Source organism: Tsukamurella sp. USMM236, from assembly GCF_037148755.1.
Classification (GTDB): domain Bacteria; phylum Actinomycetota; class Actinomycetes; order Mycobacteriales; family Mycobacteriaceae; genus Tsukamurella.
Genome location: NZ_JBBCSS010000002.1, coordinates 561,530 through 1,009,255, shown reverse-complemented (window position 1 = coordinate 1,009,255; position 447,726 = coordinate 561,530). Strand labels below are relative to the sequence as shown.

The 447,726-nt window shown below is 71.5% G+C and carries 436 protein-coding genes, 2 tRNA genes, 3 pseudogenes and 2 riboswitches (2 of these 443 only partly in view); of the genes and pseudogenes, 279 read left to right on the top strand and 162 right to left on the bottom strand.

Features of this window, described 5'->3' with window-relative positions; translation table 11 throughout:
- Positions 1–973: the 5' portion of a protein kinase domain-containing protein gene (locus WFK95_RS10810; protein ID WP_336670676.1), read on the bottom strand. It extends 416 nt beyond the left edge of the window; 973 of the gene's 1,389 nt are visible here — the first part of the coding sequence; it begins with the start codon at positions 971–973; its stop codon lies off the left edge, out of view.
- Positions 974–1,339: 366 nt separating this feature from the next.
- Between WFK95_RS10810 and WFK95_RS10805 the strand changes: the two genes are divergently transcribed.
- Positions 1,340–1,657 carry a hypothetical protein gene (locus WFK95_RS10805; RefSeq protein WP_224645527.1) on the top strand — a complete coding sequence of 106 codons (318 nt, stop codon included), beginning with the start codon at positions 1,340–1,342 and terminating at the stop codon, positions 1,655–1,657.
- 55 nt (positions 1,658–1,712) lie between these two features.
- On the opposite strand, the gene WFK95_RS10800 is transcribed toward WFK95_RS10805, so the two are convergent.
- A tRNA-Pro gene (locus WFK95_RS10800) sits at positions 1,713–1,786 on the bottom strand.
- A 253-nt stretch (positions 1,787–2,039) separates the two neighbouring features.
- On the opposite strand from WFK95_RS10800, the gene WFK95_RS10795 reads away from it, so the two are divergent.
- From WFK95_RS10795 to WFK95_RS10785, 3 genes are read left to right on the top strand one after another with little or no spacing between them, the layout of a single operon-like run.
- A complete protein-coding gene (locus WFK95_RS10795; protein WP_336670675.1) occupies positions 2,040–2,576 on the top strand; it encodes a GNAT family N-acetyltransferase in 537 nt (178 codons plus the stop codon).
- Positions 2,577–2,606: 30 nt separating this feature from the next.
- Entirely contained in the window at positions 2,607–3,272 is a 666-nt protein-coding gene (locus WFK95_RS10790; protein ID WP_224645529.1) for a DUF1361 domain-containing protein, read from the top strand.
- Positions 3,273–3,291: 19 nt separating this feature from the next.
- Positions 3,292–3,615, top strand: coding sequence for a hypothetical protein (locus WFK95_RS10785; RefSeq protein WP_224645530.1), 324 nt, complete (start codon positions 3,292–3,294; stop codon positions 3,613–3,615).
- 14 nt (positions 3,616–3,629) lie between these two features.
- Here the strand turns inward: WFK95_RS10785 and WFK95_RS10780 are convergent, their stop codons facing one another.
- The 8 genes and pseudogenes from WFK95_RS10780 to WFK95_RS10745 all read right to left on the bottom strand — a co-directional run bounded on the left by WFK95_RS10780 (position 3,630) and on the right by WFK95_RS10745 (position 10,462).
- Positions 3,630–3,758 (bottom strand): MFS transporter small subunit, encoded by a 129-nt coding sequence (locus WFK95_RS10780; RefSeq protein ID WP_255602921.1) that lies wholly within the window; start codon positions 3,756–3,758, stop codon positions 3,630–3,632.
- Entirely contained in the window at positions 3,755–5,170 is a 1,416-nt protein-coding gene (locus WFK95_RS10775; RefSeq protein ID WP_224645531.1) for an OFA family MFS transporter, read from the bottom strand. Before WFK95_RS10775 ends, WFK95_RS10780 begins: the two co-directional genes overlap by 4 nt.
- 58 nt (positions 5,171–5,228) lie before the next feature.
- On the bottom strand, positions 5,229–5,594 hold the full coding sequence (locus tag WFK95_RS10770) for a DUF488 domain-containing protein (protein ID WP_224645545.1): 366 nt from the start codon (positions 5,592–5,594) through the stop codon (positions 5,229–5,231).
- Positions 5,595–5,624: 30 nt separating this feature from the next.
- A pseudogene (locus tag WFK95_RS10765) lies at positions 5,625–6,368 on the bottom strand (uracil-DNA glycosylase); the annotation flags it as partial.
- A gap of 179 nt (positions 6,369–6,547) precedes the next feature.
- Positions 6,548–7,825: an ATP-binding protein gene (locus WFK95_RS10760; RefSeq protein WP_224645532.1), complete on the bottom strand. Its 1,278-nt coding sequence runs from the start codon at positions 7,823–7,825 to the stop codon at positions 6,548–6,550.
- A gap of 74 nt (positions 7,826–7,899) precedes the next feature.
- Positions 7,900–9,237, bottom strand: coding sequence for an MFS transporter (locus tag WFK95_RS10755; RefSeq protein WP_224645533.1), 1,338 nt, complete (start codon positions 9,235–9,237; stop codon positions 7,900–7,902).
- A 66-nt stretch (positions 9,238–9,303) separates the two neighbouring features.
- Positions 9,304–9,729, bottom strand: a complete 426-nt coding sequence (locus WFK95_RS10750; RefSeq protein ID WP_224645534.1) for a tautomerase family protein — start codon at positions 9,727–9,729, stop codon at positions 9,304–9,306.
- Between the two features lie 31 nt (positions 9,730–9,760).
- Positions 9,761–10,462, bottom strand: coding sequence for an SDR family oxidoreductase (locus tag WFK95_RS10745; protein ID WP_224645535.1), 702 nt, complete (start codon positions 10,460–10,462; stop codon positions 9,761–9,763).
- A gap of 88 nt (positions 10,463–10,550) precedes the next feature.
- On the opposite strand from WFK95_RS10745, the gene WFK95_RS10740 reads away from it, so the two are divergent.
- Complete coding sequence (locus WFK95_RS10740; RefSeq protein ID WP_224645536.1) at positions 10,551–11,075, top strand: winged helix-turn-helix transcriptional regulator; 525 nt, start codon at positions 10,551–10,553, stop codon at positions 11,073–11,075.
- On the opposite strand, the gene WFK95_RS10735 is transcribed toward WFK95_RS10740, so the two are convergent.
- From WFK95_RS10735 to WFK95_RS10725, 3 genes are all read right to left on the bottom strand, one after another.
- Complete coding sequence (locus WFK95_RS10735; protein WP_224645537.1) at positions 11,035–11,790, bottom strand: YoaK family protein; 756 nt, start codon at positions 11,788–11,790, stop codon at positions 11,035–11,037. The two genes, WFK95_RS10740 and WFK95_RS10735, sit on opposite strands and share 41 nt — an antisense overlap.
- Positions 11,791–11,891: 101 nt before the next feature.
- The gene (gene speG, locus WFK95_RS10730) at positions 11,892–12,413 is read right to left on the bottom strand and encodes a spermidine N1-acetyltransferase (protein WP_374201270.1); all 522 of its coding nucleotides are present in this window, start codon (positions 12,411–12,413) and stop codon (positions 11,892–11,894) included.
- Between the two features lie 92 nt (positions 12,414–12,505).
- Positions 12,506–12,889: a DUF1304 domain-containing protein gene (locus tag WFK95_RS10725; protein WP_224645538.1), complete on the bottom strand. Its 384-nt coding sequence runs from the start codon at positions 12,887–12,889 to the stop codon at positions 12,506–12,508.
- A 181-nt stretch (positions 12,890–13,070) separates the two neighbouring features.
- Here WFK95_RS10725 and tig point away from each other — a divergent pair, with 181 nt between their 5' ends.
- The 4 genes from tig (at position 13,071) to clpX (ending at position 17,355) form a co-directional block, all read left to right on the top strand.
- A complete protein-coding gene (gene tig, locus WFK95_RS10720; protein WP_259139755.1) occupies positions 13,071–14,483 on the top strand; it encodes a trigger factor in 1,413 nt (470 codons plus the stop codon).
- Positions 14,484–14,618: 135 nt separating this feature from the next.
- A complete protein-coding gene (locus tag WFK95_RS10715; protein ID WP_224645540.1) occupies positions 14,619–15,212 on the top strand; it encodes an ATP-dependent Clp protease proteolytic subunit in 594 nt (197 codons plus the stop codon).
- Positions 15,213–15,227: 15 nt separating this feature from the next.
- Positions 15,228–15,893 (top strand): ATP-dependent Clp protease proteolytic subunit, encoded by a 666-nt coding sequence (locus WFK95_RS10710; RefSeq protein ID WP_304941264.1) that lies wholly within the window; start codon positions 15,228–15,230, stop codon positions 15,891–15,893.
- A 184-nt stretch (positions 15,894–16,077) separates the two neighbouring features.
- On the top strand, positions 16,078–17,355 hold the full coding sequence (clpX, locus tag WFK95_RS10705) for an ATP-dependent Clp protease ATP-binding subunit ClpX (RefSeq protein WP_224645541.1): 1,278 nt from the start codon (positions 16,078–16,080) through the stop codon (positions 17,353–17,355).
- A 76-nt stretch (positions 17,356–17,431) separates the two neighbouring features.
- On the opposite strand, the gene WFK95_RS10700 is transcribed toward clpX, so the two are convergent.
- Together WFK95_RS10700 and WFK95_RS10695 are read right to left on the bottom strand one after the other, a co-directional pair.
- Entirely contained in the window at positions 17,432–19,051 is a 1,620-nt protein-coding gene (locus WFK95_RS10700; RefSeq protein ID WP_336670674.1) for an ABC-F family ATP-binding cassette domain-containing protein, read from the bottom strand.
- A 33-nt stretch (positions 19,052–19,084) separates the two neighbouring features.
- Complete coding sequence (locus WFK95_RS10695) at positions 19,085–20,728, bottom strand: DUF2207 family protein (RefSeq protein WP_336670673.1); 1,644 nt, start codon at positions 20,726–20,728, stop codon at positions 19,085–19,087.
- Positions 20,729–20,774: 46 nt separating this feature from the next.
- On the opposite strand from WFK95_RS10695, the gene WFK95_RS10690 reads away from it, so the two are divergent.
- The 10 genes from WFK95_RS10690 (at position 20,775) to proB (ending at position 34,060) form a co-directional block, all read left to right on the top strand.
- On the top strand, positions 20,775–22,169 hold the full coding sequence (locus WFK95_RS10690; RefSeq protein ID WP_336670672.1) for a neutral zinc metallopeptidase: 1,395 nt from the start codon (positions 20,775–20,777) through the stop codon (positions 22,167–22,169).
- 61 nt (positions 22,170–22,230) lie between these two features.
- Positions 22,231–24,942: a valine--tRNA ligase gene (locus tag WFK95_RS10685; protein ID WP_336670671.1), complete on the top strand. Its 2,712-nt coding sequence runs from the start codon at positions 22,231–22,233 to the stop codon at positions 24,940–24,942.
- Positions 24,939–26,357, top strand: a complete 1,419-nt coding sequence (gene folC / locus WFK95_RS10680; protein ID WP_336670670.1) for a bifunctional tetrahydrofolate synthase/dihydrofolate synthase — start codon at positions 24,939–24,941, stop codon at positions 26,355–26,357. Before WFK95_RS10685 ends, folC begins: the two co-directional genes overlap by 4 nt.
- Entirely contained in the window at positions 26,354–26,755 is a 402-nt protein-coding gene (locus WFK95_RS10675; protein WP_336670669.1) for a DUF4233 domain-containing protein, read from the top strand. The genes folC and WFK95_RS10675 overlap by 4 nt, the downstream gene beginning before the upstream one ends.
- A gap of 19 nt (positions 26,756–26,774) precedes the next feature.
- Positions 26,775–27,188: a nucleoside-diphosphate kinase gene (gene ndk, locus WFK95_RS10670; protein WP_224651865.1), complete on the top strand. Its 414-nt coding sequence runs from the start codon at positions 26,775–26,777 to the stop codon at positions 27,186–27,188.
- A gap of 320 nt (positions 27,189–27,508) precedes the next feature.
- Positions 27,509–30,574: a translation initiation factor IF-2 N-terminal domain-containing protein gene (locus WFK95_RS10665; RefSeq protein WP_336670668.1), complete on the top strand. Its 3,066-nt coding sequence runs from the start codon at positions 27,509–27,511 to the stop codon at positions 30,572–30,574.
- 147 nt (positions 30,575–30,721) lie between these two features.
- Complete coding sequence (gene rplU / locus WFK95_RS10660; protein WP_224651863.1) at positions 30,722–31,033, top strand: 50S ribosomal protein L21; 312 nt, start codon at positions 30,722–30,724, stop codon at positions 31,031–31,033.
- A 45-nt stretch (positions 31,034–31,078) separates the two neighbouring features.
- A complete protein-coding gene (gene rpmA, locus WFK95_RS10655; RefSeq protein ID WP_224651862.1) occupies positions 31,079–31,342 on the top strand; it encodes a 50S ribosomal protein L27 in 264 nt (87 codons plus the stop codon).
- Positions 31,343–31,466: 124 nt separating this feature from the next.
- Positions 31,467–32,927 carry a GTPase ObgE gene (gene obgE / locus WFK95_RS10650; RefSeq protein WP_336670667.1) on the top strand — a complete coding sequence of 487 codons (1,461 nt, stop codon included), beginning with the start codon at positions 31,467–31,469 and terminating at the stop codon, positions 32,925–32,927.
- Positions 32,924–34,060: a glutamate 5-kinase gene (proB, locus tag WFK95_RS10645; protein ID WP_224651860.1), complete on the top strand. Its 1,137-nt coding sequence runs from the start codon at positions 32,924–32,926 to the stop codon at positions 34,058–34,060. Before obgE ends, proB begins: the two co-directional genes overlap by 4 nt.
- Before the next feature lie 18 nt (positions 34,061–34,078).
- On the opposite strand, the gene WFK95_RS10640 is transcribed toward proB, so the two are convergent.
- Positions 34,079–34,525 carry an SRPBCC family protein gene (locus WFK95_RS10640; RefSeq protein WP_336670666.1) on the bottom strand — a complete coding sequence of 149 codons (447 nt, stop codon included), beginning with the start codon at positions 34,523–34,525 and terminating at the stop codon, positions 34,079–34,081.
- Between the two features lie 191 nt (positions 34,526–34,716).
- Here WFK95_RS10640 and WFK95_RS10635 point away from each other — a divergent pair, with 191 nt between their 5' ends.
- The 3 genes from WFK95_RS10635 to WFK95_RS10625 all read left to right on the top strand — a co-directional run bounded on the left by WFK95_RS10635 (position 34,717) and on the right by WFK95_RS10625 (position 37,005).
- Positions 34,717–35,703 (top strand): AurF N-oxygenase family protein, encoded by a 987-nt coding sequence (locus WFK95_RS10635; RefSeq protein WP_224651875.1) that lies wholly within the window; start codon positions 34,717–34,719, stop codon positions 35,701–35,703.
- 103 nt (positions 35,704–35,806) lie between these two features.
- On the top strand, positions 35,807–36,424 hold the full coding sequence (locus WFK95_RS10630) for a ClpP family protease (RefSeq protein ID WP_224651858.1): 618 nt from the start codon (positions 35,807–35,809) through the stop codon (positions 36,422–36,424).
- On the top strand, positions 36,421–37,005 hold the full coding sequence (locus WFK95_RS10625; RefSeq protein ID WP_336670665.1) for a ClpP family protease: 585 nt from the start codon (positions 36,421–36,423) through the stop codon (positions 37,003–37,005). Before WFK95_RS10630 ends, WFK95_RS10625 begins: the two co-directional genes overlap by 4 nt.
- Before the next feature lie 4 nt (positions 37,006–37,009).
- On the opposite strand, the gene WFK95_RS10620 is transcribed toward WFK95_RS10625, so the two are convergent.
- From WFK95_RS10620 to WFK95_RS10605, 4 genes are all read right to left on the bottom strand, one after another.
- Positions 37,010–37,357, bottom strand: coding sequence for a helix-turn-helix domain-containing protein (locus tag WFK95_RS10620; protein WP_336670664.1), 348 nt, complete (start codon positions 37,355–37,357; stop codon positions 37,010–37,012).
- A gap of 61 nt (positions 37,358–37,418) precedes the next feature.
- Positions 37,419–39,629 carry a glycoside hydrolase family 3 C-terminal domain-containing protein gene (locus tag WFK95_RS10615; protein WP_336670663.1) on the bottom strand — a complete coding sequence of 737 codons (2,211 nt, stop codon included), beginning with the start codon at positions 39,627–39,629 and terminating at the stop codon, positions 37,419–37,421.
- Positions 39,630–39,665: 36 nt separating this feature from the next.
- Entirely contained in the window at positions 39,666–40,532 is an 867-nt protein-coding gene (locus WFK95_RS10610; RefSeq protein ID WP_374201287.1) for a Sir2 family NAD-dependent protein deacetylase, read from the bottom strand.
- A gap of 24 nt (positions 40,533–40,556) precedes the next feature.
- The gene (locus WFK95_RS10605) at positions 40,557–41,573 is read right to left on the bottom strand and encodes a magnesium and cobalt transport protein CorA (RefSeq protein ID WP_224646139.1); all 1,017 of its coding nucleotides are present in this window, start codon (positions 41,571–41,573) and stop codon (positions 40,557–40,559) included.
- Positions 41,574–41,685: 112 nt separating this feature from the next.
- Between WFK95_RS10605 and WFK95_RS10600 the strand changes: the two genes are divergently transcribed.
- On the top strand, positions 41,686–43,056 hold the full coding sequence (locus WFK95_RS10600) for an MFS transporter (protein WP_336670662.1): 1,371 nt from the start codon (positions 41,686–41,688) through the stop codon (positions 43,054–43,056).
- A gap of 13 nt (positions 43,057–43,069) precedes the next feature.
- Complete coding sequence (locus WFK95_RS10595; RefSeq protein WP_336670661.1) at positions 43,070–44,425, top strand: MFS transporter; 1,356 nt, start codon at positions 43,070–43,072, stop codon at positions 44,423–44,425.
- Between the two features lie 33 nt (positions 44,426–44,458).
- On the opposite strand, the gene WFK95_RS10590 is transcribed toward WFK95_RS10595, so the two are convergent.
- Positions 44,459–45,244 carry a hypothetical protein gene (locus tag WFK95_RS10590; protein WP_336670660.1) on the bottom strand — a complete coding sequence of 262 codons (786 nt, stop codon included), beginning with the start codon at positions 45,242–45,244 and terminating at the stop codon, positions 44,459–44,461.
- Between the two features lie 96 nt (positions 45,245–45,340).
- Here WFK95_RS10590 and WFK95_RS10585 point away from each other — a divergent pair, with 96 nt between their 5' ends.
- Positions 45,341–46,231, top strand: a complete 891-nt coding sequence (locus WFK95_RS10585) for a hypothetical protein (protein WP_336670659.1) — start codon at positions 45,341–45,343, stop codon at positions 46,229–46,231.
- Between the two features lie 26 nt (positions 46,232–46,257).
- Positions 46,258–46,863: a TetR/AcrR family transcriptional regulator gene (locus WFK95_RS10580; RefSeq protein WP_224646144.1), complete on the top strand. Its 606-nt coding sequence runs from the start codon at positions 46,258–46,260 to the stop codon at positions 46,861–46,863.
- A gap of 3 nt (positions 46,864–46,866) precedes the next feature.
- Here the strand turns inward: WFK95_RS10580 and WFK95_RS10575 are convergent, their stop codons facing one another.
- A complete protein-coding gene (locus WFK95_RS10575; protein WP_224646145.1) occupies positions 46,867–47,619 on the bottom strand; it encodes an isocitrate lyase/PEP mutase family protein in 753 nt (250 codons plus the stop codon).
- A 92-nt stretch (positions 47,620–47,711) separates the two neighbouring features.
- Between WFK95_RS10575 and WFK95_RS10570 the strand changes: the two genes are divergently transcribed.
- Positions 47,712–49,703, top strand: coding sequence for an ATP-binding cassette domain-containing protein (locus WFK95_RS10570; protein ID WP_336670658.1), 1,992 nt, complete (start codon positions 47,712–47,714; stop codon positions 49,701–49,703).
- Positions 49,700–50,470 (top strand): CbiQ family ECF transporter T component, encoded by a 771-nt coding sequence (locus WFK95_RS10565; protein WP_336670657.1) that lies wholly within the window; start codon positions 49,700–49,702, stop codon positions 50,468–50,470. The genes WFK95_RS10570 and WFK95_RS10565 overlap by 4 nt, the downstream gene beginning before the upstream one ends.
- A 74-nt stretch (positions 50,471–50,544) precedes the next feature.
- Here WFK95_RS10565 and WFK95_RS10560 read toward each other — a convergent pair whose 3' ends face one another.
- The 5 genes from WFK95_RS10560 to WFK95_RS10540 form a co-directional block, all read right to left on the bottom strand.
- Positions 50,545–50,934 (bottom strand): ectoine synthase, encoded by a 390-nt coding sequence (locus WFK95_RS10560; RefSeq protein WP_224646148.1) that lies wholly within the window; start codon positions 50,932–50,934, stop codon positions 50,545–50,547.
- Positions 50,931–52,229 (bottom strand): diaminobutyrate--2-oxoglutarate transaminase, encoded by a 1,299-nt coding sequence (gene ectB, locus WFK95_RS10555; protein ID WP_224646149.1) that lies wholly within the window; start codon positions 52,227–52,229, stop codon positions 50,931–50,933. The genes WFK95_RS10560 and ectB overlap by 4 nt, the downstream gene beginning before the upstream one ends.
- Before the next feature lie 37 nt (positions 52,230–52,266).
- Complete coding sequence (gene ectA, locus WFK95_RS10550) at positions 52,267–52,797, bottom strand: diaminobutyrate acetyltransferase (RefSeq protein ID WP_068524814.1); 531 nt, start codon at positions 52,795–52,797, stop codon at positions 52,267–52,269.
- A 109-nt stretch (positions 52,798–52,906) separates the two neighbouring features.
- Positions 52,907–53,785 (bottom strand): Vgb family protein, encoded by an 879-nt coding sequence (locus tag WFK95_RS10545; RefSeq protein ID WP_224646150.1) that lies wholly within the window; start codon positions 53,783–53,785, stop codon positions 52,907–52,909.
- Positions 53,782–54,645 (bottom strand): ribokinase, encoded by an 864-nt coding sequence (locus tag WFK95_RS10540; protein ID WP_224646151.1) that lies wholly within the window; start codon positions 54,643–54,645, stop codon positions 53,782–53,784. Before WFK95_RS10540 ends, WFK95_RS10545 begins: the two co-directional genes overlap by 4 nt.
- A gap of 40 nt (positions 54,646–54,685) precedes the next feature.
- On the opposite strand from WFK95_RS10540, the gene WFK95_RS10535 reads away from it, so the two are divergent.
- Together WFK95_RS10535 and WFK95_RS10530 are read left to right on the top strand one after the other, a co-directional pair.
- The gene (locus WFK95_RS10535) at positions 54,686–55,066 is read left to right on the top strand and encodes a VOC family protein (RefSeq protein WP_336670656.1); all 381 of its coding nucleotides are present in this window, start codon (positions 54,686–54,688) and stop codon (positions 55,064–55,066) included.
- 99 nt (positions 55,067–55,165) lie between these two features.
- Positions 55,166–56,569 (top strand): LLM class flavin-dependent oxidoreductase, encoded by a 1,404-nt coding sequence (locus tag WFK95_RS10530; protein ID WP_224646153.1) that lies wholly within the window; start codon positions 55,166–55,168, stop codon positions 56,567–56,569.
- On the opposite strand, the gene WFK95_RS10525 is transcribed toward WFK95_RS10530, so the two are convergent.
- On the bottom strand, positions 56,542–58,146 hold the full coding sequence (locus tag WFK95_RS10525) for an alkaline phosphatase D family protein (protein ID WP_336670655.1): 1,605 nt from the start codon (positions 58,144–58,146) through the stop codon (positions 56,542–56,544). The two genes, WFK95_RS10530 and WFK95_RS10525, sit on opposite strands and share 28 nt — an antisense overlap.
- Positions 58,147–58,474: 328 nt before the next feature.
- Between WFK95_RS10525 and WFK95_RS10520 the strand changes: the two genes are divergently transcribed.
- The 9 genes from WFK95_RS10520 (at position 58,475) to WFK95_RS10480 (ending at position 65,779) form a co-directional block, all read left to right on the top strand.
- Positions 58,475–59,773 carry an MFS transporter gene (locus WFK95_RS10520; RefSeq protein WP_374201288.1) on the top strand — a complete coding sequence of 433 codons (1,299 nt, stop codon included), beginning with the start codon at positions 58,475–58,477 and terminating at the stop codon, positions 59,771–59,773.
- A 22-nt stretch (positions 59,774–59,795) separates the two neighbouring features.
- Positions 59,796–60,356: a 16S rRNA (guanine(966)-N(2))-methyltransferase RsmD gene (rsmD, locus tag WFK95_RS10515; RefSeq protein ID WP_336670654.1), complete on the top strand. Its 561-nt coding sequence runs from the start codon at positions 59,796–59,798 to the stop codon at positions 60,354–60,356.
- Positions 60,353–60,826: a pantetheine-phosphate adenylyltransferase gene (coaD, locus tag WFK95_RS10510; RefSeq protein WP_224646156.1), complete on the top strand. Its 474-nt coding sequence runs from the start codon at positions 60,353–60,355 to the stop codon at positions 60,824–60,826. Before rsmD ends, coaD begins: the two co-directional genes overlap by 4 nt.
- A 131-nt stretch (positions 60,827–60,957) precedes the next feature.
- Positions 60,958–61,749 (top strand): DivIVA domain-containing protein, encoded by a 792-nt coding sequence (locus WFK95_RS10505; protein WP_224646157.1) that lies wholly within the window; start codon positions 60,958–60,960, stop codon positions 61,747–61,749.
- A 57-nt stretch (positions 61,750–61,806) separates the two neighbouring features.
- Positions 61,807–62,385, top strand: coding sequence for a YceD family protein (locus WFK95_RS10500; protein WP_336670653.1), 579 nt, complete (start codon positions 61,807–61,809; stop codon positions 62,383–62,385).
- Entirely contained in the window at positions 62,382–63,176 is a 795-nt protein-coding gene (gene rnc, locus WFK95_RS10495) for a ribonuclease III (RefSeq protein WP_336670652.1), read from the top strand. Before WFK95_RS10500 ends, rnc begins: the two co-directional genes overlap by 4 nt.
- Entirely contained in the window at positions 63,176–64,033 is an 858-nt protein-coding gene (mutM, locus tag WFK95_RS10490; RefSeq protein ID WP_336670651.1) for a bifunctional DNA-formamidopyrimidine glycosylase/DNA-(apurinic or apyrimidinic site) lyase, read from the top strand. The genes rnc and mutM overlap by 1 nt, the downstream gene beginning before the upstream one ends.
- A 183-nt stretch (positions 64,034–64,216) precedes the next feature.
- A complete protein-coding gene (locus WFK95_RS10485; protein ID WP_336670650.1) occupies positions 64,217–64,810 on the top strand; it encodes a PadR family transcriptional regulator in 594 nt (197 codons plus the stop codon).
- Between the two features lie 153 nt (positions 64,811–64,963).
- Positions 64,964–65,779, top strand: a complete 816-nt coding sequence (locus tag WFK95_RS10480) for an alpha/beta fold hydrolase (protein WP_336670649.1) — start codon at positions 64,964–64,966, stop codon at positions 65,777–65,779.
- Positions 65,780–65,790: 11 nt separating this feature from the next.
- On the opposite strand, the gene WFK95_RS10475 is transcribed toward WFK95_RS10480, so the two are convergent.
- The 4 genes from WFK95_RS10475 to WFK95_RS10460 are packed head-to-tail and all read right to left on the bottom strand — an operon-like array spanning position 65,791 to position 68,213.
- Positions 65,791–66,693, bottom strand: coding sequence for an alpha/beta hydrolase (locus WFK95_RS10475; RefSeq protein ID WP_336670648.1), 903 nt, complete (start codon positions 66,691–66,693; stop codon positions 65,791–65,793).
- 50 nt (positions 66,694–66,743) lie between these two features.
- Entirely contained in the window at positions 66,744–67,166 is a 423-nt protein-coding gene (gene arr / locus WFK95_RS10470; protein WP_102101563.1) for an NAD(+)--rifampin ADP-ribosyltransferase, read from the bottom strand.
- Positions 67,163–67,663: a DUF1648 domain-containing protein gene (locus WFK95_RS10465; RefSeq protein WP_224646166.1), complete on the bottom strand. Its 501-nt coding sequence runs from the start codon at positions 67,661–67,663 to the stop codon at positions 67,163–67,165. Before WFK95_RS10465 ends, arr begins: the two co-directional genes overlap by 4 nt.
- A 10-nt stretch (positions 67,664–67,673) precedes the next feature.
- Positions 67,674–68,213 (bottom strand): DUF1648 domain-containing protein, encoded by a 540-nt coding sequence (locus tag WFK95_RS10460; protein WP_336670647.1) that lies wholly within the window; start codon positions 68,211–68,213, stop codon positions 67,674–67,676.
- Between the two features lie 92 nt (positions 68,214–68,305).
- On the opposite strand from WFK95_RS10460, the gene WFK95_RS10455 reads away from it, so the two are divergent.
- Genes WFK95_RS10455 through WFK95_RS10425 form a run of 7 tightly spaced genes read left to right on the top strand, consistent with a single transcriptional unit; the run spans position 68,306 to position 75,560 of the window.
- Positions 68,306–68,743, top strand: a complete 438-nt coding sequence (locus tag WFK95_RS10455; RefSeq protein ID WP_224646170.1) for an OsmC family protein — start codon at positions 68,306–68,308, stop codon at positions 68,741–68,743.
- A gap of 3 nt (positions 68,744–68,746) precedes the next feature.
- A complete protein-coding gene (locus WFK95_RS10450) occupies positions 68,747–69,028 on the top strand; it encodes an acylphosphatase (protein WP_336670646.1) in 282 nt (93 codons plus the stop codon).
- A gap of 3 nt (positions 69,029–69,031) precedes the next feature.
- Complete coding sequence (locus tag WFK95_RS10445; protein ID WP_336670645.1) at positions 69,032–69,862, top strand: hypothetical protein; 831 nt, start codon at positions 69,032–69,034, stop codon at positions 69,860–69,862.
- A complete protein-coding gene (locus tag WFK95_RS10440) occupies positions 69,862–71,067 on the top strand; it encodes a glutathionylspermidine synthase family protein (protein ID WP_336670644.1) in 1,206 nt (401 codons plus the stop codon). Before WFK95_RS10445 ends, WFK95_RS10440 begins: the two co-directional genes overlap by 1 nt.
- Positions 71,064–71,522, top strand: coding sequence for a DUF350 domain-containing protein (locus WFK95_RS10435; RefSeq protein WP_224646175.1), 459 nt, complete (start codon positions 71,064–71,066; stop codon positions 71,520–71,522). The genes WFK95_RS10440 and WFK95_RS10435 overlap by 4 nt, the downstream gene beginning before the upstream one ends.
- Before the next feature lie 25 nt (positions 71,523–71,547).
- Entirely contained in the window at positions 71,548–75,132 is a 3,585-nt protein-coding gene (gene smc / locus WFK95_RS10430; protein WP_336670643.1) for a chromosome segregation protein SMC, read from the top strand.
- 29 nt (positions 75,133–75,161) lie between these two features.
- A complete protein-coding gene (locus WFK95_RS10425) occupies positions 75,162–75,560 on the top strand; it encodes a hypothetical protein (RefSeq protein WP_336670642.1) in 399 nt (132 codons plus the stop codon).
- Here WFK95_RS10425 and WFK95_RS10420 read toward each other — a convergent pair.
- On the bottom strand, positions 75,557–75,988 hold the full coding sequence (locus WFK95_RS10420) for a (deoxy)nucleoside triphosphate pyrophosphohydrolase (RefSeq protein WP_336670641.1): 432 nt from the start codon (positions 75,986–75,988) through the stop codon (positions 75,557–75,559). The genes WFK95_RS10425 and WFK95_RS10420 overlap by 4 nt on opposite strands.
- A 59-nt stretch (positions 75,989–76,047) precedes the next feature.
- Between WFK95_RS10420 and WFK95_RS10415 the strand changes: the two genes are divergently transcribed.
- The 4 genes from WFK95_RS10415 to WFK95_RS10400 all read left to right on the top strand — a co-directional run bounded on the left by WFK95_RS10415 (position 76,048) and on the right by WFK95_RS10400 (position 81,861).
- Positions 76,048–79,131 (top strand): DUF3427 domain-containing protein, encoded by a 3,084-nt coding sequence (locus tag WFK95_RS10415; protein WP_336670640.1) that lies wholly within the window; start codon positions 76,048–76,050, stop codon positions 79,129–79,131.
- A 165-nt stretch (positions 79,132–79,296) separates the two neighbouring features.
- Positions 79,297–80,739 (top strand): NADP-dependent phosphogluconate dehydrogenase, encoded by a 1,443-nt coding sequence (gene gndA / locus WFK95_RS10410; protein WP_336670639.1) that lies wholly within the window; start codon positions 79,297–79,299, stop codon positions 80,737–80,739.
- 140 nt (positions 80,740–80,879) lie between these two features.
- Positions 80,880–81,260, top strand: coding sequence for a hypothetical protein (locus WFK95_RS10405; protein ID WP_336670638.1), 381 nt, complete (start codon positions 80,880–80,882; stop codon positions 81,258–81,260).
- Between the two features lies 1 nt (position 81,261).
- The gene (locus WFK95_RS10400; RefSeq protein ID WP_336670637.1) at positions 81,262–81,861 is read left to right on the top strand and encodes a DUF3558 domain-containing protein; all 600 of its coding nucleotides are present in this window, start codon (positions 81,262–81,264) and stop codon (positions 81,859–81,861) included.
- Between the two features lie 7 nt (positions 81,862–81,868).
- Here WFK95_RS10400 and WFK95_RS10395 read toward each other — a convergent pair whose 3' ends face one another.
- Positions 81,869–82,543 carry a TetR/AcrR family transcriptional regulator gene (locus WFK95_RS10395; RefSeq protein WP_336670636.1) on the bottom strand — a complete coding sequence of 225 codons (675 nt, stop codon included), beginning with the start codon at positions 82,541–82,543 and terminating at the stop codon, positions 81,869–81,871.
- A gap of 134 nt (positions 82,544–82,677) precedes the next feature.
- Between WFK95_RS10395 and WFK95_RS10390 the strand changes: the two genes are divergently transcribed.
- The 23 genes from WFK95_RS10390 to WFK95_RS10280 all read left to right on the top strand — a co-directional run bounded on the left by WFK95_RS10390 (position 82,678) and on the right by WFK95_RS10280 (position 105,339).
- Complete coding sequence (locus WFK95_RS10390) at positions 82,678–84,222, top strand: amino acid permease (protein ID WP_336670635.1); 1,545 nt, start codon at positions 82,678–82,680, stop codon at positions 84,220–84,222.
- A gap of 1 nt (position 84,223) precedes the next feature.
- Positions 84,224–85,066, top strand: a complete 843-nt coding sequence (locus tag WFK95_RS10385) for an urea amidolyase associated protein UAAP1 (protein WP_336670634.1) — start codon at positions 84,224–84,226, stop codon at positions 85,064–85,066.
- 28 nt (positions 85,067–85,094) lie between these two features.
- On the top strand, positions 85,095–85,694 hold the full coding sequence (locus tag WFK95_RS10380) for an urea amidolyase associated protein UAAP2 (RefSeq protein WP_336670633.1): 600 nt from the start codon (positions 85,095–85,097) through the stop codon (positions 85,692–85,694).
- Positions 85,691–87,682, top strand: a complete 1,992-nt coding sequence (locus tag WFK95_RS10375) for a 5-oxoprolinase/urea amidolyase family protein (RefSeq protein WP_336670632.1) — start codon at positions 85,691–85,693, stop codon at positions 87,680–87,682. Before WFK95_RS10380 ends, WFK95_RS10375 begins: the two co-directional genes overlap by 4 nt.
- On the top strand, positions 87,679–89,325 hold the full coding sequence (gene atzF, locus WFK95_RS10370) for an allophanate hydrolase (RefSeq protein ID WP_336670631.1): 1,647 nt from the start codon (positions 87,679–87,681) through the stop codon (positions 89,323–89,325). Before WFK95_RS10375 ends, atzF begins: the two co-directional genes overlap by 4 nt.
- A 149-nt stretch (positions 89,326–89,474) precedes the next feature.
- Complete coding sequence (locus WFK95_RS10365) at positions 89,475–90,506, top strand: Bug family tripartite tricarboxylate transporter substrate binding protein (RefSeq protein WP_336670630.1); 1,032 nt, start codon at positions 89,475–89,477, stop codon at positions 90,504–90,506.
- Positions 90,503–91,015: a tripartite tricarboxylate transporter TctB family protein gene (locus WFK95_RS10360; RefSeq protein ID WP_336670629.1), complete on the top strand. Its 513-nt coding sequence runs from the start codon at positions 90,503–90,505 to the stop codon at positions 91,013–91,015. The genes WFK95_RS10365 and WFK95_RS10360 overlap by 4 nt, the downstream gene beginning before the upstream one ends.
- Positions 91,016–91,017: 2 nt before the next feature.
- Positions 91,018–92,526, top strand: a complete 1,509-nt coding sequence (locus WFK95_RS10355; RefSeq protein WP_336670628.1) for a tripartite tricarboxylate transporter permease — start codon at positions 91,018–91,020, stop codon at positions 92,524–92,526.
- A gap of 1 nt (position 92,527) precedes the next feature.
- Complete coding sequence (locus tag WFK95_RS10350; protein ID WP_336670627.1) at positions 92,528–92,890, top strand: universal stress protein; 363 nt, start codon at positions 92,528–92,530, stop codon at positions 92,888–92,890.
- 151 nt (positions 92,891–93,041) lie between these two features.
- A complete protein-coding gene (locus WFK95_RS10345) occupies positions 93,042–93,323 on the top strand; it encodes a DUF1490 family protein (RefSeq protein WP_068524855.1) in 282 nt (93 codons plus the stop codon).
- Positions 93,323–95,545: a heavy metal translocating P-type ATPase gene (locus WFK95_RS10340; protein WP_336670626.1), complete on the top strand. Its 2,223-nt coding sequence runs from the start codon at positions 93,323–93,325 to the stop codon at positions 95,543–95,545. The genes WFK95_RS10345 and WFK95_RS10340 overlap by 1 nt, the downstream gene beginning before the upstream one ends.
- A gap of 75 nt (positions 95,546–95,620) precedes the next feature.
- Entirely contained in the window at positions 95,621–95,923 is a 303-nt protein-coding gene (locus tag WFK95_RS10335) for an urease subunit gamma (protein WP_336670625.1), read from the top strand.
- Positions 95,924–95,930: 7 nt separating this feature from the next.
- On the top strand, positions 95,931–96,263 hold the full coding sequence (locus tag WFK95_RS10330; RefSeq protein WP_336670624.1) for an urease subunit beta: 333 nt from the start codon (positions 95,931–95,933) through the stop codon (positions 96,261–96,263).
- Entirely contained in the window at positions 96,260–97,972 is a 1,713-nt protein-coding gene (gene ureC / locus WFK95_RS10325) for an urease subunit alpha (RefSeq protein WP_336670623.1), read from the top strand. Before WFK95_RS10330 ends, ureC begins: the two co-directional genes overlap by 4 nt.
- Before the next feature lie 10 nt (positions 97,973–97,982).
- The gene (gene ureE, locus WFK95_RS10320; RefSeq protein ID WP_336670622.1) at positions 97,983–98,468 is read left to right on the top strand and encodes an urease accessory protein UreE; all 486 of its coding nucleotides are present in this window, start codon (positions 97,983–97,985) and stop codon (positions 98,466–98,468) included.
- Between the two features lie 146 nt (positions 98,469–98,614).
- Entirely contained in the window at positions 98,615–99,223 is a 609-nt protein-coding gene (locus WFK95_RS10315) for an urease accessory protein UreF (RefSeq protein WP_336670621.1), read from the top strand.
- 11 nt (positions 99,224–99,234) lie between these two features.
- A complete protein-coding gene (ureG, locus tag WFK95_RS10310) occupies positions 99,235–99,846 on the top strand; it encodes an urease accessory protein UreG (RefSeq protein WP_336670620.1) in 612 nt (203 codons plus the stop codon).
- 11 nt (positions 99,847–99,857) lie between these two features.
- Positions 99,858–100,679 carry an urease accessory protein UreD gene (locus WFK95_RS10305; RefSeq protein ID WP_336670619.1) on the top strand — a complete coding sequence of 274 codons (822 nt, stop codon included), beginning with the start codon at positions 99,858–99,860 and terminating at the stop codon, positions 100,677–100,679.
- 16 nt (positions 100,680–100,695) lie between these two features.
- Positions 100,696–101,826 (top strand): HoxN/HupN/NixA family nickel/cobalt transporter, encoded by a 1,131-nt coding sequence (locus tag WFK95_RS10300; RefSeq protein ID WP_336670618.1) that lies wholly within the window; start codon positions 100,696–100,698, stop codon positions 101,824–101,826.
- A 15-nt stretch (positions 101,827–101,841) separates the two neighbouring features.
- Entirely contained in the window at positions 101,842–102,432 is a 591-nt protein-coding gene (locus WFK95_RS10295) for a GNAT family N-acetyltransferase (protein WP_336670617.1), read from the top strand.
- Positions 102,433–102,526: 94 nt separating this feature from the next.
- Positions 102,527–103,042 (top strand): ATP-binding protein, encoded by a 516-nt coding sequence (locus tag WFK95_RS10290; RefSeq protein WP_336670616.1) that lies wholly within the window; start codon positions 102,527–102,529, stop codon positions 103,040–103,042.
- Positions 103,043–103,108: 66 nt separating this feature from the next.
- Positions 103,109–104,977 (top strand): hypothetical protein, encoded by a 1,869-nt coding sequence (locus WFK95_RS10285; protein ID WP_336670615.1) that lies wholly within the window; start codon positions 103,109–103,111, stop codon positions 104,975–104,977.
- A complete protein-coding gene (locus WFK95_RS10280) occupies positions 104,974–105,339 on the top strand; it encodes a hypothetical protein (RefSeq protein WP_336670614.1) in 366 nt (121 codons plus the stop codon). Before WFK95_RS10285 ends, WFK95_RS10280 begins: the two co-directional genes overlap by 4 nt.
- On the opposite strand, the gene WFK95_RS10275 is transcribed toward WFK95_RS10280, so the two are convergent.
- The 8 genes from WFK95_RS10275 to WFK95_RS10240 all read right to left on the bottom strand — a co-directional run bounded on the left by WFK95_RS10275 (position 105,305) and on the right by WFK95_RS10240 (position 112,945).
- Positions 105,305–106,324, bottom strand: a complete 1,020-nt coding sequence (locus tag WFK95_RS10275) for an LLM class flavin-dependent oxidoreductase (protein WP_336670613.1) — start codon at positions 106,322–106,324, stop codon at positions 105,305–105,307. The two genes, WFK95_RS10280 and WFK95_RS10275, sit on opposite strands and share 35 nt — an antisense overlap.
- Before the next feature lie 5 nt (positions 106,325–106,329).
- Positions 106,330–107,058 carry a (2Fe-2S) ferredoxin domain-containing protein gene (locus WFK95_RS10270; RefSeq protein WP_336670612.1) on the bottom strand — a complete coding sequence of 243 codons (729 nt, stop codon included), beginning with the start codon at positions 107,056–107,058 and terminating at the stop codon, positions 106,330–106,332.
- Positions 107,055–108,032 (bottom strand): ABC transporter substrate-binding protein, encoded by a 978-nt coding sequence (locus WFK95_RS10265; RefSeq protein ID WP_224646238.1) that lies wholly within the window; start codon positions 108,030–108,032, stop codon positions 107,055–107,057. The genes WFK95_RS10270 and WFK95_RS10265 overlap by 4 nt, the downstream gene beginning before the upstream one ends.
- Before the next feature lie 44 nt (positions 108,033–108,076).
- Positions 108,077–108,193, bottom strand: a riboswitch (cobalamin riboswitch).
- Between the two features lies 1 nt (position 108,194).
- The gene (locus WFK95_RS10260; protein ID WP_336670611.1) at positions 108,195–109,682 is read right to left on the bottom strand and encodes an ABC transporter ATP-binding protein; all 1,488 of its coding nucleotides are present in this window, start codon (positions 109,680–109,682) and stop codon (positions 108,195–108,197) included.
- Positions 109,679–110,539: a hypothetical protein gene (locus WFK95_RS10255; protein WP_336670610.1), complete on the bottom strand. Its 861-nt coding sequence runs from the start codon at positions 110,537–110,539 to the stop codon at positions 109,679–109,681. The genes WFK95_RS10260 and WFK95_RS10255 overlap by 4 nt, the downstream gene beginning before the upstream one ends.
- Positions 110,536–111,384: a hypothetical protein gene (locus tag WFK95_RS10250; RefSeq protein WP_336670609.1), complete on the bottom strand. Its 849-nt coding sequence runs from the start codon at positions 111,382–111,384 to the stop codon at positions 110,536–110,538. Before WFK95_RS10250 ends, WFK95_RS10255 begins: the two co-directional genes overlap by 4 nt.
- Complete coding sequence (locus tag WFK95_RS10245) at positions 111,381–112,379, bottom strand: hypothetical protein (protein WP_336670741.1); 999 nt, start codon at positions 112,377–112,379, stop codon at positions 111,381–111,383. The genes WFK95_RS10250 and WFK95_RS10245 overlap by 4 nt, the downstream gene beginning before the upstream one ends.
- Positions 112,349–112,945: a hypothetical protein gene (locus tag WFK95_RS10240; protein WP_224646243.1), complete on the bottom strand. Its 597-nt coding sequence runs from the start codon at positions 112,943–112,945 to the stop codon at positions 112,349–112,351. Before WFK95_RS10240 ends, WFK95_RS10245 begins: the two co-directional genes overlap by 31 nt.
- Positions 112,946–113,137: 192 nt before the next feature.
- Between WFK95_RS10240 and ftsY the strand changes: the two genes are divergently transcribed.
- Positions 113,138–114,709 (top strand): signal recognition particle-docking protein FtsY, encoded by a 1,572-nt coding sequence (gene ftsY, locus WFK95_RS10235; protein ID WP_336670608.1) that lies wholly within the window; start codon positions 113,138–113,140, stop codon positions 114,707–114,709.
- Positions 114,710–114,784: 75 nt separating this feature from the next.
- Here the strand turns inward: ftsY and WFK95_RS10230 are convergent, their stop codons facing one another.
- Positions 114,785–115,639, bottom strand: coding sequence for an alpha/beta fold hydrolase (locus WFK95_RS10230; RefSeq protein WP_336670607.1), 855 nt, complete (start codon positions 115,637–115,639; stop codon positions 114,785–114,787).
- 149 nt (positions 115,640–115,788) lie between these two features.
- Here WFK95_RS10230 and WFK95_RS10225 point away from each other — a divergent pair, with 149 nt between their 5' ends.
- The 15 genes from WFK95_RS10225 to WFK95_RS10155 all read left to right on the top strand — a co-directional run bounded on the left by WFK95_RS10225 (position 115,789) and on the right by WFK95_RS10155 (position 132,268).
- Entirely contained in the window at positions 115,789–117,489 is a 1,701-nt protein-coding gene (locus tag WFK95_RS10225) for an AMP-binding protein (RefSeq protein ID WP_336670606.1), read from the top strand.
- A 9-nt stretch (positions 117,490–117,498) separates the two neighbouring features.
- Positions 117,499–119,043 (top strand): FAD-dependent monooxygenase, encoded by a 1,545-nt coding sequence (locus WFK95_RS10220; RefSeq protein ID WP_336670605.1) that lies wholly within the window; start codon positions 117,499–117,501, stop codon positions 119,041–119,043.
- Positions 119,044–119,085: 42 nt separating this feature from the next.
- On the top strand, positions 119,086–119,778 hold the full coding sequence (locus WFK95_RS10215; protein ID WP_336670604.1) for a TetR/AcrR family transcriptional regulator: 693 nt from the start codon (positions 119,086–119,088) through the stop codon (positions 119,776–119,778).
- A gap of 172 nt (positions 119,779–119,950) precedes the next feature.
- The gene (locus tag WFK95_RS10210) at positions 119,951–120,721 is read left to right on the top strand and encodes a maleate cis-trans isomerase family protein (RefSeq protein ID WP_336670603.1); all 771 of its coding nucleotides are present in this window, start codon (positions 119,951–119,953) and stop codon (positions 120,719–120,721) included.
- 29 nt (positions 120,722–120,750) lie between these two features.
- Positions 120,751–121,461 (top strand): VOC family protein, encoded by a 711-nt coding sequence (locus WFK95_RS10205; protein ID WP_336670602.1) that lies wholly within the window; start codon positions 120,751–120,753, stop codon positions 121,459–121,461.
- Positions 121,458–121,703, top strand: coding sequence for a hypothetical protein (locus WFK95_RS10200; RefSeq protein WP_224646260.1), 246 nt, complete (start codon positions 121,458–121,460; stop codon positions 121,701–121,703). The genes WFK95_RS10205 and WFK95_RS10200 overlap by 4 nt, the downstream gene beginning before the upstream one ends.
- The gene (locus WFK95_RS10195; RefSeq protein ID WP_336670601.1) at positions 121,700–122,965 is read left to right on the top strand and encodes an alpha/beta hydrolase; all 1,266 of its coding nucleotides are present in this window, start codon (positions 121,700–121,702) and stop codon (positions 122,963–122,965) included. Before WFK95_RS10200 ends, WFK95_RS10195 begins: the two co-directional genes overlap by 4 nt.
- Before the next feature lie 7 nt (positions 122,966–122,972).
- The gene (locus tag WFK95_RS10190) at positions 122,973–123,308 is read left to right on the top strand and encodes a YciI family protein (protein ID WP_336670600.1); all 336 of its coding nucleotides are present in this window, start codon (positions 122,973–122,975) and stop codon (positions 123,306–123,308) included.
- On the top strand, positions 123,305–124,585 hold the full coding sequence (locus WFK95_RS10185; protein ID WP_336670599.1) for an RNA polymerase sigma factor: 1,281 nt from the start codon (positions 123,305–123,307) through the stop codon (positions 124,583–124,585). Before WFK95_RS10190 ends, WFK95_RS10185 begins: the two co-directional genes overlap by 4 nt.
- Positions 124,586–124,621: 36 nt before the next feature.
- The gene (locus WFK95_RS10180) at positions 124,622–125,161 is read left to right on the top strand and encodes an SRPBCC family protein (protein WP_336670598.1); all 540 of its coding nucleotides are present in this window, start codon (positions 124,622–124,624) and stop codon (positions 125,159–125,161) included.
- Between the two features lie 126 nt (positions 125,162–125,287).
- Positions 125,288–126,616: an ammonium transporter gene (locus WFK95_RS10175; RefSeq protein ID WP_336670597.1), complete on the top strand. Its 1,329-nt coding sequence runs from the start codon at positions 125,288–125,290 to the stop codon at positions 126,614–126,616.
- 52 nt (positions 126,617–126,668) lie between these two features.
- A complete protein-coding gene (locus WFK95_RS10170) occupies positions 126,669–127,007 on the top strand; it encodes a P-II family nitrogen regulator (protein ID WP_068524879.1) in 339 nt (112 codons plus the stop codon).
- A 5-nt stretch (positions 127,008–127,012) separates the two neighbouring features.
- Positions 127,013–129,511 carry a [protein-PII] uridylyltransferase gene (locus WFK95_RS10165; protein WP_443081541.1) on the top strand — a complete coding sequence of 833 codons (2,499 nt, stop codon included), beginning with the start codon at positions 127,013–127,015 and terminating at the stop codon, positions 129,509–129,511.
- Between the two features lie 9 nt (positions 129,512–129,520).
- Positions 129,521–131,092, top strand: coding sequence for a signal recognition particle protein (gene ffh, locus WFK95_RS10160; protein WP_336670596.1), 1,572 nt, complete (start codon positions 129,521–129,523; stop codon positions 131,090–131,092).
- 93 nt (positions 131,093–131,185) lie between these two features.
- Positions 131,186–132,268, top strand: coding sequence for an amidohydrolase family protein (locus tag WFK95_RS10155; protein ID WP_336670595.1), 1,083 nt, complete (start codon positions 131,186–131,188; stop codon positions 132,266–132,268).
- A 3-nt stretch (positions 132,269–132,271) separates the two neighbouring features.
- Here the strand turns inward: WFK95_RS10155 and WFK95_RS10150 are convergent, their stop codons facing one another.
- Positions 132,272–133,156 carry a MerR family transcriptional regulator gene (locus WFK95_RS10150; protein ID WP_336670594.1) on the bottom strand — a complete coding sequence of 295 codons (885 nt, stop codon included), beginning with the start codon at positions 133,154–133,156 and terminating at the stop codon, positions 132,272–132,274.
- Between the two features lie 33 nt (positions 133,157–133,189).
- Positions 133,190–134,440, bottom strand: coding sequence for an acyltransferase (locus WFK95_RS10145; protein ID WP_336670593.1), 1,251 nt, complete (start codon positions 134,438–134,440; stop codon positions 133,190–133,192).
- 373 nt (positions 134,441–134,813) lie between these two features.
- Between WFK95_RS10145 and rpsP the strand changes: the two genes are divergently transcribed.
- The 22 genes from rpsP (at position 134,814) to WFK95_RS10035 (ending at position 153,328) form a co-directional block, all read left to right on the top strand.
- A complete protein-coding gene (gene rpsP / locus WFK95_RS10140) occupies positions 134,814–135,281 on the top strand; it encodes a 30S ribosomal protein S16 (RefSeq protein ID WP_336670592.1) in 468 nt (155 codons plus the stop codon).
- On the top strand, positions 135,282–135,530 hold the full coding sequence (locus WFK95_RS10135) for an RNA-binding protein (RefSeq protein ID WP_013126270.1): 249 nt from the start codon (positions 135,282–135,284) through the stop codon (positions 135,528–135,530).
- Between the two features lie 4 nt (positions 135,531–135,534).
- A complete protein-coding gene (gene rimM, locus WFK95_RS10130; RefSeq protein ID WP_336670591.1) occupies positions 135,535–136,056 on the top strand; it encodes a ribosome maturation factor RimM in 522 nt (173 codons plus the stop codon).
- Positions 136,057–136,064: 8 nt separating this feature from the next.
- The gene (gene trmD, locus WFK95_RS10125) at positions 136,065–136,775 is read left to right on the top strand and encodes a tRNA (guanosine(37)-N1)-methyltransferase TrmD (protein ID WP_336670590.1); all 711 of its coding nucleotides are present in this window, start codon (positions 136,065–136,067) and stop codon (positions 136,773–136,775) included.
- Between the two features lie 141 nt (positions 136,776–136,916).
- On the top strand, positions 136,917–137,969 hold the full coding sequence (locus WFK95_RS10120; protein WP_336670589.1) for a sensor histidine kinase: 1,053 nt from the start codon (positions 136,917–136,919) through the stop codon (positions 137,967–137,969).
- A gap of 85 nt (positions 137,970–138,054) precedes the next feature.
- A complete protein-coding gene (locus WFK95_RS10115) occupies positions 138,055–138,357 on the top strand; it encodes a YbaB/EbfC family nucleoid-associated protein (protein ID WP_336670588.1) in 303 nt (100 codons plus the stop codon).
- Complete coding sequence (locus tag WFK95_RS10110; RefSeq protein ID WP_336670587.1) at positions 138,354–138,632, top strand: hypothetical protein; 279 nt, start codon at positions 138,354–138,356, stop codon at positions 138,630–138,632. The genes WFK95_RS10115 and WFK95_RS10110 overlap by 4 nt, the downstream gene beginning before the upstream one ends.
- Positions 138,629–139,513 carry a hypothetical protein gene (locus WFK95_RS10105; RefSeq protein WP_336670586.1) on the top strand — a complete coding sequence of 295 codons (885 nt, stop codon included), beginning with the start codon at positions 138,629–138,631 and terminating at the stop codon, positions 139,511–139,513. Before WFK95_RS10110 ends, WFK95_RS10105 begins: the two co-directional genes overlap by 4 nt.
- Positions 139,497–139,916, top strand: a complete 420-nt coding sequence (locus WFK95_RS10100) for a hypothetical protein (protein WP_336670585.1) — start codon at positions 139,497–139,499, stop codon at positions 139,914–139,916. The genes WFK95_RS10105 and WFK95_RS10100 overlap by 17 nt, the downstream gene beginning before the upstream one ends.
- A gap of 9 nt (positions 139,917–139,925) precedes the next feature.
- Positions 139,926–142,367, top strand: coding sequence for a Tex family protein (locus WFK95_RS10095; protein ID WP_336670584.1), 2,442 nt, complete (start codon positions 139,926–139,928; stop codon positions 142,365–142,367).
- Positions 142,368–142,452: 85 nt separating this feature from the next.
- Positions 142,453–143,430 (top strand): hypothetical protein, encoded by a 978-nt coding sequence (locus WFK95_RS10090; RefSeq protein ID WP_336670583.1) that lies wholly within the window; start codon positions 142,453–142,455, stop codon positions 143,428–143,430.
- Between the two features lie 61 nt (positions 143,431–143,491).
- On the top strand, positions 143,492–143,833 hold the full coding sequence (rplS, locus tag WFK95_RS10085; RefSeq protein ID WP_019203499.1) for a 50S ribosomal protein L19: 342 nt from the start codon (positions 143,492–143,494) through the stop codon (positions 143,831–143,833).
- Between the two features lie 141 nt (positions 143,834–143,974).
- A complete protein-coding gene (locus WFK95_RS10080; RefSeq protein WP_336670582.1) occupies positions 143,975–144,598 on the top strand; it encodes a hypothetical protein in 624 nt (207 codons plus the stop codon).
- Positions 144,599–144,710: 112 nt separating this feature from the next.
- Entirely contained in the window at positions 144,711–145,559 is an 849-nt protein-coding gene (gene lepB, locus WFK95_RS10075; protein WP_224650317.1) for a signal peptidase I, read from the top strand.
- A gap of 6 nt (positions 145,560–145,565) precedes the next feature.
- On the top strand, positions 145,566–146,249 hold the full coding sequence (locus tag WFK95_RS10070) for a ribonuclease HII (RefSeq protein WP_224650315.1): 684 nt from the start codon (positions 145,566–145,568) through the stop codon (positions 146,247–146,249).
- Between the two features lie 43 nt (positions 146,250–146,292).
- On the top strand, positions 146,293–146,598 hold the full coding sequence (locus WFK95_RS10065; protein ID WP_040768524.1) for a DUF2469 domain-containing protein: 306 nt from the start codon (positions 146,293–146,295) through the stop codon (positions 146,596–146,598).
- Between the two features lie 145 nt (positions 146,599–146,743).
- Positions 146,744–147,961 (top strand): MFS transporter, encoded by a 1,218-nt coding sequence (locus WFK95_RS10060; RefSeq protein ID WP_224650312.1) that lies wholly within the window; start codon positions 146,744–146,746, stop codon positions 147,959–147,961.
- A gap of 39 nt (positions 147,962–148,000) precedes the next feature.
- Positions 148,001–148,573: a TetR/AcrR family transcriptional regulator gene (locus tag WFK95_RS10055; RefSeq protein WP_224650311.1), complete on the top strand. Its 573-nt coding sequence runs from the start codon at positions 148,001–148,003 to the stop codon at positions 148,571–148,573.
- Positions 148,574–148,681: 108 nt separating this feature from the next.
- Entirely contained in the window at positions 148,682–149,050 is a 369-nt protein-coding gene (locus WFK95_RS10050) for a YraN family protein (protein WP_224650309.1), read from the top strand.
- Positions 149,050–150,564: a YifB family Mg chelatase-like AAA ATPase gene (locus tag WFK95_RS10045; protein ID WP_224650307.1), complete on the top strand. Its 1,515-nt coding sequence runs from the start codon at positions 149,050–149,052 to the stop codon at positions 150,562–150,564. Before WFK95_RS10050 ends, WFK95_RS10045 begins: the two co-directional genes overlap by 1 nt.
- 2 nt (positions 150,565–150,566) lie before the next feature.
- The gene (gene dprA / locus WFK95_RS10040; protein ID WP_224650305.1) at positions 150,567–151,715 is read left to right on the top strand and encodes a DNA-processing protein DprA; all 1,149 of its coding nucleotides are present in this window, start codon (positions 150,567–150,569) and stop codon (positions 151,713–151,715) included.
- A 272-nt stretch (positions 151,716–151,987) separates the two neighbouring features.
- On the top strand, positions 151,988–153,328 hold the full coding sequence (locus tag WFK95_RS10035; protein ID WP_308011472.1) for a mechanosensitive ion channel family protein: 1,341 nt from the start codon (positions 151,988–151,990) through the stop codon (positions 153,326–153,328).
- A 66-nt stretch (positions 153,329–153,394) separates the two neighbouring features.
- On the opposite strand, the gene WFK95_RS10030 is transcribed toward WFK95_RS10035, so the two are convergent.
- Positions 153,395–153,946 (bottom strand): YdeI/OmpD-associated family protein, encoded by a 552-nt coding sequence (locus WFK95_RS10030; RefSeq protein ID WP_224650303.1) that lies wholly within the window; start codon positions 153,944–153,946, stop codon positions 153,395–153,397.
- A 286-nt stretch (positions 153,947–154,232) separates the two neighbouring features.
- Between WFK95_RS10030 and WFK95_RS10025 the strand changes: the two genes are divergently transcribed.
- The 5 genes from WFK95_RS10025 (at position 154,233) to WFK95_RS10005 (ending at position 159,095) form a co-directional block, all read left to right on the top strand.
- Positions 154,233–155,102, top strand: coding sequence for a MetQ/NlpA family ABC transporter substrate-binding protein (locus WFK95_RS10025; RefSeq protein ID WP_068525852.1), 870 nt, complete (start codon positions 154,233–154,235; stop codon positions 155,100–155,102).
- Positions 155,099–156,145 carry a methionine ABC transporter ATP-binding protein gene (locus WFK95_RS10020; RefSeq protein ID WP_224650300.1) on the top strand — a complete coding sequence of 349 codons (1,047 nt, stop codon included), beginning with the start codon at positions 155,099–155,101 and terminating at the stop codon, positions 156,143–156,145. The genes WFK95_RS10025 and WFK95_RS10020 overlap by 4 nt, the downstream gene beginning before the upstream one ends.
- Positions 156,142–156,828 carry a methionine ABC transporter permease gene (locus WFK95_RS10015; protein ID WP_224650297.1) on the top strand — a complete coding sequence of 229 codons (687 nt, stop codon included), beginning with the start codon at positions 156,142–156,144 and terminating at the stop codon, positions 156,826–156,828. Before WFK95_RS10020 ends, WFK95_RS10015 begins: the two co-directional genes overlap by 4 nt.
- Positions 156,821–158,107 carry an MFS transporter gene (locus WFK95_RS10010; RefSeq protein WP_336670581.1) on the top strand — a complete coding sequence of 429 codons (1,287 nt, stop codon included), beginning with the start codon at positions 156,821–156,823 and terminating at the stop codon, positions 158,105–158,107. Before WFK95_RS10015 ends, WFK95_RS10010 begins: the two co-directional genes overlap by 8 nt.
- 91 nt (positions 158,108–158,198) lie before the next feature.
- Complete coding sequence (locus WFK95_RS10005) at positions 158,199–159,095, top strand: tyrosine recombinase XerC (RefSeq protein WP_336670580.1); 897 nt, start codon at positions 158,199–158,201, stop codon at positions 159,093–159,095.
- Positions 159,096–159,098: 3 nt separating this feature from the next.
- Here WFK95_RS10005 and zwf read toward each other — a convergent pair whose 3' ends face one another.
- Together zwf and WFK95_RS09995 are read right to left on the bottom strand one after the other, a co-directional pair.
- A complete protein-coding gene (gene zwf, locus WFK95_RS10000) occupies positions 159,099–160,574 on the bottom strand; it encodes a glucose-6-phosphate dehydrogenase (protein WP_224650353.1) in 1,476 nt (491 codons plus the stop codon).
- A gap of 137 nt (positions 160,575–160,711) precedes the next feature.
- Positions 160,712–161,221, bottom strand: coding sequence for a M23 family metallopeptidase (locus WFK95_RS09995; RefSeq protein WP_224650290.1), 510 nt, complete (start codon positions 161,219–161,221; stop codon positions 160,712–160,714).
- Positions 161,222–161,361: 140 nt separating this feature from the next.
- Here WFK95_RS09995 and WFK95_RS09990 point away from each other — a divergent pair, with 140 nt between their 5' ends.
- Complete coding sequence (locus WFK95_RS09990) at positions 161,362–161,910, top strand: Uma2 family endonuclease (protein ID WP_336670579.1); 549 nt, start codon at positions 161,362–161,364, stop codon at positions 161,908–161,910.
- A gap of 1 nt (position 161,911) precedes the next feature.
- On the opposite strand, the gene WFK95_RS09985 is transcribed toward WFK95_RS09990, so the two are convergent.
- Genes WFK95_RS09985 through WFK95_RS09960 form a run of 6 tightly spaced genes read right to left on the bottom strand, consistent with a single transcriptional unit; the run spans position 161,912 to position 170,340 of the window.
- Positions 161,912–163,198, bottom strand: coding sequence for a methyltransferase family protein (locus WFK95_RS09985; RefSeq protein ID WP_336670578.1), 1,287 nt, complete (start codon positions 163,196–163,198; stop codon positions 161,912–161,914).
- A gap of 1 nt (position 163,199) precedes the next feature.
- Positions 163,200–164,267, bottom strand: a complete 1,068-nt coding sequence (locus WFK95_RS09980) for an SRPBCC family protein (RefSeq protein WP_336670577.1) — start codon at positions 164,265–164,267, stop codon at positions 163,200–163,202.
- Positions 164,264–165,331, bottom strand: coding sequence for a M48 family metallopeptidase (locus tag WFK95_RS09975; RefSeq protein WP_224650282.1), 1,068 nt, complete (start codon positions 165,329–165,331; stop codon positions 164,264–164,266). The genes WFK95_RS09980 and WFK95_RS09975 overlap by 4 nt, the downstream gene beginning before the upstream one ends.
- 10 nt (positions 165,332–165,341) lie before the next feature.
- A complete protein-coding gene (locus WFK95_RS09970) occupies positions 165,342–166,538 on the bottom strand; it encodes a multidrug effflux MFS transporter (protein WP_336670576.1) in 1,197 nt (398 codons plus the stop codon).
- 3 nt (positions 166,539–166,541) lie between these two features.
- The gene (locus WFK95_RS09965; RefSeq protein ID WP_336670575.1) at positions 166,542–168,650 is read right to left on the bottom strand and encodes a hypothetical protein; all 2,109 of its coding nucleotides are present in this window, start codon (positions 168,648–168,650) and stop codon (positions 166,542–166,544) included.
- Between the two features lie 10 nt (positions 168,651–168,660).
- Positions 168,661–170,340 carry an Hsp70 family protein gene (locus WFK95_RS09960; RefSeq protein WP_336670574.1) on the bottom strand — a complete coding sequence of 560 codons (1,680 nt, stop codon included), beginning with the start codon at positions 170,338–170,340 and terminating at the stop codon, positions 168,661–168,663.
- A 45-nt stretch (positions 170,341–170,385) separates the two neighbouring features.
- Here WFK95_RS09960 and grpE point away from each other — a divergent pair, with 45 nt between their 5' ends.
- Positions 170,386–170,871, top strand: coding sequence for a nucleotide exchange factor GrpE (grpE, locus tag WFK95_RS09955; RefSeq protein ID WP_336670573.1), 486 nt, complete (start codon positions 170,386–170,388; stop codon positions 170,869–170,871).
- 43 nt (positions 170,872–170,914) lie between these two features.
- Positions 170,915–172,267, top strand: coding sequence for a dicarboxylate/amino acid:cation symporter (locus WFK95_RS09950; RefSeq protein WP_336670572.1), 1,353 nt, complete (start codon positions 170,915–170,917; stop codon positions 172,265–172,267).
- Here the strand turns inward: WFK95_RS09950 and WFK95_RS09945 are convergent.
- Positions 172,257–173,162: a zinc-binding dehydrogenase gene (locus WFK95_RS09945; RefSeq protein ID WP_336670571.1), complete on the bottom strand. Its 906-nt coding sequence runs from the start codon at positions 173,160–173,162 to the stop codon at positions 172,257–172,259. The genes WFK95_RS09950 and WFK95_RS09945 overlap by 11 nt on opposite strands.
- Positions 173,163–173,219: 57 nt before the next feature.
- Here WFK95_RS09945 and WFK95_RS09940 point away from each other — a divergent pair, with 57 nt between their 5' ends.
- Positions 173,220–173,849: a TetR/AcrR family transcriptional regulator C-terminal domain-containing protein gene (locus WFK95_RS09940; protein WP_336670570.1), complete on the top strand. Its 630-nt coding sequence runs from the start codon at positions 173,220–173,222 to the stop codon at positions 173,847–173,849.
- Here the strand turns inward: WFK95_RS09940 and WFK95_RS09935 are convergent.
- Both WFK95_RS09935 and WFK95_RS09930 read right to left on the bottom strand, forming a co-directional pair.
- Positions 173,838–174,650: an alpha/beta fold hydrolase gene (locus WFK95_RS09935; RefSeq protein WP_336670569.1), complete on the bottom strand. Its 813-nt coding sequence runs from the start codon at positions 174,648–174,650 to the stop codon at positions 173,838–173,840. The genes WFK95_RS09940 and WFK95_RS09935 overlap by 12 nt on opposite strands.
- A gap of 21 nt (positions 174,651–174,671) precedes the next feature.
- The gene (locus WFK95_RS09930) at positions 174,672–176,147 is read right to left on the bottom strand and encodes a carboxylesterase/lipase family protein (protein WP_336670568.1); all 1,476 of its coding nucleotides are present in this window, start codon (positions 176,145–176,147) and stop codon (positions 174,672–174,674) included.
- A 91-nt stretch (positions 176,148–176,238) separates the two neighbouring features.
- Here WFK95_RS09930 and WFK95_RS09925 point away from each other — a divergent pair, with 91 nt between their 5' ends.
- The 10 genes from WFK95_RS09925 (at position 176,239) to WFK95_RS09880 (ending at position 185,055) form a co-directional block, all read left to right on the top strand.
- The gene (locus WFK95_RS09925) at positions 176,239–176,835 is read left to right on the top strand and encodes a TetR/AcrR family transcriptional regulator (RefSeq protein WP_336670567.1); all 597 of its coding nucleotides are present in this window, start codon (positions 176,239–176,241) and stop codon (positions 176,833–176,835) included.
- Between the two features lie 102 nt (positions 176,836–176,937).
- Positions 176,938–178,476 (top strand): alanine/glycine:cation symporter family protein, encoded by a 1,539-nt coding sequence (locus WFK95_RS09920; protein ID WP_336670566.1) that lies wholly within the window; start codon positions 176,938–176,940, stop codon positions 178,474–178,476.
- A 264-nt stretch (positions 178,477–178,740) separates the two neighbouring features.
- Complete coding sequence (gene rpsB, locus WFK95_RS09915) at positions 178,741–179,613, top strand: 30S ribosomal protein S2 (protein ID WP_336670565.1); 873 nt, start codon at positions 178,741–178,743, stop codon at positions 179,611–179,613.
- A gap of 44 nt (positions 179,614–179,657) precedes the next feature.
- Complete coding sequence (gene tsf, locus WFK95_RS09910) at positions 179,658–180,482, top strand: translation elongation factor Ts (protein ID WP_336670564.1); 825 nt, start codon at positions 179,658–179,660, stop codon at positions 180,480–180,482.
- 198 nt (positions 180,483–180,680) lie between these two features.
- Positions 180,681–181,076 carry a VOC family protein gene (locus WFK95_RS09905; protein WP_224651505.1) on the top strand — a complete coding sequence of 132 codons (396 nt, stop codon included), beginning with the start codon at positions 180,681–180,683 and terminating at the stop codon, positions 181,074–181,076.
- On the top strand, positions 181,073–181,834 hold the full coding sequence (locus WFK95_RS09900) for a helix-turn-helix domain-containing protein (RefSeq protein WP_336670563.1): 762 nt from the start codon (positions 181,073–181,075) through the stop codon (positions 181,832–181,834). Before WFK95_RS09905 ends, WFK95_RS09900 begins: the two co-directional genes overlap by 4 nt.
- Before the next feature lie 10 nt (positions 181,835–181,844).
- Positions 181,845–182,768 carry an SGNH/GDSL hydrolase family protein gene (locus WFK95_RS09895; protein ID WP_336670562.1) on the top strand — a complete coding sequence of 308 codons (924 nt, stop codon included), beginning with the start codon at positions 181,845–181,847 and terminating at the stop codon, positions 182,766–182,768.
- 1 nt (position 182,769) lies between these two features.
- A complete protein-coding gene (gene pyrH / locus WFK95_RS09890) occupies positions 182,770–183,540 on the top strand; it encodes a UMP kinase (RefSeq protein WP_443081540.1) in 771 nt (256 codons plus the stop codon).
- Positions 183,541–183,586: 46 nt separating this feature from the next.
- The gene (frr, locus tag WFK95_RS09885) at positions 183,587–184,144 is read left to right on the top strand and encodes a ribosome recycling factor (RefSeq protein WP_224651509.1); all 558 of its coding nucleotides are present in this window, start codon (positions 183,587–183,589) and stop codon (positions 184,142–184,144) included.
- A gap of 2 nt (positions 184,145–184,146) precedes the next feature.
- Entirely contained in the window at positions 184,147–185,055 is a 909-nt protein-coding gene (locus WFK95_RS09880) for a phosphatidate cytidylyltransferase (RefSeq protein WP_374201371.1), read from the top strand.
- A gap of 23 nt (positions 185,056–185,078) precedes the next feature.
- Here WFK95_RS09880 and WFK95_RS09875 read toward each other — a convergent pair whose 3' ends face one another.
- On the bottom strand, positions 185,079–186,338 hold the full coding sequence (locus WFK95_RS09875) for an MFS transporter (protein WP_336670560.1): 1,260 nt from the start codon (positions 186,336–186,338) through the stop codon (positions 185,079–185,081).
- A gap of 66 nt (positions 186,339–186,404) precedes the next feature.
- Entirely contained in the window at positions 186,405–186,857 is a 453-nt protein-coding gene (locus WFK95_RS09870; RefSeq protein WP_336670559.1) for a LapA family protein, read from the bottom strand.
- A 103-nt stretch (positions 186,858–186,960) separates the two neighbouring features.
- Between WFK95_RS09870 and rlmN the strand changes: the two genes are divergently transcribed.
- Positions 186,961–188,073, top strand: a complete 1,113-nt coding sequence (gene rlmN, locus WFK95_RS09865; protein ID WP_224651513.1) for a 23S rRNA (adenine(2503)-C(2))-methyltransferase RlmN — start codon at positions 186,961–186,963, stop codon at positions 188,071–188,073.
- 1 nt (position 188,074) lies between these two features.
- Here rlmN and WFK95_RS09860 read toward each other — a convergent pair whose 3' ends face one another.
- Positions 188,075–188,338, bottom strand: a complete 264-nt coding sequence (locus WFK95_RS09860; RefSeq protein WP_224651522.1) for a DUF2631 domain-containing protein — start codon at positions 188,336–188,338, stop codon at positions 188,075–188,077.
- 122 nt (positions 188,339–188,460) lie between these two features.
- Between WFK95_RS09860 and WFK95_RS09855 the strand changes: the two genes are divergently transcribed.
- On the top strand, positions 188,461–188,778 hold the full coding sequence (locus WFK95_RS09855; RefSeq protein ID WP_336670558.1) for a DUF952 domain-containing protein: 318 nt from the start codon (positions 188,461–188,463) through the stop codon (positions 188,776–188,778).
- 75 nt (positions 188,779–188,853) lie between these two features.
- Complete coding sequence (locus WFK95_RS09850) at positions 188,854–189,399, top strand: Uma2 family endonuclease (protein ID WP_336670557.1); 546 nt, start codon at positions 188,854–188,856, stop codon at positions 189,397–189,399.
- A gap of 13 nt (positions 189,400–189,412) precedes the next feature.
- Here WFK95_RS09850 and WFK95_RS09845 read toward each other — a convergent pair whose 3' ends face one another.
- Positions 189,413–191,239, bottom strand: a complete 1,827-nt coding sequence (locus WFK95_RS09845; RefSeq protein WP_336670556.1) for a siderophore-interacting protein — start codon at positions 191,237–191,239, stop codon at positions 189,413–189,415.
- Between the two features lie 86 nt (positions 191,240–191,325).
- A complete protein-coding gene (locus WFK95_RS09840; RefSeq protein WP_336670555.1) occupies positions 191,326–192,315 on the bottom strand; it encodes a DUF1707 SHOCT-like domain-containing protein in 990 nt (329 codons plus the stop codon).
- A gap of 45 nt (positions 192,316–192,360) precedes the next feature.
- Between WFK95_RS09840 and dxr the strand changes: the two genes are divergently transcribed.
- The 4 genes from dxr to WFK95_RS09820 are packed head-to-tail and all read left to right on the top strand — an operon-like array spanning position 192,361 to position 196,819.
- Positions 192,361–193,512 (top strand): 1-deoxy-D-xylulose-5-phosphate reductoisomerase, encoded by a 1,152-nt coding sequence (gene dxr, locus WFK95_RS09835; RefSeq protein WP_224649972.1) that lies wholly within the window; start codon positions 192,361–192,363, stop codon positions 193,510–193,512.
- 22 nt (positions 193,513–193,534) lie between these two features.
- Entirely contained in the window at positions 193,535–194,770 is a 1,236-nt protein-coding gene (locus WFK95_RS09830) for a M50 family metallopeptidase (RefSeq protein ID WP_336670554.1), read from the top strand.
- Between the two features lie 16 nt (positions 194,771–194,786).
- Positions 194,787–195,935: a flavodoxin-dependent (E)-4-hydroxy-3-methylbut-2-enyl-diphosphate synthase gene (gene ispG, locus WFK95_RS09825; RefSeq protein WP_068524936.1), complete on the top strand. Its 1,149-nt coding sequence runs from the start codon at positions 194,787–194,789 to the stop codon at positions 195,933–195,935.
- 50 nt (positions 195,936–195,985) lie between these two features.
- A complete protein-coding gene (locus WFK95_RS09820; RefSeq protein ID WP_336670553.1) occupies positions 195,986–196,819 on the top strand; it encodes a GNAT family N-acetyltransferase in 834 nt (277 codons plus the stop codon).
- Between the two features lie 18 nt (positions 196,820–196,837).
- Here the strand turns inward: WFK95_RS09820 and WFK95_RS09815 are convergent, their stop codons facing one another.
- Positions 196,838–197,152, bottom strand: a complete 315-nt coding sequence (locus WFK95_RS09815) for a hypothetical protein (RefSeq protein ID WP_336670552.1) — start codon at positions 197,150–197,152, stop codon at positions 196,838–196,840.
- A gap of 137 nt (positions 197,153–197,289) precedes the next feature.
- Here WFK95_RS09815 and WFK95_RS09810 point away from each other — a divergent pair, with 137 nt between their 5' ends.
- The 3 genes from WFK95_RS09810 (at position 197,290) to WFK95_RS09800 (ending at position 199,577) form a co-directional block, all read left to right on the top strand.
- The gene (locus WFK95_RS09810; RefSeq protein ID WP_336670551.1) at positions 197,290–198,396 is read left to right on the top strand and encodes an agmatine deiminase family protein; all 1,107 of its coding nucleotides are present in this window, start codon (positions 197,290–197,292) and stop codon (positions 198,394–198,396) included.
- Positions 198,397–198,502: 106 nt separating this feature from the next.
- The gene (locus WFK95_RS09805) at positions 198,503–199,066 is read left to right on the top strand and encodes a TetR/AcrR family transcriptional regulator (RefSeq protein ID WP_336670550.1); all 564 of its coding nucleotides are present in this window, start codon (positions 198,503–198,505) and stop codon (positions 199,064–199,066) included.
- A gap of 34 nt (positions 199,067–199,100) precedes the next feature.
- Positions 199,101–199,577 (top strand): DUF456 domain-containing protein, encoded by a 477-nt coding sequence (locus WFK95_RS09800; RefSeq protein ID WP_443081539.1) that lies wholly within the window; start codon positions 199,101–199,103, stop codon positions 199,575–199,577.
- Here the strand turns inward: WFK95_RS09800 and WFK95_RS09795 are convergent.
- A complete protein-coding gene (locus tag WFK95_RS09795) occupies positions 199,574–199,948 on the bottom strand; it encodes an ion channel (RefSeq protein ID WP_336670549.1) in 375 nt (124 codons plus the stop codon). The two genes, WFK95_RS09800 and WFK95_RS09795, sit on opposite strands and share 4 nt — an antisense overlap.
- Positions 199,949–199,987: 39 nt before the next feature.
- Here WFK95_RS09795 and WFK95_RS09790 point away from each other — a divergent pair, with 39 nt between their 5' ends.
- Complete coding sequence (locus WFK95_RS09790) at positions 199,988–200,719, top strand: SDR family NAD(P)-dependent oxidoreductase (protein WP_336670548.1); 732 nt, start codon at positions 199,988–199,990, stop codon at positions 200,717–200,719.
- 84 nt (positions 200,720–200,803) lie between these two features.
- Here the strand turns inward: WFK95_RS09790 and WFK95_RS09785 are convergent, their stop codons facing one another.
- Complete coding sequence (locus tag WFK95_RS09785; protein WP_224649916.1) at positions 200,804–202,096, bottom strand: acetyl-CoA C-acyltransferase; 1,293 nt, start codon at positions 202,094–202,096, stop codon at positions 200,804–200,806.
- A 145-nt stretch (positions 202,097–202,241) separates the two neighbouring features.
- On the opposite strand from WFK95_RS09785, the gene WFK95_RS09780 reads away from it, so the two are divergent.
- From WFK95_RS09780 to WFK95_RS09760, 5 genes are all read left to right on the top strand, one after another.
- The gene (locus WFK95_RS09780; protein ID WP_255604006.1) at positions 202,242–204,068 is read left to right on the top strand and encodes a penicillin-binding transpeptidase domain-containing protein; all 1,827 of its coding nucleotides are present in this window, start codon (positions 202,242–202,244) and stop codon (positions 204,066–204,068) included.
- A 228-nt stretch (positions 204,069–204,296) separates the two neighbouring features.
- On the top strand, positions 204,297–204,920 hold the full coding sequence (locus WFK95_RS09775; RefSeq protein WP_336670547.1) for a GNAT family N-acetyltransferase: 624 nt from the start codon (positions 204,297–204,299) through the stop codon (positions 204,918–204,920).
- Entirely contained in the window at positions 204,917–205,786 is an 870-nt protein-coding gene (gene map / locus WFK95_RS09770; protein WP_336670546.1) for a type I methionyl aminopeptidase, read from the top strand. The genes WFK95_RS09775 and map overlap by 4 nt, the downstream gene beginning before the upstream one ends.
- A 2-nt stretch (positions 205,787–205,788) precedes the next feature.
- The gene (locus tag WFK95_RS09765) at positions 205,789–207,318 is read left to right on the top strand and encodes a cobyric acid synthase (RefSeq protein WP_336670545.1); all 1,530 of its coding nucleotides are present in this window, start codon (positions 205,789–205,791) and stop codon (positions 207,316–207,318) included.
- Between the two features lie 5 nt (positions 207,319–207,323).
- Positions 207,324–208,157 carry an alpha/beta fold hydrolase gene (locus WFK95_RS09760; protein ID WP_336670544.1) on the top strand — a complete coding sequence of 278 codons (834 nt, stop codon included), beginning with the start codon at positions 207,324–207,326 and terminating at the stop codon, positions 208,155–208,157.
- 170 nt (positions 208,158–208,327) lie between these two features.
- Here the strand turns inward: WFK95_RS09760 and WFK95_RS09755 are convergent, their stop codons facing one another.
- A complete protein-coding gene (locus tag WFK95_RS09755; protein WP_336670543.1) occupies positions 208,328–209,737 on the bottom strand; it encodes a mycothione reductase in 1,410 nt (469 codons plus the stop codon).
- 1 nt (position 209,738) lies between these two features.
- On the bottom strand, positions 209,739–210,731 hold the full coding sequence (locus tag WFK95_RS09750) for an alpha/beta hydrolase (RefSeq protein ID WP_336670542.1): 993 nt from the start codon (positions 210,729–210,731) through the stop codon (positions 209,739–209,741).
- Positions 210,732–210,892: 161 nt separating this feature from the next.
- Here WFK95_RS09750 and mqo point away from each other — a divergent pair, with 161 nt between their 5' ends.
- The 9 genes from mqo (at position 210,893) to WFK95_RS09705 (ending at position 223,914) form a co-directional block, all read left to right on the top strand.
- Positions 210,893–212,389 (top strand): malate dehydrogenase (quinone), encoded by a 1,497-nt coding sequence (gene mqo / locus WFK95_RS09745; RefSeq protein WP_336670541.1) that lies wholly within the window; start codon positions 210,893–210,895, stop codon positions 212,387–212,389.
- 4 nt (positions 212,390–212,393) lie between these two features.
- The gene (locus WFK95_RS09740) at positions 212,394–212,843 is read left to right on the top strand and encodes a GNAT family N-acetyltransferase (RefSeq protein ID WP_336670540.1); all 450 of its coding nucleotides are present in this window, start codon (positions 212,394–212,396) and stop codon (positions 212,841–212,843) included.
- Positions 212,836–214,710: a VWA domain-containing protein gene (locus WFK95_RS09735; RefSeq protein ID WP_224649939.1), complete on the top strand. Its 1,875-nt coding sequence runs from the start codon at positions 212,836–212,838 to the stop codon at positions 214,708–214,710. Before WFK95_RS09740 ends, WFK95_RS09735 begins: the two co-directional genes overlap by 8 nt.
- A 105-nt stretch (positions 214,711–214,815) precedes the next feature.
- The gene (gene cobO, locus WFK95_RS09730) at positions 214,816–215,433 is read left to right on the top strand and encodes a cob(I)yrinic acid a,c-diamide adenosyltransferase (protein ID WP_224649941.1); all 618 of its coding nucleotides are present in this window, start codon (positions 214,816–214,818) and stop codon (positions 215,431–215,433) included.
- Between the two features lie 55 nt (positions 215,434–215,488).
- Complete coding sequence (locus WFK95_RS09725) at positions 215,489–216,838, top strand: cobyrinate a,c-diamide synthase (protein ID WP_336670539.1); 1,350 nt, start codon at positions 215,489–215,491, stop codon at positions 216,836–216,838.
- A gap of 63 nt (positions 216,839–216,901) precedes the next feature.
- Positions 216,902–217,501, top strand: a complete 600-nt coding sequence (locus WFK95_RS09720; protein WP_224649945.1) for a DUF4822 domain-containing protein — start codon at positions 216,902–216,904, stop codon at positions 217,499–217,501.
- A gap of 30 nt (positions 217,502–217,531) precedes the next feature.
- Positions 217,532–218,749 carry a uroporphyrinogen-III C-methyltransferase gene (gene cobA, locus WFK95_RS09715; protein WP_336670538.1) on the top strand — a complete coding sequence of 406 codons (1,218 nt, stop codon included), beginning with the start codon at positions 217,532–217,534 and terminating at the stop codon, positions 218,747–218,749.
- 220 nt (positions 218,750–218,969) lie between these two features.
- On the top strand, positions 218,970–221,300 hold the full coding sequence (locus WFK95_RS09710; protein WP_336670537.1) for an MFS transporter: 2,331 nt from the start codon (positions 218,970–218,972) through the stop codon (positions 221,298–221,300).
- Between the two features lie 211 nt (positions 221,301–221,511).
- A complete protein-coding gene (locus WFK95_RS09705; protein WP_336670536.1) occupies positions 221,512–223,914 on the top strand; it encodes an MFS transporter in 2,403 nt (800 codons plus the stop codon).
- 13 nt (positions 223,915–223,927) lie between these two features.
- Here WFK95_RS09705 and yaaA read toward each other — a convergent pair whose 3' ends face one another.
- Positions 223,928–224,674 (bottom strand): peroxide stress protein YaaA, encoded by a 747-nt coding sequence (yaaA, locus tag WFK95_RS09700; protein ID WP_336670535.1) that lies wholly within the window; start codon positions 224,672–224,674, stop codon positions 223,928–223,930.
- A gap of 25 nt (positions 224,675–224,699) precedes the next feature.
- Here yaaA and WFK95_RS09695 point away from each other — a divergent pair, with 25 nt between their 5' ends.
- On the top strand, positions 224,700–226,457 hold the full coding sequence (locus WFK95_RS09695) for a proline--tRNA ligase (protein ID WP_336670534.1): 1,758 nt from the start codon (positions 224,700–224,702) through the stop codon (positions 226,455–226,457).
- A 56-nt stretch (positions 226,458–226,513) separates the two neighbouring features.
- On the opposite strand, the gene WFK95_RS09690 is transcribed toward WFK95_RS09695, so the two are convergent.
- From WFK95_RS09690 to WFK95_RS09680, 3 genes are read right to left on the bottom strand one after another with little or no spacing between them, the layout of a single operon-like run.
- The gene (locus WFK95_RS09690; RefSeq protein WP_336670533.1) at positions 226,514–227,302 is read right to left on the bottom strand and encodes a DUF4190 domain-containing protein; all 789 of its coding nucleotides are present in this window, start codon (positions 227,300–227,302) and stop codon (positions 226,514–226,516) included.
- A 31-nt stretch (positions 227,303–227,333) separates the two neighbouring features.
- Entirely contained in the window at positions 227,334–227,768 is a 435-nt protein-coding gene (locus WFK95_RS09685) for a DUF4439 domain-containing protein (RefSeq protein ID WP_336670532.1), read from the bottom strand.
- Positions 227,765–228,268: a hypothetical protein gene (locus tag WFK95_RS09680; protein ID WP_336670531.1), complete on the bottom strand. Its 504-nt coding sequence runs from the start codon at positions 228,266–228,268 to the stop codon at positions 227,765–227,767. The genes WFK95_RS09685 and WFK95_RS09680 overlap by 4 nt, the downstream gene beginning before the upstream one ends.
- Before the next feature lie 88 nt (positions 228,269–228,356).
- Between WFK95_RS09680 and rimP the strand changes: the two genes are divergently transcribed.
- The 9 genes from rimP to WFK95_RS09635 all read left to right on the top strand — a co-directional run bounded on the left by rimP (position 228,357) and on the right by WFK95_RS09635 (position 236,930).
- Positions 228,357–228,941 (top strand): ribosome maturation factor RimP, encoded by a 585-nt coding sequence (gene rimP, locus WFK95_RS09675; RefSeq protein ID WP_336670530.1) that lies wholly within the window; start codon positions 228,357–228,359, stop codon positions 228,939–228,941.
- Positions 228,942–229,943, top strand: coding sequence for a transcription termination factor NusA (gene nusA, locus WFK95_RS09670; RefSeq protein WP_224649966.1), 1,002 nt, complete (start codon positions 228,942–228,944; stop codon positions 229,941–229,943).
- Positions 229,940–230,209, top strand: a complete 270-nt coding sequence (locus WFK95_RS09665; protein ID WP_224649968.1) for a YlxR family protein — start codon at positions 229,940–229,942, stop codon at positions 230,207–230,209. Before nusA ends, WFK95_RS09665 begins: the two co-directional genes overlap by 4 nt.
- A 174-nt stretch (positions 230,210–230,383) precedes the next feature.
- Positions 230,384–233,224, top strand: coding sequence for a translation initiation factor IF-2 (gene infB / locus WFK95_RS09660; protein ID WP_443081538.1), 2,841 nt, complete (start codon positions 230,384–230,386; stop codon positions 233,222–233,224).
- Between the two features lie 27 nt (positions 233,225–233,251).
- Positions 233,252–233,542, top strand: a complete 291-nt coding sequence (locus WFK95_RS09655; RefSeq protein WP_224649707.1) for a DUF503 domain-containing protein — start codon at positions 233,252–233,254, stop codon at positions 233,540–233,542.
- Positions 233,543–233,679: 137 nt separating this feature from the next.
- Positions 233,680–234,147: a 30S ribosome-binding factor RbfA gene (gene rbfA / locus WFK95_RS09650; protein WP_224649685.1), complete on the top strand. Its 468-nt coding sequence runs from the start codon at positions 233,680–233,682 to the stop codon at positions 234,145–234,147.
- A complete protein-coding gene (locus WFK95_RS09645; protein ID WP_224649682.1) occupies positions 234,144–235,085 on the top strand; it encodes a DHH family phosphoesterase in 942 nt (313 codons plus the stop codon). The genes rbfA and WFK95_RS09645 overlap by 4 nt, the downstream gene beginning before the upstream one ends.
- 22 nt (positions 235,086–235,107) lie before the next feature.
- Positions 235,108–236,463 (top strand): MATE family efflux transporter, encoded by a 1,356-nt coding sequence (locus WFK95_RS09640; RefSeq protein WP_336670528.1) that lies wholly within the window; start codon positions 235,108–235,110, stop codon positions 236,461–236,463.
- Between the two features lie 41 nt (positions 236,464–236,504).
- On the top strand, positions 236,505–236,930 hold the full coding sequence (locus WFK95_RS09635) for a hypothetical protein (RefSeq protein ID WP_224649678.1): 426 nt from the start codon (positions 236,505–236,507) through the stop codon (positions 236,928–236,930).
- A gap of 104 nt (positions 236,931–237,034) precedes the next feature.
- Here the strand turns inward: WFK95_RS09635 and fmdA are convergent, their stop codons facing one another.
- Both fmdA and WFK95_RS09625 read right to left on the bottom strand, forming a co-directional pair.
- Positions 237,035–238,291, bottom strand: coding sequence for a formamidase (gene fmdA, locus WFK95_RS09630; RefSeq protein ID WP_336670527.1), 1,257 nt, complete (start codon positions 238,289–238,291; stop codon positions 237,035–237,037).
- A 43-nt stretch (positions 238,292–238,334) separates the two neighbouring features.
- Positions 238,335–238,619, bottom strand: coding sequence for an FmdB family zinc ribbon protein (locus WFK95_RS09625; protein ID WP_224649674.1), 285 nt, complete (start codon positions 238,617–238,619; stop codon positions 238,335–238,337).
- Between the two features lie 128 nt (positions 238,620–238,747).
- Here WFK95_RS09625 and WFK95_RS09620 point away from each other — a divergent pair, with 128 nt between their 5' ends.
- Positions 238,748–239,134 carry an HNH endonuclease gene (locus tag WFK95_RS09620; protein WP_224649705.1) on the top strand — a complete coding sequence of 129 codons (387 nt, stop codon included), beginning with the start codon at positions 238,748–238,750 and terminating at the stop codon, positions 239,132–239,134.
- 15 nt (positions 239,135–239,149) lie between these two features.
- On the opposite strand, the gene WFK95_RS09615 is transcribed toward WFK95_RS09620, so the two are convergent.
- From WFK95_RS09615 to WFK95_RS09605, 3 genes are all read right to left on the bottom strand, one after another.
- On the bottom strand, positions 239,150–240,847 hold the full coding sequence (locus WFK95_RS09615; protein ID WP_415678226.1) for a purine-cytosine permease family protein: 1,698 nt from the start codon (positions 240,845–240,847) through the stop codon (positions 239,150–239,152).
- 95 nt (positions 240,848–240,942) lie between these two features.
- Positions 240,943–241,755: an ion transporter gene (locus tag WFK95_RS09610; RefSeq protein WP_336670526.1), complete on the bottom strand. Its 813-nt coding sequence runs from the start codon at positions 241,753–241,755 to the stop codon at positions 240,943–240,945.
- A 70-nt stretch (positions 241,756–241,825) separates the two neighbouring features.
- Positions 241,826–242,767: an ABC transporter substrate-binding protein gene (locus WFK95_RS09605; protein WP_336670525.1), complete on the bottom strand. Its 942-nt coding sequence runs from the start codon at positions 242,765–242,767 to the stop codon at positions 241,826–241,828.
- Positions 242,768–242,853: 86 nt separating this feature from the next.
- On the opposite strand from WFK95_RS09605, the gene WFK95_RS09600 reads away from it, so the two are divergent.
- The 3 genes from WFK95_RS09600 to truB are packed head-to-tail and all read left to right on the top strand — an operon-like array spanning position 242,854 to position 245,442.
- Positions 242,854–243,867, top strand: a complete 1,014-nt coding sequence (locus tag WFK95_RS09600; protein ID WP_336670524.1) for a metallophosphoesterase family protein — start codon at positions 242,854–242,856, stop codon at positions 243,865–243,867.
- Positions 243,867–244,535, top strand: a complete 669-nt coding sequence (locus tag WFK95_RS09595; RefSeq protein WP_308011468.1) for a 4'-phosphopantetheinyl transferase family protein — start codon at positions 243,867–243,869, stop codon at positions 244,533–244,535. The genes WFK95_RS09600 and WFK95_RS09595 overlap by 1 nt, the downstream gene beginning before the upstream one ends.
- A 1-nt stretch (position 244,536) precedes the next feature.
- Positions 244,537–245,442 carry a tRNA pseudouridine(55) synthase TruB gene (truB, locus tag WFK95_RS09590; RefSeq protein WP_336670523.1) on the top strand — a complete coding sequence of 302 codons (906 nt, stop codon included), beginning with the start codon at positions 244,537–244,539 and terminating at the stop codon, positions 245,440–245,442.
- A 4-nt stretch (positions 245,443–245,446) separates the two neighbouring features.
- Here the strand turns inward: truB and WFK95_RS09585 are convergent, their stop codons facing one another.
- From WFK95_RS09585 to WFK95_RS09565, 5 genes are all read right to left on the bottom strand, one after another.
- Complete coding sequence (locus WFK95_RS09585) at positions 245,447–245,857, bottom strand: hypothetical protein (RefSeq protein ID WP_336670522.1); 411 nt, start codon at positions 245,855–245,857, stop codon at positions 245,447–245,449.
- 122 nt (positions 245,858–245,979) lie between these two features.
- Positions 245,980–247,107, bottom strand: coding sequence for a GNAT family N-acetyltransferase (locus tag WFK95_RS09580; RefSeq protein WP_336670521.1), 1,128 nt, complete (start codon positions 247,105–247,107; stop codon positions 245,980–245,982).
- A gap of 104 nt (positions 247,108–247,211) precedes the next feature.
- Entirely contained in the window at positions 247,212–248,330 is a 1,119-nt protein-coding gene (locus tag WFK95_RS09575) for a GNAT family N-acetyltransferase (RefSeq protein WP_336670733.1), read from the bottom strand.
- A gap of 72 nt (positions 248,331–248,402) precedes the next feature.
- A complete protein-coding gene (locus WFK95_RS09570; protein ID WP_336670520.1) occupies positions 248,403–249,518 on the bottom strand; it encodes a GNAT family N-acetyltransferase in 1,116 nt (371 codons plus the stop codon).
- A gap of 9 nt (positions 249,519–249,527) precedes the next feature.
- Positions 249,528–250,643 carry a citrate/2-methylcitrate synthase gene (locus tag WFK95_RS09565; RefSeq protein ID WP_336670519.1) on the bottom strand — a complete coding sequence of 372 codons (1,116 nt, stop codon included), beginning with the start codon at positions 250,641–250,643 and terminating at the stop codon, positions 249,528–249,530.
- A 54-nt stretch (positions 250,644–250,697) separates the two neighbouring features.
- Here WFK95_RS09565 and WFK95_RS09560 point away from each other — a divergent pair, with 54 nt between their 5' ends.
- The 3 genes from WFK95_RS09560 to WFK95_RS09550 are packed head-to-tail and all read left to right on the top strand — an operon-like array spanning position 250,698 to position 253,504.
- Entirely contained in the window at positions 250,698–251,771 is a 1,074-nt protein-coding gene (locus WFK95_RS09560; protein WP_336670518.1) for a citrate synthase, read from the top strand.
- Between the two features lie 42 nt (positions 251,772–251,813).
- Positions 251,814–252,839 carry an ABC transporter substrate-binding protein gene (locus WFK95_RS09555; protein WP_224649631.1) on the top strand — a complete coding sequence of 342 codons (1,026 nt, stop codon included), beginning with the start codon at positions 251,814–251,816 and terminating at the stop codon, positions 252,837–252,839.
- Entirely contained in the window at positions 252,836–253,504 is a 669-nt protein-coding gene (locus WFK95_RS09550; RefSeq protein ID WP_336670517.1) for a DNA alkylation repair protein, read from the top strand. The genes WFK95_RS09555 and WFK95_RS09550 overlap by 4 nt, the downstream gene beginning before the upstream one ends.
- On the opposite strand, the gene WFK95_RS09545 is transcribed toward WFK95_RS09550, so the two are convergent.
- Positions 253,491–254,702 (bottom strand): Cmx/CmrA family chloramphenicol efflux MFS transporter, encoded by a 1,212-nt coding sequence (locus WFK95_RS09545; protein WP_336670732.1) that lies wholly within the window; start codon positions 254,700–254,702, stop codon positions 253,491–253,493. The two genes, WFK95_RS09550 and WFK95_RS09545, sit on opposite strands and share 14 nt — an antisense overlap.
- Entirely contained in the window at positions 254,702–255,457 is a 756-nt protein-coding gene (locus tag WFK95_RS09540; RefSeq protein ID WP_224649627.1) for an SDR family oxidoreductase, read from the bottom strand. The genes WFK95_RS09545 and WFK95_RS09540 overlap by 1 nt, the downstream gene beginning before the upstream one ends.
- Before the next feature lie 79 nt (positions 255,458–255,536).
- Between WFK95_RS09540 and WFK95_RS09535 the strand changes: the two genes are divergently transcribed.
- On the top strand, positions 255,537–256,136 hold the full coding sequence (locus tag WFK95_RS09535; RefSeq protein ID WP_336670516.1) for a TetR/AcrR family transcriptional regulator: 600 nt from the start codon (positions 255,537–255,539) through the stop codon (positions 256,134–256,136).
- Here the strand turns inward: WFK95_RS09535 and WFK95_RS09530 are convergent.
- Positions 256,126–256,824 carry a metal-dependent transcriptional regulator gene (locus WFK95_RS09530; protein ID WP_336670515.1) on the bottom strand — a complete coding sequence of 233 codons (699 nt, stop codon included), beginning with the start codon at positions 256,822–256,824 and terminating at the stop codon, positions 256,126–256,128. The two genes, WFK95_RS09535 and WFK95_RS09530, sit on opposite strands and share 11 nt — an antisense overlap.
- Before the next feature lie 34 nt (positions 256,825–256,858).
- Here WFK95_RS09530 and WFK95_RS09525 point away from each other — a divergent pair, with 34 nt between their 5' ends.
- Both WFK95_RS09525 and rpsO read left to right on the top strand, forming a co-directional pair.
- The gene (locus WFK95_RS09525; protein WP_224649622.1) at positions 256,859–257,821 is read left to right on the top strand and encodes a bifunctional riboflavin kinase/FAD synthetase; all 963 of its coding nucleotides are present in this window, start codon (positions 256,859–256,861) and stop codon (positions 257,819–257,821) included.
- A gap of 90 nt (positions 257,822–257,911) precedes the next feature.
- Complete coding sequence (gene rpsO, locus WFK95_RS09520; RefSeq protein ID WP_224649620.1) at positions 257,912–258,181, top strand: 30S ribosomal protein S15; 270 nt, start codon at positions 257,912–257,914, stop codon at positions 258,179–258,181.
- 170 nt (positions 258,182–258,351) lie between these two features.
- On the opposite strand, the gene WFK95_RS09515 is transcribed toward rpsO, so the two are convergent.
- Positions 258,352–259,101 carry an SDR family NAD(P)-dependent oxidoreductase gene (locus tag WFK95_RS09515; protein WP_336670514.1) on the bottom strand — a complete coding sequence of 250 codons (750 nt, stop codon included), beginning with the start codon at positions 259,099–259,101 and terminating at the stop codon, positions 258,352–258,354.
- A 144-nt stretch (positions 259,102–259,245) separates the two neighbouring features.
- On the opposite strand from WFK95_RS09515, the gene WFK95_RS09510 reads away from it, so the two are divergent.
- Complete coding sequence (locus tag WFK95_RS09510; RefSeq protein WP_336670513.1) at positions 259,246–260,664, top strand: serine hydrolase domain-containing protein; 1,419 nt, start codon at positions 259,246–259,248, stop codon at positions 260,662–260,664.
- Positions 260,665–260,806: 142 nt separating this feature from the next.
- Here WFK95_RS09510 and WFK95_RS09505 read toward each other — a convergent pair.
- Together WFK95_RS09505 and lysX are read right to left on the bottom strand one after the other, a co-directional pair.
- Positions 260,807–261,175, bottom strand: a pseudogene (locus tag WFK95_RS09505) (nitroreductase family deazaflavin-dependent oxidoreductase); the annotation flags it as partial.
- 55 nt (positions 261,176–261,230) lie between these two features.
- Complete coding sequence (gene lysX, locus WFK95_RS09500; protein ID WP_336670512.1) at positions 261,231–264,605, bottom strand: bifunctional lysylphosphatidylglycerol synthetase/lysine--tRNA ligase LysX; 3,375 nt, start codon at positions 264,603–264,605, stop codon at positions 261,231–261,233.
- A gap of 322 nt (positions 264,606–264,927) precedes the next feature.
- Between lysX and WFK95_RS09495 the strand changes: the two genes are divergently transcribed.
- Together WFK95_RS09495 and WFK95_RS09490 are read left to right on the top strand one after the other, a co-directional pair.
- Positions 264,928–267,168 (top strand): polyribonucleotide nucleotidyltransferase, encoded by a 2,241-nt coding sequence (locus WFK95_RS09495; RefSeq protein ID WP_224649608.1) that lies wholly within the window; start codon positions 264,928–264,930, stop codon positions 267,166–267,168.
- 3 nt (positions 267,169–267,171) lie between these two features.
- Positions 267,172–268,503, top strand: a complete 1,332-nt coding sequence (locus tag WFK95_RS09490) for a M16 family metallopeptidase (RefSeq protein ID WP_336670731.1) — start codon at positions 267,172–267,174, stop codon at positions 268,501–268,503.
- Positions 268,504–268,628: 125 nt separating this feature from the next.
- Here the strand turns inward: WFK95_RS09490 and WFK95_RS09485 are convergent, their stop codons facing one another.
- Positions 268,629–269,222, bottom strand: a complete 594-nt coding sequence (locus tag WFK95_RS09485; protein ID WP_336670730.1) for a TetR/AcrR family transcriptional regulator — start codon at positions 269,220–269,222, stop codon at positions 268,629–268,631.
- Positions 269,223–269,281: 59 nt separating this feature from the next.
- Between WFK95_RS09485 and WFK95_RS09480 the strand changes: the two genes are divergently transcribed.
- Positions 269,282–270,127 (top strand): alpha/beta fold hydrolase, encoded by an 846-nt coding sequence (locus WFK95_RS09480; protein ID WP_336670729.1) that lies wholly within the window; start codon positions 269,282–269,284, stop codon positions 270,125–270,127.
- A gap of 13 nt (positions 270,128–270,140) precedes the next feature.
- On the opposite strand, the gene WFK95_RS09475 is transcribed toward WFK95_RS09480, so the two are convergent.
- The 3 genes from WFK95_RS09475 to WFK95_RS09465 all read right to left on the bottom strand — a co-directional run bounded on the left by WFK95_RS09475 (position 270,141) and on the right by WFK95_RS09465 (position 273,190).
- A complete protein-coding gene (locus WFK95_RS09475) occupies positions 270,141–271,145 on the bottom strand; it encodes a glycerophosphodiester phosphodiesterase (protein WP_336670511.1) in 1,005 nt (334 codons plus the stop codon).
- Between the two features lie 71 nt (positions 271,146–271,216).
- Positions 271,217–271,507 carry a hypothetical protein gene (locus WFK95_RS09470; protein WP_336670510.1) on the bottom strand — a complete coding sequence of 97 codons (291 nt, stop codon included), beginning with the start codon at positions 271,505–271,507 and terminating at the stop codon, positions 271,217–271,219.
- A 174-nt stretch (positions 271,508–271,681) separates the two neighbouring features.
- Positions 271,682–273,190, bottom strand: coding sequence for an amino acid permease (locus WFK95_RS09465; RefSeq protein ID WP_224650614.1), 1,509 nt, complete (start codon positions 273,188–273,190; stop codon positions 271,682–271,684).
- 142 nt (positions 273,191–273,332) lie between these two features.
- On the opposite strand from WFK95_RS09465, the gene WFK95_RS09460 reads away from it, so the two are divergent.
- Positions 273,333–275,213, top strand: a complete 1,881-nt coding sequence (locus WFK95_RS09460) for a putative nucleotidyltransferase substrate binding domain-containing protein (RefSeq protein WP_224650612.1) — start codon at positions 273,333–273,335, stop codon at positions 275,211–275,213.
- Positions 275,214–275,236: 23 nt separating this feature from the next.
- Here WFK95_RS09460 and ald read toward each other — a convergent pair whose 3' ends face one another.
- A complete protein-coding gene (gene ald, locus WFK95_RS09455; protein ID WP_336670509.1) occupies positions 275,237–276,352 on the bottom strand; it encodes an alanine dehydrogenase in 1,116 nt (371 codons plus the stop codon).
- Positions 276,353–276,469: 117 nt separating this feature from the next.
- Here ald and WFK95_RS09450 point away from each other — a divergent pair, with 117 nt between their 5' ends.
- From WFK95_RS09450 to WFK95_RS09420, 7 genes are all read left to right on the top strand, one after another.
- On the top strand, positions 276,470–276,961 hold the full coding sequence (locus WFK95_RS09450; RefSeq protein ID WP_224650608.1) for an Lrp/AsnC family transcriptional regulator: 492 nt from the start codon (positions 276,470–276,472) through the stop codon (positions 276,959–276,961).
- Positions 276,962–277,046: 85 nt separating this feature from the next.
- Positions 277,047–278,135, top strand: coding sequence for a 2,3-butanediol dehydrogenase (locus WFK95_RS09445; RefSeq protein WP_336670508.1), 1,089 nt, complete (start codon positions 277,047–277,049; stop codon positions 278,133–278,135).
- A gap of 26 nt (positions 278,136–278,161) precedes the next feature.
- A complete protein-coding gene (locus WFK95_RS09440) occupies positions 278,162–278,884 on the top strand; it encodes a pirin family protein (RefSeq protein WP_336670507.1) in 723 nt (240 codons plus the stop codon).
- A gap of 89 nt (positions 278,885–278,973) precedes the next feature.
- Positions 278,974–281,679 (top strand): MGH1-like glycoside hydrolase domain-containing protein, encoded by a 2,706-nt coding sequence (locus WFK95_RS09435; RefSeq protein ID WP_336670506.1) that lies wholly within the window; start codon positions 278,974–278,976, stop codon positions 281,677–281,679.
- Between the two features lie 93 nt (positions 281,680–281,772).
- Entirely contained in the window at positions 281,773–283,092 is a 1,320-nt protein-coding gene (locus WFK95_RS09430; RefSeq protein WP_336670505.1) for a SidA/IucD/PvdA family monooxygenase, read from the top strand.
- Positions 283,089–283,925, top strand: a complete 837-nt coding sequence (locus WFK95_RS09425) for a GNAT family N-acetyltransferase (RefSeq protein ID WP_224650596.1) — start codon at positions 283,089–283,091, stop codon at positions 283,923–283,925. The genes WFK95_RS09430 and WFK95_RS09425 overlap by 4 nt, the downstream gene beginning before the upstream one ends.
- Positions 283,922–286,057, top strand: a complete 2,136-nt coding sequence (locus tag WFK95_RS09420) for an MMPL family transporter (protein WP_336670504.1) — start codon at positions 283,922–283,924, stop codon at positions 286,055–286,057. Before WFK95_RS09425 ends, WFK95_RS09420 begins: the two co-directional genes overlap by 4 nt.
- On the opposite strand, the gene WFK95_RS09415 is transcribed toward WFK95_RS09420, so the two are convergent.
- Both WFK95_RS09415 and WFK95_RS09410 read right to left on the bottom strand, forming a co-directional pair.
- The gene (locus tag WFK95_RS09415) at positions 286,035–287,006 is read right to left on the bottom strand and encodes a magnesium transporter CorA family protein (RefSeq protein WP_224650590.1); all 972 of its coding nucleotides are present in this window, start codon (positions 287,004–287,006) and stop codon (positions 286,035–286,037) included. The two genes, WFK95_RS09420 and WFK95_RS09415, sit on opposite strands and share 23 nt — an antisense overlap.
- Positions 287,007–287,015: 9 nt before the next feature.
- Entirely contained in the window at positions 287,016–287,396 is a 381-nt protein-coding gene (locus tag WFK95_RS09410) for an MmcQ/YjbR family DNA-binding protein (protein WP_224650587.1), read from the bottom strand.
- A gap of 23 nt (positions 287,397–287,419) precedes the next feature.
- Here WFK95_RS09410 and dapB point away from each other — a divergent pair, with 23 nt between their 5' ends.
- From dapB to WFK95_RS09360, 10 genes are all read left to right on the top strand, one after another.
- Entirely contained in the window at positions 287,420–288,163 is a 744-nt protein-coding gene (dapB, locus tag WFK95_RS09405) for a 4-hydroxy-tetrahydrodipicolinate reductase (protein ID WP_224650585.1), read from the top strand.
- Entirely contained in the window at positions 288,160–288,639 is a 480-nt protein-coding gene (locus tag WFK95_RS09400) for a hypothetical protein (protein WP_224650583.1), read from the top strand. The genes dapB and WFK95_RS09400 overlap by 4 nt, the downstream gene beginning before the upstream one ends.
- Positions 288,639–289,094 carry a flavodoxin family protein gene (locus WFK95_RS09395; RefSeq protein WP_224650580.1) on the top strand — a complete coding sequence of 152 codons (456 nt, stop codon included), beginning with the start codon at positions 288,639–288,641 and terminating at the stop codon, positions 289,092–289,094. Before WFK95_RS09400 ends, WFK95_RS09395 begins: the two co-directional genes overlap by 1 nt.
- A 1-nt stretch (position 289,095) precedes the next feature.
- Positions 289,096–290,178, top strand: coding sequence for a DUF4238 domain-containing protein (locus tag WFK95_RS09390; RefSeq protein WP_224650578.1), 1,083 nt, complete (start codon positions 289,096–289,098; stop codon positions 290,176–290,178).
- A 196-nt stretch (positions 290,179–290,374) separates the two neighbouring features.
- Complete coding sequence (locus tag WFK95_RS09385) at positions 290,375–291,508, top strand: DUF222 domain-containing protein (RefSeq protein ID WP_443081537.1); 1,134 nt, start codon at positions 290,375–290,377, stop codon at positions 291,506–291,508.
- Positions 291,509–291,532: 24 nt separating this feature from the next.
- Positions 291,533–292,060 carry a DinB family protein gene (locus WFK95_RS09380; protein ID WP_224650574.1) on the top strand — a complete coding sequence of 176 codons (528 nt, stop codon included), beginning with the start codon at positions 291,533–291,535 and terminating at the stop codon, positions 292,058–292,060.
- Positions 292,061–292,126: 66 nt separating this feature from the next.
- On the top strand, positions 292,127–292,924 hold the full coding sequence (locus tag WFK95_RS09375) for a thymidylate synthase (RefSeq protein ID WP_224650572.1): 798 nt from the start codon (positions 292,127–292,129) through the stop codon (positions 292,922–292,924).
- The gene (locus WFK95_RS09370) at positions 292,924–293,394 is read left to right on the top strand and encodes a dihydrofolate reductase (RefSeq protein WP_224650570.1); all 471 of its coding nucleotides are present in this window, start codon (positions 292,924–292,926) and stop codon (positions 293,392–293,394) included. The genes WFK95_RS09375 and WFK95_RS09370 overlap by 1 nt, the downstream gene beginning before the upstream one ends.
- A gap of 43 nt (positions 293,395–293,437) precedes the next feature.
- The gene (gene dapA / locus WFK95_RS09365; protein WP_224650567.1) at positions 293,438–294,343 is read left to right on the top strand and encodes a 4-hydroxy-tetrahydrodipicolinate synthase; all 906 of its coding nucleotides are present in this window, start codon (positions 293,438–293,440) and stop codon (positions 294,341–294,343) included.
- 3 nt (positions 294,344–294,346) lie between these two features.
- The gene (locus WFK95_RS09360; protein ID WP_336670502.1) at positions 294,347–296,371 is read left to right on the top strand and encodes a ribonuclease J; all 2,025 of its coding nucleotides are present in this window, start codon (positions 294,347–294,349) and stop codon (positions 296,369–296,371) included.
- A 70-nt stretch (positions 296,372–296,441) separates the two neighbouring features.
- On the opposite strand, the gene WFK95_RS09355 is transcribed toward WFK95_RS09360, so the two are convergent.
- The 4 genes from WFK95_RS09355 to WFK95_RS09340 all read right to left on the bottom strand — a co-directional run bounded on the left by WFK95_RS09355 (position 296,442) and on the right by WFK95_RS09340 (position 298,351).
- Positions 296,442–296,600 (bottom strand): hypothetical protein, encoded by a 159-nt coding sequence (locus WFK95_RS09355; protein ID WP_336670501.1) that lies wholly within the window; start codon positions 296,598–296,600, stop codon positions 296,442–296,444.
- Positions 296,601–296,611: 11 nt separating this feature from the next.
- Positions 296,612–297,016, bottom strand: a complete 405-nt coding sequence (locus tag WFK95_RS09350) for a hypothetical protein (RefSeq protein ID WP_336670500.1) — start codon at positions 297,014–297,016, stop codon at positions 296,612–296,614.
- A 130-nt stretch (positions 297,017–297,146) separates the two neighbouring features.
- Positions 297,147–297,746, bottom strand: a complete 600-nt coding sequence (locus tag WFK95_RS09345) for a hypothetical protein (RefSeq protein ID WP_336670499.1) — start codon at positions 297,744–297,746, stop codon at positions 297,147–297,149.
- A complete protein-coding gene (locus WFK95_RS09340; RefSeq protein WP_336670498.1) occupies positions 297,746–298,351 on the bottom strand; it encodes a hypothetical protein in 606 nt (201 codons plus the stop codon). The genes WFK95_RS09345 and WFK95_RS09340 overlap by 1 nt, the downstream gene beginning before the upstream one ends.
- 99 nt (positions 298,352–298,450) lie before the next feature.
- On the opposite strand from WFK95_RS09340, the gene WFK95_RS09335 reads away from it, so the two are divergent.
- The 5 genes and pseudogenes from WFK95_RS09335 to WFK95_RS09315 all read left to right on the top strand — a co-directional run bounded on the left by WFK95_RS09335 (position 298,451) and on the right by WFK95_RS09315 (position 303,350).
- Positions 298,451–299,068: a TIGR03085 family metal-binding protein gene (locus WFK95_RS09335; RefSeq protein WP_336670497.1), complete on the top strand. Its 618-nt coding sequence runs from the start codon at positions 298,451–298,453 to the stop codon at positions 299,066–299,068.
- A gap of 74 nt (positions 299,069–299,142) precedes the next feature.
- The gene (locus WFK95_RS09330; RefSeq protein WP_336670496.1) at positions 299,143–301,785 is read left to right on the top strand and encodes a DNA translocase FtsK 4TM domain-containing protein; all 2,643 of its coding nucleotides are present in this window, start codon (positions 299,143–299,145) and stop codon (positions 301,783–301,785) included.
- A 141-nt stretch (positions 301,786–301,926) separates the two neighbouring features.
- Complete coding sequence (locus tag WFK95_RS09325) at positions 301,927–302,958, top strand: TerC family protein (protein WP_224650554.1); 1,032 nt, start codon at positions 301,927–301,929, stop codon at positions 302,956–302,958.
- A gap of 43 nt (positions 302,959–303,001) precedes the next feature.
- Positions 303,002–303,139, top strand: a pseudogene (locus WFK95_RS09320) (hypothetical protein); the annotation flags it as partial.
- A gap of 28 nt (positions 303,140–303,167) precedes the next feature.
- Complete coding sequence (locus tag WFK95_RS09315; protein ID WP_336670740.1) at positions 303,168–303,350, top strand: hypothetical protein; 183 nt, start codon at positions 303,168–303,170, stop codon at positions 303,348–303,350.
- Between the two features lie 47 nt (positions 303,351–303,397).
- Here the strand turns inward: WFK95_RS09315 and WFK95_RS09310 are convergent, their stop codons facing one another.
- The gene (locus WFK95_RS09310; protein ID WP_224650552.1) at positions 303,398–304,129 is read right to left on the bottom strand and encodes a putative protein N(5)-glutamine methyltransferase; all 732 of its coding nucleotides are present in this window, start codon (positions 304,127–304,129) and stop codon (positions 303,398–303,400) included.
- 205 nt (positions 304,130–304,334) lie between these two features.
- On the opposite strand from WFK95_RS09310, the gene WFK95_RS09305 reads away from it, so the two are divergent.
- Positions 304,335–304,733, top strand: a complete 399-nt coding sequence (locus tag WFK95_RS09305; RefSeq protein ID WP_336670495.1) for a PPOX class F420-dependent oxidoreductase — start codon at positions 304,335–304,337, stop codon at positions 304,731–304,733.
- A gap of 34 nt (positions 304,734–304,767) precedes the next feature.
- On the opposite strand, the gene WFK95_RS09300 is transcribed toward WFK95_RS09305, so the two are convergent.
- A complete protein-coding gene (locus WFK95_RS09300) occupies positions 304,768–305,274 on the bottom strand; it encodes an amino-acid N-acetyltransferase (RefSeq protein WP_336670494.1) in 507 nt (168 codons plus the stop codon).
- 57 nt (positions 305,275–305,331) lie between these two features.
- On the opposite strand from WFK95_RS09300, the gene pgsA reads away from it, so the two are divergent.
- The 8 genes from pgsA (at position 305,332) to WFK95_RS09260 (ending at position 310,357) form a co-directional block, all read left to right on the top strand.
- Positions 305,332–305,910: a CDP-diacylglycerol--glycerol-3-phosphate 3-phosphatidyltransferase gene (pgsA, locus tag WFK95_RS09295; RefSeq protein WP_336670493.1), complete on the top strand. Its 579-nt coding sequence runs from the start codon at positions 305,332–305,334 to the stop codon at positions 305,908–305,910.
- Positions 305,897–306,400, top strand: a complete 504-nt coding sequence (locus WFK95_RS09290; protein ID WP_336670492.1) for a CinA family protein — start codon at positions 305,897–305,899, stop codon at positions 306,398–306,400. Before pgsA ends, WFK95_RS09290 begins: the two co-directional genes overlap by 14 nt.
- A gap of 28 nt (positions 306,401–306,428) precedes the next feature.
- Complete coding sequence (locus tag WFK95_RS09285; RefSeq protein ID WP_146432809.1) at positions 306,429–306,704, top strand: helix-turn-helix domain-containing protein; 276 nt, start codon at positions 306,429–306,431, stop codon at positions 306,702–306,704.
- 256 nt (positions 306,705–306,960) lie between these two features.
- Positions 306,961–307,776, top strand: coding sequence for a PspA/IM30 family protein (locus WFK95_RS09280; RefSeq protein WP_336670491.1), 816 nt, complete (start codon positions 306,961–306,963; stop codon positions 307,774–307,776).
- Between the two features lie 16 nt (positions 307,777–307,792).
- Positions 307,793–308,662, top strand: coding sequence for a phage shock envelope stress response protein PspM (gene pspM / locus WFK95_RS09275; RefSeq protein WP_224651665.1), 870 nt, complete (start codon positions 307,793–307,795; stop codon positions 308,660–308,662).
- A 125-nt stretch (positions 308,663–308,787) separates the two neighbouring features.
- Positions 308,788–308,958: a hypothetical protein gene (locus WFK95_RS09270; protein WP_224651663.1), complete on the top strand. Its 171-nt coding sequence runs from the start codon at positions 308,788–308,790 to the stop codon at positions 308,956–308,958.
- Positions 308,959–309,013: 55 nt separating this feature from the next.
- Positions 309,014–310,156: a glycosyltransferase gene (locus tag WFK95_RS09265; RefSeq protein ID WP_336670490.1), complete on the top strand. Its 1,143-nt coding sequence runs from the start codon at positions 309,014–309,016 to the stop codon at positions 310,154–310,156.
- 9 nt (positions 310,157–310,165) lie between these two features.
- The gene (locus WFK95_RS09260) at positions 310,166–310,357 is read left to right on the top strand and encodes a DUF3046 domain-containing protein (RefSeq protein ID WP_224651659.1); all 192 of its coding nucleotides are present in this window, start codon (positions 310,166–310,168) and stop codon (positions 310,355–310,357) included.
- A gap of 63 nt (positions 310,358–310,420) precedes the next feature.
- Here WFK95_RS09260 and WFK95_RS09255 read toward each other — a convergent pair whose 3' ends face one another.
- The gene (locus WFK95_RS09255) at positions 310,421–313,561 is read right to left on the bottom strand and encodes an arabinosyltransferase domain-containing protein (protein ID WP_224651657.1); all 3,141 of its coding nucleotides are present in this window, start codon (positions 313,559–313,561) and stop codon (positions 310,421–310,423) included.
- A 173-nt stretch (positions 313,562–313,734) separates the two neighbouring features.
- Here WFK95_RS09255 and WFK95_RS09250 point away from each other — a divergent pair, with 173 nt between their 5' ends.
- The gene (locus tag WFK95_RS09250; RefSeq protein WP_336670489.1) at positions 313,735–317,319 is read left to right on the top strand and encodes an indolepyruvate ferredoxin oxidoreductase family protein; all 3,585 of its coding nucleotides are present in this window, start codon (positions 313,735–313,737) and stop codon (positions 317,317–317,319) included.
- A 75-nt stretch (positions 317,320–317,394) separates the two neighbouring features.
- Here the strand turns inward: WFK95_RS09250 and WFK95_RS09245 are convergent, their stop codons facing one another.
- Positions 317,395–317,817 (bottom strand): DUF2000 domain-containing protein, encoded by a 423-nt coding sequence (locus WFK95_RS09245; protein WP_224651653.1) that lies wholly within the window; start codon positions 317,815–317,817, stop codon positions 317,395–317,397.
- Positions 317,818–317,868: 51 nt separating this feature from the next.
- Between WFK95_RS09245 and WFK95_RS09240 the strand changes: the two genes are divergently transcribed.
- The 4 genes from WFK95_RS09240 to WFK95_RS09225 all read left to right on the top strand — a co-directional run bounded on the left by WFK95_RS09240 (position 317,869) and on the right by WFK95_RS09225 (position 321,249).
- The gene (locus tag WFK95_RS09240) at positions 317,869–318,672 is read left to right on the top strand and encodes a helix-turn-helix domain-containing protein (protein ID WP_224651651.1); all 804 of its coding nucleotides are present in this window, start codon (positions 317,869–317,871) and stop codon (positions 318,670–318,672) included.
- A gap of 236 nt (positions 318,673–318,908) precedes the next feature.
- Complete coding sequence (gene recA / locus WFK95_RS09235) at positions 318,909–319,958, top strand: recombinase RecA (RefSeq protein ID WP_224651649.1); 1,050 nt, start codon at positions 318,909–318,911, stop codon at positions 319,956–319,958.
- A 6-nt stretch (positions 319,959–319,964) separates the two neighbouring features.
- Positions 319,965–320,573, top strand: coding sequence for a regulatory protein RecX (locus WFK95_RS09230; protein WP_224651647.1), 609 nt, complete (start codon positions 319,965–319,967; stop codon positions 320,571–320,573).
- 301 nt (positions 320,574–320,874) lie between these two features.
- A complete protein-coding gene (locus WFK95_RS09225) occupies positions 320,875–321,249 on the top strand; it encodes a VOC family protein (RefSeq protein ID WP_224651645.1) in 375 nt (124 codons plus the stop codon).
- A gap of 3 nt (positions 321,250–321,252) precedes the next feature.
- Here WFK95_RS09225 and WFK95_RS09220 read toward each other — a convergent pair whose 3' ends face one another.
- The 5 genes from WFK95_RS09220 to gluA are packed head-to-tail and all read right to left on the bottom strand — an operon-like array spanning position 321,253 to position 325,772.
- On the bottom strand, positions 321,253–322,215 hold the full coding sequence (locus WFK95_RS09220; protein ID WP_224651643.1) for a glutamate ABC transporter substrate-binding protein: 963 nt from the start codon (positions 322,213–322,215) through the stop codon (positions 321,253–321,255).
- Positions 322,216–322,220: 5 nt separating this feature from the next.
- Positions 322,221–323,171, bottom strand: a complete 951-nt coding sequence (locus WFK95_RS09215; protein ID WP_224651641.1) for an amino acid ABC transporter permease — start codon at positions 323,169–323,171, stop codon at positions 322,221–322,223.
- The gene (locus tag WFK95_RS09210; RefSeq protein ID WP_426000921.1) at positions 323,168–323,842 is read right to left on the bottom strand and encodes an amino acid ABC transporter permease; all 675 of its coding nucleotides are present in this window, start codon (positions 323,840–323,842) and stop codon (positions 323,168–323,170) included. Before WFK95_RS09210 ends, WFK95_RS09215 begins: the two co-directional genes overlap by 4 nt.
- Before the next feature lie 2 nt (positions 323,843–323,844).
- Entirely contained in the window at positions 323,845–325,044 is a 1,200-nt protein-coding gene (locus tag WFK95_RS09205; RefSeq protein ID WP_224651637.1) for a transporter substrate-binding domain-containing protein, read from the bottom strand.
- A complete protein-coding gene (gene gluA, locus WFK95_RS09200) occupies positions 325,044–325,772 on the bottom strand; it encodes a glutamate ABC transporter ATP-binding protein GluA (protein WP_224651669.1) in 729 nt (242 codons plus the stop codon). Before gluA ends, WFK95_RS09205 begins: the two co-directional genes overlap by 1 nt.
- A gap of 184 nt (positions 325,773–325,956) precedes the next feature.
- On the opposite strand from gluA, the gene miaB reads away from it, so the two are divergent.
- Entirely contained in the window at positions 325,957–327,477 is a 1,521-nt protein-coding gene (gene miaB / locus WFK95_RS09195) for a tRNA (N6-isopentenyl adenosine(37)-C2)-methylthiotransferase MiaB (protein WP_336670727.1), read from the top strand.
- 58 nt (positions 327,478–327,535) lie between these two features.
- Positions 327,536–328,162 (top strand): Rv2732c family membrane protein, encoded by a 627-nt coding sequence (locus WFK95_RS09190; RefSeq protein ID WP_224651635.1) that lies wholly within the window; start codon positions 327,536–327,538, stop codon positions 328,160–328,162.
- A 61-nt stretch (positions 328,163–328,223) separates the two neighbouring features.
- Here WFK95_RS09190 and WFK95_RS09185 read toward each other — a convergent pair whose 3' ends face one another.
- On the bottom strand, positions 328,224–329,609 hold the full coding sequence (locus WFK95_RS09185) for a DUF349 domain-containing protein (RefSeq protein ID WP_336670488.1): 1,386 nt from the start codon (positions 329,607–329,609) through the stop codon (positions 328,224–328,226).
- 125 nt (positions 329,610–329,734) lie between these two features.
- Here WFK95_RS09185 and WFK95_RS09180 point away from each other — a divergent pair, with 125 nt between their 5' ends.
- The 5 genes from WFK95_RS09180 (at position 329,735) to WFK95_RS09160 (ending at position 334,287) form a co-directional block, all read left to right on the top strand.
- Positions 329,735–330,358, top strand: a complete 624-nt coding sequence (locus WFK95_RS09180) for a hypothetical protein (protein WP_336670487.1) — start codon at positions 329,735–329,737, stop codon at positions 330,356–330,358.
- On the top strand, positions 330,355–331,278 hold the full coding sequence (gene miaA, locus WFK95_RS09175; protein WP_336670486.1) for a tRNA (adenosine(37)-N6)-dimethylallyltransferase MiaA: 924 nt from the start codon (positions 330,355–330,357) through the stop codon (positions 331,276–331,278). Before WFK95_RS09180 ends, miaA begins: the two co-directional genes overlap by 4 nt.
- A 30-nt stretch (positions 331,279–331,308) precedes the next feature.
- A complete protein-coding gene (dapF, locus tag WFK95_RS09170) occupies positions 331,309–332,157 on the top strand; it encodes a diaminopimelate epimerase (protein ID WP_336670726.1) in 849 nt (282 codons plus the stop codon).
- A gap of 73 nt (positions 332,158–332,230) precedes the next feature.
- The gene (gene hflX, locus WFK95_RS09165; protein ID WP_336670485.1) at positions 332,231–333,640 is read left to right on the top strand and encodes a GTPase HflX; all 1,410 of its coding nucleotides are present in this window, start codon (positions 332,231–332,233) and stop codon (positions 333,638–333,640) included.
- Positions 333,637–334,287: a DUF1345 domain-containing protein gene (locus WFK95_RS09160; protein ID WP_336670484.1), complete on the top strand. Its 651-nt coding sequence runs from the start codon at positions 333,637–333,639 to the stop codon at positions 334,285–334,287. Before hflX ends, WFK95_RS09160 begins: the two co-directional genes overlap by 4 nt.
- On the opposite strand, the gene WFK95_RS09155 is transcribed toward WFK95_RS09160, so the two are convergent.
- Positions 334,284–334,862, bottom strand: a complete 579-nt coding sequence (locus WFK95_RS09155) for a QsdR family transcriptional regulator (protein WP_224645787.1) — start codon at positions 334,860–334,862, stop codon at positions 334,284–334,286. The two genes, WFK95_RS09160 and WFK95_RS09155, sit on opposite strands and share 4 nt — an antisense overlap.
- Positions 334,863–334,913: 51 nt before the next feature.
- Here WFK95_RS09155 and WFK95_RS09150 point away from each other — a divergent pair, with 51 nt between their 5' ends.
- The 3 genes from WFK95_RS09150 (at position 334,914) to WFK95_RS09140 (ending at position 338,230) form a co-directional block, all read left to right on the top strand.
- Positions 334,914–336,146: an acyl-CoA dehydrogenase family protein gene (locus WFK95_RS09150; RefSeq protein ID WP_224645786.1), complete on the top strand. Its 1,233-nt coding sequence runs from the start codon at positions 334,914–334,916 to the stop codon at positions 336,144–336,146.
- Complete coding sequence (locus WFK95_RS09145; protein WP_224645785.1) at positions 336,147–337,301, top strand: acyl-CoA dehydrogenase family protein; 1,155 nt, start codon at positions 336,147–336,149, stop codon at positions 337,299–337,301.
- Between the two features lie 4 nt (positions 337,302–337,305).
- Positions 337,306–337,393, top strand: a riboswitch (ZMP/ZTP riboswitch).
- Between the two features lie 15 nt (positions 337,394–337,408).
- Positions 337,409–338,230, top strand: coding sequence for a bifunctional 5,10-methylenetetrahydrofolate dehydrogenase/5,10-methenyltetrahydrofolate cyclohydrolase (locus WFK95_RS09140; protein ID WP_224645784.1), 822 nt, complete (start codon positions 337,409–337,411; stop codon positions 338,228–338,230).
- On the opposite strand, the gene WFK95_RS09135 is transcribed toward WFK95_RS09140, so the two are convergent.
- A complete protein-coding gene (locus WFK95_RS09135; protein ID WP_224645783.1) occupies positions 338,227–339,066 on the bottom strand; it encodes a LysR family transcriptional regulator in 840 nt (279 codons plus the stop codon). The genes WFK95_RS09140 and WFK95_RS09135 overlap by 4 nt on opposite strands.
- Positions 339,067–339,145: 79 nt before the next feature.
- Between WFK95_RS09135 and WFK95_RS09130 the strand changes: the two genes are divergently transcribed.
- On the top strand, positions 339,146–340,087 hold the full coding sequence (locus WFK95_RS09130) for a DMT family transporter (protein WP_224645782.1): 942 nt from the start codon (positions 339,146–339,148) through the stop codon (positions 340,085–340,087).
- On the opposite strand, the gene lexA is transcribed toward WFK95_RS09130, so the two are convergent.
- Positions 340,065–340,775, bottom strand: coding sequence for a transcriptional repressor LexA (lexA, locus tag WFK95_RS09125; RefSeq protein WP_224645781.1), 711 nt, complete (start codon positions 340,773–340,775; stop codon positions 340,065–340,067). The two genes, WFK95_RS09130 and lexA, sit on opposite strands and share 23 nt — an antisense overlap.
- Before the next feature lie 254 nt (positions 340,776–341,029).
- Here lexA and WFK95_RS09120 point away from each other — a divergent pair, with 254 nt between their 5' ends.
- A complete protein-coding gene (locus WFK95_RS09120) occupies positions 341,030–341,665 on the top strand; it encodes a hypothetical protein (RefSeq protein WP_224645780.1) in 636 nt (211 codons plus the stop codon).
- A gap of 214 nt (positions 341,666–341,879) precedes the next feature.
- A complete protein-coding gene (gene nrdR, locus WFK95_RS09115) occupies positions 341,880–342,353 on the top strand; it encodes a transcriptional regulator NrdR (RefSeq protein WP_224645796.1) in 474 nt (157 codons plus the stop codon).
- 32 nt (positions 342,354–342,385) lie between these two features.
- On the opposite strand, the gene hrpA is transcribed toward nrdR, so the two are convergent.
- Positions 342,386–346,330, bottom strand: a complete 3,945-nt coding sequence (gene hrpA / locus WFK95_RS09110) for an ATP-dependent RNA helicase HrpA (protein WP_224645779.1) — start codon at positions 346,328–346,330, stop codon at positions 342,386–342,388.
- A gap of 20 nt (positions 346,331–346,350) precedes the next feature.
- Between hrpA and WFK95_RS09105 the strand changes: the two genes are divergently transcribed.
- The 3 genes from WFK95_RS09105 to WFK95_RS09095 all read left to right on the top strand — a co-directional run bounded on the left by WFK95_RS09105 (position 346,351) and on the right by WFK95_RS09095 (position 349,679).
- Positions 346,351–347,604: an aminotransferase family protein gene (locus WFK95_RS09105; RefSeq protein ID WP_224645778.1), complete on the top strand. Its 1,254-nt coding sequence runs from the start codon at positions 346,351–346,353 to the stop codon at positions 347,602–347,604.
- Between the two features lie 99 nt (positions 347,605–347,703).
- Positions 347,704–348,048, top strand: a complete 345-nt coding sequence (locus WFK95_RS09100) for a DUF485 domain-containing protein (RefSeq protein WP_224645777.1) — start codon at positions 347,704–347,706, stop codon at positions 348,046–348,048.
- The gene (locus WFK95_RS09095; RefSeq protein WP_224645776.1) at positions 348,045–349,679 is read left to right on the top strand and encodes a solute symporter family protein; all 1,635 of its coding nucleotides are present in this window, start codon (positions 348,045–348,047) and stop codon (positions 349,677–349,679) included. The genes WFK95_RS09100 and WFK95_RS09095 overlap by 4 nt, the downstream gene beginning before the upstream one ends.
- Before the next feature lie 63 nt (positions 349,680–349,742).
- On the opposite strand, the gene WFK95_RS09090 is transcribed toward WFK95_RS09095, so the two are convergent.
- Positions 349,743–350,567 carry a sigma-70 family RNA polymerase sigma factor gene (locus tag WFK95_RS09090; RefSeq protein WP_224645775.1) on the bottom strand — a complete coding sequence of 275 codons (825 nt, stop codon included), beginning with the start codon at positions 350,565–350,567 and terminating at the stop codon, positions 349,743–349,745.
- A gap of 79 nt (positions 350,568–350,646) precedes the next feature.
- On the opposite strand from WFK95_RS09090, the gene WFK95_RS09085 reads away from it, so the two are divergent.
- The gene (locus WFK95_RS09085) at positions 350,647–351,105 is read left to right on the top strand and encodes a carboxymuconolactone decarboxylase family protein (RefSeq protein ID WP_336670483.1); all 459 of its coding nucleotides are present in this window, start codon (positions 350,647–350,649) and stop codon (positions 351,103–351,105) included.
- A 19-nt stretch (positions 351,106–351,124) separates the two neighbouring features.
- Here the strand turns inward: WFK95_RS09085 and WFK95_RS09080 are convergent, their stop codons facing one another.
- The 3 genes from WFK95_RS09080 to WFK95_RS09070 form a co-directional block, all read right to left on the bottom strand.
- A complete protein-coding gene (locus WFK95_RS09080) occupies positions 351,125–351,832 on the bottom strand; it encodes a hypothetical protein (RefSeq protein ID WP_224645773.1) in 708 nt (235 codons plus the stop codon).
- A 104-nt stretch (positions 351,833–351,936) separates the two neighbouring features.
- Entirely contained in the window at positions 351,937–352,476 is a 540-nt protein-coding gene (locus tag WFK95_RS09075; RefSeq protein WP_224645772.1) for a carboxymuconolactone decarboxylase family protein, read from the bottom strand.
- 4 nt (positions 352,477–352,480) lie between these two features.
- Positions 352,481–353,068, bottom strand: a complete 588-nt coding sequence (locus WFK95_RS09070) for a peroxiredoxin (RefSeq protein ID WP_224645771.1) — start codon at positions 353,066–353,068, stop codon at positions 352,481–352,483.
- A 144-nt stretch (positions 353,069–353,212) separates the two neighbouring features.
- Here WFK95_RS09070 and WFK95_RS09065 point away from each other — a divergent pair, with 144 nt between their 5' ends.
- Genes WFK95_RS09065 through WFK95_RS09055 form a run of 3 tightly spaced genes read left to right on the top strand, consistent with a single transcriptional unit; the run spans position 353,213 to position 355,291 of the window.
- Complete coding sequence (locus WFK95_RS09065) at positions 353,213–354,133, top strand: hydrogen peroxide-inducible genes activator (protein ID WP_224645770.1); 921 nt, start codon at positions 353,213–353,215, stop codon at positions 354,131–354,133.
- A 29-nt stretch (positions 354,134–354,162) separates the two neighbouring features.
- Positions 354,163–354,705 (top strand): Uma2 family endonuclease, encoded by a 543-nt coding sequence (locus WFK95_RS09060; RefSeq protein WP_224645769.1) that lies wholly within the window; start codon positions 354,163–354,165, stop codon positions 354,703–354,705.
- A gap of 16 nt (positions 354,706–354,721) precedes the next feature.
- Positions 354,722–355,291 carry a cysteine hydrolase family protein gene (locus tag WFK95_RS09055; protein WP_224645768.1) on the top strand — a complete coding sequence of 190 codons (570 nt, stop codon included), beginning with the start codon at positions 354,722–354,724 and terminating at the stop codon, positions 355,289–355,291.
- 2 nt (positions 355,292–355,293) lie between these two features.
- Here the strand turns inward: WFK95_RS09055 and WFK95_RS09050 are convergent, their stop codons facing one another.
- On the bottom strand, positions 355,294–356,022 hold the full coding sequence (locus tag WFK95_RS09050) for a LysR family transcriptional regulator substrate-binding protein (protein ID WP_224645767.1): 729 nt from the start codon (positions 356,020–356,022) through the stop codon (positions 355,294–355,296).
- A gap of 29 nt (positions 356,023–356,051) precedes the next feature.
- On the opposite strand from WFK95_RS09050, the gene WFK95_RS09045 reads away from it, so the two are divergent.
- From WFK95_RS09045 to WFK95_RS09035, 3 genes are all read left to right on the top strand, one after another.
- Positions 356,052–356,444 carry a DUF5997 family protein gene (locus WFK95_RS09045; protein WP_224645766.1) on the top strand — a complete coding sequence of 131 codons (393 nt, stop codon included), beginning with the start codon at positions 356,052–356,054 and terminating at the stop codon, positions 356,442–356,444.
- Between the two features lie 98 nt (positions 356,445–356,542).
- Positions 356,543–358,210: a sphingomyelin phosphodiesterase gene (locus tag WFK95_RS09040; protein WP_224645765.1), complete on the top strand. Its 1,668-nt coding sequence runs from the start codon at positions 356,543–356,545 to the stop codon at positions 358,208–358,210.
- A gap of 111 nt (positions 358,211–358,321) precedes the next feature.
- Positions 358,322–358,786: an SRPBCC family protein gene (locus WFK95_RS09035; RefSeq protein WP_224645764.1), complete on the top strand. Its 465-nt coding sequence runs from the start codon at positions 358,322–358,324 to the stop codon at positions 358,784–358,786.
- Here WFK95_RS09035 and WFK95_RS09030 read toward each other — a convergent pair whose 3' ends face one another.
- The 5 genes from WFK95_RS09030 to WFK95_RS09010 all read right to left on the bottom strand — a co-directional run bounded on the left by WFK95_RS09030 (position 358,787) and on the right by WFK95_RS09010 (position 364,761).
- Positions 358,787–361,282 carry a DEAD/DEAH box helicase gene (locus WFK95_RS09030; RefSeq protein ID WP_224645763.1) on the bottom strand — a complete coding sequence of 832 codons (2,496 nt, stop codon included), beginning with the start codon at positions 361,280–361,282 and terminating at the stop codon, positions 358,787–358,789.
- Between the two features lie 33 nt (positions 361,283–361,315).
- Positions 361,316–362,284 carry an alpha/beta fold hydrolase gene (locus WFK95_RS09025; protein WP_224645762.1) on the bottom strand — a complete coding sequence of 323 codons (969 nt, stop codon included), beginning with the start codon at positions 362,282–362,284 and terminating at the stop codon, positions 361,316–361,318.
- Between the two features lie 67 nt (positions 362,285–362,351).
- A complete protein-coding gene (locus WFK95_RS09020; RefSeq protein WP_336670482.1) occupies positions 362,352–363,293 on the bottom strand; it encodes an alpha/beta fold hydrolase in 942 nt (313 codons plus the stop codon).
- The gene (locus tag WFK95_RS09015; protein ID WP_224645760.1) at positions 363,290–364,225 is read right to left on the bottom strand and encodes a proteasome assembly chaperone family protein; all 936 of its coding nucleotides are present in this window, start codon (positions 364,223–364,225) and stop codon (positions 363,290–363,292) included. The genes WFK95_RS09020 and WFK95_RS09015 overlap by 4 nt, the downstream gene beginning before the upstream one ends.
- Before the next feature lie 110 nt (positions 364,226–364,335).
- Positions 364,336–364,761, bottom strand: a complete 426-nt coding sequence (locus tag WFK95_RS09010) for a MarR family winged helix-turn-helix transcriptional regulator (RefSeq protein WP_224645759.1) — start codon at positions 364,759–364,761, stop codon at positions 364,336–364,338.
- A 60-nt stretch (positions 364,762–364,821) separates the two neighbouring features.
- Here WFK95_RS09010 and WFK95_RS09005 point away from each other — a divergent pair, with 60 nt between their 5' ends.
- The gene (locus tag WFK95_RS09005; protein ID WP_224645758.1) at positions 364,822–365,622 is read left to right on the top strand and encodes an alpha/beta fold hydrolase; all 801 of its coding nucleotides are present in this window, start codon (positions 364,822–364,824) and stop codon (positions 365,620–365,622) included.
- Positions 365,623–365,632: 10 nt separating this feature from the next.
- Here the strand turns inward: WFK95_RS09005 and WFK95_RS09000 are convergent, their stop codons facing one another.
- Entirely contained in the window at positions 365,633–367,585 is a 1,953-nt protein-coding gene (locus WFK95_RS09000) for an APC family permease (RefSeq protein ID WP_374201276.1), read from the bottom strand.
- A gap of 161 nt (positions 367,586–367,746) precedes the next feature.
- Here WFK95_RS09000 and WFK95_RS08995 point away from each other — a divergent pair, with 161 nt between their 5' ends.
- Positions 367,747–368,802 carry a DUF4192 domain-containing protein gene (locus WFK95_RS08995; protein ID WP_336670481.1) on the top strand — a complete coding sequence of 352 codons (1,056 nt, stop codon included), beginning with the start codon at positions 367,747–367,749 and terminating at the stop codon, positions 368,800–368,802.
- A 34-nt stretch (positions 368,803–368,836) separates the two neighbouring features.
- Here WFK95_RS08995 and galE read toward each other — a convergent pair whose 3' ends face one another.
- Positions 368,837–369,823, bottom strand: a complete 987-nt coding sequence (gene galE, locus WFK95_RS08990; RefSeq protein ID WP_336670480.1) for a UDP-glucose 4-epimerase GalE — start codon at positions 369,821–369,823, stop codon at positions 368,837–368,839.
- 3 nt (positions 369,824–369,826) lie between these two features.
- A complete protein-coding gene (locus tag WFK95_RS08985) occupies positions 369,827–370,510 on the bottom strand; it encodes a metal-dependent transcriptional regulator (RefSeq protein ID WP_224645755.1) in 684 nt (227 codons plus the stop codon).
- Positions 370,511–370,626: 116 nt separating this feature from the next.
- Here WFK95_RS08985 and WFK95_RS08980 point away from each other — a divergent pair, with 116 nt between their 5' ends.
- Positions 370,627–371,856: an acetoin utilization protein AcuC gene (locus WFK95_RS08980; RefSeq protein ID WP_336670479.1), complete on the top strand. Its 1,230-nt coding sequence runs from the start codon at positions 370,627–370,629 to the stop codon at positions 371,854–371,856.
- Positions 371,849–374,560 carry a bifunctional acetate--CoA ligase family protein/GNAT family N-acetyltransferase gene (locus WFK95_RS08975; RefSeq protein WP_224645753.1) on the top strand — a complete coding sequence of 904 codons (2,712 nt, stop codon included), beginning with the start codon at positions 371,849–371,851 and terminating at the stop codon, positions 374,558–374,560. Before WFK95_RS08980 ends, WFK95_RS08975 begins: the two co-directional genes overlap by 8 nt.
- A 34-nt stretch (positions 374,561–374,594) precedes the next feature.
- Here the strand turns inward: WFK95_RS08975 and WFK95_RS08970 are convergent, their stop codons facing one another.
- The 3 genes from WFK95_RS08970 to WFK95_RS08960 form a co-directional block, all read right to left on the bottom strand.
- Positions 374,595–375,596 carry a sigma-70 family RNA polymerase sigma factor gene (locus WFK95_RS08970; RefSeq protein WP_224645752.1) on the bottom strand — a complete coding sequence of 334 codons (1,002 nt, stop codon included), beginning with the start codon at positions 375,594–375,596 and terminating at the stop codon, positions 374,595–374,597.
- Between the two features lie 112 nt (positions 375,597–375,708).
- On the bottom strand, positions 375,709–377,187 hold the full coding sequence (locus tag WFK95_RS08965; protein WP_224645751.1) for a DUF7782 domain-containing protein: 1,479 nt from the start codon (positions 377,185–377,187) through the stop codon (positions 375,709–375,711).
- Complete coding sequence (locus WFK95_RS08960) at positions 377,188–377,523, bottom strand: DUF3099 domain-containing protein (RefSeq protein ID WP_224645750.1); 336 nt, start codon at positions 377,521–377,523, stop codon at positions 377,188–377,190.
- A gap of 38 nt (positions 377,524–377,561) precedes the next feature.
- Between WFK95_RS08960 and WFK95_RS08955 the strand changes: the two genes are divergently transcribed.
- Positions 377,562–377,798, top strand: coding sequence for a DUF3039 domain-containing protein (locus WFK95_RS08955; protein WP_068525069.1), 237 nt, complete (start codon positions 377,562–377,564; stop codon positions 377,796–377,798).
- A gap of 4 nt (positions 377,799–377,802) precedes the next feature.
- On the opposite strand, the gene WFK95_RS08950 is transcribed toward WFK95_RS08955, so the two are convergent.
- Positions 377,803–379,104 (bottom strand): YihY/virulence factor BrkB family protein, encoded by a 1,302-nt coding sequence (locus tag WFK95_RS08950; RefSeq protein ID WP_224645749.1) that lies wholly within the window; start codon positions 379,102–379,104, stop codon positions 377,803–377,805.
- A gap of 151 nt (positions 379,105–379,255) precedes the next feature.
- Between WFK95_RS08950 and WFK95_RS08945 the strand changes: the two genes are divergently transcribed.
- Positions 379,256–380,947: a DEAD/DEAH box helicase gene (locus tag WFK95_RS08945; RefSeq protein ID WP_224645748.1), complete on the top strand. Its 1,692-nt coding sequence runs from the start codon at positions 379,256–379,258 to the stop codon at positions 380,945–380,947.
- Positions 380,948–381,041: 94 nt separating this feature from the next.
- Here WFK95_RS08945 and WFK95_RS08940 read toward each other — a convergent pair whose 3' ends face one another.
- On the bottom strand, positions 381,042–381,257 hold the full coding sequence (locus WFK95_RS08940; RefSeq protein ID WP_224645747.1) for a DUF7455 domain-containing protein: 216 nt from the start codon (positions 381,255–381,257) through the stop codon (positions 381,042–381,044).
- Positions 381,258–381,425: 168 nt separating this feature from the next.
- On the opposite strand from WFK95_RS08940, the gene WFK95_RS08935 reads away from it, so the two are divergent.
- Both WFK95_RS08935 and WFK95_RS08930 read left to right on the top strand, forming a co-directional pair.
- Entirely contained in the window at positions 381,426–382,301 is an 876-nt protein-coding gene (locus tag WFK95_RS08935; protein WP_224645746.1) for an EamA family transporter, read from the top strand.
- A 43-nt stretch (positions 382,302–382,344) separates the two neighbouring features.
- On the top strand, positions 382,345–384,564 hold the full coding sequence (locus WFK95_RS08930; RefSeq protein WP_224645745.1) for a M13 family metallopeptidase: 2,220 nt from the start codon (positions 382,345–382,347) through the stop codon (positions 384,562–384,564).
- Here the strand turns inward: WFK95_RS08930 and WFK95_RS08925 are convergent.
- Genes WFK95_RS08925 through WFK95_RS08915 form a run of 3 tightly spaced genes read right to left on the bottom strand, consistent with a single transcriptional unit; the run spans position 384,551 to position 387,190 of the window.
- Positions 384,551–385,363: a rhomboid-like protein gene (locus WFK95_RS08925; protein WP_224645744.1), complete on the bottom strand. Its 813-nt coding sequence runs from the start codon at positions 385,361–385,363 to the stop codon at positions 384,551–384,553. The two genes, WFK95_RS08930 and WFK95_RS08925, sit on opposite strands and share 14 nt — an antisense overlap.
- Positions 385,364–385,397: 34 nt before the next feature.
- Complete coding sequence (locus tag WFK95_RS08920) at positions 385,398–386,555, bottom strand: acyl-CoA dehydrogenase family protein (RefSeq protein ID WP_336670478.1); 1,158 nt, start codon at positions 386,553–386,555, stop codon at positions 385,398–385,400.
- A 20-nt stretch (positions 386,556–386,575) separates the two neighbouring features.
- Positions 386,576–387,190, bottom strand: a complete 615-nt coding sequence (locus tag WFK95_RS08915) for a TetR/AcrR family transcriptional regulator (RefSeq protein WP_224645742.1) — start codon at positions 387,188–387,190, stop codon at positions 386,576–386,578.
- A 167-nt stretch (positions 387,191–387,357) separates the two neighbouring features.
- On the opposite strand from WFK95_RS08915, the gene WFK95_RS08910 reads away from it, so the two are divergent.
- The 13 genes from WFK95_RS08910 to WFK95_RS08850 all read left to right on the top strand — a co-directional run bounded on the left by WFK95_RS08910 (position 387,358) and on the right by WFK95_RS08850 (position 400,280).
- On the top strand, positions 387,358–388,575 hold the full coding sequence (locus WFK95_RS08910; protein ID WP_336670477.1) for an acetyl-CoA C-acetyltransferase: 1,218 nt from the start codon (positions 387,358–387,360) through the stop codon (positions 388,573–388,575).
- 208 nt (positions 388,576–388,783) lie between these two features.
- Entirely contained in the window at positions 388,784–389,536 is a 753-nt protein-coding gene (locus tag WFK95_RS08905) for an SDR family oxidoreductase (RefSeq protein ID WP_336670476.1), read from the top strand.
- Between the two features lie 3 nt (positions 389,537–389,539).
- Positions 389,540–390,346: an SDR family NAD(P)-dependent oxidoreductase gene (locus WFK95_RS08900; RefSeq protein ID WP_336670475.1), complete on the top strand. Its 807-nt coding sequence runs from the start codon at positions 389,540–389,542 to the stop codon at positions 390,344–390,346.
- Positions 390,343–391,332 carry an NADPH:quinone oxidoreductase family protein gene (locus WFK95_RS08895; protein ID WP_336670474.1) on the top strand — a complete coding sequence of 330 codons (990 nt, stop codon included), beginning with the start codon at positions 390,343–390,345 and terminating at the stop codon, positions 391,330–391,332. Before WFK95_RS08900 ends, WFK95_RS08895 begins: the two co-directional genes overlap by 4 nt.
- Positions 391,329–391,991, top strand: coding sequence for an HAD family hydrolase (locus tag WFK95_RS08890; RefSeq protein ID WP_224645737.1), 663 nt, complete (start codon positions 391,329–391,331; stop codon positions 391,989–391,991). Before WFK95_RS08895 ends, WFK95_RS08890 begins: the two co-directional genes overlap by 4 nt.
- 11 nt (positions 391,992–392,002) lie before the next feature.
- The gene (locus WFK95_RS08885; RefSeq protein ID WP_336670473.1) at positions 392,003–392,755 is read left to right on the top strand and encodes an SDR family oxidoreductase; all 753 of its coding nucleotides are present in this window, start codon (positions 392,003–392,005) and stop codon (positions 392,753–392,755) included.
- Positions 392,756–392,783: 28 nt separating this feature from the next.
- The gene (locus WFK95_RS08880) at positions 392,784–393,236 is read left to right on the top strand and encodes a MaoC family dehydratase (RefSeq protein WP_224645735.1); all 453 of its coding nucleotides are present in this window, start codon (positions 392,784–392,786) and stop codon (positions 393,234–393,236) included.
- The gene (locus WFK95_RS08875; RefSeq protein WP_224645734.1) at positions 393,236–394,252 is read left to right on the top strand and encodes a phosphotransferase family protein; all 1,017 of its coding nucleotides are present in this window, start codon (positions 393,236–393,238) and stop codon (positions 394,250–394,252) included. Before WFK95_RS08880 ends, WFK95_RS08875 begins: the two co-directional genes overlap by 1 nt.
- Before the next feature lies 1 nt (position 394,253).
- Positions 394,254–395,483 (top strand): acyl-CoA dehydrogenase family protein, encoded by a 1,230-nt coding sequence (locus WFK95_RS08870; RefSeq protein ID WP_224645733.1) that lies wholly within the window; start codon positions 394,254–394,256, stop codon positions 395,481–395,483.
- The gene (locus WFK95_RS08865; RefSeq protein ID WP_224645732.1) at positions 395,480–396,667 is read left to right on the top strand and encodes an acyl-CoA dehydrogenase family protein; all 1,188 of its coding nucleotides are present in this window, start codon (positions 395,480–395,482) and stop codon (positions 396,665–396,667) included. The genes WFK95_RS08870 and WFK95_RS08865 overlap by 4 nt, the downstream gene beginning before the upstream one ends.
- Positions 396,664–397,746 carry an acyl-CoA dehydrogenase family protein gene (locus WFK95_RS08860; RefSeq protein WP_224645731.1) on the top strand — a complete coding sequence of 361 codons (1,083 nt, stop codon included), beginning with the start codon at positions 396,664–396,666 and terminating at the stop codon, positions 397,744–397,746. Before WFK95_RS08865 ends, WFK95_RS08860 begins: the two co-directional genes overlap by 4 nt.
- Positions 397,747–397,775: 29 nt before the next feature.
- Positions 397,776–398,759, top strand: a complete 984-nt coding sequence (locus WFK95_RS08855) for a phosphotriesterase family protein (protein ID WP_224645730.1) — start codon at positions 397,776–397,778, stop codon at positions 398,757–398,759.
- Positions 398,760–400,280: a long-chain-fatty-acid--CoA ligase gene (locus WFK95_RS08850; RefSeq protein ID WP_336670472.1), complete on the top strand. Its 1,521-nt coding sequence runs from the start codon at positions 398,760–398,762 to the stop codon at positions 400,278–400,280.
- 30 nt (positions 400,281–400,310) lie between these two features.
- On the opposite strand, the gene WFK95_RS08845 is transcribed toward WFK95_RS08850, so the two are convergent.
- The 6 genes from WFK95_RS08845 to WFK95_RS08820 all read right to left on the bottom strand — a co-directional run bounded on the left by WFK95_RS08845 (position 400,311) and on the right by WFK95_RS08820 (position 407,007).
- Positions 400,311–401,855: a class I adenylate-forming enzyme family protein gene (locus WFK95_RS08845; protein ID WP_224645728.1), complete on the bottom strand. Its 1,545-nt coding sequence runs from the start codon at positions 401,853–401,855 to the stop codon at positions 400,311–400,313.
- Complete coding sequence (locus WFK95_RS08840; protein ID WP_336670471.1) at positions 401,855–403,090, bottom strand: thiolase family protein; 1,236 nt, start codon at positions 403,088–403,090, stop codon at positions 401,855–401,857. The genes WFK95_RS08845 and WFK95_RS08840 overlap by 1 nt, the downstream gene beginning before the upstream one ends.
- Positions 403,091–403,095: 5 nt before the next feature.
- On the bottom strand, positions 403,096–404,028 hold the full coding sequence (locus tag WFK95_RS08835) for a hypothetical protein (RefSeq protein ID WP_224645726.1): 933 nt from the start codon (positions 404,026–404,028) through the stop codon (positions 403,096–403,098).
- A 27-nt stretch (positions 404,029–404,055) separates the two neighbouring features.
- Positions 404,056–405,033 carry a fumarylacetoacetate hydrolase family protein gene (locus WFK95_RS08830; protein ID WP_336670470.1) on the bottom strand — a complete coding sequence of 326 codons (978 nt, stop codon included), beginning with the start codon at positions 405,031–405,033 and terminating at the stop codon, positions 404,056–404,058.
- 110 nt (positions 405,034–405,143) lie between these two features.
- Complete coding sequence (locus WFK95_RS08825) at positions 405,144–406,073, bottom strand: LysR family transcriptional regulator (protein WP_224645724.1); 930 nt, start codon at positions 406,071–406,073, stop codon at positions 405,144–405,146.
- Position 406,074: 1 nt separating this feature from the next.
- A complete protein-coding gene (locus tag WFK95_RS08820; protein WP_224645723.1) occupies positions 406,075–407,007 on the bottom strand; it encodes an alpha/beta fold hydrolase in 933 nt (310 codons plus the stop codon).
- A 174-nt stretch (positions 407,008–407,181) separates the two neighbouring features.
- Here WFK95_RS08820 and WFK95_RS08815 point away from each other — a divergent pair, with 174 nt between their 5' ends.
- From WFK95_RS08815 to WFK95_RS08800, 4 genes are read left to right on the top strand one after another with little or no spacing between them, the layout of a single operon-like run.
- A complete protein-coding gene (locus tag WFK95_RS08815; RefSeq protein WP_224645722.1) occupies positions 407,182–408,567 on the top strand; it encodes an MFS transporter in 1,386 nt (461 codons plus the stop codon).
- A 52-nt stretch (positions 408,568–408,619) separates the two neighbouring features.
- Positions 408,620–409,234 (top strand): TetR/AcrR family transcriptional regulator, encoded by a 615-nt coding sequence (locus tag WFK95_RS08810; protein WP_224645721.1) that lies wholly within the window; start codon positions 408,620–408,622, stop codon positions 409,232–409,234.
- 26 nt (positions 409,235–409,260) lie between these two features.
- Positions 409,261–411,051 (top strand): AMP-binding protein, encoded by a 1,791-nt coding sequence (locus tag WFK95_RS08805; protein WP_336670469.1) that lies wholly within the window; start codon positions 409,261–409,263, stop codon positions 411,049–411,051.
- Entirely contained in the window at positions 411,048–414,224 is a 3,177-nt protein-coding gene (locus WFK95_RS08800; protein WP_336670468.1) for an acetyl-CoA carboxylase family protein, read from the top strand. Before WFK95_RS08805 ends, WFK95_RS08800 begins: the two co-directional genes overlap by 4 nt.
- Positions 414,225–414,288: 64 nt before the next feature.
- Here WFK95_RS08800 and WFK95_RS08795 read toward each other — a convergent pair whose 3' ends face one another.
- The 3 genes from WFK95_RS08795 to WFK95_RS08785 all read right to left on the bottom strand — a co-directional run bounded on the left by WFK95_RS08795 (position 414,289) and on the right by WFK95_RS08785 (position 416,533).
- Complete coding sequence (locus WFK95_RS08795) at positions 414,289–414,717, bottom strand: DUF6069 family protein (RefSeq protein ID WP_224645718.1); 429 nt, start codon at positions 414,715–414,717, stop codon at positions 414,289–414,291.
- Positions 414,718–414,785: 68 nt separating this feature from the next.
- A complete protein-coding gene (locus WFK95_RS08790; RefSeq protein WP_224645717.1) occupies positions 414,786–415,424 on the bottom strand; it encodes a response regulator in 639 nt (212 codons plus the stop codon).
- Positions 415,421–416,533, bottom strand: coding sequence for a sensor histidine kinase (locus WFK95_RS08785; RefSeq protein ID WP_224645716.1), 1,113 nt, complete (start codon positions 416,531–416,533; stop codon positions 415,421–415,423). The genes WFK95_RS08790 and WFK95_RS08785 overlap by 4 nt, the downstream gene beginning before the upstream one ends.
- A gap of 108 nt (positions 416,534–416,641) precedes the next feature.
- Here WFK95_RS08785 and WFK95_RS08780 point away from each other — a divergent pair, with 108 nt between their 5' ends.
- Positions 416,642–417,199, top strand: coding sequence for a hypothetical protein (locus WFK95_RS08780; protein WP_224645715.1), 558 nt, complete (start codon positions 416,642–416,644; stop codon positions 417,197–417,199).
- Between the two features lie 101 nt (positions 417,200–417,300).
- Positions 417,301–418,386 carry an epoxide hydrolase family protein gene (locus tag WFK95_RS08775; RefSeq protein WP_336670467.1) on the top strand — a complete coding sequence of 362 codons (1,086 nt, stop codon included), beginning with the start codon at positions 417,301–417,303 and terminating at the stop codon, positions 418,384–418,386.
- 49 nt (positions 418,387–418,435) lie between these two features.
- Here the strand turns inward: WFK95_RS08775 and WFK95_RS08770 are convergent, their stop codons facing one another.
- Both WFK95_RS08770 and ppgK read right to left on the bottom strand, forming a co-directional pair.
- Complete coding sequence (locus WFK95_RS08770; RefSeq protein WP_336670466.1) at positions 418,436–419,902, bottom strand: RNA polymerase sigma factor; 1,467 nt, start codon at positions 419,900–419,902, stop codon at positions 418,436–418,438.
- A gap of 218 nt (positions 419,903–420,120) precedes the next feature.
- Positions 420,121–420,864 (bottom strand): polyphosphate--glucose phosphotransferase, encoded by a 744-nt coding sequence (gene ppgK, locus WFK95_RS08765; protein WP_224645712.1) that lies wholly within the window; start codon positions 420,862–420,864, stop codon positions 420,121–420,123.
- Between the two features lie 97 nt (positions 420,865–420,961).
- Between ppgK and WFK95_RS08760 the strand changes: the two genes are divergently transcribed.
- Positions 420,962–421,825, top strand: a complete 864-nt coding sequence (locus WFK95_RS08760) for an inositol monophosphatase family protein (protein ID WP_443081536.1) — start codon at positions 420,962–420,964, stop codon at positions 421,823–421,825.
- Positions 421,826–421,872: 47 nt separating this feature from the next.
- On the opposite strand, the gene cei is transcribed toward WFK95_RS08760, so the two are convergent.
- Entirely contained in the window at positions 421,873–422,604 is a 732-nt protein-coding gene (gene cei, locus WFK95_RS08755; protein WP_224645710.1) for an envelope integrity protein Cei, read from the bottom strand.
- 245 nt (positions 422,605–422,849) lie between these two features.
- Here cei and WFK95_RS08750 point away from each other — a divergent pair, with 245 nt between their 5' ends.
- Positions 422,850–423,149 (top strand): DUF4193 domain-containing protein, encoded by a 300-nt coding sequence (locus WFK95_RS08750; RefSeq protein ID WP_068525100.1) that lies wholly within the window; start codon positions 422,850–422,852, stop codon positions 423,147–423,149.
- Positions 423,150–423,178: 29 nt separating this feature from the next.
- Here WFK95_RS08750 and WFK95_RS08745 read toward each other — a convergent pair whose 3' ends face one another.
- The gene (locus tag WFK95_RS08745; protein WP_336670464.1) at positions 423,179–423,670 is read right to left on the bottom strand and encodes a DUF3093 domain-containing protein; all 492 of its coding nucleotides are present in this window, start codon (positions 423,668–423,670) and stop codon (positions 423,179–423,181) included.
- A gap of 23 nt (positions 423,671–423,693) precedes the next feature.
- Between WFK95_RS08745 and dut the strand changes: the two genes are divergently transcribed.
- Both dut and WFK95_RS08735 read left to right on the top strand, forming a co-directional pair.
- Positions 423,694–424,155, top strand: a complete 462-nt coding sequence (dut, locus tag WFK95_RS08740) for a dUTP diphosphatase (protein WP_212553016.1) — start codon at positions 423,694–423,696, stop codon at positions 424,153–424,155.
- Between the two features lie 39 nt (positions 424,156–424,194).
- The gene (locus WFK95_RS08735) at positions 424,195–425,016 is read left to right on the top strand and encodes a DUF3710 domain-containing protein (protein ID WP_224645708.1); all 822 of its coding nucleotides are present in this window, start codon (positions 424,195–424,197) and stop codon (positions 425,014–425,016) included.
- On the opposite strand, the gene WFK95_RS08730 is transcribed toward WFK95_RS08735, so the two are convergent.
- Positions 425,000–425,698, bottom strand: coding sequence for an alpha/beta fold hydrolase (locus tag WFK95_RS08730; protein ID WP_336670463.1), 699 nt, complete (start codon positions 425,696–425,698; stop codon positions 425,000–425,002). The two genes, WFK95_RS08735 and WFK95_RS08730, sit on opposite strands and share 17 nt — an antisense overlap.
- Positions 425,699–425,785: 87 nt before the next feature.
- Here WFK95_RS08730 and WFK95_RS08725 point away from each other — a divergent pair, with 87 nt between their 5' ends.
- The 3 genes from WFK95_RS08725 to dxs are packed head-to-tail and all read left to right on the top strand — an operon-like array spanning position 425,786 to position 429,639.
- The gene (locus WFK95_RS08725; protein ID WP_336670462.1) at positions 425,786–426,478 is read left to right on the top strand and encodes a DUF3159 domain-containing protein; all 693 of its coding nucleotides are present in this window, start codon (positions 425,786–425,788) and stop codon (positions 426,476–426,478) included.
- Positions 426,462–427,664, top strand: coding sequence for a class I SAM-dependent RNA methyltransferase (locus tag WFK95_RS08720; RefSeq protein WP_336670461.1), 1,203 nt, complete (start codon positions 426,462–426,464; stop codon positions 427,662–427,664). Before WFK95_RS08725 ends, WFK95_RS08720 begins: the two co-directional genes overlap by 17 nt.
- 40 nt (positions 427,665–427,704) lie before the next feature.
- Positions 427,705–429,639: a 1-deoxy-D-xylulose-5-phosphate synthase gene (gene dxs / locus WFK95_RS08715; protein ID WP_224645704.1), complete on the top strand. Its 1,935-nt coding sequence runs from the start codon at positions 427,705–427,707 to the stop codon at positions 429,637–429,639.
- 16 nt (positions 429,640–429,655) lie between these two features.
- Here dxs and WFK95_RS08710 read toward each other — a convergent pair whose 3' ends face one another.
- On the bottom strand, positions 429,656–430,876 hold the full coding sequence (locus WFK95_RS08710; protein ID WP_336670460.1) for an HRDC domain-containing protein: 1,221 nt from the start codon (positions 430,874–430,876) through the stop codon (positions 429,656–429,658).
- Between the two features lie 8 nt (positions 430,877–430,884).
- Positions 430,885–431,502 carry a DUF3000 domain-containing protein gene (locus WFK95_RS08705; protein ID WP_336670459.1) on the bottom strand — a complete coding sequence of 206 codons (618 nt, stop codon included), beginning with the start codon at positions 431,500–431,502 and terminating at the stop codon, positions 430,885–430,887.
- 95 nt (positions 431,503–431,597) lie between these two features.
- Here WFK95_RS08705 and hemE point away from each other — a divergent pair, with 95 nt between their 5' ends.
- The 3 genes from hemE to hemQ are packed head-to-tail and all read left to right on the top strand — an operon-like array spanning position 431,598 to position 434,668.
- Positions 431,598–432,671 (top strand): uroporphyrinogen decarboxylase, encoded by a 1,074-nt coding sequence (gene hemE / locus WFK95_RS08700; protein WP_336670458.1) that lies wholly within the window; start codon positions 431,598–431,600, stop codon positions 432,669–432,671.
- Positions 432,668–433,933: a protoporphyrinogen oxidase gene (gene hemG / locus WFK95_RS08695; protein WP_336670457.1), complete on the top strand. Its 1,266-nt coding sequence runs from the start codon at positions 432,668–432,670 to the stop codon at positions 433,931–433,933. Before hemE ends, hemG begins: the two co-directional genes overlap by 4 nt.
- Before the next feature lie 33 nt (positions 433,934–433,966).
- Entirely contained in the window at positions 433,967–434,668 is a 702-nt protein-coding gene (hemQ, locus tag WFK95_RS08690; RefSeq protein ID WP_336670456.1) for a hydrogen peroxide-dependent heme synthase, read from the top strand.
- Positions 434,669–434,686: 18 nt separating this feature from the next.
- Here hemQ and msrB read toward each other — a convergent pair whose 3' ends face one another.
- The 4 genes from msrB to WFK95_RS08670 form a co-directional block, all read right to left on the bottom strand.
- Positions 434,687–435,112 (bottom strand): peptide-methionine (R)-S-oxide reductase MsrB, encoded by a 426-nt coding sequence (gene msrB, locus WFK95_RS08685; RefSeq protein ID WP_224645698.1) that lies wholly within the window; start codon positions 435,110–435,112, stop codon positions 434,687–434,689.
- A 9-nt stretch (positions 435,113–435,121) separates the two neighbouring features.
- Complete coding sequence (locus tag WFK95_RS08680) at positions 435,122–436,381, bottom strand: glycosyltransferase family 87 protein (protein ID WP_336670455.1); 1,260 nt, start codon at positions 436,379–436,381, stop codon at positions 435,122–435,124.
- Between the two features lie 73 nt (positions 436,382–436,454).
- Entirely contained in the window at positions 436,455–438,008 is a 1,554-nt protein-coding gene (locus WFK95_RS08675) for an alpha/beta fold hydrolase (RefSeq protein WP_336670454.1), read from the bottom strand.
- 36 nt (positions 438,009–438,044) lie between these two features.
- Entirely contained in the window at positions 438,045–438,656 is a 612-nt protein-coding gene (locus WFK95_RS08670) for a dihydrofolate reductase family protein (RefSeq protein WP_336670453.1), read from the bottom strand.
- A gap of 59 nt (positions 438,657–438,715) precedes the next feature.
- Between WFK95_RS08670 and zapE the strand changes: the two genes are divergently transcribed.
- Positions 438,716–439,741 carry a cell division protein ZapE gene (gene zapE, locus WFK95_RS08665; protein ID WP_336670452.1) on the top strand — a complete coding sequence of 342 codons (1,026 nt, stop codon included), beginning with the start codon at positions 438,716–438,718 and terminating at the stop codon, positions 439,739–439,741.
- 244 nt (positions 439,742–439,985) lie between these two features.
- On the opposite strand, the gene WFK95_RS08660 is transcribed toward zapE, so the two are convergent.
- From WFK95_RS08660 to WFK95_RS08650, 3 genes are read right to left on the bottom strand one after another with little or no spacing between them, the layout of a single operon-like run.
- Entirely contained in the window at positions 439,986–440,291 is a 306-nt protein-coding gene (locus tag WFK95_RS08660; protein ID WP_304941267.1) for a metal-sensitive transcriptional regulator, read from the bottom strand.
- 5 nt (positions 440,292–440,296) lie between these two features.
- The gene (locus WFK95_RS08655) at positions 440,297–442,492 is read right to left on the bottom strand and encodes a heavy metal translocating P-type ATPase (protein ID WP_443081545.1); all 2,196 of its coding nucleotides are present in this window, start codon (positions 442,490–442,492) and stop codon (positions 440,297–440,299) included.
- Between the two features lie 43 nt (positions 442,493–442,535).
- Positions 442,536–442,715 carry a hypothetical protein gene (locus WFK95_RS08650; protein WP_336670450.1) on the bottom strand — a complete coding sequence of 60 codons (180 nt, stop codon included), beginning with the start codon at positions 442,713–442,715 and terminating at the stop codon, positions 442,536–442,538.
- Between the two features lie 105 nt (positions 442,716–442,820).
- On the opposite strand from WFK95_RS08650, the gene WFK95_RS08645 reads away from it, so the two are divergent.
- Together WFK95_RS08645 and WFK95_RS08640 are read left to right on the top strand one after the other, a co-directional pair.
- Entirely contained in the window at positions 442,821–442,994 is a 174-nt protein-coding gene (locus WFK95_RS08645) for a hypothetical protein (RefSeq protein ID WP_336670449.1), read from the top strand.
- Between the two features lie 7 nt (positions 442,995–443,001).
- A complete protein-coding gene (locus WFK95_RS08640) occupies positions 443,002–443,520 on the top strand; it encodes a CGNR zinc finger domain-containing protein (protein ID WP_336670448.1) in 519 nt (172 codons plus the stop codon).
- 19 nt (positions 443,521–443,539) lie between these two features.
- On the opposite strand, the gene WFK95_RS08635 is transcribed toward WFK95_RS08640, so the two are convergent.
- From WFK95_RS08635 to WFK95_RS08610, 6 genes are all read right to left on the bottom strand, one after another.
- Positions 443,540–445,102, bottom strand: coding sequence for an acyl-CoA carboxylase subunit beta (locus WFK95_RS08635; protein ID WP_336670447.1), 1,563 nt, complete (start codon positions 445,100–445,102; stop codon positions 443,540–443,542).
- Between the two features lie 83 nt (positions 445,103–445,185).
- Positions 445,186–445,524, bottom strand: coding sequence for a hypothetical protein (locus WFK95_RS08630; protein WP_336670446.1), 339 nt, complete (start codon positions 445,522–445,524; stop codon positions 445,186–445,188).
- A gap of 34 nt (positions 445,525–445,558) precedes the next feature.
- On the bottom strand, positions 445,559–446,419 hold the full coding sequence (gene yidC / locus WFK95_RS08625) for a membrane protein insertase YidC (RefSeq protein WP_336670445.1): 861 nt from the start codon (positions 446,417–446,419) through the stop codon (positions 445,559–445,561).
- Between the two features lie 93 nt (positions 446,420–446,512).
- Positions 446,513–446,830 carry a DUF6412 domain-containing protein gene (locus WFK95_RS08620; protein ID WP_336670444.1) on the bottom strand — a complete coding sequence of 106 codons (318 nt, stop codon included), beginning with the start codon at positions 446,828–446,830 and terminating at the stop codon, positions 446,513–446,515.
- A 62-nt stretch (positions 446,831–446,892) separates the two neighbouring features.
- Positions 446,893–446,965, bottom strand: a tRNA-Gly gene (locus tag WFK95_RS08615).
- A 64-nt stretch (positions 446,966–447,029) separates the two neighbouring features.
- On the bottom strand, positions 447,030–447,726 hold the 3' portion of the coding sequence (locus tag WFK95_RS08610; RefSeq protein ID WP_336670725.1) for an NAD(P)H-quinone oxidoreductase. The gene runs 275 nt beyond the window's last position; only the last 697 of its 972 coding nucleotides appear in the window; the start codon falls outside the window, past its right edge — the gene reads right to left on this strand; the stop codon is at positions 447,030–447,032.

Sequence of the window (447,726 nt, the reverse complement as noted above, 5' to 3'; positions counted from 1 at the left end):
CGGCGGTGGCGCCGTGGGCATGGGGCTGTGTGGGCGCGGTGGATCCGATGGGTGGCGGCGTCGCCGGTCGCGTGACCGTGCGCGGCCCGACGGTGCGGCGGACCGTCGGGGCGTACGCGGCGGTGCGACCGGACCGGAGGGTAGGGGACAGCCGGGCCCTCGTGATCGCCTCCGTCAGTTCGCCTCCGCTGGCGAAGCGGCGCCGGGGCTCCTTCGTGAGGGCGCGCATGATGACGTCGTCGACACCTGCTGGCACCCACGCCGGCAGCGCCGGCGGCTCCTCCCGGATGTGCTGGACGCACAGGGCGACCGCGGTCGGCGCGGTGAACGGCGGGTGCCCCGTGAGGCATTCGTAGCCGACGACGCCGAGGGAGTAGACGTCGGAGGCGGCGGTGGCGTCCTCGCCGGAGGCCTGCTCGGGGGAGATGTACTGGGCGGTGCCCATGACCATGCCGGTCTTGGTGACGGGTGCGGCGTCGACGGCCTTGGCGATGCCGAAGTCGGTGATCTTCACCTGCCCGGTGGGGGTGATGAGGATGTTGCCGGGTTTGACGTCGCGGTGCACCAGGCCGGCGGTGTGGGCGACCTGGAGGGCGCGGCCGGTCTGCTCGAGCAGGTCGAGGGCCTGGGCCTGGCTCAGGTGCCCGAGGCGGCTGAGGACGGCGTTGAGGGGTTCGCCGTTGACGAGTTCCATGACGAGGTAGGCCAGGGGTGCGCCGCCGGCCTGGTCGGCGGTTTCGCCGTAGTCGTAGACGCCGGCGATGCCGGGGTGGTTGAGGGCGGCGGTGGTGCGGGCCTCGTTGCGGAAGCGGGCGAGGAACTCCTGGTCCTCGGAGAATTCGGCCTTGAGGACCTTGACGGCCACGCGGCGGTCGAGCCGCGTGTCCATCGCCTCCCAGACCTGACCCATGCCACCGGTGGCGATGAGCCGGAGGAGTTCGTAGCGGCCGGCGAGTGCGGTTCCGCAGCGCATGCTGGTCCCTCCTGTGTCGGGATCGTCGTTGTTACTCCGGCGCGGGGTACCGGTGGAAGCGGGCGCGCATCGTCGGCACGGCACCGCGCACGACGGAACGGGGTACGGCTGGTCGTCGGGCATATCGCCGGGGGCGGTCGAATCGTTACAGACTGCCGGGGGCCGGGCAGAGGCAGGACGGTCTCCGTCGGGATGACAGGCTTAGGGTGCACGTACGAATCGGCTACCTCGTCGTGGGCCCAGGGCTCACACCCGGCGTTGCCTGGAACGAAAATGACGACAAGTACAGGAGATGCAGTGCCAGGTGGAAGTCGTGAGAAGTGGAATCCCTACGAAGACAAGGCCTTGGCTCGGATTGCTGTTGACATGCTGGTCAACGCATTGGAGCGGTCTCAGTCAACGCAATCATTCTTGTCGGACTCGCTGGTGGCTGAGTTGCGCGGAAGGTGTGAGGCTGACGCGCAGGCGTATCTCAAGGCCATGATCTTCCGTGACGGGATGGCGCCCAACCTGTCGAGCAGAAAATTTGCGGTCGACCTCAATCGCGGGGGTGACAGCTACATCAAGAGTGTGGCCTACTACGACAAAGATATTCGTCCGGGTGTGAATCATGAGAATGTCCGGGTGGACCTGCTTTTCGAGGATGGGGCATGGCATGTTGATCGTTGGACACGAGAGCGCTGATTGACCGCGACCTTCAGTCGGACTCACGCTTCCTCGCGACTGGTCCTGTGTTCTGTCGGGATGACAGGATTTGAACCTGCGACCCTTCGCTCCCAAAGCGAATGCGCTACCAAGCTGCGCCACATCCCGTGATCGCTCGCGCGACCAGGTAAGAGAGTACCCGTGGTGAGGACCCCGACTACGCCCGCGTCGATGTGAGCCCTCCGGCTCCGGCCCGGCTCGAACGGGCGGCCACCCTCACCATCGCGGGTAGGTCGCGTCCTTACCGGGTAGACGCGACTTGGGCGGAGTCGGCACCGACGGTACGGGCGCTGCCGCGGAGCGGGCAATCGCTTTTCCGCGGGGCGGGCAGCGCGGGTGAGTCGGAACTACTGTTCACCGCATGGTCCTGAGCAGTGACGCGGGTGCCGGCTACCTCATCCGGCGGCTCGAGGACGGCGACGCTCGAGCGCTCGCCGACGTGCACGTCCGCGTCTGGAAGGCGACCTACCCCGGCCTGGTGGACCGCGTGAAGCTCGACGCCCTCACCGTGGCGGACGGGACGGAACGCTGGCAACGGATCATCGGCGGGCTGGATCGTCAGGAATCGGAGGGCGTCCGTACTCGCTGCGCCGTGCACACGGCGACGGGGAGGATCGTCGGTTTCGCGACGGGCGGTCCCGCGCGCGACGTGGGCGCACCGTCGACCACGCAGCTCTGGTCCCTGAACGTCCTACCGGGCCACCACGGCACGGGAGTGGCGGCGGACCTCCTGGACGCGGTGATCGGGGAGTGCGGGGCGTACCTGTGGCTGGCGACGGGCAACGCCAGAGCGCTCGCCTTCTACCGCAAGCACCGGTTCGAGCTCGACGGTGCCGTCCAGGTCGACGAGGAGTGGTCGTGTCACGAGTCGCGGATGGTCAGACCTGACCTTTGTTAACGACTCCGAGTGCTTTGGCAAACTGATCTGATGACGAGAACGCGCGCCGTGCTGCTGCTGGCCTCCCTGCTCGCCACGACGGCGCTCACCGTGGTCCTCGGGACCACCGACACCTCGGCCCCGCTCACCTACCCCAGCCGCTTCCTCATTTGGAACCTCTTCCTCGCGTGGATCCCGATGGTCTTCGCCGTCGGCTTCGCGACGGTCCGCAGCCGGTGGGCGCTCGTGCCGCTCGGCCTCGGCTGGCTGGCCTTCCTGCCCAACTCGCCGTACCTGGTGACCGACCTCGTCCACCTCGGCGACGACGAGAACATGTGGCGGCACGTGCTGCAGTACGGCTTCGCCGCGTGGACGGGGATCCTGCTGGGCGTCGTCTCGATGCTCCTGGTGCATCGCCGCCTGCAGCGGGAGTTCGGCGCGCGCTGGGGGTGGCTCGCCGTCGTGCTGTCGGTGGGGTTGTGCGCGATCGGGGTGGTGATCGGCCGGTTCCAGCGGTGGAACTCGTGGGATCTGGTGACGCGGCCGGACGCCGTCGTGATCGCGACGCTCGACTGGGTGACCTCCCCGTTCTCCTACGTCCAGTCCACCGGCGTCGCGGTCGCAGTGGCGGCGTTCTTCGGGCTCGCGTACCTGACCATCTGGTCGCTCACCCCGCCGGTCTCGGCCCCGGCCGGGAACGCGGCGGAACGCGACTGAGCGGCGTACCGTCGGTCCCGTGTACCTGGAGCGTTTCGTCGCGCACGGCTATCTCGATGCCGATCGCGCCGCTCGTCTGAGCTGGGAGAGCTCCCGGTACGCCTCGAGGATCTACCTCATCGTGGGCGAGCGGCGTCTGCTGGCGCAGAATCTCTCGCTCTGCTGGGACGATCTCGGCGTAGGGCCGGGGACGCCGATCGCGGTCGAGGTGACCAGCGGGAACAGTCATCTCCTCGACGACGAGCAGCGGGCCATCGCGGGCTTCGCGGATCGCTTCCGCGAGGCGCTCATCCCGCCGGAGCCCCGACGCCCACGGCGCGGCTTCTTCCGCCGCGGCCGCTGATCGGTCGCCGCGCCTCAGCCCTGGAAGAGTTGCAGCGCCGCGTCGACGGCGTTGTACAGCCCGTACAGCAGCGGGATCGTGACCAAGGTCCACGTCACGACCAATTGGACGGGGTGCCGTCCATCGGATCCGGTGTCGGTCATCGGGTCTCCTTGGGTGCGTGCGCGGCGTCGACCGCATCGACGACGGTGCCCTGCTCGTGCCACCGTTGGGCGACGGGGCGGATGGCGAGGTTCGCGAGGAAGCCGACCACGAGCACGCCGACCATGATGTAGAGCGCGAGGTGGTAGTCGGCCGCCTCGAGCGGGATCGCCTTGCCGGCCCCGTCAACGCGATCCTTCTTCGAGTCCAACACCCGGTTGACGATGAGCGGGCCGAGCACGCCCGCCGTCGACCACGCGGTCAGGAGCCGGCCGTGGATCGCGCCCACCTGGTAGGTCCCGAACAGATCGCGGAGATAGGCGGGCACCGTCGCGAAGCCGCCGCCGTAGAACGAGATGATCACCGCGCAGAACAGCACGAACAGCGCCGTCGACGTGGCGCCGATGGTCGCGAGCCCGAGGTACAGCAGGATTCCGCCGCCGAGGTAGACCATGTACGTCGGCTTGCGGCCGATGTAGTCCGACGTCGTCGACCAGCCGAGCCGGCCCGCCATGTTCGCGACCGACAGCAGCCCGACGAAGCCGGCGGCGACGGTCGCGGTGACGGCGGAGACGCCGGTGTCGTCGCGGAAGAAGTCCTGGATCATGTCGGCGGCCTGCTCGAGGATGCCGATGCCCGCGGTCACGTTGCACAGCAGCACGATCCACAGCAGCCAGAACTGCGGCGTCTTGATCGCGTTGGCCGCGGAGACGTTCCCGGCACTCACCATCGCCTTGGAGGTGACGGTCGCGGGATCGAAGCCCGAGGGAACGTAGCCGGGCGCGGGAACGCGAATGGTGAAGACTCCCATCATCATCACCACGAAGTAGACGATGCCGAGCGTGATGAACAGCTTGGTCACCGCGCTGCCGCCGGCCTCGGCGCCGCCGTAGAACTTCATGAGTTCCTTCGACATCGGCGAGGCGACCATCGCGCCGCCGCCGAAGCCCATGATCGCCATGCCCGTCGCGAGCCCGGGCCGGTCGGGGAACCACTTCATCAGGGTGGACACGGGCGAGATGTAGCCCAGCCCCAGGCCGATGCCGCCGACCACGCCGTACCCGAGGTAGACGAGCCAGAGCTGGCCGGTCGCGATGCCCGCCGCGGCGATGAGGAAGCCCGCGCCCCAGCAGCTCGCGGCCGTGAACATGGTGCGCCGCGGCCCGACCCGGTCCACCCAGGTGCCGAAGACCGCCGCCGAGAGGCCGAGCATGACGATGGCGATGGAGAAGACGATGCCGATCATCGTCTTGTTGGTGTCGAAGTGTTTGACCAGCGCGTCCTTGTAGACGCTCGTCGCGTACACCTGCCCGATGCAGAGGTGGATCGCCAGCGCCGCCGGAGGGATCAACCACCGGTTGTAGTTCAGCGGTGCGACGGAGTGCTCTCGGTCGAGGAAGGACAACGCGGCCACGGCGCGACGCTAGCAGTCGGACGATGCCCGACGGTGCCGGTCGGAGAAGTTAGGTCCGTCAACGTACGAGCGGGTCGCGCCCGGTCAGGAGCGCGGCGAGCACGTGCGCGTGGCTGATGCCCTCCGCCTTGGAGGCGGTGAGCAGCGTGACCGGCCCTGCGTCGACCCGGGCCTGCAGCCCCTCGAACGCCGCGGCCGCCTCGGGTTCGGCGAGCTCGGCCCGGTACCGCTCGACGAACTCGGGGTACTTCGCCGGATCGTGCTCGTACCACTTCCGCAGCTCCGTGGACGGCGAGATCTCCTTGCACCACTGCGCCAGATCGGCGCGGTCCTTGCTGATCCCGCGCGGCCACAGCCGATCGACGAGGATCCGCTCGCCGTCGCCCGCCGCCTCCGCCTCGTACACCCGCTTGACCCGGACCATCACCGTCGCCCCTTCCTCCACACCGTCGCCCGCGATCGTCCGCGCGCGATGGAGGACATCCTCCAGCATGGACGGTGTGAGCCGCCCGGTGAAGGTGTTGTGCTGGCTCACGTGGAAGCAGCCGAGGACGGCGAGCGTGCGACCGTCGGGATGGACGAGGTCCACGCGGGCGCCGTGTCCGAACGCGGGCCGCGGCCTCGGGATGCGCCAGCCGCCGTCGGCGAGCACGGAGAACAGCGCCTGCCAGCCGAACGCGCCGAGGACCACGGCCACCCGGGTGCGGGGGAGCAGCTCGAGTTCGCGCGCGAGGAAGGGCGCGCACGCACGGCGCTCCGCCGGCGTCGGCTTGTTCTCCGGCGGCGCGCAGCGCACGGGCGAGCTCATCCGAACGTCGAACAGCTCCATCCCGTCGTCGATCGCCACGGCCCGCGGCTGATTCGCCAGGCCGACGGCGTGCAGGGCGGCGAAGAGGACGTCGCCGCTGCGGTCGCCGGTGAACATCCGGCCCGTCCGGTTCGCGCCGTGCGCCGCGGGCGCGAGGCCGACGATGAGGATGCGCGCCTCCACGGGGCCGAATCCGGGCACCGGTCGTCCCCAGTAGTCCTCGTCGGCGAACGCGGCGCGCTTGATGCGGGCGACCTCCTCACGCCACGCGACCAGGCGCGGGCATGCCCTGCACGTGCGGATCAGGGTCTCGAGTTCCGGGATCGTCCGCGCGCCGTTCGCCGCCGACGGTGCCGCCTCCGGCACGGTCACGCGGGCTCGCCTGGACATGCTCCAAGACTAGGCGGGATGCGGAGCATCCTGCTCCGGATATGGGCGAGGCCGGTGGCACCTGTAACGCGCCCCGGCCTCTGTTTCACTGAGCGGTTTACAGTCACGCTCACGAACTTGTTCGAAACTGTATCAGACGGCGCTCCTTTGTTCCAATTCGTTGCGCCGGTCCGCGGGTGTCAGAGGCGCGCGTAGGTCTCGATGTCCTCGGAGAACTCGGCCGCGACGGCGGGGGAGACGGTGGCCCGGGTGGCGCCCAGGGCGGCCAGGTAGTCGTCGGTGCTCAGCTCCTCGGTGCGGGCGCCGTCCGGCGCGTCGAGCGCCCGCGCGAGGGCGTCCTGCGAGGCCCGGCGGGCCGCGTACTCGATGTCGGCGGGCGTCATCCCCTCACTGGCCGCAGTGAGTGCGGCGATGTCCACCGTGCCGACCACGTGGTCGGGGATGTAGCGGCCCCAGATGGCGGAGCGGGCGTCCGCGTCCGGCAGACCGATCGGCATGACGTAGTCGAAGCGCCCGTGCCGCAGGAAGGCGTCGTCGAGGGCGCGCACGAAGTTGGTGGCACACACCAGCAGCCGCCCCTCCTGGTCGCGGAACTCGGCGACCTGCTTGAGCAACTCGTTCGTCACGCCCTGCGTGGGCGACGGGGGATCGCCGCGTCGATGCGACGCGATCTCCTCGACCTCGTCGATGAACACCACCGCGTGCTCCAAGGAGGCGATCGCCTCGAACGCGGAGCGCAGCGCCCCGGCGAGACCGCCGGGGGAGTCGGCGAGCCGGGACGGGAACAGCTCGACGAAGGGCCAGTCGAGGCGCGAGGCAACGGCTTTCGCGAAGGTGGTCTTCCCGGTCCCGGGCGGGCCGAAGAGCATCACCGCGTGCGGGGGCATGACGCCGAAGCGCTCGGCCATGTCGGGCCGGGCGAGCGGGGTCACGAGGCGCTGCTCGAGCATCTCCTTCTCCCGCCGCATCCCGCTCACGCGGTCCCACAGCTGGCGCGGCAGCAGTCGTCCACCGACCTCCTTGAGCAGGTCCAGTTCTCGGCGCTGCACGGGCATGGGCCGCTCCAGGTAGCGGACCGGATCGCGCACGACGAAGCCGTTCTTCGAGAGTGCGGCGGAGGCGTCGTCGTCGCCCGCGGTGAGCACCGACAGCTTGCCCAGCCCGAGCGGCGCCATGCGTCGTTCCAGTGCGTCGAGCACGAGCCCCGCGACGGCCGGATCGGTATCGGGCGCGACGTCGAAGAAGACGATCCAGCCCTGGGCGTGCGCCGCACGGCCGACGGCGACCGCCACCACGCGATCGCCCTCCGTCGCGACCATCGCGTGGTCCTGCTGGCACGAGGCGATCACCTCCGCCATGGAGTACACCGGCGGCGTTCCGCGGTGGTAGGCGGCTTCCCAGAGCCGGACGATGGTGTCCAGGTCGTCGTCGTGGAACTCGCGGATGTGGGCCGTCATGCACGCAGTGTGGCATGCATCACAGATCGATGCTCAGCGGTTTTGCGGCCGCACCCGCACCGTGCCGGAGGTGGTCAGGCGTCGAGCGTCGAACCCGCGGGCTGCGCGACCCTGCGGATCCAGACCGTCGCCGCGAGCGAGATGAGCGCGGTCGCGACCAGGTACCCCGCCGCCGTCCACGGCGCACCGTCGGCCCCGTGGATGAGGGCGGTGAGGATGAGGGGAGTCAGGCCCGAGGCGTAGATCCCCGAGAACTGGTAGACGACCGACAGCCCTGTGTACCGGACCTCGGTGGGGAACAGGCTCGCGAAGAACGTGCCCTGCGCGGCGTAGAAGACGCCGTGGATCAGGCCGAAGACGATGACCAGGCCGACGGTGAACCACACGATCGACGCCGTGCCGAACAGTGCGAACACGGGGAAGACGGCGAGCCCGTAGAGCAGCACGCCCGTCCCGTACACGCGCGCCGGCCCGATCCGGTCCGCGAGCATGCCCGCGAACGGGATGACCACCGCCATGACCAGGGCGGCCACGGTGACGGCGAGCAGAACGTCCACCTTGTTCATCGCGAGGGTGGCCGTGGCGTAGGTGATCGCGAAGACGCCCCACGTGTTGAACGCGCTGCCCTCGGCCCACCGCGCGAGGCAGCCCGCGATCGTGTTGCGGCGCAGCACCGGATCGCCGAGCAGCTGGCGCAGGGGAGTGCGGGTGGTGTCGAGAGTGGCGCGCGCCGCCACGAAGGCGGGCGTCTCGTCGACCGCCAGCCGGACGACGATGCCGATCACCACCAGCACGATCGAGACCGCGAAGGCGATGCGCCATCCGAACCGGAGGAACTGGTCGTCGTCGAAAACCGTTTGCAGCAGGGCGAAGACGGCCGTTCCGAGCCCGAGGCCCAGCGCGAGGCCGACCTGCGGGACGGCGCCGAAGCGGCCCTTGCGACCCTCGGGCGCGTGCTCGACGGCGAGCAGCACCGCACCCGCCCACTCGCCGCCCAGGGCGAAGCCCTGCACGATCCGCAGGAGCAGCAACAGGATCGGCGCCAGGATGCCCACCTGGCCGGCGGTGGGCAGCGCGCCCATGAGAGCCGTCGCGACGCCCATCAGCAGCATCGTCAGCGCGAGCGTCTGCCGGCGGCCGATGCGGTCGCCGATGTGCCCGAAGACGAGGCCGCCGACGGGGCGCATGACGAAGCCGACGGCGAAGGTCACGAAGCTGAGCATGGTGCCGACGAAGGAGCTCGCGTCGGGGAAGAAGAGCTTGTTGAACACCAGCGACGCGGCGGTCGAGTAGAGGAAGAAGTCGTACCACTCCACCGTGGTGCCCAGCAGCGACGCCGCGATCACCCGCCGCAACTGCGAGCGGTCGGGGGCGGACGGGGAGGGCGCGTCGTCGACGGTGGCGGTACTCACCGACCGGAAGCTATCCGCGGCCGGCGGTACCTGTCACCGGTTGTGCTCGCGGTGACCGCAATCGGGTCAGTACGCGGAGCTCCGGTTCGCCGCGGCCCAGCCCCGCTCCACGTCCGACTGCGCGGGTGGCGGCACGAGGCCGTTGATCATCCACATCTCCTCGCTCGTGTCGTCGACGTGGAACTCCCACTGCAGGTCCGGGTGTCGCGCGAGCGAGGGGGCGACCATCGCGCGGACCCACTCGGCGATCCGGGTGCGGCTCGCCGAATCGGATGCGTGCCGGGCGATGTGGTCGATGGAGATGCGCACCGCGGTCGGCGCGCTGACGCCGCCGATGAAGAAGTTCTCCCGCGCGACCTCGTGGAACAGGACGACGACGTAGAAGCGGGGCAGGCCGATGGCCGCGTACTGATCGGTGATCGCGGCGGCCAGGGCCTCCTTCTCGGAGGGGGTGAAGACGCCGGGGGTGTGGTGGATGTTCCAGAGCGGCATGACGGTTCCTCGGTCTCGATGCGGTGTGGGGTCAGGCGGGCGTGGGGAAGGCGAGGGCCTCGACGGGGCCCGACAGCGCCGCCTTCGTCGCGGCGGTGATCTCGTCGGCGAGGACCTCGACGTCGCCGGCCTCGACACCGTCGAGGATCGCCGCGGCGATCGCGGCGGGCGTCGCCTTGGGCAGGGGGATCGCGGACACCATGTCGGTGTCGATGAAGCCCGCGTGCACGCCGACGACCTGGGTGTTCTGGGCGGCCAGCTCGGCCCGCAGGGAGTTGGTGATCGACCACGCGGCGGCCTTGGAGGCGCCGTACCCGCCGGAGCCGGCGAGCCACGACAGCACCGAGTGCATGTCGACGAGGGCGCCTCCGCCGTTCGCCGCGAGGACGGGCGCGAACGCCCGCGCCACGCGCAGCAACCCGAAGGCGTTCACGTCGAACATCGCCTCGATGTCGCGCGGATCCCCGGTGACGAGCGGGGTGGGCGTCATGATCCCCGCGTTGTTGAAGACGATCTCGGCGTCGGACGCGAGGCGTGCGAGCGCCTCGGCGGACTCGGCAGAACGGACCTCGAGCTCGACCGGAACGACCTCGGGGCGGGGATCGGTGAACGGCCCGCGGCCGGTCGCATAGACCTTCCGCGCCCCGCGGGCCAGCGCACCGTCGACCAGTGCGGCCCCGAGGCCCCGTCGGCCTCCCGTGACCACGACGACGGCGTCCTTGATGGCGACCATGGCGACTCCTTCTGAGTAATGACTACGTTAGTCAGCTTGATTCAAGCATCGCCGCCTGACTAACGCAAGCGTTAGTTATGATCGGGGCATGGAGTTCGAGGAGCGGCTGCGGGACCGGGGTAGGTGGGCGATCGGCGACGGCTGCTCGGCCGCGCGCACGCTGGACCTGCTCAGCACGAAGACGGTCTTCCTCGTCGTCCGCGAACTGCTCTACGGCACGACGCGGTTCGACGATCTCGTGAACCGGACGGAGACCTCCGCGCCCGCGGTCTCGCGCGCGCTCAAGCAGCTCGCCACGGCGGGCCTCATCGCGGCGACCGAATACCGCGAGCCGGGGGCGCGTGCCCGCGCCGAGTACCGGCTCACCGCCGCGGGGCAGGATCTGCTGCCCGTCTTCCTCGCGCTGATCCAGTTCGGCGACGCCCACCTGCAGCCCGACGGTGCGCCCCTCGTCTTCGTGGACGCGGAGTCGGGAGAGCAGGTGCGCACCCGGCCCGCCGCCGGCGGGGTGGAAGTGTCCGCGGACGGTATCGAGATCCGGCTGAACCCGGATCGGTGGGGTGCGCCGGACGTCAGCCCAGCAACTTCCGCCGATCCGAGTGCAGGAACGTGACCAGCGTGATGGCGCCGCACAACAGGCCCGCCACGAGGATCACCTGCGGGCCGGTGACGAAGGACCCGATGACGCCGCCCACGGCTGCTCCGAGGACGAAGCCGACGTAGACCAGCGCGTAGCCGAGCCAGTCGAAGACGGTGCCGTTGCCCGTCGCGTGCCGCTCGATGCCCTGGCCGAGCTTGACCAGCGTGCCCGTCACGTACGACAGGGGCACCGAGACCTCGCCGTTCTTCGTGAACGAGGTGTTCAGCGCGCCCAGCGAGAAGGTGATGATGAGGATGGGTACGAAACGCACTTCGGGCTCGTCGAAGCCGTCCAGGGCGAAGTCCGTCGCCGAGGCGATGAGGAGTCCCGCGGTGGTCAGCACCGTCGGGCCGTGCGGGTGGTTGTGCCAGAAGTAGCGGCGGCAGATCGACGCGACGACCACGCCGGTCACGAAGGCGACGATGAGGGCCGTCGCGGCGAGTGCGCCCGCGCCCGGGATCTGCTGCGCGTCGGACGCCTTGAACCACGTGAGCACCGCGCGTTCGGTGTTACCCGTCATGAAGGTGACGAAATACCCCGCCGAGTGCAGGAAGGCGACCGCGCCGACCATGCCGGCCATGCCGGCGAGGAGCCAGGACAGGCGGGCGTCGGGGCCGATCGCGGCGTCCCGGGAGACGACCGGGCGGGGCGGCTGCTTCGTGGGCTGTTGCTCCGTCGAGGTGGTCATTCCCCATGGTTACCGACGGGAAGCATCCTTCGCCGTGCGCCCGCACCGATTCACATTCGCACCTCGGTGGGAGGCACATCACAATGTGTGCACGGCGGCGGTCAGGCGGGCGGCAGGTCCGTTGCGAGGAAGTCGCGTTGGAACAGGCCCATGAGCCGCGCGTCCCGGTACTCGCCGTTCGAGAAGTACTGCTCGCGGAGCAGCCCCTCCTCGGCGAACCCCAGCTTCTCGTAGACGTGCGCGGCCTTCTCGTTGGCGACATCCACGTAGAGATACACCTTGTGCAGGTTCAGGATCCGGAACGCGTAGTCGAGCGCCTTCCGAGTGGCCGGCGCCGCGTAGCCCTTGCCCTGCGCGGACGGGGCGACGATGATCTGGAACTCGCAGTTGCGGTGGATGACGTTGATCTCGACCAATTCCACCAGGCCCACCGGCAGCCCGTCGTACTCGATGATGAAACGCCGCTCGCGCTCGTCGTGGATGTGCCGCTCGTAGATGTCCTCGAGCTCGGCCAGCGCGTCGAAGGGCTCCTCGAACCAGTACGACATCACCGCCCGGTCGTTGAACAGGCCGTGCACGAACCGCAGGTCCGTGCGCTCCATGGCGCGCAGCTTCAGTTCCACCACCTCAGGGTAGAACGATCCCGCCCGCGTCGTGCCGAACCGCCGGCCGCCGCTCGGCGTCCGACGGGGCGTTCGGCGTCGCGCGGGTGCGACTACGCGGCGAGGCCGATGCCGAGAAACAGGACGGCGAGGAATGGCGCCGTCCCTTGGATGGCTGCGGCGCGGAGCTTGGTCCGGTCCGACAGGGCGAGGACGAGCGCCGCCGCGAGCATCGAGCCGACGCCCACGAGCACCAGCGTCGCGCCGACGGCGCGCTGCGCGCCGAAGAGCGCGATCCCCAGGAACACGGCGATCGCGAGGAAGAGGTTGTAGAAGCCCTGATTGAACGCGAGCGGGCGGGTGATCTCCGCAGTTTCCGGCGTCGTGCCGAAGGTCGCGCGGGACCGCGGCGAGGTCCACGCGATCGATTCCAGGTAGAAGATGAAGCAGTGCACGAGCGCCGCAACGGCGGCGAGGACGAGTCCGACCACGATCATGCGCTCATCATGGCCGATCGCCGGGCCGCCCGGGCCCTCGGCACCCCCGCCCGGGCTGTCAGGGGCCGGGCACCGTCGCGTACGCTGATCCGAGTGCCGTGGGCCCGACGGGGTCCCGTGCTGCCCGCAGGAAACCGCACATCAGGCGGCCCTCCTGCTGATACCAACCCGAGGAGAACGAGTGAAGAGCACCGTCGAGCAGCTGAGCCCGACTCGCGTCCGCCTGAGCGTCGAGGTTCCCTTCGACGAGCTCGCGCCCGATTTCGAGCGCGCCTACGCGACGCTCGCCGACCAGGTCAACATCCCCGGCTTCCGCAAGGGCAAGGCCCCCGCGAAGCTGATCGAGGCGCGCGTCGGCCGCGACGCCGTGCTCTCGCAGGTGATCAACGACGCGCTGCCCGGCAAGTACAGCCAGGCCGTCCTGGACTCCGAGATCAAGGCCCTCGGCCAGCCCGAGATCGACATCGACAAGCTCGAGTACGGCGAGGCCTTCTCGTTCACCGCCGAGGTCGACGTGCGTCCCGAGATCACGCTGCCCGAGTACTCGTCCATCGAGGTCGAGGTCCCGTCGCTCGAGGTCACCGATGCCGACATCGACGAGCAGATCGAGGGCCTGCGCGCCCGCTTCGGCACCCTCAAGGGCGTCGACCGCGCCGTCGAGACCGGTGACTTCATCACCATCGACCTGTCGGCGACCGTCGACGGCAAGGACGTCGAGGACGCCAAGACCACCGGCCTGTCGCACGAGGTCGGCTCCGGCAACCTCATCGACGGTCTCGACGAGGCCGTCGTCGGCCTGAAGTCGGGCGAATCCAAGGAGTTCACGACCACCCTCGTCGCCGGCGAGTTCGCGGGCCAGGAGGCGGACGTGACCGTCGTCGTCGACTCCGTCAAGGAGCGCGAGCTGCCCGAGCTGGACGACGAGTTCGCCCAGCTCGCGAGCGAGTTCGACACCGTCGACGAGCTGCGCGCCGACCTGCGCCAGCGCGTCGAGCAGAACAAGAAGCTCGGCCAGGCCGCGGACATCCGCGACGCCGTGCTCGACAAGCTGCTCGAGGCCGTCGAGGTGCCGCTGCCCGAGGCCGTCGTCAAGGAGCAGGCCGACGCCAACGTGCACGACGTGCTGCACCAGGTGGGCCACAACGAGGAGCTCCTCGAGACCGCGCTCAAGGCGCAGGGCACCACCCGCGAGGAGTTCGAGACCCAGGCCCGCGAGTCCGCCGAGAAGCAGGTCAAGGTGCAGCTGCTCCTCGACGCGATCGCCGACGCGCAGGACGTGCAGGTCGACCAGCAGGAGCTGCAGGAGCACATCCTGTTCCAGTCGCAGCGCTACGGCATGCAGCCCGCCGAGTTCATCCAGCAGATCCAGCAGGCCGGCCAGCTGCCCGCCCTCTTCCAGGAGGTCCGTCGCGGCAAGGGCCTCGCGGACGTGGTCCTCGAGGTCGCGGTCAAGGACGCCGACGGCAACGTCGTCGACACCAAGGAGCTGTTCGACCGCGAGGACGCCGGCGAGGCGCTCGCGGAGGAGGCCGCCTCCGAGGAGGACGTGGTCGCCGAGGCCGAGGAGATCACCGCCGAGGCCGACGAGAAGTAGAACCCCGCGGAGCGCCCCGCAGCCGATCCGGCTGCGGGGCGTTTCTGCCCTCAGCGGAGCCGAGCGTGCCGGGGGACGGTTCGGTCGGTTCCGTTCGTTACTGTCGATGTCAGAAAGAAAGGCAGGGAGCAGCGGATGAACTCCAACCCCACCATGCGGGCCGGAATTGCCGGCCTGAACCTCAACGATTCGGTGTACAGCCGCCTCCTGGAGTCGCGGATCATCTTCCTCGGCAGCGAGGTGAACGACGACATCGCGAACCAGCTCTGCGCACAGATGCTGCTGCTGTCCGCGGAGGATCCGACCAAGGACATCAACCTCTACATCAACTCGCCCGGCGGCAGCATCTCCGCCGGCATGGCGATCTTCGACACCATGGAGTTCGTGGAGTGCGACGTCGCGACCTACGCGATGGGCATGGCCGCCTCGATGGGTGAGTTCCTGCTCGCCGCGGGCGCCAAGGGCAAGCGCTACGCGCTCCCGCACGCGCGGATCATGATGCACCAGCCGTCCGCCGGCATCGGCGGCACCGCCTCCGACATCGCCATCCAGGCGGAGCTGTTCCGCAAGACCAAGGTGGAGATGAACCGGCTCAACGCCCAGTTCACCGGCCAGCCGATCGAGCGGATCGAGTCCGACGCCGACCGCGACAAGTGGTTCACGGCCGAGGAGGCCCGCGACTACGGCTTCGTCGACCACGTCGTCAGCCGCGCGAGCTCCGTCAAGTAGCGAGAGGACACTTCCATGACTGAGGGTTACCCCACCACGATGTCGGCCCAGGGCCTGCACGTCCCCGCCACCGGCCGCTACGACGTCCCGTCGTTCATCGAGCGCGCGGCGAACGGCAACGAGCGCGTCACCAACCCGTACTCGAAGCTGTTCGACGAGCGCATCATCTTCCTCAAGAACCAGATCGACGAGGTCTCGGCGAACGACGTGATGGCCCAGATCCTGGTGCTCGAGTCGCAGGACCCGGACCGCGACATCACGATCTACATCAACTCGCCCGGCGGCAGCCTCTACGACGCCCTCGGCATCTACGACACGATGCAGTACGTCCACTGCGACGTGGCGACGGTGGTGCTGGGCACCGCGGCCTCGGCCGCGGCGATCCTGCTCGCCGGCGGCACCCCGGGCAAGCGCGCCGCGCTCCCCAACTCGACGGTGCTCATCCACCAGCCCCGCACGGGCGGTTCGATGCGCGGCCAGGTCTCCGACCTGGAGATCCAGGCCGCGGAGATGGAGCGCGCGCGTAACCGCCTCGACGAGATCCTGGCGGGCCACACGGGCCAGACCGTCGAGACGATCCGCAAGGACACGGACCGCGACAACATCCTCACGGCCGACCAGGCCAAGGAGTACGGCATCGTCGACACGGTGTTCCCGTACCGCAAGGCGTCCGCGAAGTAGTTCCAGCAGGACACCGGGGGTCGCGACACGCCGCGTGAGCGGGTTCCGCGGCCCCCGGTGCCACCTCTAGCAAGCTATTCATATCGGTCGCCGGGACGGAAGTTCGCGGGTACCGTCGACAACAGACCCCACCTGCTGAGCAACGCGGCAGGCGAGTCATCGGCAAGGGAAGTAGGCACAGGGCATGGCACGGATCGGGGACGGCGCAGACCTGTTGAAATGCTCTTTCTGCGGAAAGAGCCAGAAGCAGGTCAAGAAGCTGATCGCGGGTCCCGGCGTGTACATCTGCGATGAGTGCATCGACCTGTGCAACGAGATCATCGAAGAGGAACTGGCCGAGACCAGTGACGTGAAGCTGGACGAGCTGCCCAAGCCCGTCGAGATCCGCGACTTCCTGGACAACTACGTCATCGGCCAGGACTCCGCCAAGCGGAACCTCGCCGTGGCCGTCTACAACCACTACAAGCGCATCCAGGCCGGCGAGCGCAAGGACGCGCGCGGCGAGGCCGTGGAGCTGGCGAAGTCCAACATCCTCATGCTCGGCCCCACCGGCTGCGGCAAGACCTACCTCGCGCAGACCCTGGCGAAGATGCTCAACGTGCCCTTCGCCATCGCCGACGCGACGGCGCTCACCGAGGCCGGCTACGTGGGCGAGGACGTCGAGAACATCCTCCTCAAGCTGATCCAGGCCGCCGACTACGACGTCAAGCGCGCCGAGACCGGCATCATCTACATCGACGAGGTCGACAAGATCGCCCGCAAGAGCGAGAACCCGTCGATCACCCGCGACGTCTCCGGCGAGGGCGTGCAGCAGGCCCTGCTGAAGATCCTCGAGGGCACGCAGGCCAGCGTCCCGCCGCAGGGCGGCCGCAAGCACCCGCACCAGGAGTTCATCCAGATCGACACGACGAACGTCCTGTTCATCGTGGCCGGCGCCTTCGCCGGACTGGAGAAGGTCGTGGGCGACCGGATCGGCAAGCGCGGCCTCGGCTTCGGCAACGAGGTGCGCACCAAGGCGGAGGTCGACACCGTCGATCACTTCGCCGACGTGCTGCCCGAGGACCTCATCAAGTTCGGCCTGATCCCCGAGTTCATCGGCCGCCTGCCCGTCATCGCCTCCGTCTCGAACCTCGACAAGGAGTCGCTGGTCTCGATCCTGTCGGAGCCGAAGAACGCGCTCGTCAAGCAGTACCAGCGCCTCTTCGAGATGGACGGCGTGGAGCTCGAGTTCGACGAGGACGCCCTCGGCGCCATCGCCGACCAGGCCATCCACCGCGGCACGGGTGCCCGCGGCCTGCGCGCCATCATGGAAGAGGTCCTCAACCCCGTCATGTTCGACATCCCGTCGCGCGACGACGTGGCTAAGGTCGTCGTCACGGGGGAGACGGTGCGCGACAACGTGCTGCCGACCATCGTGCCCCGCAAGCGCTCGCGCGACGAGCGTCGCGAGAAGAGCGCGTAACCCGCGCGTCGACTGCGCCCCCGGCCGAATCGGCCGGGGGCGCAGTAGTTTCCGATCGCCGATGGCGGCGCAGGGGTCACCGGGCGCGCTGCACCCGCGTCTCGTGCCAGACGGGCTCCGGGGCCTCGCGCACGGCACCGTCGGAGCCGAAGACCAGGAACCGGTCGAAGGAGCGCGCGAACCACCGGTCGTGCGTCACCGCCAAGACCGTGCCGTCGTACGCCTCCAGCGCGTCCTGCAGCGCCTCGGCACTCTCCAGGTCCAGGTTGTCCGTCGGCTCGTCGAGCAGCAGGGCGGTGCTCCCGGCGAACTCCAGGAGCAGCACCTGGAAGCGTGCCTGCTGGCCGCCCGACAGGCTCTCGAAGCGCTGGTCGGCCTGCCCCTGCAGCTCGTACCGGCGCAGCGCCGGCATCGACCGGCCGAGGTCCGCCGCATGCTCGTGCCGGAGGATCTCGACGAGCGTGCGGCCCTGCAGTTCCGGGTGCGCGTGCGTCTGGGCGAAGTGCCCCGGCACGACGCGGGCGCCGAGCGTCGCGTCGCCGGTGTGCGCCACCTCCTCGCCCGCGAGCAGCCGCAGGAAGTGCGACTTCCCGGAACCGTTCGAGCCCAGCACCGCGACCCGCTCGCCGTAGAAGACCTCGAGGTCGAAGGGCTGCATCAGGCCCGTGAGCTCCAGGTTCTTCGCCGTGACGGCCCGCACGCCGGTGCGGCCGCCGCGCAGCCGCATGGTGATCTCCTGCCGCCGGGGCGGCTCGGGCGGGGGACCGGCCTCCTCGAACCGGCGCAGTCGGGTCTGCGCCGCCTGGTACCGCGACGCCATCCCGTCGTTGAACTTCGCCTGCTCGCGTAGGGTCAGCACCAGCTTCTTGAGTTGCTGGTGCCGCTCGTCCCAGCGCCGGCGGAGCTCGTCGAACCGCGCGAAGCGCTCGTCGCGCGCCCGATGGAAGGTCGCGAAGCCACCGCCGTGCACCCACGTGTCCGAGCCGCCGGGCGCGGGCTCCACGGCGACGATCCGCGTGGCCGCGCGGGAGAGCAGCTCCCTGTCGTGGCTGACGAAGAGCACCGTCTTCGGCGTCTGCCGCAGCTGCTCCTCGAGCCACTCCTTGCCGGGCACGTCGAGGTAGTTGTCCGGCTCGTCGAGGAGTAGGACCTCGGCGTCGCCGCGCAGCAGTGCCTCCAGCGCCAGCCGCTTCTGTTCACCGCCGGACAGCGAGGTCAGGCCGCGCCACTGCGCCCGGTCGTAGGGGACGCCCAGTGCGGCGACGGTGCACGCGTCCCACAGCGTCTCGGCGGCGTAACCGCCCGCGTCGCCCCATTCGGCGAGCGCCGTGGCGTAGCGGATCTGATTGGCATCGCCGTCGTCGTCCATCAGCGTCAGCTCGACCGCGTCCAGCACCTGCGCGGCGGACTGCAATCGCGGCGCGGCCACCGACAGCAGCAGGTCGCGCACCGTCCGGTCGTCGCGCACCGAGCCGATGAACTGCGGCATCACCCCGACGCCGCCGCTGGAGGTCACGGTGCCGCCGTGCGGCTCCAGCTCGCCCGCGAGCAACCGCAGCAGGGTGGTCTTGCCGGCGCCGTTGCGGCCGACGAGCGCGGCCACCGCGCCGTCGCCGATCCGGAACGAGACGTCGCCGAGGAGCGCCCGCCCGTCGGGCAGGAAGTACTCCACGTGTGTCGCCTCGAGATGTCCCATTCGTCCTATCCTGCGGGGGGACGGGCAGGGGCGCTACCTGTTTTCCGCCGCGGCCGACTGGGCCGCCACGCCGTCGAGGACGGCGCCGAGCGCGGTCAGGCCGGCGACGGGGCCGTGCGCGGACCGGTACCAATCGAGGGGAGCGGTGACGGTGCCGCCCCAGGTCCCGACCCATCCGCGCAGGTCGCCGAAGGCGTGCGCGTACGGCAGTGCCCGCTCGAAGAGCAGCGCCCGCTCGGCCGGCGGCAGCGCGCCGACGTTGGTGGCGACCAGGTACTGGCGCATCCCGCCGACGCCCGCAGCGAGCTGGCTGCCCGCGACGGTGCGGTCCGGCAGGAGGAGCGCCGCCACCGCCAGGCCCAGCCCGACGATCATGACCGCGACGGCGTACAGCACCGTCAACCCGGCGAAGGCGCAGATCAACGCTGCGATCGCGCCCACCCCGGCGACGGCGAAGGCCGGCGCGGTCCGTCGTGCCCGGCCGGCGCCGCGGAGCCAGCCGCGCGCGGTGACCGATTCCCGCACCGCGCCGCGGGCGGCGGCCAGCTCGACGCGGCGCGCGCCGCCCGCCAGCTCGCCGGTCGTGGTGGACTCAGCACCGTCGGGCAGGATCGCGTCGACGACGGCGCGCTCCGCCGGGGTGACGTCGCCGTCGAGCGGGGTCCGGCGCGAGATCTGGAAGTCGCCGCCGGGGAGCTCGGCGATCCACAGGTAGCCGCGCACGGCGAGGTCGAGCACCGTCGCCCCGACGTCGGAGGCGTGCACGCGCCCGTCGAGCAGGGCCCCGACCTGGCCGGGGAGCACCCCGTCGGGCGAGGCGAAGGCGACGGCCGCGGTCCCTCCGTTCGCGACGACCGAGCCGGTGGTGACCAGCAGATCGGCGGTCGGTCCGACGGAGCCGGTGGCCGCGTCGTCGGCCCGCCGCCGCAGGAACGCAAAGCCCGCGACCGCCAGCGCGATCACGGTGGCCACCGACAGCGCGATGAGCGCGGGCGCGCTGCGCACGGCCGGCGGCGCGGACGCGCCCGTGAACCGCGCGTCCGCGGCGACGGTGCCCGCCGGGAGCAGCACCGTGAACACGGCCACGCGTCCCTTCGCGAGTCCGTTCTGCTGCATGGTGACCCGGCCCGTGGCGGCCGTCTCGGTGAGCGTGCACAGGCGGCGCTCCCCGGTGCGTCCGATGCCGCAGAGCGGCGAATCGGGCTTCGGGCTGGGGGAGACGAAGCTCGCCGTGAGCGTCGTGATGTCGGCGGTGTACCCAGCCGCGAGAGGCCAGGTGAGTTGCTGCAGTTCGGGGCCGTTCTCCACGGAGCCCCGCACGGTGTAGCCGACCTTCGTGGTGCCTCCGGGAGCGGATACCTGCAGCGCACCGTCGGCGACGGTGGCGGTCCCGTTCTCGGCCTTCACATCAGCGACGGTGTAGTGCTGGGTGCGGTCGCCCTCGACGGGGACGTCCAGCGGGAGCCGCTGGGCGACCGCCCGCCCGGTCGGCGCGGTGATGACGGTGCTCACGACGAGGGCCCCGTCCTCTCGGAGGTCCAGAGCCACGTCGACGGTGATCCCGTCCGGCGCGGGGCTCGCCGGTGCCGCCCCGAGCAGCATCACGAGCGCCACCGTCGCCGCTGCCGCCAGGGCCCGCGCCAGCGGTGGAGCCGCCTTTCCCCTGTCCTCCCACATGTCTCGGTACAGTAACCGAAACCAGGGGGTGGAGAGGGGGACCGGCGTGGGGAATCCACAGGGGCCGGGGCAGTACCGCGGCGGCCCGCGGATGCCGCCGCCCGGGCGGGGCGGCCCGCAGTACCCGCACGCCCCCGCACCGGCTGCCCGGGTCCCGGTCCCGCCGCCTCCCGCCTCCCCGCGACCGGCCCCGGCGCGTGGCGGCTCCGGGCAGTACCGCATCGCGTCCGGACTGCGCCGCCCGACGGTGCCTCCCCGCGCCCCGGTCCGCCCCTACCGCCCGACGTACGGGCCGGCGGCGACCCAGGCGCCTCCGCAGTACCGGCCCGTGCCGCCGCGCCCGGGCCCCGCCGCGCCGCCCCGGGGCGTGCCGTACGGCCAGTGGTCCATGCCCGCGCCCGCGCCGTACGGGGGCCGGGTCTCCCCGTATCCGCGGCCCTCCTACCCGCAGCCCGCCTGGACGCCGCGCCCACCGGCGTCGGGAGGGGCCGGCCCCTGGATCGCGGTGCTGGTGATCGCGCTCGTGGCGCTGATCGCTCTCGTCCTCGGCACCGCGGTCGCCGTCGTCGGGAGCACCAGCACCGAGGCGGGACCGGCCACGACGAGCACGACCGTCGAGGTCCCGACCACCGCGGAGACGACCACCACCGAACCGACCACGTCGACCACGTCGACCCGCTCGCGCAGCGCCGTCCCGACGGCCGGCGCCACGCCCACGGGGACGGCGGCGCTGCAGGGTAATCCGCTGTACGGGGGCAGCTCGGCCGGCCTGGTCACACAGCCGTGCACCGCCGTCGGTTGGCCCTCCAACAGCGCAACGGGCAAACGCTTCTTCGACAGCCTCGCGCCCTGTCTCGACCGGGCGTGGAGCGCGGCGATGACCGCCGCCGGCCTCAGTTATCGCACTCCCGCGGTGGTGGTGCCCACCGGATCGCAGATCAGTTCGCCGTGCGGCACGACCGACCTCTCCACGGAGGACGTCGCGGCGTTCTACTGCTCGAGCAACGAGACCCTGTACATGCCGCTGACGGGGCTCGGCGTGAGCCACTACGGCAACCAGCCGGTGATCTACCTCGCCGTCTTCGCGCACGAGTACGGCCACCACGTCCAGATGATCAGCGGCATCCTGCCGGCTCAGGTGCGCGTGGAACGGCAGGACGGGCGGACCTCCGAGACCGGGCTGGAATCCTCTCGTCGCCTCGAGCTGCAGGCGCAATGCTTCAGCGGACTGTTCGTGAAATCGGTGAGCGATACCGGCGGTCAGTTCACCAGCGCCGACTTCCGCACCGTCTACGAGGACCAGGAGCGCGGCGACAAGCCGGGCAACCCGCGCGACCACGGAAGCTCGGTGCACTACCAGGCGTGGTGGAACTCCGGATATCAGAGCAACCGGCTGGCGCAGTGCAACACGTGGGCGGCGTCGTCGAGCGACGTGGCGTGAGCCGCGCACCGTCGTAAACGCCCCACGGAAAGCGCTCGCACCCGCTGACTAGAATCGTGCTGTGACTACTGAGCCGCAGAACGCCGCCCCGGCCGATCCGGGCATCGCCGCAGACCGACTTCCCGCCGCCTGGGAGCCCGGTGCGGTAGAGGCGGACATCTACCGCGGCTGGGTCGACGCGGGGTACTTCACGGCCGACAACACCTCGCCGAAGCCCGCGTTCTCCGTGGTCCTGCCGCCCCCGAACGTGACCGGCAGCCTGCACCTGGGCCACGCGCTCGACCAGACCATCACCGATGCGCTGTGCCGCCGCAAGCGGATGCAGGGCTACGAGGTGCTGTGGCTCCCCGGCACCGATCACGCCGGTATCGCCACCCAGTCGCTCGTGGAGAAGCAGCTCGCCGCCGAGGGCACCACCCGCCGCGAGATCGGCCGCGAGAAGTTCCTCGAGCGCGCGTGGGCGTTCAAGGAGGCCAGCCACGGCAACATCACCGGCCAGATGCGCCGGATCGGCGTCGGCGTCGATTGGTCCCGCGAGCGGTTCACCATGGACGAGGGCCTCTCCCGCGCGGTGCAGACCATCTTCAAGCAGCTCTTCGACGCGGGCCTGATCTACCGCGCCGAGCGCCTGGTCAACTGGTCGCCCGTGCTGCAGACCGGCATCTCCGACCTCGAGGTCGACCACAAGGAGGTCGACGGCGAGCTCGTCTCCTTCCGCTACGGCTCGCTGAACGACGACGAGCCCCACATCGTCTGCGCCACCACGCGCCTGGAGACGATGCTCGGCGACACCGCGATCGCCGTCCATCCCGAGGACGAGCGCTACCGCGCCCTCCTCGGCACCACCCTCGAGCACCCCTTCCTCGACCGCCGGATCCCGATCGTCGCCGACGACTACGTCGACCCCGAGTTCGGTTCCGGCGCCGTGAAGATCACCCCCGCGCACGACCCGAACGACTTCGCGCTCGGCCAGCGCCACGACCTGCCGATGCCCACGATCATGGACGAGACCGCCCACATCGTCGGCACCGGAACGCAGTTCGACGGACTGGACCGCTTCGCCGCCCGCAAGGCGATCCGCGAGGCGCTCGCCGAGCAGGGCCGCATCGTCAAGGAGGTGCGCCCCTACCGGCACAGCGTCGGCCACAGCGAGCGCTCCGGCGAGCCGATCGAGCCGCGGCTTTCGATGCAGTGGTGGGTCAAGGTCGACCGCCTGTCCAAGGCCGCGGGCGACGCGGTCCGCAACGGCGACACCACCATCGTCCCCGAGTCCCTCGCGCCGCGGTTCTTCGACTGGGTCGACGAGATGCACGACTGGAACATCTCCCGCCAGCTGTGGTGGGGCCATCGCATCCCCGTCTGGTACGGCCCCGCCGACGCCGAGGGCAACCGCGACGTGGTCTGCTGCGGCCCGGACGACGTGCCGCCCGCCGGCTACGAGCAGGACCCCGACGTCCTCGACACGTGGTTCAGCTCCGGTCTGTTCCCGTTCTCGACGATGGGTTGGCCCGAGCAGACCGCCGACCTGGACAAGTTCTACCCCACGTCCACGCTGGTCACGGGCTACGACATCATCTTCTTCTGGGTCGCCCGGATGATGATGTTCGGCACCTTCCTCGGCGAGGAGCCGAACGCCCCCGGCAAGGTGCCCTTCCACGAGGTCCTGCTCCACGGCCTGGTGCGCGACGAGTTCGGCCGCAAGATGTCGAAGTCGAAGGGCAACGGCATCGACCCCCTCGACTGGGTCGAGGAGTACGGGGCCGACGCGCTGCGCTTCACCCTGGCCCGCGGCACGATCCCCGGTGCCGACCTCAACGTGGGCGCCGACGCGGCCGCGAGCAGCCGGAAGTTCGCCACCAAGCTGTTCAACGCCACCAAGTTGGCCCTGATGAACGACGCCCGCGTCGGCGAGCTGCCGGACCGCGCCGCCCTCACCGACGCCGATCGCTGGATCCTGGACCGCCTCGCCGCCGTCCAGGCCGAGGCCGACGCGGCCTTCGACGCCAACGAGCTGGGCAAGGCCTGCGAGGCGCTCTACCACTTCGCCTGGGACGAGCTGTGCGACTGGTACCTCGAGGTCTCCAAGCTGCAGCTGCAGGGCGAGGACGCGGCGGTCGCCGACAACACCCGCCTCGTGCTCGGCAAGGCCCTCGACGTCGTCCTGCGCATGCTGCATCCGACGATGCCCTTCGTCACCGAGGTGCTGTGGAAGGCCCTCACCGGCGGAACCTCGCTGGTCATCGCGGACTGGCCGTCGCGCGACTGGGCCCCGGCCGAGATCCCCGCCGACGGCGTGGAGTCCGCCCGCCGCTTCGCCGACCTGCAGCGCCTGGTCACCGAGATCCGCCGGTTCCGCAGCGACCAGCTGCTCAAGCCCGGCCAGCGGGTCTCCGCGCGGCTCACCGGCCTCGACGAGGCGGACCTGACCTCCCTCGCGGCCGCCGCCGCGAACCTGTGCCGCCTCACCCCGCCGGAGGACGGCTTCGCCGCCACCGCGTCGCTCGAGGTCCGGCTCGTGGGCGGCACGGTCACCGTCGAGCTGGACACCTCCGGCACCGTCGACCTGGGGGCCGAGCGGGCCCGCCTCGAGAAGGACCTCAAGGCCGCGCAGAAGGAGCTCGACGGCACGTCGGCCAAGCTGGGCAACGAGGCCTTCCTCGCGAAGGCGCCCGACGCCGTCGTCGACAAGATCCGCGGCCGCCAGTCGGTCGCACAGGAGGAGGTCGAGCGCCTCACCGCCCGGATCGCGCAGCTGGGCGGGGGCGCCGCGTGACGGTGCCCGCCTTCGCCGCCGACCCCGACGACCTCGCCGAACTCGCCCAGGTCGAGGCCGAGCTGGATCAGCGCTGGCCGGAGACGAAGATCGAGCCCTCGCTCACGCGGATCTCCGCGCTGATGCAGCTGCTCGGCTCGCCGCAGGACGCGTACCCGTCGATCCAGGTCGCCGGGACCAACGGCAAGTCCTCGACCACGCGGATGATCGACTCGCTGCTGGTGGCCTTCTCCCGTCGCACGGGCCGGATCACCAGCCCCCACCTGCAGCTCGCGACCGAGCGGATCGCGATCGACGGTGCGCCGCTCACCGCGAGGCAGTACGTGGAGACCTACCGCGAGCTCGAGCCCTTCATCGAGCTCGTCGACGCGCAGTCCGAGGCCGCCGACGGGCCGCGGATGAGCAAGTTCGAGGTGCTCACCGCGATGGCCTTCGCCGCCTTCGCCGAGGCCCCCGTCGACGTGGCCGTCGTCGAGGTCGGGCTCGGCGGCACCTGGGACGCGACCAACGTGGTGACCGCCGAGGTCGCCGTCATCACCCCGATCGGACTCGACCACGTCGAGATCCTCGGCCCCGACCTCGCGTCGATCGCGGGGGAGAAGGCCGGCATCGTCAAGCGCGCGCCCGAGCGGCTGATCCCCAAGGACACCGTGGTGATCGTGGGCAAGCAGGAGCCCGAGGCGATGGACGTGCTGCTGCGCAAGGCCGTCGAGGCCGACGCGGCCGTCGCGCGCGAGGGCTCGGAGTTCGCGGTCGTCGAACGCCGCGTCGCCGTCGGCGGGCAGCAGCTCACCCTCCAGGGGCTCGGCGGGGTCTACGACGACGTCTTCCTGCCGCTCCACGGCGAGCACCAGGCCAACAACGCGGCGGTCGCCCTCGCCGCCGTCGAGGCCTTCTTCGGCGCCGGCGCCGACCAGCAGCTCGACATCGACACGGTGCGGGAGGGCTTCGCGAAGTCCGCCTCGCCCGGACGCCTCGAGCGGGTCCGCAGTGCCCCGACGGTGCTCATCGACGCTGCGCACAACCCGCACGGCGCGCAGGCCCTCGCCCGGACCATCGAGACCGAGTTCGGTTTCCGCACCCTGATCGGCGTCGTCTCCGTGCTCGCCGACAAGGACGCCGTGGGCGTGCTGACGGCGCTCGAACCCGTGCTCGACACCGTCGTCGTCACCCACAACGGCTCGCCCCGCGCACTCGAGGTCGAGCGACTGGCGGCCATCGCGGAGGAGATCTTCGGCGAGGACCGCGTGGTCACCTCGCCCACCATGGTCGACGCGGTGGAGACCGCCGTCGCCCTCGCCGACCAGGAGTCCGACGACGAGGAAGGCCCCGCCTCCGGCGTCGGCGTCCTCATCACCGGCTCCGTGGTCACCGCCGGCGCCGCGCGCTCGCTGTTCGGAAAGGAACCCCAGTGACCGAGCCCCAGCGGTTCACCCCGCCGCCCAAGGACCCGTGGAAGAGCTTCCGCGGCATCCTCTCCGGCACCCTGATCCTCGAGATGATCGTGATCCTGCTGGCCCTGCCCGTGGTGGTCCGCCTCTCGCCCGGCCTGTCCTGGCTCAAGATCGCGTACGTCCTGATCCTCGCGGCGCTGATGTTCGCCGGCTGCATGGTCGTCAAGAAGCCGTGGGCCGTCCCCGCCTTCCTCGCGCTGCAGGTCGCCGTCGTCGCCGGCTTCGTCGTGCACTGGGGGATCGGCGCCGTGGGCATCGTCTTCGGCATCGTCTGGGCCTACATCGCCTTCATCGAGCGCGACGTGAAGCAGCGCATGGAGCAGGGCCGCCTGCCGGGGCAGGAACCGATCGCCGAGTGAGGCCCGTTACGCTGTTGCCGTGACTGAGCGGACTCTGATTCTCATCAAGCCCGACGGCGTGCGGCGCGGCCTCTCCGGGGAGATCCTGGCGCGTATCGAGCGGAAGGGCCTCACCATCGCGGCCCTCGAGCTCAAGCACGTCTCCATCGAGGTGGCCGAGGGCCACTACGCCGAGCACAAGGAGAAGCCCTTCTTCGGCTCCCTGCTCGACTTCATCACCTCCGGGCCCGTCGTGGCCGCGGTGCTGGAGGGCCCACGCGCGATCGCCGCGTTCCGCCAGCTCGCCGGCGGCACCGACCCGGTCGAGAAGGCCGTGCCCGGCACCATCCGCGGCGACTTCGGCCTGGAGACCCAGGAGAACCTCGTGCACGGCTCCGACTCGCCCGAGTCCGCCGCGCGCGAGATCGCCCTCTGGTTCCCCGGCCTCGCCTGACCTGCCAGAACCTGTTCCACACCCCTGAACCCACGGGCCCGCCCGCGCGACATCGCGCGGCGCGGGCCCGATACTTTTCCGCACTGCCTGTGGCGTGTGGGATACTGACGTCGGACGCACGTCGGCGCGCGCAACCGCGCGGCACCGACCGGCCCGGCTGGCTCACAGATCGTCGAGTCAGCGTGCGCCACGCACGAGACACGTGCAGACCTTGACAAACGTGGGGCGGTAGGAGAATTCCTTCGCCCGCACCACATGACACGCCCCCGCGTGGCCGCGACCAGCAGTGATCGCGCCCGGGGGTCGGTAGGAGATATTGAGTGGCCGACAACACGTCGCCGGAAGAACAGAACAACGAAGCTCGGGAGGAGTTCCCGCAGAAGCTGCGCGTCCACGCGCTGGCGCGTCTGCTGGGCCTCACCAGCAAGGAGGTGCTCGCGCACCTCGGTGAGCTGGGCTTCGTCGCGCGCAGCGCGCACTCGAGCATCGACCGCAGCGCCGCCGAGCGGGTGCGCGATCGCATCGCCGAGGGCGCGGGTGCCACGGAGCCGGCGGAGGCCGACACCCCCGTGACGCCCGACGTCGCCGAGGAGGCCGCGCCGGAGGCGACCGCGGTGGGCAGCACGCCCTCGCTCTTCTCCGCCGCCGCGGCCGCCGAGCCCGTGGTCGAGCAGGCACCGTCGTCCTTCGACGCGAACGTGCCGCTGTTCCTGCAGCCCGAGCAGGTCGAGCAGGCGCCGCGGAAGGCGCGCGCCGCCAAGAAGGACGCCGCGCCGGCCTCCGAGGCCGACGAGCCCGAGGCCGAGAAGCCCGCGACCGCGCCTGAGAAGCCCCAGGCGACCGCCACCCCCGAGGCGGAGCAGCCCGAGGCCGCCGAGGCCGAGGCTGAGACGACTGACGCGGCAGCGTCGACCGAGCAGAACGACGACGAGGCCGCCGGCAACCGTCGCCGCCGCCGTGGACGCCGCGGTCGCGGCCGCGGCCGCGGGGAGAACGCCGACGAGCAGGACGGCCAGGAGACCGACGGCGGCGAGCAGGCCGCCGAGACGCCCGCCCGCGACGACGCACCGAAGGCCGACGCAGACCAGTCCGAGGCCGAGAAGGCCGACGACGAGAAGACCGACGAGGCCTCGGACGATGCCGATGGGGACGACGTCGAGGACGTGACCGACGGCGGCTCGCGTCGCCGCCGTCGCCGTCGCCGCCGCCGCGGCACGGGGGAGGACGGTGCGGAGGCGACCCCGTCCGACGACCCGCCCAACACCGTCGTGCACGAGCGCGAGCCGCGGCAGCGTCAGCGCCGCGACGAGGTGCGCGGCATCAGCGGCTCGACCCGCCTCGAGGCCAAGCGCCAGCGCCGCCGCGACGGCCGCGACACCGTCCGCCGCCGCCCGCCGATCCTCACCGAGTCCGAGTTCCTCGCCCGTCGCGAGGCCGTCGACCGCGTGATGGTCGTGCGCGAGCGCACCGGCGTCGGCCCGTCGGAGGGCCAGGACGGCCACACCGTCCCGCACCCGCAGGACTACACCCAGGTCGCCGTCCTCGAGGACGGCGTACTGGTGGAGCACTTCGTCACGTCGTCGAGCTCGGCGTCGATGGTCGGCAACATCTACTTGGGCCGCGTGCAGAACGTGCTGCCCTCGATGGAGGCCGCCTTCGTCGACATCGGCCGCGGCCGCAACGGCGTCCTCTACGCCGGCGAGGTCAACTGGGACGCCGCAGGCCTGGACGGCAACGCCCGCAAGATCGAGCAGGCCCTCAAGCCCGGTGATCAGGTGCTGGTGCAGGTGTCCAAGGACCCGGTGGGTCACAAGGGCGCCCGCCTCACCACGCAGATCTCCCTCGCGGGCCGCTTCCTGGTCTACGTGCCCGGCGGCGGTTCCGCGGGCATCTCGCGCAAGCTGCCCGACACCGAGCGCAAGCGCCTCAAGGAGATCCTCAAGGAGATCGTCCCGGCCGATGCCGGCGTGATCATCCGCACCGCGTCCGAGGGCGTCAGCGCCGAGGAGCTCGCGGGCGACGTCGCGCGGCTGCAGGCCCAGTGGGCCGAGATCGAGGAGGCCTCCTCGCAGAAGGGCGTCAAGGCGCTCTACGAGGAGCCCGACCTGCTGGTCAAGGTCGTGCGCGATCTGTTCAACGAGGACTTCAGCAAGCTCGTCATCGAGGGCGGCCGCGCCTGGGACACCGTGGAGAAGTACGTCTCCACCGTCGCGCCCGACCTGCTGCCCCGCGTCGAGAAGTTCGAGAAGGCCCACGCCGATGCGCCGGACGTCTTCGCGACCTACCGCATCGACGAGCAGCTCGCCAAGGCGATGGACCGCAAGGTCTGGCTGCCGTCGGGCGGCACGCTGGTCATCGACCGCACCGAGGCCATGACCGTCGTCGACGTCAACACCGGCAAGTTCACCGGCGCCGGCGGCAACCTCGAGGAGACCGTCACCCGGAACAACCTCGAGGCGGCCGAGGAGATCGTGCGGCAGATGCGCCTGCGCGACATCGGCGGCATGATCGTCGTCGACTTCATCGACATGGTCCTCGAGTCCAACCGCGACCTCGTGCTGCGCCGCCTCACCGAGGCGCTCGGCCGCGACCGCACCCGCCACCAGGTCTCCGAGGTCACCTCGCTGGGCCTGGTCCAGATGACCCGCAAGCGGATCGGCACCGGCCTCGTCGAGGCCTTCTCCACGCCGTGCCAGGCCTGCTCGGGCCGGGGCATCATCGTCCACGACGCGCCCGTCGAGTCGTCGGGCGGCGGCGAGGACGGCGGCCGCTCCGGCGACAGGGCGGAGGGCTCGGGTCGCAAGAAGCGCAAGCGCACCAAGTCCGACGGTGCCGCTCAGGCCCCGTCGACGCCGCCTGCCCCGCCGGCGCCCGCGAAGGAGCCCGCCGTGCACAAGGGCGAGCACCCCATGTTCCGGGCGATGGCCGCGCACCACGACGACGAGGCGCCCGCTGACGGCACCGAGGTCGCCGCGGCGCAGGTCGCCGAGGCGTCGGCCGCCGATGCACCCGAGGTCGCGACCGTCGAGCGGACGGTCGTGGAGCAGGTCGTCGAGGCCGTCGCGGAGGCGCCCCAGGCCGCCGCCGAGGCGCCGGTCGAGACCGCTCCGGCGCAGCAGACCGAGGCGTCGGCGCCCCGGCGCCGGCGGGTGGCGCGCAAGGCGCCCACCACCACGTCCGCGGCACCGCAGACGATCGTCGTCGACATCGCGGCCCCCGCGCCCGATGCCCCGGCGGTCACGGCCACCGCGGCCGATGGTGCCGGTGCCTCGGTGGCGGAGCCCGCGCGCAAGCGGGCCCGCCGACGGGCCGCCGCCCGCCCTGCCGGCCCGGCGGCCGGCGGTGCCGGGAGTGACGGAGCCGACAAGGCGGACCAGCCGGTTTGACCCTGTCGCCGGCCTTCCCGTAACCTGGGAAGGTCGCTTTTCCGGCGGCGCGCTCGTGCGTGCGTGTTCCGGAGTACCCGCGTGATACGAGCCGCGCACCTGGCGCGCGCTGAACTACGAGATGTGTAAGAAGAGGTAAGTCCGAAGATGGCCACGTATGCGATCGTCAAGACCGGCGGCAAGCAGTACAAGGTCGCCGTCGGCGACCTGGTGAAGGTCGAGAAGATCGACGGTGAGGTCGGCAGCAGCGTTCAGCTGCCCGTCGCTCTGGTCGTCGACGGCGCCAACCTCACCACCGACGCCGCGGCGCTGGAGAAGATCTCCGTGACCGGCGAGGTCGTGGATCAGGTCAAGGGCCCGAAGATCCGGATCCACAAGTTCAAGAACAAGACCGGCTACCACAAGCGTCAGGGCCACCGGCAGAAGCTGACGGTCGTCAAGGTGACCGCGATCGCCTGACCGGCGAACCCAGACAACGAACACCCCTAGTACAGGAGTAGCCAGATGGCACACAAGAAGGGCGCGTCCAGCTCGCGCAACGGTCGTGATTCCAACGCCCAGCGACTGGGCGTCAAGCGGTTCGGTGGCCAGAAGGTCAGCGCCGGCGAGATCCTGGTCCGCCAGCGCGGCACCCACTTCCACCCCGGCGTCCTCGTCGGCCGTGGCGGCGACGACACCCTGTTCGCCCTCGCCGCGGGTGCGGTGGAGTTCGGCACGAAGCGTGGCCGCAAGACGGTCAACATCGTGCCGGTCGCTGTGGAGGCCTAGTCCCGCAGCGGCAGTACGAGTCTTTTCGAAGGCGGGTGTGGTCTCCATCAGGTGACCCGCCCGCCTTCGGCTTTTCCGCCCCGCGCCCACCGGCGCAGGGCACACAGGTAGAAAGAGGTTTCCCATGTCCAGGTTCGTCGACCGGGTGACGGTGCACGTCACGGCCGGTAACGGTGGCCACGGCTGCGCCTCGATCCACCGCGAGAAGTTCAAGCCGCTCGGCGGCCCCGACGGCGGCAACGGCGGCCGCGGCGGCTCCGTGGTCCTCGAGGTCGATCCGCAGGTGCACACCCTGCTCGACTTCCACTTCCGCCCCCACCTCAAGGCCACCAACGGCAAGCCCGGCGAGGGCGGCAACCGCGAGGGCAAGTCCGGGCAGGACATCGTGCTCAAGGTGCCGGACGGCACCGTCGTGCTCGATACGGACGGGAAGATGCTGGCCGACCTCGTGGGCGCCGGCACCCGCTTCGACGCCGCGCAGGGCGGCCGCGGCGGCCGCGGCAACGCCGCGCTCGTGTCCAAGGCCCGCAAGGCCCCCGGCTTCGCCCTGCTCGGCGAGGAGGGCCAGGCCCGCGACCTGGTGCTCGAGCTCAAGTCCGTGGCCGACGTGGGCCTCGTCGGGTTCCCGTCCGCGGGCAAGTCCTCGCTGGTCTCGGTGCTGTCGGCCGCGAAGCCGAAGATCGCCGACTACCCCTTCACCACGCTCGCCCCGAACCTCGGCGTCGTCTCGGCGGGAGAGACCACCTTCACCATCGCCGACGTGCCCGGGCTCATCCCCGGCGCCTCGACGGGCCGCGGCCTCGGCCTGGACTTCCTGCGCCACCTCGAGCGCTGCGCGGTGCTCGCGCACGTCGTGGACTGCGCGACCCTGGAACCGGGCCGCGACCCGGTCAGCGACGTCGACGCGCTGGAGGCCGAGCTCGCCGCCTACCAGCCGGCGCTGGCCGCCGACACCGGCCTGGGCGAGCTGTCCGAGCGACCCCGCATCGTGGTGCTCAACAAGGCCGACGTGCCCGACGCCGAGGAGCTCGCCGAGATGGTGCGCCCCGAGTTCGAGGCGCGGGGCTGGCCCGTCTTCGTGATCTCCGCGGTCGCCCACACCGGGCTGCGGGAACTGACCTTCGCCCTCGCCGACCTGGTGCAGAAGTTCCGGGCGGAGCGCGGCAACCCCGTCGCGCGGCGCCCCGTCATCCGGCCCATCGCGATCGACGAGTCCGGCTTCGAGGTCATCTCCGACCCGGATCAGCCGGGCGGCTTCATCGTGCGCGGCCCGCGGCCGGAGCGGTGGATCAAGCAGACCCCGTTCGACAACGACGAGGCCGTCGGCTTCCTCGCGGACCGGCTCAACCGGCTCGGCGTCGAGAAGGAGCTGCTCAAGCTCGGCGCGGAGCCCGGCTGCCCCGTCACCATCGGCGACGTGTGCTTCAACTGGGAGCCCTCGCTGGGCACCATCGACGACGTGCCCGTCACCGGCCGCGGCACCGACATCCGCCTCGAGCAGAACGAGCGCGTGGGCGCGGCCGAGCGGCGCCACCAGCACGACGTGCGCCGTGGTCTCGCGAGCGACGACGAGGACGACGAATGACGGCGGCGCCCGCGACCGGTGATCTCCTCGCCGGCGACATGCGCGCCATGGTCGCGGGCGCCCGCAAGCTGGTCGTGAAGATCGGCAGCTCCGCACTGACCGACCTCGAGCACGGCCTCGCCTCCGACCGGCTGGACGCGCTGACCGACGCCATCGTCGCGCGACTGGACCGGGGCACCGAGGTCATCGTGGTCTCGTCGGGCGCGATCGGCGCCGGCATGGCGCCGCTCGGCCTCAAGCGCAGGCCGACCGACCTGGCCACCAAGCAGGCCGTCGCGTCCGTGGGGCAGCTGCAGCTCGCCAACGCCTGGGGCGCCTCGTTCGGGCGCTACGACCGCATCGTCTCCCTGGTCCTGCTGACCGCGCACGACATCGGCCTGCGGGTGCACGCCGCGAACGCGCAGCGCACTCTGGACCGCCTGCGCACGCTGGGCGCCGTGCCGATCATCAACGAGAACGACGTGGTGGCCTCGAACGAGGTCCGCTTCGGCGACAACGACCGGCTCGCGGCCCTCGTCGCGCATCTCACCGGCGCCGACGCGCTGGTCCTCCTGTCGGACGTCGACGGGCTCTACGACGGTGACCCGCGCAAGGGCGACGCGTCGCTGATCGCGGCCGTCGACGGCCCCGAGGACCTGGACGGCGTCGTCGCGGGCTCCGGCGGCGCGCTCGGCACCGGCGGCATGGCCTCGAAGCTCTCCGCGGCCCGCCTGGCGGCGGATGCCGGCGTCCCCGTGCTGCTCACCGCTGCCGCGCTCGCCGACCGGGCGCTCGACGGTGCCGACGTGGGCACCGTCTTCCGGCCCCGGGCCGTGCGCCTCTCGGCGCGGCGGTTCTGGGTGCGGCACGCGGCCGACGTGCACGGCGACCTCACGCTGGACGACGGTGCCGTCGCCGCGGTGGTCGACCGGCGCCGCTCGCTGCTCCCCGCCGGCGTCACCGCGGTCAGCGGCACCTTCTCCGGCGGCGACGTGGTGAACCTGCGTGACCTGCAGGGCACCGTCCGGGCCCGCGGGGTGGCGGCCTACGACCACACCGAGCTCGAGATGATGCTCGGCCGCGACACCACGGACCTGCCGGAGGGTCTGCGGCGCCCCGTCGTCCACGCGGACGACCTGGTGCCGGTGCGCTGACGCCGCGGGCGTCGACCGTCAGACCTGGGCGCCCTCGAGGTCGCGGCGGAGCGCGGCCTCGGAGGCCTTCACGGCCTGCACGGCGAAGGGCTCGATGATCATGCCGAGGGCCTTGCCGGCCAGGCCGCCGGGCAGCTCGTAGGTGAACTCGACCGCGAGCTCGGTGGCGGCGTCGCCGACGGCGCTGAACGTCCAGCGCGACGTGGTCTTGAAGCCCGCGATGGACTTCAGGGTGATCAGGCGGTCCTCCTCGAACTCGGTGACCTCGACGACGGAGCCGATCTCCTTCGGGCCGATCTTCACCGCCGAGTCGTAGGTCGCGCCGAGGCCGTAGTCCTTCTCGCCCTGCGGCACGAACCTGCTGATCCCGAAGAACCACTGCGGCACGGTCCGGTAATCCGCGACGTGGGCGAACGCGGTGCTCAGCGGCACCGACGCGGTCGCGGTGTGGTGGATGGTGGTCATGGAGGCCTCCGGTCTGGGCGAGCAACAGCGAACACGTGGGACCCGGTGTCCCGGGTGATCACCGGCGACCCTACAGGTGCGACCAGGGCATTCATACAGACAGGTAGGAAATGTCCACGAACGTGGTACATTTTCGTCAGAACTGTGTCAGCCAGCAGGAGGAGTCCGTCGTGGCACTGCACATCACCCACATGGGGCGCACCCGAGGCCGCCCGTTCGCCGGGCAGGCGGAGTACGAGCAGACCCTGCAGGACCTCTCCGAGGCCTCCGTCCAGCGCAACTTCGATCCGTACGTCGACATCGACTGGGACTCGCCGGAGCTCGCGGTCACGCCGGACGATCCGCGGTGGATCCTCGATTCCCGCTTCGATCCGATCGGCCGCACCGAGTGGTACCAGTCGCAGCCGCGCTCGAAGCAGATCGAGATGGGCATGTGGCGCCAGGCGAACGTGGCCAAGGTCGGCCTGCAGTTCGAGTCGGTGCTGATCCGCGGCATCATGCAGTACACGGCCCTGCAGCCGAACAACTCGCCGGAGTTCCGCTACGCCACCCATGAGGCGAAGGAGGAGTGCCAGCACACGCTGATGTTCCAGGAGTTCGTCAACCGGATCGGGATGGACGTGCCCGGCGGCCCGCTGTGGTTCCGCCGCCTGTCGCCGATCATCCCGCTGGCGGCCACGACCTTCCCGATGATCTTCTACATGGGCGTCCTCGGCGGCGAGGAGCCGATCGACCACGTGCAGAAGCAGTTCCTGCGCTCGGGCATCGAGCAGCACCCCACGATGACCGCGGTCATGCAGATCCACGTGGCGGAGGAGGCGCGCCACATTTCCTTCGCGCACCAGCTTCTGGAGCACCGCATCCCCACCCGCGGCGCCTTCCCGCGCTTCCTGCTGTCGCTGGCGCTGCCGCTGGTGATGCGCTCGCTGCTCACCGCGATCGCGGTGCCGCCGCGCGAGTTCCGCAAGCGTTTCGAGATCCCGCGCTCCGAGTGGAAGCAGATGTACTGGCGCTCCCCGGAGTCGCAGGCGGTCAAGCGCGAGGTGTTCGGCGACGTGCGACTGCTGGCCGAGAAGACGAAGCTGATGAACCCCGTCTCGCGGGTGCTGTGGCGCGTCCTCGGCATCGACGGTCGCGTCTCGCGCTTCCGCAGCGAGCCCGCGTACTCCGCGGGCTGACCTCCCGACCGACCCGATCCGCCTGGAGCGGAGCTGCCGTGAGCGGTTCCGCTCCAGGCGGATTCGTCTGTCCAGGGGAGGGGATCGGCGCCACGATGGGCGCATGAGTGAAAACCCGAAGATCCCGCACTTCACCGAACGGGTGCGCCGCGAGCTCTACGACCGCCGCGTCGTCGTCCTCGACGGTCCGCTCGACGACGACAACGGCTCCCTGCTCGCCACCCAGATCCTCTCGCTCGCGTCCACGAGCTCGGCCGACATCGCGCTGTGGATCCACTCGCCGGGCGGCTCCGTCCCGTCGATGCTCGCGATCCGCGACGTCATGCGGCTCGTGCCGTGCGACGTCTCCACGCTGGTCCTCGGCATCGCGTACAGCGCCGGGCAGTTCCTGCTCTCCGCTGGCACGCCCGGCAAGCGTCGCGCACTGCCGCACGCCCGCGTCCTCATGCACCAGGGCTCCGCGGGCATCGGCGGCACCGCGGTCGACATCGAGCTGCAGGCCGGCGACCTGCGGCACACCCGTGACACCGTCCTCGGCCTGATCGCCGACGACACCGGCCGGCCCCTGGAGCAGATCTTCGAGGACTCGTTGCACGACCGCTGGTACACGGCCGAGCAGGCCCGTGAGTACGGCTTCATCGACGAGATCGTGGAGTCCTTCGACACCGTGGTGCCGGGCCGGCGCCGAGCCGGTTTCGACCTGACGGGAGCCGCCCGATGAGCACCTACACGATCCCCAACGTCATCGACCGCCGCCCGAACGGCGAGCGGATCACCGACGTCTACTCGCACCTGCTCTCCGAGCGCGTCGTCTACCTCGGCACAGCGATCGATGCGGGCGTCGCGAACGCGATCGTCGCGCAGCTGCTCTTCCTCGCCTCCGACGGCGACGGCGAGATCCAGCTGTACATCAACTGCGAGGGCGGCGATCCCAGTGCGGCGCTGGCGATCTACGACACCATGCGCTACATCCGCCCGACGGTGGCGACCACGTGCGTCGGGCAGGCGGTCGCGGTGGGGGCGGTCCTCCTCGCGGGCGGTGCCCCCGGGCGCAGGATGGCGCTGCCGCACGCGCGGGTGGTGCTGCACCAGCCCTCCGCGCAGGGCCGCGGCACCATCCCGGACCTGATCCTCCAGGCCGACGAGGTGATCCGTGTCCGCGCGCAGATGGAGCGGGTGCTCGCGCGGCACACGGGGCGGACGCCGGAGGAACTGCGCGCCGACACCGACCACGACCGCGTCTTCACCGCCGAGGCGGCCGTCGACTACGGGCTGATCGACGAGGTGATCGAGGAGGCCTGACGCCTCAGGCCGCCAGCGCCAACAGGCGCGGAGCGGGGGCGGCGGGCTCGGGGGAGACGGGGCCCGCCGCCGGCCGCGCGGTGCGATCGAGGCGCAGGACCGGGCGCGCGGCACCGAGGCGGCGGCCCACCTCGACGGCGAGCGCGCCGACGCCGGTGCCGAGTGCGCCGGCGATCGCCGCCAGCATCTCGCTCGACGGGTCCTTGAGGCCGCGCTCGATCTCGGAGAGGTACTGCGGCGAGATCCCCGCCCGCGCCGCGGTGTCGGCAAGCCGCTCGCCCCGCTCCTGGCGACGACGCCGCAGCACACCGCCCAGTTCGTGCCGGAACAGTGCCTCGCCGCCGATCGTCATACCGGCAACGCTACGACGCCGGGGGCGTGCGGCACCGTCGGATCCGCTCTGAGCAGCGCGGTCACTGCGCGGCGATCGCGGCCTCCAGCCGGGACCGGGCCTCGTCGCCGGCCTCGCCGGGCAGCATGTCGAGGGCCTTCCCGATCGGCATGGATCCGGCGAGCTCCAGGAGTTGGTCGACGGGCATGCCGCCCGCCGCCCCCGCCAGCGTCGCGCGGAAGCCCTCGCCCGCGACGGGGTGCGCGGCCCACTCGGAGATCGTCGAGTCCATGTCCAGCCGCTGGGTGAGCACGTCCCCGTGGAGCGCGAGGACGGCGTCCGCGTCGATGTCCGCGCTGCTGCGACCCACCTCGATCAGGTAGTCGCCGGGCGAGACGACCCAGTCGCCGCGCGGCCCGTCCCAGTGAGCGAAGGCGCGCCGCGGCAGGTCGAGGGTCACCGTGGTCGAGGCGCCGGGCTCGAGCGCGACCTTGTCGAAGGCGGCCAGCGACCGGCGCGGGTGGAAGACCGGACCGGGCCCGCCGCCCACGTACAGCTGCACCACGTGGCTGCCCGCCCGGTCGCCGGCGTTCGTGACGCGGACCGTGGCCGTCGCGGAGTCGCGCCCGGTGGCCAGCACGGCGAGGCCGTCGACCGCGAACGTGGTGTAGCCGAGGCCGTGCCCGAACGGATACCGCGGCGCGATGCCCCGGGAGGTGTACCAGCGGTAGCCGACGAGGAGGCCCTCGCCGTAGCGCACGGTGCCCAGCTCGCCGGGGAAGTTCCCGAACGCCGGCGTCTGCTCCAGGCGGTGCGGGACCGTCTCCGCGAGCCTGCCCGACGGTGCCGCGAGGCCGAACAGCAGGTCGGCGATCGCCGCGCCGCCGCCCTGCCCGAGGAGGAAGGCCTCGAGGATCGCGTCCACCTCGTCGTGCCAGGGCTCCAGCTCGATCACGCCGCCGCCGACCAGCACGACGACGGTGCGCGGCGCCGCGGCGGCGACAGCGCGGAGCAATTCCACCTGTCGCGGGTCGATCGCGAGATCCGGCCGGTCGAAGCCCTCGGACTCCTCGGCCTCGGTGAGCCCGGCGAAGACCACGGCCGTCCCCGCGCGAGCGGCTACCGCGACCGCCTCGGCGCGCAGCGCGGCGTGGTCCTCGTCGCCGAGACCGTAGCCCGCCGCGAACTCCACCGCGACGCCCAGATCGGCGCCGCGCGCGGCGATCTCGTCGAGCGGGACGTCGACGCGGGTGGCATTGATATGGCTCGAGCCGCCGCCCTGGTAGCGCGGCGTGCGGGCCAGCTCGCCGATCACGGCGACCGACCCCGATGCGGGACCGAGGGGGAGCGCGGCGTCCTCGTTGCGCAGCAGGACGGCGCACTCGGTCGCGGCCTCCCGCGCGAGGGCGTGGTGCACGTCCAGGTCCGGCGCCGGCTCGTCGTCCGACGGCGCCCAGCGCGTCAGGTCGATCACGCGCTGCGCCGCGCGCGTGACGACGGCCTCGTCGAGCTCGCCGGACCCGACCGCCTCGACGATCCGCGCGGCGCTGTTCGGGCCGTGCGGCATCTCCAGGTCGAGGCCGGCGTTGACCGCGGCGACCGGGTCGTGCACCGCGCCCCAATCGGAGACGACGAGCCCGTCGTAGCCCCACTCGTCCCGCAGCACCGTCGTGAGCAGCCAGGGGTTCTCCGAGGCGTACACGCCGTCGATGCGGTTGTACGAGCACATCACGGTCGCGGGCGCCGCGTCCGTGACGATCCGCTCGAACGCTGGCAGGTAGATCTCGCGGACGGTGCGCGGGTCGGCGTCGACGCTGACCCGCATGCGCTCCGTCTCCTGGTTGTTCAGCGCGAAGTGCTTGACCGACGCGCCCGCGCCGCCGTCCTGCAGGCCCTGCACCTGGGCGGCGCCCAGCGCGCCGGCGAGCAGCGGATCCTCGGAGTAGTACTCGAAGTTCCGGCCGCACAGCGGATGCCGCTTGATGTTGACGCCGGGGCCGAGCACCACGGCGACGCCCAGCGCCCGCGCCTCCGCCGCGACCGCCCCGCCGATCCGCCGCGCCAGGTCCGGATTCCAGCTCGACCCCACGGCGACCGCCGGCGGGAAGCAGGTCGCGGGGGCGGCGGCGTTGAGCCCCAGGTGATCCGACGCGCCCACCTGGCGGCGCACGCCGTGTGGGCCGTCGGTCAGCACGATCGACGGGACGCCCGGGGCCGCGGCGGTGGTCCAGAAGTCGGCGCCGGTCAGCAGGCGGGCGCGGTCCTCGAGCGGCAGGTCGGCGGCGGTGCTCACGGGATGTCCTCTCGGTCGGGGCGGGGTTCAGTGGGTTCAGGGAGCGACGAGGCGGCGCAGCGCCGTCGCGACGTCCACGTCGACGGTGACGTCGGCCAGCCCGTCGCCCCGCGTGCGCCCGCGGTTGACGATGACGACGGGCTTGCCCTGCTTGTGCGCGTGCCGCACGAACCGGAGCCCCGACATCACGGTGAGCGAGCTGCCCAGCACGAGGAGGGCGTCGGCACCGTCGACCATGGTGAAGGCGCGCTCGACGCGCGGCTTGGGCACGGACTCCCCGAAGTAGACGATGTCGGGCTTGAGGATGCCGCCGCAGGTGCCGCAGTCGACCATGGTGAAGTCCGTCGTGTCCTCGACCACGACGTCGGCGTCGGGCGCCACTTCGACCGCGCCGCGATCGGCGATGCGCGCGGCGAAGTCCGCGTTGAGCGGCTCGAGCCGTGCGTGCAGGTGGTGCCGGCTGATCCGGTTCTCACAGCTCAGGCACCGCACCTGGGCGTAGTTGCCGTGTAGGTCGATGACGCCGCGCGAGCCCGCCTTGAGGTGCAACAGGTCCACGTTCTGCGTGATGACCCCGCTGATCCCGGGGAGCTCCGTCAGCGCCCGGTGCGCGGGGTTGGGCAGCGCGGCGTCCATGTGCCGCCAGCCGAGGTGGTTGCGGGCCCAGTACCGCCGGCGGAACTCGGGCGAGCCGAGGAACTGCTGGATCGTCATCGGGTTCCGACGGGGCGCCCCCGGGCTGCGGTAGTCGGGGATGCCCGACGCGGTGGAGATCCCCGCGCCGGTCAGGGCGACGATGCGCCGGCCGCGGAGAAGGGCGCGGGCCCGGTCGAGCCGGTCGGCGTAGTCCGGGTCCGGCGCGGTCGCCTCCGCGGGCTCCCAGGCTGGCATCGCAGTGCGCACCCGTCCAGGCTACGTCGCGCGGGGTCAGTCGGTGCTGCCCAGCGGATTGTCGGGCATCGACTCCTTGCGGCGCAGCCACAGGCGCAGCGCGATGAGCGGCACGAACAGGCCGCAGACGCCGAAGACCAGGAACTGCCAGGGGCCGCCGATGTGGTCGACGAGCCAGCCGAAATTCTGGCCGAAGAAGCCGGTGACGAAGGTCAGCGGCAGGAAGATGGTGGAGAGCACGGTGAGCCGCTCGATCGTCGAGCTCTGCCGCGCCGCGGAGTGCGCCTGCTGCACCGAGACCACGGCGATGTTCGCCTGCAGGATCGTGCCGAGCAGGTCGCGCTGTGCCGAGACCTCCTCGTTGACGAGTTGCAGCCGGTCGTAGACGTCGCGGAGGTAGGGGGAGAGGCGTTCCTCGCCGAGGCCCTTGCCCACCGAGTTGACCACGGCGAGCAGGGGGTGGGCGGCGCGGTAGAAGTTGGTCACCTCACGCCGCAGGAGGTAGATCCGCTCCGTGGGCGCGACCGCGCCGGAGAAGACCGTCGCCTCGATCTGCTCGATGTCGTGCTCCAGGCCGGCGACGACGGGCTCGTAACCGTCGACGACCTGGTCGAGGATCGCCCACAGCACCGCGTCGGTGCCGAGTGCGAGGAGCTCCGGCTTCTGCTCGAGCCGGGCCCGGGCCTGGTGCAGCTCGCTCGCGACGCCCTGCCGCACGGTGATGACGAAGTTCTTCGCGACGAAGACGCTGATCTCGCCGAAGTCGACCTCCTCGCGGGCGTCGTCGTAGCGCGCCGTCCGCAGGATCACCAGCTTCACCGAGGCCTCGAAGTCCTCGACCTTGGGCCGCAGGTGGTAGTCCTGCGCGTCCTCGACGGCGAGCTCGTGCAGGTCGAAGGCCTCGCGCACCGATTCCATCTCCGCGGGGGTCGGCTCGAACAGGCCGAGCCAGACGAAGCCGTCCTCGGTGCACAGGCGCGCGGCGTCCAGCGGGGCGAGGGTCTCCTCGGCCTGCCGGGCGCCGCCCAGGTAGTGGGCGCAATCGACGATCACTCGGGAGATTCAACTCCTCCGCAGGCGCTCGCGTGCGGTATCGCACCGTTGTTTCGCCTGGCGGTCACCGCCCCGACACCGGTGTATTCGTTTACCGAAGTATATTTCGACGATGACCACCGAGACTTCGCAGGCACCGTCGATCGCGGCGCGCCTGGACCGGCTGCCGATGACCAGGCTGCACTTCGCCGCGGTCGGTGTCATCGGGCTGGGCCTGTTCTTCGACCAGTACGAGAACTTCCTCGCCGCGACCATCGCGACGGTGCTCAAGAAGGACTTCGCGCTGGGGCCGGACGAACTCAAACTGCTCCTGGCGTCCGCCTTCATCGGCCAGTTCATCGGCGCCCTGTTCATGGGCCGCCTCGCGGACCGCTACGGCCGGCGGACCGCGTTCATGATCAACCTCGCGCTCTACTCGGCGATGTCGCTCGCGGGCGCGTTCAGCCCCAACGCCGCGTTCCTCGTGGTGACGCGGTTCGTCGCCGGCATCGGCATCGGCGGCGAGTTCGCGCTCGCCGACTCCTACCTCTCGGACATCCTGCCGAAGAACGTGCGCGGCAAGTACATCTCGCTCGCCTACGTGGTGTCCTTCCTCGGCGTCCCCGTCGTCGGCTTCGCCGCGCGCTGGCTCACCCCGCAGGTCTTCGATCTCGGCGGGGTGGAGGTGCAGGGCTGGCGGCTGCTGTTCGTCTTCGGCGCGTTCGGGTCGTTGCTGGTCTGGCTGGTCCGACGGGGCCTGCCCGAGTCGCCCCGGTGGTTGGAGGCGCAGGGGCGCTACGACGAGGCCGACGCCATCGTCCGGCGGATGGAGGCGCAGGCGGTCGCCGAGGGGAAGGTGCTCGCGGAGCCCGACGCGGCGCTCCGCCCGGTGAAGTCCCACGCGATCACCATCCGCGCCCTGTTCCGCCCGCCGTACCGCCGGCGCACCGTCATGCTGTGGATCGTCTCCGCGCTGGAGGTCTTCGGCTACTACGGGTTCGGCACCATCGCGCCGCTGGTCCTGCTCGCCAAGGGCTACTCGATCCAGACCTCGCTGCTGTTCGTGGCGCTGTCCTACATCGGCTACCCGCTTGGCGCCGCGCTCGCGGTGCCGATCGTCGAGCGGATCGAACGCCGGTACCTGGTGATCGGCTCGGCGGGCCTGATGGCCGTCTTCGGCCTGTGGTTCGGCTTCGCGGCGACTCCGGTGCAGATCGTGCTCGCCGGGTTCCTCTACACGCTCTCGTCGAACCTGTTCTCCAACGCGTACCACGTGTATCTCGCGGACTCCTACCCCACGGCGATCCGGGGGACGGCCGCCGGCGCCGCGTACTCGCTGTCGAAGCTGGTGACCGCGTTTCTTCCGTTCGTTCTGCTTCCGATTCTCGACGAGCGTGGCAGCGTGTGGGTGTTCGCGGTGGTGGCGGCGGCGATGCTCGCCCTGATGATCACGGTGGCCGCCCTCGGTCATCGGAGCACGGGCCGCTCCGCCGACGAGGTCTAGGACGGAAGGTGTCATGACGGAATCGATTGCGACGAAGCCCGTCTCGTCGCGGGCGGAGACCCGCCGGGCGATCTGGAACACGCTGCGCGGCAGCTCCGGGAACCTGGTCGAGTGGTACGACGTCTACGTCTACACGGTGTTCGCGACGTACTTCGAGAGCCAGTTCTTCGACAAGGCCGACAAGAACTCGACCGTCTACGTCTACGCGATCTTCGCCGTGACCTTCCTGATGCGACCCGTCGGCTCGTGGTTCTTCGGCCGGTACGCCGACCGCAAGGGCAGGCGGGCGGCGCTCACTATGAGCGTCTCGCTGATGGCCGCGTGCTCGTTCGTCATCGCGATCGTCCCCGGCCGCGAGACGATCGGCATGGCGGCCGCGGTGATCCTCATCCTCTGCCGCCTGGTGCAGGGCTTCGCGACGGGCGGCGAGTACGGCACCTCGGCGACGTACATGTCGGAGGCGGCCACCCGCGAGCGGCGCGGCTTCTTCTCCTCCTTCCAGTACGTCACGCTGGTCGGCGGGCACGTTCTCGCGCAGTTCATGCTGCTCGTGCTCCTGGGGATCTTCTCCAAGGCGCAGGTGTCCGACTTCGGCTGGCGCATCGCCTTCTTCGTCGGCGGTATCGCGGCGATCGTCGTCTTCTGGCTGCGGCGCACGATGGACGAGTCCCTGTCGGAGGAGCAGCTCGCCGCGATCCGCGACGGCGAGGACACCAGCTCCGGCACCATGCGCGAGCTGCTCACCGGCTACTGGCGACAGCTGGTGCTGTGCTTCCTCGTCACGATGGGCGGCACGCTGGCGTTCTACGTTTACAGCGTCAACGCCCCGGCGATCGTCAAGACGGCCTACACCGATCACGCGCTGACGGCGACGTGGGTGAATCTGATCGGCCTGATCTTCCTCATGCTCATCCAGCCGATCGGCGGCATGATCAGCGACCGGATCGGCCGCAAGCCGATGCTGATCTTCTTCGGCGTGGGCGGGGTCTTCTACACGTACTTCCTCATCACGTTCCTGCCGAACATCCACGTCGCGATCGGGTCGCTCGCGATGGTGTGCGCCGGCTACATCATCATCACGGGCTACACGTCGATCAACGCGCTGGTGAAGGCGGAGCTGTTCCCCTCGCACGTGCGGGCGCTCGGCGTGGGCATCGGCTACGCCCTGGCCAACTCGATCTTCGGCGGCACCGCGCCGCTGATCTACGAGGCCGCGAAGAAGTCCGGTCATGTGCCCTGGTTCATTGCCTACGTCACGATCACCATCGCGATCTCGCTCTTCGTGTACATCTTCTTCCTGCACAACAAGTCCGAGACGTACCTCGATCGGGAGCGTGGCTCCGCCTGGGTGCCCGACGGTGCGCGGTAGCGCCCGTCGGCGCTGACGGGGCCGCGGTCCCGATCAGCCGATCTCGCGGGCAGCGGCGGAGATCCAGTTGCCGAACTCGACGGCGAGGTGCCACTGGTGCTGCCGAAGGAAGTGCGCCGGCACCGCCGCCGGGAACTCGACGGTGAGCAGCGCGTCGAGGGCACCGTCGCGGTCGCGCAGCTGGTGCCGGACGCCGCCGATGCACGTCCCGTCGTCGAGTAGCGCGAGGCCGGCGATCTGGATCGGGTACGCGGGGTCGGCGGCGGTGGTCAGCCGGTCGCTGCGCGTGTAATCGACGAGGAACCGCGACGCGGTGGGCGTGCCGCCCGTGGTCTCGACGACCTCCTGGCGGCCGTCGGGCAGGCCGCGGAGCAGGTAGTGATCCGGGCACGCGGCGAGCATCGTGCCCTCGCGGTTCGACGCGGTGAGGTCGTCGAACCACGCCCCGAAGCGCTCCGCGGACACGCCCGGTGCTTCCAGGCGCGTGACCGAGGTCGCGGTCCGGCCGCGACTCACCGCGACGGTCGCGCGCGTGGTGGCCTCCGAGAATGCGAGCTCGCGCCGGAGGAGGGCGTAGATCCCGGCGTGGCCCAGACGCGTCTTCATCGCGGTGAGTGTGTCCCGCTGCACCTGGATCGGTGCGCGCAGTACGTCCGCGATCGACTCGTCGGGCAGCAGCTCGGCGGTCGCGCGGGCTCCGAGCCCGGAGGCGAGCCTGCGGAACACGGCGCGGAGCCGGCGCGCCTCCCACGCGCGCACCGCCTCGGGTGCGACCGCGCGGTCGTCGATGAATGTCCTGATGCCGGTGTGGTCGGTCATGGGTGTCGCCCGTCCTCGAGTCTTGACAAGTGATCGCTGTCACCCCATAGTATCCACTAACGCTACAAATTCAAGCGTTAAGAGAGGGAGGTCACGATGACGGTGTCGAGGCCGACGAGGCGGGGGTTCCTCGCCGGGGCAGTGGGAGCGGGGATCGCGGCGGCCGTCGTGACGCAGGGCGCCGGCCGGGCGCTCTCCGAACCCGCCGGGCAGGCGGGGCTCCGGACGCGTCTCGCCGGCGTACCCGTCTCCCGATCGAGCGTTCAGGCGTGGGAGCGCCGCCGCGTGCCGATCGCCGCCGCGCGCCTGTTGCGGGACTCCCCGGGTGTCGCCGCGGGGGAGTTGCGCGCGCTGGTGGACCGCGGCGTCGCGGCCCCGTCGGATCTGCCGGCCGCGCGTGCTGCGCTCGCCCGCACGCGCGAGCGGCTCGGGGTGGACCGCATCCGCGAACTGCTCGCGCCCGAGACCGCGCTCGCTGGCGCCGCGACGCTCGCCGCCAAGGCCGCGTCGGGAGGCCGCTGGGCGATCGCGGACACCGAGATCACGGCGCCGCGGGGCACCGCCGCGGGCATGGTGGAGTGGTTCACCCGCGAGCGCACCACGGACGACCGCCCGACGTGGACCGGTGCGTGCCCCGACCACTACGTCATCGTCACCGGCGCCGACGGGAGACAGGAGGTGATCGAGGTGACCGGCGGTGCGGTGCTGCCCCTGCGCTTCTTCGTCGACTACACCGACGTGCGTGGCGTCCCGATCCCGCGCGACCCCTCGTATCCGCTCGAGATCGCCGGTACGGCGTCGCTCGCGACGGGGGAGATGATCGGCGGCGTGCGCCACCAGTTCCGCGATCTCCCGGGCGGCGGGTTCCGGAGCCGGCTCCGCGTCGCCTTCCCCGCGGCGGTGCCGGGCCTGTACATCACCGAGCACCAGTGGCATCTCGCCGCCGAGTTCGGCAACTGGGTCGACGGCTACCTCGCCTCGGTGTGACGGCGTCGGTCGCGTAGAACTGGGGTATGGACCAGGAGGCAGGGCCCCGTCGGCGGACGGGAGGTCGATCGGCGCGTGTTCGCGAGGCGGTGCTGGCAGCGGCGCTCGCGCAGGTGGCCGAGCACGGCTTCGAGGGCCTGCGCATCGCGGAGGTCGCGGCCCGGGCGGGCGTCGCGGAGACCACCGTCTATCGACGGTGGCCCACACCGACGGCCCTCGTCGCCGACGCGGTCAGTGAGCTCGCGGCGCAGGGCAATCCCGCCCCGGACACCGGTGATCTGCGCGAGGACCTTCTCCAGGTCGCGCGGCAGATCACCGCGCTCCTCGAACAGCCCGGACTGGCGCGGCTCCTCGGAACCACCCTCGCGATGTCGCAGGACCCCGAGGTCGACGCCGCGCGGATCAGCTTCTGGGACGCGCGATTCGCGAGCACTGCGCCGGTGATCGAGCGCGCGATCACCCGCGGCGAGATCCCCGACCGGGTGCTCTCGCGCGACCTGCTCGAGTCCGTGGCCGCGCCCGTCTACTTCCGCGTGCTGGTGGGCAGGGAACCACCGGACGACGCGTTCGTGACCCGGTGCGTCGACGACGCCCTGGCGCTCCTCACGTCCAGGGCGTCGCGCGAGACATGAGGATCAGCGCCAGCGCGCGAGCAGCTCGTTCGACCGCTCGGTGAGCGCCATCTGCCAGATCGGACCGAAGCTGATCCGGCCCGCGCCGGCGGCGGCGAGCGCGGCCAGATCGTCGGTCGCCGGATTCGCGATCGCATTCACGGGGAGCGGCAGGGCGTCCGCGAGGTGCCGGAGCGTGGCCGCGTCGTGGAACGCGACCGGGTAGAGCGAATCGGCGCCCGCGTCGGCGCACAGCTGCATCCGCGCGATGGCGCGCTCCACGCGGTCCTCCGCCTCACCCACCTGGCTCTTGAAGATGTCGGTGCGGGCGTTGATCACCACGTGCACGCCCGCGGCGTCGGAGGCGGCGCGCAGCGCGGCGACCAGGTCGGCGTGCTCCTGCGCGTCGCGGAACCGGCCGCCCTCGGAGTGCACCGTGTCCTCGATGTTCAGGCCCACCGCGCCGGCGCTGAGGAGGCCCTCGACGATCCGCTCCGCGGACCGCCCGTACCCCGACTCGATGTCGACGGACACGGGAACGTCGACGGCCGAGGTGATCTGCGCGACGCGGGTCATCGCCTCGTCGAAGCTCATGCCCTCGCCGTCGGGGCGACCGATCGAATCGGCCATCGGGTGCGAGCCCACGGTGAGCGCGGCGAAGCCCGCCGCGACCGCGGTGTTGGCGGACCAGGCGTCCCACGTGGTGGGCAGGACGACGGGATCTCCCTTGCGGTGCAGGGACTTGAGAGTGACGGCCAGATCGGCGAGCGAGGTCATGTCCCCAGTCTGGTCCATGCGCCCGCCCGGCGCACTGATTCGGACGGGCCCGTCGCCCCACCGAGATGTGCGGTCGCGGATAGGGTGATTCGATGTCGGAAACCGAGTCGGGCCCACTGCGGCCCGTCGAGCTCGCGCACGCCGCGGTCACGGCCGCCCTCATGTCGGCGATCGCGGTGCTGTCGATGGTCGTCCCGGGCGCCGTCGTCTTCGCCTGGGCCGGCGCCGTTCCCATGGGTGTTCTGGCCTTCCACCACCGCGCGCGGGTCGCGGTCGCCACGACGATGGCCTCCGGGACGGTGGCCTTCCTGCTCGCGGGCTTCGGCGGCCTGGTCTCCGCATGGACGTGCGTGTACATGGGGGTCATCTGCGGGCAGGTGCGCCGGCGGGGCCGCGGGCGCGGCGTCATGCTCGGCGTCGCCGCCCTCTGGGGCGTCGTCGTCGCGACCGCGGTGTTCGCTTTCCTCGCGGCGCTCGCCGAGATCCGCACGGTGGTGCTCGGCGCCTTCGCGGCGAACGTCCGCGGCCTGGGCGCGCTCCTGCTGCCGCTCCCGGGCGGAGCCGGACCGGGGGCGGCGCTGCAGCGTCTCGCGGCCTTCGGGCTGCAGCACTGGCAGGTCTTCGTGTGGGTGTCGGTCTGGCTCATCGTGGTGATCGGCTGCTCCTTCGCCTGGCGCATCCTCACCCCGGTGCTCCGCCGGGTCCGGGCCACCAGCGCTGCGCCGCGCGACCTCTTCCCCCGCGAGTCCGAGGACGGTGCGCCCCTCCCGCTGCCGATGCGGCTGCAGGACGTCGCCTTCCGCTACCCGGAGGCCCGGCACGACACGCTCTCCGGCGTCTCCTTCGGCGTGGAACCCGGCGATCACGTCGCGGTGACCGGCGCCAACGGCACCGGCAAGTCGACGCTCATGCGCGTGCTGGCCGGGCTCCCGCCGACGGCCGGCATCGTCGATCGCCCCGGCGCCGTGGCGCTCGGCCGGGTCGGCGGCACGGCCCTGGTCCTGCAGCACGCCGACAGCCAGGTGCTCGGGATCCGCGTCGCGGACGACGTCGTCTGGGGCCTGCCGGACGGGGTGGAGGTCGACGTCGACGGCCTGCTCGCGGAAGTCGGGCTCGGCGGCATGGGGGACCGCGACACCTCCGGCCTCTCGGGCGGGGAGGCGCAGCGTCTCGCCGTCGCGGCGGCACTGGCCCGGCGGCCCGCGCTCGTCGTCGCCGACGAGGTCACCACCATGGTGGACCGGGACGGCCGCGAGGATCTGATGGCACTGCTGGGCGGCCTGACCCGGCAGCACGACCTGGGCCTGGTGAACATCACCCACTACCCGGAGGAGGCGGCCGGAGCGGACCGCACCGTCGACCTCGGGAGCGCGCAGCGTGCCGACCCTCCCGCGTCCACCGAGGGCGGGAGCGTCCGACCCTCCCTCGGCGCGCCGCTGCTCGTGCTGCGCGGCGTGCACTACGAGTACGACGCCGGGACGCCCTGGCGGCGCACCGCGCTCCGCGGCGTCGACCTCGCCGTGCGCGAGGGCGAGGCGGTGCTGCTCTGCGGCGGCAACGGGTCGGGCAAGTCGACGCTCGCCTGGGTGATGGCCGGGCTCCTCGAGCCGACCGCCGGCACCTGCGAGCTCGACGGTGCGCCCGTCGCCGAGCACGTCGGGGCGGTGGCGCTCGCGCTGCAGGCGGCGCGCCTGCAGCTGGTGCGCGGGACCGCCGGCGACGCTCTCGCCGCGCTGGCCGGCCTCCGCGGCGACGACGCCACCGCGATCGCCCGGGCGCTCGCCTCCGTCGGCCTCCCCGCAGCGACGGCGGAGCTTCTCGTCGACCGGCTCAGCGGCGGCCAGCTCCGCCGGGTGGCGCTCGCGGGCCTGCTCGCGAGGGCACCGCGGCTGCTCATCCTCGACGAGCCGCTCGCCGGGCTGGACCTGCCATCGCAGCGCGAACTGGTCGAGCTGTTGGTCGGGATCCGCGACGGCGGCCAGGCGATGGTGATCATCTCGCACGACGTCGACCACCTCGACCGGCTGTGCGACCGGACCGTCCATCTCGCCGGCGGCGCGATCGATGCGGAGGAGGTGGCATGAGCCGGTCGACGTCGTTGGTGCTGCGGCCGCTGCCGCGCCGCTCCTACCTGCACGACCTCTGGGCCGGCACGAAACTGCTGGCGGTGGCGGCGATCTCCGTCGTGCTCACGGTCGACCCGAGTTGGCCGGTGATCGGGCTGCTCGCCGCGCTGCTCGTCCTGGCCGCGGCGGCGGCGAGGATCCCGCTCTCGGTCCTGCCGTCCGTGCCGCGGTGGGTGCTCGTGGTGGTGCTGATCGGCGGCTGCCTGATGGCGGCGAGCGGCGGTGCGCCCCACGTGGACGTCGCCGGCGCCACGGTGGGCCTGGGCGGCCTGCTCAACCTGCTGCGCGTGATCCTGCTGGGGTTGGTGCTGCTCGGGGCCGGCGCGCTCATCGCGTGGACCACCGACCCTGCCGACGTGGCGCCCGCCGTCGCGCGGCTGTGCGGGCCGTTGCGCCGGTTGCGGATTCCGGTGGACGAGTGGGCCGTCACGCTCGCGTTGGCGCTGCGCACGTTCCCGCTGATGATCGACGAGTTCCGGACGCTGTCGGCGGCGCGCCGCCTCCAGCCGCCGCCCGCGGTGAAGCGTTCGCGCCGTGCGGATCTGGTCGACCTCTGCGTCGCCGCGATGGTCGTCTCCCTGCGCCGCGCGACCGAGATGGGGGAGGCCATCGCCGCCCGCGGCGGCACCGGCCGCCTCGTCGTGCGCGCCGACGGCCCCGGCCGCATCGACGCCCTCGCCGCGCTGGTGCTCGTCGCCGTCTGCGCCCTCGCCCTCACCCTCTAACGCAATTGAACGACGTTATGGAGAACCCGACCTGGGGTTTTACTCTCCATAACGTCGTTCAATTGCTGAGGGGGTCAGTCGACGGCGACCAGGGGGTAGACGCCGTTCTCGTCGTGCACCTCGGTGCCGACGACGGGCGGGTTGAAGACGCACAGCATGCGCATGCGGGTCCTCGTGGTGACGGTGTGCCGCTCGTTGCCGTCCAGCAGGTACATGGTGCCGGGGGCGAGCGGGTACTCGACGCCGGTCTCCCGGTCCAGGAGCGTGCCCTCGCCCTCCACGAGCCATACGGCCTCGACGTGGTTGGCGTAGTGGAACTCGTTGACGGTGCCGGGCTCGATCACGGTCTCGTGGAAGGAGAAGCCGACCCGGTCGCCGCCGAGCACGATGCGCTTGCTGCGCCAGTTCCCGGCGGCGACGTCGCGCTCGGTGCCGGTGATCTCATCGGTGGTGCGGACGATCATGCGGACAGTGCCTTTCGGGTCGCGGTGGCGAGGATGTCGAGGCCGAGATCGAGCTCGGAGTCGGTGATGGTGAGCGCGGGCAGCAGCTTGACCACCTCGTCCGACGGGCCGGACGTCTCCGCGAGCAGGCCCTGCTGGTAGGCGGCGGCGCAGACCGCGCCCGCCTTGTCGGCGTCGGCGAAGACCAGGCCCTGCACCAGGCCGCGGCCGCGGTGGCTGAGATGCTCGGGGAACTCGGCGCACAACTCGTCGAAGCGCTTCTCGATGTGGGCGCCCTTGCGGAGGGTCTCCTTCTCGAGCACGTCGTCCGACCAGAACTCGTCGATCGCGTGCTTGGCGGTGACGAACGCGGGGTTGTTGCCGCGGAAGGTGCCGTTGTGCTCGCCGGGGCCCCAGACGTCGAGCTCGGGCTTCATCAGCGTGAGCGCCATCGGCAGGCCGTAGCCGCCGATCGACTTGGAGAGTGTCACGATGTCCGGCGTGATCCCGGCCTCCTCGAAGGAGAAGAACGGACCCGTACGGCCGCAACCCATCTGGACGTCGTCGACGATGAGCAGCATGTCGTGCCGCTCGCACAGGTCGGCCAGCGCGCGCAACCACTCGGGGCGCGCGACGTTGACGCCGCCCTCGCCCTGGACGGTCTCGACGATCACGCCGGCCGGCTTGTTCAGGCCCGAGCCGGAGTCGGCGAGCACGGCCTCGAACCACTGGAAGTCCGGTGCGACGCCGTCGAAGTAGTTGTCGAAGGGCATCGGCGTGGCGTGCACCAGCGGGATGCCGGCGCCGCCGCGCTTCATCGAGTTGCCGGTCACCGACAGCGCGCCCAGCGTCATGCCGTGGAAGGCGTTGGTGAAGTTGATGATCGACTCGCGGCCCTTGACCTTGCGGGCCAGCTTCAGCGCCGCCTCCACCGTGTTGGTGCCGGTGGGGCCGGGGAACTGGACCTTGTAATCCAGGCCGCGGGGCTTGAGGATCTTGTCCTCGAAGGTCTGCAGGAACTCGCCCTTCGCCACGGTCGACATGTCGAGCGAGTGCGTGATGTGGCCCTCGGAGATGTACTCCACCAGGGCCTGCTTCAGCTTGGGGTGGTTGTGCCCGTAGTTGAGGGCACCGGCGCCCGCGAAGAAGTCGAGGTAGCGGCGGCCGTCGCGATCGATGAGCCATGAACCCTCGGCGCGATCGAAGACGGCAGGCCAACCGCGCGAGTAGCTGCGCACCTCCGACTCGCGGGTGCTGAAGATCGAGGGCTGCTCGAAATCGGCGGTGCTGGTGTTCTCGTCGGTCAGGGTGGACATGGTGATCCTCCTAGTGGGCCGGCAGCGGCCCCGCCGGTCAGGCGGGGTCGATGATGTACAGCTGCTCGGGCTCGTGGGGGTCGGATTCAGTGGGGGAGATGTGGTGCGAGGCGAACAGATCGCGCACCGTGAGGGTGGAACGGCGCTTCTTCGCCACGGAGCCGAAGAGCTCCTGGGACGCCGTGTTGGACGCGGTGATCGTGGTCTCCAGGCGTGAAACGCCCCTCACCGCAAGATGATCCAACAGATCGATGAGCATACGCGAGGCGATGCCGTGGCCCCGATGGGCGGCATCCACCGCCACCTGCCACACGAACAGGGTGTCCGGGCGGTCGGGACGGCGGTACCCCGTGACGAAACCGGCGACGGCGCCATCATGCTCGGCGACGATCGACGAGTCGGCGAAGTCACGGCACAACAGGGTGTACGCGTACGTCGAATTGAGATCGAGAACCTCGGTGTCCCGGGCGATCTCCCACAGTCGTATTCCATCGTCGATCGACGGGCGACGGGTGGTGACCCCCGTTTTTGCGGGGGCAGTGGGATCGCTCTTGTGAGACGGGCTCATCACTCTCGACGCTAACAACCGGCAATGCGGAAGTCACCCGCGCTTCGGAATCGGTCAGCGGAACCCCGGGGTATCCCCAGCGAGGCGGGTCAATGTGAGATGGGTCACATCAGGGCTGTGGTGGGGCCAGTCGAGCGAGCGAACCGGCCTCCAGCGCGGCCCACAGCGCACCGTCGGGTCCGAGGGCGATGCCGTGGGGCTCGGAGCCCGGCACGGGCAGCTCGTACCTGCGGATTCGTCCCTCGGCGTCGATGGAGCCGAGGGCGTTGCCGGCCCACTCGGTGAACCACATGCGACCGTCGGGCCCGGCGCAGATGCCGTGCGGGCGGGCGGCGGCGTCGGGGAGTGGGTGGTGAGCGGCGGCACCGCCGGGCGTGATCCGGCCGATCCGGCCCGCCCCGATCTCGACGAACCACAGTGCCCCGTCCGGCCCTGCGGCGATGCCGACCGGCGCGCAGCCGGGGGAGTCCAGGGCGAACACCGAGACCGTCCCGGTGGTGTCGATCCGGCCGATCGCGTCGGCCTGGTTGAGCGGGAACCACAGCGCGCCGTCCGGGCCGGCGGCGATCGCGGAGGGGAAGGCCCCGGGGATCGGCAGGTCGAACTCGGTGACCGTTCCCTCGACGGTGACCCGACCGATCCGGTTCGTGGCGGTCGCGGTGAACCACAGCGCGCCGTCGGACCCCGTCGCGAGGCCGAAAGGGCCGCACCCGGGCGGGAGGTCGACGTGCGAGACCTCCCCGTCGACGGTGATCCGGCCGAGGCGGTGCGAGCGGTACTCGGTGAACCAGAGCGCGCCGTCGGGCCCGGTCGTGATGATCGTGGGGCCGGTGTCCGGGCCGACGGGATACCGCACCGTCTGACCGGTGGCGGAGTCGTACCGCCCGATCTCGCCGCTCCCGACGAGCGTGAACCACAGTGCCCCGTCCGGCCCGGTGGTCAGGGCGTACGGGCCGTCGCCGGGCACGTCGTGGACGGTGATCGTCATCGGGCGGTCTCCTGGGTGGCGAGGAAGGCGTCGACCTCGGCGGCGGTGGGGGCGGCCGCCGCGCCGGCGGCGGTGGCGGTGAGGGCGCCGGCCGCGTTGGCGCGGCGCAGCCGTTCGGTGGGTGGCAGGTCCCAGTGCGCAGCGAGCGCGCCCGCGAAGGCGTCGCCGGCCCCGGTGGTGTCCACGACGTCGACCGCGAAGCCCGGGGCGTCGACGGTGCCGTCGGGTCCCGTCGCGCGGGCACCGTCGCCGCCAAGGGTGGTGACGACGTGCGGCACGCGCCCCACGACCTCGGCGAGTGCCTTCTCCTCGTCCCGGTTGACGATCACGCCGTCGAGGAGCTCGACGAGCTCGTCGGGGAGGGGCTGCACGGGCGAGGGATTGAGCAGGACGACGGTGCCGGCCTCGCGCGCGGCGCGGGCGGCGTCGACGACCGCGGGCAGCGGGATCTCGAGCTGCAGGAGGAGCACGTCCGCGTCGGCGATCGCCTCGCGCGCCGCGTCGTCCACGCGCACCGCGGCGTTCGCGCCGGGCACGACCACGATGTGGTTCTCCCCGGACCCGTCGACGGTGACGTTCGCGAAGCCGGTGCTGCCGGGCGTGCGCGCGACGCGGGAGACGTCCACCCCCGCGCCCGCGAGGGAGTCCAGCACCGTGCCCGCGGCGTCGTCCTCGCCCACCGCGCCGACGAAGACGGTCGCCGCGCCCGACCGCGCCGCCGACCGGGCCTGATTCGCGCCCTTGCCGCCCTGCCCGAAGGCGACCGAGACACCCGTCACCGTCTCGCCCGGCTGCGGGAACCGCTCGCACACCGTGATCGCGTCCAGATTCACGCTGCCCACCACGACCACCGATGTCATGCCCGCACCCTACGGCGCGCGCCGGACGTAGGCTCGCCGCATGACCATGATTCGTCCGTTTCTCATGTTCCAGGGCGCGGTCGCCGCGCAGGCGATCGACCTGTACGTCGCGACCTTCGACGGGGCGGTCCTGAGCTCGGTGCCGCACGCGGATCCGAAGCACGGCATCCAGCTCGCCGAGCTGGTGATCAAGGGCGAGCACGTGCTCATCAGCGACAGCTCCGTCGACCACGCCTTCGACTTCACCCCGTCGACGTCGCTGTTCGTGGACTGCGACGACCGCGAGGAATTGGAGCGTCTCACCGAGGCACTCGGCGCGGGCGGGAAGACCTACATGCCACTGGGCGAGTACGGCTTCTCCACCGCCTTCGCCTGGGTGGGGGACCGGTTCGGCGTGTCGTGGCAGCTCAACCTGGCCTGACGGTGCGCCGTACCCTCACGCGGGCAGGCGGGGCGGCCCTCGCGTCACGCTGAGCGCAAGCCTGGGCGGGCGCGGGCGGGCCGCCTAGCGTCGGCCTCCATGAGCCGTCAGATCCGTTTCAACGCCTTCGACATGAACTGCGTCGCCCACCAGTCCCCGGGCCTGTGGCGGCACCCGAAGGACCAGTCGCACCGCTACAAGGAGCTGAGCTACTGGACGGACCTGGCGAAGCTGTTGGAGCGCGGCACCTTCGACGGCATCTTCATCGCCGACGTGCTGGGCATCTACGACTCCTACAACGGCAACGGCGACGCCGCCATCAAGCACGCGGCGCAGGTCCCGGTGTCGGATCCGATCCTGCTGGCCTCGGCCATCGCGGGCGCGACGGAGCACCTCGGCATCGGCATCACCGCCGGCACCGGCTTCGAGCACCCCTTCCCCTTCGCCCGCAGGCTGACCACGCTCGACCACCTCACGAACGGCCGGATCGGCTGGAACGTGGTGACGGGGTACCTGCCGTCGGCGGCGAAGAACATGGGGCAGCTCGACCAGCTGCAGCACGACGAGCGCTACGACCACGCCGACGAGTACCTCGAGGTGCTCTACAAGCTGTGGGAGGGCTCCTGGGAGGACGACGCGGTGATCCGCGACCGGGAGAGCGGCGTGTTCACGGATCCGTCGAAGGTGCACCCGATCAACCACCACGGCAAATACTTCGACGTACCCGGCATCCATGTCGGCGAGCCCTCGCCGCAGCGCTCGCCCGTGATCTACCAGGCCGGCGCGTCGCCGCGCGGGCTGGCGTTCGCGACCGGCAACGCCGAGGCGATCTTCGTGGCGGCGCCCACCAAGGCCATCCTGAAGAAGGTCGTGCGCACGATCCGCGAGGGCCTCGTCGCGAACGGCCGCGACCCGTACTCGGCCAAGGTCTACACGCTGCTCACCATCGTCACGGACGAGACCGAGGCGAAGGCGCAGGCGAAACTCGAGGAGTACCACCGCTACGCCAGCATCGAGGGCTCGCTGGTCTTCATGTCCGGGTGGATGGGCGTCGACCTGGGCGCCTACGACCCGAGCGATCCGGTGGGCGACGTCAAGTCCAACGCCATCATCTCGGCCGTCTCCAACTTCCAGCAGGCGGATCCGTCGGGCAAGGACTGGACGGTCGAGGACATCGGCAAGTGGGGCCGCATCGGCGGCATGGGCCCCGTGCTCGTCGGATCCGCGGAGCGGGTAGCCGACGAGCTGCAGGAGTGGGTCGAGGAGACCGACGTCGACGGCTTCAACCTGGCCTACGCGATCACGCCCGGCACCTTCGAGGACATCGTCGAGTTCATCGTTCCGGAGCTGCGCCGACGGGGCGTGTACCCCACGGAGTACGTGCCGGGAACGCTGCGGCACAAGCTGTTCGGGCAGGGTGACCGGCTCGCCGCCGATCACCCCGCCCAGCGCTTCCGCTACGCGGGCGCTCAGGACTACGCCGGAGCGAGCTCCTTGGCGTAGAGCGAGGCGCCCTTGGCGTCGCGCAGGTGCACCGTCAGCGCCCGGGTGCCGCCGTCGATGGTGACGTGCCCGAAGTGCTGGAAGCCCTCGGCGGGGGAGACGTTCGCCTTGTCGGGGGCGTGCACGAACTCGTACTGCGCGCCGAAGGTCCCGTCGAGCGGGCTCTGCGGGAACGCGCCGGCGTTGAGCGGGCCGGACACGAACTCCCAGAACGGCGAGAAGTCCTGGAAGGCCGCCTTGTCCGGGTGGTACGAGATCGCCGCGGTGTAGTGCACGTCGGCGGTCAGGTACACGACGTTCTTCACGTCCTTGGTGCGGGAGAGGATGCGCGAGAGGGCGATCTCGCGGCCCAGCGGCGCGCCGTTGTCGCCCTGCGCGACGGCCTCCATCGACTTCGGGCCGCCGTCCTTGGGGTTCGTAGCGGCGTCGGGGACCACGATGCTCAGCGGCAGGTCGTTCGCGACCACCTTCCACACCGCCTTCGACGAGGTGAGGCCTTCGATGAGCCACTGGGTCTGCTTGTCGCCGAGGATGCCGGCGTCGTTGGACGTGGCCCACGCGTTGGGGTTCGGGTCCTTGTAGCTGCGCATGTCGAGCACGAAGACGTCGAGGAGCGGGCCGTAGGAGATCTTGCGGTACAGGCGCCCGTCGGCGGCCTCCGTGGGCTGCACCGGCTGCCACTCGCGCCACGCCTGGTAGGCGAAGTCCGCGAGCTTGTTCACGTCGGTCTCGGTGTAGCCCTTGCGGTTCTGCCCCGCCAGGCTCTCGCCCGGGAACCAGTTGTTGACCACCTCGTGGTCGTCCCACTGGATCAGCTGCGGCACGGTCGCCGCGAACCGCTTGTAGTGCTCGTCGGTCAGGTTGTAGGCGTAGTTGCCGCGGAACTGGTCGAGCGTCTGTGCGACCTGGTTCTTGGCCTCGGCCGTGACGTTGCGGTACGTGTTGCCGTCGTTCTGCTTCTGGGTCTCCGGCACGGGGTTGTCGGCGTAGATCGCGTCGCCCGAGTGCAGGAAGAAGTCGGGCCGCGCGTCGGCGATGGCGCCCATGATCGCCATCCCGCCGTCGCGGTTGATGCCCCAGCCCTGGCCGACCACGTCGCCGGACCAGGCGAAGCTCACGTTCCCGTTCGCCGACGGTGCCGTCCGGAACGTGCCGGCCACCGGCTCGGACGTCGCGCCGTTCTCGCCCTCGAGGGTGACGCGATAGTGCACCGTCTGGCCGGGCTCGAGACCCGTGATGCGGAACCGGCCGGCGCCGTCGGACGACGGGTTCAGCTGCGGTCCCTCGAAACGGCGCGGGTTGCTGATGGACTCCGACGATGCCGTCTCGACGATCATCCGTGCGGGCGCGTCCGACCGCGCCCAGACCAGCGCGCCGTCGGTGCGGGGATCGCCGGACGCGATGCCGTGGGTGAGCGACGGGCGGCCCCGGACCACGCCGGGCGACGACGAGGCCGCCGCGCCGTCCGACGAGGAGCCGCAGGCCGAGAGCAGCGAGCCGGCCGGGATCAGGAGGGCGCCGGCGGTGCCGGCCTTGAGGAGCGAACGACGCGAGAAGTGCGAATCACTGAGGGGCATTGCGGAAACGATGCCGCAGTCCGGTTCCCGGGCGGCGAACACCGGGTTACCAGCGAGGATGCCGGACAGTGTCCACCAGGTGAACCGTCCACCCGAGAACCGGTCGTTGACTCTGTTAACGTCGAACGCGCGGTAATCACACGTCCGGTGGGCCCAGCAGTGTCTAGCCACAGGCAAGCCCGGTCCGCACGGTGACCAACGCCAGGGGCTGATCTGCATGCCTGATAACTCAACAACGTCCGGAGGTTCACCGCTCTCGTCCGCGGGCCTCCAGGAGACCGAGACGCAGCGAAAGAAGTCGCTGCACAAAGCCATCGGCGCGTCTGCGATGGGCAACTTCACCGAATGGTTCGACTACGGCGTCTACGCGTCGACGGCCGTTTACATCGCGAACGCATTGTTCCCCGAGAACGGCACGATCGGTACGTTGCTCGGATTCGCGATCTCGTTCGTCCTGCGGCCGCTCGGCGGATTCGTCTGGGGCCCGCTCGGCGACAAGATCGGCAGAAAGGCCGTGCTCGCCACTACGATCCTGCTGATGGCCGGGTCGACCACGTTGATCGCCTTCCTTCCGACCTACGCCGTCGCGGGGTGGCTCGGCGCTGTCCTACTGATCGTTCTGCGCATGGTGCAGGGCTTCTCGACGGGCGGCGAGTACGGCGGTGCCGCGACCTTCATGGCCGAGTACTCGCCCGATCGGCAGCGGGGCAAGTACGGCAGCTTCCTCGAGTTCGGAACCATGTGCGGCTTCGCGGGAGGCACCGCGGTCGTACTGCTCCTGCAGGTCATCCTCTCCGAGGAGCAGATGCAGGAGTACGGCTGGCGAATCCCGTTCCTGATGGCGCTGCCGATGGGCTTCATCGGCTGGTACCTCCGTAACCAGATCCACGACAGCCCGGTGTTCGTCGAGCTCAAGGACAACAAGCAGAACCAGGATTCGGCGGTCGGTGGGCTCAAGCAGCTGCTCACCCAGCAGTGGCGTCCGATTCTCGTCCTCTTCGGGCTCGTCATCGCGCTCAACGTCTCGAACTACACACTGATCGCGTACATGCCCACCTACCTGCACGGGGCGATCGGTATGGATCCCGAAACCGGCTCCAAGGTACTGCTGGTCGCCCAGGTGATCATGGCGGCTCTGATTCCGTTCTTCGGCGCCCTGTCCGACCGCACGGGGCGAAAACCGATGTGGTGGATATCGCTGATCGGCCTGCTCGTTCTCTCGTGGCCGCTGTTCCAGTTGATGGAGCAGGGAACTGTTCTGGCGATGGTGGCACTCGTGGTGCTGGGAGTGCTGTACATCCCGCAGCTCGCCACGATCACGGCGACGTTCCCCGCCATGTTCCCCACTCCGGTGCGGTTCGCCGGGTTCGCCATCTCCTACAACGTGGCGACCGCGGCCTTCGGTGGCACCGCCCCGTACGTCAACGAGTCCATGATCGAAGCAACTGGTCAGAGCCTGTTCCCCGCGTGGTACATGATGGGCGCCTGCGTGATCGGCCTCATCGCGCTGCCCTTCCTGCAGGAGACGAAGGGCTGCTCGATCCGCGGCACCGAGGTGCCCGGCCCGGACACCGACGCCACGCGCCTCGCGCACATCGAGGAGGCGCGGCTGGCGAAGGCCGAGTAACCGCACTGATTACAGTGGAGCGATGACGAGGATCATCGCCGGGGCGGCACGCGGGCGCAGGCTCGCGGTGCCGCCCCGCGGCACTCGCCCGACGTCAGATCGCGTCCGCGAGGCGCTGTTCAGCGCGCTGCAGTCGCGCCTCGACTTCGATGATCTCGCGGTCCTCGACCTCTACGCGGGGTCGGGGGCGCTCGGCTTCGAGGCGCTCTCCCGCGGCGCCGCCCGCGCAGTGCTCGTGGACGCCGACGCCAAGGCGGTCGCGGTGATCAACCAGAACGCGCGCGCCGTCGGGCTGCCGGGGGCGACGGCGCACCGTCGGGCCGTGCGGGCGTACCTCGACCTTCCGGCCGAGCCGTACGACCTCGTCTTCCTGGACCCGCCCTACGACGTGCCGGCGGAAACCGTCGACGGCGACGTCGCCGCGCTGACCGCGGGATGGCTGGCGCCGGGCGCTCACGTGATCGTGGAGCGCTCCGCGCGGACGCCCGCTGCGACGTGGCCCGAGGGCTTCGAGCTCGACCTGACGCGCGACTACGGGGAGACCCGCGTGGAGATCGCCGTCTGGCAGGATGACCGGGCATGAGCAAGGCGTGCTGCCCCGGATCGTTCGACCCCATGACCAACGGCCACCTGGACATCTTCCGCCGGGCCGCGCGGATCTTCGACGAGCTGGTGATCACCGTCGTCGTGAACCCCAACAAGCAGGGCATGTTCTCCATCGACGAGCGGATCGCGCTGATCGAGGAGAACGTCGCGGACCTGCCCGGCGTCACCGTCGACCGGTGGACGGGCCTGCTCGTGGACTACGCCCGGCAGGAGGGCGTCGCGTGCATTCTCAAGGGCCTGCGCAACTCGACGGACTTCGACTACGAGCTGCCGATGGCCGGGATGAACATGCACCTCACCGACGTCGAGACCGCGTTCCTCACGACCGCACCGCAGTACTCCTACGTGTCGAGCTCGCTGGTCAAGGAGGTCGCGAAGCTGGGCGGCGACGTCTCCGCCCTGATCCCGCCCAACGTGCAGACCGCCCTGAGCACCAAGCTGTCGTGAAATCGGCCGAATTCTGCGCTACGAGGCCGGATCGGGCTTCGTAGGTCAGGAATCAGCCGATTCCACGACCGACTCGACACGCGGCGGCGCCGTTACGGCGAAACATCGGTCCCACCCGTCACAATGGGTGTATGTACCGCGTATTCGAAGCACTGGACGAGCTGGGCGCCATCCTGGAGGAGGCGCGCAGCGTCCCCATGACCGCCGGGTGCCTCGTGCCCCGCGGTGATGTGCTCGAGCTCCTCGACGACATCCGCGACGCCTTCCCGGCCGACCTCGACGACGCGCAGGACGTGCTCGATCAGAAGGACCGCCTGGTCAGCGAGGCGCGCACCCATTACGACACCACGGTGACCCAGGCCAACTCCGAGGCCGACGCCACCCTGAGCCGCTCCCGCGCCGAGGCCGACCGCCTGCTCGCGGACGCGAAGGCCCAGGCGGACCGCATGGTCGCCGAGGCGCACCAGCACGCCACCGGCCTGGTCGCCGAGGCTCGCGCCGAGGACGAGCGGATCCGACGCGGCGCCCAGCGCGAGTACGAGGCCGTCACCGGCCGCGCCCGTGCCGAGGCCGAGCGCCTGGTCGCCGACGGCAACGCCGCGTACCAGCGGTCCGTCGCCGAGGGCATCACCGAGCAGGAGCGCCTCGTCGCCGAGACCGAGGTCGTGGCCGCCGCCAAGGGCGAGTCCGACCGGATCATCGATGCGGCGCACGCCGAGTCGGACCGCCTGCGCGGGGAGTGCGACGTGTACGTCGACACCAAGCTCTCGCAGTTCGAGGAGGTGCTGGGCGCCACGATGCGGTCGGTGAACCGCGGCCGCCAGCAGCTGCGCACCGCCGCCGGCGTGCACGACTACAGCGATCACGGCGCCACCGACGGCTACCTCGAGGAGTTCGCAGAGTCGCGGGTCGACGCGCGGTAGCCCGATTGACGTACAATCGGGTGTTTGGCTTGACCTGACGAGTTCCCGAGGATTGTTGTGAACGAACCCAATGCCGCCGTGCGACAGCCGGCCGGTAAGCCGTACGTACTCGACGTCCGCGCCTTCGGGCGTCGGCCTGGTACCTCTGCGCAGGTGCACCGCACGGTCGCCGCACCCGAGCGCGTCGGCGTCGACCTGATCGCCATCGAGTCCGGCGAGGAGGTCGATCTCGACCTCCAGGTGCAGGCCGTGTCCGAGGGGGTCCTCGTGACCGGCACCGTGAGCGCCAATACCGCCGGCCAGTGCGCCCGGTGTCTCGACCCGCTGTCGGGCGCGCTCAACGTCTTCGTGACGGAGCTGTACGCCTACCCGGGCAGCGAGACCGCGAAGACCACCGACGACGACGAGATGTACCGCATCGAGGACGACATGATCGACCTCGAGCAGGCCATCATCGACGCGGTCGGCATGGAGCTGGCCCTCGACCCCGTCTGCTCCGACGACTGCAAGGGCCTGTGCCAGGGCTGCGGCGAGAAGCTGGCCGACCTGCCGGCCGACCACCACCACGAGCAGATCGACCCCCGGTGGGCCGGGCTCACGAAGTTCGCCACCGAGGGCGAGGCCGACGGCAAGTGAGCAAGCGCCTCCCTGCGCCGCCCGCCACGGACCGCGCCCCGCTGCTGGAAGCCCTGGGCGTCGGTCTCGACGACGAGCTGCTCACCCTGGCGCTGACGCACCGCTCCTACGCCTACGAGGCCGGCGGGCTGCCCACCAACGAGCGGCTCGAGTTCCTCGGCGACAGCGTGCTCGGCATCTCCGTGACCGAGTGGCTCTACGTGACCCACCCGGACAAGCCCGAAGGCGAGCTCGCGAAGATCCGCGCCAGCGTGGTCAACATGCACGCCCTCGCGCGCGTCGCCCGTGGGCTGGGGGAGGGCGGCCTCGGCGCCCACCTGTACCTGGGCCGCGGCGAAGAGCTCACCGGCGGCCGCGACAAGGATTCGATCCTCGCCGACGGGATGGAGGCCCTGCTCGGGGCCGTGCACATCGAGCACGGCATCGACACCGCCCGCGAGGTGGTGCTCCGGCTGTTCCTGCCGCTGCTGACGGCTTCGTCGTCGATGGGTGCCGGGTTGGACTGGAAGACGTCGCTGCAGGAGCTCGCCGCGGAGCGGGACCTCGGCGCGCCGGCGTACCGCATCACGTCGACGGGGCCGGACCACGACAAGGAGTTCACCGCCGTCGCGGTCGTGGACTCCAGCGACCTCGGCGAGGGCGTGGGCCGCACCAAGAAGGAGGCCGAGCAGAAGGCCGCCGCTGCAGCGTGGAAGTCGTTGGACGTGAACGACTCCGAGTCTCCTGCCGATGACGCGGCTGCGGGCAATGCGGCGGCGAGCGACGCCGAGCAGGCGCCCGAGCCGGCCTGATGCCCGAGCTGCCCGAGGTCGAGGTCGTCCGGCGCGGCCTCGTCGATCACCTGGTGGGCCGCGGCGTCACCTCCGTGGAGGTGCTGCACCCCCGCGCCGCGCGGCGCCACGCCGCTGGCGAGGCGGATATGATCGGCCAGATCACCGGAGCCGATGTCGAATCCGCGGAGCGTCGCGGCAAGTTCCTGTGGCTGCCGCTCGCGCGCGGCGGCGCCCCCGCCGACGCCGCGATCGTCGTGCACCTCGGCATGAGCGGACAGATGCTCGTCGGGCCGGGCGACGACCGGCACCTGCGCATCCGGGCCGGGTTGTCCGACGGTGCCGTGCTCCGGTTCGTCGACCAGCGCACCTTCGGCGGCTGGGCCGTCGACCCGCTCGAGGAGGTCGCGGGCACGCTCGTGCCCGCGTCCGTCGCGCACATCGCCCGGGATCCCCTGGACCCCTTGTTCGATCGCGACGCGGTCATCGCCCGGATGAAGCGCAAGGACACCGAGGTCAAGCGGGTGCTGCTCGATCAGACCGTGATCTCCGGCGTGGGCAACATCTACGCCGACGAGGCCCTGTGGCGCTCCGGCGTGCACGGTCGCCGTCGCGCTTCCGCCCTCACCAAGGCCGCGCTGGGGCGGCTCATCGACGATGCCACCGACGTGATGCGGCAGGCCCTCGACCAGGGCGGCACCAGCTTCGACTCGCTGTACGTGAACGTGAACGGGCAGTCCGGGTACTTCTCCCGCAGCCTCGACGCCTACGGACGCGACGGCGAACCCTGCCGTCGGTGCGGCACCATCATGCGGCGTGAGTCCTTCATGAACCGCGGCTCCCACTTCTGCCCGACGTGTCAGCGCACGCCGCGTTGACCAGGCACGGTCAGCCTCACATCGGGTTCGGCGTGCTCATCGCGGTCGGTACGGGGATGCTCATATGCTTGAGCCTAAGAATGAGTGAACCGAGCGCAGGCAGCGCTTGCGCTGGCTGCCGAGGCGATTGAACTCATTGAGCAGCACGGAGCGAGTCCGAGCAGGTTGAGCGAAGGTGGGCGCATGTCGGCGACGAAGCTCTTGGTACTCGGCATCGTGCACCTCTCCGGCGGCGCGCATGGCTACCAGGTGCGGTCCGAACTGCAGAGCTGGGGTGCGGAGACGTGGGCCAAGATCAATCCCGGCTCGGTATATCACGCGCTCAAGAAGGCGGCGGCTGATGGCCTCCTCACCGAACACGCCGAGGCGGGCAATTCCGGGCCGGAGAGAGTTCTGTACCGCGTGACAGCGCGGGGATGTGACGAGATGGTCGACATGGTCCGCGACGGTCTGCGGCGCACCCACGACGCGGACATGCTCAACGCGGCGATCGCGATGTTGCCCATGCTGACCAGGTCAGATGCCATCGCGCAGGTTGGCGAGCGGGTCGCGAGCCTGGAAGCAGAGCTCGTAGCGCAGGCCGAGTGGCGGAAGCACCCCAATCGGGACACCCCGGAGCACGTCCGCGAGCAGGCCGACCTGTGGGCGGGACACGCACGCACCGAACTGGAGTGGGCGAAGAGCCTGAGCGGACGCCTGTCTGAGGGTGCCTACATCATGGCTGATGATCCGGGGTCGTGGCGAACGGTCCCTGATCAACTCAAGAAGAGCTCCTAATCAAGCTTGACTAGATGGTCCTCGAGGTGCACTCTGAGCTAGTAATCAAGTTTGACTAGGTCGGGCGCTCAGTCAACGCCACCACCGGTGCCAAGCCCGGAACTCCCGATGCTCCGACGGTGACGACCGCGCATCGATAAGAGGAGAGAAGCAATGAACGAGATGACACTTCGTGTGACGTCCGTCGACGGTACGAGAATCGCCTACGACCGGAAAGGCACCGGCCCGGCGGTGATCCTCGTCGGCGGCACCCTGGACGACGGCGCTGAGAACGCGCCGCTGGCCAGGTTCCTCGCCGACCGTTTCACGGTCTACAACTACGCACGACGCGGCCGGGGAGCCAGCGGCGATGCGTCGCCGTACGCACTCGCGCGTGAGGTGGAAGACCTCGACGCGCTGATTGCGACGGCCGGCGGCTCAGCTCATGTGTACGGCTCGTCATCTGGCGGTGCTCTCGTGCTGGAGGCAGCTGCAGCAGGGTCGGCGATCGACAAGATCGCGGTGTGGGATGTGCCGTACGCGATCGGAGACGACCTGCGGCCGAGGTTCGACCAGTACCTCGCGGACACCCGCGAGGCGTACGAAGCCGACCGGGATGAGGAGCTCCTGGAACTGTTCATGACATTGACCGGCGGACCCGACGCGGACATCGCGGCCAGCAAGCAACACCCGCTCTGGACCTCGTCCGTCGTGCTCGCCCACACGCTCGTCAAGGACGCCGTGGTCCTCAACGACTACAAGATCCCCACTGACCGACTCACCCGCATCACACAGTCGGTCCTGGTGACCACCGAGGGGTCGATCACCCAGCCCCAGCTGGCGGGCATGCCGACCGACTTCTTCGTCCGCGCCGCGAGCGCGATAGCCGCTGTGATCCCCCAGGCCAGACGACACACGCTGGACGGGCAGGGACACGTCGTCGCCCCTGAATCCATGGCCCGTGTGCTGACGACGTTCTTCACGCAGTGAACGGGCCTGGCTTAAGCACGCAGCCATGCGTCGACGGCAGCGGTGGCACTGCGACCCACTGGCGTGGGATGGTTCGAGAAGCCGTGCGGCACATCCGGATAGATCCGAAGATCCACGTCGTTCCCTGCGGCCGCCAGCCTCGCCGCCATGAGCAGACTGTCGGGTAGAACGACGTCGTCGCTGCCGACGGTCAGCAACGTCGGCGGCAACCCCTGGAGGTCGCCGTACGCGGGTGACACATCGGGATCGGCGCGGTCCTCCACCTTGCCGACGTACGCCTCGACGAAGTAGTCGTCGACGACAGCGGCCCCTGACGGATTGAGTGTGGTCAGGTCGTAGGTCCCGGCCTCCAGCACCGCTCCGCGGAAAGCGTCGCCGCGTCCTCCTGCCCGCAACCGCAGCAGGACGCATGCCGCCAGCGTCGCTCCCGCCGAGAAGCCGCTGATGAAGAGCCTGTCCGTTCCGAAGCGCTCGGGCGCGTGAGCGATCAGCCAGTCGGCGGCCGCGGCGCAGTCGTCCGGGGCTGCGGGCCAGGGGTTCTCGGGCGCGAGCCGGTAGTCGACGCTGACCACCGCGAGCCCCGTGGCGTCCGCCCGCCGCGCGTTCCGCTCGTCGTCGGCGACCGCCGAGCTCATGTAGAACCCGCCGCCGGGGCAATGCAGTAGAACGCCGACGGCCGGACGATGCTGCGGCTCGATGATTCGGATCGGTACGGCGTGCCCGGCGAGATCCGCAGACTCGGCTTCGGCGCGAACGGAACCAGCGAACCGCAGGCTGCGTTCGTGTCGGACCGCGATCAGCTCGTCGTAGCCCGCGATCGCCGAGCCACGAGGCCTTGCCGCGTAGAACTCGCGTGTGAGGGCCGCGTCGGTGGCCGATACCGATTCGACGAGACCGTTCAGCGCGAAATCCATACCTCAGGCCCACCGGGCTGAGGGCCGGTTCTCGCGGGACCCGGAGGTGATCAATTGATGATCTCGCCGCGGTCGGCGGGTGCCTTGGAGACGATCGTGTCGCGCCACATCTGCAGGGCCTCGGGGGTCAGCCGGGTCCAGTCGGTCACCTCGGCGACGACGCGCAGCGGCTCGGTGCTGCGGTACGAGCGGGTGGGGTTGCCGGGGAACTTCTTGTCGGTGACATTGGGGTCGTCCTCGAAGGCGCCGGTGGGCTCGACCTCGTAGACGCGCGGGGCGGCACCGTCGGACTTGAGCTCGGAGGCGAGCTCCGCGGCGAGCCCGGCACCGTCGCGCAGGGCGGTGAAGTAGATGTGGTTCATGACCACGTCGGGGCGGTAGTTCGAGACGAAGCCCGCGCTGAGCAGGTCGCCGGGCTGGAGGTCTGCGGTGGTTCCGTGGAAGAAGGGGCCGGTTTCCGTGGAGGCGCTCATGCGGCCAGGTTATCCGCCGGCGGCCGGACCAGACGCCACAACAGGTGACCGCTGCTCACGGCGATGACCGCGAAGACGGCCCAGATGCCGACGCCGAGAATCGGATTCCCCTCGGGGCTGACGATGGCACCGGTCACCGACACGGCAAGCAGGAGCAGCACCGCGGTCCCGACTGTGAGCAGGTATCGCTGCAGGAGGGTGTCCAGGCCGGGGCGATGCGCGGGGTCGAGCCAGTACGCGCGGGAAGTGGGCGGAAGGTTGATGAGGCCGTCCGGGAGGGCGGACGTGCAGGCGGCGAGGACGCCGAACAGCGCCGCGAGGGCCGCCGCAGACACGGCCAAGATTCCGACCGCCGAACCACGGGGACTCCAGGAGTCAGCGGTCCCACCGGCGCCCCAGTGCGTGGGGAAGGGATCGGGACCCGACGTCGCGGCCCAGGCGAGCGAGGCGCCGCAGAGCAGGACCGCGCCGAGGAAGATCCACCATCGGGGTCGCATGCGGATGACGTTACCTCGACGAACGATCTCCGGTGCGACCCGGGCGGACGCCCCGCGACGTCGTCGTCGACCGCTTCGGCGGATGGGTGAGCAGCCAGATCAGGTAACCGATCGAGCCCACGAGCGCGACGAGGAAGAGGATGACCAGCGTCGACTTGGCGGCGGTCTCCGTGGGGTCGATGACCGTCACCACGAACGTTGCGCCCTGGAGGACGAGGAAGAGGCCGCCCGCCCAGAGCAGGAACCCGGAGACGATGTCGTCGAACGCGGGTCGGTGCTCGGGGGACAGCCAGTAGTCGCGCCGCGGCGTGTTGATGATCGAGGTCGGGATCCGCGGCGCGATCAGTGCGAGCACCGCGATCAGGACGGCGACGCCCGCCGCGATGCCCGCGTGCAGGGACACCGCCTCGGCGCGCGGGGTCCACGAGTCCGGCTGCCCGGACAGGCCGAAATGCGTGGGGAACGGGTCCGGTCCGGAGACCGCCGCCCACGAGGCCGCGGCCGCGTACGCGAGGACTGTTCCGAGGAACGACCACCACCGCGCACGCATGTTCACAACGCTACCGGTCTCCCGCCGATAGGGACGGCCGAGCCCGGCCCTCCGAGCGCTGGTCGCGGACGGTGCTGCCGTAGATTGGACATATGGCCGACGACACGAACGCGCAGGCACCGTCCACCGAACTCTGGGTCGAGCGCACCGGCGTGCGCCGCTACACCGGGCGCAGCTCGCGCGGCGCCGAGGTGCTGGTCGGCTCGGCGGACGTCGAGGGCGTGTTCACCCCCGGTGAGCTGCTCAAGATCGCCCTCGCCGCGTGCAGCGGCATGTCGACCGACCACGTGCTGGCCCGCCGCCTGGGCGAGGACTACGACGCCACCGTGCGGGTCTCCGGCGACGCCGACCGGCAGAACGAGGTCTACCCCGAACTCAACGAGATCCTCGAGCTCGACCTGTCCGAGCTCGACGAGGCCGCCCAGGAGCGGCTGATCACCGTCGCCCGCCGCGCCGTCGACCAGGTGTGCACCGTCGGCCGCACGCTCAAGGCCGGCACGACGGTCAATCTCGACATCACCTCGGGGTAGCGCGTGCCCGACGATCAGGCCCGGATGACGGCGTGGGTGCACGGTCACGTGCAGGGCGTCGGTTTCCGGTACTGGACGAAGACTCAGGCCCTGGAACTGGGCCTGCTCGGTTACGCTGCGAATCAGCCGGACAGACGTGTGCGGGTCGTGGTCGAGGGAGACCGCTCCGCATGCGACACTCTGCTGCAACGCCTGTGGTCGGGGGATACTCCGGGCAGGGTCGATCTGGTCGTGGAACTGTTCGGGCCCGCGCGAGGCGGGCTCCCGTCGTTCGAGGAGAGGTGAGGCATGCAGCCGCCCATCCCTGAGAACCGCCCGGTGGGCGACATCCCCGGGCCGGAGTCGAACTACATGCCCGTCCCCGGGATGCCGCCGGAGCTGCATCTCCCGGACACGGGGGAGGCCCCGCGGCGGCCCGGTCGGATGCGGCAGCAGGACGAGAACACACAGGCCCGCCCGGAGACGGTGGCCGAGGCCCGCGCCCGGCAGCGGGCGCAGCGCCAGCGCGCCGAGGACGAGCAGCGCGAGGCGGCGGAGGCCGCCGCCGCGGCCGCGAAGAAGAGCCGTCGGCGCAAGCAGATGATCGGCGCCGGGGTCGGCGTCGGCGTGGTGGGCGCGATCGCGCTCCTCTACGTCGCGATCCCGGACAACGACAACACCCAGAACGTGAACACGCAGACGGCGTACTGCACCGTCGACGGCGATCAGGTGGTCTCCGACGACTACTGCTCGCGGGGCACGTACAACCCGGTGACCGGCTTCATCTTCCTCAACGGCATGAGCTACCGGTACAACTACGGCGGCTCCTACAACAACGGCCGCATCACCGGCGGCAGCTACGACCGGCCCGCCAACACCGCCTTCCGCACCTCGACGGGCGCGGCAGTGGACCCGGCCAAGACCACCTCGTTCGGCACCAACGGCCAGACGAACGCGGCGAGCAAGCCCGCGCCGCCGGCCGCCGGCTCGCGGACGGGATCGGGGAGCGGCTCGGGCAGCGGGAACACCAACGCCGGCAGCAACAGCGGATCCAGCGGCAAGAACATCGATCGCGGCGGCCTGGGCACCTCCAGCAAGGGCGGGAGCTCCAAGGGCGGCTCCGGATCGAGCGGCTCCTAGTGCGGCGCATGCGGGGAACGCCCCGCGCGGGCTGGCAGCGGACCGTCGAATCGCAGGGCCTGGTGTTCGGCACCCCCGCGCGCGACGGTGCCGGCGACAGCCGGAACTACTGGGACGAGTCCGTGTTCTACGAGTTCGACATGGACGAGGTGCTCGCCCTCGAGGCGCAGGTCGAGGTGCTGCACTCCATGTGCCTCAAGGCCGTCGAGAACGTGATCCTCACCGAGCGGTACGCCGACTTCGGCATCCCCGAGTGGGCGTGGGGCCCGATCGAGGAGTCGTGGAAGCGGCAGGATCCGCACGTCTACGGCCGCTTCGACCTGCGCTACGACGGCCGGCGGCCCGCGAAGCTGCTGGAGTACAACGCCGATACACCCACCTCGCTGCTGGAAGCCGCTGTGGTGCAATGGTACTGGTTCCAGGACACCGCGCCGGACAAGCGCTCCTGGGACGAGGGCGGCTACGACCAGTGGAACTCCCTGCACGAGTCGCTCGTCGCGCGCTGGGGCGAGATCCGGAACGTGATCCCGGCGTCGGAGCTGCACTTCACCTGGTCCGGCGCCGACGCGACGGGCGAGGACCACGTGACCACCGGCTACCTGCAGGAGACGGCCGCCGAGGCCGGCTTCGACACCGTCGGCCTGCCCATCGAGGACATCGGCTGGGACCACGACCTCAAGACCTTCGTGGATCTCGAAGACGCCCCGATCAATTCGGTGTTCAAGCTCTACCCGTGGGAGTGGATCCTCGAGGACGACTTCGGCAAGCGCGTCGTCGAATCGATCCCCGCCACCACGTGGATCGAGCCGCTGTGGAAGGCGATCCTCTCCAACAAGGCGATCCTCGCGGTCCTGTGGGAGATGTACCCCGACCACCCGAACCTGTTGCCCGCCTTCATCGACAGCCCCGGCTTCCTCACCGAGTACGTGAAGAAGCCCAAGCTCGGGCGCGAGGGCGCGAACCTCACGATCGTGGACGCGGGCCGCGAGACCGCCACCGGCGGCGTCTACGGCGCCGAGGGCTACGTGTACCAGATGTTCGACCCGCTGCCCGAGTTCGACGGCTACCGCCCCGTGATCGGCGCCTGGGTCGTCGGCGACGAGTCCGCCGGCATCGGCATCCGCGAGACCTCCGGACTCATCACCGACGACGGTGCCGCCTTCATCCCGCACCGCATCACTCCGAAAGGCACGACCGCATCATGAACACGACCCTCCTCGCCGCCGCAGACCTGGGCACCCTGGGCAAGGGCATCGGCGCGATCTGCTTGTACGCCCTCGTCGGCCTGCTGCTCATGGTGGTCGGCTTCTACGCCGTCGACCTCTCCACTCCCGGCAAGCTGCGCGACCTGGTGAAGGCCGGCAAGCCCAACGCCACCTACATCACGGGCGCGGGCATGCTCTCGATGGCGTTCATCATCGTCGTCGCGATCTACGCCAACTACACCGGCGGCGGCAACCTGCTGGACGGTGTCATCTACTCGCTGGTCTACGGCGTGGTCGGCATCATCGCGCAGATCGTCTCCGTGCGCGTCCTCGACCTGGTCACGGGCGTCGACATGGAGGAACTCATGTACTCCGAGGTCTTCCTGCCGCAGGCCCGCGTGATCGCCGCGTCGCACGTCGCGCTCGGTCTGATCGTGGCGATGGCCGTCCTCTGACGGTCACCGCCTAAACTGGCGTTTCGTGTATCTCAAGTCGCTGACACTGAAGGGCTTCAAGTCCTTCGCTTCGGCGACGACTCTGCGCCTCGAACCGGGCATCACCTGCGTCGTCGGGCCCAACGGCTCGGGTAAGTCGAACATCCTCGACGCCCTGCGCTGGGTGATGGGCGAGCAGGGCGCCAAGGGCTTGCGCGGCGGCAAGATGGAGGACGTCATCTTCGCCGGCACGTCCGGCCGCGCGCCGCTGGGCCGCGCCGAGGTCACGCTCACCATCGACAACTCCGACGGTGCGCTGCCCATCGACTACTCCGAGGTCTCCATCACGCGGCGCATGTTCCGCGACGGCGCCGGCGAGTACGAGATCAACGGCACCAAGTGCCGCCTCATGGACGTGCAGGAGCTGCTCTCCGACAGCGGCATCGGGCGCGAGATGCACGTCATCGTCGGGCAGGGCCAGCTCGCGGCGATCCTCGAGTCCAAGCCCGAGGAACGTCGCGCCTTCATCGAGGAGGCGGCCGGTGTGCTCAAGCACCGTCGCCGCAAGGAGAAGGCGGTCCGCAAGCTTGACTCGATGCAGGCCAACCTAGCCCGCCTCACCGACCTCACGACGGAGCTGCGCCGCCAGCTCAAGCCGCTGGGGCGGCAGGCCGAGGTGGCCCGTCGGGCGCAGACCATCCAGGCCGACCTCCGTGACGCCCGGCTCAGGTTGGCCGCCGACGACCTGGTGCGCCGGCGCGCCGAGCTGGCCGACCAGAGCGGCAACGAGGCGGCGGTGCGTGAGGAGCAGAATCTCGTCGCGGGCCAGTTGGACGAGGCGAACGCGCTGGTCGCGGAGCACTCCGAGGCCGTGGCCGAGCTCGACCCCGCGGTGAAGGCCGCGGGCGAAGGCTGGTTCTCGCTGTCCGCGCTCGCCGAGCGCGTCTCGTCGACGGAGCGCATCGCCTCCGAGCGCGCCCGCCTGCTGTCCGAGCCCGTGCAGCACGCTCCCGGCCGCGACCCCGACGAGCTGGAGGCCGAGGCCGAGCGCGTCGCCGAGGAGGAGGCCGAGCTCATGGAGGCCCTCGAGGAGGCCGCCATGATCCTCGAGGAGGCCACCGAGGAGCTCGCGTCGCGCGAGGAGTCCGCCCGGGACGCGGAGAAGGCGCACATGGCCGCGGTCGCGGCGATCGCGGACCGTCGGGAAGGGCTCGCGCGCCTGGCCGGCCAGGTCGAGACCCTGCGCACCCGCGCCGAGTCCGTGGAGGCGGAGTCCGGGCGGCTCACCGCCGCCATCGCCGAGGCGGTGGAGCGCGCCGAGGCCGCCGAGGCCGAATTCGAGCAGGTCCAGGGGCAGATCGCCGAGCTCGACGCCTCGGAGGCCTCCCTCGACGAGCACCACGAACGCAGCGTCGCGGCCTACAACGCCGCCAGCGCGCGGGTCGAGGAACTGCGCGCGTCCGAGCGGGAGGCCGAGCAGAAGGTGGCCTCGCTCGTCGCGCGCGTCGAGGCGCTGTCGCTGAACCTGGACCGGGGCGACGGTGCCGCCTGGATCGCCGAGCACGTCGACGGTGTGACGGCCGCCGTGTCGTCGCGCCTCTCCATCCGTGCGGGTTACGAGAAGGCCGTCGCCGTCGCACTGGGACCGGTGGCGGAGGCCGTCGCGGCGGGCTCGGTCGATGCGGCCGTGACGGCGGTTGCTCGGCTGCGCGAGGCCGACGGGGGCCGGGCGGCCGTCGTCGTCGAGGGCGTCGCGCCCGGCACGGTGCCCACGGGCCCCCTGCCCGACGGTGCCGTCTGGGCCGTGTCGTGCGTGACCGCCCCGTCCTCGTTGGAGGGGGCCGTGACGGCGGCGCTGGCCGGGTACGTGCTCGTTTCGTCCCTCGACGACGCCCTGGCGGTGGTCGCCGCGCGGCCCGAACTGCGGGCAGTCACGTCCGACGGTGACATCATCTCGCACGGCGTGCTGACCGGCGGCTCCGCGGCGCGGCAGTCGACGCTGGAGGTGCAGAAGTCGATCGACGCCGCCGAGGCGACGCTGGGGGAGACCCGGCGGTCGGTGGAGTCTCTGTCGGCCGCTCTGGCCGGCGCCGTCGAGGAGTTGGCCTCGCGGCGCGAGGTGACGGAGTCGGCGCTGGCGGCGCTGCACGAGTCGGATGCGCAGCTCGGCGCGATCTATGAGCAGCTGGCCCGGCTGGGGCAGGCCGCGCGGAGCGCGCGCGACGAGGCCGAGCGCCTGGTGGCGCAGCGAACCAGGATCGAGGGCTCGCGGGACGAGACGCGAACCGCGCTGGTCGAGCACGAGGAGCGCCTGCGGCTCGCGGAAGAGCTGCCCGAGGATTCGGTGTCCGTGGGGACGGATGAGCGGGACGCGGCGGCTGCCGCCCTGTCGGCGGCGCGTTCGGTGGAGATGGAGGCTCGCCTGGCCCGCCGGACCGCCGAGGAGCGCGCGGCCGGCGTGCGGGGCAAGGCCGAGGGGCTTCGACGGGCCGCCGCTGCCGAACGTGCCGCCCGGGAGCGGGCGGAGGCGGCGGCTGCTGCGCGTCTGTCGGCGGCTGCGGTTGCCAAGTCGGTGGCGGAAGGCGCTGCGCTGGTGACCTCGCGACTGGGGCGCGCGGTGACACGTGCTGCTGCGCATCGTGATGCGCTGGAGGCATCACGCGCCCAGCGCGCCGGTGCACTGGACGTCGCGCGACAGGAGGCGACCTCGCTGACCGCGCGGTTGGCCCAGCTGACCGATGCGGTGCACCGCGACGAGGTGGCGCGGGCGCAGGCGGCGCTGCGGATCGAGCAGCTCGAGGAGCAGGTGGTGGCGTCGTTCGCGATGTCGCCGGACGACCTGGTGGCCGAGTACGGGCCGGACGTTCCGCTGCCGCCGTCTTCGCTGGAGTTGGAGGAGTACGAGGCGGCGCGGGAGCGCGGCGAGACTGTGGTGAAGCCACAGGGGCTCCCGTTCGACCGAGCGGTGCAGGAGCGCCGGCTCAAGCTCGCGGAGAAGGACCTGGCGACGTTGGGGCGTGTGAACCCGCTGGCACTGGAGGAGTTCGCGGCGCTGGAGGAGCGCTACAACTTCCTCTCCACGCAGCTCGAGGATGTGAAGTCGGCTCGCGAGGATCTGCTGAGCGTGGTCGAGGAGGTGGACGCCAAGATCCTGCAGGTGTTCACCGAGGCCTGGGTGGACGTGGAGCGCGAGTTCGTTGAGGTGTTCAAGACCCTGTTCCCGGGCGGCGAGGGCAAGCTGATCCTCACCGAGCCGGGGGACATGCTGACGACGGGCATCGACGTCGAGGCCCGGCCGCCGGGCAAGAAGGTCAAGCGGCTGTCCCTGCTGTCCGGCGGCGAGAAGTCCCTGACCGCCGTTGCGATGCTGGTCGCCATCTTCCGTGCCCGGCCGTCCCCGTTCTACGTCATGGACGAGGTCGAGGCTGCGCTGGACGACACCAACCTCCGCCGACTGATTTCCCTGTTCGAGCAGCTGCGCGACAAGTCCCAGCTCATCGTGATCACTCACCAGAAGCCGACGATGGAGGTCGCCGACGCGCTGTACGGTGTGTCAATGCGTGGCGACGGCATCACCCAGGTCATCTCCCAGCGGATTCGTGGCCAGGAGCTGGGCGCGCTGCCGGTGTGAGAGCGAGCCTGTTCAGGCAGTATGAAACCGTGACCATGGGTGACAAAATCGGGTGCGTCCAGTCGCGGCTGGATGAACGCGTGGAGGTATTTGTGGACACACGAGCGGTTCTCGACCGGGAGTTGGATCGAGCATTCGGCCTTGCCCCTGGCCCGGCGAAGGAACGCGAGATCAACCGGCTCGTTGTGGATCTGATTGCAGGGTTGGTGAGAGAGGCGTCGCCTGACGCCCGCGAGATTTGGTTCGACTGGAACCAAGACGGGTTGTGCATCACAGCGATTCGCGATGGGAGGGGCGATCCATGCATCGAACACGATGAGGTCGGCGAGCACCTCTCGGTCTACGCGAGCAACATCCGCGACACGAGATACGCGCCGCAGCTCGCCGCAGTCCGCGGTATCCACGGCCCCTTTATCCTCCAGGTCTAAGTAGCCCAGGTCGAAAGGCGTTCCTGGATCGTCTCGATCGCGCCTGCGTCTGAGGGCAACCAAGCGATGGATCCAAGGTCGCTGGGTGCCATCCAGCGCAACTCGTCGTGGGAGTCGCCCGGCGCGAGCTTTCCGTGCGCGATGGCAGCGAAGTAGAGCCGCATCTCGTACTTCTCCGAGATTGGCCATGCGCCTGATGCATGGGGTACTTCGGGACCGACAGAGATGGTCGCACTGAGCTCTTCGCGGATCTCGCGGACGAGCGCAGCCTCGGGCGTCTCACCTGCTTCGGTCTTGCCACCGGGGAACTCCCAGAGGCCGGCGAGCGCCACTGGGCTTGTGCGCCGCGCAGCGAAAACCCTGGTTGGCTGTTCCAGGTCGTCCACGATGATCGCGCCAACGACGAGCCGCGGAGCGTCAGAGTGCATGTCGGCGATTCTGGCACCTTTGCCCGTTCATGTCAGAGGGAGGTGCCAGACTGGCGCCCATGGAAGAGGGGATCTACGAGTCGCTGCACACAGCGGACCTTCGGGATCGGATCAAAGCGACGGGCTTGCAAAGCGATACGCGCGCGGTCGAGAAGGCCGACCAGCCGCACGTGCTCGCTCGTCACGTGGCGAGCATCGTGGAGCGTGCGATCGCGGGGGAGAAGGACGAGTCGGAGCGGATAAAGCTCGCGAACAGTCTGCTGGCTGTGGCGGGCGACCTGGACAGCCCGATTCTCGATCCGGCGACCCAGCTTGCGCGCCTCTATCAGTTGCCTGCGCCCGGCGTTGTCGATCGGACCTCAACTCGGCCCGAGACGCCGCTCTCCGAGGTTGCCCTGCTGACGAACAGCGGCAGGGGAGAGCCCTCCATCGGTCACGAACTGAAGGCGGAGATTGCCTCTGCGGACCGTGTCGACCTGCTCTGCGCGTTCATCAAGTGGAGCGGGGTCAGGCTCCTCGAAACTGAGCTGCAGGCGCTCGCAGACGCCGGCAAGCCGTTCCGAGTAATTACCACCACGTACCTCGGCTCCACTGAACGTAAGACACTCGACCGACTGGCGGAGAAATACGGCGCTGAGGTGCGAGTGCAATACGACGCTTTGCGTACGCGACTTCACGCCAAGGCGTGGATGTTCCACCGCGACTCGGGATTCGACACGGCGTACATCGGGTCGTCGAATCTTTCCAACGTCGCATTGATCGACGGAGTCGAGTGGAACGTGCGTCTGTCGAAGGTCGCGACTCCCAGCTTGCTGAACAAGTTCCGGGCGACGTTTGAGACCTACTGGAGTGAAGACCCCGGATTCGAGGAGTACATCCCTGATCGGGACGGCGAGCGGCTCGATCGCGCTCTTCGCGAGGCCTCCGGCCTCACTTCCTCGGGCAACGTCACGATCAACGTGTCTGGCTTGGAGGTTCGGCCGTATCCGTACCAGCAGACGATGCTGGACGAGTTGCAGGCCGAGCGCGAAGTACACGACAGACATCGGAACCTCGTGGTGGCAGCGACGGGAACTGGAAAGACCGTCCTGGCGGCACTGGACTACCGACGTCTGATTCCGGCGGGCGGCAAGCGTCCGCGCCTGTTGTTTGTGGCGCACACTCGCGAAATTCTGGTTCAGGCACAGCGCACGTTCCGCGAGGTTCTGGCCGACGGAGCGTTCGGCGAACTCTTCGTCAACGGCCAGCGGCCCGAGCGGTGGGACCACGTGTTCGCGAGCGTCCAATCTCTGAAGGAGGACACCCTCGACACGCTCGGAGCTGATCACTTCGAGGTAATCGTGGTCGACGAGTTTCACCACGGAGCGGCGCCGACCTACCGGCGCCTGGTTGACCACTTCTCACCTCAGGAGTTGGTGGGTCTGACTGCGACCCCGGAACGCGCTGACGGCCTCGATGTGCGCGAGTATTTCGGCGGCCGAATCGCCACTGAGCTCCGTCTCTGGGATGCGCTGAGCGCAGAGCTTCTGTGCCCTTTCCACTACTTCGGCATCGCCGACGGTACGGATCTGACCGCGATCGCGTGGAAAACCGGAAAGTACGATCAGACCGCACTTGGGCAGCTGTACACCGGCAACGACGCCCGGGTGCGGATGGTTCTGAAGGCAATCCAGGACAAGCTGGCTGACCCGGCTCAGATGCGTGCGTTGGGCTTCTGCGTTTCCATCGAGCATGCCCAGTACATGGCAGACAGGTTCACAGAAGCGGGCATCCCGTCAGTGATGGTGTCGGGGCAGACCGGTGGTGACGCGCGGAGGCAGGCACTCTCGGATCTGCGTGACCGTCGCATCAATGCGATCTTCTCGGTCGATGTGTTCAACGAGGGCCTGGACATCAAGGAAGTCGACACCGTCCTCATGCTCCGCCCGACTGAGAGCGCCACAATCTTCCTTCAGCAGTTGGGTCGGGGGCTCCGGCGCACGCCAGACAAGGCTGTGTTGACGGTCCTAGACTTCGTCGGGCATCAACGGGAGGAATTCCGCTGGGACAAGCGCCTCCGGTCTCTGACCGGCATTCCTCGCGGCAAACTGGTGAAGGAGGTCGAGAACGACTTCCCGTACCTGCCGTCGGGCTGCCGCATAGAGCTCGATCGCCAGACACAGAAGTTCGTCCTCGAGAACGTGAAACGCCAACTCAACCTCCGTCGGCCCCAACTCGTCGCCGAGGTCCGCTCTGCAGGCGAGGACACTCTGGCAGGCTTCCTTGAAGCGACTGGGATCGACCTCGCCTCGGTGATCAAGGCCGATCGGTCCTGGACGGGGCTTCGCCGCGAGGCCGGCATTGACTTGGCGTTCGCGCCGGGTCCCCGCGAGGCCGAGGTGCTCAGACGTAACCAAGTGTTCGCCCATGTTGACGACGAGGTCCGCGTCGCTGGTTACAAGCGAATCCTCTTAGACTGCACGCGGCTCGACGAGATGTCCGGGACCGACAGGCTCCTCGCGACGATGCTGTTCTTCTCGATCTGGCCGGATGGAGGCAAGCCGAAGTTCGCGAGTGTCGATGAGGGGCTGGATGCTCTACGAGCCGAGAAGGAGGCCGTCGGTGAGCTTATTGAAATCATGGAGCTGGGGTTTGGACGTACGCGACGACAGACGTATCCCCTCTGGGGAGGCCGCGGAGGTTTTCCTCTGCGAATTCACGCCCGGTACTCGCGCGAAGAGATCCTTGCTGGTCTCGATCACGCTTCTCTGAAATCGGTGCCGGCCACATTCCGGGAAGGCGTCAAGTATATTGCGTCGCGAAACATTGATGCTCTATTCGTGACCCTCGTGAAGACGGAGGGATCGTTTTCGCCCACGACCATGTATCGCGACTACCCGATCAGTCGAACTGAATTCCACTGGGAGTCTCAGTCATTGACCTCAGAGTCCTCTGAGACTGGACAGCGGTACATTCTCGGCGACAGCTACGTGCTGTTGTTCGTCCGTGTTGCGAAGAACGGTGAATTTGGGACGTCCCCCTACGAGTTCTTGGGGCCCGCGGAGTACGTCGGTCACTCCGGTGAGCGACCGATGGCGATCACTTGGCAGCTAGACCATCCGATGACTGTTGACTTCTTTGGTGTCGCGACGGCGGCCCTGTGATCGTCACTCAGGACGTTCGGCGGTCTGACGAAACGTCGGCGCGATTCCGGGCCGCATGCGCCGATACGTGACTTCTGTGTGGGTGAGGTGGGGGCACCGTCGGGCGTGGGGACGTAACGTAGGGGCCGAGTGTGAACCACCACGAGGAAGAGGGACGAACGAGCGATGAGCAGCAACGACGCCAAGGCGAACATCGGAGTGGTGGGGATGGCGGTGATGGGCTCCAACCTGGCCCGCAACCTGGCGTCCCGGGAGGGCAACACCGTCGCGATCTACAACCGCTCGCCGGAGAAGACGCACGACGTGGTGAAGAACCACCCCGAGGCGAATTTCGTCGCCAGCGACACCATCGACGAGTTCGTCGCCAGCCTCGCCAAGCCGCGCACCGCGATCATCATGGTGCAGGCCGGCGCGGGCACGGATGCGGTGATCGAGCAGCTCCAGGAGCGGTTCGAGCCGGGCGACATCATCGTCGATGGCGGCAACGCCAACTTCCACGACACCATCGCCCGCGAGGCGAAGATCGCGCCGACGGGCATCCACTTCGTCGGTGCCGGCATCTCCGGCGGCGAGGAGGGTGCGCTCAAGGGCCCGTCGATCATGCCCGGCGGCACCGCCGAGTCCTACAAGACCCTCGGCCCGATCCTCGCGTCGATCGCCGCGGTCGCGGAGGGGGAGGCCTGCGTGACCCACGTCGGCACCGACGGCGCCGGCCACTTCGTCAAGATGATCCACAACGGCATCGAGTACGCCGACATGGAGCTCATCGGCGAGGCCTACGACCTGCTGCGCAACGTCGCCGGCTACACGCCCGCCCAGATCTCGGGCCTGTTCGCCACGTGGAACGAGGGACCGCTCAACAGCTACCTCATCGAGATCACCATCGACATCCTCAAGCACGTCGACGCTGAGACGGGCAAGCCCTTCGTCGACATCGTCACCGACCAGGCCGGCAGCAAGGGCACCGGCGTCTGGACCGTGCAGACCGCCCTCGACCTGGGCGTGCCGGTCGGCGGCGTCGCCGAGGCCGTCTTCGGCCGCGCGGTCTCGTCCAAGCGGGCGCAGCGCGACGCTGTCCGGGCGCTCGGCATCGAACGCCCCACGGCCCCGCGGGTCGACGATTCTTTCGTCGACGACGTCGCGAAGGCCCTCTACGCCTCCAAGATCGTCGCCTACGCCCAGGGCTTCGACGCGATCATCGCCGGCGCGGAGAAGTACGGCTGGAACATCGACAAGGGCGCCGTCGCCAAGATCTGGCGCGGCGGATGCATCATCCGCGCCCAGTTCCTCAACGTCCTCGCCGACGCCTACGCCGAGAACCCCAACCTCAACACCCTGCTCGAGGCCCCGTACTTCGCGCAGGCCATCCGCGACGGCGAGGAGGCGTGGCGCCGCGTCGTCATCACCGCCACCCAGGCCGCCGTCCCGGTCCCGGGCTTCGCGACGGCGCTGAGCTACTTCGACTCGCTCAACGTCGACCGCCTGCCCGCCGCGCTCGTCCAGGGGCAGCGCGACTTCTTCGGCGCGCACACCTACAAGCGCGTCGACAAGCCGGGCACCTTCCACACCCTGTGGTCGGGCGACCGCAGCGAGGTCAAGACGGACTGACCACAACGTGGGAAGGGGGCGCAGCCGCATCGGTTGCGCCCCCTTCCGCGTTCGGTGAACGAGTTGGGAACCGATCGCCGGGCTGGTGCGTCCAATAGATGAGGGCGCGTGCTCGCCTGCCGGTGACGATCGGAGGAATCATGGGGAGTCCCGAAGCGGACAAGATCCGCGACGAGGCGCAGCAGCGCATCGCCGACCGTCCGAACATGGTGCTCAAGGGGGACCCGATCGAGGAGCTCGCGAAGGCACACGAACGGCACGCGGAGAGGCTCGAGACGATCATTGAATCTCTTGGCTGGGTCGGTCGCAACAACTACCTCGGAGACACTGTGGAGGGGCGCGCAGCGACTCACAACATCGGGGTTGCCGTGCACGATCATGAGCACTCGGTGGTGCAGAATTTTACTCGCGAGCTCGGTGAAGCGCGGACCATCGCTGCGGCGCTGCGGCAGATTGCGAAGGACATCGGGAGCACGGAACTCAGGAACGTTGAAGGTATCGGTGCGGTGAGGTTGGACTGAAGTGGGACTGCGGTGGTGCCTGTGCCTGGTAGCTTCGTCGCTACTCTTTGGGGGATGCGCGGTTTCGGTTGGTGGTGAGGCGGTTCCCGGAGAGAGCATCGAGTCGCCCTCTGCCCCGATGTCCGCTCGGCCATTGCCGTTCACACCTGAATTTTCTGGTAGGACTAACGACAGAAATGACGGCACCAGCTTCGAGCCGTGTACCGCATACTCGGACGACGAGATGCGGGCTCTCGGCGCAGATCCCGGCACGTTGAAAGATGCCGCAATATCCGTGTCGCCCAACTTTCGTGGATGTTGGTGGCAGTCCCCCGATCGCGTCGCGTTCTTCAGTCAAACTCTGGGCAATGAGAAGTCGCTCGACATCTACAAGGTCAAACAGAGCTATCGGCCGTGGCAGCCTGATCGAATTATCAACGGGCGCCGAGTGATTGTCACCACCGAGCGCGACACGGGCTGTTTCGCGTCCTTCATGTCGGAGGATGCAATCGTGCACTCGAGCTACCGAATTGGCAGTGCTGGCAAGCCTTCTGCGGGTCTCGTGGCAGAGTGCAACAAGGCGATCGAGTGGGCGACGCTGGCGATCTCGAAGGCGCCGTGATCAGCGGCTACGTCAATACCCGCTGAATCGCCCGACAGATCGCGTCCACCACATCACCGTCGTCGAACGCGGCCCCGGAACCACCGCCCGCACCTGCGCCGACGGCACCGTCGGACCGCAGGCCGATCACGGACTCCACGAGCCGGAACGGCAGGAGCGTGCGCGGGTCACCGTCGTCGCCCAGAACAGCGGTGGCCAGAGAACGGTAATGCGAGGCCAGCTCCGCCCGGTCGGCGCGGAACTCGGCGAACTCGTCGGCCGCCAGCTCGGGCAGGTGATACAGAGCCCCAAGGTTGTACCGCGCCGCCAGCAACTGCCCGGCATCGGACCGGGCCAACGTCAGTAGGCGCTCCAGAGGCGAACCGTCGGCGGAAACCACGGAGCGTGCGAGCGCGAGCGGCGCCTGCACCGTCGCCTCCAACAACGCGGTCAGGATCTCGCCCTTGGTGGGGAAGTAGTGGTACAGCGAGGCCTGCCGGATGCCCACGGCCTCGGCGATCTGCCGCGTCGAGGTGGCCGCGTACCCGCGCTGGGTGAACAGCTCGGCCGCGGCGTCGAGGATCTCCTCGACGGCGGTGGCGCCGGGCCGGCGGGGGTCGTTCGCACGCGGACGACCCCGCCTACCTGCGGTTTCCGCCCCGCCGTCGGCTCCACCGCCGGCCCCGCCATTCGCCTCCGTCACAGCGGCCAGGCTACCTGCCACGAAACATGTTCGTAGCGCCGGTTTTCCCAGTCCTTACAGCGGGGCAATCCGGGTGACCCCGGAGAACGGTTTTCTATCAACTGACAGATAGAGCTCCGACAGGGAAGCCGCCCATGACAACCACCCAACCCCGACACCATGATTCGGATGATCTCGCCGAGCTCGGCTACCAGCCGCAGCTGCGCCGCTCGCTCGGGACGTTCGCGTCGTTCGCCGCCGGGTTCTCCTTCGTGTCCATCCTCACCACCATCTTCCAGCTGTTCGGCCTGGGCTACTCGCTCGGCGGGGCAGCCTTCTTCTGGACCTGGCCCCTCGTCTACGTCGGCCAGTTCCTCGTGGCGCTGTGCTTCGCCGAGATGGCCGCCCGCTACCCGATCTCCGGTGCGATCTACCAGTGGTCGCGGCGCCTCGGCGGCGAGGTGGTCGGCTGGTTCGGCGGCTGGTTCATGATCCTCGCGCAGATCGTCACCGCCGCGGCGGCCGCGATCGCGCTGCAGGTGGTGCTGCCCACCGTGTGGTCGGGCTTCCAGATCATCGGCGACGACCCGTCCCTCACCAGCTCCAGCGGCGCGGCCAACGCCGTCCTGCTCGGCACGATCCTCCTGATCGTCACCACGACCATCAACTGCATCGGCGTGCACTGGATGAGCCGCATCAACGCCATCGGCGTCGCGTGCGAGCTCGTCGGCGTGGTCGCCGTCATCGGCGCCCTCGCGATGCACGCCCAGCGCGGCCCCCAGGTCGTCTTCGACACCTCGCACGCGACCACCACCGGCTCGGGCGGCTACCTCGGCGCGTTCATCGTCTCCGGCCTCATGGCCGCCTACGTCATGGTCGGCTTCGGCTCGGCGGGCGAGCTCGCCGAGGAGACCGTCAACCCCCGCCGCGTCGCGCCGCGCACCATCCGGTTCGCCCTCACCGCCTCGGCGGTCGGCGGCGGCCTCATGCTCATCACGGCCCTGATGGCCGCACCGACGCTGGGGGAGGAGCTCGCCGCCGGCGGCCTGCCCTACGTGCTCCAGTCCGTCCTGGGCTCGTTCTGGGGCAAGGTCCTCCTGGTCGACGTGGCCGTGGCCGTCTTCATCTGCACGCTCGCCATCCAGACCGCGTGCAGCCGCCTCATCTTCTCCATGGCCCGCGACCACCGGCTCCCGTTCTCGGACAAGCTCTCCCGCGTCAACCCGCGCACCCAGGCGCCCGTCGCCCCGGCCGTGCTCATCGGCGTCCTCTGCGTCGCCGTCCTGCTGGTCAACGTGGGCAACCCCGCGATCTTCGCGACCCTCGCCAGCGTGTGCATCGTGCTCATCTACCTCGCCTACCTGTCGGTGACGGTGCCGATGCTCTACCAGCGGCTCCGCGGCTGGCCGCACGGCGCCACCGTCCGCGACTCCGAGGGGAAGCCCGTCTTCACCCTGGGTCGCTGGGGCGTGCCGATCAACGCCGCGGCCGTACTCTACGGCGGCGCGATGGTGATCAACCTCGCGTGGCCGCGCGCCGAGATCTACGACCCCACAGGACAATCCCCGATCCTGCAGTGGGCCGGACCGATCACCATCGCGGTCGTCGTCCTCGCCGGCATCGCCTGCTTCCCGCGTCGCGCGCACCCGCGCCCCGTCACCGCAGTCCTCCCGAACCTCCCCGCCACGAAAGGTATCTGACGTGACCGCCATCGCCGAGACCACCGCCACCACCCAGGGCGCCCGCGACCACGCCCGCGCCCAGGCCGACACCCGCGTCGAAGGCATGCCGACGGTGCCCGCCACCGCCTGGCCCGACCCGCCCGCGGGCGTGCCCGCCGACGCGCTCACCTGGGCGGAGACCGTCCCGGGCGGCCGCTACACGTCGAAGGTGCTGGCGCGCGGCACCCGAATCCGCCTGACCGACACCGTCGGCACCGCCTGCGCGAACATCCTCCTCTGGCGCGCCGACGCCCCGTGGGAGCGGCTCAACGTCGCCGACACCGTCAAGGTGCCGTGGCAGGCCTACCTCGGCGCGGGCCACCCGCTGCTCTCCGACCAGGGGCGCGTGCTCGCCACCGTCGTCGCCGACGGCTCCGGCCGCCACGACGCCCTCTGCGGCACCACCACGCTCGCCACCAACACCGCCAAGTACGGCGCGGGGGAGGCGCATTCGGACAGCCCCGCCGGCCGCGAACTGCTCGTGCTCGCCGCCGCCAAGCACGGCCTCACGCCCACCGACGTCGCCCCGTCCGTCTCCTTCTTCCACGGCGTCACCGTGGAGGCCGACGGTGCCCTCGCCTCCACCGGCAGCGCGGGGGCGGGCAAGACGGTGGAGCTCGTGCTGCACCTGCCGTGCATCGTCGCCGTCGCGAACACCGCCCACCCGCTCGACCTGTCGCCGACCTTCGACACCGGCCTGCTCGAGGTGCTGGCCTGGCGCGCCGACGACGACCTGGCCGCGCTCGTCGCCGCCACCGACACCGACCCCGAATACCAGCGCGCCGTGGCGAACTCCGAGGACGCCCACCGCGCCGCGCGCTGATCGCCGACCACCGACCGAAGGACCACCCATGATCGCCACCGTCACCCCGCGGGCGCCCTGGTCGGGCATCGTCCCCGCCGGCCACACCCTCACCATGACCGACCTGCACGGCAACCAGGCCGTCGACACCCTCTTCTACGGCGCGCACGACCACACCGTCCGCTACAGCGCCCAGCAGACGATCCTCGCCCAGGGCAGCATCTTCCTGGGCGCCGGAACCGTGATCCGCGACCAGGAGTCGCGGCCGATGATGACCATCGTCGACGACGAGGTCGGCCACCACGACACCCTCGGCGGCGCCTGCTCGCAGGAGTCCAACACGCTGCGCTACGGCCACCACACCAAGCACCAGCACGCCTGCGTCGAGAACTTCCTCATCGAGGGCAGCCGGCACGGCCTCGGCAAGCGCGACCTGGTGGGCAACGTCAATTTCTACATGTACGTCCCCGTCGACCCCGACGGCACGCTCGGCATCGTCGACGGCCTCTCCGCCCCGGGGAAGAAGGTGGTGCTGCGCGCCGAGATCGACACCCTCGTGCTGATCTCCAACTGCCCGCAGATCAACAACCCCTGCAACGGCTTCGACCCCACCGCCGTCGAACTCGAGGTCTCGGAGGCCGCCGCATGACCACCCTCACCGTCGTCCGCCCCGGCCCGATGACCACCGTGCAGGACTGGCCCGGCCGCGCCGGCTACTGGTCGATCGGGGTCCCGCCGTCCGGCCCGATGGACGACCTCTCCTTCCGCCTCGCCAACCTCGCCGTCGGCAACGACGAGGGCGCGCCGGGATTCGAATGCACCCTCGGCGGCCTCGCCGTCACCGTCGACGAACCCACCACCGTCGCGGTCACGGGCGCGCCTGTCACGGTCACCGTCGACGGGACGCCCGTCCCCACCTGGGCCCCCGTCGAGCTCCGTCCCGGGCAGCAGCTCGCCGTCCGCGCCACCGGATCGCTCGGCATGCGCGTCTACCTGGCCGTCCGCGGCGGCGTGACGGTGCCCGAGTACCTCGGCAGCGCCTCGACGTTCACGCTGGGGAAGTTCGGCGGCCACGACGGCCGGACCCTCACCGCCGGCGACGAACTGCCCCTCGGCACCGCCGCCGCCACCGCCCCGCGCCGCATCCTCGACGACGAGGTCCCCGCGTTCACCACCCAGTGGCAGCTCGCGGTCACAGTCGGACCGCACTCCGCCCCCGAGTACTTCACCGACGCCGACATCGCGACCCTCTACGGCACGGCCTACGAGGTGCACTTCAACTCCGACCGCACCGGCGTCCGGCTCATCGGCCCCAAGCCCGAGTGGGCCCGCCCCGACGGCGGCGAGGCCGGACTGCACCCGTCGAACATCCACGACAACGCGTACTCCGTGGGCGCACTGGACTTCACCGGCGACACCCCGATCCTGCTGGGCCCCGACGGCCCCAGCCTGGGCGGCTTCGTCTGCCCGGTCACGGTGACCACCGCCGACCGCTGGAAGCTGGGGCAGCTTCGCCCCGGCGACGCCGTGCGGTTCGTCCCCGTGCGCGCCTCGACGGCCGCCTCGCCCGGCGCCGTGGGCAGTGCCCGGCGCGCGAACCTTCCCGTCGTGCTGTCGGCGGGCGGCGACGCCGACGACGGCGTCCTCGCCCGGTCCATGACGGCCGACGCCGAGACCACGATCACCTACCGCCGCTCGGGCGACGACAACATCCTCGTCGAGTACGGCGCCATGACGCTGGACCTGGAGTCGCGGGCCCGCGTCCACGCGCTCGAGCAGCGACTCCGCGCCGAATCGCCGCGGGGGCTGATCGATCTCACCGCCGGCGTGCGCAGCCTGCAGGTGAAGTTCGACCCGACCGCGCTGAGCCAGCCCGCGGCCCTCGATTGGATCCGCGAGGCGGAGTCGCAGCTCCCCGCCGCTGACGACATGATCGTGCCGAGCCGCACCGTCTCCCTGCCGCTGTCCTGGGACGACCCGAGCACCCGCGAGGCGATCGAGCGGTACGTCCTGGGCGTGCGCGGCGACGCGCCCTGGTGCCCCTGGAACATCGAGTTCATCCGCCGCATGAACGGCCTCGGATCGGTCGAGGACGTGCAGCGGATCGTCTTCGACGCCTCCTACCTCGTGCTGGGCCTCGGCGACGTGTACCTCGGTGCGCCCGTGGCCGTCCCGCTCGACCCGCGCCACCGCCTGGTGACCACCAAGTACAACCCGGCCCGCACCTGGACGCCCGAGAACGCCGTCGGCATCGGCGGCGCCTACCTGTGCATCTACGGCATGGAGGGGCCCGGCGGGTACCAGTTCGTGGGCCGCACGACGCAGGTGTGGAACCACCGGCACCCGCTCACCGCCGGCGGCTTCGAGCCCGAACATCCCTGGCTGCTGCGGCACTTCGACCGGATCAGCTGGTACCCCGTCAGCACCGAGGAGCTGGCGGACCTGCGCGCCGACACGGCCGCGGGCCGGGGCTCGGTGGACATCACGCCCGGATCCTTCTCCCTCTCCGCGCACCGTGCGTTCCTGGCCCGCGAGGCCGACGACATCGCCCGGGTGCGGTCCGCGATGGAGATCGCCCGCGACGAGGAGCGCGGCCGCTGGGCGGCCGCCGGTGAGTTCACAAGGAGCGCAGCATGACCCGCATCGCCGACCTCTACCGGCGCATCGAGGCGGACGACCGCCCCGAGGTGTTCCTCGCGCTGCGGCCGGAGGCGCACGTCGCCGCCGAGTACACCGCGTCGCTCGCCGCGGGCGGCCCGCTCGCGGGGGTCGTCCTCGCCGTCAAGGACAACGTCGACGTGGCCCGCCTTCCGACCACCGCCGCCTGCCCCGGCTACGCATATCGCCCCGAGGCGGAGGCGGCAGCCGTCGCCGCCCTGCGCGCCGCTGGAGCGGTGGTGATCGGCAAGACGAACCTCGACCAGTTCGCCACCGGCCTCGTCGGCACCCGGAGCCCCTACGGCGCGGTGCGCGACTCCCGGCGACCCGACCGCATCTCCGGCGGATCGAGCTCCGGCTCCGCCGTCGCCGTGGCCCTCGACTACGCCGACATCGCGATCGGTACCGACACCGCGGGCTCGGGCCGCGTGCCCGCCGGCCTGCAGGGCATCGTCGGCATCAAGCCGACGATCGGCGCCGTCAGCACCGACGGGGTCGTGCCCGCATGCGCCTCGTACGACTGCGTCACGGTCTTCGCCCGCGACGTCGCGACGGCGAACCGCGCCATGGCGGTCATGGGCGCCACCGGCGCCCGACGGTGGGCCGCCGACACCCCGTTCGCCGCCGCGCCCGACGCGGCGCTCGCGATCCCCGCCGAGCTCCCCGGCCTGTCCGCCGCCTGGCGGGAGGCCTTCGACGGTGCCGTCGCCCGCGCCGAGGCGGCCGGGCTGCGGGTCAAGCCCGTCGACGTCTCCGAGCTGCTCGCGGCCGCGAAGCTCCTCTACGACGGTGCACTCGTCGCCGAGCGGTACAGCGCGGTGGGGGAGTTCGTCACCGCGGCAGGCGACGACGCGGGACTGGATCCGACGGTGGCCGGCATCGTGCGGGCCGCGGGGGACGTTCCCGCGCACCGTCTGGCCTCCGACCAGGCCGAGCTGCGCGCCATCGCCGCGCGGGCCACCGCGCTCTTCGCCGGCTTTGCCGGCCTCATGGTCCCCACCGCGCCCCGCCACCCGACCCTCGCCGAGGTGGCGGCGGACCCGGTCGGGGTGAACTCCGAGATGGGGACCTACACCAACTTCTGCAACCTCCTCGACCTGTGCGGCGTCGCCGTCCCGGCGGGGGAGACCGCGGACGGCGCGCAGTTCGGCATCACGGTGCTCGCGCCCGCCGGGCACGACGGGGTCGCGCTCGACCTCGCCGCTCGGATCACCGGCGCGCAGCCCGCGGCGCCGTGGAACCTCGGCCTCGCCGGCGCGGTCGACCTGGCCGTCTTCGGCGCGCACCTGCGCGGCCAACCGCTCGAGCACGAGCTGACCTCGCTCGGGGCGTACTGGGCGGGGGAGATCCGGACCGCCGGCGAATACCGGCTGGTCGAACTGGCGACGACGCCGCCCAAGCCGGGCCTCGTCCACGACGCCGACCACGGCCAGGGCATTCGCGGCGAGCTCTGGCGACTCGCGCCCGCCGCGCTGGGGAGCTTCCTCACCCGGCTGCCCGCACCGATGACCCTGGGCTCGGTGGTGCTCGACGACGGCCGCACCGTGGTGGGCTTCAGCTGTCAGGCCTCGGCGCTGAGCGACGCCCGTGCGCTCGCCGTGGACCACTGGCTCGACCGGTGACCGGAATCGACTGCGGGGCAACGGCCTCATCGACGGCAGGGAGTTCTGCGCATTTCGCGCATTCTGCTCTTTACTGAGATTTTCCGTTCCCGTCATACGCCGTTGGTGCGGCGATAATCTGGCGTCCTCATCAGCTCGACGAGGAGGCCATGATCGTGACGGACAGCTCGGACGAGGCAGGGCAGACGAAAGGCCCACCGGGGCAACGCAACATGGTGGCACTGGCGGTCTACGCGATCGTCGTCGTGGTGGTGGTCTCCATGGCGGTCTTCTACTCCTTCCAACGCGGCGGCCTCTCCGCCGACATCCGCAACAAGGCCACGCTGATCGCGCCCGCGGGTGCGGGCGGCGGCTGGGACCTCGTCATGCGCGAGGCGCAGGCGATCATGCGGGAGCAGAAGATCGCCACCAACATCCAGGTCGTCAACGTGCCCGGCGCTGCCGGCACCATCGGACTCTCCCGCCTGCACTCGATGCCGGGCCGGGCCGACGTCGTCATGGTCGGTGGCACCGGCCTCGTCGCGGGCGTCCAGCAGACCAAGTCCGCGGTGAAGATGACCGACGTGACCCCGGTCGCGCGGATCTTCGAGGAGTACGACGTGCTCGTCGTCCCCGCGAACTCGCCCTACAAGTCCGTCGACGATCTGGTCGCGGCCTGGAAGAACAATCCGCACTCGATCCCGTTCACCGGCGGCGGCAGTTTCGACCAGCTCGTCATGGCTCAGTTCGCCAAGGCCGCCGGGATCGACCCGAAGCAGACCACCTACATCCCCAAGGCCGGCGGCGGCGAAGTCGCCCAGGCCCTGGTCACCGGCACCGCGAAGGCGGCTTTCTCGGGCTACGCCGACCTCATCGACCAAATCCAGTCCGGCCGGCTCCGCGGCCTCGCGATGGCGGCCAAGGAGCCCCTCGACGGCGTGGACTTCCCGACGCTGCGCCAGCTCGGCTACGACGTGACGCTCGCGAACTGGCGTGCCCTGTTCGGCCCGCCCGACATCTCCGCGGCGGACGTGAAGAACATCCGCGACGTCTTCGACGAGGTCATGCGCACCGAGGACTGGGCCGAGGCCGAACGCAACAACAAGTGGACCAGGGCATGGCTGGAAGGTCCCGAGCTGACCACCTTCATCGCCGACGAGGACCGCGTCATCGCCGGCCTGTACAAGGAGCTGGGCAAATGACCGCGCAGGCAGAAGAAGCGGACTCCGCGGCCAAGGGCACGGGCAACGGGCTCGGCGCGCTCGTCGTCCCCGCGATCCTCGCCATCGCCAGCACCCTCGTGGTGATCGGCAACCTCACCATGGACGTGCAGTCCGACGACAGCCCCGGTCCCGCGTTCTTCCCCTGGCTGTTGGCGATCGTCGGCTACGCGCTCGCCGCCGCGGTCGCGGTGCACTTCGTCCGCAACCCGGACGAGCTGGCCCGCTCGGAGACCAAGTTCCGTAGCTACACCGACTGGGCCGCCTCCGGCTGGCTCATCGGCGGGCTCATCGCCTTCGCGGTGCTCCTCGACGTGCTCGGCTGGATCCTCGCCGCCGCGCTCCTGTTCTGGTGCGTGACACGGGCCTTCAACAGCAAGCGGCCCCTCTTCGACGTCTCCGTCGGGCTGCTGCTCTCCAGCCTCGTCTTCCTGATCTTCGGTGTCCTGCTGGACGTCCCGCTCCCGTCCGGAATCCTGGGAGGACTGTAACCATGGACCAGTTCGGACTCCTGCTCGACGGGTTCGCCGGCGCGCTCTCGCCGTCGAACCTCATGTGGGTCGTCATCGGCTGCCTCATCGGCACCGCGGTGGGCGTCCTGCCCGGCCTCGGCTCCTCGATGGCCGTGGCGCTGCTGCTCCCGATGACCTTCGCGCTCAACCCGACCGCGGCCTTCATCCTCTTCTCCGGCGTCTACTTCGGCGGCCTCTTCGGCGACTCGACGATGGCCATCCTGATGAACACGCCGGGACAGGCGTCGTCGATCGCCTCGACCTTCGAGGGACACCAGATGGCGAAGAACGGTCGCGCGCCCCAGGCACTCGCGACCGCGGCGATCGGCGCGTTCATCGGCGGCATGATCGCCTCGATCCTCGTCGTCTTCCTCGCCCCGTTCATGGCGGACCTGTCCACCCAGTTCGGTCCGGCCGAGTACTTCGCACTCTCGCTCCTGGCGTTCGGCGCGATCTCCTCCGTCGTCTCCGAGTCGGTGATCAAGGGGCTCACGTCGCTGGTGATGGGCCTGATGTTCGCCACCGTCGGCATCGACCAGATCTCCGGCACCGAGCGCTTCACGTTCGGCTCCGCGAACCTCTTCGACGGGATCTCGCTGGTGATCGTCGCGGTCGGCATGCTGGCCCTCGGAGAGATCATCATCGTCGCGGGGCGCTTCCGCCGCGACCCCGCCCCGAAGGCGCTCGGCGCCAAGGCGGGCCGCGCCTGGCTCTCCAAGGCCGAGTTCACCGAGGCCCTCCCGGCGTGGGGCCGCGGCACCGCGATCGGCCTGCCCTTCGGCGTCATCCCCGTCGGCGGCTCGGAGGTCCCCACCTTCCTCGCCTACGACGTGGAGCGCCGCCTGGACCGCCGCCGCAAGGTCCCCATGTTCGGCAAGGGCGCGATCCGCGGCCTCGCCGCGCCGGAGGCCGCCGGCAACTCCACCACGGGCATGGCGATGGGAGCCCTGCTCTCGCTGGGTCTCCCGGTCTCGGCGACCGCCGCGATCATGCTCGCCGCGTTCCGGCAGTACGGCCTGCAGCCCGGTCCGCTGCTGTTCGACAACTCCCCGGACCTGGTGTGGGCGCTGCTCGCCAGCTTCTTCATCGCGATGGTCGTGCTACTCATCATCAACCTGCCCTTCGCGCAGCTGTGGGCGAAGCTCCTGCTGATCCCGGCTCCGTACCTGTACGGCAGTATCGTGGTCTTCTGCGGCCTCGGCATCTACGCGACGTCGCCGACGATGTTCGACCTGCTCCTGTTCCTCGCGATCGGCCTGCTCGCGTTCGTCTTCAAGCGCTACGACATCCCGATCGCGCCCCTGCTCATCGGCATGGTCCTCGGCCCGCTCGCCGAGACCAGCCTGCGCGACGCCCTGCTCTCCTCCGACGGTGACTACTCGGTCTTCGTCTCCTCGCCGATCTCGATCACCCTCTACGCCCTGCTGATCGCCGTGCTCCTCATCAAGGCGCGCCAGGTCGTCACCGCCCGCACCGGAAAGGACATCTGACATGACGATCCTCGTCGCCCACTCGACCACCCCCGAGAGCGCCGCCGCACTCGACGCCGCCTATCGAGAGGCGGAGCGCAGGCCCGGGGAGCCCATCGTCGTCTTCCTGCTCGACGGGGAAGCCCCCGACCTCTCGGAGGCCACCGCACGCGGCCTCACCGTCACCGTCGAACGCCCGAAGGAGTTCGAGAAGGACCCGGTGGGCGGCGTCGTCGACGCCGCGACCGCGCTGGACGCGTCCGTCCTGGTGATCGGGATCAAGCATCGCACCGCTACGGGCAAGCTGCTGTTCGGCTCGTCGGCGCAGCGGATCCTGCTCGACGCGACGTGCCCCGTGCTGGCGGTGAAGGTCGCGCAGGGCTGAGACGCGGCGCCCCCGCCGTCTCGTCCCGGGAACGCGCGCAAGGCGGCCTATCGTGTTGTGCGTTACGTTCCGTCGGCCCCGCCTGGCGCGGTACGCTGTTGGAAATGATGTTCGATAGGTGGCGTGAGCCGCCCGACGAAGGGACGATCCGATGGCGGTTCAGGCGGTACTCCTCAAGGCGGGCTCCGCGCTCGTGACCGGCCTCGTCGGCGCCGCGGCGTACGAGGCGACCAAGAAGGCGCTCGCCAAGGCGCCGCTGCGCGAGAGCGCGGTCGCCGCGACGGCGCTGGGGCTCAAGGGCAGCCGCAAGGCCGAGGAGGTCGCCGAGAACGTGCGACTGAACGCCGCGGACATCCTGGCCGAGGCCAAGGAGCGGGTCGGCGAGGAGTCGACCCCACCGGCGACCGGCGCCGCGCACGACCACGACCACTGATGACCGCGCTGTCCGAGCCGGCAGGACGAGTCGTCTCGCAGGCCGCCGGCCGGCTGCGCTGGGTGCTCGATGATCTCGTCGGAGCGACACCGCAGCGCCGCATCGCGGTCGAGGACGCGGTGCTGGCGATTCCCGGAGTGCGAGCAGCGCACGCCTACAGCCACACCGGGTCCCTCGTGGTCTGGCATCGGAGCGACGTCGATCCCGCGCGCATCGCCGTGGCCGCCGCGGAGGGGCTCGCCGCCGATGCGTCCCTCGTCGCCCGGCACGCGCCGCACTCGGCGGACGTGACCAATGCGGATCTCCTCCGGATGGGTCTCGGCGCCGCGGCGCTGGTGCTCCTCGGCCTCCGCCGCTACGCCTTCCGCCGACCGCCGCTGCTCGGGCCCGGCACGCGGACCGCGGCGACCGCGATCACCGTCTTCACCGGCTACCCGTTCCTGCGTGGCGCCCTGCGATCGTTGCGCGGCGGACGCGCCGGCACGGACGCCCTCGTCTCAGCGGCAACCATCGCGAGCCTCCTCCTCCGCGAGAACGTCGTCGCGCTGACGGTGCTGTGGCTCCTCAACATCGGCGAGTTCCTCCAGGACCTCACGCTGCGCCGCACTCGGCGCGCGATCTCGGACCTGCTGCGCGGCAACACCGATTCGGCATGGCTGCGGCTCGCCGACGGGGCCGAGGTGCAGGTCCCGATCGACGCGCTCGACGTCGGCGACGTCGTCATCGTGCACGATCACGTGGCGGTGCCCGTGGACGGCGTCGTGGTCGACGGGCTCGCCGTCGTCGACCAGGCCGCGCTCACCGGGGAGACGCTCCCCGTCACCATTGATCCGGGCGCGACGGTGCATGCGGGAGCGGTGGTCGTCTCGGGACGCCTCGTCGTGCGCGCCACGGCCGTGGGCGCCGACACCGCCATCGGCCGCATCATCGAGCGGGTCGAGGAGGCCGAGCGGGACCGGGCGCCGATCCAGACCGTCGGGGACAACTTCTCCCGCCGCTTCGTCCCCGGGTCGTTCCTCCTGTCCGGGCTCACCCTGCTCCTGACCCGAGACCTGCGGCGCGCGATGACGATGCTGCTCATCGCGTGCCCCTGTGCAGTGGGCCTGTCGACGCCCACGGCGATCAGCGGCGCCATCGGCAACGGTGCGCGGCGGGGCATCCTGATCAAGGGCGGCTCGCACCTCGAGGCGGCGGGCTCGGTCACGGCGATGGTCTTCGACAAGACCGGCACACTGACCACGGGGCGGCCCGTGGTGACCAACGTCGTCTCGTTCCGCGACGACTGGACGCCGGAGCAGGTGCTCGCGCACGCGGCCAGCTCCGAGATCCACTCCCGGCACCCGCTGGCGGAGGCCGTGATCCGCTCCACCGAGGAGCGGCACATCGAGATCCCCAGCCACGCGGAGTGCGAGGTGATCGTCGGACTCGGCATGCGGACCCAGGCCGAGGACGGCCGCGTGCTCCTGCTGGGGAGTCCGGCGCTCCTGGAACAGCACGGCGTGGCTGTGGGCGTCGACGCCGCGCGGTGGGTCGAGCGGCTCCGCGCCGAGTGCGAGACGCCGCTGCTCCTCGCGGTGGACGATGCCCTGACCGGCCTCGTCAGCCTGCGCGACGAGGTACGCCCCGAGGCCGCGGAGACCCTCGCCGCCGTCGCGGCGGCGGGCATCGGCACCGTCGTCATGCTGACGGGCGACCATCCGGAGACGGCGGCCGCCATCGCCGCCGAACTCGGCATCACCCGATGGCGTGCGGAAGTGATGCCCGAGGACAAGCTGGCCGAAGTCCGGGCGTTGCAGGACGAGGGCCATGTGGTCGCGATGGTCGGCGACGGTGTCAACGACGCGCCCGCGCTCGCGGCGGCGGACGTGGGGATCGCGATGGGCCTCGCGGGGACCGACGTGGCGGTCGAGACCGCCGACGTGGCGCTCGCCGGGGACGATCTGCGCAACGTCCTCGACGTCGTGGATCTCGGCCGGAGGGCCGTCGACGTGATCCGGCAGAACTACGGCATGTCGATCGCGGTCAACTCGGTCGGCCTGCTGGTCGGCGCGGGCGGCGCGCTCTCGCCCGTCCTGGCCGCGATCCTGCACAACGCCTCCTCGGTCGCGGTGGTGCTCAACAGCTCCAGGCTGATCCGGTACCGGCTCGCCGAGTCCAGCGATTCGCCGTCGGGACCACCGGCCGGCCCGCCCCGTCGGGGTGGCCCCAGCGGGCGACGTTAACTTCGTGTTTCCAGCCTGTTGCGCCTGACGATCTGGCTTGACGGCCGCCGGGGCAAGGGATTTGAGTGAATTCTCATGCACCTCTTGCCCCGCGAGCAGGACAAACTGCTCATCGTCGTCGCCGCGGACCTGGCGCGCCGTCGCCAGGCCCGCGGGCTCAAGCTGAACCACCCCGAGGCCGTCGCGATCATCACGTACGAGCTGGTGGAGGGCGCCCGCGACGGCCGCAACGTAGCCGATCTCATGGCCTACGGGGCCACCGTCCTCGGCCGCGACGACGTGATGGAGGGCGTGCCCGAGATGATCCACGACGTGCAGGTGGAGGCCACCTTCCCCGACGGCACCAAGCTCGTCACCGTCCACCACCCGATCCGGTAGGCGCGCCATGATCCCCGGAGAGTTCCGCCTCGCGTCCGCGCCGATCCTGTGCAACGACGGCCGCCCCACGCGCACCGTCCGCGTCGTCAACACCGGCGACCGGCCCATCCAGGTGGGCTCGCACTTCCACTTCGCCGAGGTCAACCGCGCCCTCGAGTTCGACCGGGCCGAGGCCTACGGGCACCGTCTGGACATCCCCTCCGGGACCGCCGTCCGGTTCGAGCCCGGCGACGGGAAGACGGTGCGCCTCGTCGCGCTCGCCGGAACCCGCGAGGTCCACGGTCTCGCGAACCGCGTCAACGGGCCCCTCGACGGTGCCGGGAACGGGGGAGGGCGATGAGCTTCGAACTGAGCCGTCGCGAGTACTCCGACCTCTACGGCCCGACGGTCGGCGACGCCGTGCGTCTCGCCGACACCGAGCTCTTCGCCGTCGTCGAGAAGGACCTCACCGTGTACGGCGAGGAGGTCGTCTTCGGCGGCGGCAAGGTGATCCGCGATGGCATGGGCGAGAACGGCGTGCTCCCCCGTGACCACGACATCCCCGACACCGTGATCACCAACGCCCTGATCATCGACCACACCGGCATCGTCAAGGCCGATGTCGCGCTGCGCGACGGCCACATCCTCCGGATCGGCAAGGCCGGCAATCCGCAGATCAGCGACGGCATCACCATCACGATCGGGGCCGCCACCGAGATCATCGCGGGCGAGGGACGGATCCTCACCGCCGGCGGCATTGACACCCACATCCACTTCATCAGCGCCCAGCAGATCGACACCGCGCTCAACTCCGGCGTGACCACCATGATCGGCGGCGGCACCGGCCCCGCCGCGGGCACCAACGCCACCACCGTGACGCCCGGCCCCTGGCACATCGCCCGCATGCTCCAGGCGCTCGACGACGTCCCCATGAACATCGGGCTGCTCGGCAAGGGGCACGCCGGCGCGACGGAGCCGCTCGCGGAGCAGATCCGCGCCGGCGCCATCGGCCTCAAGGTGCACGAGGACTGGGGCTCGACCACCGCCTCCATCGACAATTCGCTGCGGGTCGCCGACGAGTACGACGTGCAGGTCGCGATCCACACCGACACCCTCAACGAGTGCGGCTTCCTCGAGGACACCGTCGCCGCCATCGACGGCCGGGTGATCCACACCTTCCACACCGAGGGTGCGGGTGGCGGTCACGCGCCGGACATCATCGCCATCGCGGGGCACCCGAACGTGCTTCCCGCATCGACGAATCCGACGCTGCCGTTCACCGAGAACACCATCGTCGAGCACCTCGACATGCTCATGGTGTGCCACCACCTCAACGCCGACATCCCCGAGGACGTGGCCTTCGCCGACTCGCGGATCCGGCCCGAGACCATCGCGGCCGAGGGCGTGCTGCACGACATGGGGATCATCTCCATCACGTCGTCGGACTCCCAGGCCATGGGACGGGTCGGCGAGGTGATCACCCGGACGTGGCAGCTCGCGGATTCGATGAAGCGGCAGCGCGGGCCGCTCGACGGCGACCCCGACGGCGGCGACAACGCCCGGATCAAGCGGTACGTCGCGAAGTACACGATCAATCCGGCGCTCGCGCAGGGCATCGCGGAGTACGTCGGCAGCGTCGAGGAGGGCAAGTTCGCCGATCTCGTGCTCTGGAACCCCGCCTTCTTCGGGGTCAAGCCCGACCTGGTGATCAAGGGCGGCCAGATCGCCACGGCCCTCATGGGCGACGCCAACGCCTCGATCCCGACGCCGCAACCGCGCACCATGCGCCCGCAGTTCGGGTCGATGGGGAAGGCGGTGCACGACGCCGCGATCACCTTCCTGTCCACCGCGGCAGCGGAATCCGGCGTCGCCGGCGAGCTCGGGCTGCGCAAGCGCACCCTGCCCGTCCGGGGCATCCGCACCCTCCGCAAGCAGGACCTGCCGCACAACGGCGCGACGCCCGACATCACCGTCGACCCCGAGACCTACGTCGTCGCCGTCGACGGGACGCCCGTCCGCTCCGAACCCGCCTCGTCCCTGCCCATGACCCAGCGCTACTTCCTGTTCTGAGAGGCGAGAAGTGATCATCGAAACCGTCGCCGGCAACCTCGCCGACCTCGACCCCGCCGAACTGGACACCGTGCACGTCGAGCGGGTGCCGCTCGCCGGAGCCGACCTCGTGAAGCGGATCCAGCGGGTGCGCACCGACCACGACCGGGAGATCGGGCTGCGCCTGGCCGCGCCCGTCGGGCCGGACGGCGACCTCCGCGACGGCGACATCCTGCACCGCGACGAGCGCAACATCATCGCCGTGCAGGTGTTGGCGACCGACGTGCTCGTGATCGCCCCGCGCACGATCACCGAGATGGGCCGCACCGCACACGGACTCGGCAACCGCCACCTGCAGGCGCAGTTCTTCGACGCCGACTCCGAGTACGGCGCCGAGGTGATGGTGGTGCAGTACGACCACACCGTCGAGGACTATCTCGTTCATCACGGCGTCCCCTTCGCGCGACAGGACCGCGTCCTTCCCACGCCCTTCCGCCACGCGGAGCACACGCATTGAACACCGTTTCGGTCGGCGAAAGCGCAGGTCGCGACGTACAGGAACGGTGTTCAATCGGGGCCGGGGCGTCGCCGGGGTACCTGCTGCCGCTCCTGCAGCTCAGCGACTCCGCCCTCCCGACCGGGGCGTTCAGCCACTCGTTCGGGATGGAGGCGTACCTCGCGGACGGCACCATCGTGGACGAGGGCACCTTCGCCGCGTGGTTGCGCGCGTACGTCTCCCGGCAGCTCGCGTACACGGACGGCCTCGCGATCCGGATGGTCTACGACGCGCTGCACCTCGGAGACCTGGACGCCGTCTGGCGGCTCGACCGCCTATTGGCGGCCCTCACCCTGCCCGAACAGGTGCGGACCGCGGCCGGCACGATCGGCAGGCGCACCGCCGAGGTCGGCACCGTCGTCGCGCCCGAGTCCTTCCTCGGCGACTACCTCGCCGAGCTCGACGCCGACCGTTGCCACGGGCATCCCGCCGTCGCGTTCGCGCTGCTCGCGCACGCGGTGGACGCCCCGCCGGCCGCGGCGATCGAGGCGCACGTCTTCGCCGCCGTCACCTCGCTGACCCAGAACGCCGTGCGCGCCATCCCGATCGGCCAGACGGCGGGGCAGCGGGTGCAGCGCTCGATGCACGACGTGGTGGCCGACGCCGTCGCCACCGCGATGACCCTGACCGACGACGACCTGGGCGCCGCATCGCCCGGGCTCGAGATCGCCCAGATGCGGCATCGGCGCCAGCGGGCGCGGATGTTCATGAGCTAGGAGGAGATTCCATGACGACCATCCGGATCGGTGTCGGCGGACCCGTGGGCGCGGGCAAGACCCAGCTCGTGGAGCGCATCACCCGCCACCTCGACGGCGAGGTGTCGATGGCGGCCATCACCAACGACATCTACACCACCGAGGACGCGAAGATCCTGGCGCGCAACAGCGTGCTGCCCGGCGACCGCATCGTCGGGATCGAGACCGGCGGCTGCCCCCACACCGCCATCCGCGAGGACACGTCGATGAACGAGGCCGCGGTCTCGCGGCTGATCGCGGCCCACCCGGACCTGCAGATCGTGTTCATCGAGAGCGGCGGCGACAACCTCTCCGCAACCTTCAGCCCCGAGCTGGTGGACTTCTCGATCTACCTCATCGACGTCGCGCAGGGCGAGGAGATCCCGCGCAAGGCCGGGCAGGGCATGATCAAGTCGGACCTGTTCGTGATCAACAAGATCGACCTCGCGCCGTACGTCGGCGCGGACCTGTCCGTCATGGCGGCCGACTCCAAGGTGTTCCGCGGCGACCGCCCGTTCTGCATGACCAACCTCAAGACCGACGAGGGCCTGGACGGCGTGCTGGAGTGGATCCGCCGCGACGTCCTCATGCTCGACCTAGCGTGAGCGTTGCTGCCGTGCCCGCGCTCACCGGCGAACTCGTCCTGACCCTCGCACCGCGAGGGCAGCGCACCGTCGCCGTGGCGCAGCGGCACGCCGGCACCCTGCAGACCCTGCGGCCCATGTACCTCGACGACTCCGGGCAGGTCACCTACCACGTGGTGAACCCCGGGGGCGGGTGCCTGCGCGGCGACACCTACGCGATCGACATCGAGCTGGAGGCCGGCGCCCGGGCCGTCGTGACCACGCAGTCGGCGACCAAGGTCTACCGCACGCCCGGCGGCGGTGCCGCGCAGCACATGCGGATCCGGCTCGGTGCCGGCGCCGTCCTCGAGTACGTGCCCGACGCGCTGATCCTGTACCGCGAGGCCACCTACCGGCAGACCTGCGCCGTGGAGCTCGACGAATCGGCGTCGCTCGTCCTGGCCGAGATCGTGACGCCCGGGTGGTCGCCCGACGGTGCGCGGTTCCGCTACGACGAGCTGCGCATGCGCACCGAGATCCACCGTGGCGGGGAGCTGCTCGCGGTGGACAACCTGCTCATCGAACCCGGCCGCGCCGACCCGTCCGGCATCGGCTTCCTCGACGGGCGCACGCACGTCGGATCGCTGACCGCGGTGGACCCGCGCATCGACGAGGACCTGCTCGACGAGGTGCACGCGCTCACCGAGACCGTCGGGACGGTTCGGAGCGGGCTCACCGCGCTCGCCGGCCCGGGCTTCGTACTTCGCTGCCTCGGTGACGACACCGCCGAGCTGGCAGGCCTGTTCGACGCGGTCATCGCGCTGCTCCGATCCCGATGGACCGGACAGGCTCCCATGAACCTGCGAAAGTACTGAGGTGGAGGACACCGGCATGACCACATCGAGCACCACCGAACGACTCCGGACGGCGTGGACCGCGCTGGGCCCCGGCGACCGGCGGTCGCTGGTCGGCATGACCGCGACCGTCATCGCGCTGCACGTCGTCGGCTTCGGCGCGCTCATCCTGCTCATCGCACCCGGCCACTACCGGATCGGCGACGGCGGCGAGTTCACCGTCGGCATCGGACTGCTGGCCTACACGTTCGGCCTGCGCCACGCCTTCGACGCCGACCACATCGCCGCGATCGACAACACCACGCGGAAGCTGCTGGCGGACCGCGAGGGGAGGATCGCCGCCGGGGAGCGCAACCCGCGTCGGCCACTCTCGGTCGGCTTCTGGTTCTCGCTCGGCCACTCGACCGTCGTCTTCGGCCTCGCCGCGCTGCTCGCGCTCGGCGTCCGCGCCCTCGTCGGCCCCGTGGAGGACGAGAACTCGACGATGCAGACCGTGCTCGGCTTCATCGGCACCTCCGTCTCCGGCGTGTTCCTGTGGATCCTCGGCATCATCAACCTGGTGGTGCTCATCGGCATCGTGAAGGTGTTCCGGGACATGCGGACCGGGCGCTACGACGAGGCCGAGCTCGAGGACCGGCTGAACAAGCGCGGCCTCATGAACCGCCTGCTGCGCGGGGTGTCCGGGTCGGTCCGCAAGCCGTGGCACATCTACCCGATCGGCGTGCTCTTCGGCTTGGGCTTCGACACCGCCACCGAGGTGGGACTGCTCGTCCTCGCGGGCGGCATGGCCGCGTTCACCCTGCCCTTCTATTGCATCCTCGTGCTGCCGGTGTTGTTCGCGGCGGGAATGTCGCTGCTGGACACCATCGACGGCGTCTTCATGAACGCCGCCTACGGCTGGGCCTTCGCCAAGCCGGTGCGGAAGGTCTACTACAACATCACGATCACCTCGCTGTCCGTCGCCGTGGCGCTGGCGATCGGCACCGTCGAGCTGCTGGGCGTGCTGGCCGAGCGGGCGCACGTCGAGTCCGGTCCGCTCGGCTGGGTCGCCTCGATCGACCTGGACTACGCGGGCTTCGTGATCGTGGGGCTGTTCGTGGCGGTATGGGCCGCGGCGCTGCTGATCTGGCGCTACGGGCGGATCGAGGACCGCTGGTCGGTGCGCTGAGTTAGCGTGAGCCGCATGAGCGGTATCGAGGTGCGGCCGGCGAGCGTCTTCGAGGATGTGGCGGCCTTGCTCGGCCCCAAGAAGCAGACCTCCAGCAACTGCTTCTGCCTCTCGTACCGGATCGGCTCGAAGGAGAATCAGGCGCTGCGCGGGCCCGAGCGCTTCGAGCGGGTCCGCGGGTTGTGCGCGGAGGATCCGCCGCCCGGCGTCCTCGCCTACGACGGTGCCGACCCCGTCGGTTGGGCCGCCATCCACCCGCGCGCGGATACGAGCTTCGCGACGAACCGCCGCATCCCGCAGGTCGACGGGCACGAGGACCCGTGGTCGCTGTGGTGCGTGCGGGTGCGCCCCGGACACCGGAAGCAGGGGATCAGCCACGAACTCGTCGCCGGGGCGGTGGAGTTCGCCCGCGCCCACGGCGCCACGGTCGTCGAGGCGTACCCCGTCGACAATCGGGGCGCGAAGGTCGACCTGACCATGGCCTATGTCGGCACCCGACCGCTGTTCGAGCGGGCGGGCTTCGAGTACGTCACGGACACCACGTCGGTGCTGAACGGCTTCACGCGCGTCCTGATGCGGTACTGGACCGGCCACCAGCAGCGCTGAGGCGCGACGTTCCACGGCGGAGCGCCAGGACCCCACATTCCTGTCGGTGCCGTGTGCCATTGTTGCCCCAACAACCAGCCGCAGGGGAGGCGACATGGGGGCCATCGAGGAAGCGATCGAACAGGACACGATCCGCGAGGTGTGGGAACTGCTGGACTCGGACGAGGCGATCAGCGAGCAGGCGATGTACCTGGTCGCGGCTGCGCTCGAGGGTGAGGCGCATCTGTTCGCGCAGGCGGGTGGCGCAACAGCGCCGCAGCGACCCGGGACAGGCGAGGAAGCGGAGGTCGTCCCGGACCCGGTGGTCGCCTTCCTACGCACGATCACCGTCGCCGGGTTCCGCGGGATCGGCCCCGAGGCGCGCCTCGAGTTCGAGGCGCGGCCGGGGATCACGGTGATCAGCGGCCGGAACGGCTCGGGGAAGTCGAGTTTCGCCGAGGCGCTGGAGTACGCCCTCACCGGTACGAGCTACCGGTGGAAGGAGAAGCGCAGCGCGCAGCAGTGGGCCGGCGCCTGGCGGAACCTCCACTCGGGGGCTGCCCGGATCGCCGCGGATTTCGCGGTGCAGCAGGCCGGCGGCGGGCGGACGCTGACGGTGGGGGCGCAGTAGGCCGACGACGCAGACCTCGACGAGGCGCGCCGCTGGGCACAGGTCGCCTCGGAGAAGCAGACCGGCGTGGCGGACCTGGGCTGGGAGCAGCCGCTCGCGGTGTACCGCCCGCTGCTCTCCTACGACGAGCTCGGCGGGATCTTCGAGGAGGGGCCGTCAGGGCTGTACGACGCTCTCAACCGCATGCTCGGGCTCGACGCGGTGGCCGATGCGGAGGCGGCCCTCAAGGCGCTGATCAAGCAGCTCGAACCGCACCGTAAGGCCGCCGACGCCGATCGCGCCCTGCTCAAGCGCTCGCTCGGCGCGTGCGACGACGCGCGTGCCGGGGAGGTCACGAAGTTGATCGCTCGCAAGCCCTACGACCTCGCCGCCATCACGGCGATCACCCTGGGCAGCGCCACACCGCAGGCGGCGGCGGTCTCGGCCCTGCGGACGTGTGCCGCCGTGTCGTCGCCGGACGGTGTCGCTGAGGCAGCCGCGCTCCGCAGCGCGATCGGCGGTGTGGTCGCCGCGTCCGCGGGCGCGACGGCGGTGGCGCAGCGCCGCAACGCCCTGCTGCGGGACGCGCTGGCACTGCACGCCGATACCGGCGATGGACCGTGCCCGGTGTGCGCCGCGGGCGAACTCGACGGTGCGTGGCGAAGCCGGGTGGAGGCTGAACTCGCGGATACCGATTCGCAGCTCGCGGACCAGCGGGCGGCACAGGCCCACCTCGCGGATGCCGAACGCGCTGCGCGGGACCTGGTCGCCGGCCTCGCGCAGCTGCGTCCCGTTGACGGCCATGCCGTTGACGTCGTCGCGGAGTGGAACGACGCGGTCGGAGCCGCGCGTGCGCTGCCGTCCTCGTCCGCGGAGTGGGCCGATCACCTGACCGATCGCCTGGGCGCGCTGGCAGAGATCGGCGGGCGACTGCGTCCGATCGCGGCGTCCCTCGCGTCGGAGCTCGAGGACGCCTGGGCGCCGGTGGCGCAGGAGGTCGGCGCGTGGGTCGTGGCCGAGACCGCCGCGCAGGACCAGGACGCTGCTCTCGCAGCGGCGAAGACGGCCTCCGCGTGGCTCAAGGAGAACGCGGGAACGCTCCGCGGCCGCCGGCTCGCGCCGATCGTCGACCAGGCGCGGGCGATCTGGGCCCGGCTGCGGCAGGAATCCGACGTCGACCTCGGCACCATCGAACTGGAGGGCAGCGCCACGCGGCGGCGTGCCGAGCTGCGCGGCACCGTCGACGGCAAGCCGGCCGGGACGCTCTCGGTGATGAGCCAGGGCGAGCTGCACGCCCTCGCGCTGGCGCTGTTCATCCCGCGGGCGACCGCGGCGGCGAGCCCGTTCCGCTTCCTGGTGCTCGACGATCCGATCCAGGCGATGGACCCGGCGAAGGTCGCCGGATTCCTCGACGTACTGCAGGATCTCGCCGCCGAGCGTCAGGTGATCGTGTTCTCGCACGACGATCGGCTGGCGAAGGCCATCCGTAACGCGTCGATCCCCGCGAACCTCATCGAGGTGGTGCGCGAGCCGGGCTCGATCGTCGCGCCCAAGCCCGCGAACACGCCGGCGCACCGGTACATCGTCGACGCGACCGCGCTCGTCCGCGATGAGGCGCTCGACGACGTGGTCAAGCGCAAGGCGGTGCCGGGGATCTTCCGGCTCGCGGTGGAGGCGGCCGCGCAGCAGCGGTTCTACGCCGAGAGCTCCCGGCGCGGGGTGTCGTACGACGAGTCCGAATCGCGGTGGGAGTCGGCGCTGACGACGCAGCAGAAGGTCGCGCTCGCGGTCCTCGGCGATCCCCGCGGCAACCTGGGTGGATGGAAGTCCCGGCGCGACTGGCGGTTCCCGACGATCGAGATCTGCGCGCGGGGCGTGCACAGCGGCACCGGGGACCTCGTGGGCGCGTTGACGGACCTGCGGCGCACCGTCGACGACGTCCTGGAGGGACGGTGACCTCCGGGCTGCTCGCGCGGGCCGAGGAGCTCCTGCAATCGGGCGCACCTGCCGGCGCGGGCAACAGCGCCCGGCTCGCCGCCTTCCTCGCTCGCCAGGAGGTGGAGTCGCTCATCGACGCGCGTTGCCGCGAGGTGACCGGCGCCGACGTCACCGGCGCCACGATGAAGGCCCGGATCGCGGTGCTCCGGGCGCTCGACGAGACGGCGACCGGGCGGGTGCTCGCCGCGGCCTGGTACGAGCTGAGCGGCTACTGCCACCACCACGCCTACGAGCTCTCGCCCGCGGCCTCGCAGGTCCGCGGCGTGGTGGCGGCCGTGATCGAGGTCAGCGCCAGCCCAGCGCCGGAGCCACGTCCTTGACCAGGGACTCCAGCAGGCGGGTGTTGTACTCCACGCCCAGCTGATTGGGCACCGTCACCAGGACGGTGTCGGCCTCGGCGATGCCCTCGTCGTCGCGGAGCTGCTCGACGAGCTCGTCGGGCTCGCCCGCGTAGGTGCGGCCGAAGACGGCGCGGAAGTCGTCGATCACGCCGAACTGGTCGTCGCTGGAGCGCTCGTGGCCGAAGTAGGCGCGGCTCTCGTCGTCGATGATCGGCATGATGCTGCGGCTCACCGAGACCCGTGGCTCGTGATCGTGGCCGGCCTCGGCCCAGGCGTCGCGGAACTTCCGGATCTGGTTGGCCTGCTGCACGTGGAAGGGCTCCCCGGACTCGTCGGTCTTGAGCGTCGAGCTCATGAGGTTCATGCCGAGCTTCGCCGCCCACTCGGCGGTGGCGTCGGACGCGGCGCCCCACCAGATCCGGTTCCGCAGCGTGGGGGAGTGCGGCTCGACGCGCAGCAGCCCCGGCGGGTTGGGGAACATGGGGCGCGGGTTCGGCTGCGCGAAGCCGCCGCCCTCGAGCACCTTGAGCATGAACTCGGTGTGCTCGCGGCCCATGTCGGCGTCCGTCTTGCCCTCGTCGGGTTGGTAGCCGAAGTACTTGTAGCCCTCGATCACCTGCTCGGGCGACCCGCGGCTCACGCCGAGCTGCAGTCGCTCGCCGGCGATGAGGTCGGCGGCTCCGGCGTCCTCCGCGAAGTACAGCGGGTTCTCGTAGCGCATGTCGATCACGCCGGTACCGATCTCGATCCGCGAGGTCCGGGCGCCGATCGCGGCGAGCAGGGGGAACGGCGAGCCGAGCTGCCGCGCGAAGTGGTGCACGCGGAAGTAGGCGCCGTCGGCACCCACCTCCTCGGCCGCCACCGCGAGGTCGATCGACTGGTGCAGGACGTCGGCCGCCGTGCGGGTACGGGAGCCGGGTGAATCGGTCCAGTGACCGAAGGACAGGAAGCCGATCTTCTTCATGGCCGCTACAACCCCGGACTGCGGTCCGAATATTCCGCGGACCGTCGGGCCTCGGAGCGTTCCCGGGGGAGCAGGAGATTCGCGGCGCGCGTCTCGCGGATCAGGTGCGCATCCACCAGGTCCGGGAGGTCGTCGACGGTGACCCGCCCGTACCAGGCGTCGTCCGGCTGGACCGTGACGACGGGCGCGTGATTGCACGGGAACTGGCACCCGGTGACCGTGACCAGTGCGTCGTCGTCACCCAGGCCCGCACGACGCAGCTCGTCGCCGAACGCCGAGGTGAGCGCCGACGCCCCGAGCGCGGAGCAGCGCGGGCCGCGGCAGATCAGCACCTGGTGCCGGTGCCGCGGCACCTCCTCCCACGCCGCCGAATGCAGGGGCGCGGCATCGTCGGTCATCGGGGCGCCGCCCGCGGCGATCGCGGCCGCGAGCAGGTCGCGGTCGGGCTCGGCCAGCAGCTGCGGCGCGAGGCGGAGGGTCGGTGCACCGTCGTAGCCCCGGAGCCAGTGCGCGGCCACCCGGCGCAACCACGACCGCTTGGGGCCGGGCTGCGCCCAGCCCGCGCCGATGAGCAGGACGTCGGAGGCGCCGCGGTCGGCGACCGTGGTGAGCACGTCGACCAGCGCGGGATCGTGGACCTGGAGGAAGGCGGGCTCAGCGGCGGCGCTGCGGGCGAGGGCGGTGAGGCCGTCGGGGTCGACGCCGGCGGACATGCCGACGAGGATCGCGGTCACGGCAGCGCCCGGATTCCGTCGGCGACGCGCCGCGCACCGTCGAGCAGCCGAACGCCGGAGGTGGTCTCCGAGAACGGGATCACGACGAAACGGTTCTCCCGGACCGCGCGCAGCTGGCTCAGGGCGGGGTCCTTGCGGGCCTGGTCGATCCTGTCCTGCGCCGGGTGTCCCGCGGTATCGGCCACGACGATGACGTCGGGGTTCGTGCCGACCACGTTCTCCAGGGAGACCTCGGCCCAGTTGCCCGGCAGGTGGGCGAAGACGTTCACACCGCCGACCGACTCGATGAGCAGCTGCGGCGTGCCCTTGCCCGCGCCCACGTTGAGCCCGGACTGCGCGCCGTAATCCCACCAGAAGATGCGCTGGCCGCGCGCCGCGCCCTTGAGCGCGGCGCTGCCGAGCTCGTCCTTCTGCGCCGCGACGAGTTTCGCCGCGGCGTCCTCGGTGCCGAAAGCCTTGCCCGCGGCGGTCAGCTCGTCCCAGATGAGATCCCATGAGGCGCGCTCGGGCTTCTTGGCGCAGCCCGCCGGGGCGAGGAGGGTGGCGATGCCCTGGCCCTGCAGCCGCGCGCGGTCGCCGGCGTTCTTCTCGCTGAACGCCGAGTTGTACGAGCCGTAGACGAGGTCGGGCCGCACCGAGAGCATCTTCTCCTGCGTGGGGTACTTCGCGGCGAGCACGGGGATCCGCGCGTAGTCGGCCTGGAAGCGGGGTGCGACCGCGTCGTCGAGGTACGCCGTGCCCACCATCCGGTCGGCGACGCCGAGCGCGAGGGCGACCTCGGTCGCGCCCTGGTTCATGGTCACGATGCGTCGCGGTTCCGCCGTGACCTCCGTGGTGAAGTCGCAGGTGGTGACGCTGACGGGGAACCGCTCGGAGGGGCTCGCCGCGGGGGTCGACGGTGCGGTGCCGCACCCCGTGAGGAATGCCGCCGCGACGGACAGAGCGAGGGGTGGGACGAGGGCGCTGGGCCGCATGGGTCGGACTCGATTCGTCGGCCGCTCCGTGCGCGGGGGCGGCGGTGGACAGCTGCGAGTCGGCGGGTATCGGACTCGAAGCCGCTTTCGCCGCCTCACACCGTTGCGCGCCAGTCCCGGATTCCCACCGGGTTCCCCATGTCCGACTCGAGCGTGACGCTATCAGGCGGTCCGGGGCCCGCGTCGCGCCGCGGCGAGCGCTCCTGCGGAGGCGACGGCGGTCCACGCGGCGAGGATCGCCAGCGAGACCCAGGGCGACCAGGTCGCCGTGTTCGCGGGCACGCCGACGGTCGCGATCTGAGAGCTCGTCGCGGGGAGCCACGCCGCGAGCGACCGCCCGAAGGGGAGCGCGGGCACCGCGATCGCCTCCACGAGGAACCACCAGCCCAGGACGGCTCCGACGGCGGCGGTCGTCGACGACGCCACGTGCCCGACGGCGAACCCCAATACCGCGAGCAGCGCGCCCGCGACCGGCGCGATGACGAGCAGCCGCAGGACCTCCCCAGCGGGCGAGGGCAATCCCGTGATCGCGGCGACCACGACGGCCGAACCGGCACCTGCCAGCCCCGCTCCCGCACCGCCCACCGCCGCGATCAGGGCCTTCGAGCCGTACCCGAGCAGCGGGCGCGGGATCAGGATCCGGGTGAGGGCGAGCGTCCCGTGGTCCCGGTCGAGCCCGATCAGGAGTGCCCCGGCGGCGGCGATGAGCGCGCCGCCCACCAGCCCGAGGCCGTAGCCCGCAGTGGTCACCGAGGCGTCGTGGAAGACCGGCGCGAAGACGCCGACGACGACGGCCACCGCGAGCGCGACGGCCGTCGCGCCGCCGAGCGCGGCCCGGAAACCGCGGGAGGTCAGCGCCTTCCGGGCCTCGGCCGCCACCGACCGGCGGGCGACACCGCGCGGTTCGACGGCCTCCGGCGCGGGTGCGGGAGCCGCGGCCTCGTCGTCGCCGGTGAGCCGGAAGTACAGGGTCTCGAGCCCGGTCCGTTCGGGCGGGGCGGGCTCGACGAGCTCGGCCAGTGGGGCGTCGACGACCACGCGCCCCTCGTGCAGCGCGACGATGCGGTCGGCGGTCTGCTCCAGTTCGCTGAGCAGGTGCGAGGACAGCAGCACGGTGCGGCCGTCGTCGGCGAGCGCCCGCAGCGTCCGGCGGATCCACGCGATCGCCTCGGGATCCAGTCCGTTGACCGGCTCGTCGAGCACGATCACCGGCGGATCGCCGAGGACGGCGCCCGCGATCGCGAGTCGCTGGCGCATGCCCAGGGAGAAGCCGCCGACGTCGCGATCCGCGACCCGATCGAGGCCGACGAGGTCCAGCGCGGCGTCGACCCGGGCGTCCGGTAGGCCGATCGCGGCCGCCATCCACCGCAGGTGCTCGCGCGCGGTGCGCGTCGGCGACGCCCAGGCCGCGTCGAGCAGCACGCCGATGGTCGCCCCGGGATTCGCGAGCTCGTCGTACCGCTGACCGTCGATCGTGACCGTGCCGGACGAGGGCCGCTCGAGACCGGCGATGAGCCGCAGGGTGGTCGACTTCCCGGCGCCGTTCGGGCCGATCAGTCCCGTGACCTCGCCCGACGGTGCCGAGAAGGTCACGTCCTCGACGGCCACCGTCGCGCCGTAGCGGACGGTGACCCCGGAGAGTTCGATCACCGCGGCGGCGCGGCGACGGCCGGGCCGGCGGGCTTCGCGGGCCCGGCCTTCGTCGGCACTGCCTTCGCGGGCCCGGGCTTCGGCGCCGTCGGACCCCCGCCCTTGCCGCTGGCAGCGAGCTCGCCGAGCGCGGCCAGGCCGCCGGTGGCGATGGGGGACCACTTCCCGGTCTGCAGGCCGGTGAGCACCTGGTCCTCCCAGGCGACGAGGCACGCGGCCGCCGGGGTGGCGGCGAGCTCCTGGAGTGCGGGGGCGAGGTCGTCGCCGGCCTTGGTGAGCGCCTCGATCACCTTCGGGCGGTACTGCGCGTACAGGGGCTTGATCGCGTCGTAGACCGCCTGTTCCGCGGCATTGAGCGCGCCGACGGGGCCGGCGAGGGCGGGCTGCGACTGCTCGATCACGGGCTTGATCGCGGCGAGGAACGGGCCGAACAGGCTGAGGATCGGGTCGTAGGCCTGGCCCGCCGCGAAGGCCTCGTCGGTGAAGGCGCCGGCGGCGGGCGCCAGCAGGATCAGCGATGCGAGGCCGCCCTTCTCCCTCGGCTTCGGCCAGCCGAGCGGGCACTGGATGTCGGCGGGGTTCACGCCCGGGACGACGGTCGAGATCGATCCCGAGGTCGCCGCCGAGCCGGAGGGCTTCGCCGGGCCGGACGGGGTCGCCGCACCGGAGGGCTTGGCAGCCGAGGGCGTCGCCGGTCCCGAGGGTTTCGCCGCCGCGCTCGCCGACGTGGGGGAGCTGCCCGGCGACGGGGCGGGCTTGGGCGTGGGCGCGGCCGCCGCGGTACCGGCGACGGGGACGGTCATCGCCAGCGCGGCGGCGACGGCGGTGCGGGCGAGCGCGGGCGGGATGCGGGTCATGGTGCCTTCTTCGGTGCGGAGGAGTGGGCGGGGGCGGTCGCGCCGGCCGCGGTGGGCGGCGGTCCGGGCTCGAAGACGCCTTCCAAGTGCCAGACGCCGGTGAAGTCGTTGAACGGGCCGCCCTGGATGTGGCTCGTCCAGTCGAGGGTGAAACGCCGCGTCGCGGGGTCGAAGGTGCCGGTCGCGGTGGGGCCGTCGGCCTTCGCCGCTGCGGGCTGCGCGAGCCAGCGCTGCGAGACGACGTCCCAGGCCTTTCCGACCTGCTCCTGACCGGCCGCGGCGGCGTCGGTGCGAGGCACCGGCTTCGGCGCGCCCTGGTTGAACTCCTGGTTGTTCCAGGAGGCGGCCCAGGCGGAGACGTCCGCGGTCAGCTTCGTCCCGGTGCGCGTCACCGATGGCGCGGACAGCGCGGCGCGCGTCTGCGGATCGACGGCGTTCGTGGAGATCCCGAAGAGCACGTCGAAGAACTTCGTCGGCGTGATCACCGAGCCGGACAGCGAATCACCGTTGCGGAAACCGGGTTTCGCCTCGGACTGGTAGGCGCCAGTGCGGAGCCCGCCCGCGGTGCCCGGCTTCAGGGCCGTAACGCGGCCCTCGTCGATCGGCGAGTTGGCGTTGTTGACGAACGGCCCGTCGGCGGTTCCACCGACGATCGCCATCTTGAAGTACGTGCCCGTCGGCTTCCCGTTGGCGAAACCGCCCGGCGTGAACCGGAACAGCCCGACGAGCTGCTCGGCGGCTTCGGGCTGCGCCGGCGCCTCGGTGCTACAGGCGGCGGATGCAGCCGCCGCGACGGCCACCAGCGCGAGAGCGAGGGACCGTCGGGAGATCGGACGGGATGTCACGGCAGGGCCTTTCGTCGGGTACCGAGCACGGCGCCCCCGACGGCGAGGCCCAGGACGAGCTCCGCCCAGGGCAGGGCCGCGAAGGTGCCGCCGGGGACCGGCAGGACGGCGTTGGTGGAGGCCAGCCGCCGGTAGTCGGGGAGGTTGTCGTTGATCGCGCCGGTGAGCGAGGCGAGATCGGAGGACACCGTCTGCCAGGAGGCGGTGAAGGCCCGGATCTCGGGGGTGCGGCGGACCGTCGTGCCGCGGTCGATCTCGCCGACCGCGCCGACCAGCGCGAGGAAGTCGCGCTGCAGGCGCACCACCTGCTGCTCGGTCATGATCGGCGCGAACCGGTCGACCACCCGGCCGGCGGACGGCGCACCGGCGACCAGGCCGGAGGCGAACGGGTGGACCACCAGCGCCACCGCGCAGAGCGCCGCGGCGGCGGTCGCCCACCGACGCGGCGGGGCGGACCGGGAGCGGAGCAGGACCGCCCCGGCCACGGCCAGCGCGATCCCGACCAGCAGGAGCAGTTGAGGGAGCGTGCTCAGGCCGCGGATCCGGGCCAGCGCGTCGACGTCGGGCTTCGCCGCCCGCGCCGACGCGAGCAGCTCCCGGGCGTTCGCCTCGACGTCCGCGGACCGGTTCGCGTAGTCGACGGTCCGCGGCGCCGCCGCGAGCCGCCCGGCCGCGGCCTCCGCTCGGGCGGCCGCGCCGAACCGGGCGATCGCGTCGACGTCCCCGTCGAGCCGGGCGAGGGACTCGTCGGTCAGGTGCGGCGCGAAGGCGTCGAGCATCTTCGTCGCGCCCGCCGTCGTGGTGGGCAGGCCGCCGGCGACGGAGCCGAGGGCGAGGGCGATGCCCGCGATCAGCAGGAACCAGGCCGGCCACCGTCGGGCGGTGGAGACCGCCGCGGTGCGCGGGGGCGCGACGGCGCGCAGCCGGGGGACGCCCCCGAGGAGCGCCGCCGCGCCGGGTGCCGCTACTTGCTGTACGTACCGGTGAGATGCCACAGGCCGGTGAAGTTGTTGAACGGCCCGCCCACGATCTGGCTCGTCCACGTGATCGAGTAGCTGGAGCCGTTGATCGTGCCGGTCACGCGGCTGGTCTTGCCGGGGAGGCCGCCGCCGGGCTTCGGGGCGCCCTGGTTGAAGACCTGGCCGTTCCAGGCGACGCCGAACGCCGAGAGGTCGCCGGACAGCGACGAGCCGTTGCGCGTGATGGTCGGGACCGCGGTCGCGGACCCGGTCTGCGGGTCGGTCGCCTTCGTCGAGGTCACGAAGTCCGAGCCGAAGAAGGTGCGCGCCGCGGTGACCTGCCCCTGGTAGGAGCCGGAGGTCAGCGACCCGGACAGCGGGGTGATGGTCTTGTCCGAGTTGGTCGAGTTGCCGTTCGCGAGGAACGGGCCCGACGCGGTGCCGCTCGGCAGGATCATCCGGAAGTACGAACCGGAGTCGATCGAGAAGGTGCCCGTGAGGGTGTCGGCGTTCGCCGCGGGGGTGGCGACGGCGGTGACCGCCGCTGCGGCCGTCACTGCCAGGGCGGCGCCGAGGGCGCGGCGGGAGAAGGTGGTGCGCATGGGGCGATCTCGCTTTCGTCAGGAGGTGGAGGAGCCCGATGGAAGCTGAACGCTAGTTGCGGTCGTACGGTCCGCGAAGAGTTCCGATCACCGCGATCCGGGATACGTGATCTCGATCGCGTCGGAGCCCGGTGGTCGGTCGGTCGCGACGGGCGCCCCGGACGGGACGGGCACGTTGACTAGAGTCGTGGCGTGAGTACTTCGGCCATCGCCATCATCATCGCCGTCGTCGCCGTCCTCGTCGTTCTGGCGGCGCTGGCGACCGGCCTCTATCTCAACAAGCGACGGCGCGTCTCGCTCAAGGAGGAGACGACCGAGCCCAAGAGCCTCGACAAGTCGGGCGGGTACAAGGCCGGCGGTGGCTTCACCTTCAGTGAGGGCACGCGCGAGGCCGAGCCCGTGCCGCTGGTGCCGAAGGCGCCGCCCGCCCCGAAGACGGTGCCGGCGCCCGACGCGGCGCCGCACGTCTCCCTCAAGGACCTGCAGGAGTCGCGCGAGCAGGAGGCCGCCGAAGCGGCGCAGGCGCAGGCCGACGCGCGCCTCGCCGAGGCCGAGGAGATCGACCCCGGCATCGCGAACGTCGCGCCGTCCGCGCCGACGGAGATCGAGAACATCGAGGACGAGGCGCCGGAGGCGGCGCCCGAGGCGCCCGCCGAGACGCAGACTCCCGCAGCTCCGGCCGAGACCGAGGCTCCCGCCGCGCCGGCGACTCCGGCCGAGACGACCACCGCGCCTGAGGCGACCGCGCCTGCGGCGCCGGTGGAGCCCGCTGCGCCGGAGGCGCCGGTCGAGGTGGAGGCCCCCGCCGAGGCGGCACCGTCGGCCCCGAAGCTGGACGAGATCGCCCCGACGGAGGGGCGTCTGGACCGGCTCAAGGGACGGCTCGCGCGCTCGCAGTCGACGGTCGGCGCGTCGCTGCTCGGCCTCCTCGGCGCGGGCGACCTCGACGAGGAGTCGTGGGAGGAGATCGAGGACACGCTGCTCCTCGCGGACCTCGGCACCCCCACGACGATGGCCGTGGTCGAGAAGCTGCGCGACCGGATCGCCACGCAGGGCGTCTCCAGCGCCGCCGAGGCGCGCGCGCTGCTGCGTCAGGTGCTGATCGAGGAGCTGCACCCCGAGTACGACCGCAGCGTCAAGGCCCTGCCGCACGCCGGCGCACCGTCGGTGCTGTTGGTGGTGGGCGTGAACGGCACCGGCAAGACCACCACCACGGGCAAGCTGGCCCGGGTGCTCGTGGCCGACGGCCGGCGCGTGCTGCTCGGCGCCGCCGACACCTTCCGCGCCGCCGCGGCCGACCAGCTGCAGACCTGGGGCGAGCGCGTGGGCGCAGAAGTGGTGCGCGGCAAGGAGGGGGCCGACCCCGCCGCCGTCGCCTTCGACGCCGTCGCGAAGGGCACCGAGGAGGGCGTCGACGTGGTGCTCATCGACACCGCCGGCCGCCTGCACACCAAGACCGGCCTCATGGACGAGCTGGACAAGGTCAAGCGCGTCGTCGAGAAGAAGGCCAAGGTCGACGAGGTGCTGCTCGTCCTGGACGCGACCATCGGCCAGAACGGCCTCGCGCAGGCGAAGGTCTTCGCCGAGGTCGTCGACATCACCGGCGTCGTCCTCACCAAGCTCGACGGCACCGCCAAGGGCGGCATCGTCTACGCCGTGCAGCACGAGCTCGGCGTGCCGGTGAAGCTCGTCGGCCTCGGCGAGGGCGCCGATGACCTCGCCCCGTTCGAGCCGGCGGCCTTCGTCGACGCCCTGCTCGGGTAGGGCACGCGGCCCGTCGGGCCCGCACACGACAGCGCCCCGCGCCGGAGGATCCCGGTGCGGGGCGCCGTCGTCGGTTCAGGAGATCGACCGCTCCACGAAGTCCAGCTGGGCCAGCGTGTACTCGCGCGCGCAGCTGTGCAGCTCGATGGAGTGGCCGACGCCGCCCATCACGCGCACGTCGATCGGGCCGGCGGTGAAGTGCCGGGCCAGGGCCGCCCGTGCCTCGTCGTCAGAGCGCCAGATCTTGTCGTGCTCGGCGAAGGTCACCTGGACCGGCGCGGTGACCGACGCGCCGACGGCGGGGAGGCGGTCGGCCCAGTCCACCACGTCGCAGAGCTCCGGCATCGGCATCGGGCGCAACAGCTCGGCGTCGCGGGCGACGTGCGCGGGGGTGAACGACCCGTCGGGGCCGAGCATGACGCCGGCATGGGCCTCGGCGGGCAGCGCGATCGCGGGGGCGTCGCCGCGCAGGCCGCCCCACATCTCCCGGATGCCCGGCTGCCACAGCTCGCCGAGCCCGCTGATCTCCACGCCCGCGGGCGCTTCGGCGGTCTTGGTGGCGGTGAGCAGCGCGAGCATGCCGCCGATCGAGTGGCCGACGAGCACCGTCGGCAGGTCGTACTGCGCGCGCAGCGCGTCGACCGCGGCCGCCAGGAGCGTGGACTGCTCGTCGAAGCCGAGCTGCTCCGCGGGGACCGTCGCGCTGCCGCCGTAGCCCGGTCGGTCGATCGCGACGACCGTGTACCCGTGCTCCGGGGCCAGGGCGAGCAACGAATCCGCGCCGACGTGGAAGTACTCGGAATCATAAGTGCCGCCGTGGATCGCGACGATCAGGGCGCGCGGATCGCCCGGCGCCTCAGCCACGCGTGCCGCGAGCGGAACGCCTGCGGCGTCGATGGTCGTGGAGGAAACTGCGGAGGTGGTCGTCATGATGCGGTGCTCCTTGGATGGTCGACGCGGACGGTTGACGGCCGGCGTTCGCGAGTGAGGTTACGCCGATGGTGAAGTTTCGTCGGCAATGTCAAGAAAACTCCGCCGACCCCTTGTGTGTCAACAGTCACGTTGATAAATTGACGAACATGTCAGAGAACGATGTGCAGTCCCCAGCCCGCTCGGCGCACGAGGCCGGGTTGGTCTCCTATCCCGACGAGTACGTCGCCCGCTACCGGGCGGACGGTCTGTGGCGCGGCAGGTCGCTGCCCGACGAGCTGACCGACGCGCTCGCGCGGTTCGCCGACCGTCCCGGCCTCGTCACGCCGGAGGTCCGGTGGACGCACGGCGAGTTGCTCGGCCGGGCGCGGGCGTTCGGCGCGGGCCTGCTCGCGGGCACCGACCTGGAGCCGGGCGAGCCGGTGATGTTCCAGATGGGGAACGTGGCCGAGACCGTCGTGGCCTACCTGGGCGCCCTGATCGCGGGACTGCGCCCCGTGTGCACCCTGCCGCAGCACGGCGAGCGCGAGATCGGCCTGCTCGCGCAACACGTCGGCGCCCGCGCGACGATCGTGCAGGCGGACCACGGCGCGGGCGAGACCCTGGCCGTCGCCCGCGCGCTGCACGAGTCCGGCGCCCTGCCCGTGGTCGTCGTGGCCCGCGGGGACGCGATCGGCGACACCCCCACGCTGGAGCGACTCTCCGAGCTCGGCGCCACCGCCCCCGCGCCGCCGGCGGTGGATCCCGCGCAGATCGCCGTCTTCCAGCTCTCCGGCGGCACCACGGGCCTGCCCAAGGTGGCGGCCCGGCAGCACGAGGAGTACGTCCACAACTCGCTCGCTTGGGCGGAGACGCTCGGCTACGACGGCGACACCAAGCTGCTGTACCCGCTGCCCGTGATGCACAACGCCGGCATCGGCCTCGCGGTGCAGCCCGCGATCCTCGCCGGCGCCCAGCTGGTGCTCGCCCCGTCCGCGCGGACCTCCGACCTGCTCGACCTCATCGCCGCCGAGCGGCCGACGTCGCTGCCGCTGGTCCCGCCCGCCGTCGCGGTGCGGCTGCTGGAGGATCCGCGCAGCCGCACCACCGATCTCACGTCGATCGCGGACTTCGTGGTCGGCGGACAGGCGCTGCCCGAGGAGGTCTCGCAGCGACTGCGCGACGAGCTCGGCATCGCCGTCCGGCAGATGTTCGGCATGGCCGAGGGCATGTTCCTGGTGACGCCCGGCGGCGCCGACGAGGACGTGCGGCACCACAGCGTGGGCGCACCCGTCTCGCCCGCCGACGAGGTGCGGATCGCCGAGGTGGGCGGCGACGATCCGGTCGCGCCCGGCGAGATCGGCGAGTTCTGCGCCCGCGGTCCGTACACGATCCGTGGCTACTACCGCGCCGACCGGCACAACCGCGACTCCTTCAGCGCCGACGGCTTCTACCGCACCGGTGACCTCGCTCGCGCGCACGTGATCGGCGGCGTCACCGTCTATTCGATCGAGGGGCGGATCAAGGACGTGATCAACCGCGGCGTCGAGAAGATCCACGCCGAGGAGATCGAGGAGGTCATCCTGCGCCACCCCGACGTGGTCAGCGCCGCGCTCGTCGCGATGCCCGACCCGGTGCTCGGCGAGCGCGCCTGCGCCTACCTCATCGTCGACGACGGTGCCGAGGCCCCGACCGTCGCGACCCTCGGCGAGTTCCTGCTCGGCCAGGGTCTCGCGAAGTACAAGCTGCCCGAGCGGATCGAGGTCGTCATCGAGTTCCCCCTGTCCAACGTGGGCAAGGTGTCGAAGAAGGACCTCCGCGAGCGCATCGCGGAGCAGCTCGCCGCCGACCAGTCCGCCACCGCCCGATAGGAGACCGCCATGACTTCTCATACCCCCCCCGGCCGCACCGTCGCGATCATCGGCGGCGGCCCCGCCGGCCTCGCCGCCGGGCGCCTGATCAAGCTCGCCGACCCGAACGCCCTCGTCACCGTGTACGAGCGGACCGACAGCAGCAGCGAGACCTTCGGCTTCGGCGTCGGGCTCACCGAGGCCACGATGAACAACCTCGCCAAGGTCGACCCGCAGACCGCGGACCGGATGCGCGAGGTCAGCCACGGCGGCCACTCGCTCGTGCTGCGCACCGACGCCGGTGACGTGGGCCTGCACGGCGCGCGGAACCTCGCGATCGGCCGGGCCGCGCTCCTCGAGGTGCTCACCAAGGCGGCGCTCGAGGTGGGCGTCGAGATCCGCAGCGGTGTGAAGGCCGGCCTCGACGACGTCTCGGCCGACGTGATCGTCGCCGCCGACGGCGCGCGCAGTGCCGTCCGCGACGCCGTGGCGGACGGGCTCGGCGTGCACGTCGACTACGGCCGACTGCACTTCATGTGGTGCGGGACCGATTTCGCCGTCGACAACGCCAACTTCACCTGGCGCGGCGAGGGCGACGAGCTGTTCGTGGTCCACGCGTACCCCTACGCCGACGACCGAAGCACCTTCCTGATCGAGGCCGACGACATCACCTGGGAGGCCGCGGGGCTCGCGGCCAACGCAGCGGCGACGCCCGCAGGGGAGTCGGACACCGCGAGCCTGAGGCACCTCGAGCGGGTGTTCGCCCGCGAGCTGAACGGCGGTGAGCTGCTCGCCAATCGCACTCGCTGGGCGCAGTTCCCGACGGTGACCCTGGACCGCTGGTCCAGCGGCAACGTGGTGCTGATCGGCGACGCGGCGCACACCGCGCACTACACGATCGGCTCCGGCACCAAGCTGGCGATCGAGGACGCCATCGCCCTCGCCGCCGCGCTCGCCGCGCACGCCGACACGGACGCGGCCTTCGCCGCCTACGAGGCCGCCCGCCGCCCCTCGGTGCAGCGGTTCAAGCACCTCGCCGCGCGTTCGCAGAACTGGTGGACCAGCTTCCGCGACCGCGCCGGCGCGGCGCCGGAGGCCACTGCGCTGTCGTACATGACCCGGGCGGGGAACCTCGGGATCGAGCACTACGCGGCCGAGTTCCCGGAGGCGGCGGCCGTCGCGCTGCGCGGCCTGGGCGCCGAGCCGGCGGGGGACTGGGGCACCGTCGACGACTGGGTGCTGGACCTGCCGCTGGAGACCGAGGCGCTGCGCGCACCGTCGAAGGTGATCGGCGTCGAAGAACTCCAGGACGCGACCCGGGTCGAGTGGAACGGCGGCGCGGCCTGGGAGGCCGGGCACGACGCCTTCGTCGCGGACGCGACCGCCGCACCCTCGGCCGTGGTCGTGGTGGGCGGACCGTCGGACCCCGCGGCGGTGGGCGCGCGGATCGACCTGGCCGAACGGATCCGCTGGGACGGCAAGACGGTCGTGGTCGAGATCCCCGCCGCGCTGCGCGCGGAGGCGGCCGCGGCCGTGGCCGTGGGCCGGGCCGACGCGGTGGTGCTCACGGCATGAGCGTCCCGGCGGCCGGTCGCGCCGCGGGATAGGGTCGTCGACATGTCGACAGTGGAGAAACCGGGCCGCGGATCGCGGCGGCGGGATCTGATCGTCGGGGACGTGCTGGACGCGGCGACGGACCTGTTCGCGGTCAAGGGGTACGACGCGACCAGCCTGCAGGACATCGCCGACGCGGTGGGTGTCTCGCGGCCGGCGCTGTACCACTACCTCAGCAGCAAGGAGGACCTGCTGGTCATGCTCGTCGAGCGGGTCTCCAAGGATCTCGCCGACGTGATCGAGGAGCTGCGCAACCGGTCGGACCTGGCGCCGACCGAGAAGATCACGCTGCTCACCGAGCAGCTGGTCCAGCAGCGCGCCGAGCACCCGAGCCAGTTCCGGATCCTGGACCGTTCCGAGATGATGCTGCCGGAGGAGGCGGGCGCGGTGCACGCGCGCGCCAAGCGGCAGGTGCTGCGCGAGACGATCGCGATCATCGAGGAGGGCGTCAAGAAGGGGGAGTTCGTCCCCGTCGACGCCCGCACCGCGGCGCTGAGCCTGCTCGGCATGTGCAACTGGGTGGCCTGGTGGGCGCGGCCCGCCGACGCCGTCGAGGTCAAGGCCATCGTGGACACCGTCGCCGCGCTGGCCCGGCGCATGCTGTGCGTTCCGGAGTCCGGCGACGGGGCCTCGGGGCCCGCCGGGCTGCTCTCGGAGATCCGGGACCGCCTGGACCGCCTGGAGCCCCTGATCTGACGCCCGCTCCCACAACCGAACACACGCACTCGCCCGGCCGCATCGGCCGGGCGAGTGGCGTTTCTCGGGCCGGTTCGTGACGGCGACGTAGACATGTGAACATGAGTGTTGACAATTTTACGAAGGCGTCGAATACTGGAAGGGAACGACGAACCACACGCAGAGGAGCACCATGAGCGCCAAGCCCATCCGGATCGGACTGGTCGTCCCCAGCTCGAACGTCACCGTCGAGACCGAGATGCCGCGGATCCTCGGCCGGCACCCGGAGGAGGCGTTCACCTTCCACTCCAGCCGCATGCGGATGCAGAAGGTCTCCCCGGAGCAGTTGCGCGCCATGAACGCCCAGCGCGAGCGCTGCGTCATCGAGCTCGGTGACGCGGGCGTCGACGCGATGCTCTACGCCTGCCTCGTCGCGATCATGTCCACCGGCCTCGGCGAGCACCACGGCGTGGAGGCGAAGATCGCCGAGCAGCTCTCGGAGGGCGGCAGCGACGCCCGCGTGCTCTCCAGCGCCGGCGCCCTCGTGGACGCCCTCAGCGACATGGGCGCCACGCGGATCGCCGTCGTCACCCCGTATCTGCGCCCGCTCGCCGAGCAGGTGATGGCGTACCTCGAGCACGAGGGCCTGACGGTGACCGACTGGCGCGCCCTCGAGGTGGCCGACAACGCCGAGGTCGGCTGCATCCCCGGCGACCGCGTCATGGAGGCCGCGCGCAGCCTCGACCTCACCGGCGTCGACGCGCTCGTGCTCTCCGCGTGCGTCCAGATGCCCTCGCTCGACCTGGTCCAGGCCGCCGAGGACGAGTTCGGCATCCCCGTGATCACCGCCGCCACCGCCGGCGCCTACCGCATCCTGCGCTCCGTCGGCGCCACCGTCGACATCCCCGGCGCCGGGTCGCTGCTGCGCGCCGATGCCGCCGCCCCGGCCGCCGCCGGCGCCTGACCCCACTCGCCACCGGATAAGGAGAAGACATGTCCGCCAGCACTTCCGAGCACCGCGTCCAGGGGGTCGACCACGCCGCCTTCCCGACCTTCGACCCCGTCGGCACCGTGAACTTCTACAACGGCGTGCTCAAGTTCCCCATCGTCCACTCGATCTGCGCCGCGGGCTGGGGCCCCGAGAACCACCCCGACTTCATCCACTTCTTCTTCGACATCGGCAACGGCGACCGGATGGCGTTCTTCTACTACTTCGGGCTCGAGCCCTTCGGCGACCAGAGCGCCCCCGGCGACTCCTGGGCGCGCCTTCCCCAGGGCACGCCCGAGTTCTTCAAGAACTCCCGCCACCTCGCCATCCACGTCGACGGCGAGGAGGACCTGCTGGAGTACCGCCGCCGCCTCGACGCCTCGGACTGGCCGTGCGAGATGCAGGTGATGCACGAGACCATCGAGTCGATCTACACCCACGATCCCAACGGCTACATGATCGAGATCACCCGCGCCCTGCGCCCCGTGACGCCCCAGGAGGACCTGGACGCCGCCCTCACCCTGGAGGCGCTGTGCGACGTGGTCTCGGGCGGCACACCGTCGATGGACGCGCTCCTGATGCGCAAGGCCGAGCTGATCGTGGAGAAGGCCGAGAGGTGGGAGGAGCGGCAGCGGGAGCTGGCCGGGCTCGTCGCGACCGGCGATGCGACCGGCGACGCCGCGTGGAACGCCGACGAGGAGGCCGAGGTCCGATGAGCCGCATCTACGTCCTCGACGTCCCCGAGAACGAGGGCGTCCTCAAGGTCGCGGGCGCCGAGCCGCGCAACGAGATCGTGCGGGTCGGTCCGTACTTCCGGATCACCCGGCCGGAGGAGATCGCGATCGATCGCCGCGCCACCGGCTGCCGGCACGCCGTCTGGTACAGCGCCCTCGCGGGCCTGGAGGACTCGCGCGTCGCCCAGCACGACAAGGACGCGCTCCGGGTGGTGGACCGGTGACCACCGCCGAGCGCGCGGGCGCCGCCACCGGCCTCGGCGCGGGCCGCTACCTCGACGCCGAGGCCGTGCCCGACGGCACCGTCACCACCCCCGTCGAGCTGAGCACCGTCGACGGGGCCAAGGTCTCCGGCCTGCTCCGCACCGTGCCCGGCGCCACCGCCGTCGCCTTCCTCATGCACCCCCGGCAGGACTTCGCGCACCACGTCCTGGTGCCCGAATTCCTGCGTCGCGGCGTCGCCGTCTGGACCCAGGGCAGCCGCACCCAGGGCAACGACCTGACGCTGCTGCACGAGCAGGCGCTGCTCGACATGGCCGCCGGCCACGCCTTCCTGCGCGACGAGGGCTTCGGCACCGTGATCGCGGTCGGCCACTCCGGCGGCGGCGCGCTGGCCGCCTTCTACCTGGAACAGGCCGGCCTGCCCGCCCAGGAACGGCTCGCACGGACCCCGAGCGGCAAGCCCGTGAAGCTGCGCGACGCGCGGATGCCCGCACCCGACCTCGCGGTGTTCATGGCGCCGCACCCCGGACAGGGCGAGCTGCTGCTCCGCATGATCGACCCGTCGGTCGCCGACGAGGACGACCCCCGTTCGATCCTGCCCGAGCTCGACCCCTTCAGCCCGGACAACGGCTACGCGCCCGCGCCCGCCCCGAGCACCTACCCGCCCGAGTTCGTGCAGCGCTACCGCGCGGCGCAACGCGCGCGGGTGGAGCGGATCGACGCCCTCGCGCGCGAGCGGGTGGCCCGCGCCCGCGCCGCCCAGCAGCGGTTCGCGGAGTCCGGCGACCCCGCCGACCGCCGCGACGCGCTGGCCACCGAGTTCATCACGGTGCACCGCACGGACGCCGACCTGCGCTGCACCGACCCGTCGCTCGACCCGAACGACCGGCCCTACGGCTCGCTGTTCGGTTCCCGGCCCGACCTCACCGACTACGGCGTCGTGGGCTTCGGGCGGCTGACCACCCCCGACGCGTGGCTGTCCACGTGGTCGGCGCTCAGCAGCAACGCCGGCTTCCTGCGCTGCGCCCCCGCCGTCACCGTGCCGACCCTGTTCGTCGAGATCACCGGCGATCAGGCGTGCTTCCCCGACGACGCCCGCGCGATGGTCGCGGCGTTCGGGACCGACGACATCGAGCACGTACGGGTGCGCGGGAAGCACTTCGGCGCGGCCCTCACGGCGGGCGAGCGGACGGCCGCGGCGCTCGCCGGCGATGAGATCGAGCGCTGGCTCGGGGCCCGCGGGATCGGCACCGCGGGCGCATAATCGAGTCGTGAAGTACGTGCTGCTGATCTGCGACGACGAGGACGGCTCGCCGACCAACGAGGAGATCGCCGCCGACCCCGCCTACCGCGCCTACGACGAGGACCTCCGGCGCCGCGGGGCCATGCTCGGCGGGGCCCGGCTGCGGCCCGTCGCCGACGCCACCACCGTCCGCGTGCGCGGCGGCGAGACCCTCGTCTCCGACGGGCCGTTCGCGGAGACCAAGGACGTCGTCGGCGGGATCGACATCATCGAGTGCGCCGACCTCGACGAGGCCCTCGCGATCGCCGCGAACCACCCGTACGCGGCCCGCGGGTGCGTCGAGGTCCGGCCCGTCTGGGAATGACCGCCCCCGACGCGGTGCAGCGCGCGGTCGCCGACGCGTACCGGGACGAGTGGGGCCAGGTCGTCGCCACGCTGATCGGTCTCACGGGCGACTGGGACCTCGCCGAGGACTGCACGCAGGAGGCCTTCGCCGCCGCCCTCGCGACCTGGCCCCGGGACGGCGTGCCACCGCGGCCCGGCGCGTGGCTCACCATCACCGCCCGGAACAAGGCGCGGGACCGCCTGCGGCACGACGCCACCGGTCGCGAACGGACGCGCCGGCTCGCGGCGCTCGCGAACCCGGGGGAGGACGAGCCGCCGGACCACATCCCCGACGAGCGGCTGCGCCTGATCTTCACCTGCTGCCACCCCGCGCTGCCGCTCGCCGCCCGCGTCGCCCTCACACTGCGCACCCTCGCCGGGCTCACGACCGGCGAGATCGCCGCCGCGCTGCTCACCACCGAGTCGGCGACGGCCCAGCGGATCGTCCGGGCCAAGCGGAAGATCGCCGAGGCGGGGATCCCGTACCGCGTCCCGCCCCCGGACCTGCTGCCGCAGCGCCTCCCCGCGGTGCTGGCCGTCGTGTACCTGATCTTCAACGAGGGCTACGACGAGGTCGACGGCGTCCGCGACCTCACCGGAGAGGCCCTACACCTCGGACGCGTGCTGGACCGGCTGCTGCCCGACGAGCCCGAGGCGCGCGGCCTGCTCGCCCTCATGCTGCTCAGCGAGGCGCGCCGCGCCCACCGGGTGCGCGACGGGGTGCTCGTGCCGCTCGAGGAGCAGGACCGGAGCCGCTGGGACCGGGCGCTGATCGAGGAGGGCCTGGCCCTGCTGGACGCGGCGCTCGCCGCCGGGCGGCCCGGCCCCTACCAGGTGCAGGCGGCGATCGCCGCCTGCCACGCGTCGGCGCCGGATGCGCGGCGCACGGACTGGCGGCAGATCGCCGTGCTGTACGCCGAGCTCGCCCGCACGGCGCCGTCACCCGTCGTCGAGCTCAACCGGGCCGTCGCGGTCGCCATGGCCGACGGTCCGCCCGCGGGCCTCGCGATCGTGGACGGGCTCGCCGACATCGGCGCCCTCGACGGCTACCACCTGCTGCCCGCGACCCGCGCCGACCTGCTGCGGCGGGCCGGGCGCACGACCGAGGCCCTGGCGGCGTACGAGGAGGCCCTGGCGCTCGCGCCCACCGACCCCGAGCGCGCCTACCTGGCCCGACGGGTGCGCGAGCTGCGCGGCGGACGCCGGCCGGAGAACTTCTTCGCGGCGGATGTCGATTCCGGGCGCTCCCATCCGTAGGTGGGGTGGACGACCCCCGACCGAAGGAGCCAGATCATGTCGACCATGGAGAACACCCAGTACCTGACCGCTTCCGTGACGATCGACCGCGCGCCGGAACGCGTCCTCGCCGCGGTCCTGGACGTGCGCGGATGGTGGACCGAGAACCTCATCGGCCACTCCGCCGCCGTCGGCGACGAGTTCGTCTTCACCGACGACGCCGCGTACCCCGGGGAGACCTCCCGGGCCAAGGAGGGCATCCGGTTCTGCCGGTTCCGGATCACCGAGGTGAGCCCCACCCGGGTCGCCTGGCACGCCGTGGACTGTGAGATGACCTTCATCGAGGACCGCCACGAATGGCGCGACACCGACGTGATCATCGACCTCACGCCGGTGGACCGCGGCACCGAGCTGCGCCTCACCCACGTCGGTCTGACCGCCGAGTCGGAATGCTTCGAGGCCTGCTCGCGCGGCTGGAGCTTCTACGTGCGCACCAGCATCCCGCAGCTGGTCACGACCGGTGCGGGGCAGCCCATTCCCCGGTATCCCGACGCGGACGGCGCCGGCGGGGCGGCACCGTCGGAAACACGGGCGTAACCGAACGGCCCGAACCCGGGCCGACCGGTTACACACGAGCAACACGAGCGCCCCCGCAGGGAAACCGCGGCCGCCGAAGCTGTTCTCACTCGCACCGCAACGGCGGCGCGCCCGAGGAGGTTTCCCGTGCTCTTGGCTTCTGTGCCCGACGAACTGTTCGGCAAGGTCGACTCCGGCACCACCGCGTGGATGCTGATGTCCGCGGCGTTGGTGCTGCTCATGACGCCCGCCCTCGCGTTCTTCTACGGCGGTCTGTCCCGCCAGAAGAGCGTGCTCAACATGATGATGATGTCGATCGGCTCGCTGGGCCTGGTCTCCGTGATCTACGTGCTGTGGGGCTACTCGATGTCGTTCTCCGGGGAGGGCAACTACCTCGGGATGTTCGACAACCCCTTCAAGTACTTCGGCCTGGACCAGCTGATGGAGACCAAGACGTCGGGCGAGGACACCCTGGTGGTGCTCAACGCCGCGGGCAGCGGCCTCCCGGCGATCGTCTTCGCCGGCTTCCAGCTGACCTTCGCCGTGATCACCGTCGCGCTGATCTCGGGCGCTCTCGCCGAGCGCGTGAAGTTCGGGACGTGGCTGCTGTTCACCGGCATCTGGACCACCGTCGTGTACCTGCCCCTGGCCCACATGGTGTGGGGCGGCGGCCTGCTGTCGGGCGCCGAGGGCGGCATCGCCGCGAAGATGTTCGGCACCACCGACGGCCACGCCACCGTGGCGCCGATCGACTTCGCCGGCGGCACCGTGGTGCACATCAACGCCGGTATCGCGGGCCTCGTGCTGGCGATCATCGTCGGCAAGCGCCTGGGCTTCGGCAAGCACTCCTACCGCCCGCACAACATCCCGTTCGTGATGCTCGGCGCCGCCCTCCTGTGGTTCGGCTGGTTCGGCTTCAACGCCGGCTCCGCGCTCGGCGCCAACGCCACGGCCGGCCTGGCCTGGGTCAACACGACCGCGGCCACCGCCGCCGCGATGCTCGGCTGGCTCGCGGTGGAGAAGTTCCGCGACGGCCACGCCACCACGGTCGGTGCCGCGTCGGGCGTCGTCGCCGGCCTCGTCGCCATCACCCCGGCCTGCGCGAACGTGACCCCCGTGGGCGCCCTCATCCTGGGCGTCGTGGCCGGCGTCGCCGCCGCCTTCGGCGTGGGCCTCAAGTCCAAGTTCGGCTTCGACGACTCGCTCGACGTGGTGGGCGTGCACCTGGTGGCCGGCGTGATCGGCACCGTCGCCCTCGGCTTCCTGGCCAAGGACACCGGCCTGTTCTACGGCGGCGACTACAAGCAGCTGGTCGTGCAGATCGTCATCGCCGCAGTCGCCCTGGCCTTCACGGCGATCCTCACCGCGGTCATCGCCTTCGCGCTCAAGCCGCTCGGCTGGCGCGTCGAGAAGGAGGCCGAGGCCGACGGCATCGACAATTCCGAGCACGCAGAGACGGCGTACGACCTGGTCTGAGGTGACCGGATCTAAGCTGAATCCACAACCGACTTAAGCGAAGGAAACTCTTATGAAGCTGGTCACCGCGATCGTCAAGCCCTTCACGCTCGAGGACGTGAAGGCGGGCCTCGAGCAGGCCGGGATCCTCGGTATGACCGTCAGCGAGGTGCAGGGCTACGGCCGGCAGAAGGGGCACACCGAGGTGTACCGCGGCGCCGAGTACTCCGTGGACTTCGTGCCCAAGGTCCGCATCGAGGTCGTCGTCGACGACGCCGTCGTGGACAGCGTGGTCGACGTGATCGTCGAGGGCGCCCGCACCGGCAAGATCGGCGACGGCAAGGTCTGGGTCACGCCCGTCGAGTCCGTCGTGCGCGTGCGCACCGGCGAGCGCGGCAACGAGGCCCTGTAGCGACGATGACGGTGCCGGGCAGGGCGATCGTGACGATCGGGGAGAGCGGGTCGCCCGCGGGCGGCGGGCAGACGGGCGGACTCAGCGGCGCGAAGGAACTCGTCGCCGCCCGCACCCGCCTCCTCGACCGGGCGTCGGGCCCGCACCGGCTCGAGCCCGCCGCCCTGCGCGGCGCCCTCGCCGACCTGGCCGAGGTGTGGCTCACCACCCACGGCGCTGCCGCCGGCATCGGCCCGGACAGCGGGCTCGCCCTCGTCGCGGTCGGCGGCCTGGGGCGTCGGGAGCTACTGCCCCACAGCGACTTCGACCTCCTGCTCGTGCACGACGACGGGCTGGACCCGGAACGCGTGACGGCCGTCGCCGAGAGCATCTGGTACCCGCTGTGGGACGCGCACATCAAGCTCGACCACAGCGTCCGCACCGTCCCCGAGGCGGTCCGCGTCGCCCAGTCCGATCTCACCGCGGCCCTCGGGCTGCTCGACGCCCGGCACATCGTCGGCGACGAGGAGATCACGAACCTGCTCATCAGCGGCGTGCGCCGGCAGTGGCGCGCCGACATCCGCTCCCGCGTCGACGACCTCGCCGAGCAGGCGCGCGAGCGGTGGCGCCGCTCGGGGGAGATCGCCCACCGTGCCGAACCCGACCTCAAGAACGGTCGCGGCGGCATGCGCGACGTGCAACTCCTGCAGGCCCTCTCGCTGGCGCAGCTGACCGACGGGATCCCGACCCCGTCGGCCACGCCGAACGGCACCACCGGCAATGACCTGGCCGCCGCCTACGCCCGGCTGCTCGACGTGCGCACCGAACTGCACCGCATCGCCGGCCGTGCCCGGGACCAGGTCCGCGCCCAGGAGGCCGACGAGATCGGCGCCGCGCTCCGCCTCGGCGACCGGTTCGACCTGGCCCGCACCATCAGCGACAGCGGCCGCACCGTGGCCTACGCCGTCGACGTGGGCATCCGCACCGCCCAGAACGCCCTGCCGCGCCGCGGCTTCTCCCGGCTGCGCCGCCCGCCCGTGCGGCGCCCCCTCGCCGAGGGCGTCGTCGAGCACGCCGGCGAGGTCGCGCTCGCCCGCGACGCCCGGCCGGACCGCGACACGGGCCTCACCGTTCGCGTCGCCGCCGCGGCCGCCGCGTCCGGACTGCCCATGTCGGCGTCCACCCTCGCCCGGCTCGCCGAGGTCACGCCCGCCCCGCGCAGCCCCTGGTCGGCGGAGACCGTCGCCGACCTGCTCGCGCTGCTCGGCGCCGGGCGCGGCGCCGTGCCCGTGATCGAGGCCCTCGACCGCACCGGCCTCTGGGGGCGGCTGCTGCCGGAGTGGGGCGCCGTGCGCGACCTCCCGCCGCGCGACGCGGTGCACACCTGGACCGTCGACCGGCATCTGATGGAGACCGCCGCGCACGCCGCCAACCGCGCCACCGACGTCGCCCGGCCCGACCTGCTCGTGCTCGGCGCGCTGCTGCACGACCTGGGCAAGGGCCGCGGCGGCGATCACAGCGTGATCGGCGCCGAACTCGCCGAGGCGATCGCCGCCCGGCTCGGGCTCTCCGCCGACGACACCGCCCTCCTCGCCGCGATGGTCCGGCACCACCTCCTGCTGCCCGCCGTCGCCACCCGGCGTGACCTCGACGATCCCGCGACGATCGAGATGGTCGCGGAGAAGATCGGCCACGATCCCGTCCTGCTGGAGCTGCTGCATGCCCTCGCGGAGGCCGACTCGCTCGCCACCGGGCCCGGGGTCTGGGGCGACTGGAAGTCGCGGCTCATCGGCGAGCTCGTCCGCCGCACCAACCGGGTGCTGGACGGGGAGCCCGCGCCGCAGCCCGGTCCCGTGCCCGAGGAGGTGGCGGCGCTCGCCGCGGCGGGCGGGACGCACGTGCGGATCACGCCCGCGCCCGCGCTGGGGCCGCACACCTTCACCGTCGCCGTCGTCGGCCCCGACCGGCGCGGCGTCCTCGCTCGGATGGCGGCCGTGCTCGCGCTCGCCGGCCTGCGGGTCCAGAGCGCCACCGTCGGCGCCGTGGGGGAGTCCGCGGTCAACACCTTCCTCGTGGTGCCCACCTTCGGCGACCCGCCCGATCCGGCGGTCGTCCGGCAGCGGCTCCTCGCCGCGCTGGACGGTGCCGACGTGCTCGCCGAGCTGCGCGCCCGCGAGCGCGCCGCGTCGGCCCCCGTCGACGGCAGCGTCGCCGCCCCGCCGCTGCGGGTAGCCGCCCCACCCCGGCTGCGCTGGTTCGACGGTGCGCCCGGCACCGTCGTCCTCGAGGTCCGGTCCGGCGACACCCCCGGCCTGCTCGCGCGGGTCGCGGGCGCCCTCGACGATGCCGACCTCGACGTCCGGTGGGCCAAGCTGGCCACGCTCGGCGCCACCGCCGTCGACGTCTTCTGCCTCGCGGTGCCCGGCGACGAAGCGGCCGTCCGGGCCCGCGCCGAGGAGGCCGTCATCGCCGTTCTGCCGGAGGCCGCGCCGCCTGCGCCACCGGACGACGAGCCGACCCGATAGTCTGGAGCAATGTTCGAATCCCTCTCCGATCGGCTCACAGGCGCGCTCAAGGACCTGCGCGGCAAGGGCCGGCTCACCGACGCCGACATCGACGCGACGGCGCGCGAGATCAGGCTCGCGCTGCTCGAGGCCGACGTCGCGCTGCCCGTGGTGCGCGCCTTCGTCGCCCGGGTCAAGGAGCGGGCCAAGGGCCACGAGGTCTCGGCCGCGCTCAACCCCGCGCAGCAGATCGTCAAGATCGTCAACGAGGAGCTCGTCGCCATCCTCGGCGGCGAGACCCGGCGACTGAACCTGGCGAAGACCCCGCCGACCGTGATCATGCTGGCCGGCCTGCAGGGCGCCGGTAAGACCACGCTCGCCGGCAAGCTGGCCGCCTTCCTCAAGAAGCAGGGCCACACGCCGATGCTCGTGGCCTGCGACCTGCAGCGTCCCGGCGCCGTCGACCAGCTGAAGATCGTCGGCGAGCGCGCCGGCGTGCCCACCTACGCGCCGCACCCCGGCACCTCCGTCGGCGGCGAGGGCGAGCTCGGCGTCAGCGCGGCCGACCCCGTCGAGGTCGCGCGCGGCGGCATCGCCGAGGCCCGGGCCAAGCAGCACGACGTCGTGATCGTCGACACCGCCGGCCGCCTCGGCATCGACGAGGAGCTGATGGGGCAGGCCAAGGCGATCCGCGACGCCGTCGACCCCGACGAGGTGCTGTTCGTCCTCGACGCCATGATCGGCCAGGACGCGGTGACCACCGCGCAGGCCTTCGCCGACGGCGTCGACTTCACCGGCGTCGTGCTCACCAAGCTCGACGGCGACGCCCGCGGCGGCGCGGCGCTCTCGGTCCGCGAGATCACCGGCAAGCCGATCCTGTTCGCGTCCACGGGCGAGAAGCTCGACGATTTCGACGTCTTCCACCCGGACCGGATGAGCTCCCGGATCCTCGGCATGGGCGACGTGCTCTCGCTCATCGAGCAGGCCGAGCAGCACATGGATCAGCAGAAGGCGGAGGAGGCGGCCGCCAAGATCACCTCCGGCGAGCTGACCCTCGAGGACTTCCTCGACCAGATGCTGATGATCCGCAAGATGGGCCCCATCGGGAACCTGCTGGGCATGCTGCCCGGCGCGGGCCAGATGAAGGACGCCCTCGCGGCGGTCGACGACAGCCAGCTCGACCGGATCCAGGCGATCATCCGCGGCATGACCCCGGCCGAGCGCAGCGACCCGAAGATCATCAACGCCTCGCGCCGCCTGCGCATCGCCAAGGGCTCCGGCGTCACCGTCACCGACGTGAACCAGCTGGTGGACCGCTTCTTCGAGGCGCGCAAGATGATGTCGCAGATGGCCGGCTTCGGTGGCGGCGCCCCCAAGCGGCTGTCCAAGCGCAAGCAGAAGGGCAAGCAGGGCAAGAAGAACAACCGCGCCCGGCAGACCGGCCCCGCGGGGCCCCGCATGGGCGGCGGCTTCCCCGGGATGCCCGGCATGCCCGCCGGAATGGACCTGTCGAGCATGCCCAAGGGCCTCGACCAGCTGCCCCCCGGCCTGGAGGGCATCGACATGGCCGCGCTCGAGGAGCAGCTGCGCAAGAAGCGGTAGGACCTCGCGAAACCGGCGGAATCCTGCGGTACGGGGCCGTAAATGGCCTCGTACCGTCGAAATCGCCCGGTTTCACGACGTAGGGTTGCCCGGGTGAGCGATCTGCACTTCACCGGCGCCGTCCTGCCCGGCGGCGAGGGCGAGTTCTGGGTGTCCGACGGTGTCGTCCACCTGTCGGATCCGGGCGGTCCCGCCACCGAGCTGCGCGGCTTCGCGGTGCCCGGCTACGTCGACGCGCACTGCCACGTCGGCATCGTCGAGGAGGGCGAGCCCGACCTGGTGCGCGGCCGCGCCCTCGCGCTGGAGGACGTCGCCGTCGGCGTCACCGTGATCCGCGAACCCGGCTCCGACCTCGACACGTCGCCGCTGGACGGGCAGCCCGGCCTGCCGCGCTTCGTCCGCATGGGCCGGCACATCGCGCTGGTCAAGCGGTACACCCGCGGGCTCGGCGAGCAGCTCGAGGACCCGTCGCAGCTCGTCGACGCGGTGCGCCGTCGCGCCGCCGAGGGACACCCGTGGATCAAGCTGGTGGGGGACTGGATCGACCGGTCCGCCGGCGACCTCGCGCCGCTCTGGCCCGACGACGTGCTCGCCGAGGCCGTAGCCGCGGCGCACGACGCCGGTGCCCGGATCACCGCGCACGTCTTCGGCGAGGACGCCCTCCCCGGGCTGCTGGCCGCCGGCGTCGACGCGATCGAGCACGGCTCGGGCCTCACCGCCGACACCATCGAGATCATGGTCGAGAAGGGGATCGGCCTGGTGCCCACCATGATCCAGATCGAGAACTTCCCCTCCATCGCCGCCCCCGCCCGCGACAAGTTCCCCACCTATCACCGGCACATGATGGCGCTGCACGACCGTCGCAAGGCGACGTTCCGGGCGGCCTGGGAGGCCGGCGTCGCCATGTACGCCGGCACCGACGCCGGCGGCTTCAACGTGCACGGCGCCCTGCCCCGGGAGATCGAGGCGCTCGCCGCCGTCATGCCGCCGGAGGAGGCGATCGCCGCCGCGTCCTGGCGGGCGCGGCAGTGGCTCGGCTTCGCCGGGGTCGACGACGGCGCCCCTGCCGACCTGGTGATCTACTACGAGGACCCGCGCGTCGCGCTCGCCCACGGCGCCCTGCCGGCACCGTCGGCCGTGGTGGTCCGGGGCGAGCTCGCAGACCTGCCCCGGTAGCCGCTAGGCGTGCGCGCGGAGCGCGGCGATGACCCACTCCGCCGCCGGCACCATCGCCGGGCGCGGCGGCCAGCCGTTCAGGACGCCCAGCAATGACCAGTAGCGCTCGACCCGCGCGTCGGTGAAGGTCACCATCTGATCGGCCATCGCGGCGCGGTCCGTGCCCTCCGGTAGGAGCGTCGCCAGTAGCGCCGCGGCCTCCGCCGAATACGGCGCGGTCCCGTTCTCCGCCGCCGTGCGGGCGGCCTCGAGGTCCACCATCACCGGCGCCTCCGTCGCCGCGGCGCCCGTGACCGCCATCTCGCGGGCCCGGGCCCGGAACCCCTCGTCCGCGACCAGCGCCGCCAGCTCGATCCACGCGTCGACCTGGGCGGGCGTCGGATCGTCGGGCAGTTCGGCGGGCATCGACCGCATCCCGTTCGCGATGTGCGCGCCCGGGGCGTCCGGGGCGATGCCGGCGAAGGCCTCGTCGACGAACGCGTCGATGATCCGCTGGCGCTCCGCCGCGGACAATGTCGCCATCTCGTGCATGATTCTCAACTCCTCGGTCGTACTGTTCCTGGTGGCGACCGACCGCAGCACCGCCCGCCGGATCCGCAGCGTGCGGATCTCGGCGTCGAGGGCCTTCGCATGTGCGTCGGCCACCGCGGCGAGGCCGACCTGCTCCGCGAGAACGGCACGCACCGTCTTCACGTCGAGGCCCAGCGCGCGCAGCGTCCGCACCAGCTCGAGCCGCGCCACCGATTCCGCGTCGTATAGCCGGTATCCGGCCGCGCTGCGGATGGTGGGGACGAGGCCCTCGTCGGACCAGAACCGGATCGTCTTCACCGACGCCCCGGTCCGGGCCGCGACGTCGCCGATGCTGAACAGTGCGCTGTCGTCGGTCACGGGATCAGCCTGCGGTCTCCAGTGGGGGGAGAGTCAAGAGGTACTGGGGCGGGCGATGCCGGCGAGGCTCTGCCCGCTCGGCTCCGACGGTGCCTGCTTCCGCTTCGCCGGGCGGGGCCGGCCGACCCACCACTGCGCCTTCGGCGCGCGGCTCAGCAGCTCGACGATGCCGAGCGTGATCACGATCGTCAACACGTACGCGACCGCGGTGCCGAAGGGGGAGGGCAGCACCGTCGTCAGCCAGGAGGCACCGTCGGCCGTGCGGGGGAGGAGCAGGGTCTCGAGGACCATGACGTGCACCAGGAAGACGCCGAAGGAGCGCTTGGCCCCGTAGGACGCGAACCGGGTGAGACGGGGCAGCCGGTGCCGGTTGCGGGCCAGCAGCAGGCCCACCGTGTACACCGCCGCCACCAGGACGACGTAGAGGACGAAGTTGGCCGGCTGGAAGACGGCCGACGCCACGATGGGCGCGGTCTCGTCGCCCAGGCGCACCCGGTAGAGCACCTGCGCGCCCACGGCGACGAGCGCCGCGGCCGCGAAGATCAGCGGGGCGTGCCGCAGCAGGACCGCCTCGATCCGCTCCCGGTGGAAGGCCGCGACGACGCCCAGCAGGATGAAGAACTGGTACGGCACGAACGTGGCGTACAGGTGCCAGAAGTTCTCTCCCCACCACCCGGTGGTCGGGTTCCAGTAGGTGGCGGCGACGTAGATGCCCACCTGGAGGACCGCGCTCACGGCGAGGATCGGTACGTGGAACCGCCGGGTCCGCTCGACGAACGCGAAGATCAGCGGGAACAGCAGGTAGATCTGCAGCGTGACGAAGATGAAGTACAGCTGGTAGCCGTTGGTGCCGCCCCACTTGAGGCTGTTCCAGAAGTCGCCCAGCTCGGTGGGGATCCGGCCGCCGTTGCCGGCGACAACCATGTCGTACGCCCAGTAGGCGAACGCCCACAGTACGAACGGCGTGATGACCAGGGTGAGCCGCTTGCGCCAGAACTGCACGGGGCTCAGGCGCGCCCCGCGCTCCACGATGCCGTACGCCAGCACCAGGCCCGTGAGCGCGAAGAAGGCGTTGCGGGTGAAGTGCAGGTTCATCGCGATCGCGTTGGTGACGGTGCCGTTGACCTCGTCGTTGGTGTTCGTCAGCGTGTGGATGAACACCACGAGCAGGAAGGTGATCGTGCGGACGAAGTCGAGCTGGTAAAGATAGCCGCCGCGAGAACGGGCGACCGCGTCGCCGGCGGTCACCGGCGACGGGGCGGTGCGGTCCAGGTGCGTGGCCATATGTCTGAGTCTGCGGTCCGATCCTGCGAGGTGGCTGTCTGCGGCCTGGCAGGGGGCTACACCGGGCTGACGGTGCATCGCGCAGGCAACAACGGGGTTGAGTTTACCCGTCGGTAACCATTGCTTTCGCAACATCGGGGCCGAAGTGGCGCGAGTCACGTCGTGCACGGTCTGGTTCCGCCAGTCTACGGAGAACCCGGCGTCGGGGCGATTTCGCGCCGGTCGCACGGCGTGGCAGAATGGAACGCTGCTGACCGGCAGCGGCTGAGATACCGCCCCGGCGGTCACGCAACCAGACGGCAAAACCGGGTGCGTTCATCCTGACGCATCGCTGAATTGCACACGTGACTACACACGAAGGAACCACAGGCACATGGCTGTCAAGATCAAGCTCACGCGGCTCGGCAAGATCCGCAACCCCCAGTACCGCGTCGTCATCGCTGACTCGCGCACCCGCCGCAACGGCCGCGCGATCGAGTCGATCGGCAAGTACCACCCCAAGGAGGAGCCGTCGCTCATCGCGATCGACTCCGAGCGCGTGCAGTACTGGCTGGGCGTCGGCGCGCAGCCGACTGAGCCCGTCCTCGCCCTGCTGAAGATCACCGGTGACTGGCAGAAGTTCAAGGGTCTCCCCGGCGCCGAGGGCACCCTGAAGACGGCCGCCGAGAAGCCGTCCAAGCTGGACCTGTTCAACGCGGCCCTCGCGGCCGCCGACAACGAGCCGGCCGCTGCCGCCACCACGCCCAAGAAGAAGGCGGAGAAGAAGGCCGACGAGGCTCCCGCCGAGGCTGCTGAGGCTCCGGTTGAGGCCGCCGCCGAGGCTCCGGCCGAGGGCGAGTAAATGAGTGCCGTCGTCGCTGATGCCGTCGAGCACCTCGTGCGCGGCATCGTGTCGAACCCGGACGACGTCCGCGTCGACCTCATCACCGGCCGTCGCGGCCGCGTGATCGAGGTCCACGTGAACCCGGACGACCTGGGCAAGGTCATCGGCCGTAGCGGCCGCACAGCCACCGCCCTGCGCACCCTCGTCACCGGCATCGGCGGCAAGGGCATCCGGATCGACGTCGTCGACACCGATCGGGTTCGCTGACCCGATGGAGCTCGTGATCGGGCGTGTCGCCAAGTCGCACGGCATCCGCGGCGAGATCGTCGTGGACGTGCGCACCGATTCGCCCGAGCTCCGCTTCGCGGACGGCGCCGTCCTCACCGGCCGGCGCCCCCGCGAGACGAACACCCAGACGTACACCGTGGCAGCCTCCCGGAACCATTCCGGGAGGCTGCTGGTGCGTCTGCAGGGCGTGAACGACCGCACCGCCGCCGATGAACTGCGCGGCACCCTCTTCCTCATCGACTCCGCCGACGTCGAACCGAGCGACGACCCCGACGAGTTCTATGACCACGAACTCGAGGGCCTCGCCGTCCGCACCGTCGGGGGCGAGGACGTCGGCACCATCGCCGAGGTGCTGCACGCGCCCGGCGGCGAGCTGCTGTCGGTGAAGGCACCCGACGGCCGCGAGATCCTCATCCCGTTCGTCACGGCCATCGTCCCCGACATCGACCTCGCCGGCGGCGTCGTCACCGTCGACCCGCCCGAGGGTCTTCTCGATCCGGAGTAGCGACTGACATGCGCATCGACGTGGTGACGATCTTCCCCGAGTACCTCGCGCCGCTGCGGCAGGCGCTGCTCGGCAAGGCGGTCGACAAGGGCCTGCTCGAGTTCGGCGTGCACGACCTGCGCGACTGGACCCACGACGTGCACAAGGCCGTCGACGACTCGCCCTACGGCGGCGGGCCCGGCATGGTCATGAAGCCCACCGTCTGGGGCCCCGCCCTCGACGACGTCTGCCCCGACGACGCCCTGCTCGTCGTCCCCACGCCCGCGGGCGTCCCGTTCACGCAGGCCATGGCGCACGAGTGGGCCCGCGAGGAGCACATCGTCTTCGCCTGCGGCCGGTACGAGGGCATCGACCAGCGCGTCTTCGACGACGCCGCCCGCCGCGTCCGCGTGGTCGAGGTGTCCATCGGCGATTACGTCCTCATCGGCGGCGAGGTCGCCGTCCTCGTCATGGTCGAGGCCTTCGGCCGGCTCATCCCCGGCGTGCTGGGCAACAAGCTCAGCCACCAGGACGACTCCTTCTCCGACGGTGCCGGCGGCCTCCTCGAAGGCCCCTCGTACACGCGGCCCGAGACCTGGCGCGACCTCACCGTGCCCCCGGTCCTGCTGTCGGGCGATCACGCCAAGGTCGCGCAGTGGCGCCGCGAGCAGTCCCTCGCGCGGACCGCGGACCGTCGGGCGGATCTGCTGCCGCCCGGCGCGGGCGAGAACACCGCCTGACCGGCGGGACGCCACGCCGCATGTCCCCGGACCGATCAACACCGGGAACGGATCGCCGATCGGTATCGTCAACCCGGGGAACATCGCCGACGCGATCGCACCGCCGCGGCCGCGGCGATCGGCACCCCGGGAGGAGGACGCGTGGCAGGGACACCGGCGCCGGGTGCGACCGCGCCCGGATCGACGCGCACGCGCCTGCCGCTCCTCGTCGGGACCGTCGTGGCCCTCGGCGCCGCGGTCGTCGCCTGGGCGACCCTGCGGGTCTCCGACGCCCACCCCGGTTCCACCGCCGCCACGGTCCTGACGACCGCGGTCCTGGCGGGCCTCGTCGCCGCCCTCGTCGCATGGTTCGTCGCGGACCGGGTCCTGCGGCGGGTCGGCGTGCTGGAGAAGCGGTTCCGCGAACTCGCAGACGGTGATCCCCGGCTGCGCGTGGACGAGCCGGCCGGCGACGACGAGCTCGCCCGCCTGGCGCGCACGCTCAACGACGCCCTCGACCGCCGCCAGCGCGGGGCCGAGCGGCGCCTCGACTTCGTCGGCGACGCCGCGGACGCACTCCGCGGCCCGCTGGCCGCGGTCCACACGGACCTGCTCGCCGCGACCCGGCCCGGTGGCCCCGACCCCGCGCACGCGGTCCAGCGGGGCCTCGCCGCCTCCGATCGGCTGCAGACCGCCGCCGCCGACGTGCTGCTGCTCGCCCGCCTCCGCGCGGGCGACCGGCCGCGTCGCGAGATCCTCCCGTGGTTCGAGGTGATGACCGACGTGCGCGCCCCGGCACGGGCGACCTTCTCCGTCGAGGGCGACCTCGCGACCCTCGTCCTCGGCGCCCGCGCCCACCTGACCGTGCTGATGCAGTACCTCCTCGACGAGGCCGCGCGGCACGCCGAGACGGCCGTCGTGCTGCGGATCGCGACGTTCGACGACGCCGTCGTCCTCCGCGTCGACGACGACGGGCCGCCCATCCCCGCCGCCGAGCGCGCGCGGGCCTTCGCGCCCTTCGAGGATCCCGACCGGCTCCGCGCGGACGGCACCGGACTCGCGCTGGTCATCGTCGACGAGATCGTCCGGGCGCACGGTGGTTCCGTCCGCATCGAGGACTCGCCGCGCGGCGGATCGCGCCTGCGGGTGGAGTTCCCCGCGGTGCGGGGCGACGTCCTGCCGGACTGGGAGTCCCCGGCGCCCGGCGCGCGCTGATTGCCGCGGAATCCGCACCCGGCGCGCGGCCGCACGGCATGATGGTCGCAGCGGGCGTGGGGGCGTCCGCGGATTCGGGGGAATCATGGCTGAGATCAGCGGTGCCGCCGCGCTGCTCGCGGACGTGGAGCGCCGCGAGGCGGAGCTCGCGCGGCTCGACGAGGAGTTCCGCACCGCCCGGGTGACGGCGCGGTCGCAGGACCGGACGGTCGCCGTCACCGTCGACGTGCGAGGGCACGTCGTCGAGGTGGAACTGGCGCCCGGGACGCCGCGCGCGCACCCGCCGGAACGCTTGGGCCCGTTGATCGCCGAGCTCGCGGCCCGCGCGGCCGGCACGCTGCGCGAGCACTACGAGCGGCGCGCCGAGCTGACCCGGGTGCCGCGATGATCTTCGAGCTCGAGCCGGACGCCTGGGAGCGGGAGGCGCGCACCGTCGACGCGCTGGCGGACTCCCTGCCGGCGCCGGAGCCCCTGCCGCTGGCCGACGACCGGTACGCGCGCGCCCTCGGCGACGTCCCCGGCGCGTCCGACGCCGCGGCGCGGGAGCTGCACGCCGCCGCCGTCGCCGAGCTGCGCGCGTTCGCGGCGCTGATCCGGCATCGGGCCCGCCGGGCGGCCGGGGCCGACCGCGCCGCGGCCGAGGCGATCGAGGCCGTCCGGTGACGGATCCCGCCTTCTGGCCCCAGGAGCCCGGCCCCTACGCCGCGACGGGCGAGCACTTCCTCGCCACGCACGACGCGGCCCGGCGGATCGCCGCCGGCCTCGGGATGGCCCCGCCGTCGGGGGCGCTCGTCACGGCCGCCGAGCTGGACGGGGCGCGGGCGCAGTTCCACGCCGACTACGCGCGCCTCGTGGACGACACCCGCGCCCGCATGACCGACGTGGCCGCGCGCACCGCTCTGGCCCGCCTGGAGGCCCGCGGGCAGAACCCGCCCGGCGATCCCGGGGCCGAGCAGTCCGCCGACCTCGCGGACGAGCGGGGCCGCGCCGAGACCGAGGACGCCGCGGAGGAGGCCCGCCGACGGTCCGCCGAACTCGCCGCGGGGCACGGCGCCGCGGTCGGCTCCTTCGCGCCCTTGACCGGGATGGGCATGCTCGGCAGGTCCTTCGGCGCGGACGGTGCCCACCGTGCGGCGCCGTACGCGGTGCCCCTCACCGCTCCCGCCGACCTGGACCTGCGGCTGCGCGAGGTGTGCGGGGCCGTGACCGGGCCGGCGCGGGGCTGGGTGCGGATGGCGGTCGCCGAGGTGACCGACGAGGCCGGCCGGCCGTGGCGGCTGATCGGCACCACCGAGCTCGACGGCTATCTCCGTCCCGGCGTGATCCTGCGCGACGGAGAGCTCGCCGCCGGCAACGAGGTCTGGCCGGAGCTGTCCATCGCGACCTTCTGCGCAGCACACGGTTTCGCGCCGGGGCCGGTGGTCGGCGCGGTCGAACCGCCGCCCGACGTGTGCGAGTACCTGCGCGCCGCCGGCTTCGCGCCGATGTGGTCGTCCGACGCGTGGTCCGTGGGCTGGGAGGACGCCGATGCATCGCTCGACTAGCCTGCCCGACCTGGCCGAGGCCGTCGCCGCGGTGCCCGCCGACCAGCGGCACGCCGCGGGCGTCGCGCTGGTCGCCGGGGCCCTGGACCGCGCCGCCGACCCCGCTCTCGACGCCGCGGGCGAGGTGCTGCTCGACGAGCGGCGTGCGCCGGGTTCGCGGGGGAGCGAGGCGGACCGTCTGGCGGCCGCGGCCGACCGGCTGGACCGCGCGGCCCACGCGCGCCGCCTCGACGGCGACCACACCGGCTACATCCTGGGCTTCCAGTCCGCGCGGGTGATGGCGGCGCTGCACTTCCTCGTGCGCGACGGCGGCGCCGGTTTGGCCGACGTCGCCTACGAGGCGGTGATGGTGTGCGGCGCCACCGAGCCGGTGATCGCCGAACTCGTCGGTGCCCGCCGGTAGGGTGGCCGCGTGAATTCGAGCGCGCCCGTGAAGTCCGTATCCGCCCGCATCGCCGAGGAGCTCTCGGTGGGGGAGAACCAGGTGGCCGCCGCGGTCCAGTTGCTGGACGAGGGGTCGACGGTCCCGTTCATCGCCCGGTACCGCAAGGAGGTCACCGGCAGCCTCGACGATGCGCAGCTGCGTACGCTGGAGGAACGGCTCGGCTACCTGCGGGAGCTCGACGACCGCCGCGCCGCGGTGCTCGCTTCCATCGAGGAGCAGGGCAAGCTGACGCCGGAGCTGCGCGCCGCGCTGCTCGCGGCCGAGACCAAGGCCCGCGTCGAGGACATCTACCTGCCGTACAAGGTCAAGCGCCGCACCAAGGCGCAGATCGCGCGGGAGAACGGCCTACAGCCGCTCGCCGAGCACCTGCTGGCCGATCCCACGCTGGTTCCGGAGGAGCTGGCCGGGGAGTTCCTGGGAGAGAACGTCGCCGACGCCGCGGCGGCGCTCGAGGGCGCGCGGCACATCCTCGTCGAGCGGGCGGCCGAGGACGCGGAGCTGGTGGGCACCGTGCGCGAGAAGTTCTGGGCCGATTCCACGCTGCGCACGGGCGTGCGCGAGGGCGCCGACCCGCAGAAGGCGCAGAAGTTCCGCGACTACTTCGAGTTCTCCGAGCCGCTCGACCAGATGCCCTCGCACCGGGTGCTCGCCGTGCTCCGCGGTGAGAAGGAGGAGGTGCTCTCGCTGCAGTTCGACGGCGGTGAGGACGCCGACTACGAGGCGATGGTCGCCTCCACGCTCGGGATCTCGAACCAGGGGCGCCCGGCCGACAAGTGGCTCGGCACCGTCGCGCGGTGGGCCTGGCGCACGAAGCTGATGGTCTCCGCGACCGTCGACGCGCGGACCCGGCTGCGCCAGAGCGCCGAGGACGACGCCGTGCACGTCTTCGCCACCAACCTCAAGGACCTGCTGCTGGCGGCGCCCGCCGGTACCCGGCCCACCCTGGGCCTCGACCCCGGCTTCCGCAACGGCGTGAAGACCGCCGTCGTCGACGGCACCGGCAAGGTGCTCGACACGCTGATCATCTACCCGCACCAGCCGCAGAACCAGTGGGACAAGTCCAAGGCACTGCTGGCGGCGCTCATCGCCCGGCACGACGTGGAGCTGGTCGCCATCGGCAACGGCACCGCATCGCGCGAGACCGACGCGCTGACCACCGAGCTGCTCGGCGAGATCAAGAAGGCCGGTGCGAAGGTGCCGGCGAAGGCCGTCGTGAGCGAGGCGGGCGCGTCGATCTACTCGGCGTCGGAGTACGCCTCGCAGGAGCTGCCGGACATGGACGTCTCCCTGCGCGGGGCGGTCTCCATCGCCCGTCGCCTGCAGGACCCGCTCGCCGAGCTGGTGAAGATCGACCCCAAGTCGATCGGCGTGGGCCAGTACCAGCACGACGTCTCGCAGGCCAGCCTCGCCAAGTCGCTCGACGCGGTCGTCGAGGATGCGGTGAACGCCGTCGGCGTCGACCTCAACACCGCGTCGGCGCCGCTCCTCGCGCGCGTCTCCGGCGTCACCGAGAACCTGGCGGCTGCGATCGTCGCGCACCGGGACGGCGCCGGCGCCTTCCGCAGCCGCAAGGGCCTGCTGGACGTGCCGCGCCTCGGCCCCAAGGCCTTCGAGCAGTGCGCCGGCTTCCTCCGGATCCGTGGTGGCGACGATCCGCTCGACGCCTCGGGCGTGCACCCCGAGGCCTACCCGGTGGTGCGGAAGATCCTCGATCGCTCCGGGCTGGCCCTCGCCGAGCTCATCGGCAACGGCCCGGCGCTGGCGAAGCTGCGGCCCGCGGACATCGCCGCCGAGCTGGACGACGAGCGCTTCGGCGTCCCGACGGTGACCGACATCCTCGCCGAGCTGGAGAAGCCCGGTCGCGACCCGCGTCCCGCGTTCGCCACCGCCACGTTCGCGGCCGGCGTCGAGAAGGTCTCCGACCTCAAGCCGGGCATGGTGCTGGAGGGCGTGGTCACCAACGTCGCCGCCTTCGGCGCCTTCATCGACGTGGGTGTGCACCAGGACGGGCTCGTGCACGTCTCCGCCATGTCCGACCGGTACGTCTCCGACCCGCACGAGGTGGTCAAGTCCGGCCAGGTCGTCAAGGTCAAGGTGGTCGACGTGGACGTCGAGCGCCAGCGGATCGGTCTCTCGCTGCGCCTGAACGACGACGCCGCCCCCAAGGAGCGCGGACCCCGCGGCGGGGGAGCGCAGCGCGGCGGCGGCCAGCGGGGCGGCGGTCCCCGCGGCGACGCGCGCGGCGGGCAGCCGAGTGGTGGCCAGCGCGGGCAGGGTGGTCAGGGCGGCCAGAACCGCGGCCAGGGGCAGCGGGGCGGCGGACAGAACCGGCCGTCGCGCGGAGGCGCGCAGGCGGCACCGTCGGGGTCGATGGCGGACGCCCTGCGCAAGGCCGGCTTCGGGAAGTAGTCCCGCGCGCGCCGCGTGCGCGGGCGCCTGCATCGGGGGCGGCGTTCCGACCTGGGGCGACGGTGCGCGGCGCTAGGTTGGAGGGATGTCCACCTGGTTCGCGAACGACATCGTCGCAGGGGGACGGCTGCCGCTGTTCTCCTTCTGCGTCGGTCTGATCGTGGGCTTCATGGGGATCCGGATCAGCGTGCGGCTGATCCGGGCGAACGTGAGCTGGTGGTTCGGCAACGTCAAGCCCGGCGGCCTGCACCTGCACCACATGGTGTTCGGCGTGGTGCTGTGCCTGGGCTCGGCGATCGGCCTCATCGCGAACTTCGACAAGGCGACCCAGACGACCGCCGCGGTGCTCGCGGGCGTGTTCGGGCTGGGGGCGGCGCTGATCCTCGACGAGTTCGCGCTGATCCTCTACCTGCGCGACGTCTACTGGCAGGAGGAGGGCCGCGCTTCCGTGGACGCCGTCTTCGTGGCTATCGCCATGAGCGGCCTGCTGCTCCTCGGACTGCGGCCGCTGGACCTGGTGGACTTCGCGGGGTTCCGCGACTCGCCGGAGCGGGCCGCGCAGATCGGCTTCGGCGTGATCAGCCTCGGGACGGCGGCGATCGTGCTGCTCAAGGGCAAGATCTGGACCGGCCTCATCGGCCTGTTCTTCTTCCCGCTGCTGCTGATCGGCGCGATCCGGCTCTCGCGTCCCGGCGCGCCCTGGGCCCGCTGGCGGTACGAGCAGGACTCGCGGCGCATGCTCCGCGCCCTGCGCCGCGAGCGCCGGCTCCGCCGTCCGCTGATCCGCGCCAAGATCGCGGTGCAGGACCTGATGGCCGGCCGCCCGGACCTGCTGCCGCACCTGAGGGAGGACGCGGAGAAGGAGCTGGACCGCACCGTCGTGCCCGCGCCGGCGCCGCCCTGTCGGCCCCGGTCGATGGCCCGGCGCCTCACGATTTCGAGAAACCGGCGGCGATCTGGCACAATCAACAGGTTGCCCGGGCTGCGTGCTACCCGGGCGTATCCGGCTGCGGAGCGGCCGGCAGGACAGGAGTACGAACCGGTCGAACCCCCGCGGCAGTAGTCGCGACGGGCCGCCAGGGTCCTCTGCTCACGAAGACATGTAAGAAACGGATGATCCAGCGATGAACACGCTCGACTTCATTGACCAGCAGTCCCTGCGCAGCGATGTGCCCGACTTCCGCCCCGGCGACACCCTTGACGTGCACGTCAAGGTCATCGAGGGCAGCAAGGAGCGCGTCCAGGTGTTCAAGGGCGTCGTGATCCGCCGCCAGGGCGGCGGCGTGCGCGAGACCTTCACGGTGCGCAAGGTGTCCTTCGGCGTCGGTGTGGAGCGCACCTTCCCCGTGCACTCCCCGAACATCGCCAAGATCGACGTCCTCACCCGTGGTGACGTGCGTCGCGCGAAGCTGTACTACCTGCGCGACCTGCGCGGTAAGGCCGCCAAGATCAAGGAGAAGCGCTGACACCAGCGCCGCCGGCGATCCGAGTGACCGCCGCGTAGCACCTCCCGAGCGCCCCACGAGTCCCTGCGGACCGTGGGGCGCTCGCGTGTCTCCGCCTACGATCGCCTTGAGGGCTGGGTCGGCGCTCGGGGGAGGGGAATCGTGAGCGACAGCTGCATCTACGTGATCTCGGTGGCGCCGCCGGGCGATCCGGGCCGGCGGCAACGCGCGGAGGCCGTGGCGGAGATCGCTGAGCACCGTGGGGCCGAGCTGAGGCTCGCCGACGCCAGATGGTGCCTCGACGAGGCACGAGCGGACCCGCGGATCATGGAACTGTGCGGGCACGCCTATCGTGGCGTCATCGACGCCTCGCCCGACTTCCGCGACGGAGCTTACGACGCGGACGCGCTGGAGGAGCTGGCCATCTCCCGGTGGCGATCGATGTACCCGCAGCGCCCTGAGATCGACCTGGGCTTCGGCTGCGTCACCGCCGTGGAGGCCACGGACGATCCCCGGTGCCCGGGATGCGCTCGCGATTTCACGGAGATTCCGATGGGCGAGTGGTGCCAGCAATGGTTCGACAGTCGCGTCGAGCCGACGGTGACGTGCAACAACTGCGGAACCACGGGCCTCATCGGCGATTGGCAGGGCGAGGGCGGAACCTACTTCACCGACTGCGCGGTCGCGCTCTGGAACTGGCCCACCCTGTCGCTCGTCCCCGGCCTCGACGCCGAGCTTCTGCGCGCGATCGGGCCTCGTCCACGCATCGTCTACGCGCACATGTGACGGCGACGCGGATTCGCCGGCGTTCGACGGATGCTGTCCGCGGCGGCAGACTCGCCCCGCCCAGCGGCTCCGCGATCGGATATCCGCACCGCCTGCTCGGTAGTGTGTACCCGTGCCCGAGCAGACGAACTCCCCGGAGACCCCCGAGCCGTTGCGCAAGGGCGGCCGCCACGCCGCACCGGACCCGGCACCGTCGGGCGACGAGCGGGGGACCACCGGCTCCGACGCGCCCACGGACGGGAAGGGCGCGAAGGCGAAGAAGGACAAGAAGACCAACTGGCCGCTCGAGGTCGGCGCCATCGTGCTGGTCGCGCTGGTGCTCAGCTTCTGCCTGCAGACCTTCGTCGGCCGCCAGTGGTACGTGCCGTCCGAGTCGATGGAACCCACCCTGATCGGGTGCGAGGGCTGCACCGGCGACCGGATCGTCACGCAGAAGATCAGCTACTTCACCGGCGACCCGAAGCCGGGTGACGTGGTCGTCTTCCGCGCGCCCACCGAGTCGTGGGGGCTCGCGCCCGTGACGCCGGTGCGTTCGAGCAATACCGTGATCCGCGGCCTCCAGGAGGCGCTGTCGTACGTGGGCCTGCAGCCGCCCAATGAGAACGACCTCGTCAAGCGGGTGATCGCGGTCGGCGGGCAGACCATCCAGTGCCGGCCCGAGACCGGCGTGACGGTGAACGGCAAGAAGCTCGTCGAGCCCTACCTCGCCGACGCCGCCAAGCAGCAGGCCGAGCAGGACGCCTGCTGGGGCGTGCCCTTCGGGCCGGTCACGATCCCCGACGGCAACGTCTTCGCCATGGGTGACAACCGCACCATGTCGCGCGACTCGCGCTTCCACATCGACAACGACCCACTGCAGGGCACCATCCCCAAGGCCGACATCCGCGGCAAGGTCGTCGCGATCATCTTCCCGTTCAGCCGCTGGCAGACGGTGGATTCGATCAACCCGCAGCAGGGCTAGGGGCACATGCGCGACCGATGGCCCCCGCGACCGGTGGTGCGGGCATCGTCGGGCCTGAGCACGCTCGAGACCGTGCTCGGCCGGGCGGGGCTCGGGCCGGTGGCGGGCATCGACGAGGCCGGGCGCGGCGCCTGCGCGGGCCCGATGACGGTGGCCGCCTGCATCCTGCCGGCGCGCATACCGCCGTCGTTGGCGCGTCTCGACGACTCGAAGAAGCTCACCGAGATCGCCCGGGAGCAGCTGTATCCGAAGATCCTCGACCTCGCGGTGAGCTGGTCGGTCGTGTCGATCCCGGCCCCCGAGATCGACCGGATCGGCGTCCACGTCGCGAACATCATGGGGATGCGGCGCGCGATCGCGGGCCTGCAGGTGCGGCCCGGGTACGTGCTCATCGACGGCTTCACCGTGCCCGGCCTCGGCATCCCGTCGCTGCCGGTGATCGGCGGCGACGCCTCCGCCTCGTGCATCGCCGCGGCCAGCGTGCTGGCGAAGGTGACGCGCGATCGCGTGATGACGGAGCTGGACGACGACTTCCCCGGGTACGGCTTCGCGGTGCACAAGGGCTACTCGACGGCGGTGCACATGACGGCGCTGGGGGAGCTGGGGCCGAGCACCCAGCACCGCATGCGGTACCAGAACGTGCGGGCCGCGCTGGACGCGTCGTCGAGGAACACCGCGGCGGCGCGGTAATCTGGAGCGGTTACGACAGATGACATCAGGTGAGGAGGACGACGTGAGCGCAGAGGATCTCGAGAAGTACGAGACCGCGATGGAGCTCTCCATGTACCGCGAGTACAAGGACGTGCTGAGCCAGTTCACCTACGTGGTGGAGACGGAGCGCCGCTTCTACCTCGCCAACGGGGTCGATCTGATCCCGCGCAACGCGGACGGCGAGGTCTACTTCGAGGTGCGGATGACCGACGCCTGGGTGTGGGACATGTACCGCCCGGCGCGCTTCCTCAAGCAGGCCCGCGTGGTGACGTTCAAGGACGTCAACATCGAGGAGCTCGACAAGCCGGAGCTGCGACTCCCGGAGTGAGCCGGTCGATCCTGCTGCAGGCACCGTTCCCGTCGGGGACGGTGCCTGCGGCGTCTCCGCCGGAAAATTAACGGTGCACAGTGTCTCGAATACCTGCTATCGTAACATAACGAGTCACATTGTCTCGATATAGAAGGAATAGCTCATGTTGCTTGATCGGACCGCGGTTCCCTACCGCGTCGCGCCGGCCGTGGTGTGCACGGCCTTCGCGTTCCTGGTGGTCATGATGGGTACCACCCTCCCCACGCCCCTCTACTCGATCTACTCCGCGCAGCTCGGATTCAGCTCGCTCACCGTCACCGTGCTGTTCGCGGTGTACGCCCTCGGCGTCGTCGCCGCGCTCACCGTCTTCGGGCGGCTCTCCGACGAGATCGGGCGCCGCCCGGTGCTCCTCGTCGCCGTGACGCTGGCGATCGTCAGCGCCCTGCTCTTCCTGCTGCCCCCGTCGCTGCCGCTGCTCATCGTGGCGCGCATCGTCTCCGGCCTCGGGGCCGGGCTCATGAGCGGCACCGGCACCGCGGCGGTCATCGACCTGTTCGCACCCGAGAAGCGGGCGGCCGCCGGGACCCTCGCCGTCGCCGTCAACACGGGCGGCCTGGCGGTGGGCACGCTGCTGGCGGGCGCCGTCGCCGACGTCTCGGCGTCGCCGCTGGTCGTGCCGTTCGTCGTCCACCTTGTGCTCTCGGTAGCCGCCTTCGCCGGGCTGTGGGCGTTCGCGCCGAGGACCGCGCTCGCCGGCTCGGTGCGGCTGCGTCCCCGGCGACTGCGGGTGCCGAGCGAGATCCACGGCGCCTTCGTGCGGGCCGTGCTCGCCGCCGGTTCGGCGTTCGCCGTGACCGGTGTGCTCACCGCGGTCTCCGCGATCTTCCTCGCGCGCTTCCTGCACCTGCCTGGACACACCCTCGCCGGCTTCGTCGTCTTCCTCGCCTTCGCGGGCATGGCGATCGGGCAGCTCGTGGCGCGCCGGATGGTGCCGCGCACGGCGCTCGTGGTCGGCTGCGGCGGCCTGGTGGTGGCTGCGGCGCTGCTCGCCGTCGCCCTCGCGGCGGAGTCCGTCGCCGCGCTGCTGCTGTCGGCCGCCGTGCTGGGCCTGTTCGGCGGACTCTGCATGAACGCCGGCATCGCCACCACCGTCGAGCAGGTCGAGCCCGCGCACCGCGCTGAGGTCTCGTCGTCCTTCTTCGCGGGGTTGTACGTGATGCTCGCCTTCCCGGCGATCGGCGTCGGCGCGCTCTCCGCGGCGGTCGGCCTGCGCACCGCGGGGTTGGTCTTCTGCGCCGTCGTCGCCGCACTGGCCGCGGTCGTGTGCGCCGTCGAGGCGCGGTCGGCGGCGCGCGCCCGCGCCCTGGCGTCGCGTGCGTGACGGGGGGATCAGGGGGGAGTCGGCTGTTACGGTGACGCGATGACGCAGACCGAGCGCCCGGTCGGGCGGCCCCGCAGCGAGGAGGCGCGCACGGCGGTGCTGCGGGCGGTGGACGACATGCTCGTCGACGAGGGCTACGCCGCGATGACGATGAAGGGCATCGCCGAGCGCGCCGGGGTCGGCCGGCAGACCGTCTACCGGTGGTGGTCGACGAAGGCCGAGATCCTGCTGGAGGCGAGCGCGGCGGACGCGGTCCTCGAACTCGCGGTGGAGCCTCGGCCGACGGTGCGCGAGGACGTCGAGAACCTCCTCGCCGCGGTCGTGGTCTTCCTCACGGAATCCGATGCGGGACTGGCCTACCGGGCCCTGATCGGCGAGGCGCAGCACGATCCGAAGGTCGCGGAACTGATGGCCGGCGCCGACCCGCTCGGCGACGCCGCCCGGGCCGTCATCGACCGCAACCGGTCCGCCGGGCGGCTGGCTCCGGACCTCGATCCGACGGTGGCCGTGGCCGAGCTGGTGGGTCCGGTCGTCTTCCGGATCCTGGTACAGGGCGCCGTTCCGGACCGTCGTGAGGTGGCGTCGATCGCGGAGCGGTTCGTCCGACAGTGATCGCCCGTCGGGGCCGGTTATCCACAATTTTGCGTACATAACCTTTTCTCTCCACAGGCACCGTCTTCGCGGACGGTGCCTGTGGTGCACCGGCGGCACGATCAGGCCATGGGGAACAACGAGACGGGGCGTGCCGGCGAGGACGTGGTCTGCGGCTTCCTGGCGGACCGCGGGTGGACGGTGCTGGCGCGGAACTGGCGGTACTCGGGCGGGGGCCTGCGCGGCGAGCTGGACGTGATCGCCCGCGCGCCGGACGGGATGCTCGCGATCGTCGAGGTGAAGACACGGTCGGGCACGGCGTTCGGCACCGGCTTCGACGCGGTGACGCCGCGCAAGGTCGCCCAGCTGCGGGCCCTCACGTCGCGCTGGCTGGCCGAGACGGAGGGCGCCTTCGCGCAGGTCCGCATCGACGTGGCGTCGGTCTACACGCCGCCGGGCGGCCCGGTCACGCTCGAGTACCGGGCCGGGGTGGCGTGATGTCCGCGCTGAGCAAGGTGCACTCGGTCGCCATCACCGGGGTCGACGGTGCGGTGGTCGAGATCGAGGGTTGCATCGGCCCGGGCCTGCCGGCGGTGCACCTCGTGGGCCTGCCGGACACGGTGCTCAAGGAGTCCCGCGACCGGATCCGCGCCGCGATCGTCAACATCGGGATCAGGTTCCCCGACACGCGGGTCACGGTCGCGCTGTCTCCTGCGACGTTGCCGAAAGTGGGCTCGGTCTACGACCTTCCCCTGGCGATCGCGATCCTCCTCGCCGCCGAGCGGGTGCCCGTGGGGCGGATCGACGGTGCCGTCCTCCTCGGGGAGCTCGCCCTCGACGGCCGCGTGCGGGCGGTGCGCGGGGTGCTCCCGGCGGTACTCGCCGCGAAGGAGTCGGGCTTCACCCGCGCGGTGGTGCCTCTCGCCAACCTCGACGAGGCGGGCCTGGTGGACGGCATCGAGGTGCTGGGCGCCGCGCACCTCTCCGAGGTCGTGGCGTGGCTCGCCGGGGAGGGGCGGCTCGCCGAGCCGGGGCCGCTCGTCGCCGAGGAGTGCGATCCCGCGGTGGCGGACCTGGCCGACGTGGTGGGGCAGCCCGAGGCGAAGTACGCGCTCGAGGTGGCCGCCGCCGGCGCGCACCACATCATGATGACCGGGCCGCCGGGCATCGGGAAGACGATGCTGGCGTCGCGGCTTCCCGGCATCATGCCCGCGCTGGGGCGCCGGGAGGCGCTCGAGGTCAGCGCGATCCACTCGATCGTCGGCAACCTGCGGCCGGACCGGCCGCTCATCACGGTGCCGCCGTTCGTGGCGCCGCACCAGACCTCGTCCGTGAGCGCGCTCGTCGGCGGCGGCACCGGGCTGGCACGGCCGGGAGCCGTCTCCCTCGCCCACCGCGGCGTGCTCTTCCTCGACGAGTGCGCCGAGATGGGGCCGCGCTCGCTCGAGGCGCTGCGGACCCCGTTGGAGGAGGGCCAGATCCGGCTCGCGCGCCGCGACGGCGTGGTGAAGTACCCGTCGCGGTTCCTGCTCGTCATGGCCGCGAACCCGTGCCCGTGCGCGCCCGCCCGGAACCAGGACTGCACGTGCACCGCGACGGTCCGCCGCCGCTACCTGGGCCGCCTGTCCGGGCCTTTGCTCGACCGGGTGGACCTGTGGGTGCGCATGGAACCTCCCGGCACCGGCGCGCTGCACGAGGACGGCGTCGCGGAGGAATCCAGTGCGACGGTGCGGGACCGGGTACGCCGAGCGCGGGAGGCGGCGGCGGCCCGCTGGGGCGCCGAGGGCTGGCTGACGAACTCGGAGGTCCCCGGCGTGGTGCTGCGTCGTCGGTTCCGGCTCTCGGCCAAGGCTCTTCGGCCGCTGGAGCTCTACCTGCGGGGCGGGAAGATCACGGCGCGCGGCGCGGACCGCTGCCTGCGGCTGTCGTGGACCCTCGCGGATCTGCTCGGCCTGGACAAGCCGGGCGAGCCGGAAGTGGTGCAGGCCCTGCAGTTCCGGGACAAGGAGTGACGATGACCGACGACGTGAGGCGCGCGTGGGCGTATCTGAGCCGGGTCGCGGAGCCGCCGTGCGGGCCGCTGGTCGCCCTCGTCGAGGAGGTGGGACCGGTGGCCGCGGCGGACATGGTGCGCCGCCGGGAGTTCGCCGACGGTTTCGAGGACGTGGCCGACGGCACCGTCGGCCGGGCGCAGGAGGATCGGGCCGACGCCGATCTCGCCCACATCGATCACCTCGGCGGTCGGCTCGTGACGCCGGACGACGACGAGTGGCCCGAGCAGGCCCTGCGGCGGCTCGCTGAGCGCCTGCCGTCGGAGGACACCGAGCACGAGGACGAGGTCCGCGAGCTGCGGCCGGTGGCGCTGTGGGTGGTCGGCCGGGGACGTCTCGACGAGCTGCTGGAACGGTCCGTGGCGATGGTCGGGACCCGCGCGCCGTCGAGTTACGGCGAGCGGGTGACGGACGATTTCGCCGGCGACCTCGCGGCCGAGGGGTTCACGATCGTCTCCGGCGGCGCGTACGGGATCGACGGGGCGGCGCACCGCGCGGCGCTCGCCGCGGAGGGCCCGACGGTGGCCTTCGTCGCGGGTGGCCTGGACCGGCCGTACCCCGCCGGCCACGCCGGGTTGTTCCGGCGCATCGCGGAGACGGGTCTCCTCGTCTCCGAGTATCCGCCGGGCGGCGTGCCCGCGCGGCACCGTTTCCTGAACCGCAACCGGATCGTGGGCACCGCGACGGGCGGCGTCGTGGTGGTGGAGGCCGGCTTCCGGTCGGGTACCAAGAACACCGCCACGTGGGCGCGCCGTCGCGGGGTGCCGGTGTGCGCGGTGCCCGGGCCCGTCACGGCGGCGACCTCGGTGACCTGTCATCAGTTGATCCGCGAGGGGGCCGTGCTGGTCACCCGGTCGGCCGAGGTGATCGAGGAGGTGGGCCGTATCGGTGAGCTCGCGCTGGAGCTTCCGGTGCCCGCGCGTCCGACGGACGGCCTCGACGGGGCGGCGCTGCGGGTGCACGGCGCGCTCCCGGCGAAATCAGGGCTGCCGGTGTCGGAGATCGCCGTGATCGCGGGGCTGCCCGCCCGCGCGGTCATGGGGCAGCTCGCCCTGCTCGAGACGAAGGGGTTGGTGCGGCGTGACGGCGCACTGTGGCGCCTGGACGGCTGACCGGTGCTCGCCGCGGGGTGTAGATCCGGTGAAGTCGCACCCGCTGGAATTTGCAAACGCCTCAGTCGAACTCGATGCGACCGGGTGAAATGTCGTGAATGCGATCGCTTGTCGCGGGAGTTGGGGGTGTTGACGCGAGATCGGCACGCGGAGTGCCTAGGGTTGGCCCCAGGGTGGCGGTGTCCAGTAACCGGCGTGGTCCCCAAGTCCTTCCCGTGGATATCCGCCACGCGTTCGGCGTGCCCGGGTATCGCTGATCGAGAGGTGAACCCATGACCTCCCAACTCGCCATCGACTACGGGGCCGGGCTCTCGGACGCCTGGAGCTCCGTCGCGACCTTCGTTCCCAAACTTGCCGCCTTCCTGGTCATCCTGATCATCGGCTGGATCGTCGCGAAGATCCTGTCCAAGATCATCGCGAAGATCCTCGCCAAGGTCGGCTTCGACCGGCTCGCCGAGCGCAGCGGCCTGCAGGGTGTCCTCGCCAAGAGCGACTACGACGCCTCGACCCTGCTCGCCAAGGTCGTCTACTACGCGGTCCTGCTCATCACGCTGCAGCTCGCGATCGGGGTCTTCGGCCCCAATCCGATCGGGGACCTGTTGTCCCGGTTCGTCGCGTGGCTGCCCAAGCTGTTCGTCGCGATCCTCATCATCGTGATCGTCGCCGCGATCGCGAAGGCGGTGAAGGACATCGTCGGCGGCGCGCTCGGCAGCGCCTCCTACGGCCCGCTGCTCGCGACCATCGCCTCGCTCTTCATCTGGGGTGCGGGCATCATCGCGGCACTGAACCAGATCGGCGTCGCCACCACGGTCACCACCCCCGTCCTCGTCGCCGTGCTCGCCACGATCGGCGGCGTCATCGTCGTGGGCGTCGGCGGCGGACTGGTGAAGCCGATGCAGCAGCGCTGGGACGGCTGGCTGAGCAAGGTCGAGACCGAGATCCCGGCCCGACGCGCCGAGCGCGAGGAGGCCGCGAAGGAGGCCGCCCGCACCAGTAGGGCCCAGAGCCCGGCGGGGCAGGCGACGGGGCAGCCTTCGACGGCGCAGCCGGCACCGGGGGAGCAGCCCCTGGCGCAGGCGGCCTACCAGGGCCAGGCCTATCAGGCCCAGAGCTACCAGGCCCAGAGCTACCAGGCCCCGCTGCCGCCCCAAGCCCCGCAGGCGCCGCTGTCCGGGCAGCCCCCGTTGTCCGCGCAGGCGACCCAGGCGGTGCCGCAGGCCGCGCCCGGCACCGGCGAACACGTCGCGCAGGGTGGGCAGCCGCCCACCGTCGGACTGCCCGCGCAGCCCGCGGGCCAGCACCAACCCGGGCAGCACCAGTACGGCGGCCGGGCGCCGCAGCACAGCGCCCCGAGCCAATCGCCGGCGTGGCAGCAGGGCGTCGACCCACAGGGGTGGCAGAGCGGGCCCGACGCCTGGAACCGGCAGGTCCCCGAGCCTCCGGCGCGGCAGCCGGGCGAGACCACCCACACCGGGCAGCACGCCGGCCATCCCGGCGCCGAGCCGCAGGGGTGGCAGCAGGGCTGGCAGCCGGGACCCGACCCCGAGCGCTGGCCCGGCCCGGACCCCCAGGATCCGGGTCGCCCGGGCGGACAGCAGCCACCCCAAAACTGAATCCGAACGACCGCTCACCGGCCGGCCCGCGCATCTCGCGGACCGGCCGGTGCGGCGTTCGGGGGGCTACGCCGGGCGGAGCGCCGCGTCCTCGGGCGCGATCAGCTCGCCGTTCTTCATCAGCTCAGGATCGGTGCACGAGGCGAGATCGAAGCAGCACGGCCGGCGCTTGCCCGAGCGCATCTTGGAGATCGTCACGTCCACGCGCTTGGCCCGGGTCGCCGGGTTCTTCGTGGCGCCGATCCACCGGACCCACTCCCACCGGGCCATCGGCGTGATGTCGCTCCACACGTCGGCGGTGTCCGGCGCACCGTCGAGGGCCGCCCGCAGGTCGTCGGGCACCGTCGGCTCCGGCCACTCCTTCGTCGGCACGAGGTCCAGGGCGACCTCGTCTCCTGCCTCGACCGGGGCGTCGTCGAGGGCGATCCAGTGCCCCTTGCGGCCGTCCGGCTCGACGACGGTGCGGAAGTCCCCGCCGTCGAGGGTGCCGGTCACGGCGACCTGGCCGCGCGACGGGAGCGCCGCGCTGGCCTCGGCGGGCAGCCGGACGAGGGTCCGCTCGCCGAGCAGCTCGGCGGTGGCGGTGAAGCGGACGGCGGTGGCGCTGCGGGCGGTCATGGTGCTCTCCTCGCGGTGGTCCTCGGGTTCACCACCGAGACTACGAGCGGCCGACCGGGCGGGCTTCTCGATTCGTGATCGATCCGGTCCGATGCGCCCGTCCGGGGGCGGCCGATCATTCGGTGCACTCATGAGCGAAACCGGCGGCGGACCGTCGAACCTGGTCACGGAACCGCGCGCCGAGCCCAACCGCGCGCTTGTCCCACCGATGTACTAACCAGTAGGTATCGTTCACGCAGCTGGGAGATCCCCGGTGCCGTCGAGTTGGAGAACATCAACCGTGAAGATGAAGCGTTTCGCGCTCGCCCTGGTCGTGCCCATCGCCCTCGCCTCGGGTGTCGCCGCGTGCGGCTCGAGCTCGAGCAGTGACGCCGTCACCATCGGCGTGACCGACGGTGCCCAGGCGTTCTGGCAGGTCTACAAGGGCCTCGCGAAGGACCAGGGCATCGACGTGGAGCTGAAGAACTTCAGCGACTACAAGCAGCCCAACGCCGCGCTCAACGACGGCGACCTGAACATCAACGAGTACCAGCACCTGCTGTTCCTGGCCGACTACAACGCCAAGAACAACACCAAGCTGGTGCCGATCGGCGCGACCGCGATCTACCCGCTGCCGCTGTACTCGAAGAAGCACAAGTCGGTGGCCGACATCCCGCAGGGCGGCACCATCGTCGTCCCGGACGATCCGACCAACCTCTCCCGCGCGCTGCTCGTGCTGTACTCGGCCGGCCTCGTGAAGTTCAAGGTCGAGCAGAACCCGTTCGTCACGCCGGCCGACATCGACACCGCCGCGTCGAAGGTCACCGTCAAGACGGTGGACGCCAACCAGACCGCGCTGAGCCTCGACAGCGTCGACGGCGCCGTCGTCAACAACGATCCGGCCGAGAACGCCAAGCTCGGCAAGGACCTGATCATCGCCAAGGACGACCCGGCCAACCCGGCGTCGGAGCCCTACATCAACGCCTTCGTCGTCCGCGAAGCCGACAAGGACAACCCGAAGTACCTGCAGCTGGCCAAGCTGTACCAGGACCAGAAGGTCGTCGAGGCGCTGCGCAAGGACAAGGGCGACACGTTCATCCTCATCCAGAAGCCCGCGAACGAGCTGCAGCAGATCACGGTCAAGCTGCAGGAGCAGGTCAAGGCCCGCGGCAAGTGAGTAGCGCGACCGATACCCGGGTGGCGATCGAGTTCCGCGACACCACCCGGGATTTCGGCACGACGAAGGCGCTCGACGGCGTCAGCTTCGCGATCCCCGAGGGATCGATCACCGGCGTGATCGGGCAGTCCGGCGCCGGCAAGTCGACGCTGATCCGCACCATCAACGGCCTCGAGTCCACCACCTCCGGCGAGGTGCGCGTGCTCGACACCGTGGTGGGCACGCTCGGCGAGCGGGACCTGCAGAAGCTGCGCGCCCAGGTGGGCATGATCTTCCAGCGGTTCAACCTCATGAACTCGCGGACGGTGGCGGGGAACGTCGAGTACCCGCTCACGCTGGGGGACCTGTCGAAGGACGAGCGCCGCACGCGCGTCGCGGAGCTGCTCGACTTCGTCGGCATCGGCGACAAGGCGAAGCAGTACCCGAACAAGCTGTCCGGGGGGCAGAGTCAGCGCGTCGGCATCGCCCGCGCCCTGGCCCGGAACCCGAAGATCCTGCTCGCGGACGAGGCCACCAGCGCGCTCGACCCGGGCACCACCAGCGAGGTCCTCGACCTGCTGCTGCGGGTCAACCGCGAGTTCGGCACCACCATCGTCGTGATCACCCACGAGATGGACGTGATCCGCCGCATCTGCGACACCGTCGCGGTGCTCGATCACGGCAAGCTCGTGGACTACGGCCCGGTGTACGACGTCTTCGCCGCGCCCACGTCGCCCGCGACCACGTCGCTGGTCCACGCGGCCGTCGGCGACGACGTCACCCCGGAGACGCTGCAGCGCCTGCACGCGGCCCGACCCGGCACCGTCGTCACCGTCGACGTGCGGGACGAGCCCGACGCCCTCGACGCGGCGGAGGTCTTCGCCGCGCACGGCACCGGCGCGCGCGTGCTCTACGGCGGCGTCGCCGAGGTCGGCGGCCGCCCGTTCGGCTCGCTGACCTACTCGGTGACGGGCGACGAGGCCGCCGTCGCCGCGGCGGTCGCGCAGCTCGGAGCCCTCGCGCACGTCAAGGACCCGCAGACCGGTCAGGAGATCGTGCGATGACCTACCCGACCTTCCTCGACGACGTCTTCCCGCCCGGGACGCAGGACGTCTTCATCGACGCCATCGGCGAGACCGTCCGCCTGGTCGGCATCACGATGGTCGTCGGCGGCCTGCTGGGGCTCGTCTACGGCACGCTGCTCTACGCCACCCGGCCCGGCAACCTGCTCGCCAATCGCGCGGTGTTCTCGGTGCTCAACGTGCTGGTCAACATCATCCGGCCCATCCCGTTCATCATCTTCATCACGGCGATCGCGCCGATCACCAAGGAGGTGATCGGCACCCGGATCGGCGTGGAGGCCGCGGCCTTCGCGATGACGGTGATGGCGACCTTCGTGATCGGCCGCGTCGTCGAGCAGAACCTCGTGACCGTCGATCCCGGCGTCGTCGAGGCCGCGCGGTCGATGGGGGCGAGCAAGGTCCGCACCCTCGCGACCGTCGTCATCCCGGAGGGCCTCGCGCCGCTCACCCTGGGCTACACCTTCATGTTCGTCGCGGTGGTCGACATGTCGGCCATGGCCGGCTACGTCGGCGGCGGCGGCCTGGGCGACTTCGCGCGCCAGTACGGCTACCAGCAGAACAACTGGCAGCTCACGCTGGTCGTGATCGTGGTGCTCATCGTCGTGGTGCAGATCGCGCAGTTCTTCGGCAACTGGCTCTCCCGCCGGTTGCAGCACCGTGACTGAGACCGGCACGGTCACGTCGCCCGCGACGGGACCGAATCGGCGCACGCAGATCCTCACCGGGACGGTGGGGCACCTCGTCGAGTACTTCGACTGGAGCGCCTACTCCTTCCTCGCCATCTACTTCTCCCGCCAGTTCTTCCCGGGCGACGCGGAGTCGGTGGTGCCGCTGCTGGCGACCTTCACCGTGTTCGCGGTGGGCTTCCTCGCGCGGCCGATCGGCGGCGTCCTGATGGGCCGGATGGCGGACAGGTACGGGCGCAGGCCCACGCTGGCCGTCGGCGTCGCGATGATGGGGCTGGGCAGCCTGCTCATCGGCGTCGCCCCGACGTACGCGCAGGTGGGCGTGCTCGCCCCGGTGATCCTCGTGGTGGCGCGCCTGATCCAGGGCCTGTCGACCGGCGGCGAGCTCTCCACGGCGACCGCCTTCCTCGTCGAGTCCGCCCCCGGCGACCGCCGCGGCGCATACGGGAGCATCGTCAACGTGGGCTCCAGCCTCGGCAAGGTGCTGTGCCTGCTCGCCATCACGCTGCTGGTCGGGACCGTCGGCGCGGACGCGATGGCGGACTGGGCGTGGCGCGTCCCGTTCCTCCTCGGTGCCGTCCTCGCGGTGGTCGCCTGGTGGATCCGGCGCAGCGCCGCGGAGACCCTCGCCGATCCCGGGGCGTCCGTCGGGACGAACCCGTACCGCGAGATCCTCACCGGCCACCGCGCCGACTTCGGTCGCGCCTTCGTCCTCGCCTCGACGACGGCCGCGGTCTTCTACGCGTGGAGCACCTTCGTGCCCACGTGGGCGATCCTCACCGAGGGGCTGAACAAGGAGAGCGCCGTGACCGTCTCGGCGATCGCCTTCGTCGTGTACGGGCTCGTCCAGATCCCGCTCGGCCTGCTCTCCGACCGGATCGGCCGCAAGCCCCTGATGTACGCCTTCCTCGTCGTCGGGGCCGTCGCGACGATCCCGCTGTTCCTCGCGCTCTCCGGCGCATTCGTCACGGTGCTCGCCGTGCAGTGCGCCGGCATGGTGATCACCGCGCTCATGATGGCGAGCCTCGGCACCGCCCTCGCGGAGATGTTCCCGGCCCGGATCCGCGTGCTCGCCACCGGCACCGCCTTCGCCCTCGCGACCGCGATCTTCGGCGGCACGATCCCCGCCATCGGCACCGCGCTGCACGAGCGCGGCCTCGACCTCGCCTTCCCGGTCTACCTGGTGGTGCTCCACCTCGTCGCCCTGCCCGTGGTCCACCGCTGCCGCGAGACCGCGCACGCGCCCCTGCCCGATTGAACGCTGTTTTGGAGATCCCCACCTGCGATTCTCCTCTCCATAACGTCGTTCAATCGAGGCTGGCGGGGCATGAGCGTCCTAGGGTGGGGGTATGAGCGAGGCGCTGGCGGAGTACGAGACGTACCTGCGGCTCGAGCGCGGCCGCAGCGAGCACACCGTGCGCGCGTACCTCGCCGATCTCACCGCCCTGCTCGCCTTCGCCGCGGAGCGCGGGGTGGCGGCGGACCGTCTGGACCTCGCGACGCTGCGGGCCTGGCTGGGGGAGCGGGCCGCGTCCGGCGCCGCCCGGACCACCCTCGCACGGCAGGCCTCGTCGGCCCGCACGTACACCGCCTGGGCCGCCCGAAGGGGCCACCTCGACGCCGACCCCGGGGTCCGGCTCAAAGCCCCGCGCGCGCACCGGACCCTGCCCACGGTGCTCTCCTCCGACGATGCCGGGCAGGCGCTGCGCAACGCCGCCTCCGGCGCGGCGGAGGGCGACCCCCTCGCGGTCCGTGACCTCGCGATCGCGGAGACCCTCTACGCCACGGGGATCCGCGTGAGCGAGCTGTGCGGGCTCGACCTGGGGTCCGTCGACCACGGCCGGCGAGTGCTCACCGTGATCGGTAAGGGCGACAAGGAGCGGACGGTGCCCTTCGGCGCACCCGCCGCCGCGGCCCTGCGGCGCTGGCTCGACGAGGCCCGGCCCACCCTCGTCGCCGAGCGCTCCGGCACCGCCCTGTTCCTCGGGGCGCGGGGCGGGCGGCTCGACCCGCGGCAGGCGCGCACCGTCGTGCACCAGGTCACCGGGTCGGTGCCGGGCGGGCGCGAGGTGGCGCCGCACGGCCTGCGGCACACCGCCGCCACCCACCTGCTCGACGGTGGCGCGGACCTGCGCGTCGTGCAGGAACTCCTGGGCCACAGCTCGCTGGCGACGACGCAGCTCTACACGCACGTCTCCGTCGCCCGGCTGCGCGCCGCGCACGAGCAGGCGCACCCGCGCGCGTAGCGCTCAGTCGCGCCAGTTGCGCTCGAAGGGCAGGCGCCAGGCGTTCGGGGCGATCAGCTGGTGGATCGAGTTCGGCCCCCAGGAGCCGGGCTCGTAGAGCTTGACCGGCGGCGGATCGTCCAGCAGGGGGATGGACCGCTCCCACAGCGATTCGATGCCCTCGGCCGTGGTGAACAGGGTGTGGTCGCCGTGCATGGCGTCGAGGATCAGCCGCTCGTAGGCCTCGAGCACGTCGTCGGCGCGGTCGGTCTCCTCGGTGGAGAACTGCATGGACAGCTTCTCCAGCCGCATGCCGGGCCCGGGGCGCTTGCCGTAGAAGCTCAGCGACACCTTGGACTCGTCGGCGAGGTCGAAGGTCAGGTGGTCCGGGCCCTGCTGGCCGATGCCCGAGCCGGCGGGGAACATCGACTTCGGCGCCTCCTTGAAGGCGATCGAGATGATCCGCATGCCCTGCGCCAGTTTCTTCCCCGTGCGCAGGTAGAACGGCACGCCGGCCCAGCGCCAGTTGTCGATGCGCGCCTTCAGGGCGATGAAGGTCTCGGTGTCGGACTCCGGATCGACGCCCTTCTCCTGCCGGTAGCCCGAGTACTGGCCGCGGACCACGTCGTCGGGGTGGATGGGTTCGAGCGAGCGGAACACCTTGTTCTTCTCCTCGGAGATCGCCCGCGGCTCGAGGGCGGTGGGCGGCTCCATCGCGACGAACGCCATGACCTGGAAGAGGTGGGTGACGACCATGTCCTTGTAGGCGCCGGTCGGCTCGTAGAACGCGGCGCGCGCGTCGAGCCCCAGCGACTCGGGGATGTCGATCTGCACGTGATCGATGAAGTTGCGGTTCCAGATCGGCTCGAACAGTCCGTTGGCGAAGCGGAACGCGAGGATGTTCTGCGCCGCCTCTTTGCCGAGGAAGTGGTCGATGCGGAAGATCTGCTTCTCGCGGAAGGTTTTGTGCACCTCCGCGTTCAGCGCCAGCGCCGACTCCAGATCCTCGCCGAAGGGCTTCTCCATGATCACGCGCGAGCCCTCGGTGAGGCCCGCCTTCGCGAGGGTGTCGATCACCGTGGTGGCGGCCTTCGGCGGCACGCTCAGGTAGAACAGGCGGCGCACGCGCACGCCCTTGTCGGCGCCGAGCTCGCGCTCCTTCTCCGCCACGGCCCGGGCGAGCGCCTCGGGGCCGGCGGTGGTGTTCACGTACGACAGGTCGGGCTCGAACTCCGCCCACTGCTCGGGCGTCAGCTTGCGTGCGCCCACGTCGTCGATCGCCGTGCGGGCGAACTCGCGGAACTGGGCGTCGTCCATCTCGTCCAGGCTGGTGCCGATCACCCGGATGTCCGGGCCGAGCCCCGAGACGGCGAGATAACCGAGGCCGCACAACAGCTTCCGGCGTGACAGGTCGCCCGTGGCGCCGAACAGCACCACCACCGTCGGGTCGTGTTCCGGTGCCTTGCGCTGGCGCCCGGAGTAACTGCTCGGGTACGCGATGGTCTGTGCCTCCTGTAGCCGGTCGGCCGCGTCGTCGGTCTCGCCGGTGTCCGCTGCTGGCGTGGTTTCGTCCGTCACGGTCCCATCGTTGCACCCGACGACGGTGCTCGCGCGCCGTCCGGCAGGTAGGTCGGTCCTCAAGCGGTGCTCTCGTCCGGGAGCAGCCGGACCGGGGCGGCGCCGACGAGCAGGAGCGGGTTGAAGTACTGCGCCGCGTGGCCAGCGCCCCGCCGGAGCCCCCAGTGCAGGCACGCGGCCGCGGGGCAGCCCTCGTGTCCGGCGGCCACCCGCCCGAGCGGCGTCCCGATCCCCACCTCGTCGCCAGCGCGGACCGAGGGCTCCTCGATCGGCTCGTAGGTGGTGAGCAGGCCGTTCGGGTGCAGCACCGACACCACGACGCGGTCGTCCACGCGCCCGACGTGGTGCACCCGGCCGACGCCCGCGGCGTACACCGTCTGCCCGGGGGCGGCTGCGAGGTCGGCGCCGCGGTGCCCCGGCTGCCATCGCTTCTCCGGGTTCGCGAAGGGCCGCGCGACCGCCGGCCGGGGGTCGAGCGGCCAGTCGTAGTCGCCGGCCGCCCGTGCGGGCGCGGCGCCGGCGAGGACGGCGAGGATCAGGGCGAGTGCCGAGCGGGTGACGATGCGCATGTCCCGACGGTGCCGCACGGCACCGTCGGGAACCGGCCCGGAACGGGGTGCCTGTGGAGGAAAACGGTCCATCCACAGGGCGGTTGCGATCGCCTCTTTCGGACCGTGGTCCGTCGGTGTTGCGGCGTACACTGCGACCCATGACCGCCGCGCCGCAGCATCCGGAGACGATGTCGCTGGAGCAGTGGTGTGCCTTGGGGGAGGACACATCGGCGCGGTTCGAGTTGGTGCGGGGGGTCGTGGACGTGTCGCCGAGGCCGAGGCTGGATCACGCGGAGGCGATGATCGAGCTGTGTCACCAGATCAGGGGGCAGATCGACCGCAGCCACCGATGCTTGGCGGAGATCGAGGTCGTGATCGATGGCGGCGCGCGGCCCACGATCCGCGTACCCGACGTGGTGCTGTTCGAGCGCGGTGCCGGCCAGCCGATGCCCGCGGAGCGAGTGCGCCTCGTCGTCGAGATCCTGTCACCGAACAACAGGCGTACGGACCAGGTGGTCAAGCGCGCCGAATACGAGCGGGCGGGCATCGACGCGTACTGGATCGTCGACCTCGACGACGGGCCGTCCGGCGTCCTGTTGACGCTGGTCGACGGTGCCTACCGCGCTGAGACCGTGCGGGGTGCGTTCACGGCGACGATGCCGTGCCCGCTGCGGATCGACCTGGACGCGCTGAGCCCGCAGGACTGAGCTACCGCCCTCGCAACTCGCGCGGCCCGCCGCCGAGGGCGTCGGCCGCGACCTGGAGCACCGGCGCGAGGACCGGGGCCCGCAGGATCCAGCCGACGACCGCCCAGCCCAGGCCGAGGTGTTCGAGCCCGCGGCCGATCGCGGCGAGGCCCGACGCGGTGCCCGCGCCGTCCGGTCGGGAGTACCTGACGCGGCGCAGGCCTGCGGGATGCTCCTCCGCGGCCCGGACCGTGAGCTGCCCCGGGGCGCGACGCGCGAACCACGCGCCGACCGGCGCGCACACCGCGCACGTCGCCGACACCCACAGCTCCGCCGGGGCGTTCCCGTCGACCGGCCGGAGGCGGGGGCGCCACGCGCGCACGGCCCGCCGGTACGCGCCCCAGGTGGGGCCGAACCGCGCGGTCAGCTCGTCGTCCTCGTGCCGCGCGGCGAGGACCGCGGCGAACACCGCCGCGAGCACCGCAGCCGCGGCGAGCCGCCATTCGAGGAGGGCCGCCGCCTCGACGAGCAGGATCGCCGCGGCGCAGGCCTGCATCGGATTGGCCAGGTAGGCATAGGGCCCCGTCCGGACCAGGCGCGGTGGCGGATCCCACGGGAACGGCGTGCCGCCGTGCTCGGCGAACTCTGCGACCGCGCGCTGCGCGACGATCGCGAGCAGCACGCCGGCCTGGATCCACAACGACAGGACGGGCCGCGGCCACGCGGCGAGCGCCTCGCCCCACGTGCGGTGGGCGAAGCCCAGCGCGACCGTCGGCAGGACCCAGGCGAGGATGGCCGTGAACAGCACCGTCTGCAGCCACGACCGCACCCGGAGGGCGCGGCCGCGCGCCGTCAGTTCGCCCAGCAGGAGTCCCGGCACGAGGGCCACGGCGACCGCCGCCGCCTCGCCCCACAGCCAGCCGGGGCGCAGGACCACGAGCGGCGCCAGCGAGGCCATCGCGATCAGATCGCCGGCCACGAGCACCGCGCCGGTGAGTGCGGGCCGCACCACCGCGCCGAGCAGGACGGGGACCGCGCCCCACAACACCGCCCAGCCGAGGACGACGTCCACCGGCACGCCCGCCCATACCGACCCCGTGACCGGCTGCGAGGCGGTGCCGAAGGACCACAGGCCGAGCCGGACCGCCGCGGCGTTGACGGCGAGCAGCGCCACCGCGTTCCACAGCGTCGCCAGCGCGGCCCCGGCCCGGCGCGGCCGGTCCGCCGTGACCGCCGCGGCGGCCGCGAGGAGCCACGGCACCAGGGCGACCGCCGGGCGCAGCACGTCGAGGGGGAGGTCCGTGGGCACGTCAGGAGGGCAGGGCCAGCGAGCCGATGAGGTAGTCCGCGGCGCGTTGCGCGACCGTGCGCTCGAGCGGGGTCCAGTACGCCGCCGGCGCGAGGCGCCGGTCGAACGTGAGCGACCAGGTGACGCGCGTGCCGCCGTCGACCGGCTCCCACCGCACCGTCGACGCGCGCCAGGTGAGCCAGGTGGCGATCGGGGTGGCGTCGTGCTCCGCGACGTAGTCCACGGAGCGGTCGCCCGCCGCGGCCACGCGCAGCGTCAGGGTCGACGGTGCCGTGCCCCAGTGGTGCCCGTGCAACATCGCGGCGCGCTGCGGCGCGCCGCTGAAGACGATGTGCCGGGCGTCGCCCGGATCGAGCCCCTCCGGGTGATCCTCGAGCGGGCGGGGGAAGCCCAGCGCCAGCGCGCCCGAGGGCTCGGCGAAGCGCAGCGGCGCGGCGACGGCGGCGCGGACCTGCTCGGGCGTGGCCGCCACGATGCGTTCGGCGGAGACGGTGTTCTCGGCGGGGAGCGTCAGCGCGGGCACGGCGCCCTCGGTCGAGGCGACGGCGAGCAGCACCGCCGGGACGACGATCGCCCGCGCGCCCCGCCCGGACTTCCGCCCGGCGTTGATGAGCGCCGCGACCAGCAGCGCGACGGCGTAGACGAGCGGGGCCGCGAAGAGGACGCAGACGACGCCCTCGCCCGCGAAGATCGTCGCGATCAGCAGGAAGAGCGTCGTGCCCTTGAGCACGATGCCGTAGGCGCTGGTGGAAGGACGCGAGATCACCAGCAGGGCCGCGAGCAGCGCGGGCAGCCCGACGTAGAACACCGAGGTCTGGTTGATCCAGCCGTTCATCGAGCGCATGAGGAGGCTGCCGATCACGCACACCACGATGAGCGCCAGCATGGTGAGGACGGCGGGCCGCCGGCTCAGCGGCACGGTCTTCGGCTCAGCGGCCGGTTCCGGTTCCGGTTCCGGGGCCAGCTCGGCGTTAGGTGCGGGGGACTCCGCGTTGGCCGAGGATTCTGCGTGCTCCGGGGATTCCGGCGGCTCGGGCGCGTCGTCCGGCCCGAGCGGGGGCGTGCTCACTCGTCCTCGTCGCGCTTCCGCGCCGAGTTCCGGCGCCACTCGTCGATCTTGCGGCCGACGCCGGTCGCGACGTCGGTCACGCCCTGGCCGACGGTGTTCACGGCGGAGGAACCGAAGTCGCGCAGGGTGGTGATCAGCGGATCGGCGGAGGCGTCGAAGCCGTCCTTGTACCCGCGCGCCGCGGCCTTGAACTCCTCGGCGGGGCTGGCCTTGTCGTCGTCGGCGCGCTGCGGGTACTCGCCGCCGACGATGCGGCCGTAGTCGCCGCGCTCCACCCAGCGGTTGAGGTCCGCCGCACGCAGCACGGAGAAGGGGTGCGACTGCAGCTCCAGGTTGAGCAGCTTGAGCACGCCGTCGCGCAGGTCGCCGGTGCGCTCGTACTCGGCCGCCTGGGCGAGGAAGCGCTGCGTGTCCATCTCGGAGAGCTTGGTGCCGCCGGCCGTCTTCATGTGCACGCGCATCGCGACGTCGGGATCCTGCACGCACAGCAGGCCCGCGCGGTCGCCCGACAGCTCGGACTTGCGCTGCCACTCCATGAGCGCGGCGACGATCGCCCGCAGCGCCCAGCCGCCGATCGGCACCCAGCCGAAGCTGCCCGCGAGGCGCAGGAGGTGCATGAGCATGGTGCGGTACACCGCGTGCCCGGAGAGCGCGTGCCCCAGCTCGTGGCCCACGACGAAGCGCTGCTCCTCCTCGTCGAGCAGGTCCAGCAGGCCGGTGTTGATCACGATGAAGGGCGTGTCCATGCCGATGGTCATGGCGTTCACCGTCGGGTCCTGCACGACGTACAGCTCGGGCGTCGACGGGGCGTCGAGCACCCGGACGCAGTCGGTGAGCAGATCGTGCAGGTGCGGGAACTGCCGGTCGTCCACGCGCACGCCGGAGGCGAGGAAGAGCAGGCGGTGCTGGCGCTCGCGCAGCAGCGCGGAGATGGCCTTGAGGACGGTGTCGAAACCCTTGAGGTTGCGCAGCGCGACGAGGGCCGCGCGGTCGGCGGGGTGCTCCCACGCGCGGGTGCTGATTCCGGGCAGCGAACGGTAGCTTCGGGACACTGAATCGGTCATGTCGGCCACGTTACCGGCTCGCGGTTGGCGCTCGCTTGGCGGCGGCGAAGGAGAGCGCGGCACCCACCGCGCACAGCACCATCACCGTGCCGAGCACCACCGGGTTCCCGCCGATACCGGCGAACAGGGCTGCGACGCCGCCCAGCACCATCCGGGCCGCGCCGAGCGCCGCGGAGGCGGTGCCGGCCAGGTTCCCGTGGTCGTCGAGGGCGAGGGCCGCCACCGTCGGCATGACGAGGCCGAGGCTCGAGACGGTGACGAACAGCGAGACGATCACCAGCGGCGGATTCCCCATCGCCAGCGTGACCAGCGACGCGATCGAGCCGATCACCATGCCCGCGAGCCCGATCCGCACCAGCGACGCGACCGGCACGCGGCCCACGAGCCGCCCGCCGATCAGGTTCGTGGTGAGCAGGCCCACGGCGTTCACCGCGAAGACGATGCTGAACTGCGACTCGGTGTAGCCGTAGTGGCTCTGGAAGACGAAGGCGGAGGTGGAGATGTAGGCGAACATGGCAGCGAAGGCGAGGCCGCCGGTCAGCGTGAGCGCGACGAAGCGCCGGTCCAGCGCGAGGGACGCGAAGCCGCCCGCCACTGACGCCCAGCCCACCGGCCGACGGTCCGCCTTCGGCAGCGTCTCCGGCACCTTGGCGGCGGCGATCACGAGCAGTGCCACGCCGAGCGCCGCGAGCACCACGAACAGGCCGCGCCAGTCCATGAACCGCAGCAGCTGGGCGCCCGCGAGCGGCGCGACGATCGGGGCCACGCCGCCGACGGCCATGAGCGCGGCGATCATCCGGGCGGCGGCGACACCGTCGAACAGGTCCCGGACGATGGCGAGGCTCAACACGATCCCGGCCGCGCCGGCGGCGCCCTGCAGCAGCCGCGCGACGTCCAGCAGGTACACGGACGGGGCGACCGCGCACAGCAGCGAGCTGAGGATGAACAGCGCCATCCCGACGACCATCGGTCGTCGCCGCCCGATCGAATCCGACAGCGGGCCCACGAAGATCTGGCCGACGGCGAGGCCGATCAGGCACGCGGTGAGCGTCGCCTGGATCGCCGGCTGCGAGGCGCCGAGGTCCGCGGCGGCGGCGGGGAGGGCGGGGAGGTAGAGGTCGGTCGTGATGGGACCGAACGCCGACAGCGAGCCCAGGATCAGGGCCAGCCGCAGGTTTCCTCGGGAGTCTGCGCGGGGTTGTGACACCCGTCAATCCAACCGCAGGTGCGCGGTCGCGGCGAAATCGGGCGCGAGGAGCAGCGCGCCGTCGGGGCCGCGGCGGCACGCGGCCACGGCGAGGTGCGCCGGGCGGGCCAGGTCGCCGGGAAGGACTGCGCCGCCGTCGATCTGGTAACGGGTATTCGTCACCTTCCACGACCGGGCGGTCGGGTCGACGGGCGAGCGCGGCGGTCCGCCGACCCGCGAGGACACGTAGACCTCCGTCACCTCGGGCGGCCAGTCGAAGGTGAGCCGGCCGTCGGTGAGTGCCACGTTCGCGATCGCCGGGAACTCCGCCGGTGTCGACGGTGCCGGCGCCGGGCCCGGGGCCGGGGATACGGGTCGCGGCTGTGCGGGAGCCGATGGCGCCGGCACCGGAGCGGGGCGGGCGTCGGAGCGGGACTCAGTCGACGGGACCCCGTCGACCATCGCGATCACGGCGTAGACCGGCACCGCGCGGCGGGGCGCGCCGCCGTCCTCGAGCCGGGTGTCGCGGGTGCGGCCGACGACCGTCCAGCCACCGTCGGGCCGCTGCCGGCTGACCTTGAAGTCCGCCGCCGGATGCGGGGACGACCAGGTGACCAGCACGGCACCGTCGACCTGGTGGGCGGTGACGGCCGTGGGCGGCGCGGGCGCCGGCGGGGCGGGGGACGGCGGGGGAACCGCGGTCGCGGTGTGCGGGGCGGGCCCGGTCGCCGGGCCCTCCTGGGCGCGACGGACCTCGTCGATGGCGTCCTGCAGCGCCGGCTGGCCGGGCGGCGGGGGAGCGTCGAGGGCCCGCCGCTGCAGCAGGGCCAGCGCGCGGGCGGCGTCGGCGTACCGACCGGCGGCGCGGGCGGCGGCGACCTCGCGCCACAGGCCCGCGGCGTCGTCGAGGACGCGCTGCGCCTCGTCGGCGACGGTCCGCAGCTGGGTTCCGGCCGTGCCGTCGTCGAGCGCCCGGGCCTCCGCGGCCAGGCGCGCCGCCTCCGCCGGGCGGCCGCGGCGCAGGGCCGCGCGGGCCGCCTTGAGCGGCGCCTCCCATGCCCGCGGACCGCTCGCCGGAGCCGGGGCGGCCGTCGGTGCCGATCGGGGTGACGTCGTCGGCGGGGCGGTGCGGGCGGGCGTCGATGCGGGCGGCGCGTGCCCGACCCCGCCGCCGTACTCGGCGGCCAGCTCGGCGAGTACCCGCTCGGCGGTGGCGCGGTCGAGCCCCTGCTCCTCGCCCTCCGTGGCGAGGTACTCGTAGTCGGGGCCGATGAGCCGGTCCTCGATGAGGATCGCGGCGCGGACCTTGGGACGCAGCGCCTCCGTGGCGTCCTCGACGACGGCGCGGGCGTAGGCGTCGGCGAGCGGGCCGCCGGCGGTGAGCACCTCACGCACGTGCACGCCCAGCTCGTCGAGCACCGCGCGGCCCCGGCCGGCGCGCATCTCGCGCGCGCGGCGGTGCAGGATGTCGGCGCGCTCGCGGATCTCGACCCCGTCGTGCGCGTCGGTGATCCCCAGTCCGAGTAGGGCGAACAGGGTGGGCACGGGCTCGCCGCAGAGCTCGCTCCACTCCGTGAGCAGGGCCCGGATCTGCGCCCGGCGCTGGGCGGTGAGACCCGCGGGCTCGGGTGCGGGTGCCGTGCCCGGCAGCACGCGGTGGCGCCGCAGCCGGGTGGCGACCTCCGCCGCGGTCAGCCCGCCGAGCGCGCCGATCTCCTCGAGGCCCGGGACCTTCTCGGCGGGCACGCCGCCGTGGCGTTCGACGAGCCGCGCGATGGCGGTGTCGAGGATCTCGTACCGGGCGGCGTCCCGCTCCTCCCGCTCGGCGCGCACCCGCGCGGCCTCGGACGCACGGCTCGCGGCGGACCGCAGTGGGGCGCTGCGCTGCTCGTGTTCGTCGACGAGCCGCGCGACCAGGGTGCGGTACTTCGGGTGGTCGCGCTGGCGCTGCCAGAAGCCCCAGACCTCGTCGAGGCGTGCGGCGACCTCGGCGTCGGTGAGGGCCGCCGCGTGGTCCAGGGGCAGGTCGTACAGCTCGAAGGCGTCGGCGTTCTCGGGGCCGCCGCGTCGGGCGACGTCCGCGAGCACTCGCTTGCGGTAGCCGTTGGGATCGAACGGCGGCATCGGCGTCATGGCTGGCCCCTCAGTCGCGACGCCGCGACCGCTGCACCTGGCCGAGCTCGCGCTCCACGTCGGCCTGCGAGAGCATCGCCCCGGTCTGCGCGGACAGGGTGAGCGGCAGGTCGGCGTCCACGTGGTGCGCCGTGACGTGCAGGACACCGTCGAAGCCCATCTCGAAGGTGATGCGCACCTCGCTCCCTGCGGGGTAACCGGGCGGAATGTCGCGGATCGTGCCCTCCACCAACAGCTTCGCGTCGCCGAGGCGCTGCGAGGCGACCTGGCCCTGCTGCTCGACGACGGTGACCTCGATCTGCTGCTGGTCCTCGCGCATGGTGCCGAAGGAGCGGCGCACGCGGACCGGCAGCGTCTGGTTGCGCTCCACCAGCCACGTCACGCCGAGGTCCCCGTGATCGTGCACGGCGAGCACGCCGAAGCCGCGGGAGATCACGGTGTCGACCTGGATCTCGAGCATCCGCCGCACCAGCGAGACGGGCTGCTGGAAGGACGCCGCGACGCGGGCGATCGAGTTCTCCAGCTCGGCCGCCTGCGCGTGCAGCGGGGGAGCGCCGTCGGGCAACAGGCCGCGGGTCACGAGATCGGCCGCGACGAGGCGCTCCATCTCCAGCTTCTCGCCGTACAGGGCGGCGCCGCGGGCCACGGCGAGGTCCGGGTCGTGGAGTTCGCCGTCGAGGCCGAGCTGCTCGCGCAGGGCGCGGGCCACGGCCGGCATCCGCGAGGAGCCGCCGACGAGCAGCAGCCGGTCGACCTTGTGCACGCCCCGCTTCTCGGCGGTCTTGAGGCAGTCCCGGGCCAGGTCGACGGTGCGCCGCAGCAGCGGGGCCGTCATCTCCTCCAGCTCCGCGCGGTTCAGCGTGACGACCGCGCGCGCCCCGTCGTGCGCGATCACCACGTCGGTGCGGTCGGCGAGGGTCAGTTCGTGCTTGGCCCGTTCGGCGGCGAGGACCAGCGCCTGCGAGCCCGCGGAATCGTCGAGCGGGTCCTCCGCGTCCGGGTTGGCCTCGCAGAACCGCTGCGACAGGTGCAGCGCGAGCCGCTCGTCCCAGTCGGCGCCGCCGAGCTGGTGGTCGCCCTCGACCGCGAGCACGGAGATCCGGCGGTCGGCGAGCTCGATGACGGTGGCGTCGAAGGTGCCGCCGCCCAGGTCGTAGACCAGCACCGTCTCGCGCGGCGCGCCCTTGCCGAGGTCGAGGCCGCCGTCGAGGCGCCCGAAGCCGTACGACAGGGCCGCCGCGATCGGCTCGGACAGCACGCCGGCCACGTCGAAGCCCGCGTAGACGCCCGCCTGGATCGTGGCGCGGCGCTCCTCGTCGCCGAAGTAGGCGGGCACGGTGATCACCACGCGCCGCACCGGCTCGCCGCCGCTGAACGCGACGTCGCCCGCCAGGCTCTTGAGGATGAGTGCGGACACCGCCGGGGCGGACCAGGTCTCTCCGTGCGCGCGGAAGCGCCACTGCGAGTCGCCCATCCGCCGCTTGACCAGGCTGCAGACGTGCTCGGGGTCGAGGCGCGCCTCGCGCCGGGCGCCCTCGCCCACGAGGTGGTCGTAGGCCGACGCGAACAGCACCACCGAGGGCACCGTCGTCTCCCCGCCCAGCCCGCGGACGATCTCCGGGCGACCGTCCGCGCCGATGCGCGCGATCGCAGAATTGGTCGTGCCCAGGTCGATCCCGTAGACCCCCATGGCGGGGATATTAGCAGCGCAGGGGGCGCGCTAGGGTTGGCGAGCATGAGCGCAGAGGACGCCCCGACGGAGCCCGGGCCCCGCGACGATCGGCTCGCCGAGCGGGTCGAGGACCTGGCCCGGATCCTGGCCCGCCAGGCCGGCACCGTCGAGCGGTTGGCGGATGCGGAGGGCGCGCGGGAGGCCCGGGACCGGGCCGGCGCCGACCTGCCGCTCGTGGTCGAGCTGTTCGCCCTCCTCGGTGAGGTGACGGCGTGCGCCGACACCGCCGAGTCCGAGCGGGAACGGGCGGCCTTCGCGGCGGTCGCGGCGCGGGTCGAGCGCCTGCTCGTCGGGCGGGGCGGCACCGTCGTGACCCCCGGGGTGGGGGAGGCCTTCGACCCGGCGGTGATGGAGGCGGTCGACGTCGTCGCGACGGAGGACGCGGGGGAGGACCGGACCGTCGCCGAGGTGCTGGCGCCCGGCCTCAGCGTGCCGGCGCGGAATGTACGGCCCGCGCGGGTGGTGGTGCGAGCCTTTCGCTCAGCGTGAGTGAAAGGGAACACGGGTCGGCCGCGCGTCGTTGCACCCCGACATGTCCTCTGTGGAAACCCCGTCGCGCGTACCCGCGCTGCTGAAGAATTTCGGCTTCCAGATCATCGTCGGCCTCGTCGCCGGCGTGGTGCTGGGCCTGATCGCCCGGAACATGGCGCCCGCGGCCGACGGCAACGTGAACTGGCTGGTCGGCACGCTCAAGACGATCGGTTCCAGCTACGTCAAGTTGCTGACGGTGGCCGTCGTGCCGCTGGTGTTCACGGCGGTCATCGCGTCGATCGCCAACCTGCGCAACGTGACCAACGCCGCGCGGCTGGCCGGCAAGACGCTGCTCTGGTTCGCCATCACCGCCTTCATCTCGGTGATCATCGGCATCATCCTGGGCCTGGTACTGCAGCCGGGCGCGCACACCACGGTCACCGGTGAGGGCAAGGCGCCGTCGAGCACCGGTTCGTGGTGGGCCTTCATCACCGGCCTCGTGCCGTCGAACTTCCTCGGCCTGCAGGCCAAGGCGTCCGACGGTTCCGTCTCGCTCAGCTTCAACGTGCTGCAGGTGCTCGTGGTCGCGGCCGCGATCGGCATCGCCGCGCTCAAGGTGGGGGAGAAGGCCGAGCCCTTCATCAACCTCAACGCCTCGCTGCTGGCGATCATCCAGAAGGTGCTGTGGTGGATCATCCGCCTCGCCCCGATCGGCACCGCCGCCCTGATCGGCACCGCGGTCGCCACCTACGGCTGGGACGCCATCGGCTCCCTCGGCGTGTTCACGGGCGCGATCTATCTGGGCCTGCTGATCGTCGGGCTCGTGGTGTACCCGTTGATCATCCGGGCGCACGGCCTCTCGGTGAAGCAGTTCTTCAGCGGCGTCTGGCCGGCCGCGCAGCTCGGCTTCGTCTCCCGCAGCTCGATCGGCACGCTGCCCGTCACCGAGCGCGTGACCGAGCGGAACCTGGGCGTGCCGCGCGAGTACGCCTCCTTCGCGGTGCCGCTGGGCGCCACCACCAAGATGGACGGCTGCGCGGCGATCTACCCGGCGATCGCGGCGATCTTCGTCGCGCAGTTCTTCCACGTCCCGCTCGGCATCACGGACTACCTGCTCATCGTGGTCGTCTCGGTGATCGGCTCGGCCGCGACCGCGGGCACCACCGGCGCGACGGTCATGCTCACGCTGACCCTCTCGACCCTCGGGCTGCCGCTGGCCGGCGTGGGCCTGCTGCTGGCCGTCGAGCCGATCGTCGACATGGGCCGCACCGCGCTCAACGTGACCGGCCAGGCGCTGGTCCCGACCATCGTCGCCAAGCAGGAGGGCATCCTCGACGAGGACGCCTACAACGCGCCCCGCAAGGACGTCTACGCCGACGAGTCGGCCGAGGACCGGGTCCCCGCTACAGCGTGAGCACCACCCGCGTGCCCGCGGTGTCCGCCCGCCAGACCTCGGCGACGGACTCCGCGGGCACCGCGGTGACGTCCATCGCGATCCCCAGTTCGACCACCGCGGAGAGGATGTCCGGCCGCGCCGCGGCGACCTCCTGCGCGGTGAACGAGCCGAAGCCGCTGCCCAGCAGGCGGATGTCGGTCGACCGCAGGAGCGCGCCGGGCAGCGCGATCTCGGCGCCCGCCATCGTTCCGATCTGCACGAACTCCGACGGTCCGCGCTTCTCGAGCGCCGCGAGGGTCAGCTCCGCGGGGCGGCCCCACAGGTAGTCGACGACCACGTCGATCTTCTCGCGGCGCAACGCCTCCGCGATCTCCGCCTCCGGGGCGCCCAGGTCGATCGTCGCGTCCGCCCCCACCGTCGCGAGCACGTCCGTGTTGCGCCCCGCGGCGATCACGCGGGCGCCGAGGTGGCGCGCGACCGCGACCGCGGGCCGGCCGGAGCCGCCGGTGGCGCCGAGCACCAGCACCGTCTGCCCGGGGTGGACTCGGGCGCGGACAGTCATCGCCATCCAGGACGACATGACGGCGTTCACGGCAGCGGCGGCCTGTAGGTCGTCGAGCGCGTCCGGCACGTCGACCAGTGCGGAGGCGGGGACCGCGATCGTCGGGGCCGCGGTGCCGGGCGCCGAGACGTAGACCCGGCGGCCGTCCTCGGTGACGCCGACGCCGTCGACGCCGATGACGAAGCCCGGCGTCGCGGGGGCGGCGTAGTGCCGTCCGTCGGCGATGCCGCGCGCGAGGTTGTGCAGCGGGACGGCCCGCATCGACACCGCGACGAGGTCGGGGCCGGCGGCAGGATCGGGGGCATCGGCCCAGACGGGCGCATCGGCGTAGGTGGCGAGTGCTGCCTTCATGCGGTCTCCTTAACGGCGTTAAATTCGACGTCACCTTAACATCGTTAAGCTGTCGGGGTGGGACTCACTCGGACGGACGTGGTGGCCGCGGCGCTGGAGGTGCTCGACGAGGTCGGCGTCGAGAGCCTGACCCTGCGCCGGATCGCCGACCGCCTCCAGGTCAAGGCGCCGGCGCTGTACTGGCACGTCGCGTCCAAGCGCGACCTGCTCGACGAGATGGCGACCGAGCTGATGCGGCGCGCGCTCCCCGCGGAGCCCGTCGCCGACGACTGGCGCGCCGAGCTGCTCGGCGGCGCCCGGCGGCTGCGCGCCGCACTCCGCGCGCACACCGACGGCGCCCGGGTCTTCAGCGGGTCGAAGTTCACCGACGTCGCCGTCGTGCGCGCGAGCGAGCGGCCCCTGCGCCTGCTGGTCGACGCCGGATTCCCGCTGCGCGACGCCGCGCTCGCCCTGTCCACCCTGCGGGACCTGGTGGTGGGGTTCGTCATCGAGGAGCAGGAGGTCTTCGAGCCCGACGGTGCCCCCGCCGCGGGGTACGACCCCGTCGCCCGCGCGGCCGCGATCGGCGCGGACGAGTACCCCCTCGCGGCGCAGGCCGGGCCGACCGCGTGGGGCGCGCCCGACGAGCGCTTCGAGGACGCCGTGCGTTTCCTGCTCGACGGTCTCGCCGCGCGGCTACCCGGCTGAGCACCGCCACAGGCGGCGCAGCGCGGCGTTCACCTCCGCGGGGTGCTGGGTGTGCGGGTAGTAGCCGGCCACGCGCAGGCGCCGGGCGCCGATCCGGTCGGCCACCGCGTCCGCGCAGGCCAGGAGCGGCGCGCCCGCGTACCGCCGGTACTCCTCGGGAGCGTCGTCCCACGTGCCGGTGACGACCAGCGAGGGCCACGGCGCGGCGGCGAGCGGCTCCAGCGGCGGATCCGCCTCCCAGACCGGGCGTTCGCGCATCGACGTGCTCACGGCGCGCAGCCGCTGCTGCGTCGGTGCCGGCATCGTCATCCCCATGCCCTCGGTCGAGAGCCGGAGGAACTCGGCCGGATCCAGGTCGGGCGGGCCTGCTGCCGGCCCGGCGTGGACGCGGGCCAGGAGGTCGCGCACCGTCGGGTGGTCGGCCGCGGCCCGCAGTGCCGACGGCTGGATCAGGGCCAGCGAGCGCACGGCCTCCGGGCGCCGCGCCGCGGCGAGCATCGCCGCGAGCCCTCCGTTGGAGTGCCCGACGAGGTGCGCGCCGTCCGGGCAGGTGTCGAGGAGCGCGACGAGATCCTCGGCGTCCGTGGCGAAGTCGCTCCGATCCGTGTCGGGGGACCGGCCGTAGCCGCGGCGGTCGACCAGCAGCAGCGTCCTCTCGTCGGCGAGCGGACGCTGCGCGGCGAAGCCGTACGCGTCGTCGTCGCCCCAGGTGAAGACACCGTGCACGAAGATCGCGGGCGTCGCGGCCCGGGGGCCCGGATCCATGGGCCTCCAGGTGGTGACGTGGACCGGTGGGGACATCGCTGCTTCTCGACGGTCCGCTCAGGCGGGGGCGAACGGCAGCGGCGGGCGGCTCTCCCAGATCCGGCGCGAGCGCTCCTCCGGATACGGCGCCGTCGTCGACGGGGCGTCGAGGAGCCGAGTTGTCCGGCCGTCGGCGTCGTAGCGGGGCCAGCCCGGATCGCCGGTGGCGCAGAACCGCACCCAGGTGTGCAGCAGCTCGTCCGACACCGCGCGCGCACCGTCCGGCGCGTCCTCGCCGAGGAGGAGGACGCCGGTGGGGCAGTCGAGGGTCCCGAAGGCGAGGGGGACGTCGATGCTGTGGCAGGCGCCGTAGACCTCGGAGGCGTACTGCATCTCGAACAGGTACGAGGTGCCGCCGGCGTCGGCGTTCGCCGCGGCGAGCAGCGCCGACGGCATGCGGAACGTGGCGTCCGAGTACACGATCTCCACCATCTCGTCCGCCGTCGCGTCCGGGTACTCGGCGCGGTACTCGGCGGGGTCGCCGGGCGCGAACACCTCCACCGCCGTCGCGGCGTCCTCCTCGGTGAACCTGCCACGGACGCCCATCATGACACTGAACAGCCGGAACTCGTCGCGCATGTGCCCGACGAGCAGGTCGATGCCGGCGGCGTTCCCGTCGGTCAACGCCTCCCACGGGGTCTGCGGCAGCAGATCGCCGTCGATGATCGGGCAGACGACGATCCCGAGGTGGGCGAGGCGCCCCCACTGTTCCTTGTGCGCGGGCGAGTCGGCGCAGAGCGCGGTGACCTCCTCGGCGAGGCGCTGCGGCCCGACGTTCGCGAACCCCGCCGCGGTCGGCGCGACCCCGAGGCGGTCCGCGAGCGCGTCCGTGATCTCCTTCGCCAGCGCCGGAGTGATGTTCAGGCCGGGGACCGAGTGGGCGATGGCCCGCCGGAACAGCGGTCGCGCCGCCGGGATCGTGAGCAGGGCGGCGACCGATCCCGCACCGCCCGACGTGCCGGAGATGGTGACCGCGTCGGGATCGCCGCCGAACGCGGCGACGTTCCGCTGGATCCACTCGAGCGCGGCGATCTGGTCGAGCAGGCCCCGGTTCGACGGTGCGCCGTCCAGCAACGCGAAGCCCTCGGCGCCCATGCGGCATTGGACGATCACGACCACGAGGCCCTCGGTCGCGAGGGCGGTGGGGTCGAACATGGGATCCGCCGCGGTGCCGGCCATGTAGCCGCCGCAGGAGATCCACACCAGGACCGGCAGTCCGGACCGCGCGGGGTCAGGAGTGCACACGGTGGCGGTGAGCCAGTTCGCGTCGTCCGAGGCCTCGGCCTTGGGGCCGGGGCCGGATTGCGGAGGCGGGGGCCCGAACTCGATCGCGGGGCGAACCCCGTCCCAGCGGGGGACCGGCGCCGGCGCCGCGAAGCGCAGCGCCCCGACGGGCGGCTGCGCGTACGGGATCCCGCGGAAGATCGCGGTGCCTCCGACGAGTTCGCCCTCGACGACGCCCTCCGCCGTTCTGATCCTCGGTCGCTGCTGCATGTCGGCTCCTTCGGTCTCGGCGTGTCCTGCCCCGACGTTATCAGCCAGTTGTATTATTTCAAGTGTATTGGAATGGATGAGAGGAATCGCCGTGCCGAAGGAGGTCGATCACCAGGAGCGCCGCGAGGCGATCGCCCGTGCGCTGTGGCGGGTGGTGGACGCCTCCGGCGTCCTCCGGCTGAGCCTGCGCGAGGTGGCGAAGGAGGCCGGGATGTCGCACGGCCAGGTGCAGCACTACTTCGCCTCGCGGCAGGAGCTGCTCGGCTTCGCGATGGACTTCGCCGCGGAGCAGACCGGGGCGCGGGTGGCGGAGGGGCTGGCGGACCTCGGGGCGGACCCGCACCCGCGCGACGTGCTGCGCCTGGTGCTCGTCGAAATGCTCCCGCTGCACCCGGATTCGCGCGCGACCAGCCGGATGAACGCCGCCTACGTCCTCGAGGCGCTGCACGACGAGGATATCCGCGCCCGCACTCGCGAGGGAATGGTCCGGGGACGCGCGCAGGTCGAGCAGCTCGTCGGTGCCGCGATCGCCGACGGCCGGATCGCGGCGGACCGCGCACCGTCGACCGAGACGGACCGGCTGCTCGCGCTGACCGGCCTGACGCCCCTGCTCGAGCTCGGAGTCGTCACCCCGGACGACGCACTCGCCGCGATCGACCGGCATCTGGACGACCTGTTCCAGCGCTGAGCGCGACCCTGCAGCGCGATTCTTTGCGATGAGATTACTTGTGGGTAACCAAAGGTCGCCGATGTGCCCCGATGCCTTGGAGTTCCCTTTAGGGTTGCTCGCATGTCTGACCTGCTGGCGACCCTGAACGAGTACGTGTGGAGCCCCGCCCTGATCTACCTGTGCCTCGGGGTCGGCGTCTACTTCTCGATCCGCTCGAGGCTGGTGCAGGTGCGCCAGATCCCCGCCATGCTCGGCCAACTCATCCACGGTGAGAAATCCGCGTCGGGCGTGAGCTCGTTCCAGGCGCTCGCCATGTCGCTGGCGGGCCGCGTGGGCACCGGAAACATCGCCGGCGTCGCCACCGCGATCGCCTTCGGCGGACCGGGCGCCGTGCTGTGGATGTGGGTGATGGCCTTCCTCGGGGCGTCCACCTCGTACGTCGAGTGCACGCTCGGCCAGATCTACAAGGAGCGCGACCAGCTCACCGGCGAGTACCGCGGCGGCCCCGCCTACTACTTCCGGCGCGCCTTCGCGCACGGCAAGTACGCGGTGGTCGGGAACGTCTACGGCCTGCTCTTCGCCGCGGTCACCGTGCTGGCCTGCGGCCTGCTCATGCCGATGGTGCAGGCGAACTCGATGGCCGTCGCCATGGAGAGCGCCTGGGGGATCGAGCCCTGGGTCGCCGCCCTCGGCACCGTCATCGTGCTGGCCTTCGTCATCATCGGCGGGGTCAAGCGGATCGCGACCTTCGCCTCCGTGGTCGTGCCCTTCATGGCCATCCTCTACATCGCGGCGGCCCTGATCATCATGGCCTTCAACGCCGGCGCGATCCCCGGCGTCCTCGAACTGATCGTCCGCGAGGCCTTCGACCTCTCCGCCGGCTTCGGCGCGCTCGTCGGCACCGCCGTCATGTGGGGCGTCAAGCGCGGCGTCTACTCCAACGAGGCCGGGCAGGGCACCGGCCCGCACGCCGCAGCGGCCGCCGAGGTCAGCCACCCCGCCAAGCAGGGCCTCGCGCAGGCCTTCGCCGTCTACGTCGACACCCTGTTCGTCTGCTCCGCCACCGCGTTCATCATCCTCAGCACCGGCGCCTACCGCGTCTTCGAGGGCGACTCCGCGTCCGGCCGCGTGCTCGCCGACGGCGGCGCGCTCGTCGGCGACCCGGAGGTCGGTCCCGCGTACGCGCAGCAGGGCTTCGACACCGTCTTCAACGGCTCCGGCGCCAGCTTCATCGCGATCTCGCTGGCCTTCTTCTGCTTCACGACGATCGTCGCCTACTACTACATGGCCGAGACGAACCTGCGGTTCATCCTCGGCCGCGCGGCCACCGCGATCGTGCCCGTCCTCAGCGCCCCGCTCGGCCGCATCCTCACAATGCTGCTGCAGATGCTGATCCTGGCCTCGGTCGCGGTCGGCGCCGTATCGACCGCGAAGGACGCCTGGGCGATGGGCGACCTCGGCGTCGGACTCATGGCCTGGCTCAACATCATCGGCATCCTGGTCCTGCAGAACGCGGCCTTCACGACCCTCCGCGACTTCGAGCGGCAGCAGAAGCTGGGGATCGACCCGCAGTTCGACCCGACACCGCTCGGCATCGTCAACGCGACCTTCTGGGAGGAGCGCGCCGCCGCGCGCCGCGGCGACCCCGTCGACGCCTAGCCGGCGCACCGTCGACCTGCGGAATCCCGGCGATTTCGCAGGTCGGCGCGGCGGGCGTACACTTGCTCTTGCACTCCGTCCCTATGGCGGGGTGACTACGCGTGTTCCCCAGGCGCCCGATGGGCGTGCCGTGCAGCGCGGTCTCCTTCTCGAAGGAGTGCAGCGCGGCGGAGCACCAGGACACCGCGCATCGCCTCTCGCCCGCTGACCAGCGGAAACGAGAGTCGTCGCGGCGTGTACAACTGCAACTACGAAAGAGGCATCATGGCTGTCGTCACCATGAAGCAGCTGCTGGACAGCGGCGCGCACTTCGGTCATCAGACCCGTCGGTGGAACCCGAAGATGAAGCGTTTCATCTTCACCGACCGCAACGGCATCTACATCATCGATCTGCAGCAGACGCTGACCTACATCGACAAGGCCTACGAGTTCGTCAAGGAGACCGTCGCCCACGGTGGCACCGTCCTCTTCGTCGGCACGAAGAAGCAGGCCCAGGAGTCGATCGCCGAAGAGGCCACCCGCGTCGGCATGCCCTACGTGAACCAGCGCTGGCTGGGCGGCATGCTCACCAACTTCCAGACGGTCCACAAGCGCCTTCAGCGGATGAAGGAGCTCGAGACCATGGAGCAGACCGGTGGCTTCGAGGGTCGCACCAAGAAGGAAATCCTCATGCTCACGCGTGAGAAGAACAAGCTCGAGCGCACTCTCGGCGGTATCCGCGACATGGCCAAGGTCCCCTCGGCCATCTGGGTCGTGGACACCAACAAGGAGCACATCGCCGTGGGCGAGGCCCGCAAGCTGGGCATCCCGGTCATCGCGATCCTCGACACCAACTGCGATCCCGACCTCGTCGACTACCCGATCCCGGGTAACGACGACGCGATCCGCTCCGCCGCGCTGCTGACCAAGGTCGTGGCTTCGGCCGTGGCCGAGGGCGTGCAGGCCCGCGCGGGTGTCGCCACCGGCGATGCCAAGCCCGAGGCCGGCGCCGGCGAGCCCCTCGCCGAGTGGGAGCAGGAGCTGCTGGAGTCCGCCACCGTCGCTGCCGAGGCCCCCGCGGCTGAGGCCGTCGCCGCTGAGGCCCCCGTGGCCGAGGCCGCTGCGACCGAGGCTCCCGCCGAGACCCCCGAGGCCTGATCCGGTTTCGGACCGATTCCCTTCTACTGCAAGGAGCCGCATACATGGCGAACTACACCGCCGCTGACGTCAAGCGTCTCCGCGACCTCACCGGGTCGGGGATGATGGACTGCAAGAACGCGCTCACCGAGACCGACGGCGATTTCGACAAGGCCGTCGAGGTGCTGCGCATCAAGGGCGCGAAGGACGTCGGCAAGCGTGCCGGTCGTTCCACCGCCGAGGGCCTCGTGGCCGCCAAGGACGGCGTGCTGATCGAGCTCAACTCCGAGACGGACTTCGTCGCGAAGAACGCGGAGTTCCAGGAGCTCGCCGACGCGATCGTCGCCGCCGCTGCCGCGTCGGACGCCGCCACCGTCGAGGCCGTGCTCGAGCTGCCGCTCGACGGCGAGACCGTCGCGTCGCGCATCGAGGCCGCTTCGGCCAAGCTGGGCGAGAAGCTGGTCGTGCGTCGCATCGCGCGGTACGACGGCCCCGTCGCCGTCTACCTGCACAAGCGCAGCACCGACCTGCCGCCAGCCGTGGGCGTGCTGGTCTCGTTCTCGGGCGAGGGTGACGCCGCTGCCGAGGCCGCTCGCGGCGCCGGCATGCAGGTCGCCGCGCTCAAGGCGAAGTACGCCAGCCGGGACGAGGTTCCGGCCGACGTCATCGAGAACGAGCGTCGCATCGCCGAGGAGACCGCGCGTGCCGAGGGCAAGCCGGAGCAGGCGCTGTCGAAGATCGTCGAGGGCAAGACCGTGGCCTACTACAAGGACACCGTCCTCCCCGACCAGCCGTCGGTGACCGACAACAAGAAGTCGGTCCAGCAGGTGCTGGACGAGTCCGGCGTGAAGGTCCTCGCCTTCACCCGCTTCGAGGTCGGCCAGGAGTAACTCCTCCGTCCCCGCGCACGAGGCCCGCACCGATCCGTCGGTGCGGGCCTCGTCGTGTGTCGGCCCTGTGTGATTGAACGCTGTTCTGGAGATTCCGAGCTGGGGTTTTCCTCTCCAGAACGTCGTTCAATCTTGGGGCGGGTGGGCGTGCGGATTTCTTCAAGCCCGACGGTGCCGCCGGCTGCCAGTCTTGGAGGCATGAACACGACACGCACCGACACGAACATCTGGCCCGGACTCACCTACGACGACGCGCTCGCCGCGCGGGCATGGCTGCGGGGGATCGGCTTCGACGAGGGGATCCTCGTCGAGGGCGACGGGGACGGCGAGGTCGTCCACTCCGAGATGCTCTGGCCCGACGGGGGCCGCGTCATGGTCCACTCCACCTGCAAGCAGGACACCACCTTCTCCACGCCGCGCGGCAGCGGCAGCGTCTACGTGGTCGTCACCGACCCCGACGCCGTCTACGCCCGCGCGCAGGAGCTCGGCGCCCGCCTGGTGCGGGACATGGCGGAGGAGGACTATGGGTCCAAGGGATTCTCCGTCGCGGATCCGGAGGGCAACACGTGGAGTTTCGGTACCTACGCGGGGTGACCTCGCCCGGGATCGCCCGCGCGGCCGCCTACGACATCAGCGGCGTCCTCCCCGGCACCCACCTCGCCGTCCCGTCGCCGACGCTCACGATGATCATCGACCTCGGGCACGGCCTGGACCTGACGGGGCCGGGCCTGCCCGACCGCACCACCTTCCGGCTCTGCCTCTCCGGCATGCACCCCACGCCGTACCTGGTGCACCACGACGGGCTCCAGCGCGGCGTCCAGGTGGACGTGAAGCCGAGCCTCGTCCGCGCCCTCACCGGCGCCCCCGCGGCGGAGCTCGGGGGAGAGGCGGTCGAACTCGACGACCTCTCCCCGGGCCTCGCCGCCGAGCTGTACGGCCGCGTGGCGGCGGCCCCCGCCGCCGACCGGGAGGCCGTCGCGGCCGCCGTCCTGGCCCGGTACGCGACGTCGGGCCGCGAGGTCCAGCCCGACGCCGCGGCGGCGTGGGCCCACCTCGCCGCCCGGCAGGGACGGGTCACCGTCGCCGAGCTCGTCGAGCGGTCCGGCTGGTCCGCCCGGTACCTGGCGATGAAGTTCACCGCCGAGTTCGGCATGGGGATCAAGCAGGCGGCCCGCCTGATGCGCTTCGACGCGGCCCGCCGCGCCCTCGAGGCGGGGGAGAGCGCCGCCGACGTGGCCTCGCGGGCCGGCTATGCCGACCAGGCCCACCTCAGCCGCGACATGCGTGCCTTCCTCGGGTACTCGCCGTCGGCGTACCTCGCGCGTCGCAGGAGCGAATTCACGCCTGTGTAGTGTCGCCGGGGTGTCCTGGATCCGGCGTGCGATCGCAATCGCCCTCGTGGCGTGCCTCGTGCTCGCCGTGGGAGCGTCGACGACCATCGGCGGCGGCAGCGGCTACGTGCACCACCAGACCAACGGCGTGAGCTACCTCCCGGACCTTCCCGGCGGGGCCCAGTACGTCTCCATGGGCGACAGTTACGCGGCGTCCGGTTCCCATGCCAAGGTGCGGCCGATGGACCTGTGCGCCCGCAACGGCGACGACCTCGGCCACGTCCTCGCGCAGCGCCTGCAGCCCTACTCCTTCACGGACCGCGCCTGCTCCGGCGCGACGCTCGACGACCTCACCCAGCCCTCGCCGAAGCCGAACACCTCCCCTCAGCTGTACGGCGTCGGGCCGTTCACCCGGCTGGTCACCGTCATCATCGGCGCGAACTCCCTGGGCTTCGGCAACATCGTCGTGCACTGCCTCGGCAACCCCGACGACCGCTGCGCCGCCGCATCCACCCAGGACCTGCCGGGCTCGCAGGGCTGGAACTTCGTGCGCGCGCAGTACGCGGCCACCGTCGACGCGATCAAGAAGGCCGCCGCGCCGGACGTCCGGGTCGTCCTCGTCGGCTACCTCCCGCTGTTCCCGCTCGACGGTCCGCCCGACCTCGCCTGCCTGGACCGGGCCGGGATCCCGCCGGAGAACGTCGACCACTGGCGCACCTGGTACCGCAGCCTCGACCGGCTCATCCGCGAGGTCGCCGCGGACCGTCGGGTGATGTACGTCCAGCCCCCGATGGACCGCACCGCCTGCGACCCCGATCCCTACGTGCGCCTGGGCGGGATCAAGCTCAAGGAGCAGGAGCCGGAGGCCAACGGATTGCATCCGACGGTGGCCGGACAGCGCGCGTTGGGCAACCTGATCGAGGACCGGCTCCGAGGAACTGTGCCGCCCGCATAGGATGGTCGTCGTGACGGACACGGCCCAGGGACAGCAGACGGATCAGGACACGGAGCATCAGGTGCGGCACGGCTACAAGCGCGTGCTGCTCAAGCTGGGCGGCGAGATGTTCGGCGGCGGAGAAGTCGGGCTCGACCCCGACGTGGTGAGCACGGTGGCGCAGCAGATCGCGGAGGTCTCGCGCAGCGGCCACGAGGTCGCGGTCGTCATCGGCGGCGGCAACTTCTTCCGCGGCGCCGAACTGCAGAACCGCGGCATGGACCGCGCCCGCTCGGACTACATGGGCATGCTCGGCACGGTGATGAACTGCCTCGCCCTGCAGGACTTCCTGCAGAAGGAGGGCGTCGACACCCGCGTGCAGACCGCCATCACCATGGGGCAGGTCGCCGAGCCGTACCTGCCGCTGCGCGCCAGGCGCCACCTGGAGAAGGGCCGCGTCGTGATCTTCGGCGCCGGTATGGGCATGCCCTACTTCTCCACCGACACCACCGCCGCGCAGCGCGCGCTGGAGATCGGCGCCGAGGTCGTGCTCATGGCGAAGGCCGTCGACGGCGTGTACGACAGCGACCCGCGCACCAACCCCGACGCGAAGCTGTTCGACGAGATCACCCACCGCGCGGCGCTCGAGAAGGGCCTCAAGGTGGCCGACGCGACCGCGTTCAGCCTCTGCATGGACAACAGGATGCCGATGCTGGTGTTCAATCTCCTGGAGGAGGGGAACATCGCCCGTGCCGTCGCGGGGGACAAGATCGGCACCCTCGTCCGGCCGTGACGCCGGACCCGACCATTCATTTCGCAGCAAAGGACGTGTGACCCAAGTGATCGACGAAACGCTCTTCGACGCCGAGGAGAAGATGGAGAAGGCCGTCTCGGTGGCCCGGGAGGACTTCCAGTCGATCCGCACCGGTCGCGCGAACCCGGCGATGTTCTCCAAGGTGGTCGTGGACTACTACGGCGCCCCCACGCCGATCACCCAGATCAGCTCGATCTCCACGCCCGAGGCGCGGCTCGTGGTGATCAAGCCCTACGAGGCGAACCAGCTCGGCCCGGTGGAGACCGCGATCCGCAACTCGGACCTCGGGGTCAACCCCACCAACGACGGCCAGCTGATCCGCATCGCTATCCCGCAGCTCACCGAGGAGCGACGCAAGGACCTCGTCAAGCAGGTCAAGAGCAAGGGCGAGGACGCGAAGGTGTCCATCCGCAACGTGCGCCGCAAGGCGAACGACCAGCTCGCCAAGATCGTCAAGGACGGCGACGCCGGCGAGGACGAGGTGGCCCGCGCCGAGAAGGAACTCGACAAGACGACGGCCAAGTACGTCGCCCAGATCGAGGACCTCGTGGCGCGCAAGGAAGCCGATCTGATGGAGGTCTAGCCGTGCCGGACACTCCCGACTCGGTCGGCTCCGACGCTCCGACCCCCGGTACGCCCGAGGCGGGCCAGGAAGCCGCGAAGCGCAAGATCAGCGCCGGACGCGACCTCCCGGCCGCCATCGGCGTGGGCGTGAGCCTGGGCGCGCTCATCGTGGCGATCCTGTACTTCGCGCCGCACCTGTGGGTGCCGCTCGTGGCCGCCGCGATGGCGGTCGCCACCTGGGAGGTGGTCAAGCGGTTCCGCGCCGCCGGTACCAACCTGGAGCTGTGGCCGATGCTCATCGGCGGCCAGGCCATCATCTGGCTGAGCTGGCCGCTGGGGACCGAGGGCGTGCTCGCTGCGTTCGTGGCGACCGTGCTGGTCGCCATCGTCTGGCGACTGCTGGGGCACCAGAGCACCGCGGAGCCGAACTCCTTCACGCGCGACATCTCGACGACCGTCTTCGTGCTCGCCTGGATCCCGCTGTTCGCGTCCTTCGGCGCGATGCTGGTGCTCCCCGAGGACCGCGGGCCGCAGCGCGTGGCCGCGCTGATCATCCTCGTGGTCTGCTCGGACGTCGGCGGCTACGCCTCGGGCGTCGTCTTCGGCAAGCACCCGATGGTGCCGGCGATCAGCCCGAAGAAGTCCTGGGAGGGCTTCGCCGGGTCGATGGTGGCCGGCGCGGTCGGCGCCGTGCTCGTGCTGAAGTTCCTGCTCGACGTGAACCCGGTGTGGGGCCTGCTGCTGGGCCCCGTCGTGGTGATCACCGCGACGCTCGGCGACCTGCTCGAATCCCAGGTCAAGCGCGACCTCGGCATCAAGGACATGGGCACCCTGCTGCCCGGTCACGGCGGCATCATGGACCGCCTGGATTCGCTGCTGCCCAGCGCCGTCGTGGTGTGGGCCGCGTTGACCGCGTTGATGGGCTCCTGAGGCCGATGGTGTCCTGAGGCGGGTCAGGCGCGGCGGCGCAACGCCTCGCGCAGCGGCCGCGGCACGACCCCCTCGCGACGGCGGGCCTTGCGGCGCGTGATGATCACGCCGATCAGCGCGATCGCCCACAGCGGGTACTGCGCCATCCACGCGGCCCGGAAGCCGTCGAAGGTCAGGCCGGCGCCGGAGCCCATGATCATGCCCATCGTCTGGATCAGGACGAGGCTCGCGAGGAAGCCGCCGATGTTCACCATGCCCTGCGCCGTGCCGAGCACCCGCGTCGTGTTGAACGTGCGGGCGTAGTCGAAGCCGATCGCGGAGCTGGGGCCGCCGACGGCGATCACCAGCACGAGCAGCGAGAGCAGCCAGACCGGCGAGGGCTCGTCGCGCACCAGGACGATCGTCCACAGCGCCGCGCTGGCGAGGATGATCGTGATCACCATCCAGGAGCGGCGCACCGGGAACCGGCCGGTGAGGAAGCCGATGACGGGGCCCGAGGCCAGCGTCGCCAGCACGCCGAAACTGACGACGCCGCCCGCTGTGGCCGACGAGAGCCCCTGGGCGTTCGTCAGGTAGGGCACGCCCCACATCAGCATGAACGCGGTCACCGAGAACATCGTGCCCATGTGCGTGAAGAAGCCCAGCCGCGTGCCCGGGTGCATCCAGGTCGTGCGGAGAATCCCCGGGATCTCCGCGACCCTCACCGTGATGTGCGGGGCCGTCCGGCCGGGCGGGGCGTCGCGGACCGTCGAGAGCACGGCCAGCGCGGCGAAGAGGCCGAGCGCCGCCGCGGAGGCGTAGGCGCTGCTCCACCCGCTGCCGTGCAGCAGGGCGAGGAAGGGTACCGCGGACAGCACCTGGCCCAGCTGCCCCGTCATGCCGGTCAACTGGGTGACGAGCGGGATCCGACGCACGGGGAACCACGCCGGGACGAGGCGCAGTACGGAGACGAAGGTCAGGGCGTCGCCGCTGCCCACGGCGACGCGGCCCGCGATGGCGAGGGGGAGGGACTCCGTGAGCGCCAGCGTCAGCTGGCCCAGCGCCATGAGGAGCGCGCCGCTCACGATCAGGCGACGGGAGCCGAACCGGTCCAGCAGCAGGCCCGCGGGGATCTGCATGCCCGCGTACACCACGAGCTGGAGCACCACGAAGGCGGCGAGCGTCGCCGGGGCGGCGCCGAACCGCTCACCCGCTTCGGTGCTGGAGACGCCGAAGGACGTGCGCTGCAGGATCGCGACGACGTACGCGAGCGTCGCGACCGACCAGACGACCCATGCGCGCATGGACCCATCGTTTCATCGGCGACGCCGCCTCCGCACCGCGACCCGTCGGACCGGTGCGCGGTGAGATCAGTCGCGGAGCTTCTTCGCGGCGCGGCGCAGCTGGAGGATGCGGAGGCCGCCCGCCGAGCCGACGAGGAGCGCGCCGAGGATGGCGGCGATCAGCAGGGACACGCCGAGGGGGAGGTTCGCCTCCCAGAACAGCAGCGTGATCTGCGTGTTCTGCTGGTTCTGCACGATGAACGCGAGCAGCACGAGCAGGATGACGGCGCCACCGACGAGTCCGGACCACAGCGACGCCGACCGGGTGTGCTTGACCTGTTCGTACGCGTCGCGGGTGTCGCTGCGCCGCTTCGTCGCCGGTGCGCCCGCCCGATCGCCGGTGCCCGCCCGATCAGCGGCGGCCGGCTCGACGGCGTCCCGCTCCGCGGGGAGGTTCCGAGCGTCGGTCGCGTCGACGTCGGGATCGGGGATCCCGATCGCTTCTTCGCTGTCTCGAACGCGGTCTTCGTCCTTGGCCATGGCGACATCCTGCCACCTCGAGCGGGCCCTCACGCGGGGACGCGCGGTGGCTCGGATCACGCTGGTCGGCGCCGCGCCGTCGACGTGGGACAATGGGGGAGTTATGAGCACCTCCCTGCCCCTGGTATTCGACGCGCCCAAGCGCGGCAAGCCCCCGCGCCACCTGGCCGACCTCACCGACGACGAGCTGCAGCAGGCCGTCGTCGACCTGGGGCTGCCCAAGTTCCGCGCCAATCAGCTCGCCCGCCACTACTACGGTCGGCTCGAGGCCGACGCGGCCACGATGACGGACCTGCCGGCCGCGGCGCGCGGCACCGTCGGCGAGGCGCTCCTGCCCGAGCTGATGACGCCCGTGCGGCACATCGCCACCGACAGCGGCACCACCCGCAAGACGCTGTGGCGCCTGCACGACGGCACGCTGCTGGAATCCGTGCTCATGCGGTACACCGACCGCGCGACGCTGTGCATCTCCAGCCAGGCCGGCTGCGGCATGGCGTGCCCGTTCTGCGCCACCGGCCAGGGCGGCCTCGACCGCAACCTCTCGACCGCGGAGATCGTGGACCAGGTCCGCAGCGCCGCGAAGGCCATGCAGGACGGCGACGTCGCGGGCGGCCCGGGCCGGCTGTCGAACGTCGTCTTCATGGGCATGGGGGAGCCGCTCGCGAACTACAAGCGGGTCGTGCAGGCGGTGCGCCGCATCACCTCGCCCGCCCCCGAGGGGATGGGCATCTCGCAGCGGCACGTCACCGTCAGCACCGTGGGCCTGGCGCCCGCGATCCGGAAGCTGGCCGACGAGGGTCTGTCGGTGACGCTCGCCGTCTCGCTGCACACGCCCGACGACGAGCTCCGCGACACGCTGGTGCCCGTCAACAATCGGTGGAGCGTCGCCGAGGTGCTGGACGCGGCGCGGTACTACGCCGACCGGACGGGCCGGCGGGTGTCCATCGAGTACGCGCTGATCCGCGACGTGAACGACCAGCCGTGGCGCGCCGACATGCTGGGCGAGAAGCTGCGCAAGAAGCTGGGGCAGTTCGCGCACGTGAACCTGATCCCGCTGAACCCGACGCCGGGCAGCGAGTGGGACGCCTCACCGAAGGATCGGCAGGACGAGTTCGTGCGCCGCGTGATCGCGCAGGGCGTTTCGTGCACCGTGCGCGACACGCGGGGCCAGGAGATCGCGGCGGCCTGCGGTCAGCTGGCCGCCGAGGAGAAGTAGCTCAGTACTTCCACTTCTTGCGGCGGGTGGAGATCCAGTTGATGAGGATCACGCCGAGGATGGCCACGGCGAAGCCGATGAGGAAGATGTCCTCGGTCTTGCCCTGGTGGTTGCCGATGTTCATCAGCAGCAGGAGGACCGCGAACAGCACGCCGGCGATCTTCGCCGCGTTGGGGGCGTTGCCGCTCCAGCCCCAGTCGCGCGACGGCACGTCGGCCTCGTCGACCTTCGAGGTGGTCTGACGCTCCAGGTCGGTGGTTGCCACTCGCTTCTCCTTCGTCGCTTCCTCAGCTGAGCACCGGGCCGGGCCCGGGATACGGATGAATCCTATCCCGCTACGACCGTGTGTCGTACGAGGGGCGGCGATTCCTCGGTACCGTGGCGCGGGTGATCTTCCATCTGGCACTCGTGACCGACTGGGACGCCGCCCGCGCGGCCGGTGAGTACGCGGTGTCGACGCGCGGCGCGACGCTCGCCGACGTCGGCTTCGTCCACTGCTCCACCGCCGCGCAGTGGCGGGGCGTGCGGGAACGTTTCTACGCCGATCTCCCCGCATCGGACCTCGTGCTGCTGTCCATCGACCCGACGGGGCTCGACGTGCGGTACGAGCCGCCCGCGCCCGGCGTCGACGAGCTGTTCCCGCACGTCTACGGCCCGATCCCGGTGTCCGCGGTGGTCGGTGTCGAGGCCCTGTCGGTTGAGTGACGGCGGCATAGACTGAGCCGACGAAACCTGTCAGACCGAGGATCTTCCGTCATCGCCACGAGAGGAGGTGCCGACATGGCTCAGCCGACGTACTCGTTCCCCGACTACTGGGGCGAGGCCGATCTGGAGGATCTGCCGGACGACGGGCACCGCTACGAGATCGTGGACGGGAGCCTGCTCATGACGCCACCACCGTCACAGGGCCACCAACGCATCGGCGGCAACCTGTTCATGGCGCTCCGTCTCGCCGTGCCGGACGGTTGGCGCGTGCTCTACGAGATCGGCGTCAGGGTGCCGGGTGGGAACTTCATCCCCGACATCGCGGCTCTGCGACCCGGCGCCGCTCCGAACGTGGAGTGGAGTGAATCCGACGACGTCGCCCTCGTGGTCGAGATCGCATCGAAGTCCACGCGGGTCACGGACCGGACGCTCAAGGCGGCGAAGTACGCGGAGGCCGGAATTCCGTCCTGCTGGCGTGTCGACGCCGACGGCACGGTCACGATCCACACCGAGCCCGTCGACGATGAGTACACGCAGGCGGCCGTGGTCCGTCCCGGAGAACGGGTGCTCATCGAGCAGCCCTTCCCGGTCGAGTTGGTGCCGGCGGACCTCGTCGACTGACGGCCGCAGCCGGTCAGGCCCCGCTGTATTCGACGACGAAAGTGCCCCAGCCGAGCGGTGCGATGCGGTGCGCGCCGCCGCCCGCGAGGGCGCCCAGCTCCTCCGCCGTCCGTAGGCCCCCGCCGTAGAGGCACAGGTTCCGCAGGTCGTCCTCGGTCTCGTGATCGTCGGTGGTGGCCGGGTCGAGCACGTTTCCGACGAAGACCACTCGATCGGCGCTGCCGCGCAGCGTGGTGACGAGCAGCTCGGCGTCGGCGTCCGGCAGCGTCTGCAGGAGGTCGATGCCCACGACGAGGTCGTAGCGCTGCGGCAGCGGGGCGAAGACGGTGCCGGGCGCCGCCGTCACCCGGTCGCGGCGCTCGGGCGCGACCACCGCGATCTCCCGCTCGACGGTGCTCGGCATGCCGATGATCGCCACGGTCACGTCGGGAAGCAGGCGCGCCAGGTTGTCGGCGTACACGCCGGCGCCGTCGCCGAAGACCGCGACCGTGCGCACGGATGCGAAGTCGACCGCCTCGGGCAGGGCGGGCGCGCGGTAGGTGGCCCAGCGACTCGCGACGGAATGCAGCTGCTCGGCGAGGTTCTCGTCCGCGGCCCGCGAGCTGCGGAGATCCCCGCCCTCGAAGGGCGCCGCGGTGCCCGTGCGGACCGCGTCGACCAGGTGCACGAAGGACATGTCCAGGCGGGTGCGCACCTGGTCGTGGTGCAGGCTGCCGGCGAGGAGCTCGTCGGGGTCGGTGAGCAACTCGCCGCGGCCCGTCAGGGCGTAGCCGTTCCCGCCGAGCGCGACGAAGCCCATCAGGGCGAGGTGCCGGAGCAGCTTCTCCGTGGCGCGGGCGTCCGTGCCGCACGCGGCCGCGATCGCCGCCGCCGTGCTCGCCCCGTCGTCGATCGCGGCGAACAGCCCCAGCGTGACCGCGGCGCGGACCGCGAAGGGCGGCAACAGCTCCGTCATCTCATGGATCTCCGAGAGGATGTTCTCGTCCTGGCTGGTGTCCACCAGCTGGTCGTCGCCGTCGACGGTGGCGACCACGCGGTGGCGCCAGTACCCGGTGATCTCGACGCGGTCCTTGGCGAGGCCCTTGTCGTTCTTCGCCCAGCGGCGCAGGGGCTTGATGCCCAGGGTCTCGCCGGCGACCCAGAGGTAGGGGCGCTCGCCGCGCCACGCGACGTTCTGCACCGCCTCGACCATGCGGGACTCGCCGTCGGCCTCGGAGCGGTACAGCCAGACGAACTCGACGTCCCCGTCGGTGGCGAGCTCCTGGTGGTGCCCGGGCTCGGCCACCTCGATCACCGCGGTCGCCTTGAATCCCGCGGGCAGCATCTCGATGCAGCGGCCGATCGCGGGCAGCGCGGTCTCGTCGCCCGCGATCAGCAGCCAGTCGGTGTCGCGGGGGAGCGCGGCCGAGTGCTTGGGGCCGGCGATCAGCACCTTCGACCCGACCTCGACGCGGCGTGCCCAGGTGGCCGCGAGGCCCGTGCCGTGCAGCACGAAGTCGATCGTCATCTCGCGGGCCTCGGCGTCGAACTCGCGCACGGTGTACGTGCGGGCGTGCTCGAACGAGCCGTCGGTCCAGTCGACGCGGCCCTGGTCGGTGTTCTTGGGCACCTCGAAGGGGAACTCGCCGGTCTGCAGGTCCGGCAGCAGCACCTTGACGTCGTCGTCGAAGCCGGTGCTGTGCACCGCGGGAAGGTCCACGCCGTCGCGCACGTGCGGCCCGATGGCGTCGCCGCCGACGACGATGCGCCGCATCCCCGGCGTCACGTCCGACACCCGCAGCACGTCGAACTCGCGGAGGCAGATCGGGAACACCGCGCCGTCGCGGAGTGTGCTGGCCATCGTGGACGTCCCTTTCGTCGGTTTACCGTGCAAGGCTAGCCTGCCCTGTTGAACCGGTGCCGACGGCGGACCGTCGGGCGGGGTCGTCAGTCGACGACGGTGCCGTCGGGGGCGAGGATCAGCGTGGGGGAGGCGTCGTTCGGGCCGCTGTAGGCGATGGTCACCGCGCTCGCGGCGAACTCCACCGACGTCGGCTCACGGACCGCGCGCGTGATTCCCGGCGCGTCCGCGATCGCGGCGGTGATCCGATCGAGGTTCATCGCCGTGGGTGCGAAGCCCGGCGCGTCGGCGTTGCCCCGGTCGTACGGGGCGTACTTCCACACCCCGCCGGAGAGCGTCCACTTCTGGCTCCGCGACGGATCGTCCGCGCGCACCACTTCGGCGTTGGCGCTCCACTTCGTGACGGACAGCGAGATCACCGAGGTCGGGGCGAGGGCCGTGACCATCGATTCGTAGGCCTTCCGCACGTTCGTCGACGCCATGGGGTTGCCCACGAGGGCCACGCCGTCGATGGGCGGCTGGTCGCGAGGCATGTCGGGGACCGACCTGCCGTTCTCGTCCTTGCAGTTCTTACCGTCACCGTCGCACATCGTGAACCCCGGCTTCGCTCCGAGGGGGCCGACGCCGGTGTCGTCGCTCTTCCCGACGTTCGCGCCGATCACGATGAGGATGATCACGACGGCCGCGGCGGCCAGCATCGACGCGACCGTGCTGGTCGTCCGGTCCGACCCGGTGCCCCCGGACGACGGTCCCGCCGGGGTGGGAGCTGCGGGTCGCGGCGCGGCCGGCGGGGCGGGGTGACGCGGCGGCGCCACGGCGGGCGCCGGTGGGGTCGGGGGTTGCACGGGCGGCAGGAGGAAGGTCGGCGTCGGGACCTGGAGGTCCGCGACGGTCGCCCCGAGCTCGCCCAGGGTCCCCGAGCGCAGGGCTCGCGCTACCCGCTCGCGATGCTCGAAACCGTCGAGCTGGCCGTCGGCGAGCGCGCCGTCGAGCAGGCCCATGACCTGCTCGCGGTCGGCGTCGCGGGCCCGCTTCCCCGACGATTCACTCTGGGTTGGGTCGAAGTTTTCCGACATGCATTCAGCGTAGCGTTCGCGACCGCACGGGGCGCGACTCCTAGGCTGAACACCGTGACCACCCGCGTCCTCATCCTCGGCAGCACCGGCTCCATCGGCACCCAGGCGCTGGAGGTGATCGCCGAGAACCCCGACCGGTTCGAGGTGGTCGGCCTCGGCGCCGGGGGCGGCAACCCCGAGCTCCTCGCGCAGCAGGCGCGCGCCGTCGGCGTCGACGGGGCCCGGATCGGCATCGCGGACCCGGCCCGCGCCACCGGCTTCGACGGTGCGCTGACCGGCCCGGACGCCATGACCCGCCTCGTGGAGACCGTCGAGGCGGACGTGGTGCTCAACGGCGTCGTCGGCAGCCTCGGCCTGGGCCCGACCCTCGCGGCCCTCGACAGCGGCGCGCGGCTGGCGCTCGCCAACAAGGAGTCCCTGGTCGCGGGCGGATCGCTCGTCCTGAAGCGCGCCGCCGAGGGGCAGATCGTGCCCGTCGACTCCGAGCACTCCGCCATCGCGCAGTGTCTGCGCGGGGGCACTGCGGCCGAGGTCGACCGACTGATCCTCACCGCGTCCGGTGGGCCCTTCTTCGGGTGCACCCGCGCCGAGCTCGCCGACGTGACGCCCGAGCAGGCGGGCAAGCACCCCACCTGGTCGATGGGGCCGATGATCACGCTGAACTCCGCGACGCTGGTCAACAAGGCGCTCGAGGTGATCGAGGCGCACCTGCTGTTCGGCGTGCCCTACGACCGCATCGACGTCACGGTGCACCGGCAGTCCGTCGTGCACTCGATGGTCACCTTCGTCGACGGCGCGACCATCGCCAAGGCCTCGCCGCCGTCGATGAAGCTGCCGATCGCGCTGGCCCTCGGCTGGCCCGACCGGGTGCCCGGCGCAAGCGCCGCCTGCGACTTCACCCAGCCGCACACCTGGACCTTCGCCCCCGTCGACGACGAGGCCTTCCCCGCGATCGCCGTCGCCCGCGACGCCGGCACCCGCGGCGGCAGCCTCACCGCCGTCTTCAACGCCGCCAACGAGGTCGTCGCGCAGGCCTTCCTCGACGGCCGCACGTCCTTCCTCGCCATCGTCGACACCGTCGCGCAGGTCGTCGCCGACGGTGCCCAGTGGCGGGCCGAGCCTCGCGACGTCGCGGACGTCCTCGCGGCGGAGGAGTGGGCCCGTCGCCGGGCGACCGAGCTGGTCGGGCTGGTCTGATCCGCCCGGTATTCTGGACGTCATGATGTACGCACTGGGGATCGCAGCGTTCGCGCTGTGCATCCTGGCGTCGATCGCCTGGCACGAGTGCGGGCACATGTGGGCGGCGCAGGCCACCGGCATGAAGGTCCGGCGCTATTTCATCGGCTTCGGGCCCACCCTGTGGTCGGTGCGCCGCCCCAAGACGGAGGACGGCATCGAGTACGGCGTGAAGGCGCTGCCGCTCGGCGGCTTCTGCGACATCGCCGGGATGACCCTGCTGGACGAGCTGAAGACGCCCGTCGAGCAGGAGAAGGCGATGTACAAGCAGGCCGCGTGGAAGCGGCTGTTCGTGCTGTTCGCCGGCCCGGGGATGAACTTCATCCTCGGCGCGCTGTTGATCTACGGCGTCGCGGTCACCGCCGGCCTGCCGTCGACGACCGCGACGCCGCGCGCGGCCGTCGCCGCCACCGGCTGCGTCGCCGACGCCACCACCAAGCCGACGAAGGAGCAGCCCAGCCGCCCGGTCGGCGAGTGCCGCCCGAGCCCCGCGGCGCAGGCGGGCCTGGTGCGGGGCGACGTCATCGCCTCCGTCAACGGCACCGCGGTCGACGCCGACACGGTCTTCGACGCCCTGCAGAACACATCGGGCGCGATCGTCCTCGGCATCGAGCGCGACGGTCAGCAGCGCACCGTCTCCATCGACCCCGTGACCAGCAAGAAGTGGCGCCCGTCCGAGGACGGGAAGGAGCTCGTCGAGGTCTCCGGCCCGACGATCGGCATCAGCGTCGGCACCCTCGGCGTGACTGAGCACTACAACCCGATCACCGCGATCGGCGGCACCGCCGCGTTCACGCTGGACCTGGGGCACAAGACGATCGTCGCGATCGGCCAGCTGCCGCAGAAGATCCCCGCCCTGATCGACGCGATCAAGGGGGAGGAGCGCGGCCTCGACACCCCGCAGTCCCTGGTCGGCGCGTCGATGATCGGCGGCGAGGTCGCCGAGCGCGACATGTGGAGCGTGTTCTTCCTGCTCCTCGCCGGCCTGAACCTCATGCTGGGCCTGATCAACCTGCTGCCGGTGCCGCCGTTCGACGGCGGTCACATGGCGGTGGTGATCTTCGAGAAGCTCCGCGACCTGGTCACCGGCCGTAAGGGCGGCCCCGTCGACTACATGAAGCTCGCGCCGCTGACGTACGTCGTCCTGGCGCTCGCGGGCGGGTACATGTTGCTCGTCCTCACAGCCGACATCGTCAATCCGATCAAGCTCTTCAACTGAACTGGAGTAGCAGGAAATGTCCGTAGGTTTGGGAATGCCGGCAGCCCCGGCCCCGACGCTCGCACCCCGTCGCAAGACCCGTCAGCTCAACGTGGGCGGCGTCGGCGTCGGCAGCGACAGCCCCATCTCGGTGCAGTCCATGTGCACCACCAAGACGCACGACGTGAACGCCACGCTGCAGCAGATCGCCGAGCTCACGGCGTCCGGCTGCGACATGGTGCGCGTCGCCTGCCCCCGGCAGGAGGACGCCGACGCGCTGCCGATCATCGCCAAGAAGGCGAACATCCCGGTCATCGCCGACATCCACTTCCAGCCGAAGTACATCTTCGCCGCGATCGATGCCGGGTGCGCCGCGGTGCGCGTGAACCCGGGCAACATCAAGGAATTCGACGGCCGCGTCGGCGAGGTGGCGAAGGCCGCCGGCGCCGCGGGCATCCCGATCCGCATCGGCGTCAACGCGGGCTCGCTCGACAAGCGGCTCATGGAGAAGTACGGCAAGGCCACCCCGGAGGCGCTCGTCGAGTCCGCGCTGTGGGAGGCGAGCCTGTTCGAGGAGCACGGCTTCGGCGACATCAAGATCTCCGTCAAGCACAACGACCCGGTGATCATGGTCGAGGCCTACCGGCAGCTCGCCGCGCAGTGCGACTACCCGCTGCACCTCGGCGTCACCGAGGCGGGCCCGTCGTTCCAGGGCACCATCAAGAGCGCCGTGGCCTTCGGCTCCCTGCTCTCCGACGGCATCGGCGACACGATCCGCGTCTCCCTCTCGGCCCCGCCGGCGGAGGAGATCAAGGTGGGCGACGCGATCCTGCAGTCGCTGAACCTGCGCCCGCGCAAGCTGGAGATCGTCTCGTGCCCGTCGTGCGGCCGCGCGCAGGTGGACGTCTACAAGCTCGCCAACGAGGTGACCGCCGGACTCGAGGGCATGGAGGTCCCGCTCCGCGTCGCCGTCATGGGCTGCGTCGTCAACGGCCCCGGCGAGGCCCGCGAGGCCGACCTCGGCGTCGCGTCCGGCAACGGCAAGGGCCAGATCTTCGTCAAGGGCGAGGTCATCAAGACCGTTCCCGAGTCCAAGATCGTCGAGACCCTGATCGAGGAAGCCCTGCGCATCGCGGAGGAGTCGGGGGATAGTGAGAGCGGAACGCCGGTCGTCACGGTGTCGTAGGTCGCGGCCCGCCGCTGCGTGCGGGCCGTGCCAGGGTTGAGGAGTCTTCAGTGTTGAGGATGCTGCACGAACGGCCGGTCCCGTCGCGGGACCTGCCGAGGGTGCTCGCCGTCCTCGACGACGACCCCGTGGCCGCGTGCATGGTCGCCGGCCGCGTGCAGGAGTGCGGCACCGAACCGGGCCGCCTCGGCGGCGAACTCTGGACCCACCGCGATGTGGGCGATTCGCTCTGCTTCTCCGGCGCCAATCTCATGCCGCTGCGCGGCGACCTCGACGACATGCGTTACTTCGCGGGCCGCGCCGGGCGCGGGCACCGGACCGCCGCGTCGGTCGTCGGTCGCGCCGAGATGGTGCTGCCCCTGTGGGAGGGGCTCGAGAGCTCGTGGGGCCCGGCCCGGGAGGTCCGGCCCGAGCAGCCGTTGATGACGATGAGCGAGCCCTCCCGGTTCGCGCACGCCGGCGTCCGGCCGGCCAGGCTCGCCGAGCTCGACCGCTACCTCGACGCCGCGATCGCCATGTTCACCGCGGAGGTCGGGATCGACCCGCGCGGCGCCGACGGGGGCCGGGCCTACCGGCGCCGGGTCGCCAACACCATCCTCGCCGGGCGTGCGTACGTCCTGTTCGACGGTGCCGAGGTCGCGTTCAAGGCGGAGGTCGGGGCGGTCTCGCGGACCGTCGGGCAGATCCAGGGCGTCTGGGTGCGGCCCGACCTGCGGGGGCAGGGGCTGGGCGGCGCCGGCACCGCCGCGGTCGCGGAGGCGGTGCTCCGCTCGGGACGGTTGCCCAGCCTGTACGTCAACAGCTTCAACGTCGCGGCCCGTCGCGCGTACGAGCGCGTCGGCTTCCGTCAGGTGGCGACGTTCGCCACCGTCCTGCTGGCCTGATCCTTCGCGCGGGCGGCGTCAGATGAACAGTGCGATCCCCATGCCTCCGAAGGCCAGTGCGATCGCGACGACGTAGATCACGAGGAGCCGGCGATAGCGCCGGGGCGCGTCCTCCTCCGCGTACGAGTTGCTGAGCACGCCGACCAGCACCGTCAGCATCAGCGCCGCGGAGCCGAACAGCGTCACCACGATCACCCAGTCCGTCGCGCTCTCGACGGGAGCCTTGCCGTCGTCGCGAATGGCCCACTGCGCGAGGAAGTTCAACAGGAATCCCAGGATGATGCCGAGGGACGTCACCATCGGTTGGCGCGCCTCGCGGATCTGATCGCTCATGCTTCACGCTCCTTCGTCTCGGCGGTAAGACTAGCGGCCGCGCCTTGACTGAAAATTCAGTCAGGAATATCGTGGAGGGACGGCAGGGGCCCGACCGGTGCTGACCGCCGTGCACGAGACGAAGAGGAACACCCACCATGCGACGTCGCACCTTCCTGCAGACCTCGATCGCCGCCCTCGGCGGCCTGCTCCTGACCGGATGCGCCGACGATGCCGCGGGCGCGCCGCAGCCCCGCGCCGGCGGGCCCTGGCTGATGCCCGAGGAGGGGACCCGGCACGCCCGGACATGGATGGCCTTCGCCGCGAGCGATCGCATCTGGGGCGCCGACCTGGTCCCCACAGTCCAGAGCGACCTGGCGCTGATCGCGACCACCATCGCGCGGTTCGAGCCGGTCTCGATGCTCGTGCCGCCGGGGCAGATGGCGCAGGCGCAGCGCCTCGTGAGCGGCTCCCGCGTCGAGCTCGTCCCGTGCGAGCTCGACGACCTGTGGGTCCGCGACACCGGGCCGACGTTCGTGAAGAACGGGCCGGCGAAGGCCGGCGTGGACTTCAACTTCAACGGCTGGGGCGCCAAGCAGCGCCACCGGCGCGACCGGGAGGTCGCCGGGTTCGTGACCGGCCGGGCCGGCGTGCCCCCGCTGCGCACCGACCTGGTGCTCGAGGGCGGAGCGCTCGAGGTCGACGGCGAGGGGACCGCGATCATCACCGAGAGCTGCGTGCTCAACGACAACCGCAATCGCGGATGGACGAAGGCGGAGGTGGAGGACGAGCTGCGCGAGCTGCTCGGGATCCGGAAGGTCATCTGGCTGCCGGGGATCGCGGGCGAGGACATCACCGACGGGCACACCGACTTCTACGCGCGCTTCGCCCGGCCCGGCGTCGTCGTCGCCGGCCTGGAGACCGACCGGGACTCGTTCGACTACGACGTGACCCGCAAACACCTGGAGATCCTGCGCGCCGCGACGGACGTGCACGGCAACCGCCTGCGCGTCGAGGTGATGGAGAGCCCGTCATCCGTGCGCGAGGAGTTCGCGAGTGACGACTTCGCCGGCGGCTACATCAACTTCTACCTGTGCAACGGCGCGGTCATCGGCCCCGAGTTCGGGGCGAAGGACACCGACGCCGCGGCCCGCGCGACGATGCAGCGGCTGTTCCCGGACCGGCAGGTCGTCCAGATCAACATCGACGGGATCGCGGCGGGCGGCGGCGGCATCCACTGCACGACGCAGCAGGAGCCCGCGTGACGCACTGGTCGCCTTTCATCCGGGCGGGGGCGTACCGGATCCCGTCGTGCCCGGCGCCGTCGCGCCCGGCGGGAGGCGCGGCCGAGCTCCGATACTGTGAGGCCCCATGAGCGACCGCCGCACCCAGATCATGCAGGCTGCGGTCCGCGTCATCGCCCGCGACGGCGTCCGCGGCCTCCGGGTGGAGAAGCTCGCCGCCGAGGCGGGCGTCTCCACCGCGTTGATCTACTACCACTTCCACGATCGCGACGGGATCGTGCGCGCGGCGTTCGAGCAGATCAACCGCACCGCGGAGGCGTACACGGAGCCGCGGGCCGATGCCGGAGGTCCGCGCGAGCAGCTCCAGGCGATGCTGCTCGACGAGCTCCAGGACACCGACGAGGTGCGGACCACGAGCATCGCCTGGGGTGAGCTCCGCGCGAGCGCGGTCTTCGAGTCGGCGCTCCGGGAGGATCTGCGCGCGGCCACCGACTCCTGGGACCGCGACGTCGCGGCACTGATCGAGCGGATCCCGGAGGCGGCGGGCCGCGATGCCGCGGGGATCGCGACCCGGCTCACGGCCCTGGTGGAGGGGCTCAGCGAGCGGTGGCACAGCGGATCCCTCACGCTGGACCGGGCCCGGGCGCTGCTGATCGACGCAGTGGAGTCGGAGCTGCGTCCGGTTCGGTGACCCGCAGTCGGCGCCCCGCGGTTACTCTTCCTGCGTGAACGCATGGGGGTACACGGCGGTCGTCGCGCTGATGGTGATCGGCCTGCTGGGGATCGTCGTCCCGGTTCTGCCGGGGTCGTCGCTGGTGGCGCTCGGCATCCTGATCTGGGCGATCTTCACGGGCGGCAGCGCCTGGTGGGTGTTCGCCGCAGCGCTGGCGGTGATGGTGCTCGCGTGGGGCGTGAAGTACCTCGTCGGCGGCCGCACGATGGCCAAGGCCGGGGTGGGGAAGTGGTCGCTGGTGGTGGGCGGCATCGCCGGCATCATCGGCTTCTTCGTGATCCCCGTCGTGGGCCTGATCATCGGCTTCATCGGCGGCACCTTCGCCGCCGAGGCGATCCGGCTGAAGGACGCGAAGGCCGGCTGGCAGGCGGCGCTCGCCGCCACGAAGGCCGCGGGCCTGCTCATCCTCATCGAGCTGGCCGGGGCGCTGGGCGCCATCGCGATCTGGCTGGCGGCGGTCCTGACCTAGTTCTCGTCCTCGTCGCGGGCGCGCTTGTCGGTCAGCCGCGTCACGCGGTCCGTGTTGTTCTGCACGATCGACCGCGCGAGCGAGCCGCCGACGGTGACGAACAGGCCGACCACGAGGATCGCGTAGACCAGGGTGAAGACCTTCGAGAGCGTGAGCGTGGGACTCAGCGCCCCGCCGCCCATGGGCAGCCCCACCGAGACCGCGTAGAACACTGAATCGATCACCGACCACTTCTCGGTGAGGGTGTAGAAGATCCTCGCTGCAGTGACGATGACGACGAGGCTCAGCATCGCGGCGCGCATCGCCGGTTCCCGCCAACTGGTGCGGATCGCGCCCGCGAGTCGCTTGAACACCAACGTCAGCCCCAACACGACCCCAGCCTATCGGCGCCGCCGCGTAGGGTTGCCGCCATGCGATCCGCGGTGTCAGCACTGTTCGACCTCACCGGGCGCACGGCGCTGGTCACCGGCGCGAGCTCGGGGATCGGGGCGGCCATCGCGGAGGCGCTCGACGGTGCCGGGGCCCGCGTGCTCCGGGCGGGCCGCGACCGCGACCGCCTCGGCGCCGACGGGATCAGCGCCGACCTCACGCGCGGCGCTGCTGAGCTGATCGAGCAGGCCGACGCCCGCGCCGACGCCGTCGACATCCTGGTCAACTGCGCCGGCAGCAACCCGCGCCCGCCGCTCGGCGACATCGACGATGGGCTCTACCGCGAGATCCTCGCGGTGAACCTCGACGCCCCGTTCCAGCTCGGGCAGCACTACGGGCCGCGGATGGCCGCGCGGGGCTGGGGCCGGATCATCAACGTCGCATCGACGCAGGCGCACCGCGCGTTCGGCAACAGCGGCGCCTACGGCGTCGCCAAGGCCGGCATCGCCGGGCTCACCCGCTCCCAGTCGGAGGCGTGGGCACCATCGGGCGTCACCGCGAACTCGCTGACGCCGGGCCTGGTCGCGACGCCGATGACCACCGCCGTGCTCGCCGATCCCGCACGTGCCGAGTACTTTCGGCGCCGCGCGCACACCGGAACGCTCGGCGCACCGTCGGATTTCGCCGCCGCGGCGATCTTCCTGGCCGGGCCCGGCTCGGCCTTCGTGACCGGGCAGAACCTCTGCGTCGACGGCGGCCTCTCGGTGACCTGAGTCAAGTCGGTCGTGAAATCGGCCGATTTCTCCGTCAGGAGGCCGATATCGCCCTCGTGAACCGGAAATCGGCCGGATTCACGACTACACGCGCTCGAGGACGACGCTCGCGCCATGCCCGCCCGCCGCACAGATGCCGAGCAGCGCTGTGTCCTTGCCGGAGAGTGCGAGTTCGTTGGCCATCGTCGTGACCATGCGGGCGCCGGTGGCGCCGAACGGATGCCCGATCGACACGGAGCCGCCGTGCACGTTGAGCTTCTCCGGATCGATCTCGCCGACGGGGGTGTCGCGGCCGAGTCGCTCGGCGGCCCACTCCGGGCTGGCGAGGGCGTCGAGGACGGAGAGGGTCTGCGCCGCGAAGGCCTCGTGGATGTCCACGAGGTCGACGTCCTCCAGCTTGAGACCGGCCTTGTCCAGCGCGCGGGGCATCGAGATCGCCGGGCCGATGAGCACCTCGTCGGCCGGATCGACGCTGACGTAGCTCCACGAGCGGATCGCGGCCAGGGGGGTGAGGCCCAGCTCGCGGGCCTTCTCCTCGCTCATGATCAGGACCGCGGCGGCGCCGTCGGTGAGCGGGCTGGCGTTGCCGGCGGTGACGGTGCCCTCGCGCTCGAAGGCGGGCTTCAGCCGCGCCATCTTCTCGGCGCTCGTGTCGCCGCGCACGAGTCCGTCGCGGGCGACGGTCGTCCCGTCGGGCGTGGTCACCGGCACGACCTCGCGGTCGAACCGGCCCGAGGCGATCGCCGCGGCGGCGCGGGCGTGCGAGCGGGCGGCGAACGCGTCCTGCGCCTCTCGCGTGACGCCGTGGATCCGCGCCATCTTCTCGGCGGATTCGCCCATCACCTCGCCGGTGGTCCGCTCCTCGATGCGCGGGCGGCTGGGAAGGAGGCCGGTGAACGGCGCCAGGCCGATCGCGGCGTCGAGGTAGGCGCGGGGCGAGGGCTTGCCGAGGGCGAGGGGAGCGGCGGCCTGGACCAGCTTCTGCGGGAGGTTGACCGCGGCGTTGGAGACGGAGTCGGAGCCGCCGGCGATCATCACGTCGTACTCGCCGCGCTCGATCGCCGCGGCGGCGGTGGTGACGGCCTGCAGGCCGGAGGCGCAGGCGCGGGTCACGGTGTGCCCCTCGACGCCGTGCCCGAGGCCGAGGTCGAGCGCGATCTCGCGGGCGATGTTGGGCGCGCCCGCGGGCAGGATGACGCCGCCCCAGACGATGGCCTCGATGCGGTCGGCGACGGCCGGGACGCGGTCGAGGAGGCCGCGCACGGCGTGGTCCGCGAGCGCGATGCTGTCGAGGTGGACGTAGTCGCCGAAGGCGCGGACGAACGGGGTGCGCGCGCCGGAGACGATCACGGCGCGACGGCTCTGTGGAGTGGTCATGCGGCGATCTTACTCACGAGTCAGTTCGTCCGCGTGATCGCGGTCACGGCGTTTCGGCCGTCACCTGCGCCCCACCGGTCACACCCCAGCGCGGCAACCCGAACCGGGCGGCGCACCGTCCTACGCTGGGCCGGTGAAGAAGCCGATGCGCCGCGCCGTCGTGATCGTCGCCCTCGTGGCGCTGGTCGCGACCGGCGGCTGCTCGCCGGCGAACACCAACGGCCCGGGCCCGCTCGCGGTGCGCTTCGGCGCCGCGCTCGCCGACCACGACCTCGACGCCGCGGCGGCGCTGACGACCACGCCCGAGTCGGCGAAGAAGGCGCTGCAGGCAGCGTTCGCCGGGCTGCAGGCCCGGGGCGTGCAGCTCAAGGTCGGTCAGGTGCGGACCACCGGGGCGACCAGTCAGGTCGAGTACGAGTACATCTGGGACCTGCCCGCCGAGCAGGGGCGGTCGAGCCGGTCGTGGGACTACCGCGGCACGCTGACCGGCGTCCAGGAGAACGGGCAGTGGCGGGTGCGGTGGGCGCCGTCGGTGCTGCACCCGCGGCTCGGTGCGAACCAGACGATGGTGCTCCGCGCCCTGCCCGCCGACAAGGCGCCCGTGAACTCGGCGTCCGGCGGCTCCGTGCTCGTGCCGGGCGTCATCACCCGGATCCGGATCGAGGCGTCCAAGGTCGCGGCGCCGACGACGGTGCTCGACGTCGCCGGCCAGCTGACCCGCGCGCTGCAGCCGATCCTGCCCAACCTCGACCCGGTGCAGATCACCGAGCAGGCCACCTCGCTGAGCGCCCCGTACACCGTGGCCTCGGTGAATCAGGACGACCTGCGCAAGCTCGCCGGCGACGTGACGTCGCTCCCGGGGGTCACCCTCGTCGAGCAGGCCGATCTGGTGCCCACCGACCGCACCTTCGCGCCCGCGCTCATGTCGTCGATCAAGCAGAACGTCACTGGCGATCTGGCGGGCAAGGACGGCTGGGAGGTGATCGCGCAGGCCGACACCGGCGCGCGGGTCTCCACGCTGTCGACCACGGCGGCGCAGCCGGCGCCCGCGGTGTCGGTGAGCATCTCGCCGATCGCGCAGGCCGCCGCGCAGGCCGCCGTGAACACCCGTCGCGACCGGCAGTCGATGATGGTCGTGATCCAGCCCTCGACCGGCAACGTGCTCGCCGTCGCGCAGAACCCCGAGGCCGACAAGCTCGGCTCGCTCGCCACCTCGGGTCTGTACCCGCCGGGCTCCACCGGCAAGATCGTCACCGCGACCGCGGCGATCTCCGCGGGCATCGCCACCCCGGAGACGATCGTCCCGTGCCCGGGCACCCTCACCATCGGCGAGCGCGAGGTACCCAACTACAACCGCTTCGCCCTCGGCGACGTGACGATGCAGCGCGCCTTCGCCCGCTCCTGCAACACGAGCTTCGCCTTCCTCGGCGCCAAGCTCAAGCCCGAGGCGCTCAACACCGCGGCCGCCGAACTCGGCATCGGTCCCGACTACGCCATCGCCGGTCTGCCCGTTTCGTCAGGGCAGTACCCGCTGCCCAAGGCCATGGTCAACCAGGTCGAGGACAGCTTCGGCCAGGGCGAGGTGCTCGTCAGCCCGTTCGCCATGGCGCTGGCGGTCGCGTCCGTCGCGCACGGCGGCGCGGTCACCCCGCAGCTCCTCCTCGGCAAGCCCACCAAGGTCGACGGGGAGCGCCCCCCGCTCGACGTGAAGGCCGCCGACGGCGTGCGCGCCATGATGCGCGAGGTCGTCGCCTCCGGTACCGCCGAGCTGATCCGGGGCTCCGGCGACATCCTCGGCAAGACCGGTGAGGCGGAGGTCGACGGTGGCTCGCACGCCTGGTTCGTCGGCTACCGCGGCGACCTGGCCTTCGCCACCCTCGTCGTGCTCGGCGGCAGTTCCGACAACGCCGTCGCGGTCACCAAGGAGTTCTTCGACCGCTTCGACGCCCCCGTCTCCGCCGTGCCCAACTGAGGATCGGTGCCGACCCGGGAATCGATGCCCACCTGGTGCGGGTTCGTTCCGGCTCGGGGAGGACAGTGTCGGACCTATGAAATCGTGACCGTCAGTGACACTTCCGACAGCGGTGACCGTGTGTCCGAATTGTCACTGGCGGTCACGATTTCATAGCCATGGGGCGGCGCGTGCCCCCGCGCCGCCCTTCGGCGAACAGGATCACACGCCGGGGAAATGCGATTGCCCGTGCGAATCAGATCGGGCAGGGTCGGCGACATGGGCATCGAGCTGATCGCACCGACGGCCGACTGGCACGACGAGTGGCTGCGCAACGTCGCGGAGTGGGGCGACGTGACGCATCACCCGGGCTCCGGCAGCGCCCTGGCGCGCGACCTGGACCTGACGACGCCGTCGGACTTCGGGACCTGGGTGGATCGCATCAACGAGCAGGCGATGATCGACGGCAGCGGCGACCGCGTGCCCGCCACGAGCTGGTGGATGGTCGACGGTGACCGGTACCTCGGGGCGATCCAGCTGCGGCACGAGCTGAGCCCGCTGCTCGCCGAGCTCGGCGGCCACATCGGCTACCACGTGCGGCCCTCGGCGCGGCGGCAGGGCGTCGCCGCGACGGCGCTGCGCGAGGTGGTCCGGCGCGCCGCGGGATTCGGGCTGACCGAGGTCCTCGTCACCTGCGACGAGAACAACCTCGCCTCGCGCCGCACCGCGGAGTCGGCCGGCGGCGTGCTCACCCGGATCCGCCCCGTCGACGACTTCGGCATCGGCCACGACTTCCTCGAACCCGTCTGCCACTACTGGATCCCGACCGGGCCGGACGGGGAGCGTGCGGCGCCGATTACGCTGAACGGATGACCCGCGCTGCACTCGTTCCCGGCACCGTCTCACCCCGTCTGGCCGTCCCGGCGAAGATCGTGCGACCCGAGTACGTCGACAAGCCGTCGGCGAACGAGGGCAACGAGCCGTGGGTGCAGACCCCGGAGACCATCGAGAAGATGCGGGTGGCCTCGCGGATCGCCGCCGACGCGCTGCAGGCCGCGGGCGCCGCGGTGGCGCCCGGCGTCACCACCGACCACCTCGACAGAGTGGCGCACGAGTACATGCTCGACCACGGCGCCTACCCGTCGACGCTGGGCTACCGCGGCTTCCCCAAGAGCTGCTGCACCAGCCTCAACGAGGTGATCTGCCATGGCATCCCGGACTCGACGGTGATCGAGGACGGTGACATCGTCAACATCGACGTGACCGCGTACATCGACGGGGTGCACGGCGACACCAACGCCACCTTCCTCGCCGGCGACGTCTCCGAGGAGCACCGCCTGCTGGTCGAGCGCACCCGTATCGCCACCGAGCGCGCCATCAAGGCGGTCAAGCCGGGGCGCGAGCTCAACGTGGTCGGCCGCGTCATCGAGTCCTACGCGAATCGCTTCGGCTACACCGTGGTCCGTGACTTCACCGGCCACGGCATCGGCGAGACCTTCCACAACGGCCTCGTCGTGCTGCACTACGACGAGCCCAACGTCGAGACGGTGCTCGAGCCCGGCATGGTCTTCACCATCGAGCCCATGATCAACCTCGGCGGCCTCGACTACGAGATCTGGTCCGACGGCTGGACCGTCGCCACCACCGACAAGAAGTGGACCGCGCAGTTCGAGCACACCCTCGTCGTCACGGACGACGGTGCCGAGATCCTCACCCTGCCGAGCGCCCCCACCGCGTAACCGTGCGCGGTGCACTCCTCCTCGCCGGCGCCACCTCCGACGCCGGGAAGTCCACCGTCACGGCCGGACTCTGCCGTCTCCTGGCCCGACGGGGCGTGCGCGTCGCGCCGTTCAAGGCGCAGAACATGTCCAACAACTCCGTCGCCACCGTCGAGGCCGACGGCACCAGCGGCGAGATCGGGCGCGCCCAGGCGACCCAGGCGCTCGCGTGCGGTCTCGCACCGTCGACCCGGTTCAATCCGGTCCTCCTCAAGCCCGGCAGCGACCGCCGCAGCCAGCTGGTCCTGCACGGCCGGCCGGTCGGCGACGTGGGCGCCCGCGACTACGTCACCCGGCGGCAGTGGCTGCTCGACGAGGTGACGACCACGCTGCAGGGCCTGCGCGACGAGTTCGACGTGGTGCTCTGCGAGGGCGCCGGCAGCCCCGCCGAGATCAACCTGCGCGCCACCGACATCGCCAACATGGGGCTCGCGCGGGCCGCGAACCTGCCGACGCTGATCGTCGGCGACATCGACCGCGGGGGAGTGCTCGCGCACCTCGCGGGCACCGTCGCCGTGATGCCGCCCGAGGACCAGCGCCTGGTCTACGGCTTCCTCATCAACCGTTTCCGCGGCGACGTCTCGCTGCTCACGCCCGGCCTCGAGGAGCTCGAGGAGATCACCCGGCGCCCCACCCTCGGCGTGCTCCCGTACCTCACCGACCTCTGGCTCGACGCCGAGGACTCGCTCGCCGCGCTGGGCGCGGACCTCGTCGGCCGGGGATCGGCGCACCCCGACCCGATCCGCGTGGCCGCGGTCGCCCTGCCGCGCGTCTCCAACACCACCGACGTCGAGGCCCTCGCGTGCGAGCCGGGCCTGACGGTCCGCTGGACCACGCGGCCCGCCGACGTCGCCGACGCGGACCTGGTGGTTGTCCCCGGCAGCAAGAGCACCGTCGGCGACCTCGGCTGGCTCCGCGAGCGCGGCCTCGCCGACGCCCTCGTCCGTCGCGCGGCCGCAGGCGGCCCGATCGTCGGGATCTGCGGCGGTTACCAGATGCTCGGCCGAGGTATCGCCGACCCGAACGGCGTCGAGTCGGCGCCCGGCACCCGCGTCGACGGCCTCGGGATCCTCGACCTCGATGTCGAGTTCGCGCGTGCCAAGTGCGTGCGGAACGTCACGGGAACCGGGCTCGGCGTGGCGGCGACGGGCTACGAGATCCACCACGGCACCGTCGTCCGGAACGCGGAAAACCCTGCGCTGCACGGCTCGGACGGCCCGGAGGGGGCGCTCACGCCGAGCGTGCTCGGCACGCACTGGCACGGACTGTTCGGCTCCGACGATTTCCGCCGGGCGTACCTCGCCCGGACCTTCCCCGGCCGGGACCTCGGGCCCGTAGCGAGCTACGACGGTGCCCGCCTCGCCCAGCTCGACGCCATCGCCGACGCGCTCGAGGAACACTGCGACATCGACGCGATCCTGAGTCCTTTGCATTCCCCTGTCGCGTTTTCGGCGATCCTGCCGACCATCCGGATCATGAGTGACTACCGTTGACCACCATGCCGATCGATTCAGCTGACACGGTGCAGGTGCCCGCGGGCTCGTGGACCTTCGACGTGTCGGTCGGGGGGTCTGAGCACGGCGTACCCGTACTGCTGCTGCACGGATTCCCGCAGACCGAGGAGTGCTTCGACCAGGTGCGGGAGCGCCTCCACGAGGCGGGACTGCGCACCATCGCGCCCCGCCAGCGCGGCTACAGCCCGGGCGCCCGCCCGGTGGGGGTCGATCAGTACACGATGAAGCACCTCGCCGAGGACGCCGCGCGCATCCTCGACGCGCTCGAGGTGCCCTACGCGCACGTCGTCGGCCACGGCCTCGGCGCGACGGTGGCGTGGCACTTCGCCGCCGCCTATCCGCTGCGCGCCATGAGCCTGACGGCGGTCTCGTTCGGCCACCCGTCGGCGTTCGGCGACGCGATGGCCAACGATCAGGACCAGCGGCAGCGTTCGCGCTACCTGGAGCTGTTCCTGCGGTCCGGCGAGGCGGAGAAGGCGCTGCTCGCGAACGACGCGCGCACGCTGCTCGCCACGGCGCCCGGCGGCGGGATCGACGCCCTGGCGGACGAGCCGACACTCACAGCGGCGCTGAACTGGTACCGGGCGAACCTCGCGCCGGGCGGGGAGGGGCTGGACTGCCCCGTGATCGAGGTCCCCACCACACTGGTGTGGGGCACCCGCGACGCCATCGCCGGCGCCGCGCAGGCCAAGGGCACCGCGCACTACCTCCGGGCCGACTACCGGCTCAGCGAAGTGCCCGACGGTGACCACTGGCTCCCGCTGCGCGCCCCCGCGGCCCTGGCCTCGGAGATCGCGCTGCGGACGCTCCGGAACTGACCGCGCCCGCGCGCGGCCGTCCCGGAGCGGCTCGGGCTACTTGTCGCTGCCGCAGGTGCAGCTGTCGCCGCACGAGCAGTTCTCGCACGTGCAGTTCGGGTTGGAGCAGCCGGGGACCTTCGAATCATGCTGAGTCATGCATGTGACTCTACCCCGGGGAGCTCCTAGGATCACGCGTCCTTCGCCAGCCCCAGCAGCGCGTTCTCGACCAGCTCCGGCAGCGCCGGGTGGATCCAGTACTGCCCGCGCGCGAACTCCTGCGCCGGGATGGAGAAGGACATCGCCGTGATCGCCGACTGGATCAGCGCCGAGGCCTGGTGCCCGACGATGTGCGCACCGACCAGCAATCCCGTCGACCGGTCCGCGATGAGCTTGCACACGCCCTCGGCGTCGGCCATGGCCCAGCCGTAGGCGATGTCGGCGTACCGCTGTTCGGCGACGGCCACGTCGATGCCGCGGGAGCGCGCCTCCGCCTCGGTCAGCCCGACCGACGCGACCTGCGGGCGGGAGAAGACCGCGCCCGGCACGAACCGGTGATCGGACGTCGCGGCGGGGGAGTCCCACCCCGACAGCAGGTTCTCCGCGACGATCCGGGCCTCGTGATTGGCGACGTGCCGCAGCGGGAACCGGGTGCTCACATCCCCCAGGGCCCACACGCCGCGGACGGGGGTGCGCTGGTGCTCGTCCACGGGGACGCGACCGGCACCGTCGAGCTCGATGCCGATGGCAGGGAGTGCGAGGGAGTCGCCGTTGGGCGTGCGCCCCGTCGCGACGAGCAGGACGTCGCCCGCCACCGTCGAGCCGTCGGTGAGGTCCACCTCGACGCCGTCGCCCACCGGCCGGGTCGCGGTGACCTCGGTGCTCAGGCGCACGTCCCACCGCGACGAGGCGGCCTCGGTGAAGGCCTCGGAGATGGTCTGGTCCTGGGAGCGCAGCAGCCGCTCGCCCCGCGCCACGACGGTGACCTCGGCGCCCAGGCCGGCGAAGACGTGCGCGAACTCGGCCGCGATGTAGCCGCTGCCGACGATGATCACACGCCCCGGGAGCGCCTCCAGCCGCATGATCGTGTCGTTGGTGTGGAAGGGCGCCGCGCCGTCGGCGGTGAAGACGGGCGGGATCACGGGCCGCGAGCCGGCCGCGATCACCACGTCGCGTCCGGTGACGACGGTGCCGTCGGCCAGCTCGAGGCGGTGCAGCCCGTCGCCGGACCCGGGCAGGAACCACGCCTCCTGCTGGAAGACGGTGATGTTGGGGCACTTGTCCTCGCGGTAGCGCAGCCCGCCGGCGGCGTACCGGTCGATCCGCCCGAAGACCCGGTCGCGGATGTCGGCCCAGCGGGTGCCGGTGATCTCCGCGTCCACGCCGACCGCGCCGCCGTTGCGGGCCTCGTCGGCGACGTCGGCGGGGTAGACGAACATCTTGGTCGGGATGCAGCCGACGTTCAGGCAGGTGCCGCCGAAGGCGCCGTTGAACTGCCCCTTGTCGATGATCGCGATGCTGCGATCGTCGAACCGCTCGTCGGGGATGGTGTTGCCCGCCCCGGAACCGATGATGACGAGGTCGAAGACGCGCTCGGCCATGTCAGGCCTCGATCTCGCGGGCCAGCCACGCGCCCAGCTCGGCGTACGCGGTCTCGCGGGCGTCCTTCTCGGAGAGGAAGACGTCGTGCTTGGCGTTCTCGACGGGCACGACCGTGAGGCGCCCACCCAACGCGCCCGACCACTTCGCGATCTGCCGGGTGTCGAGGACGACGTCGGCGCGGCCGGCCTCCTCGCTCCACTCCTTGGGCGCGAAGCTCTTCGTCGAGCGCAGCACGAGCGACGGGACGCCGACGTCGAGGCCGCGGTGCAGAAGACTGTGCGCGACGCGGACGGCGCGTAGCCAGCCGAAGCGCACCGGGAAGCCCTCGATCGGCTTGATCCGGACGTCGAAGTCGAACTCGCCGTGCGCGCTGGAGTGGACCGTCTGGCCGTAGACGCCGACGGCCTCGACCGGGACGACGCGGGTGCCCACGGCCTTGCCGATGAGCTTGACGACGGGCGTCGCGACCTCGCGCAGCACCGCCGAGCCCTGCAGGTCGAACCACGGGCTGTCGAGCACGAGGCCGACGATCGGCGCGGTGCGGCCCGCCTTGCGGCGGCGGTCGAGCCACAGCGGGGTGATCAGGCCGCCGGTGGAGTGCGCCGCGACGACGACGCCGAGGCCGGGGTGCTCCTGCTCGATCGCCGCGACCGCGAGGTCGAGCTCGGCGTCGTAGACGGCGAAATCGGTCGCGTAGTGCGCCGATTGGCCCTCCCGCAGCGACCTCCCCGACTTGCGCAGGTCCAGCGCGTAGAAGGCGTAACCGCGGTCCGCGAAGAACTCCGCGACCGCCGTCTGGAAGAAGTAGTCCGAGAAGCCGTGCACCCACAGCACCGCGTGGTGGGGATCCGCGGGGCCGGCGACGTGCTTGACCAGCGTGGCCACGACGTCGCCGCCCGGCTCGCCGTCCGGGTCGGGGCCCAGCTCGAAGGTGTGCGCGACGAAGTCGTCGCCGAGGATGTCGGGGGAGTAGGTCAGCTCAGTGGTCGCCACGGCTTCACTGTAATGACGGCGGGGCGGGGCGTGGCACCGCACGGACGGTCCGGTGGTACTGCACGGTGTGCCGCGCGCCACCGGAGGGCCCCGGAGTAAGGTTCTCGCGCAGAAGGGGGCCGATGCGTGGCCCCGCCCCACGTCGAGGAGTGAACTACCAGATGGCCCGTAACGTGATCAGCACGGACGTCGCGCTCGTCGGCGCGGGAATCATGAGCGCCACGCTCGGCACCCTGCTCCGCAAGCTGGAGCCCAGCTGGTCGATCAACGTCTTCGAGTCCCTCGACGCCGCGGCCGCCGAGTCCTCCGACCCGTGGAACAACGCGGGCACCGGCCACTCGGCGCTGTGCGAGCTGAACTACACCCCGCAGGCCGCCGACGGCTCCGTGGACATCTCCAAGGCCATCACGATCAACGAGCAGTTCCAGGTCTCGCGCCAGTTCTGGGCGTACGCCGTGGACGCGGGCGTGCTCGACGAGCCGTCGGACTTCATCAACCCCATCCCGCACGCCAGTTTCGTGCACGGCGCCGACAACGTCGAGTACCTGCGCAAGCGCTACGACGCGCTGTCCGGCCAGACGCTGTTCGAGGGCATGGAGTTCTTCACCGACCCGGCCACGTTCTCCGAGCGCCTGCCGGTCATGGCCGCGGGCCGCAACTTCGGCGACCCGGTCGCCGTGAACTGGTACGAGGGCGGCACCGACGTCGACTTCGGCTCGCTGACCAAGAAGCTGATCAACTTCGTGGGCAAGGGCGGCGCCGTCCACTTCGGCACCAAGGTCACCAACCTCAAGCGCACCAAGGACGGCTGGCGCCTGACCGTGCGCAACCTGCGCACCCACGAGATCTCCTACGTGGACGCGCGGTTCGTCTTCGTCGGCGCCGGCGGCGGCGCGCTGCCGCTGCTGCAGAAGTCGGGCATCAAGGAGGCCAAGGGCTTCGGCGGCTTCCCCGTCTCGGGCCAGTTCTTCCGCTGCACCAACCCGGAGCTCATCGACCACCACGCCGCGAAGGTCTACGGCAAGGCCGCCGTCGGCGCCCCGCCGATGTCGGTGCCGCACCTCGACACCCGCGTCATCGAGGGCAACAAGGGCCTGCTGTTCGGCCCCTACGCCGGCTTCTCGCCGAAGTTCCTCAAGGCCGGCCAGTACACCGACCTGCCGCTGTCGGTGAAGCCGAACAACCTGCTCCCGATGATGGCCGTCGGTCTCAAGGAGATGGGCCTGACCAAGTACCTCATCGGCGAGCTCATGCAGTCGCCCGCCGACCGCGTGAAGACGCTGTCCGAGTTCGTGCCCCGCGCGACCGGCGGCGACTGGGAGCTCATCACCGCCGGCCAGCGCGTCCAGGTGATCCGCAAGGGCCCCGGCGGCGGCAACCTCGAGTTCGGCACCGCGGTGATCGCCGCGAACGACGAGTCGATCGCCGGCCTGCTCGGCGCCTCGCCCGGCGCCTCGACGGCCGTCCCGGCCATGCTCGACGTCCTCAGCAAGTGCTTCCCGAAGCACATGCAGGCGTGGAAGCCGCTGCTGCAGGAGATGATCCCGTCGTACGGCACCACCCTCAACGACAACAAGCAGCTGTTCGGCCAGGTCTGGGACTGGACCAACCGCACGCTGCAGCTGTCGCCGGGCGTCGAGGCCGACGCGCAGGGCTAGCGCCGTGCGCCGCGCCACCGGTGACGAACTCGACGCGAGGACCCTCTACGCGCTGCTGAAGCTGCGCGCGGAGGTCTTCATCGCCGAGCAGCAGAGCCCGTGGCTCGACGTCGACGGGCGCGACCTCGCCCCGTCGACGGTCCACCTCTGGCTGCCCGACGATGCCGCCCCCGGCGGTACCGACGTCGCGGTCGCGACGGTGCGCGTCACCGACGAGGGCCCCGGCCTGGCCGCGATCGGCCGGGTGTGCGCGGCACCGTCGCACCGCGGGCGCGGCCTCATCGGCGAACTGATGACCGCGGCGCTCGCCGAACTCGACGGTCGGGCCTGCCTGCTCGAGGCCCAGTCGCACCTCGAGAGCATGTACGCCAAGTACGGATTCGCCCGCGAGGGCGACGAATTCATCGAGGACGGCATCCCGCACGTCCCCATGAGGAGGCCCGCCGGTGTCTGACCGCTACCCGTTCAGCGCCGTCGTCGGCCACGACGAGCTGCGGCTCGCCCTCACCCTGTGCGCCATCGCGCCCGCCGTCGGCGGCGTGCTCGTGCGCGGCGAGAAGGGCACCGCGAAGTCCACCGCCGCCCGCGCGCTCGCCCCACTGCTGCCGCCCCGCCCCGACGGTGCGCCCGCCCGCCTCGTCGAGCTGCCCATCGGCGCCACCGAGGACCGCGTCGTCGGCTCGCTCGACCTGCACCGCGCCCTCGGCGAGGGACGCGTCGACTTCACGCCCGGCCTGCTCGCCGACGCCGACGGCGGCATCCTCTACGTCGACGAGGTCAACCTGCTCTCCGACCACCTCGTCGACGTGCTGCTCGACGCCGCGGCGATGGGGCGGGTCACCGTCGAGCGGGACGCCGTCTCCCGCTCGTACCCGGCCCGGTTCGTCCTGGTGGGCACCATGAATCCCGAGGAGGGGGAGCTGCGGCCGCAGCTGCTGGATCGCTTCGGCCTGGCGGTCGACGTGCGCGCCAGCCGCGAGGTGGACGCCCGCGTCGAGGTGATGCGCCGCCGCCTCGCCTTCGAGGCCGACCCCGCCGCCTTCGCCGCCGAGTACGCCGCCGCCGACGCCGAGCAGGCGCGCCGCATCGCGGAGGCCCGCGACCGGCTGCCCGCCGTAGCGCTGCCCGACGCCGAGCTGCGCCGCATCGCCGCGGTCTGCGCCGCCTTCGACGTCGACGGCATGCGCGCCGACCTGGTCATCGCCCGCGCCGCCCGCGCCCACGCCGCGTGGCGCGGCGCCGCCGAGGTCACCGAGGACGACGTCCGCGTCGCCGCGGCCCTCGCACTGCCGCACCGCAAGCGCCGCGACCCGTTCGACGAGCCCGGCCTCGACGACGCCGAGCTCGACCGCGCCCTCGACGACGCCCGCGAGGCCGACGATCCCGACCCCGACGACGACGGCCCGGACGGACCCGACGACGGGGGCCCGGACGGTGGCCCCGAGGGCGGCCCCGACGGCGGGCAGCCGGAACCGCAGTCGCAGGACGACGCAGTCGCGCCGGACCCGGAGCCGCAGGGCGCCCCGCTGCCGACCGCGCGGCACCGCACCGTCAGCCGGCTCACCGTGCCCGGCACGGGAACCGGGGGAGCGACGGGCCGCCGCTCCAAGTCGCGCTCCGACCGCGGCAGCGTCGTGCGCGCCGCGCCCGCCGGCACGGGCGCCGGCCTGCACCTGGCCGCCACGTTGCGCGCCGCCGCCCCCGCGCAGGCCGCGCGCGGCCGGGTCGACGGGCCGCTGCACCTCGCGCCGTCGGACCTGCGGTCGCCGATCCGCGAGGCCACCGAGGGCAACCTCGTCGTCTTCGTCGTGGACCTGTCCGGCTCGATGGCCGCGCGCGAGCGGATCGCGCTGGTCGGCGAGGCAGCGGTCTCGCTGCTGCGCGACGCCTACCAGCGGCGCGACAAGGTGGCCGTCATCGGCTTCCGCGGCGCCGAGGCCACCCTGCTCGTGCCGCCGACCCGCTCCGTCGACGTGGCCGTCGCCCGGCTCGCGCGGGCCCGCACCGGCGGCCGGACGCCGCTGGCCGAGGGCCTGATCGAGGCGCGGAAGCTGCTGCGCCGCGAGGACCTGCGGCCCGACGCCCGGCGCCCGCTGGTCGTGGTGCTCACCGACGGTCGCGCGACGGCCGGCCGGGATCCGTTGCCGCGCGCGCTCGCCGCGGCGGCGGGGCTGCACGCCGACGGTCGCGCGACGGTCGTCGTGGACTGCGAGACCTCGATGGTGCGGCTGGGCCTCGCGGCGAAGGTCGCGGCCGCACTCGGCGCGCCGATGCTCCCGCTCGGCGGCCTGAGCCCGCAGGATCTGGCCCGCGTCGCCTGACGTATGTTCCGAAAGTCGAATCCTGGCGGGCGGCGCGGCGATAGTCGTCGCCGCGCCTCGCTGGACTGAAGTCTCGTAAGCGCCCCGACCCGAAGGAGTGACGCCATGCCGCAGGGCAAGGTCGAATCGGTCCCCGACGACGGGCTGACCACCCGGCAGCGCCGCAACCAGGCGCTGCTCGCCGTGCACACCGGGCCGGGCAAGGGGAAGTCGACGGCCGCGTTCGGCATGGCCATGCGCGCGTGGAACCAGGGCTTCGACATCGGCGTCTTCCAGTTCGTCAAGAGCGCGAAGTGGAAGGTGGGCGAGGAGCAGACGATGCTCGCGCTGAACGAGCTGCACGAGCGCACCGGCGCCGGCGGTCCCGTCGAGTGGCACAAGATGGGGCAGGGCTGGTCCTGGTTGCGCCGCGACGACGACGCCGAGCAGGACCACGCCGAGGCCGCCCGCGACGGCTGGCGGGAGATCGCCCGCCGGCTCGGCGCCGAGCAGCACCGGTTCTACGTGCTCGACGAGTTCACCTACCCGCTCAAGTGGGGCTGGATCGACGTCGACGAAGTGGTCGAGACCCTGGCGAACCGCCCCGGGAACCAGCACGTGATCATCACCGGCCGCGATGCGCCGCAGGCGCTCATGGACGCCGCCGACCTGGTCACCGAGATGACCAAGATCAAGCACCCGATGGATGCGGGGAGGAAGGGACAGAGGGGGATCGAGTGGTGACGAACGGCTCCCGTGTCCCGGGAGGCGCGGTGGCCGGGGAGAACAGAGGGATCGAGTGGTAGCTCCCGCGGTCGTCATCGCCGCACCGTCGTCGGGCAGCGGCAAGACGACCATCGCGACGGGGCTGATGGGCGCGCTGGCGCGGACCGGCACCGTCGCCCCGTTCAAGGTGGGCCCCGACTACATCGACCCCGGCTACCACGCCCTCGCGACCGGTCGGCCCGGCCGCAACCTCGACGCGATCCTCTGCGGGGAGCAGCGCATCGCGCCGCTGTACCGGCACGGCGCGCGCGACGCCGACATCGCGGTCGTCGAGGGCGTGATGGGCCTGTTCGACGGACGCATCGTCGACGGCCCCGGCGGCGCGGCCACCGAGGGCATCGGCTCCACCGCGGACGTCGCGCAGATCCTCGGCGCCCCGGTGCTGCTGGTGGTCGACGCCCGCGGGCACTCGCAGTCCCTCGCCGCGCTGCTCGCGGGGTTCGCCACCTACCGGCCGGGTATCGCGCTCGCGGGCGTGATCCTCAACCGCGTCTCGAGCGCCCGGCACGAGCGGGTCCTGCGCGACGCCTGCGCGCACGCGGGCCTGGAGGCGGTCGGCGCGGTCCCCGGCGCCGCGGCGCTGGAGGTGCCGGCGCGGCACCTCGGCCTCATCCCCGCCGCGGAGCGCGGCGCGGAGGCCGTCGCCGCGGTCGCCGCGATGACGGAGCTGGTGGAGCGGCACGTCGACGTCGAGCGGATCCGCGCCCTGGCCCGGCCCGTCGCGGACGGGCCGCTGTGGTCACCGTCGGACGAGGTCGCGCGCGCGGGAGGGCCGGTCGTCGCGCTGGCCGGCGGCCCGGCGTTCAGCTTCGGCTACGCCGAGCACGAGGAGCTGCTGCGCGCCGCCGGCGCTCGGGTCGAGCGCTTCGATCCGCTCACTGACGAGTTGCCCGGCGGCGCGGCCGCCGTGGTGCTCCCGGGCGGCTTCCCGGAGGTGTACGCGGAGAAACTGTCGGCGAACGCGGCGCTGCGCGATCAGCTGCGCGCCCTCGTCGACGCCGGGGGCGCGATCCACGCCGAGTGCGCGGGGCAGCTATACCTCGCGGAATCGCTCGACGGGGTGCCCATGTGCGGGATCGTGCCGGGTGCCGCGACCTTCACCCGGCGCCTGACGCTGGGCTACCGTGACGCCGTCGCCCTCGGCGCGAGCCCGCTGTTCGCGCCCGGCGAGCGCGTGACGGGGCACGAGTTCCATCGCACCGCGCTCGCCGCGGGGCCCGCGCCGGCATGGGGGTGGAGGGACGGCGACGGACGTCCCGCGACCGATGGGTTCCTTTCGCCCACAGTGCACTCCTCGTATCTGCACGTGCATCCTGCCGGATATCCCGAGGCGGTCGAACGCCTGGTCAGAGCGGTCGCGTGAGGAGTTCGTCTCACCCTGAGCGGGGGCCTCGCGCGGGCTGAGAGCTTCCTGTACAAAAGCCTCATGCACAAGTCGATCAAGCTCGTCTCCGTCACCTTCGCCGCCGCCGCCGTGGTCGCCACCTCCGCCTGCGCCGCCGGCTCCTACGCCGCACCCGGCTCGCCCTCCTCCTCCGCCAAGCCCAGCGCGTCGGCGAAGCCCTCCGCCAAGCCCTCCACCAGCGCCTCGGCGAGCGCGTCGGCCAAGCCGTCGGCTTCGAAGCCCACCCCGGTCAAGGCCGGCACCCCGAGCGCGATCCTCGCCTCGACCGCGTGGGAGACCACCGCCGCCAAGGACGCGAAGGGCGCCAAGGTCGCGCTGACCGACAAGAACGTCAAGAACTACGTCGGCTGGGCCTACTTCAAGAAGGACGGCACCTTCACCCTCTACAACCTGGACGATTCCGCCAAGGGCAAGGGCGACTGGACCGTCTCGCCCGACGGCAAGACCCGCACCATCGTCGCCAAGAACGCCGACGGCAGCGTCCAGTACAAGCGCACCGTCGAGATCGTGACCCTCACCGAGAAGGAGTTCACGTACCGCGTGTACCCCGAGGCCTCCAACAAGGCCGTGTACTACGACATCGTGCACACCGCCACCAAGCACGCCGAGCCGCGCGCGTAGTGACGGAGGCCGCTCACTAAGCTGAGCGGAATGAACAGCCACGGCGCCCCGCACGATCCCTACCTCGTCGGTCTGGATCTGCGAGGGCGCCGTGTCGTCGTCGTGGGGGCGGGCACCGTCGTCCAGCGGCGACTGCCGGTCCTCCTCGCCGCGGGCGCGGACGTCCACGTCATCGCGCCCGAGGCCACGCCCGCCGTCGAATCGACGCCCGGCATCGTCTGGCACCGCCGCGAGTACGCCTCCGGCGACCTCCTGGGCGCCTGGTACGCCCTCGCCGCCACGAACGATCCGGCGGTGAACGCCGCCGTCGTCGCCGAGGCCGAGGTGCAGCGCACCTTCTGCGTCCGCGTCGACCTCGCCCGCGAGGGCACCGCCGTCACCCCCGCCACCGTCGCCACGGACGGGCTGCAGGTGGGCGTCCTGGCGTCCGGGGATCACCGACGGTCCGCGGCCGTCCGCGACAGCCTGCGCGCCGTCCTGACCGGCGACGAGGCCGCGCGCCCCACTCGCAAGCCCGAGGGCGTGGCCCTCGTCGGCGGGGGGCCGGGCGACCCGGACCTCATCACCGTGCGCGGCCGGGCGCTCCTCGGGCTGGCCGACGTGGTGGTCGCCGACCGGCTCGCCCCGCCCCGCCTGCTCGCGGAGCTCGCCCCGCACGTCGAGGTCATCGACGCCGCGAAGGTGCCGTACGGCCGGGCCATGGCGCAGCAGGCCATCAATCAGGTCCTCATCGATCGTGCGCGTGAGGGCAAGTTCGTGGTGCGGCTCAAGGGCGGCGACCCCTATGTCTTCGGTCGCGGCTTCGAGGAGCTCGAGGCGCTGGCCGCCGAGGGCATCCCGGTCACCGTCGTCCCGGGCATCACCAGCTCGATCGCCGCGCCGTCGGCCGCGGGCATCCCGGTGACGCACCGCGGCGTGACGCACGAGTTCGTGGTCGTCTCCGGCCACGTCGCGCCGGGGCATCCCGACAGCCTCGTCGACTGGGACGCGCTCGGCCGGCTGCGCGGCACAGTCGTGGTGCTCATGGCGGTGGAGCGGCTCGCGGCGATCGCCGAGGCCCTGATCGCGGGCGGCCGGCCGGCCGAGACCCCGGCCGCGGTGGTCGAGAACGCGACCACCGGCGGGCAGCGCACGGTCCGCGGAACCCTCGCCACCATCGCGGCGGACGCCGCGACCGCGAACGTCGTGCCGCCCGCGGTGCTCGTCGTGGGTGCGACGGCCGGCTTCACGGCGGCGTTGGGCGACTGACTCGCATCCCCGGGTGTGGGTTTCCGTGTGTGTCGGCGAAATGTGACGCCCCCACGCGGGAAACCTCGACCGAGGCGGGGAACAGCGCTCTGGGCTGCGCGAATCGCCCGATTCAGGGGATTTTCGCAGAAGCGAAAACTGTCACTTCAATAACTCTCGTCACAATTGTTACCGTTCTCGACTTCCGGATCGGCCGGGGGAGTCGGTAGCCTCGGGCATCATGACTTCCACGATGGCGCCCTCCAGCCCGGCGCAGACGTACCGCGTCAAGGGCAGCGCCGTCGGCATCCCGATCCTCGTCCTGTGCGGCATGATCTTCCTCTCGGTGCTCGACGGCACCGTCGTCTTCGTGGCGATGCCGGAGATCCAGGACGCCCTCGGCCTCTCGGACGCCACCAAGGTCTGGGTCTTCGGCGCCTACGCGCTGACCTTCGGCGGATTCCTCCTCCTCGGCGGCCGCCTCGGCGACACCTTCGGCCGCAAGAAGATGTTCCTGCTCGGCGTCATCGGCTTCACCGTGGCGTCCGCGCTGGCGGGATTCGCGACCAACGAGGCGTGGCTGCTGGCCGCGCGCGTCGGCCAGGGCCTGTTCGCCGCGATCGCCGGTCCCACGGCACTCGCGCTGATCGCCACCACCTTCGCGCCGGGCAAGGCGCGCAACCAGGCCTTCGCCGTCTTCGGCGCCATGGCCGGCCTCGGCTCGATCGCCGGGCTGGTCGCCGGCGGCCTGCTCGCCACCATCGACTGGCGACTCATCTTCTGGATCAACGTCCCCGTCGGCATCGCCTGCGCGATCGGCGGCTGGTTCACCCTCGACGAGGCGGTGGCCGAGCGTCGGCACGCCCTCGACGTCAAGGGCGCCGCGCTCGCGGTCGCGGGCTGCGTGACGGGCGTCTACGCCCTCACCGCGGGCCCCGAGGCGCACTGGCAGAGCACGTCGGTCTACGTCGCCGCCGTGGTCAGCGCGGTCTGCCTGGCCCTGTTCCTCTGGGTCGAGCGGACCGCCAAGAACCCGATCCTGCCCTTCTCTCTGTTCAACAACCGCAACCGCGTGGCGGCGATGCTCGCGATCCTGGTCTGCGGCGCCCTGATCCCGACGCTCGGCTTCTACGTCGCGCTGACCTTCCAGCTGGTCCTCGGCTACACCCCGTTCCAGTCCGGCCTCGCGCTGCTGCCCTTCGCCATCGGCTTCGGCATCGCGGTCGCGATCAGCGCCTCGCTGGTCCGCCGCTTCCAGGCGCGGTGGCTGGTCGCCTTCGGCGGCTTCATCGTCTTCCTGCCCTGCCTGTACGTGCCGACCCTGATGAGCAAGGCCCCGGCCACCATCGACTACTTCCCGCAGATCGCGATCCCGGTGTTCCTCATCGGCATCGGCGTGGGCATGGCCGTCGTGCCGCTGCCGCTCGGCGCCGTCGCCGGCGTCCGCCCGTCGGAGATCGGGCCGCTGACCGCGCTCATCGAGGTCGCGCAGAACCTCGGCGGCATCATCGGCCTCGCCTCGGTGCAGGTCGTCGTGACCTCGCGGATCATGGCCGAGGGCGGTCCGACCACCGGGCACCTGCGCCACGACTCGCTGACCGGCGACCAGATCCACGCCCTGGCCTCCGGTTACGGCCTCGCGTTCATCGCGTGTGCCGCGATCCTCATCCTGGCCGGCCTCGTCGTCGTCCCCTTCATGCGCTTCACCCCGGAGGAGATCGCCGAGGGCCAGGCGGCCAAGGAGTCCAGCGAGTCCGGCGGTGCCATCCCGTCCACGTCCTTCCCGGCCCAGGCCTTCGAGGACGATGACGACGACGTCGATGACGACTGGGAGCCCCTCGAGGGCGACGTCACGTCGGGCTCCTTCGCCGCGATCCGCCGCGAGGACTTCGACCGCGCCTACAACGAGCAGCCCGGCGATCCCGAGCCGGTGTACTTCACCGACCGCTTCCGGGCCATCAAGCGGGCCGAGGTCGACGAGTCGGTCTCCCCGCTCGCCGGCCTCGGGGTCCAGCCGGGCCCGCCGCAGGCCGCCCCGCAGCCCGCGGCTCCGCAGCCCCCGACGCAGCAGGTACCCGTCGCCCGGCCGCAGCAGCGCCCGCAGCCGACGGCCCCGCAGCAGGCGTACTCGCAGCCGAGCGACCCGTTGACCCGCCCGGCCCCGACTGCCCCCCAGCAGGCCTACTCGCATCCCAGCGATCCGCTACCGCGTCCCGTCGCCCGCCCGGGCGAGGGCCTCGCCGGCATCGCCCGCCCGTCCGGCCCGATCCAGCGGGAGAGCGTCGACCTGCCGCGCCCGCCGGTACCGCCCGCGCCCCGGGCGTCCGTCCCCGACTACCGCCCGCCGCGCCCCGCGCCGCAGCAGTACCGCGCGGACCCGCCGGCGCCGCGGCCCGACGGTGCCGTGCAGCGCCCCGGCGCCGACCGGCTGCAGCCGCAGTTCGAGGCAGCCGCAGCTGGCGCGCGCAGCGGCCGGCACGCGGCCCCCGAGCCCGACGGCATGCATCGTCCCGAGCAGACGACGCAGGCCGATCGCGTGAGCCGCGCCCGCCGGCACCGCCTCGAGGACTGAGGGCACCCGCGCCCGGCGTGTCGTCCGAGATGTGAGCGAGCGCCACAGGTGTCACGCCCGATCGCGCCCGATACCGTCCCTGGTCTGCGGAAAGCGCCGGCTCCGATGATTGCTGAGTGCACGCATTGGGGCGTCCGGCCGGGCGACACGACCCGAAAACCGGCGTGAGCGATTTCTTCGCGACTTCTCTCAGCCGGTAGCCTCGGTCTCCATGACCTCAACGATGGCCCCCGGGGCCCCGGCGCAGACGTACCGCGTCAAGGGCAGCGCTCTCGGTGTCGCCATCGTCGTCCTCTCCGGCATGATGTTCCTCGCCGTCCTCGACGGCACCGTCGTCTTCGTCGCGCTGCCGCGGATCCAGGACGCGATGCACCTCTCGGACGCCGCCAAGATCTGGGTCTTCGGCGCCTACGCGGTCACCTTCGGCGGCTTCATGCTGCTCGGGGGGCGCCTCGGCGACACCTTCGGGCGCAAACGGATGTTCATCCTCGGCGTCGCGGGATTCACCCTCGCCTCCCTGCTCACCGGTTTCGCCACCAACGAGGCGTCGCTGCTCGTCGCGCGCGCCGCTCAGGGCCTCTTCGCCGCGATCGCGTGCCCCACGGCGCTGGCGCTGATCGCCACCACCTTCGCGCCCGGCAAGGCGCGCAACCAGGCCTTCGCGATCTTCGGCGCGATGGCCGGGCTCGGCTCGGTGTCGGGCCTCGTCGCCGGCGGCCTGCTCGCGACGTGGGACTGGCGCTTCGTCTTCTGGATCAACGTCCCCGTGGGCATCGTGTGCGTCATCGGCGCCGTCATCGCCCTGGAGGAGTCGACCTCGGAGCGTCGCCACGCCCTCGACATCAAGGGCGCCTTCCTCGCCGTGGCGGGCTGCGTCGCCGGCGTCTACGCCCTGACGATGGGGCCGGAGTCCCACTGGCAGGGCGCGAGTATCTACATCGCCGGCGCCGTCAGCGTGGTCTGCCTGGCGGCGTTCCTCGTGGTGGAGCGCACCGCCAAGAACCCGATCCTGCCGTTCTCGCTCTTCCACAACCGCAACCGCGTGGCGGCGATGGTCGCCATCCTCGTCTGCGGCGCCCTGATCCCGACACTCGGCTTCTACGTCGCGCAGACCTTCCAGCAGGTGCTCGGATACACCCCGCTGCAGTCCGGCCTGGCCCTGATCCCGTTCGCCGTGGGCATGGGAATCGCCGCCCCCATCTCGTCCAAGCTCGCGCTGAAGTTCCAGGCCCGCTGGCTGGTCGCGATCGGCGGCCTCATCGTCTTCCTGCCGTGCCTCTACGTGCCGACGCTCATGACCAAGGACCCGTCGGCGGTCAGCTATTTCCCGTACATCGGGTTGCCCGTCTTCCTCATCGGCCTGGGCGTGGGCTTCGCGATGATCCCGCTGCCGATCTGCGCCCTGGCCGGGGTGCGTCCGTCGGAGACCGGTCCGATGTCCGCGCTGGTCGAGGTGTGCCAGAACATCGGCGGCATCGTCGGCCTGGCCTCCGTGCAGGTCCTGGTGACCTCCCGGATCATGAAGGAGGGCGGCCCGACCAAGGGCGAGATCACCCACGAGATGCTCGACGACGCGCAGCGCAGCGCGCTGGCGTCGGGATACGGCCTGGCGTTCATCGCCTGCGCCGCGATCCTCATCCTCGCCGGCCTCGTCGTGGTGCCCTTCATGCGGTTCACCCCGGAGGAGGTCGCCGAGGGGCAGGCCGCCCAGGAATCGAGCAAGTCCGGCGGATCGATCCCGTCCACCTCCTTCCCGGCGCAGGCGTTCGACCACGACGATGACGATGTCGACGACGACTGGGAGCCCCTCGAGGGCGACGTCACGTCCGGCTCGTTCCCGGCGGTGCGCCGCGAGGACTTCGACCGCGCGTACAACGAGAAGCCCGGGGATCCGGAGCCGATGTACTTCACCGACCGCTTCCGCGCGATCAAGCGCCCGCAGGCCACGGGGCAACAGCCCGCGCAGCAACCCGTGCAGCACCGACCGGCCGCGCAGCCGCCGCAGGCGCCCCCGGTCGCGCCGCCGCAGCCGCAGCAGGCGTACTCCCACCCCAGTGACCCGCTTCCCCGCACCGGACAGCCCGGCGAGGGCCTCGCCGGCGTCGCCCGGCCGTCGGGCCCGATCCAGCGCGAGAGCACCGACCTGCCGCGCCCGCCGCAGCCCCCGCGCCCCGCGGCGGACCCGCAGTACCGGCCCCCGGTGCCCCCGCACGCCCGGCAGCGCCCGAGCGCGCCGATCCAGCGCCCGAGCGGTCAGGTGTCGCGCCCGAGCGCCCCGATCCAGCGTCCCAGCGGGCAGATGCCGCGCCCGAGCGGGCCGGTGCCCGGCCCGCAGGGTCCGGCGGGCCCGCCGGTCCAACGGCCCAGCGGCGCGATCCAGCGCCCCGGCCGGCAGGCGCCGCCGCAGCCCGGCGGTCCCGGGCCGCGCCCGAGCGGCCCCGTGCAGCGGCCCAGCGCGCCGATCCAGCGCCCGCCCGCCGCCCACCAGCCGGAGGCACCGTCGAACGGCGGGCGGCACGCGCTGCCCGAGCCCGACGCCATGCACCACCCCGAGGCCTCGGCGCAGGCCGAGCGCGTCAGCCGCGCCCGGCGGCACCGCCTCGACGAGGACTAGCGGCGAGCCCGAGTCACCCCGCGGTGACGATCGTGACCTCGGTCGGCGACGAGAGTTCCGCGCGCAGGCCGGCCTTCTCGGCCACCTTCACCACGGCCCGCGCGTCGCCGGGCTCGGCGCGGCTGACCACCAGCGCGCGCGCCAGCAGCCCCTTGTGGTGCTTGTTGAAGTGCGAGACCACGGAGCGCGAGCCGTCGGCCTTCTCCGTCACGACGGTGGCGGTCACCGCCCCCGGCACCCGGCCCAGCGCCGCGTAGCCGCCGGACCGCAGGTCCACGACGAGGCCGCGGTCCGCGGCGGCGAGCGCCTCGGCCAGCGCGGGCTTCCAGGCGGCCGCCAGCGTGCCCAGGCCGGGCAGCTTCGAGCCCGAGGAGAGCCGGTAGGCGGGGATCGGGTCCTGCGCGCCCACCGTCCCGAACAGAGCCGAGCCCACGGCCAGGCGGGCGTCGGCCTTCGCGCGTTGCGCCTTGGTCAGCCCGCGGACGTCGAGGGCGTCGTAGAGCACCCCCGTGTACTGCTCGATCGCGGGCCGGGTGGCGGCGGTGCGCAGCGCGCGGTTGCGCTCCAGCTCGTCGGTCTGCCCGTCCGAGAGTCCCAGCGCGGCGCGGGCGGCACCGTCGTCCTGCGAGACGGCGATGAGGGCGTCGAGGAGGCGTTCGCGGGTCGCGGTGAGCGACGGGAAGGTCAGCGCGCCCAGGTCGAGGGGCGCGCCCGAGCCGCCGCCGGCTTTGGTTTCGGACGGGGGAAGCAGGATCAGCACACCGGACACACTAAGCTGTGGCGTCGTGATCACCCGATTCTCCCAGCTGTTCCTGCGCACGCTCCGCGACGACCCCGCGGATGCGGAGGTCCCCAGCCACAAGCTGCTCGTCCGTGCCGGCTACGTGCGGCGCATCGCGCCCGGCGTCTACTCCTGGCTGCCGCTGGGCCTGCGGGTCCTGCGGAACGTCGAGCAGGTCGTCCGCGAGGAGATGAACGCGATCGGCGGCCAGGAGATCCTGCTGCCCGCACTGCTGCCGCGCGAGCCCTACGAAACCACCAACCGGTGGACCGAGTACGGCGACAGCCTCTTCCGCCTGAAGGACCGCAAGGGCGCCGACATGATGCTCGGCCCCACCCACGAGGAGATCTTCGCCCTCACCGTGAAGGGCGAGTACAACTCGTACAAGGACCTGCCGGTCATCCTGTACCAGATCCAGACCAAGTACCGCGACGAGGAGCGGCCCCGCGCGGGCATCCTCCGCGGCCGCGAGTTCGTCATGAAGGACAGCTACAGCTTCGACACCACCGACGAGGGCCTCTCCGAGGCCTACGCCCAGCACCGCGCCGCGTACCAGAAGATCTTCGCGCGCCTGAACGTCGAGCACGTCATCGTCTCCGCCACGTCCGGCGCCATGGGCGGCAGCGCCTCCGAGGAGTTCCTCGCGGTGAGCCCCGTCGGCGAGGACACCTACGTCCACTCGACCGAGTCGGATTACGCCGCGAACGTCGAGGCCGTGGTCACGCCCGCGCCGTCCGCGATCCCGCTCGACGGCCTGCCCGCCGCGCAGGTCTTCGACACCCCCGGCACGCCCACCATCGACACGCTCGTCGCCTGGGCGAACGAAGCCGCCGACGGTGCCTCCGTCCTCGGCCGCGAGGTGGTCGCGGGGGACACGCTCAAGAACGTCATGGTCAAGACCCGTGCCCCCGGCGGCGACTGGGAGCTCCTCGGCGTCGGCGTGCCCGGCGACCGCGAGGTGGACTTCAAGCGCCTCGAGGCGTCGCTGGAGCCCACCGAGGTCGCGCTCATCGAGGCGGAGGACTTCGCGAAGTACCCGTTCCTCGTCAAGGGCTACATCGGCCCGAAGGCGTTGCTGGAGAACGAGGTCCGCTACCTCGTCGACCCGCGCGTGGTGACCGGCACCGCCTGGATCACCGGCGCCGACGCGCCGGGGCAGCACGTCGTGAACCTCACCGCGGGCCGCGACTTCACGCCCGACGGCACCATCGAGGCCGCCGAGGTCCGCGACGGCGACGCCTCGCCCGACGGCAAGGGCGTGCTGCAGTCGGCGCGCGGCATCGAGATCGGCCACATCTTCCAGCTGGGCCGCAAGTACACCGACGCCTTCGAGGTCGACGTGCTGGGCGAGAACGGCAAGCCCGTGCGCCTCACCCAGGGTTCCTACGGCGTCGGCGTCTCGCGCCTCGTCGCCGTCATCGCCGAGCAGCAGCACGACGACAAGGGCCTGCGCTGGCCCAAGGGCATCGCCCCGTTCGACGTGCACGTGGTGATCGCGAACAAGGACGAGGGCGCCTGGACCGGCGCCGAGTCGCTGGCCGCCGAGCTCGACGCCGCCGGCCTGCAGGTGCTGCTCGACGACCGCAAGGCCTCGCCCGGCATCAAGTTCAAGGACTCCGAGCTGGTGGGCGTCCCGACCGTGGTCGTGGTCGGCCGGGGCTGGGCCGACGGCGTCGTCGAGCTCCGGGACCGCCTGACCGGCGAGTCCCGCGAGATCCCCGTCGCCGACGCCGCCGCGCAGATCGTCGCCGCCGCGAAGTAGTCGACAACCACGAGGGGCCCGCACCGGATCGGTGCGGGCCCCTCGGGGGTCTGCGTTCAGCCGAGCAGCGTGAGCAGGAAATCGGAGCCGTTGCCGAAACCGTCGGTCGCCACATACGCGATGCCGAAGATCAGGCCGATCACGAACAGGGCCAGGTAGACGCCACCCAGCACCACGCCGGCGATGGCCAGGCCCCGGCCCTGCTGGCCGGTCTGCTTGGTCTGCTTCATGGCGATCACGCCCATGACGATCGCCGCGATCGCGATGAAGATCGAGCCGTAACCGAGGAACGGGATGCACGAGAACGGGAACGCGATGATGCCCGTCGAGAGCGAGGCGATCGCGAGGCCGTTGGTCCCCGTCTGCGGCTGCTGGCCCGGGTAGCCGCCGTATCCCGGCTGCTGCCCGGGGTACGCGGGGTATCCGGGCTGCTGGCCCGGGAACGCCTGGCCGGGGTACTGCTGCTGACCGAACTGGTCCTGGCCCGGGTACTGGGGCGGCGCGGCGTACGGGTTCTGCGCGGCGTAGGGATCCGCGGGGGCGCCGTACGGGTTCTGCTGCGCCGCGTAGGGATCGGCCGGGGCGCCGTACGGGTTCTGCTGCGCCGCGTACGGATCGGCGGGCGCGGCGTACGGGTCCGCCGGAGGGGTGTACGCCGAGGGCGCGGCGTAGGGATCCGGCTGCGCGGTCTGGTGCACCGTGGTCGCGGCGTCGGGATCGCCGCCGACGTTCTGATCGCCGTCGCGCTTCGTCAGGTCGGGCGTGGACGGATTCGGCTCCACCGGGCGGATCGCGGTCGGGTCGTAGGTCCCGTCGCCGGGCTGCTGGGGATCACTGGACGTCATCCCCCGAGTGTAAAGGCCCGTAAACGGAACGTCAGGTGCGGATGCCGGGGAAGGGGGTGGTCACGGGGGAGACCCCGAGTGCCACCCGCCACCGGGCGCCCCGGACCGCGGCCCCGCCGAGGCCCGTGACGCCGAGGTGCCGGATCCCGTCACCGTCGGCGCGGGAGAGCAGGTTCCGATGCGCGGCCGCCGAGTCGTCCTCCACGGCGGCGGCCACCTTCGCGGCGCTGACGGGGTCGGTGACCGGCTCCGGCGGCGCGTAGGCGGGGGCGGCGACGGGGACCTCGGCGCCGGTGGCGCTGAGTACCCGGGCGAGGGCGTCCCGCTGCGAGCGGTGCTCCGCGGCATAGGTCGCGATCTCGGCCTTCCGAGTCGGCGCGGCGTAGGCCTCGACGAGGCCGTACAGGTACACGGCGGCGTGCTCGGACTGGAGGGCGGCGGCCACGGCGTCCTGGGCGGGGGTCATGCGAGCACCACCTCCGCGTGCACGCGGGTCGCGGCCGCGACGGAGCCGAGCAGGGCGGCCTGATAGCCGGAGGCGGCGACCGCCGCATCGCCCGCGTCCTTCGCCGAGCGGGTCAGCTGGGCGTGCAGCGAGGCCCGGGACAGAGGCGAGGGGGCCGCCGGGGTCGACGACGGTGCGGCGGTGACGGAGGTCGGGCGCTCGACGTACCGCGACAACTCGTCGGCCAGCGCCGACGCGTGCTGCCCGCGCTGATCGGCGATGAGCCGCAGCTGCGGTCCGGAGGCGCCGTCCAACACGGCCAGGCCGCGGGCGGCGTCGGCGTCGGCCTGGGCCTGCGCGGCGGCCGCCTGCAGCCGTACGGCCTGCGGATCGTCGGCGCGGTCCGCGGGCGTCGTGCACCCCGTCAGCGCCGTCCCGCCCGCGAGCGCGCCGCCCGCGAGGAGGACGGACGTGAGGGCGGTGCGTCGGTCGATGCCGCGGCGCGGGGGTAGGGCGATCACGGGGGCGAGTCTAACGGCGCGCCCGGGTACACTGGCCGCAGCGTTCGACACCGGGCACGTCCGGTGACAATTTCACAGGGAGGCGCGTATGGCTTACGACGAATCGGCGGTGAAGGCCGTGATCGCGCCCCACCTGGACGCGGCCGGGCTCGATCTCGAGCGGGTCAAGATCAACAACGCGGGCACCAAGTCCTCCATCGCGGTCGTCGTTGACAGCGACGCGGGCCCGACCCTCGACGAACTGGCCGAGGTCGCGCGGACGCTGTCCGCCGCGGTCGACGACGCGGACGACGTCTTCGGCGCCCAGGCGTTCACCCTCGAGGTCACCACGCCCGGCGCGGAGCGCCCGCTCACCGAACCCCGCCACTGGCGCCGCGCCCGCGGCCGGCAGGCGGCGATCGAGCTGGCCGACGGCACGAACCTGCTGGCCCGGATCGGGCCGCTCGCGGACGACAGGACGACGGTCACCGTCGTCCTGCCCGGGGCGAAGGGGCGCGCTCCGACGACCCGCGACCTCGCGCTCGCCGACGTGGCCGCCGCCGCCGCGCGGGTGGAGTTCCGCAAGCCCAACCCCGTGGAGCTGGAGCTCTCCGGCATCACCCCGGGCCGGGTGCTCCCCGGCGCCGAACCCGCAGATCTGACTGGCGACGACGCCGAAGAAGAAGAGGATTAGATGAACATCGACATGGCGACCCTGCGGGCGATCGAGGCGGAGAAGGACATCTCGGTCGACACCGTGATCGACGCGATCCAGGTGGCCCTCCTCACCGCGTACAAGCACACCGACGGGCATCAGCCGCACGCGCGGATCGACGTCAACCGGCGCACCGGCGAGGTGAAAGTGCTTGCCCAGGAGGTCGACGCCGACGGCAACATCATCACCGAGTGGGACGACACCCCCGAGGGCTTCGGCCGCATCGCCGCGGACTCGGCGCGCCAGCTCATCACGCAGCGCCTGCGCGACGCCGAGAACGACCGCACCTTCGGCGAGTTCGCCGTCTACGAGGGCGAGGTCGTCTCCGGTGTGGTGCAGGCCGATGCCCGCGCCGCGGCCCGTGGCTTCGTCGTGGTCCGCATCGGCGGTGAGCGCGAGGGCCACGAGGGCCTGCTGCCGCCCGCCGAGCAGGTGCCGGGGGAGTCCTACGCGCACGGCGACCGGATGAAGTTCTACGTCGTCGGCGTCAGCCGCGGCCAGCGCGGCACCCAGATCACCCTCTCGCGTACCCACCCCAACCTGGTGAAGAAGCTCTTCGCGCTCGAGGTGCCCGAGATCGCCGACGGCAGCGTGGAGATCACGTCGGTGGCGCGCGAGGCCGGGCACCGCTCGAAGATCGCGGTGCGCACCTCGGTCTCGGGTCTCAACGCCAAGGGCGCGTGCATCGGACCGATGGGGCAGCGCGTGCGGAACGTGATGAGCGACCTCGAGGGCGAGAAGATCGACATCATCTCCTACGACGACGACCCCGCGGTCTTCGTCGGCAACGCCCTGTCGCCGTCGTCGGTGGTGTCCGTCACCATCGTCGACCCCAAGGAGAAGGCCGCCCGCGTGGTGGTCCCCGACTTCAAGCTCTCGCTCGCGATCGGCAAGGAGGGGCAGAACGCCCGCCTCGCCGCCCGGCTCACCGGCTGGCGGATCGACATCCGCTCGGACGCGGAGAGCGCCGAGCCGAAGTGAGCGCACCGGTCCGGACCTGCATCGGGTGCCGGCGCCGGGCGCCCGCGGGCGAGTTGATCAGGGTGGTCGCGCCCGCCGCGGACGACGGTGCGCGGACCGTCGTGGTCGACGCGCGGCGCCGCCTCCCGGGCCGGGGGGCGTGGCTGCACGACGACCCGTCGTGCCACGAGCTCGCGCGCAAGCGGAACGCGTTCCGCCGGGCGCTGCGCGTCTCCGGACCGCTCGACGACTCCCTCGGCGAAACGACTTGCCAGGACGCGCTATGATTATGAGCGGTCTGAAGACGGTAGGTCTTTCCCAAGGCCGACCTACTCGGAGATGAAGGAATCGAGCTGAAGACATGAGCACACCGTGAAGCACCAGCGATGAACGGCAATCGGAGTAACTAACCGAGGTCGGCGGGACCAGTGATGCCCTCGACCTCACATTTGAGGAGAAGAGTGGCAGGCAAGGCCCGCGTGCACGAGTTGGCTAAAGAGCTCGGTGTCACCAGCAAGGAAGTTCTCGCACGGCTCAGTGAGCAGGGCGAGTTCGTGAAGTCCGCGTCGTCGACGGTGGAAGCCCCCGTCGCGCGACGCCTGCGCGAGTCGTACGGACCCAAGTCCGACGGCGGCGCCAAGCCGGGCCCCGCCCCGGCCCGCAAGCCCGGCCCCGCGGCCGCGAGCACCCCCGCGCCCTCGGCACCCGCCGCGGATGCACCCCGTCCCACTTCGGCTCGACCCGGCCCGCGTCCCGCGGCGCCGGCCGCGCCGGAGCCGACCCCGGAGCCCGCCGCACCGGCGGCGCCCACCGCTCCCGCGGCTCCCGCCGCGAGCGCGGCACCGTCGGCGCCCGAGGCGGCGGCGCCCGCCGCTCCGGCGGCACGTCCGGGCCCGCGCCCGGCCGGCCCCAAGCCCGGTCCGCGCACCCCGAAGGTGGGCAACAACCCGTTCTCCTCGCAGGCTCCCGTCGAGCGTGCGCCGCGTCCGCAGCCGGGCCCCGGTGGCCCGCGTCCGCAGGGCGGCGCCCGTCCGGCTCCCGGCCAGGGCGGTCCCCGTCCGCAGGGCGGCGCCCGTCCGGCTCCCGGCCAGGGCGGTCCCCGTCCCCAGGGCGGTCGCCCGGCGGCCGGCCCCGGCGGCCCGCGTCCGACCCCGGGCAGCATGCCTCCCCGCCCGAACCCCGGTGCCATGCCCTCGCGCGCTGCGCGTCCGGCGGCACAGGGCCGTCCCGGCCCCGGTGGCCGTGGTGGGCCCGGTGGTCGTCCCGGCGGCGGTGGCGGTGGCTACCGCGGTGGTCCCGGCGGCGGTGCCGGTGCAGGCACGGGTGCTCCCGCGGGCGGTTTCCGCGGTCGTCCCGGTGGCGGCGGTCGTGGCCGTCCCGGCGGCACCGCGGGTGCCTTCGGTCGTCCCGGTGGCGCGCCGCGTCGTGGCCGTAAGTCGAAGCGGGCGAAACGCGCCGAGTACGAAAGCATGCAGGCGCCGATCGCCGGTGGCGTCCGTTTGCCCCGTGGCGGTGGCGAGACGATCCGTCTCGCCCGCGGCGCGTCGCTGAGCGACTTCGCCGAGAAGATCGACGCGAACCCGGCATCGCTGGTCCAGGCGCTGTTCAACCTGGGCGAGATGGTCACCGCCACCCAGTCGGTGAACGAGGAGACCCTCGTGCTGCTGGGCGAGGAGATGAACTACGTCGTCCAGGTCGTCAGCCCCGAGGACGAGGACCGCGAGCTGCTCGACAGCTTCGACCTCACCTACGGCGAGGACGAGGGCGACGAGGACGACCTCGAGCAGCGCCCGCCGGTGGTCACCGTCATGGGTCACGTCGATCACGGTAAGACCCGACTGCTGGACACGATCCGTAAGGCGAACGTCCGCGAGGGCGAGGCCGGTGGCATCACGCAGCACATCGGTGCCTACCAGGTGCTCACCGAGCTCGACGGCAACGAGCGTCTGATCACGTTCATCGACACCCCGGGTCACGAGGCGTTCACCGCCATGCGTGCCCGTGGTGCGAAGGCCACCGACCTCGCGATCCTCGTGGTCGCGGCCGACGACGGCGTCATGCCGCAGACGGTGGAGGCCATCAACCACGCGCAGGCGGCCGACGTGCCGATCGTCGTCGCGGTGAACAAGATCGACAAGGAGGGCGCGCAGCCGGAGAAGATCCGCGGCCAGCTCACCGAGTACGGCCTGATCCCCGAGGAGTACGGCGGCGACACGATGTTCGTCGACATCTCCGCGAAGCAGGGCACGAACGTCGAGGCGCTGCTCGAAGCGGTGCTGCTGACGGCCGACGCCTCGCTGGACCTGCGGGCCAACCCCGACATGGACGCGCAGGGCGTCGCGATCGAGGCGCACCTCGACCGCGGCCGCGGCCCCGTGGCCACCGTGCTCATCCAGCGCGGCACCCTGCGGGTCGGCGACTCGATCGTGGCGGGCGACGCCTACGGTCGCGTCCGGCGCATGGTCGACGAGAACGGCGACGACATCACGGAGGCACTGCCTTCGCGTCCCGCCCAGGTCATCGGCTTCACCTCGGTGCCCGGCGCAGGCGACAACCTGCTCGTGGTCGACGAGGACCGGATCGCCCGGCAGATCGCCGACCGGCGCGCGGCGCGCAAGCGCAACGCCCTGGCGGCCAAGTCGCGCAAGCGCGTCTCGCTGGAGGATCTGGATGCCGCGCTGAAGGAGACCAGCCAGCTCAACCTCATCCTGAAGGGCGACAACTCGGGCACCGTGGAGGCGCTCGAGGAGGCCCTGCTGGGGATCGAGATCGACGACGAGGTGCAGCTGCGGGTCATCGATCGCGGTGTCGGTGGCGTCACGGAGACCAACATCAACCTGGCGTCCGCGTCGAACGCGATCATCATCGCCTTCAACGTGCGGGCCGAGGGCAAGGCCACCGAGCTCGCCAACCGCGAGGGCGTGGAGATCCGGTACTACTCGGTGATCTACCAGGCGATCGACGAGGTCGAGGCCGCGCTCAAGGGCATGCTCAAGCCGGTCTACGAGGAGAAGGAGCTCGGCCAGGCCGAGATCCGCGCGATCTTCAAGTCGTCCAAGGTGGGCAACATCGCGGGTTGCATGGTCCAGTCCGGGATCATGCGCCGCAACGCGAAGGCGCGCCTGCTCCGCGATTCGAAGGTCGTGGCCGAGAACCTCACGGTCACTTCGCTCAAGCGCGAGAAGGACGACGCGACCGAGGTCCGCGAGGGCTACGAATGCGGTCTGACGCTCTCGTACTCCGACATCAAGGTCGGTGACGTGATCGAGACCTACGAGCTGGTCGAGAAGCCGCGCGACTGATGTTCCTTCGGCCGGGTGGCCCGACAGATGTTCACAGGTGTCATTGAGATAGATCTGCTGCTGGGCGACGTGCACTCGCTCAAGCACAAGCGTTCCGTGCTCCGGCCGATCCTCGCGGAGCTGCGCCGGTTCTCCGTCAGCGCCGCCGAGGTGGGCTACCAGGACCTGCATCGACGCGCCCTGATCGGCGTCGGGCTCGTCGGGCCGGATGCGGGCCACGTCGGGGAGGTCCTCGATCGGTGCGAACGCACCGCCGCGGGGCACCCCGAGGTCGAATTGTTGTCGGTGCGGCGGCGCCTCTGGGGGCCGGAGGACTGAAGCGCCCGACACGGGATTGAGTGTGGTGGACGCAGGTGCCGACGCTGCAGTCCCACACCGGGATATGCTCGCTGTTCCATCGGTTGATCACACCGTTCCACTGATCGACCGTTCGACGCGTAAGGGAGGGACTGGCCATGGCTGACCCGGCAAGGGCCGCTCGGCTCGCCAAGCGGATCGGGACCATCGTCGCGACCGCGATCGAGCACGACATCAAGGATCCGCGGCTCGACTACGTCACCGTCACCGATACCCGCGTGACCAACGACCTGCACGACGCGACGGTCTTCTACACCGTCATGGGCCCGACGCTCGACGTCGAGCCCGACTACGAGGCGGCCGCCGCCGGCCTGGAGAAGGCCCGTGGCCAGCTCCGCAGCAAGGTCGGCGCGGGCACGGGTGTGCGGTTCACGCCCACCCTGCGGTTCGAGCTCGACGGGGTGCCCGCCGCCGTCGCGAACATGGAGGCGCTGCTCGCCAAGGCCCGTGAGCAGGACGAGCGGGTCGCCGCCGTCGCCGCCACCGCGAAGCCCGCGGGCGAGGCGGACCCCTACAAGCACGACGACGAGGACGCCGACGACGAACCGGACGGGGCCGAGCGGTGACAGACGCCGCCGCCGCTGCGGCGGCGCTGGACGGTGCGCGGAGCGTGGCGGTGTACTGCCACGTGCGTCCCGACGCGGACACCCTCGGCTCGGGACTGGGCCTGGCACGGGTGCTGCGCGCCCGCGGCGCCCACGTCACCGTCAGCCATCCGGGCCCGGACCTGCCGTCCGGGATCGGCCTGCTCCCCGGCGTCGACGGTTTCACCGCGCCGAACGCGGATGCGGAGGTCGCCGTCGCGGTCGATTGCGCCAGTTCGGAGCGGCTCGCGGGACTCGAGGAGTCCTTCCACGGCCACCCCGTGCGGGTGGTCATCGACCACCACGCGACGAACACCGGATTCGGCACCGTCGACCTGATCGACCCGGCTGCCAACTGCACCACCGAACTCGTGCTCGCGGTCATCGACGCGCTCGGCGCGGAGCTGGACGCGGGGACGGCCGACTGCCTGTACGCCGGGCTGATCACCGACACGGGCTCGTTCCGCTGGGCGACGCCCGCCGGGCACGTCGTGGCGGGCCGCCTGCTCGCCGCGGGCGCGCGCGGGCGCGAGCTCTCGCGCGACCTGCTCGACAGCCACCCCCGCGCCTGGTTCTCCATGGTCGCCGCGGTGCTGGGTTCCGCGACCGCGGTGCCCGAGGCCTTCGGCGGACGGGGCGCGGTGTACGCCGTGTGCCGCGCGGCCGATCGCGGGCCGCTCGGCTGGGACGCCGCGGAATCGCTCATCGACCTGCTGCGCACCGCCGAGGACTGCGAGGTCGCCGCCCTTTTCAAGGAGAGCGACAGCGGCGAATGGTCCGCCTCGCTGCGGGCGCGCACCGATCTCGACGTCTCGGAAGTGGCGCGCGGCTTCGGCGGCGGCGGCCACCGGCTCGCCGCGGGCTACTCCGCCACCGGGACGAGCGACGACGTGGTCGTCGCCTTCCTCGCCCGGGTCTGATCTCCCGTATGACGGGAACCGCGTGACCGCGACCGCAGCCGTGCCCACCGGGCTCGGCCGGCGCATCGTCGGCCAGGCACTGCCCGCCCTCGGGGTACTCGCCGCGGAACCCCTGTACCTGCTGTGGGACACGGCCGTCATCGGTCGCCTGGGCGCGTTGCCGCTGGCCGGCCTCGCAGTCGGCGGCCTCATCCTCGCCACCGTCTCCACGCAGCTGACCTTCCTCTCCTACGGCACCACCTCGCGCTCGGCCCGCCGCTACGGCGCGGGCGACCCCGGCGGCGCCGTCGTCGAGGGCGTGCAGGCGACGTGGATCGCGCTCGCCGTGGGCACCGTCCTACTGGCCCTCGTGCAGGGCTTCGCCGGCCCGATCACACGGGTGATCGCCGGCCGCGCGGAGATCGCCGAGGCCGCCGAGTCGTGGCTTCGCGTGGCCTCCTTCGGGATCCCGCTGATCCTGATCACGATGGCCGGGAACGGCTGGCTCCGCGGCGTGCAGCGGCCCCGCGCGCCCCTGGTCTTCGTACTGGTCGGGCTGGGCCTGTCGACGGTGCTGTGCCCCGCCCTCGTCTTCGGCTGGGGCGGTGCGCCCGAGCTCGGCCTGGTCGGCTCCGCGTGGGCGAACCTCGCCGGGCAGATCGTGAGCGGGCTGCTCTTCCTCGGCGCCGTCGTGCGCGCGGCCCGGGCGGGCGGAGACGGCTCGGTCGCGGCGCTGCGGCCGCGCCTCGATCTGGTGCGGGCGCAACTCGTGCTGGGGCGCGACCTGATCGTGCGCAGCCTCTCCTTCCAGATCTGCTTCATCTCCGCGGGCGCGGTCGCCGCGCGGGCGGGCGCGCAGTACGTCGGCGCGCACCAGATCGCCATGCAGCTGTGGAACTTCGTGGCACTCGTGCTGGACTCCTTGGCCATCGCCGCGCAGACGCTCGTCGGCGCCGCCCTCGGGGCGGGGAACACCGGCGCGGCGCGGTCCTTGGGCCGCCGGGTCACCGCGTGGTCGACGGTCTTCGCGGTGGGGATCGCCGCGGCGCTCGCCGCGCTGCAGGGCACTCTGCCCCGGCTGTTCACCACCGACGCCGCCGTCCTCGACGCCCTCACCGTGCCGTGGTGGTTCCTCGTCGGGATGATCCCCGTGGCGGGCGTGGTCTTCGCGCTCGACGGGGTGCTCCTCGGGGCCTCCGACGCCGCCTACCTCCGGTCCGCGACGATGGCCGCGGCGCTCGTCGGCTTCCTGCCGCTGATCTGGCTGTCGTACGCCTTCGGCTGGGGACTGGCCGGGATCTGGTCGGGCCTGGCGGCGTTCATGGTGCTCCGCTGCGCCGCCGTGGTCGTCCGCTTCCAGGGGCACCGGTGGGAACGGGTGGGCACCGCGCCGGCGTGACCGGCTTGCAATGCGGCCCCGAATACGATCGGATAGCGCATATGGCATTCACTGTGATCACGAGCACGGCCGCGTTCCGCAAGACCCTCGCCGGTGCGGCGGTCCTCGCGGCGTGCGGCGCGGCGGTCGCCTGCACCCCGTCGGACCCCGAGTCGGTGCCCTCCTTCACCGTGAATCCCTCGGCGGCGCAGAGCGCGCCCGCGAGCCCGTCGTCCCGCGCGTCGTCCTCCGCCTCGGCGGCGGCCACCACCACGGCGCCCGCCCCGACGGCCACCCAGGAGCAGCCGGCGGGCGGCACGCCGTACGTCGCGCCCACCACGACCTACCCGACGGCGGAGACGACGACGGCCGCCCCGACGACCACCCAGCCGTACCCGACGACCGTGGTCATCCCGCCCGGCATCGACCTGCCGCCGGGCGCGCCGCGCACCATCACCATCCCCCCGGGCCTGCCCTTCCCGCGCTGACCGCGCCTCGGCACGGCCCTCTCGTCGCCCGGGCACGCCTCGGCCCCGGGGCGCGGGCGGCGGGTTCGCCGTGGCCGTGCACCCGGGGCCGGGGGAGGGGCGGATCAGCGCGAGGCGCGCGGCGCCCCCTGACCGGGATCGATCTGCACCGGACCGTTCTTGCCCGGGGTCACGTCGAAGTCGAAGATCGACGTCGGGATGTACACCGTGGCACAGGAGTTCGGGATGTCGACGACGCCGGACAGCCGGCCCTCGATCGGCGCCGCACCGAGCAGCAGGTAGGCCTGCTCCGGGCTGTAGCCGAACTTGGTGAGGTAGTCGATCGCGTGCAGGCAGGCGCGCTGGTACGACAGGTGCGAGTCCAGGTACCGCTGCTCGCCGTCGAGCGTCACCGACGTCCCGGAGAAGGCGAGGAACTGTTCGTACCGGGGGCCCACGTCGCCGCCGGGCAGGAAGATCGCGTTCTCGCTGACGCCGTAGGTCTCCATGCCGCCGGAGATGATGTCGACGTGCAGGTCGATGAAGCCGCCCATCTCGATGGCGCCGCAGAAGGTGATCTCGCCGTCGCCCTGGCTGAAGTGCAGGTCGCCGACCGACAGGTTCGCGCCGTCGACGAACACCGGGTAGAAGACGCGGGTGCCGCGGGTGAGGTTCTTGATGTCCTGGTTGCCGCCGTTCTCGCGCGGCGGCGCGGTGCGCGCGCCCTCCGCGGCGGCCGCGGCGAAGGCGTCGCCGGTGAGGGTGCCGAGGATGGCGTCGTTCGGCTCGGGCGGCAGCGCCAGGGGCGGCACACGGTCCGGATCGGTCGCGATCAGCGCGGCCTCACGGGCGTTCCAGCGGGCCAGTAGGTCCTTCGACGGTGCCGTGCCCATCAGGCCCGGGTGGATGATGCCGGTGAAGCTGACGTGCGGCACGTGCCGCGAGGTGGCGGTGTGGCCGGTGAAGTCCCAGACGGCCTTGTAGGCGTCGGGGAACTGGTCGGTCAGGAATCCGCCGCCGTTCTCCTTGGCGAAGATGCCGGTGTAGCCCCAGCCCTGCCCGGCGAGCGGGCCGCTGTCCTCCTGCGGGATCGGGCCCACGTCCACGATGTCCACGATGAGCAGGTCGCCCGGCTTCGCGCCCTCGACGGCGATCGGCCCGGACAGCGTGTGCACCGTCGTCAGCGGCGCGTTGAGGATGTCCTCGGCGGAGTCGTCGTTGTGAATGGCACCGTCGAACCACTCGCGGCAGTGCACCCGGAAGGTGTCGCCGGGCTTGACGGTGACCGCCGGCGGGATGGCGTAGTGCCACCGGTTGTGCCCGATCTTCTCCTGATCGGTGAACTTCTTCGAGGAGTCGAGCGGGAATACGACCTCTGGCATGGGACGGACCTCTCTTCTTCGGTGGACCTTCTCGGGTGGGAACTCAGGGGCGGGGCAGGCGCGCGTGCCGCGGGTCCGACGGTGCCGGCCCCCGGCCCGGACGCGGCGCGCCGGCGGGGGAGCCGACGACGGCCGGTCGTTCGGCGGTGGCCTTCGTGGCGTCGAGGAGCCGCATGGCGCCGCGGTCGGCGCGGCCGATCTGCGGCGCGGTGACCCCGCGCGGGGCCGGATCGCCACAGCGACACGCCGTCGCGTCGGGGACGTCGCGCATGCTGAAGGTCGCGTCGAACGGTCCGCAACGGGCGCAGCGGAATTCATACGTAGGCATGAGTGGACGGTATTCCTTTCGCGGGGCCGCCGGAGGGTAATTACCGAATCGGTAGTGAATCTGGTGGGTATCGTGAGTCCGTGCCAGCCCAGTCGTCCACGCCGCCGCCGAAACGCGCGAGGCCGCCCGTGTCGCGGACCCGCAAGGCGCGGATCGCCCGCCGTCGCGCGAAGCGCGTCGCCGCCGCCGACAACGACCTGACCGGCGCGCAGTGGGACGAGCTCGTCGGCCTGTGGGGCGTGTGCGCCTACTGCGGGGGAGCGGGGCCCTACCAGAAGGACTGCGTGCTCCCGATCTCGCGCGGGGGTCGCTACACCCAGCAGAACGTGGTACCCGCGTGCCGTTCGTGCAATGCGAGCAAGTGCAACTCCGAGGTCACGGGGTGGATGCGGCGCAAGAAGCTCGACGAGCGGGCCTTCCTGCAGGGGCACGCCGAGATCCTGATGCACCTGCGGGAGCGGAACGCCGACGACGGCGCGCCGACCGGGGAGGTCGGCGCACCGTCGGACGCCTGAGCGGGAGACGCGTCCCTACTTCACCGGCGGATCCGCGGGCAGGACGTGCGCGCCCGACTTGTCGGTCGAGAGGGCCAGCGAGCTGATGTACTGCTTCTCGCCGTCGGGGCCGGGCACCGCGGAGGCCGCCATGTCGGGCCGTTCGAACTCGACGCCGGTCACGCAGCACAGGAGCTTCTCGCCCGACGGGTTGCCGTACTCGTCGAACATCGGCAGGTCGATGCCGTCGTCGGACCGGCGCAGGTAGTACTTGCCCCGCGTGGCGACGGCGAGGACCGGCGGCAGCACGAGTGCGAGGACCAGGGCGACCAGCGGCGAGTAGGGCTGCAGGCCCGAGCCGAGGAGCCCGAAGAACGCGGCGATGGAGAGCCCGGCAGCGACGATCACCGAGACGAAGCCGACCGGGTTGATGTCGTAGAGCATGCCGCGTCGGAACTCCGGGACCTTCGGCGAGATCTTCAGCAGGTACTTGTTGATCGCGATGTCGCTGGCGACGGCGACGATCCAGGCGATGCCGCAGTTGGCGTAGAAGTTCAGCAGGTTGTTGAGGAAGCTGAACATGTCGGCCTCCATGAGCACGATCGCGATGACGACGTTGAACACGAGGAACACCAGGCGACCGGGGTAGGTCTTGGTGACGCGGGTGAAGCTGTTGGTCCACGCCAGCGAGCCCGAGTAGGCGTTGGTCACGTTGATCTTGATCTGGCTAATCACCACGAGGATCACGGCGAGGGTGAGCGCGAGCCAGTGCGGCAGGAAGTCCTGGTAGATCTCCACGAACTGGTGCACGGGCTGGTTCGCGATGCCCGCGTTGTCGATGGTGATCCCGATCAGGTAGACGGCCAGGAACAGGCCGACGATCTGCTTGATGGCGCCGAAGAAGACCCAGCCGGGGCCCGCGGTGATCACGGCAGTCCACCAGCGCCGCGAGTTCTCGGGGGTCTTGGGCGGCATGAAGCGCAGGTAGTCGATCTGCTCGGCGATCTGCGCGATGAGGGAGAGGCAGACGCCCGCGGCGAGCATGGTGCCCGCGAAGCTGACGCCCTTGTGCAGGGGCTCGCCGGTGGCGGTGTCGATGCCGCCGAAGGCGAAGAAGTCGCCGATGGCCTCGGGATGCTTGAACAGCAGGTAGCCGAACGGCAGCACCATCATCACGAGCCACAAAGGGGTGGTCCACACCTGCAGCTTCGCGAGCGTGTTCATGCCGTAGATCACCAACGGGATGATCAGCACGGACGACAGCAGGTACCCGAGCCAGAGCGGAATGCCCAGGCCGAGTTCGAGGCCCTGCGCCATGATCGAGCCCTCGAGGGCGAAGAAGATGAACGTGAACGACGCGAAGATCACGTTCGTGAGTACCGAACCGTAGTAGCCGAAGCCGCTGCCGCGGGTGATCAGGTCGAGATCGATGTTGTACCGCGCCGCGTAGTACGCCAGTGGATAACCGGTCAGCACGATGACCAGCGCGAAGAAGCCGATGCCCCACAGTGCGTTGCCGGTGCCGTTGGCGATGCCGATGTTCGCGCCGATGGCGAAGTCGGCCAGGTAGGCGATGCCGCCCAGCGCCGAGGTGGCGACGACGGCGGGCCCCCACTTGCGATAGCTGCGCGGCGCGAACCGCAGGGTGTAGTCCTCGAGCGTCTCGCGCGCGGCGGCGTCGCGGAGCGCGGTCGACGGTGCGCCGTCGGCTTCCGCGGGTTGCAGTGCGGTCACGGTTGTTCCCTTCCGGCCCGCACCACCCGGTGCGGGGTTGGGGAAATCGTGCTGCCGCGGCGTTCAGCGGGGGTGACTGCGTCGTAACGGGTCGGTTACGGCGGCGGGCGGCGTGTGACGGCGGTGTTGCCCGCGTTCGCCTTCGCCGCCGCGTCCTCCTTGCGCTTGACCGAGTCCCGGATCTGGTCGATGTTCTCGCGCAGCATGTCCGCGACCAGCTCGTCCGTCCGCTCGTCGGCGAGCACCTGCAGCACCATCCGGAAGGTGGTGTCGACGATCAGCTGGATGATCTCGTCGTGGAACGGGATGTACTTGACCCGCCTGGTCTGCGGGTCGTTCTTGATCGTCTCCAGGATCATGCCCGTCATCTCGGGCTTGTTCTCCTCGAGCGCGGCCGCGATGTTCTTGGTGTAGTGCCCGGACTTGAGCACCTCGGCGACCTCGTCGAGGACGGCGACGGTGATCGGGCGCTTGACGGCGTCGACGACGGTGTCGGTGGCGCGGTTGACGACGGCGGCGGTGATCCGGTCGCCGTAGAGCCGGTCGATCGCCCGCGCGAGCCGGGCCAGGGCCACCGCGATGCGGATCAGTCGGAACAGTCGCGGCGCGGGGCTCGGCACGATCAGCGCGGGGATCATGCCGAGGATCTCGTACCAGTTGACGAGGAGGAACCGGCGATGCCAGCCCACCTGGCGCCACCGCCACAGGAACTCGGCGGCGAAGACCGCACAGATCACGGCGTCGACGATGAGGACCGTCCGGAGAGTGGCCGGGGAGACGTCGAAGAACGTGATCCACACGATCAGCCCCACGGAGACGAAGGCCAGCGCGACCATGGCCCAGTCGGTCCACAGGACGGGCGGCTTCCGCGGGTACGGAGCGAGTCGGGCGTCGGTCGTGGCGTTCATCGCGTCCGACACTACTGAGCGGCCGCGCGCCCGGGGGCCGGTCCGCACGGACCGGCCCCGGGGGACGCGATCACGCCGCGGGAGGCAGGTGCCGCTGCACGTCGTCGATGATGCGGCCGGCGCCGAGCACGCCGATCCCCACCATCCAGGTCTCGTCGTCGACCGCGAACGCGCGGTTCGCGGCCACGGCGGGCAGCGCGCCCCAGCGGTCGGTCACGGTCCGCTGGGTGGCGGACGAGTTCGCGCCGGGGGTGTGGAAGACGTAGTCGCCGTTGATCTCCGCGAAGTTCTCCAGCGACGGCTCGATCATCGAGTACTCGCCCCACGGCTTCGGCGGGATGCTGAAGCCCATCGCGGTGATCACGCTCCCGGAGAACGTGCCGGGGCCGTAGATCCGGAACGTGCCGTTCGCCCGCCACCGCACGATCGAGACCGACTTGCCGGGGGCCCCGACCTTGCGGCCCACCTCGGCGGCGCGCGCGTCGAGCGCGGCGAGCTGTGCGGCCATCTGATCCGTGCGGTTCACCGCCAGTGCGGTGATGTTCGCCTGCTCCTTCCAGTTGGTGCCGGTGTCCACGGAGTACACGGTGGGGGCGATGGCGGAGAGCTGCTGGTAGAGCTTCTCGTGCCGGACCTTCGAGCCGATGATGAGATCGGGCCGGAGCTTCGCGATCGCCTCGATGTCGGGACCGGCGATCAGGCCCACGTTCTCCGTGCCGTCGAGCTTGTCGCGCAGGTATCCGGGGAAGCCCTCGTTCGCGGCCGCGACGGCGGCGCCGACCGGCTTGATGCCCAGCGCGACCAGGGCGTCCGTGTGCGGCGAGTCGATGACGACGATGCGCTGCGGGTTCGCCGGTACCTGGGTCTCGCCCATGGCGTGGGCGACGGTGCGCGTCTGGGCGGGTGCGGCGTCGCCGCCGCCGGATCCGCACGCGGTGAGCGTCACGGCGGTCGCCACCGCGAGGGTGGCGGCGAGGAATCGGCGGCGGTTCGGTCCTGATGCGATCGTCATGCCGGAAAGATAGCATTCGGTTAGGCTTGCCTTGGTGTTCGGTCGGGGTGTGCGATCTCCCCGGCGCCGCCCGGTAGCGTGGAGGGGTGGCGAAGCTCTGGGCGATCAGTGACCTGCACGTCGGGCACCGAGGGAACGAGGGCGTCGTCGACAAGGTGTGGCCCGACTCGCCCGACGACTGGCTGATCCTCGCGGGCGACCTCTGCGAACGCACCGACCAGCTGGACGAGGTGCTCGCCGCCATCGCCCCGCGGTTCGCAACGGTGATCTGGGTCCCGGGGAATCACGAGCTCTACACCACCTCGAAGGACCCGATGCAGGTCTTCGGTGAGGCCCGGTACGACCACCTGGTGGAGATCTGCCGGCACCACGGCGTCCTCACGCCGGAGGACCCGTTCCCGGTGTTCGAGGACGCCGACGCCGGGCCCGTCACGATCGTCCCGATGTTCCTGCTCTACGACTACAGCTTCCGCGACGAGGGGCTGACCGTGCTGCAGGCGCTGGCCCGAGCGAAGGAGAAGAGCGTCGTCGCGACCGACGAGTTCCTGCTCTCGCCCGAGCCCTACGCCACCCGCGACGCCTGGTGCCGTGCCCGGCTCGAGTACACGCGCCGTCGGCTCGCCGCCCTGCCCGCCGGCACCCGCACCGTGCTCGTGAACCACTGGCCCCTGCGCCGCGAACCCACCGAGGTGCTCTTCTACCCGGACTTCTCGCTGTGGTGCGGCACCACCGCGACGGCGGACTGGCATGTCGACTACAACGCCGAGGCCGTCGTGTACGGCCACCTGCACATCCCGCGCACCACCTGGTACGACGGGGTGCGGTTCGAGGAGGTCTCGGTGGGCTACCCGCGGGAATGGCAGGAGCGGGGCCTGCCCGAGCCGCTGCTGCGCCGGATCCTGCCGGCGCCGGATTACACCGAGGAGTCGCTCGGGCACTACGGCGTCCACTTCCAGGTGGACCCGAAGTACCGGGACGACCCGGAGAAGTTCGCCGCCGAGCGCGCGAAGGCCCAGGCCCGCCTCGGCGACCGCCGGGTGGCGGCACGGGAACGGATCGCCGAGCGCCGGGCGGCGCGGGCGAAAGAGGGGGAGAAGTGATCCTGCAGTCGATGCTGCCGCGCGGCGTGGTCGCCCGGGAGGCGCACGCCGATCTGGACGCGCCCCTGCATCCGCGCGAGGCTGCGCAGATCGCCAAGGCCGTGCCCAAGCGGCAGGCCGAGTACGCGACGGTGCGCCACCTGGCCCGGGAGGCCCTGGGCGAGTTGGGCATCGGCGACGCCGTCCTCGTCAAGGGCGAGGGCGGCGGGGTGGACTGGCCGCGCAACGTGGTGGGCGCCCTCACGCACTGCGACGGCTTTCGCGGCGCGGTCGTCGGTTACCGGATGGGGGTGCGCACGATCGGCATCGACGCCGAGCCGCATCTCGCCCTGCCCGACAAGGTGCTGCCCACGGTCTCCGTGGAGTCCGAGCGGGAGGTGCTCGCTGCGCGCCCCGACGACGGGCTGCACTGGGACCGCCTGCTGTTCTGCGCCAAGGAGGCCACGTACAAGGCGTGGAACCCGATCACCGGGCGTTGGCTGGGCTTCGAGGATGCGGAGATCACCTTCGACCTCGCCGAGCGCGCCGACGACGCGGCGGAGGGCACCTTCCACTCGCGGATCCTCATCGACGGCAGGACCGTCGACGGCGGCGCGCCGGTCGCCGCGTTCGACGGCCGGTGGCGGATCACCGACGGCCTCATCGTGACCTCGATCGCGGTGGTGTGAGATGACCACCGCCAGGACCTTCCTCGAGCCCGACGGCGCCGGACTCGTCATCGTCGACAAGCCCGCGGGCCTCACCAGCCACGACGTCGTCGCGCGGTGCCGGCGCGCGATGGGCACGCGCAAGGTCGGTCACGCCGGCACCCTCGACCCGATGGCGACGGGCGTGCTGGTGATCGGCATCGAGCGGGCGACGAAGCTGCTGGGCCACCTCGCGCTCACGAGCAAGGCCTACTCGGCCACCGTCCGGCTCGGTGCGTCGACGTCCACCGACGACGCCGAGGGCGAGGTCACCGGCGGCGCCCCCGCCGCGGGCCTCGACGAGGACGCCGTGCGCGCCGCGATGGCGCCGCTGACGGGTGAGATCGAGCAGGTGCCGAGCTCGGTGAGTGCCATCAAGGTCGACGGCAAGCGGGCCCACCAGCTGGTGCGCGAGGGGGCGGACGTGCAGCTCAAGGCCCGCCCGGTCACCGTCGACGAGTTCGCGGCGCACGCCTTCCGGCGCGAGGGCGGCTTCCTCGACGTCGACGTGACCGTCGAATGCTCCTCCGGCACGTACGTCCGGGCGCTCGCCCGCGACCTGGGCGCGAGCCTCGGCGTGGGTGGGCACCTGACCGCGTTGCGTCGCACCAGGGTCGGGCCGTACGGGCTCGATCACGCGATCACCCTCGACGAGCTCTTCGAGACGCCGCGGTTGTCCTACGGCATCGACGAGGCGATCGCCGCGGGCTTCGCCATCCGCGAGATCACCGAGGAGCAGTCCGTCGACCTCGCGCTGGGTCGATGGCTCGAGCCGGTCGGCCTGCCCGGCGTCTACGCCGCGGCGACCGCCGATGGCCGCGTCTTCGCGCTGCTCCAGGAGTCGGGGAAGCGCGCGAGTTCGGTCTTCGTGGTCCGCCCCGCCGCCTGAGCGGTCAGCCGTCCAGGAATCGAGTCCACGATGCGCGGGGCGTGGACTCGTCGCCGAGCGTGGGCCACGTAGGGCCCTCCGAGGCGAATCCGAGAGTTTCGAGCGCGGGCGCAGCTGACATGTGCCGGTCGGCCACAGCGATCGTCAGCCGTCGGGTTGCTTGGTGCTCCGCGACCGCGCGGCAGGCGGCGATGATCACGATGACCGCCGCGTCCGTCGCCGCGTCGGGTGGGATCCTGTCGATGATCTCCGTCGTGGAGGTCCTCAGGTCGACGGACACCTGTACGTCGCCGACTCGCCGGCCATCCGTGAACGCCTGATACAGCCCGTCGCTCACCGCCTCGAACGTCACTGCGCAAGTGCTGTTCTCGTGCTCGCCGATGCGGAATCGACCGGCGGTCGGCGTCATGGTCATGACCGCGATGGTACCGCAAAAATGCGACGAATCACTCATTTGGGGTGATTTTCTAGGCGAACTAGCCCCGGTGAGTGGCAGGCCCGGGCCGTGCGCATCGTCCTACGGCAACGCCGGATCGATTACTCGCGCAGGCGGGTCCATGTCACCCGCGGCGTGGATTCGTCGCCGCGGGTGGGCCAGGTGGTGCCTTCGCGGCGGAAGCCGATGGTTGCGAGCGCGTCCGTGAGATGTGGGCTGGGGTCGGCCGCGGCTATCGTCAACCGCCGGGTGTCCTGGCGCTCCGCAGCGGCCCGGCATGCGGCGATGATCACGGCGTCGGCCGTTCCGTCGGGCACCTCGTGTGCCGTGCGGTCGATGATCTCGGTCGTCGAGGTCCCCAGGTCGACGGAGATCTGGGCCGCGCCGGCTGGACGGCCGTCGACGTGTGCCTCGTACAGCCCGTCACGCCCTGGCTCGAATTCGACGGTGGTTGCATCGCCGGTGCCCGTGACTCGCGGGAGGGCGTGGAGTGCCTCCTCCGGCCTCGACGGGCGCATGCGAACACGCACCTTGCGTGCGCCGAGGCGGGCGGCTCCGAACGTCGCCGCCGGTGATGGTGCGGCCGCCCTCCGTCGAGGCAGGGGCACCGCCCCGATCGCGTCGAGTGTCGCGGCCAGTCGAGCGCGGGCCTCGGAGGTGTTCTCGATCGCGTAGATCGCGTGATCGGCGGGCTCTCCGGCGTACTCGCGCAGCCGGCGCAGAGTCTGGACGTGCTGGAAACCGACCGATTCTGCGAGGGTGGCCGCGGCGCGGTTCTGCACGCACGCCGGTGCGACGATGCGCGGGACATCCGGGAGCGCGAGGAAGATGTCCAACACGCATATCGCGAGTGCCCATTGCGCGATGGAAGGGGAACTGCGCGGCATTCCTGCGATCCAGATCGAGGACTCGAGGTGGCCCGTCCGTGGGTCCGGTCCGACGTGCTCGACCTGCCCCACCACGCGTGCGCCGGCTCCGTCCCCGGCGATCAGGACCCGGGAGTGGACGACGAACGGGTCGGTACGGGCGGACCACCACTTGTCGGCCCACGCGGTCGACGAGTGTTCCTTGCGCCAATCGGCATTCGCCTGGCCGAAAGCGGGGCGTAGCCGCTCCTCGTGCTCCAAGCAGGTGCGGCGCCACGAGTCGGCATCCGAGAGCCGGGGCGCACGGAGCTCGACGACGTGTTCGCCGACGCGGAAGCGGCCGGAGGCCGACCGAGTTCTCACCCGACAATGCTACTGCAAATACTCTCTGCAGTGACGCGCGAAGAAGTAGGGGAAGTGCGTGAACTCCGTCCTCGTGGTCCGGCCCGCCGCCCGAGCGGTCAAGGTCACTCCGCCCGGAGGCGGGTCCACGATTCGCGCGGCGTGGCCTCGTCCCCGAGCGTCGGTAGGGTCTTTCCCTCGGAGGCGAAGCCGATCGCGGCGAGCGCGTCGCGGGCGGGGGAGTGCCGATCGGCCAGCGCCACGGTGAGGCGCCGGGTGTGCTGGCGTTCCGCCGCGGCGCGGCAGGCGGCGACGATGACTGCGGCCGCGAGGGCGGACGGCGCGTCGGCGCGCAGCCGGTCGATGATCGTGGTCGTCGAGCTCCCGCCGTCGACGTCGATCTCGAGTGCACCGAGCGGCGCACCGTCGACGGTCACGGGATGGCGTCCGTCGCGCGGAGCCCCGAAAGCGATGTCGAGTCCGTCGTCGGTGCGCGCGAGCGACGGGAACGCGCGGGTGGGGACGGCCCGTCCCGCCGCGCGACCGGCACGCAGGCGTCGGACGCCGATCCGGGCCAGGTCGACCGCCGCGTGGGCGGGTGGCAGCGGCGCGCGGCTCGCCGGCAAGGGTTGTGGGTCGACCGAGTCGATGATCCGCTGCAGGTCACGCCGGGATTCGGCGGTGTTGTGCATGACGTAGATGGTGTGATCGACGGGTTCGCCTTCGTAGATGCGCAGTGAGCGCGCGGTCTGGAGATAGGTGAAGCCGAGCGCCTTGGCCAGCGCGAGCGAGCCACGATTCTCCACGGGCTGCACGGCCAGGACCGCCGAGACATGGGGGGACTGCGCGAACGTGTCCAGGACGTTCACAGCCGACATCCAGAGCGTGACCGCCTTCGACTCGGGCAGGCCGACGACCCACGTGAGGGATTCGACGTGTCCGGCGCGCGGGTCGGGTCCGAGCATCGCCTGTTGGCCGACGACCCGCTGGCCCGCGCCATCGTCGACGGTGAGCACGCGTGAGAGCACGGTGGTCTCGGCGTTTCGGGAGCTCCACCACTGCTCCGCCCACGCGGCGGTGGAGTGCTCCGTCGCCCAGTCCGTGTCCGGGGTGGCGAACGCGGGGCGGAGTCGCTCCTCGTGCTCGAGCACCGTGCTCCGCCAGGATCGGGCGTCGGACAGGCGTGGAGCGCGGAGTTCGATGGTGTGGTCGCCGATCCTGTAGCGGCCGGCGTGCGAGGGCATCGTCACGCCCGGCGATGCTACTGCAAACAGTGTTGTGATGCGCTGCGGCGGCTGCATCGAGTGATCGACGACTCACTCCCGGAGCCGGGTCCACGACTCTCGTGGGGTGCGCTCGTCGCCGCGGGACGGGAGCGCGGGCCCTTCGGAGAGGAAGCCGAGGGCGACGAGCTCCTGGGAGGCGGTGGCATGCCGATCGGCCAGCGCGATCGTGAGGCGCCGCGTCCTCTGGCGTGCCGCGGCCGCGCGACACGCGGCGGCGACGACGCCGCCGGCCTCGGGAACCGCGCTCGGGGCGAGCCGGTCGATGATCTCGGTGGTCGAGGTCCCCAGGTCGACGGTCACCTCGAGGTCGCCCATAGGGGCGCCGTCCATGTGCACCCGATACCGCGCATCGCGACCGGCATCGAACGCGACGGTGTGCCGGTCGGCGGTGTGGGTGACGGCCGGCAGGAGCGGGTCCGCGGGCCGCGAGGGTGTCGTGCGCGCACGTAGGCGGCGAGCGGCGAGGTGGGCCGCGCCGAACGCCGCGGACACGGACGGCTTCTCGGCCCGCCGTGCGGGCAGGGGTTGCGCGGCGAGAGCGTCCAGGATCCGTTCCAGCTCGACCCGGCTCGCCGCGGAGTTCTCGACGGCGAAGACGTCGTGGTCGACGGGCTCCCCGGCGTACTCGCGGAGCTGGAACAGGGTCTGAACGTGGCGGAAGCCGACCGATCCGAGCAGGGCGATCGCGGAGCGGTTGTGCACGTACACCGGGGCGACGACCCGCGGCACCTCCGGGTGCGTCCGGAGGACGTCGAGCACTGTCGTCGCGAGCGCCCACCGGGACACCGGGGTGGAATGCGGGACGCCGGCGAGCCAGATGGAGCTCTCGACGTGACCGGTGCGCCGGTCCGGCCCCACGTGGTCGACCTGTCCCACCACATGAGCTACGGGACCGTCCTCGGCGACGAGCACCCGGGCGTGTACGACGAACGGGTCGGTGCGCGCCCGCCACCACCGGTCCGCCCAGGCGGCGGCGGAGTGCTCCGTGCTCCAGTCCGTCGTCGCGGTGCCGAACGCGGGGCGCAGGCGCTTCTCGTACAGGAGGTTGGTGGTGCGCCAGGAGTCCGCGTCCCCGAGCCGCGGAGCGCGGAGCTCGAGGACGTGGTCGCCGATCCGGTAGCGACCGGATGCGGGATCGATGCCCACCAGACGATGTTACTGCAAATTCTCCGGTCCGACGTACTGCGCGGAGGGCCGGATGATCTTGCCCTGGCGGACCTGCTCGAGGATGTTCGCGGTCCAACCGACCACGCGGGCGACGCCGAACGTCGGCGTGAACATGGACGGCGGCAGGCCCACCTCGGTCATCAGCACGCCCGCGTAGAACTCGACGTTCGCGTACAGCCGCCTGCCCGGCTTGAGTTCGTTGATCCCCGCTTCGATCTCGGCCTCGACCGCGCGCGCCCGGCGCACCAGCGGGGAGTCGAACCGGGTCACCACCTCCTTGAGCAGCTCCGACCGCGGGTCGTGCGTGCGGTAGACGGCGTGCCCGAAGCCCATGATCTTCTCGTCGCGGGCGATCTTCCCGCGCACCCAGGCGCGGGTGTTCGCGGGATCGCCGATCTCGTCGAGCGCCGCCAGCGCTCGGCTCGGCGCTCCGCCGTGCAGCGGCCCGAGGAAGGCCCCGAGCGCACCCAGCAGGCACGAGGACATGTCGGAGCCCGTGGAGGCGATCACCCGGCCGGCGAAGGTCGAGGCGTTGAAGCCGTGGTCGATCGTCGCGACCAGGTAGGTCTGCAGCGCGGCCGCGGCGGCCGCGTCCGTGGTCCCGGTCGCCATCCGCAGGTAGTCGGCGGCGTGGCCGGCGTCCGGGTCGGCATCGAGGGGCACCTCGCCCCGTGCCAGACGGTGCGCCGCGGCCAGGATGGCCGGAGTCGCCGCGGCGTACCGCAGCGCGGCCTCGGTCCGTTCGGCCTCCGGCACGTCCATGAGCGGCCGGTCGCCGAGGCCGAGGCCGGCGAGCGCCAGGCGCAGTGCGTGCATCGGCTCGGTATTCGGCCCGACGGTGACCCGCAGCAGGTCGAGCACGCCGCCCGGCAGGACCCGCAGGGCGCCGGCGCGACGGGCGAAGGCGGCACCGTCGGACGGCCCGGGCAGGCGGCCGAACAGCACGAGGTGCCAGGCGTCCTCGAAGGTGACCTCCGCCGCGAGGCGCGTGGCGTCGTGGCCGCGGTAGTGGAAGTAGCCCTCCTCGCCGCGGACGTCGCCGATCTCGGTGTCGGTCACGATGACGTTCTTGAGCCCGGCCGGGGCGATGAGCGGTGTGGTCATGCCCCGAGTGTGGGCGATGTTGATCAATACCCGCAATGTTGATTCAATCAACTCGTGGACCGGTGGATCACGACCTCGGAGGCCGCGGAGCGGCTCGGGGTCAAACGCGGCACCCTGTACTCCTACGTCAGTCGCGGCGTGCTGCACTCGCGGCGCATGCCGGGGCAAGCGGAGTCGCTGTTCGACCGCACCGAGGTCGACTCCCTCGCCGCGGTCAAGCACGACGGCCGGCGGGAGGCCGACCGCCTGCTCCGGTTCCGGGCCGTGACCACGCGGGTCTCGGCGCTCCGCGGCGACGCGCTGTATCTGCGCGGCCGTCCCATCTCGGAGGTCTGCGCGACGATGGATTTCGCGGCGGCCGCGCGCTTCGCGTTGGAGGCGGACCAGGTCGCCGCCCCGCCGGCCGTCGACCTGGACGTCGCGCGGACGGTAGCGCTCGAGCGCAGGATCCCGCTGGCCGTCGCGCTACTCGCGGCGCGGGATCCAGTGCGGGCGGACCGGTCCCACGTCGCCGAGCGCACGCTCGGCCTGCTGCCGGTGCTCGCGGGGCTGGTACCGGAGGCCCGCCTCGATCACCACTGGGTCGACGCGCTCGCCACGTGCCTGATCGACAACGGCCTGGCCGCGTCGACGACGGCCGCGCGGGTCGCGGCGTCGGCGCGCGCGGGCTTCTACGACGCGCTGCTGGCCGGGTACGGGGCGATGGCGGGCGTGCTGCACGGCGGCGCGCCGGCAGCCGCCCACGCGATGCTCGGGCGGGTGCTGGACGGCGGCGACATCGACGCGGCGATCGCGGACGCGGCGTGGGGCGGGCACCTCGCGGGCTTCGGCCACATCGTCTACACCGGCGAGGACCCGCGGGCCACCGTCGTGCTGGGCCTGATGAGGGCGGACCGCCCCGACGCACCGGCGCTGCGGGCGGTCGCGGACCTCGCCGCCCGGACCGGCCGGTCCGTCAACATCGACCTCGCGGGAGCGGCGGTCGCGCACACGCTCGGGCTCCCCGCGCGCGCCACCGAGGTGCTGTTCCAGTACGGCCGGACCGTCGGGATGGCGGCGCACATCGCCGAGGAGTACGAGGAGGCGCCGCTGCGCTGGCGGGGCACGAACAGCGGGGGCGTGCGCTGACGCCTGTGGTTCACTAGGTTAGCCAAACCTTAGGAGAATCGCATGCCCGTCGCCGCGCCGCTCGCCCGCCCCGCCACCCGCCGCGATCTGCTCCGCGGCGCGGGACTCCTCGGGGCGGCGACCCTGGCCGTGGCCTGCGGCGCGGGGGAGCCGGACCCGGCCGCGCCCGGGAAGCGGACCGTCGAACACCTGCGGGGGAGCACCGTCGTGCCGGACGATCCGCGCCGGATCGTCACCGTCGGCTTCAGCGACCAGGACCCCGTCCTCGCGCTCGGCGGGTCCCTCGCCGGCGTCACGGACTGGTACGGGGACTACGAGTTCGCGACGTGGCCGTGGGCGCAGGAGGCGCTCGGCGCGCAGCGCCCCGCCGTGCTGAACAAGGGGAAGTTCACCGGCACCCCGGACTACAGGTACGAGGAGATCGCCGCGCTCCGCCCCGACCTCATCCTCGGCCTGTACACGGAGATGAACGCCGAACAGTACGAACGGCTCTCGCGCATCGCGCCGACCGTCGGCCCGCCTGTGGGGTACAAGGAGTTCACCGCTCCGTGGGACGTCGCGACGCGCCTCGCGGGCGACGCTCTCGGTCGGCGCGACGGCGCCGACCGTGCCGTCGACGCCGTGAACGCGAAGGTCGCGCAGGTGCGCGGCGCGCATCCCGAGTTCGCCGGGCGGACGGCCGTGGTCGTCGAGCGCTTTCAGCCGGGATCCACCTTCGTGCGTTCCCCCGGTGACCCGCGGTCACGGCTGCTCACGGAGCTCGGTTTCACCGTCCCGGACGTCGCGGGCAGCGGATCCGGCGGCAACGACGGCACGAACCTGCCCGATGAGCGCATGGCCGAGCTGAACCAGGACGTGCTGGTGTGGAACATCGGCAGCACCCCCGCGATCCGGAACGAGATCGAGGGACTGCCGATCTACGGCACGGTGCCCGCGGTCCGCTCCGGCCGCTCCGTGTTCATCGACGACCCCGTGGTGTCGGGTGCGTGGACGTGGGGCACGGTGCTCAGTATTCCCACCGTCGTCGACACCCTCGCGAGTAGCATCGCGCGCGTGATGACGAGGTGAAGCTGGTCGACGGGATCCGGACGGAGCTGCGCGCCGCCGCGGACCCCGCGCGGGCGCCGAAGATGCAGGCGTACATGAAGTCCGCGATGCCCTTCCTCGGCGTGCCCTCGCCACAGGTGCGCACGATCACCGCCGCCGTGCGACGTCGGCACCCGCCCGCCGACCTCGACGAGTTGCGCGCCGTCGTCCTCGCGCTGTGGGACGACGCGGAGTACCGCGAGGAGCGCTACGCCGCGCAGAATCTCCTGCGTTACCGCCTCGGCACGGGCGACCCCGCGCTGCTCCAGCTGCACGAGCACATAGCCGTCACCGGGGCCTGGTGGGACCACGTCGACGAGACCGCCCGGCACATCGCCGCCCTGCACGACGCACACCCCGAGGACACGGCGGCGGTGGTCCGCGCGTGGAGCCGCGGCGACGACCTGTGGCTGCGGCGGCTCGCCATCATCTCCCAGCTCGGCCGGAAGGACAGACTCGACACCGCGCTGCTCACCGATGTGATCGAACCCGCCCTGCCCGAGTCGGAGTTCTTCCTGCGCAAGGCGATCGGCTGGGCGCTGCGCGAGCACGCCAAGACCGACCCGGACTGGGTCCGCGCCTACGTGGCCGCTCACGAGGCCGAGCTCAGCGGCCTCTCCCGCCGCGAGGCGCTCAAGAACCTGTGAGACACACGGCCGCTCGCTCCGCGGGCCGCCGGGGCCGCCGTGCGGCGGCGCCGTCCAGCGCCGCGAGCGCGGCGGCGACGACGGCGAGGACCGCGCCCGCGAGGGGCAGAGCGCGGTACGACGCCCCCAGGTCGAGCAGGGTTCCGCCCAGCCACGGCCCCACCGCGATCCCGACGTTGAAGGCCGCCACGGTGAACGCCGGGGCGAGCGTCGGCGCACCCGGGGCGAGGGCGAAGACCCGCGAGTTCAGGGCCGGGTTCGTCACGAATCCCGCCGCCCCGAGGAGCGCCGCCGCGCCCGCGGCGGCGGCCGGATGGGGCAGGGCCACCGCGAGCGCCACGGAGGACACCGCCAGCGCCGCCGTGCCGCCCACCAGGACCGAGCCGGGTCGACGGTCCGCCAGCCGCCCGCCGGCGGCGATCCCGGCCACGGCGCCCACGCCGTAGAGCGCGAGCACGACCGGCACCGTGCCCGGGCCGGCGTGCGAGCTCTCCACGAGCATCGCGCCGAGGTAGCCGAAGCTGATCAGCAGCGCGGCGATGGAGAACGCGGTGATGGCGTACGACGTCCACAGCCGGCCGGTCCGCAGCGCGCGCACCTCCTCCCGGGGGCGCGCCGGCTCCTCCCGGGGGCGCGCCGGTCCGCTCGCCGTGATCCCCGCCGGGACCGTGGTCGCGATCGCCACCCCCGCCACGACGGTCGCGATCGCGACCGCGAGGAAGGTCGCGCGCCAGCCGAGGTGTTGGCCGAGCACGGTCCCGGCCGGGAGGCCGATCACCGTCGCGAGCGTGAGCCCGCCGGCGACGACGCTCATCGCGCGCCCCCGACGGTCCGCGGGTACGAGGGCGATCGCCGTCGTCGCGGCGACGGCCCAGAAGCCGGCGTAGACGAAGGCACCGGCGAACCGGGTCGCGAGGAGGACCGCGAAGGAGTCGGTGGTCGCGGCGACCAGATGGGTGGCGGCGAAGATCCCGGTGAACACCAGCAGCGCCCGCCGTTTCGGCCAGCGCAGCGTGGCGAGAGCGAGGATCGGGGCGCCGATCATCATGCCCAGCGCGAAGACCGAGATGAGCAGGCCCGCCCGGGGGATCGAGATCTGCAGGTCCGCGGCGACGTCGGGCAGGATGCCGGCGAGCATCAGCTCCGACGTCCCCTGCGCGAAGATGCCGAACCCGAGGACGACGACGGCCGGTGGCATCACAGCAGCGACCCGCCGCTCGCGTCGATCCACTGCCCGGTGACCCAACCGGCCGCGTCGGAGACCAGGAAGCCGACGATCCCCGCCACGTCGGCAGGCTGTCCGACCCGTCCGAGCGGCGAGTCCGCCGCCATGGCCGCGCGCCCCTCCGGCGTCGCGAGCCGGGCAGCGTTCATGTCGGTCGCCGTCCCGCCCGGTCCGACCGCGTTCACGGTGATGGCCCGGGGTGCCAGCTCCTTGGCCAGGGCGTGGGTCAGCGCGTCCACCGCCGCCTTGGACATCGCGTAGGGGAGCAGCGCGGGGTTGTACGAGCCGTGGGTGAAGCGCGTGGAGATGTTCACCACCCGGCCGCCGTCCGTCAGCCGCGGGAGCGCGTGCTGGAGGACGAAGAACGGCGCGCGGGTGTTGATCGCCATGACCCGGTCGAAGACGTCCGGCTCGACATCGGCGAACGGGATTCGCCCGCCCAGGATTCCGGCGTTGTTGATCACGATGTCGGCGCGCGGGGCCTCCCGGTCGTACTGCTCCCACAGCTGCGCCGGCGCTTCCTCGTCGGCGAGGTCGACGCGGATCGGGAACGCCCGGCCGCCGCGCTCCTCAATCGCATGCACGACGCCCTCCGCCGCCTCGCGGTCGGCGCCGTAGTGGACCGCCACCGTCGCTCCGCGGTCCGCGAGGTCGTCCGCGATCGCGCGCCCGATCCCGCGACTCGCTCCCGTGACCAGGGCGTACCTGCCTGCCAGATCGTCGCTCACGTGTTCCGCTCCTTTTCGTAGTGAATGCTACGAAAAGGAATCTAGCAGCAATGCGTAGCGATCGCTATAGAATGGGGTCATGGCGACGACGACCCGAGGCAGGCCGCGCTCCTTCGACCGGGGCGCCGCGCTCGGCGCCGCCGCTCTGCTGTTCTGGGAGAAGGGCTTCGAAGCCACCTCGATCCGCGATCTGACGGAGCGGCTCGGTGTGGAGGCGCCGAGCCTCTACCGCGCTTTCGGCGACAAGCGGCGCCTCTTCGAGGAGGCGGTCGCCGAATACGACCGAACCTACGGGGGTTTCATCGACCTCGCGTTCGCGGAGGAGTCCACCGCACAGGCGGTGGTTCTCCGCCTCCTCGCCGAGGGGCCCCGGAGGTACACGCGCGCCGGCCTGCCCCGCGGCTGCCTCGTCGTCAGCGGCGACGCCGGGACGGCGGACGCCGAGGTCACGGGCTACATGATCGCGATGCGGTCCGCCAACGTCGCGCGGCTGGCCGAGCGCATCGCCCGCGACATCGACAGCGGTGCGCTGCCCGCCACCGTCGACGCGCTCGCGCTCGCGCGGTTCGTCTTCGCGACCCTGAACGGGCTCGCCGCGGCGGCCCGCGAGGGGGTGCCGCTGGAGGAGCTGGAGGCGGTGGCCGCGATCGCCGCGGGCGCCTGGCCCGTCAGCTCCTGACCCAGATGGCCTGCGCCGCCACGTCGCCCAGGTCCAGCGGCGCACCGTCGTCGACGGTGACGGCGATGGTCCCGAGGAACTTGCGCAGCTCCACGACCTCGATTCGCGCGTCGGGCGCGATCCCGACCTCCTGGAAGTAGCGCAGCATCTCGGGGTCGGAGTCGGAGATCCGGGCGACGGTGCCGGACTGGCCCGCCGCGAGCTCGGACAGCAGGCAGGCGTCGGGGGTGGGGACGGTGCCGTCGGGCTGGGGGATCGGGTCGCCGTGCGGGTCGCGGTCGGGGTAGCCGAGCCGCTCGTCGAGGCGTGCGAGGAAGCGCTCGGAGACGGCGTGTTCGAGGACCTCGGCCTCGTCGTGCACCTCGTCCCAGCCGTAGCCCAGCTCCGAGACCAGGAAGGTCTCGAGGAGCCGATGCCGACGCACCATCGCCGTGGCCGCTGCGCGCCCGTCGTCGGTGAGCGTGACCGCCCCGTACTTCTCGTGGTCGACCAGGCCCTGGTCGGCGAGCTTGCGAATGGCCTCGGAGGCGGTGGATGCGGAGACGCCGAGCGCATCGGCGAGCGACTTCGTCGTGACCTTCACATCGGACCACTCCTGGGCGGTCCAGATCTGCTTGAGGTAGTCCTGCGTGACCGCGGACAGCTCGCCGACGGGGCGCGGCGAATCGGGCAGGGGAGGCTTGGGCACGCACCCACCATAGGCCGTCCGATAGGGTGAGTGCGTGCTTCGCTGGCGAGGGCTCGATGACGTTCCCGCGGACTGGGGACGGTGTGTCGTAACGATCGGCGTGTTCGACGGTGTTCACCGTGGACACGCCCAACTGATCGCACGAGCGACCGCGGAGGCCCACGAACGTGGCCTCCCCGCGGTCCTCATGACGTTCGATCCGCATCCCGCGGAGGTGGTGCGGCCCGGATCGCATCCGCCGCAACTGACGACGCTGACCAGGCGGGCCGAGCTCGCCGAGGAGCTCGGCATCGACGTCTTCTGCGTGATGCCCTTCACCGCCACCGTCATGGCGCAACCGGCCGAGGACTTCGTGCACTCCGTGTTGGTCGAGCGGCTGCACGCCGCCGCGGTCGTGGTGGGGGACAACTTCACCTTCGGCTACCGGGCCCTCGGCAACGTCGAGATGCTGGCCCGCCTGGGGCACAAGTTCGGCTTCTCCGTGGACGCGGTGCCGCTGCTGACCGAGCACTCGGTGACCTACTCCTCGACGTACATCCGCTCCTGCGTGGACGCGGGCGACGTCAAGGCCGCCGCCGAGGCACTGGGGCGCCCGCACCGGGTGGAGGGCGTCGTCGTGCGCGGCGACGGCCGCGGCCGCGAGCTGGGCTTCCCGACGGCGAACGTCGCCCCGCCCATGTTCGCCGCGATCCCCGCCGACGGCGTGTACGCCGCGTGGTTCACCGTGCTCGGCGCGGGCCCCGTGGTGGGGCAGGTGACGCCCGGCGAGCGGTATCCGGCCGCGGTGTCAGTGGGCAGCAACCCGACCTTCTCGGGGCGTACGCGCACCGTCGAGGCCTTCGTGCTGGACACGTCCGCCGATCTCTACGGCCAGCACGTCGCCGTCGACTTCGTGGACCGGGTGCGCGGCATGGAGCGGTTCGACTCCATCGATGCGCTGCTCATCGCGATGGGCGGGGACGTCGATAAGACCCGCGCGATTCTGGGAATCCCCTGACTCCTGGTAACGTGGTCGATCGTGCCTGCTGCGGTTCGCGGTGGCGGCACGGATCCATGACGACGCGATACTGAAACAAGGAGTTCCTCCATGTCGCTCACCACTGAGCAGAAGAAGTCGATCCTGGCCGAGTACGGCCTCCACGAGACCGACACCGGTTCCCCCGAGGCGCAGGTCGCGATGCTGACCAAGCGCATCACCGACCTGACCGAGCACCTCAAGCAGCACAAGCACGATCACCACAGCCGCCGCGGCCTGCTGCTGCTGGTCGGCCGTCGTCGCCGTCTGCTGAAGTACGTCGCCTCGGTCGACATCAACCGCTACCGCGCGCTCATCGAGCGCCTCGGCCTGCGTCGCTAAGAGCCTTCATCGAACGGCCCGTTCCCGGATCTCCGGGGGCGGGCCGTTCGGCGTTTCCGGGTCCGCCGATCCCGGGCGCCTCACGATGTCGAGGTTCCGGCGGGTACGCGTGTTCTCACGCACCTGTGTCCGTGCAGAACTCGACATCGTGAGCGAGCACGAGGCGCGCGTCAGCCGCGGCCCAGCAGGGTGCCGCCGTTGACCTGCAGGATCTGGCCGGTGGTCCAGCCCGCGTCGGGCGCGGCGAGGTAGGCCACCGCCGCGGCGACCTCCTCGGGGGTGCCGGGGCGGCCCGCCGGGATCTGCGCGACGCGGCTGTCGTGGAGCTCGGTCGTGAGTCGGTCGGCCCAGAACTCCGTCGCCGGCACGAACCCGGGCGCGACCACGTTGACGGTGACGCCCTCGGACGCCAATTCCAGGGCGAGCCCCGCCGACCAGGCGTGCAGCGCGCCCTTCGCCGCGCCGTACGCGCCGGGGCCGCGGAGCCCCGCGATCGAGCTGATCGAGACGATCCGGCCGCCGGGGCGGGCGAGGTGCGGCCGCAGCGCCTCGGTCGCGAGGACGGCCGTGATCACGTTGAGCCGGAACGTCGTGGCGTACGCCTCCGCCGTCCCTGCGAGGCCGCCCGGCGCGCCCTCGCGGGCCGGGTTGCCACCCACGTTGTTCACCAGCACGTCGACGGTGCCGCCCGCGCCGATCCGGTCGGCGAGAGCGTGGACGGCCGACGGATCGGCCACGTCCGCGACCTCGGCGGATACCCGCTGCGCACCGAGCGCGGCGTTGATCGTGGCCGCGGTCTCCGCGAGCACGTCCGCACGCCTGCCCACGATCACCACGTCGTTCCCGTCGGAGGCCAGACGGTGCGCGATCGCCCGCCCGATCCCCGTTCCGCCGCCGGTCACCACTGCACGCCTCGTCATAGTTTGAATGTCTCACGATTTCGTCGAGCCCGCAGCGGCGAGCTCGACGGCCGCCGGCGCGACCCGCGATCTCACCTCTACGGGTGAGGCGGCCCCGGGCACAGCGTCGATAGTGTCCACCCCGACCCGGCGAAAGGGGGACGAATGCGAACTCGTGCGGCCGTGACCGGCCTGATCGTCGCACTGATCTGGGGAATCGCAGGGGGACCGGCGGGCGCGGGCACCGGCGACGTCGCGAGCGTCGCGGACCTCCTGAAGGAGGCCGGCGTTCCAGGCTATGCGGTGCGGCTCGTCGGCCCGGGCGGCGTCGAGGACGAGCAGATCGGGGGAACAGACGGAGCCGGGCGGTCCATCTCCGCCGCGACGCCGTTCGTGTGGGGCTCCGTATCGAAGTCCCTGGCCGCTCGCTCCGCGCTCGCCCTAGCCGGACGTGGCCTCCTCGACCTGGACGCCCCCGTCGCTGCGGCGGTCGCCGCTGCAGCGCCTTGGGTCGGCGGCGACGTGACCGTCAGCGACCTGATCCGGCACACCAGCGGACTCCCGCACGACGTCGCCCTTACTGATCTCGCCCGCCCCGAGCCGGCGATGGAGGCGGTGCGCGCCACGGAGCCGCCCGCGCGCGGGCCGAGGGGCTCGTTCCGATACTCGAGCCTCAACTACCTCCTGCTCCAGGCTGTCATCGAGGCAGTGACGGCATCGCCGTACGGTGCCACGGTGGGAAGCGAGGTCGGTGTGCCCTCGGGTGCCCGCATCGTGTCAGGCGCGGAGTCCTTCGTCGCCGAGGTCCCGCCCGGCCACGTCCCCTTCCTGACTCGACCGAAGCGCACTGATCCCGCCTTCGACGGTGCCGGCCTCGGCTACGGTTACCTCGCGGGGTCGCTCGACGCTCTCTCCCGGTTCGCGCAGTGGCTGGCATCCGATGCGAGCTGGCAGAGCTTTCCGACGGTGCCCACCGGCCATGCCGCCGAGTACGGACCGGGCCTCTACCGTGAGACGATCGCGGGCCGCACGGTGTGGTGGCACTCCGGCGCAGTACCGGGTTACTTCACCCACATCGCCGTGTTCCCCGAGTCGGGCCGCACTCTGGTCCTCCTCGCGAACCGCTACGGGGAGCTCGACTCCGAGCAGCTGGCGGAGATAGCGCGGTACGCCATGCGCGGGGTCGTCGGCGATGCGGGAGATCCGCCGCGCGCGACGCCGTGGCCGCCCCTCGTCCTCGTCTGTGCCGCTGCCGGTGCCGGCCTCGGGGGGCTCGCGGTCGGATGGACGGCGGTGCGCCTCGTGCGGCGGCGATCGGCCCCAGCGGGCCGTCCTCGGAGGATGACGGCGGCGGCCGCCGGCATCTGTGGGCTCGTCGGCGCTGCTGCGTGGTACGGGCCCGCGGTACTGGGCTACCCCCGGCCGGTGCTCGCTCGCTGGGCGCCGGACATCGCTGTGCTGCTCTCGGCGCTCGCTGTCGAAGCCACCGCGCTCGCGGTGTTCATGGTGACGGCGAATTGGCGGCACGTCGCGTCTACAGCAAGAGCCGCGGGGAGTGGTCGCCGCATCACGGGCGGGCTGTGAATCCACGGCTGAGATCCACACGAAGCCAGATTCTGTCTCGTGTGGATCTGAGCCGTGGATTCACAGGGCAACGGGTCGGACGGCGGCTGATCCGGTTCCGGCTTACCAACACTCTTCGTCGAGAAGGCGCCGAGGCGGGCCACGCGTAGGTCAGGAGGACGGCCTCGTCGAAGGGCAGGCGGGCGAACGTGCGGCTCCGCACCAGCTTCGCGGCGTCGTCCCGGGAGACGACCCGCGGATCGGTGACGGCGCGTGTTCGTCCGCCGCGCACCACCCGGCCTCCGCCAGCGGCGCGCAGGTTCTTGAGCCAGTCGCGATCGGGGCCGTAGGTCAGCAGGATCGCCACCCCGTCCTCGGTCGCGAACGCGGTGACCGGCGTCCGGTACGGCGTGCCCGACGTGCGGCCGGTGTGCTCGATGATGGCGAAGCTCGGGGCCCAGCCGGCCCACAGCCGCTGGACGGGGTTCGTGACGCGGCGATTGAACCTGGCGAGGGACTGCGGCAGCTGCATGCGTCCATCGAACTCCCACGCGCGGCCCGCGACAAGGGCCCGTCCGGCCGAACGCTCAGCGGTCCTGCGGCTTGACGAACGGGAAGGCCAGGGTGGCGCGGATGTTCACGCCCGCCAGCAGCATGACGATGCGGTCCACGCCGATGCCCAGGCCGCCGGTGGGCGGCATCGCGTAGGAGAGGGCGTCGAGGAAGGACTCGTCGAGCTCCATCGCCTCCGGATCACCGGCGGCCGCGGCCATCGACTGTTTGGTGAGCCGCTCGCGCTGATCGATCGGGTCCGTGAGCTCCGTGTATGCGGTGCCGAGCTCGGCGCCGAAGCCCACCAGATCCCACTGCTCCGTGAGCCGCGGATCGTCGCGGTGCCTGCGCGCCAGCGGAGAGACCTCGACCGGGAAGTCGCAGTAGAACGTCGGGAACTCGGTCTGCTTCTCGACCAGCGCCTCGTACAGCTCCATCACCAGTTTGCCTGCGGTCGCGCCGCGCGGCACCGCCACGTGGTGCCGCGCGCACACCGCGGACACCTCCTCGAGCGTCGACGCCGACGTCAGGTCGACGCCCGCCGCCGCCGAGACCGCGGAATGCACCGTGACGACGGGCCATTCCGCCGTGAGGTCCACCTCGCGCGTGCCCCCGGCACCGTCGGGCCGCACGGCGACCGGTCGCCCGTTGACCGCCACGGCAGCGGCCAGGATCACCTCGCGCGTGAGCGTCCGCATCGTCGTGTAGTCGCCATACGCCTCGTAGGCCTCGAGCGCGGTGAACTCCGGGTTGTGCGTGGCGTCGGCGCCCTCGTTGCGGAAGTTCCGGTTCAGCTCGAAGATCCGGCCCATGCCGCCCACGGCCAGGCGCTTGAGGTAGAGCTCCGGCGCGATCCGCAGGTAGAGCCCCATGTCGTAGGCGTTGATGTGCGTGGTGAAGGGGCGGGCCGCGGCGCCGCCGTGCACCGACTGCAGCATCGGCGTCTCGACCTCGGTGAAATCGCGGCCCATGAACACGGCGCGCATCGCGGCGACCGCGCGCGAGCGCCGGTACAGCAGGTCGACGGCGCCGTCGTCGGTGATGAGCTCCAGCGGGCGGTTCCGCGCCCGGGTCTCGTCGCCGAGCCGTGCGCGCGTCTTCGGGACGGGGGAGAGGCACTTGCCGGCCATGGCCCACGACCCGAGCAGGACGGACGGCTCGCCGGTACGGGAGCGGACGACTTCGCCGGTCACCGACACCAGGTCGCCCATGTCGATCGCCGTGCGCCACAGCGCCCGAGCGTCGTCCGGGGTTCGGGTGCGCTCGGCGATCACCTGCAGATGGGCGCCGTCCTCGTGCAGGTCGACGAAGGTGACGCCGCCGTAGTCGCGTACCGCCCGCACCCGCCCGGTCACCGAGACGACGGTGCCGGAGGCACCGTCGGGCGCGAGGCCGGACGCCTGCTCCCGGACCGCCGCGAGCGAGGTGGTGCGGGGCACCGACGGGGGATAGCCGGGCATCCCGGCGTCCTCCAGGGCGCGGAGCTTGCGCCGGCGCACCCGTTGCTGCTCGGAGAGCCGGACGGGCGGAGCCTCCCGACGAAGGAGGCGCTCCTCCTCGGCGAGCAGCCGGTCGACGAACTCGGTGTCGCGCGGGAACTCGTCCGGGATCGACGGTCCCGCGAGGAACTTCGGGCCGATCTGCGGCAGGAAGCCCTCGGCGGTGCCGACGGCGATACCGGCGCGGACCGCGCTGAGCGAGGGGTCGTAGCAGAGGACCCGCGGCACCCAGTCCGGGCGGTACTTGTCGTTGGAGCGGTACAGGGATTCGAGCTGGTAGAACTTCGACGCGAAGCTCAGCACGGAGTCGACCATCCGGGTGACGGGCCCCGCTCCGACGCGGTCCGCCTCGGAGAAGACGGACCGGAAGACCGCGAAGTTCAGGGAGATCCGCCGGATCCCGATCTCGCCGCAGTGCTCGATGAGCTTGGCGACCATGAACTCGTTGAGGCCGTTCTCGGCGTCGCGGTCGCGCCGCATCAGGTCCAGGGAGAGGCCGCGCGTGCCCCACGGCACGAAGCTGAGCAGGCCCCGCACCACCCCGTCGGCGCTGTGGGCGGAGACGAGCACGCAGCGGCCGTCGACGGGGTCGCCGATCCGGTTGAGGGCCATCGAGAATCCGCGCTCGGTCTCCTCGCCGCGCCACTGCTCGGCCAGCGCGGCCACTTCGGCCAGCTCCGCGGCGGACAGGTCGCCGTGCCGACGGACCTTGAGGGTGTAGCCCGCGCCGGCGACGCGGGTCACGGCCTGGCGGACCGCGCGCATGTCGCGGCCCTTGAGGGTGAACGCGTCGACGTGGATGATCGCCTCGTCGCCGATGGTCAGGGTGCGCAGCCCGGCGTCCTCGTAGACGGTGGCGCCGTCGGCGCTCGCCGCCAGCACGGCGGGGTAGAGGCTGTGCGAGCGGCAGTCCTCGATCCACGCCGCGACCGCGGCGGGCCACGAGTCGCGGTGGCCGATCGGATCGGCGCTCGCCATCGACACGGGCCCGACGGCGCGGCAGGTCACCACGGCCCGCCGGTCGGGGGAGGCGATCACCGCCTTGTCGCGCCGGGTGGCGAAGTAGCCCAGGGAGTCGTCCTCGCCGTACTCGAGCAGGAGCCGCCGCACCTCGAGTTCCTCGGGCTCGGTCATCAGCTCGTCGCCGCGCCCGGCCCGCCAGAAGGCCATGAGGGCGAGGATCAGCACCGACGCGGACAGGACGCCGGCCAGCGAGTAGAGCCACATCGGACCGGAGTGCCCGTTGAGCGCGACGTCGATCCGTCGCGGAACCGCCACGCCGAACGTGGACCGGAGCGACCACACGAGGATCTCGACGGTGCCGTTGAGGCGATTCGACCCTCGGCCCGGGAAGGTGAACGCGAGCGCGACGACCACGAGGTAGACGCCGACGAAGCCGCCGACCAGGACGCCGAACGCGGCGCGGCGCGAACCCCGTGCGAGCTTCGCGGGGTACTGCGGGCGGGCGGCGATGACCAGCGCGAGGCAGACGGCGCTGATGGCCGCGGTGAGCGCGGCGCCCGGCAGGGAGAAGCGCACGGACACGTACGCCTCGATGAAGGGCGGGAGGTGCCGCGTCTCGTCGGGGTCGAGCTGGTCGGTCGCGACGATCACCAGCGTCGCGATGTTCACCAGCACCTGCAGCGACATCATGATGACGGCGACGGTGTGCGCGGCGCGCAGGCGCCGGCGGAGCGCGCCCAGGAGCACGGTGAGCGCCGCGACGAGCAGCAGGCTCGGGTGCGAGGGGATGCCGACGATGCCGAGGAGGTCCGCCACCAGGGGCAGGATCCGGTCGCTGCGGATGACCACGCTGAGCAGGGAGACGATGCCCGCGGCCGTGATCATGTGCGCCAGCCACGTCGCCGTCGCCTCCTGCACGCGTTCCCGGCTGCTCTGCGACACGGACATCCTCCTCGGGGGGTGTGCACGGCGTGTGCGACTCACGTGGAAAAGACTCCCGATGATAGCCTTGGTGCAGGTCCGTCCGACGTCGGTGCCGGTAGAACCGGTCCCCGACTTCTGCGGTGCGCCGTCACGGTGTCACTCCCCGCGGGGTGGTCCTCGGTAGTGGTTGCCGGAAACCTCGTCGTCTCGACGAGCGGGTCCGGCGGCTTCGATCGATGACCGCGCCCTCGGCGCCCCGCCGCCATGTCGAACGACTCCGGCCGCGCGCAGCATGCGCGCCGCCAGGTGGGGACGGTCCGCGCGAAGAAAGGTTTCTTCACTCTTCATGACAGACAACACTCAGGTCGAGTACGACGACGACATCACCGAAGCGGTCGCCGTCATCGACAACGGTTCCTTCGGCACGCGCACCATCCGGTTCGAGACCGGCCGGTTCGCCCAGCAGGCCGCGGGCTCCGTGGCCGCGTACCTCGACGACGAGACGATGCTGCTCTCGGCCACGTCGCACAGCAAGCAGCCGAAGGAGCACTTCGACTTCTTCCCGCTGACGATCGACGTCGAGGAGCGCATGTACGCCGCGGGTCGCATCCCCGGCTCGTTCTTCCGTCGCGAGGGTCGCCCGTCGACCGACGCGATCCTGGCCTGCCGCCTGATCGACCGGCCGCTGCGCCCGTCCTTCGTCGCCGGCCTCCGCAACGAGATCCAGGTCGTCGTGACCGTCATGTCGCTCGATCCCAAGGATCTGTACGACGTGGTCGCGATCAACGCCGCCTCGGCGTCGACCCAGATCGCGGGCCTGCCCTTCTCCGGCCCCGTCGGCGGCGTGCGCGTCGCGCTCATCGACGGCCAGTGGGTCGCCTTCCCGACCGTCGAGCAGCTCGAGGGCGCCGTCTTCGACATGGTCGTCGCGGGCCGCATCGTCTCGGGCTCCGGTAAGGATGCCGACGTCGCGATCATGATGGTCGAGGCCGAGGCCACCGAGAACGTCATCGACCTCATCGCGGGCGGCGCCACCGCGCCCACCGAGACCGTCGTGGCCGAGGGCCTCGAGGCCGCCAAGCCCTTCATCGCCGTGCTCTGCGAGGCGCAGAAGCAGCTGGCCGCCGGGGCGTCGAAGCCCACCGGCGAGTTCCCGCTGTTCCCGCCGTACCAGGACGACGTCTTCGCCGCCGTCGAGGCCGCGGGCGCCGCGAAGCTCAACGACGCGCTGTCGATCGCCGGCAAGCAGGAGCGCGACAACGCCACCGACGTCGTCAAGGCCGAGGTGCTCGAGGCCGTGGGCCCGCAGTTCGAGGGCCGCGAGGGCGAGATCGGCGCGGCGTTCCGCTCGCTGACCAAGAAGCTGGTGCGCCAGCGCATCCTCACCGACCACTTCCGCATCGACGGTCGTGGCATCACCGACATCCGTTCGCTGAGCGCCGAGATCGCCGTGATCCCGCGCGCCCACGGCAGCGCCCTGTTCGAGCGCGGCGAGACCCAGATCCTGGGCGTCACCACGCTGGACATGGTGAAGATGGCGCAGCAGATCGACTCGCTCGGACCCGAGAAGTCGAAGCGCTACATGCACCACTACAACTTCCCGCCGTACTCGACCGGTGAGACCGGCCGTGTCGGCTCGCCGAAGCGCCGCGAAATCGGCCACGGCGCGCTCGCCGAGCGTGCCCTCGTGCCGGTGCTGCCCTCGGTGGAGGAGTTCCCCTACGCCATCCGCCAGGTCTCGGAGGCCCTCAGCTCCAACGGCTCCACGTCGATGGGCTCGGTCTGCGCCTCGACGATGTCGCTGCTCAACGCCGGCGTGCCGCTCAAGGCGCCCGTCGCGGGCATCGCCATGGGCCTGGTGTCCGACGAGGTCGACGGTCAGGCCCGCTACGTGGCCCTGACCGACATCCTCGGTGCCGAGGACGCCTTCGGCGACATGGACTTCAAGGTCGCCGGTACGTCCGACTTCGTCACCGCCCTGCAGCTGGACACCAAGCTGGACGGCATCCCGTCGCAGGTCCTGGCCGGCGCGCTGGCCCAGGCGAAGGACGCCCGCACCACGATCCTCGAGGTCATGGCCGAGGCGATCGACGCGCCCGACGAGATGAGCGTGTACGCCCCGCGGATCACCACGATCAAGGTGCCGATCGACAAGATCGGCGAGGTCATCGGACCCAAGGGCAAGACGATCAACTCCATCACCGAGGAGACCGGCGCCAACATCTCGATCGAGGATGACGGCACCGTGTTCGTCGGTGCGGCCGACGGCCCGTCGGCCCAGGCGGCGATCGACCGGATCAACGCCATCGCCAACCCGCAGCTGCCGAAGGTGGGCGAGCGCTTCCTGGGCACCGTGGTCAAGACCACGGCGTTCGGCGCCTTCGTCTCGCTGGTCCCCGGCCGCGACGGCCTGGTGCACATCAGCAAGCTGGGCAGCGGCAAGCGCGTGAACAAGGTCGAGGACGTGGTCAACGTCGGCAGCAAGCTGCAGGTCGAGATCGCCGACATCGACGAGCGCGGCAAGATCAGCCTGATCCCCGTCGTGGAGGAGAAGGCCGCCGAGGCCGCTCCTGCGGGCGAGGAGTAGGAACTGAGCAGCCTGACATCACGGGCTGCGCGGACGGGGGCATCCGGATCGGGTGCCCCCGTTCGTCGTAGCGTCCTGCCCGGCGGCCTGCGGGTGGTCACGGAGACGGTGCCCGGTTCCCGGTCCGCCGCCGTGGGCCTGTGGGTCGCGGTCGGGTCGCGCGACGAGCACCCGTCCTCGGCCGGGTCCGCGCATTTCCTGGAGCACCTGCTGTTCAAGGCGACGCCGCATCGCGACGCGGCCTCCCTCGCCGCCGAGGTGGACGCCGTCGGCGGCGAGATCAACGCCTTCACCAGCAAGGAGCACACCTGCTACTACGCGCACGTGCTCGACGTCGACCTCGAGCTCGCGGTCGACGTGGTGACGGACGTGGTCCTCGGCGGCCTGTGCCGCCCCGCGGACGTGGACGTGGAGCGCGAGGTCGTGCTCGAGGAACTCGCCATGCGCGACGACGATCCGGAGGACCTGGTCAACGAGGCCGCCACCGCGGCCCTGCTGGGTGACCACCCGCTGGCGCGGCCCGTGCTGGGGACCGAGGAATCGGTGTCCGCGATGACCGCCGCTCGCTTGCGGGGCTTCCATCGCCGTCGCTATACGCCGGAGAAGATGGTCCTGTCCGTCGCTGGCAATGTCACGCACGCGCAGGTGGTCAAGCTGGCGCGCAAGGCCTTCGCGGGCCGGCTCGACGGTGCCGCCGATTCCGCGCCGATCCGCACGGGCGCCCGGCGCCGACCGGGTGCGCCGACGCTCGAGGTGGTGAACCGGGACGGGGAGCAGTCGCACCTCGTCGCGGGCACCCGCGCGTACGGCCGGTTCCACCCGGACCGATGGGCGCTGTCCGTGCTCAACACCGCGATCGGCGGGGGCCTGAGTTCGCGCCTGTTCCAGGAGATCCGGGAGCAGCGCGGCCTCGCGTACACGGTCTATTCGGCCGTCGACACCTACGCCGACACGGGGCTGTTCTCGGTGTACGCCGGGTGCTCCCCGGACCGTCTGGGTGAGGTGACGACGGTCGCGCGGAAGGTCCTCGAGGACGTCCGCGACGACGGCCTCACCGACGAGGAACTGGCTCGCGCCAAGGGCTCGCTCCGCGGCGGGCTGGTGCTGGGCCTGGAGGACGCGCAGTCCCGCATGCACCGCATCGGCCGCAGCGAGATCAACTACCAGAACCAGCGCACCATCACCCGCACGCTCGCGACGATCGACAAGGTCTCGGCGGCGGACGTGAACCGCGTCGCGCGGGATCTGCTCTCGCAGCCCTTCGGCGGCGCGGTCCTCGGCCCGCACCGCGGCCGACGGGGCGTGCCCGCGCCGGTCCGGAACTGGCTGGGCTGACCCCGGGCGCAAAGGGGGTGCGGGAACCCATCCGCACCCGACATGCGCGAGCGCACCCGGTACGCCGGGTGCGCTCGGGCGCACAGGGGGCGCGACGGCATCCGCACTTCGATTCGCGCGGCAGGCTAACCCGCTCCGGCGGCGACGATGCGTCGAACGTTTTCGCGCAGCGCGGATCCCGCCGCCAGCAGCGGGTCCGGGCTGCGCAGCGACCGGGCGAGGATGAACGCGCCCTCCAGCGAGCTCAGCACCGCCAGCGTCAACTCGCGCGCCGCCACGTCGTCGAGCCCGCGCGCCAAGAAGTACGCGGTACCGCCACTGATCCAGTCCGCGAAGACCTCCGCTGCCGCGGCGGCGACCTCGGGTTCAGAATCGGCGACCTCGCCCGCGACGGTGCCCACGGGGCACATCGTGATCCAGCCCGCCTCCGCGATGTGCTCGGCGGCCAGCGCGAACGCCCCCGGGATGGCGTCCTCGAGGTCGGGCGCACCGTCGAGCAGGGCGGGTAGGAGGGCCATGTACGCCGCGCCGGAGGAGCGCAGCGCAGCCGCGGCGACCTCGGGCTTTCCGCCCGGGAAGTGGTGGTACAGCGAGCCCATCGTGGCGCCGGCGGCCTCGGTCAGCTGCTTGACGGTGGTCGCGCCGTAACCCTGGCGGCGGAGGAGTTCGCCCATTGCGACGACGAGGCGCTCGCGGGTGGGCATTGACCGGTCGACCATCACGCTCTAGATTCTAGAGCATCCACTCTAGAGCGTTCGCTCCAATGGAGGTGATGGGAATGCCGGAGGTCTCCGTCCCCGCGGGCCGGGTCCACTACGAGGAGTTCGGCGACGGCCCGCCGGTCGTCCTGCTGCACGGCCTGCTCATGGACCACACGGTGTGGGACGCCGTGCTGCCGCTCCTTCCCGAGGGGCGCCGCTACCTGCTGCCCGACCTGCCGCTCGGCGCCCATCCGATCCCGCTGAATACCGACGCGGACCTGTCGAACGAGGGGATCGCACACCTCATCGCGGACTTCCTCGAGGCGCTCGACCTGCGCGGGGTCACCCTCGTGCACAGCGATTGGGGCGGCGGCCTGCTCCTGACGGCGCTCGGCCGCGACGAGCGGATCGGGCGCCTCGTGATCCTGCCGAGCACCGCCTTCGACAACTTCCCGCCCGGCCTCCCCGGCAAGGCGGCCACCGTCGCCGCCCGGCTCCCCGGCCTCACCCTCGGCCTGCGGGCCATGCGGATCGGCGCCGTGCGTCGCCTGCCGATCCTGTTCGGGCGCATGGCGCACGACATCCCGGACGCGACCATGCGGGCCTGGACCCGGCCCGCGATCGAGGACCCGTTGATCCGCCGCGACCTGCTCAAACACGCCCGCGCGCCGTTCGACCGCTCCGTCCTGACGCGGCAGACCGAGGCGCTGCACGGATTCACCGGGGACGCCCTCGTGCTCTGGATCGCCGACGGCACCGTCATGCCGCGCGAGCACGGCCGCCGGCTCGCCGACCTGCTGCCGCGCGGTCGGCTCGTCGAGCTGCCGGACGCCTACGTACTCGCGATGATGGACCGCCCGGACGCCGTCGCCGCCGAGCTCGCAGCCTTCCTCGGCGCGCCGACCCCGTCGCCGCGGGAGTGACCCTCGTCCGGGCCTACTTCGCGTACGCGCGGGGGAGCGGCTTGCCCACGGCAGCGAGCACGCCGCGCAGACGCGTGGGGTAGTCGGTGATGATGCCGTCGACACCGAGCGCGAGCTGCGCGCGCATGTCCTTCTCCTCGTTGACGGTCCACGGGATGACCGTCAGGCCGGCGGCGTGGGCGGCGGCCACGGTCTTCGCGTCGGACAGCTCGAAGTCGGGGGAGAGGACGTCGAAGCCCGCCGCCTTCACGGCCCGGACCACGTCGCCGCCGGACCGCTCGTAGTCGACGGGGCCGAGCCACGCCGAGCCCTTCTTCCAGGTCGTCGCGTCGTAGAGCGCGACGAGCGGCACGGACGGGGCCTGCGCCCGCACCAGCGGCAGGGAACGCCAGTCGAAGCTCTGGACCGCGATCCGGTCGAGCACGCCCGCCCGGCGCGCGGCACCGAGGATCTGCGCGACGAAGGCGGCGGGCTCCGCGGACTTCGATCGTTCCTCGGCCTCGATCTTGGTCTCGATGTTGAACCGCACGCGGTTGCCCTGGTACTGCGCCGCCAGGTCGAAGAGCTGCGGCAGCGTCGCGATGCGGTTGCCCTCGACCACCTTCGCGGTCGGGAACTTCGCGAGCTTCTTGGCGCACACCAGCGTCTGCACCTGGGCGTAGGTGAGGTCGTGGATGGTCTTGCCCACGTACGGGAACTGCCTGTCCCCGGGCGTCGCGGGCGCGGTGTCGGTGCACTTGTCGGCCTGCACCGTCGGGTCGTGCCAGATCAGCGGCACGTCGTCCTTGGTGAGCACGACGTCGAGCTCGAGCGTGGTCACCCCGAGTTCGAGCGAGCGCGCGAAGCCGTACAGCGACTCCTCGGTGTGCTCGCCCCGCCCGCCGCGGTGCGACTGCAGGTCGAAGGAGCCCGACGGGGCCGCCCACACGGGGGCGGCGACCGCCCCGCCGCCGAGGGCGACGGTGACGGCCGCCGCGAGCGCGGCGGCGCGGGACAGGATGCGGGAACGGGTGGTCATGGCGGCAACGTAATCGCACACGATGAATCGCGGGTGAACGGGCGCGTGCGCGCCGCCGCGCGGAGGCGCGGTCAGGCGAGCGACGGTGAAGCAGGAGCGGTCGGTGCGGCAGGAGCGCCGGGCGCCGTGTGCCCGGCGGGGGCGGGTGCCCCCGGAGCGCGGGGGACGGACCCGGGGGCCGGCGGTGCGGGCTTCCCGGGGACGCTGCCGGCCGCGGGGATCGGCGCGGGAGCGCCGGGAGCGGCCGGCGCGGGGAGCGGGCCCGGCGCGGCGTGGGCGGCTGCGGCGAGCGGGACGCCCAGCGCGGCTGCGGCGACGGCGGCGAGGAGGAGCCGGCGTCCGCCGGCGATGAGGATCGACATGGTTTCTCTCCCTGGTGACGGGCCGCCGCGCCCGGATGCGGGCGGCCGGTGCCGACGCTAGGAGCGCCGCGTCACCGTCGTATCCGCGTCCGGTCGCAGGCGCGTCCCGTCCCGGTCCCGAGAGACGACGGACGCCCGCCGGCGAACCGGCGGGCGTCCGTGTGAGCGGGGAGGTCAGTCCTTCTTGTCCTTGAGCGACCAGGTGGGTGCGAGGTCGCCGCCGGTGTGCTGGAGCACCTTGGGCTTCACGGCGATCCAGCCGATCGCCAGGATGGCGACGAAGGCGGGGATGCCCAGGATGACGACGATGAGGTTCGTCTTGTCCCAGAAGCCACCGTCGGACTTGTACCCCGAGTAGGCCATGCCGACCAGGACGAGGAACAGGAAGACGAGGCCGACGTAGCTCATGAACGGCGCGAGCGGGGCGCGGAACGGGCTCTTGGTGACGATGCCCGCGTCCGAGAGCTTCCGGTAGCGGATGTGGCACAGGAAGATCAGGCTCCACACGCCGACGACCGCGATGGCGGAGGCCTCGAGGGCGATGTCGAAGGCGTGGCCGGGAACGAGTGCGTTGAGCACGGCGCCGAGCACGTAGAAGATCGACGTCACGATGATGCCGGTCGCCGGGACGCCCGACTTGCTCATGTTCATGAACATCTTCGGTGCTTCGCGGCTGGCGGCGAGGCTGCGCAGCATGCGACCCGTGGTGTACAGGCCGGCGTTGAGCGAGCTCATGGCGGCGACGATGAGCACGCCGTTGATGAGGGTCGCCATCCAGCTGATGCCCATGCGCTCGAAGACCGTGACGAACGGGGACTCGAGATCGCCGGCGGCGGTCTTGTTGCCGTACTGGCTGGTCGGCAGGATGCAGACGAGGAGGAAGATCGAGCCGCAGTAGAAGACCGCGATACGCAGGATCACCGAGTTGACGGCCTTGGGCACCTCGCGCTGCGGGTTCTGCATCTCGCCCGCGGCGATGCCGACCATCTCGATGGCCGCGTAGGCGAAGACGACGCCCGACATCACGACGATCGGCGCGATCCAGCCGAAGGTGTCGCTGTGGGGCCAGAATCCGCCGGGGTTCGACCAGAGGTTGGAGATGCCCGCCTTGTGCGCCAGATCGCCGCTGCCCACCGTGACCTGGCCGATCACGATGACGAGGCCGACCACGAGGAAGATCACGATGGCGCCGACCTTGAGCACGGACGCCCAGAACTCGAACTCGCCGAAGGCGCGGGCCGAGAGCAGGTTGATGACCAGGACCACTGCCAGAGCGATGATCACGGAGACCCAGTTGGGCAGTTCCCACCACTTCCGGACGTAGACCGCGACGGCCGACAGCTCGGCGACGCCGGTGAGCGCCCAGAAGATCCAGTACAGCCATCCCGCGGCGTAGGCCGCGGCCTCGCCGAAGAACTCGCGGGCGTAGGAGACGAACGCGCCCGAGCTCTGGCGGTACAGCACCAGCTCCCCGAGGGCGCGCATGAGGAAGAAGGCGATCACGCCGACGAAGGCGTAACTGAAGAGGAGCGCCGGGCCCGTGCTGTTGAGGCGGCTGGCGGAGCCCAGGAACAGGCCCGTGCCGATGGCGCCGCCGATGGCGATCATCTGCACGTGTCGCCGACCGAGGGTCTGCTTGTAGCCCTCCTGCTCGGCGGCGAACTTATCGACGGAATGCGTCATGGATGAGTCTTTCTCCTCGACGTATCGGTGCGCATGGGGTTGTGCGCTGGATGGGAATGTAGACCTCGCAACGCTTCCGCGGACGCGTTACCGAGAGATGACTTGGGGATGTCGATCGCCGCCGACGTGTAAACATAGGTCCATGACCGACTTCTCGGACCTCGGGGAGCTGTTCGCCTTCCTCTCCGGACACGCGCCCTTCGACGGCCTGCCCGACGACGTTCGCGCACGTCTGGCGGCCGAATCGTCGATCAGCGAGTTCGCCGAGGGCGCGACGATCCTGGACGGTTTGTCCGCTTCGCCCGACCACGCCTTCGTCGTGCTCGCCGGCCGGGTCGGGGTGTGGAACTTCCCGGCGGTTTCGCCGACCGACGTGGGCGACGTCGACGAGGTGGTCGGCCCGGGCGGGGTGTTCGGCTACGTGGTCATCCTCGTGGGTGCGAAGGGTGGGCCCCGCGCCGTCGCCCTCTCGGACGTCACGCTGCTGCGCCTGCCGGCCTGGGCCGTCGGCGACATGTTCTCCACTCCCGCGGGCGCGGCGTTCCTGGCGACCGAGCTCGCCAAGCCGACCACGGCCGTCTCCGCGGACGAGATCCGCGAGCGCACGGCGGGCGAGATCGTGCGCCGGCCACCCGTCGTCTGCCCGCCCACCGTCACCGTCCAGGAGGCCGCCACGGCGATGACGGCCGCGAAGTCGGGCTACATCCTGGTCGAGAACGCCGCCCGCGAGCCGCTCGGCATCGTCACCGATCACGACCTGCGGGCGCGGGTGATCTCCGTGGGGCGGCCGGTGACCGACCCAGTGACGGCGGTGATGACGGCGCCGCTGGCAGCCGTCCCGGAGTCCGCGCTCTCGTCCGACGTGCTGATCGAGATGCTCGACCGCAAGCTCCACTACATGGCGGTGCTCGACGAGCACGCGGCCGTCCGGGGCGTCGTCCAGGACGTCGACTTCCTCACGGTGCCCACGACGTCCACGTTCGCACTGCAGCGCCGGATCGAACGCGCGGAGGCGGCGGAGCTGCCGGAGATCGGCGCGACGATCCGCGAGATCTTCCCCGTGCTGTGGGGCCAGCAGGCGCCGGTCCGGCACATCTCCGGTGTCGCCGCCGTGGCGATCGAGGCGATGGTGCGTCGCTGCATCGAGCTCGAGCTGTCGGTGCATCCCGGGTTGAAGGAGGGCGATTTCACGTGGCTCTCGCTCGGCAGCGTCTCGCGCCGCGAGGTGGTGCCCAGCTCGGACGTCGACAGCGCGATCATCCTCAAGGACCTGCCCGGCGCCACCGCGGAGGAGATCGAGGTCCGACGGTCCGCCGCCCTCGCCCTGGCCGCCGCGGTCCACACGCGGCTCGAGGAGTGCGGCATCCCGTCGGACACCAATGGCGCCGTCGCCGCCCAGCCCCGCTTCTGCCGCACCGAGTCCGAATGGCTTTACGCGGCCGGCGAATGGATCGACGCGCCGCTGTCGAACAACGCGATGATGATGGCCTCGCTGCTGGTGGACGGCCGCCCCGTGTGGGGCGACCTGACCCTGCAGCCCGTGGCCGGTGTCTATCAACATCTTTCGGAGCATCCCCGTGCCTTCATCCTGATGTTGCGCGAGGCCCTCACAGCGAAGGCGCGGCTGCGCTCGGTGCGCGACGTGATCTCGCTGCGAGGCGGCACCTTCGACATCAAGGCGCACGCCCTGGTGCCGGTGGTGAACATCGCCCGGTGGGCGGCGCTGAGCCGCGGATCCACCAAGCTGCAGACCCGCAACAGGCTCGCCGCGGGCGCGGATTCGCCCGTGCTGCCCGACGATTCCGCCGAGGTGCTGCGCGAGGCCTTCTCGATTCTCGAGCGCCTCCGCATGGAGCACCAGGTGCAGCAGATGGGCGCCGGCCGTGCGCCGGGGGACGTCCTGTCCATCCGCCGGATGTCGTCCCTGGACCGCGGGCTCCTCGAGCAGTGCGTGCGCGAGGTGGCCGCGGTGCAGCGCCGCATGGCCAACCTCGCGCAGTACCTCGACGCCGGCGAATGGTGAACCGGCGCGGGTGATGTCGTGGCTCAGGCCAGGACGGCCTCGGGCGCCTTCGACTCGATGCCCAGGGCCTCGCCGACGCCGGCGTTGAGGAGCACGCCGTCGTGCGTGGACAGGCCGGCGGCCAGGGCGGCGTCCTCGGAACAGGCGGCCTTCCAGCCCTTGTCCGCGATGCGCAGCACGTAGGGCAGGGTGGCGCCGGTGAGCGCGAACGTGGAGGTGCGCGGCACGGCGCCGGGCATGTTGGCGACGCAGTAGAAGACGGTCTCGCCGACGGTGAAGGTCGGGTCGTCGTGCGTGGTGGGGTGCGAGTCGGCGAAGCAGCCGCCCTGGTCGATCGCGATGTCGACGAGCACGGCGCCGGGGCGCATGCGGTGCACCAGGTCGGTGGAGACGAGCTTCGGAGCCGCGGCGCCCGGGATCAGCACGGCGCCGATCACCAGGTCCGACTCGACGACGGCCTCCTCGAGCGCGAGCGAGGTGGAGTAACTGGTGTGCACGCGGCCGCCGAACTGGGCGTTCACGGCGCGCATCTTGCGCACGTCCAGGTCGAAGACGGTGACGTCGGCGCCCATGCCCGCGGCGATCTGCGCGGCGTTGATGCCGGAGACGCCGCCGCCGAGCACCGTGACCTTCGCGGGCGCGGTGCCGGGGACGCCGCCCATGAGCACGCCGCGGCCGCCCTTGGAGCGCATCAGGTGGTAGCTGCCGACCTGCGGCGCGAGGCGGCCCGCCACCTCGGACATCGGGGCGAGCAGCGGGAGCGAGCCGTCGGGGAGCTGGACCGTCTCGTACGCGATCGACGTGGTCTTCGAGGACAGGAGCGCGTCGGTGCACGGCCGCGAGGCGGCCAGGTGCAGGTAGGTGAAGATCGTCTGGTCGGCGCGCATCCGGCCGTACTCGGCCTCGATGGGCTCCTTGACCTTGAGCAGCAGGTCGGCCTCGCCCCAGACGTCGTCCGCCGTCGGCACGATGCGGGCGCCCGCCGCGGTGAAGTCCTCGTTACTGATCGCCGATCCGACGCCCGCGCCGTCCTCGATCAGCACGTCGTGGCCGCGGCGGGTCAGCTCGGCGACGCCGCCGGGCGTGATCGCCACGCGGTACTCGTTGTTCTTGATCTCGGTGGGGATTCCGACGCGCATCGTGTGCTCCTGTCAGGCGATGGTGGCTTGTGTCACATAGTCTGAAGAAACATCGAGAACCGATCAAGGGCACGGAAGAAGATTCTGAGAGGGCGAGACGTGGCTGACGTACATTCTGTGAGAACGGCGTATCGCCCACCATCATCGAACGATCGTCGACCCCTGCTCGACGACGCGGACCGGCGGATCCTGCTCGTGCTCCAGCGGGACGGACGGGTCTCGAACGCCGCCCTCGCGGAGGAGGTCGGCCTCGCCCCGTCGACGGTGCACACCCGGGTCCGGCGCCTCACGGACGCGGGCGTGATCCGCGGCTTCTACGCCGACGTCGATCCCGCGGCCGTCGGCCGGCCGCTGCGCGCCATGATCGCCGTGACGCTGCGTTCCACGGCGCGGCACCGGATCCGGCAGTTCGTGGAGTCCGTGATCGACCTCCCGCCCGTCATCGACGCGTACTTCCTCGCCGGCGGCGACGACTACCTCCTGCACATCGCGGCCGTCGACACCGACGACCTGCGGCACCTCGTCGAGTATCTCAGCGCCCGCGAGGAGGTCGCCGGCACCAACACCTCCCTCGTCTTCGAGCACGTCCGCGGCTCGGCGCCGCTCTAGGCTGCAACCCGTTGCAACGATCGACGGGGCGCACGGACCGCGGTGACTGTGGGACGGGTCACACGTCCACGACCGGAGGAATCCCATGCGAGCAGCGCGCTACTACGACCGCAACGACGTCCGGATCGAGGACGTCCCCGCGCCCGCGGTGACGGACGGCACCGTCGCCATCGACGTCGCGTGGTGCGGCATCTGCGGCACCGACCTGCACGAGTACGTCGACGGTCCGATCTTCGTGCCCCCGTGCGGCCACCCGAATCCGGTGAGCGGCGAAGCCGCGCCGCTGACCATTGGGCACGAGATGTCCGGCGTCGTCGCCGCGGTCGGCGCCGGCGTCGACGACCTGCAGGTGGGCGACCACGTGGTGGTCGAGCCATACATCATCGCCGACGACGTGGACACGGGGCCGGACAGCACCGACTACCACCTCTCGCCGAACATGAACTTCATCGGTCTCGGCGGCCGCGGCGGTGGGCTCTCGGAGCGGATCGTCGTGCAGCGCCGCTGGGTGCACCGGGTGTCGAAGGACGTACCGCTGGACCAGGCGGCGCTCATCGAGCCCCTCGCCGTGGGGTACCACGCGCTGCAGCGCTCCGGGGCCAGGGCGGGCGCGTTCGCCCTCATCACGGGCGCGGGGCCCATCGGGCTGCTCACCGCCGCGGTATGCAAGGCGAAGGGCCTCACCGTGGCGATCAGCGAGCCCAGCTCCCTGCGCCGCAGCCGCGCCGCGGAGACCGGCGTCGCCGATCACGTCTTCGATCCCACGCAGGTCGACGTGGTCGAGGCGGTCCGGGATCTCACGGGCGGCCGCGGCGCCGACGTCGGCTTCGAGTGCACCTCCGTGCAGCCCGCCCTGGACACCCTGTTCGACGCGCTGCGGCCGCAGGCCGTGCTCGTGGTCGTCTCCATCTGGGGCCACCCCGGCAGCATCGACATGCAGAAGCTGGTGCTCAAGGAGATCGACATGCGCGGCACCATCGCGTACGTCAACAACCACGCCGAGACGATCGCGCTGGTCGAGAGCGGCACCGTCGACCTGGCGCCGTTCATCACCGGAAGGATCGGCCTCGACGAGCTGGTCACCGTCGGCTACGACACCCTGCTGCACCACAACGAGACCGCCGTGAAGATCCTCGTCTCGCCGTCCGGGGCGGGGCTGCCCGCGGAAGTCTGACCGCGGCACCGGCCTACGCTGTCGGGGTGAGCGAGAGCAGGATCGTCCCGGCCGCCGACCGCACGCACTGGCGCGGCGAGGGGATCTACACGCGGCAGTCGATGCCCTTCACCGGCAACTTCGACCTGGGTGAGAACGCGCACGGGCAGCTGCTCGTGCACAACGACGACCTCATCGACCCCGGCTCGGGCGTCGACCGGCACTTCCACCGCGACGCCGAGATCGTCACTTGGGTGATCGCGGGCGAGGTGCACCACGACGATTCGTCCGGCGAGATGGGGTTGGTCCGCGCGGGCCAGGTGCAGGCGATGAGCGCGGGCAGCGGGGTGAACCACCGCGAGCAGAACCCGCGCGCCACCGGCGTCGTGGCCCGGGTGATCCAGATGTGGTTGCCGCCGAACGAGCCCGGCGGCGAGCCCGAGTACCGCACCGCCGACGTCCCGCTCGACGGGCGCGGCCTGGTCCTCGTCGCCTCGGGGATCGCGGGCCGCGACCCGGCAGTGGTGATCAACAACGACGCCGCGGCGCTGTACGCCGCCCGGCTGGAAGCAGGGGAGTCGGTCGTCCTGCCGCCGGCGCCCTACGGGCACCTCTTCGTCGTCTCCGGCTCGGTCGCCGTCGGCGACGACCACCTCGGGGAGGGCGACGCGCTGCGCACCATCCACACCGGGGCACTCACGGCGACCGCCTCCGAGCCCGCCGAGATCCTGTTCTGGGAGATGCACGCGCAGGCGGTCTCCGCGCGTTGATCGCTCACGGGGAATGCCCGTTCGGGCCCGTTCGCCTTCGGCTCGGTCCACCTCCTGCGGCGCGGCCCGCGGTGTAGGAGGATTCTCCAGTGCAGAACACCGATTCCACCGCCGAACACCGCCGCCTCGCGGAGAGTCCGGGACCCGACGGTCCGTGGCGGCTCTGGGGCCCGTACCTCGCGGGGCGCCAGTGGGGCACCGTCCGGGAGGACTACAGCGGCAGCGGCGACGCGTGGGCCAGCTTCGGCTTCGACCAGGCGCACCGCCGCGCCTATCGGTGGGGCGAGGACGGGCTCGGCGGGATCTGCGACCGCTACGGCTTCCTCAACCTGGCCGTCGGCCTGTGGAACCACAACGACCCCATCCTCAAGGAGCGCCTGTTCGGGCTCACCAACGAGCAGGGCAACCACGGCGAGGACGTCAAGGAGTACTGGTGGCCCGTCGACGGGACGCCCACTCACAGTTGGATGCACTGGATGTACCGGTACCCGCAGGCCGAGTATCCGTACCAGCAGCTCCGCGACGGCAACGCCGGTCGCGACCGCACGCAGCGCGAGTACGAGCTCGCCGACACCGGCGTGCTCGCCGACAACCGCTTCTTCGACGTGCACGTGCGCTACGCCAAGGCCGCGCCCGACGACATCTGCGTGGAGATCGAGGCGGTCAACCACGGTCCGTCGCCCGCGCCGCTCGATCTGCTGCCGCAGCTGTGGCTGCGCAACACGTGGGCGTGGGGGCACGACGAGCGTCGCGGTGAGATCACGCGCGTGCACTCGCCGCAGGCCGGCGGCCTCGAGGCGGTCCGCGTGACGCACCAGTGGCTCGGCGAGTACCACCTCGCGGCCGAGGGCTCCCCACAGCTCCTGTTCTGCGACAACGAGACCGATGCCGTGGAGCTCTTCGGCGCGGCGGCCAACGCCTCGCCCCACCCGAAGGACGCGATCACCAAGCGGGTGGTGCAGGGCGACGAGGCCGCCGTCAACCCGGAGGAGCGCGGCACCAAGGCGGCGATCTGGTACCGCTTCGCGTCCGTGCCGGCGGGGGAGAGCGTGACCGTGCGGCTGCGCCTCTCGCGCACCCCGCCGTCGCTGGACACCTTCGGCCCGCGCTTCGCCGCCGTGTTCGCCGACCGGCGCGAGGAGGCGGACGAGTTCTACGGCACCGTGATCCACGGGGACGTGCAGGGCGAGGACCGCGCCGTCGCGCGCCGCGCCTACGCGGGCATGCTGTGGAACAAGCAGCTCTACCGCTACGACGTGGAGTCCTGGCTGGAGGGCGATCCCGCGGTCGACCCGTCGCCGCGGGAGCGGGCGGACCCGGGCCGCCGCAACACCACGTGGAAGCACTTCTCGCTGGCCGACGTGATCTCCATGCCCGACGAATGGGAGTACCCCTGGTTCGCCGCGTGGGACCTCGCCTTCCACTGCATCCCGCTGGCCCACGTCGACCCCGAGTTCGCCAAGGAACAGCTGGTCCTCATGTGCCGCGAGTGGGCCATGCACCCGAACGGCCAACTGCCGGCGTACGAATGGGAGTTCGGCGACGTCAACCCGCCCGTGCACGCCTGGGCGGCGTGGCACGTCTACCGCATCGACGGCTGGCGCGACCAGGACTTCCTCGTCCGCGTCTTCACCAAGCTGCTGCTCAACTTCTCCTGGTGGGTCAACCGCAAGGGCTCCGACGACGCCGGCGTCTTCGAGGGCGGCTTCCTCGGCATGGACAACATCGGCTTCTTCAACCGGTCCGCGCCGCTGCCGCCCGGCTACCGGCTCGAGCAGTCCGACGCCACCAGCTGGATGGCCTTCTACTGCCAGCAGATGTTCAAGATCGCCATCGAGCTCTCCCGGCACGACCCGGTGTGGCAGGACTGTGCCACCAAGTTCCTCGAGCACTTCCTGCAGATCTCCAAGGCCACGTACAACTTCGGTTCGCACAGCCTCTCGCTGTGGGACGACGAGGACGGCTTCTTCTACGACGTGCTCGTCCGGCCCGACGGCAGCGCCCTGCCGATGCGGGTGCGCTCCATGGTGGGCCTGCTCCCGCTGCTGGGCGCCACCGACGTGCCGGCGTGGGTGGCGCAGGAGTGCCCCGACGTGACGGCGCGCCTGAACTGGCTGCGCTCCCGCCGCCCGGAACTCGTGGAGCCCGTCCTCTCCGGCGCCTCCGCCGACGGCGACGGGGACGGCCGGATGCTGCTCTCCCTCGTCAGCCCCGACCGGCTGCGCCGCGTGCTGGAGCGGATGTTCGACCCGGCGGAGTTCCTGGCGCCCTACGGCATCCGCTCGCTGTCCAAGACGGAGCAGCAGGTGACCGAGGACGTGGACGGTAACACCGTCTCCATCCAGTACGAGCCCGGCGAGTCGACCACCGGCATGTTCGGCGGCAACTCCAACTGGCGTGGGCCCGTGTGGTTCCCGGTGAACGTGCTGCTCGCCGACAAGCTGCGCACCTACGGCCGGCACTTCGGCGACGGGTTCACCATCGCCATCCCCACCGGCTCGGACAATCTCTGCACGCTGGAGGAGGCCGCCGACGTCATCGACGAGGGCCTCGTCGGGCTGTTCCGTCCCGTCGCGCGGGCCGACGGCGGCGGCGCCCGCCGCCCCGCCGACGCAGGGCGGATCGAGGGCAGCGACAACCCGCTCTGGGCGCAGCATCCCACCTTCTACGAGTACTTCGACGGCGACACCGGCGAGGGCCTGGGGGCCACGCACCAGACGGGGTGGACCGGCCTCGTCGCGCACTTGCACAACCCCCGTCTACCCATGGAGCCTCCGCGCGCTCCGGGGGCCTGACGAGCGCGGAGGTTTTCACACTGCAAAGCGTGAAAAATCTGTCATCAAGTACGGTGTACAGGATCTTTGCAGGGTTACGATCCGTTCAGGCGGATGCCCAGCACCGCCCCGACGTCGGTGGGGAAGGGTGTGATGCGCACGACGGAACCGGTGGACGACGGCGACGTCGTCGACGTACTCGGGGTCGGATTCGGACCCGCCAACCTGGCGCTGGCGATCGCGCTCGCGGAGTCGCCCGACCGGATCGGCACCGTGCGGTTCCTGGAGCGCCGCGAGGCCTTCGCGTGGCACCCGGGAATGCTGCTGCCGGGCACGTCGATGCAGATCAGCTTCCTCAAGGACCTGGTGACGCTGCGCAACCAGGCCAGCCCGTTCTCCTTCGTCGCGTACCTCGGCGCCCGGGGCCGGCTCGTGGACTTCGTCAACCGCGCCGTCCTCACCCCCGAGCGGGCGGAGTTCGCGGACTACTTGGCCTGGGCGGCCGCGTCGTTCGCCGATCAGGTGCGGTACGGCCGAGCGGTGACGGGTCTGATCCGCTGCGCCGACGGTCCGAGGTTCGCCGTCGCCCATCGGGGCCCCGACGGCGACGAACGAGTGACCCGGGCACGGTCGGTGGTCGTGGCCCGCGGACTGCGGCCCGTACTCCCCGCGTGGACGGACGGGCTCGACCCGCGGCGCGTCTTCCACAACATCGACCTCGTCCCGCGGCTCGGTGAGCTGGAGCGCGAGTTCTCCGACGGGGTCGCGGGCGGGCGCTTCCTCGTGGTGGGTGGCGGCCAGTCCGCCGCCGAGGTGGCGCTGCACCTGCACGACGCGGGGGCGCGCGTGGACCTTGCCTTCCACGGCTTCGGGCTCGCGGACGTGGACGAGAGTCCCTTCGTCAACCAGGTCTTCGACCCGGACGTGGTCGACGAGTTCGCCGTCGCGCCTCCGGAGACGCGCGAGGCGCTGCTGCATCGGCACGGCAACACCAACTACGCGGCGGTCGAGCACGCGCTGACCCGCGACCTGTACGACCGCTGGTACCGGCAGAAGGTCGGCGGCCCAAGTCGATTGGGCGTGCATCGCACCAGCGAGGTCGTCGCCGCGAACGCCGCGCCCGGCGGCGGCGTCGCGACCGAGCTGCGCCGCCTCACCACCGGCGAGCGGACCGCGGCAACCTACGACGCCGTGGTGTGCGCCACCGGATTCCGGCCCGGCGGCCTCAGCGGGTTGGACGGCATCGCGCCGCCGGCCGCCGATGTGCGCGTCGCCCGCACGCACCGCGCCGTGATCGACGGCGCCGAGGTGCCGGGCCTGTACGTGCAGGGCGCCGACCTCCCGGGCCACGGTCTCGGGACCACGCTGCTGTCCAACGTCGCCGTCCGCGCGGGCGAGATCGCCCGCGCGCTGCACCAGGAGGAGTCGCCATGACCACGAGGACACCGGCGGGCACCGTGCTCTTCGCGGCGACCGAACGCACCCCGTTCACGGTCTTCGTCGCCGAGGACCCGCGCGACATCGAACGCGCACAGGCCCTGCGGTACGACGCCTTCTCCACGGAGCTGGGCGCGCCGCTGCCCGGGGCAGTGATCAGCGAGCGGCTCGGCCGGCCGATCGACGTGGACCGGTTCGACGACTACAGCGCTCACCTCCTCGTGCGGCACGACCCGACCGACGAGATCGTGGGCTGCTACCGGATCATCCTGCCGGCCCCGAGCGGGCAGCGGGAGGTGTTCACCACCAGCATGTTCCGGCTCAGCCCGGCGTTCGCCGCGATGGCCGACGACGTCGCCGAGTGGGGGCGCGCCACCATCGCGGCGGACTACCGCGGCGGGGTGGTCTCGGTGCTGCTGCGGATCGCGCTGCTGGCCTTCTACGAGCGCTCCGGCTTCCGCTTCGCGATGGGCTGCATGTCCGTCCGCATGGAGGACGGCGTGCACCCGCGCGCCGCGCTGGTCCGCGCCGCCCTCGGCTTCCTCGCCGACAACGACGCCCTCGCGGACGGCGCGGTCCGCGCCGATCCGATCCGGCCCGTCGCCGTCGACGGGGTCCCCATCGGCGAGCTCCCGCGGCCCGACGGCGCCGACGAGGACCTGGTGCCGCCCACGATCCGCATCGCCGTCCGGTACGGCGGTGTCGTCTGCGGCATGCCCTCGTACGACCCCGATTTCGAGATGGCGGACTTCCTCGTCCTGTTCGAGGACGAGCGGATGCGTGCGGCCGGCTGCCTCGACGAGGTCCGCTCGTTCCTCGCGGCGCTGTGATCGCCCGGCTCACGCGCGCCGTCGCCGCGCGGCCCCGCACGGTGCTCGCGGCGTCGTTGCTCCTGCTCGTCGTGCTGGGCTGGCTCGGGGCCGGCGTCGGCGGCGCGCTCCGCAGCGGCGGCAGTACCGACCCGAGCGCCGAATCCGCCCGCGCGCAGCAGGTTCTCGAGGACGACTTCGGGCGCGGCGGGTCGTCCCTCGTGCTGACGGTGCGCGCGCTGACGCCCGAGGCGGCGGCGGCCGCCGCGGACCACGGTCGCGCGATCGCGGAGGCGGTCCGGCGCGCCCCTGCGGTGCAGGCCGCCGTCTCCGCCTGGACCGATCCCGCCGCGGCGGCGCGCCTGACGTCGGCGGACGGCCGCACCGGCCTCGTCGTCGCGAACCTGACCGGCGGCACCGGGGACGCACCCGACCACGCCCGCGCGATCGTCGACGGCCTGCCGAGCCCGCCCGACGGGGTGCGGGTCGAGGCCGGCGGCGAGGCCATGACCTACCTGCAGATCAACGAGCAGTCCGGGAAGGACCTGGTGCGGGCGGAGCTGATCGCCCTGCCGCTCACCTTCCTCGTCCTCGTGTGGGCGTTCGGCGGGCTCGTCGCCGCCGCGGTGCCCGTCGTGGTGGGGGTCGCGGCGATCATCGCGACCTCCGGGCTGCTGCGGCTCGTCGCGGAGGTCACCGACGTCTCCGTGTTCGCGCTCAACCTCATCACCGCCATGAGCCTGGCGCTGGCCATCGACTACACGCTGCTGGTGGTGAGCCGGTATCGCGAGGAGGTGCCCGCCCGCGGCCGCGAGGAGGCGCTCGTGACCGCCATGGCGACGGCCGGTCGCACGGTCCTGTTCTCCGCGATCACGGTCGGGCTCAGCCTCGCCGCGATGGTCCTGTTCCCCATGTACTTCCTGCGCTCCTTCGCCTACGCCGGCCTGGTCGTCGTCGGCTTCACCGCCATCGCGACCCTGATCGTGACGCCGGCGATCCTGACGCTGCTGGGCGACCGCATCGATCGGCTCCGCGTGGGTCGCGGCCCGCGCCCGACGGACGAATCCCGCTGGTACCGCGCGGTGAAGGCCGTGCAACGCCGAGCGGTCCCGCTCGGGATCGCCGTGGTGGCGCTGCTGGCCGTACTCGGCGCGCCCTTCCTCGGCGCGAAGCTCGGCTACCCCGACGACCGGACCCTGCCGACCGCCGCCTCGTCGCACGCCGTCGGCGACGACCTGCGCACCGGCTTCCACCCGAATCCCACGGCAGACGTCCTGATCCTGCTGCCGGAGGGCGCACCGTCGGGCACCGAGGACTACGCCCGGGAGCTGTCCCGGACCGCCGGCACGGGCCCCGTCGTCGGGCCGGACGGGACATGGCTGCGCGGAGACCGCGTCGCCGACGGGGATCCGACGTCCCGGGCGGGCTTCGCGCGCCTGATCACGGTGGCGAGCGAGCACGACCCGCGGTCGGCGGACGGCGGCACCCAGCTGGACGCGCTGCGCGCGGTGCCCGCGCCCGCCCCGACGCTGTTCGCCGGTGCGGCGCAGGCGGACCGGGACGCCGTCGACTCCATCCTCGGTGCGGTGCCGCGGGTCCTCGTCGCGATCGCGATCACCACTTTCCTACTGCTGTTCCTGCTCACCGGCAGCGTGCTGCTGCCGCTGAAGGCGCTGGTGCTCAACGTGCTCTCGCTCTCGGCGACCTTCGGCGCGATGGTGTGGATCTTCCAGGAGGGGCACCTCGGCGGGTTGGGGACCACCGTGACCGGACACCTCATCGCGGACATGCCCGTGCTGATGTTCTGCATCGCCTTCGGGCTGTCGATGGACTACGAGGTCTTCCTGCTCTCGCGGATCCGTGAGGAGTGGCAGGGATCGCCCGGCCGGGACCGCGCCGCGAACGACGAGGCCGTGGCCCGCGGCATCGCGAGCACCGCGCGGGTGGTCACCGCCGCCGCACTGCTCATGGCCGTGGTCTTCGCCGCGATCGGCTTCTCCGAGGTGTCCTTCATGCGGATGTTGGGCGTGGGCCTCGCGATCGCCGTGCTGCTCGACGCCACCCTGGTGCGGCTGGTGCTGCTGCCGGCGTTCATGCGGATCGCGGGCACCGCCAACTGGTGGCCGGGGTTCAGAGCCAGCCGCGGCGCTTGAAGGCCGCGTACAGGCCGCCGGCCAGGGTGAGCATCATCAGGAGGCTCAGCCAGAAGCCCCACTCCTTGCCGAAGCCCGGGTAGGGCACGTTCTGGCCGAAGTAGCCGGTGATGGCGGTCGGTACCGCGATGATCGCCGCCCAGCTGGTGAGCTTCTTCATCACCGTGTTCAGCTGGTTGTCGACCAGGGCCAGGTTGGTCGAGCGCACGGATTCGACGTTGTCGCGCAGGCCCTCCGTCCAATCCGCGGCGCGCATGGTGTGGTCGTAGACGTCCTCGGCGTAGGGCAGGAGATCGTGTAGATCGGGGGCCGCGGACACCCGCCGGAGCACCGAGCCCACCACGTCGCGCATCGGTAGGACGATGCGGCGCAGCTCGCCCACTTGCTTGTGCAGATCGAACGTGACCTGGGAGACCCGGTCGCTCGAGCGGCCGTCGAACAGAATCGATTCCACGTCGTCGAGCCGCTCGTCGACCGCGGTCACCCGCGCCGTGTAGCCGTCGACGACCGCGTCCAGCAGCATCAGCTCCAGCGACTTCGGGCCGTACTGCAACAGATCAGCGTTGTCGGAGATGTTCTCCGCCACGTCGTCGACGGGGAAGCCCTCGCCCAGGCGCACCGTCAGCACCCCGTGCTCGAACAGGAACAGCGAGAGTCGGCTCGTGGCACCGTCCTCGGCCACCGTGTAGGCGGTGACGAACAGGATCTCGCCGTAGCGCAGGGACTTCGGGCGCTCATGAACGGTGAGCGCGTCCTCCACCGCCAGCTTGTCGAGTCCCATGGTCTGGACGAAGGGGGCGAACTCGGCCTCGGTCGGGTCGAGCACGTCCACCCAGATCAGGCCCGACGGTGCGGCCAGCGCCCGCGTGGCGGCGTCCGTCGCGGCGTGGTGGACGACGTCGAAGCAGTCGTCCGCGTCGTCCACGAAGGTCCGGATGGTCACGTCCATGGGGCAACCCTAGGACCCGTCGGACTCCGGCCGCTCGACCTGCTCCGCGAGCGTCGCGGGGGCCTGCACGCAGTACGAGTCGGTGAGGAGCTCGGCGACCTCGTCCCAGTCGGTGTTCTCGTCGACGATGATGCCGACGGTGCTCTCGCCCCAGTTCACCCGGAAGTACGGGTCGCCGAGATTCTCGAACGCGGGGACCTCGCTGGGTTCGGCCCGGAAGATGAGGCGGAACTGCTGGTCCTCGCCGCCGAAGACGTGCGCCACCGTCGCGCCGCGGACGCGCCAGCGCGTGCCGACCCAGGCGCGGTCGGCGACGCATTCGGGGAAGGCCTCGAGGACGTCGGCGAGGCGGTCGATCCATTCGTCGGGAACGTCCGGTCGGGTGGTCACCGGGCAAGGGTATCGTCGGGCGCATGCTGAACGTGGGTGTGTTGGGATCCGGCGGCAAGGTCGGCCGCGCAATGGTGGACGCCGTGGAGGCGGCCGACGATCTGGCGCTGAGCGCCACCGTGGACGCGGGGGACATGCTCACCGGCTTCCTCGACTCGAACACCCAGGTGGTGATCGACTTCACCCACCCGGACGCGGTGATGGACAACCTGGAGTTCCTCATCGACAACGGGATTCACGCCGTGGTCGGCACCACCGGCTTCACCGACGACCGGCTCGACACGGTGCGCGGCTGGCTGGCGGAGAAGCCCGGCGTCGGCGTGCTCATCGCCCCGAACTTCGCCATCGGCGCCGTGCTCACGATGCGCTTCGCGGCGCAGGCCGCCCGGTTCTTCGACTCGGTCGAGATCATCGAGCTGCACCACCCCTACAAGGCCGACGCCCCGTCCGGCACCGCCACCCGCACCGCCGAGCTCATCGCCGAGGCGCGCGAGCAGGCCGGGCGCGGCAAGATGCCCGACGCCACCTCCGCGGAGTTCGACCGCGCCCGCGGCGCCCGCGTCGACGGCGTCCGCGTGCACTCCGTGCGCGTCGCCGGCCTCGTCGCGCACCAGGAGGTGCTGCTCGGCACCCAGGGCGAGACCCTCACCATCCGGCACGATTCGCTGGACCGCAGCTCCTTCGTCCCCGGCGTGCTGCTCGGCGTGCGCGGCATCTCCTCGCGGCCCGGCCTCACCGTGGGCATCGAGCCGTTCATGGACCTGTGAGCCCCGTGGAGCGCCGCGATCGGGGGAACCTGGGCCAGCTGCTGGTCATCGGGTTCCTATCCGTCGCGATGCTCACGTACATCGGTCTCATCGGCGCATGGGCGTGGATGATCGCCCGCCGCGGCGGCGGCGCGAACCTCGGCCTCGGTTTCGGCATGGTCCTGGTCGGCCTGGTCGGTCTGTGGATCCTCTGGTCCGTGCTCAGCAACGGCTACGCGCACCAGAAGCTCGCGGCGTCGGCGAAGGCGCTGGGGCGCGACCTCGACGTCTCGGAGCTGCCGAAGATGCCCTCGGGTCGCGTGCAGCGGGACGCCGCTGACGAGCTGTTCGCGCAGGTCAAGGCCGAGTACGAGGCCGAGCCCGAGTCCTGGGTGAACGCCTACCGCCTCGCCCGCGCGTACGACTACGCGGGCGACCGCTCCCGCGCCCGCGACTGGATGACAAAGGCCGTCTCGATGGAGAAGAAGGCCCGCTGATGGCCGTGCTCCTCGTGATCCACCACACGCCGTCTCCGCACTGCCAGGAGATGTTCGAGGCGGTGATCGCCGGGGCGACCGACCCCGAGATCGAGGGCGTCGAGGTGGTGCGGCGCGCGGCGCTCGCCGTGACCGCGTCGGACGTGCTGGCCGCGGACGGCTACGTCCTCGGCTCGCCGGCGAACCTCGGCTACATCTCCGGGGCGCTCAAGCACGCCTTCGACACGATCTACTACCCGTGCCTCGATTCGACGCGCGACCGGCCGTTCGGGCTGTACCTGCACGCGAACGAGGGCGGCGAGGGCGCCGAGCGCGCGGTGGATTCGATCACCGCCGGGCTCGGTTGGGTGAAGGCCACGCCGCACGTCGTCGTGTCGGGCAAACCGTCGAAGGCGGACCTCGAGGCGTGCTGGAACCTGGGTGCCACTGTCGCCGCGCAATTGATGAGCGAGTGATGTGGCTGGCCGCGTGTTCGCTCACCGGTGGACGACGGATGCGGAGATCGAGGAATCGAAGCGGCAGGCCAGTGCCGGCGGAGTAGGGAAGAGGCATCATCACGTACCGCAGGTCTACCTGCGTCGATGGGCAGATGACGCGGGAGCGCTCAGAGTTACGAAGGTCGCGACTCGTGATAGCTACGTTCAGCCGACCAAGGACATCGCGAAGAAGACGAACCTGTACACGATCTCTGCCGACGACCTCGCACCCGACTATCCGGCGTTGTGGTTTGAGAAGCATATGTCTCGGATTGAGAGCGAGGCAGCGGGCTGGATCGGCTATCTCGATTCCCTTCCCGACGGCCAGATCGTTGATGTCGAGCTGATCGCCAACCTTGCAGTTTTCGTCGGGTTGCAGGAACAGCGGACGCTCAAGAAGCGCGCGCAAGAGTTGCGGATCGAGGATGCGCTCAACCATTTCGGTCGGGCTGAGGTCGTGGCAGCGAACCTACCCACGTTGTGTGCCATCAGTGGTACTCCATATTCGCCAGATCGACACGATGAGCTGGTTCAGCAGCTGCTAGATGTGCCACTGCTCAGCACAGAGCGCAAGCCCCGAGCGTTGGAGAGTGCAATTGGTGTCTGGCGACATAGTGCGGTTCCGCACCTCGCGATTGCGCGCAGCTGGTGGCTCGTGTCGACTAGAGCGCCACTCATTACTTGCGATGAACCTGTCGTTTGGCTTGGCGGTCCCGCGCGCGGCAGGTGGGAGCCTGCGGCCTGGGCAAAGTCGTCCCACGGCATCTATCCGGTGGGTCCCAGTCGGCTTCTGGTCCTTGTCTCGGAGAGGTTCCACCCTTTGCCTCCTTCGTTCGTGTTGAGCGCCGAGGAGACCAGCAAGGTCAACTTCGAGATCGTCGCTGCATCACACGAGTTCTGCTACGAGAACCCGCTCACGAGCATCGCTGCCGCATTCGACGTGCCGCCATGGCCCAGGTTTGAGCCCGCACGGGCATCGACCTTCATGGAGGCTGTAGCCGAACCCTCCCGGTGGACAATCGGAGAAGGCCCACCGTGGGCTGTTGGTCGGTGGTACCCGTGACATTGATGTCCGGAGCGCTAGTCAGAGTGGGCCGCGATCAGCTCGTCAGGTATTCGAGAGTAAGTTGCTATCTCGAAAACTTGTCAGTCGGTCGACGTAGCGTCTGGGCATGGACGAAGACGGTGGTGTAGATGAGGACCGGCCACCCGGCGGTGGCGTGGCGGATCGGTTGCGTTCGATGGAACGGCGGCGGTGCTTGACGGTGTTCGAGCAGTACCGGTTGGCGGCGGAGCTGCTGCGCGAGCGGGTGTGCGAACGGGTCGCGGCAGGGTTGCCGCAGGACCGATGGCAGCAGGGCGTCGCCGCGGAGGTCGGGCTGGCGCTGCACATGTCGCCCAACACGGCCGCGAAGTTCGTGGCCCGGGCGGTGGAGCTGGAGAAGATCCTGCCGCACACCCGCACCCGCCTGCGCGAGGGTGATCTCGCGCCGGAGGCGATCCCGGTGATCGTCGGCGGCCTCGCGCACCTGGACGCCTCCGATCGGCATACGGCGGATGAGCTGCTGTGTGCCGAGGCGGCGACGCTGGCGGGGATGGGCCTCAAGCAACTCGCCGCGCGGGTCGAGCAGGTCGCGTATCGGCTGGACGCGCAGGCGACGGTGGATCGGAACGCGGCGGCGGAGAAGGACCGGACCGTCACCATCCGGCCGCTGCCCGAGGGGATGGCGCGGGTGTCGTTGCTGCTGCCGGTGGCGCGGGGCGTCGGGGTGTACGCGGCGCTGCGCAAGCACGCCGCAACGTTGATCGGGATCGGCGCGGACCTGCGCACGCGCGGTCAGATCATGGCCGACACCGCCTTCGCCCGGATCACCGGGCGCGAGGCCACCGGAGGCCAGCCCGTGACTGTGAACCTCACTCTTCCGGCCACGGTGCTGCTCGGCGACCAGCCCGGGACCGCGTACCTGGACGGCGGTGGGGCGATGCCGGCGGAGATCGCCCGCAACCTCATCGGGAAGGCCACCGCCGCCGGCGTCGCGTGGGTCAAACGCCTCTACATCGCACCCGAGACGGGCGCGGTGGTCGGCATGGACTCACGGGCCCGCTGCTTCCCGGACGGGCTCGCGGACATGATCCGGGCTCGGGACCGGTACTGTCGGAGCCCGTACTGCGATGCACCGATCGCGCATACCGACCACGTGGTTCCGCACGCGGCGGGTGGCCCCACCAGCTTCGACAACGGTCAAGGCTTGTGCGCTGCGTGCAACTACGCCAAGGAGGCCGCGGGCTGGAGCAGTGCGGTCGTCGGCGATCCGAGCGGACGGCACACCGTCGACGCCCGAACGCCGAGTGGGCATTCGCTCCGGTCCACGGCGCCCCGGCAGGCGGCTTGAGCGCGGAGGAAATAGGGTCGGCTAGTGGCTGAATCGCGGCTCGATCTCTTGCGTTGGCAGTTCGACCTCACCTGGGCGCTCGGCGAGGTGCATCTCGCCGAGCTCACGGCCGACGACTTCCGCTGGGAGCCGGCGGCGCTGTGCTGGACGATGCGCCGCAGCGACGACGGTGAGTGGGTCGCCGACTGGGCCGAGACGGAGCCCGACCCGATCCCGGTCCCGACGATGGCGTGGCTCAGCTGGCACATCGGCTGGTGGTGGAGCACCACCGCCGATCATCTCCTCGGGCGCGAGGTCCGGGAGCGCGGGTCCGTGCGGTGGCCCGGGCCCGAAGGTGCCGTCGCCTGGCTGACGGGGATCCGCGACGAGTGGCTGACCGTCCTCGACGCGCTCACCGAGGACCGCCTCGACGAGCCGTCGGGGTTCCCCTGGCCGCCGGACGCCGACCTGACCGTCGGCCACCAGGTCGCGTGGGTCAACGCCGAGCTGATGAAGAACCTCGCCGAGATCGGCCAGCAGCGCGTCGCCCGCGCGGCGCTGAACGCCGGCTGACCGGCGCCGGGCGGACGCGGTCGCGCCGCGCCCGAGGTTGTCGGGGGTCCGCTCTAGACTGGGGGTGTGATCGCGACGCCCTATGAAGACCTGCTCCGCGACGTGCTGGAGAACGGCACGCACCGGCCCGACCGCACGGGCACCGGGACGCGCAGCGTCTTCGGGCGCCAGCTCCGTTACGACCTGTCGCAGGGCTTCCCGCTCATCACCACCAAGCGGGTGCACATGAAGTCCATCGCGTACGAGCTGCTGTGGTTCCTGCGCGGGGACTCGAACGTCAAGTGGCTGCAGGACAACGGCGTCACCATCTGGGACGAATGGGCGGCTCCGGACGGCGAGCTCGGACCCGTCTACGGGGTGCAGTGGCGCAGCTGGCCCACCCCGAACGGCGAGCACATCGACCAGATCAGCAAGGCGATCGAGACGCTGCGCACCAACCCGTCGAGCCGGCGCAACATCGTCTCCGCCTGGAACGTCGCCGAGATCGAGAACATGGCCCTGCCGCCCTGCCACGCCTTCTTCCAGTTCTACGCGGCGGACGGCAGGCTCAGCTGCCAGCTCTACCAGCGCAGCGCCGACCTGTTCCTCGGCGTCCCGTTCAACATCGCCAGCTACGCGCTGCTCACCCATATGGTGGCCGCGCAGGTGGGCCTCGAACCCGGCGACTTCGTGTGGACAGGTGGCGACTGCCACATCTACGACAATCACGTCGAGCAGGTCACCGAGCAGCTCAGCCGCGACCCGTACCCGTACCCGCGGCTCGAGCTCGCCGAGCGCCCCAGTGTCTTCGACTACGAGTACGGCGACATCACCATCCACGACTACGTGCACCACCCCGCGATCAAGGCGCCGGTGGCGGTCTAGTGATCGGCCTGATCTGGGCGCAGGCCCGCGGGGGAGTGATCGGCGCCGACGGCGGGATCCCGTGGCACATCCCCGAGGACATGAAGTTCTTCCGCGAGACCACCGCGGGCGCCACGGTTCTGATGGGTCGTCGCACCTGGGACTCCCTGCCGCCGCGGTTCCGCCCGCTCCCCGGGCGCACGAACATCGTGGTGACGAGGGATCGGGCCTGGCGCGCCGACGGTGCCGTGGTCCAGCACGACCTCGCCGTCCCCGACGGCGATGTGTGGGTGATCGGCGGCGGCGAGATCTACGACGCGGCACTGCCGCTCGCGGACCTGCTCGCCGTGACCGAGGTGGACGCCACCGTCGAGGGCGACACGACGGCACCGTCGATCCCGGAGGACTTCGCCTTGGAGGAGGACGCGGCGTGGCGCGAGTCCTCGTCGGGCCTGCGCTACCGGCACCTGACCTACCGGCGCAACCGCTAGCCAATAGCAACTTTCCGGGACCGGGTGGGTAGCCTTAGCGCTTATGAGTGCGACCCCGGCGACCACAACGCCCACCACGCCCTTCGGCGCGATCTCCGTCGCGATGGTGACCCCGTTCAAGGCGGACGGCACGCTGGACCTCGAGGCCGGGCAGAAGCTGGCGTCGCACCTCGCCGACCAGGGCTGCGACGGGCTCATCGTCGCGGGCACCACCGGTGAATCGCCCACCACGCAGCCGTGGGAGAAGATCCAGTTCCTCAAGGCGATCATCGAGGCCGTCGGCGACCGCGTGCAGATCACCGCGGGCGTGGGCACCTACGACACCGACGAGTCCGCTGTCTTCGCGCGCGACGCCGCCGAGGCGGGCGCGCACGGCCTGCTCGTCGTGACGCCGTACTACTCGCGGCCGCCCCAGGCCGGCCTGCTCGCGCACTTCACGACGGTGGCCGACGCCACCGACCTGCCCGTGCTGCTCTACGACATCCCGCCGCGCTCGGTGGTCGCGATCGAGACGGACACGCTGCGAAAGCTCGCCGAGCACAAGAACATCGTCGGCGTGAAGGACGCGAAGGGCGACCTCGGCGCCGGAGCCCGGCTCATCGCCGAGACCGACCTGCAGTTCCTCTCCGGCGACGATCCGCTGAACCTGCCCTGGCTCTCCGTCGGCGCACTCGGCTTCGTCTCCGTCATCGGGCACGTCGTCGCGCCGCAGCTGCGCGCGATGCGCGACGCCTACTTCGCGGGCGACAACGCCCGCGCCACAGACATCAACGCCTCCCTCGGGCCCGTCTACGAGGCCATGGCCGGCCTCGGCGGCGTGACCTTCTCGAAGGCGGCACTGGCCCTGCAGGGCCTTGATATGGGTGTACCGCGCCTCCCGCAGGTGCCGCCCACCGGTGAACAGCGCGACCGGCTCGCAGCGCTACTGACCCAAGCGGGGGTGCTCTAAACAATGACCGACGGTGCAGCAGGCGGAGCTCGACGGAGCCGAAAGGCCACCCGACAGGCGGGACCGCCTGCCGAGCCCAAGCCGGTGATCGCCACCTCGGCGGCGCGGGTCGTCGCCGAGGAGAAGGCGACCGCTCCGGCGACCCAGGCCCAGGCCCCGGCCACCAAGGCCGCGGCGAAGGCGCCGGCCGCGAAGGCTCCGGCGACCAAGGCGGCGGCCGCGAAGGCGACGGCGCCCGCCGCGAAGTCCGAGGCGCAGCAGCCCCAGAAGTCCGCGCCGAAGGGCGGCGGGAACCGCCGCGGCGGCGGCGGACGGCGCGGGGGTGGGCAGAAGGCACCGTCGGCCGCGGTGGAGCGGCTGGGCGCCCCGCCCAAGCTGCCCAAGGGCGGCATGCGCGTGGTCGCGCTCGGCGGCATCAAGGAGATCGGTCGCAACATGACCGTCTTCGAGTACGACGGCAAGCTGCTCATCGTCGACTGCGGCGTGCTCTTCCCCGAGGACCAGCAGCCCGGCGTCGACCTGATCCTCCCGGACTTCCGGTACATCGAGGACCGGATCAAGGACGTCGAGGCGATCGTGTTGACGCACGGCCACGAGGATCACATCGGCGCGGTGCCCTTCCTGCTGCGCCTGCGGCCCGACATCCCGGTCGTGGGCGCCAAGTTCACGCTCGCCCTGGTCAAGGCCAAGTGCGACGAGCACCGGCTGCGGCCCAAGCTGCTCGAGGTCCGTGAGGGCGAGTCGACGAGCCACGGCCCGTTCGAGTGCGAGTACTTCGCCGTGAACCACTCCATCCCCGACGCGATCGCCGTGGCGATCCACGCCGGCGGCCAGGTTGCGTTGCACACCGGCGACATCAAGCTCGACCAGCTGCCGCTCGACGGCCGGCTCACCGACCTCGCGGGATTCTCGCGGCTCGGCGACGCGGGCGTGGACCTGTTCCTCGTGGACTCCACCAACGCCGAGGTCCCCGGCTTCGTGACCCCCGAGCGGGAGATCGGGCCCGTGCTCGACAATGTGATCGGGCGGGCCAAGGGCCGCGTGATCGTGGCGTCCTTCGCCTCGCACGTGCACCGCATCCAGCAGATCGCCGAGGTCGCGATGGCCCACAACCGGCGGATCACCTTCGTCGGCCGCTCGATGGTGCGCAACATGGCGCTCGCGCAGGACCTGGGCTACATGCACCTGCCCGAGGGCGTCGAGGTCGACCTCGACACGGCGGCCTCGCTGCCCGACGACCGCGTCGTGCTCATCTCCACCGGCTCGCAGGGCGAGCCCCTGGCCGCGCTCTCGCGCATGGCCCGCGGCGAGCACCGCAACATCACCATCTCGCCGAACGACCTCGTCGTGCTGGCCAGCTCGCTCATCCCGGGCAACGAGAACTCCGTCTTCGCGGTGGTCAACGGGCTGTCCAAGCTGGGCGCCAAGGTGATCACGCAGCAGAGCGCGAAGGTCCACGTCTCCGGCCACGCCAGCGCCGGCGAGCTGCTGTACCTCTACAACGCGGTGCGCCCGCGCAACGCGATGCCCGTGCACGGCGAGTGGCGGCACCTGCGCGCCAACGCCGCGCTGGCCGAGGCCACCGGCGTGCCGAAGGACCGCATCATGCTCGCCGAGGACGGCGTCGTGGTGGACCTCGTCGGCGGCGTCGCGAAGATCGTCGGGCAGGTGCCCGTCGGCCACGTCTACGTCGACGGCTCGTCCGTCGGTGACGTCGGCGAGTCGACGCTGTCGGACCGCCTCGTCCTGGGCGAGGGCGGCTTCATCGCGATCACCGTCGCGATCGACGAGGAGGGCAACACCGTCAGCAAGCCCGAGGTCTCGGGCCGCGGCTTCTCCGACGACCCGACCGCGCTCAAGGAGGCGGAACAGCTCGTCGAGGACGTGATCGCCGACCTGGCCGCCGAGGGGGTCAAGGAGGCGCACCGCATCGCACAGGGCGTTCGACGGGCCGTGGGCCGCTGGGTCGACAAGGCCTACCGCCGCCGGCCGATGATCGTCCCCACTGTGATCGTCGTGGGGGAGTAGCGAGCACTTTCTGAAGCGTTCTGCGACGTCCCGTCCACGGAAACGTCACAGAACGCTTCGAAAGATGGTGTCAGGGCTGGCGCTCGACCTTCGCGACCTGGGCGCGCAACGTCTGCCAGAAGATGTCGGAGTCCGCTGCTGCGGCGTCCGTCTTCCCTTCCGCCTCGACGATGACCGTCACGCCGCGGACGTCGATCCACGCCTGCAAGGTGTTCCGGCCGACGGCCATGATGAACGGCTTCAGGCGGGCCAGATCGTCGGGCGGTTCGCGGCGGCGACGTCGGAGCGGCAGGCCTCGGTCGCCGCGCCGCGGGCCGCGGCGATCGTCCTGCTGAGCACCGAGGCTTCGAGTTCCGTCGTGCCGTGGATCGCCTCGGCCTCCACGATCTCGGTGCCCTCCATGGTGCGGGCGAGGGCATTGAGCTTCGTGCCGCACTCCGACTCGGCGGGAGAATCCTCGGGAAGCCCGTCGGGCGAGGTCAGCGTCTCGCGCTCGACCTTGTAATCGGTACTGCCGGCGGGGAACTCGTGTGCGGCGAGGACCGCCTGCTGCGGGACGACCGGGGCGGCGTGCGCGAGGGCCGGTAGGGAGACGATGGTGGCCGCGGCGGCTGCCGCACCTGCGACCCGGCGTCGAACGTTCATGTTCGCTCCTCCGAAGAAGGATCTGCTCGTGGGCCGGAGCCTAGCGGAGTGTCCGGTTCGGGGTGGCGGAGTCAGTGAGCCGATTCGAGCCCGGCGACCTGCGCCCGGGGCCGTGCCGCCGTCAGGGCGATCAGGGCTGCCGTTCGACCTTCGCCACCTGCGCGCGGAGGAGCTGCCAGAAGGCGTCCGCGTCCGCCGACGAGCGATTCGTACTGCGAGCGGTGACGTTGATCGCGACACCGCGGACGTCGACCCACGCCTGGAGCTCGTCCTCGTCCCGGAAGATGAACGGTCGCAGTCGTGCGAGATCCGCGGGAGCGGCGAGCACAGCCGACCGCTCCGAGGGCGACAGGGCCGCCTCGCAGGTCGGGAAGGTCTCCATCATGAGCGCGGTCAGGGGGCGGTTCAGCAGCGCCGCCTCGACTCGGGTGGTCCCGCGCACCGCGCGCGCCTCGGTGACGCGGGCGCCGTCCATCCGCTCGAACATCCGGCCCATGTTGCGCTCGCAGGCGGTCGGCGAGCTTCCGCCGACGGCTCCGGGGGCCGCGCTGTCGCCGATCGGTGTGAGCGTCTCGGTCTCCACCGTGTAGCCCGTGGTGCCCGCGGGGAACTCGTGTGCGGCGAGGACCGCGTGCGCGGTGTCCACCGGGGCGGCCTGCGCGGCCGCGGGCAGGCCGACGGCGGCGAGGACCGCCACCGTCGACCCGGTGAGGAGGTTGCGCAGGCGCATCAGCGCGCCGTCTCGACCTTCTGGATCTGCGCGCGGAAGACCTGCCAGAAACGGGCGGTGTTCGCGGGGGTCTCGCTGAGGCCGCCGACGTACACGTCGACGGTGCGGCCGGCGACGTCGGCGACGCCCTCGACGGCCTGGATGCGCTGGCCGTCGCGGTAGGTGAGCACGACGGGGTTGTAGCGCGCGAGGTCGCCGGGAACCGGGAGCTCGGCGACGGGGCCGCCGCAGGCCTGGGTCGCGGCGCGCCAGACGGAGGCCTGCGGGGGAGCGACGACCGCACTGAGCATGAGGGAGTAGCCGTTGCGCGCGGAAGCGCTGAAGCCCTGCGTGCCGGCGGCGGAGCGGTTGACCCGCTCGGTGGCCGCGGTGCAGGCCGGCGACGGGTTGTCGCCCGCGGTCAGCTTCGACGGCGCGGGCTTGCCGGTGCGGTAGTCGTTCGACCCGGCCGGGAACTCGGCCTTAGTGAGCACGAGGTTCGGGCCCACCGGCGCGGCCGAGGCCGCGGGGGCGAGGGCCGTGCCCCCGGCCGCGAGCACGGCGAGGAGGGCCGAGGCCGAGGCGAAGCGCGTGCGGCGGGACGTCGACGTTGAGTTCGCAATCATGAGGTGAAGTATAGGACACTTCGTTTTGATTTCAGTACGAAGTACAGGCGTGCTGGCGTGCCCTGCGGCGCACCGCCGGACGGGTCTAGGGTGACCCGTGTGAAGCCAGCTCGGAGTGAACGCGCCGCCCTCGTCGAGGCGGCCCGCGCCGCCGGACCCGACGCCCCGACGCTCTGCGGCGAGTGGACCGTGCGGGAGTTGCTCGCGCACCTCATCCTCCGGGAGGGGCGGCCGGACGCCATGGCGGGCATCCTCGTGCGCCCGCTCGCCGGGTACACCGAGCGGGTGCAGGCGGGAATCGCGGCCCGCCCGTTCGAGGATCTGCTCGAGACCGTCGCGGGCGGCCCGCCCCGGCTCTCGCCCCTGCGCCTCGTCGACGAGCAGGCGAATCTCGGCGAGTACTTCGTGCATACCGAGGACATCCGGCGGGCCGCGCCGGGGTGGACGCCGCGGGTGCTCGACAAGCGGGTCGAACGCGGCCTTCACGACGTCGTCGCGCGGATCGCGCGGCTCACGATGCGCGGCGCTCCGCTGCGGGTCAGCCTCACGACCGAGGAGGGCACCGTCGCCACCGCGGGGCGCGGGCCCGACGTCGCGGTGATCGGCGCGATCGGCGAGGTCGCGATGTGGGCCTTCGGCCGCGATGAGGCGCTGGTCACGTTCGAGGGGGCCGACGGAGACATCGATCTGCTCGGCTCGGTGGTCCGTTCGCTCTGACGACCCGCCGCAGGTCCTGCTGTTACATGTGTGGCACTTGATACGGATGGGGTTAATGTCGATAGACTGCCCCCATGGCATCGAAGACCACCACCCGCGCGCGCGGCGCCGCGAACTCCCGCTCCGGGGGCGCACGCACCAGCCGCGCCGCGAGCCCGACGCGCAGCCGACAGGCCGCCCCGCGCACCCGCGGTAAGCAGGGCGCCGCGGCCCCCAAGGCCGCCTCGGGCGCCGGTGGGGGAGTGGCACGCGGCCTCGGCGCCGGGTGGAAGCTGCTGGCCAAGGGCGTCGGGGGCGCCGTGCGCACCGGTCGCCGGTCCGACGACGTCGAACCCGCCACCGCGACCGGCGAGGTCACGCCGCCGAAGCCGACCCACTCGCGCGACGGACTCGCGCTGGCCCTGTTCGCCGTCGCGATCATCCTCGGCGCGGCCGTCTACTTCGACGCCGGCGGGCCCGTGGGCTCGTTCTTCTCGACCGGCGTGCGCGCCGTGGTCGGCTGGTTCGCCGTGCTGGTCCCGCCGCTCGCCATCGCCCTCGGCGTGATCATGATGCGCCGCCCCGACAACCCGTCGGCGCACGTGCGGCACCGCGTCGGCTCCGCCCTCATCGTGCTGCCCTTCCTGGGGCTGCTGCACATCGCGTCCGGCGGACCGTCGAGTTTCGACGACCGCGCCGCCGCCGGCGGTTACCTCGGGTACGTCGTCGGCGGGCCGCTCACCGACGGCTTCACAGCGTGGATCTCCGTGCCGCTGCTGGTCCTGGTCGCTCTGTTCGGCCTGCTCCTGGTCAGCGGTATGACGGTGCGCGAGATCGTCGACCGGCTCAAGTTCTACTTCGGCGTCGACATGAAGGAGCAGTACGGCGACGAGGAGCCGCTCGACGAGGACGATCTCGACTCGCCCTTCGCCGCCTTCGACTCGGGGCGCGGCGACACCGCCACGCGTGCGCTCACGCCCTACGGCGACCCGTACGACAACTACCCGGCCGACCCCGAGCCGCCCAAGCGGAGCCGTCGCCGCAAGGCCGCCGAGGAGGACGAGCCGGCACCGTCGGACCAGGTGACCGCGCCGATCACGCCCGAGCCGGCCCCGTCGGACGAGCCGACCGTCGAGGTGCCGCCGGCGCCGAAGCCGCGTCGCGCCGCCGTGGTGAAGGACCACACGCCGCCGCCCGCGCCGAAGGCGACCGAGTTCACCGTCGCGCGGACCATCGACAGCGAGGACTACATCCTGCCGCCGGCCGACCTGCTCATCGAGGGCGAGCCGGCCAAGGCGGGGACCAGCGCGAACGACGCGATGATCGACGCGATCACCGGCGTCATGGAGCAGTTCAAGATCGACGCCGCCGTCACCGGCTACACCCGCGGCCCGACGGTCACGCGCTACGAGCTCGAGCTCGGCCCCGGCGTGAAGGTCGAGAAGGTCACCCAGCTGCACCGCAACATCTCCTACGCGGTGGCGACGGACAACGTCCGCCTGCTGGCGCCGATCCCCGGTAAATCGGCCGTGGGCATCGAGGTGCCCAACACCGACCGCGAGATGGTGCGCCTGGCCGACGTGCTGGCCGCGGACAACACGCGCAAGGACACGCACCCGCTGGTCATCGGCCTCGGCAAGGACATCGAGGGCGAGATGGTCAACGCCAACCTCGCCAAGATGCCCCACCTGCTGGTCGCCGGTTCGACGGGCTCCGGCAAGTCGAGCTTCGTGAACTCGATGCTCGTCTCGCTGCTCGCGCGCGCCACCCCCGACGAGGTGCGGATGATCCTCATCGACCCCAAGATGGTCGAGCTGACGCCCTACGAGGGCATCCCGCACCTCATCACGCCCATCATCACCGACCCCAAGAAGGCCGCCGCGGCGCTGTCCTGGCTGGTCGAGGAGATGGAGCAGCGGTACAAGGACATGCAGGCCTCGCGCGTGCGCCACATCGACGACTTCAACCGGAAGGTGAAGTCCGGCGAGATCACCACGCCGCTCGGCAGCGAGCGCGTGTACCGGCCGTACCCGTACATCGTCGCCATCGTCGACGAGCTCGCCGACCTCATGATGACCGCGCCGCGCGACGTCGAGGAGGCGATCGTCCGGATCACGCAGAAAGCGCGCGCCGCGGGCATCCACCTGGTGCTCGCGACGCAGCGCCCGTCCGTGGACGTCGTCACCGGCCTGATCAAGACCAACGTGCCCTCCCGTCTGGCCTTCGCGACCAGCTCGCTGACGGACTCGCGGGTCATCCTCGACCAGCCCGGCGCCGAGAAGCTGATCGGCATGGGCGACGCGCTGTTCCTGCCGATGGGCGGCAAGTCGACCCGTATGCAGGGCGCGTTCATCACCGACGAGGAGATCACCTCCGTCGTCGACTTCGTGCGCAACCAGGCCGAGCCGGAGTACGCCAACGGCGTCACCGAGACGAAGGTCGAGAAGAAGGACGTCGACCCCGACATCGGCGACGACCTGGACGTCTTCCTGCAGGCCGTCGAGCTGGTCGTGTCCTCGCAGTTCGGCTCGACCTCGATGCTGCAGCGCAAGCTCCGCGTGGGCTTCGCGAAGGCCGGCCGCCTCATGGACCTCATGGAGACCCGCGACATCGTCGGGCCGTCGGAGGGTTCCAAGGCGCGCGACGTGCTCGTCACGCCCGACGAGCTGCCCGGCCTACTGCTGGTGCTGCGCGGCGGCGGCGATGTCGCTCAGGAAGCGGACGAACCGGACTTCTGATACAGTCCTGCTTGCATGTGTGAGGGGAGTATCCCGCTCGCGGCGTGAACGTCAGCACGGTGGATCGATATCCACCCGGGCACGCCGGACCCGCAGTTCGGGTCGGGAGAGACCTCCGGATCTGTACCGGAGGTGTATGCAATGCAAGTTTCTGCTGTCGTCTGGATCGTCTCGATCCTGGTCGTTCTCGGCCTCTTCGTCTTCGACTTCTTCAGCCATGTGCGCACGCCGCACGAGCCCTCGCTGAAGGAATCCGGCTTCTGGTCCGCGGTGTACATCGGCATCGCGATCCTGTTCGGCATCGGCGTGTGGGCGGTCTCCGGGCCGCAGTACGGCGGTGAGTTCTTCGCCGGCTTCGTCACCGAGAAGGCGCTGTCCGTCGACAACCTCTTCGTGTTCGTCATCATCATGGCGAAGTTCGCGGTGCCCCGGATCTACCAGCAGAAGGTCCTGCTGATCGGCATCGTGATGGCGCTCGTGATGCGCGCCGGCTTCATCGCCGTGGGCGCCGCCGCGATCTCCACCTACTCCTGGGTGTTCTACATTTTCGGCGCGTTCCTGCTGTACACCGCGATCAAGCTGGTCAAGGAGGCGTCGTCGCCCGAGGGGCCCGTCGAGGACGAGAAGGAGCGCGAGGGCCGCGTCGCCGCGCTGTTCAAGAAGATCGTCCCCACCACGGAGACCTACGACGGCGACAAGCTGATCACCAAGGTCGATGGCAAGAAGGTCGCGACCCCGCTGCTGCTGGCGCTGGTGGTCATCGGCTTCACCGACGTGCTGTTCGCGCTCGACTCGATCCCCGCGATCTACGGACTCACCCAGGAGCCCTACCTGGTGTTCATGGCGAACGCCTTCGCACTGATGGGCCTGCGCCAGCTGTACTTCCTCATCGGTGGCCTGCTCGACCGCCTGGTGTACCTGTCCTACGGCCTGTCGATCGTGCTCGGCTTCATCGGCGTGAAGCTGGTGCTGCACGCGCTGCACGAGAACACGCTGCCCTTCATCAACGGCGGCGAGCACCTCGCGGTGCCGGAGATCTCCACCGGCCTGTCCCTGTCGGTCATCCTGGGCGTCCTGGTGATCACCACCGTCGCCTCGCTGATCAAGTCCAAGCGCGACGGTGCCCGGGAGCAGGCGTCGTCGGACGTGCCTTCGGACTCCGATACGAAATAGCCCGCGCATTGTGCACCGTTGACCACCCCTGAGGTGGTCAACGGTGCACAGTCGTATCGGCGGAACCTGGTCGGCCTCCCGTGCGTCCAAGGAGTATGGGGAATCGGGGGACGTCAGCCGCATCGTGGCCGACAACGACGGGGTGATCACGGTCGCGCAGGCAAGGGCGTGCGGGCTGTCGCCGCGCCAGGTGGACGGGCGGCTGCGCCGTGGCGAGTGGGCGCGACTGGGACGCGGTGCGCTTCCAGGCCGACCACGACAAGCGGAACGCCCTCGCCCGGCTCGGAATGACGGTCCTCGCCTTCACCTGGCACGACGTCGTGACCGCACCGGTGGCGGTGGTGGAGTCGGTGGTCGCGCTGCTCAGCGACCGACGGGCCGCGGTGTCCTGACGCGGAGTTCGTGACGGGGCGCCCGCACGCGGTGGGGGACGCGGGCGTCAGGTCGGCTTGACGCCGACGGCGACGGTGGCCTGCCGCTCGTCGTCGATCTCGATGTACGTGTCCAGGCCCACGGCGCGCAGCGCGGCCACCGTGTACGTGGCCTGCTGGCGCCCGGTCTCGATGAGCACACGGCCGCCCGGGCGCAGCCAGAGCGGCGCGTCCATAGCGATCCGCCGGTGCAGGGTCAGGCCGTCCGGCCCGCCGTCCAGCGCCCGGTGCGGCTCGTTGTCGCGGGCCTCGGGCGGCATCGTCCGGATCGCCGCGGTCGGAACGTACGGCGCGTTCGCCGCGATCACGTCGACGGTTCCGCGCAGCACCCCGGGAAGCGGGCGGAACAGGTCGCCGACGAGGACCGTCGCTTCCGGGGCGTTGCGCGCGGCGTACTCGGCGGCGGTGCGGTCGATGTCCGCGGCGTAGGTCTTCGCGGCGGCGGCGGTCGCCACGATCGGACCGGCGCCGCAGCACAGCTCGACGAGGACGCCGCTGCCGTCGGCGAGCTCGGACAGCAACTCGGTGCGCCGGCGGGGGACGAAGACGCCGGGGCCGACGATCAACCGGCGGCCGCGGAACTCGACCCAGCCGAGCAGGTGCTCCAGCGGTTCGCCCGCGCACCGCCGCCGGACGAGGGCCTCGAGGTCGGGCCCGGACGCCGCCGCGTCCTCCAGCAGTTCGGCCTCGCGTTCGGCGAAGGCGCATCCGGCTGCGCGCAGCTCACCGATCACATTCACCGGTGGAGTCAATCACGGTTGGGCGTGATTCACCACACTCACGACACCCCGGTATGCATTGGTTCACTGTGCGATATCGACGGTCGTGAATCGGTGAAGGTGACGCGTCGGCGGGGCGGCTGGAAATGTGCCGGTGTGGGGCGAATGCCCAGTTCAGGGCGTCGTGAAGAGGTTCTCGGCGGCGCCTTGGCGCTATGCTGACCCCATGACCCTGGGCTCTGAGAAGACCATTTCCGTCGCGACGTTCCGTCGGTCGGGCGAGAAGGTCGCCACGCCGGTGTGGGTGGTCCCCGTCGACGGTGACCGCATCGGCTTCTGGACGTCCTCCACATCGGGGAAGGCCAAGCGGATCCGCAACAATCCCGCCGTCGAGATCACGCCGTGCAACCAGCGTGGTGCGATCGCCGCCGGCGCGGCGACGACCGCCGGGTCGGCGCAGCTGGTCTCGAGCGGGCCGGAGTTCGACGCCGTGCAGGCCGCGGTGAAGGCGAAGTACGGCTTCCAGGTGCCGATGTCGAAGATGTTCAACGCGATCGGCGCGAGGCTCAAGGGCCGGACGCAGCCGTACGGCGACACCGTCGTGGTGATCACGCCGCAGGCCTGACCGGACGCGCGTCGCCCTGGGTGGACCGCGGGCGCTACAGCGTGACGAGCATGCGGGTGTTGCCCAGCGTATTGGGCTTGACGTACGACAGGTCGAGGAACTCCGCGACACCCTCGTCGTAGCTGCGGCACAACTCGTTGTAGACCTCGGCGCTGACCGGCGTCCCGTCGATCTCCTCGAACCCGTGTCGGCCGAAGAAGGCCGTCTCGAAGGTCAACACGAACACCCGGCTCAGCTCCAACGCGCGCGCCTCGTCGAGCAGGCGGGCGACGATCTTGTGCCCGATGCCGTGGCCCTTCACCGTCGGGTCGACCGCGAGGGTGCGGATCTCGCCCAGGTCCCACCACAGCACGTGCAGCGCGCCGCAGCCCACGGCGACGCCGTCGACCTCGTACACCCAGAACTCCTGTACCGACTCGTACAGGGTGACCAGATTCTTCTCCAGCAGGATCTTGCCCGCGTAGACGTCGATGAGGCGCTTGATCGCGGGGACGTCGGAGGTCCGGGCGCGGCGCAGCACATCGTCGTGGTCGGTGGTCACGGTAGGAAACTGTAGCGCGCAGAGCCGCCGATTCCGCGTACCGATAGGCTGATCGGCGTGAGTGCAACGGACGGCGTGCAGCCCGCGAGCACACCTGTCTCGAACGTCAACGTCGCGAACGGGTTGACGGTGCTCCGGATCGTACTCGTCCCCGTCTTCCTCGCGGCCCTGTTCGTCGACGGCGGGCACTCGACGACCTGGCGCTGGATCGCCTTCGCGGTCTTCGCCGCCGCGATGTTCACCGACCGGGTCGACGGCCAGATCGCGCGCCGCTACGGACTCATCACCGATTTCGGCAAGCTCATGGATCCCATCGCCGACAAGGCGCTCACCGGCGCCGCCTTCGTCGGCCTGTCCGTGCTCGGCGAGCTCCCGTGGTGGGTCACCCTGATCGTCCTCGCCCGCGAGTTCGGCATCACCGGCTTCCGGTTCGCCGTCATCCGCGACGGCGTGATCCCCGCGAGCCGCGGCGGCAAGCTCAAGACCCTGCTGCAGACCATCGCCATCGGGCTCTACCTCATGCCGCTGCCGGCGTGGATGGACGTGCCCAGCCAGGTCGCCATGGGCGCGGCCGTGATCGTCACCGTCGCGACCGGCGTCGACTACCTGCTGAGCTGGTGGCGTGGCCGCAAGTGACGCCGCCCGCCTGGTAGCCGCCCTCGCCGAGCGCGGCGAGACGGTCGCGTCGGCCGAGTCGCTCACCGCCGGCCTCTTCGCCGCCACCGTCGCCGACGTTCCCGGCGCCAGCGCCGTGCTGCGCGGCGGCCTCATCGTCTACGCCACCGACCTCAAGGCGAGTCTGGCCGGCGTCCCGTCGGGCGAGTTGGAGCGCAACGGACCCGTCCATCCCGAGACCGCGCGCGCCCTCGCCGACGGTGCGCGGACGCGGTGCGGGGCGGATTGGGGCGTCGGGCTCACCGGCGTCGCCGGCCCCACCGAACAGGACGGGGTGCCCGTCGGCACCGTCCACCTGGGGATATCCGGCCCGTCGGGCACGTCCGTCACCACCCTGCAGCTCGACGGTGACCGGGCGAACGTCCGCTGGGGGACCGTCGAGGCGGCCCTGCGGGAGCTCACCGCGCGGGTTTCGGCGAATCGGGAACCTTCCGGGCCCGCCCCGCGTTGACTGGACAGTAACCAAGACGGAGGTGAGCATGGCTCTACTGCTTCGCGAGGCGATCGGCGAGAACCTGCGCAAGACCCGGGTGCGCCAGAGTCGCACGCTGCGAGACGTTTCCTCGGCGGCACAGGTCAGCCTCGGCTACCTGTCGGAGGTCGAGCGCGGCCAGAAGGAGGCGTCCAGCGAGCTGCTGGCCGCGATCTGCGGCGCGCTTGCCATCGACGTGGCCGACGTGGTGGCCCAGGCCAGCGTATCGATGCGCCCGATCCCCACCATGGTGATCCCGGCGCCCGCGCTCGCCGCCGCCTGACCCTGAGACGACCGGTCCGGGGGGGGGGGGGGTTGGCCCCCCCCCCCCCCCCCCGTGGGCGCCCCCGGCCCCCGCGCCCGCCCCCGCCCCCCCCTCCCACGCCGGGGCGGGGGTTGGGGGTCTGCCCCCCCACCCCGCGACCAGGGCGGCGCAACAGGGTCGTTTGCCGATAGATTGATAAGCACGAGTCCGGCGGTCGCCGGACGGCCGGACGTGGGTTCGGCGATGGACGTATCGAGGCGGAGGAGAACTGACGATGGCTAACCCGTTCGTCAAGGGGTGGAACTACCTGATGGCGCTGTTCAACTCGAAGATCGACGAGAACGCCGATCCGAAGGTGCAGATCCAGCAGGCGATCGAAGACGCGCAGCGCCAGCACCAGGCGCTCTCGCAGCAGGCCGCGGCCGTCATCGGCAACCAGCGTCAGCTCGAGATGAAGCTGAACCGTCAGCTCGCCGAGGTCGAGAAGCTGTCGGCGAACACCCGTCAGGCCGTGCAGCTCGCCGACCAGGCGACCGCCGCCGGTGACGTCGCCAAGGCCACCGAGTACACCAACGCCGCCGAGGCCTTCGCCGCGCAGCTGGTGACCGCCGAGCAGAGCGTCGAGGACCTGAAGGGGCTGCACGACCAGTCGCTGCAGGCCGCCGGCCAGGCCAAACGCGCCGTCGAGCAGAACGCCATGCAGCTGCAGCAGAAGCTCGCCGAGCGCACCAAGCTGCTCAGCCAGCTGGAGCAGGCGAAGATGCAGGAGCAGGTCTCCGCGTCGCTCAACCAGATGGGTCAGCTCGCGGCCCCGGGCAACACCCCCAACCTCGACGAGGTCCGCGAGAAGATCGAGCGCCGCTACGCCAACGCCCTCGGCTCCACCGAGCTGGCGCAGAACTCCGTGCAGGGACGCATGATGGAGGTCCAGAACGCCACCGTGCAGATGGCCGGCCATTCGCGGCTCGAGCAGATCCGCGCGTCGATGCAGGCCAGCGGCCAGATCAAGGGTGCCCCCGCGGCCCCGCAGGCGGCCCCCGCCCCGCAGACCCCGCAGCAGGCCCCGAACCCGAACTTCCAGAAGCCCTGAGAACCGACGAGGAACGATGACTGACCAGCGAGGCCGCCACCGCACCGACTTCTCGGCGGTGGCGGCCTCTGCTGGTCGGATGGCCGCCTCCGCGATCAGCGCCGCGTCCACCGCGATGGAGACGGCGGCCCGCGCCGCCGACGAGGCCCGCGACAAGGCCGCCCGTCGCCGGGATCCCAAGGCGGCCCACCAGCGCTCCATCAAGCAGGCCCGCTACACCGTGAACAGCTGGGCCGCGACCACCTCCACCTCGGCCGTGGTGGCCGTCGGCGGCTTCGCCGCGGCCGCGCCCGTCGTGGGCGGCACCGCCACCGCCGTCACCGCGCTCATCGCCGTGCCCGCGGGATACGCCGTCCGCAAGCTGCGCCGCCTGCGCCGCACTCCGCCGCCGCCCCGCACCTACGCCCGCCGCGCGGTCCCCGCCCGCTCGTCGGCCCTCCACGACCCGGTGCGCGCGCTCGCCGACGCCGAGCAGGAGTTCCTGGCGCTCATGTCGGTGCTCACCCGCTCCGGCGCGCTGCCGCCCGACGCCCTCAGCGAGCTCGACGACGACGCCGAGACCTCCGCCGACGCCATCATCTCCTACGCCGAACAGCTCATCGACCTCGAGCGCGTCGTCGCGGGCGGGGGTGGCTCGGCCGCGTACCTGCGCGAGACCTTCGAGGATGGTCTCGACAGCCTCGACGAGGGCGTCGAGGCCTACCGCGAGATGGTCCGCTCCGCCGCGACGACGGTCGCCGCTGCGCGCCGGTCCCTCGGCTCGCCCGCCCGGTTCGACGAGCTCAGCACCGCGACGCCCCGCCTGCAGGAGACCGCCGAACGGCTGCGCGCCTGGGCCTACGGCATCGCGGCGCTGCCGCCGGTGCCGGATCCCCACACCTGGTGATCCGCTCTCGGGGTTAACCCCCAAATCTCCCTGAAACCGCAGTTCAGAGCGTGACTTCCGCGCTCCGACGGGGGCAGTATGGAAGGCGAAGGACTCAACGAAAATCCCCCGAAAGGTGCACCGCAATGTTCTGGAAGATCCTCGGCGCCATCGTCGCCATCTGGCTCGTACTGATGGTGGCCTCGGCGATCATCAAGTCGCTGTTCCCGCTCGCCATCATCGCGCTGGTGATCATCGGTATCGTCTCGGTGGTCAAGTGGCTGGGCTCGGGGAAGAAGACCCCGACCACGTTCTAGCGAGCCGCCCCGCGCACGCCCCCCGGGCGTGCCGCCGGCTCACGAAGGAGTGCGGGTGCGCATTGCGATCGTCGCGGGATCCGAGGCCGGGCATGCACTGCCCGGCCTCGCCCTTGCGCTCCGCCTGATCCGCGCCGGGCACGAGCCCGTCGTCTTCACCGGACGGCAGTGGGGCGGGGTCGGCGCGCGCTACGGCGTCGACACCCGCGAGCTGCCGGGCCTGGCCGCCCGACCGGGCGACGACGACGGCGACGCCGGATCCAAGATCCACGGCCGCGCCGCCCACATCGCGACGCAGGTCCTCCCCGGCATCGAGGCCTTCCGCGCCGACCTCGTGGTCGCCGACATCCTCACCCCCGGCGGCGGGATGGCTGCGGAACTGCTGGGTGTGCCCTGGCTGGAACTCAGCCCGCACCCGCTCTACCTGCCCTCGGCGGGGCTGCCACCCATCGGCTCCGGTCTGGCCCCCGCGCAGACGCCGCGCGAGCTGCTCCGCGACGTCGTGCTCCGCGCCTTCACCGCGCGCGACCTGCGCAACGGTCGCCATCAGCGCGAGGCCGCCCGCGCGGGCATCGGCCTCCCGCCCCACGACGGCGGGCCCGCCGGCAGGCTCGTCGCCACCATCCCCGCACTGGAGCTGCCCCGGCCCGACTGGCCGGCGCGGACGCACCTCGTCGGGCCCCTCACGCTCGAGCCCACGGACGATCCGTGCCCCGTTCCCGACGGTGCCGGTCCGCTCGTCATGGTGGCCCCGTCGACCGCGGCGACGGGGGAGCAGAACCTCGCCGAGGTCGCCGTCGACGGCCTCCGCGGCGCCGGCGTGCGCCTCGCGGTGAGCGGGCTGAACCCGCCCGCCTTCGACGAGCCGTGGGTCGCCAGCGGCTTCGGCCGCCAGGACGACCTGGTCGCGCGGGCCGACGCCGTGGTCTGCGGCAGCGGGCACGGCATGCTCACCAAGGCGCTCACCGCAGGCAAGCCGGTCGTCGTCGTCCCCGGCGGCGGCGACCAATGGGAACTCGCCAACCGCGTCGCGCGGCAGGGGAGCGGCGTCCTCGTGCGGCCCGCGACCGCTGAGGCGATCCGCGACGGCGTGCGCCGCGTCCTCGACGACCCGTCGTTCTCCCGGTCCGCCCGAGCCGCCGCCGACGGCGCCCACCGCGTCGCCGACCCCGTGCTGGTGTGCGAGGCGTATCGGTAACCTGGTGCGGTGCGCCTGACTGACTTCCGCGAACTGCTCTACGCCGAGTTCGGCGCCCTCCGCGGCGACACTCTGATGCGGGACCACCGGCTCAGCGCCTTCGGCGCGACCGGCGACCAGGCCATCGAGTCCGGCGTGGATCCGAAGGACGTCTGGCGCGAGCTCTGTTCCGAGTTCGACGTCCCCCGGTCCCGCTGGTAGCCGACCTCGCGCCGGGCGCGTGCCCTCCGCCCCGACCCCGACGTCCCCCGGTCCCGCTGGTAGCTACTCCTGGGGCGTCGGGCCCGGCGTCCACAGCCCGGACCGCGTGACCTCGGTCCGGCCCAGCTGCGCCGCCGGCGCATCGACGTAGGGCACGTACCGCTCCAGCGCGCCCCACTCCCGGCCCCAGTCGTGGTTCAGGTACGTCGGCACCGTCTGCGCCTTGGCGAGCAGCAGCGCCCAGCCCAGCGGCCCGCCGGCGTCGCCGCCCTGCCACGTGGTGGTCGCCGCGGCCGCGAGGTCGCGCTCGGGCAGGATCCGCCACCGCGGCTGCTCCGCGACGCCGCCGTTCTCGCGCCACTGGCGCTGGCAGGGGAAGCCGATGCCGGCGCCCCAGTCGACCAGCGTCGGATCGTCGGCCAGCAGCTCCTGCAGCGTCTCCAGCTTCGGAGCGCGCGGGGGCGTGTACGCCACCCAGGTGCTCTCCGACGGTGCCGTGATGCTCGCGCGCACGCGCACGGCGGTCGAGCCCGCGGGCACCGTCTCCGCGGGGACGCGGAGGTTGCGCCATGCGGGGAGCGGGCCGATGTCGATCGGCGTCACGGCCCCGTTCGGGGTGATCGTGCCGGTCCCGGAGCCGAATTCGAGCTGCAGGTCGCCGGGGTTGAACCGGCCGGCGACGCTGATCGTCAGCAGCCGGTCGATCCCGCCGGCGGGCAGCGCGTACCAACTGGAGACGGCTCGGGCCGAGTGCTGCGGCCCGGTCTGGCGGCTGCCGACCACCGGCACGCGCGCAGGGTCGAGCCCGAAGGGTAGCGCCGCCGTGGAGCCGTTGACGCCGGGCGCGTCGAGCGTGCCGCCGCCGGTGCCGCCCGTGTTCGACGGGGTGTTGTCGGCGTCGCCGGTGCGCACGAGGTCCGCGGCGCCCCGCGACGACGAGGACAGGCTGCCGGCGATGCCGTTCGGGGTGAAGTTGGTGTTGAGCTCCCCGACGAGCGGATCGGGGGCGTTGCCGATCGGCGCGAGCACGCCCGCGGTGGCGTCGCGCTCGACGAGCACCTCGTCGGCCATGCCGCACGGGTTGCCGGCGAGCGAGCGCAGGTTCTGCTGCCCGTAGGAGTAGGCCGGTCGCTGGATCATGATCGACGCGACGTTGGTGGCGCCGATCATCGCGATGATCAGCGTCGCGACCAGCGTGATCGGCGTCGCGAATCCCGGCAGGCGTCCGCCGACCTCGGGGACGCGCGGCGTCCAACCGGTGACGTGCACGACGAGCGCCGCGAGCAGCAGCACGACGGTGGCCGCGCCGAAGACGTTCGCGATCTTGATCCCGGCGACGGCCGGCTCGGCGCCGCCCCAGGGGATGCCGAAGTTGCCCGGGTAGAACCAGCCGTTGGTCGTCTCGAAGGCCAGCGTCGCGCAGCCCGCGACGGCCGCGAGGGCGAGCAGCCGGAACTGGGGGCGCCGGATGGTGCGCGGCCCGACCGCGACGACGGCGATCGCCGCGACCATCGCGCCGAGCGTGGCGAACGCGCCGAAGTGATGGGTCCACTTGGTGGGGTTGAAGGCCATGACCAGCAGCGAGACGCCGATGGCGGCCACGACGCGGCGCGCCGGTCCGGTCGCGATGCCGGGGATGCGTCGCCGCCACAGCAGCAGCGCGACGACGATCGCGGAGCCGAGGAACAGCGCGAGCATGGCGAACCGTCGGGCGACGGAACCGTTGGGGTTCTGCTGGAACAGGGCCTCGTACCGGATGATCTCGCGGTGCCACGGCTCGCTCGGCCCGACGTCGCCGAGCAGCTTGGTGGACTGCAGCATCTCGACGAGGCCGTGGTCGGCGAAGACGAGGAAGAGCACCGACGCGCCGGCCGCGCCCAGCGTCAGCAGCGTCGCCGCGTAGCCGTTCGCCTTCACGTGCGCCACGACGGCCCGCCACAGGGGAGCCGCAGCGACGAGGAAGACGACGAACGCGAAGCTGCCCGTCGGGGCCGCGGAGAGGGTCAGGCCGGCCACGACCAGGCCGAGGCCCGCGGGGGCGAGGCGGCGGGTCGCGACGGAGCGTTCCACCAGGCACCAGGTGACGACGGTGCCGACCGCGACGATCGGCTCCGGGCGCAGGCCGGGGTTGTAGGTGAGCCAGAACAGGGTGAAGACGGCCGCCATCGCCCACAGCGCCCGCGAGTAGTCCCGCGGTGCGCGGCGCTTGCTCAGCCCGAGGCGCGGCAGCACCTCGCGGGAGAGCAGGAACCACGCCAGGATCCCCGACAGCAGCGCGGGCAGGCGCAGCCACGGGCTCGAGACGCTGAGATCCGCCATCCACGACACCACGTAGAAGGGCATGCCGAAGGGCGCGTAGGGCGCGTCGTAGTAGCGGAAGACCTCGGGCATGTAGCCCGAGTGCGGCGCGGCCTTGATCATCCCGAGGATGTAGCCGTCGTCGGAGGTCGGCGCCCCGACGATGTGCCAGACCAGCAGGCTGCCGATCACGGCGACGTCGGCGAGGCGCACGTGCAGCCAGCTGCGGGGGAGCAGCCGGCCCCGGCGCCGGCCGTCGGCGCGGTCGAGCAGCGCCAGCGCGAGCAGCGAGAGGAGCACGCAGGCCACGCCGACGAGGATCGCGGTGCCCTTGAGCACCGACGGGGAGGAGGTGTACCGCGAGTCGACGTCGATGGTCATCTTTGGCGTCGGGCCCTGCAGGTCCGCGGGCAGGTCGGAGAAGACGCCCACCACCTGGGGCCGGAGATCGCCGCGGACGTCGCCCTGACCGGAGATGCCCGTGGCCGCGGCGAAGGCGTGATCGGCGTCGATCGCGATCCGCAGCTCGCCGCACCGCGCCAGGTCGGCGCGCGGCACGTGGTGCACCAGAGCGCCCCGCGAGCGGACCGTCAGCGCCTCGCCGTCGACGGTGACGTACAGCCCGGCCGTGCGCGCCCGGTCCCCGGCCGGCGGGGGCGTCGTGGCCGCGAGCACCGTCTGCCTGTCCGACGGTGCCGCCGCCGCGACCGCGCAGGGGATCGTCGCGTCCACCTCGAGCGGCTTGTACATCGTGAGCGGCGCGGTGACCGGCGCGAGTGATCCGGACTGCGGCCAGTCGATCGTGACGGCGGTCTGCTTGATCGGCAGCAGCGGCGTCGCGATCGCGAGCACCAGGCCGATCAGGCCGGCCACGACGGCGGCGATCCGGGCGATTCGGAGGTTCACGATCAATCAGGGTATCGGCCCGCAGCGGCGGGTCCGGTCGGCGCGCGGCGAGTCGCCCGAGACGGGTGTGAAATAGGTCGTCTCAGCAGTTATGCTGTGACCACCGACACAGCCCATGCCCGGTTCCGCCACCCCTGGAACAGGGCGTATTGAGAGAAAGCACGGTGGTTTCAGTGACCCTTGACGCCAATTCGCCGATCGAGAAGGTTCCCGGTGGCACGGATGCCACGCAGGCGGGCCGGCACGACGCCGACCCCCGGGGCGGGCAGTCCGCCGCGGTCGAGTCCTTCTCCCTGGACGATCGGTACACGCGCGAAGAGGGCACGATCTACCTCACGGGCATTCAGGCCCTGGTCCGCATGGTGCGCGACCGGGCGCGGCTCGATCGCCGCCAGAACCTCAAGACGGGCTCGTTCATCTCCGGCTACGAGGGCTCGCCGCTCGCGGGCTACGACCTGGAGATCGCCAAGCGCACGAAGTACCTCAAGGACTTCGACATCGTCCACCGCCCCGGCCTCAACGAGGAACTGGCCGCCACGTCGGTCATGGGCTCGCAGATCGCCGCGCAGGTCGGGCACCTCGACCGCGGCCTCGACGGCGTGACCGGCTACTGGTACGGCAAGGCCCCGGGCCTCGACCGCGCGACCGATGCGCTGCGGCACGCCAACATCATCGGCACCCACGCGGCGGGCGGCGCGGTCGCCCTCGTCGGTGACGACCCGGGCGCCAAGAGCTCGACGGTGCCGTGCGCCTCCGAGATGGCGCTGGCCGACCTGTACATGCCGATCCTGTACCCGGCCGATTCCCAGGACATCCTGGACCTGGGCGTGCACGCGGCGATCATGTCGCGCGTGTCCGGCCTGTGGACGTCGCTGAAGATCTCCGCGCACGTCGCGGACGGCTCCTCGACCGCCGACGTGCACCCGGACCGGATCCTGCCCGTCTACGGCGATCTCGGCACCAGCCCGCACGTCCCGTCGGGCCTGCTGCTCGGCGCGAAGCTGATGGAGCTCGAGCAGAACCAGCTGACGGTGCGCATGCCGCGCGCCACCGAGTACGCGCGGATCAACCGGCTCAACCGGATGACGGTGCGCTCCAGCGACGACCGGATCGGTATCGTCTGCGCCGGCAAGACCTACCTCGACGTGCGCGAGTCGCTGCGGCTGATCGGCATCGAGGACGACGAGCTCAACCGGCTCGGCATCCGCATCCTCAAGATGGGCATGGTCTACCCGTTCGAGCGGCAGATCATGCACGAGTTCATCGACGGCCTCGACGAGGTGATCGTGGTCGAGGAGAAGCGCGACTTCCTCGAGACCATGATGCGCGACATCCTGTTCCGCCACCCGGGTGCGCCGAACATCGTCGGCAAGACCAACGAGGACGGCTCCACCCTGTTCTCCCGCTTCGGCGAGCTGGACGTGGACTCGGTCTCACGGGGCCTCGCCTCGCGCCTGGCGCGCGTGCACCAAGTGCCCGCCGCCAAGGACTGGCTGGACCGGAAGGCGCAGGTGCGCACCCGCATCGAGCTGCCGCTGGCGCAGCGCAGCCCGTATTTCTGCTCGGGCTGCCCGCACAACACCTCCACCAAGGTCGCCGACGACACGCTGGTCGGCGCCGGCATCGGCTGCCACGCGATGGTGCTCCTCATGGACCCGCAGCAGGTGGGCGACGTGACGGGCGTCAGCCAGATGGGCGGCGAGGGCGCGCAGTGGGTCGGCATGGCCCCCTTCGTCACCGAGAAGCACTTCGTGCAGAACATCGGCGACGGCACGTTCATGCACTCGGGCTCGCTGGCCCTGCGCCAGTCCGTGGCCTCGGGGGAGCGCATCACCTACAAGCTGCTGTTCAACGGCACCGTCGCGATGACGGGCGGCCAGGACCCGGTCGGCGAGATGACGCTGCCGCAGATCTGCACGCTGCTGCTCGCCGAGCGCGTCACCAAGGTCGTCGTCACGTCCGACGATCCCAAGCGCACCAAGGCCCTCGGCCTGCCGAAGGGCGTCGAGGTCCGCGACCGCGCCGACACCCTGGACATCCAGCGCGAGCTGGCCGAGGTCCCGGGCTGCACCGTCCTGGTGCACGATCAGCACTGCGCCGCGGAGAAGCGGCGCAAGCGCAAGCGCGGCAAGTACCCGGTGCCGAACCAGCGCGTCGTGATCAACGAGCGGATCTGTGAGGGCTGCGGCGACTGCGGCCAGAAGAGCAACTGCCTCTCGGTGCACCCGGTCGAGACCGAGTTCGGCCGCAAGACGCGGATCGACCAGAGCTCGTGCAACCTCGACTTCTCCTGCCTCAAGGGCGACTGCCCGTCGTTCGTGACGGTCACGCCGGGCGCGCAGGGCAAGGTGCGCAAGTCGGTGCCCGAGATCACCGCAGAGTCGATCCCGCAGCCGAAGAAGGCGCGCCGCGAGGCCGACGGCATGGCCATCCGCGTCACCGGCATCGGCGGCACGGGCGTCGTCACCGTCTCCGCGATCCTCGCGACCGCCACGGTGCTCGACGGCCACTCCGCGCGCACCGTCGACATGACGGGCATGGCGCAGAAGGGCGGCGCCGTGGTCTCGGACATCAAGGTCTCGGCGACGTACGTGGACCAGGCGGCGAAGGTCGCCTCCGGCGACTGCGACGTGTACCTCTCGTGCGACAGCCTCGTCGGTGTGGATCCGCAGAACCTCAAGGTGGCCTCGCCGGAGCGCACCACGTCGATCGTCTCGACCACCCAGGTGCCCACCGGGCAGATGGTGATCGACACCTCGGTCGGCTACCCCGACGCGGGCACCATCCATCAGGAGATCGACCGGGCGTCGCTGCGCACCGTCTACCTCGATCCGGGTGCGCTGACGCTGGAGCTGTTCGGCGACGAGCAGTACGCGAACATGTTCATGGTCGGTGCCGCGTTCCAGACCGGAGCGCTGCCGATCAGCTCGGCGTCGATCGAGCGGGCCATCGAGCTCAACGGCGTGGCCGTGGAGAAGAACCTGCAGGCCTTCCGTCGTGGCCGCCAGTCGGTCTCGGACCCGGCCGGCGTCAAGGCCGCGATCGACGCCCTGCACCCCGTGCCCGCGCCGGCCCCGGTCAGCGCGTTCGCCAAGGGCCTCGTCGCCGCCCTCGACGGTGGCTCCGAGGAGCTGCTCCGCCAGGTGGGGCTGCGGGTCGACGAGCTCGTCGCCTACCAGGACAAGGCCTACGCCGAGCGCTACGTCGACGACGTGGTGCGGGTCTTCCGCGCCGAGAAGTCGTGGGACTCGGAGGATCTGACCGCGGCCGTCGCGCACAACCTGCACAAGCTGATGGCCTACAAGGACGAGTACGAGGTGGCCCGGCTCTCGCAGGACACCGGCTTCGCGGCGCAGGTCGCCGACGAGTTCGGCGCCGACGCCAAGAAGGCGATCCGCCTGCACCCGCCGACGCTGCGCGAGATGGGCCTGAAGAACAAGCTCGCGCTGGGCGAGTGGGTGAACCCGGGCATGAAGACGCTGGCGAAGATGAAGCGCCTGCGCGGCACCAAGCTCGACGTCTTCGGCATGACCGAGATGCGTCGCATGGAGCGCACCCTCATCGCGGAGTACCGCGCGCTGGTGGGCCTCATGATCGCCGCCGCCGAGGGCGGCCGCGTCGCGGACGAGCAGCGCGTCCAGGTCGTCGCCCTCGCCGAGCTGCCGGACATGGTCCGCGGCTACGAGTCGATCAAGACCGACAACGTGGAGAAGTACCGCGCCGCCGTCCAGGCGCAGCTGGAGGCGCTGGGCTGGTAGCTCCCGCTCTCCCGTGTTCGACGGTGACCGTCCCTCCGATCCGGAGGGGCGGTCGCCGTCGTCTCCAGGCCTGGATCACGGGTGCATGCGTGCGCCCTTGAGGATGCGGTCGACGGCGTTCTTGGGGCCGTGCACACCGATGCCGACGAGGTCGAGGTCGTCGCTGCCGACCGCCTGCACCGCGGCGCGGTTGTCCCGGTCGTTGCCGGTCGAGAAGAGCTCCCGGGTGAAGACGGAGACGGTCAGGCCCCGTCCCAGCGCCCGCCGGTGAGCGGCGCGGAGCGTCTCGCCGGCGCCCTCGAAGACGAGGACGGGCTGGCGGAACATCGGCAGGTAGGCGACGCCGTCGGCATCGGCGTAGGGCTCGCCGACGACCTCGGGGACGGTGGCGGCGATCCCGCTGACGAGGAACGCGGTGGTGTTGAGGCGCTGCCACCCGGCCAGGTCGTCCCGGAGCAGCACCGCGATCTTGGTGTCGAATCGAATCGTCTCGGTCATGCCTCCAGCGTCGCCGCCGCCCGGGCGGCGGGTCTTGTACATACTTGATGGATGTCCGCGGAGTCGACCGTCGCCTGGCGTCCGGACGTCGAGGGGATCGCCGAGGTGTTCCGGGCGCACTTCGAGGAGCACGCCTACCCGATGCACACGCACGACGTGTGGACGCTGCTCACCGTCGACCGCGGCCGCATCGGGTACGAGTTGGGTGGGGAGCGGTGCGATTCGACGACGCGGTCGGTGACGTTGTTGCCGCCGCACGTCGCCCACGACGGGCACAGCCTGACGGCGGGCGGCTTCGACAAGCGGGTGATCTATCTGGAGTCACGGATGCTCACCGGGGTCGGCCGCGCGGTCGGCAGGCCGACACTGCTCGACGGTCCGCTCCGCCGCCGCGTCGACCGCCTCAACGGTGCGCTCACGGCTCCGGGTGAGGAGTTCGAAGCGGCGAGCCGGCTCGCCCTGATCCTCGAACGCCTCCAATGGCACCTGGACGGGAATCCGCAGCCGCCGGAGATGCCGCGGAATCGGTCGGTCGCGCACGCCTTCCGGGACCTGCTCGACGGTCGTGTCCGCGAGGGGATGACCCTCGAGGAGGCGGGGCGCACGCTGTACGTGGACCCGACGCACCTGGTCAGGGAGTTCTCCCGCGAGTTCGGGCTCCCTCCGCACCGGTACCTCATCGGCAGGCGGGTCGAGCTGGCGCGCGGGATGCTGCTCGCCGGGGGAACACCCGCCGAGGTCTCGGTGGAGGCGGGCTTCCACGATCAGTCGCACCTCAACCGTCACTTCAAGTCGATGGTCGGGACCACTCCCGGTCGCTACGCGCGGAGCGGCGGAACCGCAGCTCGGAGGTGATCGGATCGGGGGCCTCGGCCACCCGATCGGCGCGGCGCGGCGTGTCGCGCGTTCGATGCTTGCTTCGAACGCAGGTTCGCCTATAGTCGACGGTGTTCGACGTGAAAGTGAGCCGGCGAGAGCGCGCCCGATGCGGATGCGAAAACTTGTCAGAGGGTCCCTCTAGCGTCCGTAGCAACAGTAGAACCCAGCGCCGGCGGCTCTTCCCAGTCCCGGCCCGAAGGACGGAGAGTCCCATGGCACCTGCGGCACCGGATCGCGATAAGGCCCTCGAGCTGGCCCTCGCACAGATCGACAAGAACTACGGCAAGGGCTCGGTCATGCGCCTCGGAGACGAGGTGCGTCAGCCCATCGCGGTGATCCCCACCGGCTCCATCGCGCTGGACGTCGCGCTCGGCATCGGCGGCCTGCCGCGCGGCCGCGTCATCGAGATCTACGGCCCGGAGTCCTCGGGTAAGACCACGGTGGCGCTGCACGCGGTCGCGGAGGCGCAGGCCAACGGCGGCATCGCGGCCTTCATCGACGCGGAGCACGCGCTCGATCCCGACTACGCCGCGAAGCTCGGCGTCGATACCGATGCCCTGCTCGTCTCGCAGCCGGACACCGGTGAGCAGGCGCTCGAGATCGCGGACATGCTGATCCGCTCCGGCGCGCTCGACATCATCGTGATCGACTCGGTGGCCGCGCTGGTCCCCAAGGCCGAGATCGAGGGCGAGATGGGCGACAGCCACGTCGGCCTGCAGGCCCGCCTCATGAGCCAGGCGCTCCGCAAGATGACGGGCGCCCTGAACAACTCCGGCACCACCGCCATCTTCATCAACCAGCTGCGCGAGAAGATCGGCGTCATGTTCGGCTCGCCCGAGACCACCACGGGCGGTAAGGCGCTGAAGTTCTACTCGTCGGTGCGACTCGACGTGCGCCGGATCGAGACCCTCAAGGACGGCACCGACGCCGTGGGCAACCGCACCCGCGTCAAGGTCGTCAAGAACAAGGTCTCGCCGCCCTTCAAGCAGGCCGAGTTCGACATCATCTACGGCCAGGGCATCAGCCGCGAGGGCTCCATCATCGACATGGGCGTCAACGAGGGCTTCATCCGCAAGTCGGGCTCCTGGTACACCTACGACGGTGACCAGCTGGGCCAGGGCAAGGAGAACGCCCGCAAGTTCCTGGTCGAGAACCCGGACGTCCGCGACGAGATCGAGAAGCGGATCAAGGAGAAGCTCGGCGTGGGCGCCGATGTCACTGCCGACGCCGACGAGATCGCTCCCGCGCCCGTCGACTTCTAGGCCGCGATGTCGGACTACGCCGACGACGAGGTCGTCTCGCGAGGTCGGCGCCGTGGGCGCCGCCCGCGGGGCGGCGATGACCCGGCCGCCGGCGAACCGCAGCAGAAGGAGCAGGACCCGGCGCAGCGAGAGGCGCTGGCCCGGGACCTGATCTACCGCGCCCTTGCGATGCGCGATCACTCGCGGTCCGAACTGCGGAACAAGCTCGCGCGCCGCGGCTTCGACGAGGAACTCACCGAGCGGATGCTCGACAAGTTCGTCGACGCCGGCCTCATCGACGACGCCGCATTCGCGCAGCGCTGGGTCCAGTCCCGGCACCAGTTCTCCGGCCGAGGACGCCGCGCCCTGGCGCAGGAACTGCGGACGAAGGGCGTCGGCGAGGAGGAGGCGTCGGCCGCGCTCGACACCGTCAGCCGCGAGGACGAGCGGGAGCGCGCCGCGGAGCTGGTGGAGCGCAAGCTCGCCCGCGTCGAGGTCCCGGAGGATCGGATCGATCGGGACAAGCTGGTGCAGCGCCTCGTCGGCATGCTCGGCCGCCGCGGCTACCACCCGTCGCTGGCGCTGTCGGTCGTTCTCGACGCGGTCCGCGAGAAGGCCGACGCCGCACACGAGTAGGCCACGGCCACACTGACAGCGCCCGAGCCGCCTGCGCGGACGTGCGCCGAAAGACCAGGGGAGTGGATCCCCAGCGAAGTGGAGCCCCCGGAGAACACTCCGGGGGCTTCGCTGTGCGCGCCCCCAGGTTCGGCCTCTATCCGGGGAGCGCGCGACCGGGTATCGTGCTCGGCATGACTGCCGGAACGGCCTCGGGCCACGCACAGACGGGTGATCCGGCGGACGGTTGACGGCGCGGTCTCCGCCGTTCGGAATCGATCAACGCAGCACCCCGATTCCGAACCCCCGAAGGAGATCCCCTTTGCCCGCACGTTTCAACCACACCATCATCTTCGCCACGAACAGCGACGAATCCGCGGCGTTCTACCGCGACTACCTCGAGGCCCGCCCCGCCGAGTCCTGGGGGCCGTTCACCAACCTCGAGATCGAGGACGGCGTCCTGCTGCAGATCGCGGCGCCGCCGATCGAGATCCAGCCGCAGCACTACGCCTTCCTCGTCGACGACGAGCACTTCGACCGCGCCCACGCGCTTCTCGTCGACCGCGGAATGGATTTCGCCGCCGACCCGTTCTGGAAGGAGCCCGGCCGGATCAATCACGGGCACGGCGGCCGCGGCGTCTACGTCCGCGATCCGGCGGGACACGGCATCGAACTGCTCACCAGCCCGTACCTGTGACGGTCAGCGGGCCGCACACGGCGCGCTCGTCGCAGTGAGGAAGCCGAGGTCCCCGATGCTGGGCACCAACCGGTCGCTGCCGCCGTCCCGTTCGACGGTCCGACCGGCCTCCTCGTCGCCGACGGCCCGCCGCAGCGAGCGCTCCCACTCACCGGATTCGAGCATCTGCCGCAGCGCGGCGTTGACGGCGTCGCGGGCGGCGTCGTCGCCGCGGGCCAGACCGATGCCGTACCGCTCCACGGAGAAGGGGGCGCCTGCGGAGCGGAGCCGGCCGTCGACACAGGTGTCCTTCGGCAACACCATGTCTACGAGGCGGAAGGCGTCCGGACGCTGCGCGGCGAAGCCGGCGAGGATCACCTCGTCGGTGGTCACCGCGTCGACGGCGCGGCGCGCCAACGCGTCCGCGCACGCCGAATAGGTGTCGTACTCCAGGAGCCGCACACCGGGGAGCAGGGCGGCCACGGTGCGCGCCGACGTCGAGCCCGTCACCGAGCACAGCGTCCGGTCGCGCCCGAGATCGGAGACGGTGCCGACGGCCGCCTCGTCCCTCCGCACCAGCAGGCCCTGCCGGGTCGTGAGGTACGGCCCGGCGAAGGTCACCGCGGAGACGCGGGCGGTGTCGATCGAGTACGACGCGACGATCGCGTCCACCTCGCCGTTGTCGATCAGCTGCTCGCGCTGCGAGGTCGGGCTCTCACGCCAGGAGATCCTCGGTTCGGCCTTCCCCCGGGCCGCGGCCACCGTCCGCACCACGTACCGGGCGACGTCGATGTCGAAGCCCGAGTACTCCCCGTCGTCGCCGCGCAGCCCGAGTCCGGGCTGGTCGGCCTTGACGCCGAGGAGGACGGCACCGTCGTCGATGGACCGCAGCAGGCTCCGCGGCGACGGCCCCGAACACGCGCAGAGCGCGGCCATGAGCACTGTGATCAGTGCCAGGGCCGCGCTCGCGCGGGGTCTGGAGGGCACGGCGGTCAGTCGCCGTAGTCCTGCCGTAGATCCTTGTGCTTCGGGTCCGGGTGGGTGGTCTCCATGACCTCCTTGGACATGAGCCCGGGCTCGGGGAGCGGCGCTATCGGAGCGTCGACGATCATCTTCTTCTTGCGGCCCTCGCGGAGGTTCTTCTCGATGTTCGATGCGAGTGCCGAAAGTCCGAAGTTGATGAGGATCATGATGATCGCCACCATGATCAGCGACGGGATGACGTTGCCCCACTCGTTGCCGGCCTGGATGCCGGACTTCACCACTTCGATGTAGCCGATCTGGTAGCCGAGGGCGCTGTCCTTGAGCGCGATGACCATCTGCGAGATCAGCGCGGGCAGCATCGCCGCCACGGCCTGCGGCAGCAGGATCAGCCGCATGGTCTGCGACTTCCGCAGCCCGAGCGCCTTGGCCGCCTCGAACTGGCCGCTCGGCAGGGAGTTGATGCCCGACCGCAGGATCTCCGCGATCACCGAGCCGTTGTACAGGGTGAGGCCGAACACCACCGCGAAGAACGCGATGTAGTCCGACGTGAACACCTTGTAGACGCCGAAGACGATGTACAGGAAGTAGATCAGGATCAGCACCGGGATGGCGCGGAAGAACTCGACGATGGCGCCCGTCGCCCAGCGCACCGACCGGTGATCCGAGAGCCGGCCGATGCCGAGGAACGCGCCCATGATCATCGCGAGGATGATCGAGGCGAGCGCGGCCTTGAACGTGCCCCACAGGCCCGGGAGGATGTACGTCCCCCAGTAGTTCGTGTCGACGAACGGCTCGAGCTTCTCCCGATCGAACTGGCCGTTCGCGGCGAACGCCGTGATCACCCAGGCGAACAGGCCCACCACCACGACGATGAAGGCCACCGCGATGATGTTGTTGCGCACGCGGGCCTTCGGGCCCGGCGCGTCGTAGAGAACGGTCGATGTTGCCTTGGCGCTCATCGCTTCACCGCCAGTCGCTTGGCGAAGTAGCCGAAGACGGCTCCCTCGGAGAGTGTGATCACCATGAACGCCGCCGCGAAGATGACGAAGATCAGGATCAGCTGATCACTGTGCAGTTCGAGCTGTTCCTTCATCAGCAGCGCGGCCTCGCCGACACCGATGATCGAGGCGATCGTGGTGTTCTTCGTGAGCGCGATAAGCACGCTGCCCATCGGGGCGATCACCGCGCGGCCGGCCTGCGGCAGCACGATCAGCCGGAACACCTGGATGAAGTTGAGGCCCAGCGAGCGCGCCGCCTCGGCCTGCCCCAGCGGGACGGTGTTGAAGCCGGATCGCAGTGTCTCGCACACGAACGTCGCCGTGTAGACGACGAAGCCGATGACGGCGAGCCAGAAGTTGTTGTTCTCGGTGAAGTCCGCGTCGTTCGGCACCAGCGCGAGCGCCATGTTCTGGTACAGGCCGAGCGAGAGGAACAGGATGATGAGCGTCAGCGGCGTGTTCCGCACGATGTTGACGTACCAGGTGCCGAACACCCGCATCGCGGGGACGGGCGACACCCGCATGCCCGCCAGGATCGTGCCCCAGATGGTGGCGCCGATCGCCGACCAGAAGGTCAGCTTGATCGTCACCCAGAACGCCGGCCACAGCTGTGGCCCGAGGTCTTCCCACATGTTCAGACACCTGCCTTCGTGCATTGCGCCTGCGGATCGGCCTTCGGCAGCGTCATCGTCTGGCCGTTCACCGTCACCTTCACGTTGCCGTCCTTGTCGGGAAGCAGCCACGACTGATCGCCGGGAACGGCGACGAGGACCGACTTGGGCTTACCGCCGTCGACGGGGCGGCCCTGGTCGATCATGGTGTTCGCGTACTCGCCGAGGTTCTTCCGGAGCGCCTGGAACAAGGCGTTGTCGGGGTTGGCGTAGGCGAGACCCGTGAAGCTCGAGACGACCGCCGCGGGGACCACGCAGGACGGGGCCGACGGAACGGCCTCCGCGTCGTACGTCGCGGTGCCCTGCTCGCCGAGGATCATCTGGCGCAGCGCCTTGTTGACCTCGCGGAGCGCGTCGCCGTCACCCTTGCGGAGGCCGATGCCGTACCGCTCGGTGGAGAACTGGTCGCCCTTCTTCTTCTCGGACTTGGTACCGGTGCTGCTCGTGAGGGTCACGTCCTTCGGGTAGGTCATCGGCACGATGTCGAACTCGCCCGGGTACTTGGCCTGGAAACCGGCGAGGATCGTCGCGTCCGTCGTGAGCGCGTCCAGTACGCCGCGCCGGACGCCCTCGACGCACGAGGCGTAGCCGTCGTACTGCTGCAGCTGGACGTTCGGCAGGGCCGCCTTCACGTTGATCGCCGAGGTCGAGCCCGACACCGAGCACAGCTTGCGGCCCGAGTTGAGGTCTTCGAGGCTCTTGATCGGGTCGGCGGTCTTCTTGCTGACCAGGAGGGCCTGATAGGTCGTCAGGTACGGGCCCGCGAAGTCGACCTTCTTGGTGCGGGCGGCGCTGATCGAGTACGTGGCGGCGATCATGTCGACCTCGCCGTTCTCGATCATCCGCTCACGCAGGGGAGACGGGGTCTCCTTCCAGGTGATCTTCGGCTCGGCCCAGCCGTTGTTCTTGGCGACCTGCTTGATGACGAACTCGGAGACGTCCACATCGGATCCGCTGTGGGACTTGTCCGGGTTGCGGTTCGCCAGGCCGGGCTGGTCGTACTTGGTGCCGAGGACGACGTCGCCGCTCTTGATGGAGGCGAGGAGGCTGCGGGGGGTGTCCGTGCCGCACGCCGACAGGACGGGAACCGCCACGAGGGCGGCGGCGACGGCGGCGATCGCGCCTCGCCACCGACGGGGTCGGGTGCTCTGCGGGGATGTCATCAGTGCCCCAGGATCTTGCCGAGGAAGTCCTTCGCGCGGTCGGACTTCGGTGCGGTGAAGAAGGACTCGGGCTCAGTGTCCTCGACGATCTGGCCGTCCGCGAGGAACAGGATCCGGTCGGCGGCCTTCCGCGCGAAGCCCATCTCGTGGGTCACGCACACCATCGTCATGCCCTCTTTCGCGAGGCCCACCATCACGTCGAGCACCTCGTTGACCATCTCCGGGTCGAGCGCCGAGGTCGGCTCGTCGAACAGCATCACCTTGGGGCCCATCGCGAGCGCCCGGGCGATCGCCACGCGCTGCTGCTGCCCGCCCGAGAGCTGCGCGGGGTACTTGTCCTTCTGCGCGACGATGCCCACCCGGTCGAGGAGCTCCAGTGCGCGCTTCTCGGCGTCGGCCTTGTTCTGCTTGCGGACCTTCATCGGGCCGAGCGTCACGTTGTCGAGGATCGTCTTGTGCGCGAACAGGTTGAACGACTGGAAGACCATGCCGACCTCGGCGCGCAGGTTCGCGAGGCCCTTGCCCTCCGACGGGAGGACGGCACCGTCGATCTTAATGGTGCCCGAGTCGATCGGCTCGAGCCGGTTGATCGTGCGGCACAGCGTGGACTTACCCGAGCCCGACGGGCCCAGCATCACCACGACCTGCCCCTTCGGCACGGTGAGGTTGATGTCCTTGAGCACGTGGAGGGCGCCGAAGTGTTTGTCGACGGACTCGATCTCGATCATAGGGACCGCGCCGGTGGGCCCGGTAGCTGCGGGAGTAGTCATGGAGTCGACCCTATGATTGATCAGGTTTCGTCCGAGTAAAGTCCGCAGTATTGGTGCCGCGAATTTCCGACAGTGCGCCTCCGTGACCGTTCGACGTGCTCGGACCGAGCGATTTGCACTCGCCGGATACCCTGGTGAGGTGATCGAATCAGCCTCCACCAGCACCACCGGCGCCCGGACGTATCAGGTCAGAACGTACGGCTGCCAGATGAACGTGCACGATTCCGAGCGGCTCTCGGGCCTGCTCGAGGACGCCGGCTACGTGCGTGCGGACGGCGGCGAGCAGGCGGACCTCGTGGTCTTCAACACCTGCGCGGTCCGGGAGAACGCCGACAACAAGCTGTACGGCAACCTCAGCCACCTCGCGCCGATCAAGCGGGAGCGGCCCGGCATGCAGATCGCCGTCGGCGGCTGCCTCGCCCAGAAGGACCGCGGCACCGTCGTCAAGAAGGCCCCGTGGGTCGACGTGGTCTTCGGCACCCACAACATCGGCTCCCTGCCGACCCTGCTCGAGCGCGCCCGGCACAACGAGAAGGCCGAGGTCGAGATCAAGGAGGCGCTGGACGCCTTCCCGTCGACGCTGCCCGCCCGCCGCGAGAGCGCCTACGCCGGGTGGGTCTCCATCTCGGTCGGCTGCAACAACACCTGCACCTTCTGCATCGTGCCGAGCCTGCGCGGCAAGGAGGTCGACCGCCGCCCCGGCGACATCCTCGCCGAGGTCCAGGCCCTCGTCGACCAGGGCGTCTCCGAGGTCACGCTGCTCGGCCAGAACGTCAACGCCTACGGCGTGAACTTCGCCGACCCGGAGCTGCCGCGCGACCGGGGCGCGTTCGCGGACCTGCTGCGCGCCTGCGGCCGCATCGAGGGCCTCGAGCGGGTGCGGTTCACCAGCCCGCATCCCGCCGAGTTCACCGACGACGTCATCGACGCCATGGCGGAGACCCCGAACATCTGCCCCCAGCTGCACATGCCCCTGCAGTCCGGCTCGGACCGCGTGCTCAAGGAGATGCGCCGCAGTTACCGCAGCACGAAGTTCCTCGGCATCCTCGAGCGCGTCCGCGAAAAGATCCCGCACGCCGCGATCACCACCGACATCATCGTCGGCTTCCCGGGGGAGACCGAGGAGGACTTCCAGGGCACCCTCGACGTGGTCGAGAAGGCCCGGTTCAGCTCCGCCTTCACTTTCCAGTACTCGATCCGCCCCGGCACCCCGGCCGCCGACCTGCCCGATCAGCTGCCGAAGAAGGTCGTCCAGGAGCGCTACGACCGGCTCATCGCCCTGCAGGAGCGGATCACGCTCGAGGAGAATCGGAAGCAGGTCGGCCGGCGCGTCGAGCTGCTGGTCGCGCTCGGCGAGGGCCGCAAGGACGCCGAGACCAAGCGCATGTCCGGGCGCGCCCGCGACGGCCGGCTCGTGCACTTCGCCGGCGACGAGGGCATCCGTCCCGGCGACGTCGTCGAGGTCGAGATCACGGGCGCCGCGCCGCACCACCTCGTCGCGGACGGCGGCGTGCTCAGCCATCGCCGCACCCGCGCGGGCGACAACGTGGAGGCCTCCATCACCCCCGTCACGGCGCCCGTCGGGGTGGGTCTCGGGCTGCCGCCGGTCGGCCGCCCGGCGCCCGCCGCCGCACCCGCGTCGACGGGGTGCTCGACCTGCTGATCGCCTCTACGACGACCTGTAGGAGACAACGCTCGGTGCGGGGTGGACAATGGAGGCCATGAACGCCGACAGCGAGAACCCCCGGAGCGCCGAAGAGCTGGAGAGCCTGCGCTCGCAGGTCGAGTCCGTCGAGCGCAAGCTCGCCGGCGAGTTCCAGGTCAGCCCGCGGATCCTGGTGGCCGCGATCGCCGTCGTCGTGGTGATCGGCTCGCTCGCGCTCCCGCACACCGGATCGGTGACGGGCATCGAGATCATCACCGGCGACCCGCACATCGAGGGCAGCTCGCTGGTGATCGTCTCGAAGATCTTCGTCTGGCTCGAGGTGCTGTTCGGCGTCTTCGCCTCGGGCGCCGCCCTGCTGACCCGCCGCTGGGTGCTGTCCGTGATCGCGGGCGCCGGCTGCGGCGTCGCAATCGTCTTCGGCCTGCTGTCGGTGTGGTCGCGGCAGACCACCGGCCTGCACGGCGAGCCGCCCACGGGCGCCGGGATCGGGCTCTACCTGGGCTGGCTCGCGATGATCGTGCTCGCGATCGTCTGGATCAAGACCATCTGGGCCCGCACGCCGTTCCAGCTCGCCGCCGAGCAGGAGCGCCGCGACGCCGCCTCCCAGTGGGACGAGTTCGCCCGGTCCAACCGCATCGGCCAGCAGCCGCCGCGCCCGCAGCGACCCACCGACCAGTCCTAGCAGCGCCGAAACGACGACCGCCCGGCGAGAATCTCGCCGGGCGGTCGTCGTCGTTCGGGCTTCAGCGGTCTTCGATCGCGCCTTCGGCCGCGTCGGCCCACTCGCGCCACTGCTGCGCCTGCTCGCGCAGCCGCACGGCGTCCTTGGCCTTGCCGGCGCTCTCCGCCTTCTCGGCCTGCTCCTCGAACTGCGCGACGCGGTCCCGGAACTGCGCGGCGCGGGCCGCGGCCTCGGGGTCGGTGCGGCGCCACTGGGTGTCGTCCGCGGCCTTGATCTTCTTCTCGAGCGCGCGGATCCCGGCCTCGAGGGAGCCCATCTGCTCGCGGGGGACCTTGCCGATCGCCTCCCACTTGTCCTGCAGCTCGCGCAGCGCGGCCTTCTGCGCGGGGAGGCTCTGGGCGGATTCGATGCGCGGGGTGTACTCGTCGAGCAGCGCCTGCTTGGCCTTGCCGTTCTCGGAGAACTCGGCGTCCCGCTCGTCGGCGGCGGCGTTGCGCGCCGAGAAGAACTCGTCCTGGATGCCCTTGAACCGGGCCCACAGCGCGTCGTCGGTGTCGCGCGGCGCGCGGCCGGCCGCCTTCCACTTCGCGAGCAGGTCGCGGAACTTCGCGGAGGTCTCGCCCCACGAGGTGTCGTTCTTGAGCTTCTCCGCCTCGGCGATCAGCTCCTCCTTGCGCGCCTTCGCGCCGGCGCGCTCGCGGTCGAGCTCGGCGAAGTGCGCGCCGCGCCGCTTGTTGAAGGCGTCGCGGGCCTTGGAGTAGCGCTTCCACAGCGCGTCGTCGGTCTTGCGGTCGACGCCCTTGATCGTCTTCCACTCGTCGAGCAGGGTGCGCATCCGGTCGCCGGCGGTCTTCCACTGGGTGGCCTCGGCCGCGATCTGCTCGGCCTCCGCGGCGAGCGTCTCCTTGCGGGCGATGCCCTCGGACCGGCTCTTCTCGCGGTCCGCCTGCGCGGTGACGATCGCGGTGTCCGCGCCCGTGAGCAGCGTGCCGACGCGGGCGGCCAGGCCGTCGAGATCGCCGACGACCGCCGCCGTGGGCAGCGTGTCCGCGACCTGCTGGGCCGCGGTGCGGATCTTCTTCGGGTCGCCGGTGCCGCTGGCCAGGCGCTCTTCGAGCACCTCCACCTCGGTGGCGAGCTCGTCGTACTTGCGGCCGAAGTGCGCGAGGCCCTCCGCGGACTCGCCGGCCTGCCACGAGCCGACGGCCCGCTCGCCGCCGGAGGTCACGACGTAGACGGTGCCGTCCTCGTCGACCCGGCCGTGCTTCGTCGGATCGGACGCCGGGCGGGTGCGCGGCGCGGCCTGCGCGGCGGCGGGGGCGTGCGGGCGCGGACCGCCGGGGCGGGGGCCGGGATGCGGCTTGGGGCCGGGTCGGGCGCCCGGGGTCGGCTTGGGAGCGGCGTTCTCGATCGGAGTGGTCTCGGCGATCGGTTCGTTCTCGGCCACGGGGTTCCCCTTCGTCTGCGCCGCGCGTCACGGCTGCCGGTCGTCATGGACCCGCACTGCGCGCGGGCCCGGATCCATTGAAGCACTCCGCGGGCGCCCTGGCGCGATCGATTAGCGTTCTTCTCGTGCACCCGTCCCCGCGCGACCACCGGCCCGTGGCCGTCATCCCCGGCGCTCCGCTGCTCGTTCCCGAGCTGGTGGGCGCCCCCGGCGACCCGGATGCCGACCGGCTGCGCGGCGCCGCGCTCGCCGCCGGGGCGTGGCTCGGCGCCCGCGCCCGCACCTGGCGTGTCGTCGCGTCCGCGTCCGTGACCAGGGGCGACGAGGCCTCTGCGGGGACGTTCGTCGGGTTCGGCGCCGACGTCATCGTCACGACGGGGCCCGGCGCACCGTCGAACGACCTGCCGCCCAGCCCCACGTGGCCGCTGCCGCTGCTCCTCGCTGCCTGGCTCCGGGGGAGCGCGGCGCCGTCGGCCCGGATCGTCGACGACGGCGACGCGGAGGGCGTGCTCTTCGTGCTCGACGGACCGAACACCCTGACCGCCCGCGCGCCGGGCGGCCACCGTCCCGAGGACGAGGCGGTCTTCGAGGCCCAGGTCGACGCCGTCCGTGCGGGCGGCCCCGTCGACGGGCTCGACGACGGCTGGCGCGCCGCGGCCGCGGCCTGCGCGGGCGGCCCCGTCGACGTGCTCTACCGCGACGCCCCGTTCGGTGTCGGCTACCTCGTCGCCACCGGCGGCGCTGCGTGACGGTCACTCGGCCGATCGCCGTCGTCGGCCCCACCGCGACCGGCAAGTCGGACCTCGCGCTCGACCTCGCCGAACGGCTGGACGGCGAGATCATCAACATCGACGCCATGCAGATGTACCGGGGCATGGACATCGGCACGGCGAAGCTGCCCGTCGAGGAGCGGCGCGGGATCCCGCACCATCAGCTCGACGTGCTGGAGGTGACCGAGACCGCCACCGTCGCCGCGTACCAGGAGCGGGCCCGCGCCGACGCCGAGGCACTGCTCGCCGCGGGCCGCACCCCGGTCATCGTCGGCGGCTCGATGATGTACTTCCAGGCCCTGCTCGACGAGTGGAGCTTCCCCGCGACCGACCCGGACGTGCGGCGGCGGTTCGAGGACCGCCTCGCCGAGGTCGGGCCCCTCGCCCTGCACCGCGAGCTGGCGGCGCTCGACCCCGCCGCGGGCGCGAAGATCCTCACCACCGACGGCCGCAGGATCGTCCGCGCCCTCGAGGTCGTGACCATCACCGGCGAGCCCTTCGCCGCGTCCGCGCCCGAGATCGGCCCGGCCCGCTGGGACACCGCGATCGTCGCCCTCGACCGCGACACGGAGGAACTCGACGCCCGGATAGACCTGCGCACCCGGCGCATGTTCGACGGCGGTCTCGTCGACGAGGTCCGTGCCCTCGAGGAGCGGGGCCTGCGGGAGGGCGTCACCGCGGCCCGCGCGATCGGCTACGCCCAGGTGCTCGCCGCCCTCGACGGCGAGTACGACCTCGAGCAGGCGCGCGAACTGACCTTCATCGGCACGCGGCGGTACGTCCGCCGGCAGCGGTCGTGGTTCCGGCGCGATCCCCGCGTCGTCTGGCTGGACGCCGCGGCGCCGGACCTGCTCGACGCCGCGCTCGCCGCGCACGCCGCCCCGCCGTGGCGGCCATGACGCGCCCGTAGACTGGTTCCCATGACCGCAGTGGACTTCCTCAAGGGCCACGGCACGGAGAACGACTTCGTGATCCTGCCGGACCCGGGCGTCGACATCGAGCTCACGCCCGAGCTCGTCGCCGCCCTCTGCGACCGCCGCGCCGGCATCGGCGGTGACGGCGTGCTCCGCGCCGCCCGCGCGGGTGAGCTGCTGGACGCCGGCGTCCTCGACGCGCTGCCCGCCGGCGTGGCCCGCGAGGACTGGTTCATGGACTACCGCAACTCCGACGGCTCGATCGCCGAGATGTGCGGCAACGGCGTGCGCGTCTTCGCCCACTTCCTCGCTGCGAACGCCCTGGTGGCGGGCGATGAGTTCACGGTCGGCTCCCGGGCCGGCGCCAAGCCGGTGCGCGTGCACCACGCCGACCCCGAGACCGCCGAGGTCTCCGTCGCGATGGGCGTGCCCCGCGTCTTCGGCAGCTCGTCCGCCGGGGTCGACGGGCGCGACCTGGCCGGGATCGCCGTCGACGTGGGCAACCCGCACCTCGCCTGCATAGTGCCCGGGCTCACCGAGCAGGACCTGCTGGCCCTTGACGTCGCCAGCGCGCCCACCTTCGACCACGGCCTGTTCCCGCACGGCACGAACGTCGAGGTCGTCACCCCGCTGGCCGACGGTGCCGTGCACATGCGCGTGCACGAGCGCGGCTCGGGGGAGACCCGGTCCTGCGGGACCGGCACCGTCGCCGCCGCGGTCGCGGCCCTGCGCGCCGCGGGCCTCGAGACCGGCGCGGTCGACGTGCACGTGCCGGGCGGGGTCGTCACCGTCACCGTCGAGGCCGACGGTGCCGTGCTCCGCGGGCCCAGCCGCCTCGTCGCCTCCGGTACCGCGCGCCTCTGACGACGGCCGCCGCGTTCAGCCCTGGGAAAACCCGCGTGACCTCCCACGTCCCGTCGTGCCACACTGGAGGCATATGACAGACATGGATACCTGGGAGCCGGCCCCGACCGTCGGCGAACTCCAGTTGCAGGAGCGTTCGTCGCTCCGTCGCGTCGTCGGCCTCTCGACCGAGCTCGACGACGTCACCGAGGTCGAATACCGCCAGTTGCGTCTCGAGCAGGTCGTGCTCGTGGGCGTGTGGACTTCCGGCTCCGCGGCGCAGGCCGACGCCTCGCTCGCCGAGCTCAAGGCCCTGGCCGAGACCGCGGGCTCCGCGGTCCTCGAGGGACTGATCCAGCGTCGCGACCGGCCAGACCCCGCCACCTACATCGGCTCCGGCAAGGCGCACGAACTCCGCGAGGTCGTGCTCGCGACCGGCGCCGACACGGTGATCTGCGACGGCGAGCTCACGCCCGCGCAGCTCAACGCCCTGGAGAAGGTCGTGAAGGTCAAGGTCATCGACCGCACCGCCCTGATCCTCGACATCTTCGCCCAGCACGCGACGTCCCGCGAGGGCAAGGCGCAGGTCAGCCTCGCGCAGATGGAGTACATGCTGCCCCGCCTGCGCGGTTGGGGCGAGGCGCTGTCCCGGCAGGCCGGCGGTCGCGCGGGCAGCAACGGCGGCGTGGGCCTCCGTGGTCCGGGTGAGACGAAGATCGAGACCGACCGTCGCCGGATCCGTGAGCGGATGGCGAAGCTGCGCCGCGAGATCAAGGGCATGAAGCAGGCCCGGGACACCAAGCGCGGCTCGCGCCGCCGCTCGGGCGTACCCGCCGTGGCGATCGCCGGGTACACCAACGCCGGGAAGTCGAGCCTGCTCAACGCGCTCACCGACGCCGGCGTGCTGGTGCAGAACGCGCTGTTCGCCACCCTCGACCCGACCACCCGGCAGGGCGTGCTCACGGACGGCCGCGACGTCGTCTTCACCGACACCGTCGGCTTCGTGCGGCACCTGCCCACCCAGCTCGTCGAGGCCTTCCGGTCGACGCTCGAGGAGGTCGTCGACGCCGACCTGCTGCTGCACGTCGTCGACGGCAGCGACGTGATGCCGCAGCGCCAGATCGACGCCGTGCGGCAGGTGCTGCGCGATGTCGCGGGGGAGCGGGAGGCGTCGCTGCCGCGGGAGTTGCTCGTGGTCAACAAGATCGACGCCGCCGATCCGGTGGTGCTGGCCCAGCTGCGCGTCGCGCTGCCCGAGGCGGTCTTCGTCTCGGCGCATTCGCGCGAGGGCATCGACGAGCTGCTCGAGCGGATGACGCAGCTCATCACCGCGGGCGACGTCGAGGTCAGCACACTCCTGCCCTACGACCGCGGCGACCTCGTCGCGCGGATCCACGTCGAGGGCACCGTCGTCAGCGCCGAGCACGAGGCCGACGGTACGCGGATCGTCGCCCGGGTCCCCGGGCCCCTCGCCGGAGCCCTGGCGCAGTACCCGGCGTCGTGAGCGAGACCCGCGACCTCCCGCCCTCGGCGTCCGCGCGCGCCGCGCTCGCCCTCGCCGTCGGCGCCGTCACGACGGTGGCCGTCGGCGTCCCGCTGGGCTTCTCGCTGGGCGCGCTGCTGGGCATCGGCGCGGCGGCCGCGGTCTTCGCCGCCGTCGGGTGGTTCGTGTTGTGGCCGCTGGACGACACCGCCACCCGGGCGACGGTGCGCCGCGAGAACTTCCGGCCCCGGGTCGCCGAGCTCGTGGTGGGGGTGATCGCGATCAGCGGCCTCGCGGCGATCGTGATCCTGCTGCTCGCGGGCCGCACCGACGCGCGGAACGTGGCCGCGGCGGGCGCGCTGCTCGCCGCCTTCGCCGTGTGGGCCTCGCTGCACCTGACCTACGCCACGCAGTACGCCGCGCTCTACTACGGCGACGAGGGCGACGAGCCGGGCGGCATCGACTGGGGGACGGACGACCCGCCCTCGTATCGCGACTTCTTCTACTTCAGCTACAACCTCGGCATGACCTATCAGGTCTCCGACAACTCGGTCTCCACCCGAGAGCTCCGCAGCGTGGTGCTGCGGCACTGCCTGCTCTCGTACGCCTTCGGCACCGTCATCCTCGCGACGGCGATCAACCTCGTCGTCGGCATCGTCTCCGGCTAGGGCCGGCCCGCCCCGTCGAGGAGCAGCTCGACGAGGGCCGCGGCCTTGTCCGGCTGGGGCGGCGTACCGATGATCATGTCGGACCACAGGAACGACTCCGCGAGCCGGACGATCGCGTAGGCGAGGTCCGCCCGGGATACGCCGCGGGCGGCGTCGGAGGACGGGACGGCGATGTCGGCCAGCCAGCCCGCGACCCACTCGATCAGCCGCGCCTGCACCACGCTGCCGCCCGACTGCAGGACCCGCATCGCGAACTCCGGTTCGTCCGTGGCGAATCCGGCGAGCGGGGGATAGTCGCGCACCTCGTGCGCGAGCCGCCCGAACGAGCGGAGGAAGGCCGCGCGGTCGCGGACCGGCTCGGCGGCCTCGACCCGTGCGATCGCCTGCGCGATGCCGAGCCAGATCGCCTCGCCCACCACCTGTTCGCGGCCCTCGAACCACCGGTACAGCGTGGCCCGGCCGATCCCGCTCGCCTTCGCGAGCTGCCCCAGGTCCACCCGTCGGCCCTCGCGGAACCACTGCGCGGCGCGGTGGATCACCTCGACCTGGTTGTCAGGACGCTCCGGATGAGACATACTCCTATTTTGTCTCGCCAGTGCGAGGGTGTCAACGAGGGGAAGACCCGGATGGATGTGACGTTCACGGCGGAGGAAGAGGCCTTCCGCGACGAGGTGCGGGAGTTCCTCGACACGCACCTCACCGACGATCTGCGGGCGGCCGGCAGGCTGGCGACCAGCGTCTACTCCGATCACGAGGCGAGCCTGCAGTGGCAGGCGATCCTGCACAAGCAGGGGTGGGCCGCGCCCGGATGGCCCGTGGAGTGGGGCGGCTGCGACTGGTCGGTCGCGCAGCACTACATCTTCTCGCGCGAATCCGTGCTCGCCGGCGCTCCCTTCCTGTCGCCGATGGGGATCCGGATGGTCGCGCACGCCATCGTGAAGTTCGGGACCGAGGAGCAGAAGAAGTTCTTCCTCCCGGGCATCCTCGACGAGTCGGTCTTCTTCTGCCAGGGCTACTCCGAGCCCGAATCCGGTTCGGACCTCGCCTCGTTGGCGATGCGCGCGGAGTCCGACGGCGACGACCTCGTGCTCACCGGATCCAAGATCTGGACCACCCACGCGCGCGAGGCGAACTGGATGTTCGCGCTGGTCCGCACCTCGAAGCAGGAGCGCAAGCAGCAGGGCATCACGTTCCTGCTCCTCGACATGACGGTGCCCGGCATCGAGATCCAGCCGCTCGTCATGGCCTCCGGCGAGGAGGTGCAGAACGTGGTCTTCTTCGACAGGGTTCGGGTGCCGAAGGCCAACGTGCTGGGGAAGATCGACGAGGGCTGGACGGTCGCCAAGTACCTCCTCGAGTTCGAGCGCGGCGGCGGCGCCGCGGCTCCCTGGATGCAGGTCTCGCTCGACCGGCTCGCCGAGGAGGCGACGACGGTGCCCGGCCGCGGCGGGCGGCCGTTGTCCGAGGACGACGACTTCCGCCTCGGGCTGGCGGAGCTGCGCGCCCGCGTCGACGTCCTGGAGATCCTCGAGCACCGCTCGCTCGCCGTGCTCGCCGCGGGCGGCAACCCGGGCACCGCGTCGTCGATGCTCAAGATCCTGGGTACGGAGCTGAGCCAGGCGATCACCGAGTTCATCCACAAGAGCGCCGGCCCCCGCGGCCGGGTCTATCAGCCGCACGTCACGCGGCCCGGCGGACCGGTGGTCGAGTACCTTCCGCCCGCCGACGGCGCGCACAGCGGAGACCTGTGGCAGGCCGTCGCGCCGCTGCGCTACTTCAACGATCGTGCGGGCTCGATCTACGCGGGCTCCAACGAGATCCAACGGAACATCCTGGCGAAAGCGGCATTGGGGCTGTAGATGGACTTCACACTCACCGACGAACAGACGATGCTGCGCGACGCCGTGCGGTCCTACCTCGCGGGCCGGTACCCGCTGGTGGAGTCGCGCAGCGCGGCCCGCTCCGAAATCGGGTGGCAACCCGCCGTGTGGGAGGCCTTCGCCTCCGAGCTGGGCATCCTCGCCGCGACGCTGCCCGAGTCCGTGGGCGGATTGGGCGGCGGGCCCGAGGAGATGATGGTGATCGCCGAGGAGCTCGGCGGCGCGCTCGTCGTCGAGCCCTACGTCGGCACCGCCGTCGTGGGCGCCGCCCTGCTGCGCGGATCCGGCGGCGCGGCCGCCGACGCGCTGCTGACGGCGATCGCCGACGGAGGCGCGCGAACCGCGTTCGCGCTCACCGAGCCCGAGTCCGGGCGCGAGTCCTGGGACGTCCAGACGACGGCCGTGCGCGACGGTGACGAGTACGTGCTGTCCGGGGCGAAGATCGTGGTCGCGGACCTGCCGGTCGCGACGCACCTGATCGTCGCCGCCCGCACCGCAGGAGGCCGGCTCGACCGCGACGGGATCTCGCTCTTCCTGCTGGAGTTCGACCCGCAGGCCCCGCCCGCCGGGGTGAGCGCGCAGTACTTCCGCACGATCGACGATCACCACACGGGCGATCTCGTGCTCGCCGATCTCCGCGTGCCCGCGTCCGCGCTGCTCGGCGCCGAGGGCGGGGCCTGGGACGTCATCGAACGCGCCCTCGACGACGGTGCCGCCGCGGTGTGCTGTGAGGGAGTCGGGATCATGCGCCGCGTGGTGGCGGACACGGTGGCCTACGCCAAGCAGCGCCGCCAGTTCGGCGTGCCGATCGGCTCCTTCCAGGCGCTGCAGCACCGCATGGTGGACATGTCGCTCGAGCTCGAGCAATCCGTCGCGGCGAGCTACCTCGCGGTGCTCAACCTCGACGCGGAGCCGCAGGTGCGGCGTCGCGCCGTCTCGGCCGCGAAGATCACCATCGCGCGGGCCGCGCGGTTCGTCGGGCAGAACGCGGTCCAGCTGCACGGCGGCATGGGCATGACGGAGGAGCTGGCGATCGGGCACTGCTTCAAGCGGCTCACCGCCATCGAGACCGAGTTCGGCTCGGCCACCGACCACCTGCACCGGTACGCGGAGGCGAGCGCGCAGGGCGGGTAGCCTCGAGGGTGGCCGTGACTGGCGCTGACGGGGAGCACCCCGGGGGAGCGGCCCACCGGAGTATCCGTGAGCCGCGCGCCTGGGCGTCGAAGTCCCAGGAGGTCGCCATGTCCGTGCCCATCGTTCTCTCCGGAACCCGGCTCGCCGCAGAGCTCAACGGCCGCACCGCCGCACGCGCCGCGGCGCTGCCGTTCACCCCGACCCTGGCCACCGTGCTGGTCGGCGACGACCCGGGATCCGCCACGTACGTGGCGATGAAGCGCCGTCGGTGTTCCGACCACGGCCTGGACTCCCGCTTCGTTCACCTGCCCGCGGAGACCACGACGGCCGAGCTGATCAGTGTGCTCTCCGAGTTGGGGGCTGACGACGGCGTGCACGGCATCCTGTTGCAGCATCCACTGCCGCCGCAGGTGGACGAGTGCGCCGCGTTCGACGCGATCCCTGTGACGAAGGACGTCGACGGCACCTCGAGCGCCGCTTTCGCGGCCGCCGCGCTCGGCAGGCCGGGCCACCGCAGTTGCACGCCCGCAGGAATCGTCGCCTTGCTCGACCATCACGGAGTCGTGCTCGCGGGCGCGGACGTGACCGTGGTCGGGCGCAGCGCGATCCTCGGAAAGCCGCTGTCCGCGATGCTCGTCCAGCGCGACGCGACGGTCACGGTGTGTCACTCCCGCACCCGCGACCTCGCCGCGCACACCCGACGCGCCGACGTCCTCATCGCTGCCGCGGGCCGGCCGGGCCTGATCACCGCCGACATGGTGCGCCCCGGTGCGGTCATCGTCGACGCGGGCTTCACCCCAGGGGACGTCGCCCCGGGCGCGGCCGCGCGCGCCCGCGCCGCGTCCCCGGTGCCGGGTGGCGTCGGACCCATGACCATCGCAGTCCTCCTCAGCCAGACGGTGGACGCGGCGGAGGCGAGCGCGGTCTAGCGGGGAGTGGTCAGTGAGGCGGCGGCACCGCGGACGGCGGCCCGGACCGTCGCCGGCACGCGCGGCCCGACGGTGACCGCGAGAGCGATCGGCGGCAGGTGCGGCATCGTGTCGACGGTGACCAGGCCGTCGGTCGCGTCGATGGCGGGGAGCAGCGTGACCCCCAGGCCGCTGCGGGCCGCGGAGTACAGGCCCGCGAGGTTCGCGGCCTCGGCGGCGATCGTGTAGTCGATCCCGTTGCGCGCGAGCGCGTCCGCCGCGGGCGCGCGCAGCACGCACGGGTCGTCGAAGAGGAGGACGGGCACCGTTCCGGCGGGGCGCTCCCACTCCCGGGCGGCGTACCACTGCAGGTCGATGGGGCCGACGGCGTCCGGGTGATCGCCGGCGGCGAGGAAGACCGCCACGTCGGCGAGACCGCGGTCGACGGCGCCCGCGATCTGCGCACTGCGATCGAACCGGAACTGGGCGGCCCATCCTCCCGGGAGGGCGCCGAAGCCGCGGCTGAGCTCGGGGATGAGCCGGTCGGCGCCGTGCTCGGTCGCGGCGACCGACAGCGTGCGGGTCGTGGGGGAGGCGAGAGCGTGGACGGCGGCGTCGTGCGCGTCGAGAATCGTCTGGGCGTGCCCGAGGAGCCGGTTGCCGTGATCGGTGAACCGGATTCCGCGGCCCGCCTTCTCGACGATCGTGCCGCCCGTCGACTTCTCGAGCCTGCGCAGGTGCGCGCTGACGGTCGACTGCGTGAGGTGGAGCGTCTCGGCGGCGCGGTGGACTCCGCCGCAGCGGGCGATGGCGACCACGCTGCGCAGTGGGACGATGTCCAGGATCGGATCCGGCATGACTGAACGATAGAACCGATCGATCGTGATCGTCAATCATTGTTGGACGGCGGGGGCCTGCGCGTTCGACCATCGAGTCATGAGAATTCCGCCGATGCTCGCGCTCTCCGTCGTGGTGCTGTACGCCTTCGGGTATCCGCTGGGTGCCCTCGGGATCGCGGCGATGAGCCCGTTCCTGCTGCTCTTCCTGCGGTTCGCGGTCTCCGGGGTGTTGATGCTCGGCCTGGTGCGCGCGACCGACCGGCGCCTGCCGCGGGGCGCCGACCTGGGACACGCCGTCGTCGTCGGGCTGCTCACGCAGGCCACGCAGTTCCTGGGCTGCTACCTGGGGCTACAGGCGGGCGTGCCTGCGGGGGTCGCGGCCCTGATCATCGGTGTCAACCCGGCCGTGACGACGGTGGTGGCCCGGATAGCGCTCCGCGAGCGACTCACGGCCCGCCGCGCCCTGGCGGCTCTGCTGGGGCTCGCAGCGGTCGTCACGGCGTGCTGGTCGACGGTGCCGGCCCTGGCCCATGCCGGGGCGGGGATCGGGTTCACGCTGGTGGGACTGGCGGGCATCGCCGTGGGCGGGGTGTACCAGCAGCGGTTCTGCCGCGGCGTCGATCCGTTGGCCGGGAATGCGATCGGCATGGTGGTCGCGGCCGTGCCGGCCGGCGCTCTGACCGTACTGTTCGGCGCGACGGTGAGCGATCCCGTGCAGGGCGCCCTCGTGCTCGTGCTGATGGTGCTGCTGAGTTCGATGACGGCGACGACGCTGTACCTGCGCGTGATCGGCATCGCCGGGGCGAGCGGCGCCGCGATGCTCTTCGCCGTGATCCCGTCGGTCTCCGCGCTGTTCGCCTTCCTGATGCTGGGCGAGGCCCTTCATCCGGGTGTGCTCGCCGGGCTGGTGCTCGGCGGCGCCGCGTGCGCGCTGGCGTCCCTCGGTGGACGACGAACGCCGGCCCCCGACCGAGCGGTCGACGAGCCGGCGCGGCCGGAGGCGAGTGCGGGTGCGGTCAGATCCGACGCATCACGGTGACGACCTTCCCGAGGATCACCGCGTCGTTGCCGTGGATCGGGTCGAAGGCGGGATTGTGCGGCATCAGCCAGACGTCGCGGCCCGTGCGCCGGAAGGTCTTGACGGTGGCCTCGCCGTCGAGCATCGCGGCGACGATGTCGCCGTTCTCGGCGACGGACTGCTGACGCACCACGACCCAGTCCCCGTCGCAGATCGCGGCGTCCGTCATCGACTCGCCGACCACCTTGAGCAGGAACAGTGAGCCCTCGCCCACGAGTTCACGGGGAAGCGGGAAGATCTCCTCCACCGCCTCCTCGGCCAGGATGGGGCCGCCCGCGGCGATGCGCCCCAGCACCGGGACGAACGCGGGCTCCGGCATCCGGTCCTCGTCCTCCATGACCTTCTGGATGACCTGGGCCGTGCGCTCCTCGGCGCCCTGGACGTTCACGGCGCGGGGGCGGTTCGGATCGCGGTGCAGGAAGCCCAGGCGCTCCAGGGTGCGGAGCTGATGCGCCACGGAGGAGGTGGACGTGAGGCCCACCTCGTCGCCGATCTCCCGGATGCTCGGGGGATAGCCGCGCTCGCGGACGGAGCGCCGGATGACTTCCAGGACCTGCTTCTGGCGACGGGTGAGGTGATCCTCGGAGACGTTGCCCTGTGCGTCGCGGAAGCGCTTGTCCCGGTGTTGAACCTGTCGCTCATCTGTCATGTGTCGCTCCTCACGCCCGTTCGGTTCCGACTCCACTGTAGTCCAGCTCGAACGACCTGACAAACATCTGTTCGAGAAATTTGTCCGCGTGTCTTCCGCTCGCTCGAGGGGTGTGGTAGAAATCGAACAGAAGTTCTCTCGAACACTTGCACGCACTCCGGTGTGACTGGTGGGGCTGGATTGAAAACTTGTCAGTCCCCTCCGATAGACCAGTAGGTGAGCGAGAAGGACCCGCTACCGACGAAGGAGAGATCATGACCGCGATCATCGATCGAGACGTCATCATTGCAGCGCAGAGCGCCGCCGCCGAGGCGCAGGCGCTCGTGCGGCACGGTTCGGCGGCCGCCGACCGGCGCGGCGCGACCCGGGCCCGCGGGGTCTCGCCGCGGCTCGCCCGCAGCCGCGGGCGGGAGGTGTCGGCGCTCTCGATCACCTCGTCGAACGGCGCCGCAGAGGGTCTTGTTCGAACGGAGCTCACCGCCGTCCGCGTGACCGGTGCCCGCGGGTCCGCTCGGCGCACCGTCGAACGCCCGGGCGTGCGTACTGCGGGGCGCCGCGCACCCCTCGGCTACTCGCGCGCCGACGGCTGCGCGCGCCGCATCCCCGGCCCGTCCGTCGCGGCGTGCGTCCTGTTCGCCGCCGGCGTCTTCGCCGCGCTGCTGGTGCTGTTCGGCGGCGCGCCCCAGGCGGAGCCCGCGCCCGCCGGTGCGGCGCAGCCCGCCCTCACCTCGGTCGTGACGGTCCGTGCCGGCCAGGACCTCGCGCAGATCGCCCGTGAGATCGCGCCCGAGCGCGCTCAGGCCGCCGTCGTCGCGGAGATCTCGGAGATCAACGGCCTGCAGGGCGGCCGCGTGCACGCGGGGCAGACCCTCGTCACGCCGCGCTACTGACCATCACCCACGAGCGAAGGAGACGCAGATGACCACCCGCATGGCGATAGTGGATTCCCGGCAGGGCGGGCGCTCCGCCCACCTCGACAACGTGGTGCCGTTCCCGCGCCGAGTATTCTCGGAGTCGAGATCGCGGGGCACGTCGGTGGCAGGGGCCACCGTGCTGCAACTGCCCCGCCGGACGTCCGAGCGCAGCCGCGCGGGAGGTGGACCGATGTATTGCCCGTTCTGCAAGAACGAGGACACCCGTGTGGTCGATTCGCGTGTCTTCGACGACGGGCAGGGCATTCGCCGCCGCCGCTCCTGCAACGAGTGCGGGCGCCGCTTCACCACCGTCGAGAGCGCGGTGATGGCCGTCGTGAAGCGCAACGGCGTCACCGAGCCCTTCAGCCGCGAGAAGGTCGTCAAGGGCGTGCGCCGCGCGTGCCAGGGCCGCGACGTCGCCGAGGACGATCTGCACAAGCTCGCCCAGCAGGTCGAGGAGGCGATCCGCGCGATGGGCGTGGCCGAGGTTCCTGCGAACGAGGTGGGCCTCGCCATCCTCGGGCCGCTCCGCGACCTCGACGAGGTGGCCTACCTGCGGTTCGCCTCCGTCTACCAGGGGTTCTCGTCCATCGAGGACTTCGAGGCCGCCATCCGCGATCTCCGCACCCGGGCCGCCGCGGCGGACCCCACCGACGCGGCGTAGCCCGTTTCCGCGCCGGCCCGCGCGGTCGGCTCTCAGGTCAGAGCCGCGATCGCGGCCAGCACCTTCTTCTCCGAGACCGACCCGGCGGTACCGAGCGACTGCGCGAACAGGCTGACCCGCAGTTCCTCGATCAGCCAGTGCACCTGGTCCAGAGCTGCGTCGCGGCGATGCTCGGGCAGTGTGTCCAGCTTCGCGGTCAGGGCGCCGTAGACACGATCCAGCGTCGCCATGCCGCGGTCGTCCCGGTCGATCGACGCGGGTAGCGCGGCCCAGCGCGCGGCGGCGCCCGCGGTGTAGCGCGGCAGGTGTTGCAGATGGACGTCCGCAGTGGCCGCGACGAAGCCGCTGAACAGCAGCCCGTCGAGCTGTTCGGCGATGTCCTCCGCCGCGTCGCGCAGCGCCGGCGGCGCGGACGCGATCGCGCATCGAACCTCGGTGGCCGTCGCCACCGCGGCGGCGACGGCGGCGAAGTTCTGCTGGACCGCCTCGCCGAGCCCGGCGCGCACCGTCGCCGTGAGCGACTCGAACTCGTCCGGCGTCCACGCGAGGCCCGCGCGGACACGGAGATCCGTGATGGCGCGCCGCCGGCAGTCGGCGACGAGGTCCATCGGCGTCGCGTACGGGCTCTGCGACAGCGCCAGCCGTTCCCGCTGTCCGACGGACTGCAGCACCGACTTGTGCCCCGCCGGGAGGACGTTGGCGAGGAGCACGTCGAGCCCGGCCCCCATCAGCGCGGTCTGCTCCGGCTCCGCCGCGACCACCTTCACGCCCGCGGCGTCACCGGCGGGGTAGAGAGTGCCGAAGCCGGTCACGCGGCTGCCGCGCACCTCGGTGTCGATGGTCCGCGGCACGTCGCCGAGCGTGTCCGCGGTCCACTGCTTCGCCGGAGCGCGCTCGTACGCCCCGGCGCGGCTCGACAGGTCCTGCTGCACCGCGGCCCCGAGTTTGCGCTTGAGGGCGTCGAGGTCCTTGCCGGTCCCGAGCACGCGGCCGTCGTCGCCGATCACCGTGAACGTCACCCGCAGGTGATCGGGGATCGCGCCGGTGGCGAAGTCCCCGGCTCGGATCACGGTGCCGGACAGCTGCGTCAGCTCGCGGGCGAGGCCCTCGGTGAGCGGCTCCGCGCGCGGGGTGAGGCGCGCGAGCGCGGCCGCGGCGAAGTCGGGGGCCGGCACCACCTCGCGGCGCAGCTGCTTGGGCAGCGACTTGATCAGCGCGACCGCGAGCTCCTCGCGCATCGCGGGGACGAGCCACTCGAAGCCGTCGGCGCGGACGGTGGACAGGTCCTTGACGGGGATCCGCGCGGTGACGCCGTCGTCGGCCGCACCCGGCTCGAAGCGGTACTTCAGCGGGACCTCGATGCGGCCCTGCAGCCACGACGTCGGGTACGCCTCCGCCGTGACGTCGGCGGCACCGTCGGCGAGGAGGTCGTCGGCGGTGAGGTCCAGCAACCCGGGGTCGGTCCGCGAGGTCTTCTTCCACCAGGAGTCGAAGTGGCGCGCCGAGACGATGCCCTCGGGCACGCGTCGGTCGTAGAAGTCGTAGAGACCGTCCTCGTCCACGACGATGTCCCGGCGGCGGGCCTTGTCCTCGAGGTACTCCGCGTCGTCGAGCAGCGCCCGGTTGCGAGCGAAGAACGGGTGGCGCGTGCGCCATTCGCCCTGGACGAGCGCATGCCGCAGGAAGAGTTCCCGCGCGGCGACGGGGTCGATCCGGCCGAAGTTCACCGTGCGGTCGGCCACCAGCGGCACGCCGAAGAGTGTGACGCGCTCCTTGGCGAGCACGGCCTCCCGCTTCGTGGACCAGTGCGGCTCGGAGTAGTGGTGCTTCGCGAGTGGCCCGGCCAGCTTCTCGGCCCACTCGGGCTCGATCTTGGCGACGGTCCGCGCGAAGAGCCGCGAGGTCTCCACGAGCTCACCGGCCATGACGAACCGCGGCGGCTTCTTGGCGAGTGCGGAGCCGGGAAAGACCAGGAACTTCGCGTTCCGCGCGCCCAGGAACTCCTTGCCGTCCGGCTCGCGCAGGCCGATCTGGGACAGGAGTCCGGCCAGCATCGCCTGGTGGATCAGGTCGGGCGACGGCGCCGGCTCCCGGCCGAGCGAGTCGAGCTTCCACCCCAGGTCCCGGCAGATCTGCCGCAGTTGGCCCTGCAGGTCCTGCCACTCGCGGATCCGCACGTAATGCAGGAACTCCCGCTGGCACTCGCGGCGGAAGGCGCTGGAGGTCAGCTCCGCGCGACGGTCGCCGAGGTGCCGCCACAGGTTCAGGTACGAGAGGAAGTCCGAGGTTGGGTCGGCGAAGCGGGCGTGCTGCGCGTCTGCGGCCTGACGGTGCTCGGCGGGCCGCTCGCGCACATCCTGGATCGACAGCCCGGCGACGATCACGAGCACTTCGGGGAGCACCCCGAACTCGCGGGCGGCGACGAGCATGCGCGCCATGCGCGGGTCGACGGGCAGGTCCGCGAGCTGGCGGCCGACCGCGGAGAGTCGCTTGTGTCCCTCGTGCGCGTCCTCCAGCGCCCCCAGCTCCTCGAGCAGCGCCGTGCCGTCGCGGACGGCCCGCTCGTCGGGCGGCTGCACGAACGGGAAGGCGGAGACCTCGCCCAGCTCCAACGCGGTCATCGACAGGATCACCGAGGCCAGGTTGGTCCGCAGGATCTCGGGATCGGTGTACACGGGCCGCGCGTCGAAGTCGTCCTCCGAGTACAGCCGGATCGCGATGCCGTCGGACGTGCGGCCGCAGCGCCCGGAGCGCTGCTGCGCCGAGGCCTGCGAGACCGGCTCGATGGGGAGGCGCTGTACCTTGGTGCGCACCGAGTACCGGGAGATGCGCGCGGTGCCGGTGTCCACCACGTACTTGATGCCGGGCACCGTCAGCGAGGTCTCGGCGACGTTGGTGGACAGCACGATCCGCCGGCCCGTGTGCGGGGCGAAGACGCGGTGCTGCTCGGCGGAAGACAGGCGTGCGTAGAGCGGCAGGATCTCGGTCCCGGGCCGCACGTGCGCCTGCAGCGCCTCCGCGGCGTCACGGATCTCGCGCTCGCCGGAGAGGAAGACGAGGACGTCGCCGGGTGCCTCGCGGGAGAGCTCGTCGACGGCGTGCACGATCCCGGTGACCTGGTCGAGCGGCTCGGCGTCGTCGGTCATCTCGTCCAGCGGGCGGTACCGGATCTCCACCGGGTAGGTGCGGCCGCTGACCTCGATCACGGGGGCGGGCGTACCGTCGGGCCGCGCGAAGTGGGCGGCGAACCGCTCCGGCTCGATGGTCGCGGATGTGACGATCACCTTGAGGTCGGGCCGGCGGGGCAGGAGCTGCCGCAGGTACCCGAGGAGGAAGTCGATGTTGAGGCTGCGCTCGTGGGCCTCGTCGATGATGATCGTGTCGTAGTCGCGGAGCAGGCGGTCGCGGGTGAGCTCGCGCAGCAGGATGCCGTCGGTCATCAGCTTGACCGAGGTCTTCGCCGACACCCGGTCGGTGAACCGGACGGCGTAGCCGACGGCGTCGCCCAGCTCCGTGTTCGTCTCCTCGGCGATCCGCTCGGCGACGCTGCGGGCGGCGAGTCGCCGGGGCTGGGTGTGGCCGATCATGCCCCGGACGCCGCGGCCGAGCTCGAGGCAGATCTTCGGCAGCTGCGTCGTCTTCCCCGAGCCGGTCTCGCCCGCGAGGATGATGACCTGGTTCTCGGAGATGGCCTTGGCGATCTCCTCGCGCCGCGCGCTGACGGGGAGGTTCTCGGGGTAGACGATCGCCGGCACCGCCGCCGTGCGCTCGGCGTAGCGCGCCCGCGCGGTCTCCACCTCGCGGGCCAGCTTCGGTAGGTCGGAGGGCTTGGCGCGCTTGAGTCTTCCGCGGAGGCGGGCCTCGTCCCGGAGGGTGAGCGCCGGGTCGGCATCGGTGCCGAGCGCGGCGTACAGATCGCGCTTCGACGGTCCGCCCGCGCCGTCGTCTCGTGCGGTGCGCGTCTCCTGCTTCGTCATTTGCGACTAGTTTATCCACCATGAGCGGACAGGGACCCACGACCTCATCGGCACTCTGGCACGGCTTCGCGGACATGGGCGCCGTGCAGCGCGACGGCGCCTTCGTTTTCGCGCGCGGCGAGGGCGCGTACGTCTTCGACACCGACGGCAATCGGTACCTCGACGCGACCGCCGGCCTGTGGTTCGCCAATGTCGGCCACGGCCGCGCCGAGGTCGCCGACGCGGTGCGCGATCAGCTGCTCAAGGTCGCGCACGTGACCGGCTTCGGCGATGCCGCGACCGACACGACCGTCGCCCTCGCGAACCGCCTGCAGGCCATCGCGCCGGTGCCGGACAGCAAGATCTTCTTCACTTCGGGCGGCTCCGATTCGGTCGACTCGGCGATCAAGCTGGCCCGCCGGTACTGGCAGGAGCAGGGACGTCCGGAGAAGAAGCTCATCGTCGGCCGTTCGAACGCCTATCACGGCATGCACGTGGGCGGCACGAGCCTGGGCGGCATCCCGGTGAACGCCGAGGGCTACGGCGGGGTGCTCTTCGACGACACCGCGACGGTCGCGTGGGACGACGCCAAGGAGCTGCTGGGCCTCATCGAGCGGGTCGGCGCGGATGCCATCGCGGCCTTCGTCGCGGAGCCGGTGATCGGCGCCGGCGGCCTGCTGCCCCCGCCGGAGGGGTACCTGCGCGAGGTCCGCGACATCTGCCGTGAGCACGACGTGTTGTTCATCGCCGACGAGGTGATCACGGGCTTCGGCCGGATCGGCGGCGCGTGGTTCGCCTCGAGCCGGTTCGACTTGGAGCCCGACCTGATGACCACGGCCAAGGGGCTCACCAGCGGCTACGTGCCGATGGGCGCCCTGTTCGTGGCACCGCGCGTCGCCGAGCCCTTCTACGGGGGCGGCGTGTGGTGGCGGCACGGCTACACCTACGGAGGCCACGCGGCCGCCGCCGCTGCGTCGATGGCGGTGCTCGACATCATGGAGCGCGAGAACCTGCTCGCCGAGGCGCTGCGGCTGCAGGACACCCTGCTGCGGGAGCTCGCCACGCTGGCCGACCACCCGAAGGTCAAGGACGTGCGGGGCGGCGTCGGCGCCGTCGCCGGCGTGCAGTTGCACGAGCCCGCCGAGGCCATGGCGATGGTGAAGAAGCTTCGGGCGCAGGGCGTCTCCGGCCGCGCCGCCGGCCTCGGAACGCTGCAGTACTCGCCGGCGCTGGTCACCACCGACGAGCAGGTCGCCGAGATCGCCGCGGCGACGCGGCGGGCGCTCGACTCCTGACCGGAGCAAGCGCCGAGTAAAGGCGGTTGCAAGGGGTTGCACGGCGTATGTGGCCCATTCAACCCTGCGGTGAATGTGGTCCGTGCCACACTTTCGGACGTGAACGAAGAGGATACGGCGGCGGTCTACCAGCGCGCCTACGACAGCAAGGAATTCCACGAGCTCCGGCGCAGGCTGGCGACGTTCGTGATCCCGATCTCCGTGGCGTTCCTGCTCTGGTACGCCGTGTACGTGCTGCTGGCGACCTACGCGCACGAATTCATGAGCCAGAAGCTGTTCGGGAACATCAACGTCGCGCTGGTGATGGGGCTCGGGCAGTTCGTCACCACGTTCGCCATCACCTGGGCGTACGTGCGGTTCGCGAACAACACGATCGACCCGATGGCGACGGATCTCCGTGAGCACATCGAGGGCGAGCTCAAGGCCGGGGAGGCGGGCCAGTGACCGATCTCCTCGCCTGGGAGCCCCGCACGATCGAGGTCGGCCAGCAGGTCGGCTCCACCGCGCTGAACATCCTCGTCTTCGTCCTGTTCATCGGCGTCACGATGGGCCTGGTCATCAAGGCCAGCCGCACCACCAAGAAGGCCACGGACTTCTACACCGGCGGCGCCACGTTCACGGGCCCGCAGAACGGTTTCGCCATCGCGGGCGACTACCTCTCGGCCGCCAGCTTCCTCGGCATCTGCGGCGCCATCGCGGTCCAGGGCTACGACGGTTTCCTGTACTCCATCGGCTTCCTGGTCGCCTGGCTCGTCGCGCTCCTGCTCGTCGCCGAGCGGCTGCGCAACGTCGGCAAGTTCACCATGGCCGACGTGCTGAGCTTCCGGCTCAAGCAGCGCCCCGTCCGCATGGCCGCCGCGCTCGCGACGCTCACCGTCTCCCTCTTCTACCTGATCGCCCAGATGGCCGGCGCGGGCGGCCTCGTCTCGCTCCTGCTCAACATCAAGGGCACCACCGGCCAGGCCGTCGTCGTCGCGGTCGTCGGCGTCCTGATGATCGTCTACGTGCTCGTCGGCGGCATGAAGGGCACCACCTACGTGCAGATGGTCAAGGCCGTCCTGCTCGTCGGCGGCGCCCTGCTGATGACGCTCATGGTGCTCGCCGCGGTCAAGGGCAACTTCTCCGACCTGCTGCAGAAGGCCATCGACGGCAGCGCTGCGGGCGAGAAGATCATCGAGCCCGGGCTCAAGTACGGCAAGACCGAGACCACCAAGCTGGACTTCATCTCGCTGGCGCTGGCGCTGGTGCTCGGCACCGCGGGCCTGCCGCACGTGCTCATGCGCTTCTACACCGTGCCCACGGCCAAGGAGGCCCGCCGTTCGGTGACCTGGGCCATCGGCCTGATCGGCGCGTTCTACATCTTCACCCTGGTGCTGGGCTTCGGCGCCGCCGCTTACGTGGGCGCCGACGTCATCGCGAAGGCCCCCGGCGGGGTCAACTCCGCGGCGCCGCTGCTCGCGTTCTCGCTGGGCGGCACGATCCTCATGGCGGTCATCTCCGCCGTCGCCTTCGCCACCATCCTCGCGGTCGTCGCCGGCCTGGCGATCACCGCGTCCGCGAGCCTCGCCCACGACATCTACAACGGTGTCATCAAGCACGGCAAGGCTTCCGAGGAATCGCAGGTCCGTGTCTCGCGCATCACCGTCGTGGTCATCGGCATCGCGTCGATCATCCTGGGCATCGGCGCCATGGGGCAGAACATCGCCTTCCTGGTGGCCCTGGCGTTCGCCGTCGCGGCGTCCGCCAACCTGCCGACGATCCTGTTCTCGCTGTTCTGGCGGAAGTTCAACACCACCGGCGCGGTGCTGTCGATGTACGGCGGCCTGATCTCGGCCATCGTCCTGATCGTCTTCTCGCCGGCCGTGTCGGGCAAGTCGACGTCGATGTTCAAGTCGCTCGACTTCCACTGGTTCCCCCTGGAGAACCCCGGCCTGGTGTCGATCCCGATCGGCTTCGGCCTCGCGATCCTGGGCACGCTCTTCGGCAAGCCGGACACCGATCTCGCCGACAAGGCGGTCGAGATGGAGGTCCGCTCGCTCACCGGCGTCGGTGTCGAGAAGGCCATCGACCACTAGGCCCATCGCGTTCGACGGTGCCCGTCCCCGGCTCTCCGGGGGCGGGCACCGTCGTTCCACGTGTCAGAGCGGGACCACCTCGCTGCCCGCCACCTCGTCGGCGCGCAGGGTGACGTCGAGGGCGGCGATCCGGCCGTCCGCGGTGAAAGTCACGTCGCCGAGCAGTAGGTAGCTGGGCGCGCCGGGCAGCCGCACGGTGTAGCCGAGCACGCCGTCGACCAGCGCGACCAGGGCCGTCTTCGCCTTGAACAGGAAGGCCTCCGCGATCGCGGGCGCGCCGGTCAGCACTGACGTGGCCGCACCGTCGGTGTGCGTGCGGAAGACGGCGTCCGGGTCGAGCAGCTCGACGAGGGCGGTGAAGTCACCGTCGCGCGACGCCGCGAGGAAGGCGCGCACCGCGTCCGTCCGCGCCGCGTCCGGCCGGGGCGTCCCGGCCACCCGCCGGCGGGCGCGGCTCGCGAGTTGGCGCGTCGCGGCGGGGCTCCGCCCGAGGATGGCCGCCACGTCGTCGAAGGGCACGGCGAAGACGTCGTGCAGGACGAAGGCCACGCGCTCCGCCGGCCCGAGGTCGTCGAGGACCGCGCCCATCGCCGCACCGACGGACTCCGCGAGTTGCGCTTCGTCGTCTGGCGCGGGCGCAGGGTCGGCGGGGTCGACGTCGTCGAGCGACGCGGTCTCGCGACGGGCGCGCAGGCGGTCCAGGCAGATACGCGACACGACGGTCGTCAGCCACGCGGCCGGATTGTCGACGGTGCCGTCCCAGTCCGCCCGGTCGGCCCGGAGCCACGCCTCCTGCACCGCGTCCTCGGCGTCGGCTGGGGAGCCGAGCATCCGCGTGGCCACCGCGAGCAGCCGGGGCCGTGCGCTTTCGAAGTCGTTCAGGTCCATGTGTCACATCCTCCGTCGTCGATCCGTCAGGTGTATGACGGGGCGCCCGCCCCGAGTGTGACCGACAGAGGAGACCGACATGACCGCACGGATGACGAACCCCGCTTTCGCCCTGCCCGGGGCGCTGGATGCGCTGACGAAGCTGGGCGAGGCGGTGGCGGCCTCGGGGCTGTCGCCGGAGCTGTTGGAGCTGGTCAACATGCGGGCCAGTCAGCTCAACAGCTGCAGCACCTGCCTCGACGGGCACTGGCGGATGGCCCGCAAGCACGGCGCGTCCGACGACAAGCTCTTCGCCGTCGGCGCCTGGCGTCACACGCCCTACTTCTCCGACGCCGAGCGGATCGCGCCCGAGCTCACGGAGGAGCTGACCGCGCTCGCGGGGCACCCCGAGGCCGTGCCGGACGCGCTGTGGGACGCCGCCGCGGACGAGTTCGACGCGAACCAGCTGGCCGCGCTGGTCCTGGCGGTCGGGCAGATCAACCTCTGGAACCGGGTCAACCACGCGACCCGCCAGGAGGCCGGCTCCTGGCGACCGTGACGGAATCCTCCCGGGGCGTTCAGGGGAGGACGCGCGCCGCGAGCCAGCCGATTCCGGAGGAGGCCATCGCGCCGGCCATGAGCAGGAGGATCGACCAGGCGACGCCTTGCAGCCCGTTCCATCGAGAGCGTGGTGGCCGTGGCCCCGCGCCCTCTGGATCGCCCGCGGCGGCCGGGCCGTGCGCGGAGCCCGTGCCGCGGCGCCAGAGCGGGGCGGGCTCCAGCACGAGGTACAGCAGGGCGCCCAGCTGCCCGATGACGAACATCCAGAACCATGCCCACCGGGTGCCGTAGATGGGGCGTGAGGACAGCATGGCGACGAGCGTGGCCAGCATGGTCAGCCCGATGACGGTCGTGACCCATGGTGGTCCGCGCAGGGGCCAGGCGAGCAGCTCGGCGTCGTCGTCCTTCGTCGTGACGCGGACCCCGCGAGCCCGCATGGCGGTTGTGAACTCGGCGACGGGGGTCTGCAGCCGGTCGGTGATGGGGCCCCGGCGCCATTGGAACGGCCCCGTCGACCACGTCGCGGTCCAGACGGTCTCGTCGTCGATCGAGCTCGACGAGGAATCCGGCAGCGCCACCTGAACGACCGCGCCTCGATCCAGTTCGTGGGCGAACTCCGTGTGGTCGGCATCGCGGGGGTGCGCGGCGGTCGCCGCAGCGACCGCCGCGGTGAGGAGGACGATGAGGGCTGCGACGCGGAGCGCCACCACCAGGTTCTGCCGCATGACCGTAGGTCGGTGGCCGCGAGCTGTTCGTTACGCGTACGAGAACGACGGTGCCCGCCCCTCGCGAGGAGGGGCGGGCACCGTCGTGTTGTGAAGCGGTGAGGCTAGACCGAAGCGGTCGCGAGGGTCTCGGCGGCGAAGATCGCCTGCGCGACGCCCTGCACGGTGGCGGCGACCTTGACGGCCTCGAAGGCCTGCTCCTTGGTGAGGCCGGCCTTGCGGACCACGTCGTCGTGGGCGGCGACGCAGTGCTCGCAGCCGTTGATCGCCGAGACGGCGAGGCTCCACAGCTCGAAGTCGGTCTTGTCGACGCCGGGGTTGCCGATGATGTTCATCCGCAGGCCCATGCGCACCTGGGCGTAGTCGGCGCCGAGGAAGCCCTTCGCCCGGTACGCGACGTTGTTCATGCCCATGACGGAGGCGGCACCGAGGGCGGCCTGGTAGGCCTCCGCCGACAGGGTATCGGCGGCGTCTTCGGCGATCTCGCGCAGGACGGTCGCGTTCTTGGTGGCCGCGGCCGAGGCGAGGAAGGTGCCCCACAGCTGCTGCTCGGTGAGCTCGGTGGAGCGCGCGAGCGAGCTGAGGTTGAGCTTGAGGTCCTTGGCGTACTCGGGGACCGCGTTCTTCAGGTTGTCGATCGACATGTGTTTAGACGCTCTCCTTCAGCAGCTCGCCGGCGTCGAGGGTCGGGTCGCCCTTCTTCCAGTTGCAGGCGCAGAGCTCGTCGGACTGCAGGGCGTCCAGCACGCGGAGCACCTCGTCGACGTTGCGGCCCACGGAACCGGCCGTCACGGAGACGAACTGGATCTCGTTGTTGGGGTCGACGATGAACGTCGCGCGGTCCGCGACGCCGTCGGCGTTGAGCACGCCCGAGGCCTGCGCCAGCTCGCGCTTGAGGTCCGAGAGCATCGGGAAGGGGAGGGTCTTGAGGTCCTCGTGCTGCGCGCGCCACTGGAAGTGCACGAACTCGTTGTCGACCGAGGCGCCGAGCACCTGGGCGTCACGATCGGCGAACTCGTCGTTGAGCTTGCCGAAGGCGGCGATCTCGGTGGGGCAGACGAAGGTGAAGTCCTTCGGCCAGAAGAAGACGATCTTCCACTTGCCGGCGTAGTCATCGCTGGTGACGGTGGTGAAGTAGTCGTCCGGCTGCTGCGCGTCGACCTTCGACAGGTCGCCGCCGATCACGGCGGTGAGGTTGAACGCGGGGAACTGGTCGCCGATGGTCAAGAGAGGCAAGATGACTCCTTCATTGGGTATCGATGAGCCCGAGGTGCGACCCGGGGTATGGGCGCGCGGGCGGGGTTGCTTTCGGAGACCACTGTGCCGAGCGAATCACATCTTTGTAAAGCAAAGGTGATGGATGGCACTAGACTGATAGGTATGTCCGATCAGCCTTATCAGCCGACCCTCGCGCAGCTGCGCGCCTTCGTCGCAGTGGCACGCTCGCGCCACTTCGGCACCGCGGCGACATCGCTCGGCGTGAGCCAGCCGTCGCTGTCGCAGGCGCTGGCCTCGCTCGAGACCGGGCTCGGCGTACAGCTGGTGGAGCGCAGCACGCGCAAAGTGCTCATCACGGAGGCGGGAATGGCCCTGCTGGAACAGGCCTCCGTCATCGTGGCGTCCGCGGCGGAGCTGGTGAGCTCGGCGGCCGGCCTCACCGGCGAGCTGCGGGGGACGCTCCGGCTCGGCATGATCCCGACGGTCGCGCCGTATCGACTGCCTCGTCTCCTGCCGCAGCTGCGCGCCGAGGTCGACGATCTGGCGGTCACCGTCGTCGAGGACCAGACGGCCCGCCTGCTCGACGCGCTGCGCTCCGGCCGGATCGACGTGGCCGTGCTCGCGCTGCCGGTGCACAGCTCGTCGGTCGCCGAGATCCCGCTCTACGACGAGGAGTTCGTCCTCGTGGTGCCGCCCGGTCACCCGCTCGCCGGCCGCGACGACCTGACCGCGGACGACCTGTCCGGGCTGCAGCTGTTGCTGCTCGACGAGGGACACTGCCTCCGCGACCAGGCGCTCGACCTGTGCCGCCAGGCCGAGGCGGGCGTCGGCGTCATGGGCGACACCCGGGCGGCCTCGCTCGCGACGATCGTGCAGTGCGTCTCAGGCGGCTTAGGGGTCACCCTGCTGCCCGAGCCCGCGGTCGCCGTCGAACTGCGCGGCACGGATCTGGCGACCGCACGGTTCGCGGCGCCGGCGCCGGGCCGCCGGATCGGCCTCGCCTACCGAGCGTCCAGCGCGAAGACGGAGGGCTTCGCCCGCCTCGCCGAGATCGCCCGCGCGGCCGCAGGATCTACCGTGTGACCTGGCCGAACCGGGCGTACGATGGCGCCATGACCGCAGCGACCCGCCCACACCTCCTCTCGCTGGAGGAGTGGGACGCCTTGGGGGAGGACTCGTCGTCGCACGCGGAGCTTCAGGAGGGGGTCCTGATCGTGTCGCCGAAGCCGAGGCCGGAACATCAACGTGCCGGTGGGCGTCTGTTCTCAGCGCTCGATGCCGCGGCGCCCGAGCAGTTCGACGTCTACCCGGAGGTGGACGTGGTGCTCGACGCCCGTACGCCGGCCACGGTGCGCGCCCCTGATGTGGTCGTCGTCCGGACCGGGGTCGCGAGCAGGAGGATCTCCGGCACGGACGTGGTGCTCGTGGTCGAAGTGCTGTCGCCCGGCACCCGCCGGACCGACCTGGTGATGAAGCGCCACGAGTACGCCGAGGCCGGGATCCCGCACTACTGGATCGTCGACCTCGACGGTGCGGACGTCCGGCTCGAAATCCTCACGCTGGTGGACGGCGCGTACGAGTCCGTCGAGGCCACCGGCGCGTTCGAGGCGATGGCACCGTTCGCCGTGCGGGTGGATCTCGACGCGCTGCGCTGAGCGCTAGCCTGGACGCATGGCCGAATCGCGTTCCGTTCTGATCCTCATGGACTACCAGCGAGGCATCGTCGACGGTGCCGAGCGCGCCGGCGCCGCGGCGCTCGCCTCCGCCGCACGTGCCCTGTCGGCGGCGCGCGACCACAGCGTGCCGGTGGTGCACGTGCGCGTCGCCTTCCGGCCCGATTATCCCGAGATCCCGCCGACCAACCGGGCTTTCGCCATGCTCCGCGAGGGCGGCGATTCGATGACCGAGGTCTCCCCGCTCACGGCGATCGTCCCCGAGGTGGCGCCGCTGCCGGGCGAGCCCGTCGTGGTCAAGCGCCGGTTCGGGGCGTTCAGCGGCAGCGATCTCGACGTGGTGCTGCGCGGCCTGCAGGCCGATCACCTGGTGCTCGCAGGCATTTCGACGAGTGGGGTGGTCCTGTCGACGGTCCGCTACGCGGGCGATCTCGACTACGGCCTCACGGTCCTGGCCGACGCCTGCGCCGACCACGATCCCGAGGTGCACCGCGTGCTGGTGCGCAAGGTCTTCCCGCGTCAGGCCGAGGTGCAGGCCGTCGACGAGTGGATCGAATCGCTCGGCTGAGCTCAGCGGCGGGGGCGCTTGCCGGGCTTGGCCTTCGGGGTCGCGGCCTTCTTGCCCGCCGCGGCGCGGGCGGCCTGCTTCGCGAGCGTCTTCTCCCGCGCGGTGCGCTTGGGTGCGGGCTCGGCGCGGCCCCGGGACGAGCCCGCCTTCCGGCCGCGCACCACGCCGATGAATTCCGCGACGGCCTCCGGTTGCTCGCCCGCGAGGACCGCGAGCACGACGGGGGAGGGCGGTGCGTCGATGACCGGCCGGTACGTGAGGTCCTTGCGGTGGTGCAGCCGCGCGAGCGACTGCGGCACGAGGAGCACGCCCAGGCCCGCGGCGACGAGTTCGATCGCGGCCTCGGTGGTCTCCGGTCGGTGCTCGACCGGCGCGCCCGGGGCGCCGTCCCAGTGCAGGGCCTCGTCGTGGGGGAGAAGGGTCGGCTCCCCGTCGAGATCGGCCGCGGCGAGCTCGTCGGCGGCCGCGGCGTGGTGCTCCTTCGGCACCACCGCGACCACCTGCTCCTCGTACAGCGCGATCGTCGCGAGCCCGCTCGTCTCCGCGGGCAGGCGCAGGAGCGCCAGGTCGACGGTGCCGTCCCGGACCGCGTCCGGCGCGTCCGCCGCCGGGAGGGGGACGAGGTCCAGTCGGACGTCCGGATGCCGCTCGCCCCAGATGCGGGCCCATTTGGCGGGCGTGGCGCCGGGGACGTAGCCGAGCCGCAGGCCCGGCGGAAGCGATGAGGTCACGGCATGAGATTACCGATAGGCTGGTCCGCATGAGCAGGCCGAACACGCAGTCCATGAAACCCGCGACCGCGGCGAAGAAGCTGGACGTGTACCTGCCCGCCACGCCGGCGGAGTTCCAGGAGAAGGCGATCACCCGCGACGAGCTGGCCGCGCTGCAGGCCGAGCCGCCGCAGTGGTTGCAGGATCTGCGGAAGAACGGGCCGCACCCGAAGAACCTCGTCGCCGCCCGCTTGGGCGTGTCGATCTCGGGCCTGCAGCGCGCCGGCGTGGGCGAGGCGCTGACCACCGAGGAGATCACAGCCCTCCTCGCGGATCCGCCGCAGTGGTTGATCGACGAGCGCGCCGGCCTCGAAGCGGTGCGCGCCGAGGAGCAGCGGGTCATCGAGGCGCGCGCGGCCCGCAACCGGCCCCGCCGGAAGTAGCCCGCTGCCGCTCGCGCCGCCGCACGAGATCGCCCACCGGATCGGCGCGACGTCCGGTTTAATCTCTCCTTGGTATCGCAAGGACGAAGGCGGGGACGATGGCACGGCGAGGCGGGCTCGGGGCGACGGCGGTCGCGGTGATGGCGTTCGCGGGGATCAGCGCGATGACGGCGGCTCCCGCCGCGGCGGCGACCACGGCGGTGCCGCCCGTGGTGCGGCCCGCGCCCGCGCAGGCACCCGCGCCGGCGGCACCCGTCGAGGTCAAGGTGCAGGCCTGGAACATGTACCAGCTGCCGAACATCCTCAACGCGGTCTCCGGGACCCAGGCCGATTCCGACGCCCGGGTGCGGGCGTCCGTCGACCAGCTCGCCGCGAGCGGCGCCGACGTGCTGCTGCTCAGCGAGGTGAACGGCACCGCCGGCCGCGCGATCCTCGACGGCCTGCGGGAGCAGGGCTACACCTATCAGACGCCGCGCCTCGGCGAGAGCTGCGCCGGGGTGTTCGGTGCCTGCAGCGACGCGCTCTGGTCGGTCAACGGCGGCGTCGCCGTGGTGAGCAAGTACCCCATCGCGCAGTCGGAGCAGTACGTCTACACCAACTACGCCCCGCTCGCCCCCGACATGTTCGCGAACAAGGGCGCGGTGATGGCCCGGATCGAGAAGGACGGCCAGGAGTTCTGGGTCGTCGCAATGCACACCCAGGCCGACGACACGATCAACGACCGCGCTTCGCGCACCCACGACATCCGCATGAAGCAGGCCGCGGAGCTGCGCCGCTTCGTCGACACGTTCGCCGCGGACGGCGCGCCCGTGATCTACGGGGGCGACTTCAACACCGAGTACTTCGCCGGGAAGGGGAGGCCGGACGCCCAGGGACTCACGGAGTTCCAGCAGCTCGTCGCGCGGAGCGGGATCGACCTGTTCGACCCCGGCGCCCTGCCCTTCACCTACGACTCCGTGACCAACACCCTCGTCGCCAAACAGGGCTATACGGGCTACCGCGACACCCTCGACTACGTGGGCACCACCGGCGGCGCGAAGGTCCGCTGGGTGCAGATCCCCGTCGCGGGAGCGGATCCCGTGTCCGACCACGAGCCCGTGATCGGCTACTTCGAGATCACCCGCGCCGACGGCAGCATCGTGCGCACCGGCGTCGACCCGCGCGCGCTCAACCCGAGCGCGGTCGAGCGCGCCGTCTACTTCGTGCAGAACAGCCTCGAGACCGCGGTGCGCATCGTGATCATCGCGGTCGAGGACGCGATCACCCAGGTGCAGAAGGTCGTCGCCGACGTCTTCCGGCCCGCCGGCCCGACAGTGACCGCCGCGCCGGCCGGCACGGCCGGGGTCGCGTCGCCCGGCGACGCATCGGACGGCGCGGCGCGCACCCGGGAGCCGGGGGCGCCCGCGGTGACCTCGTCCGCGTTCGGCGCGGACGAGGCGGCCGGCCCCTCGTCCGGGGCGCGCCCGGTCTCCGTCGAACCCGCGACGACGCCCGTCTCCGCGACGAGCGCACCGGCCGACGCCTCCGGGGGATCGACGACGGAGCCGGCGCCCAGTGGCCCGGCGACGCCCGAGCCGGCGGCTCCCGCATCGCCCACCGATGCGCCGACCGTGGTCGAGGTCTCCGGCACGAGCGCGCCGGAGACCCCGCGGTCGGAGCCGACGCCCACGGCGTCGGCCCCCGCCGTGGAGTCGACCCCCACCGTGGAGTCGGCCGCGGCGCAGGGGACGGACGAGGGCGGCGTCGAGGCCGCGCCCGCACGCTGACCCGCGGCGGATATCCGCGATCCGGCGCCGCCGGAGGCCTTCATGTGTACGCTGTGAACATGGCGTGCGGGCCGACGCGCGCCGTGGAGACACAGCAGAGAGTGAGTCACCATGTCCGAGCGGATGTCCACCACCCGAGTCATCGCCGCGAGCCCCGATCGGGTCTTCGCCGCGCTCGCCGATCCCGCACGCCACCAGGACATCGAGCCCACGGATTGGGTCCGCGCCGCGGTGGACCCCGCCCCGCTCGACCACGTCGGGCAGATGTTCTCCGTGAACATGTACCTCGAGCAGGCGGGCGGCGACTACGTGATGGAGAACAAGGTCACCGACTTCGAGCGGGACCGCGTCATCGGGTGGTTGCCCGGAACGAGTCGAGAGGGTGCCTGGGAGGCCGGCGGTTGGTGGTGGCGGTACGACCTCGCACCGTCGGACGACGGCACGCAGGTCACGCTGACCTACGACTGGACCGACACCCCGCAGTCCTTCCGGGACTTCGTCGGTTCCATGCCGCCGTTCCCGCCGGAGTACCTCGACCAGTCGCTCGCCGGCCTCGACGCCGTCGTCCGGGGCTAGTCAGCCCGAGACGACCTCCACGTCCACGAGCACGACGTCGCCGCGCTCGTCGGACGCGGGGAGGTCGACGACGGCCGTGATGGCCCAGCCGTGGTCGCCGTCGGGATCGGCGATCGTCTGCCGCACCTTCCAGGCCCGCGGCATCGACGTATCGAGCGAGAACAGCTGCGGGCCACGGGCGTCCGGTCCGGTCTCGATGTCGTCGTAGTCCTCGTAGTAGTCGTCGAAGGCCGCGTACCAGTCGACGCCGGGGTCCATCGCGTCGAGCAGGTCGTACTCCTCCTCGGCGACGAGCTGCACGCGCCGGAACATCGTGTTGCGCACCATGACTGCGAACGCCCGCTCGTCGGAGGTCAGCGACGTGGAGCGCCCGATCTCCGGGGCGGAGGCGTGCGCCTTCACCGGGTCCGGGGAGGTCATCTCCTCCCACTCGTCGACGAGCGAGCTGTCCACGTACCGCACCAGCGCGCCCAGCCAGGCGATGTAGTCGTCGAGTTCCGGCGTGCGCACCGCCTCGGGAACGGTGTGCCGCAGCGTCCGGAAGGCGTCCGACAGGTACCGCAGGACCGCGCCCTCCGAGCGGCCCAGCTGGTACTTCGAGACCAGGTCGTTGAAGGTCATCGCGCGCTCGATCATCTCCCGCACCACGGACTTCGGCGAGAGCTCGAACTGCGTCACCCAGGCGTGCCCCGCGGCGTAGGTCGCGAACGCGGGGACGAGCAGCTCCTCCAGCGGCTTCGGGTACGTGACGTCCTCGAGCAGCGCCATCCGCTCGTCGTAGTCGATCCCGTCCGCCTTCATCTCCGCCACCGCGGCGCCGCGCGCTGCGTTCTGCTGCGCCCGCAGCACGGGCCGCGGGTCGTCGAGAACGGACTCGATCACGGAGATCACGTCGAGGGCGTACTCCGGGGACTCGGCGTCGAGCAGCTCCAGCGCCGCGAGCGCGAAGGGCGCGAGAGGCTGGTTCAGGGCGAAATCGGGCTGCAGGTCGACGGTGAGCCGCACGTGCCGGCCGTCCTCGTCGGGCTCGGCGAGCCGCTCGACGACGCCGCCCGATTCGAGGCCGCGGAACAGCGTGATCGCGGTTCTGATGTGCCGTAGCTGGTTCCGGCGCGACTCGTGATTCTGCTCCAGGAGGTGACGCATCGACTCGAAGCAGTTCTGCGGCCGGGCGATCACGTTGAGCAGCATCGAGTTGGTCACCGAGAAACGCGAGACCAGCGGTTCCGGATCCGCCGCGACGAGCTTCTCGAAGGTGGCCTTCCCCCAGGAGACGAAGCCCTCGGGCGGTTTCTTGCGCTGGACGCGCTTGAGCTTCGCGGGATCCCCGCCCGCCTTCGCCTCCCGGCGCGCGTTCTCGATCTCGTGCTCGGGCGCGGCCACCACGACGGTGCCCATCGTGTCGAACCCCGCGCGCCCGGCGCGGCCCGCGATCTGGTGGAACTCGCGGGCCCGGAGGTGGCGCGTGCGGTTCCCGTCGAACTTGGTCAGGCCCGTGAGGTAGACGGTGCGGATCGGCACGTTGATGCCGACGCCGAGCGTGTCGGTGCCGCAGATGACCTTGAGCAGGCCCTCCTGCGCGAGCTTCTCCACGAGCCGTCGGTAGCGGGGGAGCATGCCGGCGTGGTGCACGCCGACACCGGAGCGGATCAGGCGCGAGAGGGTCTTGCCGAAGCCAGTGGTGAACTGGAAGTCGCCGATCGCCGCAGCGATCGCCGCCTTCTCCTCCTTGCTCGCCAGCGGGAGCGACATGAGCGCCTGGGCGCGCTCCGCCGCGGACTGCTGGGTGAAGTGGACGACGTACACGGGCGCCTGGTGCGTGGTGACCAACTCGACGATCTGGTCCTGGATCGCCATGGTGGAGTAGGCGAAGTGGAGCGGCACCGGGCGCTCCGCCCCGGCGACGAGGACCGTCTCCCGTCCCGTGCGGCGGGTGAGGTCCTCCTCGAAGAAGGAGGTGTCGCCGAGCGTGGCGGACATGAGCACGAACTGCGCGTGCGGCAGCTCGATCAGCGGCACCTGCCAGGCCCACCCGCGGTCGGGCTCGGAGTAGTAGTGGAACTCGTCCATCACCACCTGGGCGATGTCCGAGTCCGCGCCCTCGCGCAGCGCGAAGTTCGCGACGATCTCCGCCGTGGCGCACACGATCGGGGCGTCGGCGTTCACCGCGGCGTCGCCCGTCACCATGCCCACGTTCTCCGTGCCGAAGACCTCGCAGAGCGCGAAGAACTTCTCACTGACCAGGGCCTTGATCGGGGCGGTGTAGTAGGTGCGGCGGCCCTGCGCGAGCGCCGCGAACTGGGCGCCCATCGCCACCAGGGATTTGCCGGAGCCGGTGGGCGTCGCCACGATCACGTTGGCGCCCGAGCACGCCGCGATCAGGGCCTCCTCCTGGGCGGGGTAGAGCGTGATGCCGCGATCCTCGGTCCACTCCAGGAAGGCCTCGAAGACCGCGTCGGCCGTCGGGTCGGACGGCAGCAGGTCGGTGAGGTTCACTCATCTCACTCTACGGGCCGCGATCGTGGCCGCTCAGCCCAGCTCCTGGGCCGGCGCGGCGACGGTGACGCCGGCGGCGGACCGCAGCCCGTCGCGCAGGTGGGTCCGCGCCAGCCGCGCCGGCGAGGTGGTCGTCAGGAAGTCCGTGAGGAGCGTCAGGAACCGGTCGGGCGCCTCCGTCATCGGGAAGTGGCCGACACCGTCGAACACCTCCACGCGCGCCGACGGCAGCGCCGCCCGGAGCACCTCGGCGTGCGATGCCGGGATGATGGAATCGTCGGAGCCCCACGCCACGAGCGTGGGGACCTCGGCCGTGAGGTAGCAGCGGTCCAGCATGGTGACCACCTGGCCGCGCAGGTCGACCACGGAGCGCAGCGTCCGCGCGAAGGCGTGCGGGGAGGCGGTGTTCGGCATCCGGTCGAGCGCGCGGCGCAGTTGCACCGCGTCGGGGCGCACGGGGCTGGGCACGGCGGCTGCGGCGAGCAGCGCGGTGGCGAGGACCTGCTTCGCGCCCGGCAGCGCCGTGAGCGCGACGAGCTGCTCGGCGAAGGGGAGCGAGAGGAGCCGCAGCAGCGGCGAGACGTCGTGGTCCACCCCGCCCGGCGCCACGAAGGCGATGCGCTCCACCATCTCCGGATACTGGTAGGCGAACTGCCCCGCGACCCCGCCGCCCAGCGAGTGCCCGACGACCGAGACGCGCTCGATGCCGAGGTAGCAGAGCAGGTCGCGCATGCCGTTCGCGAACGCCGCGACCGAGTAGTCGGCGCGCGGCCGGTCGGAGAGGCCGTGGCCCAACAGGTCCGGGGCGATCACGGTGAACCGGTCGGTGAGCGGCGCCAGGACGGAATCCCAGACCAGGGAGTTGTCGCCGATGCCGTGCAGCAGCAGCACGGCCGGGCCGGTGCCTCCGATGCGGTAGGCGCGACGGTGCCCGTGGATCGTCGCGAAGCACAGGTCGGGCACGTACGGACGGGCCCGGAAGGGCAGGACCTCGGAACTCATCGCGGCTCCTCACGACTGACTGCTCGTCAGTGTGGGCGGGCCGGATTACGGGCGGCGCCCCGTCCGGTTACGCGGGCGTTTCGGCCGCGGTGTCGACGTCGGCGTCGAGATCCGCGTCGCGCCGCAGGGCGTCCTGCAGGTCGGCCGTCGTCAGCCGCGCGGGATCGGTGTCGTCGATGAACCCGGTCAGCACCGCGAGGAAGCGCTCCGGGTCGCTCCGGAACGGGAAGTGGCCCGCACCGTCGAACACCTCAAGGCGGGACGACGGGAGCGAGGCGTGCAACAGGTGCGCGTGCTCGACGGGGATGATCGGGTCGTCCGAGCCCCACACCACGAGCACGGGCACGGACTCGGCGACGTACGTGCGGTCGAGCATCGTCACCACCTGGCCGAACGGGTCGACCACGGCGCGCAGGGTGCGGGCGAAGGCGCGCGGCGTCCCCGCGTGCGGCAGGCCCGCGAGTACGCGGGCGCACTCGGCGTTGTCGACGAACAGCTTGAGCGGCACCCGGCCCAGCAGACCGAGCGCGGCGCTCGCGACGGGCAGCACGCCCGGAAGAGCGAGCGAGCGGATCGCGACCTCCGACATCGGGAGGGAGACCGCCTTGAGCACGGGGGAGACGGAGCGGGTGACGCCGCCGGTGTTGACGAAGACGAGCCGCTCGACCATCTGCGGGTACTGGTAGGTGAACTGGCCGGCGATGCCGCCGCCCAGCGAGTGTCCGACCAGCGTCGCGCGTTCGATGCCGAGGTAGAGCAGCAGGTCGCGCATGGCGTTGGTGAACGCGGGCAGCGAGTAGTCGGCGCGCGGGCGGCCGGAGAGTCCGTGCCCGAGCAGGTCGGGCACGATCACCGTGTACCGCTCGGCGAGGCGCTCGAGGATCGGCTCGAACGTCGACGAGTTGTCGGCCATCCCGTGGATGAGCAGCAGAGCGGGTCCGCTGCCGCCGATCCGGTAGGCCCGGTGGTGGCCGTGGATCAGCGCGACGCGCTGACGCACCTGTGTCACGACGCGGTGCCGTTCTCGCCCTCGTCGCCGGCCTGCTCCGCGAGGAAGGCCTCGAATTCGCTGGCCAGATCGTCGCCGGTGGGGATGGCCTCGCCGTCGGCGATGAGCAGCTCGCGGGGCTGCTGCGCGGCCTCGTCGTACTGCTGCTCCAGCGCCTCGACCACCGAGGAGATCTCCGAGCTGGACGAGACCTGGGCGTCGATCTGCTCGCGCAGTTCGGCGGACTCGACCGCGAGATCGCCCTCGGGGAGCTGCAGGCCGACGGAGCTGCCCAGCGCGCCGAGCATGCCGAGGACGGCCTCGGGGTAGTCGTTCTGCGCGAGGTAGTGGGGCACGTGCACCGACAGGCCGAGCGTGTCGTAGCCCTTGTCGGCCATGCGCAGCTCCAGCATGCCCGCGGCGCTGCCGGGCAGGCGCATGGTGCCGCCGTCCCACGACCGCAGCTCGCTGCGCAGGTCCGGGTTGTTGCCGTGCGCGGTGACCGGCACGGGCCGGGTGTGCGGCACCGCCATCGGGATGGCGTGCAGGCCCACGACCGTGCGCACGCCGAACCGCTCGGCGAGGCCGGCGACCGCGCTGACGAAGCCGTTCCAGCGCAGGTCCGGCTCCGCGCCGGCGAGCAGCAGGAAGGGCTTGCCTGCGGAATCGCGCACCGCGTAGAGGTTGAGCTCGGGCTCGTCGACGCCGGTGAAGCCGTCCTCGAAGGTCATCGAGGGGCGGCGGGAACGGTAGTCGATCAGCTCGTCGACGTCGAAGGACGCGACGAGCTCGGTGGTGAGGTTGTCCTTGAGGTGCTGCCGCAGGAGCCGCAGCGCGTGTCCGGCGTCGGCGTAGCCGTCGAGCGCGTGCACCAGCACGGGGCCGTTGCCGTCGGTGTCCGAGACCGACGGGCCGGGGAACTCCAGCTCGTACATGTGGGACTGCTCGTCCATGGGCTACCTCCAACCGCAGTGCTCCCCGCGCGAGCGGGAGAGCTACCAGTTTTCCACGTGGGACAACCTCGCGCGCACTGTGTCGATTCCCGCGCGCCGCGTGTTTCCGCTCACGGCGTAACGGCGGACGCGAGGAAACGCCTCACGACCTCTGCTTCTGCGGGCGTGAGCGCGGCCGCCGCGACTCGGATCGGGCCGATCAGATCACCGAAGAAGTCCTCGCCGAGGCGCCGCGCGCCCGGGGTGACGAGCAACCGGACCCGGCGGCGATCGTCGGGGTCGGGGCCGCGCTCGACCAGGCCGGCGGCCGTGAGGCGGTCGACGAGGGCGGTGCACGCCGCGGAGCTCAGCCGCAACGCCGCCGCGAGCGCACCGGGGGTGGCGGGCGCGTCCGCCCGCTCCAGGTCGAGCAACGCGATCAGTGCCCGTACGTCGGTGTCGCCGAGCGCGTGCCGCGCGCCGAAGGCAGCGATCTCGCGCTCCCACCGCAGCGCCGCCGCGCGCAGGGCGTGCACGAGGTGCTCGTTGTCGCTCACGCGGTGACGATATCAGGTATCTTGACGGTCAAATATCTCGATGATCGAGAGGAATGCTTCGTGGACCGGTTCGAAGACGCCTACGACGCCGTGGTCGAGCAGTGGGGCGTCCCCGTCCGGCGGCTCGTCGTCGACGGTGACCTCGCCCGCACGCGGGTGCTCGTCGCGGGTGACGACGACGCGCCGCCGCTGCTGTGCCTGCCGGGCGGCGGTGGTACCGCGGCGGTGTGGTTCGCGCAGGCCGAGGACCTCGCGCAGCGGTTCCGGGTGATCGCGCCCGACCTGCCGGGCGACGCTGGCGGGACCGAACGGCGTGCCTTCCACTCCCGCGCGGATTGGCCGGCGTGGGTCGGGGAGGTCCTCGACGGCGTCGGTGCGCCGTCCGCCGCGGTGCTCGCCCACTCCTACGGCGCGCAGATCGCGGTCGCTCATGCTCTCGCGCGTCCCGAGCGGGTGCGCACGATGACCCTGCTCGACCCGACCGATGTCTTCGCCCGCATGCGGCCGAGCGTCCTGATCCGGGCGCTACCGGCGCTCGTGGCCCCGTCGAGCACGCGGCAACGCGCTCTCGCACTCTGGGAGACACGAGGACACTGGCCGCCGACCGTCGAGTCGGGTCGCCTCGCCGCGGCGGTCGCGGATGGTCCCCGTCCGACGTACTGGCCGCCGCGCAGGCCGTCCGCGGCGGCGCTCGAAGCGCTGGAAGCCGTCCCGGGCGGCGTCACCGTCGTCGTCGCGCTGCGCAGTCGGTACCACGACGGCGCGGCCCTGGCGCGCACCGTCGAACAGCGGTACCCGTGGATGCGGGTCGAGACGCTGCCCGTTTCCCACCACGAGCTGCCCTTCGCCTACCGGCCGTGAGCGCGCGGCGTCAGGAGACGTGGACGGTGGGGCGGCGCTTGGAGTCGTGCTCGGCCTGGCGCAGCACCTCGTGGCACACGGCCGCGACCTCGCCCGAGCCCTCCACCAGGTACTTGCCCATGTTGAGCACGGGGTTCATCTCCGACCACTGGAAGTAGACCTCGGGCACCACGCCGGTCTCGTCGCGGATGTACAGCAGGACCGCGGCGATCGTGTTGGCGATGCTGCCCGAGCGCACCTTGAGCAGGCGGTAGCCGAACTTCTCGATGCCCCGGACCTCCAGGTCCTCCTCGAAGTCCGACGAGTCGCGCGGCCACACCTCGAGCAGGATCACCCGCGAGCGGCCGGGGATGTGCCCGAACTTGCGCTCCGCGCGGACCTTGTCCCGGTACTCCTTCTTGGTGTCCACGTCGGGCTCGTGCGAGACGATCCGGATCGCGTGCTGCGCGGCGGCGTCGTCGCGGATGAACTCGAGGGCCTTCTCGTCGAACGTGATCGACGAGGCGCGCAGCTCGAACGAGCGGCGCACGCGCGAGCCGATCGACACCACGGCGATGGCCAGGATGAACAGCGCGGCGATCCGCACGCCGTCGGGCCGCTCGATGATGTTGTCGATCGTGGTGTAGACGAAGACCGCGGAGATCAGGCCGAAGCCCCAGGTGGCCCCCGTCTGGCGCTTGCGGCGCGCAGAGATGGTCACGGCGATCGCGGCCGAGGTCATGAGCACGAGGACGCCGGTCGCGTAGGCGCCGCCCTGCGCGTTCACGTCCGCCTCGAAGATCAGCACGATCGCGAGGGCGATCACGGTGAGCACCACGACCAGCGGCCGCACGGCCGAGGCCCAGCGCGGGGCCATGCCGTAGCGCGGCAGGTACCGGGGCACCAGGTTGAGCATGCCGGCCATGGCGGACGCCCCGGCGAACCAGAGGATCGCGACCGTCGAGACGTCGTAGACGGTGCCGAAGCCGTTCCCGAGGTACTCGTGCGCGAGCCACGCCAGCGCGCGGCCGTTGGCGTCGCCGTTCGGGCCGAACTCCTCCGCGGGGATCAGCACGGTGGTCGCGAAGCTCGACGTGGCGAGCAGGACGCTCATGATCACGGCCGCCGTGGTCAGGAGCCGCCCGGTGTCCCGGATGCGCTTGGCGGGGTACTCGGGCGGATCGTTCGGGTCGCCCTTGATCTGCGGCATCACCGCGACGCCGGTCTCGAAACCGGAGAGGCCCAGCGCCAGCTTCGGGAAGACGATGAGCGCGACCGCGATCACCATGAGCGGATTCGAGTGCTCGGCCCACAACAGGTCCTGCCAGTCCAGCACCTTCTGCGGCCGCTCGGCGACGTGGAACAGCGAGACGCCGATGACGACCACGTTGAGCGACAGGTAGACCGTCACCAGGACGACGGCGGTGCCGATCGCCTCGCGGAAGCCCTTGAGGAAGATCACGCCCAGGGCCAGGACCAGCCCCAGGGTGATGGGGATGTTTGCGCCGTGGAGGAACGTGGGGACGAGCGGGTTCTCGACGATGTGCTCGGCGGCGTCGGACGACGACAGGGTGATGGTGATGATGAAGTCGGTGGCCGCGAATCCGAGCAGGACCAGCACGAACAGCTTGCCGCCCCACCAGGGGAGGAGCCGCTCGAACATCGCCAGCGAGCCGGAGCCGTTGAAGCTCTCCCGCGATACCCGCTTGTAGACCGGGAGAGCGCCGAACAGCGTGAGCGCGATCAGCACGAGGGTGGCGATGGGGGAGATGACGCCGGCCGCGATGAACGCGATCGCGGGCTGGTAGCCGAGGGTCGAGAAGTAGTCGACGCCGGTCAGGCACATGACCTTCCACCACGGCTGCGGGTGCTCCGCGTCCTTCGCGTGGGGTCCGACGTGGGTGCCGGCCCGCTCAGACATGCCGCTGAGGAACCAGTCGCGCGTGCGGTCCGAGAACCGCGGTAAGCCGATCACGCGGTTCACAGTAGCGCTCGCCGGTGCCGCACGTCGGGCGCCCGTCCGCGGGTGTCCGGTACGGGCGATCCTGTGGACAACGCCCAGCGTGGAGAACGTTTCGTAACCAAAGTGGGGATGGACGGGGCGCAGCGGCGATCGTCGTCCGTCGCCTCCACGAGCATTCGAGCATGACGAAACATCACGCGGACCCGGCCATGAAGATCGACTCCCTCGGCGACCTGGTCGCCGCCGTCCCGGCTCTCCTGGGCTTCTATCCGACCCGATCGGTGGTGCTGCTCGCGCACGACGAGGTGACCGGCCGGATCGGGGCCACCGCTCGGACCGACCTCGAGGTGACCGCGTCCGGCGGTCTTCGGAAGGACTGCCGGACCCACATCGCCGAGGCGGTGGGGTTGCTGCGGCGCCAGGGCGCGGACCGGCTGTTCTGCGTCGCGGTCGACGACCGCCCGCGCGAGCGGGTCACCCCGGCGCTGCTCCGGCTGCTCGAGGACGCCGCCCGGTCCCGGGACGCGGTCGATCCCGACCTCGAGATCATCGACCTGGTCCTGCTCGACCGGATGGAGGCCGGTGAGCGATGGGTGTGCCGGCACGGCGAGAGTGGCGCTCTCCCGGATCCGGCGTCGTCGCCCCTCATGGTCGTGGCCGTCGTGGAGGGGCGCACCATCCACCGGTCCCGCACGGAGCTGACGGACCAGCTCGCGGAGGAGGGCCCGGGGATCGGCGCGGACCGCTGCCGCGACGCCGCGGACTACGAGGCGGACGGCGATCCGTGCGAGCTGTTGGCCGCCGTCGTCGGGGCCGTCACCGCGCAGCGCTCAGCGGACCTCTCGGACGCCGACGTCGCGCTGCTCGGGGGAGCGCTGCTCGAGGTGAAGGTGCGCGATGCGGCGATGGCGTTGGCCCTCACCGTGATGGCGGACGAGGCCCGGCTGCTGTTCGCCGAGCTGGCGCGGCGCCTGCGGGGCACGCCGCGTGCGGCGGCGGCGACGCTGGTGGCCGCCGGGAGTTACCTGCGCGGGGACGGTCCGCTCACCGGCATCGCCCTCGACGCGGCGCTGACCGCCGACGGTCGCTACCGGGGCGCGCACCTCCTGGCGCACGCGCTGGCCGCGGGGATGCATCCGCGGGAGCTGTGCATCACCGCCGAGATCGGCGTGGACGTGGCCCGCCGCCTCGGCGTGGACCTCCCGCCCCGGGACCTCGGGTTCCCCCTCGCCGGGTGACGACCTGCGAGGGGGATCGGAGTGGGGTACGGGGTCAGGCGCGGCGGGCGGCGTGCGCGCGGTCGCCCAGCTCCTGGGTGTACGCCCAGGCGTCGGCGACGATGTCGCGCAGGTCCGTCTTCTCGGGCCGCCAGCCGAGCACCTCGATCGCCCGGCGGGACGACGCGACCAGCACGGCGGGGTCGCCGGCGCGGCGCTCGGCAGCGGTCTCGGGGATCTCGCGCCCCGTCACCTCGCGGCACGTGTCGATCACCTGACGCACCGAGAAGCCCTCACCGGAGCCGAGATTGAAGATCTCGTGCGTGCGCGGACGCGCGTGGTCCAGGGCCAGCAGGTGCGCCTCGGCCAGGTCCTTGACGTGGACGTAGTCCCGGACCGCGGTGCCGTCGTCGGTGGGGTAGTCGGCGCCGAAGACCGCGATGTCGCCGCGCTGTCCGAGGGCCGTCTGCAACACGAGGGGGATCAGGTGCGTCTCGACCTCACGGTTCTCCCCGAAGCCCCCGTAGCTGCCCGCCACGTTGAAGTACCGCAGCGAGACCGCGGCCAGGCCGTAGGCGGTGGCGTACGAGGAGATCGCCGCGTCGATCGCGAGCTTGGTCGCGCCGTAGGTGTTGGTGGGCGCGGTGCGCGCGTCCTCCGTGATCGGGACGGACTCCGGCTCGCCGTAGGCCGCCGCGGTCGACGAGAAGACCAGGCGCGGGACGCCGGCCGCCAGCATCGCGTCGAGCAGCGTCAGCGTGGTGACGACGTTGCCCTGCCAGTAGTTGTGCGGATGCGACACCGACTCGCCCACCAGCGATTTGGCCGCGAAGTGCAGGACGCCGTCGAAGTCGCCGTCGGCGAGCAGGGGGCGCGCGGCCTGCGCGACGTCGCCCTCCACGAACGTGGCACCCGCGGGCACCGCCTCGCGATTGCCGGTGCTCAGGTCGTCGAGCACGGTCACCTCGTGACCTCGCTCGAGCAGCACCTGCGTGCACACGCTGCCGACGTAGCCGGCGCCGCCCGTCACCACCAGGCGCATCGGCTACACCGCCTCGACGAAGACGGCATGGGCCATCTCGTCGGGGAGCTCGAAGTCCTCGTGCCCGGCGACCGAGATGACCACGGCGCCGCGCTGGACGGTGACCGACACGCGCGCGTCCGGGACGACGCCGGCCTCGCGGAACCGGCCGATCAGGTCGGTGTCCGCCTGGACGTGCTCGGCCAGCCGCTTGATGACCACGGCCGTCGGACCGCCCTGCGGCAGGTCGGTGAGGCGGGCGGGGCGCGCCGGCTCGCCGGTGATCGCCACCCCGAGCTCGCCGAGCCCCGGGATGGGGTTGCCGTACGGGGAGGTGGTGGGGTTGCCCAGCACCTCCAGCAGGCGCCGCTCCACGTCCTCGCTCATCACGTGCTCCCAGCGGCACGCCTCGGCGTGCACGTTCTCCCACTGCAGCCCGATCACGTCCACCAGGAGCCGCTCGGCCAGCCGGTGCTTGCGCATCACGGCGATGGCCAACTGGCGGCCCTTCTCGCTGAGCTCGAGGTGCCGGTCACCGGCGACCCGGACCAGCCCGTCGCGCTCCATGCGCTGCACCGTCTGCGAGACGGTGGGACCACTCTGCTCGAGACGCTCCGCGATCCGCGCCCGGAGGGGCACCACGCCCTCCTCCTCGAGCTCGTAGATGGTCCGCAGGTACATCTCGGTGGTGTCCACCAGATCGTTCACGTATCCAGCTCCTTCTCGTCACTGTCGAGCTTAACCGAGACGGGCTACCGTCCCCCGTACTTAAGGTTACCTAACTTCGAAGCGGCGCAGGTGTGCAACGACTAGGGTCGTGACACATGGCACGGTTCCCCGACTCCCAGGTGGTCTGGGACCCCTCGGTTCTCGACTACCGGTTCTCCCACTCCCATCCGATGGACCCGGTCCGGCTGCGCCTGACGATGGAGCTCTCGCGGATGCTCGGGGTCCTCGACGGGGTCGAGGTGGTGGCGCCGGCGGACTTCGACCCGCTGGAGCTCGGCCGCGCCCATACCGACGACTACCTGGCGGCGGTGCGCGTCGCGGGCTCGGGCCGCTCGCGGATCGATCTCACCGGATACGGCCTCGGCAACGACGACAACCCGATCTTCCTGCGCATGCACGAGGCGGCCGCGAGCCTGGTCGGCTCCACCCTCACCGGCGCGAAGGCGATCGCCGCCGGCCACACCACCCGCGCCGTCAACATCGCGGGCGGGATGCACCACGCCATGCGCTCGCACGCCTCGGGTTTCTGCGTTTACAACGACGCGGCCATCGCCATCTCCTGGCTGCTCGACAACGGCTTCGACCGGATCGCCTACATCGACGTCGACGCCCACCACGGCGACGGAGTGCAGGCCCAGTTCTGGAACGACCCGCGGGTGCTCACCGTCTCCCTGCACGAGGACCCCCAGCACCTGTGGCCCAACACCGGCTACCCGACGGAGCTCGGCGGCCCGGAGGCGCGTGGCACGGCCGTCAACATCCCGGTGCCCGCGTTCTGCCCCGACGGGCTGTGGCTGCGCGCCTTCCACGCCGTGGTCCCGTCGATCGTCCGCGAGTTCCGGCCCCAGCTCATCGTGAGCCAGTGCGGCTGCGACTCCCACGCGACGGACCCGCTGACCGACCTCTCGCTCACCGTCGACGGGCAGCGCGCCGCGATCCTGGCCATGCGCGACCTCGCCGACGAGGTGTGCGACGGCCGGTGGCTCGCCATCGGCGGCGGCGGGTATCAGCTCGTGCACGTGGTGCCCCGCGCCTGGACCCACCTGATCGGCGCCGTCGTCGGCGTCGACATCGACCCGGCCACACCGATTCCCGAGGAGTGGAAGGAGCTGGCCGCGAGCCTCCCCACCGACCAGGTCGGTGCCGTGAGCGGCCTGCCGGACACGATGGGCGAGGGCGGCGGCACCGCGTTCACCCCCTGGGAGCCCTCCTCCTACGACCCCACCGCCGCCCCGCTGGAGGCCGCCGCCGACCGCTTCATCGCCCGCGCCCGATCCGCGGTTTTTCCTCTCCACGGACTGGATCCGGAGGACCCTCGTGACTGACGACATCCCCCTGCACCCCTCGGGGCCCGCCACCGACCCGTTCCCGGCGCCGAGCCCGCAGGCACCGTCGGGACCGTACGAGTTCCCCGCCCACTGGGTCGCCGACGTGCTGGCCTCCGACGGCGGCGTCGTCCACCTGCGGCCCGTCGTGCCCGACGACGCCGACGACATGGTCGCCTTCCACGCCGGACTCTCCGAGCGCACCCGCTACCTCCGCTACTTCGGGCCCTACCCGGTCATGCCGCCCCGCGACGTCGCGCGGATGACCACCGTCGACCACGAGCAGCGCGTCTGCCTGCTGGCGATCCTCGGCGGCAAGATCATCGCCGTCGGCCTCTACGAGGGCCTCGCCGACTCCGGCAAGCCGACGTCGGCGGAGGTCGCCTTCGTCGTCGCCGACGAGCACCAGGGCCGCGGTCTCGGCCCGATCCTGCTCGAGCACCTCGCCGGCGCCGCCGCCGAGAACGGCTTCCACCGCTTCGAGGCGGAGGTTCTCGCCGAGAACCGGTACATGGTCAACGTCTTCAAGGCCGCCGGATACGAGCTGAGGCGCAGCTTCGACGGCAGCGTGGTGCACGTGGAGTTCGGCATCGACCCCACGGAGGCCCTGGTCGCCGTGCGCAACGCCCGCGAGCTCGCCTCGGAGGCGCGCAGCGTGAGCAACGCACTGCGGCCGGAGTCGATCGCCGTGATCGGTGCGTCGGCCACCCCGGGCAAGGTCGGCCACGCGGTGCTGCGCAACATCATCGCGGGCGACTTCGCCGGCCCGGTGTACCCGGTGCACCCGGAACGCCGTTCGGTCGCGGGCATCCGCGCCTACGAGTCGGTGCGCGACATCCCCGATCAGGTGGACCTCGCCGTGGTCGCCGTGCCCGCCGACAACATGGACCAGGTGCTCGACGACTGCCTCGCTAAGGAGGTCCGCACGCTCCTCGTCGTCTCGTCCGGCTTCTCCGACGCCGGTGGACGCGGCAAGGAGTCGGAGCGCCGGCTCCTCAAAGCCGTGCGCTCGCACGGGATGCGGCTGATCGGCCCCAACGCGCTCGGCGTCATCAACACCGACCGCGCGGTGCGGATCAACGCGACGCTCGCCCCCGTCGTCCCCGGGCGCGGCAACGTGGGCTTCTTCTGCCAGTCCGGCGCCCTCGGCATCGCCATCCTCGACACCGCCGCGAAACGTGGTGTGGGCCTGACGACCTTCGTCTCCGCCGGCAACCGCGCCGACGTCTCGGGCAACGACGTGCTCCAGTACTGGGACACCGACGACGCCACCGAAGTGGTGCTGCTCTACCTCGAGAGCTTCGGTAACCCGCGCAAGTTCGGCAGGATCGCCCAGCGGCTGTCCCGGCAGAAGCCGATCGTCGCCGTGCACCGCGGCGGGATCGACGCCGACCGCCGCCGACGCGGATCGGAGGCGCTGTTCGAGAACTCCGGTGTCGTCCAGGTCGATTCGATCCCGGAGCTGTTCGACTGCGCGACCTTCTTCAGCTACCAGCCGCTGCCCGTCGGCCCCCGCGTCGCCGTCATCGGCAACTCGACGGCCCTCGGGATCCTCGCGACGCACACCGGGATCCGCGCGGGGCTCGACGTCGCGCAGCCCGTGGATCTCGGCGCCGCAGCGACCCCCGAGGAGTTCGGCGCCGCGATCGACGCCGCGCTGGCCGACGACGCGGTGCACGCCATCATCGCCGTCTTCGTGCCGCCGGTGGAGGCGCCACCCGAGGCGCACGCCGCGGTCCTGCTCGAGGCCTCCCGCAAGCAGATCAAGCCGATCGTCTCGACCTTCCTCGCCTTCGACGGCGTCACCGAACTGCTCGCCGTCACCGACGAGGACGGCGTCCGGGTCCGGGGGTCGGTCCCGTCGTACCCCGAGCCCGAGCGTGCGGCCCGGGTCCTCGCCCACGGCTGGCGGTACGCGCAGTGGCGCGCCCGCCCCGTCTCCGACACCGCGCGGCCCGATCGCACCGACGTCGAGACCGCGAGGACTCGCGTCCGGGAGTGGCTGCCCAGCGCCGACTCCGACACCGGCGCCGTCACCCTGAGCTTCGATCAGAGCGCGGAGCTGCTGGGGCTCTACGGGATCGGCGTCGTGGCTTTCGACGTCGCGTCCACGCCGGAGGACGCGGCCGCGGCCGCGGACAGGCTGGGGTACCCCGTCGCGGTCAAAGCGATGGGGGAGCGCTGGCGCCTGCGCGCCGACCTCGCTGCGGTCCGCCTCGATCTCGCGAGCCCGCAGGCCGTGGCGGCCGCCTTCGCCGAGCTCGCGGAGGCGACGGGGGAGTCGACGCTGCACGTGCAGCGGATGGCGCCCAAGGGCATCGGCTGCGCCGTCGGCTACGAGAACGACCCGCGGATCGGTCCGCTGCTGTCCTTCGGCCTCAGCGGCGCCGTGCCGGAGCTGTTGGGGGACCGCGCCTACCGGCTGCTGCCGCTCACCAACGCCGCGGCCGCCGATCTGGTCACGGCCACACGTTCGGCCCCGCTGCTCGACGGCTTCGCCGGCGAATCAGGCGTGGACCGCGCGGCGCTCACCGACGTGGTGACCCGCATCGCGGCCCTCGCCTACGAGGTGCCCGAGATCGCCTCGATCGACTGCCAGCCGATCCTCGCCACGACCGACGGCGCCTCGGTGCTGTCCGTGGTGATCCGCATCGGCCACGCCAGCGACGTCCTCGCCCAACAAGCGGAACCGCGCCGGCTGTGACAGCCGACGCGGTTCCTTCGAGGGTGGTTCGGGGCTAGCTCGCGTACGCGCGCAGCCGGTCGGCCCGCTCGCCGTTGCGGAGCTTGCTCATGACCTCGCGCTCGATCTGGCGCACCCGCTCGCGGGAGAGCCCGAAGAGCTTGCCGATCTGGTCGAGCGTGCGCGGCTGGCCGTCGTCGAGGCCGTAGCGCAGGCGGATGACCTGCTGCTCCCGCTCGTCGAGGGTGGCGAGCACCGAGCGCACGTCGCTGTGCATGAGTCGCGAGATCACGGCGGACTCGGCCGACGCGGCCTCCGCGTCCTCGATGAAGTCGCCGAGAGGCGCCTCCTCGTCGGACCCGACGGGCATGTCGAGGCTCACCGGATCACGGGAGTGGTCCATGAGATCGGCGATCTTCTCCGCCGGGATGCCCGACTCCTCCGCGAGCTCCGCGTCCGTGGCCTCGCGGCCCAGCTGCTGGTGCAGCTCGCGCCGGATGCGGGCCAGCTTGTTCACCTGCTCCACGAGGTGGACGGGGAGGCGGATGGTGCGGGACTGGTCCGCCATGCCGCGGGTGATGGCCTGCCGGATCCACCAGGTGGCGTAGGTCGAGAACTTGAAGCCCTTGGCGTAGTCGAACTTCTCCATCGCGCGGATCAGGCCGAGGTTGCCCTCCTGGATCAGGTCCAGCAGCGGCATGCCGCGCCCGGTGTAGCGCTTGGCCAGCGACACCACGAGGCGCAGGTTGGCCTCCAGCAGGTGCTGGCGGGCCGCCTGGCCGTCGCGCACGATGAAGGCCAGGTCGCGCTTCTTCGAGGCGGCCATCCGCTTCTTGGTGGCCAGGAGGTGCTGTGCGTACAGCCCCGCCTCGATGCGCTTGGCCAGATCGACCTCGTCCTCAGCGGACAGCAGCGCGGTGCGGCCGATGCCGTTCAGGTACACCCGCACCAGATCCGCGGCGGGACTCTGTGCATCGAGATCGGCCTCGGTCAGCGGGGGCCGCACCCGATCAGCGGGGCGGGCTGCGGTGCTAGCAGTGTTGACGCGGTGTGCCATGTGGCTGCCTCCTGTTCGCCGGTACATCAGGTTCAACGGACGACGGGCGCACAGAGTTCCCGAGCCCGGATCCCCTGACCTGCGGAAACAGCGAGGCGTTCTGAGAAGTTGCTTAGAGGAAGGTTACGAATCCGTGCCGGTGCAGGTCGGCGAGCAACCGCCGGGCCGGATCGGCGAGGTCGTCCTCGCCCGTCGCCGCCTCGAGCAGGATGACGAGGTCCTCGGCGGGGAGTTCCCCGCGGCATCCGGCGAGCAGGCGGGCGCCGGCGTCGTCGAGCTCGTGCACCCAGCGCGGGCCCGACATCCGGGTCACGCGCACCGCCACCTCGTCCCAGCCCTCGTCGCCGGTCACCGATACGCGCTCGAGGGCGACGTCGTCGCCGAGTAGCGGCCGGGCGGCGTCCAGGTCGGCGTCGCGCAGCCACGCCATCCGCGCGAAGTGCGCGGGAACCTCGTCGCCGAGGGGATCGTCGAAGGGCTGGCTCAGCTCCTCGCAGACCACCTCCGACGGGCCGTCGATCGCCCGGAGGAGCACGAAACCGAACCCGATGCCGGTCACGCCGGCGTCGGCGAGGTGGGCGAGCCAGCGGTCGGACTTCGCGCGTCCCTCGCCGACACGCGGGTCGAGCCCCTCGTCGCGGAGCCAGGTGCCCACGTACAGCGCGGGATCGGCGACGTCGCGCTGCAGCACCCACGCCGCGATGCCGTCCGCGGGCAGCCAGGACGCGACCCGGGCCTGCCACGACTCGTCGTCGCCGTGCACCCACGAGGCGAGCAGCGCGGCGGTGCCGCCCGGCGCCAGATGATCCGGTGCGCCCCGCACGACCAACTCGGACGCGCCGTCGAGATCGAGGCCGGAGTCGCGGTAGGTGTGGTCGACGCGGCCCTCGCCCACGACGAAGGGCGGGTTCGCCAGCAGTAGGTCGAACCGGCGTCCCGCGACGGGCGCGAACCAGTCGCCGGTCAGTACCTCGACGTCCGCGCCGTTCAGCGCGGCGGACGCGGCGGCGAAGCCGGCGGCCCGCTCGCTCACGTCGGTGGCGGTGACCGAGCGTGCGAACCGGGTCGCGGCGCACGCGTGCACGCCGCAGCCGGTGCCGAGGTCGAGGACGGTGCCCACCGGCTCGCGCGGCGTGGCCCGCAGCAGCGACTGCGAGGCGTGGCCCACGCCGAGCACGTGCTCGCGGTGCTGCGCGTGCGGCCGCATGAGGCCGTCGAGGTCGGAGAGGAACCATTGCGGACCGTCGGGCAGGTCGAGTGGCCGCAGGCTCAGCGCGGCCCGCACCCGCGACGGGTCCTCCGGATCGGCCTCCAGCAGGCCGGCCGCCAGGGCGTCGTCGACGGTGACGGGCGCCAGGGCACCGTCGACCTGCGGGCGGGGGACCGGCGCGGCGGCGAGGAACAGGCGGATCAGCACGTCCAGGGGCGCGTCGCCGGGTGCCGCGGCTTCGACGGGGCCGGGCTCGCCGCGCGACAGGCAGCCGTAGGCGTCACCCAGGCGGTCGGCGACGGCGGATTCCGAGAAATCGGCGGCGGCCAGCGCGGGGCCGAGCCGACGGCACAGTGGTGCCAGGCCGGGGGAGAGCAGCACCTAGTCGCCGCGCGTCGAGACGGTCGTGATCGGGTGGCCCTGCAGGGCGAGGCGATCCAGCTTGCGGCGGGTGAAGCGGTCGGGCTCGCCCTTACGCTTCTTGGGCCGGTCGTTGGCGCGGATCACGGCGATCCACGGGATGGGGATGGAGCCGCCGAGCACGGCCAGCGCGATCATCCAGTTGCCGGTGGCGGAGTAGATCCACGCGGAGATGACGAGGGCGGGAATGCGGATCGCCATGATCATCAGGTAGCGGCGGACGCGCCGCCGGTGCTGCTCGTCGTACGAGTCCTCCGCGTCGGTGATGACGTAGGTGTTCTCACCTTGGTTTCCCACACTTCGATCGTCCCACTGCGGCTGGCAGAATGAAAGTCATGAGTACGAAGACCCTGGAGAAGCCGGACGTCGACGTCGACGCCGATACCGGCACCGACGACGACACCCCCAAGTTCTTCCATTACGTGCGGAAGAACAAGATCGCCGAGTCGGCCGTGATGGGCAACTACGTCGTCGCGCTCTGCGGCGAGACCTTCCCGGTCACCAAGTCCGCCAAGCCCGGCTCGCCGGTGTGCCCCGAGTGCAAGAAGATCTACGACCGCATGAAGAAGTAGCCGCTCACCGCGGCTCCACCTCGCGCGGCGGCCGGGCGGGCGGCACGCGCGGGGCCTCGGGCTCGACGGTGCGCCGCGCCGGGACGTCCGTCTCGACGGTGCGCCGCGGCGCCGCGGCACTCGGCGCGTCGGCGGGCGACCCGCCGGACACCGGCGTCTCGGTGTCGGTGGACGGCTCGTCGGTCTCCGCCCGCTGGCGCCGGCGGATCGGGTCGGTCGCGCGGCGCAGGCCCTCGGCGGCCGCCCTGCCGGGATCGGGGATCCCCGCCTCCTTGATCTGCTCGACGACCCAGTCCCGCAGCTGATCGGTGCGGATCTCGCGCGCGGGCCAGCGGTCCTGCAGCGCGGCGTTGAACTCCGCGCCGACCATGACCGCGAAGCCGAGGAAGAACGTGAACAGCAGGAAGGCGATCGGCGTCGCCAGCGCGCCGTAGGAGATGCCGCTCCCCGACGCGATGAACGACAGGTACACGCGCAGCCCCGTCGAGGCGACGAGGAAGATCAGCGCCGCGAGCGCCGCGCCCGGCACGTGCCGGTACCAGGGGAGCGGCCGCGGCAGCGCCTGCCGGTAGAGCAGCGCGAGGCCGCCGACCAGCATGAGCACGACGAAGGGCAGGTAACCGAAGTCGATCAGCTGGGCGACCGCGGGGTGCCAGGACGCGGGGATGTACTTGATGATGAAGCTGGGGCCCAGCGCCACGAGCGGCAGCGTGAACACCGCGATCACCAGGAACTCGAGGTAGAGCACCAGCGCGAACAGCCGCTGGTACACCGGATTGCGCACCGTGTGCTGATCGTGCGCCATGCTGATCGAGTCCACGTACGACGACAGCGCCGACGACCCGGCCCACAGCGCGAGGATGAAGCCCACCGAGACCACGTCGCCGCGGCCCTGCTGGAGCACCCCGTCGACCATCGGCCGGATGATCTCGTCCACCACGTTGGGCGTGAAGACCCGCAGGCCGAAGGAGATGAGCCGGTCGTGGATCACCCCGATGGTGTCGGGGCCGAACCAGTTCGCCACGTAACCGATGAGGCCCATCAGGGCGAGCAGCAGCGGCGCCAGCGACAGCGTGGTCCAGAAGGCCGCCTGCGCGCTGTGCCCGACGATCGAATCGTCCCAGGACTTCACGACGGTGCGCCACAGGACCTGCGGCATGCCCTTGACGACGCCCCACGCGCGCGTGGGGAACGAGGCGCGCCGGGGCCGATCCAGGTCCTGGGTGTGCGGACCCGGATCGCGCGGCTCGGCGTCCTGCGCCGGGCCCGGTTGCCGGCCTCCCGGCGTGCCGTGTGCGTCGTCCATCATGTTCAGTCTTCCGCACCGGGGCCGATCACGCCGTAACCGGGATCGCCGCGTGTTGCGAGTAGACTGCTTCCGGGTTCACGATCGACCCGCCCGCGCCGCGGACTCGCGCCGGACGGGCTTCTCTCGCGGTTTAGGGGTGCGTTTCTCGATGGCGGTTTCACTTCGTGTCTGGCAGCGCCGTGCGCTCACGAAGTACCTGACCTCGAAGCCTCAGGACTTCCTCGCCGTGGCGACCCCCGGCGCCGGAAAGACCACGTTCGCGCTGCGCGTCGCCGCCGAGCTGCTGGCCGACCGCACCGTCGAGCGGATCACCGTCGTCGCGCCGACCGAGCACCTCAAGTACCAGTGGGCCGAGGCGGCCTCGCGGAACGGCATCAACCTCGACCCGAACTTCACCAACTCGGGCGGCAGCACCTCGTCGGACTTCGACGGCGTGGTCATCACGTACGCCCAGGTGGGCATGCATCCGTACAAGCACCACGCGCGTACGTCGGCCTACAAGACGCTCGTCATCCTCGATGAGATCCATCACGCCGGCGACGCCAAGAGCTGGGGCGAGGGCGTGCGCGAGGCCTTCGCGCCGGCCACCCGTCGGCTCGCGCTCACCGGTACCCCGTTCCGCAGCGACGACAACCCCATCCCATTCGTCACGTATGAGCCGGAGTTCGGCGGCGGCCAGCGGTCCAAGGCCGATCACGTCTACGGCTACTCGGACGCCCTCGCGGACGGCGTCGTCCGCCCCGTCGTCTTCCTGGCCTACTCCGGGCAGGCGAGTTGGCGCACCAGCGCAGGCGAGGAGTTCACCGCCCGCCTGGGCGAGCCGCTGAGCAAGGAGCAGACGGCGCGCGCCTGGCGCACCGCGCTCGACCCGCACGGCGACTGGATCCCCGCTGTGCTGCACGCCGCGAACACGCGGCTCGAGCAGCTGCGTCGCGCGATGCCCGACGCGGGCGGCCTGGTGATCGCCACCGATCAGACGACGGCCCGGGACTACGCCGAGCTGCTCGAGGAGATCAGCGGCGAGAAGGTCACCGTCGTGCTGTCCGACGACCCGACGGCGTCGAAGCGGATCTCCGCCTTCTCCGAGGGCACGGACAAGTGGATGGTCGCCGTCCGCATGGTGTCCGAGGGCGTCGACGTCCCGCGCCTGGCCGTGGGCGTGTACGCGACGAGCGCCTCGACGCCGCTGTTCTTCGCCCAGGCCATCGGCCGTTTCGTGCGACTGCGCGTGCCGGGCGAGACCGCGAGCGTCTTCCTCCCGTCGGTCCCGGTCCTGCTGGATCTCGCCGCGAAGCTGGAGGAGCAGCGCGACCACGTGCTCGGCAAGCCGCACCGCGAGTCCGACGGACTCGAGGACGCGCTGCTCATCGACGCGAACAAGCAGAAGGACGAGCCCGGCGAGGAGGAGAAGGCGTTCGTCTCCCTGCACGCCGACGCCGAGCTGGACCAGCTGATCTACGACGGCTCCTCGTACGGCACCGCCACCTTCGCGGGCAGCGAGGAGGAGGCCGACTACCTGGGGCTACCGGGGCTGCTGGACGCCGAGCAGATGCGGGCGCTCCTCAAACAGCGGCAGAAGGATCAGGTGGACACCCGGTCGGCCGAGGTGGAGCGCCCCGCGGCGCCCGCGCAGGTGGAGGAGCGGGCGACCGCGGGCGCGCAGCTCTCCGCACTACGGCGCGAGCTGAATTCGCTGGTCGCGATGCATCACCACCGCACGGGCAAGCCGCACGGCGTGGTGCACAACGAACTGCGCAGCAGGCTGGGGGGACCCGTCACCGCGATGGCGTCGGCCGATCAGCTGCGCGAGCGGATCGCGGCGCTGCGCACCTGGAAGTGATCGGGTGCCGGTAGGGCACCGACCTGCAGAAACGGCGACGGCGCCGTGCACCCGGAAGTAGGGCGGGTGCACGGCGCCGTCGCGTCGGTGGTACTCAGACCGTGACGGGCTCGCCCGTGATGCTGGCGCCCTGCGCCTCCAGCTTCGCGCGGTGCTCGCTGAAGTGGTGGCCGCAGAAGAGCAGCTCGAAGCCCGACGGCAGTACGGCCCGGACCTGGGCGGCCGCCGAACAGCGATCGCAGCGGTCGGACGCCGTCAGGGGAGCGAAGGCATCGCCCGTAGGGGCCTCTGAAGTGACTGTGTTGGTCATGACTCCTCCGTTCCTCACGAACCGTTCTTACATCTCTATATACGTCCGAGGGTACCCATTTGTTCCACCACACCGGGGAGGTGGGCGGCATGTTCTCCCAGGGTGAACAACTTTCGGGCGGGGAAACGCGGATGCGGGGCCGGCGCACGGTCCCCTAGGGTGAGGCGCGTGACGCCGCTGATGATCCCCGCGATGTTCGTGATCGGGGCGATCAGCCAGTACGTCGGCGCCTCCCTGGGCGTCGGTCTGTTCGAACAGCTCTCGCCCGTCGCGGTGGCGTGGCTGCGCGGGGCGGGCGCCGGCCTCATCCTGTTGCTCGCCCTGCGGCCGCGGCGCGCCGACTGGACCCCGGCGCGGCTGCGCGCCGCCGCCCTGTTCGGCACGGTCACCGTCGCGATGAACATGGCCTTCTACGAGGCCATCGACCACATCGACCTGGGCACGGCCGTCGCGATCGAGTTCCTCGGTCCGATCGCGGTGGCGGTCGCCGGCTCGCGGCGCGCGGTGGATCTGGTCGCCGCGGCGGCGGCCCTCGTCGGCGTGGTGTGCGTCGCGGGCGTCAACCTCGACGGTGCCGGTCTCGGCTCCGGCGGCGCGATCGGCATCGCCTGCGCGCTGCTGGCGGCGGCCCTGTGGGCGGCGTACATCGTGCTGGGAAAGCGGGTCGCCGACGCGGGCGGCGGCATCGAGGGGCTCGGCGTCGGCCTGGCCGCGGGCGCGCTGGTCCTCGCCCTCCCGGGCCTCGGCCCCGACCTCGTGAGCCGCCCCGAGGCCTTCCTCAGCTGGGAGGTGTGGGTCCTCGGCCTGGGCCTCGGGCTGCTCAGCTCGGTCGTCCCGTACGCGCTGGACCAGGTGGTGCTCACCCGGGTCGGGCGGGAGCGGTTCGCGCTGCTGCTGGCGCTGCTCCCGGTGACCGCCACCGGCGTGGGCGCCGTGATGCTGGGCCAGCGGCCGGGATGGCTCGAGGCCGTCGGCATCGCACTCGTCGTGGTCGCCATCGCGCTGACCTCGCGGCGGACTCCGGCGCCCGACTCGGGTGGTTAGCGTGTCGCACCATCTCGGCGGCCGATCGGGTTAGATTCGGTTCATGCAGACCGGTGACCCCCATTCGTCCGCCCACTCGCCCCGCCCCGATCGCGACCCGTTCGGCGCACCGTCGGGCGGGCTCGACCGCCGGCGGTTCCTCGCCGGCTTCGGCGTGCTCGCGGGCACCGCGGTCCTCGCGGCCTGCGGCGTATCGGGGCCCGGCGGTGGATCGCCGTCCTCCTCCGCGAAGCCGGCGCGGCCGCTGACGGGGCCCGACCTGAGCGGCGCGGCGCCCGGCGTGCGCGTGCAGGACGACCTGTTCCGCCACGTCAACGGCGCCTGGGCCGACGGCTACCGGATCCCCGCGGACAAGGCCTCGTTCAACACCTTCACCGAGCTGTCGGATCGTGCGCTGGACCAGCTCAAGGCCATCATCGAGGGCATCAAGGATCCGCGAACCCGGAGCAATGAGGCGAAGATCCGCGACGTCTACGACTCCTTCATGGACACCGCCCGCGTCGACCGGGAGGGCGCGGACCCGATCAAGCCCGATCTCGACGCGATCGACACGGCGGCCGACAAGGCGGCCCTGCTCGACGTCATCGGCACTCACCAGAAGCAGGGCGTGAGCGGCCTGGTCGGTTTCTACGTCGACACGGATCAGAAGGACTCGTCGAAGTACGTGCTCAGCCTGCTGCAGTCGGGTATCGGCCTGCCGGACGAGGCCTACTACCGCGATCCGAAGTACGCCGAGGTGCGCGACGAGTACCGCGCGTACCTGGAGAAGACGGCCTCGCTCGCCGGCCTGGCCGACGCGCCGGGCGTCGCGGCCCGCGTGCTGGCCTTCGAATCGTCGGTGGCGAAGGGACATTGGGACCGCGTGCGCTCGCGCGACGCGACGGCGACCTACAACCCGTACCCGTGGGCCGAGCTCGCGAAGCTGGCGCCCGGCTACGACTGGGACCGCTGGCAGAAGGCCGTGGGCATCAAGGCCGACGACGCCAAGAACGTCGTGGTCTCGCAGCCGAGCTTCCTCACCGCCGCGGCGAAGCTGTGGGCGGACACCGACCTGAACACCCTCAAGGATCACGCGCGGATCCAGGTGGTGCGGGCCTACGCCGCGTATCTCTCCGAGCCCTTCGCCACGGCCAACTTCGAGTTCTACTCGAAGACCCTCAGCGGGGTCGAGCAGCAGCGCGATCGCTGGAAGCGCGGCGTGGCCGTGGTCGAGGGCGCCCTCGGGGAGGCGCTCGGGAAGCTGTACGTCGCGAAGCATTTCAAGGCCGACGCCAAGCAGCAGGCCGAGCAGCTCGTGAACAACCTCCGCAGCGCCTACCGCGCCAGCTTCGAGGACCTGGACTGGATGACCCCCGCCACCCGGCGGGCCGCCGCCGCCAAGCTGGAGAAGATCCGCACTAAGATCGGCTACCCCGACCAGTGGCGCGACTACGGCGACCTCAAGACCGACGGGAAGTCGATCGTCGCCAACGTGCGCGCCTCGGGCGAGTTCGAGAACGCCTACCAGCTGGCGAAACTCGCCAAGCCGGTGGACAAGGGCGAGTGGCTGATGACGCCGCAGACGGTGAACGCCTACTACAACCCCGGCATGAACGAGATCGTCTTCCCGGCGGCGATCCTGCAGTCGCCCTTCTTCTCGCCCGACGCGCAGGCCGCGGTCAACTACGGCGGAATCGGCGCCGTGATCGGCCACGAGATCGGCCACGCCTTCGACGACCAGGGCGCGAAGTACGACGGCGACGGCAACCTCAAGGACTGGTGGGAGCCGGCCGACCGGGCCGAGTTCGACAAGCGCACCAAGGCGCTCATCGCGCAGTACGACGCGCTGGTCCCCGCCGGGCTGCCGCCGACCAACAAGGTCAACGGCGGTCTCACGGTGGGGGAGAACCTCGCGGACCTCGGCGGCCTGTCCATCGCCATCGCCGCCTACCGGATCGCCGTCACCAACCGCGACGCCGGGACCGAGGGGGCCGTGCAGGCGAGCGGGGCACCGTCGGCCGGGCCGAGCGCGAGCGCCGTGCCGAGCGCGGGGGAGGGGGCCGACCCGGACCTCACGCCGCTGTTCCTGAGCTGGGGCCGGATCTGGCGGAACAAGGCGCGGGAGGCCTCCGCGATCCAGTCGTTGGCGACGGACCCGCACGCGCCGAACGAGTTCCGCGCGAATCAGGTGGTCAAGAACGTGAGCGCCTTCGTCGAGACCTTCGGCGTCAAGCCCGGCGACAAGGAGTGGCTGGAGCCGCGGGACCGCGTCACGGTGTGGTGACGGTCTCCCCGCCGGGCCCGCCGGGCCCGCCGGACTGGGCGGGGCTACCCGGTGCGGCGGGATGGAACCGCCAGGTCCAGTCCGCGGCGCGGCGGCGGACGGCGGGGATGCGGGTGACCGGCCACAGCAGGTAGCCCAGCAGCACGGCGCGCAGGTGGCCGAGCGTCGAGTACATGCCGAAGAAGGGCAGCGTGAGCCGCACCAGGACGGGCAGGGCGAGCATCGCGGCGAGCCGCCAGCGCCACGACGGTATGCGGTAGACGAGCAGTCCGAGCACGCACAGGCTGCCGTAGCTGACGCCGACGTCGATCATGCCGCGCAGGTCGAGGTCGTCGGTGATGATCCCGTGCGCCAGTAGGCGGTTCGCCGACAGCACCGAGATCAGCGATGCGGTCGCGCTGCCCGCGAAGTAGATCAGGGGCATCCCGATGTGCCCCAGCCAGCGCTCGGCCGGACCGAGGACGAGCACCGTCATCAGCGTCGCGAAGACGATGTCGACGGGCTCGATCCACAGCGCGGAGGTGATGAGCGCCTGCAGTGGGTGGGTGCCGAACCGGTCGAGATTGGTGCTGTGCACCTGCAGGACCTGGTCCGCCAGGCGGTCCGGCAGGCCGAGCAGCATCACGGCGTTGACCGTCACGACGAGCCACAGCACCGCCGCGACCGGGCTCGCCACGACCCACGCCCGCGCGTACCGGGCCCAGCGGAGCATCCACCCCGATCCGGGCCCGGCGCGCCGGACGTTCCCGACGGCCGCCCAGAGGAGCGCGACGGCGATCAGGCCGATCAGCAGGTCCATGTGCTCAGTACAGCACCGTCGCGCGGGGTGAGGGCTACAGGCCCATGTCCTTGGCGATGATGGTCTTCATGACCTCGGACGTGCCGCCGTAGATGCGGTTGACGCGGTTGTCGGCGTAGAGCCGGGCGATCGGGTACTCGTTGATGTAGCCGTAGCCGCCGTGCAGCTGCAGGCAGCGGTCGATCACGTCGGAGGCGGCCTCGGTGCAGAACAGCTTGAGCGAGGCGGCGTCGGCGGCGGTCAGCTGGCCCGCGTCGTGCAGCTCGAGACCGCGGTCGACGCTGGACTCCATGGCGTCGACCTTCGCCTTGCACGCGGCGAGCTCGAACTTGGTGTTCTGGAACGAGGCGACGGACTTGCCGAAGATGTTGCGGTCCTGCGTGTACGCCTGCGCGAAGCGCACGGCGGCGGAGGCCTGCGAGTAGGCGCCGACGGCGATCGACAGGCGCTCCTGCGGCAGGTTCTGGCCGAGGTAGGAGAAGCCCTTGTTCTCCTCGCCGAGCAGGTCCGCGACGGGGACCTTGACGTCGGTGAAGGAGAGCTCGGCGGTGTCGGAGGTGCGCAGGCCGATCTTGTCGAGCTTGCGGCCCACGGCGTAGCCCTCGAGCGTGGTGTCCACGACGAACAGCGAGATGCCGTGGCGGCGGTCCTCGGGGGTCGACGGTGCGGTGCGCGCGCAGACGATCACGCGGTCGGCGTTCACGCCGCCGGTGATGAAGGTCTTCGCGCCGTTGAGCACGTAGTGGGTGCCGTCCTCGGAGAGCTTGGCGGTGGTCTTCATACCCGCGAGGTCGGAGCCGGTACCGGGCTCGGTCATCGCGATGGCGAACATCAGCTCGCCCGCCGCCATGCCGGGCAGCCAGCGCTGCTTCTGCTCGTCGGTGGCGAGGCCGGTCAGGTAGGGCAGGCACAGCGCGATGTGCACGCTCGAGCCGCCGAAGGAGACGCCGGCGCGCCCGAGTTCCTCGCTGATCACGGCCTGGTACTTGAAGGACTCGATGCCCGCGCCGCCGTACTCCTCGGGCACCTCGATGCCGAAGACGCCCAGCTCGCCGAGCTTGGGGTAGAAGTCCTTCGGCACGATGCCGTTGGCGTACCACTCGTCGTAGTGCGGCACGACCTCTGCCTCGATGAAGGCGCGGAGGGTCTCGCGGAAGGCTTCGTGATCGGCGGTGTAGACGGTGCGACGCATGGTGGGTCTCCTCGGGTTCTCTACTTCGGGATGTCGGTGGTGCTCGCCCCGACGGTGCGCAGGGCGAGGTCGGCGTAGAAATCGCCGATGCGGTCGGGGGTGATCTCGCCGCCGTCGTGGTACCAGCGGCCGATGTCGATGCCGCTGGAGAGGACGGCGATGGTCGCCATCCGCGGGTCCGGGGTGTCGAAGGAGCCGTCAGCGACGCCGGCGTCGACGATCGCGCGCAGCCGACGGGTGATCTCGCGGCGGAGGCCGCCGATCTCGGCGCGGTGCTCCTCCGTGAGCGCGTCCAGCTCGTAGTTGACCACGCGGACGCTGGTGTGCGACGACGCGTGATGCGTCGCGAACGCCCGCATCGCGGCGGCGAGCCGCTCGGCGGGGGTGTCCGCGGCGTCGTCGACGGCGTCGATCGCGTCGATGATCCGTTGGTGTCCGACGCGCGAGAGCTGGTGCAGCAGCTGTTCCTTGGACTTGTAGTGCACGTACACGGCGGCGGGGCTCATGCCGGCCGCCGAGGCGATGTCGCGGGTAGTGGTGCCGTGGAAGCCGCGTTCGGCGAAGGCCGCCGCGGCGGCGGACAGCAGCCGCGCGCGGGTGGCGTCCGCGCGGGACGGCGCTTCGGGTTCGGTCATCGTTTCCCTCCGGCGGCACCGCGATGCGGCGCGTCGACGCGGTGTCTCTAGTGTGAACGGGACCACAGGGATCGGTCCGTTGACGACCGGCTCTCAGTGGTGCAGAGTAGATGGTACACCGCTAAGCGAGCGCTTAGTTAGTAATGGTTCAACTCGGAGGTCATCCCATGCCCGAAGCCGTCATCGTCTCCACCGCCCGGTCGCCCATCGGGCGTGCAGCGAAGGGCTCGCTCAAGGACGTCCGTCCGGACGACCTCTCGGTCCAGATGGTGCGCGCCGCCCTGGACAAGGTGCCCGGGCTCGACCCCCGCGAGATCGACGACCTGATGTTCGGCTGCGGTCAGCCCGCGGGCGAGTCGGGGTTCAACATCGCCCGCGTCGTCGCCGTCGAGGCCGGCCTCGACCACCTGCCCGGCGTCACCGTCAACCGCTACTGCAGCTCGAGCCTGCAGACCACGCGCATGGCCTTCCATGCGATCAAGGCGGGGGAGGGCGACGTCTTCATCTCCGGCGGCGTCGAGACCGTGAGCCGCTACATCAGGGGCAACGCCGACGGCCTGCCCGACACCAAGAACGCCCTCTTCGCCGACGCCGAGGCGCGCACCGCGACCTTCGCCGGCGGCGGCCAGACCTGGGTCGACCCGCGTGAGGCGGGCGTCCTGCCGGACGTCTACATCGCGATGGGGCAGACCGCCGAGAACGTCGCGCAGTTCAAGAACGTGAGCCGCCAGGACCAGGACGAGTGGGGCGTGCGCAGCCAGAACCGCGCCGAGGCCGCCATCGCCTCGGGCTTCTGGGCCAAGGACATCACCCCGGTCACGCTCGCCGACGGCACCGTCGTCTCCACGGACGACGGTCCGCGCGCCGGCGTCACCTACGAGGGCATCGCCGGGCTCAAGCCGGTCTTCCGTCCGGACGGCACCGTCACGGCCGGCAACTGCTGTCCGCTCAACGACGGCGCGGCCGCCGTGGTGATCATGTCCGACGAGAAGGCCAAGGCGCTCGGCCTGACGCCGCTCGCGCGCATCGTCTCCACCGGCGTCACGGGCCTGTCGCCCGAGATCATGGGCCTCGGCCCCGTCGAGGCGTCGAAGCAGGCGCTGCAGCGCGCCGGCCTGTCGATCGGCGACATCGACCTCATGGAGGTCAACGAGGCCTTCGCGGCGCAGGTGATCCCGTCGGTGCGCGACCTGGGCATCGACGCCGACAAGGTCAACGTCAACGGTGGCGCCATCGCCGTGGGTCACCCCTTCGGCATGACGGGCGCGCGCATCACCAGCACGCTCATCAACTCGCTGCAGTGGCACGACAAGCAGTTCGGCCTCGAGACCATGTGTGTCGGCGGCGGTCAGGGCATGGCGATGATCATCGAGCGGCTCAGCTGATCCGCGTCTGACGCCCCTCGGAGCGGCCCGTACGTCCTCGACGTACGGGCCGCTCCGTCGTTTCCGGGGGTGTGCGCACGCAACGGTCCGTACTGTGAGGAGCGTCACAGGGGTTCGTGCGCCCAAGGGGGTCGTCACACGGCGCGGTGTGTCGTAGGCTACAAACTAAGCGAGCGCTTAGTCAGTTTGAACGGAAGGTGTGTGGAGCATGACCCGATTCGCCGGGAAGACCGCGATCGTCACGGGAGCGAGCCGCGGCATCGGCCTGGCCATCGCGCAGCGGCTGGTGGCCGACGGCGCGAAGGTCGTCATCACGGCCCGTAAGCAGGAGGCGCTCGACGCGGCCGTCGCCGAGCTGGGCGGCCCCGAGGTGGCTGTGGCCGTGGCCGGTTCGGGGGATGACGAGGCGCATCAGGACCAGGTGATCGCCACCGCGATCGACACCTTCGGCAGCGCCGACTTCTTCGTCAACAACACCGGCATCAACCCGGTCTACGGCCCGCTCATGGAGATCGACACGGCGGCCGCGCGCAAGATCTTCGAGGTCAACGTGCTCTCCACGCTGTCCTGGACGAAGAAGGTCTATGCGGCCTGGCAGAAGGGGCACGGCGGCGCCATCGTCAACGTCGGCTCCGTCGCCGGCCTGCGCCCCGCGCCCGGCATCGCCTTCTACGGCGTCTCCAAGGCCGCGGTCATCCACCTCACCGAGGAGCTCGCCGTCGAGCTCGGCCCGGACATCCGGGTGAACGCCGTCGCGCCCGCCGTCGTCAAGACCCGCTTCGCCACCGCCCTGTACGAGGGCCGCGAGGAGCAGGTCTCCGCCGCGTACCCGCTCAAGCGGCTCGGCGTGCCCGACGACATCGGCTCGGTCGTCGCCTTCCTGCTCTCCGACGACGCCGCCTGGATGACCGGGCAGACGCTCACCGTCGACGGTGGCGTCCTGCTCACGGGCGGGGTGTAGGCGATGGCCGCCTTCGACCCGAAGGACAAGGGCATCGTCGTCACCGGCGCCGGCAACGGCATCGGCGCGGCGCTCGCCCGCGAACTCGCCGCGCGCGGCGCCCGCGTCGTGGCCGCGGACCTCGACGCCGACGGTGCCGCGCGGACCGTAGCCGAGATCGCTGCCGCCGGCGGCACCGCGTACGCCGCGCCCGGTGACGCCGCTTCCGAGGAGGGCGTCGCCGCCCTCGTCGAGACCGCGCGCCGCGAGCTCGGCGCCGTCGACGCCTGGTACGCCAACGCCGGCATCGACCGCGGGCGCGGCCTCGAGACCCCGGAGTCCGACTGGGCGCTGTCGCTGGACGTCAACGTGATGGCCCACGTGCGCGCCGCCCGGCTGCTCGTGCCCGAGTGGGCCGCGCGTGGCGGCGGCCGGTTCGTGGTCACCGCCTCCGCGGCGGGGCTGCTCACCATGCTCGGCGCCCCCGCGTACTCCGTGACCAAGCACGCCGCCGTCGCCTTCGCCGAGTGGCTCTCCGCGACGTACCGCCACCGCGGCGTCGTCGTCCAGGCGATCTGCCCGCAGGGCGTGAAGACGGGCATGCTCGAGCGCTCCGGCGAACTGGAGGAGCTGCTCAGCCGCGACTCCGCCCTCACGCCCGAGCAGGTCGCGACGCTCGCCGTCGACGCCCTCGCCGGCGACGAGTTCCTGATCCTCCCGCACCCCGAGGTGGCGGGCTACTACGCCGTCCGTGCGACGGCGACCGACAAGTGGCTGCACGGCATGAACAAACTGCAGCAGCGACTCGAGACGAAGGAGAGCGGCCGATGAGGGCCTGGCAGGTACAGGAACTGGGGGAGCCGCTCGCGGTGCTGCGCGAGGTCGACGCCCCGACGCCCGATCCGGGTCCCGGGCAGCTCACCGTCCGCACTCTCGCGACGGCGGCGAACTTCCCCGACGTGCTCATGTGCCGCGGCCTCTACCAGGTCAAGCCCGACCTGCCCTTCACGCCCGGCGTGGAGCTGTGCGGCGAGGTCGTCGCCGTCGGCGAGGGCGTCGACGGCTTCACCGTGGGGCAGCGCGTCCTCGGCGGCTCGGCGCTCCCGTCCGGAGGGTTCGCCGAGTACGCGGTGCTGAACGCGGCGCAGGCCTTCCCGGCGCCGGAATCGCTCGACGACGCCCAGGCCTCGTCGCTGTACATCGGCTACCAGACCGGCTGGTTCGGGCTGCACCGCCGCGCTCACCTGCAGGCCGGCGAGACCCTCCTGGTGCACGCCGCGGCGGGCGGCGTCGGCAGCGCCGCGATCCAACTCGGCAAGGCCGCGGGCGCCAGGGTCATCGGCGTCGTCGGCGGAGCGGAGAAGGCGGAGGTCGCCCGAGAGCTGGGCGCCGACGTGGTCGTCGACCGGCGCACCCAGGACTTCGTCGAGGTGGTCAAGGCCGAGACCGGTGGCCGCGGCGCCGACGTGATCTACGACCCGGTCGGCGGCGACACATACAAGCGCTCCACCAAGTGCATCGCCTTCGAGGGCCGGATCCTCGTCGTGGGCTTCGCCGGCGGCACCATTCAGGAGGCCGCCCTGAACCACGCGCTGATCAAGAACTACTCGATCGTCGGACTGCACTGGGGCCTGTACAACGCCTACGACCCGGCCGCGGTGCAGCAGTGCCACGCGGAGCTGACCGCCCTCGCCGACCAGGGCCTCGTGAGCCCGCTCGTGAGCGAGCGCCTCGCCTTCGACGCCGTCCCCGACGGCCTGCAGCGCCTCGGCGACGGCACCACGGTGGGCCGCGTGGTCTACCAGGCGGCCCAGTGACCGCCGAGATCGGCGCGGTCCTCTTCGACTACGGCGGCGTCCTCACCGCGCCGATGCGGCACAGCATCGAGGCGTGGATCGCCGACGAGGGGATCGAGCCGGCGAGCTTCACGGCGACCCTCAAGGCCTGGCTGGGCCGGGATGCCGACGCCGGCAGCCCCATCCACCGGCTCGAGACCGGCGAGCTGCCCGAGCCCGAGTTCGACGCCGCCTTCGCCGCGGCGCTGCGCACCGTCTCGGGCGATCCCGTGAACCCCGACGGCGTCCTGCGCCGCATGTTCGCTCGGATCCAGGAGGATCCGGCCATGTGGGCGCTCGCCGAGGACCTGCGCGCCGCGGGCGTGCCGGTGGCGATCGTCTCCAACAGCTGGGGCGGCGGGAACCTCTATCCCCGGGAGCGTCTCGCGGCGCTCTTCGCGCCGGTGATCATCTCGGAGGAGGTGGGGCTGCGCAAGCCCGATCCCGCGATCTTCCGGCTGGCCCTCGAGCGCCTCGGCGTGCCGCCCGAGCGCGCCGCCTTCATCGACGACGCGACTCCCAACGTCGCGGGCGCGGCCGCCCTGGGCATCCACGCGATCCACCACACCGATGCCGGCACCACCCGGACGGCGTTGCGGGAACTCGTTCCCGCACTGGCCGGCACATCCATCCACCCCTGAAGGAGAACCCCATGACCCAGCGCATCGCCATCGTGACCGGAGCCGCCCGCGGCATCGGCGCCGAGGTGGCCCGCCGCCTCGCCTCCGACGGGCACGCCGTCGCCGTCCTCGACCTCGACGAGGCCGCCTGCGGGGCGGTCGCCGATCAGATCACCGCCGCCGGCGGCCGCGCCATCGGCGTCGGCGTCGACGTCTCCGACGAGGAGAAGGTCACGGCCGCGGTCACCCGCGTCGCCGACGAGCTCGGCGCCCCCACGATCCTGATCAACAACGCGGGCATCCTGCGCGACAACCTGCTGTTCAAGATGTCCGTCTCGGACTGGGATCAGGTCATGGCCGTCCACCTGCGCGGCGCCTTCCTGATGTCGCGCGAGGTGCAGAAGTACCAGACCAAGGAGGGCTGGGGTCGCATCGTCAACCTGTCCTCGACCTCGGCGCTGGGCAACCGCGGCCAGGCGAACTACTCCGCGGCGAAGGCCGGCATGCAGGGCCTCACCAAGACCCTCGCCATCGAGCTCGGCAAGTTCGGCGTGACCGCGAACGCGATCGCCCCCGGCTTCATCGCGACCGACATGACCGCCGCCACCGCCGAGCGCATCGGCGTGCCCTTCGAGGACTTCAAGGCCTTCTCCGCCAAGGAGATCCCGGTGCAGCGCGTCGGCGAGCCCGCGGACATCGCGCACGCCGCCAGCTTCTTCGCCAGCGAGGGCGCGGGCTTCGTCTCGGGCCAGGTGCTGTACGTGGCCGGCGGGCCCAAGGACTAGGTCCGGACAGGACGAGGAGACGAGAAACATGCGGGTACTCAACGGACTCGAGGAACTGCAGGCGGCCGTGGGGGAGCACCTCGGCTACAGCGACTGGGTCGAGATCGACCAGAAGCGGATCGACCTGTTCGCCGACGCCACCGGGGACCACCAGTGGATCCACGTCGACCCGGAGAAGGCGAAGGCCGGGCCGTTCGGCTCGACCATCGCCCACGGCTACCTGACCCTGTCCCTCATCCCGATGCTGGTGTGGCAGATCTACACCGTCGAGGGCACGAAGATGGGCGTCAACTACGGCAGCAACAAGGTCCGCTTCCCCGCGCCGGTGCCGGTCGGCTCGCGCGTGCGGGCCGGGGTCGAGCTCGTCTCGGTCACCCCGGGCGGCGGCGGCCAGCAGGTCGTCGCGCGCGTGACCATCGAGCGCGAGGGCGGCGACCGTCCCGCGTGCGTCGCCGAGACCGTCTCCGTGGTGGTCTTCTGATGGCCGAGCAGCACCCGGGCCTCGATCTCGACGTCCTCGGCACGTGGCTCCCGCAGCACGTGCAGGGCGCGGGATCGCAGCTCGAGGCCGTCCTCATCGCGGGCGGCAAGTCCAACCTCACGTACCGCATCTCCGACGGTGCCTCGTCCTGGATCCTGCGCCGCCCGCCGGTCGGCAAGCTCCTGCCGTCGGCGCACGACATGGGCCGCGAGTACCGGATGATGTCCGCGCTCGGCGGAACCGCCGTGCCGGTCCCGGTGATGTACGCCTACTGCGACGACCCCGAAGTGCTCGGTGCGCCGTTCTACGTGATGAGCGAGATCGACGGCGTCCCCTACCGCCGGGCGACGGAGCTGGAGGCGCTCGGCGTCGACCGCACCCGCGCCATCTCCGAGCGGCTGGTCGACACCCTCGTCGAGCTGCACCACGTCGATCCCGCGAGCGTCGGGCTCGGCGACTACGGCCGCCCCGAGGGCTTCCTGGGCCGGCAGGTACAGCGCTGGCGCAAGCAGTTCGCCGCGGCGCACACCCGCGACCTGCCCAAGGTCGACGAGCTGTTCACCGCTCTCGAGGGACGGGTGCCCGCCGATGCGGTGCCGGGCATCGTGCACGGCGACTACCGCCTCGACAACGTGCTGGTCTCGCCGCAGGACGAGCCCGCCGCCGTCGTCGACTGGGAGCTCGCGACCATCGGCGACTCGCTCACCGACCTCGCGCTCATGGTGGTCTACGGGCGGCTGGCGAAGATCTCCGCCGGCACCGTCAGCGACGTGAGCGAGGCGCCCGGCTTCCTCGACGAGCAGCAGATCATCGACCGCTACGCCGCCGGATCCTCCCGGGAACTCGGGGATTTCGGCTTCTACATCGCCCTCTCCTGCTTCAAGCTCGCAGGCATCGTCGAGGGCATCCACTACCGCTACGTCAACGGCCAGACCGTGGGCGAGGGCTTCGCCGAGGCCGGGGAGGCAGTGAACCCGCTGCTCGACGCCGGACTCGACGCACTGAAGGAGAACTGACATGGATTTCGCGTACGACGCCAAGACCACGGAGTTGATCGGACAGGTCAACGACTTCATGGACAGCCACGTCTACCCGGCGGAGGAGACCTTCCACCAGCAACTCGGCGCGCTGGAGAACCGTTGGGCCTGGGACAGCGCCCCGGTCCTGCACGAGCTGCGCGCCGAGGCCCGCAGCCGCGGCTTCTGGAACTTCTTCCTTCCCGGCGAGAACGGCGCGGGCCTGACCAACCTGCAGTACGCGCCCCTCGCCGAGATCTCCGGCCGCAGCCTGCACCTCGCGCCCGCCGTGTTCAACTGTGCCGCCCCGGACACGGGGAACATGGAGGTGCTCAACGAGTTCGGTACCGCCGCGCAGAAGGAGCAGTGGCTCACCCCGCTCCTGAACGGCGAGATCCGTTCCGCCTTCGCGATGACGGAGCCCGACGTCGCCAGCTCCGACGCCACCAACATCGGCCTGTCGATCGTCCGCGACGGCGACGACTACGTGATCAACGGCCGCAAGTGGTGGATCACGGGCGCCATGAACCCGAACTGCAAGATCTTCATAGTCATGGGCAAGACGGCGCCCGACGCCGAGCGCCACCGCCAGCAGTCGCAGATCCTCGTGCCGCGGGACACCCCGGGCCTGGAGGTGCTGCGCGGCATGGAGGTCTTCGGGTACGACGACCACAGCCACGGCGGCCACGCCGAGATGCGGTTCACCGACGTCCGTGTCCCCGCCGCCAACTTGATCGGCGAGGAGGGCGACGGTTTCGCCATCGCGCAGGCCCGCCTCGGGCCCGGCCGCATCCACCACTGCATGCGCTCGATCGGCGTGGCGGAGCGGGCCGTCGAGCTGATGTGCGATCGCGTGGCGGGCCGGACCGCGTTCGGCAAGCCGCTGTCGGAGCAGGGCGTGATCCGCGACTGGATCGCCGAGTCGCGCGTGCGGATCGAGCAGCTGCGCCTGCTCGTGCTCAAGACCGCGTGGCTGATGGACACCGTGGGCAACCGCGGCGCCCACACCGAGATCCAGGCGATCAAGATCGCCACCCCGCAGACGGTGCAGTGGATCCTCGACAAGGCCATCCAGGCGCACGGCGCCGGTGGACTGTCGCAGGACTTCCCGCTCGCCGAGTACTACGCCGGCATTCGCACCCTGCGGTTCGCCGACGGCCCCGACGAGGTGCACAAGAACTCGCTGGCCCGAGCGGAGCTCAAGCGCGTCGCCGCCAAGAAGGCGCAGTGACGGCGCCGGGCCCGGAGGACCTCGCCCGGAAGGTCGACGACTTCCTCGCCGCGCACCCGCCGGCCACGACGGATCCGCTCGAGTTCGTCCGCGCCCGGTACGACGCGGGTCTGGCGTGGGTCGCCTACCCCGAGGGGCGCGGCGGCCTGGGGCTCTCGCGATCGCTGCAGCAGGCCGTGGACGCCCGCTTCGCGGCGGCCGGCGCACCCGACAACCGCAGTCATGTCAACGGGATCGGCCTCGGGATGGCCGCGCCGACGATCCTGGCCTTCGGCACGCAGGACCAGATCGACCGCTTCCTGCGGCCGCTGTGGACCGGCGAGGAGATCTGGTGCCAGCTGTTCAGTGAGCCCGGCGCGGGCTCCGACCTCGCGGGCCTCGCGACTCGTGCGGTCCGCGACGGCGACGACTGGATCGTCACCGGGCAGAAGGTGTGGACCTCCGGCGCGCACAACGCGCAGTGGGCGATCCTCGTCGCCCGCACCGACCCGGACCAGCCGAAACACAAGGGGCTCACCTACTTCCTGTGCGACATGTCCGACCCGGGCATCGACGTGCGGCCCCTGCGGCAGATCACCGGCGAGGCGGAGTTCAACGAGGTCTTCCTCGAGGGCGTCCGCATCCCGGACGCGCACCGCCTGGGCGCGGTGGGGCAGGGCTGGCAGGTCGCGAACGCCACGCTCAACAACGAGCGGGTCGCCATCGGCGGCCGGGCGTCGCAGCGCGAGGACGGCATGATCGGCGTGGTCGCCGCCACCTGGCGCGAGCGGCCCGAGCTTCGCACGCCCGACCTGCACGACGACCTGCTCCGCCTGTGGGTGGACAGCGAGGTCGCCCGGGTCACCGCGCTGCGCCTCGGCCAGAAGCTCGCCTCGGGCCAGCCCGGCCCCGAGGGCGCGGCGATGAAACTCTCCTTCGCCCGGCTCAATCAGAAGCTCTCCGGCCTCGAGCTGGAGCTGCTCGGCGAGGACGGCCTGCGGTACGGCGACTGGACCATGGTCCGCCCCGACCGGGTGGACTTCTACGGCCGCGATGCCGGGTACCGCTACCTGCGCGCCAAGGGAAACTCCATCGAGGGCGGCACGTCGGAGATCCTCAAGAACATCGTGGCGGAACGGGTGCTCGGCCTGCCGCCGGAGCACCGGGTCGACAAGGACCTGCCCTGGAAGGACGTCCCCAAGTGAGCTACACACCGCAGCTGCTCAGCAGCGACATCGAGGACGATCTTCGCGCCGCCGTCCGCGACCTGCTCGATCGGCGGGTCGCGCCGGCGGACCTGATCGCCGCCTACGACGGTGCCGCCGCCCCTGGCCTGCAGGCCGAGCTCGCGGAGATGGGCGTCACCGGCCTCCTCGTTCCGGAGGAGCTGGGCGGCGCCGGGGCGGGCGCCGCCGTCGCGGGCGTGGTCGCCGAGGAGCTCGGCTCCGCCTGCGCGGCGGGTGATTTCCTCACGTCGGCGATCGCGGCGTCGGTCGCGGTCGCGGCGGGCGCCCCGGTCCTGGCCGGGCAGCTGGCCGAGGGCGCGCGCGTGGCCGCGTTGGTCGTGCCGTTCTCGGTGGACCCGCACGGCAACGCCCCGGCCGTCCCCGTCGCCGACGGCGCCCTCTCCGGCACCGTCCGATCGGTGGCCGGCGCGCTCGGCGCCGAGATCCTGCTCGTGCTCGACTCCGACGGTGCCCTGCAGGCGGTTCCGGCGGCCGACGCGCGGATCGAACCCGTGTCGTCGCTCGACATGACGCGGCAGGTGGCGGACGTGACCTTCGACGGCGCCCGGGGCACGGTCCTCACGGCCGACGGTGCCGCCGCCGTGCGCGCGGGTCTGATCACCGGCGCGGCGCTGCTCGCCGCCGAACAGGCCGGGGTGGCGCGCTGGTGCGTCGCCACGACCGTCGAGTACCTGAAGCAGCGCAAGCAGTTCGGGCGCGTGGTCGGTGGCTTCCAGGCCGTGAAGCACCGCCTGGCGGAGCTCTACGCCGATGCGGAATCCGCCGCCGCGGCGGCGCGGTCGGCGACGGTCGCCCTGGCGGAGCTCGGGACCGAGGACCCGGAGGCCGTGATCGCCGTGGCCGTCGCGGCCGCGTACTGCTCGGACCTGGCCGTCCGGGCGGCGGGGGAGGCGGTGCAGCTGCACGGCGGCATCGGCATGACCTGGGAGGCGCCGGTGCACCTGTACCTCAAGCGCGCCAAGGCGGACCAGATCGGCCTCGGTACTCCGGGGCGACACCGCGCCGCGCTCGCGGGCCTGATCGACCTCCCCGCCTGAGAAGAACACACCGTCGGAAAGTAGGAACCATGGGAGCCGTCCACACCGTCACCGGTGACGTCGACGCCGCCGACCTCGGCGTCACGCTCATGCACGAGCACGTCTTCGTGCTCACCCCGGACATCCAACAGAACTATCCGGACGACTTCGGCGACGAGGACGCCCGGGTGGACGACGCCGTCGCACAATTGCAGAAGGCGTACGACGCCGGGGTGCGCACGATCGTCGACCCGACGGTGGTCGGTCTCGGACGGTACATCCCACGGATCCAGCGGATCGCCGAGCGCACGCCCGTGCGGATCGTTGCGGCGACGGGTGTCTACACCTACCGCGACGTGCCGCGCTACTTCATGTACCGCGGTCCCGCCCTGACCGCCATGACGGGGATCGACTTCCCGGATCCGATGGCGGACATGTTCGTCCGCGACATCACGGAGGGCATCGGCGAGACCGGGGTCAAGGCCGGCATGCTCAAGTGCGCGATCGACCACCACGGCCTCACCGAGGGCGTCGAGCGGGTGATGCGGGCGGTCGCGAAGGCGCACACCGCCACCGGCGTGCCGATCACCGTGCACACGCACCCGGGCTCGGAGACCGGTCTGCTGGTGAAACGAGTGATGTGCGACGAGGAGGGCGTCGACCCGAGCCGGATCGTGCTGGGGCACAGCGGCGACTCCACCGACGTCGAGCACCTGTCGGCGCTCGCCGACGCCGGCTTCACGCTGGGGTTCGACCGGTTCGGCATCAACCTGGAGACCACATTCGAGGCCCGCAACGACACCCTCATCGAGATGGTGCGCCGCGGCTACACCGAGAAGATCGTGTTGTCCCAGGACGCCTCCTGCTACATCGACTGGATCGACCCGAACGTCAAGGCGGGCATGCTCCAGTGGCACTACACGCACGTCTTCGACGACGTCTTCCCGTACGTCCTCGAGCGCGGCGTGAGCCAGGACCAGATCGACACCATGCTCGTGGACGTCCCGCGCCGCGTGCTGACCGGAGAGGCGTAGATGTCCTTCAACCTGGCGACGATGCTGCGCGAGTCGGCATCGTCGACGCCCGACGCGCCCCTGCTGTTCTTCGGTGATCGCGAGATCAGCTACTCCCAGCTCGACGAGCCGTCGGGGCGTCTCGCCGCCTCGCTGCTGGCCCGCGGCCTCGTCCCCGGCGACAAGGTCGCCGTCCAACTGCCGAACCTGCCGGAGTTCGTGGTCGCCTACTTCGGCATCCTCAAGGCGGGCCTGACGATGGTGCCGCTCAACCCGCTGTTCACCGCGCCGGAGATCGGCTACCACCTCGGTGACAGCGACGCGAAGCTGCTCGTGGCGTCCGACTTCTCCGCCGAGGCCGCGCTCGCGGGCGCGGCGGAGGCGGGCGTCGGCGACGTGGTCGTGGTCTCGCTCGGCGCGCCGACCCCGTCGGGCGCGACACCGTTCGCCGACCTGTTGGGGGAGCCGGACTCCGGGGAGATCCACCCCACGAGCTCCGACGACACCGCCGTGCTGCTCTACACCTCAGGCACCACCGGCCGGCCGAAGGGCGCTGAGCTCACGCATTTCGAGCTCTACATGAACTGCACGATCGCGCCGCAGCTGTTCGGGATGCGGGACGACGACGTGGCGCTCGGAGCGCTGCCGCTGTTCCACGTCTTCGGACTGTCCAGCGTGCTCAACGCGGCGGTCCGATACGGCGGTTCGGTGGCCCTGGTGCCGAGGTTCGAGGCGGAGGCGGTGGTCGACGTCATCGAGCGGCGCCGCGTCACGGTGCTCTCCGGCGTGCCCACGATGTACGTGGCGCTGCTCGGCGTCGACACGGCCGGCCGCGACGTCTCCAGCCTGCGCGCCGCCGTCTCCGGCGGTGCGTCGATCCCCGGCGGCGTGATCAGCGCCTTCGAGGAGAAGTTCCCGGGCCTGGCGATCCTCGAGGGCTACGGCCTCTCGGAGACCGCCTCGACGGCGACCTTCAACATCAGCGCCGAACAGCGCAAGGTCCTCTCGATCGGCAAGCCCATCTGGGGCGTCCAGATGCGGGCCGTCGACCTCGACGGTGCCGAGCTCCCGCCCGGGGAGGACAACATCGGCGAGATCGTCGTCCGCGGGCACAACGTCATGAAGGGGTACTACAAGCGTCCCGAGGCGACTGCGGAGGCGCTGCGCAACGGCTGGCTGCACACGGGCGACCTCGGCTACCGCGATGAGGACGGTTACTTCTTCATCGTCGACCGGCTCAAGGACCTGGTGATCCGCGGCGGATACAACGTGTATCCCCGCGAGGTCGAGGAGGTGCTCTACGCCCACCCCGAGGTCGTCGAGGCCGCCGTCGTGGGCCGCCCCGACGACAGGCTGGGGGAGGAGGTCGTCGCCTTCGTCGTCCTGCGCCCGGGCGCGAATGCCGACGCCGCGGCCCTCACCGCGTTCAGCCGGGAGCGCCTGGCGGCGTACAAGTACCCGCGCGAGATCCACCTGCTCGCCGAGTTGCCCAAGGGCGGCACCGGCAAGATCCTCAAGCGGGAGCTGCGGGGCTCGCGCTGACGCACAACGGGATCTCGTCGTACCGGGTCCCTAGATCCTGCTGTCCGAATCGGACCAGTAGTCGTCCCGCAGCGCGCGTTTGAGGACCTTGCCCGTGCCGCTGCGGGGCAGGCTGGGGACGAAGTCGACCCGTTTCGGGGTCCGGACGCTCCCCAGCGACGCCTTCACCAGGGAGAGGAGATCCGCCTCGGTCACCGCGCCGCCGGGGGATAGTTCGACGACGGCGATCACCTTCTCGCCCCAGTCAGGGTCTGGGACGCCGATCACGGCGCAATCGCCGACTGCGGGGTGGCCCCAGATCACCTGCTCGATCTCGCTCGGGTAGATGTTGAAGCCGCCCGAGATGATCACGTCCTTCGTCCGGTCGGTGATGTAGAGGTAGCCGTCCTCGTCGAGGTGGCCGACGTCGCCGGTGTGGAGCCAGCCGTCGACGAGCGTCTCGGAGGTCTTGTCGGGCTGCTTGTAGTAGCCCTTCATCACGAGATCGCCGCGGACGCAGATCTCGCCCGTCTCGCCCCGGGGCACCGCGGCGCCGGAACGGTCGCGGATCTCGACCGAGATCAGCGGGTACGGCCGACCGCAGGACCGCAGGCGCGCATCCGACCCCGCTACCTCGTCCGGGCGGGCGTACGCGATCGCCGCGAACGCCTCCGTCTGTCCGTACGCCGCCGTCATGACGGGGCCGAAGGTCTGTATCGCTCGTCTGAGCTTCTCGACCGACATCGGCGCGGCCCCGTGCACGAAGTAGCGCAGTGAGCTGAAGTCGCAGTCGCGCCCCTGGACCCAATCGAGCATCCGGTAGATCACCGTCGGGGGCAGGAACAGGTCCGTCACGCGATACCGCTCGATCGCCGCGACCACCGACGGGGGGTCGGGCCGCTCGACGAGGACGACGGTGCCGCCCCGCGCGGTAGCCGGCAGGCTCACGATCCCCGCGGAGTGCGTGAGCGGCGCCGCGGCCAGATTCACGATGCGCTCGCCGGCGTCGTAGTGGAAGGCCATCATCATGTGCGCGCAGGAGTTCGCCAGGGTCCGGTGCGTGTTCATCACGCCCTTCGGCACGCCCGTGGTCCCGCCGGTGGGGGAGATCATCACGACGTCGTCCATGTCGTACGCGACGGCGGGCCGTGTCGTCGCGCGTGCGGATACCCACTGCTCCAGCGCCACATGGGCGCCGCCGCAGTCCGTGTCGATGCAGACCATGAGAGTCACGTGGGGGAGAGCGGACCGGATCTCCTCCGCCTCGGCGCGCATCGAGCTGTGGAAGAACAGGGCCTCGCAGTCGAAGCGCTGCATGAGTTGCGCCGAGGCGGCGGCGGGCTCACCAGGGTGCAGCGGCACCCAGGTGCGCCCGGCCCGCCAGATGCCGAGCACGCACATCCACGCCACTGGGTCGTTCGGCGCGAGCACCGCCGTGTTGCCCGTCCGGGCGACCTCGGTGTCGAGCAGGCCCCAGGCGATGCGGCAGGTGAGTTCGCCGGCCTCCTGGTAGGTCCAGCGCCGCTCGCCCATCACGAACGCGTCCCCGTCGGTGTTGCCGGCCCAGCCGCGGTCGAAGAAGTCGATGACGGCCATCAGGGCGCCTCGAGGATCGTGACCACGGCGACGGCCTCCTCGCCGGTGCCGAACGGGCTGAAGCCTCCGCCGTTCTCGGCGAGGGCGAGCCGCGCACCGTCGACCTGCCGGGCCCCGGCCTCGCCGCGCAACTGCGTGACGAGCTCGAAGACCTGTCCGAGCCCGGTCGCGGCCAGGGGATGGCCCTTCGACTCGAGCCCGCCGGAGGTGTTGATCGGGATACGGCCGCCGATGGTCGTCTCCCCGGCCTCGGCGGCGGCGCCGCCTCCGCCGGGCTCGACGAAGCCGAGGTGCTCACTGATCGCGAGCTCACCGAACGCCGTGGCGTCGTGCACCTCCGCGACGTCCACGTCGCTCGGCGCGATGCCGGCACGCTCGTACGCACGTTCGCCCGCGAGCCGCGTGACGTGCCTGAGGTGGTCGCCGGTCTCGCGCTCGACGCTCGTCCCGGCGACGGATGCGAGGACCCGGACGTTCCGCCGCCCGGCGATCCGCGCGGCGACCTCGGCGGTGCAGACGATCGCGGCAGCCGCGCCGTCGGTCAGCGGCGAGCACATGGGGACGGTCAGCGGGTGGGCGAGCGCCCGCGCCGCCAGGATCTCCTCGACACTCATCGTCTTGCGGTAGTGCGAGAGGGGGTTGTCCACCGAGTGTCGGTGATTCTTCGACGAGACAGCGGCGATCTGCGCCTGCGTAGTGCCGAAGGTCACCATGTGGTTGCGCGCCAACGCGGCGTAGATGTCCATAAAGATGCTGCGCTGCCCGGCGCCGCTGGTGTCGACCTCGCCGCCGAGCGCGGCGAGGGTGCGTTCCAGCGCAACGGGGTCCGAGAGGTCGTAGGCGCCGTCGAAGACGCCCATCGTCTTCGCCTTGTCGCCGGTGTTCATCTTCTCGGCGCCCACCGCGAGGGCGACGGACGCCTCGCCGGCCCGCACGCTGGTGATCGCGAGATTCAGCGCTGATGATCCGCTGGCGCAGGCATTCTCGACGTTGAAGATCGGGAGCCGCTCGAAACCGATTCCGCGGAGCGCGATCTGACCGGCGATCATCGCCTGCCCCTCCAACGGGCCCTGTGTGGTGTTGGCGAAGAAGGCGCCGTCCACCGCGGACGGCGCGATGCCGGCATCGGCGAGGGCCTCCCGTACGGCGCGGGCCGTCATCGTCGGGACGGTCTCGGCCTCGTGCACACCGAAGGGCGTCATGCCGACACCGATGATGAAGACGTCCTGGCTCATCGAACTCACTCCTGCGTGCTGACGGGGCCGACTGCGGCCGAGAGCGAATCGGTGGGATGGCGGTGCACGGCCTCGGCCATCCGCTCGGCCCCGACGGTCTGCAGCGTGCTCGCACCGAAGGTGAGCAGGCCGGGCGGGATGTCACCACGCCCCAGGAAGGTCCTTCCCCCGAGAATGCTTGCGATATCGAAGACGCCGCCCTGCTGGACGATCTCATCCGCAGTGAGGCCCGCGCGATCACGTCGGCGCGCGATGTCCAGTGCTTCGAGGAGGGCCGTTCGCCACGTGTGCAGGTCCTCGCGACGCATCGGGTCCATATGGCCCTGCACGTACCAGTCGACGTCCAGCGTCTCGAGCAGTGCGATCGTGGTGAGCCATGCGACGGGGTCGCCCGACTGGATCGCCGGGGTCATGCCGAGGTCCGCGATGAAGGCCACCCGATCGTCGATCGCGTGCACGACCGTCGATCCCATGGTGTGCCCGGGTGCCTCGAACAGTACGAACCGCTTGCCGCCCAGCTCGATCGTCATCCGGCCGCGGTAGGTGAGCGTCGGGTAGGCCATCGTGTACGCGTCGATGACGGCGGCGTCGACGTCCGGGTAGGCACCCCAGGTGCGCATGGCCTCCTGGGCCATCTCATCGGTGTCCATCACCCCGCGTGTCGTCTCGGACGACACGAGGACCTCGGGTCGCAGGTAGGGGGCCGAGATGGTGTGGTCGGAGTGGTGCTCGCAGTACACCTGATACCGCAGCGGGCCTTTCGAGTCGATGAATGCCTTCCAGGGCGCACAGATGGTCGGCGACATCGGGCCGTCGACGGCGATGCATCCCTCGTCTGTCACGACGAGGCCGCTGTAGGGGTAGGTGCCGAAGACGAAGACCTCGTCGGTGAGCCGGATGAGCCGGGGATCATCGAGGAGGGCGGGACGGGTGGTCATGGTGGACCTTTCTCCGTAGCGGACAGATCAGGATTCGGGGACGACGTAGTGGGCGAGCGTGCCGATGCGCTCGACCTCCAGCTCCACGAGGGCCGGACGGGGCAGGCGGCGGCCGAGTTCGAAACTCGAACCGCCGGGAACGGTTCCGGTACCCCAGACCTCGCCGGCCCGAATATCGGCGCCTCGGCTGAGCTCGACCACGGCGTCGTCGAAGCCGTGGACCATCTCCGACGACGAGCCGCGACCCCACACCTGTCCGTTGACGCGGACCGTCATCGCGAGACCACGCGGATCGGGGACCTCGTCCTTGGTGACGACGCAGGGGCCGATCGCGTTGCTGTGCGGGAAGTCCTTCGCGTCGCCGTGGACATCGCCGCTGCCGAGGATGTTGCGGGCCTGGACGTCGCGGAGGGACCAGTCGTTGTAGACGGTGTAGCCGAAGATGTGGGCTTCGGCGTCCTCCGCGGTGACGTCCCGGCCGGACTTGCCGATCACGACGGCCAGTTCGAGCTCGTAGTCGAGGATCTCACTGGCGCTCGGCCACGTGAGAACGCCACCAGGCGCCGCGCCGGTGTCGGGGTCGCGGTCGGCGAAGCCGATCGAGGCGGCGGGGTCGTAGAGCGCCGACATCAGGCGATCGGTCGCAGCCATGGCGGTCGGGAGCGGACGCTCGTCGCCGTGCGTGCCGAGCCACTGCACCGTCCGGACCAGGCTCGGGCGGAGGTGCGCGACGATGAGCGAGCAGTCACGCAGGCGGCGGGGCCGGAACGGCGCGAGCAGGGTCACCACATCCCGCTGAACGATCGAGTCGGCGTCGAGGCGGAGGTAGGCGGCCCAGGCCTTGTCCAGGGCGGGCTGCCCGCCGTCGATCAGGGCGAGCATGGATGCGAAGTCCGGATCGTCGGGGAAGCGGCCGGTGAGGTCGGTGTAGCTGTACTCATCGCGGTTGTCGAGGCCCAGGCGCGGGCGGGGGTCACCCGGGCGGTGGAAGGTGACGAACTTCATGAGAGCTCCTGTTTTCCGGTGGATTTCGACGGATTCGCGGTCGATCTCCCTCGACGCTAGCGCCGCCGGAGGCACAGGGGTTACCGATGAATATCGATGTCAAGTATCGATCAGAATGATGTGTTCAAGGCGGCTGCGGCTTCGCGGAGCCGGAGGCGCAGCCACTGGTGTGCGGGGCTGTCGTCCTGTCGGGGCAGCCAGTACATCGCCGCGGTGATCGGGTCGAAATCCACGGGGGGATCGAGCAGCTTGAGGCGGGCGGGCTCGGCGAGGCTCCGTCCGAGGCGCTCGTGGACGAGCGTGAACAGGGGAGTGTCACGCAGCATGAGCAGCGCGGCGACGAAGCCGTGGGCCGAGACGTCCACGGGCCGGTCGATCCCCAGCGATCGCAGCCGACCCTGTGCCGTCGATTGCAGGGTCTCGCCGCCGGCGAAGGCGACGTACGGCAGGGATCGGAAGTGCTCCATGGAGAACCGTTCTCCCACCTCGGGATTCTCGGAATCCACAGCGCAGACCAAACGGTCGCCGAACAGGTCCTCGCTGTGCATCGGGACGTCGGAACGCTGCGACTCGCGGGGAACGATGCACAGGTCGAAGAGGCCCCGCCGGAGCACGTCGGCGTAGTCCTCGCCGATCTGGCGCACGTGGATCCGCACGCCCGGCGCCTCGCGCCGGAGGCCGGCGAGCAACGGACGCAGCAGTACTACGAGGAAGTAGTCGGTGGCGAGGATGGTGAAGGTCCGCTCCTCGGTCGACGGGTCGAAGACGCTGCTCTGGCGGAGCGCTCCCGCCATGAGCTCGAGGGACTGCCGGACGGGCGCGATGAGCGACTCCGCGACGGGCGTCGGCACCAGCGTCCGGCCCTCGCGGACGAGCAGCGGATCGTCGAAGAGTCGTCGTAGGCGCGCCAGCGAGGCGCTCATCGCGGGTTGCCCGAGGTGCATCCGAGTCGCGGCGCGGGTGACGCTCCGTTCGGCCATGAGGACGTCGAACGCGACGAGCAGGTTCAGGTCGACCCGCTGGAGATCACCGGAAGTCACGTCAGGCGATCACGCGCTCGACGAAGGCGATGAGCTCGGCGGTCACGTCGTCGCGGGTCTCGGGCTCGTTGTGCACCTCGTGCCGCACACCGGGGTAGACGCGCGTCCGCACGTCGGGGTGTCCGGACGCGACGAGGGCGTTGGCCACGTGGTACGCGCCCTCGCCGTAGTTGGCGACCGGATCCTGGTCGCCGGCGAGGATCAGCACGGGGGTCTCGGGACGGAGTGCGGCGTAGAAGGCGTCGCCGTTCGCGGCGTCGTACAACTCGATGAAGCCGCGCAGGAACCGGGCCGACAGCGGGGCGCCGAAGTTGTTGAACGGGTCGACCGCGTGGTCCCGCACGACGTCCGCGTCCCGCGCGACCCAGTCGGTGGGGCCCGCGCCCGCGCCGAACCGGGAGACGAAGCCGTCGAACAGCTCTCCGACGTAGTGCGCGGGCGCGGGCCCGGCCTGATCGGGCTCAGCAGCGAGCGCCGCGCGGTCGACGACACCGTCGATCCCGGCGATCTGCGCGGCGATCCCGCACAGCACCAGGCCGTCGATCCCGTCCGGCTGCGCGGTGGCGAGCCCGCGGGCGATCATCGAGCCCATCGAGTGCCCGAAGGCGACGTAGGGCAGGCCCGGGTGGAGTTCCCGGACCTTCGCGCGGAGCGCGGCGGCGTCGGCGACGAGGACGTGCGCCGCGTCCTCGCCCGCGTCGCCCCACACGCCCGAGTCCATCGCCGTCGCGCCGTGTCCCGCGTGGTCCTCGGCGGCCACCACGAAGCCGGCGTCGAGCAGCGCCGTGATCAGGCGCAGGTACCGGCGCGAGTGCTCGCCGAGGCCGTGGATCACCTGCACGATCGCGCGGGGCTCGCGGACCGGCGTGTAGATCCAGGCGTGGACGGTGTCGCGGCCGTTGGCGGACGGGAAATCGGGTTCGAGGAGTGCCATGTGCTCTTTGTACGTGATCGGGGCCGGAGCCGGTGTCGAACGGGTCCGAAGCACTGGAAACGGTCTCCCAGCTGCGTAAGCAAACGCTTAGCAATTTCTCGGAATCGGTTGACACGAACGTCAACGTCAAGCATTCTCTGTGTCGGGGATCACAACTTTCACGAAGGGCCATCCATGACACAGACCAGCGAGCCCGGTGCCGTCGCGCCGGTGAAGAAGAAGTCGCACGGCAAGCTGCTCACCGCCGGACTGGTGAGCAGTTCGATCGAGTGGTACGACTTCTTCGTCTACGGCACCGCCGCAGCCCTGGTGTTCGACAAGGTCTTCTTCCCGGACCTCTCGCCGCTGATGGGCACGCTGATGGCCTTCGCGACGTTCTCGGTGGGCTTCATCGCCCGGCCGCTGGGCGGGATCCTGGCCGGGCACTTCGGCGACAAGATCGGCCGCAAGCCGATGCTCATCTGGTGTCTGACCGCGATGGGGGCGGCCACCTTCCTCATCGGCTGCCTGCCCACCGCGAGCGCGATCGGCTCGCTCGCCCCGATCCTGTTGGTGTCCCTGCGCTTCGTCCAGGGCCTCGCATGCGGCGGCCAATGGGGCGGTGTGGTGCTCCTGCTCACCGAGTCCGCAGGACCGAAGAAGCGGGGATTCGCCGGGACCTTCGGGCAGATGGGCGTTCCGCTCGGCCTGCTGCTGGGCAACCTGATGATGATCCTGATGAACGGCGTCCTCGACGACGCCGCGTTCCTCAGCTGGGGCTGGCGCGTGCCCTTCTGGGCCAGCGCGATCCTGGTGCCGGTCGTCATGTACATCCACAAGAAGATCGAGGATTCGCCGGAGTTCCTCGCCCTCCAGCGCGAGGTCGCGGCCAAGAACGCGGGCAAGGAGACGGTCGCCGCGGCGCCGCTGTCCGAGGCGATCCGGGGGCACTGGGGAAAGATCCTGCTCGGCGCCGGGCTGCTGGCCGGCACCAACTCCGCGTTCTACGTCTCCATCGCCGGTTTCGTGAGCTACGGCAGCAAGAAGCCCTCCGCGGGCGGCCTGGGCATGAGCAGCAACTCGATCCTGGCGTGCGTGCTCGCCACCTCGGTCGTCATGCCGCTCGTGATCATGGCCGCGGGTGCGGTGTCCGACCGCGTCGGTCGCCGCCCGCTGATCCTGGTCGGCGGCGCCGTGCTCATCGCCTGGGCGTTCCCGTTCTTCTGGCTCGCGGAGACCACGAACATCGGGCTGCTGCTGGTCGCGATGTTCGTCTCCAGCTTCGGGCAGGCGCTCACCTACGGCCCGCTCGCCGCGTTCATGGCGGAGCTCTTCGAGCCCCGGATCCGCTACTCGGGTGCCTCGCTGGCCTACCAGCTGGCAGCGGTCGCCGTCTCGGGCGTCGCCCCGCTGATCATGACCGCCATCATCGCCGAGACGCAGTCCTCCACGTTCGTCTCGGTCTACCTCGCCGCCATGGGCCTGGTGACCCTCGCCAGCGCCTACTTCCTCAAGGAGACGAACGGCCGGGCGGTGCGCGAGGATCCGAACGCGGTGCCCGGGATCCCCGCGTCGGTGTGAGCCGGCACCGGCGTCCTTGAAGGTCCGAGCGGAGCCGAGCAGACTCGTGAGCGTGACGATCAGCGAATCACAGGAGCGGGCCCGCGCGAACCGCAAGGACGCCGGTGGCGCCCGCCGGGAGGAACTCCTCCGGGCGGCGGCCGACTGCTTCGACGACCTCGGCTATGCGGCCACCACGGTGGAGCTCATCGCCGCCCGCGCGCAGACCTCCCGGCCCACCTTCTACGCGTACTTCCGGTCGAAGGACGAGATCCTCCTCGCCCTCGTGGACCGGATCGGCGCGGAGCTGGAGGCGACGCAGATGCTCGACGGCATCGAGACCGAGGTGCCGCGCGAGGTCATCGCGGCCACGATGCGGGCCTACGCCGACGCGGTCTTCGCGAACGGCGGGCTCGTCGCCCTGTTCGACGCGATGGCCCCGGTCCGGGAGGATGTCGCCGCGATCTGGGACCGCACCACCCGGCGCACGCACCGGCGCTACACCGCCTACCTCGAATCCCTCGATCCCTCCACCGTCGACCTGTGCCTGCCGCCCGCGACGCTGGTCACCATCCTCAACGACACCATCCACCACGGCGCGAAGCGCGTGGCGCGCGACAGCCCCGCCGCGCGCGAGCGCTTCATCGCGGATCAGATCCGCGTGGCCGAACGACTGATCGGCTTCTGACGGAGCCGACGCACCGAAGGAGCCCCATGACCGACCGGAACACCGCCGTCGCCGCCGCACTCGACGCCACCGCCGACGAGATCCGCGCACTGCGCCTGCGGAACTGGCCGGCGCAGGTGCCGCGCACCGTCGAGTACCCCGCGGAAACGCCCGCAATGGTGGAGCACCTCCGGTACTGGGCGCGGCACCGGCCCGACACCGTCGCGATGGCCTTCTACGGCCGCGAGGTCACCTACGCCGAGTACGACGAGCTCTCGGACCGGTTCGCGGGCCTGCTCCTCGACGCGGGGGTCCGCGCGGGCGACGCGGTCGGCGTCTACCTGGGCAACTGCCCGCAGTTCGCGATCGCCATGCTCGGCATCCTCAAGCTGGGCGCCGTCCACGTTCCGGTCAACCCGCTGCTCAAGGGGCGCGAGCTGCAGCACGAGCTGGACGACGCCGGTGTCGGCGTGCTGCTGGCGCAGACCGACCTGCTGGACCTGGTGGAGACGGTGCGCGCGCAGACTCCGGTGCGCACCGTCTTCGCCACGGCCCTGGGCGATCTCCTCGCGGACACCGCGCCGCTCCCGGACGCCCCGGCGCCCTTCGACATCGCGCCGGACCCGCGCAGCGACTGGCACCGTGTGGTCGTCGCAGCGCCCGCGCCGGTCCGGGACTCCGACCCGGATGCGCTCGCCGCGCTCAACTACACCGGCGGCACCACCGGTCTGCCCAAGGGCTGCGAGCACACCCAGCGGCACATGGCCTACACGGCGGCCACCGCCACCGTGGCGGGCGGCACCGCGGTGGGGGAGAGCGCCCCCGTCGGGCTGAACTTCCTGCCCGTGTTCTGGATCGCCGGTGAGGATTTCGGCATCCTCAAGCCGCTGCTCAACGGCCAGACGATCGTGCTCATGACCCGGTGGGACCCGGCCGTCGCCGCCGCGCTCATCGCCCGGTACGGCGTGACGGACACCGTTGCGACGGTGGACAACTACGTCGAGCTCATGGACCTGCCCGGGTTCGACGGTGCCGCCTTCCGCACCGTCGTCAACCCGCTGGCCGTCTCCTTCGTGCTCAAGCTGACCCCGGAGCTGCGGGCCCGCTGGCGCGCCCTGACCGGCGGAGTCCTACGCGAGGCCTCCTACGGCATGACCGAGACGCACACCGCTGACACGTTCACGCTCGGCTTCCAGGACGGCGACCGGGACCTCACCGCCGACCCCGTCTTCTGCGGGCTTCCCGTGCCCGGCACCGACATCCTCGTCGTCGACCCCGACGGTGCGCCCGTCCCGCTCGGCGAGACCGGCGAGATCGTGGTACGCAGCGAGTCGATCCTCACCGCCTACCACCGCCGGCCCGACGCGACCGCCGAGGCGATCCGCGACGGCTGGCTGCACACCGGCGACGTGGGGAGGATCGACGACTGGGGCGCGGTGCACTACCTCGCGCGGACGAAGGAGATGATCAAGGTCAACGGCATGTCGGTCTTCCCGTCGGAAGTGGAGGCGCTGCTCAAGGATCACCCGTCGATCGGCTCGGTCTCGGTCGTCCCGCGGCCCGATGCGCGCAAGGGGCAGGTGCCGCTCGCCTTCGTCGTCTCGGCGGGGCCCGTGGACGTCGCCGAGCTCACCGCGTGGGCGCGGGAGAACATGGCGGGCTACAAGGTGCCCGATTTCGTGGTCGTCGACGCGCTGCCGATGACGGCGACGGGCAAGGTGCGCAAGGGCGTGCTGTTCGAGAGGGCGGCGCAGATCGCAGGCGCGGCATCAGAAGGAAGTCCTGCGGTGGCCGCGGAGAACGTGGCGGCCGCGATCCACCAGGGGGAGTCGAAGTGAAGCTGCTCATCGCCAACCGCGGGGAGATCGCGCTGCGGATCATCCGCACCGCACGGGAACTCGGCATCCCGACCGTGGCGGTCTACGCCGCGGACGACGCCGACACCCCGCACGTCGCCGCCGCCGACGACGCCGTCGCACTCGCGGGCTCCGGCCCCGCTGCCTACCTGGACCGCGACGCGATCGTCACGGCCGCCGCGAGCACCGGCGCCGACGCGGTGCACCCCGGCTACGGCTTCCTCGCGGAGAACGCCGATTTCGCTGCGGCCTGCGCCGTCGCCGGCCTGACCTTCGTGGGCCCCGACCCCGACGTACTCCGCACCTTCGGCGACAAGGCCGCGGCGCGCTCGGCCGCCGTCGCCGCGGGGGTCCCGGTGCCCGCCGCCACCGACGGCGGGGCCGACCTCGAGGCGGTGCGCGCCTTCGCCGCCGGCCGCGCGGCCGGCGTCATGATCAAGGCCGTCGCGGGCGGCGGAGGCCGCGGCATGCGCGCCGTACTGCCCGGCCCCCGGTACGACGAGGACCTCGAATCCGCCTACCGCGCCTGCGTCTCCGAGGCCGAGCTCGGCTTCGGCGGCGGCCGTGTCTTCGCCGAGGAACTGCAGACCGGCGCCCGGCACATCGAGGTCCAGGTCATCGGCGACGGAACCACCGCCGTCGCGCTCGGCGACCGCGACTGCAGCGTGCAGCGCCGCAACCAGAAGCTCGTCGAGGTCGCGCCCGCGCCGGCGCTGGACGCCGGCCTGCGCTCCGCGCTGCACGGCCACGCCGCCCGGCTCTGCGCCGCCGCCGGCTACCGCGGCCTCGCGACCGTCGAGTTCCTGGTCCGCGACGGCCGGGCGGTCTTCCTCGAGGTGAACCCCCGGATCCAGGTGGAGCACACCGTGACCGAGGAGGTGACCGGAGTCGACCTGGTGGCCGCACAGCTCGCCCTCGCCGAGGGCGCACCGCTCGGCGATCTCGGCCTGCCGCCCGCGATCGGATGCCGCGACGGCGCCGTCAGCGGAACGCCCGCCGGCGCCCACGGCACCGCCGTGCAGGCGCGCGTGAACCTGGAGGTGCCGCAGCGCGACGGCACCGTGCTCCCCTCGGCGGGCGTCCTCGCCGGCTACACGCCGCCGACCGGTCCCGGCGTGCGCGTCGACGGCTACGGTCGGCCGGGCCTGGCCACCTCCGCCCGGTACGACTCCCTGCTCGCCAAGGTGATCGTGCGGGCCGCCACGCCGGCGCGCGCCTACGCCAAGGCCGACGCGGCGCTGGGGGAGTTCGTGATCGACGGCCCCGGTACCAACGTCGCCCTGCTGCGCGCCGTCCTCGCCGATCCCGAATTCCGTTCGGGCCCCGTCGACACCGGCTACCTCGCGCGCCGGATCGGTGACCTCGTGCCCGAGACCGCCGCCCCCGCATCGACGCCCGCAGTCGAGCTCGACGGGGACGTACTCACCGCGACGCTGACCGGCACCGTCGTCGCCGTCGCCGAGGCCGGATCGGCCGCCGAACCCGGTACCGCCCTGGTCGTGCTCGAGGCCATGAAGATGGAGCACGAGCAGACGCTGCCCGTGTCGGTGACCGTCGGCGACGTGCTGGTGCGGCCGGGGGAGACGGTGACCGCGGGTACCCCGCTCCTGACGTACGCCCCCGCCGACGGCGCGGCGGCCGCCGACGACGCGGCCGACGCGCTCGATCTCGACCGGCCCCGCGCGGACCTCGACGAGGTGCGCGAGCGGCACCGCGTCACGCTCGACGAGGGCCGCCCGGAGGCTGTGGCCAAGCGGCGGCGGATCGGCCGGCGCACCGCGCGCGAGAACATCGAGGACCTCGTCGACGCGGACAGCTTCACCGAGTACGGCGCGCTGCTCCTGCCGGCGCAGCGGGCCCGCCGCTCCGAGGAGGAGCTCATCGCGACCGGCGCCGCGGATGGGCTCATCGGCGGCCTCGCGACGATCGGCGGTGCCGAGGCGATGGTGATCTCGTACGACTACACCGTGCTCGCGGGCACGCAGGGCTGGCGCAACCACGCCAAGACCGACCGGCTCATCGACGTCGCGGACCGCCGGAACGTGCCCATCGTGCTGTTCGCGGAGGGCGGCGGCGGCCGCCCCGGCGACACCGATCTCGACATCGTGGCGGGCCTCGACGTCCCCACGTTCCGGTCGCTCGGCGCGCTGCGCGGGCGGGTGCCGCTGATCGCCGTCGTCTCCGGCCGCTGCTTCGCCGGGAACGCGGCGCTCGCGGGCATCTGCGACGTCGTGATCGCCACGCCGGACGCCAACCTCGGCATGGGCGGGCCGGCGATGATCTCGGGTGGTGGGCTCGGCGAGTTCCCGCCCGAGGCCATCGGCCCCATCGACGTGCAGCGCCGCAACGGCGTCGTGCACGTCGTCGCCGACGACGAGGCCGACGCGGTCGATCGCGCGCGCCGATACCTGGGCTACTTCGCCGGGCCCGTCGACGCCTGGACCGCGCCCGATCCGCGCGCCGCGCGCCACGTGGTCCCGGAGAACCGGCTGCGCGCCTACGACGTCCGCGCCGCGATCGCCGCCATCGTCGACGAGGACTCGACGCTCGAGCTGCGCCGCGACTACGGCGTCGGCATCATCACCGCGCTGGTCCGGGTGGAGGGGAAGCCGTACGCGCTCATCGCGAACAGCACCCGCCATCTGGGCGGCGCGATCGACGGCGAGGCGGCGGACAAGCTCGCGGACTTCCTGGAACTGGCCCAGGCGCACGGGCTCCCGGTGATCTCGCTGTGCGACACCCCCGGGTTCATGGTCGGGCCCGAGGCCGAGGAGCACGCCACCGTCCGGCGGTTCTCCCGGCTGTTCGTGCTCGGTGCGCGGCTCACGGTGCCGCTCGGCGTGATCGTGCTGCGCAAGGGCTACGGCCTCGGCGCGATGGCCATGACCGGCGGCAGCTTCCACGCCCCGCAGTTCACCGTCGCCTGGCCCACGGGCGAGATCGGCGGGATGGGCCTCGAGGGCGCGGTGCGGCTGGGCTTCAGTAAGGAACTCGCCGCCGCGCCCGACGAGGCCGCCCGCGCCGAGCTCTTCGACCAGCTGCTGGCACTCGCGTACCAACGCGGCCGGGCGCTGCACGCCGCCACCACCTTCGAGCTGGACGACGTGATCGACCCCGCCGCCACCCGGAACTGGATCCGTACCCTCACCCGGTGAGGGAGTGAGGGTACGGATCCTCCGCGGTCGCCGGCCGCGCCGGCGACCGCGGGTCCCGCGGTGATCAGCGCACGCGGCGGAACAGCGCCTCCAGGGCGATGACCAGCACCGCGGCGATCACCACGTGCATCAGCGAGAGCATCACCGTGGACGGTCCGTCGAAGTCCGCGGCCAGGGTGCCCGCGATGGTGCCGAGCGATGCCGCGGCGCCGACCACGGCGGCGACCCGCAGGATCGGGGCCCACAGCTTCGAGAGCAGCACGGCCACGGTCATGCCGACGGCCAGCGGTACCACCGTCATGAGGACGACGCCGCCGGGGGCGACCGAGGCGCGGACCCCGGCCTCGTCGGTCATGGTGAAGTCGCCGCCCGCGACGAGGCCGATCAGCCACAGGGCGAGGTTCGTGAGTAGGGACAGGCCGACGGCGCCCAGCACGGCGGTCGTGCGGGTCGGGCGGAAGGTCGACGGGGCTGCGGTGTCGATGGCGGTCATGATGTCTCCTCGGGTCGTTTTCCGGAACGAGTCCATCAAATAACCCGAAGCATTGTTGAGGTCAAGCCCTAATTCAAACCGGATTGTGCGGCGACGACTGCTGCCTGCACCCGTGACTGCACGCCGAGCTTCATCAGCACCCGCGAGACGTGCGTCTTCACGGTGGCTTCGCCGATGTCGAGACGCCGCGCGATCTGCTGGTTCGACAGGCCCTCGCCGAGCCCGGCGAGGACGTCGCGCTCGCGGTCGGTGAGCGCGCTGAGGTCGACGGCCGCGGGCTCGGCGCCGGGACGGGGGATCGCCGCGATCACCGCCCGGGTGACCTTGGGGTCGAGTACGGCGTCGCCGGCCGCGACGGCCAGGACCGCGCGGATCAGCTCGTCGCCGCCCGCCGACTTGAGCAGGAAGCCGCTCGCCCCGGCGCTCAGCGCGCCGAGGACGTACTCGTCGAGGTCGAAGGTCGTCAGCACCAGCACGGCGCTGTCGGTCTCGGCCACGACGGAGGCCGTCGCCGCGAGCCCGTCGACCCGCGGCATGCGGACGTCCATCACGACCACGTCCGGCTTGAGGGCCCGCGCCTGCCGCAGGGCGGCGGCACCGTCGGCCGCCTCGCCGATCACCCGCACCTCCCCGGTCGATTCCAGGAGCAGGCGCAGGCCCGCCCGGATCGCCGCGTGATCGTCCGCCAGGACGACGGTGGCCGTCACCGCGCCACCTCCATCGGGATCGTCGCCCGGACCACCCACGCCCCGTCGTCGGGTCCCGCGGTCGCCGACCCGCCGATGGACTCCGCGCGGAAGGCGATGTTGCGCAGGCCGTCTCCGGAGCCGGTCGGGCCGGGTAGCAGGGCGTTCGCGGCGGTCATGGTCAGGTGCTCCTCGGTGACGTCGACGTCGACCTCCAGCGCGGCGCCGGGGGCGTGTTTGGTGGCGTTCGTGATGACCTCACCGAGGATTCGCGTGAGGGTGGCCTCGACGGCGGTGGGCAGCGGACCGTCGGGCAGCCGGAGCCGGACGGACACGCCCGCGGCCCCCGCCGTCTCGATGAGCGGCTCGAGGGATTCGAGGGTGGTGCGGACGGCGGCGTCGTCGGGCGAGGTGAGCAGGTTGATCGTGGCCCGCATCTCCTCGAGCGCGGCGAGGCTGCCGGACCGGATCGACTGCAGCACCGCCGGATTCTCGGGCGTGCGCTGCGCGGCGTCGGCGAGGATCGCGACCGCGGAGAGGTGTCCGGCGACGGTGTCGTGCAGCTCCCGTGCGAGGCGCCGCCGCTCGTCCGCGAGCGCCGTGGCGCGCCGGGACTCACCCTCCTCGCGCTCGAGCTCCGCGAGCCGGCGGTAGGCGAGCACCGCCCGGCCGTAGCCGATCGGCGACCAGATCACGGCGATGAGGATCAGCACGGCGTACATGCCGGCCTTCACCCCGACGAAGGCGGTCGCGCCGACGCCGAGCACGACCGTGAGCACCAGCACCGTCACCGAGACGACGTCCCGCAGCCGTTCGGACCCCGTCGCCACCGCGAGGTAGATCACGTCCGACAGGGCGATCCACAGCACCACGGACGGCCCGAAGGTGAAGTCCCAGGCGACCAGGGCCAGCATGAGGCCGAAGGCCGCGGCCGGGCGGCGCCGGGCGAGCAGCTGGATCGCCAGTGCGCCGCCCAGCAGCCCGAGCTTGACCTGCCACGGGTAGAAGTCCTCGGTCCGCGAGTTGACGGACCACCCGCCGGCGCCCCAGAGCACCGCGCCCACCAGGCAGATGCCGAAGGCCGGCACGGCGGCGTACTCCGACGACCACCCGCTCAGCACCGACCTCATGCGCCCATTGCAGCACATCGCCGCGGCCGGCGGGTCCACCGAAAGGGGGAGGGCCCACGGGCCACCGGGGGGACGACGACGGCGCGCGGGCGCGGCACAGTGGGCGGCATGGGAGAGCTGAACAATCCGGTGCTGTGGACGATCGCCGCGTGCGAGATCGGCTTCTGGGTCCTCGTGGTCGGTGGCCTCGCGATGCGGTACATCCTGCGCTGGCGCCGCCCGGGGATGATCGCGCTGGCGCTCGTGCCGCTGCTCGACGTGGTGCTGATCGCGGCCGTCGCGATCGACCTGTACCGCGGCGGCGAGGTGGGCTTCGCGCACCGGCTCGCGGGCATCTACCTCGGATGCACCGTGATGTTCGGGCACCGCATGATCGCCTGGGCGGACGAACGCTTCGCCCACCGCTTCGCCGGCGGGCCCGCGCCGCGGAAGGTGCCCAAGCTCGGGCCCGAGCGGACCCGCAAGGAGTGGTCGGACTTCTACCGGTGGCTCGGGGCCGTCGCCATCGCCGGCGCCGTCTCGCTGGGGCTGGGCTACACCGTCGCCGACGACACCCAGCGCGAGGCGCTGATGGGCGTCTTCGGGACCCTCGGCGTGATCACCGTCATCTGGTTGGTCACCGGACCGCTGTGGGTGACGGGCCGCGGCGAGACCGCCGAGCGGTGATCACGCGGGCGGATCGCGGGCAGGCGCCTTTCAGGATGCGAAGCGGACGTAAGCGGCGAATACTCCCAGGTGATTCGGATCACCCTCTGATCGGAGATGCCATGACCGTGTCCGCCTTCACCATCGACGTCCCCGACGCGGAGATCGCCCAGCTGCAGGAACGGCTGCGCGCGACCCGCTTCCCGGACGTCGCCCCCAACACCGACTTCGCCCGCGGTACGTCCGGCGAGTACCTGCGCGATCTCGTCGCGTACTGGGCCGACGGGTTCGACTGGCGCGGCGCCGAAGCGGGGCTCAACGCCGTACCGCAGTTCCGGGCCGAGGTGGACGGTCGCCCGCTCCACTTCCTGCATCGCGTCGCCGCCGACTCCCGCGGCGCGATCCTGCTGTTGCACGGATGGCCGGATACGCCCTTCCGGTACCGGCGCGTGCTCGACGACCTCACCGCCCGCGGCTTCGACTGCGTCGTGCCCTCGCTGCCGGGCTTCGCGTTCACCGGCGGGCACGCGCTCTCGAGCACCGCGACCGCGGACCTGTTCCAGCGTCTCATGACCGAGGTACTCGGCTACGAGAAGTTCGTGGTGGCGGGCGGCGACGTCGGCACCGTCGTCGGCTCGCAGCTCGCGCGGCGGCACCCGGACCGGGTCGCCGGCCTGCACCTGACGAACGCGGAGTACCCGACCGGCGCGGAGACGGATCTGGACGAGGAGGAGCGCGCCTACGCCGAGTTCATCCAGTACTGGTGGGCCACCCAGGGCGGCTACGCGGCCGTCCAGTCCACGAAGCCGCAGATCGTCGGCCCCGCGCTCAACGACAGTCCCGCCGGGCTCGCCGCCTGGATGATCGGGCTGATCGACACCGGGTCCCAGGATCATGATGTCGACGGTGCCTTCGGCGGGCGCGACGAGCTCCTCACCAATCTCAGCATCTATTGGTTCACGCAGACCGCCGCCACCGCCGCGGACAGCTACGCCGCGGACGGGTGGGGCGGCGAGGCCACCAGGATCACCGTGCCGACCGCGATGGCTATCTACCCGCGCGAGGCCCAGTCGCCCCGCAGCTGGTGCGAGCGCGCGGCGAACGTGATCCGCTACACGACGATGCCGCGCGGCGGGCACTTCGCGGCCCTCGAGGTGCCGCAGGACTACGCCGGCGACCTCCTCGCGTTCGTCGAGGAACTCGGCTAGAACGCCGAACGGCCCGGCGGAGACCGCCGGGCCGTTCGGTGGGAGACGTCTAGTCGAGGTAGTCGCGCAGGACCTGCGAGCGCGACGGGTGCCGCAGCTTGCTCATCGTCTTCGACTCGATCTGGCGGATGCGCTCCCGCGTCACGCCGTAGACCTGACCGATCTCGTCTAAAGTGCGCGGCTGACCGTCGGTGAGGCCGAACCGCAGGCGGACCACGCCGGCCTCGCGCTCGGACAGGGTGTCCAGCACGGACTGGAGCTGGTCCTGCAGCAGCGTGAAGGACACCGCGTCGACCGCGACGACGGCCTCCGAGTCCTCGATGAAGTCACCGAGCTGGCTGTCGCCCTCGTCGCCGATGGTCTGGTCCAGCGAGATCGGCTCGCGCGCGTACTGCTGGATCTCCAGCACCTTCTCCGGCGTGATGTCCATCTCCTTCGCCAGCTCCTCCGGGGTGGGCTCGCGGCCCAGGTCCTGGAGCAGCTCGCGCTGGATGCGGCCGAGCTTGTTGATGACCTCCACCATGTGCACCGGGATGCGGATGGTGCGGGCCTGATCGGCCATCGCGCGGGTGATCGCCTGACGGATCCACCAGGTGGCGTACGTGGAGAACTTGTAGCCCTTGGTGTAGTCGAACTTCTCGACCGCGCGGATCAGGCCGAGGTTGCCCTCCTGGATCAGGTCCAGGAACGCCATGCCGCGGCCGGTGTAGCGCTTGGCCAGCGAGACCACGAGGCGCAGGTTGGCCTCGAGGAGGTGGTTCTTGGCGCGGTTGCCGTCGCGGGCGATCCAGTTCATGTCGCGCCGGATGCCGATCGCGGGCTTCTCGCCGCGCTCGAGCCAGCGGTTGATCTGCTGCTCGGCGAACAGGCCGGCCTCGATCCGCTTGGCGAGCTCGACCTCCTCCTCGGCGTTGAGCAGCGCGACCTTGCCGATCTGCTTGAGGTAGGCGCGCACGGAGTCGGCCGAGGCGGTGAGCTCGGCGTCCTTGCGGGCCTGTCGCAGCGCCTCCGACTCCTCCTCGTCCCAGACGAAGTCGCCCGATGCCTTGTCCTGCTCGGACGGCTCCTCGTCCTCCGCGTCCGCCGGGGCGGGCTTGGTGACGGCGCTCTTCGCCTTCGCATCCGCGGTGTCGTCCGCGGTGTCGTCGGCGTCGAGCGCGACCTCCTCGTCCGCGAGCTCCGTGGGATCGGGATCGCCGTCGAGCTCCGGATCGACCTCGTCCTCGGCGCCGCCCTCGGAGCCGGCCGCCGAGGCGTCCTTCTTGCCCGCGGCCTTCTTCGCCGTGCGCTTCGCCGGACCCGCGGCCGCCTTCTTGGCCGGGGCCTTCTTGGCGGGGGCCTTCTTCGCCACCGCCTTCTTGGCCGGGGCCTTCTTGGCCGGGGCCTTCTTCGCGGGAGCCTTCTTCGCGGGAGCCTTCTTGGCGGTGGTCTTCTTGGCGGGGGTCTCCGCCGAGGTGGCCGAACCGTCCACGCCGTCTGCCGACGGTGCGCTGGAGCTGGTCTGCGTCGCTGCCACGTACGCCCTTTCCTACTGTGCCTGCATGCGCCGGAACCGCTTCCCGGGCGCGACAACAACACCTGTTCCGAGCCGTGCGCGGCGTCGGTGGTGGCTGAGGCGACCGGAGGCGAGGGAGACCGGCGTCTGTTCCGGCGTTTCGACGCCGGCACCCCATTGTAACGATCCGGTCGCTCCGCCCGCATTCACCTGCGGTCAAAGCGCCCGAACCGGACGGATCAGCCGCGCTGCGACGCCATCGCCGCGCCCACGATCCCGGCGGTGTTCAGCAGCTTCGCGGGGATCACCGGAGTCTTCACCTCGAGCAGCGGGACCCACTTGTCGGCCTTGCGGCTGATGCCTCCGCCGACGATGATCAGGTCCGGCCAGAGCAGCTTCTCGTACTCGCGGAAGACGCGGCTGACCTGGCCCGCCCACTTCTCGTAGCTCCATCCGCGGCGGTCCTTGATCGAGCTGGCCGCCCGGTGCTCGGCCTCCTTGCCCTCGACCTCGATGTGGCCGAACTCGGTGTTGGGCACCAGGGTCCCGCGATAGATCAGCGCCGAGCCGATGCCGGTGCCCAGGGTCAGGAGCAGGATCACCCCGTCGAAGTCGCGGCCGGCGCCGTACCGGTCCTCCGCCAGCCCCGCCGCGTCCGCGTCGTTGAGCACAGTGACCGGACGATCGAGGGTGGACGTGAAGAGCTCGCTCGCGTCGGCGCCGATCCAGCCGGGATCGATGTTCGCCGCGCTGCGGACCGTGCCGTTCGTCACGACCGCGGGGACGGTGATCCCGACGGGGCCGGCCCAGTCGAAGTGCTCGATGACCTCGCGGACCGCGCCGGCGCACGCGCCCGGCGTGGACGGCTGCGGCGTGGGCACCTTGAAGCGCTCGCCGACCAAGTCGCCCGTGTCCATATCGACGATGCCGCCCTTGATGCCGCTGCCGCCGATGTCGACGCCGAACCCCAGATTCTCCGCCATTGCCTACTCCGCATTCCTTGAGGTGCCGGACCGCAGTCCTCCGCCCGGGTGCCCCCGGCGCTGACAAAGTACCGCGGATTGTGGTTCTGTGGTGGGCGTGCAACTTAACCGGTGGGAGTTGTCCGAGATCGCCGTCGCCGTCGTCACGGAGGCCGCGCAACGCGTCGTGGCCCGCCGGGCGGAGGTCTTCGGCGCCAATGCATTCGATGGCGCCGACGGGACGCGTCCGGAGGGTGTGACCACCAAGTCGACGCCCACCGACCCGGTCACCGTCGTCGATACCGAGACCGAGCGCTTCGTGCGGGAGCGGCTCGCGGAGCTGCGGCCCGACGACGCCGTCCTCGGCGAGGAGTTCGGTGGTGAGCAGGGGGAGCCCGGTGCGGTCCGCTGGATCGTCGACCCCATCGACGGCACCGTCAACTTCCTCTACGGGGTGCCCGCCTACGCCGTCTCCCTCGGCGCCCAGGTCGACGGCGTGTCCGTGGCGGGCGCGGTCGCCGACGTGGTGCACGGCACCGTCTACGCCGCCGCCCTGGGCGAGGGTGCGCGCGAGATCGCCCCCGACGGCACGGTCCGCGGGCTCCGGGCGAACCCGATCACCGACCCCGCGCTGGCCCTGGTCGCGACCGGCTTCGGGTACTCCCGCGAGCGCCGCGAGAAGCAGGGCCGGGTTCTCGCGCAGCTGTTGCCCGCGGTCCGCGATGTGCGACGCATCGGCTCCGCCGCCCTCGACCTGTGCATGGTGGCCGCCGGCCGCGCCGACGCGCATTTCGAGCACGGCCTCAGCCCGTGGGACTGGGCCGCAGGCGCCCTCGTCGCGCAGGAGGCCGGTGCGGTTGTGATCGTGCCCGCCGCGGACTCCACGAGCGATGACGGCGCCCTGACCCTCGCGGCCGCGCCGGGCATCGCCGACGGGCTGATCGCACTCCTGCGCGAGGCCGGAGGGCTCGAGGCCCTCTAAGGCGGCGGCACCCGGCCGCGGGGCGGATCAGTGGTGAGCGGAGCGGCTCAGCGGTTGCAGGACTGGCTGTGCACGGCCGAGACGAGGGCGGGGTTCGCCCCGCCGTCGGCCGCACCCGCGGGAGCCGCCCGCAGGATCCGCAGGATCTCCTGCGCATCGGTGCTGGGCTCGAGATCGGTGAAGAACGTGCCCAGGACCAGGTCGACCGAGTTGTCGCGCCGCCCGTCGTCCACCAGCTCCGCGCACGGGGCGATGATCCAGGCCGCTGCGGCCGCTGCCCGGCCCGAGTCGCCGAACCGCAGCTGCGCCTGGCAGGCCATCTCGGGGTAGACCGGGTCGTTGCCGTAGGCGCCGGTGGTGGGTGCGCCGAACCCGTAGTCGGCGAGTTTGTTCAGGGTGGTCTCCGCGCGGCCCGCCTGGCCCGAGGCGTTGAGCACGCGCACCGTCGACGCGGCGAGCGGTGCGGGCCGGACCGAGACCAGGTCATCGGGGGAGACGACGTCGAACTTCCCCGACGCGGGCGCGGGCGCCGGCGCGGTGGCCCCCGCGCGCGCCGCGGCGCCCGTCGTCGGCGCCGCCGAGGCCGACGGGGCCGGCGGCGGCGGGCAGGACACGGGCGCTGCGGTCTCCTCCTGGGAGGACATGGCGCGGGCCCAGGTCGCGATGGCCACGACGGCGAGGACGGCGATCACGATGAGGATCGGGAGCGTGTTGCGCCGCCGGAACGGTTCACCGTTCCGGTCGAATCGCCGGCCCGTGCCGGTGAGCTGGGAAACCACGGCCCCGACTGTACGGGAGGGCGTCGCCCGGGCAGGGGAGGCGGCGCGGGAGTCGCGCGGGAATCATCCGGGCCCATCGTGCGTTGGAGGGGCAACGAGCGGTGGAATCCGGACCGTCACGGAAAGTCCGTGACATCCGATTTCGAGTGCGCTACACTCTGGCCGCTCGCGCGGGAAACAACGCGCCCGGCGGTCTCGGAAACCCTGAGGCCCAGGGGTACGAGCAAGGATGGGGATGACACGGCATGGCAACTGATTACGATGCTCCACGGCGGTCCGAGGCGGATGAGATCTCGGAGGATTCGCTCGAGGAGTTGAAGGCCCGTCGCAACGAGGGCCAGTCCGGCACGGTGGACGTGGACGAAGGCGAGACCGCCGAGTCCTTCGAGCTCCCCGGTGCCGACCTGTCGGGCGAGGAGCTGAGCGTCCGGGTGGTGCCGAAGCAGGCTGACGAGTTCACCTGTACCAGCTGCTTCCTGGTGTACCACCGCAGCCGGCTCGCCGATCCGGACGGCACCGAGCTGATCTGCATCGACTGCGCCTGACGGCTACTTTCTCCGCGGCGGCCCGCTCGCTATCCGAGCGTGGTCGCGGCGGGGATGAGCGCGAGCATCTTCTCCGGATGCCGCGTGGAGACCATCCAGTACGGCGTCGGATCGTCGGGGTCGTCGAGGACCACGACGATCATGGTCTTGATCCAGCCGCGGTGGTACACGAACGCCGCGGGATCGAGCTGGCGGCCGAGCGCCGCGCTCTTCGCCTCCGCCGGCACGGCCGCGGCGCGGGAGATCAGGTCCAGCGGGAGGTGGGCGTTGCCCGCCCACAGCTCACCGTCGCGCACGCCGACGCTGCCGCGGCCCATCGACCAGAGCAGCACCGCGATCACGGCGACGATCAGCACGAACGCGCCGATCATCCAGTCCCCCCACTTCGCAGCGAGAGTCACCTCGAAACACAGCAGACCCGCCACGACCGCTCCCGCGAGCCACCAGTACCACGGCACCGTCAGCCTCTCGGTGTAGCCGTTCTCCGGCTTCGAGGTCTTCACTGTTCGATCGTCCGACACGGCTTCAGCGTAGTCTGCATCCCATGGTGAGCCAGATACCCCTACTGCGGCTCGACGAGGGCCTCCCACTCCCCAAGCGCGCACATCCCGGCGACGCGGGCGTGGACCTGTACTCGACGACCGACGTGCGGATCGAACCCGGCGCCCGCACGCTCGTCGCCACCGGCGTGGCGATCGCGCTGCCGCACGGCACCGTCGGCCTGATCCACCCCCGGTCCGGCCTGGCTGCGAAACACGGTCTCACCGTGGTCAATACGCCCGGCACCATCGACGCCGGCTATCGCGGCGAGATCAAGGTGTGCCTCCTGAACACCGACCGCGAGACGGCCGTCGACATCAAGCGCGGCGACCGCATCGCCCAGTTGCTGGTGCAGCGCGTCGAGTTGCCCGACTTCAAGGAGGTCTCGTTCCTCGACGAGACGGTCCGCGGCGCCGGCGGCTACGGCTCGTCGGGCGGCCACGCCAGCCTCGAGTCCTCCCACTGATTCACCACCGAACCCCCGAAGACCCAAGGAGCACCGTTCATGGCCCTCGGCCGCCGCAAGTCCAAGCAGCGCAGCACCGCGAGTGTCGACCCGTACGCCACGATCGGGCAGCCGGAGCACCACACGGCGCCGGTCCCCGCGGACGACGACGAGGCGCAGGAGCTCGGCACCGGCGCCGGCCCGTACGACCTCAACTCCCTGGAGAGCACCGAGGGCCTCGACGACGGCCGGCTCGATCTCGGCTCGATCATCCTCGCCATGCCGCCGGAGTCGCAGCTGCAGGTCGAGATGAGCCCCGAGGGCGTTCCCGTCGGCGTGCACCTCGACACCCCCGTCGGCCGGATCACGCCGGGCGTCTTCGCGGCGCCCAAGTCGGGCGGGCAGTGGCGCGAGGTGGTCACCGAGCTGGCCGATTCACTCCGCGAGAACGGCGCCCAGGTCGCGATCGAGGACGGCCACTGGGGCCGCGAGGTCGTCGGCACCCAGCCCGACGGCGTGCTCCGCTTCATCGGCGTCGACGGCCCGCGGTGGATGGTCCGCATCGTCGTCGCCGCGCCGCTCGAGAACGCCGATCAGGCCGCTCAGCTCGCGCGCGCCATGCTCGCGGAGACAGTGATCCGCCGCGGCATCGACCCGCGCCCCGCCCGCGACCACCTGGAGATCGAGCTCCCCGCCGAGCTGGTGCAGCAGCTGCAGGAGGCCATGGCGGCCCAGCAGGCGCAGCAGGAGCAGGCCGCTGCGGCGATCGCCGCGCAGGTCGCGCAGCGCGCCGCCGCCGAGGGCCCCGCAGCCCTGCGGCAGAGCAATCAGGACCGGCTCACCCAGGGATCCGCGCTGACCCGGCTCAACAACCAGCAGTAAGGCCGTCGAGCCCCGCCCGGCCCAGGACGGCCGGGTCGGGGCCGAGGTCCGCGAGGTCGACCACGACCGCGGAGGCGTTGGGGATCGCCGCCGCCCACGTGCGCGCCGTGGCGACGGGGTGGATCAGGTCGCCCTCCGCGCCGACCACGACGGTGCGCGCGACCAGTCCGCCGAGCGCGGACTCCGTCGGCGCGGCGAACCCGGCCGCCTCCCGCAGGGCGGGCGCGAGGAAGTCGCCGTGCGCGGCCCAGGAGCGGCTCAGCTCCCGCGCCAGCCACGGCGGGCTGCCCGCCCGCATCCGGGCGATCGCCTCGGCCGCGCCCACCTCGTCGACGACGTCCGCGGTCACCCGCGCCGACATCGCCGCGGGTACCTCCGGCCCGGCCGCGCCGCACCACGGCGGCAGGGTGAGGACGAGCGTCGCATCGGCGTCGGGGTGCTCGAGCGCCCAGCCCGCGGCGACGGCCGAGCCCAGAGAGACCCCGCAGACCAGCAGCGGTCCGTCGGCGGCGGCCGCGTCCAGCGCCGCGCGGTATCCGGCCACCACCGACGGCGGCGTCGCGTCGACCGCCATGGTGCGCGCGCACAGCGCGGTGAGCGGCGCGAACGCGCGGAGCGCGAAGTCGGCGTCCGAGCCCGAGCCCGGCAACAGGACGGCGGTGGTGTGCGCGGGGAACTGCATGCGCCGAGCATGCCAGGATGTCGCCGCGCCGCGGCGGGGGCACCGACGGCGGACGGCCGCCGGCCCGCCGCCGCGTAGTGTGATCGTGTGAAAGATGGTGCAGAGCAGGAGCCGGACACGGCGGCGGACGACGCCCCCGAGCCCTCGATCAAGGATCAGGTGCTCGACCAGATGGGCGGCTGGCAGGGCATGGTGTACTCCGCGCTGCCGGTGATGGCCTTCGTGCCCGCGAACGCGGTCTGGGGACTCAAGGGCGGTGCCATTGCGGCCCTCGCCGTCGCGGCGCTCGTGGCCGTGGTCCGCGTCGCCACCCGCACCTCCATCCAACCGGCGATCTCGGGATTCTTCGGCGTCGCGGTCTGCGTGGTGATCGCGATGATCGTCGGCGGCAACGGCAAGGGCTACTTCCTGTACGGCATCGTGATGCAGGCCGTCTTCGCGGTCGTCTTCGCGGTCTCGCTGGTCGTCCGGTGGCCGCTCGTCGGGGTGCTCTGGCACCTCTTCGACGAGCGGAAGAAGGATGCGCCCGGCGCGGAGGGTGCGGGCGCCGGCCACGACTGGCGCGCCGACCGGCGGCAGTACCGCGCCTTCGCGTGGCTGACGGTGCTGTGGTTCGCCATGTTCGTCGTGCGGTTCGCCGTCCAGTTCGCGCTGTACCAGAACGACGACGTCGGCGGGCTCGGCGTCGCACGTATCGCCATGGGCTGGCCCATGTTCGCCGTCGGCCTGCTTATCACCTTCCTCGTGGCCAGGAGGACGACGCATGCTCGCGCCGAATGATCTGCTCGAGCTGACCTGCGGCGCACCGGGGCACGGCGGCTTCGTCGTCGCGCGGTACGACGGCCGCGCCGTCTTCGTGCGCGGAGCGCTCCCCGGGGAGACCGTCCGCGCCCGGGTCACCGAGGTCAAGAAGTCCTACGCCCGCGCGAGCACCGTCGAGGTGCTCGAGGCCTCGCCGCACCGCGTACCCGAGGCGTGCGCCGCGGCGGCCGCCGGCGCCGGCTGCTGCGACCTGACTTTCGCCGCCCCGGCCTACCAGCGCGAGCTCACGGCGGCCGTGTTGCAGGACCTCCTCGTGCGCTTCGGAGGCTTCGAGCCCGATGCGCTCGAGCCGACCGTCGAGCCCCTGTCCGACGGGCTCGTCACCGGCTGGCGGCACCGCGCCCGCCTCGTCGCGGACGCCGACGGCCGCCTCGGGCAGCACGCCCACCGCAGCACCGCGGTGATCGTCGCGCCGTGTGCGCAGCTGCCCGACGCGCTGACCGACCTCGCGGCGGGGCTGCGCGCCGAGCCCGGAACCGAGGTCGCCCTCGTCCTCGACGACGCGGGCGCCGCGCACGCCGCGGTGCCCGCGCGCCGCGGCCGCCCAGCGAAGGTCCTCGCCGGCGCGCCCTTGGCCGAGTACCGGGTGGGCGCGCGGTCCTGGCGGATCCCCGTCGGGGGCTTCTGGCAGGCGCACCGCGATGCGGCGTCCCGGTACGCCCAATGGGTCGCCGCCTACACGGGACGGTACGGGGGAGAGCCCGGCCGCGCCTGGGACCTGTACGGCGGCGCGGGCGTCCTCGCCGGCGCGCTGGTCGACGAGGGTTTCGCGGTCGACGTGGTCGAGACCTCCGGCGGTGCGATCGCGGCCGGCAGGCAGTCCCTCGCGGACGAGCCCGTGGCGTTCCACCGCGGCGACGTCTCGTCCCGCCTCAAGGGCCTCCCGTCGCCCTCCGTCGTGGTCCTCGACCCGCCCCGCGCAGGCGCCGGCGCAACGGTCGTGACGGCGATCGCGGCGGCCGGTCCGCGGGCGATCGTGCACGTCGGTTGCGATCCGGCGGCGTTCGCACGCGACGTCGGCGCCGCGTGCGAGAACGGCTATCGCGTCGCTGAGCTGGACGCATACGACGCCTTCCCGGGAACGCATCACCTCGAGGCGTTCGCGGTGCTGGTGCCGGGGCGCGAAAACCGTCGCGGCCGGTAAAGTGGCAAAGGCACCTCTCACGGGAGTAGACACGAGGGATATGAACCTGCTGCGCACCATCGAGTCCCCACGCGACCTGCGTCGGCTGGACCAGGATCAGCTCACCGAGCTGGCCGGGGAGATCCGTGACTTCCTCGTGGAGAAGGTCTCGGCGACCGGTGGGCACCTCGGCCCGAACCTGGGCGTCGTCGAGCTGACGATGGCGATCCACCGCGTGTTCGATTCGCCGACCGACCCTGTGCTCTTCGACACGGGTCATCAGGCGTACGTGCACAAGATCCTCACGGGCCGGCGCGACGGTTTCGACACCCTGCGTCAGGCCGGCGGCCTGTCCGGGTACCCGTGTCGCGCGGAGTCCGAGCACGACTGGGTCGAGTCCTCGCACGCTTCGGCGGCCCTGAGCTACGCCGACGGCCTGGCGAAGGCCTTCGCTCTCAAGGGCGAGCAGCGCACCGTCGTGGCCGTGGTCGGCGACGGCGCTCTGACCGGCGGTATGTGCTGGGAGGCGCTCAACAACATCGCGGCGTCGGACCGCCCCGTCGTCATCGTGGTCAACGACAACGGCCGCTCCTACGCGCCCACGATCGGCGGCCTCGCGACGCACCTGTCGGGCCTGCGCACGCAGCCGGAGTACGAGCGACTGCTCGGCGAGGCGCGGGCGCGACTGCGGAAGATGCCCGTGGTCGGCGAGCCCGCGTACTCGTTCCTGCACGGCATGAAGGCCGGCATCAAGGACATGGTGAGCCCGCAGGCGCTGTTCGCGGACCTGGGCCTCAAGTACGTCGGCCCCATCGACGGGCACGACGAGCTGGCCCTCGAGGCGGCCCTGCGCCGCGCCAAGGATTTCGGCGGCCCCGTCGTCGTGCACGCGCTCACCCGCAAGGGGAACGGCTACGAGCACGCCGAGAACCACGAGGCCGACCAGATGCACGGTATCGGCGTGATCGACCCCGCCACCGGCCTGCCGGTCGGGGGTGCCGCCGGCGCCCGCGACTGGACCTCGGTCTTCGCGGAGGAGCTGGTCGCGCACGGCGAGCGCCGCGACGACGTGGTCGCCATCACCGGCGCCATGGCGGAGCCGACGGGCGTCGCGGACTTCGGCCGCAAGTTCCCCGACCGCATGTACGACGTGGGCATCGCCGAGCAGCACGCCCTGACCTCCGCCGCCGGCCTCGCGCTGGGCGGCATGCACCCCGTGGTCGCCCTGTACGCCACGTTCCTCAACCGTGCCTTCGACCAGCTGCTCATGGACGTCGCCCTGCTCGGCCAGGGCGTCACCGTCGTCCTGGACCGCTCCGGCGTCACCGGACCGGACGGCGCGAGCCACCACGGCATGTGGGACCTCTCGCTCGCCGCGATCGTCCCCGGCCTGCGCGCCGCGGTGCCCCGCGACGCGGCCCGTCTCCGCGAGGAGTTCGCCGAGGCCCTCGCCGTCGACGATGCTCCGACCCTGATCCGCTACGGCAAGGGTGCGGTGCCCGCCGACCTGGAGGCCGTGCGCCGCCTGCCCGACGGTGCCGACGTGCTCGTCGAGGACGGCGACGGCGCCGCGGACGTGCTGATCGTGGCGGTCGGTGCCTTCGCCCACGTCGCGGTCGACGTGGCGACGCGCCTGCGCGATCAGGGCATCTCGGCGACCGTCGTCGATCCGCGGTGGGTGCTGCCGGTGCCGGGGTCGATCGTCGACCTGGCCCGTGCGCACCAGCTGGTCGTCACGCTCGAGGACAACGGCGTCGCGGGCGGTATCGGTGCGTCCGTGACCGCCGCGCTGCAGCGCGCCGAGGTCGACGTGCCGACGCGCGTCCTCGGCATCGAGCAGAGCTTCCTCGATCACGCCTCCCGCGGCGAGATCCTCACCGACCTGGGGCTCACCCCGTCGGAGATCGCCTTCCGGATCACCGGCTGGGCCACCGCGTGCGCGCACGTGACGGTGCCCGCCGAGAAGGCGCAGGCAACGCCGGAACAGGTGCGCTGACGCGGGTCCGGATCGGTCAGGCGGAGGCGAGCGCGGCCGCGACGGCGGCGACCGTCAGCCGCCGCTGCCAGTTCCGCGCGCCCGAGGCGGCGAGGGCGTCCTCGACGGCGTCGGAGCCGCGAGCCGTGCCGTCCCAACACAACTGACGGACGGCGTCGGTCGGAAGCAGGTTCTCCACCGGCACCGCCACCTCGTCGGAGATCTCGGCCAACGCGGCGCGGACCTTGGCGAGGCGCTCGGCGGCCTCGGGGTTCGACTTCGCCCACCGGTTGTTCGCGGGCACCCCGTTGCGGGGGCCGTGCAGCGGGGGGAGTGAGGCATCGGGGAGCGCGTTGGCCCGGTGGATCGCCCCGAGCCAGCGCTTCGCCGACCGTCGCATCCGCGGTCCGCCGAAGACCGGCAGCGCGGTCAGCTCGGCCTCGGTGGTGGGATTCTTCGCGGCGGCGTTGACGATCGCGGCGTCCGGGAGGGTGCGCCCCGGAGCGACGTTGCGCTGCTCGGCCATCTCGTCGCGGGCCATCCAGAGCTCCCGCGCGCGGGCCAACTGGCGCCGGTTGCGCAGCGTGCTCAACCCCGAGAGGCGACGCCACGGATCGGGCTTGGGCGCCGGGTCCGGGCGGGTGCGCTCGTACTCGAACTCCTCGAGCGCCCACTCCAGCTTCCCGGCGTCCTCGAGCCGCTCGTAGGCCTCGTCGCGCAGGTCGACCAGCACCTCGACGTCGAGCGCCGCGTAGTTGAGCCAGTCGTGCGGCAGCGGACGGGTGCTCCAGTCGGCGGCGCCGTGCCCCTTCGCCAGCGCGTAGCCGGTGTACTCGGAGGTCATCGCCGCGAGGTTCACCCGCGGCGCGCCCAGCAGGCGGCCGGCGAGCTCCGTGTCGAACAGCTCGTCGCACTCGAAGCCGTCGTCCCGCAGGCACGGCAGGTCCTGGTCGGCGGCGTGCAGCACCCACTCGACGCCGCGCATCGCCTCGATCACCGGCGCGAGGCCCTCGGGCTCGTGGATCGGGTCGAGCAGGAACAGCCCGGAGCCGGACCGCTTGATCTGGATCAGGTAGGCGCGGGAGGAGTACGTGAAGCCCGACGCCCGCTCGGTGTCGACTGCGACGGGGCCCGTCCCCCGGCGCAGTGCGGCAGCGCACTCCGCGAACTCCTCGACGGTGGTGAGGGGCTCGGGGACGCCCTCGGCGGGTTCGGTGAGCGGAATGCCGGGGACCGGTTCCGACGAGGCCTTGCCCACGGCGGCGCCTACGCCGAGCCGAGCCGGGTGATGCCGGCCGGGGGGAGCCCGGCGGCGGTCTCGAGCACCGCGCAGAAGGCCTCGACGTGGCCCGACAGGTCGTCGCCCAGCGGCGTCCACGAGGCCCGCAGCTCGAGCTGGTGGGCGCGCGGGGGGCCGGCGATGTCGCCGTAGCGCACGGACGCGGTCGCGGTGACGGTGCCGCCCAGCGCGGTCACCTCCTGGCCGCGCTCGGCGAGCGCGTCGGTCAGCCAGCTCCAGGCGACCTCGGGGAGCAGCGGATCCGACGCCAGGGACTCGTCGACCTCGGACTGCACGTACGCGACCAGCCGCATCAGGCCGTTCCACGCCTCGTGGCCGTGCGGGTCGTGGAGCAGGATCAGGCGCCCGAAGGTCTCGCCGTCGGAGTGCTCGGGCACCACATCGGTCTCGGGCGCGCGGACCTCGGCGCCGAGCGCGTAGCTGTACGGGGCGAGTCTCTGCGGGGGCCGGATGCTGCCGATCTCGATCTCGGGGCGGATCGTCGCCGTGTGCAGGGACTCGACGGCGACGCGGAACGACTCCGGCTCGGCGCCGCGCGTTCCCGCACCGCCCGCCGCTTCGTCACCCGTTCCTGGTTGGCTCACAAACCGTGACCGTAGCCGCTCGGAAGGCCTCACAGGCGGAGGCGCGCCGCGGGCCTCGGCCTGCGGGCGCGGAGGTCATGACATGATCGTTGACGATGAGTAACGAGGATCGATCGACGACGGCCGCGGCGACGGCGTACCCGCTGCTCGACGCGGCGGCGGGGCGCACTCCGGAGCACCGCCCGGTGTGGTTCATGCGGCAGGCCGGGCGCTCGCTGCCCGAGTACCGGAAGGTGCGCGAGGGGGTCGGCATGCTCGAGTCGTGCTTCCGCCCCGACCTGGTGTGCGAGATCACGCTGCAGCCGGTGCGCCGGCACCGCACCGATGCGGCGATCCTGTTCTCCGACATCGTGGTCCCGCTCAAGGCGGCCGGCATCGATCTCGACATCGTGAGCGGGATCGGCCCCGTCATCGAGCAGCCGATCCGGGACGCCGCGGCCGTCGCGGCCATGCCGAAGCTCGACGCGGCGCAGGTCGAGCCGATCGCCGAGGCCGTGCGGATGCTGCGCGGCGACCTGCCCGCGGGCGTCGCGCTCATCGGCTTCTCGGGCGCGCCGTTCACGCTGGCCTCGTACCTCGTGGAGGGCGGGCCCAGCCGCAACCACGAGCGCACCAAGTCGCTGATGTACACCCAGCCCGAGACGTGGCACGCGCTGCTCGACGCGCTCGCCGACATCGCGATCACCTTCCTGCGGGTCCAGGCCGACGCCGGCGCGCAGGCCTTCCAGCTCTTCGACTCCTGGGCCGGCGCGCTCTCGCTCGCCGACTACCGGCAGTACGTTCAGCCGCACTCCGCCCGCGTCTTCGCGGCGCTCCGCGAGAGCGCTCCGACGCTGCCCGCCTTCCACTTCGGGGTCGGCACGGGCGAGCTGCTCGGCGCCATGGGCGAGGCCGGCGCCGACGTCGTGGGCGTCGACTGGCGGGTCCCGCTCGACGTGGCCGCCGGCCGCGTCGGCCCCGGCAAGGCGCTGCAGGGCAACCTGGACCCCGCCACCCTGATGGCCGACCGCGACACCATCGACGCGCAGGTCCGGCGCGTGGTCGCCGACGCCGACGCGGCCCTCGCTGCGGGCGCCACCGGGCACGTCTTCAACCTCGGTCACGGAGTGCTCCCGTCGACCGACCCGGACGCTCTCACCCGCGTCGTGGAACTGGTGCACGCGCTATGAGCAATGTCGCCGTCGTCGGGGCGGGCATCTCGGGACTGGTCGCGGCCCTGCGCCTGCAGGAGGCGGGCGCGCGCGTCACCGTCTTCGAATCGGGCAACCGCGTGGGCGGCAAGCTGCGCTCGGAGACCATCGGCGGGGAGCGCCTCGACGTGGGCGCCGAGGCCTTCGTGCGCCGCCGCCCCGAGGTGATCGACCTCGCGACCGAGCTCGGTCTCGCCGACCAGCTCGTCGAGCCCGCCGGGCGCCGCCCGGCCCTGTTCGCCGACGGTGCCCTCCGCGGAGGCTTCGGCCGCACGGTGATGGGCATCCCGGGCGACGCCGACGAAGTGCGGATCCCGTTGCGCTGGAACCCCGGCGCCGACGCGTCGATCGGCGCGCTGGTCCGCTCCCGGCTCGGCGACGAGGTCGTCGAGCGCAGCGTCGACCCGATGGTGGCGGGCGTCTTCGCCGCCCACGCCGACGATGTCTCGGTGCGCGCCGCGCTGCCCGCGCTGGCCGCCCGCCTCGACGAGGGCGCCGCATCGCTCGGCGAGGCCGTGCGCGACGTCCTCGGCGAGCCCGACGACAGCCCCGTCTTCGGCGCCTTCCGCGGCGGTTATCAGCAGCTGCTGGATGCGCTCGCCGAGCGGCTCGGCGACCGGATCATGCTCGGCGCGCCCGTGCCCGAGGTGCGGCCCGGCTGGAGCCTGCGCGGCTCGATGTTCGACGCGGTCGTGCTCGCGGTGCCCGCGCCGCAGGTGGGTCGCCTCGTCGGGCTGAGCCTGCCGGAGCTCGGCGCGGCCGTGGGGTCGATCCCGGCGGCCAGCTCGGCGCTGGTGACGATGCGGCTGCCCGAGGACGTCGAGCTGCCGGACCTCTCCGGCGTGCTGGTGGCGAGCCGCGAGCAGGTCAGCGCCAAGGCGCTGACGCTGTCGGGCCGCAAGTGGGATCACCTCCCCGGCGGCACGGTGCGGCTGTCCTTCGGGCGGCTCGGCGTCAGCCGGATCGTCGACGACGTCGACGCGGGCCTGGTCGCCGCGGCGCGGGACGACCTCGCGAACGTGCTGGGGATCGCCGCAGAGCCGACCGCCACGCACGTGCAGCGCTGGTACGAGGGCATCCCCGTCTACCTTCCCGGCCACCGCGATACCCTCGCGGCGATCGAGGCGGCCACGCCGAAGGGACTCGCCCTCGCGGGCGCGTACTTCGACGGTGTCGGGGTGCCCGCGTGCATCGCCCGCGCGGAGGCCGCGGCCCAGCGGGTGCTGGCCGACCTGTCCTGAGTCGGTCCCGCGCGCGGGACTACGATCGACGGCATGGCCAAACTGGATTACGCGGAGCTCAATTCGACCGTCCGATACCTCATGTTCTCGGTGTTCTCGATCTCGCCGGGGGAGTTGGGCGACGACGAGCAGCGGGCCGCGGCGGCCACCGAGGCCGAGGCCTTCCTCGCGAAGATCCAGGAGGGCGACCTGGTGGTCCGCGGCGTGTACAACATCGCCGGGATGCGCGCCGACGCCGACTTCATGATCTGGTGGCACGCCGAGAAGCTCGAGGACCTGCAGGCCGCGTACAACGACTTCCGGCGCAGCACCGCGCTGGGACGCGCGAGCGACCCGGTGTGGTCGAACACCGCGCTGCACCGTCCCGCGGAGTTCAACAAGAGCCACATCCCCGCGTTCCTGGCGGGGGAGGACCCCGGCGCGTACATCTGCGTCTACCCGTTCGTGCGCAGCCTCGAGTGGTACCTGCTGCCCGACGAGGAGCGCCGCAAGATGCTCGCCGATCACGGCCGCGCCGCGCGCGGCTACCCGGACGTGCGCGCGAACACCGTGCCCGCGTTCGCCCTCGGCGACTACGAGTGGCTGCTCGCCTTCGAGGCCCCCGAGATGCACCGCATCGTCGACCTCATGCGCGACCTGCGCGCCACGGATGCCCGCCGGCACACCCGCGAGGAGACGCCGTTCTTCTCCGGGCCGCGAACGGACGTCCGCGCGCTCCTCACCGCTCTGCCGTGACGGTGGGCCGGGCGGGGCTCACGCCTCGTCCGGCTCCAGGCGCATGGAGATCGAGTTGATGCAGTAGCGGAGGTCGGTGGGGGTGTCGTAGCCCTCGCCCTCGAAGACGTGGCCCAGGTGGCTGCCGCAGTTGGCGCACAGCACCTCGACGCGCCGCATGCCGAGCGAGGTGTCCACCCGCTCGATGATCTTGTCGCCCGCGAGCGGCGAGAAGAACGACGGCCAGCCGCAGTGCGACTCGAACTTCGCGTCGGAGCGGAACAGCTCCTCGCCGCACGCGCGGCAGCGGTAGACGCCGGACGTCTTGGTGTCGGTGTACTCGCCGGTGAACGGCGCTTCGGTGCCCGCCTGCCGCAACACGCGGAACTCGGGCGCCGAGAGGCGCTGCCGCCACTCCGAATCGCTCAGCTGCAGTTTGGGCTTGGGAGTACTGGCCTCACTCATGCCTCCACGCTAACCGCGCGCGGCGGATGGTGCCAGCTCGTGCTTGCCGGGCTCCTCGTCGGGCGGGAGCGGCCGGTCGATGCCCTCGTCGAGCCGGTTCTCGGCCTTCGCGTCGAGGTAGCGGAAGAGCAGCACGCAGAACGGCACGATGATGAGCAGCGACCAGCCGAGGGTGCACTTGAGATACGCCAGCGACCGCCCGAACGCGGGCCATTTGCCGGAGAGCCAGTTGTCGTAACTGAGGAAGCCGTAGACCGCGACCCAGGACACCCAGTTGCCCATCACCGAACTGCGGTAGACCACCGTCATCAGCATCGGGAACAGCAGCATCGAGTAGTAGCCCTGTCCCAGCGAGCCGACGAGCCACGACATAGTCAGCAGAGTGCCGGTGGAGGTCGCCAGCCACAGCAGCTCGTTGCTCTTGCGGTAGTACTTCCAGAGCAGCCACAGCGTGACCAGGGCCATCACGACCACGGCCGCGCGGAGGAAGTAGTCCAGCCACGGGGGCAGCCCGAAGTACTGCGCGTTCCCGGCGATCGAGCTGTTGTAGTAGTCGCGTGCACCGCTGAGGTACGGCAGCGTCTTGTGGAAGAACTCCGTGCGGTCCGCGGAGAGCGCCATGCCCGCGCCCATCAGGACGACGGGGATGCCGATCGCCGTGATCAGCGTCTTCCACTGCCGGTTGACGATGATCAGGACGAGCATCACGGCGAGCAGCGGCTTCACCGCGAAGGACAGCCCGAGCGGGACGCCCGCCCACAGGTCCTTCCGCTTGAGCAGCAGCGCCATCGCGGCCACCTCGGCGAGCAGGACGAAGCAGTTGAAGTTCGTGTAGACCAGCGTGCTGGTCACGGCCTCGGTGGTCACCGCGAAGAACAGGACCACCGGCGCGACCACGGAGTTCAGGCCGTAGCCGAACATCCGCAGCAGGATGTACAGGGCGAGCAGCAGCGCGATCGCGCTCAGTCCCACGAAGATGTAGCGCGCGGTCTCCGGATCGAAGTATCCGAACGGCGCCATGAGCAGCGTGCCCGACGGCGGATACAGGTAGTGCGGATCGACCGTGTCGTAGTTCTCGGTGTAGACCGCCTCGTGGCGCAGGAAGCGCACCGCGGCCGCGTAGACCGTGGTGAAATCGTCGGTCTTGTTCCCGTTCGGGACCAGGACGATCAGCCGCTGCAGCAGCGTGAGCAGGGCGAGCGGCCACAGGATGGCCTTGACCACGAGGCCGGGATCGGACTTCATCCGGGCGAGGGCGACTGACGACACCGCTAAACCGTACCCAACGCCGCGGCGGCCGCCGGGAGGCCCGCCCGCCTCACGCGGCGCGCGGGGGCGCAGATCACGCGGGACAAGCGCGCGTCGACGGGGCGTCGAGGCGGTCCAGGTACCCGATCAGCGACTTCTGCACGCACGACGACCGGATCACGGCACCGTCGCCGATCCCGGCCCAGGTGACGGCCGAGGGCTGCGCGCCGACGACGGTGAGCTGGCCCGTCAGGGTGTCGAGCGCGGTGCGCGCGGTGAGCGGGTCGGCCGCGGAGGTGGCGACCGCCGCCTTGACCCCGAGGTCGGTGAGCTTCGGCGGGGCCGTCATCGTCGGCCACGCCGCGCAGGTGCCGAGGTCGAGCGCGGTGGCGGCGCCGAGCCGGAACTCGGGGCCCCACTTCCGCGCGGACGCGATGATCTGGTCGGGGGAGGCCTTGGTGACGGCGTCCGAGCACCGTCCGACGAACTGGCCGTCGGTGCCGAGGGCCTCGTCGGCCGTGCGGAGCAGGGCGCGCAGCGGCCCGGCGTCGCCGGACCGGGCGCCCTGGAGCGCGGTGGCGAGGCGGGTGATGCGCGCGTCGCGGTCGCCAGGGCCGATGCCGAGGGTGACCACCACGGCCCGTCGGACATCGGAGTCGGTGACGGAGCCCAACCGGCCCGCCGCCGCGTCGTCGATGATCCCGCGCACCGCGCCGGCCGGATCCGCGCCGAGGGCGCACGCCGGTCCGCACTGCTCAGCGAAGGCGTCGACGGTGGCGGAGGTGCCGCGTGCGGCGTCCTCGGCGCGCTGCAGCTCGGTGCCGCCGTACCGGACGGGGGAGTCGAGGATCAGGCGCGCGACCTGCTTGGGGTGCTCGGCCGCGTAGGCGAGGGCGGTGGTGGAGCCGTCGCCGACGGCGAGCAGCCCGAGCGCCGGGACGTTCCACGCGGTGCGCAGCTTCTCGAGATCCTCGGCCGCGGCGGGCGCGGTGAAGTCGGAGATCGTGTCGGCGTACGCATCGCCGCACGTCGTCGACGCCTTCTGCGCGGACTCACCGATCTCCGCCACCCGTGCCTCGAGGCTCTGGCCCGCGGTGCCGCCGGTACGGAGCACGGCCTGATCGCCGGCGGTACGGCAGGTGAGCGCCCCCGACGTCCCGATGCCGCGGCGTTCGACGGCGACCACCGGGCGGTTCGCCAGCACGGGGCTGTCGCCGGAGGCGAGGGTCGCCAGGGCGCGCTGGCCGGTGAACTCCGTCCCGCCCACCAGGACGAGCGGGGCCGCGGTGTCGGGGGTGCCGGGCACGCTGGCCCGCGTCACCGAGAGCTTGAGGGGCGCCTCGGCCTGGCCGACGCCGACGGTGAGCGTCGCGCACTCCAGGGTGGCGTTCGCCGCGGGCGGGGTGCCGTACCGGGTGGCGATCCGGCTCGTGCAGTCCTGCCAGGCGAGCGGATCCTTCGCGGAGGCCTTCCACTCCGGGCCCTGGGGCGTGGTGTTCGCCGAGGCCGACGGTGCGCCGCCGCCCTTCCCGAAGTCGGTGACGTAGTCCGGGGTGGGCGCCGGGACCGGGGCGCAGGCGGACACGGCGACGATCGCGCCGACGGCGATCCCGGCGGCGGCGAGGGCTCGGGTGCGCGCGGAGGGCATGCCGTTCACAGTAACCAGATCACGGGGCGCGGGCCGTCAGCGCGCCCACCGCGTGTAGAGGAAGCCCTCGTCGTCGCCGAGGACCGGGCCGCGTTGCCAGTGGCCGAGCGGCAGGTCGGGTCCACGGACGATCCGCGCGCCGTCGCCGCCTACGAGCACGGGTGCGACGGTCAGGCACAGCTCGTCGACGAGGCCCGCGGCGAGAAGCGCGCCCAGGACGCCCGGACCGCCCTCCGCGAGGATCCGGCGGTGGCCGCGGGTGTACAGATCGTCGAGCACCGAGCGCAGGTCGACGGATCCACCGTTCCCCGAGTAGACGATCGGTTCCGCGCCGCCCGCCGGGTACAGGCGCTCGGTGCGCGGGATGCTCCCGCGCGTCACGATGGCCAGCGCGGGGTGCGCGGGTGTGCCGTAGTCCTCGTCGCGCACCGTCGCCGCGCCCACGAGGACCACGTCGGCGGCGGCGCGGAGGGCCGCGAACACCCGACGGTCGCCGTCCCCGCCCAGGCCGCCCGACCTGCCCGCCGCGGTGGACGACCCGTCGAGCGAGCTGATCATGTTGGCGCGCACGTACGGTCGGCCCTCCGCGAGCGGGTGCGCGTAGGCCAGGGCGAGGGCGGCGTCGTCCGCGGGCAGTGAGTCGATCACGTCACGACCGTAGCGCGGGATTTTTCGACCGCGACGACCAGCGGATATGATCACGACTCATGACGCTGCATCTCGTGGATCGCAACCCGACGGTGACGCCGGAGCAGATGGTGGAGCAGCTCGTTCCGCCGGAGATGTTCAGTGAGGTCAGCTTCGACAGCTACATCCCGGACCCGAACGAGCCCACCCAGGCCGCCGCGGTCCAGACGGGCCGGGCCTTCGTCGCGGACGTGGTCAAGCTCTCGAAGCAGCGGAACAAGAAGGGCCTGTTCGGGCGCAAGAGCACCCCGCCGCACGGCGTGGGCCTCTACCTCGACGGTGGTTTCGGCGTCGGCAAGACGCACCTTCTGGCGTCGATCTTCCACAGCGTCCCGTCGCCGAAGTCCTTCGGCACCTTCGTCGAGTACACCCACCTCGTGGGAGCGCTCGGCTTCAACCAGTGCGTCGAGTACCTGGCGAACCACAGCGTGATCTGCATCGACGAGTTCGAGCTCGACGATCCGGGCGACACGATGGTGATGTCGCGACTGCTCACCGAGCTGGCCGCCCGCGGCGTGTCGATCGTGGCCACCTCGAACACGCTGCCCGGGCAGCTGGGCGAGGGCCGGTTCGCCGCGCAGGACTTCCTCCGCGAGATCAACAAGCTCAGCTCCGTGTTCCAGTCGGTGCGCGTCGACGGTCCCGACTACCGGCACCGCGACCTGCCGCCCGCGCCCGACCCGCTCACCGACGAGGAGCTCGTCGCGGTCGCCGAGTCCGATCCGACCGCCACGCTCGACGACTTCGACGCGCTGTCGGACCACCTGTCCAAGCTGCACCCGTCGCGGTACAAGCAGCTGGTGGAGGGGATCTCCAAGGTCTGCATCCGCGGGGTGCATCCGGCCGACAACCAGACCGTCGCGCTGCGCATCGTGGTGCTCGCGGACCGGCTCTACGACGCCGGGATCCCGGTGCTCGTCTCGGGCGCGAAGCTCGACGAGATCTTCACCCCGGAGATGCTCGCCGGCGGTTACCGGAAGAAGTACCTGCGCGCGACGTCGCGCCTGCTCGCGCTGTCGCGCTTCGCCTCCGCCGACGCGCGATAGCCCGAAGCCCGCGATAGCCCGAAGCCGGCGGGCTCCAGCCCGAAGCGACGGGCGATAGCCCCGAACACACCAACACCCGCCCGGTGATGTGTGGGCCGGGCGGGTGCATGGGTGAGGGTGTCGGAGTGTGAGACGCGTCTCACTTCGCTGACAACAGTCACTGTACGGGAACGCTTTGCTGCGGGGAAGAAGGTTCGCGCATTCCGACGGGCGGAACTGTGACTCCGCAACGTGCGCGAGTGGTTCAGCGCGTGAACCGGGCGATCGCGTCCGTCGCCTCCTTGAGCTTGGCCGCGGTCTCCGCCTCGTCGCCCGAGCGGGCCGCGTCCACGACGCAGTGGCTCATGTGGTCCTCCAGGAGGCCGAGCCCGACGGCCTGGAGCGCCTTGGTCATGGCGGAGACCTGCGTGAGGATGTCGATGCAGTACTTCTCCTCCTCGACCATCCGCTGCAGGCCCCGGGCCTGCCCCTCGATGCGGCGCAGCCGCTTGAGGTACTCGTCCTTGTCGGACATGTAGCCGTGGTGCGCGTGGCCGGCGTCGGTGGTCATGGGGTTCAGTATCCCTTCTGGGGTCGGAAACTCCGCAGCCGCAGGCTGTTGCTGACCACGAAGACGGAGGACAGCGCCATCGCGGCGCCGGCGAGCATGGGGTTGAGCAACCCGGCCGCGGCCAGGGGGAGCGCCGCCACGTTGTAGGCGAAGGCCCAGAACAGGTTGGCCTTGATGGTGCTTAGCGTGCGGCGCGAGAGCCGGATCGCGTCGACGACGGTGCTCAGGTCGCCGCTGACCAGGGTGAGGTCGGCCGCCTCGATCGCGGCGTCGGTGCCCGTGCCCATGGCGATGCCCAGGTCGGCGGTCGCGAGGGCCGCAGCGTCGTTGACGCCGTCGCCGACCATCGCCACGGCCCGGCCCTGTGCCTGGAGCCGACGCACCGCGTCCACCTTCTGCGCCGGCAGCACGTCGGCGATCACCTCGTCGACCCCGACCTGCGCCGCGACGAACCGCGCCGCGGGCTCGTTGTCGCCGGTGAGCATGATCGGGCGCAGCCCCAGGCCGCGGAGCCGCGCGATCGCCTCGCGCGAGGTGGCCTTGACCTCGTCGGAGACCACGAGCACGCCGCGGGCGGCGCCGTCCCAGCCGACGGCGATCGGGGTCTGTCCCCGGAGCTGGGCCTCGTCGAACGCGGCGCGCAGGTCGTCGGGCAGGGGCATCGCTGCCTCGTCGAGCAGGCTCGGGCGCCCGACCGTGACGGCGCGCCCGCCGACGACCCCGCGCACGCCGAGCCCGGGCACGGCGACGAAGTCGTCCACGGCGCCGACGGGTGCGGGGGCGGCCCTGACGACGGCGCGGGCGATCGGGTGTTCGGAGGCCGCCTCGAGCGCGGCGGCGACGGCGAGCACGTCGTCATCGGTCTCGCCGGGGGAGACGTGCACTGCCTGCAGGGTCATGACGCCGGTGGTGACGGTCCCGGTCTTGTCGAGCACGACGGTATCGACGGCGCGGGTGTGCTCCAGCGCCTCGGGGCCCTTGATGAGGATGCCGAGCTGGGCGCCGCGGCCCGTGCCGACGAGCAGGGCCGTCGGAGTGGCCAGGCCGAGGGCGCAGGGGCACGCGATGATGAGCACCGAGACGGCGGCCGTGAGCGCCATCGACGCGGGCTGCCCGGTGCCGAGCCAGAAGCCCAGGGAGCCGACGGCTATCGCGAGGACGATCGGCACGAAGACACCGGAGATCCGGTCGGCGAGCCGCTGCGCCTTGGCCTTCCCCGCCTGCGCGTCCTCGACGAGGCGGCCCATCTGCGCGAGCTGGGTATCGGCGCCGACGCGGGTGGCGCGCACCACGAGGCGGCCGCCGGCGTTGACCGTCGCGCCGGTCACCGGATCGCCGGCGCGCACCTCGACGGGCGTCGCCTCACCCGTGAGCATCGAGGCGTCGACGGCGGACCGGCCGGCGACGACGACCCCGTCGGTCGCGACCTTCTCGCCCGGCCGCACGACGAACTCGTCGCCCACCGCGAGCGCGCCGATGGGGACGAGAGTCTCGACGCCGTCCCGGAGCACCGTCGCGTCCTTGGCGCCGAGCTCCAGCAGGGCGCGCAGCGCCGCCCCGGCCTGCCGCTTGCTCCTCGCCTCGAAGTAGCGTCCGGCCAGGATGAACGTGGTGACGCCGGCTGCTGCCTCCAGGTAGATGTTCGCGGTGCCGTCCATCCGCTCGATAGTGAACGTGAAGGGGTGCGTCATGCCGGTGACGCCGGCGGCGCCCCAGAACAGCGCGTAGACCGACCACCCGAACGCGGCCAGGACGCCGATCGACACGAGGGTGTCCATGGTGGCGGTGCCGTGCTTGAGGTTGGCCCACGCGGCCCGGTGGAAGGGGAGCGCGCCCCACACCACCACCGGCGAGGCCAATGTCAGCGAGAGCCACTGCCAGTAGTCGAACTGCAGCGCGGGGATCATCGCCATGGCGATCACGGGGACGGTGAGCGCGGCGCTGATCAGCAGGCGGCGGCGCAGTGCGTCGGTGGGCTCATGGGTGCGTCCGGCGGGCTCGTCCTCGGCGCCGCCGCCCGGCGGCGCGGGCACGTGTGCGGCGTACCCCGCCTGCTCGACGGTGTCGATGAGGACGGCGGCATCGGTGCCCGCCGGGGCGAGCACGTGCGCCTTCTCCGTGGCGAAGTTGACCGTGGCGGTGACCCCGTCGAGCTTGTTCAGCTTGCGCTCGATACGGTTCGCGCACGACGCGCAGGTCATGCCCTCGATCGCGAGGTCGACCGCGGTCTCGGACGACCGGGCCTCAGTGGCCACCGTGACCTCCCTCCGCCGTCGACGGTGCGCCGGCGTGCGGCCCGGGTCCCTCGGCCGACGGCCCGACGGCGGCTCCCACGGCGAACGCGGCGCCGAAGACGACGGCCAGGCCCGCCGCGAACGCGCCTATCGTCACCAGGGGATTCATCGCCTCGCCCGCCTTTCGCATCGGTACACCCTACTATACCCCCCTAGGGTACGAGCGACGTGGTCGCGCGGACGCTCGCGATGTAATGGTTGAAACGTCGAATGAGCCGGTCGCACGCTGAACGGCATGAACGAGAACGAGACGCGGATCCACGCCTGGGAGACCGAATCCCACCACCCGACCAGCGAGGGGGTCGTGATGTACCAGCGCTGCGCCTGCGGCGCGTGGCGGATCAAACTCGTCGGTCGAACCGCCGAGGTGCCCGTGTCGCAGCCCGAGATCACCGCCCGAGCGGGATGATCGACGCGTGCAGTTCGACCACGACAACATGACCGGAGTACGGCTCTCCGTCGACCTGGTGAATCTTCGGGCCGACGGCGAGTGGACCCAGGACGCTGTCGCCGCAGTGCTGCGCGACCACGAGATCCGCCGGATCGAGCTGGACGACGACGCGGTGAGCGGTCTCCATGACTGGGCCGAGCTGCTGCGCCCGCCCTTCCTCACGACGAACATCGAGGACCGGTGCGCCGCGGTGAACCGGCTCCTCGCGGACGGGACCGCCGGGATCTACCTCACGGCCCACGACGACTGGCGGCCGCACCTGCACTTCACCCCGGAGACCGAGTCCCTGCTGAGCCGGGTCAAGGCGGTCACCGCGGGCGGGCTCGCCGTCTTCACCACCGAGGCCGAGGGGGCGCGGCTGGGCGCCTGCGCCCGCGAGGGCTGCCCGAAGGTGTTCGCCGACACCAGCCGTGGCGGTCGGCAGTCGTACTGCTCGCCGCGCTGCGCCAACACCGACGCGGTGCGCCGGCATCGTCGGGCCTGACCGAATCCCGGACCCGGCACTAGATCGGGGAGATCGACCGCCGCTTCTGCGGCACCCGGGGCGGCCGGCGGCGCACGCGCCCCAGCGCCTCCGCGAGCATCGGCCGCGTGGCCGACGGGAGCACCACGTCGTCGATGCCGAAGCCGTCGGCCGCGAGCAGCGGGTCGACGTTCGCCTGGAACAGGGTGATGAGGTCGCCGCGCGCCTTCGCCGGGTCCGGCGCCGCCTCGTACTGCGAGCGGAAGGCGAGGTCGACGGCGCTCTCGATGGGGATCGCGCAGATCTCCGCGGTGGGCCAGGCGAGCGAGAGATCGGCCTCGATGCTGCGCCCGCCGCCCATCGCGATGTACGCGGCGCCGTAGGCCTTGCGGGTCACGATCACGAAGCGCGGCACCGTCGCCGCGGCCAGCTCGTAGCCGAGCCGTGCGCTGCGCCGCACCAGGTTCGTCTCCTCGGCGCCCGCGCCGACGAGGAAGCCGGGCAGGTCGATCAGGATCAGCAGCGGCAGCCCGAAGGTGTCGCAGACCGCGATGAAGTGCGCCGCCTTCTCGCAGGCGTTGGCGTCGAGCGCGCCCGCGTGGAAGCGCGGCTGGTTCGCGACCACGCCCACCGGGCGGCCGTCGATCCGCGCGAAGGCGGTCACGATGTTCGGGGCGTGCAGCCGCTTGAGCTCGAAGACGGTGTCGATGTCGGCGAGCGCCTCGATCACGTCCACCACGTCGTAGGCCTGGCGCATCGATGAAGGGACCAGCGTGTCCAGTCCGTCGGCCGTGTCGCCGGGCTCGTACGGGCCGGGCGCGACCAGTGGCTCGTCGGCCGCGGACGCGGGGAGGTAGCTGAGGAAGGCGCGGATCGCGTCGACCGACTCCTGTTCGGTGTCGGTGACCACGTCGACGACGCCGCGCTCGGCCTGCAGATCGGCGCCGCCGATCTCGTCGTTGGAGAGGTTCTCTCCCGTCGCCGCCTGCACGAGCGGCGCCGAGGAGATGCCGATGGTGCCCATGCCCCGGACGATCGTGACGAAGTCGCAGCACGCCGAGATGTTCGCCGGCGCACCGAATCCGGGGCCCATCATCGCTGCCACCAGCGGCACGTGGCCGGACAGGTCGGCCAGGCGCAGCAGCAGCCGCGATCCCGGGGCGGCGAGGCGGGAGTCCAGCGCCTCCTGCATCCGGTGGCCGCCGCCGTCCATGAGCATGATCAGCGGGATCCCGTCGAGCAGCGCGCGCTCGGCGCAGCGGTCGAGCTTCGCCATGCCGGTGGCGCCGTTGCTACCGCCGAGCACGGTGAAGTCGAACGCCGCGATCGCCGCCGGCCGGCCGTCGATGTACCCGACGCCGGTCACGACGCCGTCGCCCGGCGCGACGAGGGGAGCGGCGCCCTGTTGCGCGGGGCCAGGGCCGGCCAGCGCGCCGAACTCGTGGAATCCGCCGTTCGCGAGCAGTGCCACCCGCTCGCGGGCGGTCATCTTGCCGCGGGCGTGCTGCTTGGCGACCTTCTCGGCGCGTGCCTCGTCGGAGACCGCCCGGTAGGCGGCGCGCACGCGGTCGTTCAGGGCCTGTTCCGGCGTGGGTTCACTCACAGTCGGAAGCTAGCAGGTGACCACGGCACGGTGGACAGCTGGCCGTGTTCCGTCCATTCCCGCCGGTCCGGGAGTCGCGATCGTCAACCCGGCAGGGAGTCCCCGGGGAAGCTCATGCACGGGTACACCTCGCTGAGCATCATCTCCGCCCGCACGCACGGGTCCTCGGCGATGATCTCCTCGGCCCGCTCGGTGGGCACGGTCATGACCGCCATGCCGGCCATGGCGTCGTCGAGGATCGGGCAGAGGATCGCGATCACGCCGTCGGCACGCAGCGACACCATGCGCCGCTGGTGTTCGAGCTCGATCGCGCCGGCCCCGGCCTGATCGCGCCGCAAACCCCAGCGGAGGATCAGCAGGCTGAACGGCTGCGCGGTCCTCACCAGGTCCTGAATCTGTTCGTCCGTCACCGTCGTGCCCACGGGCCGCTCCTGCGCTGGTCGGATTCCCCCGCCCTCACGCTACTGCGCGCGCCGCGCGCGACTCGTCCCTTTCCAACACGCGATGCGTCAGATGCTGCTGGCCGTAGGTCCACAGGTTGTTGGACACCCAGTACAGCAGGATCGCGACCGGCAGCACCGGCCCGGCGACGATGCTGCCCACCGGCATCACCCACAGCATGAGCTTGCGCATGACGTCGGCCTGCAGCGCGTTCCCCGGATCGGTGATCTGGTGGCTCAGTGAGAAGCGCGCGTTGACGTGCGTCGCGAGGCACGCGATGAGCATCAGCGGGATCGCGACGGCCGCGATCGAGGCGATGCTCGGCACGCCGCCGAACTGCGCGAACGAGGCGAGCACGGTGTCGGAACTCGACATGGACACCGAGATGGGCGCCCCGAACAGGCGGGCGCTGAGGAACGACTGGACGTCGTGCGCGGAGAAGAGGTAGTTCGCGGTGGTCGCGTTCTGCTCCGGCGTGAGACCGAGCTGGCCGAGCCCGGTTCCGGTGCGGTTGAACGAGCGAAGCACGTGGTACAGGCCGAAGAAGACGGGGATCTGCACGAGCGCGGGTAGGCAGCCGAGCAGGGGGCGTACGCCGTGCTCGCGCTGGAGCTTCTGCGTCTCCAGGGCCAGTTTCTGGTTGTCCTTCCCGTGTTTGCGGCGCAGCGCATCGAGCTGCGGGCGCAGCTTCTGCAGGCGGCGCCCGGTCCGCGCGGAGACGATGCCGGGCCACAGCAGCAGCGCGCGGACGGTGAAGACCAGGAAGATCACGGACAGGGCCCAGGCGACGCCGTTGTCGGCGCCGAGGACCGCGCCGAAGACGCGGTGCCAGGCCCAGAGGACGGCGGAGATCGGGTAGTAGACGACATCGAGCATGACGGAGGCACCTCACAGGCAGGGGCGCGCGCGAGGGACCGCGACGCGCAGGGGAAGGGTCTGCGTGTGCGGCGTGTGCCGGGAGGGAAGGGGCTACGCCGCGGAGGCGGCGAAGCCGGGTGCTCGAGGTCGACGGGGCCGCCCGGCCCCGTTGGGCATGGAGCTGCGGCGATAGGCGCCGCGCAGTCGCTGGTCCGGTTCGCGTCCGGTCCTCGCACCAGACGGGGCGTGCTCGTCCCGGTCCGTGGCCGCACGACACAGCGCGGCGACGGCGATCGCAAGGGCGATGCCGACGAGGGCGGCGGCACCGTCGGACAGGGCGACGCCGGCGACGAACAGCGCGACCACCGCGATCCACGGCGCGGAGAGGTCGCCCCAGCGGGGGAGTCTCCTCAGCAGGTCGGCGGTCATGCCAGCCACAGTACGGGAGAAATGGCTGAAGCCCCGGCCGCGTACGCGGCCGGGGCTCCTTGAGCGGATGACGGGATTCGAACCCGCGACCCTCACCTTGGCAAGGTGATGCGCTACCAACTGCGCTACATCCGCGTGCCCATCGGGCGAGCAACAAGTTACACGAAGGTTGCGCCCGGGCGCGAATCGGCTGGTGGCGTCAGGCTTCCCGCGGCAGGAGCAGGACCTTGCCGACGGAGTCCTTCGATTCGAGGAGGGCCTGTCCCTGCGCGGCATCGGCGAGGGGCAGGCGCGCGGAGATCACCGGCGCGATGAGGCCGCGCTCGACGAGCGGCCACTCGTCCGCCGCCACCGCGGCGACGATCTCCGCCTTGGATCCGGGCCCGGTCAGCGGCCGGTTCCGCACGTTCAGCCCGATGATGCGGGCCCGCTTCCCGATGAGCGCGCCGACGTTCACCTCGCCGGTGAACCCGCCCTGCATCCCGATGATCACGAGGCGCCCACCGACGCCCAGCGCGTCGATGTTCCGCGGGAGGTAGCTGCCGCCCATGATGTCCAGGATCACATCGACCTGGCCGGCGAGCTCGGCTGCGAAGTCCTGCTCGCGGTAGTTGATCACGATGTCGGCGCCGAGCTCGCGGCAGCGTTGCGCCTTGCCCTCCGAGCCGACCGTGACGGCCACCCGTGCACCGAGCGCCTTCGCCACCTGGATCGCGTGGGTGCCGATGCCGCTGCCGCCGCCGTGCACGAGCAGGAGATCGCCTTCCTTGAGGCCGGCGTCCATGACGATCGTGGACCACACGGTGCTCGCGACCTCCGGCAGTGCGGCCGCGTCGATGAGCGAGATGCCGGCGGGGACGGGCAGCAGCTGCGCGGCCGGCACGACGGCGTACTCG

What these genes read in the sequence shown, in the direction of transcription:
- ectA (WP_068524814.1), bottom strand. Translation starts at nt 52,797, where the DNA reads ATGAGCCCGTCTCACAAGAGCGATCCCACTGCCCCCGCAAAAACGGGG.
- gluA (WP_224651669.1), bottom strand. Translation starts at nt 325,772, where the DNA reads ATGATCGAGATCGAGTCCGTCGACAAACACTTCGGCGCCCTCCACGTG.
- WFK95_RS10315 (WP_336670621.1), top strand. Translation starts at nt 98,615, where the DNA reads ATGGAGGCGTACCTCGCGGACGGCACCATCGTGGACGAGGGCACCTTC.
- nrdR (WP_224645796.1), top strand. Translation starts at nt 341,880, where the DNA reads ATGTATTGCCCGTTCTGCAAGAACGAGGACACCCGTGTGGTCGATTCG.
- WFK95_RS09060 (WP_224645769.1), top strand. Translation starts at nt 354,163, where the DNA reads ATGACCGCAGCGACCCGCCCACACCTCCTCTCGCTGGAGGAGTGGGAC.
- WFK95_RS09075 (WP_224645772.1), bottom strand. Translation starts at nt 352,476, where the DNA reads ATGTCGATCGACAACCTGAAGAACGCGGTCCCCGAGTACGCCAAGGAC.
- WFK95_RS10100 (WP_336670585.1), top strand. Translation starts at nt 139,497, where the DNA reads ATGCATCGCTCGACTAGCCTGCCCGACCTGGCCGAGGCCGTCGCCGCG.
- WFK95_RS08900 (WP_336670475.1), top strand. Translation starts at nt 389,540, where the DNA reads ATGGCCGCCTTCGACCCGAAGGACAAGGGCATCGTCGTCACCGGCGCC.
- WFK95_RS08780 (WP_224645715.1), top strand. Translation starts at nt 416,642, where the DNA reads ATGGGAGAGCTGAACAATCCGGTGCTGTGGACGATCGCCGCGTGCGAG.
- cobO (WP_224649941.1), top strand. Translation starts at nt 214,816, where the DNA reads ATGCCGCAGGGCAAGGTCGAATCGGTCCCCGACGACGGGCTGACCACC.
- WFK95_RS10475 (WP_336670648.1), bottom strand. Translation starts at nt 66,693, where the DNA reads ATGGATTTCGCGCTGAACGGTCTCGTCGAATCGGTATCGGCCACCGAC.
- WFK95_RS08885 (WP_336670473.1), top strand. Translation starts at nt 392,003, where the DNA reads ATGACCCAGCGCATCGCCATCGTGACCGGAGCCGCCCGCGGCATCGGC.
- WFK95_RS08815 (WP_224645722.1), top strand. Translation starts at nt 407,182, where the DNA reads ATGACACAGACCAGCGAGCCCGGTGCCGTCGCGCCGGTGAAGAAGAAG.
- WFK95_RS08720 (WP_336670461.1), top strand. Translation starts at nt 426,462, where the DNA reads ATGCTCGCGCCGAATGATCTGCTCGAGCTGACCTGCGGCGCACCGGGG.
- WFK95_RS09215 (WP_224651641.1), bottom strand. Translation starts at nt 323,171, where the DNA reads ATGAGCGCCAAGGCAACATCGACCGTTCTCTACGACGCGCCGGGCCCG.
- lysX (WP_336670512.1), bottom strand. Translation starts at nt 264,605, where the DNA reads ATGTCCGTGTCGCAGAGCAGCCGGGAACGCGTGCAGGAGGCGACGGCG.
- WFK95_RS09120 (WP_224645780.1), top strand. Translation starts at nt 341,030, where the DNA reads ATGACCGCGATCATCGATCGAGACGTCATCATTGCAGCGCAGAGCGCC.
- WFK95_RS10745 (WP_224645535.1), bottom strand. Translation starts at nt 10,462, where the DNA reads ATGGTCGCCATCAAGGACGCCGTCGTCGTGGTCACGGGAGGCCGACGG.
- WFK95_RS08940 (WP_224645747.1), bottom strand. Translation starts at nt 381,257, where the DNA reads ATGACCAACACAGTCACTTCAGAGGCCCCTACGGGCGATGCCTTCGCT.
- WFK95_RS10220 (WP_336670605.1), top strand. Translation starts at nt 117,499, where the DNA reads ATGACTTCTCATACCCCCCCCGGCCGCACCGTCGCGATCATCGGCGGC.
- msrB (WP_224645698.1), bottom strand. Translation starts at nt 435,112, where the DNA reads ATGAGTGAGGCCAGTACTCCCAAGCCCAAACTGCAGCTGAGCGATTCG.
- WFK95_RS09055 (WP_224645768.1), top strand. Translation starts at nt 354,722, where the DNA reads ATGGCCGAATCGCGTTCCGTTCTGATCCTCATGGACTACCAGCGAGGC.
- WFK95_RS10700 (WP_336670674.1), bottom strand. Translation starts at nt 19,051, where the DNA reads ATGGGACATCTCGAGGCGACACACGTGGAGTACTTCCTGCCCGACGGG.
- rplS (WP_019203499.1), top strand. Translation starts at nt 143,492, where the DNA reads ATGAACACGCTCGACTTCATTGACCAGCAGTCCCTGCGCAGCGATGTG.
- hemE (WP_336670458.1), top strand. Translation starts at nt 431,598, where the DNA reads ATGAGTAACGAGGATCGATCGACGACGGCCGCGGCGACGGCGTACCCG.
- pspM (WP_224651665.1), top strand. Translation starts at nt 307,793, where the DNA reads ATGACTGACCAGCGAGGCCGCCACCGCACCGACTTCTCGGCGGTGGCG.
- WFK95_RS09815 (WP_336670552.1), bottom strand. Translation starts at nt 197,152, where the DNA reads ATGAGCGATCAGATCCGCGAGGCGCGCCAACCGATGGTGACGTCCCTC.
- WFK95_RS10135 (WP_013126270.1), top strand. Translation starts at nt 135,282, where the DNA reads ATGAGTGCCGTCGTCGCTGATGCCGTCGAGCACCTCGTGCGCGGCATC.
- WFK95_RS09040 (WP_224645765.1), top strand. Translation starts at nt 356,543, where the DNA reads ATGGCACGGCGAGGCGGGCTCGGGGCGACGGCGGTCGCGGTGATGGCG.
- WFK95_RS09415 (WP_224650590.1), bottom strand. Translation starts at nt 287,006, where the DNA reads ATGGACGTGACCATCCGGACCTTCGTGGACGACGCGGACGACTGCTTC.
- galE (WP_336670480.1), bottom strand. Translation starts at nt 369,823, where the DNA reads ATGCGCCTGGTGGTGACGGGCGGCGCCGGCTACGTCGGCAGCGTGTGC.
- rplU (WP_224651863.1), top strand. Translation starts at nt 30,722, where the DNA reads ATGGCCACGTATGCGATCGTCAAGACCGGCGGCAAGCAGTACAAGGTC.
- WFK95_RS09445 (WP_336670508.1), top strand. Translation starts at nt 277,047, where the DNA reads ATGCGAGCAGCGCGCTACTACGACCGCAACGACGTCCGGATCGAGGAC.
- WFK95_RS10525 (WP_336670655.1), bottom strand. Translation starts at nt 58,146, where the DNA reads ATGCCCCTCAGTGATTCGCACTTCTCGCGTCGTTCGCTCCTCAAGGCC.
- WFK95_RS10335 (WP_336670625.1), top strand. Translation starts at nt 95,621, where the DNA reads ATGCACCTCTTGCCCCGCGAGCAGGACAAACTGCTCATCGTCGTCGCC.
- yidC (WP_336670445.1), bottom strand. Translation starts at nt 446,419, where the DNA reads ATGCTCGATGTCGTCTACTACCCGATCTCCGCCGTCCTCTGGGCCTGG.
- WFK95_RS09135 (WP_224645783.1), bottom strand. Translation starts at nt 339,066, where the DNA reads ATGCCGGATCCGATCCTGGACATCGTCCCACTGCGCAGCGTGGTCGCC.
- WFK95_RS09515 (WP_336670514.1), bottom strand. Translation starts at nt 259,101, where the DNA reads ATGACGAGGCGTGCAGTGGTGACCGGCGGCGGAACGGGGATCGGGCGG.
- truB (WP_336670523.1), top strand. Translation starts at nt 244,537, where the DNA reads ATGACCACCGCCAGGACCTTCCTCGAGCCCGACGGCGCCGGACTCGTC.
- rlmN (WP_224651513.1), top strand. Translation starts at nt 186,961, where the DNA reads ATGAGCACCTCCCTGCCCCTGGTATTCGACGCGCCCAAGCGCGGCAAG.
- WFK95_RS10625 (WP_336670665.1), top strand. Translation starts at nt 36,421, where the DNA reads ATGAGCACCTACACGATCCCCAACGTCATCGACCGCCGCCCGAACGGC.
- WFK95_RS10445 (WP_336670645.1), top strand. Translation starts at nt 69,032, where the DNA reads ATGCAGCCGCCCATCCCTGAGAACCGCCCGGTGGGCGACATCCCCGGG.
- WFK95_RS09555 (WP_224649631.1), top strand. Translation starts at nt 251,814, where the DNA reads ATGCCCGTCGCCGCGCCGCTCGCCCGCCCCGCCACCCGCCGCGATCTG.
- WFK95_RS10585 (WP_336670659.1), top strand. Translation starts at nt 45,341, where the DNA reads ATGACGGTGTCGAGGCCGACGAGGCGGGGGTTCCTCGCCGGGGCAGTG.
- WFK95_RS09635 (WP_224649678.1), top strand. Translation starts at nt 236,505, where the DNA reads ATGGCATTCACTGTGATCACGAGCACGGCCGCGTTCCGCAAGACCCTC.
- WFK95_RS09790 (WP_336670548.1), top strand. Translation starts at nt 199,988, where the DNA reads ATGCGATCCGCGGTGTCAGCACTGTTCGACCTCACCGGGCGCACGGCG.
- WFK95_RS10595 (WP_336670661.1), top strand. Translation starts at nt 43,070, where the DNA reads ATGACGGAATCGATTGCGACGAAGCCCGTCTCGTCGCGGGCGGAGACC.
- cobA (WP_336670538.1), top strand. Translation starts at nt 217,532, where the DNA reads ATGAACAGCCACGGCGCCCCGCACGATCCCTACCTCGTCGGTCTGGAT.
- coaD (WP_224646156.1), top strand. Translation starts at nt 60,353, where the DNA reads ATGAGCAAGGCGTGCTGCCCCGGATCGTTCGACCCCATGACCAACGGC.
- WFK95_RS09845 (WP_336670556.1), bottom strand. Translation starts at nt 191,239, where the DNA reads ATGGCCAGCACACTCCGCGACGGCGCGGTGTTCCCGATCTGCCTCCGC.
- WFK95_RS09785 (WP_224649916.1), bottom strand. Translation starts at nt 202,096, where the DNA reads ATGACCACTCCACAGAGCCGTCGCGCCGTGATCGTCTCCGGCGCGCGC.
- WFK95_RS08805 (WP_336670469.1), top strand. Translation starts at nt 409,261, where the DNA reads ATGACCGACCGGAACACCGCCGTCGCCGCCGCACTCGACGCCACCGCC.
- WFK95_RS10115 (WP_336670588.1), top strand. Translation starts at nt 138,055, where the DNA reads ATGGCTGAGATCAGCGGTGCCGCCGCGCTGCTCGCGGACGTGGAGCGC.
- WFK95_RS10210 (WP_336670603.1), top strand. Translation starts at nt 119,951, where the DNA reads ATGAGCGCCAAGCCCATCCGGATCGGACTGGTCGTCCCCAGCTCGAAC.
- WFK95_RS08915 (WP_224645742.1), bottom strand. Translation starts at nt 387,190, where the DNA reads ATGACCGAACCCGAAGCGCCGTCCCGCGCGGACGCCACCCGCGCGCGG.
- WFK95_RS08995 (WP_336670481.1), top strand. Translation starts at nt 367,747, where the DNA reads ATGACGAAACATCACGCGGACCCGGCCATGAAGATCGACTCCCTCGGC.
- WFK95_RS09270 (WP_224651663.1), top strand. Translation starts at nt 308,788, where the DNA reads ATGTTCTGGAAGATCCTCGGCGCCATCGTCGCCATCTGGCTCGTACTG.
- WFK95_RS10420 (WP_336670641.1), bottom strand. Translation starts at nt 75,988, where the DNA reads ATGCACTCTGACGCTCCGCGGCTCGTCGTTGGCGCGATCATCGTGGAC.
- WFK95_RS10215 (WP_336670604.1), top strand. Translation starts at nt 119,086, where the DNA reads ATGTCGACAGTGGAGAAACCGGGCCGCGGATCGCGGCGGCGGGATCTG.
- pyrH (WP_443081540.1), top strand. Translation starts at nt 182,770, where the DNA reads ATGGTCGTCGTGACGGACACGGCCCAGGGACAGCAGACGGATCAGGAC.
- WFK95_RS09155 (WP_224645787.1), bottom strand. Translation starts at nt 334,862, where the DNA reads ATGTCTCATCCGGAGCGTCCTGACAACCAGGTCGAGGTGATCCACCGC.
- WFK95_RS10110 (WP_336670587.1), top strand. Translation starts at nt 138,354, where the DNA reads ATGATCTTCGAGCTCGAGCCGGACGCCTGGGAGCGGGAGGCGCGCACC.
- WFK95_RS10015 (WP_224650297.1), top strand. Translation starts at nt 156,142, where the DNA reads ATGACCTACCCGACCTTCCTCGACGACGTCTTCCCGCCCGGGACGCAG.
- WFK95_RS09655 (WP_224649707.1), top strand. Translation starts at nt 233,252, where the DNA reads ATGTTCACAGGTGTCATTGAGATAGATCTGCTGCTGGGCGACGTGCAC.
- WFK95_RS09625 (WP_224649674.1), bottom strand. Translation starts at nt 238,619, where the DNA reads ATGCCTACGTATGAATTCCGCTGCGCCCGTTGCGGACCGTTCGACGCG.
- WFK95_RS09280 (WP_336670491.1), top strand. Translation starts at nt 306,961, where the DNA reads ATGGCTAACCCGTTCGTCAAGGGGTGGAACTACCTGATGGCGCTGTTC.
- WFK95_RS10570 (WP_336670658.1), top strand. Translation starts at nt 47,712, where the DNA reads ATGTCGGAAACCGAGTCGGGCCCACTGCGGCCCGTCGAGCTCGCGCAC.
- WFK95_RS08795 (WP_224645718.1), bottom strand. Translation starts at nt 414,717, where the DNA reads ATGACCGCCATCGACACCGCAGCCCCGTCGACCTTCCGCCCGACCCGC.
- WFK95_RS10620 (WP_336670664.1), bottom strand. Translation starts at nt 37,357, where the DNA reads ATGACGATCGGCGGCGAGGCACTGTTCCGGCACGAACTGGGCGGTGTG.
- atzF (WP_336670631.1), top strand. Translation starts at nt 87,679, where the DNA reads ATGACCCGCATCGCCGACCTCTACCGGCGCATCGAGGCGGACGACCGC.
- WFK95_RS08930 (WP_224645745.1), top strand. Translation starts at nt 382,345, where the DNA reads ATGCAGACCGGTGACCCCCATTCGTCCGCCCACTCGCCCCGCCCCGAT.
- WFK95_RS08620 (WP_336670444.1), bottom strand. Translation starts at nt 446,830, where the DNA reads ATGACCGCCGACCTGCTGAGGAGACTCCCCCGCTGGGGCGACCTCTCC.
- WFK95_RS10300 (WP_336670618.1), top strand. Translation starts at nt 100,696, where the DNA reads ATGACCACATCGAGCACCACCGAACGACTCCGGACGGCGTGGACCGCG.
- WFK95_RS09305 (WP_336670495.1), top strand. Translation starts at nt 304,335, where the DNA reads ATGACCCTGGGCTCTGAGAAGACCATTTCCGTCGCGACGTTCCGTCGG.
- WFK95_RS08645 (WP_336670449.1), top strand. Translation starts at nt 442,821, where the DNA reads ATGAACGAGAACGAGACGCGGATCCACGCCTGGGAGACCGAATCCCAC.
- WFK95_RS10715 (WP_224645540.1), top strand. Translation starts at nt 14,619, where the DNA reads ATGAACTCCAACCCCACCATGCGGGCCGGAATTGCCGGCCTGAACCTC.
- WFK95_RS10575 (WP_224646145.1), bottom strand. Translation starts at nt 47,619, where the DNA reads ATGACCTCGCTCGCCGATCTGGCCGTCACTCTCAAGTCCCTGCACCGC.
- WFK95_RS10060 (WP_224650312.1), top strand. Translation starts at nt 146,744, where the DNA reads ATGTTGCTTGATCGGACCGCGGTTCCCTACCGCGTCGCGCCGGCCGTG.
- WFK95_RS09990 (WP_336670579.1), top strand. Translation starts at nt 161,362, where the DNA reads ATGACCGCCGCGCCGCAGCATCCGGAGACGATGTCGCTGGAGCAGTGG.
- rpmA (WP_224651862.1), top strand. Translation starts at nt 31,079, where the DNA reads ATGGCACACAAGAAGGGCGCGTCCAGCTCGCGCAACGGTCGTGATTCC.
- WFK95_RS10460 (WP_336670647.1), bottom strand. Translation starts at nt 68,213, where the DNA reads ATGCGTGCGCGGTGGTGGTCGTTCCTCGGAACAGTCCTCGCGTACGCG.
- zapE (WP_336670452.1), top strand. Translation starts at nt 438,716, where the DNA reads ATGACGCTGCATCTCGTGGATCGCAACCCGACGGTGACGCCGGAGCAG.
- WFK95_RS09355 (WP_336670501.1), bottom strand. Translation starts at nt 296,600, where the DNA reads ATGGCCGTCGGCCGGAACACCTTGCAGGCGTGGATCGACGTCCGCGGC.
- WFK95_RS10295 (WP_336670617.1), top strand. Translation starts at nt 101,842, where the DNA reads ATGAGCGGTATCGAGGTGCGGCCGGCGAGCGTCTTCGAGGATGTGGCG.
- WFK95_RS09690 (WP_336670533.1), bottom strand. Translation starts at nt 227,302, where the DNA reads ATGACGTCCAGTGATCCCCAGCAGCCCGGCGACGGGACCTACGACCCG.
- WFK95_RS09850 (WP_336670557.1), top strand. Translation starts at nt 188,854, where the DNA reads ATGGCTCAGCCGACGTACTCGTTCCCCGACTACTGGGGCGAGGCCGAT.
- fmdA (WP_336670527.1), bottom strand. Translation starts at nt 238,291, where the DNA reads ATGCCAGAGGTCGTATTCCCGCTCGACTCCTCGAAGAAGTTCACCGAT.
- WFK95_RS09710 (WP_336670537.1), top strand. Translation starts at nt 218,970, where the DNA reads ATGACTTCCACGATGGCGCCCTCCAGCCCGGCGCAGACGTACCGCGTC.
- WFK95_RS09965 (WP_336670575.1), bottom strand. Translation starts at nt 168,650, where the DNA reads ATGACGCCGATGCCGCCGTTCGATCCCAACGGCTACCGCAAGCGAGTG.
- WFK95_RS10185 (WP_336670599.1), top strand. Translation starts at nt 123,305, where the DNA reads ATGACCGCCCCCGACGCGGTGCAGCGCGCGGTCGCCGACGCGTACCGG.
- WFK95_RS10545 (WP_224646150.1), bottom strand. Translation starts at nt 53,785, where the DNA reads ATGACGATCACCGTCCACGACGTGCCCGGCGACGGCCCGTACGCCCTG.
- WFK95_RS10435 (WP_224646175.1), top strand. Translation starts at nt 71,064, where the DNA reads ATGAACACGACCCTCCTCGCCGCCGCAGACCTGGGCACCCTGGGCAAG.
- WFK95_RS10710 (WP_304941264.1), top strand. Translation starts at nt 15,228, where the DNA reads ATGACTGAGGGTTACCCCACCACGATGTCGGCCCAGGGCCTGCACGTC.
- WFK95_RS09870 (WP_336670559.1), bottom strand. Translation starts at nt 186,857, where the DNA reads ATGGCCAAGGACGAAGACCGCGTTCGAGACAGCGAAGAAGCGATCGGG.
- WFK95_RS09090 (WP_224645775.1), bottom strand. Translation starts at nt 350,567, where the DNA reads ATGGACCTGAACGACTTCGAAAGCGCACGGCCCCGGCTGCTCGCGGTG.
- WFK95_RS10030 (WP_224650303.1), bottom strand. Translation starts at nt 153,946, where the DNA reads ATGACCGCCCGCAGCGCCACCGCCGTCCGCTTCACCGCCACCGCCGAG.
- WFK95_RS10345 (WP_068524855.1), top strand. Translation starts at nt 93,042, where the DNA reads ATGGCGGTTCAGGCGGTACTCCTCAAGGCGGGCTCCGCGCTCGTGACC.
- hemQ (WP_336670456.1), top strand. Translation starts at nt 433,967, where the DNA reads ATGGCCAAACTGGATTACGCGGAGCTCAATTCGACCGTCCGATACCTC.
- WFK95_RS09230 (WP_224651647.1), top strand. Translation starts at nt 319,965, where the DNA reads ATGTCGGACTACGCCGACGACGAGGTCGTCTCGCGAGGTCGGCGCCGT.
- WFK95_RS09285 (WP_146432809.1), top strand. Translation starts at nt 306,429, where the DNA reads ATGGCTCTACTGCTTCGCGAGGCGATCGGCGAGAACCTGCGCAAGACC.
- WFK95_RS09605 (WP_336670525.1), bottom strand. Translation starts at nt 242,767, where the DNA reads ATGACGATCGCATCAGGACCGAACCGCCGCCGATTCCTCGCCGCCACC.
- WFK95_RS10600 (WP_336670662.1), top strand. Translation starts at nt 41,686, where the DNA reads ATGACCACCGAGACTTCGCAGGCACCGTCGATCGCGGCGCGCCTGGAC.
- WFK95_RS08920 (WP_336670478.1), bottom strand. Translation starts at nt 386,555, where the DNA reads ATGCGTCGCACCGTCTACACCGCCGATCACGAAGCCTTCCGCGAGACC.
- WFK95_RS08955 (WP_068525069.1), top strand. Translation starts at nt 377,562, where the DNA reads ATGAGTACGAAGACCCTGGAGAAGCCGGACGTCGACGTCGACGCCGAT.
- WFK95_RS10740 (WP_224645536.1), top strand. Translation starts at nt 10,551, where the DNA reads ATGGAGTTCGAGGAGCGGCTGCGGGACCGGGGTAGGTGGGCGATCGGC.
- WFK95_RS09080 (WP_224645773.1), bottom strand. Translation starts at nt 351,832, where the DNA reads ATGCGGCAGAACCTGGTGGTGGCGCTCCGCGTCGCAGCCCTCATCGTC.
- WFK95_RS10390 (WP_336670635.1), top strand. Translation starts at nt 82,678, where the DNA reads ATGACAACCACCCAACCCCGACACCATGATTCGGATGATCTCGCCGAG.
- WFK95_RS08660 (WP_304941267.1), bottom strand. Translation starts at nt 440,291, where the DNA reads ATGACCACCGACGCCGGCCACGCGCACCACGGCTACATGTCCGACAAG.
- WFK95_RS10455 (WP_224646170.1), top strand. Translation starts at nt 68,306, where the DNA reads ATGGCCGACGACACGAACGCGCAGGCACCGTCCACCGAACTCTGGGTC.
- ureG (WP_336670620.1), top strand. Translation starts at nt 99,235, where the DNA reads ATGACGACCATCCGGATCGGTGTCGGCGGACCCGTGGGCGCGGGCAAG.
- hemG (WP_336670457.1), top strand. Translation starts at nt 432,668, where the DNA reads ATGAGCAATGTCGCCGTCGTCGGGGCGGGCATCTCGGGACTGGTCGCG.
- WFK95_RS09575 (WP_336670733.1), bottom strand. Translation starts at nt 248,330, where the DNA reads ATGCCCTCGCACGCCGGCCGCTACAGGATCGGCGACCACACCATCGAA.
- WFK95_RS10255 (WP_336670610.1), bottom strand. Translation starts at nt 110,539, where the DNA reads ATGACCCGCATCCCGCCCGCGCTCGCCCGCACCGCCGTCGCCGCCGCG.
- WFK95_RS08970 (WP_224645752.1), bottom strand. Translation starts at nt 375,596, where the DNA reads ATGGCACACCGCGTCAACACTGCTAGCACCGCAGCCCGCCCCGCTGAT.
- mutM (WP_336670651.1), top strand. Translation starts at nt 63,176, where the DNA reads ATGCCCGAGCTGCCCGAGGTCGAGGTCGTCCGGCGCGGCCTCGTCGAT.
- WFK95_RS10055 (WP_224650311.1), top strand. Translation starts at nt 148,001, where the DNA reads ATGACGCAGACCGAGCGCCCGGTCGGGCGGCCCCGCAGCGAGGAGGCG.
- WFK95_RS10695 (WP_336670673.1), bottom strand. Translation starts at nt 20,728, where the DNA reads ATGTGGGAGGACAGGGGAAAGGCGGCTCCACCGCTGGCGCGGGCCCTG.
- WFK95_RS10340 (WP_336670626.1), top strand. Translation starts at nt 93,323, where the DNA reads ATGACCGCGCTGTCCGAGCCGGCAGGACGAGTCGTCTCGCAGGCCGCC.
- rimP (WP_336670530.1), top strand. Translation starts at nt 228,357, where the DNA reads ATGGCTTACGACGAATCGGCGGTGAAGGCCGTGATCGCGCCCCACCTG.
- hflX (WP_336670485.1), top strand. Translation starts at nt 332,231, where the DNA reads ATGACAGACATGGATACCTGGGAGCCGGCCCCGACCGTCGGCGAACTC.
- rsmD (WP_336670654.1), top strand. Translation starts at nt 59,796, where the DNA reads ATGACGAGGATCATCGCCGGGGCGGCACGCGGGCGCAGGCTCGCGGTG.
- WFK95_RS09460 (WP_224650612.1), top strand. Translation starts at nt 273,333, where the DNA reads ATGACCGACTTCTCGGACCTCGGGGAGCTGTTCGCCTTCCTCTCCGGA.
- WFK95_RS08880 (WP_224645735.1), top strand. Translation starts at nt 392,784, where the DNA reads ATGCGGGTACTCAACGGACTCGAGGAACTGCAGGCGGCCGTGGGGGAG.
- WFK95_RS10145 (WP_336670593.1), bottom strand. Translation starts at nt 134,440, where the DNA reads ATGGCCACGCACCTGGACCGCACCGCCCCGTCGCCGGTGACCGCCGGC.
- WFK95_RS10770 (WP_224645545.1), bottom strand. Translation starts at nt 5,594, where the DNA reads ATGGTCCGGGTCAAGCGGGTGTACGAGGCGGAGGCGGCGGGCGACGGC.
- WFK95_RS10465 (WP_224646166.1), bottom strand. Translation starts at nt 67,663, where the DNA reads ATGCGACCCCGATGGTGGATCTTCCTCGGCGCGGTCCTGCTCTGCGGC.
- WFK95_RS10005 (WP_336670580.1), top strand. Translation starts at nt 158,199, where the DNA reads ATGAGCGAGGCGCTGGCGGAGTACGAGACGTACCTGCGGCTCGAGCGC.
- WFK95_RS10035 (WP_308011472.1), top strand. Translation starts at nt 151,988, where the DNA reads ATGACCTCCCAACTCGCCATCGACTACGGGGCCGGGCTCTCGGACGCC.
- WFK95_RS09475 (WP_336670511.1), bottom strand. Translation starts at nt 271,145, where the DNA reads ATGACCACCCGTTCCCGCATCCTGTCCCGCGCCGCCGCGCTCGCGGCG.
- WFK95_RS08950 (WP_224645749.1), bottom strand. Translation starts at nt 379,104, where the DNA reads ATGGACGACGCACACGGCACGCCGGGAGGCCGGCAACCGGGCCCGGCG.
- gndA (WP_336670639.1), top strand. Translation starts at nt 79,297, where the DNA reads ATGAGCAGCAACGACGCCAAGGCGAACATCGGAGTGGTGGGGATGGCG.
- WFK95_RS09360 (WP_336670502.1), top strand. Translation starts at nt 294,347, where the DNA reads ATGACCGACGGTGCAGCAGGCGGAGCTCGACGGAGCCGAAAGGCCACC.
- WFK95_RS08820 (WP_224645723.1), bottom strand. Translation starts at nt 407,007, where the DNA reads ATGGCACTCCTCGAACCCGATTTCCCGTCCGCCAACGGCCGCGACACC.
- WFK95_RS10225 (WP_336670606.1), top strand. Translation starts at nt 115,789, where the DNA reads ATGTCAGAGAACGATGTGCAGTCCCCAGCCCGCTCGGCGCACGAGGCC.
- WFK95_RS10355 (WP_336670628.1), top strand. Translation starts at nt 91,018, where the DNA reads ATGGACCAGTTCGGACTCCTGCTCGACGGGTTCGCCGGCGCGCTCTCG.
- WFK95_RS10380 (WP_336670633.1), top strand. Translation starts at nt 85,095, where the DNA reads ATGATCGCCACCGTCACCCCGCGGGCGCCCTGGTCGGGCATCGTCCCC.
- WFK95_RS10565 (WP_336670657.1), top strand. Translation starts at nt 49,700, where the DNA reads ATGAGCCGGTCGACGTCGTTGGTGCTGCGGCCGCTGCCGCGCCGCTCC.
- WFK95_RS08650 (WP_336670450.1), bottom strand. Translation starts at nt 442,715, where the DNA reads ATGCGAAAGGCGGGCGAGGCGATGAATCCCCTGGTGACGATAGGCGCG.
- WFK95_RS09995 (WP_224650290.1), bottom strand. Translation starts at nt 161,221, where the DNA reads ATGCGCATCGTCACCCGCTCGGCACTCGCCCTGATCCTCGCCGTCCTC.
- WFK95_RS08675 (WP_336670454.1), bottom strand. Translation starts at nt 438,008, where the DNA reads ATGCCCTCCGCGCGCACCCGAGCCCTCGCCGCCGCCGGGATCGCCGTC.
- WFK95_RS10530 (WP_224646153.1), top strand. Translation starts at nt 55,166, where the DNA reads ATGAGCCGTCAGATCCGTTTCAACGCCTTCGACATGAACTGCGTCGCC.
- WFK95_RS08870 (WP_224645733.1), top strand. Translation starts at nt 394,254, where the DNA reads ATGGATTTCGCGTACGACGCCAAGACCACGGAGTTGATCGGACAGGTC.
- WFK95_RS08775 (WP_336670467.1), top strand. Translation starts at nt 417,301, where the DNA reads ATGACCGTGTCCGCCTTCACCATCGACGTCCCCGACGCGGAGATCGCC.
- WFK95_RS09240 (WP_224651651.1), top strand. Translation starts at nt 317,869, where the DNA reads ATGTCCGCGGAGTCGACCGTCGCCTGGCGTCCGGACGTCGAGGGGATC.
- WFK95_RS10485 (WP_336670650.1), top strand. Translation starts at nt 64,217, where the DNA reads ATGTCGGCGACGAAGCTCTTGGTACTCGGCATCGTGCACCTCTCCGGC.
- WFK95_RS09685 (WP_336670532.1), bottom strand. Translation starts at nt 227,768, where the DNA reads ATGACCCCCGCCCAGGACGCCGTGGCCGCCGCCCTCCAGTCCGAGCAC.
- WFK95_RS10165 (WP_443081541.1), top strand. Translation starts at nt 127,013, where the DNA reads ATGACGGTGCCGGGCAGGGCGATCGTGACGATCGGGGAGAGCGGGTCG.
- rpsP (WP_336670592.1), top strand. Translation starts at nt 134,814, where the DNA reads ATGGCTGTCAAGATCAAGCTCACGCGGCTCGGCAAGATCCGCAACCCC.
- WFK95_RS08910 (WP_336670477.1), top strand. Translation starts at nt 387,358, where the DNA reads ATGCCCGAAGCCGTCATCGTCTCCACCGCCCGGTCGCCCATCGGGCGT.
- WFK95_RS09025 (WP_224645762.1), bottom strand. Translation starts at nt 362,284, where the DNA reads ATGAGTTCCGAGGTCCTGCCCTTCCGGGCCCGTCCGTACGTGCCCGAC.
- WFK95_RS10180 (WP_336670598.1), top strand. Translation starts at nt 124,622, where the DNA reads ATGTCGACCATGGAGAACACCCAGTACCTGACCGCTTCCGTGACGATC.
- WFK95_RS09960 (WP_336670574.1), bottom strand. Translation starts at nt 170,340, where the DNA reads ATGGGGGTCTACGGGATCGACCTGGGCACGACCAATTCTGCGATCGCG.
- WFK95_RS08840 (WP_336670471.1), bottom strand. Translation starts at nt 403,090, where the DNA reads ATGAGCCAGGACGTCTTCATCATCGGTGTCGGCATGACGCCCTTCGGT.
- WFK95_RS10200 (WP_224646260.1), top strand. Translation starts at nt 121,458, where the DNA reads ATGAGCCGCATCTACGTCCTCGACGTCCCCGAGAACGAGGGCGTCCTC.
- arr (WP_102101563.1), bottom strand. Translation starts at nt 67,166, where the DNA reads ATGAGCGCCTCCACGGAAACCGGCCCCTTCTTCCACGGAACCACCGCA.
- grpE (WP_336670573.1), top strand. Translation starts at nt 170,386, where the DNA reads ATGAGCGCAGAGGACGCCCCGACGGAGCCCGGGCCCCGCGACGATCGG.
- WFK95_RS10480 (WP_336670649.1), top strand. Translation starts at nt 64,964, where the DNA reads ATGAACGAGATGACACTTCGTGTGACGTCCGTCGACGGTACGAGAATC.
- WFK95_RS09485 (WP_336670730.1), bottom strand. Translation starts at nt 269,222, where the DNA reads ATGGTCGACCGGTCAATGCCCACCCGCGAGCGCCTCGTCGTCGCAATG.
- WFK95_RS10735 (WP_224645537.1), bottom strand. Translation starts at nt 11,790, where the DNA reads ATGACCACCTCGACGGAGCAACAGCCCACGAAGCAGCCGCCCCGCCCG.
- rbfA (WP_224649685.1), top strand. Translation starts at nt 233,680, where the DNA reads ATGGCTGACCCGGCAAGGGCCGCTCGGCTCGCCAAGCGGATCGGGACC.
- WFK95_RS09720 (WP_224649945.1), top strand. Translation starts at nt 216,902, where the DNA reads ATGCACAAGTCGATCAAGCTCGTCTCCGTCACCTTCGCCGCCGCCGCC.
- WFK95_RS09350 (WP_336670500.1), bottom strand. Translation starts at nt 297,016, where the DNA reads ATGAACGTTCGACGCCGGGTCGCAGGTGCGGCAGCCGCCGCGGCCACC.
- WFK95_RS09805 (WP_336670550.1), top strand. Translation starts at nt 198,503, where the DNA reads ATGAGCGACCGCCGCACCCAGATCATGCAGGCTGCGGTCCGCGTCATC.
- rimM (WP_336670591.1), top strand. Translation starts at nt 135,535, where the DNA reads ATGGAGCTCGTGATCGGGCGTGTCGCCAAGTCGCACGGCATCCGCGGC.
- WFK95_RS10415 (WP_336670640.1), top strand. Translation starts at nt 76,048, where the DNA reads ATGGAAGAGGGGATCTACGAGTCGCTGCACACAGCGGACCTTCGGGAT.
- ureC (WP_336670623.1), top strand. Translation starts at nt 96,260, where the DNA reads ATGAGCTTCGAACTGAGCCGTCGCGAGTACTCCGACCTCTACGGCCCG.
- WFK95_RS10265 (WP_224646238.1), bottom strand. Translation starts at nt 108,032, where the DNA reads ATGCGGCCCAGCGCCCTCGTCCCACCCCTCGCTCTGTCCGTCGCGGCG.
- WFK95_RS09015 (WP_224645760.1), bottom strand. Translation starts at nt 364,225, where the DNA reads ATGGACGAGCAGTCCCACATGTACGAGCTGGAGTTCCCCGGCCCGTCG.
- WFK95_RS08875 (WP_224645734.1), top strand. Translation starts at nt 393,236, where the DNA reads ATGGCCGAGCAGCACCCGGGCCTCGATCTCGACGTCCTCGGCACGTGG.
- WFK95_RS10330 (WP_336670624.1), top strand. Translation starts at nt 95,931, where the DNA reads ATGATCCCCGGAGAGTTCCGCCTCGCGTCCGCGCCGATCCTGTGCAAC.
- WFK95_RS09325 (WP_224650554.1), top strand. Translation starts at nt 301,927, where the DNA reads ATGCAAGTTTCTGCTGTCGTCTGGATCGTCTCGATCCTGGTCGTTCTC.
- WFK95_RS09565 (WP_336670519.1), bottom strand. Translation starts at nt 250,643, where the DNA reads ATGACCACACCGCTCATCGCCCCGGCCGGGCTCAAGAACGTCATCGTG.
- WFK95_RS09205 (WP_224651637.1), bottom strand. Translation starts at nt 325,044, where the DNA reads ATGACATCCCCGCAGAGCACCCGACCCCGTCGGTGGCGAGGCGCGATC.
- WFK95_RS10790 (WP_224645529.1), top strand. Translation starts at nt 2,607, where the DNA reads ATGACGAGAACGCGCGCCGTGCTGCTGCTGGCCTCCCTGCTCGCCACG.
- WFK95_RS10375 (WP_336670632.1), top strand. Translation starts at nt 85,691, where the DNA reads ATGACCACCCTCACCGTCGTCCGCCCCGGCCCGATGACCACCGTGCAG.
- WFK95_RS09065 (WP_224645770.1), top strand. Translation starts at nt 353,213, where the DNA reads ATGTCCGATCAGCCTTATCAGCCGACCCTCGCGCAGCTGCGCGCCTTC.
- WFK95_RS09085 (WP_336670483.1), top strand. Translation starts at nt 350,647, where the DNA reads ATGACCGCACGGATGACGAACCCCGCTTTCGCCCTGCCCGGGGCGCTG.
- WFK95_RS09130 (WP_224645782.1), top strand. Translation starts at nt 339,146, where the DNA reads ATGAGAATTCCGCCGATGCTCGCGCTCTCCGTCGTGGTGCTGTACGCC.
- WFK95_RS09810 (WP_336670551.1), top strand. Translation starts at nt 197,290, where the DNA reads ATGCGACGTCGCACCTTCCTGCAGACCTCGATCGCCGCCCTCGGCGGC.
- WFK95_RS09780 (WP_255604006.1), top strand. Translation starts at nt 202,242, where the DNA reads ATGCGCCGCGCCGTCGTGATCGTCGCCCTCGTGGCGCTGGTCGCGACC.
- WFK95_RS09760 (WP_336670544.1), top strand. Translation starts at nt 207,324, where the DNA reads ATGCCGATCGATTCAGCTGACACGGTGCAGGTGCCCGCGGGCTCGTGG.
- WFK95_RS09245 (WP_224651653.1), bottom strand. Translation starts at nt 317,817, where the DNA reads ATGACCGAGACGATTCGATTCGACACCAAGATCGCGGTGCTGCTCCGG.
- WFK95_RS10760 (WP_224645532.1), bottom strand. Translation starts at nt 7,825, where the DNA reads ATGACGGCCCACATCCGCGAGTTCCACGACGACGACCTGGACACCATC.
- WFK95_RS10205 (WP_336670602.1), top strand. Translation starts at nt 120,751, where the DNA reads ATGTCCGCCAGCACTTCCGAGCACCGCGTCCAGGGGGTCGACCACGCC.
- WFK95_RS08735 (WP_224645708.1), top strand. Translation starts at nt 424,195, where the DNA reads ATGGCCCTCGGCCGCCGCAAGTCCAAGCAGCGCAGCACCGCGAGTGTC.
- WFK95_RS09920 (WP_336670566.1), top strand. Translation starts at nt 176,938, where the DNA reads ATGTCTGACCTGCTGGCGACCCTGAACGAGTACGTGTGGAGCCCCGCC.
- WFK95_RS10230 (WP_336670607.1), bottom strand. Translation starts at nt 115,639, where the DNA reads ATGACGACCACCTCCGCAGTTTCCTCCACGACCATCGACGCCGCAGGC.
- WFK95_RS10750 (WP_224645534.1), bottom strand. Translation starts at nt 9,729, where the DNA reads ATGCCGCTCTGGAACATCCACCACACCCCCGGCGTCTTCACCCCCTCC.
- WFK95_RS10520 (WP_374201288.1), top strand. Translation starts at nt 58,475, where the DNA reads ATGGGCAACTTCACCGAATGGTTCGACTACGGCGTCTACGCGTCGACG.
- WFK95_RS09610 (WP_336670526.1), bottom strand. Translation starts at nt 241,755, where the DNA reads ATGAACGCCACGACCGACGCCCGACTCGCTCCGTACCCGCGGAAGCCG.
- WFK95_RS09755 (WP_336670543.1), bottom strand. Translation starts at nt 209,737, where the DNA reads ATGGCCGAGCGCGTCTTCGACCTCGTCATCATCGGTTCCGGGGCGGGC.
- WFK95_RS09140 (WP_224645784.1), top strand. Translation starts at nt 337,409, where the DNA reads ATGTCCGTGCCCATCGTTCTCTCCGGAACCCGGCTCGCCGCAGAGCTC.
- obgE (WP_336670667.1), top strand. Translation starts at nt 31,467, where the DNA reads ATGTCCAGGTTCGTCGACCGGGTGACGGTGCACGTCACGGCCGGTAAC.
- WFK95_RS09430 (WP_336670505.1), top strand. Translation starts at nt 281,773, where the DNA reads ATGCCCAGCACCGCCCCGACGTCGGTGGGGAAGGGTGTGATGCGCACG.
- dut (WP_212553016.1), top strand. Translation starts at nt 423,694, where the DNA reads ATGGTGAGCCAGATACCCCTACTGCGGCTCGACGAGGGCCTCCCACTC.
- clpX (WP_224645541.1), top strand. Translation starts at nt 16,078, where the DNA reads ATGGCACGGATCGGGGACGGCGCAGACCTGTTGAAATGCTCTTTCTGC.
- WFK95_RS08850 (WP_336670472.1), top strand. Translation starts at nt 398,760, where the DNA reads ATGTCCTTCAACCTGGCGACGATGCTGCGCGAGTCGGCATCGTCGACG.
- WFK95_RS10240 (WP_224646243.1), bottom strand. Translation starts at nt 112,945, where the DNA reads ATGCGCACCACCTTCTCCCGCCGCGCCCTCGGCGCCGCCCTGGCAGTG.
- WFK95_RS09425 (WP_224650596.1), top strand. Translation starts at nt 283,089, where the DNA reads ATGACCACGAGGACACCGGCGGGCACCGTGCTCTTCGCGGCGACCGAA.
- WFK95_RS10045 (WP_224650307.1), top strand. Translation starts at nt 149,050, where the DNA reads ATGTCCGCGCTGAGCAAGGTGCACTCGGTCGCCATCACCGGGGTCGAC.
- WFK95_RS10780 (WP_255602921.1), bottom strand. Translation starts at nt 3,758, where the DNA reads ATGACCGACACCGGATCCGATGGACGGCACCCCGTCCAATTGGTCGTG.
- hrpA (WP_224645779.1), bottom strand. Translation starts at nt 346,330, where the DNA reads ATGACGAAGCAGGAGACGCGCACCGCACGAGACGACGGCGCGGGCGGA.
- WFK95_RS10635 (WP_224651875.1), top strand. Translation starts at nt 34,717, where the DNA reads ATGGGGCGCACCCGAGGCCGCCCGTTCGCCGGGCAGGCGGAGTACGAG.
- WFK95_RS10090 (WP_336670583.1), top strand. Translation starts at nt 142,453, where the DNA reads ATGTCCACCTGGTTCGCGAACGACATCGTCGCAGGGGGACGGCTGCCG.
- trmD (WP_336670590.1), top strand. Translation starts at nt 136,065, where the DNA reads ATGCGCATCGACGTGGTGACGATCTTCCCCGAGTACCTCGCGCCGCTG.
- WFK95_RS09945 (WP_336670571.1), bottom strand. Translation starts at nt 173,162, where the DNA reads ATGAAGGCAGCACTCGCCACCTACGCCGATGCGCCCGTCTGGGCCGAT.
- WFK95_RS09705 (WP_336670536.1), top strand. Translation starts at nt 221,512, where the DNA reads ATGACCTCAACGATGGCCCCCGGGGCCCCGGCGCAGACGTACCGCGTC.
- WFK95_RS10070 (WP_224650315.1), top strand. Translation starts at nt 145,566, where the DNA reads ATGCGCGACCGATGGCCCCCGCGACCGGTGGTGCGGGCATCGTCGGGC.
- WFK95_RS08845 (WP_224645728.1), bottom strand. Translation starts at nt 401,855, where the DNA reads ATGGCCGTCATCGACTTCTTCGACCGCGGCTGGGCCGGCAACACCGAC.
- ald (WP_336670509.1), bottom strand. Translation starts at nt 276,352, where the DNA reads ATGCGCGTCGGAATCCCCACCGAGATCAAGAACAACGAGTACCGCGTG.
- WFK95_RS08980 (WP_336670479.1), top strand. Translation starts at nt 370,627, where the DNA reads ATGGCACGGTTCCCCGACTCCCAGGTGGTCTGGGACCCCTCGGTTCTC.
- WFK95_RS09495 (WP_224649608.1), top strand. Translation starts at nt 264,928, where the DNA reads ATGACAGACAACACTCAGGTCGAGTACGACGACGACATCACCGAAGCG.
- WFK95_RS08895 (WP_336670474.1), top strand. Translation starts at nt 390,343, where the DNA reads ATGAGGGCCTGGCAGGTACAGGAACTGGGGGAGCCGCTCGCGGTGCTG.
- dxs (WP_224645704.1), top strand. Translation starts at nt 427,705, where the DNA reads ATGAACCTGCTGCGCACCATCGAGTCCCCACGCGACCTGCGTCGGCTG.
- WFK95_RS09975 (WP_224650282.1), bottom strand. Translation starts at nt 165,331, where the DNA reads ATGACCGATTCAGTGTCCCGAAGCTACCGTTCGCTGCCCGGAATCAGC.
- WFK95_RS09145 (WP_224645785.1), top strand. Translation starts at nt 336,147, where the DNA reads ATGGACTTCACACTCACCGACGAACAGACGATGCTGCGCGACGCCGTG.
- WFK95_RS08925 (WP_224645744.1), bottom strand. Translation starts at nt 385,363, where the DNA reads ATGGACCTGCTGATCGGCCTGATCGCCGTCGCGCTCCTCTGGGCGGCC.
- WFK95_RS09875 (WP_336670560.1), bottom strand. Translation starts at nt 186,338, where the DNA reads ATGCGCGCATGGGTCGTCTGGTCGGTCGCGACGCTCGCGTACGTCGTC.
- WFK95_RS09480 (WP_336670729.1), top strand. Translation starts at nt 269,282, where the DNA reads ATGCCGGAGGTCTCCGTCCCCGCGGGCCGGGTCCACTACGAGGAGTTC.
- WFK95_RS09545 (WP_336670732.1), bottom strand. Translation starts at nt 254,702, where the DNA reads ATGCCACCGGCCGTCGTCGTCCTCGGGTTCGGCATCTTCGCGCAGGGG.
- WFK95_RS08945 (WP_224645748.1), top strand. Translation starts at nt 379,256, where the DNA reads ATGGCGGTTTCACTTCGTGTCTGGCAGCGCCGTGCGCTCACGAAGTAC.
- WFK95_RS10535 (WP_336670656.1), top strand. Translation starts at nt 54,686, where the DNA reads ATGACCATGATTCGTCCGTTTCTCATGTTCCAGGGCGCGGTCGCCGCG.
- dprA (WP_224650305.1), top strand. Translation starts at nt 150,567, where the DNA reads ATGACCGACGACGTGAGGCGCGCGTGGGCGTATCTGAGCCGGGTCGCG.
- WFK95_RS08655 (WP_443081545.1), bottom strand. Translation starts at nt 442,492, where the DNA reads ATGACCTGCGCGTCGTGCGCGAACCGTATCGAGCGCAAGCTGAACAAG.
- WFK95_RS08830 (WP_336670470.1), bottom strand. Translation starts at nt 405,033, where the DNA reads ATGAAGTTCGTCACCTTCCACCGCCCGGGTGACCCCCGCCCGCGCCTG.
- WFK95_RS10560 (WP_224646148.1), bottom strand. Translation starts at nt 50,934, where the DNA reads ATGATCGTCCGCACCACCGATGAGATCACCGGCACCGAGCGCGACGTC.
- WFK95_RS09935 (WP_336670569.1), bottom strand. Translation starts at nt 174,650, where the DNA reads ATGTCCCCACCGGTCCACGTCACCACCTGGAGGCCCATGGATCCGGGC.
- WFK95_RS10725 (WP_224645538.1), bottom strand. Translation starts at nt 12,889, where the DNA reads ATGATCGTGGTCGGACTCGTCCTCGCCGCCGTTGCGGCGCTCGTGCAC.
- WFK95_RS10540 (WP_224646151.1), bottom strand. Translation starts at nt 54,645, where the DNA reads ATGACATCGGTGGTCGTGGTGGGCAGCGTGAATCTGGACGCGATCACG.
- WFK95_RS09210 (WP_426000921.1), bottom strand. Translation starts at nt 323,842, where the DNA reads ATGTGGGAAGACCTCGGGCCACAGCTGTGGCCGGCGTTCTGGGTGACG.
- WFK95_RS09330 (WP_336670496.1), top strand. Translation starts at nt 299,143, where the DNA reads ATGGCATCGAAGACCACCACCCGCGCGCGCGGCGCCGCGAACTCCCGC.
- WFK95_RS10590 (WP_336670660.1), bottom strand. Translation starts at nt 45,244, where the DNA reads ATGACCGACCACACCGGCATCAGGACATTCATCGACGACCGCGCGGTC.
- WFK95_RS09105 (WP_224645778.1), top strand. Translation starts at nt 346,351, where the DNA reads ATGAGCGGACAGGGACCCACGACCTCATCGGCACTCTGGCACGGCTTC.
- WFK95_RS08750 (WP_068525100.1), top strand. Translation starts at nt 422,850, where the DNA reads ATGGCAACTGATTACGATGCTCCACGGCGGTCCGAGGCGGATGAGATC.
- WFK95_RS09035 (WP_224645764.1), top strand. Translation starts at nt 358,322, where the DNA reads ATGTCCGAGCGGATGTCCACCACCCGAGTCATCGCCGCGAGCCCCGAT.
- WFK95_RS10640 (WP_336670666.1), bottom strand. Translation starts at nt 34,525, where the DNA reads ATGACCACCATCCACCACACCGCGACCGCGTCGGTGCCGCTGAGCACC.
- WFK95_RS10795 (WP_336670675.1), top strand. Translation starts at nt 2,040, where the DNA reads ATGGTCCTGAGCAGTGACGCGGGTGCCGGCTACCTCATCCGGCGGCTC.
- WFK95_RS10170 (WP_068524879.1), top strand. Translation starts at nt 126,669, where the DNA reads ATGAAGCTGGTCACCGCGATCGTCAAGCCCTTCACGCTCGAGGACGTG.
- dapB (WP_224650585.1), top strand. Translation starts at nt 287,420, where the DNA reads ATGCTGAACGTGGGTGTGTTGGGATCCGGCGGCAAGGTCGGCCGCGCA.
- WFK95_RS09840 (WP_336670555.1), bottom strand. Translation starts at nt 192,315, where the DNA reads ATGTCGGAAAACTTCGACCCAACCCAGAGTGAATCGTCGGGGAAGCGG.
- mqo (WP_336670541.1), top strand. Translation starts at nt 210,893, where the DNA reads ATGGCCCGTAACGTGATCAGCACGGACGTCGCGCTCGTCGGCGCGGGA.
- WFK95_RS08730 (WP_336670463.1), bottom strand. Translation starts at nt 425,698, where the DNA reads ATGCAGTTCCCCGCGCACACCACCGCCGTCCTGTTGCCGGGCTCGGGC.
- WFK95_RS09470 (WP_336670510.1), bottom strand. Translation starts at nt 271,507, where the DNA reads ATGTCGATCCTCATCGCCGGCGGACGCCGGCTCCTCCTCGCCGCCGTC.
- WFK95_RS10025 (WP_068525852.1), top strand. Translation starts at nt 154,233, where the DNA reads ATGAAGCGTTTCGCGCTCGCCCTGGTCGTGCCCATCGCCCTCGCCTCG.
- WFK95_RS10630 (WP_224651858.1), top strand. Translation starts at nt 35,807, where the DNA reads ATGAGTGAAAACCCGAAGATCCCGCACTTCACCGAACGGGTGCGCCGC.
- WFK95_RS08855 (WP_224645730.1), top strand. Translation starts at nt 397,776, where the DNA reads ATGGGAGCCGTCCACACCGTCACCGGTGACGTCGACGCCGCCGACCTC.
- WFK95_RS10505 (WP_224646157.1), top strand. Translation starts at nt 60,958, where the DNA reads ATGTACCGCGTATTCGAAGCACTGGACGAGCTGGGCGCCATCCTGGAG.
- map (WP_336670546.1), top strand. Translation starts at nt 204,917, where the DNA reads ATGACCCGCGCTGCACTCGTTCCCGGCACCGTCTCACCCCGTCTGGCC.
- ffh (WP_336670596.1), top strand. Translation starts at nt 129,521, where the DNA reads ATGTTCGAATCCCTCTCCGATCGGCTCACAGGCGCGCTCAAGGACCTG.
- ectB (WP_224646149.1), bottom strand. Translation starts at nt 52,229, where the DNA reads ATGTCCACCCTGACCGACGAGAACACCAGCACCGCCGATTTCGAGCAG.
- WFK95_RS10365 (WP_336670630.1), top strand. Translation starts at nt 89,475, where the DNA reads ATGATCGTGACGGACAGCTCGGACGAGGCAGGGCAGACGAAAGGCCCA.
- WFK95_RS09905 (WP_224651505.1), top strand. Translation starts at nt 180,681, where the DNA reads ATGAACACGACACGCACCGACACGAACATCTGGCCCGGACTCACCTAC.
- ispG (WP_068524936.1), top strand. Translation starts at nt 194,787, where the DNA reads ATGTCCGTAGGTTTGGGAATGCCGGCAGCCCCGGCCCCGACGCTCGCA.
- WFK95_RS09150 (WP_224645786.1), top strand. Translation starts at nt 334,914, where the DNA reads ATGGATGTGACGTTCACGGCGGAGGAAGAGGCCTTCCGCGACGAGGTG.
- WFK95_RS09045 (WP_224645766.1), top strand. Translation starts at nt 356,052, where the DNA reads ATGAGCAGGCCGAACACGCAGTCCATGAAACCCGCGACCGCGGCGAAG.
- WFK95_RS09465 (WP_224650614.1), bottom strand. Translation starts at nt 273,190, where the DNA reads ATGACGCATTCCGTCGATAAGTTCGCCGCCGAGCAGGAGGGCTACAAG.
- tsf (WP_336670564.1), top strand. Translation starts at nt 179,658, where the DNA reads ATGGCGAACTACACCGCCGCTGACGTCAAGCGTCTCCGCGACCTCACC.
- WFK95_RS10580 (WP_224646144.1), top strand. Translation starts at nt 46,258, where the DNA reads ATGGACCAGGAGGCAGGGCCCCGTCGGCGGACGGGAGGTCGATCGGCG.
- WFK95_RS10050 (WP_224650309.1), top strand. Translation starts at nt 148,682, where the DNA reads ATGGGGAACAACGAGACGGGGCGTGCCGGCGAGGACGTGGTCTGCGGC.
- WFK95_RS08905 (WP_336670476.1), top strand. Translation starts at nt 388,784, where the DNA reads ATGACCCGATTCGCCGGGAAGACCGCGATCGTCACGGGAGCGAGCCGC.
- nusA (WP_224649966.1), top strand. Translation starts at nt 228,942, where the DNA reads ATGAACATCGACATGGCGACCCTGCGGGCGATCGAGGCGGAGAAGGAC.
- ppgK (WP_224645712.1), bottom strand. Translation starts at nt 420,864, where the DNA reads ATGGCGGAGAATCTGGGGTTCGGCGTCGACATCGGCGGCAGCGGCATC.
- WFK95_RS09930 (WP_336670568.1), bottom strand. Translation starts at nt 176,147, where the DNA reads ATGCAGCAGCGACCGAGGATCAGAACGGCGGAGGGCGTCGTCGAGGGC.
- WFK95_RS08785 (WP_224645716.1), bottom strand. Translation starts at nt 416,533, where the DNA reads ATGAGGTCGGTGCTGAGCGGGTGGTCGTCGGAGTACGCCGCCGTGCCG.
- WFK95_RS10350 (WP_336670627.1), top strand. Translation starts at nt 92,528, where the DNA reads ATGACGATCCTCGTCGCCCACTCGACCACCCCCGAGAGCGCCGCCGCA.
- lexA (WP_224645781.1), bottom strand. Translation starts at nt 340,775, where the DNA reads ATGACAGATGAGCGACAGGTTCAACACCGGGACAAGCGCTTCCGCGAC.
- WFK95_RS10275 (WP_336670613.1), bottom strand. Translation starts at nt 106,324, where the DNA reads ATGAAGAAGATCGGCTTCCTGTCCTTCGGTCACTGGACCGATTCACCC.
- WFK95_RS09345 (WP_336670499.1), bottom strand. Translation starts at nt 297,746, where the DNA reads ATGCGCCTGCGCAACCTCCTCACCGGGTCGACGGTGGCGGTCCTCGCC.
- WFK95_RS09395 (WP_224650580.1), top strand. Translation starts at nt 288,639, where the DNA reads ATGGCCGTGCTCCTCGTGATCCACCACACGCCGTCTCCGCACTGCCAG.
- WFK95_RS10360 (WP_336670629.1), top strand. Translation starts at nt 90,503, where the DNA reads ATGACCGCGCAGGCAGAAGAAGCGGACTCCGCGGCCAAGGGCACGGGC.
- rpsB (WP_336670565.1), top strand. Translation starts at nt 178,741, where the DNA reads ATGGCTGTCGTCACCATGAAGCAGCTGCTGGACAGCGGCGCGCACTTC.
- dapA (WP_224650567.1), top strand. Translation starts at nt 293,438, where the DNA reads ATGAGTGCGACCCCGGCGACCACAACGCCCACCACGCCCTTCGGCGCG.
- proB (WP_224651860.1), top strand. Translation starts at nt 32,924, where the DNA reads ATGACGGCGGCGCCCGCGACCGGTGATCTCCTCGCCGGCGACATGCGC.
- recA (WP_224651649.1), top strand. Translation starts at nt 318,909, where the DNA reads ATGGCACCTGCGGCACCGGATCGCGATAAGGCCCTCGAGCTGGCCCTC.
- WFK95_RS09830 (WP_336670554.1), top strand. Translation starts at nt 193,535, where the DNA reads ATGATGTACGCACTGGGGATCGCAGCGTTCGCGCTGTGCATCCTGGCG.
- rpsO (WP_224649620.1), top strand. Translation starts at nt 257,912, where the DNA reads ATGTCGCTCACCACTGAGCAGAAGAAGTCGATCCTGGCCGAGTACGGC.
- WFK95_RS09535 (WP_336670516.1), top strand. Translation starts at nt 255,537, where the DNA reads ATGGCGACGACGACCCGAGGCAGGCCGCGCTCCTTCGACCGGGGCGCC.
- WFK95_RS09510 (WP_336670513.1), top strand. Translation starts at nt 259,246, where the DNA reads ATGCGAACTCGTGCGGCCGTGACCGGCCTGATCGTCGCACTGATCTGG.
- WFK95_RS09950 (WP_336670572.1), top strand. Translation starts at nt 170,915, where the DNA reads ATGTCCTCTGTGGAAACCCCGTCGCGCGTACCCGCGCTGCTGAAGAAT.
- WFK95_RS09340 (WP_336670498.1), bottom strand. Translation starts at nt 298,351, where the DNA reads ATGATTGCGAACTCAACGTCGACGTCCCGCCGCACGCGCTTCGCCTCG.
- WFK95_RS08835 (WP_224645726.1), bottom strand. Translation starts at nt 404,028, where the DNA reads ATGACCACCCGTCCCGCCCTCCTCGATGATCCCCGGCTCATCCGGCTC.
- WFK95_RS09585 (WP_336670522.1), bottom strand. Translation starts at nt 245,857, where the DNA reads ATGACCATGACGCCGACCGCCGGTCGATTCCGCATCGGCGAGCACGAG.
- WFK95_RS10805 (WP_224645527.1), top strand. Translation starts at nt 1,340, where the DNA reads ATGCTGGTCAACGCATTGGAGCGGTCTCAGTCAACGCAATCATTCTTG.
- WFK95_RS10405 (WP_336670638.1), top strand. Translation starts at nt 80,880, where the DNA reads ATGGGGAGTCCCGAAGCGGACAAGATCCGCGACGAGGCGCAGCAGCGC.
- WFK95_RS09190 (WP_224651635.1), top strand. Translation starts at nt 327,536, where the DNA reads ATGAACGCCGACAGCGAGAACCCCCGGAGCGCCGAAGAGCTGGAGAGC.
- WFK95_RS10290 (WP_336670616.1), top strand. Translation starts at nt 102,527, where the DNA reads ATGGGGGCCATCGAGGAAGCGATCGAACAGGACACGATCCGCGAGGTG.